Below are 332664 nucleotides of genomic sequence, written 5' to 3' on the forward strand. Positions count from 1 at the left end.
AATTCATCGGTCACCATTGGCAGGGCATCTACGGTATCATACTTTTTCATTTGCGGCTGCGCTACCTTGCCAATGGTGGACAGGATGACCTGCCCTGTAAAACGGCTGTTGCCAAAGTCCATATAGTACACAGGCTTGTTACGGACATTGCCGTAATGCTTGGACAAACCTTTTAAGATGTCGGCAATTTCCAGTCGTGCCTTTACGGTATCTACGCAGGAGATGGTCAGTCCCGCTTGTGCCAGTTCGGGCTGTTCTTTCAAGCTGGCCTTGTCATAACGTGCGGTTACCGCTTTCCAGTTCGTGCCGAAAAACAGGTTGACCCGGTTAATTAAGGCAACGGCTTTGTACTGTTTCAGTTCGGCGGTGGCGAATAACTGCCTGCCGAGGTTGGCACGTTCCACCTTGTCATCGTCAAAGAGGCGGACGAACAGGCCGGGGTGGTTCAGTTCAGTGAGGGCATGGTTCATCCTGCCCAATGCGGTAAGTACCTGGCTGCCCGTACCGCCAGCCCCGATCAGGTTAACGACAATGGGATTGTACGGGTTGAGCCATTCCTTTTCAACAACATGAACGGCTGCGAGGGGCTGTCTTGATTTTATCTTTTTCATCGGATCAACTGGTTAAGGTTTAAGCCACAGCTAAACAGAGTATCGTCAGGAAACTTATTGTTCGTGGTCGTCTGACCTTTCCACAGGTGAACGATATTTTTCCGGGTTCGGGCTTCACCGCCAAGCATGTGGCTGAAATAGCTGCCAAAGAAATATTGCTCCCATTGCATCATGAAATTTTCAAGGTGCGTCCCCTTGTCGATATTGATGTTCACGTTCCCCATACATACGCTGCCATCCTGATAGGTATTAAAATAGGGCGCATGGTACAGTTCCGTTTTACCTGTGGGTTTTGCTTTACCTTTCAGCGCAAAAACACGGAGTTTGTCCCTTGTCGCTTTCCATACCATTGCCGGAACATAGCCTTTCCCGCAGGGTATGCCCAAACTCTCCACAAAGAACAAGTCCCGTTGCTGCGGGGGCGTGTACCAAACGGCGTAACCGTTATTATCGGGGTTGACGTAAAGCAGGTTGTTGGGGTGCAAGCCCTTTGATTTCAGGTAGCCGTTCTGCATTTCTGCGCTGCTTTGCAGCAGTTCGGCCAAGGCGATGCTTTCCTTTAAGGATAAGGGATGTGCGTTAACCGGGTTACCTAACAGGCCAATATCATAGCTTTCCACATACACAGAATTAGTGTCATCCGCGTGGATGTGGCTGTTATTTTCCCGCTCACAATTATAAATGAGCAGGGCTTTATAAGGAATGTATTTGTCGTTAAATTCGTTCGTGATGTTATTCATGGTCGTATTGATTTAAGATGCCACATAATTTATCTATCAGGTCAAAGAGCCGCTTTTCAAAATCCAGATCGTTCAGGACGCTGACCTGCGGGGTGTCAAATAGCTGTATGGATAAGGGTTCATCGGTTACCCCGCATTCTCCAAACTCGTTGTTCACCATATCGAATATCATGTCGTAAAAGCAGTCGTTATTGCTCCACCAAAAGCTGAGGTATTGCTCCATTCTGATACGGTCGGGTTCTTCGGGTTCTACCAGTTCCTCGTGGATGTTGTCAAAAATGGTTCGGGTCGGATATTCCCTGAACAGCGTCAAAAACTGTCCGGCTAAACTTTCGGTTTCCAAATCCCAATTTTCGGTTTCCCTGTACGCTTGAAGGTTGGCTTCCCAATTCGTCAGGCAGCTTTTATCACGGATAAGCGTCAGCAACTGGTTTCCTGCATCGTTCAGCGTTTGCAGCATTTTGTTCTGTTCCTCCCGGTACTGGTTTTCTTCTTCGTCCTCATCGTCCGCTTCGTCTATCCAGTTCTGCATCGTTTCGTAGTGATAGGCCATATAGCTGTCCGCATCCGCATAACAGGGCACCAATGCGATCTGGTACAGGTAGGCATAGACGGATAACAGCATTTGTGTTAATGGCTGCTGCCGTGCGGTCTGCACCAAGTTCCACAATGGCCTCAGCGGGATATAGTACAGGCACATCCCCGTATCAAACCGTTTGAGTACGGCTAAGGTTGCATTGTGGCTGCTGTCCTTCATAATGATACAGTCGGCGGTCTTGTCCTTTTGCGTTAAGGCTTCCTTTACCTGCATATAGGCGGTGGTGACGTTCTGCGGAAAATCTATGGCCGATACATCCGGTTCAGGGATTTCATACACGGCACAGAGGTGGGCAAGTGAGCGGAAAAATTCCGCTTCCACCTGCCTGTAATTTCTCGCCTGTACCGCCCAAAACGGTAAAAACCTGTGTTTCAGAAAACCATTGGTACGATGCCCTGCGGTGCGCTCCTTTTGGGGTTGCGCTGTACCTCTCCGGCGTCCGGCAGTTGGTCGAGCTTTTGGGTGAAATTGGCGAATAGCTGGTGCAGTTTCCATTGGTCTGTGTCTTTAATGATGGGTACTTTACGTTTGATCGGCTGTTTCATGGTCTTTATCCTTTCATTCCCATCGTACTTTCAAACCGGTACTGTATCTGGTCGTTCCTGATTTCGGGGCCAACGATCTTAGCGTTGGTCAGGATGGGATAGGTAGCCGAATAAAAGGTCATGACCGCTTCGGGTGCAAACCCCTCTCCGGGGTCTGTCAATATGATCTCTATGCCGTTTTCCTTGTGCAGGAAAACCCGTTCTAATGTGGTTGTCGCTAACATGGTGTTCGTTTTTAGGAGTTAAATAATGATAATGCCTGTGCCATCTGATTTTTTTTGCGGGTCAGGTCGCCTAACTTCCCTTTCAGTTCCGCTGCCTTTTCGGGGTAATCCTCCGGTGAGGGCAGGATTTCGATAGCTTCGGCATATTTACAGGCTGCATTCAGTTCACTGATTTTTTGCATGGCCTCTGTATAAGCCTTTTTCATATCAGCTGCATTAGGTTTCGGTTCGCCTATTTCGATGTCACCGTTGTCATCTTCTCCGCTTTCGGCAGTTTCAGGTTTTGGTTTCGCTGCGGTCTTGTTCTTTTTATCCTGCACCATTTTCGAGGCCAAACGTGCCTTTTCCAGTTCCTTATGATAGGCATTGAGGTTGTTATACAACCCTGCGGTCTGCTGTACAGGTTGCGTAATGGTTTCAAAAAAACCCTCGTCCAGTTCGGTTGCCGTCCCTTTTAAGAGTATGGGCGGTATGGCTTTGGTTGCATTGTCCGCATTGTGCAAAGCGGTAAATAAGGCGGAGACGGTAAACCCGCCCTGTTCATCGGTATGTAAGGTGAGCTTCCAGTTGCCGGGAACGTTCATTGCTGCTATGTTTTCAAAAAAGTTCGTTTTCATGTCGTGTATTTTTTATGGTCTTTGCTATTCATTCAGTTGGGGTTCGTCGGCTAAGTTGTCTATACGTGTCGCTGTTTTGCCGTCCGAGGTAAACCAGTATTCATTGCTTTCAATGGTTTCCTTTACCGCCGTTTCGCTCGTTTGATATTCGTATTCCTCCCGCAGGGAATAAAAAAGATGGTCGTTCAGCATATTGGCTATTTCCTGTAAACCCTTCTCTAAAATTTCGAGTTGCTTTTCGATGAGCGGGTATTCGTTGCCGTTACAGGGCAAACAGGCATTCAGTTCCGTACGAACGTAATAGCCGTTGCGAGGCTGCTCGATTTTGGGGTTAACGTCCAGTTTGCCCTCTTTAAGCAGCCGGATAATACGGCGGTCCATATCGGGCAGGGCAAAGTCAAGTCTGGCCAGTTCCGCATAGCTTTTCCAGTTTTCCTTGCTAATGGCTTCCCATAACCCGGGCAGGTCGATGGTCGCAGAGAATGTGCTGCCATCGCCCTGCGAATAAAATCCCCTGAAATAGATGCGCTTGGGATTTATGGTTATGCCTATCGTTTTTGCGATAGCGATCACATCATCATAGATAAAATCCCACCAATCAAAATCCACGTTGATGCCGGATAATTCGGCAAGGGCTTTTTCCCTTGCCTTTTCATCCAGTTCGCTAAAGCTGTACAGTTTTAAGTGTATCGTTTTCATTTTACTTCGATGATTAAATGATGTCCGTTTCTGTGAGTATGGTCGGAAAAAGGCAATTGCCGGGGATAACGATAATGCCTGTGTCCCTTATCGTAAAAAAGTCACTCCGTTTATTGGCATAGTTGCGGTAAAGTGCTTTGTAGTCCTCATCTTTAAACAGGGTAACCGCCTCATAGTCTCGGTAATTAATCAGCTTAACCAACTCGTTAAAATCATAGGTCTTTTTTTGCCGGGCGGGCATTAATTCACCGAGTGCAAAGTCTATATCGGGCTTGCCGTTCTTGCCTTTTAAAGTGTAGGTTTTCATAAACCTTGCCCTTTCCTGCGTTCTAAAAGGAGTTCCAGTATTGCCTCGTTATCCTCATAGGTGCTATTTTCAAAGGTGTAAGTGCCTGTATCCACGTCATAATCATAAAGGTCAAAGTCTGACGGCTCTAAATAAATGTCGTTCAGTTCACCCGCTTCATAGGTTGCCTGACCGTAAATCAGGTTGCCCGTTTCTGTATAGTCCAGTATGAAACCTACGCCGTAATGGTCGGCCACCTGTTGCAAGGCGTTGAAGTTTGGTGTCCAACGGGTATCGTAAAACAGCAGGTCGCCGTCCCATTCGATGTTAAAGAACCAATCCTTATCCGGCGTAATGAATGCGGGCATTTGTCCTTTTTCTTCCTGTTTTTCTTTGATGGCCATGTTGGTGAACAGCATGGCTATTTTGTCTATTTGGCTTTGTTCACCTGTGAACTCGGCCATATTTCTGCAGTAGTTTGCCATAATCTTATTTTTTTATGCAGGTGTTTGACCTGCTGTTTTTATTGATTTTGTTTAATCGGTGAACCATACTTGGTCTGTCCTGAATGGCTCGTCTTGTCCCCTGCGGTAATAGTCGATGGATACCCCGGTGTCGTTGTGTTTATACACTACTTTGAGGTTTTCGGAATACATCGTAAGGGTATCATCTTCCTTACTCGAAACCGATAGCAGGTCTTTCAATTTGGTTAGGATTTTCATAGCTGGTGTTTAGGGGTTAAAGAATAAGTCAACGGCTGTTTTAAATTTGGGGTCGGTGTACTTGCCCTTATCCACGTAGGTGGTTAAGCAATGGTGCAGGTACAATGCACCGTAGCCGTCAAATAACTGGTCAGAAAACAATGCGCTGCTTTTTTCAAGTTGCTTGCCGTATTGTTTAATTTTGCGGTCTGCCTGTTCGGAAAGCTGAAACCAAAAATCTACCCCGAACAACTGGTTTTTCCATACTTTGCGCACCTCGTCAGGATGGTCTTTGATAAAGGCTGACAATTCCTGCGCATGGGTTAAGAAGCCGGGTATTTCGTGGATGAATAGGGCGTGTAACAGTTTCGCCTTTTCTACATTGTTGAAGGTGTGTAATGCTTTCATTTGCTGTTGTGTTAAATGGTTGGTGGAATAAAGGCTACTATTCTGCCTGTGATATTGTCGTGGTGTGAAATGATCGTATAGCCAAACCTTGCGATTTCGTCAATGTGAGTTTTCATAATGGCTTGTTCGTTTTCCTCGCCACGTCCCGTAAATCTGTCGGGTTTGCGGTATTTATAGGCAAACTCGTACACGTCCTTGCAATCTGTTACGGCTTCCCTGATTACCCACTTGGGTATATTGTTGCTATTGGTTTCCATCTGCTATGGTTTTAAAATGAGGGGGATTGCTCCCCCTTTGGTTATTAATTGAGGGTTAATGCTTCTGCTCCGCTTTTGGCATAGCCGAGGCATAAATCAAATGCAGCCTGTGTGCGTAGCTGTCCCGTACCGCCGATAATGGATTTTACTTTGGCTTCGTCGTCCTTGTATTCCTTCACATTTTGGAAATAGCCGGTAATGGCGTTGAATGCGCCAAACAAAGTGCCTTTGGTGGTTTCGGTCTGTTGGGTCGGGCTTGCCATTGCGTACATAAAGGCATTATCGCAGATGTTTTTGAACACGGTGGATAGTTCCTCGCCAGTTTTCAGGCTCTTTAACACTTCCTTGCTTGGCGCCATTGCCTGTTGTATCAGCTTCATCACGTCCTTATCGGTGATACGTACCTTTGCCCATTGGTTAAAGATGCCGTCCAGTTCATCGGCCATACCGTTGGATATGCCCATCACCTTGTGGGCAACCTTTAAGCGTTCTTCTGCATTGGCGGTGTGGCGTATCTTGATCGTATTGGAGCTGTTACGGAGTGCTGCGCCGAGGGTATTCTGGCAAACAATTCTAACGGGGGTAAATGCTGCGGTGATACTGCCCGAGCCATCGTGTGAAGTGGTCAGGAAAAGGTATTTTTCGATATAATCATCGCTACCGACTTTGATATAACCGGGCAATTTGGCAGTAATAAAAATGCGTTCGCCGTTGCCCAATGCCCCTGCGGTTTCGTACTGCATCCCGTCCCCGCCTACGATGGCGTCAAAGAAGCTGAATGCGTCCCGGTTCTGTACGATGCTGTAATCCCTGCCCACTACGCCTAAAACCTGCTCGCTATCGGTGCGGATGGTAGCAAAGTAGTTTGGTACTTCTATTTCCGAATGTTCTAATTCATCATCCTTGTTGAGGTAGCCGTTATCTACGGTAAACAAGGGGCGTTTTTCGACGGTATAATCCAGTCCTGCAAATTTTATCGCTTCTGCACTGGTGGGGTAATCTTCTACGATCTGCCCTAATCCGTGCCATGCCTTTTGCTTTACACTGAAAAAACTATGTTGTCCTGTTTGCTCGTTGAAATTGATATTGTGTGCCATGATGGTAATTTTTAATGTTTTTGAAATTGTTAAGTGAATTGCTTAATGGTTTTAGAATGGCAGGTCGTCCTCGTCCTTTGCGTTTACCCCTGCGGTTACGCCTTTTTTTTCTGCGCTGTCGGTAGGGTCGTTTGATTTTGCGATAAGCGAAAAAAGCTTGATCGTGTCGCAGGTGCAAATCAGCCTTGCACGGATGCCGTCTTTTTTGCTTTGGTAGCCCTGCGCTTCCATCCATCCCGAAATTTCCACTACTGCGCCTTTGGTGAGGTATTCGGCTACGCCTGAATTGCGCCAGTAGGCGCAGTCAACGAATGCGGTTTTTTCCTTTTTTTCGCCCGCTTTGTTTTTCCATTTTTGGTTAATGGCTACGGTAAAGTTGGTTACCGTTTTGTCCCCTGTGACCGCATTTACATCTGCGTTTGCGGTTAGTCGTCCTGTGAATAGCATAAATTTTGATTTTTAATGAATAATTATTTCGTTTGCTTTTCCTTTCGCCGCCTTGCCTGATTGATTATTTTTAAAAGAAAAAGGGAAAAAAGAAAGCAAATCGTAAAGCCCGGCAGCGGGCAAAAGGAAATGGAATAATTGGACGGGACCCTCTGGGGAGGCAGCCGTTTATGCCGGACATCTTTTGCAAACCCAACGACAGAACCGGGCTTGATTTTAGCTGCGCTTTTTACCCGTTTCGCCTAAAAATATTCATTGATTAAATAAAAAATGCCATTGGAGCCGTAGGCGATCAAAGCCTCAACCGCTAAGAGAAGAGGCTTAAAACAGCAGGTGAGATGGATTCCCGGCTAAAAAGCAAAAGAAACACCATCGGCAAAGATTAGCGGAGCGATAATCACCCTGATCTGTCAGTCATCCGCCAACTGGCAATTGATGCAGTCATGGCCCAACTCGTCCAGTGCATCCTCTTCGGAGAACATTTCAAGGAAATCGTGCCAGTTTAAAATGTCTTCCCCGCCGGCGAATGCCTGCTGGCTGCGCAGGATCTCAGCGGGTGCCTGTTCCTGTAATCTTGTGATCTCATCAGCGGGTAATAGTTGCTCCGCCCGGATATAATCCGTCATCATGGCGGGCCTGGTTTTCGTACCCCTACGCCAAAGCCCGGCGCAGCCGGCACCTACCTTTTTAAGCTTTGGTTCGTTCTTCATTAACTTTTGGAGTTGCCTGCCGCCAGACGTGCGGACCTTCAATGACCAGGCCCGGTGTTTTGACAGGTAATCAGCCATCAATTCGCCAGCCGTCATGCAACCCTCCAGACGTGGTTTTGCCCTGGCTTCCATCATAACAATGTAGCGGAGGTAATCTTTGCGGTGCCGGTGTAGTTCCTCCGGTTGCGTGGCCGGGCAGAATTTACAGGCCGATTTGGGCGGAATGGGCAAACCTGCCGCTATGATAGACCGTTTGCACGCCTCCCGATCCATGTTCCATTCGATCAAAGGGTACCAGTATTCATACTTGTCATCTTCCAATCCCTGCGCATGTGCGTAACGTTTCCTATCCTTGGGACTGGCATCATAGCCGATCATCTTTCTGACCTTGCCGCCGCTGCGCCAGTAATCCACCGCCATGGACCATTGATCCGCCCATTTGTTCTGCGGAACGACCTTCCATTTCAGGGAGCAGCTCTTGAAACCAAAAGCTAATGAGGGGAGCGTTCCATTGGTGAGGCAATTTTCACCCAATGTTGCATAAGGCGGCCAGTTCTTAAAATTCACCGGCTGGTACCTGACCACCGTTACCTGCGGAAACCCTACCGATTTTAACCAAGCGTTGATCACCGGGAGGTAGTTATAAGTTTCCTGTTTTTCATCGCCGGTATCAGCAAAGAGGATCGCATCGGGGCGGATACCTCTTTTGTGCATTTCTATCAGTGCGGCTGTACTGTCAACGCCCAAGCCATAGGCTACCATCAGGGGTTGCCTGGTTAATTCCTCGATGGTCTTAAACAGGTTGGTTTGTAATGCTTTCATGCCTCCATATTTTTAATAGTGAAAATTTCAAATGAGGAAGCGATAGCCGGTTATGCGTGAGCAAGGCCAAAAAGCAACGCAATAAATGAGGGGTACGTGAGGGCAGGGTTGTGTTTATGGCGGAATTTTTTGGCCGCTCCGAAGCGCATGACCGAACTTTGTGGCACATGCAGAATTTTTATTATTTGTTTATAATGGGAATTTGTGCGGGAAGGGAAAGCATCAGGGATTGGAAGCGTATCCTTCGTTAGAAGATATAGCGGAAAGCCTGGCCCGAAGGGGATGCCATGATGGGTTTCATAACGAAAAGCTGTTAGTTTATAAAAAAAGCAGGTAAGCCGATATTTATGATTAAGAGAGTGAGGTACGAAAATGAAAAGACATTGGGGTTGTCGTTTTTTAGCCTGATCGGTTTTAAGCAGGCTGAAGGCAGTAGTGACGGAGATGCAGCCGGGACTTCAGGTTCTTGTGCGAGCACGGAACGATCATAACCGTAGTATTCCCGAAGATTGGAATTCGTCAAAAAGGGAGTAATATTCTACTGCCGAATTTTCTTCGAGTTCATTTTAAATTATTGTTCCAAAATAAAGTATTTTCCAGTGCATGCTTTTCTGCATGAAAACCCTTCTAAGATTTATAGATAGGATTTTCCTATAAATTACTTGCCGGACTATTTATTTTCCTTCCTGGGATTGATGATTAGTCGTTAATGGCGCGTTGTAATTTATGATATATCAGTACTGAAAGAACAGGATGTGCATTTAGGTCATTGATTATTAATTGTTTAGTTACTGGCATTTTACTTGAACATTATTGAGTGATGTAAAAAGCACTCAAATTCTAACTGTCAGTAACATTCTTATCAATGAACAAACAAATATCACATCTCGACATTCCGACCACGGTAAAAAGACACTTCGCTGTTAAGCCGCATAAAGGAGATGTCGACCGACCTGACCAGGCTTTATTATTCCGGGACGATTTCGCGATCCTGAAAAACACACCTGAACTGACCGATTTCCAGCCGGTAAAGACCGACTATTATAGCATCGCTTTGTGCCTCAACGGGTCATGTCAAAGAACGATCAGTCATTTTATGTTTGAGGTCTATCCGCTCTCCATTCACTTGTTATCCCCCGGACACCTGCACACTTATGCCGATCCGTCCCATGATCTTCACCTCTATCAGGTGCTTTTCAAAAAGGAATTCATAACGGAGGGGTTTATTAAAGAAAACATTCTTGAAAACCTGCTGGAAGTAAATTCGGATTTCGCACCTATTTATGGTATATCTCAACAGGGATTTCGGTCGATCAAGGCGATATATGAGAAAATAGAAGAGGAAATGGCCCATTCCGGTTCCTTTCATTTGCAGATCGTCAAGTTGCTGTTGATCGAACTTTTATACGAGATGAACCGCGCCTGTGAAAAATGCCTGATGGCTTCCAACCGTCATCTGAACCGCCAGTATCAGTTGGTCATAAAGTTCAAAAAACTAATAGATGAGAATTACCTGACCCTTAAAACCGTGCAGGAATATGCCGACTTGTTGTATGTTTCAGCGAAATACCTTACGCAGGTAGTTAAAAGTCAAACCGGCGAAAATGCCTTGAACCTTATTCACAAGCGCCAGTACCGTGAAGCCAGTTACCTGTTAAGTACCTCTTTGCTTAGTATCAAAGAGATCGCCGAACGCTTAAATTTCGATAACAGCTCACATTTTAGCAGGTTCTTTAAGAACCATAGCGGAGTCAATCCCACTGCCTTTAAAGCTTTTTAAAATCAATTTTAATCATGAAGACAGCTTTGAGCAATCCGGTTACTGAAATTATTACTAGCATCAGACCGGCTAAAGGAATATCTATCCAAAACAATATTTCCAATACATATAAAGCCTCAGCGGCAAATAGGGAGAAATTGGATGCTCAAACAGATTTATTGGAATTGATGTGCCTTTCTCACCGGGGTACCTTTGTATTATCATCTCAAAGGAAGAACATTATGAAAGCACTAATTCAAAATTTAATAAAGGCAAGGGTCATCCTTTATTGCTTTGAGGCCTCGCAAATCTTCTGCGTCCTCTTTAGTTAAAGTCCTAAATCTAACACAAATAATAATTATCTATCCATTAAAATTAAAAACACAACATCGTGAAAACATTAAAAAACACCTTTATTTTAATCGCTCTTTTATCAGGATTATCAATCGCTGCAAAAGCACAGGACACCACCAGAAGAGTAAAAACAGAAAGCTACGGCTCGGGGATCCTATTAAGCGCCGGCGTTGAGGCAGGGCTTCCGGTTGGTCACTTACATGACAATTATAATTGGTCTTTCGGTGGTTCACTGGAAGGCGACTTCCCCATCCTGAAAAATCAGCTATATGCCACTTTAAACGCGGGGTATACCAATATCCATCACAACAATGATTCCAGATTAAAGGACATTCAGGAAATTCCTGTGATGGCAGGTATGAAGTATTTTCCGATCAGCCGTTTTTATATACAGGGCCAGGCAGGAGCGTCTTTCTTAACCGACCATTCGGACTTAAACGCGGATAAATCCACTACTTTCGTGTATGCGCCGCAAATCGGCACACTGATCAATTTGGGAAAGTCAAGTTACCTGGATGCCGGCGTAAAGTTTGAGGGCAACACTAAATTTTACGACAACGGCAAAAGCAACAACTTTATAGGCCTGAGAGTAGCTTATGCCTTCAGCCTTTAATAATCCCGACTTGAATTATAAAGGACAGGCTCCAATGGACCTGTCCTTTTTTTATCCATCCCGCTCATCCACATCAATCTGTTCCCGGCGACATACGATATTAACCTGGGTTAAACTTTTCCGGTGAAACGCTGCTGATATTTGTGTCATGGAAATTGATTCATTAAAATAAAAAATAACATGAAGAGTATACAGGTCGGGGATAGCATTCCCTCATTTAAGTTGACAGATCAAAACGGAAAAGAATTTAGTTCCGCGGATTACATCGGGAAAAACAAGCTGGTCATCTACTTCTATCCAAAAGACGAAAGCGCGGTGTGTACCGCTGAAGCTTGCGCCTTCCGGGATAGTTTTGCGGATTTCACCGATGAAGGTGCGATTGTTATCGGTATCAATGCCGGTTCAGTCGACAGCCATCGTATTTTTTCACAAAAGAACAGGCTGCCATTTCAGTTGCTGAGTGATCCCGGTAATAAGGTTCTTAAACAATTCGGCATCAAACCCTGGTTGTTCTTGACAGGGAGAGAAACTTTCATTGTTGGCCGGGATGGAAAAGTCGCCTACAAATACAGGGCATTCCTGGATGGAAAGGGCCATTCTGAAAAGGTAATGGAATACCTCGCAAAGAAATAATAACAATATACGATTGATTTCATCGCTAATCCGCGCGATGAAATTAATCTTTTGTACTGCAGGAGCTTAAAAACCTGTCCATAACTTTAAGACCCCGTTTCAACTTGCCTACAGCTGACAGGTAACGCACGTTATTGTAAGCAAAACCTCACTTCGATAATAGACGGTTTATCTATTTTTTCCTACGCTTAATTTCCGCCCCCCCTTAAGTCATATCATCGTCTAATTTTATTTCTCACCGACCAAAATAGGATATAAAAAGATTATTTAGTCTAATTTTGTTTTATGGATCGGCAGATATTCAATATAAAAACATCATATCCTGCGAATTAAAAAAGACAAAAATATCTATTTATACTTAGATCAAAATGAAAAAAGAACGTTATATAGTACTGATCATCATTTTAGGAGCCTTAACCGCACTTGGGCCATTTTCAATTGATATGTACCTTCCGGGATTCCCGGCAATTGCAAAAAGTTTTGGTATTACGACTGGGCGCGTCAGCTTAAGTCTTTCCAGTTTTTTTTTAGGGATAGCCTTGGGACAAGTTTTATACGGGCCGTTGATTGACCGTTTCGGTCGCAAGAAACCTTTATACGCTGGACTGTTCCTGTATTTAGCTGCTTCCGCAGGGTGTTATTTCGCGCCATCTATCGAGGATTTAGTGGTGCTCCGGTTTATCCAGGCCGTGGGGAGCTGCGCGGCAGGCGTAGTATCAATGGCCATGGTTAGGGATCTTTTTCCTGTCGAAGACAATGCCAAGATATTCTCTTTGCTATTGCTCGTTTTGGGTGCATCTCCTATGATCGCACCCACCTTAGGCGGCCTTGTTTCAGCCGCTTTCGGATGGCAAGCGATCTTCGTCGCATTATTCCTCCTTGCGCTCGTAATATTGATCACCGTTTATGCGGTTCTTCCCGAATCCCGACAGCCTGACCGGTCTCACTCGCTCAGCGCGCGGCCAATCCTCTTGGGCTTCTGGCAGGTTATTAAAGAGCCCCAGTTCATTACTTATGCCATCGGCGGAGGGATAGCGCTATCCGGTTTGTTCGCATACGTAGCTGATTCGCCATCCATTTTTATGGAAGGCTATGGCGTGTCCAACCGCACCTACGGCTGGATCTTTGCCTTGCTCGCAATAGGATTCGTGGGTTTGAGCCAATTTAACAGGGTGTTTTCAAAATATTATAAAGCAGACCAGATTGTGATGGGCGCGGTGGGCTGTATGGCAGTAATTAGTTTTTTACTGCTCTATGGCCTGAACCAAGGTTGGTTTGGAATCGTCGGGACGGCAGTACTTATCTTTATCTTTCTGGGTTGTGTTGGCATTGTAAACCCAAATGCGGCTGCCCTTTCCATGGCGCCATTTGAAAAGGATGCCGGGTCAGCTGCTTCGCTTTTCGGGCTTATTCAGTGGGGAATAGCAGGCCTCTCTTCTATTGTAGTGAGTTTATTTAAAAGCCGGACCCCAATCCCCTTGGCTGGAATAATGACCGGGTCTGCCGTGCTTGCCCTGTTAATTCTTTTTGTCGGTCGCAGGGCGATCAAAAAACAAGTAGTTGTCACCCCTGGAAAACTGGAAATAGTTCATTAACCCCGGTTGATCAACGCTGTGATGGCATTCAAGGGGTTGGCCAGTTAAAAGGTATTCATTCACTGGCGTCAAGTTCAGCACTGTTCATTCAAGAAAATATTAATTAACTAAAATAACATTTAACAACATGTCAACATTAAAAGGAAAAATCGCCCTGGTGACCGGTGGAAGCCGTGGAATCGGCTCAGCTATTGTACATAAGCTTGCTTCAGAGGGGGCTCACATCGCGTTTACTTATATTAGCTCACCGGATAAGGCCGCTGCAATCGTAACAGAACTTGAAAACAATGGTGGCAAAGCCTTGGCCATTAAAGCAGACAGTGGTAATTCGAAAGAAATCGCGGCGGCAGTAAAACAAACGTTCGACCATTTTGGCGCTTTGGATATATTGGTGAATAATGCCGGGATCATAGTGATGGGGCCAATTGAACAGGCGGATGAATTAGCGGATCAATACGATCGTCAAATTGATGTCAATGTAAGAGGCGTTGCGGCGGCTATTCGTGAAGCAGCAAAATATATGACTGAAGGTGGTCGCATTGTTACTATAAGTTCCGCTGCGGCAAATTACCTGGGCACAGGAAATATGACCGATTATGCGGCCACCAAGGCTGCCGCTTCTGCTTATGCAAGAGGATACGCCTGGGACCTTGGCCCGAGAGGGATCACGGTAAATACGGTTCAACCAGGACCTGTTGATACGGATATGAATCCCGACGATGGCCAGTTTGCCGATTTCTTACGTTCTAAGATAGCGTTGGGCAGGTACGGTAAAGCTTCTGAAATAGCCGCTTTGGTAAATTTCCTTGTAAGTCCGGATTCGAGTTTTATAACCGGTGCGATCTTTACGATTGATGGAGGTTTGTCGGCATAAGTTACGGCGGTTGTTGCTGATAATATTTAAAAACGAACTAAAGGAGCCACGATTTGCGTTGGCTCCTTTTAATTAGGTTATGCACTCATTAAACCAGGGCTTATCAAACTGCCCGGATTGAATGCCATTACCTACATATTAGACAATAACTGCCCTTTGTGCTTTACGGCCCATTGTTTGAAAGTGATGGCTGGCTTCCCTGTAATGAAAGGAACATCATTTCGTATGGTACCTATATAACCCATTTCACCGTTGCTCACCTGCCTGGTGAATTCGATAGCGCCTTCTGCGTACCAATCCTCTACTTCGATATTTCCGCCGGTAAACACTGCCTTAAAGTCTTCATGTGATTTGAGCTCACCTTCAATTTTTTTGTTTAGTACTTCGCTCAAAATGTCGGAAATGTCAAAGGCATCTAACACCTCCGTGCTCATCCAATAGTCTTTTGCATGGTGTTTTTCAGGGCCATCCAGTAACACTTTTGCGGCCACGTTCGCGATATCCTCGCCAGCCACCCAGCCCATTCGCTGTTTTCCCCAATAGGTTGAAAATCGGCCGCCTTTCGGTGCAAAAAAAGCAAGTACGTTCTCCATGAACATGTTCGGATGAAGATTGGTCCAGCGAATGCCACTCGTTTTAATATAACTTTCAATCAACTGATGCCAGGCGAAATGAGGATCTGTGCAATCCCACTCGCCAAATATGCCTAAATGTACAATATGGCCAACTCCGGCTTTTTTTGCGGAGTCTATCAGTACTTTACTTTGGGTGAGCATCGCAACTGTATAGCCCGTCAAAACAAATAAGCGGTCAACTCCCGCCAGTGCCTTGCCAATACTTTCGGGTTTATCCAAATCGAGGTAGACGATGTCCTTTCCTAAGTCCTTCTGGCGCTCCACCTCTTCCTTTCGCCTCGATGTAATCCTGACCTTAACAGCAGTACTGTTCATTAATCTCTCGGTAATCAGTCCTCCGATCTGGCCGGTGGAACCTAATACCAAAACTGTTGGAATTATTGCATTTTCTGACATGGTAGTTTTTTCTATATCGCCGGAAAAATGATTCCGGTCACGCAAATTCAACATTAAAAATCCGGCAGGCATTCACCTATGTTAAAAAAGAATTCCCTGAAAAAAAAACCAGTATAATAAAATAACGCCCGGTTGGATTGATGTCATAAAAAAGATAATATTGTCTATTTTATAAAAATATAAATACCTTCGCTATATGACTTCACTAAAAGTCCTTTGGATATATGTTAAATAAAATAGTATGTCACAGCAATTAAACATCCGGGTCCGTGAGAAATACACGCTGACCAACACCGCCTTATTGGTAGTCGATCCCTATAATGATTTCATGACTGAAGGCGGAAAACTTTTTGAGTCTACTAAAGTTGTCCGGGAGCAGGTTGGCACGCTGGATAATATGTCTAAAATAATCGCAGAGGTCAGGTTAAGGGGCCTGCGCGTTTTTATAGTGCCTCATCGTAGGCCCACACCAACCGACAGGCAGTTTTGGAAGTTTTTAAACACGGCCCAGTCGCGTAACCTTGAATTGCAGGCCTTTGGAAAAGGAACGTGGGGTGGTGAGTTCAATCCTGTATATGGTCCGCAGGATGGCGACATTATTGTGCAGGAACATTTTGGACAGAGCGGGTTTGCGAACACCGACCTTGATCTCCAACTAAAGCAGCACAGCATAACCCATATTATACTGATCGGGATGCTGGCAAATACCTGTATAGAATCCACTGCCAGGTTCGGCATGGAACTAGGGTACCATATCACATTGGTTAAAGATGCTACGGCTGCTGCGTCGCCGGCCGGGATGCATGCTGCTCATGAAGTAAACGGGCCGTTGTTTGCGCACGCAATTTACACTACCGAAGATCTCCTGGTCAATTTGCCTCGATAAATATTGCTCAGCAAACATAGACCACCGGCGTTTTTATAGGCTCCAAAAGCTATGTTTAAGAAACTACTTAATTGAAAATATATGGAAGCCAAAATCAGGATTGCCATTCTGGACGATTACCAAGATATTGCCCGGTCTATTGTTGACTGGTCGCCATTAAATGATATTGCCGAAATAACCGCTTATCACGACCATATGGCGTCTGAAAGTGAGATTATCACCTCGCTGCTGCCTTATCAGATAATTAGTGTAATGCGGGAACGCATGCCGCTGAATGGCCGCGTCCTCGAACAGTTACCAAATCTTAAACTGGTCGTATCCACCGGTCCGGCAAACCACTCAATAGACATTAAAAAGGCCGAACAGTTGGGCATAGCCGTTAGAAATACCGGCTATATTCCAAACGGCGCACCTGAAATGACATGGGGGCTCCTGCTTTCCGCAGCGAGGAATATTCCCCAGGAATCCGCTAACGTTAAATCCGGAAAATGGCAACAGACCGTTGGAAAGGACCTTGCTGGACAAACGATAGGTATTATTGGCCTTGGAAATATCGGAATGAAAGTGGCAAGTTATGCCAAAGCCTTCGATATGAAAATCCTGGCCTGGAGCGAGCATCTAACAGATGAGGCGGCGGCGGGTGCGGGTGCGCAGAAAGTAAGTAAGGAAGAATTGTTTTATCAATCGGATTTCATAACTATTCACTTGCCATTAAGTGACCGTTCAAGAGGGATTATTACTGCCCGGGATATCGCTTCAATGAAACCCACTTCCATTTTGATCAATACGTCAAGGGGGCCCCTGGTTAACGAGGATGCTCTGATCGCCGCATTGGTAAATAAGCAGATTGCCGGCGCGGCAATCGATGTTTTTGACGTAGAGCCACTCAATTTAGACCATCCTTTCCGGTCGTTGGAAAATGTTATTGCTACGCCGCATTTAGGGTTTGTGACAGAAAACACCTATCGCGGATTCTATCAGGATACGGTGGAGGCTATAACTGAATGGTTCAATGAGAACAATCATTCAACAAAAATCTGATCATGGAAGAACTTCAAACAAGGCACCGGTCGTTACGAACCATTTTATCTTTCGCGTTAATTCCGCTTTCCGGTTTTGCTACAGATATTTACGTTCCTTCGCTGCCGTCTATCGCTACGCAGTTACATGCGCCCGCTTCGACCGTGCAGCTTACGCTAATCGTGTTTATGATCAGCTATGGCATAGCGCAGGTTTTTGTTGGCAGTTTGCTGGATAGCTTCGGCCGGTTTAAATTAGGCACCGCATCACTTTTCCTCTTCGCAATCGCGAGTTTTGCCATTGCCTTATCCAGTGATATTAATGTTATCCAGGCGATGCGTGTCGTACAAGGAGTAACAGCCGCACTGATCGTTGTTAGTAAAAGAGCTTTTTTTATCGACACCTTTTCAGGCAACCGGCTAAAACATTATACCAGCCTCTTTTCTATTATCTGGGCCACGGCTCCAATCGTTGCACCATTTATTGGCGCTTACTTACAACAACTATTCGGATGGCAGTCCAACTTTTATTTCCTTGGCGGGTATACTTTGTTGATCATGGCGCTGGAATTAATTTATGGCGCAGAATCTTTGAAAACAAGAAATCCATTTAAAGTTAGGCCAATTTTTGACGCGTATCTTACCGTTGTCAGGACCACTGACTATATGCTGGGGCTCGTCATCGTTTCACTTAACTATGCCATGCTGGTTATTTACAGCATGAGCAGCCCGTTTTTAATTGAACACCGCTATTTTTTGTCACCCATCATTACCGGATATTGCTCTTTGCTTTCCGGAATATCGTTTATGCTTGGGGGGATTATATCCAAGTTGCTGATTGCACGTCCTTTCAATTCAAAGATGTTGACCGCTATCCTTTTTCAATTTATCGTCACGATTTTGATGGCGGTAACATCAGGCATCAAGCCAGGCATCTATACGCTCATGGCCTTTACCCTGGTTATACATCTTTTATCCGGATTTAGCTTTAACAATGTTTTTGCCTACTGTCTGCAGCGGTTCACAAAAAACACCGGCATTGCCAGTGGTATAACGGGAGGCGGACTGTATATTTTGACCTCGGTTTTCAGCTATGGCCTTGCCCATATAATTGCAATCAATGATCAGCAGCTGCTGGCTTTCGCCTACATGATATTTGCGCTCTTAACTTGTACTATTTTTTATTTTTTTAGGCTAAGTAAGGACAGATTGTTATCACTTAGCCTGCCAGCATGAACAATTGCGGTCAAAAAGAGCGCGTTTCTTCGGTGTTTGCTTACTACTACGGCCTGCTAAAATCAGTTTGTCCCGACCAGTTCATGCTCTGTATACGGGCATTTCTCGCTTAACGCCCATCTTGATGAGGATGACAAAAGCCCGAATTGTGTTAAGTGATGAGAAAAATGCTTGTTTTGCCAGATGAGCCATTCATAATAGGATAATGCCCCAAATAACGGGTGCATAGCAGTCCTGCCAGGAATGGCAAAATATTTATCAAAATCATCCAACTCTATAAAGAGCTGATCTATGGAGGCCTGAAGGCTTGGATAAGCATAAAATTCGGGCAGATCGCCCGTTCTATAGTTCCTTGGCAGTAAGATATCTGAATAAATCATTAACTGCTTGGTTGTTTCCCTAACTTCGTTTGATTTTTCACAGGTACGAATGGTCTTGCCATTGGTCCATTTTACTTCATCTATCAAATGTTCGACCATCTGCTGTGAATTCATCCTCCCCCAAAGGGGAGCGGTATCTGCCCTTAGCATCGCGAACAAGCGCGTTAACTTGCCTCTATCCATTTTATATTCCGACAATTTCATCTCTTTGGCGATTAGTTCCCAACTCATAAGTACGACGAGTCAAGTTTCAAGCCAGTTTTTAAAACTATTATAAACCAAAGATTTAACAATAATAGCTAACTCCTTTTTTTACTAAATTTCGTAAAATTTATATAATCATAACTTTATTTAGGAAATAGTTTCCCTTTGTTTTCAGGTAGATAGAAGACTACTATCAGATTGAGCATCCAATTCCCGCAATTACCTTGTTTCTACATAAGACAGTCATTGGTAACGCCAATGTAAAGAATAGCCAAAGATACTATCAATCACTATAAAATAGACAAAATTATCTATTTTTGAAAACGGATACACCGAAAAACACACAACAATTAAATAGAAAAAACATGTCAAGTAAAAAAGTTGCTTTAATAACAGGCGCAAACCGCGGCATAGGTCTTGAAACTGCCAAACAATTAGGAGAAAAAGGAATCATCGTAATTTTAACTGCCAGAAAACAAACTGTTGCCGATGAAGCGGCGGCTGGCTTATCTGAATCGGGAATTGAAGCATACGGCATCGAACTTGATGTGAGAAGCGATGCCGATAGGAAAGCTGTAGCCGATTACATTGAAAAGAAATTCGGTAAACTCGATATACTGATCAATAATGCTGGCGTAGGACCAAAAGGTGCCGGATTATTCGATGTCAAAAATGTGGAAACCGATCAGGAGGAATTCGACTACGTTTTCGGAACTAATTTCTACAGTGTCGTATTCCTAACCAATGAGCTGCTGCCGCTATTGAAAAAAAGCGAAGCAGGCCGTATTGTAAACTTATCAAGTATCCTTGGGTCTCTTGGCTTACATGCACAGGACGATAGTCCGATCGCTGCTTTGAAAAGACTATCTTACAATGCATCTAAAACAGCACTAAATGTATTTACCAATCACCTTGCTGCAGAATTAGCCGATACCAAAATCAAAGTAAACTCTGCACATCCCGGATGGGTGCAAACGGAATTAGGTGGTTCTGAAGCACCGATGGAAATTACTGATGGGGCCAAAACCAGCGTCGCATTGGCACTTATCGGTGAAGAGGGACCTAATGGAAGGTTCATTCACCAGGGTGAAGAACTTCCCTGGTAATATGGATAAGCAGGTGCATTTTTGTGCCTGCTTATTTTCTGCTCCGTTTTGCAGAGTCGGCTAATGCAGTATCTCTATTCAATTTAAAACCCATATAAATTTTATGAAAGCAATTGTTTTTGATCATATAGGAGCCCCCGGCGACGTGCTATATTTAGCAGATATTCCGTTAAGGGATATTAAGGATAATGAGGTGTTGGTCCGCATGGTTGCCTCGTCGGTGATCCCCGGTGATTTTCTGTTTATGCAGAATATGTACCCGGAACCCAAAAAACCGGTATTTCCTAAGCAAATCAGCGGAAATCACGGATCAGGGATAATTGAAAAAACGGGTAAGCATGTCAAGATTGAGCCGGGATCGTTTGTTTTCTTTACCTATTACAATTCATGGGCGGAATATGCCATTGTCCCAGCAGAACGGCTAATCGCATTACCCAAAGACTACCCTCCACTGAAAGCCAGCCAACTGGTAAACTTAATAACCGCCTGGGATCTCATTGATTGTTCCGGTGTAAAAAAAGGACAGTGGCTGGTTCTTACCGCCGGCTACTCTACAGTTTCGCTACTGGCGGCCCAATTTGCAAGAAGACTTGGTATTAAAGTCATTTCGGTCGTCCGGCGCCAGCAGGAAAACCATGACTATAATGCGGCATCAGCAGACGCTATAATCAACCTGTCAGCCTTAACTGGCCCGCTGACGGGTGAGCTGCGAAGAATTACATCAAATGCAGGAATCAACGGGGTCATAGACAATGTCGGCGGACCTGCTTTAGTGGAAATGATCAAAAGTGCTGTCTACGGAAGTAAGATCATCATTAATGGAAATATGAGCCTGGAAAAATTTGCATTACATAACAATGATATCTTATTCAATGGCATCGAAATCAGGCCCTATGTATACAGGTATCTTTTGGATCCGCCAAAAGAGGCAGATAAGGCTTTCCTGGATAAGATCATAAGCATGTCGGCTGAGCCAGATTTTACGGTAAAAATTGGCGGCACCCATAAGCTGGATGATTATAAGAATGCCGTTTCGGGAACATTGTATGAAGCAGAGAAAGGAAAGCATGTGTTTGTTTTTGATCATGATCTTGTAGAAAAATAATATATGCTCAGAAACCTATCTGTTTCATAAAGTTATTATCTTCTCAAATGGAAACGCGTAAAACACAGTTAAAGCTGTGTTTTTTTCTGTCGTTACCCTTGCGGACAGGGACCGCTACCATCAATTCTACTTTTCCTCGTGCCAGGTCGCCCCGACCGGTTGTTACTGTATATCGGTAAAGGATTTACAATTACCCGAAATATCGTAAATCAAATTTCAAATTTAGCTTACAACACATTGGCTATCAACTGAATAATTAGTGGCACGTGCATTGAAAATCTGGAACACACGTCTATCTGCAAGAAAATACAACAAAACGAACGCAGGGATTTTTAAAATCAGGGCATATCAGGTTTCACAAGGGGAGAATCACGATGAACGAAAAACAGCTGCTTAAAAGAATCCGGGAATACGTTGGATCTTACTATAAGAAAAATGAAAACACCGGATTGATTTATCACACCCTGGAACGGGTGGAATACATCGTTAAGGCGGTAAAAATAATTGCTGAGGATTCAAAAGTCAACAAAAAATGTTTTTTTATGCTGGAAGCGGCTGCCTGGTTTACCGACATCGGTATTATCGATAATCCGGATGACTATGAAGAGTCAAGCATACAGATCGCGTCGTCGTTTTTAGAGCTTGAAAATGCAGACGAAGAAGTGATAGCCACTGTAGAAAGGCTTATGAAGGGTGTAAAGACCGCTCAAAGTCCGGAAGATCAGATTGAAGAAATCCTCTGTGATGCGGTTCAGTATCATTTGGGTAAAAAATGCTTTTTTGAAAGATGTGAGAAACTCCGAAAGGAACAGGCTTTTATTCAAAATAAGGCGAGCAGCAAAAAGGAATGGCTTGCGGATACGATCCTTTTCATGGAGTCGCACCATTGGCATACAGAATTTTGCAGGGCAGCACTTGGCAGAGGCAAAGAAAAAAATATCGGTGTCTTGAAAGATAAGTTAATTAATCTGGAAATGGAGCGGATTATCGTGCGTGAGCATGAGGCGGAAAAAGCCGGCCACGAAGCGAATAAAGAGAAGGAAAAAGACAGGCCAGAAAAAGGTATCGAAACGATGTTCCGAATCACCTCGTCAAATAATCAGCGGCTAAGTGACATGGCCGATAATAAGGCGCATATCCTGATCACAGTAAATTCGATCATCTTGTCGGCGATCATCAGTCTTGTTTTAAGAAAACTGGATGCAGATAGTTTCCTGGCCTATCCGACCTTCCTGTTGCTGGCCGTTAGTTTAGTCTCCATGACATTTTCTATCCTCGCAACAAGGCCGTCTATCCCGAGCGGGATCTACTCACAGGTGGACCTCGACCAAAAGAAGATTAACCTTCTTTTTTTCGGAAACTTTTACAAAATGCCGCTTGAAGACTACACTGCCGGAATGATGAAAGTGATGGATGATCGCGATTTTCTTTATCAAACACTGATTAGGGATGTGTATGGTCAGGGCGCTGTGTTGGGAAAGAAGTATCAGTTGCTCAGGATAGCTTATAGCGTTTTCATGTTCGGGTTGATCCTTGCCGTTTTGGCCTTCATCATCGTATCAGCCTTCCATCACGCCCAGGGTGTCGCGCCTCTTGTTAAACGCCCCCCTGCAGCCCACTAATACCGCCTTAAACTTGTTCAGCGATGCCAGTAATGTTTAAAATAAATCCTATGAATAGATTAACTACCGTCCTACTAATATCACTCTTGTCTGTAGGAAGCGCTTATGCGCAAAGAAGGGCTCCGATCAGAATAGCTGTTCCCGGAGACGCAGATAGTGTTAAAACCACCGTACATCCATCCTATAATAAAGTCAGCAAAATTCACCGCAAACTGTTCGGTGAGAATTTTCGCCATGAGTGGGCCGATACAGTAACCTTACCTGTAATCAGAATTTCTAGGGTTGACGGTGGTCTGAAGGCTGTGCAATATGGGGGTGGAATGGAAACGAAATCCATAAGGATGGTCGGTACGGATGGCAAGGAATGGGTTATCAGGAGTGTTGAAAAAACGCCCGACAAACTTGTACCCGAAAACTTAAGGGGAACTTTTGCACTGGATTGGGTTGATGACGAATACACCGGCCAGCATCCTTACTCGGCATTGGTCGTACCTCCGCTTGCTGAAGCAGCGAAGGTGCCTCATGCGCACCCGGTGATCGGCGTACTTGCGCCCGATCCGGAGCTCGGCCAATTTGGAAAAGACTTTTCGGGCAGGGTCGTGTTGATGGAAGAACGTGAGCCGAGCGGAAATTCGATAAATACGCTTAGGTTAATTAAAGAGCTGGCGGAGAACTATAACTATCGCCTGGATAAAGAAGAATTCTTGCGCGCCAGAATGCTGGATTTGCTGGTCGGCGATTGGGACAGGCATGAAGACCAATGGCGCTGGGCACCTTCTAAAGAAGGAAAGGAGGTGATCTATACCGGCGTTCCCCGCGACCGCGACCAGGTATTTCACGTAAACCAGGGCCTGTTTCCTACAATTGCTTCCCTTCCGTGGATCGACCCGGTTTTAGGTAATTTCTCGGGAGAAATACCACGGGTAAAATATTCTTTATTTAAAACGAGGTTTATCCAGCAGTTTCCGGATGCACAGTTCACCTACGAGGAATGGATGCACGCTGCAAACCAATTCGTTAAATCAGAAAACGACCGTGTATTGGAAGATGGCCTATATCGCCTGCCTAAAGAGCTATACGGAGTTCGCCACCGCGAATTATTTGCTATGCTAAAAAAGAGAAGGGATGCAATTCCGGCAGCCATGTCTGAATACTACCATTTCATTAATCGCATTGTCGATATCAGGGCTACAGATAAGGACGAAGCTTTTACCATAACAGATGGTGGCGACAGATCTCTGAACATTACCATTCAAAAAGTAAATAAAAAAGGCATTGCCGGTGATACGATCATGAATATGCGGTACAGACGGGATATAACTAGAGAAATAAGACTATACATCTCCGACGGCAATGACCATGTGCTCATCAATAATGCAAGTTCTCCGATAAAGCTCAGAGTCATAGGAGCAAGCGGAGAAAAGAGCTACGAGGTTCAGAAAGCCTACAAAAAAGTGCAGGTCTATGACAGGAAAGACAGTGTCCAATTCACCGGAAATAGGTCAAGGCTGAGCGAGCATCTATCAAATGACACATCGAATACTCGCTTCATTAGTACTAATCCATACAATATTGTCACCCCGTTGGCAACGGGTACATTAAATAAGGATGACGGCTTCTTACTGGGCCTGGGATTCAAATATGTCGGAAAGGACGGGTTTAGAAAACTGCCATATTCAACCGAGCAGGAATTTATGATATTCCATTCTTTCAAAACCAGCGCTTTCCGGATCAATTATTCCGGCCAATGGATGCAGGTTATCGGGAAAGCAGACTTTTTGTTCAATGCAACGATAGACGCGCCGGACAATAATATGAATTTTTTCGGGCAAGGGAATCAAACTAATTTGAATAAATCAATTATTGACTACCGTAAATTTTACAGGACAAGGTTTGATTATTTTCAGTTTGATCCTGCCCTTCGCTGGCACACAGGAAAAGGCAGCTTCATTGCTGCCGGCCCGTCTGTCCAATTCTACCATTTCGATGCCACCGGAAATGCCGGACGCTCTGTAACACAGCCAGGGCTGATCAAATCCTATGACAGCACTTCGTATGAAAGAGATAAATCGCACGTCGGTTTGATCGTCAACTACGTCAGCAATACCAAGGATAATCAATTGCTACCTACCAAAGGTTATTATATAGATTTGAAATTACAGGCTTATACAGGCTTAAACAGCAACTCTAAGTCTTTCGCGCAGCTCAAACCGGAGTTTACCTTTTTTCAAAAAGTAGATTCTGGCGCCCGCTTGGTGCTATCAGACAGAATTGGAGGTGGTATGAGCGTTGGAAACCCGGCTTTTTACCAGGAATTTTTCCTTGGGGGCCAGGGCAACCTCTTGGGTTATCTGCAAAACAGATTTTCGGGACAGCAAATGGCATTCAATGATTTCCAGGCCAGGTTTAAAATCGCAAATCTTGGGGGGTATATTTTACCGGGACAGCTCGGTATAACCGGATTCTATGACATTGGCCGCGTCTGGTTAGACGGAGAGCACAATGACACATGGCATTACGGCACGGGCGGCGGGATTTACTTCGCACCTGCCAGCTTAACCGTAATACAAGTTATCGCGGGTCATTCAAAAGAAGGATGGTACCCTTATGTAGCCTTCAACTTCCGTCTCTGATTAAACCGATAAAAAATTACAATTATTAGAAATCGATCTTAAAATTTAATAATGATGGAAAATCAAGGACGGCGGCGTAATGTCCCGTGTAAAAAAACTTACCGAAAAGAAGAATACCTGTACGGTAGCGCAGGAGAAAATCCCGAAAGGGTGGAAATGCGAAGTGCTGGTGCTATCAAAACTATATCAAATAAAATTCGGGAATAAAATGAATTCAAAAGCTTGACTTATTCAATTCTTGCGTATTAACAATTAGAGTTATGGAAACCAATTATTGCGAGCCGCTGATCGATTACATACAGAAGTCGGTCAAGCTTACGGACGAGGAAAGTGCAGCGATTAAAAAGCAATGTAAGGAGGTCGTATTTCCCAAGGGCGGTTTTATTACCCAGGAGGGAAATTATTCAAGATATGCCTATTTCATCGTTTCGGGCCAAGCCCGGTCCTATTATATAGATGACCAGGGCAAAACTACTACCTGGCTTTTCCATTTTAATGAACCTTTCAGCAGTCCAAAAAATCTATTCGTGGCGGATTACAAAAGTTTTTTGACCAATGGCCCCGGAACGCTCACCATAGAAGCATTAACAGATGTCACGGTCATTCAATGGAGCTTTTCCGACTTCGAGTTTTTACTGGAACATGTGCCGGTATTTGGAACATGGATCAGGAAGCTAAATGAAAGTCTTTTTATTAATATATATGATCGGACACTGACGCTAATGACCATGTCGGCCCAGCAGCGGTATGAGAGGATGCTGAATGACGAACCTCATCTTTGTCAAATGTTCTCTAATTATTATGTCGCCTCTTATTTGAGTTTAGCGCCGCAATCGCTGAGCCGGATTAAAGGTGCGGTTAATCAGGGGCATCTCGCTATGGCGGTATAATGTGCGCTAAGACAAAATATTACTGTAGAAAGTTATTAAGTTACCAGTATTGGACAGACACGCTTATAATGAATTCAACAAAACACATTATAATATTAGACTTATGAAAACTGTCACCCTGAGCAGCCCTAAAGGAAAATGGATACTGGCATCGGCAGTTTTAACATCTTCGATGGCGTTTATAGATGGCACTGCCCTAAACGTGGTGTTACCGTCCTTACAGAAGAATCTCGGCGCAAGCGGAAGCGACCTGTTTTGGATCCTGAACGCCTATCTGGTGATGCTGGCCTCTCTGATGCTGATCGGTGGTTCCTTAGGGGATAGGTTAGGTCATAAAAAAGTTTTCATGTATGGTACTGCAATATTTATCATCGGCTCGGCCGCTTGTGGATTATCTGCGAATGCGTTTCATCTAATCCTGTTCAGATTATTACAGGGAGCAGGGGGCGCATTTATGATCCCAGGCAGTTTATCGATTATTTCCTCCTCAATAAACAGCGATGAACGCGGTAAGGCAATTGGAACCTGGTCATCTTTTACCACGTTGGTCACCTTAGGCGGTCCTGTTTTGGGTGGTGCGCTTGCAGATATCGGATTATGGCGTTATATCTTTTTCATTAACGTGCCAATAGGTATTGTAGCTTTATTGATTTTATGGCGCCATGTTAATGAACCATTGCCTGCAAAAAATAGGCCGCCCCTTGACATTTTGGGAGCTGTTGCTATTGGTTCGGCATTGGCCTTGATTACTTATGGAGTATTGAGCAGCACGTCAACCGGCCATAATCGCTGGGTGTCGCCGGTCTTGCTCGCCGCGGGCATTATTCTTGTCTTCGTATTTATCTTAGTCGAACATCGAAGTGATCATCCGATGATGCCGTTATCCCTATTTTCTAATATTTCCTTTAGTGGGGCAAATTTACTGACTTTCTTTTTATATGCAGCTTTGAGCTGCGGCATGCTTTTCCTATCATTAGACCTGGTGCAGATACAGGGTTATAGTCAATTACAATCGGGCCTTGCCTTTCTGCCTTTTACCTTGTTGGTATTAAGCTTCGCGGGATATGCAGGAAGACTGGCTGACAAATACGGCTCCCGTTGGTTTCTGACCTGTGGGCCTTTTACTTCAGGTATAGGGTTATTGCTGCTTTCGTTACAAGGTCAAACTAACGGCCCGGCAGATTACTGGACTACCTTTTTACCAGGAATGATAATTTTTGGATTAGGAATGGCATTTACCGTTGCTCCCCTTACCAGCACAGTGATGGGAGCAGTAAGTGCCGAATATTCCGGTGTCGCCTCTGGAATCAATAATGCTATAACGAGAATAGCGAACGTTTTGGCTTATGCCATGCTTGGGGCATTTGCTGTCATTATCTTTTCAAAAAGCCTGAATAGTCAGATCAGCACCATTCCGCTATCCGCCGTGGAAAAAACACAAGTGTTGGAACAGGTAGGAAACCTCGGAAATGCGAAAGTCCCGGCAGCGATCAGGCCAACTTTAAAGCCCATTGTCACCAGGGCATTTCATTTAAGCTTTATCGACGCTTTTAAACTGTTGCTTCGATGCGCTGCTATGCTGGTATTCAGTGGAGGATTGATCGCATTTTTTACGATCAGGCAGACTAAATCATAACTTTAGCTGGTTACATTTCAGGGATTCGAGCTAAATTTAAAAGAAGGCTGGAAACAAAAGAAGATATTTTATTCTTATACATCTAAATGTCAAAATGTTACCGTTGGTATATTGGGGCCTTTTTCAATATGTTTTAAAAGACAATTATATCTAAATTTGTATAATTGTCAGAAAATGAAGAAGGCGGAAAAAACAAAACAGTTTATCATTGAACAAGCAGCCCCTATTTATAACGAAAAGGGAATTGCAGGAACAACCATCGATGAGGTGCTTGAGGCAGCTAATGTGGCTCGTGGATGTTTATATAACCACTTTGTAAATAAAGATGCGTTATCCTATGCGACAGCTGATTATTTGTTGAAGAAAAACGATGACGTTGTCAGCAGCGCTGTAAATAAGGGTAAAACCGCTAAAGAAAAAATACACGCTTATTTAAATTTCAGTATCAACCCGCTGGAAACACATATTACCGGCGGCTGTCCTATATTTAATCTGGCCGCTGAAGCTGACGATAATAATCCCATTGTAAAAGAGAAGGTTAAAAAATCAATTCTTGCTGCGCACCGTTTCTTTACTTCAATTCTGAAAGAGGGCATTAAAAACGGCGAGTTTATAGAAACGTTTGATGTCAATGCTTTCGCCTACAAGTTGTTTGCAAGCGTAGAAGGTACAATCTTGATCTGTCGTGTATTGGGTACCAATCAACCAATGCAGTCTGTTATAAAAAGCCTTAAGTTGGAACTGCAATCGTATGAAATAAATAATTCCACTCAGCGACAGACGGTTAAATAGTTTTATACTCATTTTCACAACGGGGTTATGTATGATCTTAAAGTTGGCAGAATTATCCGTCAGAGATCGCATAAGGAACTCTTTTTTCAAATGTTTACAGTATAATTGTAACATAGGCGATAATTCAACAATTTAGTATGTTGGAATATATTAAAGAAAAAATCAACTAAGCATCTTATCGCGGTTGAAGCATTATGTTACTGCGACATCATTCTTTTCCTTATCCGGCTTAATGAAGGTCCTTTAATCCCCAGGTAAGAGGCGATATGATATAAGGGAACAACATTAAAGATGTCGGGGTGCTGTTTCAGCAATTCGGCGTATCTTTCCTCTGCGGATCTGAACAATAAACCTTCGGTAGCATCCATTACCGCCTGAAAAGCCTGTTCCGCAACCATGCGTCCGAACCGTTCCCATTTATGCGATTGTTGATAAAGCATATTGAGTGAATCTATATGGATGTAAAGAATTGTCGAATCCATCATTGATTCGGTAAAATAGCTGCAGGCCGTTTGGCTGAGGAAGCTCTTATAAGATGCAATAAATTCATTGTTACCAAAGAAAAGCATGTTCCGTTCCTCACCGGTGTTTTCGTCAATCCGGTAAATTCTGAATACGCCATTTATAATAAATCCAAGATGCTTGCATATGTTTTTGTATTCGTTATAGAACTCACCTTTTTTGTAGTGCTTCAATTGCCAGTAGGGCACAGACAGCGCGAAGCTCTCTTTATCCATCCCGATCTTATTGATAAATACGTCTTCCAGTTTTTCCAGTTCAGTCATTGTTCACGATCAAATGGTATAAATTAAAAAACTCACTGAATGCTATCAGTGAGTTTTAGTTGCTGTTTTTTATTAATTATTTTGACGCAGCAAGAATATCTGCTGCCAGCTTATTTGGCACAGAGATAAACGGTGTATGGCTGCTATCCAGCAAGAATGTCTTTTTCACACCTGAAGCCTGAACCATTGTTTGCTGATAAGGATAGCTGATCGCATGGTCTTTTGCTGTATAGATGTAAGCTTTCTTTACGCTTCCATAATTTGCGTCCGTCAGGGTAGCTGGCGTAGCTAAAGGGGCAAGCGGCTCGGTTTTCCAATTGGCAATTACATAGTCCTGAACATTTTTAGGAGCATCTTCCAGGAACACATCCACAATGCCATCTTTAGTAATGATCGCAGCCCCGTGATCCTTGTCAATCTGCAGGTATTTGCCTGTATGACTGCCGGCGTCTTTTTGTGCCAGTGTAAGGAGACTTTCGCCGTTTTTTGGCAAATATGCAGCCAGGTAGACTAATTCCTTGATTTGGCCAGGAATTTGTTCCGCCACTTCACTGATGACAATACCGGCCATGCTATGACCAACTAAAACGACGTTCTTTTTGTCGCCGATAGCAGTCTTTACCGCGTCTACATAACTTTGAAGACTGATTCCGGCAAATGAAGCTGTGTCTGTTCCATGGCCCGGAAGGTTAACGGCAACGACCTCGTGGCCTTTTGCTTTTAAGTTACCTACCACGGCGTCCCATGCTGTTGCATCCGACCAGGCGCCGTGTACTAATACGATAGTTTCCATTTGTTTGGTGGTTCTTGCTTGAGAGAATGAGGCAACGCTCATTATCGAAAAAAATAGAATTAAAATTGTTGATTTCATTTTGGTAAGTTTTAAAATACTTATTTGTTTAACTGAACAAAGCTACCCTCGTGAGATCGCAATAACTTTCACCTGTGTTAAAATCGTAAAACCACAACTAAAACTTATAAAAGGATGACAAAAGATACTTTAATCACATTGAATTCGCGGGAGTTGTCATAAACCACGCTCATCACCATCAGACCAGATCTATACCTTTAATAGGTTCAATGTGATTTTACCGATTGCCCGCCCACTTTGCAGCAGTAGATGTGCATTTGCCATTTCACTGAAAGGAAAGGTTGCGCCTACGTAAGGTTTAATAGATCCATTTTCCAAAAGAATGGCTATTTCTTTCATGTTTGCACCACTTGGCTTGACTTGCGGATTTTTAGCGGTCACCTCTTTTTCACGCGCCTTCTTTAACAGGGTTTCAGTTACACCAAATACAATGCTGATAACAGTGCCGCCTCGATTTACCAACTCGATTGACTTTTCGGTATTCATTCCACCCAGCGGATCTAAAATGTAATCAATGTCACTAACCACCTCTTCGACCACCTGGTTTTTATAGTCGACATGTTCATCGGCTCCTAAGGACAGTATAAAGTTTTTATTTGCCGCAGAAGACGTGCCTATAACGTAGGCCCCCAAATGTTTAGCCATCTGAACCGCAAAGTGTCCTACGCCGCCAGAAGCAGCGTGGATTAACACCCGGTCGTTTTTTTTAACCTTTCCATGTACGGTCAGCGCCTGCCATGCAGTTAGCGCAGATAAAGTAGCGGCGGCTCCTTCATCAAAGTTAATATTCGCGGGTTTAATGGCCAGTTGTGACGCTTTAGCCGCCACAAACTCAGCGTAAGCGTTTCCTAACTTTGGATAGTTAACCATGGCGAATACCTCATCGCCTGTTTTGAAGCCCATCACTTCCGCGCCTATTTCCGTGATGATTCCGCAAATATCCCAGCCTAAAATAAGCGGCAATGGATCCTTTTCACGTCCTACCATCTTGGCTCCCTGCCGTATTTTTAAATCAACCGGATTTATACTTATTGCTTTTATTAGAACCAATATTTCATCGGCTCCTATCGTGGGAACGGGCACTTCCGTAAGACTTAGGCTTTCTACTCCACCAAAATTTTTCAAAATTATTGCTTTCATATGCATAGGGACAGTCGACTGAACCATCTGATGCAAAAATAGATAATTTTGTCTATTTTTATTCAAAAGAGATAATGTTTATAAATAGTTCCTGTAGGTTAATTTAAAGGCTTAAGCTGAAGAAATTTAGAATTAAGCTCGCCAAAAACAGCGGCCAACAATATCGTATCTTTCTGGAAAAAGATCATTTCGGGTCAGACAATAGCGCTTTTCTTTATTTTATATTTTGCCATTTTTGAACTTAGTGTTGTCGGTGGGATCTTTAACAGTTCAGCAGCGCCGCCGATGCCGGAAATCTTGCCATTGGTTTTCCTTAAAACCATGATAATATGATCGCGTTCTACCTCTTCGATAGTTCGAATGGCCGTATCCGGCAATATTTCTTCCATTTCTTTACGATTTGTAATTGGAAGTGATATGTGCTTGATTGTCGTTCCTGTAGTAAGAAGGACACTCCGCTCCACAAGGTGTTCAAGTTCTCTGACATTTCCAGGCCAGCTGTAGGCGACCAATTCTTTCATGACCTTATTCGAGAAACTCATCGCTTCTTTATTACCCTTCCTGCCATATTTTTCCAAAAAATAAGTTGCAAGCATAGGAATATCTTCCTTCCGGTCCCTTAAAGAAGGGAGGGTAATGGGGAAAATATTTATTCTGAAAAAAAGGTCGGCGCGGAAGGCGCCTTCTTTTACATCTTTTTGCAGGTCTCGGTTTGTGGCAGCTATTATACGAACATTCGTTTTGATGACCGTTTTGCCGCCCACACGTTCGATCTCTTTCTCCTGCAGGGCACGCAGAAGCTTAACCTGAAGTTCGAGCGGCAATTCACCGATTTCATCGAGAAATAAAGTGCTATTGTTCGCTAGTTCAAATTTTCCGATCCTTCGCTCTGTTGCGCCGGTGAAGCTGCCTCTTTCGTGACCGAATAACTCACTCTCAATAAGGTTCACCGGCAGGGTTGCGCAGTTCACCTTTACCATCGCTTTGTCCTTTCTGGGTGAAGCATTATGAATCGCCCGTGCAATCAGCTCCTTACCTGTGCCGGTTTCACCAAGAATGAGGACTGAGCTCTGACTGTCGGCAACCTGGGAAACCATGTGAAAGATTTTATTCATTTCTATACTGTTCCCTATGATTTCGCTATAGTTGTAGGAGGTCTGAATTTCTTCCTGCAGATAGTCATTCATGTTCTCCAACTGGAGTTTATAATCGGTGATTTCGTTAAACTGCTTTTCTATCTCCTCATTAGCAATAATATTGGTAACTGCGGTAGACAACTGTGAGGATATCCCCTGGGTCAGCCTTAGCTGATTTTTATCCATCCCCTTTTCCAAATCGGAAAACATGACCAATAGCCCGGTTTTTTTATGTCCGATGCTGAGTGCATTATAAATAACCTGCTTTTTACCACACTCGTAATTCATGCGAAGATAATCGGGCAAATTTGTTGTTTTCGTCAATTCTGCAAGATCGAACACCTGCGTACTGTCCGATAAGAAAACCTTGTCGGATACCCAATCGCTGATGGGAATCGGGTTACTGGTGATTTTCTCATATTCAGGATGTGACCGGCATACAGAGTCTGGATCCAATAAATAGGGCGTATACCTGCTTTCGTCATTTGTCATTTTAAAAATCAACAAGTGACTGATAGGTATTATTTTCTTCAGTTTTTCCTTATTGAATTTAAGCAGGTCTTCTTTGTTCCTGATCAGGGCCACATCCTGACTTAAAGACAGCAGAACAGATTTTTCCTTCTCCCGCTCCAGAATTTCTTCCTTTGACAAGATATTGTCGAGTGCATTCGCAAGCGTTGATGAAATTCCCTTAATCAATCCGAGTTCCTTTGACTGGAAACTGTTCTTTTTTTCGGAAAGAATAACGAATGAACCGATGTGATTGCTGCCTGAATTCAAAATTGTAACCACAATTTCCCTGATACCACAATCATAGTTCATGGTGACCCATTCGGGGCATTCATCATTCATGCAAAGCTCATCCAGATCAAACACGACGGCCGTGTCGGAAGCAGCAAACACGGCGGTCATAACCGGATCGTTAATTGAATAACGTGCATCACAGATCCGTTGGTATTCCGGGTGTTTTTTCTTGCTGATCGATTCTGAATCAAAGATCAAACCGGTATAAGTATTGGTTTTGAGATCTGTTAGTGAAGTCAGAGTATGACTAAAATGGAATAATTTCTTCAACCGGCTATGTAATACTGCCAGCAGATCATTTTTATCCCTGATTGCTGACATATCATTACTGATTTCAATCAGGGTCGTTTTTTCCTTTTCCCGTTCCGCATTCAGTCGGTGCATAACACCGACCTCATACTGACATTCCATGTTTTTCATTTTTTCAACAGTCCTGAAGCAAATAAAAGCCGCGGAAATTTGTTCTGCGATGCCTTGAACGAGACGGAAGTAGGGCTTAAATGAAGGTGCTTCTGACGCTGAAAATAAAAATAACAGGCCATTGAATTCTTTTGATGTTCTTATTCCGCAAATCAGTACTTTTTTAAATCCAGCCTGTTTCCAGTTATTCAAATTTTTAGAAATCCACGGAGATGATGCGAAATCACTTAGCAGATGTTCTGTAGGCTCATTTTCTGCTAAAAATGCATCAAAATATTCGTCATGCAAGGGGAAGCCTGGTTTGCCTTTTAACTTATATCTTACAGGTTCGACATTTTTACCGCCGCTTAACAACGTTCCAAAGGTTTTATTCAGGCTATCAATTTCTACGATTAAAAAGCTGGTGAAAAAAGGCACATTTAGTAAAGTGTCCTTCACTACATAGGCAATCTCCAGGGAATCTTTTATATCTGAAAGTTTTCGGCTGAGGTTGTGAAGTACTTTTTTATCTAGCTCGGAACCCTGCGTTTCGGTACTTTCATTGCTGCCTATTTCAAGTACAGTTGAAAACATTTGATGAGTGATCGCATCAATATGTATTAATTTATCCTCATGTGGATTAGATGACATATCTTAAGTTACTTCGATAACAAGGCCAATGCAATCGATATCCCCGATTGCTGCATTTCTTACATGAATTTAGAGCAAATTTAGCAGTAAGCAAAGGATAATCTGCACCGAAGTTAATTATAAAATGAGACTTAATTTATCATCGGAAGAGGATAATAGATGAAATGGATACCGGGATTCAATTACTTGAAAGTATTTCAACAAAATCATTGATAAATATTTGGCAAAAAATAATCGTTTTCTCTAAGGGGGAATAGCCAGACAGGGCCCCCAAATATAAGGTGGCAAAAGCGTCCAGCACGGTGAGCCTGTAAATCATATCCATGCTGTTCCAAATGCCAATGGCCGCCCTTATGTTTTGCAATTTATTTCGATCCAAAGGCTTGCCAAATTCGAAATCCAGTTGTCCGTCTAAGTTTAATTCATGCTTAAAGTCACTTTCTCTGGAAACGTTTTTGTAAGCAAGAAAAACATTAGAAGTTAAGAGCTTCATAAGCACATTTACTAATTCTGCTGTAATTTGTTCCTGGCATGGTGCCATACCAAGTAAACCTGCCAGTTCTGAGTTTTTTGTTTGCATTCCCTTATTTTTAATTTGTTGAATCGCCTGTTACATCGCAGCTTGAAGCACGTAATTTTCTGTGTTTTTATACAAAATGAATTCCAACTTGTCCGCTTCTTTCAGGACCTGAGTACTGCCGGTAAAAAGCACACCATTGGATAATACAATTCCTTTTAAGCCGCAATCAGTTTCTACAGCATGCAGGTATTTATATCGAAATGTCAATCGGTCAAAGAATTGATTGATGATGGATATCTTAAAATAATTAACAGCGATTTCACCGGCTTCGCAGTGCATGAGGACAGGTTTGCCGGCAACATCTGAAACCGAAAAGTCTTCGGTATAGCCATGCTCATGAAGCCTGATAATCATATCGGTAAGAGAGCGATTGATCTTTCTTGTTCTACAGTTTGGTGTGTCCATATTCGCTGTCGTTTTTGTTTGAAGGTTTACAAGCGGCAGAGCTGTTTACGTCTGCCTATTGTTTATAAAGTCATTCAGTCAATTTTTGAATCATTGGTTTGATTTATTCAACTTTGATACCATAGCTTAAAGCGCTTATAATTAAATACTTATAATTTTTTTTATAGGAATTAATTGACGAAATTTCGTCAAATCGAGAGGACGTTTACTGAATAAAATGAAATAGCTCGGCTGGACTTCCGAAAAATATGGAGCAGAATAAAACATTGTTAACAACGAACGAGAATCACCGGTAATTGTCAAATTTTTTCCGGATCTACGATTTTAACCTGTGTTAAACTTTTTGGGGTTACAGCGATATAGTTTTGCTGCGTCTAAACAATTAGGCATTTACTCAAATGAAAAAAATAATAATTTTCGCACTATTAGCAATAGTAATCTCAGTGGTCTTGTCCTCTTGTTCTTCTGATAAATCTAACGACGTCAAGCCAGTTTCAAACACTTACGTGATCATACCAGGTGCCTGGCAAGGCCCGTCAGCCTGGCAGTCCGTAAAAGCAAACCTTGAAGCCAGCGGGCAAAAAGTGATCTTAATTCAACTGGCGGGGCATGATAAGGATACGACGGATCCGTCAACCATTACAATGGATGTTTACCGGGACCAGGTCGTGGCTGCCATCAACGGCGTAAGCGGTAAAGTCATTTTAGTAGGTCACAGTCTTGGTGGTATGATCGCTTCAGCGGTTGCCGAAAAGGTTCCGGCCAAGATAGATCGCCTTATTTACGTAGCTGCTTACGTTCCGGTCTCAGGTCAAAGCCTGCTGGATTTAGCACAAACCGACGCGCAATCGTTGTTAGGTCCTAATATTTCAAGTCCTACACCCTATACGCTCGACGTTACTCACAACCTGATTACGAATATATTTATCCAGGATGGGACAACAGCCGAACAAAGTTTAGTTTTAAATAACTATAAGGTTGAGCCAGCCATACCATTTACGCAGGCGGTAACCTTAACAGCGGCTAATTACGGTATCGTGAACAAATTCTATATCCATACTACCTTAGATCATGCGATATCACCTGACTTGCAAAACAGGATGGTTACCGCAGCTGGAATTAAAAAAACTTATTCATTGACTGCAAGCCACAGCCCTTTTTTATCTAAGCCGGATTCACTTAGTACTTTGCTGTTAAATATTGCAAAATAGAACATCGAAATCTAAAAGAGGCCGCATCATCATATAGTGATGCGGCCTTTATTTGCTAGCTAATTGTTGTTTTCAAAATACGGCTTATCCAACCTTGTGAATTTCCATATTTAGTAAAACCGATCTTAGATATATGAAATATCGTTAACTTTTAATTCTGGCTGAGCGCTAAGTCGCTAAAAATCAATTTTGTCTCAATTGGTCTATCGATTGCAAATGTGCACATAACGTATTATTAACTTAACACAGCGTTCCTTATGGAGGATAACAAGAAAAAACTAACCACCGCATCGGGCATGCCCTATGCTGAGAATGAAAATTCAATGACCGTAGGGCCACGCGGCCCTATATTGCTGCAGGACTTTATCCTGCACGAGAAGATGGCCCATTTTAACCGGGAACGCATTCCCGAGCGCGTAGTGCATGCCAAAGGATCAGGCGCTTACGGAACATTTACAGTCACGCATGATATTTCAAAATATACACGGGCAAGGCTCTTCAATACCGTCGGTAAGGAAACCAAAACCTTTTTGCGATTCTCTACTGTCGGCGGCGAAAAAGGCTCAGCAGATACCGAACGTGACCCGCGTGGTTTTGCCCTGAAATTTTATACCGAAGATGGTAACTGGGACCTTGTCGGTAACAACACCCCAGTATTCTTTGTAAAGGACCCTAAGAAATTCAGCGATTTTATCCATACGCAAAAAAGGGACCCCTATACGAATTGTAAAAGTGCGACCATGATGTGGGATTTCTGGTCTTTAAATCCGGAAAGCCTTCACCAGGTAACCATATTGATGAGCGAGCGCGGAACCCCTTACGGCTATCGTCATATGGATGGTTTCGGAAGTCATACTTTTTCGATGATCAATGCCGAAAATGACAGGCACTGGGTTAAGTTTCACTTCAAAACAGAGCAAGGCATTAAAAATTTTACAGATGAAGAAGCGGGTGAAATGCGCGGTAAAGCCCCTGATTTCGCCCAGCATGATCTGTTAACACACATTGATAACGGTGATTTTCCTAAATGGAAATTAAAGATCCAGGTGATGTCAGAGGGACAGGCGAAGACTTACAAATGGAACCCGTTTGATCTGACCAAAGTGTGGCCACATGCTGATTTTCCTATGATCGACGTCGGTATATTGGAGTTGAACAAAAATCCTGATAATTATTTTGCACACGTGGAACAAGCTGCGTTTGCCCCTGCGCACGTGGTTGACGGCATAGGGTATTCACCCGATAAGATGCTACAGGGCCGGTTATTGTCGTATCCGGATGCGCACCGTCATCGCTTAGGCGGCAATTACGAGCAGATACCCGTAAATCGCTGCCCTTTCGCCGTGAACAATTATGAGCGTGACGGGCAAATGCGGGTGGACGGTAACGGCGGATCGGGCGCTAATTATTTCCCTAACAGCTTTGACGATATAGTAGCTGAGCCGGCTTACAAGGAGCCATCGTGGGATCTTGGGACTGGTGTGGCGGATTGGTATGACCGTAACGCGGAAGGCGAAAATGACCACTACACTCAGCCGGGCAATTTATACCGGCTGATGAACGAGGGATCGAAAAATGCGCTTATCGCAAACGTGGTTAATTCTATGAGCGGAATTGATGGACCCAAAAAGGACATTATCGTTAACCGGCAGCTTTGCCATTGGTTCCGGGCCGATATAGGTCTGGGCATGGCGATCGCCCAGGGACTTAAGCTGGATATGGAGGCAACTATGAAGTCAATGGGTACGCATGCCTGATCTTCCCGCTATCCTGGATAGCAGATCCTGCCGCTAATAGTTACCAGAGGCTGTCTTCAAACTGGAGAACAGCCTCTTTTCTTTCATTTTAGTTCTTTATCGACAGGTGGTGTCTCATTAAATGTTAATCGCGCCTTGCCCCGAAGCGATAAGGTAAGCATCTTTTAATACTTCCGAGTAGGTAGGGTGCGCATAACTGATCCTGTACATATCTTCTGCGGTCACTTCATATTCCATTCCTATCACACATTGAGCTATCACATCAGCGGCCCGCGGTCCGATGATATGAACGCCTAGCACCTCACCATATTTTGGTGAGATCAGCACTTTTGCGAAACCATCAGTGTCCATGGCGGCCCTTGCACGCGCACTTGCTGAAAATGGAAACTTTCCGAATTTATACTCAATCCCCTGTGCTTTTAGCTGTTCTTCTGTCTGGCCTACCGAGGCGACTTCCGGCCATGTGTAAACAACAGAAGGAATCAGGTTGTAATTAATATGGGGCTTTTGCCCGTTTATAGTTTCGGCAACGAAGGTGCCTTCATCTTCTGCTTTATGCGCGAGCATTGGCCCATCGATAACATCGCCAATAGCGTAAATATGGGGAACGACGGTCTGCAATTGGGCGTTCACTGTGACTTTACCATTCTTTTGTGTCGTAATACCGGCAGCTTCAAGATTGAGCCCCTTGGTGTATGCGCTTCTTCCGACAGCTACAAGGCAATATTCTGTAGTTATTTCCTGCTCGTTAGATTCCGTATCAATATATTTTATGGCAACACTACTGCCTGTATTCGAAGCAGATTGAACTTTGCTTTTTAAAAGTATCCGGATATTAAGCTTTCCTAAGGTTTTGAACAACGCTTTACCAAGTTCGCGGTCCATAGTTGGAATCAGTGAATCTGTATATTCGATAATGGTGACTTCAGTCCCGATACGTGCAAAAACCGAAGCCAGTTCCACGCCTATAACGCCGCCCCCGATAATGACCATCGACCTTGGTTGTGACGGCAACGATAACCCTTCGGTTGAAGTAATAATTCTTTTCTTATCTATGATTACCCCCGGAATGGTGGATGGTTTTGAACCTGTACAGATGACAAAATACTTTCCTGTCAGCGTATTCTCCGTTTCTCCTTCGGATACTTTTATGGTTGATGCGTCCACAAAACTTCCGGTACCACGGTGCACGTTTATTTTATTTTTCCTCATCAGGTAATTTAGCCCTGCTGTGTTCTGACCGATTACTTCCGTTTTCCGTTTCAGAAACTGCGTAAAATTGAGACTGATTTCTCCATTTAGTTCTATGCCATGCGTTTTGAATTGTTCTTTTGCCTGGTGAAAATGTTCTGTGCTATCAAGTAATGCTTTTGCGGGAATACATCCAACATTTGTACAAGTTCCTCCCAAAACATCATATTTCTCTATAATTGCGACATTGTAACCTAACTGAGCTGCCCGGATCGCACCAGTATAGCCTCCAGGCCCGGAGCCTATAAAAATTATATCATATTTCTTTTCCATAACTGTTATCATATATTCGATAGATTTGATTTAATAAAAAAGTAATGCCGCTTCTTGAAAAGGAACCTAGCTGGCCAGGACTTAGACTGCGCGCTAACTCCTGCCGGATGCGATAAACGACGCTGCACTAAGGGAGTTTTGGAAATCAGTAATCTTGCTCCGTAGACAGTCCTTTGCCAATCTTCAACCGCAGAATTTTGGAACTGAGAGTAGTTGCAGGGATTTTTAATAATTCGGCCGCGCCGCCAACACCTGAAACTTTACCGTTACACCTTTTTAGAACAGAAATGATATGTTCACGCTCTACCTCGTCAATGGTCTTAACGTGGCCATCAGACAGTAGGCTATCCCCCTCCAGCTCTTCGCCGGGAAGATAAACATGCTCGATTGTTCGGCCGTTGGAGAGCAGGATGCTTCTTTCTAAAAGATGCTCTAATTCTCTGACATTCCCAGGCCAGTTATAGGCTACCAGTTCCCTCATTGCCTTGCCGGAAAAATTCATGCTCCCCTTCATGCCTTTTTTAGAATGTTTGATCAAGAAATGCGTCGCCAGTAAAGGAATATCCTCTTTGCGATCGCGCAACGGCGGGAGGTTTATTGGAAAGACGTTCAACCTGAAAAACAGGTCACTTCTGAAACTACCCATTTGCACTTCCCTTTGCAGATCACGGTTAGTGGCGGCGATTATCCTCACATTCGTTTTGATAGTCGCTCTACCTCCGACCCGCTCTATTTCTTTTTCCTGAAGCACGCGCAGAAGCTTAACCTGAAGATCGAGTGGTAATTCGCCGACTTCATCTAAAAAAAGCGTACTGTTATTGGCCAGCTCGAATTTTCCTATACGTTTTTCTGTTGCACCGGTAAAACTACCCCGTTCATGCCCGAATAATTCGCTTTCAATTAAGTTTGCCGGCAGAGTCGCACAATTTACTTTTATCATGACCTTATCCTTACGCAGCGAAGTATTGTGAATAGCGCGGGCTATTAATTCTTTTCCTGTACCTGTTTCCCCCAGGATCAACACAGAACTTTCCGATTCCGCAACTTTGGACACCAGTTGAAAGATTTTCTTCATTACTGTGCTGTTTCCGATCAGTTCGCTGTAATTATGAGTCGTTTGAATTTCTTCCTGGAGGTAGAGGTTTTCTTCTTCCAGCTGTTTCTTAAACTGATTGATTTCTTCTAATTGCTGTTCGATCTTTTCATTAGCCTTAATGTTCGCTATGGCAATAGATAATTGATCAGCCACACCTTGAATAAGACTTAAATTATTCTGATTTAACCCGCTTTTTTCCTTTATCAGGATTATCAATACGCCTGTCTTTTTCTCTCCGTCCTTTAGCGCGGTCAAGATAGCCTCCTTTATTCCTACATCATGGTTCATTTGAAGGTATTTTGGAACATTCGACCATTTTGTGACTTCATCCAAATCAAAGACCAGGGGTTTATCCGATGCTAATACCGTATCAATTATTCCATCTTTTACAGAATAAGTACTGGATGTTACCTTGGGGTAAGCTTTATGTTTGATCGTTACAGAATTCGGATCAAGTGAGTAGGCGTAAAATGTTTTACCGTCATCGCTTATACCTAAAGTTATGACGTGACTGATTGCCAGGAGTTCCTTGAGTTTGCCGTTGATGATCTGGTGAAGATCATTTTTATTTCTTATAACCGCGAAATTTTTGCTGAGTTCGATCAAGACCGATTTTTCATGGTCTCTTTCAAGGACATGTTCATTAGCTATTATATTGCCGACCGCAACAGCCAACTGCCAGCTAATTCCCTGTATTAGTCGTATTTCCTTCTCACCAAGCAGTTTTTTGATATCCGAAAACAAAACAAAAAATCCGATCAGCTCACTTCCGTTAAATAAGGGAAAAATGATCATTTCTTTGATCCCGGATTTGTAGTTCATGTATACCCATTCAGGAATTCCATCGGAAAAATCCAATTCATCCAAATCGAAAATCTCGGGGTACTTCACATTTAATGCTTTCTGCACGAAACTATTATCCAAAGGATGACTGGAATGTGCTATCTTGATAAAACCGGGATAGTTGCGGCTTCTCGATTGCGGATCGACAATGAGTCCCCTGTAGGTTTGGTTCTCGAAATCAGCAACAGCGGTCACCGCATGGCTAAAATAAATTAGTGACTTAAGATGTTTTTGAACCATCTGCAGCAAATCGTTCTTATTTCTAATAGCAGCCATATCATTGCTAATTGTCAATAAAATCGATTTTTCCTTCTCCCTGTTCAATATCTCATCGCTTGCTTGTACATTAGTTAATGCAACGGCAACCTGGTCAGCAATACCCTGTAAAAATCCAAAGTCGCCATTTTTAAAGCGAGGATCACTTTTGGTGGCAATATAAAGGCAACCTAATAAATTTCCGTTTACCCTCATTGCGATCCCCGTAAAATCACGAATCCCTGAGTCGCTTAAATTCTGGATAAAGGTGGTCGATTTGTTCTGAATGATCAGATCGGCAATATAAAAGTTCAGCGGTTGGTTGGCATGGATGATTTTATTGTTGATCGCTTTGCCGAAAATCTCATCCGCTGGGCTCAGTTCTCCGAGAATTAAATCGGGACCTGCCTTGACTATATTTTCGTCATTATAGACATAATGAAAGCATTTTTTTGGATCATAGTAAGACAACATGACATCGGAAATAGCCGTTGTTTTTTCCAGGCTATTTTTTACAATTCCGAGGAGGTCTTGTTTGGTACGGACGGAAGCGATGGCATTGCTTAGGCTGAGTAGAATTGACTTTTCCTGTTCATGTTTCAATATTGCTTCATTAGCCAGCACATTTGATGCGGCGATACAAAGCTGACTGGAAATACCTTTAATAATGGCCAGGTGCCCTTCCTCAAAGTTATCCTGATTTGTACTCGTTAAAAAAAATCCGCCCACTTCTGCTTCGGTGCTCCGCATCATTACGCCAACAAGCTGGGCCAGACCATTCTCCTGATAATATTTTATATATTCAGGTGCCTGACCACTTTCCACTACTTTGTCAATGTCAAAGACCACAGGCTCTCGATTGTTCTGAATAACATCTAATATGCCATCTTCAGCAGGATATTCCGCTACTATATATTCATCAAAAGCAGGGTGTATTCTTCGCAGCGAATGGTAACGGTGTGCCCAAACGTAATGACTGTGTTTATCCTTAATATAGATGGTAATCAGAATATCGTCAAAAGGCACTAAGGCTTTCAGCCTTTCAAGAAGCACATCCAACAAGTCGTCCTTCGTCCTTGTCGAGGCCAAATCGTTACTAATGGATAAAAGTATTTTGGAAACAAATAAATCGTCGTCCAGATCAGCGTGGAGTTGAACCGATTGATTTTTTTGCATAGCGATTAATTTTAAGTTATAGCAGATAAAAACAAAAGTCTTACTTTTAGAAACCCATAAAATATTCAGATCAAGTTTAAAAATGGCTGAATTTTTTATCGAATTTCCAGTTGTGCAGTTGCTATTTTGATGCCAAGATTTAAATGTCTGCAAATCAACTAATTGGGATTTTTATCGTGAAATAAAAAAACGGTATTTAGTTATATTTCACATTTTGAACGACATTAAGTTAATTTTTTGACGAAATTTAGTGACCTGTTTAAACGATATGTCGTGTAATAATTTGCATTTAAAATGCCTTTGTCATTTCTAATTGAGCAGACAAATGGATTTCATCATCCAGCTTGTCATCTTCCATTAAAAGCATAAAATCCTTTCGGTTGATGCAACCAAACAAGCTGAATACCATTGTAGGAACATCGTTTCCTTTTTTTATATGAGAATAATTTGTTATCAATGTAATTTCCCGGCTGATATCCTTAATCGTTAAGGTTCCCGTAAGCTCTCTTATCTTTCCTTCACTAAGTTTACAGCCGCTTAAAGCCTTAAAGTAAACGTTGGGAAATTGTTTTATATGAAGGCATTCCCTTGAGCGAAGTTTTCGATTCCGGCGCTGGTTATTGGCATTAATAGAAGCCACGTCCAGAGACAAATCTACCTCTACATCAATAAAACTGTCATCTGCCAATACCTTACCTTCAAATCCAGCAAAGCATCCGGCTATGTTACTTATTTTGTAATACTTGATCTTGAATTCAATAGTTGAACCATTGGCTGAAAACCTCCAGGCGGACTTCTTCATAATATTTTGTTTAGATTTTGATGTTCAATAGCTCCCAACGCTATTTAAATAAAGATAATTTGTTCTAAAATCATGCGTTTATATTACTTTTAATAGCCGGCACTCTTGCATCATTAACAGAATTGTATTCTCGTTTCTTAGATTTCATTTTTTAGACTTTTAATCCACTGGTCTTGCAACTATTGATAAAAGCGGAGCGCGGCAATTCACACTGGGATTTACACCCTATTTATTATAAAACCAATGCCAGTAATTAAATTATTGATTATCAGCAATTATGAAATTATCTCGGAATTACTTAAACGATATTTCGGAAATTTCATTTTGAGTTAACGATATGTAGGAAATTTCATTCGTTTAGCGCCATTACTACTTCTTTCGATCAATTAAAAGCCCGGGCATGCCAAGGGCGCCAAAAGTCTTCAGAAAGTAAAAGCTTTAAAAAAAAGATAAAAATATCTATTTTTGATTTTTTTATCGCTTAATCATTTATACATTTATCAATGGGTGGCGTGTGGATATGTCAAAATTTGGTTTAAAATTTTTCTTTCTCTTTCTGTTACCGGGATTCGCTATAGCCCAATCCCCGGTTAGCTATTTTGCGAAGCAGAAACAATTGCGTGTTCAATTATCAAAAAACCAAAAAGATGATACCACTAAGGTCAATTTATTGCTAAAACAGGGCCAAAACTATTTGGATAAACTCGTTAACGACCAAAACGACCGTGATAGTGCGTGGAACTATTCCGCGGAGGCATTAATACTAAGTAAAAAGCTCAGCTATCAGCAGGGAATTGAGAATTCCTATGAATTGCAGGGGCGGACGCTTATTCTTAACGGGGAAATTGCCAAAGGCCGGATACTTTACCAGCAGGTCGCAGCTTATTATCACCAAAAGAAAGATTATTTAAGGCAGGCCCAGGCTTGGAGCGACCTTGCACATGCGTGGCCGCTAAACGGATCAGGACCCAAAGAAAGGGTGATCGCATTCATGAACGCCAGAAAATTGTATCTGAGGTATGGTTTTAAGCTTCAGGGCGCATTTGCTTTAACCGGAATTGCAGAATCCTACCTACTTGCTAATGAATTGAAAAAACCGGAACCAATGCTATTTCAGGCCTTGAAGGAATACAAGGAGCTCAATTATCAAAAAGTACATTACACCTACTTTCTTCTCTCGATACTCAATCAATTAAGCAGTAATATGAAATTGGAGCTTTACTATGCATTGAAGGCAAAAACTAATATGCTTGCGAGCGGCGACCTTACCCACGCACAGGATTATTATTTTAGTCTTGGAGAAATCTATCGTGATATGGGTTCCAATGATGATGCCTTTCTAAATTACAAGCTGGCTTTGGAAAATCTAGGTGATGGGTATGATTTCAAATATAAGCTTATTAAAAAAATGGCAGATGTGATGATCGCTCAGAAAAAGGGCCCTGAGGCATTGTTATTTGTTACTAACTACATCAAAAAAAGCCCTCCGCCTAATTCATTTGAAATGGTGGAAATGTACAGCGCATTAGGCGCTTGTTATGAAGCGGTCGGCAATGACAAAAAAGCGGAACAGGCTTATATCCCCATGGGTGCGCTAAACGCGATTAATTACCGGAAAAGACCCTCAAACAGGAGCTTTATCAATTACAATCAAATGATCTGTAACTTTTATGTGCGGACTAAAGATTATCAAAAGGCCAGTACATATATGAAAATGATGGACACGATATCTAAGGTTGCGGTCACCCCTATTGTAATTAGCCGAATGATGCTGTTGAAATTTAAAATCGACTCTGCATTTGGAAAGTTAATCCCGGCGATCAAAGAATACGAGGCTTACAAAAAACTTGATGATTCCATATTCAGCGCCGTCAAAATCAAAGAGGTATCTGAACTGGAGATCAAATATAAAAGCGAGGAAAAAGATAAGGACATTTTGATTCAGGCCAAAGATCTCGCATTGCAAAAAAAGAACATTTTATTACTGACTAAACAGAACGAGCTTAGCAGGTTGCTGCTTGAAAAAGGCACTACAAGACAGCGATTCATAGGCGGATATACCTTCCTTTTAATGGTGCTTCTCGGCGTAGGCTATTGGCGGTACCGCGTCAAGCAACGTATGAACCTACAGCTACAGGATCAAAAGAAGAAAATGATCATTAAAAATCAGGAGTTGGAACAGCTACTTAATGAAAATAAATGGCTGCTACGTGAGGTTCATCACAGGGTAAAGAATAATTTGCAGATAATTATCAATCTGTTGAATTCGCAATCCGCTCATTTGCATGATGAGATCGCCTTAAACGCTGTTGCTGAAAGCCGAATGCGCGTTCAGGCAATGTCGCTCATTCATCAGAAGTTATATGGCAATGATGGTGTTTCCACGATATTTCTCCCGGAGTATATTTATGAATTGATCAGTTACCTGAAAGAGAGTTTCAAAACTGCTAAAGGTGTCTATATCGATCAACAGATTGCACCGCTTAGCCTGGATGTTTCACAGGCGGTACCCTTGGGCCTGATTTTAAACGAAGCGATCACCAACACATTCAAATATGCTTTTCCACACTCGTCAGCAGACACTTTGATCATCAGGCTTACGCATGAGCCCCCCTCTAAAGTTATGTTGGTCATATGTGATAACGGCAAAGGATTTTCGGAAGAGATCAATATCAAAAATATAAAATCCTTTGGCCTAAAATTGATTAAAGGGCTTACGGAAGACCTCTCCGGTACGTTTTCGATAAACGGAAATGGAGGTACTACCCTCAAGATCAATTTTGAAATCAATCCAGGGCTTCAGTACAAAATCAGGAAAGAAACCTTCAAAGCTCCGAAACCTTCATTCGAAAGCCTTTCCTGGAAAGGCAAAACCGCAAGGGCTAAGTAGACAAATTATATATCGTAAACCCGAACTGAAATTTACGATATATCGGAAAGAATACTTTTCGTTACTGAATTAATCAATTAATAAACAACATGTTAAAACATGGCAGCCATCTTGCGATCTGTGGCTATCAAAGTCTGAGTGCTGACAATTGCTTTGAGGCAACAGTTGGCGCCAGATAATAAATATTCAGATGAGCTTATAGCCAACGATATGATTAAAGTAACGCCCGAATTATTGAAGAATGGAGAGGCTTTCGAGAATGTTCCTGAGTCACAGCTGAAATGGCTGATAGACAATAGCCGAGATTTATTACTGGAAGCCGGAGAATTTCTTTTCCTTCCCGGAAAACCTGTTAATGATACCTATATCATTATTGAAGGAAGGATACGCCTGTATCTGCTACAGCATAACGAGATGCTTGATATTTACACCTTCGAAGCTGGTTCAGTAACTGGTAACCTGCCATTTTCGAGAGGTTGGACAAATACTACGCACGGCCAGGCAGGTGGAGATACCCAGCTTCTTGTATTAGGTTCAGATAAGTATTATAACATGATCTGCACACATTATGAGTTGACGCAGGCGTTCGTAAATGTGATGACTACCCGTGTGCGGGATTACACGTCGCTGCAACAGCAGAATGAAAAGATGATGTCCTTAGGCAAATTATCTGCGGGTTTAGCCCATGAGTTAAATAACCCGGTGTCTGCGGTGGTCCGTGGGGCAACATCTCTTAAAGAACATATCCAAAAAGTACGATCCGCCTTCCAGGAAATTGTAAGCCTGGGCATCAGCAGGGAAAAGATCGACCTGATCAATGGCATGCTTGATAATATCGTTAATAATGAAGACTTTCAGACATTGACCTTAATGGAACGCAGCGAAAGAGAAGACGATCTCCGGGACTGGCTCGAAGATTTCGATATAGAAAATGCGGATGACATTGCTGAGAACTTTGTAGAGTTCAATCTGACCATTGATAATGCTGAGGTTATTAAGGCGGATATGCCGGAAAAAGAACTGTCTGCGGTATTTAACTGGTTCAGCAATAGCCTGGTCACAGAAAAGATAGTAAAAGACATTAGCGAGGGTTCTAAACGGATCGCCGGCATTGTCGGTGCCATTAAAAACTTTACCCATATGGACCAGGGTCGGGAAAAATCTTTTTCAGATATCCATCAGGGCCTTAAGAGCACGCTTTCAATGCTCAATTATAAGATCCAAAAAGCGCATATCAAGATTATCGAGCATTATGATACCACATTACCGAATGTCAAGGCCATGGTTGGCGAACTTAACCAGGTTTGGACAAACTTAATCGACAACGCCATCGATGCTATGGCAGGTAATACGGACAGTATCCTGGAAATAACTACATCCAGAGAAGAAGATCTGGTTTGTGTCACGGTGCACGATAATGGCAGCGGTATACCCGAGGAGGTACTCACACGAATCTTTGACCCCTTCTTTACAACCAAAGAGATCGGAAAAGGAACCGGCCTGGGCCTTGACGTAGTGCAAAGAATTGTTAAACAACATAAGGGAAAAGTCAGGGTGAAATCTGATCCGGGCAATACGTCCTTTTTGGTATGCTTTCCTATAAACGGTTAACATAAGCAATGATAATTTTAAAAGAATCACTATGAGTCTGCCAATAATATTTTGTATAGATGACGACCCCCAGGTTTTAAGGGCGTTAACACGCGATCTCAAAAGCCGTTATAGAACTGATTACCGGATTGTAAGTACTTCAATTGTCAAAGAAGGGCTGGATAGTTTGGTTGAATTGAAAAATAAGGGGATGACCGTCGCACTATTTCTTTCCGATCAGAGAATGCCGGAGATGGAAGGCGTTGCCTTTCTCGAAAAGGCAATTAAAATATTTCCTGATGCTAAAAAGGTTTTGTTAACCGCTTATGCAGATACCCGAGCGGCCATCGAAGCGATCAATTCCGTGCAGCTGGATTACTATTTAATTAAGCCGTGGGATCCGCCGGAAGAAAAATTATACCCGGTTCTGGACGGCTTAATTGAAGACTGGCATACCATCTTTAAGCCGACATTTAGCGGAATCAAGGTTATCGGCAATCAATATTCCGAACTTTCCTATAATATTAAGGATTTTCTGGCAGGTAACCTGGTACCTTATCAATGGCTTGATGTCCGGCTTGCTGCTGAGGCTGAAAAATTATTGTCGGCAAACAAACTGAATGGAGACGATCTGCCGGTTTTGTTTTTCGAGGATGGAACTTATATTGTGAAGCCTGGCATAGTGGAGATTGCCAATAAAGTAGGACTCACCCCGAAGATTCAATTCGACATGTATGATGTGGTGATCATTGGCGCGGGCCCGGCTGGTTTAGCTGCGGGTGTCTATGGGGCTTCCGAAGGGCTGAAAACCTTGCTGATAGAACGCCGCGCTCCGGGTGGTCAGGCAGGTACCAGCAGCAGGATTGAGAATTATCTTGGCTTCCCTGTGGGAATCAGCGGAGCCGAACTCACCCAGCGCGGAACTACCCAGGCGACCCGTTTGGGTACTGAGATTATTTCTCCTATCGAAGTCACATCTATTCAGAATAATAACGGTTATAAATCCATTCTTCTCGATGACGGAAGAACCATAAATACCAGAAGCGTCATTATAACGACAGGTGTCAATTACCGCAGGCTGGAAAAAAAGGGTATCCACGAATTTACCGGCGCGGGCATTTATTACGGCGCCGCAATGACAGAGGCCGCAGCATGTAAGGACAAAGACGTCTATATTGTAGGCGGGGGAAATTCTGCGGGACAGGCGGCCATGTACCTTTCTAAATATGCAAAACAGGTATTTATAGTTGTCAGGAAGGATGACCTGTCGAGCACTATGTCAGCCTATCTCATTGACCAGCTTATGGGTACTGAAAGCATTCACTTGATTCCCAATTCAGAAATCGTTGAGGCGAAAGGTTCGGATAGATTGGAATCGCTTGTTATTGTTAGTACGGAAACGCGCTCCAAAGAAGAAAGACCGGCAGGGGCACTGTATATTTTTATTGGTGCCAAACCATTTACCGACTGGATCGAACTTGGTATTTCAAAAGACAACAAGGGATTTCTGGAAACAGGAAATACCGTCAAGCAAAACGAGAATTTTGAAAAAATATGGAAAGAAAACCGTGACCCTTATCTACTTGAAACAAGTTGCCCTGGAATATTTGCGGCCGGCGATGTGAGGTCAGGCTCGATGAACAGAGTCGCTTCAGCCGTAGGAGAAGGCTCGATGGCCATTAGTTTCGTACATCAATATCTCGCCGAAGTGAAATAAATTTTTGATCTAAAATTAAGGATGCTCTTTAACTATATTTCGTAAAATCAAATAAAAATAACGAATACTCGTTATTTTTATTTTGCCATTTTTCACTCAATACTCTGATTGCCAAGCAAATATTATTGGGTATAGCAATTGCGATTGCTGAATGATCAATAGGTGCCGGTAACAGCCAACCCAAATATGATGACGGAAAACAGCTATTATGCTCGATAAAATATTAATTGTTGAAGACCAATGGATTGAAGCAAATGACTTGCAAATCATTTTAGAAAAATCCGGCTTTGTTGTAACAGGTATCGCGAAATCTGTTGCTCAGGCGCTTGACCTTATTAAAGAGGACAGGCCGGAAATGGTATTACTTGACATTTTTTTGAAAGGTAACCAAACCGGGATCGACCTGGCCAAAATACTCGGGAGCCAAAGGATTCCTTTTATATACCTCACTGCTAACTCTGATGGAATCACTTTAGAAGCAGCTAAAGCGACCCAACCCTATGGCTTTTTAGTAAAACCCTACCGGGAACGTGATATTCTTGTTGCCTTAGATATTGCCAGCTACCGCTACGAAAATCAAAGGGAAATTATTAACCGACAGGAAAAATGGTTGGCAAATATGCTACAGAGCATCATTGTAGCAAGTGAGAATCAGCAGGACAAATTAATTCTTTTAGCGAAAGCTTTTGAGCCGTTCATTCCGTTTTCCCACATCATGATTGACTTTAATCTCAAGCATGATAATATGACTACGGCTTGGTTGTATGAACGCGTAGGTTATGAGCAATATAAAGCTATTTCCGGATGGGATTTACTGGAACAGCTTTCGTCGATTTCAAAGGGCTACATGAAATACAGAAAATACAACCTAATGCGTCCTCAAATCAACGTCATTCATAATTTAGCAGACGAGAATGAAGAAGAGACCGGCGCTTTCTTTTCTAAGCTAAGAAACACTTACGATCTGGTCTCCTGCTTAAATATTCCTATACAATTCAAAGATAAAACCGCATTAGTATCTTTCTTTACCAACAAAATCAACGGGATCAACAATGACCATATAGAATTCGCAAAATCGATTCACAGTTCACTCAAAAATGTCATCGAAAATATTATAGACATCGGAGAAATGAATTCCAGTTTGAAGTCTTCGGGAGGAATGATCGGCGGCAAAACGCCCGTAGTCGATGGTGTAATAGGGAAAAGTCAAAAGTTGCTTCAGGTGCTAGCGCTGGTTGCCCAGGTTGCGCCGGTAGATACCACCGTATTGATTTCAGGAGAAACGGGAGTTGGGAAGGAAGGTCTTGCAAATGGTATTCATCAGTTATCCGAAAGAAAAAACAAGCCGTTCATAAAAGTGAATTGTGCAGCTATTCCGGCCAGCCTGATTGAAGCTGAATTATTTGGTCACGAGCGCGGATCTTATACCGGCGCGACCGAAAGAAGGATCGGAAAATTTGAGCAGGCACAAGGCGGAACAATTTTCCTTGATGAAGTTGGGGAAATTCCTTTAGATGTTCAAAGCAAGCTTCTTCGCGTATTGCAGGAAAAGGAACTCGAAAGGATTGGTGGCAGAGCCACTATTAAGGTTGATATCCGGATCATCGCTGCAACCAATCGGAATTTATACATGGAAGTAGCGGCGGGCAGGTTCCGGATCGACCTCTACTACCGGCTGAACGTTTTTCCGATTTTGCTTCCCCCTTTGCGGGAAAGGAGGGACGATATTCCTTTACTTGTCGATTACTTCCTACAACAAATGGCTGATGCGGCGGGTGAAAAACAAAAAAAACTTTCGCCTGAAGTCATGCAGGAACTGGTTGAACATCCGTGGCCAGGTAATATCCGGGAATTACAAAACCTGATCGAGCGTCAGGTGCTCATGACAGATTCTCCGATCATCACCAGTATCGATTTGCCGGAAGATGAATTAGTGGTGAAACAACCTGAAAAGCGGACCGAGAAAAGTATCGAGGCCGATGAAAGATCCCGGATTGAGGCTGCTCTAAAAAAAGCCAATGGCAAAATATCCGGGACGGGCGGTGCCGCATCGTTATTAAATCTGACGCCAGCTATTCTTTCTTCAAAAATGAAAAAGCTTGGAATCGTATGGAAATATAAATTTCAGTAAACTAAAATGTCCAAGGGAGCATGCCGTGCTTTGTCTGTTGAAAAAAGATCTAAAATAATGAATGGTCTATCATTGGTCCCGCCCTTTCTGTTATTCTGTGATTCAAAATATATGCTTGCTATCGCCTTTACCTTGCTTTCCATTACCATTCTTGTTTTGATACACATAACATATAAAAGCAAAAATCTGATGAAGCTAAAGCAGGATGAACTTTCTTCTAAAGACCAGACGTTGGAGCATCTGGTAAAAGAAAATGAATGGCTGTTAAAGGAGGTTCATCACAGGGTTAAAAATAACTTGCAGATCGTTACCAGCCTACTCCATTCGCAATCGGCCTATCTGAAGGACCACGCAGCTGTCAACGCAATCATGGAAAGCCAGCATAGGATTCAGGCGATGTCGCTGATCCATAAAAAGCTATATGAAAAGGAAAATATTTCTACCGTTTTCATGCCAGAATACATCAGTGAGCTGGTCAGTTATCTGATGGATTGCTTTAAAAGCGATAACAATGTTTCCTGCGAATTACACATAGAAGATATAAGATTGCAGATCGTTTATGCCGTTCCGGTAGGACTGATTCTAAATGAAATTCTTACTAACGCACTAAAATTCGCATTTCCGCATTCAGAACACGATTGCATAACGATTAAATTTTTCAATGTATCGCCTATTGAACTCTGCCTTGAAGTGAAGGACAATGGCCGGGGGCTGCCGGATGGTTTTAGTCTTGACAACAAGACGTCATTTGGAATGTTATTAATGGAAGGCCTGACCGCTGAACTGGATGGGGTTTTTTGCATAGAAAATCGAAACGGGACCTTAATTAGTATGTGCTTTCGCAATACCCATTTTTTGCCAGACAGTATACCTCCCGTGGGATTATAAGTAATCATCCGTCTGATTGATACCAGTTTAGTTACCTTTTTTAAGTCCGGCGTGTGCGGTTGAGTGAGATCCCTTCTTCGCGAATATTATTTATGTTATATAGGAAAATGGAAATAAAATTTCCGAAATATCGTTATCGAAAATTCCATATTTTATCTTATGTCATTGATTTTTAAATAACTATACACTGGTCTCATAGTTGGGTAATTCTTTATATCGGTTAACTATTTATACTGAGTGAGTTTTATCAATTAAAGAGTAATATGAGATTATTGGTCAATGATACATATAAATGTCTTCCGGTAGTCCACAGGCGAAAAGACCGTAAGTTGTCAGCTATGCGGGGCGCTTATCTGATACGATTTCTAATCCCGCTGGTCGTAACAGCTGGTTTCTTCTCCTCTGCCCATGGCCAAGATAGTTTAATCTATAAACCGTTGACGTTAGAAGACACCTACAAGTTGGCCTTAACGAACAGCTATCAATTAAAGATTTCGAAAAACAATGTCGATCAGGGCCACCAGCAAATAGAAATATCCAAGTTGAGCCGTCTGCCCTCTATTGGCACAAACCTGGAATACGGCTATATCAGTAACGCGGAAACCTGGAACCCATCATTCGGAGATCATCAAACTATTGCGGTACCACATCACTTTACTTCATTCGAAACTCAGGCATCTGAAGTGGTATTTAAAGGCGGTGAAATTCAAAATCAAATTAAGAAATCCGGATTTCAGGAACAAATTGCCACTCTTTATAACGAAAAGAGTATTCAGGACATTAAATTGCTCGTTTCCGCTAAGTATCTGGATATCTACCGGTTGATCAGTCAGCAAAGAATTTATGATAACAATATCCGGTTGACGAAAAATAGGTTAAAAAATGTGCTTGTTATGCAAAAGCAGGGAATGGTGACCCAGAACGATGTGCTAAGAACGGAACTTACTATCTCAGAATTTGTACTTGCTTTACGCAGGACCACCAATGATATTCTCATCCTGAATAAACAACTGAACGTTGTAACAGGACTTTCAGACAGCGTATTGTTGATCCCGGACAGCACGCTTTTACATAATACCAGGATGAAAAAACCGCTGCCGGAATACTTAACTGAAGCAACGAAAAACAACCAGGATTTAAGAATATCTGCAGTGAACAGCCAGATAGCGGAAACCAATATCAAGTTGCTGGGAAGTGATCGGTATCCTCAAATATTCCTGTATGCTGGTTCCAGTCTTGGCAGGCCTTATACCTACAGCGTTCCTGCGATAGATATCTATACGAACGTCTGGCAAGCAGGGATTGGCATTCATTACAATATCTCTTCCACCTATCAAACCAGAAAAAAGATAAAGAGCGGTGAAATTGCACTGACTCAATCCCGAGAGAGACAAATACTTGAAAAGCAGAACCTTGAAGTAGGCGTCAAGGCAGCTTACATTAAGTACAATGAGGCAAGCGAGGATTTGGAGACGTTGACCAGTGACCTGAAGTCCGCAGAAGAAAATTACCGTGTCGTTGAAAAGAAGTACCTCAACCAGCTGGCTTTGTTAACCGACATGATCGATGCGACGAATACTAAAGTTGAGGCAGAGCTGAAAGTCACCACGGCCCGAATCAATGTTGTATATACTTATTGTCGATTATTATACACCGTAGGAACACTTTAAAATCTAATTTATTATGAGCGAACCAAACGCCCCAAATAATTTGTCAGATGGCAAATGGAAAATCAGGACAGTTAATATCATATTGATCATTGCGGCAGTGGGTGGTCTTTGTTGGGGAGCAGTTACTTATTTAGACTTAGGCAACGATCTCTATACGAATGATGCGCAGGTAGAGGAATATATCAATCCGATCAATACAAGGATTCCGGGTTATATCCGAAAAGTTTATTTCCAGGAACATCAAAAAGTCAAGAAAGGAGACACACTAATTACGATTGACGATCGGGAATACAAGATCCAGGTCGAAGAGGCGCAGGCCGCTTATTTGTCTGCACTGGCATCAAAAAATGTAACCTCCTATTCAGTTAATACAGTTCATAGTAATGTCGGGGTATCGGAGGCGAATGTCAGAGCAAATAAAGCCAGGTTATTAAATGCGCAAAAAAATCTTGTCAGGTATGAAAATCTTCTGAAGGACGGTGCGGCAACCCAGCAGCAATATGACCAGGTCAAATCGGATTATGATGCGATGTCTGCACAGACCAGCGCCTTAGAACAACAGAAACATACTCAAAGTCTTTCAACCGATGAAACTTCGAAAAGGCTCCTGGTCAACGATGCAGAAATCAAGCGTACTCACGCGGCTTTGGATATGGCCTTATTAAACTTATCGTATACCAATATTATCGCACCATATGATGGTTTTACCGGTCGCAGGAATATCCAGGAAGGGCAATTATTACAGGCCGGTCAGACACTGCTTTCTTTTGTGAGGAACGATGATAAATGGGTCATCGCTAATTTCACGGAAGAGCAGGTCGTCAAGCTCCATATCGGTGACAAATTAAAAATATCGATAGACGGCCTTAATGACCGGGAGATCGGGGGCGAAGTTGCGGCAATTTCCGAAGCAACCGGTTCCCGTTATTCTTCGATCCCTTTAGATAATTCTACCGGCAACTTTGTCAAGGTGAGGCAAAGGGTACCGGTCAGGATAGCGTTTGTTAAAACCGGACAGTTAAACTCAGTAATGGAAAAGATACGAGCCGGAATGAACGTCGTTGTGCGCCTGGCTAATTAATATCGATTTATGGAATTCTACGAGCTATTTTATAAATGGGTTCCCGTATATGTCCGTATACCGGTATTGACGCTGCTATATTTTTTGCTGTTAACTGCCAATGGCATCTATTTGGGAACTACCGCGGATATGTCCAGCGGATTAGGGGTTTACACCGAACCTTACACCATGGCTTATTATGCCATGTATATAGGAATGGGGCTGGGCAGTATGACAAATTTAAGAATACGGGAAAGGTTTACAGCCAAATCACTTCTGCTCTTCGGCCTCGTAACGATGGTTTTGATGAATATCGTATGTGCTACGACGAATAACCCATATGTAACGATATTGGCATGTCTTGTATTAGGGATGGGCAAAGTTTCCGCATCGACGGAAATCTATCTGGTTTGGCTGCAGGTATGGAGCAAGAAGCTTGACGTAAGCAGGCTTTACCCTTTCGTTTATTTTATCGCCCTGGGCGGGACTTATTCCATGACCTGGCTTGATTCCAGGCTCGCTTACTTATTTGATTGGAGACATGCTTATATCATTATTCTGATGCTATTATTGGTCGCCATCATTCTTGCAGTGATATTTGTTGAAAATCATCCACTTAAAAGAAAGGTGCCGCTCTACCAAATGGACACATTAGGCAGCATTTTAATGGTCAGCTTTCTTATGCTGATCAATTATATCCTGGTCTATGGCAAAGTGGAGGACTGGTGGGAATCTTCCCGGATCAAACTTGCTTCAATCGGCGCTTTAGTGGTATTGTCACTGCTTCTAAAACGTGAATTATCTTTCAAAAGGCCGGTCTTTCCGCTGGATTTATTTAAACTGCCTAATTTCCGTATTGGTTTTCTATACTTTTTGATGCTGGGTATTTTCGTGCCAACAACACTCCAGGCATCTTTTACGAGCGGAACGCTACATTACGAGAATTTCAGGAACTACGAATTATCGTTGTATATGATTCCGGGCGTGACGGCCGGTGTTAGTCTTTGCTTTTATTGGTTCTATCAGGGTTATCATCTTCAGTTGCTTATGACCTGCGGCTTTATTACTGTTATTATATATGAGGTGATCATGTATATGAGTTTTGGAAATGCCTTCGCGCTGAAAGGCTTTTGGCTTACCTCTGTCATTAAGGGATTCGGCCTTGCTATCTTATATACCTCTATAGGAATCTATATGACCAGGGGGCACACCATAAAGGATGTGCTTACCGTTGTTGGGATCGCTTTTATTTCCAGGTCATTTTTAGGAACAGCCATATTCACCAGTCTTTATAATTATTTCATTTACGCGCAACGAATCCGGCACTTAAGTTACCTGGGCGGGTTGATAGATTCAAGCGCCGCCAACCAAACAGGAACAGCCAGCGCCGATATGTACGCTACGCTACAATCCCAGGCCGGGCTTGCTGCAGAAAAAGAGCTAACCGGATATGTCATTCTTGTCGGCATCGCATTTACCCTAATACTATTTATTAGTGTGATCGTCGATTGGGAAAGAACCTATTTCAATAAACCGGCAAGCAACGGCACCTAAAGAACATAACAGGTGGACGAATTAAATAATATTATTTATCTATCTATTAGATGCCAGGAACGCAAACAGGTTATTGCTATTAAGCCATTTGCAAGACCAATATAAGAAAAATACGAATTCAATCAATTAATATTAAAAGGAAAGGAGAATACATTCATCCAATAAAATAAAAATAGACTATATTATCTATTATAAAAAGACATCCGGGACAGTTTCCGTATAATTAAAAAAGTAAATAACAAAAATAAAAATTAATCAACATCATTATGAAAATTCTCTTTATCGTTAGCTCTGCTAAAATAGGTTTTTGGCTGGCCGAACTCACACACCCTTATTGGCACCTTGCGGAACGCGGACACGAAATCGATATCGCCAGCCCTGAAGGCGGCCGGGCAATACTCGACCCAACCAGTGATCCCTACTCAGAAGGATCCTGGGAAAAGACAGACCTCGTCAGCAAAGGTTTTCTTACTGATCAGGCACTTAAGGATAAGATCAGCAACACCATTAAGTTAAAGGACGTCGATCTTGACAGCTATGATGCGCTGCACGTAGTAGGCGGCGGCGGTGCTGCCGTTGACCTATATCCTAATGAAGATGTGAAAAACGTCCTTGAACACTTCTGGGCTGCCGGAAAGTTTATTGGCACAATTTGCCATGGCTCGATCGCTTTAGCTAATATCCCTGATAAAGTTGCGGGCAAAAGTGCAACTGGTTTTTCACGGGTTGAAGACGCCCAGGTCGAAGCTTTATACGGACTTAACTTTATTCCTAATTTCCCGCAGCCGGTGATGGAAGCGGCTGGTATAAAATATTCAAATAAGGAGCCATGGGGCCAGCATGTTGTAATCGACGGTAAGCTGATCAGCGGTCAAAACCAGCAGTCTGCTTCTGAATATGCGATCGCATACCTTAACCTGTTAGCTGGCGAAAGCCCGGTGGTTATCGTTTAAATAACCTGAACGGCGACATTGGCCTTGCCATTGTTAAGTTCACTAATCGGGTATTCCTTCGGCCTGATAACAATCGGGCTGAAGGATATCTTTCAGATAAATTAGAAATCAACTCATCAACTAAATTAAAACTTATGTCGAATCCATCATCTTTTGAAAATTTGCCGGAGGTGCTTAAGACGGTTAAAACAAAGCCGCTTTTAACACTAAAATGCGTGGTCGGGCCCGCTCAAATAATCGGCAATACGCCGGGCGGTAACCACTTGGTAGGTGTGCTGCAAAGCGGATTCTTTGAAGGCGAGCGCTTATCGGGCGAAGTGTTGCCCGGGGGGAGCGACTGGCAAACGATCCGTACGGACGGCAGCATATTATTGGACTGTAAACTTGTTCTTAAGACATCAGACGGCGAGATCATATCGCTCAAATATACAGGCGTGAGAGTAAACCCGCCGAGTATTCAGGCACAAATGGCCAAAGGTGAAGCAATCCGTCCGGAAGATTATTATTTACGAATAGTTCCGGTTTTTGAGACAGCCTCTGAAAAATATGCTTGGATAAATAATGTTGTCGCTATTGGTATTGGCAACCGCCAGCCAGATGGGCCACATTACAGCATGTTCGAGGTGCTTTAATACTGCTGCGCCGTTACCACGCGGTGGGTCAATAAGAAAATCAATAAATCACTAAAACGGTTTATTGATTTTTTTGCTGTGTATCTTTGCAAAAACGCTAAGCGGTGGTGGTGCAAAAGAATCGGATTGGGATTGGATCAGTGACGTGCTTTTTTACTGCATAGATTTAAAGTCAGCATGATAAACAACTGATCAATCTTTTTGGAGAAATAATCATCTTGTTTCCAATAAGAAAAATCCAGGTTAAGGTCTTTTGTTAGATTATAGTTCGCTCCCAAGGCAATTCGGTTACGCGTCCACTGAGCCCTGTTAAAAAGGTAATAGCCTTCATCAAAAACATACAGATTTGCTATATTCGATGACCCGATAGAAAAAGGAAGTGTCGCCCGGATGCGATTTCTGTAAAAATTCTTTTGCAAGCCAGTTTCCGGAAAAGTACTGTTCAGCATGTTCCTGTCATCCACTACAAAAGGGCCGATGGTGGCAATATAACTCGCACCGAGATAGCCATCATTCTCCACATAGCTTTTCGCCCCTGAGTTATTTTCATGGAAGTAGAAGTAGCCCGCGTTCAGTATCCAATGTTTATTCAGAGTAACAAAGCCTTGTAAATAGTTAAAAGATGCATGTTGGTCCGGATCAAAAGCGACCTGGTCCTGAAAACGAAGCGTCGGAGAAACCTGGTAAGATACACCCGGAATAAACCAGGTAACTGTTGGGGTTTTGTTGCTTTGTGCGGCGCAATGAATATTTATCGATACGATTGCCGTTATGACCGACGCTCTGTAAAATATTTTTTCGGCTTTCATTTGATGATGATTTGAACGACCTATTGAAATTCTGTCCGGCGATACAAATAAAAGGCGGCTAAAAGCCGCCTTTTAAGATTACCCGTCTCTATCAATTGTCACCGGCGATCTCCTGATGATATTATTTGCTTTTGATCAATTTCCCGGTTACGGTAGTTGTAAGCGTTTCCGGATTTAAAATCTTGGAGATGGTACAGCCTGACCTTGCTCGTTCAAGCCATGCTTCGAACTGCTCTTCAGTAGCGCCGGGAATTTCCGACTCCACAGTAAAATGGAGGCTTTTGATTTGCGGATGCCCGGTGTTTTCATCGTATCCCAAAACAATATCTGCTGCCGTGCGAATGCTGGCAGTTTCCAATTTATTCATGCCGGCATTGTTGGCAAGCGCCTGATTAAAACAGGCCGCGTGGGCAGCCGCAAATAGCTCCTCGGGACTTGCGCCCGGGGCGTCCTCAAAGCGGCTGGCGAAGCTTACAAATTGGTCTTTTAAAACGCCTGATTTAGTTGAGATTGTACCTGTCCCTTGTTTCCAGCTACCTTTCCAGGTAGATATTCCTGTTGATGTTTTCATTCTTTTAATTGCAAATGTTTGTTAATTATTACCCCTATCGTTATTCACCGGCAAGTCTGCCCAAATAATGCCCAAGCCTGAATTCTGTATCATTTTCAGTCTGAAAGCCCAAATCCATTAGTTTACCTAACAATTTCTGAGCTTCCGGCCGTTGATATAATTCGAAGAATTTATTGCTCGATTCCTGGATTTCGAACGGGTCGGGTTTGCTGCCAACGCGTTTTAGCATGGTAGCTTTGGTCGCTTGTAATGCGGGTAGTTCAAAGCCGCTGATACGCGTGGCCAAATTATTTACATAGTCGTCAAGTTGACCATCTGGAAATGCCCGGTTTATCCAGCCATATTTTTCTGCGGTTTCTGCTGAAAAATCATCAGCACCTACCGCGATTTCAAGAGCCCTGGAATAACCCGAGTAAAGCGGAAGATACTCTGCTGCACCACCTCCTGGCAAAAGGCCCATACCTACTTCAAGGTGGCCGAATACCGCTTTTTCCAGGCTGGCGAAGCGCATGTCGCATGCAAGGATCATTTCTGAGCCTATACCTCTTACCCTACCACGAATAACAGCGATACTGATAACGCCGGCATTATGAATCCGGTTAGACACGTCGACCCACTGTGTAACGCCAAGTTTTCCGGAGACTTGTGGAAGTTCCGCACCTTTAAGCACGTCAAAATGAGATACAAAATAATCCTCATTGGCACTGTCAAAAATGATAACCTTAAGTTTATTGTCTGCTTCGATGGTATCCATTAACCGCTGTAGTCCCTCGATCATATCAGGGCCCATTAGATTGATAGGTGGATTGTCAAGGGTAACTCTCCAAAATGATTCGCTGTACTTAGTTATTGTCAGCGGTGCCCCTTTCATTTTGTCTACCGACATTGGCTCTTTTAGCTTGTTCATAATATTGATTTTTATTTAAACCTTTAAGACAATCATTGCGCCAATGCCTATAGATTTGACTTACAGGAATTTATGATTTTGTTCAATATTCCATTTAACGATATGTCGTAAATTTAATTGGTCAATAACTATATATAGGAAACCGAAAAATACATGCACAACCGGCACTTGTCACTTCACTTTAAACTCGCCACTTTTGATTGAGTATGCTAGTTTCAGATGTGAATTTTGGGTATGATTTTTTAGTCGGGAGGTTAATGTTGAAACTGCAGGTTTATCTTTCCGCTCAAATAAGAACAGGACAATGAAGGAAACCTGTTCGCGAACAATGATTTAATATCGTTAAAGGACGTTGAAAAATACGATATATAGGAAGCGGTCCTTTTACGGATTAACATATCTATCTAAATTTCAAAACGTTAAGGTCTGGTATTTCTATTGACATATGTCACCGGATGGCATCTGAATAGCCACAATAAGTTTCGTTTTTATTTTTTACTACATAGATATGATAATCGATCAGGACTCAAAACCTATTAAAGTTGTCATTGCCGGGGGAGGATTTGCCGGTGTTAATTTGGCGGAAAAGCTACTTAAAGACAAAAGATTCACCATTACAATCATTGACAGGAATAACTATAACTATTTCCCCCCTTTATTATACCAGGTTGCAACAGGTTTTCTTGATCCGTCGAGTATAAGCTATCCTTATCGCAAGTTATTTAGAAATGAAAGAATTGCTTATAGAATGGCCGAAGTAAGCGGGGTAAGTCCCGGCGCCAAAATACTCTATCTCGATAATGGGCAGGTTACATTTGACTACCTGGTATTCGCATCAGGTGTAAAATCTAACTTTTTTGGGATAGACAGCATAGCTCAGAATGCCATTCCCATGAAAACTGTGGACGACGCTCTGCGAATGAGAAATATCCTTTATAAAACTATGGAGGAGGCGTCCGTGGCGGTAAGCGATGTCGAACGACAAACGCTGTTAAATATAGTTGTTGCAGGAGGTGGCCCTACGGGTGTTGAGGTTACGGGTATGATCGCCGAAATAAAAAAAAATATATTTCTGAAGGAATATCCCGAGCTTAAAAATATCGAGAGCAAAATATACATAGTTGATGGGGGAAAATCCCTGTTAGGCCCGATGAGCGATAAGTCGCATGACGATGCTTTTAAGGTTTTAAGCGGGTTAGGTGTAGAAATTATTCTAAATACGCACGTAAGTGATTTCCGAGACCGGCAGGTTAAGCTATCTACCGGGGAAATTATACCCGCCAAAGTTTTGATTTGGGCGGCGGGAGTGACCGCTGACATTTATCAGGGGATTCCCGAAAGCTGTATCGGGCCTGGAAAAAGGATTATCGTTGACCGGTTCAACAAGATTAAGGACACCGAGCATATTTACGCCATCGGAGACTGCAGTATAATTTTAGAGGATACGGTTTATTCTAAAGGTCATCCTCAGCTGGCCCAGGTAGCCATTCAACAAGGTAGAAATCTGGCAGCGAACTTTTCGCTGGCGGCAAAAGGGAAACCAATAAACCCATTCATTTATGTTGACAAAGGTGAAATGGCCATTATTGGGCGAGAGCACGCTGTCGTTGACCTCTTTAAACACCGGTTTCACCTGAGGGGCTTCATAGCCCTTTTTGCCTGGTTAGCCGTTCATCTCGTTTCATTAGTCAACGCCGCAAACAAATTCAGGACTTTGTTTAGCTGGATCGTAGCTTATCTATCCAAAGATCAATCTTTAAGAATGATCTATCGTCCGGAATCGGCACAGGAGTCGGTTCGAAAAACTGGCGCGTGATTACCAATTGTATATATAAATTAAAAAGAAACACAAAATGAGATTACCACCGATTAAACCGGAACAACTGACCGCGGAACAACGCCCGCTGTATGACAGCATATCTAAAGGTATCGAAAACCACTTACAGGGGTTTATATCTAAATTGTCTGACGGAGCGCTGGTCGGTCCGTTTAACCCAATGATTCATTTTCCGCAGTTCGGTGCTGCGTTATGGAATTATAACATGGTCATGGCCGCGAATTCTACTTTGCCGAAAGCAGTTCGTGAAGTTGCTATACTCGTTGTCGGCGCAAAGTTTACATCAAGGTATGAGATCTATGCTCATGAGAAAGTAGGGTTATTAGTTGGCCTGTCCGAAAATAAAATAGCTACGATTAGTTCAGGACAACGTCCTGCAGAACTTTCAGAGGAAGAAGGCCTGGGTTTTGACGTCGCTGCTGTTCTGACCAAAGGTGCGCAACTTCCCGATTCTCTCTATCAGCTGGCGAAAAATAAATTTGGTGAGCACGGGTTGACAGAACTGGTTCACCTGATCGGTGTTTACTGCCTTGTTTCCGTGTTGCTTAATGCTTATGACGTTGCGGTACCGGAAGTGGATTAACGTTCCGAAGGCTGACCCAAAAAGAGGCATGTTAGTTAATATGCCTCTTTCAATGGTAGTAACAGATAAGATAGATACATTACAATTCCCCCAAAGCCTCACCCAAATTTAACTCCGTCTTACCGTCAAGTTGGAACCCTTTTTCCAGAATTGATTTATACCTTGCCTTTGTTTCAGGATTTTGGGTTGCTTTACCGAACAAGTCCGAATCTATCCTGTAGTCTTCGGCGGACGCTAATGCAATAGCGTTGATACGTTGTTTTATATCAATAAGCCCCTGGTGAGGGAATCTTGCTATACGGCGGGCTAAATCGGAAACAAAGACGTCCAGCTCTGCATCCGGCATTGCTCTGTTGATCCAACCATATCGCTCGGCCAGATCCGCAGAATAATCTGTGCTGCTTGTAATCACTTCGAAAGCTCGGCCGCGGCCCATAAGACGGGTAAGGTGCTGGACGCCCCCGCTTCCGGGAACCTGTCCGAAAGCTGCTTCCAACTGACCGAATATTGCTTTCTCCTTAGAGGCGAAGCGCATATCACAAGCCAATACAAATTCGCTTCCTGCCCCACGCACCCTGCCAGCGATCTGGGCGATGGTAACCGCTTTTGTTTCGCTCAGACGTCTATACAAAAGTGAAAGTGAAGGTTCACCGACAAGTTCGGCTGCTATTGCCCGGTATTCGGCTATTTTTGTGACGTCCACATGCGGAATAAAATAATTCGGATTCGCGCTGGAAAAAACGACGACTTTGTATTTATCTCCTTGATCTAATATCCTGATCAGCGATACCAGGTCGCGAACCAGACCAGGGCCCAACAAATTAATAGGGGGATTATCGATTGATGCAAAGAGCACTGCTTGCTCTTCCCTGATTTTTATTACTTCAAATTCCTGCATTTCTTAGTAGTTAAAATTTATTTGCAAATCGGTTTTAATAGAATGTCTTGGTGGTTTTCCGCTCAACCCGTTTATTCGGTTAAAACAAAGTACACCTTTAAAAGAACGAAATTATCCTTTTAAAGGTGCGAAACGATCAATTACCAGGGTCTTTCTTCTCCCAGGTGAATAAACTTACCTGTGGGCCCGTCTTCCCCGATCAAGGCCAGTTCTACACTTGTCCTGGCGCCATCCGATATTTCCATCGGTGCGCCCGCGCCGCCCATATCGGTCTTTGCATGTCCCGGATCTGCGGAATTAACTTTGATTCCAAACTTTTTCAGCTCGGCAGCAAGATGGATGGTTACTGCATTCAAAGCAGTTTTTGATGCATTGTAAGACAACCTTTTTACCTCTTCAAAAGGCCCATTTGGGTTGGCATGAGTGCCGAGAGATCCCAGGAGGCTAGAAAGATTTACAATCCGGGCATAACCACTAGCTTTTAATAATGGCAGCAGTTCGTTTGTAATGTAAACCAAGCTAAAAACATTAGTGCCGAAAACATACTGGAATTCTTCCTCGTCGGTTTCGACAGCTTTATTGACAAAGAAATCTCCCTTTGGCCCAACGCCTGCATTATTGATCAGGATGTCTAATTTGCCAAATTTTTCATTTATGAAGGCTGCTGCAGCTTTTCTGTCAGAAGGATTCGTAACATCAAGTTGTATTCCAAATGCATTGATCCCTGATGCTTTCAGTTTTGCAGCTGTTTCGTCTGCGACACCCTGGTTACGGCCGGTAACTATAACTGTTATACCCTTTTCTCCTAGTTGTTTAGCGGTCTCAAAGCCAAGTCCGCGATTTGAGCCTGTAATCAGGGCTACTTTTTTTTGATTATCCATTGTTGATTGATTTAGTTATTAGATTTAATATTCGCCCCATATATCAGCCTCTTTTATTTTTTGCTCAGTGTATGGCGGATATAAATGTTCTATTGAAAAATCTGTTGGAGTACCCAACACTGATTTTGGATGCGATAGCGAATCGAACCCGAACTTGCCATAATAGCTTCCTATACCAGATGAGCCCACTCCGCCGAATGGGAGTGTTTGAATGAAGAGTTGGATGTTCACATGATTAACTGCACCACCACCAAAGGACAGCGTGTGTTTCAGGTATTCGATGGTGTTTTCATCTTTACTGAAGATGTAGGCAGCGAGGGGTTTAGGTGCTCCTTTTATTTTATTAACGGCCGCTTTCAGGTCGCTATAAGGCATAATAGCCAGTATTGGTCCAAATATTTCGTCCTCCATGATTTTATCCGACCAGGAAGCAGGATAAACTAAAGTTGGTGCGAAGTAACGGGTATCTTCGTCATAGTCACCGCCGGCAATGACCTTTTGCGGGTCAATAAGAGAGGCGAGCCTTTTAACTGCTTTGACATTGATGATCTTTGAATAATCCGGATTATTCTTAGGGTCATCGCCATACATCTCAATAATCGCTTTTTTTGCTTCTTCATTAAATTCATTCACAACCGATTCATGAACATAAGCATAGCCAGGCGATGTACACCATTGTCCGCCCCACGCCATTGCGCCCCAAACAATTTTCCGCGCTGATTCAGCAATATTAGCCGTATGATCAATTATCGCAGGATTTTGGCCGCCGAGTTCAAGCAAAACAGGTGTGAGGTTTTCTGCCGCTGCTCTCATGATTACTTTTCCCACAGCCACGCTCCCGGTGAAGAATATGAAATTATAAGGTATTTTTAGCAGTTCGGTAACTTCCTCACGATCTCCGTCGCTTATACTAACAGCTTCTTCCTCGAAATACTTAGGTACAAGATCCAGCCATAAACGAGCAACTGCTGGAATTCCGGAACTTACTTTCAGCATAATATTGTTTCCAGCAGCCAGCGCTGAAGCGGCCGGATCAACTAATAAAATTATCGGACCATTGAAGGGCCCGATAATCAACGCCACGCCATAGGGATCACGGTAAATCATTCCTTTTCCGCCTACTGCTGAAAGGAATTTGGGGATACTAACCTCGACTGGTTTCATCCACTCAGAAAGCTGAGAGCGGCTATACCTGATGCTGGCGATTGACCCGTTTATCTCGGACTGCTGCTCTGCGTTACCCGTTTTGAAATCTTCGCCCAAAGCTTTGCAGAAAGCATCAAAATTTTCCGTTAGCATAGCCTCCATACGGTCCAGCTGTTCCACCCGCCACTCATAGGACTTAGTTATATCAGAATTGAAATATGCCTTTTGCTTCTCAAAAATAGCCTGAAAATTCTTCATGATTTTTTGTTTTTATAAATGCAGTAAAGGCTTGCAACTGATATGCCGACATTTATTTCACTTGTATACAGTACATTAAGAAGTGACGTTAAAAATCCTTTTATGGTATATCGTAAATTGAAGCCAGGTTTTACTAAATATAGAAACGGCTATTGTCTTGGATTTTTCGTTTTCAAGAAATGGTGACTACCTGTAGCCGCCCGTCATTTTTTTTTACCTAAGACATTTTTGAAACGCTGCCCAGCTATAAATGAAATTGACGTTTAATTTGCGTTTAATAGACATTTTTGTCTTATTTTTGAAGTTAATTTTTGTTTTAATAATAATAATACACGTTATATAGCCGAACATCTGTTTTAAAGGCGATTCGTTTGTGATTCTTATTTAAATAAGAGATGAAATTATCTTTTATCGAGAGGTATATCCGAAAGCCTGTTTGCGGCGTATGATTCTTATTTTAACTTTTTACATCTTTAGTAATGCACTATAACTTGCTGTTGTTTCTTATATTGGTTTCCGGAGCATTTTTGCTGATTATTTTTGCGCAAAAACTCAAAATATCCTACCCACTTTTCCTGGTATTGGCTGGACTTGCAATTAGTTATATACCCGGCATTCCCGTAGTTTCCATTGATCCGGATATGATCTTTTTAATATTTCTGCCGCCATTATTATATGAAGCTGCATGGTATACATCGTTGAATGATTTTGTAAAGTGGAAACGTGCCATCGGGCTCTTATCATTTGGCCTGGTTATTTGCACCTCGGTTATTGTGGCTTTTGCGGCGAAAAGTTTTATTCCGGGTTTTACTATGCCGCTTGGCTTTTTGCTTGGTGGCATAATTGCGCCGCCTGACGCCGTGGCTGCAGGCTCGGTTCTTAAAAATATTAAGGTTCCTAAAAGAATCATGACCATACTGGAGGGCGAAAGCTTGATCAATGATGCGTCCAGCCTGATTGTTTTTCGCTTCTCATTGGCGGCGGTAATTACGGGGACATTCTCTTTTCACCAGGCAGCGGTCAGCTTTTTTTTGGTAACAATCATGGGAATCGCGATAGGTTTAGGGATCGCGCACCTTATTTATTTAAAGCATCGCTTTATACAGTCTACCGCAAACGTGGAAGCCGCGTTTACCTTGGTCACACCTTACTTTATGTATCTGGCGGCAGAACAATTTCATTTTTCCGGTGTGATGGCTGTGGTTAGCGGCGGGTTATACATATCCTATCGTTCCCATGAGGTTTTTGCAAACGGCCAAACCCGTTTGCAAGCGGTAAATGTCTGGTCTACCTTGGTCATTATGCTCAATGCCTTGGTATTTATATTGATAGGCCTGGAATTACCTGTTATTATAAAAGGCCTGAATGGTTACTCTGTTATGAGCGCCTGGCTATACGGCATTTTTATAAGTGTCATTGTTGTTCTGGTACGTTTTTTATGGATGTACCCCGGTACATTCCTTCCGAGATGGCTTTTTAAAAGTATCAGGGATAATGAGGCAAGTCCTGGCTGGAAGGGGCCATTTGTACTTGGTTGGGCCGGGATGCGAGGAGTAGTATCGCTCGCTGCCGCCTTGTCCATACCCGCGGTTGTAAATCATGGCACCGCATTTCCTTTACGTAATCTGATAATTTTTATCACGTTTGTAGTCATACTGGTTACTTTAGTTTTGCAAGGTTTTACGCTGCCTTTCGTCATCAAGCTTATTAAGCTTCAGGAGATAGATCCTGTTGCCTCGGCAGAAAAGGAAGAAGCGGCAATTATGCTTAGGCTCGTACAGGTTGGATTAAAAAATATCGATGAAAAATATTTAAGCGCTGCAAACACAAATCCATTTGTTGAAAATCTTCGTATTGAACTACAAAATAGCAATGTCACGATAAGTGAGCGGTTAAATTCCCTGAGCGGTAGCGATGTAGCAGAACCCGAACTTGACCGATATAAGAAAATTTTAATGGAAATGTACCAATTGCAGCGGCAGGAACTTTACCGTTTAAGACGCCAGAAGTTGTTTAGTGATGCTGCGATCAGAAAACAGGAAATTCAAATAGACCTGACTGAAACCAAGATTTTTGGACACAGGAATTGATCAGTTCAAATGTGCCATCGCCCACCAAAGAATCATAGACACCTTTAAAAAGGGGCTCGTTTTTCGGCGTATCGCCGGTATTTAAGGCTAATTAAGATTGCAATTGTATAACCAACGACGAGAATAGGAATCGGTGATACCGCATAAGCCGTAATTGTATTATGGTATTCGGGGAAGGCTGATATAAAACTCGGAACCTTCACCTACTTTGCTATTAAGCCAAACTCGTCCGCCATGCCCTGCAATGATTTCCCTGACAAGGTAAAGGCCCATACCGTGACCTGCTGCCCCGCTTTCCTGAGCGCCGACGCGACTGAACCTGGTAAACAATTTATCCTGATCCTCTTCGCTGATCCCCTCTCCCTGATCTTTTACGCAAATCTCCACAGCTTCAACACTACATTTGCAACATATTTCGATCTTTGATTTAGGCGAAGAATATTTAACCGCGTTACTGATGAGATTGTGAATCACCTGTCTTATCTTGAGCTGGTCAGCGTTAATAAACATAGGTAAAATTCCTTCATCATACCGGAAACGATGGCACAAGGTATTTCGCGTCCAATGGTCGACTACCTCACTAATTAGCGACGACAGATCGAATCTTTTAGGATATAGCTTTAAACTACCCGTTTCAATTGACGTGAGGTTTAGAAAATTGTCCATGAGCAAGTTCATGTTGTCTACTTCTCTGACTGCTAAACTCAAGTACTTACCCATGTCCGAACCCTTGTTTCTATTGGTCTTTTCTGCCAGTTGGATGTATAATTTTATAGTTGTCAATGGTGATTTTAACTCATGGCTAACCATTGCAAGCAAATCTGTTTTTTTTAACCCCGTTTCCTCTGCCTCAGGCAATTCTGTAATTGCTCCTATAATTCGGATAGGTGTTTTAGAATTATTAAAATCTACATAACCGTTTAGCCGAATCCGTCTTAGTTCACCTTCGTGACCAGCCTTGAGGGCTAATTCATGTGTAAACCTGTTGCCTGTTGAAAAAGAATTTTTCAACTTGAATAAAAATTCCCGAATTTGAGACTGCACCATACGCTTAAAAATATGAGATAGAGATACTGGATATTCTTTATTAACAGCAAAAATCTCTTTCGCTCTTTCGCATAGGGTGATCTCCATTGTGTTTAAATTGACATCCCAAAATCCTAAATCTGAAAAATCAACTTTCTTCACGGGTAGTTCTTCGGTCATCATCATGTTTGTTTTTCGTGTATTATCTTTAACCTATTAAGGTACGTTACAATTTAAACTAATCTTATGCCGGATTTTAAAAACTTATTAATTAGATACTTACGATGATTTTCAAGATTTTAAGAAATGATATTTCGTTAAATTAAATACATCTTTACCGATATAAAATAAATGTCGATCCGATCAAATGATAAACCACCGTTGTGGCAAATGACAAAATATTGACAGTCGCTTACTTATACATAAGTAGGTATGTATTATATTTGCAGCGTTAATTTTGAAAATGAATAATACACAGGAACAGATTGTTAAACTTGGCAGGGATTTTATTCAAACTTTTGGATATAACTCATTTAGTTTTAAGCAAATTGCTGACGTATTAAACATCAAGAATGCAGCAATTCATCATTATTATCCTACGAAAGAAGATTTGGGATTGGCCGTAATCGAAAAAGACAAGTCTGATTTTATGGCCTTAGCGAAAGCATTGCAAGTTGCGTCACCAACTGAAAAAACAAATGCCATTATCAATCTTTATAGAAATTACTATAATGATGGTAAAAAGCTTTGTATGATAAGTACGTGCGGATCAATATTTGAGCAGCTATCCCCCAAAATGCAATCTGCAACCAGGGAACATCTTGATACAATTTATTCTTGGTTGGAAGAGGTTTTTCAGAAGGGAGCAGACACTAAGGAATTTCATTTTTCCGAGACTGCAAAAGAAATGAGTACCCGCTGGATCGCCAATTTGCCGGGAGCATTGATTACAGGGCGAATACGCGGGAGAGAATATCTTGAAAATTCCTTGAATCAGCTTAGCGCTTCCTTGAATACAAAATAAAAAAATTTACTCAAATTACTTACTTACTAATAAGTAAGCAATAGGCTTTTATTCATAATATATAACAATTAAAATAAACAACATGAACATTTCAAAGAAAACTGTTTTGATCACGGGCGGAGGATCAGGCATAGGTCATGAAACAGCCAAATTACTAAGCGCGAAAGGAAATAAGGTTCTTATTATTGGAAGAAATGGCGGCAAACTTGAAAGAGCCGCGAACGGTTTACCAGGCGTTTCGACATTCGAAGCAGATATCACGAAAAAAGAAGATGTGATAAGGCTGATCGAAAAAATTAAAACTGATTATGCGGACTTAAGCGTAGTGATCAATAATGCCGCGGCAGCCAATGTATATAAACATTCAAATGAATCTGATTCATTTGAAAAAGCAAGTGAAGAAATCAACACGAATTATTTATCCGTGATTCGTTTGAATGAAGCCTTATTACCCCTGTTAAAGAGTCGGCAGGAAGCTGCGATTGTAAATGTAACTTCTTTAGTTGCCTTTGCACCGGTAACCGTTATCCCTACCTATTCTGATACTAAAGCTGCACTTCATTCTTACACATTAACATTAAGACATACCCTTGCTATCGACAGCTCAATTAAAGTATTTGAGTTAATGCCCCCATTAGTTAACACAGAATTCTCTAAAGAAATTGGCGGGGAGGCTAATGGAATGCCGTCACATGAAGTCGCCCAGGCGTTGGTCGATGGAATAGAAAATGACGTCTTTGAGATCCATGTCGGACAAACAAAAGATTTTCGCGAATTCTTTTTCTCGAATCCGGCTGAAGCCTTTGCAACTTTAAACCAAGCTTAGCATTAACTTATTCCTGATTGCGGCCTATCCACAACATAGATCCGCAATCAGGTAATTCTTAATTGAAAGCTTATGCCTCATCACGTACCTGTATCCTGGTCGTCCTGCGGTAATATCAGCTGAATCTGGCGGGCAGTGTATATTTTTCAGAAACGATTTAATTGCCGAAAATTAATTGTAGCATCACCTGAGGCCATTTTCAAGATCAGATAGTTAATTCGTCTTGTTGATTCAGTAATTCAAACGAGCTTTTATAGATAGGACCAAAACAGCCAATCAAATCAGCTTTAAAAATAATACCTACCCTGAGCGCTCTCAGTCCGGCAACGCCCTGTAGATCCTCCAGTTCGAAATGTTCAACATCATTATCCAGAACTTTTAGGTTTTGAAGGACGTGGATGTAACGATAATATTCTTTTTGCTCTTCATCTTTTGCATATACAATAGTCAACTTTTCTTTAGTGGTAATTCGACTTTCGCTGCCCTTTATGTGAGCCTTATCAATTCTTTTTTTAATTACTTCGTATCTGATATCGTCTGTTCCGTCAAGATCAAAATGCTGCTCATCCATCCTAAACCTGATATTGATTGGTGTACTGTAAACGAGAACCAAGGAAGTTAAGCCTAAGTGGTAAGGCAAACTATCCTTTAAATTTCGTTCCTCCATTTCCATTTCGACGGTTACCAGTAGTTGCCAAAGTTTTATTCGCTGCAATACGGTTTGGTCAAATCCGTGGTCAGGATAAATAGACTCACCGATATAAAGATTATGTTCAACGCCGTCTGTTTTAAAGCGCTCATAATAATGAGGGAAAAATCGCTGGATCTCCTCATGCCTTTTATCAAGGATAGCCGTTACCTTATTATTGATCAACAGCAGGGTTTTTTCATAATCGCGTCTTTTAGTATAAAATTCTCCCGTGAACCGGTCTGATTTCAATAAGTAAGTTTTGATGCTAATTGATAAGGCTCGGTTGAGTGATTGCAAAGATAATAGCTGGGGGTGCACCGCTATGTCCAACCATTTTTGAACCTCCTGTTCCATGCCAGATTTAATTCCGGATGATAGTTCGTCGGAAAGCAATCTGAGCCGTTTCAATATAACCTCATCAGCTGATAGGAGGTCCATCTTTGATGCCTGGTTAAAAATCAATAAAAGATGACTAACCTGATTTTCCAGATCATGTTGAACGCTTTGATTACGTGTAATTGAAGAATTCTGAACATCGACCTGTCCGTATAAAGGATACACATCCTGAAATTTAATTTCTTTGAGATTGTAGTCCCTTCCGGAATCGGTTATTTGAATAAAATTGTAGGCCTCCTGCTCAAACTTCCAGTTAACGCTCGGATGTAGCTTGGTGTAATTATTTTGAATTACAGCGCGTAACCTATTTTTAAATTCTGACACCTTGCGATCAACGGCGTCCGCCAAAAATGGCATTACAGTTTCCAGCCTGTTTGCATTGACACTATTAAAATCGTTTAATCTTGGCGAAGCGAGTTCAAAAAAAGCCAAGAGGGCGCCATTTTTTATAATTGGCGCCAAAATAAAACTGCCGACATTCAATAACTTGAAATTTTTTCCTATAGAAGAGTCAGGATACGCTCTGTCAAATTCATCCACATCCGCAATGGTGTAATAGGTATTATCGTTTAGATATTTATTATAGGCGTTTTGGAAAAAACTTTTTGTGATTTCGATATCATTTTTTTCCAAAAGAATAAAGCTTTCAATCTGTTGACCGAGAGAGATGTTTCTGAATTTACCATTTAATTCATCGTAAGAGGTGAACCCGATTTTTACCTCGGGAATCCTAAAGATAGATTTAAAAACGGCCTCCATTCTTGAATGAAGATCCGGATCATCACTGTTGCCAAGCAAATCTCCCTTTAATAAAGAAACCGCATTTTCAATGGTCACATCGATCAGGGTCATGATGGCAAAGCCTTTCATTAACCAAGTCTCCTTCGGAAATTTTTCCTTCCAAAGATCGAGTCTGTCATAGCTATTTAGGAGCAACTTAATCTCCTTGTCAGATAATTTCGGCGGTTCTTTTAGATAAACGATTTCTAAAAAGTCCGCATTATAGATAATGCGGTAATGTTTTATATAACCGTCTGAGGAGGGAATATCGTAAAATAGCGGTTTGGTAAAATCTACGCTTGTGCCATAGAATCGGTTTAGGATCAAACAACAGCTAAAAATATAAAACTGGTGGTCATCGAAATTGCGAATTTTGATTGCAAAATCTGGACCTGCCGCATTTAGTATTTCATCGAATCGTTTAGAGTAATTGAAGATCAAACCCTGGTAAGGGATACTGATAGCTTTAATTTCATTTTTGGATAACAAAGCGGGGAACAACCCGCTCAATAGCCTGCTAATCAACTCTGCGTTTTTCTGTAGTTGGCGGATTGTTGTGATACCATCTCTGAGCTCCGAGTGAAGCTTGACTTCATCAAGTAAGGTTTTTACGGACAAATCGTTATTTTCGGCGAGATCTGCTTCAAGATGATCTATCAACTTGTGAAACGAAAGGTGGATCTGAAAAGGATTATCCAAAAACCTCGGAAGTATCATATTTCTCATATTCAATTTTTCATAACAGATTAAACTATCGTTTTCCCGAATATTACATAGCTTATCAATAATTTTTGCGGATCAATAATCTTCAACATCGGGATACTATTACGGCACCTAATCATTGACCGCTGAAGTTCCTTCTGATCCGGCCTTCAATCATTCCCTAACATCGTTAGCTTTAGTTTTCTGCCCAGCAAAGCTCGTAATCCAGATACTATCAAATCGCCGCATGGATTTAATTTGGATGTATTATTCCACTCAAAAGTTATAAAAAAAGACCACCTGCGGATGTCGGTAAAGATAGATCAATTTGCATTAATAGACAACAATGTCTTTTTTTACGGAAGTCGCTTTATCGCATTGACCCAAACTTTTACAGGTTTTAATAAAATTTTGACGCGCGCGATTAACTTGATGACTGCATTTCGTTAAAGAATTCTTCAATTCACTATATATAGTTAATGAAAGTGTTGATTTTTCTATTAATGTATTGTATGTCAATACATTAATACTCGGCATGTTGTTAGTTCAATGTTATCGATAGCGTAAGTTTAGTTTTCTTGCGCTTAAGGGAAAAATAACGGTTATAGCATGCGAAATAACTTATTATTAATTGAGGATAATCAAAATTCTGTAAGGTTTACACAAGCTGCAGTTAGCATTGCAAAACACTGCAAAGCCAATATTGTGCTTTGTCAGCGGCAAACATCCATGGGGAGTACGAAACTGGTGCCCGCGGGTTTCGCAAACGATCTCTCGTACAAGGAAGATGATATGCCTGAGCCTTGGTTGATATTTCCTAATGTGAATTGGCATCATCACCCCTCGTTCTACCAGTAATCACATTCAAAATCTAAGATTTATATAAAAGCTAAAACCAGAAAACATGAAAATTAAATATCTCCCTCTATTAGCAATCCTTTACGGGTGCTCCGAGAAGCCGGCCACGCAACAGGCTCAAGTTCAGAAATTACCTGTGATACAAATCAGTACTCAGAATGCTACTACCTATCAAGACTACCCTGCCTCAATTGAAGGTGCTGTTAATGTAGAGATAAGGCCGCAAGTATCCGGTATCCTTGATAAGATATTTGTTGATGATGGTGCCTATGTAACCAAAGGACAATCATTATTTGAGATCGAAAGGGCTCCCTTTATCGAAAAGCTAAATAATGCCCGCGCGAGTCTGCGCGCCGCCCAGGGCGCTCTGGCGAGTTCCCAGCTGGAAATAGATAAACTGACCCCTCTTGTCCAAAATAGGGTGGTTTCAGATTATCAATTGAAAACCGCTGAATCTGCAAAGGAGGTAGCTATGGGTAGTCTGGAACAAGCCAAAGCGGATGTTGCCACCGCGCAAATAAATCTTGGCTATACCTTGATCAAAGCTCCGGTTAACGGTTATATTGGCCGCGTTCAACGGAAGCAGGGAAGCTTAGTTGGCCCGGCAGATCCAACTGCCTTAACTGATCTGTCTGACGTGCATCAGTTGCACGTATTCTTCGCGCTCGGGGAATTTGATTTCATTCGATTTAAATCCCAATATCCGGGTAAAAAATTAGCCGATAAACTTAGAAATGTTCCTCCCGTCGATTTGATCTTGGCGAATGATAGCGCCTTTGCTAAAAAAGGGAGAATAGATGTGATCAATGGACAGTTTGATAACAATACCGGCGCTATAACATTGCGGGCGGTCTTCAAAAATGATGATGGCCTGTTGCGTTCCGGAAATACTGGAAAGATCAGATTAGGATTAAAGTTTGGCAAGGAAATGATCGTGCCACAATCTGCTACGCTGGAAATGCAGGATCAGACTTTTGTGTTTCTGGTTACCCCTGGAAATAAAGTTACTAAACAAATCATTACTATAATAGGTAAGAGCGGAACAAATTACATTGTGAAGGACGGAATTAATCCGGGTGATTATATCGTCTATAGAGGCTATGAGCACTTGCGTGAAGGGGACGCGATAGAACCTGAAAAAACTGAAGCCGCTAATCAACTTGCGAACAACTAAAACGACTAATCATGCTAAAAAAATTCATAGACAAACCAGTCCTTGCGACCGTAATATCCTCCCTGCTGGTGATTCTTGGGATTATTGGGATGTTGAATCTTCCCCTTGAACGATTTCCGGATATTGCGCCGCCTTCCGTGCAGGTGACGGCGACCTATCCAGGTGCGAACGCCGAAACAATCCTGCGTTCAGTTGCGCCGTCTCTTGAAGAAGCAATTAATGGCGTAGATAATATGACTTATATGAGCTCAGTTGCGAGTAACGACGGATCACTGGTCATATCTGTTTATTTTAAATCTGGAACTAACCCGGACCAAGCTGCAGTAAATGTTCAAAATAGAGTTACGCAAGCAACAAGTCAATTACCTGCTGAAGTGGTCCAGCGAGGAATTGTTACTCAGAAAAAGGTAAACAGTTTGTTATTGGTAACCACCCTCTATTCACAAAGCCCGCATTTTGACCAGAAATTCTTGGCCAACTATGCAGAAATTAATATCATTCCTGACTTAAAACGTATCCAGGGAGTCGGAGAAGCTACGCTGATCGGTGGCAGCAAGGACTATTCAATGAGGATATGGCTAAAACCTAACCAGCTTGCTGCATATCATATGTCAGCACAGGAAGTCCTTGACGCGATCGCTGACGAAAACCTCGAAGCCGCGCCTGGTAAATTCGGAGAAGGTAGTAAGGAAGCTTTCGAGTACGTTATTAAATACGATGGGAAAAATAACAAACCTGAACAATATGAAGACATTGTCATCCGTGCTAATCCAGACGGTTCAGTTTTAAAGTTAAAAGATGTTGCAAGGGTTGAACTCGGAACTTATAGTTATAATGGCTTTGTTTCATTAAACGGGAGTCCTGGAGTAAACATTATTTTATTTCAGCTGCCAGGCGCGGACGGGAATGCAATCCAGATCGAGGCCGCGAAATTATTCAAAAAATATCGCGCAAACTATCCGAAAGGAGTGCTTGACCATGTTATCTATAACACTAAAGATGCGCTCGATATCTCTATAGAACAAGTACAACATACCCTGCTCGAGGCTTTTGTTTTGGTATTTATCGTAGTTTTTGTTTTCCTTCAGGACTTCAGATCCACTTTGATCCCGGCGATAGCAGTTCCTGTAGCAATAGTGGGTACATTTTTCTTTATGTCCGTGTTCGGGTTCACAATCAATTTGCTGACTTTGTTTGCGTTGGTACTGGCGATCGGAATCGTGGTGGACGATGCCATCGTAGTTGTAGAAGCGGTGCATTCAAAAATGGATTCAGAACACATCGGGCCAAAAGCGGCGACGCTGGCCGCAATGCACGAAATCACAGGTGCAATTATTTCTATTACATTAATTATGTCCGCTGTTTTCCTGCCGATTGGGTTGATGAAAGGGTCTACCGGTTTGTTTTACCGCCAGTTTGCTTTTACACTGGCGATCGCCATCGTAATATCCGCAGTAAACGCGCTGACCCTCAGCCCTGCGCTATGCGCGTTAATTTTAAAAGACAAGCATATGAGCGAAAATGGGCAAGTGAAAAAGAAAACTTTCAAACAGCGTTTCTTTACCGCCTTTAACGTGGGGTTTACGAATTTAACGACAAAATATGTCGGTAGCCTTGGTTGGCTGATTAAAAGGAAATGGCTGGCCTTAGGTGGCTTAGTATTGATAGCTTTTTTTACCGTGGTGATGGTAAAGAGGACACAGACCGGCTTCATTCCGACTGAAGATATTGGTTTTGTCGCCGTTGCTATTACCATGCAGCCAGGAACTTCTTTGGAGCGAATGAAACAATTGTCCGACGAATCAGAAAAGTTGCTTTCTGAGATGCCTCAGGCCGAAAAAGTGAATTCTTTAACAGGTTTCAACCTGCTTACTTTTTCGAATAGTCCATCATCGGACCAAGTGTTTATAATCCTTAAACCGGAGAATAAGCGAGGCCCGGTAAAAAGTATTCCAGATATTATGGCAGCAATTGCGGCTAAACTTGCGACTATTAAAGGGGAGGATAGCTTTGTCTTTGAGTTCCCTTCGATAGCAGGGTATAGCAGCGTAGACGGGCTAGACATTATATTGCAGGATAGGACGAGTGAGCCGAATCTTTTAAAGTTCGGTGGTATATCGGACAAATTCATAGCAGATCTGATGAAGCGCAAGGAAATTGCTTTTGCTTTTACCACTTTCAGAGCCGACTACCCGCAATTTAATTTGCAAATCGACAAACTGAAAGCCAAGCAATTAGGAGTCAGCATCCGGGACATCTTATTGACTATGCAGACCTATTTCGGAAGTATCCAGGCATCAGACTTCAACAGGTTCAGCAAATACTACAGGGTCGAGGTGCAGGCAGACGTGCAATTTAGGAATGATCCCTCGAAGATGGCGGGTATATATGTCAAGAATCACAAAGGGGAAATGCTACCTATCAATACGCTTGTTCATTTAAAAAAGGTGTATGGCCCGGAAACTGCCACCCGTTACAACCTCTTTAATTCTATCGAAATCACAGCCCTTCCTAAAAAGGGATACAGTACGGGCGACGCGATCAAAGCCGTTCAGGAAGTTTCTCAAAGTTTGCCTGATGGCTATTCACAGGAATTCTCTGGTTTAACCAAAGAACAAATCGCTTCCGGAGGACAAGCCATTTTTGTATTCACCCTATGTCTTATTTTTGTGTATTTCCTGCTTTCGGCACAATACGAGAGCTATATTCTTCCGTTTGCGGTAATTCTATCAATTCCTACGGGGATATTTGGTGTGTTTGCTGCAATTGGACTTACCGGTATTGAAAACAACATTTATGTACAGGTTTGTATCATCATGCTTATCGGTTTGTTAGCCAAAAATGCGATCCTGATCGTCGAATTTGCCGTGCAACGCCGAAGGGCCGGGCATGAACTGGTCAAATCGGCTATTGAAGCCGCCGGTTTGCGAATTCGCCCCATCATTATGACTTCGCTGGCATTCATCGTGGGTATGATTCCGATGATGGGGGCACATGGCCCTTCAGCTAATGGCAATCATTCCATCAGCGTTGGGGCCGCCGGCGGGATGTTGTGCGGCGTGGTTTTCGGGCTTTTCATTATACCAGTACTCTACGTTGTTTTCCAATCCCTTCAGGAAAAAATTACCGGGAAGCCAAAATTGAAATCACTTGAACACGATGAAGAGGAAATTTTAATACTTAACTGACCATGAAATCATTAAATAAAAAACACACCATATGGTCAACAGGTGCCATCCTGTTGACTTGCGCGATCTTTGTATCGTGTAAGATATCAAAGGATATTGCTGTTCCCGATGCAGCGCTACCGGCCAATTATATTTCCCAAGGGCAAGCAGACACAACGTCTGTCGGTAAATTACCCTGGAAGGAATTTTTTGCAGACGAACAATTGAAGCAGTTAATCGCTGATGCGCTGGAGCATAACTATGATTTACAGTTCGCGCTTAAAAATATAGATGCAGCAGCTTTAACGCTTAAACAAGCGAAATTGGGTAATATACCAACGGTCGACCTATTGGCCACAGCTTCAAGCAGCCGCCCATCCGATAATAGCCTGAATGGGCTTTCTTTAAGTCAGTATTTAAGTACCAAACATATTGAGGATTATACACTCGCGGTTCAGATTAGCTGGGAGGCAGATATATGGGGGAAAATCAGGAGTCAGAAAGCAGCCGCGCTGGCGTCCTTTCTAAACACACAGGAAGCGCACAAAGCAATACAAACCGAACTGGTTAACAGTGTTTCGAAAGGCTACTATAACCTGCTAATGCTGGATGATCAAATGGCCATAGCCAAACAGAATGTATTGCTGAATGATTCCACGCTAAAGATGATAACTTTACAATATCAATCGGGTCAGGTTACTTCGCTGGCGGTTCAACAAGCACAGGCTCAAAAACTGACGGCACTGGAACTTATCCCTCAATTTGAAAAACAGATCGCCGTTCAGGAAAATGCCATTAGCATTTTATGCGGCCATTATCCTGGCGAGATAAAGAGAGATGTAAACCTTAATAACATACTTATTTCAGATAAACTTGAAGCCGGTGTCCCCTCAGATTTGCTTAGCCGCAGGCCTGATGTTCGCCAGGCAGAACTCGCTCTTTCAAAGGCAAATGCAAACGTTGGTTATGCCAGAGCGAATATGTATCCTTCCTTAACTATAACTGCCCAAGGCGGATTGGACGCTTTCAAAGCCAGTAACTGGTTCAATATTCCAGCATCATTATTCGGGACGGTAATCGGAGGGATAACTCAGCCGCTTTTTCAGCAAAAAAGATTGAATACCTTTTATAAAGTCGCCCAAATCAACCGGGACCAGACTGTACTTCAATTTCGTCAATCGGTATTGATAGCGGTGGAGGAGGTATCTGACGCGCTGGTAGAGATGAATAAGTTGAAACAACAACAATTTTTGGCTGCTGAACGAACCAATACATTGATTGTTGCCGCACAAAATTCGCAGCTTCTCTTTAAAAATGGTCTGGCGAACTATTTAGAGGTCATCACGGCGCAAAGTAATGTTTTACAAAGTCAGCTGCAATTAGCTGCCGTAACGAAAGCTCAACTTGATGCTTCGGTTGATTTATACCGCTCTTTAGGCGGCGGTTGGAATTGATCGCGAGAATGGTAATTAAAACTCAGACTTTAACCTTCTAATGGCTAATTGCGAAGCGATTCCACTTGTAGCTATGATGGCAAATATTATGATTACCTGTAAAAGCGCTTTCTGCAAATGCTCAGAGAAGTTAATCGGATACAAAGAAAATATCCTTCGAGGTTTAGCCTTATTTGGGCCAGCTATTTTCCATTACTAACCGTTTTTATGGACAAATCAAACAGTCAATAACTCTTCAATTATAATTTAACATATTAAGTTCAACATGGAATACAGACAGTTAGGAGACTCGGGATTAAGGGTGCCGGTATTAAGTTTCGGTACGGCGACATTTGGCGGTGGCAACGAATTTTTCAAAGCCTGGGGAAGCACTAATGTAGCTGAAGCAACGCGCCTCAGCTAAAACGGTTAGATAAGGCCAGCGAGGTAATTCCCATTTATCCCTATTGGCACCAGCGTCAATTTTCCGAGCTAAATACCCCCCGATTATATAGTCAGCGTTGAAAATAATATCTTATAAATGGGAATTAAAGCCGTTTCATGGCAAATCATGAAACGGCTTTTAGTATAGAGGATGTCTTCTTTGAACTATCAGTTAATGCATCAATAAATAGTAAATGCTCAGATTAAAAAAACGTAAACAAATCAAGATCTAACTGGTAATAAGCGCTCAACCATTAAGCTTTTGGTTTTGCGCCTTCCACTATGACGCCAGTATAAACCGCCCCATCAAATCTATGTTGGATGATTTCCTGGTAGGCCGGGCTATTGTACCAGTCCTCTGCGTCTTTAAAAGACGGGAACTCTAAAATTACCACGCCCTCTACTTCGGGCCCTTCGATAACCTTTTGTTCTCCATAGGCAACGACAGGTTTGAAGGTAACGCCTTCCATGGCGGTTGGCAGCAAATTGATATAAGTATCCAATTCGGCCTTGTTAGTTGTTTTTTCACGAATGAAAACGATGTAAGCTGACATAGTTGTTGTTGTTAAATTAATAATGTTTTTTAGTTCAAATGATACGATTCGCCTCGATCTTTTACGATGCTGAATCATAACCACCGCAAAATAGATAATTTTGTCTATTTTTGACAATGGACTTTTTTTTAATGACACTGTACTGGAAATTTCGAGGTTATTAACAAAAAGATTAAACCATAACTGAATAATACCACATGGTATATTGATCAATTGTTGTATTTTTACCGTCTATTTTTAATTAGTCTAAATAAATGATTTGTACTTTTCAACCTTTTATCACCAGGAAATTGGCGTCCCTTGCCAGTTTAATCATGATCTTCTTAGGAATAAACACTACAGTTTATGCACAATTGTCAAAGGGAATAATCAAAGGAAAAGTCGAAACTTCCGACGGGAAGGCCGCGGATAACGTTTCTGTAACTCTCAAAGAAACAGGAAATGGAACCATTACCGATGATTATGGCAACTTTGAACTCAGAACAACAGCTGGTCATTATACCCTCATCATCTCGCAGGTGGGCGCCCAGAAGCAGTTTGTTCCCGTGGATGTAGTTGCAGGGCAAAATACCACCGTGCCCACTGTCAAACTAAATATCAACAACAACGGGCTTCAGGAGGTTACCATTAGTTCCGGCCGTACCAATAAATTTACCCGTAAAGCAAGCAGTTATGTTACCAAAATGGCCCTTAGCAATATGGAGAACCCCCAGGTTTATACCAGCATCAGCAAAGAACTGTTAAAAGATCAGCAGATCAATAATATTGATGATGCATTGAAAAACGCCGCTGGCGTAACTAAATTGTTTGAGGCCACCAGCCGTGCAGGTTCCGGGGGTACCCAATTTGTGCTGCGCGGTTTTGCAACACAGGCTAAACTCAGGAACGGGCTTGCAGGAAATATCACTACTGTAACGGATGCAGCTAACGTAGAGTCCGTAGAAGTGATCAAAGGCCCCTCGGCTACTTTATTTGGCAATTCACTTACCTCCTACGGCGGCATGATTAACCGGGTAACCAAAAAGCCATTTTCTGCAACAGCAGGCGAAGTGTCCTACTATGGAGGCAGCTATGGCCTTAACCGTATCAGCGCCGATTATAACACACCGCTTGATTCTGCTGGGAAGGTACTGTTCAGGGTGAATACAGCTTATAATTATCAGAATAACTTTCAGGATAACGGTTTCAGGCGTAGTTTTCTTTTGGCTCCATCATTCTCGTATAAAGCAAACGATAAATTAGCGTTTAACCTGGATGCCGAGTTTAACACCCTGCAAAGCGGCGGAAGCCAGTATCTTTACATCTACACAAGTGCCACCTCTCCCATATCTGCTTTGGGTGTCAATAACGCTGGGCAGGTGCCTATCAATTACAAAAGTTCATTCTCTGGCAATGATGTGCAAAAGACTGGGCAAAACGCAAACGTGTTTGGGCAGATGAATTACAAGATCTCCTCAAACTGGAAATCACAAACCAATTTTAGTGTTACCACCAGCTCATCAAAAGGATCGGCTCCTTATTTTTACCTCATTCCGGGCAGTACCGTTCGTTCGCTTACCGGTTCAGCATCTTACACCGATCCCTTATACCTGGAACGCATGGTATGGGAACCCCAGGGAACCGACCTGAATGCCGAATTACAGGAAAATATCACGGGCGACTTTAAGGTACGCGGTTTAAGGAACCGGATTACCGCAGGTTTGGATTACTTTCATGCCCACACCAACATTACCTTTAACCGTTTTGCTAACGTTACGCCAAAAGGCACAAAGATCAATGACCTGTTTGATTTTGTGAGCATTACCAACCCTGGTAACAACTATTATAACTTTAATGAAAACAAGGTTGACTCGGCATATGCAAACCGGCCGGCCGGAACAGTATTAACCAGCAAAGCCGATACTTACACTTACAGCGCCTATGCTGCCGATGTGTTGAATATTACTGACAATTTGCTTGCATTGCTTAGTTTACGTATAGACAGGTTCCAGAACGAGGGAATTTTAAACAACTCTACCAATGTAACATCTCCCGGATACGGACAAACAGCTTTGTCGCCAAAATTTGGTTTGGTTTACCAGATCATACCGGAAAAAGTCTCACTTTTTGGAAACTACCAAACAGGGTTTACCAACAAAACCGGTACTGACTTTGAAGGTAAAAACTTTAAACCTGAACACGCCAATCAGTCAGAAGGCGGTGTAAAGTTTGATCTGCTTAATGGCAGACTGAGCGGCAACGTAAGCTATTACAATATTAAGGTGGTTGATATTATACGTGTTTATGACCCTAGTCCCCAGCTGTCTATCCAGAATGGTACCCAACGCAGCCGCGGCATTGAGGCAGAAGTGGTAGCCAATCCATTTGCCGGGTTCAATGCAATTGCAGGTTACGGATATAATGATAGCAAATATATTAATACCAGTACTGCCTTGAACGGCCGCAGGCCAACTTCTGCCGGTCCGGCACGTTCGGCTAACCTTTGGATGAGCTACCGCATCAGCAATGGCGCGGTTAAAGGACTGGGCTTTGGAGCTGGTGGCAATTATGCAAGTGATGTTTATGCCTTAAACAGCGCAACTGCGGGTGTGTTTACACTGCCCGCTTATACGGTTTATAATGCAGCTGTATTCTATGATCAATCGCGCTACCGTATTGGTTTAAAAATGAATAACATTGGCGATAAACATTATTGGGTGGGCAGCGGCACGATGAACCCTCAGATGCTGCGCGAGCTTATTGCAAATGTGACATTTAAATTTTAAGACCATCAATAATATGAGGCCTTTTAAAAAGACGATATTGTTTGTACACCGCTGGCTCGGATTTATTTCCGGGCTGGTGGTTTTTGTCGTTAGTGTCACCGGCTGCATCTTTTGCTTTCAGGATGAAATTCAGGATGCCCTGTACAGCTACCGCAAGGTAATGGTGCAGGACAAGTCGATGCTGAAACCATCGGTATTTCTACATTCAGCCCTCAAAAAGTACCCGGAAGGGAAAGTGACCTCGGTGCTTTATTTTGGTGATAACCGATCGGTGCAGGTAAGGGTTAGTAATAAAAACGTTATCCATTCCCTCTTTTTTAATCCCTACAACGCGCAATTTCTGTATGACCAGGACTTCAAGAGCAGCTTTTTTAACCAAGTAAAAAACATACACCTGTACTGTTTTATGCCGCCTAAAATCGGAGCAGCCGTAAGAAACATTTGCGTGATCATTTTTGTGGTATTGATGATCACGGGCATTATCCTCTGGTGGCCCAAACGCAGATCTGACCGTAAACGCAGCTTTACCATCAAATGGAAGGGTAAATGGCGCAGGGTGAACTATGACCTGCACAACGTGCTCGGCTTTTATGCTGCGGCCTTTATACTTATTATCGCATTGAGCGGTCTGAATATGGCTTATGAAAGTTTGGGCAGAAGTGTTAAGCAGATGCTGAACGGCGGAAAGGAATATCCCTTTGAAGTAAAAAAGATTAAATCAGATACCATGCAAACCGGCCAGGCTTTGAAAATAACCGAAGTGATGGATCTGGCCTATGATACGGTGAAGCAAAAATCTGCAGCCGCGCAAATGTTGATCATGATACCCGGTGCTGCAAAAAGCGCAACAGTAAGCGTGACTGCATACCCCCAGGCTTTACACTTTAGCCATAATGATGGGTATAATTTTGATAAATACAATGCAAAACTATTACGTTACCTGCCTTTTGGAGATAAAAGCGCCGGGTTTAAATTCAGCAATATGAATTATGATATCCATACCGGGCAGATAGCGGGCCTCGCTGGCAAAATTATCGCGTTCCTGGCCAGTCTTATCAGTGCATCGCTCCCTATCACCGGCCTCATTGTTTACCTGGCTAAAAAAGGAAAAAAGAAAAAGCCGGTGCGGCTTGCATCAACTCTATAATGGGTTTATTTAACGACTATCCTTGCAAAGAGGTAACCAAAGAAACAAAAACCGAATCAGGCCTTATTTAAAGCGCAAACAGTCAATATCGGTGGCGTAATCATGACTATTCCCTTATTTCAAACACCATTTTATCTGCATGAACATCGTCATTTTGTGCTTAAATATGCAAATTCATTTTACCTACTGGTGAAATATCCAATCATTCCTGGTTTAAATATTGGATATCTTTGCCGTATGAAAGATCAAGGGATCCAGGAAAAGTTGTATAAGGATGTGCTGGAAAAAAGGGGTGTCAAATTGTCGGGCATTCAGGATGAGAAATTTCGTTACGCGTGTATGAAAGCCGTTGCCGAAAATCCAGAATTCCGCTATTTTGATCAGATGGCGGCTTGCCATATCTACCTAAATTTTATCTTAAACAACCCGGAGGTTGACCTTGGCCCGGTCAAACGGCCAAATATTAAATAAGGTTGTGCGCAAAAAATTGAGGGAAGTTTTCCTTGAAGATTATCTCTTGGTAAACCACGACGATCACTTCAATTTCGTCCCGGCTATATTTAGCCTGAAGCCTTTCTGCATAGAACAGGTTCCCATCGTCCAAATCTTCGAAAGCTTTAATCACTTTCTTATCTTTGAAAAAATCCTCAATCTTAAAATTGACAGGATCCCCGGTTTGCGGGATGTGTGGCGGATTTTCAATGATGATATTTTGCGGGCCATTGTATTCCGGATAGAAGAAATTGGTGTCGAATTCAAAGCGAACGATCGTTTTCATAAGCGATGGTTAATGATTAAATTTCGGTATTAAAATTTGAATAAACAATAATAATCCTTCCATTTTCAGTCTTAAAGATTCGTAAAAGGGTGTTTTTCTACTCACTAAGTCGCGGAATCACAAGCTATGGCGTGCACAGGTTTGCAGCCAACTATAAATTGCTTAGCATAACAGACAAAAATATATCAAGACGTAGTCATTGAATTCAACCGTTATTCGACTACAGTACTTTGAATTCGGCTTAAAATCATTGTCTGTAAGACTTGTTTATAAGGTACATCTAAAAACACAAATATAGCAACAAGAGGCGCAAAAGTGAAAGGGACTCCGTATCGAAGCAACCGCGCGGACTGATAAACGGAGCAAAAAAGAAGGTACCACCACTAAAAAGTGGAAGCGAAATTATACCTTTACCGAAATCGCCCGTGCGCACCAGATCGTTGGCAATAAACACAATAGGTAAAATAGTATTACCTGACAATCCCCAAAATTGGTGTATTTTCCGATAAACAGCATTTTGCGTTCAGGCGCTCCTCGAATAATTGCAGATAACGATTAATAAGTGACTTTTAATTGTACCATGGTATTTGGAGCGATGGGCAGTGGTGCAGATCTGTTGATGGTGATCTTGCTAATATAAGGTCGCGGACACGGAGCTGATGTATTTGAAACAGCATATACGAGTGTATCCGTTTTGAGATTCGCAACCCTGATATAGCATGTATCGATTTGTTTAACGCGTCGTAAATCAAAAGAAAAATATCTTTGGTCGGAAGCAGATTTGAGGGCAGGACTGATCGTGTCTGTTTTGTTTATATCGGTTTTGAGATAAATCTTAATATCTGTTGCTGTATAAACCGGCATCGTAAGATCCGTCTCATTGATTACCTGAAAATTTAGGGACGGTAAAACATATTGAGCCGTACAAGCGATTTGTCCATTACCTTTATTGGTACAGGAAGCCAAGAAAAATGAAAGAATCAATAAGCAGATGATTGAAGACACATTTTTCATTTTGCAGGTTTATAATAGCTATACGAATATGAAGCTAATAACGCTACAAGCCTTTTCGATATGCTAATCTCCAATTTGACATAAACAAAAGAGTGCCCTCAGGCGGAAATCTGATTAATAGCGGCTAAGTCATGACTAAATTACTTATTATCAAGCCAACTGATCACTGCCTGGTGAAAACTGATAGTCGGCTATGTAATCGATATTAACGGGTGTGGTTCAGAAGAAACGTTACTCAAAGAAGAACGATTGCTATTGCGGAATGGAAACGTTGGATTCTAATGATCGGCAATAACACCTACTTATTATCGTGCTTACTTTGAAGTTTTACCCAATTTAAAACTACAATTCCAGGCGCCGTTCCTGACTTCGAATAAAACATCCTCATCTCTCTCAGGCAGATGTTCCCTTATACAATCGGTAACTTGCTTTTTGATCTTCCGGTAAGTGGACATATGATCTGTTTCCGTATCCGTTAGATTGATGAGGATATGGTCTTTAAATATATCCAAGTTCCAATCAGATGAACATTTAAGCGTAATGAGTTTGATCAGATCTTCACGGAGTAATTCCATTAATGACTAAATTATTGGGTGATCTTTGTCCTGCCAGTAAATCAGTGACAGATTCATTGAATGTATAATGGCCAGGGTAGCCTTCTTGCTTTCCAATTGTACTTTACGCTGATTTTCGTCCATAAAGGCAGGCAATGAAAGGTACCCAATCACATTGCCGGTTTGCGAATTGATAAACTGGTAATGATTAAGCTCCTGTCCCATACCTTAAATCTACTAAAAATCATGATATTTTGTCGCTGATATACAATTTAAAGTCCAAGGTGCCGGGATACATAAGAAATTGTCTGATGTTTAGAAGCGGTTCTTGTCATTGGCAAGCGGATATGTTTTTTTTATGCGGCCATCGGGTCGTCATTTCATTTTCAGAGTTAGCGAGTGAAATAGTTTAAACGTTATTAAATAAGGGTATTTAGTTATGAGTAAAAACCATCAGCATAGACTGTTGTTTATCAGGTATATCTAAAAAAAAGAAACCTATGGCAAAGAAGGGCGCAAAAGTGGAAAGGAACTCCGTATCGGAGCAGCCACACGAACTGAAATACGAAGCGAGAAAAGAAGGCACAACTGCTAAAAATGTAGAGGCTGCGAAACAGGCGACCGGGAGTAATAAACGTGCGGCGGTCGAAAAGAAGCTCGAAACCAAGAAATAAGAAAAGCCCCGCAAGGGGCTTTGTTGTCTAAACCATTATGAACCGAAAAATAAAACCAACCGCAGCAGATACGCGCTCGGTGGATATTGAGGATGCCTATGCCCTGGAATCTGGGCGAAGGAATTTAACGTGTCACAGGAAAAGATTATAGCGGCGGTACTGGCTGCCGGTACAGCAGCGCCGGATGTCAAACGCGAACTCAAAAAATAAGATATGGGATTAACCGAATACGTCAAAAAGCGGAATTTTAAAAAGACCGCAGAACCAAAGGCCGGGAAGAGCAAGGATAAGGATCATTTGATCTTCGTGGTGCAAAAGCATGATGCCAGCAGGCTGCATTATGATTTCCGGCTGGAAATGGATGGCGTTTTAAAAAGCTGGGCGGTGCCGAAAGGACCGATGCTTGATCCGAAAGTAAAGCATTTGGCCATGATGGTGGAGGATCATCCTTTTGATTACCTGAACTTTGAGGGCATTATTCCGGAAGGTGAATATGGCGGCGGTACCGTGATCGTCTGGGACGAAGGCACCTATGAGCCGATCGAACCCATCAAAGGCAAAAAGGCCCAGGAAAAACATTTGCTCAAGCAACTGGCTTCCGGGCAGTTAAAGATTAAGCTGCATGGTGAAAAGCTCAACGGCGAATTTGCCATGGTCAAAACCCATGGCATGGGTGAGAATGGCTGGCTGATGATCAAACATAAAGATGAGTTCGCAACCACCGAAGACATCACCAAAAAGGATCAATCCGTCTTATCGGGCAAGACCATTGAAACGATGGAAAAAACCAGCGAAAAGGTCTGGCAAAACGGGCACGAGGAAGATGTGTTACCGGATGAGGAATTAGCAAGTGAGGTGAAAACCGAAGATCTGCCGGAGATCGACGCGCAGGCGCTTTTGAAGGCGGCACCAAAATCCAGGGTTCCTGCTAATATTAAACCCATGAAGGCCACACTGGTGGATAAGCCGTTTGATGAACCGGGCTGGCTGTTCGAGGTCAAATGGGACGGCTATCGTGCCATAGCCGTCCTTGATAAAAAAGAAGGCGCGCAGCTCCTTTCCCGGAAAAATTTACCATTTGAAAAATATTACCCGATCAATGCGGGCTTGAAAAGCTGGGGCATGAATGCGGTGCTGGACGGCGAGCTGCTGGTATTGAACGAGAAAGGTATTTCCGATTTCGGGGCCATGCAGAACTGGCGCAGCGAAGCCGATGGTAACCTCGTCTATTATATTTTCGATATCCTTTGGTATGAAGGCAAGAAACTAATGGACTTACCGCTCAGCGAACGCCAGGCCATCCTGCAATCCATACTACCGACCGATAATGAGCATATCCGCCAGAGCAAGGTTTTTGATGCGAACGGTATTGACTTCTTCGCCGCAGCGGAACGCATGGGGCTGGAAGGAATCATCGCTAAAAGAGCGGACAGCGCATATACCTCCGACCTGCGTAGTAAGGAATGGCTGAAGATCAAAGTGCAAAAAAGACAGGAAGTGGTGATCGCTGGTTTTACCAAAAACGCGGGCACGAGTAAATCATTCAGCGCGTTGGTATTGGGCTTCTATGACGCGAAGGGTGACCTGCAATTCGCGGGCAAGGTAGGTACGGGGTTTTCGGATAAGCTGCAAAAAGAAATGATGGCGCAGTTCAAACCGCTCATCACCGATAAAAGCCCGTTCGATTATGAAGTGGACGTGGATAAACCGACCCGCTTCCGGCCCAAACGCATGGGCGCCAAACCGACCTGGCTCAAACCCGAACTGGTTTGCGAGGTGCAATTTGCTGAAGTGACCAGCGATGGGGTATTTCGACAAGCGTCTTTTAAGGGGTTGCGCACCGATAAGAAAGCCACTGATGTGGTACTGGAAACTCCGGTAGCTACGGAAGAAACCGTAGTGGAAGCAGACAATGAAACTCATCCGGCAAAAAAAGAAAATAAAAAATCCAATAAGGCTGATCTGAAACTGGAACCGGTCAAAAACACCGAACGTAAAACCTTACTGAACCCAACCGAAGACACCCAGGTTAAAACCGTTTGCGGACACCAGTTGAAATTCAACCATGTAACCAAACTTTACTGGCCGGAAGATAAGGTGACCAAGGGCGATATGCTGAACTATTATTATAAAGTGGGCGAACTGATGATGCCTTATCTGAAGGACAGGCCGATGTCGCTGAACCGTTTTCCCGGCGGCATCCATGGCCAAAGCTTTTACCAGAAGAACGTGACCGACAAAGCGCCTGACTGGGCCAAAACCTTTGATCATGTGACCGATGAAGGTAAAGTCACCAAATACCTGGTCGGCACCAATGAAGCCAGCCTGCTCTGGATGAACTCTTTGGGCTGCATCGAGATCAACCCCTGGTTCAGCCGGGCCGAAACGCCCGATAACCCGGATTATTGCGTGATCGACCTCGACCCTGATAAGCATTCCTATGACCAGGTGGTGGAAGCGGCGCGGATCACTAAAGATATTTTAGACGCCATCGATGTGCCCAGCTATCCCAAAACTTCCGGTTCTACCGGCATGCACATCTATATTCCCCTGGAAGGCAAATACACTTACCAGCAATCCCAGCTGTTCGCCAATATCATTGTAAAACTGGTGCATAAACAAATACCGGATTATACCAGCTTGGAAAGAAGCATAGCTGCGCGAAAGGGTAAAATGTATCTCGATTTTTTACAGAACCGGCCGGGGGCCACAATCGCAGGACCCTATTCACTCCGCCCAAAACCCGGTGCTACGGTGTCGACTCCATTAAGCTGGGACGAGGTTAAACCCGGCCTGACGATACAGCATTTTAATATTCATAATGCAATGGACCGGTTCAGGGAAACGGGCGACTTGTTTAAAGGCGTATTGGGCGAAGGCATCGACCTGGAGAAAACCTTAAAGAAAACACAAAGTGCGTTCAAGTAAGCTGCCAGTCATCGTCGCTGTTCTGCGGAAAGAATACAGAAATGATCCAGAGCAATGCGCAGGTCAACAATACGTCGCGATGCGACCAGGGCTGTCCGTGCAGGGTCAGCCATAATATACTATCCCATGCCAGCAGACAGATTATTAGGGCTGCGATCAATGTCCGGAATAAAAATAATTTGTTAATCATGCTATTTCCTCCAAATTCTTTAAACGAAAGATCTCCCGTGCGATGAGTTTGCAGTTAAATGCAAGTTCTTCCAGCGTACAGCAGATCGTTTTAATTTTTACCGGCAGTTCGTCTACCGTTTCCATCAGGTCGATATGCAGCAGGCAGTTGTCTTTTAAGTCTTCGCTGCCCTTTAACTGCCGGAACAATTCATAGGCCGCCTCGCGGTCATTGCCAAAGAAATACTGCCCGTAATCCGCAAAGCCCTGCGGGGTTTTCAGGCTGAGCAAAATATAAAACTGTGTTTTCATAGTCTTAAATTATTTAAAGAGCCCCCGGGCATCCAGGAGCTCTTTTGATTTTAGCTTTTATTTTCAACGGCCAGGGTAGGTTCCTCTTTTTTCCTTTCCGGCACCCATACTACCCGGTAGCTGAGTTTATCTTCTTTTTTGACTTCCTCCAGGTAGATGTCATCCGGTGTCACCCAGTAGGTCTTGCCGCTCAGCTTCACTTGGCGCGCACCATCAGGCAGACGATCGGTCATATCACCGATAAGCGGTAAATTCGGATCGGATTCAGTGCTGGTGTTCAGTACACCCTCCTTACCCACGACCTTGTAGGCAAACTGACCGCCGGGATGGATAACAGATTCGTAATAAATGCCTTTGTATTGCCAGTATGGATTGCCGTCAATGGTAATGATGTCCGCGCCGATAGGCAGTGATGGTACTTCGGCACCGATTGGAGGTGCGGCGATCTTGTAGCTGCCGTCTGCATAGGATTGGTAGAACAGCCCGTCATAGTAATAATAGGGATAGCTGTTCCAGGAAAATGAATAGTAGCCTATGGGCAGCGTGCGAACCACCACGCCGACATGCGGATAAACATAAGGATGATAGAATCCTTTTGGATGCACTGTAAGCGCGTCCGGGCGAACGTGGTAAGCTGTCCTGTTAAAGGCGGTCATATGGCCGCTGTGTTGAGCATCAGCAGGAGCGGTTAAACCTAAAACCAGCGAACCTGCGATGCATAAACCGGTTAAGAATTTACTCATCGTTTTCATTGTTTTCTAAATTTAAAGTCCTACAATAGTACATCCTGAAAAAGGCCGCCACGCAGGCAGCCTCTTTGGATATATGATGGAGTTTTTATTTGAGTTCGATCTGGCGGCTAACTGTTTTAGCTTCCTCTTTTTTTGCCACATCGATCTTCAGGACGCCGTCTTCATAAGCGGCTTCGATGCGGTCCTGGTCAGCCAGTTCGGGTAAGGTAAACGAGCGCACAAAGGAAGTATAGCTGTACTCGCGTTTGTTAAACTTGCGGTCATTTTGTTCTGTTTGCTGCTCCACGGAAATGCTCAGCTGGTCATGGTCGACGCTGATCTTGAAATCCTGCTTTTTCAGGCCCGGCGCAGCCAGTTCGATGTGATAATGATCATTAGACTCACTGATGTTCACCGCAGGCACACGGGTCACCATCCGGTCATTGAAAAATGTGTCATTAAAAATAGATTCGAAAACGTCGTTAAAGCCTGGCAATAACGCGTTGTTGGTTTTGTTGTTCCATTTAACTAAAGTCATGGCCTATTCTCCTTTAAAAATAATTTAAGAATTTATTGTAATAGACATATTACAAGCGCTGTGCCAGCCATTTTTGACTGAAAAATTTGCAGGGGGAACTGAAAAAATTGCAGCAGGAATGCCAGCTTTTCAGTTTTAGGAAACTGATTTCCAGATTTTGAAACTGTTCTCATAACTGCCATCCAAAGCCCTGACGATAAGCGACAGGTCGCCCTTGCGCACAGGAAAATGCTGGTCGACCGAGCGGTAGATCTGCTGTAACAGATTGCCCAGGCGGTGTTCGACTTCAAAGCGGGAAATGGAAACGATAATTTGGTTTGCAGCGGCATGAACAGTACCATCGGTGGCAAGTTCGCTTTTGATCAGCCTTGCGACAGAGGCGCCAAGCTCAGCGATGTGGGATATTTCAAGTGAGTTAATCATGATCAGCCCTGTTTTGTACCGGGTTACTTATACAAATATAGCCCTTTGGCGTATTCCTGCAAGACTTAAATGGATTCGGACCGACGGCTTATTTACCGGGATCGTCTTTGACCAGGTTAAGGCCCACCAAGACTTTGATCTTGTCTGAAAGATCGCCGACCAGTACCCGTGCGGGCGCAGGAAGTTTTTTTATCAGTGTCGGTACCGCGATGATCTGTTCTCCTTCCGCCAGGTGGGGATTCTCCAGCAGGTCAATGATCTCTACTGTATAGACTTCTTTTAGTTCTTCCTCGCAATATTTTTCAGGTTTTCTATGGCTTTCCGCGATTTTTGGGTTTGGCCCGCAATATAAAGACATAGCTTGTATTTTTCAGTTTCCATCACACGCACAAAGATTTAAACACTTCATTAAGATAATCAATGAAGCCGCTTTATGTTTGGCTAACAACAACGTATTAACTAAGTATAGAAACAAAACTATAGTTTTCAGGTTGATTATGAAGTGAATGCCAGGAACCGCAATTAGCCGTAATGTAAGTTTCTCACCTTTTTTGGGTTTCAATAAAGCCTCAGCCCATGGAAACCATCATCATACAAGACACTGATCAGGACATTTTAGACATATTATATACCGCCCTGGAACTGGAGGGCTTCCGGGTCTATGGCCTGAACAGTTGCGGCGAGGATTTCATCGAACTGATCGGCATGGCGCGGCCCCACGTCGTGATGATGGATTACCGGCTGAGCGGTGAAAACTGCATCCGGGCGTGCCGGGAGATCAAGGCACGTTACCCGCATTTGCCGGTGCTTGCCTTAAGCTGTAACAGCAATATTAACGAAGTTTACAGTCGTTCCGGTTTTGATGGCTATATCGAAAAACCGTTTGAGCTGGACCAATTGTACGGTATCCTTCGCAAGTATATCCCACAGCAGGATAATACCTTATAATAATATTAATTTCGTGTCAAGCTTGATCCATACCGGCGCGTGGTCGCTGGAATGTTCCCAGCCGCGGACTTCTTTGTCTACACCTGCTGAAACTAATCTTTTATCAAGTGTTGAGTTCAATAAAAAATGGTCAAGCCGTAAACCTGCATCCCGCCCGTAGGCATTGCGCAGGTAATCCCAAAAGGTATAGATACGTTCATCCGGGTATAACTTCCGGATGGCATCCGTCCAGCCTTGTTTAAGTAACGCATTAAACAGTTTCCTGGCCTCGGGGCGAAACAAAGCGTTTTCAATATACTTTTCCGGCTTATAGGTATCAAGATCGTTCGGCATGATATTATAGTCGCCAATGAGCGCCACCGGCAGATCAAAGCCCTGCAGTTTCTTTGCGTGTGCGGTCATCCGTTTGATCCATGAAAGTTTATAATCAAATTTCGGCCCCGGCCAGGGGTTACCATTGGGCACGTACAAACAGCCGATGACCACACCATTAATAAATGCCTCGATATAGCGGCTGTGGGTATCCGACTCGTCGCCATCCAGTCCGCGCCGGGTTTCCTGTATTTCACCGTAGCGTGATAAGATCGCTACGCCGTTCCAGCTGTGCTGGCCGAGCCAGATGGCATGATAACCCAACCCTAGCAAGGCCTGCTCCGGGAAGCGTTCATCCGGCGCTTTGAGCTCCTGCAAACATACCACATCGGGTTTCGCCTCCGCCAGCCAGCGCAGCAAATTCGGTAAACGGCCGTTAATGCCGTTAACGTTATATGTGGCGATCTTCAACCCTTATTTATCGATATGGTCGGCGACCGCTTTAACCGCTTTCTTTTTGATCTTCGTTTTTTTAGCCACAGCGTCCACAGCGGCGTCCTTGGCGATCTTCTTAATTTTCTTTTTCAGGCTCTTATGCGTATCCTCACCTTTTTCAGTCAGAAAAAGAAACGCGATAGCGCCTGCCGCAAGGGTGGTCACGGCGATAGCTGCGAAAAGCAGGGTATGATTTTGTCTTTCAAATGGATTTTTCATCGTGTTTATTTATAGGTTAAGCGCCTTTTTTAACTTGTAAACTGTTCATTAACTGATCGTACAGATCGTCGCTCTTGGCCGCTTTTGGTTTGAGTTTCTTAATGGTCGGACGTTTGCCTTTGGCTTTGGCTTCGATCAGCTTCAACAGTTCGTTATGATACTCATCTTTATATTTCGAGAGGTCGAGCGGTTCCGCATACTGGTTGATCAGTGCCAGGCCCATATCCAGTTCCTTTTTTGAAACTTCGATCTTGTCGTTGAGTTTCAATTCTTCCTGGTCGCGGATCTGCTGCATAAAACGGATACGGGTCACTACGATGTCTTTATCTACCGGGTGAACGATACACATGCTTTCGGTACTGCGCAAAACGAAACGGGCCAAACCGGCCTTGCCCGATTTTTTTAAAGCTTCCAGTAAAAGCGCGTAAGCTTTATTGTTCTTAGTTTCAGGTTCGGTATAATAGGAAGTTTCATAATACATCGGATTGACCGAGGCGATATCCACGAAGTTCTCGATCTCGATCACTTTGCTTTTTTCCGGTGCGGCGGCTTCAAAGTCGGCATCTTCCACGATCACATAATCTTCATCCCATTTGTAGCCTTTAACTATCTTATCGTAAGGGACTTCCTTTTTGGTATTTTCATTCACCCGCTGGAATTTAATATGCGCGTGGTCACGGCTGTCCAGCATGTCCAGGTCCAGCGAAGAAGTTTGTACCGCCGAATATAATTTGACAGGGATACTTACGAGGCCAAATCCTATCGAGCCTTTCCAGATGCTTCTCATAGCTTTAGTTTTCTTATATTATCGTTAATGCCCTGCGGGTGATGCGCTTCGATTTGATCAGCCAGTAAATGCAGGATTTCCTCATCCACGTTGCCGGGGTTCTGGCAGATATGCAGGAAGTCATGGTCATCCGGCGTAAAGCTGGCGACATAAGCGCCATTCTCAAATACCCGGTATTTGCATTTATCATCTTCATGGTGCACATATTCACCTACTTCAAAATGATGCACTTCCTTATCCTTACTGATGGTGATCGGGTAATTTTCCATACCTGCACAACATTCCTGCGCCATTTTTGTGTGATTGATGGGCATATATGCGAACAATCTCGCGTTTTATGACTTATTAAAACCATGGGAATCTTCTGGCAATATCTGAAACCGTACCGGGCGCTGATCGCTTTGGCCTTAGTGCTTGCCGCAGCTGCGCAGCTGCTGGCCTTGATCGACCCGGTGATCTTCGGTCATATTATTGATCAGTATGCTACAAATAAGCAACACCTATCGGAAAATGGTCTGATCCATGGTATACTTTATTGGTTGGCCATCGCTTTAGGATTGGCCGTACTCTCGAAACTTTTCAAGTCATTGCAGGACTTTGTGACCCGCAAAACCGTCGCCCGCTTTGGTATGCAGGTATTTAATGATGGCCTGAAGCAGACGCTGCGCCTGTCTTTCCAGGAATATGAGGAAAGCCGCAGCGGCACTACCTTATCCGTATTGCAAAAGGTTAAAACAGACGCCGAGCGTTTTATCAATGCTTTTGTAACGGTACTGTTCTCTTCGCTGGTGGGTGTAGCATTTCTATTGTATTATAGCCTGAGCAAGAACTGGCTGCTCGTCCCTGTCTTTTTCGTGGGTATCATTGTGCTCGGCTCATTAACTGGCCTGCTGTCCAAGCGCATCAAGACCGTGCAGCGCTCCATTAACCGGCAGACCGATGCCCAGGCGGGTATCATCACCGAAAGCCTGCGCAATATCGAACTCGTCAAAAGCCTCGGCCTGACCTTTTCGGAGATCAGACGTCTGAACGCACAGACCAAAACCATCTTTGACCTGGAAATGTACAAGGCCCGGAAAGTGGCATTTCTTTCTTTTTTGCAGGGAAACATGCTCAATCTGCTCAAGCAGTCCATCCTGTTTATTCTGCTCTGGCTGATCTTTCGCAAAGTATTAAGCACCGGCGAGCTGATCGCCATGCAGTTTATTTCCACCGCTATCTTTACGCCCTTGCAGGATCTTGGCAACCTGATCCTGCTCTACCGGGAAGCGGACGCTTCCTTCAAAAGCTTTGATGTGCTGATGCATAAGTCCATTGAGCGAAGACCGGATGAACCGGTAGAGATCGGTGAACTGGATGAACTCCGCTTTGAAGATGTGGTCTTCCGGCACCGCACAGCGAACTATAATGCCATCGATGGGATCTCTTTTGATATCCGCCTGGGCCGCACCATCGCTTTTGTAGGTCCATCGGGTTCCGGTAAATCCACACTGGTCAAACTCCTGGTTGGTCTGTATATCCCGGTTGCCGGTAAGATCTGTTTTAATGGCGTAACATCTGCCGCCATCCGCTATAATCCGCTTCGCCGTCAGATCGGTTTTGTGACGCAGGACACGCAATTGTATGCCGGTACGATCCGCGACAATCTGCTGCTGGTCAACCCGACAGCAACAGACGAGGAAATAACCGAAGCGCTGCGCAAGGCTTCGGCAACCAAACTGATCGCCAAAGCGGGAAATGGATTGGATACCGTGCTCGGTGAAAATGGCATGAAGTTATCCGGCGGCGAAAAGCAGCGGATCTCCATTGCCCGCGCATTGCTGCGCAAGCCACGGCTGCTGATCTTTGATGAGGCTACCTCGGCACTGGATTCGCTGACTGAAGAAGAGATCACTCAGACCATCCGCGATGTATCGGCCAGCCGTGACCAGATGACCATCCTGATTGCCCACCGTTTATCCACCATTATGCATGCGGACACCATTTATGTGCTGGAGAAGGGACAAATTGCCGAATCGGGTAGCCATGACGAGCTACTGTCGAACAAAGGCCTCTATTATGCTTTGTGGCGCCAGCAGATCGGCGAAAGAAGGTTCGAACCACAGGTAGCAATTACCGAAAACCTTTAAAAATATTTCCTGTTCTCTTTAGAGTTAAACACAATAACCATGGCAAAAAATGAGAACGTAAACCATATAGACCGTAAGGGCAAACCTTCCGGTAATGGCCGTGAAAACGAGACGCTGCAGGAAGCAGCAAGAGAAACGAATGACATCGAAAACCTGGACACCAGCGAACTGGAAGTACAGCACCCGAACCGCAACCTGCATAAGGGCGAAGAAATCCAAACTTTTAAAGACAAGGAGGAATAAGCGATGAAAGCGATCAGGATACATGAGTTTGGCGGGCCGGATGTGCTCGAACTGGAAGATATAGCCGTACCGCAACCCAAGGCGGACGAAGTATTAATTAAGGTTTATGCCAGCAGCGTCAACCCGGTGGACGGCAAGATCGTGGCAGGTCAGTCGCAGCAAAAGTTTCCGACGAAATTTCCGTTGACCATCGGCTGGGACGTATCAGGCGTCATCGAACAGGCGGGTAACCAGGTGCGCAATTTCAGCATCGGCGACGAGGTTTACGGCAGGCCATTCCCGACACAGAACGGCGCGTTTGCCGAATACGTGGTGATCAAGGCGAGCGAGATCGCGCTGAAACCACGCAGTATAGACCATATCCAGGCAGCCGCCGTGCCGCTGGCGGGACTTACCGCCTGGCAGGGTCTGTTCAAATTCGGCAAGCTGGAAAAAGGACAAAAGGTACTCATTCACGGTGCGTCCGGAGGCGTGGGGACTTTCGCGATCCAGTTCGCGAAATGGAAAGGCGCTGAAGTGATCGGAACCGCCTCGGCAGATAACCTCGCATTCATCAAACAATTAGGCGTCGACCAGGCCATCGATCATAAGAACCAGCGCTTCGAAGAGGAAATACAGGATGTCGACCTGGTGCTGGACCTGATCGGTAAAGAAACCCAGCAGCGTTCCCTGGTGGTCATCAAACCCGGAGGCATATTGGTAACGACCGTCGCGCCGGAATTCAAAGACGAGGCCAAAGAAAAACATATCCGGCTAGAAAGCTTCACCGCGCAGTCATACCCGGAGGACCTGGAACAGATCGGTGACCTGATCGATCAGGGTATTGTGCAGCCCGTGGTTTCTGCGGTGCTGAATCTGGAAGACGCCCGGCAGGCCGAAGAATTGAGCAGCCAGCATCATACCCGTGGTAAAATCGTTATCAAAGTGATTTAAAAAAAGGAGGAACTATGCCCTGGTATAACGGCGATTACCCGCCATCTTATAAGAACCAACCTAAGAAAATAAGAGATAAGGCGACCGAGATCGCTAATGAAGTATTGAAAACCACCGGCAATGAAGGCGAAGCCATCGCCACCGGGTTGAAACAGGCGCGTGCGCATTTTGCTGGCGAAAAGAAGAACGCTAAGGATGAGCAATGACTATAATCTGAAACGCTTTGTAGATGCGCAGGCGCGCGACTACCACATCGCCTTAACGGAAATTAAAAGTGGCCACAAGCGCAGCCACTGGATGTGGTATGTTTTTCCGCAGATTGCGGGCCTGGGTTACAGCGAAATGGCCAAACGCTTTGCCATCAAAGACCTGCCTGACGCGATCGCATACCTGGAGCATCCAGTCTTAGGCCCAAGACTCATGGAGATCAGCCATGCCTTGTTAAGGTTGCCAGGTAACAATGCTATTGCTGTGATGGGCAGCCCCGATGACCTCAAGCTGCGCTCTTCGATGACGCTGTTTTCCCTCGTACCGGGCGCTGATCCGGTTTTTGAAGCGGTCCTTAATAAATTTTTTAACGGCGAAAAAGACAAAGCGACCATGCAGCTGGTTTAAAAACAGGATTTTTCTCATTTTTGTGCGATGAATAACCCGGTAACCATCGAGATCAAGCGGCAGGATGATTCCTGGGACCTTATCGAGGTGATGCCTGTATGGATCGAAAAAGACGGCCAATATGTCCCCAATGGCTCCCATCATCTTTGCCAGGGCTACCCGTATTTGGACAGCGATCGTTATGATGCGGAGGCTATGCGCGAACGCTATATGGAGAACTTTGAGGTAGAGCGGGAAGAACATCCCGGTTACCTCGGGCAGCTGCATTTCAAAGGAATCGGCTTTTTTGAATGGAAATATGACGGGCACCAGCTGACCGAACCGGAGGTCTGGCAGCTCATCGACTGCATCCAGGATTATCATTCGGGTAAGGCGCATACCACCGAGAACGGCATTCTGACCCAAAGCACCAACGCCCCGAAAGACATCGACCTATATTTTCGTTATGGAAAGAACCAGGTCACCTACCATGTCCGTATCGAAGAAATGGAGGGACAGTTCATCGTGCTGATCAACGGCGAACCCGCCGCGAAAATAGAATGTATGGAAGACTGGGAAGTGACCGGCGGCGATATTTATGACAGTGATTTACTGGCGGAGATCATCCGCCGCATCAAAGCCAATACCTGATCAGGCGATCAGGCCAGGGTGCAGCAATAAGCCACGTCCCGGTGAATGACGCTGTGCGACATAGGGCCTGAAATTCTCGGTGCTGAAATCTTCAAGTGCCAGGTACGCCTCGTAAAGCTTTTTCAGGTCAAGGTCCTAGTCTGTGCCCGGAGTCCATGCGGCGAAAAAATAGCACATTACCATCAATACATCCACTTCATAGCGCTTGCCCTGCGAGCTGGTGAATTTTTCCACTTTCCCGGCCAGTTCTTTCATGGTTTATGCTGCGTCTGCGCCACCGGCAGCTTGGATGCAGATAAAATACGTCTTTTCAGCACAACTTTCACATTCGCCGTGATTTGCTGAGGGGGCGTGAGCGTAGCTTAATACCGTAACTCCCCGGCCACCACTTTTTTACTATAGGTTTGATGTTGAAATAATTATATTTATAAATCATAGTGGTAGATTTAAACGGTGTAAATAAATTAGTTCGGATGATATGAAAAAGATCCTGGTACTTTTACTGACGGTAGTATGTCTGTCCGCTTTTGGCCAAACAACCGTTCCTCTTTGGAAAACACTGCCTGAGGTTCCACTTATGCCGCGGGCAGACAAGAGCGGCCTGATACCCGTCAATGATATTAAACTGTATTATGCAATTTTTAATGAACATGGTAAAGACCCGGTCATTTTGCTGCATGGGGGATTTGTCAGTTCGGACGAATGGGGCTTCGAGGTTCCGCTTTTGGCAAAAACGCACCAGGTGATCGTGGTGGACAGCCGGGGCCATGGCCGGAGTTCTTTGGGTGATCAGCCGCTCTCCTATGAACTGATGACATCGGATGTCCTGCAACTGATGGATTACCTCAAAATAGGCAAGGCATCCATCGTGGGCTGGAGCGACGGCGGTATCATTGGGATGATCCTGGCGATTAAAAATCCGGAACGGATCAGCAAGCTTTTCACATTCGGCGCTAATTATAATCTTTCAGGTTACAAGGAAGAAACCTCGGACTCTACATCAGGCGCACGGTTTATGACAAGGGCCACGGCAAACTACCGGAAGCTATCTCCGACACCGGATGACTTTGGTGAATTAAAGAAAGCTTTAGGCAAAATGTACAGCACCGAACCCAATCTTAGCCCAGCTGCTCTTAAAACGATTAAAGCACCGACAGTAATTGCCTGCGGCCAGTATGATCAGTTTATCAAACAGGAGCACTTTAGGGAATTAGCACAGTTGATCCCAAACGCCAAACTCGTCATTCTGCCAAACGTTGCGCATGGCGGTCCGCTTCAGGATCCGGCCGGCTTTCACCAGGCCGTAATCAATTTACTTCATAAAGAGTAGTTTCTGGTTCCTCACCAATATTTTGCAACTTCTTAAAATTGCCGACGTTTTGTATTTTAGGAGGAAATTAATGCCTTTTCCCGATGAACCAACCACCACCTTATCCCGGCATGCCGACCGGGCCTGCACCGGCCTGGGTGTTTCCTGTTTTTGAGTTAGCGATGTATGTCCTTTTGCTGTTTTGCCTGGTGCATGCCTGGCGAAAGGGCCCGCAATCCGTTGCCTACCTGCTTGGCGGCCTTTTTTTCGGCGTGCTGCTGGAATACATGGAAGTGGCTATGTACAGTTATTCCTATGGTAATTTCTGGATCATGATCGGTACATACCCCATCACCGTGCCGCTTTGCATCGGTGTCGGCTGGGGCATTATCATGTATTCGGCACGTTTGTTTACCGACCGGCTCGGCCTGGCCCTGTGGGCCTGCGCGGCACTGGATACCTTACTGGCGATCAATATCGACCTGAGCATGGATACGGTCGCCTGCCGGCTGCATATGTGGAACTGGAACTGGGGTGATCCGCACATCAATACCATGACCACGCAATGGTTCGGTATTCCATATGCGAACTTCGTCGGTTGGCAAACCGTGGTGTTTTGTTTTTCGGCATTCAGCCGCCTGTTCGAGCGGACAAAACTGAATGCCGCCTTGATCGCTATATTTGCGCTGCTCTGTTCGCTATTTGTTCTTTATGCCACCGAAGAATGGTTATTCCCTTTACTGAATAAGATCGGTATCACCTCGGGTTATCGCTTTTCGGGGCTGACCCTTATTTTCATTGGCCTGGTTATCTTTTATTGGCGAAAAAGAACAATTACGACAGCCACTATACCGGCTGTCGCCTTATGGGTACCGGGCTGGTTCCACCTGTTCTTCTTTGCCGGCTTTTGGATCTTTGGCTTTTATACAGAGCAAACCTGGATGACCGTGGCGGCCTGCGTTAATTTACTGATCGGTTTCGCCTTACACTATCGGCCTTTATTTACAAGGACATCCTATGCGAATCGAAAATAAGTCCATGCAACCAAATTCTATGATATAACGTCTATATGGAATCTGACCAATAATCAAACGAAATTCATATGTTAACGAATACAAGCGTACCTATCAGATTTAAATTAGCCGGGCTTTGGCTTACTGTTTTTCTTTTATTTATCTATGGTGACCTCCTGTCCATGTGGATACCAACACGGCTTAACGGCCTGCTCCATGGAAAGATGGATGATGGGTCGACAACGCCGGCAAAATTATTAGCCATCGCCATTTATATTACGATCTATGCCCTAATGCCACTGGTCAATCTGATCTTCTCCCAAAAAATCAGCGGGATCTTAAATATTATTATCGCTGTCCTGCTCATCGCCTTCTGGCTCTTCATCCTCGTGAGTTTTTCATTTGATGCGATGTGGAACTTTTATATCTATTTGGCGGTTTTGGAGATCATCTTAGCACTTATTATTATTTATGGTTCCTGGCGCTGGATAAAATCGAAAGCATAAAAGGGGCAAACTGCAAACTTTGATCAGATCACCAGCCGGAAAGTGAGGTTAACCCTGGCTTTCATTGGTTTATTGGATTTGGCGATCCGGTGCTCCCAGTGTTCCTGCAAGCCGGCTTTCATCAGCAGGAAAGAACCGTGTTCCAGTCTGACCGAATATTTCTCACTGTGATCGGTTTTGTTACGGATATCAAAGCTTCGCACCTGCCCAAAACTAACCGATGCTATAATCGGATTCTTGCCTAACACGCTTTCACGGTCACTGTGCCAGGCGACGGAATCATTGCCGTCACGGTAATAATTCAGCAACACGCTGTTGAAACTGATCCCGGCTACCGCTTCTACTTTTTCTTTGAGCATTAATAGTTCCGGCGTCCAGGGATTAGGATTGGCTATTTTACCCGATACGGAATAATCCGTGCCTATATCGCCATACCAGGCGGTTAAACGGGGCGTCAGGTATTCCTTATCCCACATTTTTTGGGTGCTTTGCTTCCAGGGTGCTTCTCTTATAAATTGTTGCAGCAGGCGGTCGCTGATCTGGCTATCTATAAATCCGGCCCGGTATTCCAATAGTTCTTTTGGTAATCCCTTGCTCTGTCCTGCTTCTGCAAAAAAACTTAACTGTTCCATCATCCTTTTTACTTAGCCCCTTTCCACGTAATGAATAATAAAGTCCGCTACCTGTTCCTGTTCGGCGACAGATAAATTATTGCCATCATAGATCCAGTAACCCTGCATATCAAACAGAATGTAGCCGAGGTCATCCGGATTTTCTTCAAATGCAGTATACAGCTGGTAGCATTGTACCGCTTTCCTACAAAAGCGGTCGGGCACCACGCGGATAACTTCGTCCGGTCCTTCTTTTCGCCTGACAAAAGCTTTGGCTTCGCTGGTTAGATAGCTATGGGTCGTCATTTATGCTTGCTCAAAAAATAATTTCAAATATAAACAAAATGCTAATATTTTTAGTATTAGTTTTGTAGTCTACAAATTTTTCAAACGATGGTGCCATTTAATTTAGATCTTGAACTTACAGCTAACCCGGTGACCATCACCGTGGAACAGCTGGACCGGCTGGCCGATGAAGATGGCTTTATCCGTTTTGATGTGAGCTGCGCTGAGCGCCGGTCGGTGGTCTTTGTCAACATGGAAAATGAACTCCCGCCGGTTACATCGCAGGATGCGGAAGCTTATTTTGAAGCGGTGAACTACCCGGAACAGGTTTCCGCTTTCAGTGAAGACGAGGTCTTTACGCCGGAAGAAGTAAAAGCCATTGCTGCTGCGATCAGGAAATATAACAATGAGCTAAAGGTGCGTTTCGCTAAATTCATGTTCGGCTCTTAATATAAATACGCCATGCCCGAAACCAAGAAGGATATCATCGACCGCTTGCAGCAGGATATTTTGCGCCTGCAAGGCTTTGCCCCGCCGTCAGGCGATGAGGGTAACCGGATCGGTTTGGGGCCGGTAGAAGAGGCTTTTCCGAACGGCATTTTCCCGGTGGGTGCGATCCATGAGTTTTTAAGTTTCGACATGGTAGCCGGGGCGGCCTGCGGCGGCTTTATCAGCGGGCTGTTACGGGCGCTGATGCCGGATGGCGGCGCCTGTCTCTGGATCGGCAGGCAGCAGACCGTTTTTCCACCGGCTTTAAAAGCTTTTGGCATCGCACCCGACCGGGTGATCTTTGTCAACCTGCCTTTGGAAAAAGATGTGCTTTGGGTGATGGAGGAAGCGCTGAAATGTGAGGGGTTTGCAGCTGTGATCGCTGAAGTGCGCGAGGTCAGCATCGTCCAGTCCCGGCGTTTGCAATTGGCGGTTGAAAACAGCAAGGTGACCGGCTTTTTGCTTCGCAACGATCCGCGGAAGCTCAGCAGCAACACTTGCACCGCGCGCTGGCAAATTACGCCGGTACCTAGTGAGCTGGAAGAGGGCCTGCCCGGCGTGGGTCGTCCGCGCTGGCAGGTAGCGCTGCTCAAAGTGCGCAACGGCAACCCGGGTTGCTGGACGCTCGAATGGTCGGATGATCACTTTATCGATCTGGCTGCACCAACAGAAAATGGCCTGCAAATGCTTAAAGCGGTATGATATGGAAAAGCGCTTTATGTCGATATGGTTCCGCTACCTGCTGGCGGACTGGCAGATGCTCCGCCGGGCAGAACTGAAAGCTATTCCTTTCGTATTTTCGGCGCCGGATTGTGGCCGGCTGGTGGTGGTCGCAACGAGCCAACTGGCGGAAGCGCAGGGCATTGTTCCGGGCACAGCGGTAGCCGATGCCAAAGCGGTCACGCCCGGTCTGGAGGTCATCGAAAGCCAGCCGGGCCGTAATGAACGTTTACTGAAACTGATCGGTGAATGGCTGATCCGTTACACGCCCTTTGTCGTCCTTGACCCGCCGGACGGACTGATCCTGGACATTACCGGCTGTACGCATTTATGGGGCGGTGAGCGTGGCTATTATAAAGAAGTTGTCAACCGTTTAAAAGATAAAGGCTATGAAGTGCGGGCGGCCATAGCAGATACTGCGGCCTGTGCCTGGGCGGTCGCCCGTTTTGCGGCGGCTAAGCCGATCACGGAACCGGGCAGACAGGCGCAGGCTGTTTTTCCATTACCGCCTGCTGCTTTACGTTTAGAGGCGGAACAACTGGAAACGCTGCATCAACTGGGGATGTATACCATCGGTAGTTTTGCAGGTTTACCAAGGCAGGCCTTGCGCAGGCGTTTTGGTGATAGCCTTTCTGTAAAACTTGGCCAGGCGCTGGGCACCGAAAAGGAAGTGATCAAACCGCTGCGTCCGGTCATTACTTACCAGGAACGGTTGCCCTGCATGGAACCGATCCGCACGCGGGTAGCTATTCAGATCGCTATTCAAAAACTTTTGGAAATGCTTTGTCCCCGCCTGCATCAGGACGGAAAAGGGCTGCGCACAGCGATACTTAAATGTTACCGCATTGATGGTGCCATGGTACAGGTAACTATCGGCACCAACCGGCCATCGGAAAGCGCAATCCATTTATTTAAACTCTTTGAATTAAAGATTGGCGACATCCGGCCGGAAATGGGTATTGAGCTGTTTGTCCTGGAAGCGCCAAAAGTGGAGGCCATGCAGCCGGGCCAGGAAGTGTTATGGTCGGGTAAGGCTGGCCTGGAAAACGTGGCTATCGCGGAACTGCTGGACCGCGTGGCTAACAAAGTAGGCATCACCGCTATCCAGCGTTTCCTGCCGGCCGAACATTACTGGCCGGAAAGATCGGTTAAAAAAGCGGCCGCCATAACGGATAAGCCGAATACCTGCTGGTATGAGGACAAGCCGCGTCCGTTCCGCTTACTGGCCGATCCGCAAAAAATCACAGCACTGGCTGCTATACCCGATTACCCGCCCAAGGTATTTATTTACCAGAATGAACGGCACGAGTTGGTCAAGACCGACGGGCCGGAACGTATCGAGCAGGAATGGTGGCTGGCCGAAGGCGAGCACCGGGATTATTATATCGTAGAAGATAAGCAGGGCCGCAGGTATTGGGTGTTCCGCTCGGGGCATTATACCGGGGATCAAACGGAAGAATGGTTTTTACATGGCTTTTTTGCATAAGGGAGGGATGAGACGGGATGGGTTATACAGAATTACAGGTCACCTCTAATTTTAGCTTTCTGCGCGGCGCTTCGCACCCGGATGAGCTCGCCGAACAGGCGGCTGCTTATGGTTATAAAAAGATCGCGGTCACCGACCGCAACAGTTTAGCCGGAGTTGTACGTGCGCATGTGGCCGCCAAAAACCGGGGTATCAAGATCATTCCGGCTGCAAGGCTTGACTTGCAAGACGGTCCGAGCCTGCTGGCTTACCCAACTGATAAAGATGCCTACGCCGGGCTGTCGGCTTTGCTGACTTTGGGCAACCTGCGCACGATTAAAGGCAAATGTCATTTATTTAAGGAGGATGTTTACAGCCACTCCAGGGGCATCAAGTTCGTGGCTGTTCCGCCTGCGACCCTTAATGCCAAATTTGATTTCCAGCCGCATTTCAAGAAAGCCATCGGCGAATACCGGGAAGCATTGGGCCGCGAAATCTACATTGGCGCGCATCGTTCTTATGGCGGTGACGATGCTAAAAAACTGTTCAGGCTTTCACAACTGGGGATTCCTTTGGTCGCTACCAATGATGTGCATTACCATACGCCGGAGCGGCGGCAGTTACAGGACATTGTAACGTGTGTCCGCGAAAAATGCAACATTTATAATGCCGGTTATAAGCTGCACGCCAATGCTGAACGGTTCCTCAAACCCCAGGCCGAAATGGAGCGCCTGTTCCGGCAGTACCCGGATGCCTTATTCCGCACGCAGGAAATTGCCGAGGCCTGCGAGTTTTCGTTGGACAGCCTGACTTATGTTTATCCGCAGGAGATCACTTCGGAAGGTAGAACGCCACAGGAAGAGATCACCTACCTCGCCTGGCAAGGCGCGCGCCAGCGGTATGGCGAACACATTCCCGAAAAGATCATCAAAGCGATCCATCATGAATTAAAATTCATAGATGAGATGGACTATGCCCGTTACTTCCTGACGGTGTACGATATTGTCCGCGAGGCCCGCAGCCGTAAGATACTGTGCCAGGGCCGTGGTTCGGCGGCTAACTCCACCGTTTGTTTTTGCCTGGGCATTACCTCGGTGGATCCTACCAAGTTCGACCTGCTTTTCGAGCGCTTCATTTCTTCCGCCCGTGCGGAACCGCCGGATATTGACGTGGACTTTGAGCATGAGCGGCGCGAGGAGATCATCCAGTATATCTACCAGAAATATGGCCGCGACCGGGCCGCCATCGTTGCTACCGTGACGCAGATGCACCAGAAGGGCGCTGTCCGTGACGTGGGTAAAGCCATGGGGCTGTCTAAAGATACCATTGACCGGCTCTCCGGTTCGATATGGGAGTTCACGGACGAATGGTTCGAAGGTAAACGGTTAACCGAACTGGGCCTGAACCCTGATGACCAGCATCTCAAAAAGGTGCTGCAACTCACCAGCCAGTATATGGGTTTTCCCCGCCAGCTCGGTCAGCATACCGGCGGGTTCGTCATCACGCAGGGCAAATTATCCGACCTGTGCCCGGTGCTTAATGCTACCATGAAGGACCGCACGAATGTTGAACTGAATAAGGACGATGTGGATGCATTGGGCTTTCTAAAGATCGATGTGCTGGCCCTGGGTATGCTGACCATGATCCGCAAAGCCTTTGACCTGATCAAAAAGCACTACTACCTCGATTTCGACCTGGCGACTATCCCGCAGGATGACCCCAGGGTTTATGCCATGATCTCGCTGGCTGATACCCTGGGCGTTTTCCAGATCGAGAGCCGGGCGCAAATGTCCATGCTGCCGCGCCTTCAGCCCAAATGTTTTTATGACCTGGTGATCGAGGTCGCTATCGTCCGGCCGGGGCCGATACTGGGCGATATGGTGCACCCTTACCTGCGCCGGCGCAATGGCGAGGAACCGGTGGAATACCCATCGAAAGAACTGGAAGAGATCCTGAGCCGCACATTAGGCGTGCCGTTGTTCCAGGAGCAAGCGATGAAAATCGCCATTGTGGCGGCAGGCTTTACGCCAACCGAAGCCGATGAACTGCGCCGGGCCATGGCCACCTTTAAATTAAAAGGCCAGGTGACGCAGTTCCAGACCAAACTGGTGAACGGCATGCTGGCCAATGGCTATACCAGGGAATATGCCGAACGGGTATTCAAACAGCTGGAAGGCTTCGGCAGCTATGGCTTCCCGGAAAGCCACGCGGCTTCTTTCGCTTTACTGGTCTATGTATCCTGCTGGATCAAGTTCTATTACCCGGATGTGTTTGCCGCGGCGCTTCTGAATAGTCAACCCATGGGCTTTTACCAACCCGCGCAGATCGTGGCCGATGCCCGTAAACATGGTGTGGAGGTCCGGCCGGTAGATGTCAATACCTCGGAATGGGATAACCAACTCGAAGAAAAGGCAGGTGATTATTTTGCGGTACGCTTAGGGTTCCGGCAGGTCAAAAAGCTGCGGGAACGGGATATCGGCAGACTGATCGCCGGGCGTTTAAAACCCTATACAAGCGTGGAGCAACTGGCGGATGCGGGTGTGCCGCAGGTTGCGCTTGAAAGCCTTAACCATGCAGACGCTTTCCGTTCCATCGGCCTGGAACGGCGCCAGGGTTTATGGGTTGTGGCAGCGCTGAAAGACAGGCCGGTCGGCCTGTTTACCGGCCAGGCATCGGAAAGCGAGAAAGAAGAGACGGTTAATTTGCCGGCAATGAGCGAGGGTGAGCATGTAGTGCAAGATTACGCCTCCACGGCATTATCGCTAAAGGCGCACCCTGTGAGTTTTGTCAGGGAAAAACTGGCCCAGCTGCGGGTATTATCTACGAAGCAGATCAGCGAAACACCTCATGATGAGTGGGTAAAAGTCGCAGGCATTGTTACGGTCCGGCAGCGGCCCGGTACAGCTGGTGGCGTTTGCTTTATTACGATCGAGGACGAAACTGGTTTTTCCAATTTGGTGGTTTGGGAAAGTCTTTTTGATACTTATCGCAAGGAAATCCTACGGTCGAAGCTACTGATGGTGGAAGGTAAATTACAGCGTGAAGGGAATGTGGTACACGTTATCGTGCGGCGCTGTTATGATTACTCCAAATTATTGCGTACCATGAACGACGCAAACCAGGGCCAGCAACTGGCGCTGACCTTTTCACGGGCCGACGAGCGCAGCGCGCCTTATCCGGCGCAAAATAAAAAGACACAGGTTCGGGAAGATGTGCAGGATGTAATACCTAAAGGCAGGAATTTTAAATGATCGTTAAGTGTTATTAAATAGGCTAGAAAAACTTGCATTGCAAAAAACGGTTGGCTAATTTTCAAAAATCATCATGGGGCAGTTATTACGCATTACATACGGGGCTAAAGATTATAGCTATCAGCTACTTAATGAAAAACCCATCGGAAAAGAAACGGAACAAATTACAATGTTGTTAGAAGGCCGGTCGCTAAGGCTGATAAGAAGGGACGGCCAATGGCTTTCTCCCGAAGTCGTGCATGGCATTGACGAAGGTTTACTCAATGCGATCGGTAAAGCAATCAGCCTAAGATACCGGATATGAATGTAGTACAACATCGTTTTGAACCAGTGATTTTTGAGGATAAGAATTGGTTAATTCATCCGTTCCGGGCCGGAGACTTTGAAAGGTTCAACGCACTAGCTGATCAAGTCTTTCAAATACTTTCTGACGAAAAAACTTTACGGTTTATCCCGGAAAAGAGATTGACATCGTTAGAAGATGCACATACCTGGTTACAAAAATCGATTCTTAACTTCCACACTGGACGAAGTTATCTCCATTTCATTAGCGATAAGAATACCGGTAAGCTGGCCGGTATGATTGATATTTTATCTCCGGGTTTCATAAAACAGTACTATACCCTAAATGACTATCCTTATTTTCTTGAATTTTACCTTATAAGCAGCGCACAGGGTCGGTTATTGATGAGTAATTTGTTGCCAGAAGTTGTTCTAAGTCTTCGAAATCAGGGAATCTTAAACGTCGCAGCTGTTACAAATAGGAAAAACAGCGCCTCAAAACGAGTTCTTGAAAAAGCAGGCTTCCAGTATTATCTAAAATTTGATGTATTACAGGATTTATTTAAAGTTAATTATTCGATCGATAATAAATAGTTATCTGTTGTTCACAACAAACCCATTACATCGCCCAAAGTCATTATAATTAATTAGATAATATTTTCTGAGGTTGCCTTGTTAATGCGAATAATGACAAAGATCAGGATTCTCAACTACGATTAAAACTAGTCCCTCCTTCACGGTGCAGGTGCGTTTTAGAAAAATTATTGGAAATTAACTATCTATCCACCAATCGAATTGCAGCGGATCAGGTGTTTCCTCAAAGATATGATCCATTTTACGGGCGAAATAGCGGCGCAGTGTTTCGCCGTCAGCGCCGGGGTGTTGAAGGTCACTGGCGTAGTCTTTCAGGTATTGCTTAAGGCGGTAATGCAGTATAGTGCGATAAATCTTCAGTCTCTGGTTGCCCTTTTCAATAAATACTTTCTCGGTACGGGTCTTATATTTCAGCGGCGCCGCATTGATAATCCAGTTGCCTTTGGTGCGGGCTTCGTGCATCAGACCGCAGCGGACATCTTTATAAAATGCTTCGGCATCAAAGGGTTGGTTGATTATTCGTTTGCCCGGGCCGGCGGGATCGGCGATCCAGAAGTTATGCTCGAATATGGCGGCGGTATGCAGGAAGCTGGTGAACATCTCCTGGCTGCCGCTGTAGGTGTATTTTGGAGAATTCTTGTTCTTCTTATGGTCGAAGATCATACCGGTACGCAGGCTGGCGAGGGCTTCAATAAGCGCGCATTGGACGGTGAGGATGGTAAAGCCTTCTCCTTTAATACGGCCTTCGTCGATTAGTTGTTGGATTGGGTCGAAATATTTCTTTTTGAAACGGCGGCTAAAGAGACTGATCGCTTCTTCCCATTTGTTATCGTAAGTATATTGTTGATTAAGTTTCAGACGCAGGCGTTTCCATTCGGAAATCTCTTCTTTTTCGATGTCCATTTTTGATATTGAATTTTTTGCCGGTTTGTGTTTGGTTATTTGAGTTTCATTTGGGTTGATTGGCTTTGGTCACACTTCAACTCTTACGGAAAGACTCGATGGCCGAAATATGGACAGCGGTGTGAAAACCTCTCTCTGCACTCAGCACCTCGAACTGTTTTTTATTCAAGGTTTTTTCCGGGCAATTGGGCGCAAGGATCAGCTCGCTTAGTTCCAGCGGGAAATTCTTGGCCTGAATGTCCAGCAAAATGAATTTGCTAATGATGGAATCGGGATTGGCTATCACCCAACCTTTTTTATCTGCCGGCAGTGAATTGTCGTCGATGTACAGCATACGCACTTCTTGTTCGATGGCGTAATCGGCGCTTTTAAAAAAATGCTTCCAAAGTTCGAGTTTCCGGAATTTGAAGCGGATCTTCAGCGCTTTGAGGCGTTTGACGATACGCCGCAAAAGCTCTAATTCGGGATGATAACCGCCTTTTCTTGCGTAGGATATCTGCCGGAGGATGAGATTACCAGCAGTTAAGTTGTTTTTGATTTTGAATACCACGCAAACGCCTTTGGTCTCTTCGGCATACAGCCGGTACATAGTCAAGTCGTCCCGTTGCTCTATGGAGGTCAGCGAAGAGATATAGCTGTTGTTCAATTGCTGCATTTCGGTCAGCGAGAGATTGGGCAGCGTCGTATAGGAATCATCAATATACCTGTCGACGTAATCAACTTCCCCACGGTCATTCATGGCGAGATGTGAAGCCATACGGTAGCTGCGCCCGGTAATGGTATGAAAGACGGTGCTGAGGGTGGTATAACGGCATACCTTATTGTCAGCTACAGGTCGCAGCAGATATTGGAAGAACTGATCTTCAAAGCCGTCAATCCCACCTTCGGCACTTTCGCTGAAGTGAAAGAAACGGCCGTCGGCATCATAGGCTATTCGTGCGCCGGAAAAGTTACTATCAAGGAAATCCCGGATCCTGGGCAGCTCCAAGTCTTCTGTATCCGGGACGGCTTCAAATGGCTTAAAAATATTGCTAATCGTGCCAGCAATAGTTTGGGTGATGCCGGTAATTTCTTCGGGCGTGAGGCTCAGGTCAAAAAAACTGAACAGTGACTCAAACTTTTTCAGCTCACTTTCGCCATTAGGCTCCATGATGTGGATGAGCTGTCCGTCAGTAAGGATAAAGTGATCGGCTTCCAATAGCTCCAGAGAAAGCATGTATTCTGAAATATTGGCGTAGGCATTCCGCGAATGTAACCGTTGCGGGCTGACCACTTCAATGATCATGAAAACATACGGGCCTTTCATGACGATGAAATCGGGTCGGAAACGGCTACGGATCTGCGGGTTGAACTCTGTAAGTAAAGGTTCATAAAGCAATCCGTATTTTGCTCCGATCTGCCGTTCGGCAAAAAAATCGGTAATACGTTTAGCCACATCGGCTTCTAGTTGGCTGTGATAATCAGGCATGGTTAATAAAACTGACAAGTTTGATCAGTCAAGCAATATACAAGATTTTTATTCTAACCACCGTGACATCGTTAACAGTTTATCGTACTCACCCGTCATTTTTTGCTAACTTGTTGGCTTTAATTCTTACACAAAGATGCCTAAAATCGAATTTTCTGGAATAACCTCAATGGAGACCGAGGTCTTTACCTCGATCATTCCCTGGACATAAATCTGAATTTTATGGAAAAATTCAAAGACTTAGTTATTACCGACCTGGAAAATCTGGTCGAAGAGTTATTAGAAAAAACCCGGACGGATATGGGCGTATCGGTCAAGGATTTTCAGGAGTTGTTTAAGAAGAACAATGAAATTTTCGATATTGTTGACAGTACATTGAGTGAGTTTATCATCAGTCTGCAAAACACGGATTATATTGACGACTGGCGAACCAAATCCAATATTAACCAAGGTGTAATAATGAATGAGCATAAAGCTATGTTCCTTTATTATTTCATGTTCGTAAATGCTGCCTTTGTAGTTTTTAATCGTATTAAAGATGCACTCAATAAAACCACGATAGATATTTCAGACCTGATCCCGATCTGCATTCTCGGTACCCTGGCTAGAATGTCTGATGAGATCGGAACTTTGCTATCCGTTGGCGCGACGAAGGCGGCACTGTCCGCCTGGCGCTCATTTTATGACCATGCGGTCATCGGCATGTTCCTGATGACAAAAGATTCACCGGATCTGTACAAGAAGTTTGCGGACTACAGCCATCGAGATGTCAAACGCAAAAAAGACTTTTTTGACAAACACAGGGAAGAATTGAAATTTCCTGTAATGGAAGATGAAAGATCAGCTGCGATCAGCGAACGCACCGAAGCGCTCAAAGAACAATATGGCGCAGATTTTTTTAAAGACTATAATTGGGCCAAGGATTATCTTTCCGTAAGGCCCACGTTCCTGGCGATCGAAGAAGAAGCAGGGATGAGCCGTTACCGGTCATTTTATATTTGGGCCAGTGATTATATGCATCCCAACTTTAACGCAATGGCCAACTTTAACGAAGACGAAAAGGTAATTCTTGATAAGATTATAGAACCGGTCTTGGAAAAAGAATCGTTTATCGACCCTATGCAATTAACCCTGGGGATCTTTACAGGATTTCTTAATCTTTTTCTGCACAAATATTCTTTGGATCATCAGTACGCTACAAACATGAAGGTGTTTAATCAGCTGTTCAAAAAAATGTCTGCTGAATTCTCACCCGGTTAGATCCATATTATTTCGATAAAATACAACTTACAAAAGTTCTTCCAAGAGTTTTTCCGTTCTTACCCGATAGCGGAAGTCCATGAGCACCTTGTCGAACGACAAGAGCAATTTACGATTTAGGTTTTTGTCTTTATTGCTTCGATTTTGGAGGGCGTTAAATGCGCCAATGATAAATTTTGTGGCCTGTTCATTTGTTGACAAGCGGTCTTCTTCGTCATCCACGAGTGAGTTTTTATCTAAAGCCAGGTCGAAAATTTCAATGGCAAGCTCGACATGGTCTTTACATTGAAAGGTCAGGTATTCCAGAAAATATTCCGACATTTTAAAGAACCTGGATTGAACATAGGCTTTCAAAAAGAGGGATATATCCGTTAATTTTAAATGTTCCATTTGAAGAAAACTCCATCTGATCTCTTCGTGGTCATCTTCTTTGGATGCTTCTAAAACATGGTGCAATAGTTTATTGCACTTTTCAGTAGTGCCATCAATCGTGTAGTAGTATTTCATGATCTGTGCTACCGCGATCCGGGCGCTCTTCGCGTTTTCCCGGATCAACTGAAATACGATCTCTTCGGATTGATCGTATCCGTGCAAATAAGCGCTGAAAAGCACGATAAATAAGGTTTGACTATCCTCATCGCCAAGGTTTTTCAGCGCGATCAGTTTTCGAAGTCCCGGAATGAGGCGCTTAAAATCATGATTGATCAAATAGTTGGCTGAAAGCAGCGAAGAAGCAAGTACATGGGAATTGGTTTCATTTTCCAGGGCATCAGCAAAAATTTGAAAAGCTCTTTCAGGGAAGTGATGCATCATATAAGCAAGTTCATTCAATACGACGGCTTTGGCGCTGTCTGGTCCGGTATGCAATATATTTTCATACAGATCGAGCACTTTCTCCTGCTGATCTGGCCTCACATTGGGCAAGGCGCGAATAGCCCTTCCAAAAACTCTACTGGCACCGCTCGACCAAAGACCATTATTCATCGAAGTTTCTTTTTCAGATATTTCCTCTTCCTTAACTTCGTTTACAGTACTAAAATCGGACGATTTTGCAATAAAAAATTCCACCAACCAATTATCCGTAATACCAGAGTACAAAAGACTTTTTGCGATACTCATGCAGGTATAGTCATGTTGCGAACCTTTGCTATCAACAAGCAAGGGCCGTGCGAGATCAACGATCTTGGAAGGGTCACCCTTGCCTTCCAGCCAGCCGTGAATACCTTCTAACGGATAATCCAACGGGATTAGCGGGTCTGCAAGACTATCATGTATGATTTCGATATGCTTGCCCTGTGGGTTATTACTTACAAATTTGCCAAAAGCGCTGGCATGCTCCCTTAAGCCGCCTCGGTTCCTTCCAAAATCCCGCAGATCGTTATCATATTTTCTAAACGATTCCAGTAACTGTTCCTTTGACATAAAGACCAGTCGGTCAGGATGGATGGGATTACCGACAGCGCTTGCCATTAAAAAGCCTGAATAGCGCGCTTCTTTAAATGTTTCCTCGAATTTACGCTGCCATCCCCTAAACTGAAGTTTAAGTGTAGGATCGTCTTCAAACACTTGTTGCGGCAACCGTCGCATCCAGGCATATTTGCTCTCCCCATATCCCTTATAGAATATCACGCTGCCATCATCCCATTTCCGGAAGCCTGTTTCATTCGGAAGACGCAGCGCGCTAATTGTAGCTAACACATTTTGCTTTTCATCAGCCGAGAAGTGAGGAAAAGATCTTTCAAAGATCCCGCGGTAGCTGCCCAATATCCTGCTGTGTGCATCAAAGTGGTTGATCGATTTGAAAAAGAGAAACAGGTCATAAACTTTTTCTGAGTGTATAATTTCACTCTGATCCAGTGCAAAGACCAAAAGCCTCAGCACAGCTTTATAACGCGTCCGTTTGTGCTCTGCATAAAAACGATCAAATCCGGGATCGCTCTTGGCAGCAGCTCTTTTCAGGCAAATGGCCAGCAGACGATACAAATATTCTTTTCCCGTTAAGGTATCATCATCGCGAAGATCTGTATAAGCGTAGTCATGGCTAATGATGAAATAACTATCATATCCCTCCAACTGTTCAGGCCGAAAGTCAGCCGAGACCGTGCGAAACAGGACATTGATCAACTTTTCAGGAAAATCACTGGCCAGTGATTTTAATACTTCATGTTCTTCATAATCCCGATAGTTTGCGTCCCGGCTTTTGTTGCTGCAGGGTAGTGTTTGTTCAATTTTTTCCAGCGCATAATCGGGTTTTTTAACAGCAATATTGGCCAGTATGTGATAGTAAGCGAAGTTATCGTTTTCAACCTGTTCCTGCCATTTTTCAAACAGTTCAAAACTGATGGGATCCGACCAGTCCTGTAACGCATACAGAATATTGCCAACTGTCTTTGGATCGGTTAAGCTTCGAGTAAAGTCCCATGCACGTGCATAATTGGCTGTCGTAAACGATCTCAGAAAGAAAAATGCGGCATTTTTATAATAGTTACCCTCCATTTTGCCCAACGGAGTGCCACAGAAATCAATACTTTCCTGATTCAATATTTCCAATAGGCCATGTTCTACAGCAAAATCAAACCATGTATGCGAACCTGCTGTCTCAAAGAACAGCGATCTCATTGGGAAAGAACTCATCACCTGTTCGCCAACCAGCTTCTTTTCGCCATCTGTTGGTGCATCATGCTGCAATAGCGAGGTAAAAAGCAAATGTTTCAAATGAAACAAAACATTTGGGTCCTTAAAAATTTGCTCCAGTATGCGATGATATTGCGCCGGATCGTAATCACGGTAATAATTAACGATCATTCTCACTGCCGAACGTATATGGATCGACTGATCCTGGGCCATCAAGTACTGCTGTAAGTCTTCCCCGGTTTCCACGAACTGTTTGGAGAATGCGAAATCATAGAAAGACTGGTGAAAGAATTGCATTGAATTGTCTTCAATCTTAATGATCCGTTCACTCGCCAAGTAGTTTAATTCGTCAGTGTGATCTTCGAATAAGAATGTGCTCAGCGTGATAGTATTCGATCTGAACATCCGTTGCGCGATGTCATAGACCAGTTGCTTTACCGCACCTTTTGCAATGTTCGTTCTAGCCGGCACAGTAATTATCTTATCCTTCCAATATATCTGATAGATCTGTTGAATATTGGTTAATCCCAGATGTTTTTTGCGGTTAGCGATCTGACTGAAAATGTTCAGATGAATCGGCGTACGCAAGAGATGTAATAATTTAGCGGGCACATTCTCCTGCCTGATACCGATCTTATTTAGCAGGGTAAAAACGGACTCATCCGGCAGTGGGCCGACTTTAATCGTCTCGATATTCTTATAAACTTTCAAGGAGGGGTCGAACTGCAGATCAGCCAGTCTTACAGAGACAATAATGCGCACATTGGGATCGTGCGTATACTGGTCGATAAGGTCTTTAAAAACTTGCAAATAGCTTTTATCTGATGACATGGATTGCGAAAGCGCATCGATCTGATCGATCAGCAAAACGGTCGTAGCGTACACTCGCTTACAGTTCTCGATGAAATCATAAATTGGAATCGATAACGCGATCTTTTCTTGAAGTTCTGTAATGGAAGCTGAAATGATTTTGTCAGCTTTTAAACCAAGCACGGGTATACCATCGTTCAATAGCCTGTCATACAAATCTTTTACAATGACCGTCTTTCCCATTCCTGCATTACCTGCAAGCAAACAAAAGTTGAGGAGCCGATCTCGTCTGTCTTTCTTAAGCGGTTTAGTAACCCACTGGTACAAAGATTCGGTTTCAGCCCTTTCGATATGCGAGTCATCGATGCCTAAAAACTCGTTTTTTTCAGCGCGAAGAGAGATAGAACTTCGTTCGAGCTCTTGATCGATGCTGGATTTCGAAAGTTCTTTGTTATTGAAAAACCCTAGTTCTTCCCTTAATTTAGCTAATTCTGTATTATCTGTAACTGATTTAACGCCGAAAAACTGTCCGATCAGATGTTGCATTTCGGACATCGACAAATAATTGTCCAAGTCTTGATGATTCAACTTTTCGATAGTGAGGTCCTTCAGTACCGCGATGACCTCTGACGGTAGTTCTGCTTCTCTGACTTTAAGGGTGGTTAGTTTTGCGTACTTATTTAGATTATAGGAGATCCAGTTGGGCACGTCTGATTCTTGTTGAATAAGTCGATTAAAGTCATCAATGAAATCGCTGCAATCTTTTACAAAGTTTTTGGCGACAGCTATGTAGTAAGTAAAATTCGCAGGATCAGCTATCAGTCCTGGTTTTACTAGGCTATAAAGTGCGAACTTCGTTATTTCTTTCCCAAATTCTTCCTTGCTAAGATTGGCATTGAGCTGTTTGCACTGAATGACACCGTTGTTATCTCCGTTCAGAGAAAGGGTGCAGTCTTTGCCGTCGTCAGCAACGCCAGTCATCAGGCTGATGTGGTTATGCTTTGGTAGCATGGACTTTTCTATGAGCACATCAAAAATGCTGTAAAGTAATTCCTCAAACCTTTTTGGATTTGGAAGTCGATTATACGGAAATGGTTCGCCTGCGAGAACGTCAGGCTTCTCTGAGTAAAATAACTGATTTTCGGATTTTTGGTTAGTCATTAATGATCTCGGTGAAAAAAATGAGCAACCATAAAGATACGAGCTACTGGTCAAAAATTCGTCTTAGTTACTAACAGCTCTTAATTTGGTTAGCCTGGACCAATGCAACCCCAGTATCCTTAATAACGATTTGAATTAGAAATTTGAAATGATAAACTTGTAAATCATCTTATCCATACCTGTTAAATTGGATATATAGAAGGTCGCTTATTGTGTCAAGATCTTTGGTATTTGTAATATTCAAAAAGCAATTGAATTTGCCTACCAATCGTTTCGATGAGATGTGCCGGTGCTAGTACTTTAATATTGGCACCATAGGAAAGTATTTTGGCAATAAGTTCGGGATTAATGATAACGTCTAATTCGATTTGAACACCATCATCTGCTCGATGAATCACTTTTTGTGAGTCATGTATAGGTTTAGTCATGATGTAGGGCCACCGTTCCTGGGAAACAAGCAATTGAACTTTCTCCGAAACAGCGCCATGTGGAATAGTTACGCCTACTACTTCCTCAAAGTAATTTACAAAATCGATTTCTGTATTTTCCACATAAGGGGTTGGAACTGCCTGAATTAAAACGATTCTGTCCAATGCGAGATTGGTAATTTTCGCAGCGGGCGTCGTTAGTCCGAAAATAAACCATCGTAAATTGTATTGCTTAATATAGTAGGGATGGAACACAAAAATTAACGGTGCGTCAGCTCTAAAAGGTGTATATGTAATCTGCAGAACCTGTTTATTGACTATTGCATCAAATATTTCTGGCATATATCTAACCCCGGCAAGGAAATGATTTTGTTCGAAATCCATCACTCTTGCCGCAGCAGGTAAACTAGAGCGTGTAAAAGATTGGAAACGCCCTGTGATATCTTCTACCCATTCAAATTGCGGTAGCCCCCGAAATCGGGATAGGGTAAGCAAGACCTGTTCAATTTGATGTTGTTCTTTCTGATTGAGGGGCGTACTATTTATGGAAAAATTGATATCAACATATCGAAAAAATACCCGTCGTCCACTTTTGTTACGCTTCAATTCGACTGACCAACCTTGGCTGCTTTCCATAAAAATTATATCCTGATAAACTTGACGTTTTTTAACGCCTTCATTTATGCCGGTATAGTTGTAAATGGCTTTATTACATTCTTCAACCAAATCATTAATATCAAACATTCTACCGAAATTAGAAAAGCATTTATCCAATGCCTGATATCTTATTTGCGCATGTTTATTTGTTGCCATTATCGTTTTATAAATTCTCGACAGATATCGTATAAAGCAATGGCTTGCCGTTAATTTTTTGTTTTATCTCTGGTGTTTGGTGGGGACCCGTTTGCTGATTATATAACTTAAAGGTCTGATCGCTTACAAACCAGCCATGTTCTATTCCTGCGTCCGGACGGATAGTTACTCTCAATTCGTTATTTTCAAATTCGAAATATCGGAAGTGCGGTAAGTCGTTGTTAACTGCCGTTACATTGGAAATTCCCACGGCTTCTGAAAAATCAATTACGGCATTATTGCGGTCTGTAGCATTCTTGAAGTTATGATAAATCAAACGCGGCGATCTGTCTTCGACGAAGGACATTCCTTCAAATTCAAAGCTTTCTATTGAAAAATTCAGCAATGAGCTAAGTTTTTGAATAAATTGCACAAGTAAAAGACAGCCAAATGGCGTTTTTAAATATCTGTCAGCATATTTTACGCGAAAAGATTTGCTTTCCATTTTTTCACTCAAGTCTAATTTATCACCAATAGTGATTATCAATAAATCGGCAATTCCATTAGATAGCAGTACCTCCTGCGGTTCCTCAATATATGCTTCAGCCATAGATTGTTCGTCGATATTGATTGTCAACGCTTCTAATGCCTCAAATGCATTTTTTTGCCGTTTATAAATTCTACCCTCAGTAGAGTTTCCCCAATTTTCATTAAATCTGTTCTCAAAATTTTTCGTCAAATACTCGGTAATTTGACCATCTGTATTCATAATTTCGCATACTAATTCAAGCGGTCCAGTTTGGTTTGCGCTAGACTGTTTCAGACCTGACCAGGCTGCTAATTGAATCATCGAAATTTTTTCCTGTACATTTAAAGTTGACGGACACTCTTTTAGTACAAATTCGATGTTTGCAGTTCCACGCAGCTTAGTTATCGACGGCAGTTTATCGAAATCCCAATCAACCGGGTTCCCTTTGCCATATAGGCGAATTTCTTTGATTTTATTGAGGTAACGCAATCGGCCTATCTCATTTTTAATGCCTCCACTTAATGTTTGCACATTGGGATATTGTAAGGCAATTTCTTCCGGCACTTGTTGATCTGCTATACGTGTGAGCCATTGAAGTACCGGTCTTTTATCCAACCGGTCTATGTGCCATTGTGTCGTCCGATCAATCAAGCATTTTGTACATGCTTGTTCGCAGCTGCATCGGCTTAAAAGCTCACGCGCCTCCCTAAATATTTCATCTGCGTAAGAAATAAACTGTGATGAATAGCCAGCGCCACCTTTAGCAGTGTCAAAAATAAAAATGGTCGAAAATCCCTCGTAGTTCTTTACGCCAAAGCTAATTTCTGATTCTTCGATAGCCAAAAAATGAGCTAATTGCTTACTGAGTACCGCTCCTAAAGTATATAGCAAAGTCTTATCCGATGAATACCGGTCGTACTCGTCCTTAACCCTTATCTCACAAAAATCAGTTTTAAATCGGCCGCCGAGAATCATGTTTGTCCGAATCGCATATAGGTTGTCATTTCCCGTACACCTGTTGCTTCCATCATTGTTGTTGTTTTTTCCGCCGCGCAGCCTTTTATGGTCATTCAATTTAGTGACCTCGGTTTCTGCTCTACCACAGTGCAGGCAAACCGCAAAACCCTGACCAGCGCCGACATTGTAAAATAGAATCTCGGCATCTTCTTCACTTTCCCTTGTCTCAAAAAGTGCCGTACTTTCGTGCTGCCAAGGGCGTATGTTCATTAATAAAGGATCGACATATTGAACCGATGAGGCTTCATTTATTTTCCGGGTTGGCGTCTCATATACATCAACAGCGAACCCTGCAGGCTGGATCATTTCCGTATAGGCGGTTCTCGGTTGGCCATTGCCGAAGTCAATTCCTTTAAGATCGGGCCGCTGACAATGTGGACAAATTGACATCGGTTGTTCCTCTCTCGCAACTAACAAGGCTCGTTGATACCCGCAATGGGTACAGGATTGAATAATTTGCCTTTCGGCCTGAACCCCACGATCATTTTCCATAACAATACCCGCAGAAACATAGCATTTCCCGTCAATGACCACTTGTTTGCCGGGGGCAAACTCTGCTAATGCGCGTGTTATAAAATAGGAGGGTTTTGTTTTGTTTTTTCGGTCGGCCATAGAAGTCTTGCTAAGGTCTTCGATATTGATGGTATCGAAATCGACAACGCCAGTTGGCAATCCCGCCGAGGGAAGAAAACCTTGTTCGGCAAGATAACCTATTACGTTTTTCGCCAGGAATTGCCGCTGTTGAAACATCACGGTCTTGTATGCCGGAGATTCTTCACCGAAGAGCTCGGTTAATTCGGTAAGCTTCGCGTCATAGCCTTCCTTTCTTTCTATGGTTTTATTACTGAGGTCCTGGAAATTACCTATGACCTTTTCAATCAGGAAATTGAAGTTTTTTTCTGCGAATGATGTATTTCGAACAATAGCGTAGAGTGCCTTTTTAAACTCACCCACAGCCTGGCTGTCGAGCAGCCAATTACTGAACAATAACGCCAGAGGAGTTGAGGATAAAAAGAAGAAGCTTTCAGTATTCATATTAACATTCAAGCCCCTTACTGCGTTACTTTGCACGAACTTGCCCAAGAAAAATGCATTCATGTGGCGCTCAATAACCAACTCACTATTGAATGAAAGCATTGGCGGTGCGATCCGATGATTCAACGCCCATAGAGGATCTGCCATGACATTCAGACCAATTGGGTTAGGTGTACATATCGTAAACGCCAGGGAGCGGGCTTCAGCGCGCCTTCCGGCCCGACCGGCCCGTTGTAAATAGTTTGCTGGACTTGGAGGGACGTTATTCATTACTACTGCGGAGATACCACCAATATCGACACCCATCTCCATCGTTGTAGAACAATTAAGTATATTAATTTCAGAACGCTCGAATTGGCCTTCCAAATCCTTCAAACGCCTGTCATTTTGCTGGGCCGAATGCTCGCCCGAAAGGTAAAGTGGTCTGTTTAACAAAATTTGCTCATGTAAATTATTCCATACCCCTGCCGTCCGTAAATCTTTTGTTTCTTCAGCAATCCACTTTCGGGTTGGTTGAAGATCCGTGTCATGGTTTTCATTTAAATTATACGGGAAAGGAAAATCCGGAAAACGTAGTGAGGTATTAATATGATAATGTCTAATATTATCCCAACTTAGGTTCCCCTTGATCCAAGGCGAATAGCCTCTAAATTGCGTGTCAACCAACCTTTTTTTGACAGGGCAAAGCCAAAGCTCGCCGGCAAGGGCAAATCGCGTTTCAGTTTCCAGATTTATTTTGAATGCGTCATGATCCCTTGACATTATGGATTTCATTATTTTCCATATTTCCGAAAGCAATTCATTTATCTCGTCCTCTTTTGCCCGATCAATATCTGCGGGATCGTGCAGCCTCAGACCGGCACAGATGAGCAGACTAAGACGGTTTTGTTGTATCTTCCTTTCGAAAACCGGCCATTTTCTGACCTTCGGTAATGTAGAGGACGATTCGTAAATCGGCCGGCTACTGATGTAGGCTGTAGAGTAGGGATATATTTCAGGATTAATGGAAAAATGGAATGAATATCGTAAAATATAATCTGCTGCAATTTTAAGGAGGCTTCTCCACTCCGGCAGGGTAAGGCCCAGAACAGCAGCCGCCACCGGTAACTGGACATTTTCAATTTTTGGATAAACTAAACTTACCATACCTAGGTTTTCCAGTGAACGTTCACGGGGAAGACGACGCGCGAACTGATCGTAAAGGATTGCATTTAAGTAGGCGACTTCACCACGCGGATTATTGTCGCCAGTATTATTGCCATTATATAAGGTTCGGAAACTATGTTGTCTAATCAACAGATCCTTAAGTTTTTCCCATTCAAGCGTTACCCTATTACCCGAAGCCTGCATTTTATTAGCCTCCAGTTCATCTATATTTTGCTGAAAACGCTTTAGCAAGTACGGGTGTTTTTCTTCTGCCAGCTTTTGCCTCAAATCGGCAAGTATGCTCTCAACATCATCAGGAAGTTCTATGTTTTTTTGTTCTTCAACAGTCAGTTCGCAAAGCCTGTGAAACACTTGCGACCGAACCCAATTTGCTTCTTTATCCTGGTTGATCAATGCAGATATCTTCGCTGTCCCTTGCCTGCTATCAGTGAATGAAATATACTTATGCCCATTCCAGAGTGTTTGCTGGGTTTGGTGTTCGGAAATTGGAGTTTCCTCCAAAATAATATCGGCCAATACCCTATTAATAAAAGAGGATGAAATCCTAAAATGCAATGGTTCGCCAGCAGGTTCGCCACAATGAGGACAACAAGTTCCGTCCCCAACTTCATAAAAATCATCACCACCTATTTTTTCTCCACTTTTACTAATCGAAAATGGCGCACCCGGACTGTAATAGCGTGTGCCAGCAATATGTCTCGTAAAATAAAATTTATTAATTGCCGCAGTTGGTGGCAAGTCATCATCGTCGTCGTCCGGTCTTTCTACTGCGAATGGATCTTGACTAACCGCTGAAACCAACTGCAACGTTTCATCACCATTAAAATCTACTTTCAGTTCCGACTCCAGAAATTGATTGCCGCAAGAACGGCAGGCCACCAATTCCAATAGCGGCGCGCCGCAGGTGCAAACGCTGCCTGCAATAGTGGTCATCGTTCCTATTGCGGACGCGGGTTTAATCTTCATATGTTGCCTGCAATGCGGATCTGTACAAACAAATACTCCGCCAATGCCCCTGGCAAAGAAATGTCCCCTGACGGGCAATATTGATTTTCCGTCATATTCGTGTGCACTTAATTGGTCAACCAATGTAAGGCCGTGATTTACATCCCCGGAGCCTAATTTTTGTGTGATCGTGGACAGTGACAATGATTGTGATAAAAGCTCTTGTCGCAATGCCTGAACTTCTTTAAATAACGCCGGAGCCCGATGGTCTTTTAATGCAGTTTTTTGAATGCTAAATTCAGCTTTCGGTAACGCCTGCGTTGTCACACGCGAACCTTTAATTACAACAATTTGATGTTCCTCAATTCCACAAAGGTTCGACATAAACTTTTTCAATGCAACCTCTGTGTCTTCGCCTGAACCAACAGTTGCAGAAGTTATAGCAAATCGTAGTTGCTTTATATCCACTTCAAAGGCATCAACAACACGTCGAATTAATAAGGCCATTTCCGCTGCCGAAGAACCGGTTAAAGTATGTGCCTCATCAAGCAATATCCAGCGCAGTGATCCTTTAGAATTGTTAAGTAATTCGACATCCTTATTCCTTACCAACATGTATTCCAACATAGATGGGTTTGTAAACAGAATCTGAGGCGGCGTTTGTCTAATTTGCTTTCTGGAAATCAACTCGGGAAGACTTTCGGCTATTTTTGCAGCTGGCGCAGTTTCCAATGTTTGACCGTTGTAAATCGCATATTGAATGCCGTTAAGAGCCCTGCACCAGGTATCCATCCTTTTCCTTTGACTCCCAATAAGGGCATTCAATGGATAAAGGAAAAGTGCGTTCACCCCGGTCTTATTACGGCTATTACGATAGATATCATATAACACAGGCAACATGAAACATTCAGTTTTTCCAGATCCCGTTCCCGTTGTTACCGCTATTGATTTCCCTTTGTTAATCAACATGTCCCAGCTTTCAATTTGATGTTTATAAGGAAAACGACTCTTTGGGAAACGATAGTCGCCATCTTCAACCGCATCGAGCGCATTTACGAAAGGTACATCAAAGATTTGTGAGGCTTCCCCGAACGAGAGTGCAGACGGCTCCCAGGGAAATGCCGTTTGAAATACAGGTTCAGCTAATAATCCTTCTTTTTCAAGAAGCCAGGTGAAGTATTTTTGCATCTCTGCGTCTCCGGTAGCCCAAAGAGAGATTATTGACTCTTTCAGGCGATCTTCAGCTGCGTTATAAAAATGTTTAAAGTTCATAGGTCAGGTTATATTTTGGTTAGACAATAGTTAAGGGCTTCCGCATACCACTCAGGATTGAGCTGTTGCGCGTATCTGATATTTCTTCTCCTGAATTCATTATCCTCATGCCATAAGGCTTCATCTTTTCCTGCGATGGATAAGGCAACCACTAACGGCGCTCTCAAAAGCATTTCAACTTTCGCCGTCTGCTCGGTGACGGGAATAATTACCTGATAATTATCAGGGACGCGGGGATATTTCTGTGGTAATTCCTTTAAAACTTTTCCCCCAAGTGAAGTTCTAAGTTGCATGATTCGTGTGTTAAGGTGGAACCCACTTGCGAGCGAAGGCTTGCTTGCCTGTAGAATGTACGTTGTTGTTTTTGCAAATTCGACAAATGGCTGCTGCATCTCTAAATAGATTTTCAATGATGCGCCAAGATCGTGAATAAGGGACATGCCTAAACCTGATCCCATCCATTCCAAAGCGGCGCCCCAGTTATCGCCAGAAATCCAGTGAAAAGAAAAACCCAGGTCGTTTTCCAAATCGCCACACGCAACCTCTGCAAACACATCTTTACTGTCATAAACCGTTAGAAACACAAATACCTTGGCAGCCAGCAACGATGAAAAGGTTGTCGCTCTCAATATGTCAAAAGTTGAATATGGCAAATCGTGGTTCAAACAAATTCGGTAATAACTGAGAAGCCTTTGCCAAACATCCGAATCATAGCTGTTGTCTAACAGTTCGTCCTTTAACGTTATCACCCTTTTCTGCCGGTCTTCTTCGCTCGTCGGAACATTGTACGGATCGCGACTAATAAATATGGGTTGGGTTTTCATAGGACCCGAAACGCCAAATACCACAAACTTTTCAATGTTTTCCAATTCGGAAAACCGCCAGTGTCCTTCCTCTAAGTCGAGTGCGCGAAGTGACAACTCTTCGTTAGTACAATCCAACGGAACCGCCAGTAGTTCTATCGTCGGATCGCTTGATGTAATATTGACTTCTAATTTTTCATTGAATGCTGCCTGTAATGTTACATCATATCGTTTAATACTATATTCTTTGATTTTAACAGTCCCCGACGGCCGTTCTTCAACAATTTCAAATTTAATCTCCGCCATACCATCCATTGTATCAGATAGTGCATAAAGCTGAAACATCTTATCTGAAAAAGTGCGAAGTGGGATGAACGGTTCTTGTAAACTTACTGACGCGATCATTCCGGAACGCGATGTGTTCCACATATTGACCCGCAATTGTTTCTGATTTGACATTAAGCGCATACCGTTTAATCGCGTTAAACTTAAAGGGGTTGTTTCCAGCACGACAGAATTGTCGTTATCAATAATCTCAACTCCCTTAAACGGCGGTAACATTTCGAAACGCAGACCTGAATTCTGCGTAGCATGACGCAAGGTCCCTTGAATCGCTAAGGGAATTACCGAGTTGTTTACTAAAGAAAGCTTGTATTTATCATTGCTAACTTTTTCGGCGCTACAATTTATCCCGTTGTTTATTGAAAACAAAAATGAGTTGGCGCTGACTTCTGCAATAGCTTCCTGCAGTGAATTTGAAGTAACTTTTAAATTTAACTGCCCAATATTAAAAATAGTATCGTATTCCGTAACCGGTCCAGCAATAATCATAATTTCCAACAATCCGGGAGTCATCGCCATGTTCCAGTCATGCCAATACCCGCCACCTTTAGGTTTCCATTTGAGGACGCACCTCGACAATACATTTTCCTTTTCATCATAAACAATGATTTTTGGCTTGCCTCGAACCACCGTGTAATTTGCGCGGATCATCCAAGAAGGTTTATGATCGTCGATAATCCAATCAATTTTGTGCTGTCCTGTTTTTAAATCCCATCTTTCAGATAGTTTTGACAGAGTAAAATTGCCGATAAATAAACACCAATTAAACTCTATTCCATTCACTACCATCTTTTTACTATTCGCTCCTAAAGGATTTAAAATGTCAAGAGGGTAAAGAGCCAAACCTTCGTCTGCGGAAGTATGGAGCCCTTTTTCTAATATCCATTGCTTTTCAGAATACTTCCTCCATAAAGTCGGTTTATCTAACCTTGGGAAATAAGTAATTAAATGCTGTGATTCATGTTTAAGTCCAGAGGATCCAACCAAGTACAAATCCGGCAGTTGGTCGGCTTTGTCCCATATAAGCTCATGATCGCCTACCCATTTTACGCGCATCACTTCATCTGTGCGCTTGGTGAATTTGCACAGGAATCCGCCGTTGTAAAATAATTTGTATTCAAAATCCAACGTCAGGTCGTCTTCAATTCCGAACAAGCTTCGAAATTTCTCGCCAGACATATCTGTAAGTCCTAAATATAACCTGATGCGCTGTTCTTCAGGTTCTAATACCCAATAGGACTTAAAGCCGCTCTTTTTCTTTTCAAAAGTTAAGGTCCTTTTTTTCGTTCTTAGCTCGCCAGTAATTTCGCGTAGCTCATTGTTTTTATCCAGTATAGATAAGTAGTCCTGATCTTCATTAATAATTGCTGAAACAATGGCCAAACAGCAATCATAAATCTCATCATTTCGGCCAGATGGCGGCAACAGGTTCGTTATGTCACTATTAAATGCAAAGTCATCTATTGTGGTTGGATTAAGTTCAAGTATTTTCAGCAACAAATCTTTGTAAGCACCTTTATTAGTTGCGATATGCTTTATCGGCAGGCCGCCCTGAAAAAGGAGCGTTTTGAAATATTGTGTATTTTGACGTTTGATCCATCTTATGCCAAGTAACGCAGCGCCTTTTTTTGCGGACTTGTAAAAATCATCCTCGTTATAATATTGTCCATTACTAATTGAAGCGAAAACTTCTTTTTTTGATGGGTAGCCGCCATTATAACATCGCTTCCACCATTCTGCGTAGTATAATAAACAGTCCCTGCTATCAAGATCATTTATCCGCCTAGTTTCAATTAGCATTTTTTTTAACTGTTGAAATGCGTTATCGCCAAGGCCATACTTCCAAATGGCTTGTCCCGAGTGCCGGACTAACTGATTGGCTGACAATAAATCTTGAAATTTGCTCATGAATAAAGGATTTGGTTTTGCAATATAAATATCTATTTGTGCAGTACATGTGCACAAATAAAATATATTCGCATATCGAGCCTATCAATAATTGATTATGATTAATCTTAACGAGTTATAAGCAACTAACAAAGGATAACTGAACATTATCCACAACGCGAATTTTTGCAGAACATAACAACGTGAATGAATGCATTCACCCCTCAATATAAACTGGCTTAATCGTAGAGATTATATCGCGCTCTGTTCGGAAGTAACTTTTTGCTTTCCTTCCTCAATAATTTTCTGACGATGTTTTTTCCCCCACTTCTCCATACTTTCAATGATGTCCTTTAAAGTTGTTCCGTATGAAGTAAGTTCATAGATTACTGTTATGGGACGGGTGTCCTTAACCGTTCTCTTTACTAATCCATTTGTCTCCATATCGCGTAGCTCCTGAGAGAGCATCTTTGCTCCAATACCAGTTACCCGGCGTTGCAATTCCATAAAATGCGTTTCTCCAAAGTACAAAATGGTCAAAATCTTAATTTTCCATTTTCCACCCATCACATCCAGTGTATCTTGCACAGCCATCATCCTGGCCCGACAATCATCATTAAATTCCATATGCCTATTTTTTGGTAGTTTCTCAAAAGTAACTACTACCCAAAAGGAAACTACTTTCAAATATAAAGTATTTTATCCAGCTTTGTTCAATTAATAATTACATCATGGCAATGTGCAAAAATACACGGAACCAAGATTTTCAAAATCAACAAGAGACATCGAAAAACAAATATGGAACTTAGAGGAAAAACAGTATTAATAACAGGAGGTGCCGCTGGCATCGGGTATGAATCAGCAAAGCAATTTAGTGCTGCGGGTGCGCGTGTTATCATTTGTGGTAGAAATCAATCAAAGTTGGATAAAGCAAAAAGTAATTTACCGGGCATTATTACTATTAAATGTGATGTTTCCGACCAGAATGAAATCAAAGAACTATACAAGCAAGTATTGGAACTGGGAGGTATAGATATCCTTTATAATAATGCCGGTGTCGGTAGCGCTCCGCTGAATTTGGGAGTTGCTAATGAACAACATTACACCGACGCGGTTAACGAAATGAATATAAATTACCTTGGCGTAATCCGCTTGAATAATTTATTTATGGATATGCTGAAAGCGAAAAAGGATGCTGCTATCATAGTAACAACATCAGTTTTAAGTTATTTGCCGGCAATCCTTGCGCCTACTTATTCTGCAACTAAGGCGGCTTTAAGGTTCTATACGGAATCTTTAAGGAAACATTTAGAAATTTTAGGCAGCTCAGTAAAAGTATTCGAGCTTTTACCGCCATTGGTTGAAACCGAAATGACCGCGGGCATTAATGAAAAGAAGATGTCAACGGAAGATCTAATTCACATTTTGATGGCAGGTATAAAGAAAAATCAGTTCACAATCAGAGCCGGCAATACCAAATTATTGTATAAAATTAATCGACTGTTCCCAAATTTTGCTTTCAATTTTCTAAATAAGCCCAGAAACTTTCGTTTACTAAGGACTCAATAGAGGCAAAAAGGATAGGTTTTTGAAATTGGAGTGTATCAAAAAGGCTAAGCGAACTGGGCTTGGCCTTTTTTATGGAGATGATCAGGCAAGTTAAGAGTGCCCATTGTAATATTGGCGCGTTGAATGCGCTGAAAGTCCGTTGCATTATATTTTGCAAAATGCTTGAAGAACCTACTGAAATGATACCCAGTCATCTAAACTGCGGCCAGGCGGCGAAGGATTTAAAAGCCTTTAATTCCCGGAATTAAAGGCTATGCTGATTAGATACGTTTTCATTTATGCAATAAAATTGCTATGACAGCAGGGTCCATTAAATCCACTGCCATAGCGTAAAATGATTTTCCTTCCTATAAGACAATGAATGTTATTTGGGCAGTGTCGCAAGAAAGTTTAGGATATCATTGCCAATTTCATGAACATGGGTTTCTAATGCGAAATGGCCCGTGTTGTAGAATTTAACAATTACATTAGGGTCGTCTTTTTTATAAGCTTCTGCACCTGCAGGTAGAAAGAACGGATCTTTGTTGCCCCAAACCGCCAAAATTTTGGGCTTATATGTCCTGAAATAATCCTGAAATTTGGGATATAGATCCACATTGTTCTTATAATCCTTAAAAAGATCCAACTGTATGTCTGCTTCACAGGCGCGGTCAAGGAAATGCTGATCCAGGGTATATGATTCAGGGGCAACAAGCGATGTATCGCTTACTCCGCTTAAATACTGAGATTTTACGGCATCCCTGGTCAGGAAATCTCTTAAAGCATCCCTGTTTTCTTTAGTGTCATTTTCCCAGTAACGTTGTATAGGGTTCCATCCGTTGCTCAGGCCTTCTGCATACGCGTTTCCGTTCTGAGATATAATTCCAGTAATCTTTTCTGGATTTGCCACAGCCAGCCGGTAACCTGTCGGTGCGCCGTAGTCGAAAACGTAAATGGCAAAACGTTTAATTTTCAGCTCATCGATGAAAGTTTGCATTGTTTTAGCCAGGTGATCAAATGTGTAGACAAAATGCACGCTGTCGGGTACATCTGTATAGCCGAAGCCCGGAAGGTCGGGCGCAATCACATGGTATTTCCCGCTCAATAATGGAATTAAGTTTCGGAACATATGAGAGGAAGTTGGATAGCCGTGTAAAAGCAAAATAATTGGCGCACCGGCCGGGCCTGCCTCTCTGTAGAACACGTTCAGCCCATTAACCGTGATGCGCCTACAATGAACACTATAGTTTTCATCTGCAGATTTGCTTTTTGTGATTTTCCCTGATTGTGCAACAGTTTTCAAATTAGGGAACAACCCAGCCACCAGTAAAATAGCGGCGAACATAATTTTTTTCATGATCTCTTTGATTGAGCGTAGCCAATAGTCAGCGAGGTAGAGTTGTGGCTGTTAATATAAAAAAAGAAGCCTTCAAAAAGAGGGCTTCTTTTAAGCATTGCATTATATATTCTTTAATCCTTCGGCAACACGTCTGCCATAATCTTCATCGCACTGCGTAAAAAGATCTATCATCTTTGCCTGAATTTGAGGCGTAGCCGCACTTATTCCACCAACCAGGTTACTGATCAGGTCGTCGCGTTCCCAGTCTTCAAAAGTGCGGTAACGTTCACCTGCCTGCTGAAAGACATTTGTCCGTTCGATCTTCTTACGTACTAACTTTGCCACGTAATAAGGTTCATGATCTGGCTGCCCCTTCGGAGCCTCAGTCAAACCATTATTACTCGATGGTTCAAAATTAATATGCGGATTAGAACCTTCTGCTAAATCAACTTTATAAGCCATTTGCCCATCACGTTGATTGGTTGCAACCTGTGTCTTCGGGGCATTAATTGGAAGCTGCAGGTAATTGGTTCCTACCCGGTAGCGCTGTGTATCAGAGTATGAGAATGTGCGTCCCTGTAGCATTTTGTCATCTGAAAAATCAAGACCATCAACCAAGACACCCGTTCCGAAAGCAGACTGCTCCACCTCAGCAAAATAATTCTCCGGGTTTTTGTTCAATGTCATTTTACCAACAGGATACCAGGGAAACTGGTCTTTGGGCCAAAGTTTGGTATCATCCAAAGGATCAAAATCAAGTTCGGGATGTTCGTCATCGCTCATGATCTGCACATTAAGCTCCCATTGCGGGTAATCACCGTTTTCAATGGCATCATAAAGATCCTGCGTCGCATGATTGAAGTTGTTTGCCTGAATAGCAGACGCTTGTTGCGTGGTGAGATTGCGGATGCCCTGCAGCGGTTCCCAGTGATATTTTACCAGCATGGCTTCTCCTGCTGCATTGACCCATTTATAGGTATTAACACCCGAGCCCTGCATTTCTCTGTAATTTGCGGGTATTCCCCAAGGCGAAAAAAGCCATGTAACCATGTGCAGCGTCTCCGGCGAATTGCTGATAAAATCGAATTGACGCCCGCCATCCTGGCGATTAGTTACCGGATCGGGTTTAAATGAATGTATGAAGTCCGGAAACTTAATGGCATCCCTGATAAAGAAAACTTTAAGATTGTTGCCTACAAGGTCCCAGTTACCTTCTTCGGTATAGAACTTCACGGCAAAACCACGGGGATCACGCAGCGTCTCTGGTGAGTGCCCGCCGTGAATGACAGTTGAAAAGCGAACAAATACAGGTGTTTCTTTTCCCCGCTCCTGAAATAATTTTGCTCTTGTATATTTTGAGACCGGATCGTTACCCACTGTGCCGTAAGCTTCAAATATACCGTGAGCACCTGCACCTCTTGCGTGTACAACCCGCTCAGGGACACGTTCGCGGTCAAAATGGGCGATCTTTTCCAGGAACTGGTAATTTTCCAGCGTTGCCGGGCCACGTTCACCTACTGTACGAATATTCTGATTATCCTGTACCGGATGTCCCTGTCTTGTGGTGAGGGTCTTATTTTGTGTTTTCATATTATATAATATATAGTTGGTCGATGTTTATTGGGTATCGGCCATATGTGACTTGTTGATATTTTCAACCATCAGCTCGTATCCTGCTTCGTTTTCCTGAACCATAGCGTAATCAATTGGATTTTTTCCAAAGCGATCTTTAATCAGCGGATCAGCACCATATTTTAATAATAAAGAAATTGTTTCCGTTTGCCCAAAAGTTGCTGCGAATGTCAGTGCTGTTGCACCGTTTCCATTAAGAGCATTCGGGATTGAGCCGGCTCTCAACAGAATTTCAGCGGTTTCTGTATAGCCTTTGAAACAGGCACCCATCAGCGCGGTATTACCTGTACTATCCTGGGCCTCAGTATCAGCTCCGGCTTCAAGCAATAGAGATGTTGCTTCTTTATTGTTGTAATAGACCGCAACAATCAGCGGTGTAGAACCGCGGCCGTCTCTTACATCCGCCCCGGAATCCCTTAGTGCCTCACTCAACGCAGGGAGGACGTTTTGCCTTGCGGCTTCAAAAATATCCATACTTTAAAATTTAAATGGATTTTACCTTCTATGGGAAAAATCCCGATGATTTAATTGTAAAGGTAGCGCCCTGACTAATCGTGGGGAATGTCAATTAGGTAAGAATACATGTCAAAAATGTTTTAACATGAAATTTTAAACAATGTTATTTATTAGTAACGAAGTCATATGCTCGCAGAACATTTATAATGATGCCCGTATTTATTTCTCTATACTTTGGTAATTGTAAGTGGTTCCCTTCCGCCAGTGTAAACCAGGAAGACCATCACTGGCTAACAAAGCTTTTCCCGGCAGCAGGCTGAGTGTGCCGGCATCATCATTTAGATTATTCGTCGCGCTTTGAGTTGACCGGAATTTAATATAGGCATCACCAGTTCCCAGGCTGCTTCCACCTGTTCTGCGCGCATGAAGAGTGATTATCACCAAGAATTGAATCTGAAAGCTAAGTTTCATAAGCTTCCTGAAATTGATGAGTATAAGTTCCTTTATAATCAAAAACTATATCAACCGGGTTTAATATCAGATCAACTCCCTTTTGGCTAATAGTTGAAATCTGCTCATCTCAGGCTGTATGCTGATGACAAGCCTGTTTTCTTGCCGGTTTTCACTTGCTGATGCCGGGATCTGTTGCGGCGCATCTTTAAAGCGAATGGTAATTATAGACGATGCCTGATGCATGCGCCTAGGTGTACGCAGGTAAAAAGGGACTCCCCCAAGCTATGGATATAAGGCGACCTATGCGTTCCTACCGGAAAACGTCATATCATTGTAAACCAATTGTCACAATGATGGTTTGTATTAAAATCTAACCAATCGGTCATAGATATTTGCATATTAATATTTAAGTTATGTCAAAAGGGGAAGAAACGAAAAAATTGATTATTGAAAAGTCTGCGGCCATCGTCAATGTAAAGGGAATTGCTGCAACATCGATGAGCGATATAATGAGTGCAACCAAGCTGTCGAAAGGTACTTTGTACATGTACTTTAATAGCAAAGATGACCTGGCCTGTAGTGCGGTCGAACATAACCTTGAGCTACTCAGCAGTAAAATACAGCATGCGATAAAAAAACATAAAACGGCTAAAGACAAGTTATTTGCTTATTTAGATCTATTAGAAGATCCCATAAATACCCCTGTTGATGGCGGCTGCCCGATGATTAACTCCGGAACAGAAGCCGACGATACCAATCCTGGCATAAACGCGATCGTGAATGTATTGGTTGAACGCAGCCAGCAACTTATTTCTTCGATAATTCAAAAAGGCATTAAAAATGGAGAATTCAAATCCGACTGGGACTATCATGAATTCAGTACGATGATGTTTGCCCTGCTTGAAGGTGGTACTATAATTTGCCGAAGTAATGGCAACAATGAAAAAATGAAGGTTATAAATAACAGTATCAAACGAATGATCACCGCGCAGTTGCTATAGATCATCTTCACTGACAGGAACGCTAAATTGTTCATGATTAGGCAGTTGCTAATCAATTTACTTAGCAATTGCACCTGCGCCATCCTATCTAATAAAAGGTCGCGAATTGAATATTCTCAACCGAGATTTGGATGTCTACAAAATTTTCTCTGCAATATTTCTCGCTGAAATGGCCGTCAATGGGTTGTCATGTATTTTATTGGTAATCAGCGCGCCATCAAAAAGCATATAGAGTTCGTCAGCAAGATTGTCCTTCTTAACCGGTTGCAGAATTTCAGCGAAAAGATTTCTGACATTATCTTTTTGTTGTTTGATAATCGGTTTTACTTTACGGCTGTCGGCTGGCAGATCGGAGATCACATTTAAAAAACTGCATCCACTGTATGATGGCTGCGCAAATAACTTAGTTAGAAAATCGAACAGGCCTAAAACCTTCTCCCTGGGTGTCTCATACATTTCAACTTCCGCCTTTAGCAAACGATCAATCTGATTACTCTTGTTGGTTAGATATTCTACAAATAGCTCATCCTTTGAATGGAAATGCTCATAAAAGGTGGTTCTCGCCACTCTCGCTTCCTTTAATACATGGCTAATTTCTGTTCTCATATAGCCTTGATTGTAAAAGAGCGTGGTAGCTGCTTCCATGATCCTGGGTCTTGCGGTGCTTGTTCTCATAATACAAAGATATGCATTTAGCCTGAAATGTAACCAATCGGTCATATATTAACTGATAAAATGGCATTTTTTACAGGATGACATTACACAGATACTAGTCCGGGAATAGCGAAATACTTTCGTGCATTAAACGACCAGACGGTCATATTTTTTAAAAAAATTAAATCATTATGTCAAGCAATCAAACATTAACACGTGATCAAGCATCATGGACACCGACCAAAACTATTCTTTGGTCTTCAGCAGTAGTCGTAGTAACAGACGGCATAGCTGGTATTCTTTATTTCCTGCTATTGTTAAAAATGGGACCAGCCCTGTTTATGCAATGGATAGCAAGTGCTATTAACGGCCCTACTGCTTTTGCCGCCGGTACTTCAACTATTGTCGAAGGATTTATCATCCACCTGATCGTTACGATCATTATGGGTGCTGTTTACTACTATGCATACAAGAAAAGCAGTCTGATCCGCAGAAATACAATTGCGTCCGGAATCATTTATGGGCTGGGAATTTGGTTGGTTATGAACCTACTTGTGTTTCCTCTTTCTAATGTTCCTCCGGCACCTTTCGTTCTTTTTAATGCTATTGTAAGCATTATCTGGCATATTGTTTTGGTAGGCGTACCATTTGCAGTAATTACAAACACGCATTCTAAAAATTCTATTAATACTTATAACAACTAAAAATGAAAACAGCAAAAGAGCTTTTAGTAGCCTACCTTGACAATGTTAAGGACCTTGATGTAGTAGCATCATTATTCGCAGAAGATGGCATCCTTGAATTACCTTACCTTGCCAGCCTTGGCGTTGAGCCGAGCCATCAAGGCCCGGAAAACATTACTTCTTTCTTAAAAGCAGTAATCAACACTGTTGAAGATTTTAAATTCCATGATCTCAAGATATTTATGGAAACTGAAGATTCAATCTTTGCTGAGTACAGGATAGACACAACCGTACTTAAATCAGGTAAAGGTTTCAACCAACATTACATGGGCCGCCTGGTAGCCGAAAATGGCAAAATCAAGTTATTAAGAGAGGCATTAGATACTGCTCAAACGATCAAATCTGATATCTTTTAATATCACTGGCCAAGTTGCCGGCTTTAATTTTTAAATCGTCAATTAAATGCAGACCAGTAAGTATACCGGTCTGCATTTTTTATAAAAATCTATTATGAACAATATCTTAAAACTAAGAATTTTTGTAGTTGCACTATTCCTTTGCTTATTTCACACAGTATACGTAAGCGCACAAACAGAAAACACCGAACTGCCTTACCAAATGGATGCGCCGGAAAATTGGCGACATGAACATTTCAGTTTACCGACTCCATTTGCACCAAAGTTAACGGTGACCGGCTCAGAAGAGATCAGGTTTCATCCAGGATGGGAAGATGCAAAAAGCGACGGTAATCTTTCCTATGTGTTTTTATGGTGGGTGCCGGGAAAAACTGACATAAATTCTAAAATCCTTGGGAACAATCTCGAAATATACTTCACAGGCCTCGTAAACTATTTCGCAGAAAAACAACGTATCCCTGCAGACAAAATCATCAAAACCGAAGCCTCCTTAAGTAAGGCACCAACTGTTAACGGTGACAGAGAAACCTATTCGGGCAAATTACATTTGCTGAATCCTTTTTCACAGGAGGTTACAGATCTTAACATTAAGATACATGTCTTGAAGATTTCATCAAAAACAAATAAACCGGTAAGATTTGAAGTTTCGCCTAAAGATTTCAGTGATAACATGTGGGAAGAATTGCGCGGCGTAACGATCAGCTTTAAGCCCGCATTGTAATAATTTATAGCGCAAAAAATACTTAAAAAATTAAGGATGGCCATAAAACAGGCCGCCGGGAACCCTGTTAACTGAACTTTATATGAAAAAATTAATTTTAATTTTAACGTTTTTCACCGTTGCGAACGCAATCGGCCAGGTAAAACATCCATTGCCGATAATAGACATGCATCTTCACGCTATCCCTGTAGCAGACTTTGGGCCACCGCCATTGAAAATTGGGGCTCCATTTAAATATTGGGGACCCAATGATCCTCAAAATGATTTTGGAGAGGTTTACTTCAACGAACAGAAATCCGGGGCTTGGGATAAGCGCTCTATTACATCGGCTTTAACTGACGACCAACTTGAACGCGAGACTATTGCGATGCTGCGTAAGCGAAATATTTATGGTGTGCTCAGCGGAAGTATGGAGCGGGTACGAAAATGGAAAACGGCTGAACCGAAACATATTATTAACGCTGTTTACTGGAACTTTCGCCATGTCAAGTCTGAGAAGCTTGACGCAGATTCCTTGCGACGTTTATTTAAGACCGGTGAGTTTAAGGTTTTTTCCGAGGTTGCCATTCAATATGAGGGGATAGTAGCATCAGATAGTATTTTTGAGCCCTACCTTAAAGTTGCGGAAGATCTTGATATTCCGATGGGTATTCATGTGGGGCCGGGCCCTCCGGGCGCTCCATTTCAGGGTGCTTCAAAATACCGCGCCCGAATGCACAGCCCTTTGGTACTGGAGGAAGCTTTAATCCGCCATCCTAAATTAAGATTATACGCAATGCATGCCGGCTGGCCGATGATCGATGATATGATTGCCATGCTGTATACGTATCCACAACTGTATGTAGATCTGGGTGTAATTGATTACATCATACCTAAGAAAGAATTCTATGCGTACCTGAAACGCTTGGTAGGCGCTGGTTTCGAGAAAAGGATCATGTATGGTTCTGATCAAATGATATGGCCTAAAGCAATGGGAGTAAGTATCGACAACATAAATAATGCGCCATTCCTTAGCAAAAGTGAAAAGAGGGATATCCTATTTAATAATGCTGCGCGCTTTCTCCGTCTTACGGATAAGCAAATTAAGGAAATGCAATAATGGACACCAATATGGATATCCAATAAACCTCAAACATAAAATAATAATAAGTGGACAAAAAAAACTCGCCGTGGCTGGCATTAATTATAGTTCTAACGGCGCCTTTGTTATCCGTTATCGACGTGTTTATTGTAAATGTCGCCGTTCCCGCGATTCAAAAGGGAATACACGCTGCTGACGGGCAAATCCAGCTTGTCATCGCCGGGTATCTGCTGGGTTATGCCTCCTTTCTAATAACTGGTGGCCGGGCAGGTGATCAATTTGGCCGTAAGAAGGTATTCGTCTGGGGAATGCTGAGCTTTACATTATTCTCCTGCCTTTGCGGTCTTTCGCAAACGCCACTTCAACTTATCATCACGCGCTTTTTTCAGGGCCTGAGTGCTTCGTTCATGGTACCGCAAACCATCGCATTTATTCAAATGCTTTTTCCCGATCCAAAGGAACGCGCTAAAGCAATCGGCTTTTATGGCATTACACTTGGTGCCGCTTCAATAATAGGACAAATTTTAGGCGGTTACCTTTCCGAAACCCATTTCTTGTTTGATGGATGGCGCTTAATTTTCATCATCAATTTACCAATTGGTGCAGTGGCATTATGGGCTGCAAAACGCTACTTATTTGAAACTGAAAAACCTCCGGCCCAACGTTTTGATTATTCCGGGATCGCAATACTTACCACTGGATTAATTTGCTTGATCTATCCGATCATTCAAGGCAGGGAATCAGGTTGGCCGCTATGGAGCGTACTTCTTTTAGTCCTTTCCTTATTTATCTTCCTATTCTTTATTTACGATCAGCAGAGGAAATTGAAAACTGGAATTAACCCATTAATTGATGTGTCTTTGTTCCACAGAGGGTTCAATCTAAGTTTATTTGCCGTCTTGTTTGAATTTATGATGCACACATCATACCTTTTGACAAGTGCCGTTTTTCTTCAAAAGGGCTTAAATATTTCTCCTTTAAAAAGTGGGATTTATTTCATAATCCCTGGTGTCTTGTTTACGTTGTCATCTATGATTGCTTCTAAACTAGTTCCAAAGTTTGGAAAGTTGGTCCCTTTATTTGGCGTAATCATTACCTGTTGCTCATTTGCACTTCAAGTATTGCTTTTCAAGGCAAATGTTAGCGGTGTGATTATATGTTTCCTCATGGGACTTTATGGCTTGGGCAATGGGTTTATCCTTCCAACTTTACTCAATTTGGCATTAAGGACAGTGCCACAGAAATTTGCCGGATCAGCTGCCGGCGTTTACAGCACATTTCAGCAAACTGCTTCTGCATTGGGTATTTGTATTATTGGCGGGATATTTTACAATGCAGTCAGTCAATCACATAGTTCGGAGAACTATGTCCGGGCATTTATGCAAAGTACAACCGCGAATATCATATGTTTATTGCTGACTGGTTTGATGCTTTTACTACTACCCAAGAATTCGGCAGCTAAGGCATAGGCTTAAAGTTTCAAATTGAGTCTTGAAGTGATACAAAATGGGGCGGATTGATTAACAATTTCGCCCCTTCCTGTTCAGAAGAGAAAGCATCCGAAACCACATTGTTTTTTATCGACGAAACAATATAGATAACTAAGTACTACATTCGGATTTAAGATGGCATAATATACAAATACGCTTTGGCTTGTCTGCTGATAAGCATATCGTCTATTGCAATAGTCATAAACCGAAACCATTTATTACAGTTGCTTTTAAATGAAAAGACGTATAGCCCTTTAAGCGGGCTATACGTCACTGGCATATTTGTACCTTTGTTGCCCTTCAACCAATCTTATTTCACACCATCCAGAAACATAGACACTTGTTTCACGAAAAGGTTTGGGAAACGATCATGCGGCCCGTGATTAGAATCCGGGTACACTATTAAAAATGCATTAGGAAGATTTTGCTGTAGAATAAAAGAATTGACCGACGGAAGAATAACATCGGTATGCCCGCTTACCACTAATACCGGTTGTTTAATTTCCTTCAGGTAGGCAAAGCTATTTTCTGCCGGTGCACCCCAGGCATATATAGCGTGAATTTGATTTTTGGCGACCTCATCACTTACTGCTGGTTCTTTAATTTTTCTCGCCCTGATCCGTTCAAGAAAAGCCCTTCCGGCAGCCTGGCTGGTTGGACTCGGATCAAATAACGTTTCTAAAAAGATTTCATCCGGGTGTGCATATTTCTTATCAAACATGGCCAGCGTCGACGTTTTATAAACAGCCATTCCTTCACCGCCACGAGGGCCGGTACCGACTAAAACCAGGCGCCTGATTAATTCAGGATGATCAAGGGTAAGCTGTTGAGCAACCATACCACCAATCGAAAAGCCTAACAGGTCGATTTTCTTAATGCCTAACGCGTTAATAAAAGATTCAGCATCATTTGCCATATCTGCAATATTATCAGGAACCCTGCCTTCGGAACTGGAGATACCGGCGTTGTCAAAAATGATGACTTCACGATCTTTGGCAAACCCATCCAATACTGCCGGGTCCCAATTGTCCATCGTTCCGGCGAGGTGCTGAATAAAAACCAATGGTAAACCTTGCTTCTTACCATAGCGCCTGTAGGCAAATTTCACCCCTTTTACGTTGACAAATTGTGTTCTAACGGTTATAGCTTGCGCAGCAGGTAAGGTTTTCGCGCTTGATGCGCTCAGAAAATGTGTGTCGAAGAGTACTAAGAGGAGGACGATTACAACCCTCACATTTAATTTTTTTTTTAATTTCATTTGATTTTAGTTTAATTTAATGATTGATATTTTAGGAATAAGCTCCTTTAATTGCTGACCACGACTTCATTTAATGCATAGTTCAATACATTTTGATTTAGCCTCGGACAATTTTCCTTGTTAAGGAAATTGATGGCTACAAGGCCGTGAATAGCCGCCCAATAGCCATAAAAACGGATTAACACAAAATTGTCGTCAACTTCAGATTCCATATTTATTTTAAGTACGGACTTAATGGTGCTAACAAAATATTGGGAAAGATGACCGCTCATCTGGTCACAGCAATGTATGCCGATCCCAAACATGAGCTGGTAAGATTCCTTATCAGCAAAGGCAAACTCCCAGTAGGCCATCCACATATTTTTCAACCTTTTTGCCGGATCAGTGAATTGCTTTTCAGCATTTTTGATGGATTGTTCAAGCCGCGAGAAACCTAATCTGGTCAGCTCCATTAGGATAGCTTCTTTGTTTTCAAAATAACCATATAACAAGGGTACGCTGCAGCCTATAAATGCGGCTAATTTGCGCATACTCAGCGACGGCCATCCCGAAATCTTAGCGATAGACAGTGCTGCAGAAACGATATTTTCTCTTATTTCAGATCTGAGAAGTATTTGTTTTTGATATACTGGAGCACGCAACCTGTACTTTTCAGGTATCTCTTCCAAAGTTGGAAAGGAATCTCTGATGTCATCGTTCGAGTTCATTTTGCTTTATTCTTATTAGAACAAAGGTATTTGACCTCAGCGCTCAAAATTTATACAAAACACTTGAATATTAACACAAATAACGGAACTGTAACAACTGTTAAGCCGCTATAATCCGTTCATTCAAAAACATGAGTTGTCCACGGTGGTGATTTTGATGTCCCGTTCTGTTAATCAATACATTAAGCTTGTTCCTGGTTGCATCTTTTGCGAAATCTTCCGGCGTAACGCTGTTGTGCCTGTCAAGCCATAAATCAGTTGACATTTCGTGAAAGTAGCCGCCGAGCGTTTTGTTTAAAGTGTCCCATTGGCCTCGCAGCTTTTGAATATCTAAAGTGAAGTCTACCGCTTTTTCAGGTTGGTCTGCCAGCGGCGTTAGTTCAGGGAATAATTTATTACCCAAGCCGAATAGCAACATCATGCTATCGTTAATGGCAATAATATGTGCCAATAAATAGGTCGCCCGGTTTCTGCCCGGAGCAACTTCCTTTGCGTAAACTTCGTCCGCATGTTTGTTGTAAAACTCTGTGATCGTTTTGTTGCTGGACTCCCAGTAATTAATTACCTGATTGATGACGAGACTCGTTTGAGCCTTTGCTGCTTTTAATTGATTTTCCATGATAATGTTGTGTGTAAAACTTGCCTGGCGGGCGATAAGGGATTCAAGCTATATTAGAAAACGTAGTATTGTACCATATCGGCCCATTACACCGGATTTAAATTTATTGGAAGAACTTTATGAGCGATAACTTAATGCTGTACTAAATGGAGTTTGCTTCTATCTCTTCTTTGAGGATTTCTACAAGCATGATCATTTGGCCGACATCACGGGACATTCTACAGATTAGAATACCGCCTTCAATCATTGCATAGGCCTTTACTGCGAATTTCTTAACGTCCCAGTCTTTTCTAAACTCGCCATTTAGAACGCCCTCTTCTAAGATTTGCGTCATGCCCGCCTGTACGTCACATATGGTTTCATTGACCTTTTCGCGTATAACCGGGCTGGTATCATCGGCTTCCATCCCAAAGTTCATCATCGGACAGCCTCCCTGAACGGGTGGGTTGAGCGGGTCACTCATGTAGTCAAGTAAGCCTAAGAATTTCGTTTTCGCCAGGGCGTGTTGATCTGAAACAGCTGAAGTTCTTTCAACGAATAATTTCAAATTGTATTCAACGGCACAAAGCGCCAACTCGTCCATATTTTTAAAATGCACATATAAGCTGCCGCGAGCCATTTTAGTGGCTTTCATGACATCATCTATCACAGTTCCAGCCAGCCCTTTGGTATTGAATAACGGGGCCGTTTGCTCGATAATAAATTGTTTGGCTTTTTGTGCTCTGGTCATTTTAAAGAATTGACCAAAGGTAATATGAACAATAGTTCATTTTGTCACTGCCCTGTAATTAGATGTTTTAATTACAGGGCGGCAGACAATCTAATATAAAAATATGTTAAGCGGCATCGACAGTTACTTAGTGTTATTTTGACTTTAAAAAATCAAGAACTTTTTCTGAGTGCTTATCGCCGTTTAAGAAAGCCCGGTAGGTATAGACAATCTTTCCCTTATTATCAACTAAAAAGGTTTCTCTTCCTGTTAAAAATAACCATGGCTTAATCCCGAATTGCTTTAACACTTTGTTACCGGGATCGCTTAACAATTTGAATGGTAACCTATTGCTTTTGGCGAAAGCCGCGTGGCTGGCAACAGTGCCTGAGTTGATACCGACCACGGTTGCCCCGGCATCCGTAAATTCTGTAAAACTATCTCTGAATGCGCAAGCTTCTTTTGTACAAACTGCGCTTTCATCCTTTGGGTAAAAATAGACCACCATTTTGGTGTTACCAAGCTGCTCCTTCAAATTGAAGGGTTTACCATCCTGGTCAAGTAAATTAATTGAGGGAATATGATCCCCGACTGTTAACGTTTTCATTTTATCTTTTTGTTTTAAGTAAAAATGAGATCCGTTGACGCACCCCATTTTATGGATTAGACATGTTCAGTCCCGTAGGGTTTTATTTGGCAATAGCCGTTAATAATATTGCAACGGAATCTGGCTTAGAAAGAAAAGGCGAATGGCTGGTATTCAACTGATAGGTCGTTGAAATACCAGCGTTAGCCAGCATACGTTTTTGAAGAATTGGTGTAATTGTTTGATCCTGTAAAGTCTTGATGTAAAACTTCGGAACTGAGCCATAATTGGCCTTGGTTAAAGTTACCGGGTTCTGGAACGGTGGAGCTGGTTCAACCCTGAAGCTTGCTAACAATGCGTTTTGAACAGCTGTTGTTCCATCCGCGATAAAGCAATTGATAATGTTTTCGTGTTTAACATCTACAGTTGGTACACCAGGAGCAAGGATTAGTGAACTTCCCAAAAGCGAAGTGGCATCTGTGCTCGCAAGGTCAAATAATGATTGCCCGGTTTGCGGAAGAAAAGCAGCAAGATAGATCAACTTTTCGATTTTAGCAGGCACCTTTTCCGCTACCTCTGAAATAACTACCCCCGCCATACTGTGGCCGACCAGGATCACTTTACCATCAACGCTGTTCATAGCGCTGATTACTTTATCGCGGTAGATATCGATAGTAAGGGACTGCGGCGCGGTTTGATCGGTTCCATGACCCGGCAATTCTACGACGATCACTTTGTTGCCGGCTGCCGAAAGATCTTTTGCGACAGCTTGCCACGCACTGGCTGAACTCCAGGCCCCCGGCACGATAACGTAAGTTTTTGTAGCCACCGGTTGACCCTCGTTATCCTTTGAACAGGATGATATTAAAATGCTTAGCGCACTGGCTATAAGAAATGTGAAAATTATTTTTTTCATGATATGAATTGCCTAATTGTTTAGACAGGGCAAAACTACCGACGCCAATTCCTGGAAAATATTAACTTAAGTTAAAATCGTAATTTGCGTTAAACGAGGCGACTTTCTTTTTCTTTTTGCTGGACCCGCTTCCTAATCCGGCTTAATGACGGGCCTTCAATTCCAAGATAAGACGCAATATGGTAGAGTGGAATGAATTGGAAAATATCCGGGTGAACCTCAAGAAGCGTTTGGTAACGTTCTTCGGGTTTTTGGAAAAGAAAGCCTTCCGTATTGGTCATCACCATATGTAATGCCGCCTCTGCAAATAGCCTTCCAAACCGTTCCCAGGCCGGCGAAGTGCGGTAAAGCATCTGTAAATGATCATAGTGAATGTAAAGAATATCGGCCTCGGTCATCGATTCTGTATAATATTCGCAACTGAGTTGACTTAAAAAGCTCTTGAATGAACTCATAAATTGGTTCGCGGAAAAAAAGAGCATATTTTTTTCCGTCTTAGTCTGTTCGTGATATTTATAGATCCTAAAAAAACCTGTAAGTACAAAACCCAGATACCTGCAGACATTTTTGTATTCGTTATAGAATTCACCCTTTTGATACGTTTTGAATTGCCAGTATGGTGCGGATAACTCAAAGTCATCGTCACTCATGCCGGATAACTCTTTAACGACTTTTTTTAACCTGATTAAATTGTCCATAACTTATCTTCTGCATTAGTATGCTTTTAATTAACCAAAGCTAATTTGCGTATCCCGGACATATGTCGGATAGCCATCATATTCATCAGATATTGATCCAAATCAAACGTAAGCCAGTTGTCAAGGCACTGTCACTAAAATTAATAATTCACAAAATGAACTTTTGTTCATTTAAGTTTGTTCCGGATTTGGTGTGACGCCTTTTCCTAAAAATTACAACATAACAAATAAGATTATGAGCACTTTCACACATGATACCGTACCTACACAATTTGTAGACGTAAACGGCACAACTTATGCCTATCGTCGTTTCGGTAAAAAAGCAGGTTTACCATTAGTATTTTTACAGCACTTTACCGGCACACTTGATAATTGGGACCCGGCCGTTACAAATGCGATTTCCTTAGAAAGAGAGGTCATTATTTTCGATAACGCAGGCATCGCGGCATCAACCGGTGAGGTCGCAACGACCATCAAAGGTATTGCTGCTACAGCGATAGCATTTATCGATGGCCTCGGTTTAGAGCAAATTGATCTATATGGTTATTCAATGGGCAGCTTTGTCGCCCAGGAAATCGCCCTGGCCAGGCCGGAACTTATTCGCAGGTTAATCCTGGTTGGTTCTGGTCCTCGCGGCGGGGAGGGTCTGGAATCATTTTCTCCGGAAGCCCTGGCGATGTTCGGCGCAACTTATGATCCGGCGGATGAACTTTTATTGGTGACCTTATTTTCACCAACTGAAACGAGCCAGGCAGCAGGAAGGAAATTTTTAGATAGAATACGGGCAAGAAAAGCTGACCGCGACGTAGCCATCAATGATAAAGTTGTCCCAGCTCAACTGGCCGCAATCGCTGAATGGGGAACACCGGGTGATAGCACCTACGCTTACCTCAAAAATATCAATATCCCGGTATTGGTTGTTAATGGTAAAGTTGATGTGTTGTTTCCAACGGTAAACTCGTACCTGTTGCAACAGCATCTAAACGATGCAAAACTAGTTTTATATCCGGACTCGAACCATGGTGCACAATACCAGTTCCATGAAGACTTTATTAAAGAAGTAAGCTGGTTCCTTAATAAATAAGACCATCAGCCATTTAAATTAGCTGGAGGGTTTTCTCCGGCTAATTTTACATTAGTTGCATAATGCGAAACTCGTATAGATAAATAACCGACTACCTTTGAGATATAACATACCGAAGCAAAACTTGCAGTGGGCTTCGGAATTACGCGGTAAAATAATGATAACAAATAACCTAAATATTGACATGAATCACGAAGTTGGCGGTTCATTTTCTATTTTTCGACTCAACGACAATGGGGTTTCTTTAAATGAGAATACCAGGTTGCCTTGCAATAAAGTCATGGTGATCAATAAAGGACAAGGTACCTTGCAAGTCGATGAACAATTATTTGAAATCTCCGGGAAGCAAGTGTTCTTAATGGCAAAGGGCCAGATTTACAGGTTCTCTAACGAGGTGATCACTGATGGCTTTGAATTGTCATTTGATGATTTCTTCTGGGAAAAAGCACCTGCCAGTGCTAGTAACTGCAAGTCTGTATTATTTGATAATGCAGCCGTTAATCAGGTATTACCGCTGAGCAAATCTGACTATAACGAGATTGTGCCGCTGTTTGAGCTACTCTTTCAGGAATATCAAAAAGCACCTTATATTAATAAAGCTGACGCACTAGCCGCCTATCTTAAAATCATCATGATTAAGATGGCCAATGTAAATGCAGCCTTAAAAGAAGGTTTTGATAATTATGAATACCTGCAATACCGCAAATTCTATGACCTGATCAGCAAAGAATTTATGGTGTCCCACGAGGTTGATTATTATGCAAGTATACTTTATACAACAGCCCGGAAGTTAACGGCGCTCTGTAAGCGCTACAGCGGTATAGGCGCCAAGGAATTAATCAATCGGCAAATTATGTCAGAGGCAAAAAGGTCACTTCAATTTTCCTCCAATCCTGTAAAGGAGATAGCTTATCAACTCCGGTTTTCAACGCCTGAGCAGTTCAGTCATTTTTTTAAAAAAAACGCCGCAGAATCGCCACAGCATTACCGAAGTAAGATTGTAAATATTGGCATGTAATCCTTCGTTATTGACATTCCTTAGCCTATCCGTTAACCATAGGTTTGTATAAAAAACACAAGATGTCAGTAACTAAAATAAAATCATTAGCCGGGATCAATATTCCCGATAGTGCAATTGCCACCCAGGCAACAGAACTATTACTAGCGCACGGTACAGAGTTCATTTATAATCACTCCCTGCGCGTCTTCCTTTTCGCTTCACTTAACGGACAACGGAATAAAGCACAGTATGACCCGGAACTATTATACGTGAGCTCGATCTTCCACGACCTTGGATTGACCAAACATTACAGCAGCCCTGACCTTCGGTTTGAAGTTGATGGCGCCAACGCCGCCAGGGATTTCTTAAAAGGCCATGGCCTGCCAAAGGAATCTATCCAATTAGTTTGGGATACGATTGCGCTGCATACCACTATTGGAATTGCAGAGCATAAAGAGCCGGAAGTCGCGTTAATGTATTCAGGCGTGGGCCTTGACGTAATGGGTGAAGGCTACGAAAATTTAAGCGAAGCCAATAGAGAGCAAATCATAAAAGCATTCCCGAGGAACGATTTCAAGAATAAAATTATTCCGACTTTCTTCTCCGGTTTCGAGCATAAAACAGAAACCACGTTTGGCAACATCAAAGCAGACGTATGTGCTTTTATGATCCCCAACTTTCACAGTAAGAATTTCTGCGATTGCATTTTGCATTCCCCTTGGAGTGAATAATCCCAAATTCCTATTATTTGGTTTAAAACAGCCTTTACCAAATAGGCAGCGTCCATATTTTTCATTAGATAGATATGGACGCTTTAATTGCAGCTATAAACAATCACGTCAAAAACAAAAATCACTGCAAAGACCTATTGGGCAATTTTATTCAATTCGATCATATCCTCTTCTGTTAACTTCACATTCTGAGTTTTCATATTTTCCTCTAAATGGTCAACACTGGATGTACCAGGGATCAGTAAAATATTGTTTGAACGGTGCAGTAACCAGCTCAAAGCAATCTGATGAACAGTTGCCCTATGTTTACCGGCAATATTTTGCAAAGTCTCTAATGTCCCAACCTTTCCTGCATTCAATGGATACCAGGGAATAAAGGCGATGTCAGTTTCTGCGGTGTACTCCAGCACTGGTTCCCATTTACGGTTGTCCACACTGTACATGTTTTGCACAGACACCACTTCAAAAAAGTCCCTCGCTTTCTTAATATTTGCAACGCTTACTTCCGAAAGGCCGATATGTTTAATTTTACCTTCTTTTTGCGCCGCCTTTAGAAATGTAAATGTCTCCTCCGCCGGAACCTTAGGATCTATACGATGCAACTGGTAAAGATCGATCTGTTCAACTTTCAGTCTTTTTAAGCTGCCATCCAATGCTTCAGCTAGGTGGGCCGGACTGCCATTGGGTTCCCACTGATCAGGCCCTTTTCTGGTTAATCCACCCTTGGTGCCGATAAGCAGATCCGAAGGGTAAGGATATAATGCTTTAGCAATTAATTCCTCAGAAACATTCGGACCGTAACTGTTAGCGGTATCAATAAAGTTAACACCTAATTCAATGGCTGTTTTAAGAACACGGATCGCCTCATCGGGATTAGCGGGCGGCCCCCAAATACCCTTGCCCGTTATTCGCATGGCACCGAACCCTATCCGGTTTACTGTATGATCTTTCGTTATAGCAAACGTTTTTCCTATATTTTCTTTCATGATGACCTGTTAATTATTAATTTAAACCCTATGATTATTTACCGAGCCAGGTTGCTTTGCTGCTGCTGTAGTTTAGCGAAACAATTCGAAATTGCGCTCTTTGTTTAATAAGTTGAATGCCTTATTGGGAAAAAAGCGGTTGAGTATATAAAGTACCTTTGTAGCACCCACTCTAACAGTGTATTGGTCTTTGCCAATTGCTTCAACCAAAGCGATTATAACATCTGATACCGACATTTTCTTCTCATTTAGACTTGCCGTCATATCTGTTCCGACCAAAGGCGGCAGCAATTCAAACACCTTTACATTGGTTCCTGCAATCTCTAAATGTTTCCTTAGCGCCTCTGTGTAAAACCTTAAGGCCGCTTTGGTAGCGGAGTAGGTTGGCGCAAGAATAGCCGGCAAATAGCTTAATACGGATGTAGTATTAATAATTGCAGCCTCCTTTTTCTCTTTCAGCATATCCAAAAACAAATTATTGATACGAATGACACTGAGGTAATTAATGTTCATTTCGTATGAGGCATCAATGAAATGCTGGTTGTTTGATTTAGCCAAACTTAAAGGCAAGGTTGCCACTCCGGCATTATTATAAAGAATGTCAATTCCGCCTAATTCCTGTACTTGCTGATATAATTTAAGGACCTGATCTGGGTCTGAGACATCACAGGCTATTGCTGTTACACCTGGAAGTGACAACTTTGCGTTTTCTAATTTCGCCTTGCTTCTTCCGCAGATGATCACACTTGCTCCTGCTGCCACAAATTGTTTGGCGGCTTCAAAGCCGATTCCGGCCGATCCTCCTGTTATTAGTACTTTTTTACCTTTTAATTCCATGATTTTGAGTTTTTAATTTTTAGGATTCTTCCGCTTTCTTTAATGGCAGACCATTTCATATATCTTTTATTAGCGTTATTTGTGATCTATGACTTAATATAAGATGCCGATTCAGGTAAATAAAATATAGCCTTAGGCTGCTGAAAAGCAACGACCAGATCCGCCTTGAAAACTATAGTTTACAGGTGTTTCGTCATCGCCACATAGATCTGCAGGAATGTCCATCGCGATAACATATTTATTTAGCCTATTCAGATGGGTGGCTAATTAAGCATAATCTATTACCGGTACGGCAGTAAATTTTGATACCTAAATCTTTATGCGGAAAGTGCCCAATAAACCGCGTCAAAGGACTCGCTTGCGCGTTCCATGAGCTTTGTAGACGAGATTGGCTCATGGGCAACGGTATAAGCATCGGCCTCTCTGATTTGGCCTGCAGTTAATATTGGTACCATGTCCTGTCATTAGTTTTTGCTTATTTATCAAGCATAATTAATTAAGTTAATTGGCAGTGATCGCCAAAAAGGTACAAGTGGTCTTAAATATGGAAGTTTAGTTTACGACCGGTAATCAGCGATCGCTATTACCGCATCACTAACAGCTGATAATGTTAATTGAGCATCTGTTTTTTAAACATGTTAGGGCTCACGCCAACTTCTTTCTTAAATAACCTCGAGAAATACGATAGATTTTCGAATCCCAAAGCGTACGCGATTTCGGAAACAGTCTCATCCTTTCCGGCAAGCCTATTTTTTGCCTCCGATATTAAGTAAATATGAATATGCTCTAATGCGGTTTTACCGCTTTCTGTTTTCAAAATATCACTTAAATAACCAGGAGATATATTAAGTCTTTCAGCAATGTAATTAACCGAAGGAAGACCTTTTTCACTCAATAAACCACCCGCTACGTATTTGTCTATCTCTTCGTTGAATTTTGTAACCGTGTTCCCTGAAAGTTCAGACCTGTTGATAAATTGCCTTTTATAAAAACGCTGCGAATATTTCAACATCGTATCTAAATTAGCTAAGATGATCTCGCGGCTATATTCATCCTGGTTATTATTATACTCTATTTCAATCTTACGATATACTTCCCAAATCACTTTTTCTTCTTTCGGCGATAAATGCAACGCCTCGTTCGTCTCGTAATCAAAATAGTGGTATTTCTTGATATCATGATGCAGCAGATGACCGTTTAAAAAGTCTTCATGAACGAATAACAAAAACCCGTCTTCATCTAACTCCAGGTTTTTCATTTCAATAACCTGGCGTGGTTTGAAAAATAACATTGACCCGCACTCATGGTCGTATTTTGTGCGCCCGTACCTGATGATACCTGACACCACATTTTTTAAGCCGATCACATAAAAGTCGCTCGTAAATTCACGATCACCAAGGGAACATACCTCGTTACACTGGTAGATACTAAATAGTGGATTTTCGGGAGGAGGAAAACCGTTATCACGGTGCAGCTCACTCAGAATTTTATAATGTTTCATGTGCGGGAAAATAATAAATCACAATCTACGCATTTAAGGGCGCAGATTGTGATTTAAAAGGTTTTAAATCAATTGTTTATTAGTGACCGTGAGCTGCTGCAGAAGTTTCTTTCCACTCTTCCATTTCAGTTAAACGAGCTTCGTAAACTTGTTTAACGAATGGATAAGCCACCTTACCCAATAAGAAGTGCAAAGGAGGGTTTTCAGCGTCAATCAATTCTAAAATTGCAGGAGCTGTAGCTTCTGGTTTACCCCAGGTATCCGGAGTTGAGCCTTCAAAGAATGCGGTTTTAACGGCTGTATAAGCTTCGTTAGGTTCTGTCTGAACTGCAGATGCACCAGACCAGTCAGTAGAGAAACCATTTGGCTCGATCAGGCTGATTTTGATGCCGAACCCGGCAACTTCTGTTGCTAAAGTTTCGCTCAAACCATTAACAGCATATTTGGAAGCATTGTAAAGACCTAATACAGGCAAAGTAACCAAACCTAAGAAGCTTGACACTTGAATAATATGTCCACCTTTTTGCTCTCTCATGATCGGAACGATAGCTTGGGTCACCCAAAGAAGACCGAAGAAGTTAGTTTCCATTTGAGCGCGGGCCTGCGCTTCAGTAGTTTCCTCAATTGCACCAAATAAACCAAAACCTGCATTGTTTATCAAAACATCAATGCGGCCGAAATGATCTTTCACTTGTTTCACTGCTGCGAAACAAGCATCCTTATCATCTACATTTAATTTGATTGGCAGAATTGAACTGCCATATTCAGAAACCAGGTCATTTAAGTCTTCAAGATTTCTTGCACTTGCAGCAACTTTATCGCCACGTTCTAAAAGGGCCTTTGCCCATAATTTACCAAAGCCACGTGAGGCACCGGTAATGAAAATTATTTTTGACATTGTTTTAATTATTTGTTTGTTAATTATTACAAGACAAATGTAGGATGGATATCGGCGCAGGATTTATACAAAACACGGTAACATTAACACAAATCAAGGGTATCAAAATAAGGTTTTCATTTTATTCGATTTGAAACCAGGACGAAGCGTAATTTAGACAGCCAAATACGGAAAAGTAAAAACTTAATTTGTTAGTAAATTAGCTGTTTAAATGTGTTAAAATATTGAAAATAAATTACTTGCGAAATAGTAAAATATCCATAACCGGATTTCTGTCATAGAACAGTTTCCTTTTAAAGATATTAAAAACAAAGAGCGTTTTTCGTGATTTTCAGGGAATTTATGCGGCGAATCTGACCTTAAAAACGGCGTTTATTTTCCACCATTTTCCTCATCAAAAAAGAAGGAGTTACGCCTCGGAAAAAGACTATAAAGAAAGCTTGTTATCTGAAGGATCAGCGTCTACGAAAATCCCGGTATCCAAGAATATGCTTTGCAGTATTTTGCCGGTTTTAATGGTTATTTCGATTTGATTTTGATTTTCAAACCAGACGAGAGGCGTTTGATGTAAAACTTCAACCGAGCTGTCGTTGTAAATTGCCACTATATTAAAAGGGATGGAAAATCCGCCCTTGTTTGCTATTTTCAACTGATAGCCATTTCTGCGTTTTTGGAGCGCCTTCGCCGAAAGATCTATGTAATTATTGCTGAAGAACCAATTGTTAAAAAACCAATCAAGATTTCGCCCGGCACCCTTTGACATCGAGTAAAAGTAATCCCATGGAATAGGATGCTTCCCGTGCCACGCGTACATATAAGCATGGAGGGCTTTCTTAAATGATTGTTCTCCAAGCATATCCTTCAATGCCAGGTAGCTCAATGCCGGTTTCGTATAAGCGTTATAACCCTGGCCGCCATTAGGGCTGGCACTGAGCTCGCTCGTCGGCGTGATTACCGGAAGGTCCATACTCGTAGAAAGATTTGAGATATAAGGCTTAACCCTGAAATTTTTGAACAAGGTGCTCGAAATCTTCTCCCCGGTTTCGTCGCGCCCCATCAGGAATTCGAGCGCTGTTGCCCAGCCCTCATCCATAAAAGCATACCTGCTTTCGTTCGTTCCCATATAAAATGGGAAATAACTATGGGCGATCTCATGATCCTGGGTAAATTGTTGTGTAAACCTTGGATCGTCCGCATTATCATTACACATCATAGGATACTCCTGATCAGCAAAACCTTGAAAAGAAGTCATTTTCGGATAAGGGTACGGTATACCCGGTAATTTTTCCGACAGCCAGGCAAGCGAATGCAGGCCAAGCTGTACTGCCTGATGGTAATCAATTGCCTTGTCATTGTAGGCTGCCTGCATACTCACCCTCCTTTTACTGGTCGCATCCACGACCACGCTTGCCCCATCCCATATATAATGATCGCTTAACCCGACTGCCATATCACTGATATCATTGGCGAGCCATGTCCAGGTGTTAACAGCGTTCGGCGCTGTGATGTTAGATGTTTTTAAATCTTCTTCGGTAACAATGTGGATCGTCGAATCGCTATGCAAAGAAAGATTCAGACGGTCCTGGTAACGCTTTTGCAGGACTTCATCCGGATTAACTAATGTTCCGGTCGCCCAAACCATATAATTCTTTGGCACCTTTACATGCAGAACATAATCATTAAAATCATTGTAAAACTCTGCGCCGTCCATAAAATCAAGTTTATCCCATCCGTTATAATCATCATAAACGGCTATTCGGGGATAAAAGTAGGCGAGAAAGAAAGTTGTCGAGTCAATCATTCCCTCCCGGTTACTTTGCAGGGAAATATTATAATGCCAGTCTATGTCCAGTCTGACAGAATCTTTTGGTAATAATGCCCTTTTCAGCGATACCATTTTATTGGTGAATGCTGATTCACTGTCGAAGGCAATTTGGTCGCCGTTTGCAAGAAATTTATCGACTGTGATACCATCGGTAAGGTAATCCCTGGCAACTCCTGCGGATCTTGGCGCCCCTGGCTTATGAATGTTCCCGATCAGTTTAATATTTAACCGCTTCAGGGTGTCCGGGCTGTTATTATAATAAACGATCTTTTCTGTTCCCGAGATCATTCTGCTGGGGGGAAGCGCAGTTACCGTGATTTCATAACGCCCCCCATTTTGCCAATACTTTGTTCCTGGCTGACCACTTGTTGACCGCGTACCATCTGTATAAGCTTTTTTAACGTCCCTTGGCATATATAATCCTTGTCCATGGCACATAATAACGGTTAAACCAAAAAAGAGGGTCATAAAAATATGTTTAAACATGGCAAGGGATTTAAAGGGTATCGATGCGAAGATCTTTTTATTATTCACTGCATTAATTTACAGATATAAGCGGAACAGGCTTATTCTGTCGTCTTGTTTAGTTTTCAAATTGATTTAGGAACGTCAATTTAGGGCCATCCCCGACCACTTTTCCTTTTACGGCGCTGATAAAATTTGTGGTATAGTTTGCACTCAAGTGTATGTCAAAAAACTCCTGTGATGTAAACACCTCAAAAAAGAGAATGGTAGTTTCACTTTCTTTTAGTTTATTAAATACAAATAGCTCACACCCGCGCTCTTTTCTTGTTTCTGTGTATATTTTTTCTGCCGCGGCAAATACCTCTTTTTCATATCCTGGTAAGATGTCAAGCTCTAAAGTAAGGGTAACCTTGTTGTTTGTTTTCATTTTCGGTTTTATTAATCTGTTTTAAATAAGTTCTTGCGGAAATACTTCTGATACCTGTGCTTCTATTCTTTTCTCCCAATTAACACCAACTGCTATAAATACTAATGCCAATACTCCGAAGCATGCCGCAGGGAACGGCAATTGTCCGATTCCCTGATGTGCTATAACCCACCCACCTGATAATGAACCTAAGGTAATTCCGAAATTGGCAAAGGAAGTAGCAAGCCCATTGGAAAATTCAAGCGCATCAGGAGCTGCTTTGCTGATTGCAGAAGTAGCGATCAGAAATCCGGGGCCATAAAAAATTCCCCATATGGCAACTATCACAGCTACTGAAGTCGTGACGTGACCAGAAAAGTAAAGTGCTGCGGGTATAATGAGGTTGCAGCCAACAAGGGCAGCGATATTTGTTATGGTAATACTTTTACCCAAAGTTTTTCCTGCAATCCATGTTCCGATTACTGCAGCTACACCGAAGAGAAATAGCATGTAACTAATCCCCTTGGGGCTGACCAGTTTGGTCAATCCTATATAGGCCGCAAAATAAGTATAGGTGGAGAATTCAGCAGCGAACATAAGTAAGATCATCAAAAGACTGATCACCACCTGTGGCCTTTTTAAGATACGGACCTGGCTTCCATAAGACGGCTTTTCAGTAACTGGCATCGCAGGCATGACTAAGTATATACTTAAGATGGCGAGTGTGCTGATTAATGCTACCAGCATAAACGAATAATGCCAGTTTAAAAGACTTGCCAGATAAGTGCTTAACGGAATAGTACTGACGGTTGCTATACTGACACCGCTTAGCGCAATTGCCATCATTGTATGTTGATTTTTTGTATCGGAGGTCCTGATTACGGCAGCGATAGCGGCTGCATAATAAACGGCGTGAAGAAATGCGGGTAAAACACGCACCGCCAGCAGTAACCAAAATGGCGGCCCAAAGGCGGAAACAATTCCGCTGATCAATACCAGGGACAAACTGATCAGCATGACGGTCTTGCGGTCAAAGCCCGAACAGAACAAACTCATAAACGGCCCCGCCACGGCCACAACAATAGCAAAGGCGCTAAGTAATATACCGGCTTTATCTATAGTAATGTGATAGGTTTCTGCGATTTGTGGAAGAATGCCGATAACGCCAAACTCTGAAGTAAGAATCCCGATTACGCCGAGACAACAGGCGAAGGCTATTTTTTTCATAATTTTTAATTTGAATAACCTGGGAACTCGGAAGTTGCTATTTCAAGCGTTAAGTCCTATCCGTCAAGATTGTTCACCGGCTAATATTTGTCACGATATAAACGCTCACAGCGTTTATATCGTGACAGGGCAAACCTAACAAAGCTGAGCCCATAGAATATGTGATAAATGTCACGGATTTTGAAGGGTGGCGATGACCGTGCTGACTCTAACAAGCGAAATAATGCCTTGCTTATTTGGCAGAAAACCGGCTGAGCGTCTCCCTTGATACGCCGAGATAAGAAGCAACGAGAGCTTTAGGGACACGTTGAAATAGCAACGGATACTGATCAAACAAAAGATTGTAACGGGACTGTGTGTCATTTTTGATCAAAACCAAAACTCTTTTCTGCGTATTGATCAATCCCGAGGTTGCTTTTAACCTGAAAAAATGCTCCATCTTGTGCATTTCAGCACAAAGTTTATTTTTATCTGAAAGTGACAGGTACAGCAATTCAACATTCTCCAGGCATTCGATGTTAAATTGCGACCGTTCACGACTCATCAGCGCCTGATAATCCGAGACCCACCAATTCTCCATGGCAAACTGGAGGATGTGCTCTTTGCCCTTTTCATCTATCGTTGCGGTTTTTAGGAGACCCTTAATTACGAAATATTCATGGTTAACCAGTTCACCCGATTGAATAATGATAGAATGCTTCTTGAATTTTTTCGGCCTGAAAAAAGATGCCACATAGTCGAATTCCTCTTCCGACAATTGTACGAACTCAGCAAACTGCTGCCTTAAAGCTGGGTACATAATTCTAATTTGATCAAAATTAATCCCCTATACCCGTACGGCTGTCTTTCAAGTGTCAAGAAAATAGTGACAAACATCACATCAAACTTGTGAGGTTTGTCCTTGGAAATGAATACTTACAACTCGTCTCTTTGTACCCGACAAAGAAATAATTTTATCACTGCTCAAGTAAGCTTATGATGATCAAATAAGAGTTAAAGATCAATTTGACCTTTGATAGAAGGGTTTGATTACAACAACTTATTTTCAGCACGGGTCACAAGAGACTTTGCCATGCCATAGCTAAATTAGGCTATGACCGAAGCTTATGAACAACATCATATCATTAAAAAGCAGGCCGGTTGGCAAGCCTGAACTTTTTAATTTCAATTTTCACGAGGAACCGGCTCCGAAGCTGGAGGGCCAGGATAAGGTATTGCTAAAGACACTGTACGTTTCCGTAGATCCTTACATGCGCGGCCAAATGAATGATGTTAAATCGTACATTCCACCCTTTGTACTGGGTGAACCCATCCGTTCCCGCCTCATCGCTCAAGTCCTTGAATCAAGCCACTCCGATTATCAACCAGGCAATTTTGTCTATGGAATTCTGGACTGGAAAGAAATTCAGGTGGTAGATGGCGATGCTTTAACTATTGTAGACGAACAAGTTGCACCTTTAACAGCTTACCTGGGCGTTTTGGGTATGACCGGCATAACAGCTTATATGGGGCTTATTAAGGTGGGCCTGCCAAAAGCCGGAGAAACTATCGTGGTTAGCGGTGCAGCAGGCGCAGTGGGCACCATTGTAGGCCAGATTGGCAAGCTGTTAGGATGCCGGGTAATCGGGATCGCCGGAACCGACGAAAAAACGGCCATGCTTAAAAGTAAGTTCGGTTTTGATGAGGCGCTCAACTATAATGCTGAACTCAATCTAAGGGAGGCCATTGCAAAGGTTTGTCCTAACGGCGTTGACATTTACTTCGACAATGTTGGCGGCCAAATATCGGATGCCGTTTACTACAACTTAAACAATTTTGCCAGGGTACCGCTCTGCGGCGCAATTTCCTTATACAATTCGACATCTGCTATGTCAGGACCGAGGTTTGAGTATATGCTGATCACAAAAAGCATAAAAGTACAAGGATTCATTTACGACAACTTTCCTGAGCATAACGAAGAAGCAAATAAACAGTTGAGTAAATGGCTGAAAGAAGGCAAGCTAATCTACACGGAAACAATTGCTGAAGGCTTTAAGAAACTGCCCGCTGCTTTCATCAATTTATTTGAAGGGAAAAATGAAGGCAAAATGATTGTCAAGGTTTGATACAAGAAATTACCAACGACATAAAATACTCCAAGATCCGGATCATAATCCAAATTGTAAATAATAATTAATACAGATAATAACATCAAATAAAATGAAATCAATCAAAATTCTAACCGTTTTAATCGCCGCGCTATTTAGCGTGGCCACAGTAAGTGCACAAAGTACAGCAAACACAAAACCGACCATTATCTTTGTTCATGGTATCTGGGCCGATGGTTCATCCTGGGCTGCCGAATTTTCGGAATTGCAAGCCAAAGGTTACAATGTGATATTAGTTCAAAATCCCCTAACTTCATTGGCTGAGGATGTAGCATCCACACAAAGAGCGATAGATCAGGCTCCGGGAAAGGTTATTCTGGTTGGTCATTCATGGGGAGGATTTGTGATTACTCAAGCGGGAAATGATCCTAAAGTAACAGGTTTAGTATATGTAGCAGGATTTGCACCCGATGCAGGTGAAACCATCCCCACATTATCAGCAAATGGTTCTGCCACTGAATTATCGAAATACTTTGTAGCAACAGGTGGTTATCTTTATTTGTCTGAAGAAGGTATTAAAAAGGTATTCGCACCAGATCTTGGTGAAAGGGAACAAGACTTTATTTTCGCTTCGCAGGTTCCGGCTTCACAAGCTATCCTAGCTGACAAATTAACTGATCCTGCCTGGAAAACAAAAGCAAGCTGGTTTATCATCAGCAAAAATGACAAAACGATAAGCCCCGATCTGGAAAGATTTATGGCTAAACGTATGAATGCTAAAACCACTGAAATTGAATCAGGTCACTTATCACTCATCTCTCATTCGAAAGAAGTAGTAGCTGTTATTGAAGCTGCTGCTAACAGCAAACAATAATTGATTCGTAATTTCCGGATCTGCAATAACCGCTTTGATTAATTTCAAAGCGGTTGCATTTTTCAATAGCTTATGTAACTATCGTCTTTAAAGTCGTCCCTGTAGGCATAAGTTCCAAAAACGATAACAGCTTTAATCACGCCAACACGCTTAGCAACTCAAAATCCGCAAGAACCACGTACGTGAAATGCCCATAGCGTATGTAAACTAACTCCGGCCCAACCATATTCTCCAGTATTCAAAATTAAAAGATTTAACCCTTAATGGGACGGCATTGCCCTGAAAACCATTTATGAAGACAATTAAAAATAGGACATTTAAGATTTTAGGGTTATTAAACCTCATCATTTCGGTTGCACAAGCACAGCATCAAAACACGTATAAGGTTTCCGGACGGCTTTCCGATGAAAAAGGCCAGCCATTGGATTATGCTACAGTAAGCCTCTTAAAAGCCGCCGATTCTGCCCTTATCAAAGGCACATTAAGTTCCGCAACCGGAACTTTTACCCTGGAGCAGATTCCTGCAGGAAAATATATCATCAGGGCGACAACGGTTGGTTATGGTAAGTCTACCAGCAGTGTATTTGAAGTCTCTTCCGCGCACCCCGATCTTTCCCTGCCAACTTTGATTTTGCCAACTTCAAGCAAATCGCTTGCTACGGTCACGATTACAGCGAGCAAACCTATCATTGACAGAAAAATCGACCGGACCGTTATGAATGTAGAAAACAGCATATTGTCGGCCGGAAATACCGCTATGGAAATTTTGGCAAGGGCCCCCGGTGTGACAATAGACAAGGATGATAACATCAGCCTAAACGGGAAAGGCGGTGTCAATGTAATGATCAATGATAAGATGACCTATCTTTCGGCGGCTCAATTGTCGACACTGCTCCGCTCGACGGATGGCAACACCATTAAATCAATAGAGCTAATGACGAACCCTTCGGCAAAATATGACGCTTCCGGAAATGCAGGAATCATCAATATCAGACTGAAAAAAAATACACAAACCGGTACCAACGGGAGTCTGACTTTAGGGGCAGGTTACGGCAAACACGAAAAGGAGAACGGAACATTAACCTTAAACCATCAACAAGGCAACCTGAACGTTTTTAGCTCATTCAGCCATAGCGACAACAAAACCGAATTTCGGTTAAGCCAGCAACGTGTAGTTACCGATAGCGGTCAAACCTATTTTGATCAGCATTCAAAGGCGGAAAGGATTAGCCATAACAACAGTTATCGTTTGGGTGCTGATCTGGCAACCGGAAGCCGTAACACGGTGGGATTTCTGGTTAATGGCTATTTCAATAGTTCAGGATCGGAAGGTAATTCTCTTACTAACATCGGGCAGTACGCTAATGTGATTAATTCATCGCAAGATCAGGTATCCAACAAAAGTAATAACAACAAAAATCTGAGTTTGAACTTTAATGACAATCTGAAATTGGATACAATTGGGCAGCAATTAAGCATTGATCTTGATTATTCCAGGTTCAACAACGGTGCTGTTAACGAATACAACACGAATTTTTATTTACCTGACGGCACAATTCCCAGAGATCCGGTTTCCCTTCATCAGCAAACGCCTTCACTAATTAAGATCCGAACAGCGAAAATAGACTACACGCTTCCTTTGGCTAAACATACCAAGCTTGAGGCCGGCGCAAAATACAGCGACGTTCAAACTGACAACAATTTGAACGCCCAACGCCTGCAAAATGGCGGCTACGTTAATGATACTACATTAACCAATCGCTTTGTATATGATGAAAAAGTTTCAGCCGGTTATGTGAATTTAAGCCAAATCATGCACAATACTTCCATACAAGCGGGCCTGCGCGCTGAGTATACCTCATCCGATGGTAACCTGATCAACACCGGAAGCGAAGTTAAACGCAGTTATATTAATTTTTTTCCGAGCATTTTTATTAACCAAAAGATCAACGACAAAAACGATATCGGTTTATCTTATAGTAAAAGGGTGGACAGGCCGGAATACGACAACCTTAACCCATTTATTTATTACCTGGATCAATATTCGTATCAGCAAGGGAATCCTTTCCTGAACCCGCAATACACTAACAAGTTCGAGTTCAACTATACCTACAATCACGGCTTCAATATTGGAGTGGGCTACAGCCATACCTATGATTACCTTACCAGTTTGCCGTTAACAGATCCGGCAACAAAAATCACGGTATACACTACGCTCAACCTACAGAAGCAGAATTACTATAATATCAGTATTAGCTCACCTTATAATGTAACCAAATGGTGGACAGGTAATGTCAACGCGGTTGGTTATTACAGCGGCTTTAAAACAGACTCCCTCCTGGGTGGGCAATTTGACAGGGGGCAGGTTTCCCTGCATTTAGAGGCTACTCAATATTTTCAGATTACCAAGAGCTATAAGGCTGAAATAAATGGAACTTATGATTCACCATTCGTTTATGGAATCTATCATTTCGGCCACAACGCCTATGGCGACTTTGGCTTGAGCCATTCATTTGCTGACACAAAGGCCAACCTTAAATTCTCAGTTACCGACGTATTTAATACGTACCATGGCGTTACCACAAGTAAATTTCAAAGTAATGATATTACACTTCACGCTAAGGGCGAAACCCGGGTAGCGAGGGTCACTTTTACTTATAACTTCGGCAGCAGCTCATTAAAGACAAGGCAACACCGAACAGGCGCGGACGACGAAAAATCACGTGTCGGAAGGTAAAGTAGCGTTAGAAAAGTCACCGAAGGTAGTTTTAACAATAGTTCAGAAAAATAGTCTGCTTTCCAGTTGGGGCCAGTTGAAAATAATCATAAATTATTCTCCTTCAATAATGCTATCATGTGTTCGTTTTCCTGGTTTAAGGCATAATCCAGTGCCGTTTTTCCAAATCTGTCTTTGGTGTTCTTTAACGCTCCGTTTGAAATCAGATATTTTACAATTTCTTCATGTCCAAAAGTGGCAGCGAAGATCAGCGCTGTAGCTGAATTGTAATTCTGCTGGTTCAGATTTGCCTTGTGCTCATAAAGAAACTTAACCATGGGAAGGAATCCTTTATAACAAGCACCCATCAGGGCAGTATTACCTGAAAGGTCCTTTGCATTGGGATCTGCTCCGTTTTTTAATAAAAGTAAAGTGGCTGCTTCGTTTTCATTGTAAACTGCAATGATTAAAGGAGTGGAGCCGCGATGGTCAACAGTATCTGTTTTTACATGATTTTTTAGCAGTTGCGTTAACGCCACCGTGTCATTCATCCGGGCCGCAATAAAAATATCCTGTGCATTAACCTTTTGCTGAAAAGTTAGCAATACTGCTGTGAAAAGTGTAAAATATAATATCTTGTTCTTCATGGTTCTTTATGAAATTATAAGTTGAGGTGATGATGCACGCATGGCCATCCATATAAAGAAAGTGTTTAGTTCTTCGATGATGATCTGGTTTACTTTTTCAATGGCGGTTAGTTGTTCATTGCTTGCTGTATCCCTCAAATTGGCGAAATCGTCGAGCGTAACCAGTCGGTTTGAACTTCCCTGGTTGACCTGAATGCTACGAAAGGTTGTCAGGTCAATCAACAGTTTATGGTGGGCGTCTTTTAATATGGAGGAGCTTAAAACATTTTCCGTTGCGGCACAGGAAATAATAACCTGGAACTGATTTAAAAATGAAGCATTTAAATCATACCCGGCTGCGACATAATCGTATCGATCGGAAAGTAGTTGGGCTTTTTCCGCAGTCCGATTTACGATCGTAACGTTGGTAAATAATTGCGCTGCGAAATACTTCAGCAGATCCGCTGCTATTTCGCCGGCACCGATGACCAGCACTGGAGTAGCCTTGTCCCTGAAACGGCGTTTAATCTCGTTAACCGCGAGGTGGCTAACTGATCTTGATCCCTTGTGATATCCGGTTTCATTGGCAATCCTTTTATGTGAACGAAAGATTGCCTGAAATATCCTTTCGATGTTTCCGCTGATCGAATGATTTTGCTGACTGATTCTGAAAGCTTTTTTAAATTGATTCAAAATCTGCTTATCGCCAATCACCATCGAATGCAGTCCATTAGCTACTTCTGCAATGTATTTGACCGCGCTTTCTGTGTCCCGGATAATAACGAATTGTTCAGGGTGGATGTCGGTTTGCTTGACCGCCTGCAAATGCCGTAGGAGCGCGGTAATATCAAAGCTGCTATCGTGGTCAATATAAATTTCAGTGCGGTTGCAGGTGTCTAATATCAATAACCCACGAAGGTAGTCCTGCACCTTCAAATCCTGGTAGATACGATTTAATTCGTCGTCTGTAAACTGGAAATAAGAACGGACTGCAAGGTCCGTTCTTAAGAAATTCAATGAAATTACGCTGATCATTTTCAGTATAACATTAAGGTAGTTGAATAAATGCTATCTGGTTATTTCTGCATAAACATGGCTTCGACTTCTTCCCTGGTCACATGTAGTTTGGCGGCTAAGCGTTTGCCGTAATCACTGTCGGCCATGTAGAAGTAACCTACCATTTTCTTTACCACTTCTCTGTCTGTCACTACCGCCAGATCACCACTCAGGTTATTGATCAGGTGGGCTTTATCGGTTTCGCTTAGCGATCTGTAAAACTCTCCGGCTTGCTTAAAATCGTTTGGTTTACTTATCTTTTTCTGCATTGAGCTCACGTTAGTGAAAGTTTCTGCTGGATAATCAAACTTTGAATTATCTACGCTACCATTAGGATCAGTATTTGGCTGAAAGTTAATATCAGAGCTTTTGCCATGATTGCTCATCGGGCCATCCTGATTATAGCTGTTCACTTCGGATTTTGCAGCGTTTACAGGTAATTGCTGAAAGTTCGGACCGATGCGGTAACGCTGGGTATCAAAGTAAGAGAACAAGCGGCCTTGTAGCATTTTATCTTCTGATGGAGCAATGCCCGGAACCATTTCCCCCGGTGAAAAAGCCGATTCTTCTACTTCGTCAAAGAAATTGCCCGGAATTTTATTTAATGTCATCTTACCAACCAATACAGGCTTGGCAATAGCATCCGGCCAGATCTTCGTATCATCGAGCAGGTTGAAATCAAACTTATCCAAATCTTCCGGTTTGATCATTTGCACATATAGTTCCCATGCAGGGTAATTGTGCTTATTAATGTTTTCGTACAGATCAACCGTGGCATGCTGGAAATCTTTGCCCTGGATTGCACTGGCCTCCTCTGCAGTAAGGTTTTTAACGCCTTGCAAGCTTTTCCAGGTATATTTTACATATGTCACCTGTCCGGCAGCATTTACCCATTTATAGGCATGGACCCCGGAGCCATCCATCTGGCGATAGTTGGCCGGGATTCCATTATCAGTATACAACCTGGTAAGCATATTGGTGGCTTCAGGCACGTGGCTGAAAAAGTTGAAAATCCTGTTCGGATCTTGTTTATTGTAAATCGGTGATGGTTTTAATGCGTGCACAAAATCCGGGAATTTGATGGCATCACGGATAAAGAATACCGGAAGGTGAATACCAACAATATCATAATTGCCTTGTTCTGTGTAAAACTTAACGGCAAATCCTCTCGGGTCACGCTGTGTCTCCGGTGAAGCACCACCACCCATTACCGTTGAAAAACGAACGAATACAGGAGTGACTTTATCCTTTTGGTCAAACAGGGTAGCTTTGGTTAAAGCGGAGAAATCACCGGCAGCAACAAATTCACCGTAGGCGCCTACGCCCCTGGCGTGCACAACCCTCTCCGGGATTCTTTCCCGGTCAAATGCGGCAAGTTTTTCTATTAAGTGGATATCTTCCAAAAGCACCGGTCCGTTTTGGCCGACGGTTTTGGAATCCTGGTTATCACCTACCGGCGCACCGGTATTGGTGGTCAGCGTTTTTTGCTGCGCATGCAGGGATACGGTAGCGGCTGATAAAACAACAAGTGTTAGGAATTTAAATTTCATAGAAGTCATGTTTTTGAAAGCCCAAAAGTATGGGTGATATTAGCCTAAAGAAAATCACAAATGTTGATGCGGGATAGATTAATATGATTCAAAATTGATGTGCTGATGATAATCTAACGCGCTTTTTTTATAGGCGCGATAAGGCGTTTTCTGGTTTAAAAGTCAAGAAGAAGTTCGATTTTCATTAGTTCATTTCTTCGTGTCATTTTGAAAGAGATGTAATACACTGAGCATCAAATCAATTATCTATACAATTACTTGGTTAAGTTACTTTATCAATTTTATCAATGCGGCTTCAATTTTATCGATTTGATGGGACGATATAATATTGGTTACTTGCATAACACGAGCATGTAGAGTGATAGCACTGTTCTTCCATCTTTGGTTATTTTTTTATTATAAAATGGGTTTAATAGAAATCTGCTATCGGGAGTCGTGAGGGTTAATTAATAGAAATGAGTCTGATTCAATATGAATACGTTGTAGCTGTAGATACCTACCGAAGTTTTGTAATAGCGGCTGAAAAGTGTTTTGTTACTCAGCCAACCTTGAGTATGCAGATTCAAAAGCTTGAAAATACCTTGGGGGTTCAAATTTTCAACCGAAAAAGGCAGCCTATATTGCCTACTGAAATAGGCAACAATATAATTGCACAGGCGAGGGTATTGTTGGCAGAACATCAAAAGATACAGGAGATTGTCAGCGACCATCGGAAGGAATTGATGGGTGAGCTCAAAATAGGCATCATTCCGACCATTGCGCCCTACATTCTTCCGAAGATCATCACGCAGTTTATGTTGAAATTCCCGCAGGTAAAACTCGTCATGTGGGAGCAAACAACTGAACAGATCGTGCAGCAGCTTAAGCTTGGTCTTATCGATTGCGGGATCTTATCAACGCCTATTCTGGAAACGCAACTGCTCGAAATGCCTTTATTCTATGAAAATTTTGTTGCATACGTCTCTAAAAATAGCGAGTTGGCCAAAAAAAGAACCATCAATCCGGACGACATAGACATCGATGAGCTTTGGATTCTGAATGAAGGGCACTGTATGCGTGATCAGGTTTTAAACATATGCCAGCGCAGGGAAAGCACGATCGGGTTTAAACATTATGAATACAACACCGGTAGCATTGAAACGCTCAAGCGAATGGTTGACGAAAATAACGGCGCGACGATCCTTCCGGAGTTTGCGCTGAAAGACCTCACCAAAAGCCAGCTGGAAAAGGTAAGGTACTTCAAGTCCCCACAACCATCACGGGAAATCAGTATTGTTACGAACAATGGATTTACCAAAAAACGGCTGATTGAAACATTAAAAAATGAAATTCTGGAGTTCGTACCTGATCACATGAAAGAGTTCCGGGAAACACAAAAAAAGCCAGTTGTAGCTATGTCAGCCTAGGTATCCTGAGGCTATTAAGGATACAATTCAGAGTACAAGTCTTTGACAGCAGCAGCTACCGTTTCATCTTGCTCAGGCAATTAGTTTTACGTCGAATACGCCTTTCCGGTTTTCTGAATATATTAGCCCAAACCCATGGGTCTTTAGCGCATTTTCCAAGTAACCAAAATGTTGCGATATTGATGGATCGCATTTACGCCAAAGGAAATCCAATTAGAGTAGCGAGCTTCTACCATCTCTTTTGCTTGATACTTTCGATCACATAAAGGCTTTAGTAAGATTAAATAGATCAATATACAGGATCGCTTACCCTTTGATATAGATGAAAGAAGCTGATATCAAACTCTTTATAATAAGATTTATCTATCGTTTTCCATTAGTATTAAAGGCTTAAACTAAATAAAAAAACCGATCATAGGTTAGTATGAAACGGTTTCTTCAATTGAATGTCAAGTTCAATCTAAACAATTAACAAAGAAATTTATTAATACTGGCTCCATTTTTCCTGTAAGTCTTTGATCTTCTCAGGAGTGAATGGAGGAAAAACGTGATCGATCACCATGTCATCAGGAATCTGCAGAATCGCTTTTTCGTGAGTTAATGAATGATAACCGGCTTTACCGAAATAGTTACCCATACCCGAGGCACCTATGCCACCAAACGGAAATGTTTCCATGAACAGGTGTAGGTTAGTATGGTTCACAACCCCTCCACCAAAAGATAGTGAGTTGATCAGGTAATCAATCGTTTTTTGATTTTTGCTAAAGATGTAACCGGATAAAGAGCTTGGTCTTTTTTTGATTTCTGCGACGGCATTTTTCAAGTCGGAATAAGGCAGGATTGCAAGGATCGGGCCGAAGATTTCATCTTCCATGACCTTATCTGTCCATGCAACAGGGTAAAGCAGCGTTGGTGCGAAATACCTGGCTTCTTCATCGTAATCACCACCAATGGCAACCTTAGCCGGGTCAATCAAACCTGCCAAACGGGTAACCTCTTTTGAGGTGATGATCCTTGAATAATCAATATTATTCTTAGGGTCAGTCCCATACATTTCGATAACTGCTTGTTTAGCCTCTTTCACAAACTCTTCGGCGATAGACTCATGAACGTAGGCATAATTCGGTGAGGTACACCATTGCCCGCCCCATGCGGTAGCCCCCCATACAATCTTTCTGGCTGCTTCGCGGATGTTTACGGTTTCATCAACGATCGCCGGGTTTTGGCCGCCTAACTCCAAAACTACGGGGGTAAGGTTTTCAGCAGCAGCTCGCATAATCACTTTGCCAGTTGAAACACTTCCGGTAAAGAAAATAAAATCAAATGGGATTTTCAGCAACTCGGTAACAACCTCACGGTTTCCGGTAACGACACTTACTGCTTCCTCCTCAAAATATTGAGGAATCAGATCAAGGAACAAACCACTCGTATTTGGTACAACAGTACTCAGTTTTAACATGACAGGATTACCGGCGGAAAGTGCAGTTACAGCGGGATGCACCAATAATACTAATGGACCATTGTAGGGGCCAATGATTAAGGCTACACCGTATGGATCACGATAAACATGGCCTTTACTTCCGGTAGCATTCAAAAATTTAGGAATCTCTAATGGTTCAGGTTTCATCCATTCGGCCAATTCAGTACGCATATATTGGATACCAGCAATCGCTGCATCAATTTCAAAAACCTGCTCAAGATTGGCTGTTTTAAAATCCCGGCCCATTGCATCACAGAATTCCTGGTAGTGTTCAGTTAACAGCGCTTCCATGCGGTTTAGCTGATCAATGCGCCACTCGTATGACTTAGTGGTATCTGAGTTGAAATATGCTTTTTGTTTATTGAATAATGCATTTAAAGTAACGGAATCGTATACGACTTCGCTTGTAGCACTTTTTACAAGTGCTGATGTTTGGTTTTTCATTTTTTCTTAATTAATTTATTGTTTTTCAAAAAAACATTTGAACAAACTCCGGCCGGAATAATATTGGCTTGTTCAAAGGGGAACACCGTCTCCGATGTTTTTTGTGTAGATCTCAATTCATAACCCGTTAATAACTATATTTCTATGTTGACCTTCAGGAAAAACAGCAATGGACATCCTGGCCGGGTTAATCCCAGCAATTTCAGGTAGTTAAAAGATATTGATTTTCCGGTCGGCTCTTAGTTTACAATTGTAATTGTTTTCTTGTACTGCGTCGGACTGAGCCCGACCTCTTTTTTAAACAGTCTGGAAAAATAGTAGATGTTGTCAAACCCTAAGGTGTACGCGATCTCTGTAACCGACTGGCCTTCTTTTTTTAGCAGGTTCTTCGCCTCGGACATAAGATAAATATGAATATGTTCTAACGTGGTTTTCCCGCTTTCGTTCTTTAACAGGTCACTTAAATACCCTGGTGAAATATTCATTTGTTCAGCGATATAGTTAACAGAGGGCATGCCCTTTTTCTTCAGCATGCCGTCTGCGACATACTTCATCAGGATAGCCTTAAATTTCGACACCATTTTACCGGTGTCTTTTTTCCGGTTCATAAATTGTCTTTTATAAAAACGCTGTGCATATAACAGCATCGTCTTAATATTGGAAAGAATAATATCCCGCCCATAGTCATGCAAACAATTTTGATATTCCACCTCCATCTTGTTAAAAATTTCCCATGCGATCAATTCTTCCCTTGGTGAAAGATGCAACGCTTCGTTAATCTCATAATCAAAAAAGCCGTACTGCCTGATACTTTCATGAAGGTCATCTCCATTTAGAAAATCCTCATGGAATAATATCAAAAATCCATCTTCCTCTAATTCAAGGTCATGCATTTTAATTACCTGTCTCGGTTGGGTAAAACTCATCGAACCACAGGCATGATCATATTTGGTTCTGCCGAATAGTATCACTCCGGCCTTCAGTTTCTTAAACGCGATCATATAGAAATCACCTGTAAATTCCTCCCGTCCCAGTAAACACTTCTTTTCTGAGTGGTCAGAATGAAATACAGTGAACAACGGGTTTTTCGGTGGAAAAAAACCGTTATCGGCGTGCAGTTCACTTAAGCTTTTGTAATGTTTCATAATAATATGATTGGTTACTATGTCAAAGGTAAGCCCTATGGCAAGCTAAAGACTTATCCGTATCAAGGTAATATTTACACATATCAACGAAATTCAGCGGAAAATCGAGTTATTTCCCGGATTGCACAATTGTGTGACAATTGACCGGCCCGCCAGGTGGCTGTTAAATGCGAAAAGCCCAGAAGGGCTTTTGCTTTAATGGAAACTAATGACCCCGGCTCTTATGGTCGTCACATCCGTTATTGTTTTGGGTTGTCGCAGTTATCACTACTTGTGTTTTCATGTTTACCTCTCTTTCTTTACGTTAATGATATGCACTCCTTGCCTTTAATTTCCCTCCACAGCTCTGTAGCCACGTCCTTCGTTTTCGCCAAGGTGCCTTGACACCATCAGAAGTTGGCCAATTCAAGGGGATTTAGACATCACGTATCAGAATTTTTAAAGATATCTTTGAAAGGATCCAGTTTCTTTTGTTTCCTTATCTTTATAAACTGATTATTAACCATGCCTGAGCAACAAAATATTGAATATAAACAATCTTGGAGAGATGAATACCTTAAATGGATTTGCGGTTTTGCCAATGCTCAGGGTGGAAAGATTTTTATAGGTATTGATGATAAGGGCATGGTAACTGGTGTCCCGGATTACAAAAAGTTGATGGAGGATATTCCTAATAAATCGGTTAATCACCTGGGTTTAGTGATAGATGTCAATTTGCATGAAGAAGCCGGCAAGCATTACATTGAGATTGTGGTTCCTCAAAGCCACATCCCAATCTCATATCAGGGTAACTTTCATTATCGGAGCGGCAGTACCAAACAGGAATTAAAGGGCATTTCTCTGCAGAACTGGTTGTTAAAGAAAAATGGCAAAAGATGGGAAGATTTGCCTGTGCCAGGCCATTCTATAGATTATTTGGATGAAAGTACGATTCTGTCATTTGTTACTAAAGCTATTGCAAAAGATAGAATCCCTGCTGAAGCTGAAAATGATTCTATTGAAACTTTACTTGAAAATTTAAATCTGTTACAGAATGGCCAACTCACGAACGCCGCTGTTTTACTGTTTAGTAAAAAGCCTTCGATGGTCAGCGGTTCGGCAAGCTTTAAGATTGGCAGATTTGGTAAAGAGGATCATGATTTAATGTTTCAGGACATTGTAGAAACCAACCTTTTTACAATGGCCGATAAAGTAATAGAAATATTGAAATCCAAATACCTTATTCGCCCGATCTCTTACCAGGCGCTGGAACGGATGGAGCCACTGGAATACCCGGAAGCGGGGCTCAGGGAAGCTGTACTCAATGCAATTATACATAAGGACTATTCCAGTACATTTGTTTTCCTGCGTGTTTACGATGACCGTTTGGAGATATGGAACCCCGGCTCACTTCCCGAAGAGTTAACCATTGAACAACTTAAAGAACGGCATTCATCTTATCCCAGAAACATTAACATCGCCAATGTTTTTTTTAAAGCCGGGTATGTAGAGTCCTGGGGGCGTGGCACTACCAAAATTATCAGTTCCTGTTTAGAAGCGGGATTACCTGAACCCCTTATCGAGGAGGATCAGGGTGGGTTCCGGGTGGTTTTCCGGAAAGATATTTATACGCATGAATTGTTGCAGACGATGGATCTGAACGAGCGGCAGATCAAAGCTGTTTTATATGCTAAGGTGAACGGGCATATCACTAATTCTGATTACCAGGAAATTAATAATATTGGAAAATCCGTGTCCGCTTCTGAGTTACAGAACCTTGTAGATAAAAAGATGTTGGTTCGTATTGGAAATACCGGAAGGGGTACCAAGTACGTGCTTCCAACCGGAAAAACTTAAACATCCGATAAACGTCCGAAACATCCACTAAACGTCCGATAAACAGCCAATCTAACTAATCAGATATAGTATAAATATTTATAAGTAAGTAAATACCATGATGTATAGTTCAAGAAATTAAAAGAATATAAGGACACTATGCCTCAGGCAAATATGATTTTTTTCAAGTTGATAGGATATAAGGTTTGCTAAATATATATAATAATGACTGTCTGCCCATAGAATAGATTATGAATGGCATAACAAATGAAGTTGAACACCGGATATAGGCCAAAATTTCACTGTTAATTAAACTGCCATCTGATACAGAGATCCTGTAAAATTTTTAGAACTTGTAGAATATTAGTATATTTAGCCAGCGATTTAGAGTCATAAAATTCCTATTGCGTGATTCGTAAAGTACTTGATAAAGAGATAGCATAATGCGCAGTAAATGAGATAGTTATGAACGAAGTTCATGACCCGTCCATTCCGCTTTATCAATAGTAAAATTTTTTGTTTTTAGGGTATGCCAAATTATTCAGTTTTTTCCATAAAATATGCGAATAACTCGGGGATCATTGAAAACCATCGAAAGACTCTTGGGCATGGTCGTAGCTCGTTTTTCCAACATCCTCAAATAATTTATTCAAAAATTCCACCAGACTGCTTTCTTGGGCGGATCACCCAAAGTATAAGGCTCCCCGATACGCGGGACGTTTACCTGGACACCCAGCTTTTCAGCAGCGGGCAGGAGCTTTTCTATAGGTTCGTTCCAGGGATGATCAGATGCCTCAAACTTGGCCCAGTGAATAGGTTGTAGCAAACGGGCCTGTAGGTCAACGGCTGCTTGAGCAGTCTGCCCAAGCCAAAGATGTGTCCATGGCCAATTCGGACTGTACTGCCCGCACTCCAGCAGCGCCATATCGAATGGGCCATATTGTTGGCCAATTTTTTTTAAGTATGTCCCATAACCACTGTCACCTCCGTAAAACAGCCGGTAGTGATCTGTCTGTATCACATAAGATGCCCAAAGCGTTTTATTTGCTTTACTATACGTGCGGTTACTCCGGTGCTGCGCAGGTGTAGCGGTGACCCGGAGACCACCAGGCAGTGTAACCGATTGGTTCCAATTCAGTTCGATGATCTTTTTAGGATCAAATCCCCAATACACCAAATCCGAACCAACACCCATCGGCACTATGGCCATTTTGATTTGGCCTTTCAATTTTTTCAGGGTGCGATAGTCCAGATGATCATAATGGTCATGGGAAATGATCAGCACATCTATTGGTGGCATATCCTTTGCGTGGTAATTCGTAGTTCCTTTAAACGCCGTAACCAATCCAGGCAATGGCCCGGCATGGTTGCTAAAAATAGGATCGATGAGTACATTACCCTGATCGGTTTTGATCAGCAAAGACGAATGTCCGAACCAAACTACGGTTGGTGCAGGGGCTGCCAGTGTCTTCAAATCAGTTTTAACCCATGGCATCCCGAGAGAAGGCTTGGTGGTTTGAGAGCGGTTGTGTAACATTAAAAGCAATCGGTTACGTTTCACTGTCGAGTCAGAATGTTCAGCCAAATTTTCGAAACCGCCATTTTTGTAATTAGGCAAAGCCTCCAACTTTTCAAGCTCTTCGCCCTCCGGATTTTTTCCCAGTGAATTTACCATTCCACAGCCAGCTGCCACTGTCAGCAACAGTGCAGCTATCCCCATCCTCAAACCCCAATATTCCATATCCTGAATGGAAATAACGCTAAGGTTCACTGATTTATTTCATCAGGGACGAATACAGGTAACACGACAGTGTTAACAAAAGGGGAATTGAACCCTTAAATATGGGACAACGATCCCATGAAATTATGTGGGTAGTAGCAAGAACATGATAGATATGCTTGATTTCTCGGCAAGGCATCATATTGAGAGCGCGGTGGGGTTATGCCATTCTTTAAAGTGAATGAAGCGATAGAAAAGGTAAGCGCAGGAAAAATCCAAATCCGTTTAGTGTTGGAAAACCAAGAGTAAAATCACAGGAAAAGTATATCTACACCAAAACCATAGCTGAAAAATTTGCTTACGATAAAAAACTTATTGTAAAAGAACTGGCTAAGCATGGCATACAATCTATTTTGAGTACACCTCAAAATCTCAATGTTAATACCATTAATCGTTACCTGGAGTTAAAAGCTAAACAAAAGATCTGACCATAAAGCAAAATGCGGAGATTGAATCTGTTTTATTCTTTATAAATCCTTTAAGATTTTCTTCAAAGGAGCGGGTTTAGGTGAGGCCAAATAATAATGCCATAATAGCATACTTGCAACAGTACGGTAGGGTTGCCATTGTTCGGCTATTATTACTAAAGCCTCTTTTGCGGTTTCTTTAGGTAACGATTTTAACCCTTTAATAGCATTTACAATTGCCAAATCACCCACGGGGAAAAGATCCGCGCGCTGCAGGGCAAACATGAGGTAAACATCTACCGTCCAGTTGCCAATGCCTTTTAGGGCGGTTAAATGCCTGCGGATCTCATCATCATCCATTTGCTCAAAGGCCGCAAGGTTGATCTGTCCGCTGATAATGGCTTCGGCCAGGTATTTAATGTAGGCTGTTTTTTGGCGGCTGCAATAACATTCCCTCATTTCGGCATCTGTAAGTAATAATATTCTTGCCGGAGTGATCTCCTGTACACGCTCCCGCAGTTTATTAAGGGCAGATAATGCCGATGCTAATGATACCTGCTGCTCCAGAATAATATGCACCAAGCTCTCAAAAGTATTTGGCCTCGACCAAAACGGCGGATAGCCATAGGTTTGCAGTATGTAGGCGAGGTCTGTATCCATGGTGGCGAGTTCATCGCAGATAGAATGGTAAGTTACGGGTGTAAACTGTTCAGGCATTGTATTGTTATGTATGTGCTATAATCAAAGAGCTTTGTCATTCTGAGCGATAACGAAGAATCTGCCGCCGAATAGATCCTTCGTTCCTCAGGCCGACAAAATAGTTCAATTCTTATTAAATTACTAATTTTTTTAGGATTTAGCATTTCTATTTCAGATTTTTACATTATGAACAACCTGCCGCCATTAGCCGAACGCATGCGCCCAAAATCATTAGATGATTATGTTGGGCAAAAACATTTGGTTGGTCCGGGTGCGGTATTGCGTAAAGCCATAGAGAGCGGTTCGTTGCCATCTATGCTGTTTTGGGGGCCGCCGGGGGTGGGTAAAACTACGCTGGCTTATATCATTTCACAATCGTTATACCGTCCGTTCTTTTCGTTGAGCGCTATTAATTCGGGAGTGAAAGATGTACGTGAGGTTATAGAAAAAGCGTCGCTGTTGAAAGAGCAGGGCGAAATATTGCCCATATTGTTTATTGATGAAATTCATCGTTTCTCTAAATCGCAGCAGGATTCATTACTTGGTGCGGTTGAGCGGGGAATTGTTACGCTGATTGGCGCCACTACAGAAAACCCATCCTTTGAGGTAATATCGGCTTTGCTGTCGCGGTGCCAGGTGTATATATTAAAACCATTGGAAGAGCAGGACCTGCTTGATCTATTGGAGAAAGCTAAAAAGGAAGATGTAGTACTTAAAGAAAAGAACATCACTATAAAAGAGCATGAAGCATTGCTGCGCCTAAGCGGTGGCGATGCCCGTAAGCTGCTGAATATTTTTGAGCTGCTGGTAAATGCCTTTGAGGCTAAAAAAATTACGCTTACCAATGATGTAGTACTGGAGCATGTGCAGCAAAACATGGCCCTGTATGATAAAACCGGCGAGCAGCATTATGATATTATTTCGGCCTTTATCAAATCAATGCGGGGGAGCGACCCTAACGGCGCGGTTTACTGGCTGGCCCGTATGATAGTAGGTGGCGAAGACCCGCTGTTTATTGCCCGCCGTATGCTCATACTGGCATCAGAAGATATTGGCAATGCTAACCCTAATGCTTTACTGCTGGCACAAAGCTGCTTTAACGCGGTACAGGTAATTGGCATGCCCGAGTCGCAGTTGATATTATCACAAACGGTTATTTACCTGGCAACATCGCCAAAAAGTAATTCGGCCACTACTGCTATAGGGGCTGCAATAGCTCTTGTTCGTGAAACCGGCGACCTGTCCGTGCCGCTGCACTTGCGCAATGCACCAACCAAATTCATGAAAAATATAGGTTACGGCAAAAATTATAAATATGCCCACAGCTTTGAAGGCAACTTTGCCGAACTTGATTTTTTGCCCGAAGCTATTAAGGGGACAAAAATTTATAATCCAGGTAACAATCCGCGGGAGTTGGAATCAAAAGAAAAGCTAAAAAAACTTTGGGGCGATAGGTATAAATATTAGTACCTTAACCCCTAATTAAAGCTTAATCTATCATTACTCCCTATGATCTCAATCTTCTTTAATCACGAATTAAAATCTTTTTGGCGGTCAGCAAACACCGGCAAAAGCATAGCCATAAAAATAGTGATGGGGATACTCATCTTTATTTTGTTTTTATATGTGCTGGCGTTAGGGTTGTTTTTAGATAAGATATTAGGATCCGCATTTCCTAATGCCGATCTTACTACTTCCTTTTGCGGAATACTATTGGTTTATTACCTTTTTGACCTTTTAACACGTATGCAATTGCAGGAACTGCCCACTCTTAAAGTGCAGCCCTATTTGCATTTGCCTGTTAAGCGCAACAGTGTGGTTGGCTACCTGGCGTTAACAGCCTTGTTGTCATTCTTTAATTTATGGCCTATAGTGGTTTTCGGGCCGTTTATTATAAAGATCATCCTGCCGGTATCAGGCGGATTGGTAGCATTTGCCTTCTTTATTTCCATAATAGCGCTGGCCCTGTTCAATAACTATTTGGCCATGTACATTAAGCGCAAGGCTAACCTAAACGGCTGGGTGTTTTTAATTGCGGGGGCTGTTTTATCACTCATAACCTGTGGTGATTATGTTTGGCATTTATACTCGTTACATGGCATATCATTCCGGTTTTTTGGTAATTTGATAAAGTTGCCGGCATTAATGTTACTCCCTGTGATACTGGCTGTGGCGATGTATTATGTGAACTTTTTTTACCTTAAGCAGAATCTTTACCTGGAGGAGTTAAGTTCTAAAAAAGCGAATGCTTATAGAAGCAGCACCGAGATACCACTCCTTAGCCGGTTTGGTAGTGTAGGCGACCTGGTTGCAAACGAAATAAAACTAATACTGCGTAATAAACGTTCGCGGTCTGCCTTAATAATGGGGCTGGTTTTCATGTTTTACGGATTGATATTTTATACACAATCCATGTATGGCGAAGGGGTGAAGGTTTTCGTCGGCATGTTTATGACCGGTATTTTTATTATCAATTACGGCCAGTTTATGTTTAGCTGGCAGGCCTCGCATTTTGATGGCTTACTGGTGAGCAAGGTGAGCTTTAAAGATTTTTTAAAGGCAAAATACCTGTTGTTTACCATTGTATCTACAGTGGCGTTTATATTAACAATTCCTTACGTTTATTTTGGCTGGAAGGTAGTGCTCATTCATTTTATTATGTATTTGTGGAACCTGGGCATTAATACTACCATCGTGTTGTTTTTCGCCAACAGAAATTACAAGCGTATTGATCTTTCAAAAGGTGCATCATTTAACTGGGAGGGTGTAGGGGCAACGCAGCTGCTGTTATCTTTCCCGCTGATATTGCTGCCTTACGTGGTGTTTTTACCTTTCAAATTTTTTAAAATGCCTGATGTAGGTTTTGCCGCATTGGCCGTTATAGGAGTTATATTTATACTAACACGCAGTTTCTGGATAAAAAAACTGGAAGCCGATTTTTATACCAAACGATTTAAAATAGCCGAGGGCTTCAGAAATAAATAACCATGATACAAATAAACGACCTTAAGAAAGTTTACAATGGTGTAATTGTTGTAAATATACCACAGCTTGAAATAAAAGCAGGTGAAAGCATTGGCCTTATAGGTAACAATGGCGCGGGTAAAACCACCCTGTTCCGCATGGTGCTTGATCTGATACGCCCCGAAAGTGGTGAAGTATTATCAAACGGTAATAAAGTGGCAGGCGGCGAAGAATGGAAGAACTATACCGCATCTTACCTGGATGAGGGCTTTTTGATAGATTACCTAACCCCTGAAGAATACCTGTATTTTATAGGTGGCCTGCACCAGCAGAACAAAGCGCAGGTTGATGAAGCATTGTTAGGCTTAACAGATTTTTTTAATGGCGAGATCTTAAAAAAAGGCAAATACATCCGCGACCTGTCAAAAGGGAACCAGTGCAAGGTAGGCGTAGGTGCCTGTTTGCTACAGAAGCCCCAATTGCTGATGCTGGATGAGCCTTTTGCCAATATTGACCCAAGTACACAGTTCAGGCTGAAAAACATCCTGAAGGAGCAGAATAAAAAGCATGGCGTAACCACCATCGTATCCAGCCATGACCTTAACCATGTTACCGATGTTTGCGAACGTATTTTGCTGATGGAAAAAGGGAGGATCATTAAAGATATTGCTACCAGCTCATCAACCCTGTCAGAACTGGAAGAGTATTTTGGTGTGGGGCAAAGCCTTGCTTCGTTTGAGGTAGATAACGAGGAAAACCACTAAATTAGTCTATGTATTTGATAAGGGAAGCTACAACAGACGATGTTGATGCCATTTTACAGATAGCCGAACAAACCTGGCGGCCTACTTATGAGCCGCTTTTAGGGAAGGAGCAGGTGGCTTTTATGCTTGGCGAGATCTACTCCCGGGAAAAAATAACCGACCAGGTAGAGAACAATAAGCAAAGTTTTTTATTGCTTTTGGAGGATGATAAGCCGGTAGCTTTTGCCGCCTATTCGCCCCGTGAGGAGGACCCCGAAATTTATAAATTACATAAGCTGTATTGCCTGCCCGTAACGCAGGGCAAAGGCTACGGTAAGATATTGATAAATGAGGTAATAGATAAAACAAAACAAGCCGGCAAGCAAACCCTTGATTTGAATGTGAACCGCTATAACAACGCTAAAAGCTTTTACGAAAAAATGGGGTTCAAGATAGCTTATCAGGAAGATATCCCCATTGGGCCGTATTGGATGAATGATTATGTGATGCGCAAGGAGCTGTAAAATGCCCCAGCCGTCATGCCGGATTTATTTCGGAATCCCACCACATGTAAAGTAGGTGACCTATCCCGAGAGATCCTGAAATGAATTCAGGATGACATGTTTAACAATAAATGAATCAAGATATAAACAACCCTTTCGATCTTTCCACAATCCCAATGGCAAAAATCCCCGCCGGAAGAATTGAATTGCGGGATGATAGGACAAAACAAAAATGGACTGTTGAGCTTGCCCCTTTTTTACTCGCTCAATTCCCGGTAACACAAGAGCAATACTTTGAGGTTACTAATGAATTGCCCGGTACATTTAAAGGAAACAGGCTACCTGTTGAAACCGTAAGCTGGAAAGATGCGATCAACTTCTGTAACGTATTATCAACGAAGGCCGGGTTAAAACCATGTTATACCATAGATTTTTCCGGCGAGGATATTACTTTTGAAGCAAAGGCAAACGGGTTTCGGCTTCCAACAGAAGCCGAGTGGGAATATGCATGTAAAGCGGGCACAACCGGCATCCGGTACGGCGAATTAAATTCGATCGCCTGGTATAAGGATAACTCGGAGAAATCAACCCATGATGTAGGGCTGAAAGAACCCAACGCCTGGGGCCTTTACGATATGTTAGGTAATGTTTGGGAATGGTGTTCTGATATATATGATGAAACCGTGTATGGTTCCTACCGCATCTTCAGGGGCGGCGGCTGGAGTGATGAGGAAAGGGGCTGTATGGCAACCAATCGCAGGCCTAGCCATCCCACGTCATTCAAAATTGATGACCTCGGGTTTAGGATCGCAAGAAATATAACGGGGTAGTCTCTTTTGACATGCCGAACGTAGTGAAGCACTATTCGCCGCTATGCTAAAACAACACGCATCTTCATTAATAACCCCGTCGCACGCTAAACGGTCATGCATTGGCTACGAGATTGTTTCGTCGTTCCTCCTTGCAATGACGTATTTAATTAGGCTGTTAGCCTGTAAACGCTTCCAGTGCTTTTTCTATCCTGATAATTGTTTCGCTTTCACCAAGCAGGGCAGCTATATCAAATACATGCGGGCCAAATTTGCCCCCCACCAGCATAATACGAAAAGGCAACATCACATCGCCTACTTTCAAACCTTTTTCTTCGGCTAATGCTTTGAAGCGTGTTTCTATATCTGCAGGTTCAAAAGCGTCCAGTTCTGGTAATACAGTTACTAAAGTATTAAAGAAATCTGTTTTTGCATCAGTCCACTTTGGTTTTACCGAGTTGATATCATACTCCGCAGGTTGTTGAAAAAAGTAGGCCGACTGCTGATAAAAATCGGGCAGTAATACACAGCGTTCTTTAACAATATCAATTACTTTAAGCAGGTAAGCTTCGTCAGTAACGGTTACGCCATTTTCTTTTAAAATATCCCAAACCTTAAACTTTAATATTTCGGCATCGGTACGTTTTATCCATTCGGCATTGTACCATTTGGCTTTTTCAAAATCAAATTTAGCTCCGGCTTTACTAATGCGTTCAATAGAGAATTTTTCTATCAAATCATCAAGTGAAAATATTTCCTGGTCGGTACCGTCATTCCAGCCAAGCATAGCTAACAGGTTTAAAAATGCTTCGGGTAAAAACCCCATTTCGCGAAACCCGGGAGTTACTTCCCCTGTTTTCGGGTCTGTCCAGGTCATGGCATACACCGGGAACCCTAAGCGTGCGCCATCGCGTTTGCTTAGCTTGCCATGTCCATCGGGTTTTAATATTAATGGTAGATGGGCCCACTCCGGCATATCTGCCTTCCAGCCTAAAAACTCCCATAAAAGTAAATGCACAGGAGCCGATGGTAGCCATTCTTCGCCACGGAAAGCATGGGTTATCTTCATCAGGTAATCATCAACCACAACGGCTAAATGATAGGTTGGCATTCCATCGGCCTTTAGTAATACCTTATCATCAACCTGGTTAGTATCAAAACTAACATAGCCGCGTATCATATCATTAAAACTAATGGTATCATCCTCGGGCATTTTTATGCGGATAACATGCGGCGTATTGGTATGCAGCAATGCATCAACCTCGTGTAAAGGCAAGCTCAATGAATTGCGCAGTTCATGCCTATAAGCATGGCCGTATTGAAAGTTAGGGATCTCCTTACGTTTCGCATCCAGCTCTTCGGGCGTGTCAAAAGCGTAATAAGCATGGCCCTGTGCTACAAGGCGTTCGGCATATTCGCGGTAAATGGGCTTACGCTCGCTTTGGCGGTAAGGGGCATATTGCCCGCCAACAATGGGGCTTTCGTCCGGTGTTATACCACACCATTTTAAGCAATCTAATATATATTGTTCTGCGCCTTCCACATAGCGGGTTTGGTCGGTATCTTCAATACGTAAAACAAAATCACCTTTATGTTTTTTAGCAAACAGGTAGTTAAACAAAACGGTACGCATACCACCAAGGTGTAAACCACCTGTAGGGCTTGGCGCAAAACGGACTCTTACTTTTTTATCTGACATTGCACCGCAAAGATATGCTTTACTAAATTAGTGCGAAAGCCGGAATGTGTTTTGGTTATGTAATGTTTGCTACCTATTCCCAACTGTTATGCGATGATGGAGATATAAAATTCACTCAAAATAATCATGTTCTGGCTCCTGGCCCTTACTTCTTATTCTGCTCCCCAATAACATAAAAAAAATTCCGTTATTTGAACATCTGTTATGAACCCGTACCAACAAAAAAAACGCTGGAAATATTCGCTGCTTACTTTTGCCGTAGTTATTGCGAGCGGGTCGTTGTTTTACACCAGCTATTTAGTTAAGAAGATTGCCCAGTCAGAGCGTACACGGGCGCAGGTATGGGCCATGAGCATAAAAATGGTCACCTCATCAGATGATAATGATTTTTTGAGTTATGTTTTAGCTGTGCGTGACAGTTCAATTGTGCCTGCAATTGTTATAGATGAAAAAGGTGATTTTAAATTTACCCGTGGACTTGATACCACAAAAACGTTTATAAAACTTAGCCCTGAAGAGTTAAAGGAAAGTAAGCAGAAATATGATCTTGATTATTTTAAGGATGAGCTGGCTTATATGAAAAAACAGCACGAGCCTATCAGGTTAACAATATTGAATGAGCCATGGCTGGTATACTATAAAGATTCTGCTTTGCTTACCCAATTAAAAATGTTCCCTTATATTCAGCTATCTGTAATCGCGATATTTTTAATGATGGCTTACACTGCGTTTAGCTCTTCCCGCAAATCAGAACAGAACCAGGTATGGGTGGGTTTAGCAAAAGAAACCGCGCACCAATTAGGTACGCCTATATCATCATTAATGGCCTGGATAGAGCTTATAAAAGATAAGTTCAACGCCGAAAACGACCCGCTAATGGCCGAAATGGAGAACGATGTAAGGCGCCTTGAAATAGTTGCCGACCGCTTTTCAAAAATAGGCTCGAAACCCAAGTTGGAAGAACACCTGGTATACGATGTGGTGAAAGAATTTGTGGATTATTTTAAAGTGCGCGTAAGTAACAAAATTAGCTTTGAACTTACCGGTAGCACGGAGTTGTATGCAGGGCTAAACATTCCGTTGTTTGATTGGGTGTTAGAAAATTTGCTGAAGAACGCTGTAAATGCAATTGACGGTACAGGTAGTATTAAGGTAGACATAAGCGGTAACCGCCTTAAAAAGCAAGTTTATATTGATGTTACCGATACGGGTAAAGGTATACCGCGCTCTAAGTTTGATACCGTTTTTCAACCCGGGTATACCACCCGTAAACGTGGCTGGGGCCTTGGGTTATCCTTAACCAAAAGAATGGTACAGAATTATCACAACGGGCAAATATTTGTGCGTGATTCTGAACTGGGTAAAGGAACTACATTTAGGATAGTATTAAAAAGTGTAAACCATGATAATCCGACCACTGCCTGATGAGTATTCGGCCTATGCCGAAACGTATGTATCAAAGGTGCCGCAAGGCGCCGATGTTATGGAGTTATTAGAAGAGCTGCAAACATCAACCTATAACCTTTTCAGTAATATGACGGAGGAGAAAGCCGCATATGCCTATGCGAAAGATAAATGGACCATTAAACAGGTATTGGGCCACATGATAGATACCGAAAGGGTATTTGCTTTTCGCGCATTGTGCTTTTCGCGGGAGAGCGCTGTTCTGCCAGGCTTTGATCAGGATGTTTATGTAGATAATACTGATTTTAACTCCCGGACCATACAAAGCCTTGCTGCTGAGTTCAGAGCCACCCGTGAATCAAACCTTTATCTTTTTGGTTCATTTAATGAAAGTCAGCTAAACAGAACGGGTATTGCCAGCAATAACCAGGTATCGGTTAAGGCGCTTGTTTACATCACAGCCGGGCATGAGCTGCATCACCTTAAAATTCTGAAAGAAAAATATTTGTAAATAAAAGAGCGGCCCTGACAAATCGTCAGGACCGCTCTTTTAAGGCAATAGCTGTTTAGTTATTCCAGCTGTTTCTGCGGAAAGTTTTTGTGTCGTTTGCTCTTACTGATGTATAAACAATAAATTTAGAGTCAATAGGCTGATTTTTATATTTACTTGGGATCCATTCTATTTCAAACTTATCATTAGGCACACTCAGCTTTTGGTTTACCACTTTTCTGTTATTAGTGCCCATGTAGCTAACAGTGTAGGTAGCTGTTCCGTCAGTACTAACATGCGCTGTAATTTCTGCATCAAGCGCGCTGTTTTCGCCGTTACCGGCCGCGTAAAGTTTTTTTGTTATATATGATGTATAAAGATCTATCGGGCAAAGTGGCAGTGGTGCTGATGCACTCTTTTTTACTTCAGGGTCATCACTTTCTATATCAACGGCTACATTTTTAAGTGCCGTCTCATCTAAATAAGCCAGTTTTTTTTGATCGTAGTTATAACGCATGGTTAATTTGTTATTTGCATCAAAAAAATACCAGGTGCCTATTCTTTTATCATTTTTATAATTTCCTTGCAGTAATACTGCATCTTTTTTTGTGTTTTTTACATAGTAAACACCATCTTTATTACCATTGCTAGCTTCTGCATATACGAGCTGGGTACTATCGCTGAGTTTTACCTTGGTTTCGGCTGTTTGGGCCCCAGCTGTAAGGCACCCTGCCATAAGCAGAGCAAAAAGTACTTTTTTCTTCATGGTGATGAATATTTATATTGGTGATAGTTTTATCTAACTATAAATATAGGTATGTTTTAATATTTAAACAAATAAAAAAAAGGCCCTTTGCAACTTGCAAAGGGCCTTTTTTGCTAATATTATTTTACTCAGACTTATTGTTATCGTTATAAAGCTCTTTTTTCTCAATACGATAAGAAAGCACTAAACCAAGACCGCCAAATATCGCGATCAATCCAAAATAAATAGCAGCATTTTCATCATGGGTGCTTGCAAAAGCGGTACTGTCAAGCAAATAAGCTAAAAACAAACCTAAGCCTGCACCTATTAGTAATAAACCCCATTTTAAGTTTTGATAAGGAGCAGGTTGCGCCTTATACCCTCTTGGGTCCATGCCACGTTCTATCATTGCCATTTTTTCTCTTTTATACAGGTAAAAAATTCCAAAGATCATTGCAAATAAGCCCAGTGAAATAATGATCCCCGCCATAACACCTAAATTTCCAGTATCCATAATATTAAGTTTTTAAATAGTTGATTTTTTTTGTTTCATTAACACCACCACGGTGTATTTGTATGCTATGACCACATGTTTTTTAATGAGGTTACACCCTAACGTAGAAATATTTTAGAATTTAGATGTACGATCTTAAGATTTTAAATGAGCATGGTATATAACCCGCGTATGCATTAATAAATCGTATATCGTAATTCTAAAATTCGTAAATTCACCTGTAACCTAATGTGCCGCCATGTAGTCATAGAGGTTGTATAATATGCAAAGCAAGCTTTCAGATATAGAATTAATTGAACAAACCCTTGGCGGTAACCAATCGGCCTATGCCGATTTGATTAAACGGCACCAGCGTTTTGTTTTTACACTGGCTATGCGTTTTGCTAAGGGCAGAGAAGATGCCGAAGAAATTGCGCAGGATTGCTTTATAAAAGCATACCGGTCACTGGCATCTTTTCAGCAGCAATCAAAATTCAGTACCTGGCTGTACAGTATTGTATATACTACCGCTATGACCTCTTTGCGTAAAAAACGGGTGGATACCTCTTCTATAGATGATGAAGATACGTTTATACAAATTGAGAATAAGCCAAGTGGTTATGACGAAAATAACGTTGAGAATAAATCACGGTCATATTATTTAAACCAGGCCATTGGCCAACTATTACCTGATGATGCTACTATTATAACCATGTTTTACAAAGGCGAGCAATCGCTTGAAGAGATTGCGCAGGTTTTGGGAATTGAGGCCAATACCGTTAAGGTAAAACTATTTAGGGCGCGCCAGCGTTTAAAAGAAAGGCTGGAGCGTAATTTGAAACACGAAGTTAAAGAACTGATATGAACAGTATAGAAGAAAAACTTTGGAACTACATTGATGGCTCCTGCACTGCTGAAGAGCAGCAAGCAATAGCTGTGCTAATAGCACAGGATGAAGTTTACATGCGCAAATATCATGAACTGTTAAAGCTTAATGAAGATTTTACCGGCATGGAGCTTGATGAACCATCAATGGCCTTTACATATAATGTAATGGAAACTATACGCGCCGAGCATGCACAACAGCCGCTTAAAGCCGCTATAAACAAGCGCATTATACTGGGTATAGCTGTGTTTTTTGTGGTTACAATAGCCACTTTGGTAATATTTGCTTTAAGCAGCATTAACTGGAATTGGAACACCGGGGGAACTACAGGCACCAGTATAAAAATCCCGGTACAACTAAACGTAAACCACGTTAACAGTTTTCTTACAGGCCCGGTTATTAAAGGGTTTTTATTTTTTGATGTGGTAATGGGATTGTTTTTATTAGACACCTATTTGCGGCGCAAGGCTGTCTTGAAACAGGGGTAAGTGTTGTGTTTAGCGGATAGAAGTATGAAAATGTGTCAACATGACACGAAGTGTGTTTTTTTAATTAATGCCCTGCAGGCTAATTAAATGAATATTTAAAATAAGTTTAAACGTTTATATTATTTGGTATAGTATTTGTACTATGCAATACGGACCGGTACACTTACCGGTTAATTGTGATAAGGTTTAGGTTGAAAGTCCCCCGGAGCAAGTCTGGGGGGCTTTTATTTTTTATGACGATTTTATAGCTGCCTCTTGTTTCCGACATTCATTTCATTAAAAATTCATGTAACAATCATTATCTTAGTGGTAAATTTTAAATGATGAAGAAACCTTTTATATACCTGTTTACTATCTTAATGGCCTGTGGTACTTTAAAAACATATGCACAAGAGCCACGCATACCCGAAGCCAGTTCAACCCAAACTATTATACAAGATTTTGGCTTAGGTAAGATCACCATTACCTACTCCCGCCCAAATGTTAAGGGCCGTAAAATATTTGGAGGTATTAACCCTTTTGGTACTGTTTGGCGCACAGGCGCAAACGATGCTACTACAATTACTTTTAGCGAGAATGTTATTGTAGAGGGCAATAAAGTGCCTGCCGGTACCTATTCTTTATTCAGCATCCCTGATGAAAAGATGTGGACAATTATCCTCAACAAAACCGCAAAACAATGGGGCGCATACAGCTATAAACAAGCTGATGATCTTTTACGCTTTAAAGTAAAACCCGTTGAGGTTAAAGAGAAACGTGAAACGTTTACTATGCAATTTGCCAACTCAACTACAAAAACTACAGATTTGTATCTTGTTTGGGACCATACCGCAGTGCCAATGCACATGCAAACAGATGATGATGCGCAAATTACCGCTAACATTAATAAGCTGATGCAGGGCGATACTAAAAAAAGGCCTTACTTTAATGCCATTCAGTATTATTACGAGAACGACAAGGATTTGAACAAGGCTATGACCTGGGTATTAGAGGCAGAAAAATTAGAGCCCAACGGACCCTGGTATAAATTATGGAAAGCTCGTATCCAGTTAAAGATGGGCAAAAAAGCTGAAGCTATTGCAACTGCCCAGGAAGGTGTACGTTTAGCAAAAGCAAGCAACGATGACGAGTACGTTCGCCTTAACGAGGCTGTTATAGGACAAGCTAAGAATTAATATCATTACAATAAAAAGCCGTCTCATGCGTAAGTGTGAGACGGCTTCTTTTTGTTTGACCGTGATCGGCCAGTTAGCTATGGTCCATTATGCAGGCATCTGTTTCATTGTCTCGTTCAGGTCTAACTGCAGGCCTTGGGCAACAGCCATGCCCAGGTTAATATCCGCACGGAACCAGTGGCAAAGCTGCCTGTTTGTGATCTCGTCTTTTTTAGGCCCTTCAATCCCACTCATAGAATGAACAATGTTTTTGATCAGGTCATGTTTTGCGGTTTCACTCATCAGGCGATATAAATTACCCGGTTGTGTGTAATGATCGTTATCACCTTCGGCATTGCGGTCATACCAATCAGCCACTTGCGCATTAATATCCCAGGCCGGTTCTTTATAGCTTTGGTCGGCTTCAATATCATCAAAACTATTAGGGAAATAATTAGGGTTTTTGCCATGGTTGCCATCCACACGCATTTTACCATCGCGCTGGTAATTGTTTACCATGAACGGGCAGCGGTTAACCGGAATTTGCTCATAATTGGCCCCCAGGCGATAACGGTGCGCATCCGGGTATGAAAGTATGCGCCCTTGTAGCATCTTGTCGGGCGAGTAGCCAATGCCATCAATTACGTGTGCTGGTGCAAAAGCAGCCTGCTCAACGTGTGCAAAGTAATTATCCGGGTTTTCATTCAGCTCTAATACACCAACATCAATCAGCGGATAATCGCCATGTGGCCATACTTTGGTTAAATCGAACGGATTGATGTGATAAGTGGCGGCTTCAGTCTCGGGCATTACCTGTATTTTCAAATCCCATTTTGGGAAGTCACCATTATCAATATGCGTCAACAGATCATGCTGTGCAAAATCAGGGTTTTTACCGCGCATTTCGCCGGCCTCTTCATCTGTAAAGTTTTTAATGCCCTGCTGGGTTTTAAAATGAAATTTTACGTAAAAGCGCTCATTGCCGGCGTTTATAAACGAGAAAGTATGGCTGCCAAATCCATCCATATGGCGATAACCGTAGGGAGTGCCTCTATCGCTCATCAGGATAGTTACCTGGTGCAGGCTTTCGGGGTTAAGCGACCAAAAATCCCACTGCATAGTAGCGCTTTTACAATTGGTATAAGGGTCGCGTTTTTGGGTGTGAATAAAATCGCCAAATTTCTTAGGATCTTTTATAAAGAAAACCGGCGTGTTGTTGCCAACCAGGTCCCAGTTGCCATCTTCAGTATAAAACTTTAACGCAAATCCGCGCGGATCGCGCTCCGTGTCGGCTGACCCTTTTTCGCCGCCAACGGTAGAAAAGCGCAGGAAGGCGCGGGTTTCTTTACCTATCTGGCTAAAAACTTTTGCACGGGTATATTGGGTAATATCGTGTGTGATAGTTAAAGTTCCGTAAGCACCAGAACCTTTTGCATGTACCACACGCTCGGGGATGCGCTCACGGTTAAAGTGAGCCATCTTTTCATGTAAAATAAAATCCTGTAAAAGTATCGGCCCCCGTGGGCCAACGGTTTGTGAATTCTCATTTTCCGCATAAGGCTTGCCCGATGCGGTAGTCAGCTTCTTTTTTATAGGTTCCATAGTATGTGTCTGGGTTTATAAACTCAAACTTCATTAAAATATTTTAATAGAAAAAATCAATTGTTGCTATATTTGTATAGATATAATCTATATATGACCCTTACCCAACTTGAATATATTGTAGCTGTTGATACCTATCGCAGCTTTGTTGCCGCAGCCGAAAAGTGCTTTATTACTCAGCCAACCTTAAGTATGCAAATACAAAAGCTGGAGGATACACTCGGCGTAAAAATATTTGACCGCAGCAAGCAGCCTGTAACGCCAACCGAAATAGGAATTGAGATTGTTGCCCAAGCGAGAGTATTATTAGCAGAAAGTGAAAAAATAAAAGAAATTATCAGCGACAGGCAAAAGGATTTATCGGGCGAATTAAAGGTAGGTATAATACCAACTGTAGCCCCTTATATATTGCCCAAAATAATGCATGGCTTTATTGAAAAATATCCACAGGTAAAGCTGATAGTATGGGAACAAACTACGGAGCAGATCATACAGCAATTGAAAATGGGCACCCTGGATTGCGGGATATTATCAACCCCGCTGCATGAAAGCACATTGACCGAAATGCCAGTATTCTACGAAAACTTTGTAGCGTATGCATCTAAAAACAGTAAGCTTTTCAAAAAGAAAAGCATTACCCCGGATGATATTGATATGGAGGAAATTTGGGTGCTTAACGAAGGGCATTGCATGCGCGAGCAGGTTTTAAATATTTGTCAACGGCGCAAGGCAACAAAGGGCTATCAGCATTTTGAATATAATACAGGTAGTGTAGAAACCCTTAAGCGGATGGTTGACATGAATAATGGCGCTACTATATTACCCGAACTTGCACTTGCAGATTTGAATGATAAACAATTGGATAGGGTGCGCTACTTTAAAAGCCCCGAACCCGCCCGTGAAGTAAGCATAGTAATGCACCGTAACTTTTTAAAGCGCCGCATGATAGAAGCGCTAAAAAATGAGATACTTGATTTTGTACCTAAGCGCCTGCGCAGTAAAAAGAAAAAAGAAATAATGGAAATTTAGTGGGTGACCTCTCTTAAAGCCTCAACTATTTTTTGAGCGGTTGTCGCTAACTCTTCTTTTGTAGGGTTAAGTTTTGGGCGAGAGAAGTTCATATCGTCAACCCTATTCATTGGTATCAGGTGAATGTGTGCATGTGGCACCTCTAAACCTATCACAGCTACCCCAACCTTTTGGCAGGGTATTGCATTCTTAATACCTGTAGCCACAATTTTGGCAAACATTTGCAAGCCCATATAGGTCTCATCGTCCAGGTCAAAAATGTAATCAACTTCTTTTTTAGGGATAACCAGCACATGCCCTTCGGCCAATGGACTAATATCTAAAAATGCTAAAAACTCATTTGTTTCAGCCACTTTATGTGCGGGTATTTCGCCTGATATGATTTTTGAGAAGATGCTCATGGTAGTATTAATTAGTGATTTAATGAGTTAGTGAATTAGTGATTTCTGAATTCGATAAATCACTAATTCACTCATTTGTCATTATCTGGAGATCTCCAATATCTCGAATTCAATTTTACCGGCGGGTACCGTTATCTCGGTTACTTCCCCTACAGATTTGCCTAATAAGCCTTTTGCAATAGGTGATGTTACTGATATTTTACCGCTTTTCATATCGGCTTCACTTTCTGATACCAGTTGGTAGCTCATTGTAGCGCCGCTTTTAACGTTCTTTATCTTTACAATTGATAAAGCCAGCACTTTTGACATATCTAATTTTGATTCGTCAAGCAGGCGGGCATTAGCCAGGGTCTCTGACATTTGCGCTATTTTAGCCTCATGTAAACCCTGGGCCTCTTTAGCTGCATCATATTCAGCATTTTCCGAAAGATCACCTTTATCGCGCGCTTCGGCAATTTGCTTTGATATATCAGATCTGCCGGTAGTTTTTAACTTTTGTAATTCTTCTTTTAATTTTTCTAAACCTTCTTTGGTATAGTATGATACCTCTGCCATAACACAATTATTATTAGTATTAATTTATAGTTTACCGCCAAAAAAAACCGCCCTACTACTTTTTGATAGAAGAGCGCAATGGCCTTAAAAACAAACAAGACTACGTCGGCTTGGCCTGCATAGTCTTGTTTAGTCTAAAACGAAGATAAGATAATTAAATTTTAATATCCAAATTTTTTGTTGGCGTAATTGATTGATTATGTACGGATGCAATACTTCGCGTATTGATGAATATGCATAATAATATACAGGAATGAGGCGCAAAATATTGCACCGTTACACTATTGGTAAGTCTTTTAGCTTTAAGGCCATCACCTCACTTATTTTACGATAACTATCAAACGTCCAGCCGGCAACATGTGGTGTTAATATTACCTTGCCGCTTTGGCGCAGCTCATCAAACCAGGATTGTTCTGCCAGCGCAGGGAATTTTTCAACCTCCAGTACATCAAGCCCGGCCCCTAATATTTTGTTTTGTTTAATAGCATTTAGCACCGCTTGTGTTTTTACCACCTTACCGCGCGACGTATTAAGAAGGAAGATAGGCTTTTTAAAATGGAATAAATATTCATCATTAACTAGTCCGTTGGTCTCTTTGGTAAGGGGAACGTGCAGGCTCAGTACGTCGCTGGTCCTTACAATCTCCTCCATGCTAACCTCGCGGGCATACTGGTCGCTAAAACCCGTTTTGTATTTATCATAAGCAATAACAAGTACACCAAAGCCGGATAATTTTTTAGCGAAACTTTTACCCATAAAGCCATAGCCAATAATGCCTACAGTTTTACCTTTAAGCTCGTGGCCGCGATTGGGTTCACGCTTCCAGATGCCATTCCTTATTTCGGCGTCGGCGGTATTAATTTTGTTCATTAAACTAAGCAACAAGCCAACAGCATGTTCGCCTACTGCATCCATATTACCTTCGGGTGCATTAATAAGCGTTATGTTTTTTGAACGGGCGTAATCCTCATCAATATTATCCATGCCGGCACCTGCCCTGCAAATAAACCGCAGATTGGTAGCCTGGTCAATCACTTCCTTATTCACCCTGAATTTAGAACGGATCACCAATCCGGTGTATTCGCCCAGTATTTCATAAACGGCATCCGGTTTCATTAATGGTTGATAATTACAGGCATAGCCTAATTCTTCGGCTTGTTCAATAAAAACCGGGTGTATGTCATCAACTATGAGGATATTATTTTTCAATGTGATAAGTTTATAAAACGCAAAATTACAAAATTGAAAGGCATTAGTTAATTTTTGCAAAAGATGTGTTTATAAGATGACGCAATGTGCTTTTCTTAAGGCCGGCTACGTTTACTGCCAAATTAAATGGCCAAGCCGCTTTCAATCTTCACCCGCCCTTGCTAACTTAGTACAATTATGAAATTAGCACAGCTAACCGCTTACCTTGAAAGCCTGGCCCCGCTGGCCTACCAGGAAGATTATGATAATTCGGGCCTTATAGTTGGCCAACCCAACCAGGAGGTGAGCCAGGCGCTTATTTCGCTTGACTGTACCGAGGCCGTGGTTGATGAGGCCATTGCCACCGGCTGCCAGGTAATTATCTCGCACCATCCCATTGTATTTAAAGGGTTAAAAAAATTCAACAGTAAAACCTATGTAGAGCGTGTTGTTGAAAAAGCAATCCGCAATAATATAGCCTTATACGCCATTCATACCAACCTGGATAATGTGATGATGGGGGTTAACGCCCGCATCTGTGAAACGTTGGGACTAGTGAACTTTCATGTGCTTGCACCGCGGCAAAATTTGTTGAAAAAGCTGGTTACTTATGTGCCAACTGCTCAGGCCGATCAGGTACGTAATGCTTTGTTCCATGCCGGAGCGGGCCATATTGGCAACTACAGCGATTGCAGTTTTAATGCTGAAGGCACCGGAACATTTAAAGCCGGCGAGGGCACCGATCCATATGTGGGTGAGCCGGGGATCCGCCATCACGAGGAAGAAGTGCGTATTGAGACCGTTTACCCTGCTAACCTGGAAAGCAAGGTAATTATGGCGTTAATACTGGCCCATCCTTATGAAGAAGTTGCTTATGATCTTTATAATATGACCAATCAGCACCAGCAAGTAGGTTCTGGTATGATAGGAGAACTGGAAACGCCCATGAGCGAAGAGGAGTTTTTATCAGAAGTAAAGCACAACATGCAGGCCGAAGTAATAAGGCACACCGCTTTTACAGGCAGGCGAATAAAAAAAGTTGCTGTTTGTGGCGGCTCTGGCGGGTTTTTGCTGAAACAGGCCATTGCCGCAGGTGCTGATATATTTATTACCGCTGATTATAAATATCACGAGTTTTTTGATGCCGAAGGAAAAATACTCATTGCCGACATTGGACATTTTGAAAGTGAGCAATTTACGCAGCAATTATTGTATGAAATTATTCAAAATAAATTTGTTAACTTTGCCATCCGTTTAACAAAAGTGAATACAAACCCCGTCAAATATTTTATTTAATGGAACAAACCATAGAACAAAAGCTTAAAGCTTTATACGACCTGCAACTCATTCATACCAAAATTGATAAGATACGCCAGGTAAGAGGTGAACTGCCTATGGAAGTTGCCGACCTGGAAGATGATGTTGCCGGATTAGAGACCCGGATACAAAAAATAAAAAATGAGCTTGATGATCTTGAGGATGAAATTGTAACCCGCAAGAACCTGATCAAAGATTCGCAGGCAAATACTAAAAAATACGAAGCACAGCTTAACGAGGTTAAAAATAACCGTGAGTATGATGCCATATCAAAAGAAATTGAGATACAAGGCTTAGATATACAGGTAAGCGAAAAAAAAATCAGGGAGTTTGGTTTTGAGATAGCATCAAAAACTACCATTTACGAAAAAGCACTTGCTGATTTGGAAGCCCGCCGCAGCGATCTTGAAGCTAAAAAAGAAGAATTAGGAACAATTACTGCCGAAACTGAAAAGGAAGAAAGTGAATTAATAGCACAAGCTGAAAAGGCTACAGGTGCTATTGATGAGCGTTTGTTAATTGCTTACAACCGTTTACGTAACAACGCTAAAAACGGCCTGGCAGTAGTTACTATCCAGCGCGATTCATGTTCTGGTTGTTTTAACCAGATCCCGCCTCAACGCCAGTCAGATATTCGTCAGCGTAAAAAGATCATTGTTTGTGAGCATTGTGGCCGTATCCTTGTTGATGAGCAAATGGCTCTTGAAGAAGAGAACGCGATATAAGAAACCACGTATAAAACTAATATTAAAAGGCTCCGTTTACGGAGCCTTTTTTGGTTTCTGGCATGGTGAACTGATGGAACTTCACTAAGCCTAAGCTAATATTACACTTAAATTAAACAGGCGGGGTAATGAATCTATAACTTCGTGCACCTTAAAAAACAATGTAAATGAGTGCCGATAAAAGATACCCTTTGCCTCCTTATAATATGGAAACGGCCCTGCAAAAAGTGCAAGCCGCAGAAGATGCCTGGAACTCCCGCGATCCTGAAAAGGTAAGCCTGGCTTACACAATAGATTCGGAATGGCGAAACCGGACCGACTTTATTAACGGCCGTGAAGAAATAAAAGCGTTTTTAACCCGTAAATGGCAAAAGGAATTAGATTACAAACTAAAAAAGGAGCTTTGGACATTTAATGATAACCGGATAGCCGTAAGGTTTGAATATGAATGGCATGACCATACCGGGCAATGGTACCGTAGCTACGGAAACGAGCTTTGGGAGTTTGATGAGAACGGATACATGCAAAAGCGTTTCGCCAGTATTAATGATATGGAAATAGCAGAAGCCGACCGTAAACTGTAGGGGTTTCGCTGCGAAGGTCAGGCATCCGCTGCCTTGACGCGGAAATACACCACTTTTTTGTAATTAATTATCAACGGCATTAATTTTTTTAAATAAAACTCAACAACCCGCCCAAAGGCTTATCTTTACAAACGAGGAGATAACGAGATATGGGATTACCACTACGAATAACTTTTAATGACCAGGATTATGTTTATCAGATAGTTAACAGCAACCTGATAAACCAGAACACAACAGAGCTTGAACTTTTACTTAATGGTGAAAAGCTACGACTTATAAGAGAAAAAACCATCTGGATACAAAAGGACGGAGATCAAACGCTCGATCCTAACTTTATACAGGCATTGGGTAGGTCGGTGTCGCTGAGGTTGAGGATGTAGTAAAAATTATAAATGGGCTTTATGTTCTTTTAACCAGCTTTTAGCGTAGTTAATTACAAGCTGTTCTATATTGTCAATGGATGCTCCGCCCCAATAAGTTGGATAGGCATCCGGATCGTAGTCAAGATCACTCCAAGCCCACCATAAAAGATAGAAATCATATATTGGAGGTGGGTAACCTAAGGCGATGCACAAGTTGTCGACATTGTTTAAGTTTAAACGTACAGCGACACCATTAGCGATATTTGAAATGTAAGTACTGCAATAACTTACAATAGCATCTTCGCCGGTTTTAGGTTGTAAGCCAAGTTCGGCTAATGCGTTATTTAATAATTTTATGGTTTCAAAGTAATTGGTGGGTTTACTCAGGCCCGCCAACATAATGATGTTTTCATTATCGAATCCAAGCCCTATCATTTCTATTGCCCAATCAATACAATCATCCGTGTTGAAATCAGGTATTTCTTGATAGGCAATTACTTTATTGGTTAGCGGGCTAATAGGCATTGCGATGAAATATCAACTAAGATAATGTAATTTGAGCTTTTACAATGTTTCTCTCAGTACCTTGTTATATCCATTTAGCAATAACATTTTATTTGATAAGCCTGGTGGCGCGATGTTGTCACCAAGTTAAAATCAACCGGCTGGTTGTGAGGTGCTTGCGAAAATGCGTGCATATGTACATTCGTGAACGTGAACACTTGGTGGATATTCCCGCCGTGGAACCTTTTAAAACATACTCGTTTGTTTTCCTCCTTTGGGTGTAAACAATGTAAGGTCATATGGGGGCATTTCACGGCCTGCCAGGAAACGGACACATGCCATGCGATATAACTGATGGATGGACTGTGCAATGTGTCCCTCGCCGCTCATACGGCGGCCATAATCGCTGTCGTTTAGCTTACCATCATGGCAGGCCTTAATCATGTTTAAAACCTTTTCGGCACGATCAGGGAAAGCTTTATGTATCCAGTCGGTAAATATTTCGGCAATGCTGCCATTAAGCCTTACAATAGTGAACCCTGCGGATACTGCGCCCCGCTCAGCAGCGGCTTTAATAATATCAGGGATCTCATTGCTATTTAACCCGGGGATTATAGGTGCTACCATTACCCTTACCGGTATTCCCTTTTCTGTTAACCGTTGAATAACCGCTAACCGCCCGGTAGCGGTTACTGTTCGTGGTTCCAGCTTTTGACGCAGCTGCTCGTTTAATGATGTAATTGAAATGTTTACATGTGCCAGGTTCATACTGGCCATCTCGCTTAAAATATCAATATCGCGCAGCACAACATTGTTTTTGGTGATAATGCTCACAGGGTTTTTGTACTTTAAGAAAACCTGCAACAATGCACGGGTTATTTTTAATTTTCGCTCAATGGGTTGGTAGCAATCTGTATTGCCGGATAGTATAATAGGCACCGGCTCGTATCCCTTTTTATTGAAATATTTTTCGAGCAGTTCCGGCGCATTACGCTTTACTATTATTTTCCGCTCAAAATCAAGCCCGGCGCTAAAACCATAATACTCATGACTGTTACGGGCATAGCAGTAAATACAGCCATGCTCACATCCCTGGTAAGGATTAATGGAATACATATGACTTAGATCCGGGCTGTTTGATTCGCTCACTATCTTTTTAGGATTCTCCTCAAAAAGCTGTGTTGCGGTGTTTTCCAGCAATTGCTCATCAATTCCCTCAATGTGATCCAGTACGTATTTATTCTTTAAAAATTTGTTGTGGGTGTTAACCTGCGCACCTCTCCCCTTAAAAAACTCCTGATTTTCTTCATGTGCCATAGTACAAATTTGCTAAAAATATTAGCAAACTACAATTGTACAAGATTATTTTTTATGGCATATAAAACCAGCCCTACACGGCTTTTTATCTGTAGTTTTTCAAAAAGCTGATCACGGTAGCCGTCAACGGTGCGTGCGCTAATGCACATTTGGTCGGCAATTTCTTTGTATGTAAGTTCTGTTCCGGCCAGTTTTAAAAATTCCAGCTCGCGGTTATTGAGTTTAACCTGCTCGCTGTTACGGTTAATGCTATTTATCATGTGGCGGGTAACAAACTCAGGATAGTATAATTCGCCTTGTACTACTTTTTTTAACGCCTGTTCAAACTCGTGCGGCTCGGCATCCTTAAGCAAATACCCTTTTACGCCAAGCTTTACCATGGTTAGTACTTTATCGGCATCCTCAAACATGGATAATACAATGATGCAGATATCCGGATAATTATTATGCAGCCATTGCGCGGTTTCAATACCATCCATTACCGGCATATTAATATCCAGCAAAATAATATCTGGTTTAAATTTAGGAGATATTTTGCGCGAAAGTTCATCGCCGTTAGCTGCCTCAAAAATAACTTCGTAACCTATAAAGCTATTAATTAATGATACTAAACCGCTTCTGAAAAGGCGATGATCATCAACCAGTGCTATTTGGATAATTCGCGTTGGCATATACCTGTTGTAATAAGGGGTCAATAGTAATTTTAATACAACAACCCTTGCCCGGCTCACTGTTAATTGTTAAAACAGCACCAATCAAGGTTGCCCTGCTCCGCATGTTTTTTAAACCCGAACCATCTTTTTGTAAGTCGTTATTTAAAAAACCTGCACCATCATCTGCGATGGTTAAGGTAAATATTTGCTCAGAATATTGCAAGTTGATTTTTAAAAGTTTAGCCCCCGAATGTTTGAGCACATTGTTTAGTGCTTCCTGAAAAATACGAAACAATACCAATTCGCGCTGATCGCCTAAAGGATAGGTATCACCTTCAACCACAAAGGCAACATTTACAATACCGCTTTTACTAATGCGGCCGGCCTCAATCTCAATAGTTGTTACCAAACCCAGCTTAACTATATGTTCAAAACTCATACTTTTTGAAAGATCACGTAAATCAGCTATGGCTTGTGCAACCAGTTTACGGCTCTCATTAACCTTTTGAGCCTTCTCAAATTCGCTTAAAGTGCCTGTCATGGCCAGGTTTAGTTTTACAAAAGAAAGTACCTGGGTTATATTATCATGTATCTCTCTGCTAACATTAGTAAGCGTTTGTTCCTGAATTTCGTTTTGGGCTTTAAGAAGTTCCTGGCGGAATGCTGCTTTTAACTCAATGTTTTCTATCAATTGCGTATTTCTCCTTTTACGGTACACAATCGTTATCATAACTAAAAATGAGCCAAGAATAAGGAAAACAATTGTTACAGCTATTATGGCTGCTTCGATGTTGAAGGGTTCCTTGTGCATATAATTAAGGCAATACTAAAGCATACGTACTCAAACACAATCAAGTTATTATTAATTAAGCGAAATAGCCTGCTTTCGCGCTTAAGGTTGTTTTCTTGCAAATAAGGCTGCATTAAGTTAAAGGTAAAATCTCCTAAATAAAAGAGAAATATACCAATACTGATCCAAAACATGGGGTTACGAATTAATTGTAATGGTTCGTTCTTTTCAAACAGATCATAAAAATACATGAAGACAAACAGCATGGCAAAAATAGTACCCAAAACCATGCTGTAAGAATTGAAAATCTCCACCTTTTGTATGTAAAGTAAATTGAACGCACTAAATGCCAAGTATATTAAGGACAAGCAAACCACTATGTTTTTCAGCCGCTTATTGATAAGGTTTACGTAAAACAGATAAAAGAAAAAGGTAAACTCAATAATGGTAGTGCAGTTATACATTAAAATGTTAAGGTCTGTTCTACCGGCTTTTCCTAAATATGACCCCATTCTTTCTGCCACCACAATCATTAACAGGTATGGAATAAAAAAGATATAGGGTGTTTTCCAAAGCCATTTAATACAAAAAATGCTGGTTATTAAAGCCAGCATTTCTGCTAATTCAAAAAGACGAAAATTCATTTAAACGCTATTTAATTAACACAATCTACTCCCGGAGGGCATAGGTTTCCATGATTATAAGGATCTAAGCCTGTTACTTGCGTAAGGCTGCCGCTTCTAAGTATATCTGTTCCGTCTGATTTAACACCAATAGCAACAATAGTAGTTTGGCCAGGATATTTTCCTGTAGAAGGATAAACCCCTAAATATATTCGTACCCCTACGCCGCCTGCATCACTAACATTTTTAATGAAGGTTTGCATTTTTACCAGGTCAAAAGAAATAGCTCTCGTATCATTAATATGATATGTTTTATCAATCAGATCTTTTCTTCTAACCTTATAAAGATCAATCATATCATGAGCTGTCTGTACATCAATTATTTCATCAAAAAAGAACTTGGCATTACCCTCTTTTGTGAATTTACTGGTATCGGGCGCTGCTGTAATATTAGCAGTTTTCGTCCCAACGGAATCTTTTTTTTCTGTAGTTGCTTTAGGGCTGCTGCCGCCGCATGAGATTAGTACGTAACAAAGTAAAATGTAAAACAAATAGTTAAATTTTTTCATGTGATAATTCTAAGGTTAAATAATTACCGAAAATACACCTGAAATAATGAAACTTCACCCCGTGTTTTCACGGTATTTATAAGGGAATAAAACTTGTTAAGTAAGGTGATTACACACTTACTATTTAATCCAGGCTTTTCAAACTTTGAATATCGAATTCAAAGCAAAATGAAAAAATTATTTCTAATAGCAATTGTAATGCTTTTCAGTTATGTAAAAGGCTATAGTCAGTTAATGCAATCCAATAGTATAAGTGGATCGGGCCAAAGATCCCTGAAAGATACTATCCACTATCTTAATAAAGTTCAAAGCTTGCCAGATTCTATTATAAAAATTCCATCCCTGCAAAGCGATAAAAACCTTTCAAAAGCGATGAGTAACATGGAGGCTATTAAAAATGAACTGAAACAGCAGGTAGAAATTTTAAATGCAGTTAAGACCGCAAATAAACGAAGCGGTAATTACAAAAGGCAAACAGCCAACCTTAATAATAGTATCGACTCCCTGAAAAAGGAATTGAAAGATGCACAAACAGAAATTGATAACTACAGGAAAGGACAATTTGGCTTAAAGGATCAGATTAATAACCTGCTAACTGAAAAGTATGAGTTGTTTTTGAATAGCCTTGGTGAAGAACTTAAAAAATACAAATTGGAGATTGACAATAACACTAAAAGTGCGCTAAAAAGCTTTGATACTGTTATTCATGCCAGTAACGTGCATACACAGCATTTTATTGACTCATTAAGCAACCACATGAATATGAAAAGTTATATAATGGAACGCAAGCTTAATGATTTAGTACATCAAAAAGATATTTTAAACAATTATTTTATAGAACTAAAGAAGCAACAAACGGATTTGATAGAGTACAAGGATGTTAGCAACTTAAAAGATATTATATATTCAAAAATCGATAGTACAAGCGTAAAACTAAAGAAGCAACACGAAAAAGTAATAGCAGAAAAAAAACCATTCGTTGATGATTATAATAAATATGTAGACACTGTAAATAGTTATATAGCTAAAATTAACAGCATAGCAAAAAAAGCAAGTAAAGAAGATGAGGAAAGCCCAACCAAGGAAAACTTATCAGCCCTGGCGGGAGTTAACAAAATTTTTGGCGACAACGGAGCCTTGATTCCTAACATAAGCATTGTAGCTCAAAAGAAATTTAAAAGTGATGCAAACGCTTCTTTTTATGGCGAAGTGAAAATATTAGCTGGTGGCAGTAGTGACGACAAAACAAACAACGGATTGAAAAATCTGTTCGTGCCCGAGGCAAGTACTTACGGCTTTATAACAAACTTTACTTTTGGATTTATCGGTGCCCATCAAGCTGCTAAAAAAGATGCCCTTACAGGCAGGTATCAGCACAAATTAGGTATTAATGTAGGGGCTTATTATTTAGGCAAAAAATTGCAACCCGACACTCTTACCCGCTTTAACACCAATGTATTTCATTTAAAATTAGGGATACAGTATATTCTTATACCAAATGTGTTAAGCGCTTATGTTAACACAAATTATATGGTGGCTGCAACTAACATTAGTGAATTTGAAAAATATTATACTGATGTAAAAAAGGTAAAATCATTTACATCGTTTGGAATTGAAAGCTATTTAGATTTAAACGATGTAAAGGATTTTCATTTGCTCATCAATCTGGGCTTTGTTAATATCAATAATGACATAAGGTCCTGGATTAAAACATCCGATGCGGTTATACCCAATGTTAAGCTGTCTTTGGTAAAAACGTTCGATTTTTAAATTAATTAAGCAATTATTACAGGGATAATTAAGGTCGTTTTTGTTTAATAGTTAATACCCCCCTTTTTTAGGGGAATTAGGGGTGGGGGGATTGTGGATGGAGGGATGAATTTCCCTCCTCCTGCCTTCCGAATAGGCGTATGTTTCATAGTCAAACACAAAACCTTACCTTGCATGTTTACCTCGCATGCGTCGATTTCTTCAACACTTATTATATAAACCCGTGTCTAAACTGGCCGATAGGTATTCATCCCGGCCGGATAAAAAACGGGTGAATAAAGCATTAAATGCATTATATAAAAGCATCACCACCAATCCCGGCAAAAAAGGGCTGTTAATACCGTTTGATACCAGCAGCGATAAATTTATTATTTTGTCTGATCAGCATAAGGGTGCAAGGGATGGCTCAGATATATTTGCCAAAGCGGCTAAAAACTACTTGTCGGCATTAGATCATTACAACCACGAAAAATTCATTTACATTAACCTGGGCGATAGTGAGGAGCTTTGGGAAAACCTGTTCATCACCATTAAGCGGCACAACAAGGCCACATTTGAGATAGAAAAACTTTTTATTAAGCAGGATAGGTTTGTGAAGATATTTGGGAACCATGACCTCTATTGGGATAACGATCCACTGGCTGCCGTAAGCTTGTTGCAGATATACGGCAAGGCTATAAAAGTTTATGAAGGAGCGGTATTGCAAACCGTAGTTAACAATAAACCTTTAGAGATATTCTTGACCCACGGTCACCAGGGCGATCTGCAAAGTGACGGTAACTGGTTCAGTAAATGGTTTGTATCTAACGTATGGGGGCCGTTGCAAGGCTATCTGCACATTAATCCCAATACACCCGCTTATAATAACCAGTTAAAAACCGATCATAACCGCATTATGTATGAGTGGAGCAGCGAGCGAAAAAACACGCTGCTTATTACCGGGCATACCCATCAACCGGTGTTTAAATCAATGACACAGTTAGAAATATTGTATAGCAAGCTCGACAAAGCCAAAAAGGACAATGAAATGGCTACGGCAGCCGGGCTGGAAAAGAAAATAGCGGCTCTTCATATTAGTGGAAATGCCCAACCTGATTTTAATGGTTATCTTGATACCTATTTCAACAGTGGCTGCTGCTGTTTTAATGATGGTGATATTACCGGAATTGAAATAGCTGATGGCTGTATCCGCTTAATTAAGTGGAGCTATTATAAAAAAGAAAGCATAAGACAAGTGTTAGAGGAAAGCAAGCTGGAGGATTTGAATATATGATCCGGTTTCGGGGTTTCAGTGCAGATAATAGAACGTACACGCAGGCAACACACTACCCCACCTCAAACCAGATAATTTATCCGTCCAATAAAAAAACAAATAGTTCTTTTGGCCCGTGGGCGCCTAAAACAAGCGTCTTTTCAATATCGGCGGTACGGCTTGGGCCGGTAATATTAGTGATCATTGATGGTAAGTTGGTACCGTATTTTTCTTTCAGAATTTTAAAGCCATCTTTAAGATCAAGTACCAGTTGTGAGGTATAGGCTAAAACAATATGCACGGGAGGGTAAATACTTAAGCGCCTGCCCGCTGCACTTGCATTAGATAGCATAATGCTTCCATTGCGGGCAATTAAGGCTTCGCATAAGGTAAAGCCAACATCGGCCTGGTCAAAATCTTTGTCGGTTTCAAAAAAAGGATACTCGTAGGTTTTTAACAATTGTTGCAAACTTTCTTCCCAGCAATATATCTTACGCCATTTGCGTTCTTCGGCCAGTTCAAGTAAGTTCTCAATAAACTGAACCTCGTCTTCGCAAAAAACAAACTGACCGCTAACGGCCGTAAATTGTTCGGCAAAAACCACTTCCAATATCTCGTCTGTAGGCGGATACATGGGCAGGTCTTCAAGGTTTGGATAGGGATTGTCACGTTTCTCTAAAAGCGCCTTGCGCACCTTTTTAAGCAATTTTTCTTTTGATGTAGTGATATCCCTCATTGTAAGTTAAAAGTAGAAAGTCTAAAGTAGAAAGCAAGTTCCATCAGAACTTTAACCTTCAACTTTAGACTTTTAACCTAAAATATTAATCTTTTGTCGTGTTGCTTGGCTCTTTGCCTTCAGACGGGTTTCTTTCAAATGTTCCTGAATGATCACCAACACCTTCATGCACTAAGTTATGAGCAACCGGCTCCTGGTTTGATTCGCCTTCACCATTTACAAATTCATCATAAGTGGTGCGATTATCAAACGGGCGCTTGCCTAATAGTTCTTCCAGATCTGATTGGAAAAGAATTTCTTTTTCAATCAACTTGTTGGCCAGTTTTTCTAACCCTTCGCGTTTGTCAATAAGCAACTGTTTGGTGCGCTCATAAACTTCTGATATCTGATTACGTACTTCGTTATCAATCAACTCAGATGTTTTTTCTGAATAGGGTTTGTTAAACTGGTATTCGCCCTGGGTATCATTAAATGATACATTACCAACTTTGGCATTCATACCATAAATAGTAACCATGGCATAAGCCAGTTTAGTAATGCGCTCTAAATCGTTTTGTGCACCGGTAGATATTTTACCAAAGATGATATCCTCGGCAACACGGCCGCCCAGTGTCATACACATACCATCAAGTAATTGCTCGGTAGTATATAAAAACTGTTCTTTTGGCAGATATTGGGCATAACCTAATGCGGCAACACCACGCGGAACGATAGATACCTTAACCAACGGATCAGCATGTTCCAGGAACCAGCCTGCAATTGCGTGGCCAGCTTCGTGATAAGCCACAATGCGTTTTTCTTCCGGAGAGATGATCTTGTTCTTTTTCTCCAAACCACCAATTACACGGTCAATAGCATCCTGAAAATCCTGCATGTCAACCGCTTCTTTGTTTTTACGGGCAGCAATAAGGGCCGCTTCGTTACAAACGTTAGCAATTTCTGCTCCTGCAAAACCAGGGGTTTGCGCTGATAACTTTTTAGCGTCAACACCGTCAGATAGTTTAACAGGCTTCAAGTGTACTTTAAAGATCTGCTCGCGACCAATCAAATCGGGTTTGTCAATCGATACCTGCCTGTCAAAACGTCCCGGGCGCATTAATGCGGAGTCCAAAACGTCAGGACGGTTAGTTGCTGCAAGAATGATAATACCAGAATCGGTACCAAAACCATCCATCTCAACCAATAATTGGTTCAGGGTGTTTTCGCGCTCATCATTACCACCTACAATATTGTTCTTACCACGGGCGCGGCCAATTGCATCAATCTCATCAATAAAGATGATACATGGTGCTTTATCTTTAGCCTGGCGGAACAGGTCACGAACACGTGATGCACCTACCCCCACAAACATCTCCACAAAGTCTGAACCCGAAAGTGAAAAGAAAGGTACTTGTGCTTCGCCTGCAACAGCTTTAGCTAATAAGGTTTTACCCGTACCCGGCGAACCCACCAGTAAAGCGCCCTTAGGGATTTTACCACCCAGGTTAGTGTATTTTTTAGGATTCTTCAGGAAATCAACAATTTCCATAACCTCTTGCTTGGCTTCTTCCAGGCCGGCTACATCATTAAATGTTACTGATACCTGCGCCTCTTTATCAAACAAGGTAGCTTTTGATTTACCTATGTTGAATATCTGGCCACCGGGGCCGCCACCTGCGCCACCACTCATGCGGCGCATAATAAACAGCCAAACGCCAACTAAAAGCACTGCCATTATAATGCATTGTACCAGCCAGTTACTTAACAGGTTTTCTTTACCCTGCTCAAACTGTATTGGTGTTTTTGCTGCATCCGGTAAGTCTTTTTCGGCATTGTTGATAGACTGCTTAAGGCTTTCATATGATGCATCAGTAAAAAAGTACTGTGGCCCATCTGCAGACATGCTTAAACCACGCTGGTTTTTATTAGCATCGGCATATTGCGGTTTACTAAGGCTATCTTTTTTAATATAAACATCAGCCATAACCAGGTCGCCGTTCTTATAGGCAACAACGCGGTCAACGTCACGCTGTTTAAGCATATCGTTACTGAATTTTTGGAAACTAATTTGCTTGCCGCTGTTACCGCCTAAAAAGGTAGGCACTACCAGTAAACCAATAATAGCAATGGCATATAGCCACATCAAATTGAATTTAGGTGGTTTTGGCGTGATCTTTTTATTTGGGATCTTCCGAACTGGTTTCGGGCTATCGGCTTTATTATCTTTGTCTTTCATTTTTTAGAAGCTCAACTTATCAATAATTTAATTTTTAGGGTATTTTGTATTTGAGCCTGTTTAAGCGCTTTTATAGCTTTTAATTTCAGCATCACCCCATAGGTCCTCAACACCATAAAACTCGCGTTTATCGGTCCTGAAGATGTGTATAACTACATCAACGTAATCCAGCAGTATCCATTCCCCGTACTCCAATCCCTCTTTTCTCCAGGGATCTTGCTGTACGGCTTTATAAATTTCTTCCTCTACACTGTTTGCAATTGCTTTAACCTGTGTGGCCGAATCGGCATGGCAAATTACAAAATAATCGGCCACCGAACTATTAACACTACGAAGATCAAGCCTTACAAGATCATTCCCCTTCTTTTCCTGCATGCCATGTATGGCAAGTTCAGAAATATAGGCGGATTCATTTAACACTTTGCTTTTTACCATCAAAAAGAATTAGTTTTGAACGAATTTGGGTTTAAAAATATTATACGTTGCAAAATAACATATTTTCAGGATTATTTGTTGGACAAAATTTAGTGACACTTAAACAAGTGGACTCCACAAACAATTTCCTAAAGAATATATTGTCAAATTCCAAGCCAGTACCTGAAGGAACGGTCATTATGGCAGAAGACCAGTATGCAGGCCGTGGGCAACGGGAAAATAAATGGCATGCCGAGCCGGGGAAAAATTTAACATTTAGTATATTATTAAAGCCGTCTTTTATATCAGCCACAAGCCAGTTTGATTTAACCAGGGCCGTAAGTATGGGTGTTTTTGAAGCACTTGAACCTATTTTGGGCGCTCAGCTTAAAATAAAATGGCCAAACGATATTTATTATGCCGATAAAAAACTGGGCGGGATGCTGATAGAAAATATTTTGCAAGGCAGCCAGATCAAAAACTCCATAATAGGCATAGGTATTAACGTAAACCAGGATAATTTTACTGACAAAGCCGGTAATGCAACCTCTGTAAAGCAGATATTACAGAAGGATTATGATTTAAAAAATATATTATCAGAAATTTGCAACTATATAGAAGCATATTATCTGCATCTTAAGGCCGGCAGAATTGATTTTGTAAGGAATATATATTTAAGCCGACTATATTGGTTAAACAAAGAGGGGCAATTCCGGTCAAACGGACAAGTTTTTACAGGGGCGATCAAAAATGTTACTGACAATGGCCTGCTGGTTGTTGAAAGCAACGGTAGCGAAGAGACTTATAACTTAAAAGAGATAGAATTTTTAAACAAGTAAAATGAAGAAACTTATTTTAGCGATAACCGCACTAATTATAACTGCAAGCGCGCAGGCACAAATAGAAGCCCCGGTTAAATGGTCATACGTGGCTAAGAAAACCAGCCCTACCGAAGCCGTTGTGTTTTTAAAAGCAACTATTGATAACGGCTGGCATATTTATTCACAGAACGTTAAAGAGGGTGGCCCAATTAAAACAAAATTTACCTTTACACCATCAAAAGAATATACTTTAGTTGGTAAAACTAGTGAGCCTAAGCCTCTGGCTAAATATGAAAAAGTATTTGGCATGAACGTAAGCTATTTTGAAAACTCTGTAATATTTCAGCAAAAAGTGAAATTGAAATCGGCAAATGTAAAAGCAGTTTCTGGCAAGCTGGAGTTTATGACCTGTAACGATCAAAAATGTTTGCCGCCAGATGAGGTAGCATTTTCAGTTCCATTAGGTAAATAATTACAACAACTATAATGATATTACCTACCATGCGTAGCTTAATACGCGGCGCGCTTATATTTTTAGTTACAATAGTTACTGTTGTTGTTTTAACACCACAGCAGGTAAAGGCTGTGCAAACCAGCGCCGATACTGTATCAACCCAAGGCCTGGAGTTTACAGATATTCCAACCGCTGCAGACAGTATTGCGATAAGGAAAAAAGCAGCGGCCGAAACTGCAAAAGTTGTACCGGCAGAAAATAAAGCCAAACCCGTGAGCAAAGCTATACCTAAAACATTGTGGCAGGTATTTATTGCCGGTTTTTTGGGTGGGTTTGCAGCATTTTTAATGCCATGCATATACCCTATGCTGCCATTAACAGTAAGCTTTTTCACTAAAAAGGCAGGCAGCCGAAGCAAGGGGATCTTTAATTCGATACTTTATGGCCTATCCATTATATTTATATATGTGTTTATAGGCATTTTGGTTGCGGTAGTATTTGGGCCTGCAGCTTTAAATGGTTTAGCTACTAATGGTGTTTTTAATTTCTTTTTCTTTTTACTGCTGATAGTTTTCGGTATATCGTTTCTCGGTGCGTTTGAAATTACACTGCCAAGTTCACTGGCTAATAAACTTGATGAAAACTCTGATAAAGGTGGTTTAATTGGGATATTTTTTATGGCTGCCACATTAGTGGTGGTTTCTTTTTCATGTACCGGCCCTATTGTAAGCTCTGTTTTGTTAGATGCCGCGGTTAAAGGCGAACGTTTAGGCCCTGCTGTAAGCATGCTGGGGTTTTCAACAGCTTTAGCCTTGCCATTTACATTGTTCGCCATGTTCCCGTCGGCGTTAAAAACGCTGCCAAAATCTGGCGGATGGCTAAACAGTGTGAAGGTTGTGCTGGGCTTTATCGAGATCGCATTCGCGCTTAAATTTTTATCAAACGTTGATCTGGCCTACCACTGGAACCTGATAGACCGTGAAGTTGTACTTTCGTTATGGATAGCCATAGGTTTATTAACCGGCTTATATCTTATCGGCAAGATCAAATTCTCTCATGATAGCGATGTTACCTATCTTTCGGTACCGCGTACTTTTATATCCATCATCGTGTTTGCTTTTGTTTTTTACATGATACCGGGTTTATGGGGAGCACCACTAAACGCAATAAGCGCGCTATTGCCTCCGTTAAGCACACAGGATTTTGATATTTCTGCCGGAGTAAGCCCGGGTACTTCATCAGCATCAGGTAACACAACAACCATCAAAACAAAAAAATACGAAGAGCTTTTTAAGCGCTTGCCAAAAGTAAAAGGGCTTGATGAATGGTATGATTATGAGCAGGCCCTCGAAGTATCAAAACAGCTTAAGAAACCGATACTGATTGATTTTACAGGCTGGAACTGCGTTAACTGCCGTGAAATGGAGCAAAATGTTTTCCCGGTACCCGAAGTATTAAAGAGATTGCAGAACGAATTTGTAATGCTGCAACTGGTAATTGATGATAAAACCGATTTGCCTGAAAATGAAAAATATACATCGGCAGTAACCGGCAAAAAAATCACTACCATCGGGGGTAAGTGGCTTGATAAAGAAATATCACAATATAACTCCAACGCCCAACCTTTTTATGTTATTATAAATGAAAAAGGAGAAACATTAGTTCCGCCGCAGGGCGCTAATTTTAATGTAAATGAGTTTATAAAATACTTAGACAGTGGCATTGCCGCTTATAAAAGTAAGCAGTGAGTGAAAAATTAGTGTAAATTCGCGGAACTTTTATAGTTAAACGGCATTGCCAATTAGTGGCAAACACACATTTATAATTCAGCGCCTTAAAAAAATGACGCAAATAAAAAATATAGGGATTTTTACTTCCGGCGGTGATGCGCCGGGCATGAACGCTGCCATTAGGGCGGTTGTGCGCTCTGCTACGTATTATGGTTTACAGATCACCGGTATCCGGCGCGGATACGAGGGGATGATCAATGGCGAGCTTTTTGCCATGGACAGGAAATCGGTATCTAACATTATTCAGCGTGGCGGCACCATTCTTAAAACCGCACGCAGCGAACAATTTAAAACCCCGGAAGGCCGTAAACTGGCTTACGATCAATTAAAGACACATAATGTTGATGCTCTTGTAGCCATTGGCGGCGATGGAACTTTTACCGGTGCCCGCATTTTTGGGCAGGAGTTTGATATGCCTATTGTGGGTTTACCAGGCACAATTGATAATGACCTTATTGGTACTGATTTTACAATTGGCTATGATACTGCCATTAACACCGTTATTGACGCGGTTGATAAGATAAGGGATACTGCGGAATCGCATGATCGTGTTTTTATTGTTGAGGTAATGGGCCGCGACTCGGGGTTAATTGCCTTGCGTACCGGTATAGCATCAGGTGCGGAAGCGATTATCATCCCTGAAACTAAAACCGATATTAATAACCTTTGCGAAAGATTAGAGCATAGCCGTAAAGACAAGCTCTCAAAAATTGTGATAGTAGCCGAAGGCGATGACGCAGGTGGTGCCTTTGAAATTGGCCGCCATGTTAAAGAAAGGTTTCCGCATTATGATACCCGTATATCTATATTAGGCCACATACAACGCGGCGGTCGCCCGTCATGTATGGATAGGGTATTGGCAAGCCGTGTTGGGGTAGCAGCTGTTGAGGCGCTAAGAGATGGGCATCGTAACGAAATGATAGGTATAATACATAACGAGATATCATACACTCCGTTTGAGCACGCCATTAAGCATCATGTAGAAATTAACCCCAATTTTTTAAAGCTGGTAGAAATATTATCTATATAAATTCAATAACATTTTATTTAAAAAAGGAGCCGGTCAATGACCGGCTCCTTTTTTGTTCAACCTGCATTTTCAAACCTTCATACACAATTAATTATTAGGCTTTTATATTTTAAAGAATTATTTATACCTTTGCATCCCCGCAGAAAGAACTCCGGGGACATGTTGAATACATAAAAAATAAAAAATGGCAACTAAGATCAGACTGCAAAGACACGGTAAAAAAGGAAAACCTTTTTATTACATCGTAGTAGCAGATGCCCGTGCTCCAAGAGACGGTCGTTTTATTGAGCGTATAGGTTCATACAACCCAAACACCAATCCGGCTACAATTGACATCAATTTTGATAAAACCCTTGATTGGGTAAACAATGGCGCACAGCCAACAGACACCTGCCGTGCAATACTTTCTTACAAAGGCGTATTATACAAAAAACACTTACAAGGCGGTGTAAAAAAAGGTGCTTTAACTACAGAACAGGCTGATACTAAATTTGCTGAGTGGTTAGATCAAAAAGACGGTAAAATAACTGGTAAAAAATCAAACCTTAACGCTGCAAAAGACGAAGCCCGCAAATTGGCTTTAATTGCTGAAGCGAAAAAGAAAGAAGATAAAGCTGCGGCTATTGCTGCTAAAAACGCACCGGTTGCTGAAGAAGTAGAAGAAGAAGTTTCTGAAGCACCTGCTGAAGATGCAGCTACTGAAACTGAAGCAGAAAACGCTGAATAATTTATTACAGATAAAAGGATCCGGACAAAAATCTTGTCTCCTGGTTCTTACATCTTGATTCTAACAATGGCGAAAGACACATGTCTTTCGCCATTGTTATTTAAAAGTATTTAATAATGAAAACGGAAGATTGTTTTAGAATAGGCAGCATACTAAAAACTAAAGGCCTAAAAGGCGAGATGCAATTGTATATTGACTTTGAAGGCGCTGAGAAGATCAAGATCACTTCAGTGTTTGTTGATCTTGCCGGTAAGCTGGTACCTTATTTTGTAACTTCAATAAAGTATCTGCAAAAAAGCCAGGCGTACCTGTTTTTAGAAGATATTGATACCATTGAAAAAGCATCGGCACTGGTAAAAAAAGACCTTTACCTGCCCAATAAACTTAAGCCTAAAAAGAAAAAAGACGAGTTTACCCTTAAAGATGTTAAAGGCTTTATCGCTGTTGATGAAACACACGGCGAATTGGGTGAGATCTTAGATATTGTAGAATATCCGCAGCAGCTGATAGCCACAGTTCAATATAAAAACAAGGAAGTACTGTTCCCGCTTAACGTTGATATTATAAAAGGAATTGACGTTGATGGTGGTGAAATATATATTGCCCTGCCGGATGGTTTGCTTGATGTTTATTTAGAAGATTAGTGCGGCTAAAAAAATATTTGTCAAATGCTTGATATTTGTAAAGTCTGTTTTACATTTGGTAAATCAAACTTTACTTATCATGAAGCCAAAATTCTTATTTCCCACCTGGACACGCTGGCTTGGCCTCGTGCTGTTCTTTGTTCATTTGCCGGTGATGCATATCTGGGATATATATCATATCCATTCGTACGATGACGGCAACCTATTTAATTTATCGCATTTGTTTTTTATCGCAACGGTAGTTTTAATGCTTGTGGGCTTATTCCTTATTGCATTCTCGCGTGAAAAAATAGAGGATGAGCAGATATATCAACTGCGTTTATCGTCATTACGTTGGGCCATTTTTGCGAATTATCTTATCCTGATCATCTGTCTTATCTTTACAAACAGCAAGGCCGACTATAAGGATATTTTACGTTTAAACTTATGGGTGCCGCTGGTGCTTTTTATTATTCTTTTCAGATGGAAAATATTCAGGCTTAACCGTTCATTAAAAGCGGAAGAATAATTTATGAAAAACTCCCTCCGCGTAGAGCGCGCCATTAAGAACATAACCCAGGCAGATCTGGCCGATGCCATAGGGGTATCACGCCAAACAATAAATACTATCGAAAGTAATAAATACGTACCTTCAACAGTATTAGCCTTAAAAATTGCACGGGTATTTGAAAAACCTGTTGAGCAAATATTTATATTGGAAGATACAGATTAAATTAAACAGATATGAAAACAAAAACAGCCTTTGCACCCAAGCTGACAATAGGTAAAAATGTTACCGATATAAGTTTTTATACAAAAGCCTTTGGTGCTGTTGAACAATGGTGTCTTCGTAACGATGATGAAACCGTACACGTAGCGCAGTTTGATATTGACGGTGCCATGTTTCATGTGCATGAGCAGATGCCGGGATCGGGCGCTTTTGTACCTTCCTCGCAAGAGGGGGTAACCACCGTTATCGGCCTTATGGCTGATGATGTGCATGCGGTATATAATCGGGCCGTAGCAGCCGGGGCAATTATAATTACACCGGTAAAAGATTATGAGTACGATTGGCGGCAAGGTGAACTGCAGGATACGTTTGGCCATCGCTGGGTTATTCAGAAAAAGATATAACCCCCCAGCCCCCTAAAGGGGGAGCTTTTGAAAAGCTTATTTATTCTGCTCCCCCTTTAGGGGGCTGGGGGGCTTCGGCTCTTTTCCGTATCTTTGCCCCATGCGTTTTGATATCATCTCCGTTTTACCAGGCTTGCTGGAAAGTCCGTTTGCACATTCCATATTACAGCGTGCGCAAAAAAAAGGCATATCAGAAATTGTTGTGCATAACCTGCGTGATTACTCTGCCGGCAAACAAAAAAGTGTTGATGATTACCCTTACGGCGGTGGTAGCGGGATGGTAATGACCATACCCCCTTTTGCGGCTTGTATTGAAAAATTAAAGGCCGAGCGTGAGTACGACGAGATCATATTTATGACACCTGATGGCGAAACGCTAAATCAGAAAATTGCCAACCAGCTATCTATCAAAAAAAATATCATCATACTTTGCGGGCACTACAAAGGTATTGACCAACGTATCCGCGATATTTATGTTACCCGGGAGATCTCTATTGGCGATTATGTATTATCTGGCGGCGAACTGCCCGCTGCGGTTTTGGTAGATGCAGTGGTCAGGCTTATACCGGGTGTGCTGTCTGATGAAACATCGGCCCTGTCAGATTCTTTTCAGGATGACATGCTGGATGCGCCTGTTTACACCCGCCCTGCAGATTGGAACGGTCATAAAGTGCCCGATATTCTTTTAAGCGGCAACACACCCGAGGTGGAAAAATGGCGCTTTGAGCAAGCTATGGAACGCACAAAAGCCAGAAGGCCGGATCTGTTGAAGTAAGGTTAAGGTGAGAGGTTGATTATATTAATTGGTGAATACCCGGCTATCATTTAACCACACTCATAATCAACTCAATCAACCAAAAACCGGCTTATTGTGTTAACAAAACATAAAATGTGGAAATTTTTAAAACTTACTTTTTTATTTCAAATAAAATCCCTATAATTGCACTCCGATTTTTACGGGTTAAAAATCGCTTTAAGAGCTAAAAATCATGGATTTAGTAAAATTTGTAGAAGAGCAATCAGTAGTAAAGAATCAATTCCCCGCTTTTAAAGCTGGTGATACTGTTAGCGTGTATTATAAAATCAGAGAAGGAAATAAAGAACGTATACAGCTTTACCAGGGTGTTGTTTTACAACGCAACAGTGTAGGTAACAGCGAAACATTTACTGTTCGTAAAGTTTCTAATGGTATTGGTGTTGAGCGTATCTTCCCTTACAATTCTCCAAACATTGATAAAATTGAAGTAAATAGTGTTGGTAAAGTTCGCCGCGCTAAATTATTCTATCTGCGTGCCCTTACCGGTAAAGCAGCTCGTATCAAATCAAAAAGAGTTTAATTTACATTTTTTGTATATTGAAGCCTTTCTGCATAGCAGGAAGGCTTTTTTGGTTTCAAGCAATTTTTATTGATGAAGAACTTACTTTTTGTTATAGCGCTTTTTATGGTTACCGGAGCCTTTGGCCAAAAGCTAACAGGCAAGTGGCTGGGCGAGCTGCCGCAGGGCGACAAAAGTGTACACTTCAGGATTGAGCTTGACCTGAAACAAACCGGCAACCAAATAACCGGTACCTCAAGTTTCAGGACCTTAGATAACCATGCGGTAAGCTTTCTGGTATCAGGGAGTATAAATGGTAATGATGTTATCCTTAACGAATACAAAACCATAAACTGCGATTGTAACAACCAGTATATATTTTGCATGAAACGCATGAAGGGCAAGTTCATGGTTGATTCGCTTAACTCCTTATACGCCATTAGCGGCATCTGGACAAGCGACTCATCATACAATGGCACCTCATATATTAAAAGCGATTGTGCACCCGGTACCTTTGCTATAGTTAAGCCTGTAGAACTGCGCCCGCTGGATGGTTATTACAGAAAGACAGATATTAAAAATGCCAGGTCGACCCCATACGCAAACCTGCGCGAGGGTGATGTTTCCTTTTCCAAACGGGTATGGCGTGATTTTGATGTGCGCGACAAAGCAAACCGCTATATGGCATCGCCCAAACAAAGATTGATAGATGTGTTGATGGATGCTGTAAAAGCAGGCGAGATAACAGCATACGATGCCGTAGCAACAAAGGATGACCCCGGTGGCGACTCTTTTTCCAGGCGATTGACACCAGATCAGGCAATGAGCAAAATGGCCGACAGCAGTGTGGTGGATAAATTTGACAAGGACGGCAACAAAATAGGTTCGGCACTAAAACCCGGTGAGTTTAACCCGGATAGCATAGTGAAATTCCGTATAAAAGAAGATTGGATGTATGACAGACAGCGCTCTGTTTTTGAACCCCGCATAATTGGCATTGCCCCCCTGATTAAACCCAAAGCAGCAGGTTTAAACCTTGATTATCAGCCGGCCTTTTGGATCCATTTCCCGGAGGCAAGGCGTATCTTGGCTAATAAAGAAGCTGTTAACCGTAATAACGATGCAACCAGCTTAAGCTATGATGATATTTTTATGAAGAGGCTGTTTAGCAGTTATATCATTAAAGAATCTAACGATAAAGATGAGCGTATCCGCGATTTTGCACAGGGGTTAGATAAGCTCCGCGAATCTGAAAAGATAAAAAAAGCACTGGCCGAGTGGGAGCTGCAGTTGTGGAAGAACACTCATTAATGGTTAAGAAAATTAAAAAATAACAAGAAAGCCAAACTTATAAGTTTGGCTTTCTTGTTAAATATCCTTGGCCACCTACTATTTTCAGGAGGCTATCATATAAGCTATTCTTTCTTTTTTCTTGGTGTTGCGGCCTTAGCAGGGGCTGCTTTTTTAACAGCGGGTCTTGCTTTAGGCGCTTTTACGGGTTTTGCAGTTGGCTCAGGTGCTACAGGTGTTTCATCTATACTCCCTACCGGGTTCTCTGCAGCCTCATGTTCAATAACCAGTGTTGGCTCGCCATGCTTGTTTGAAAGCTTACCGGTAGTGGCCTCTTCTTTTTCAAGTATTTCAATCAATTCTTTTTCTTCAACCAAAATGCCAACGCTTTTTAGTTCGGCTAATACTGTACGGCCACCCTTTACTACCTGGTTCAGCTTAACGTTAATTTTGGTGCCCAATGGTAAAAATATATCAACCCTTGACCCAAACTTAATAAAACCGAACTGCTGACCTTGCTCAACTACATCGCCTTCTTTTACATACCATACAATACGGCGCGCTAAAGCTCCGGCTATCTGGCGGAAAAGCACCATGGTGCCTTCGCTGTTTTCGGTAACTACCGTAGTACGTTCATTTTCTGTTGATGATTTTGGATGCCAGGCTACCAAATATTTACCCGGGTGATATTTAAAATATTTTACCACCCCGCTTATTGGGTTACGATTAACGTGTACATTAACCGGCGACATAAACACCGAGACTTGTATCCGTCTGTCTTTTAAAAACTCTGTTTCATCGGCCTCTTCAATTACTACAACTTTACCATCAGCAGGGCAAAGCACCTGTGTTTCGTTGGTGTTTATGTGCAGTATAGGGCTGCGGAAAAATTGCAGAATGATAACAAACAGCAGGAATGAAAGAATATATACTATCCATTTTACGGTATGTGCATCCGGAAAATAAAACTGTAACAATGCATTCACTACAAAAATGAATAGTACCGTAAGCGCAATGGAGGTGTACCCTTCTTTATGGATAATCATATCTATTTAATAATTGATTACAAAATTAAGCATTTAGCACGAAGTATAAATAAGTATAAACTATAGGTGCAGCCAGTAAAAATCCATCAAACCGGTCAAGCAAGCCGCCGTGGCCCGGCAATATACCGCCGGAGTCTTTGATGTTAATGCTGCGTTTAAACATTGATTCAACCAGATCGCCAAGCGTGCCGAAACATCCTATCAATATCGCGACAGATACCCATTGGTTCCACGGCAGATCGGTAAAATACATGCTGATAATAAAACCAACCCCGCCGCTAATGGCCACTCCCCCAATAAAACCTTCCCATGTTTTTTTTGGCGAATGGCGCTCAAACAGTTTTGTACACCCTATTGCCCTGCCAACTAAATAGGCACCCGTATCATTTGCCCAAAGCATTAATAAAAACGCCAGCGGGAAATGAAAATTAAATTCGCCTTTAACAAAAGCAAGCGCATGAAAAAACGTAAAAGGGATTATTACGAATATGAGCCCGGTAAATGTGTAAGCAATGTTTGAAAAAGGCGCTACCGTTATTTTAAACAGCTCCTGTATAAATACAGCGCTTAATGAAAGTATTAATAAAAGCAGCAAGCCATGGTATATGGGTTTATCCTGATAGGTAATTAACGCGAACAGCGAATAAATAATTACGGCATTTACAAAGCCCGATGCCCGGTTGGGCTGTATCCCGCTTTTAATGTTTAACCCATAAAATTCATGAAGGCAAAGCAGGGAAAGGATAAGATAAAATATGCTAAAAAAATAATGCCCCAAAAGTACCGAGGCCAGCATTACGATAATAAAAAAAAAGCCCGTTATGGCGCGTGTCTTCATAAATTAATTTGGTTCAATATCATTATTTCAATAGCCTCGCTAAAGTTTTCCTGGTGCACATAAACTTCAATATCGCCAAAGGCATGGTGAGATGATGCCTGCCGGTTAAGCAATACGGCATCAATTTGGTAGCCTGTTAGCACCTGTTTAACAATTTCTGATTGATAGAAATTGGTTGAAGTGAAAATTTTAACCCAGTTCTTCTCCATTAATTTCAGGGCTTGGCTTTAGTCCGGTTGCTATTTTTTTGTAAACCATCAGCAAAATTATAATAATTATAAAGCTAAATATATAGCCTGCATAATTAAATACATGCTGATCATCAGGGTTTAAGGTGATTTTTTTTTGCTGAAACAGGTAAGTTGCAATTACCGCACTACCATTATTTAAAAAGTGCCCCCAAACTGCGGGCCATATACTGCCGCTCCAGGCAACAAAGTAGCCAAACAGCGCGCCCAAAAACATCCTCGGTAAAAAGCCATAAAACTCCATATGAAAAGCGCTGAATAGTATAGCTGTTACCCATATAGCGGCATGGGTGTTTTTTGTCCACCGGGTTAAAATGGTTTGCAGTACACCTCTGAACATAAATTCTTCGGCAATAGCGGTAAGCAGGCCTATCAGGAATACGTTTTTAATACAATCCCAAACGGTGTCCATTCGCAGTATAGCCATGGTGATCTTTCTGGCAACTTCTTCGCTTTCCTTCATCCATTGCTCAAGCCCTTTTAAAAAATCGGGTAAAACCATCTTTTGATTGAAATTGCTTGACAGCTCAATTAAAGGGGATGATATCAGCATAATAACTAAAGTCACTACAATAAGCATCCATGGGAAGTTAAAGGAAGGTTTTAAATAAGACTTTGGTTCTTTTACAATTACATAAGCGAAAAAAACCGGGGCTACAAATATGGGTATAGTAGTGCTAATCAGTTGTAAAATATATAATGCGCTAATGGTATTTGGCCCAACAAACTTAAGGCTCATAATATCTGTAATAGTGTTTAACCCGTATACGCCTGCAATTATCCCCAGGGAAATAAGATTGCCTAACAAAAGAATAAGCACCGCGATCAGCACAAAAACCGGGAACTGTAACCGCGGAGTCATTTGATTTACAGGCTTTTTTACCATATAGCTTAAATTTTGTAAATTTGCACGAATATAACCCATGTCTGTACAAATAGGAAATATTGATTTAGGAGAATTCCCGCTGCTGCTTGCACCGATGGAAGATGTGAGCGATCCGCCTTTCCGTTACGTATGCAAGCAAAACGGTGCGGATATGATGTATACTGAGTTTATATCATCAGAGGGATTGATACGCGATGCCGCCAAAAGCCGCCAAAAGCTTGATATATTTGAATACGAGCGCCCAATAGGCATCCAAATATTTGGCAGTGATATTGATCACATGCGCGAAGCTACTGAGATAGCCACATTGGCCAAGCCTGATTTAATGGACATTAACTACGGATGCCCGGTTAAACAAGTGGCCTGCCGTGGTGCCGGTGCAAGCCTGTTGCAGGATATTGACCGCATGGTGGCTATGACCAAAGCTGTTGTTGAAGCTACTCATTTACCTGTTACCGTTAAAACCCGTTTAGGCTGGGATGATAACACCAGGAATGTATATGAAGTGGCCGAGCGATTGCAGGATGTAGGCATAAAAGCCTTAACCATACATGGCCGCACCCGCGCGCAAATGTATAAAGGTGTTGCAGATTGGACTTTAATAAGCGAAATAAAAAAGAATCCCCGCATTAACATCCCGATATTTGGTAACGGTGATATTGATTCGCCGGAGAAAGCGGCAAACTGGCGCATGGAGTATGGTGTTGATGGTATGATGATAGGCAGGGCGGCTATTGGTTACCCCTGGATCTTCCGCGAGGTAAAACACTACTTTAAAACCGGCGAACATTTAGATAAGCCAACCATTGCCGAGCGCATAGAAGTATGCAAAACACATCTTGAAAAATCAATTGAATGGAAAGGCCCGCGTACCGGCATTTTTGAGATGCGACGCCATTACAGTAACTACTTTAAAGGGGTAGAAAACTTTAAAGAGCATAGGATGCAGTTAGTTACGGCCTCAACTTTAGATGAAATAATGGATATTTTAGCCGAAGTTGACAAAAAATATACAATGGAAATGGCGTAATAATTGGTTTTATACTATATTTGAATAAGAGACAATAAAAACAATGGCTACTATTATAACTGAAGGTGTTAAGGTTTCAGTTGAAACAATTTACCAGCCCGAATATTCAAACCCCGCGAATGATCACTTTATGTTTGCCTATAGGGTTAATATAGAGAACATGAGTAACTATGCCGTACGTTTAATAAGCAGGCATTGGTATATTTTTGACTCTAACGGAGCCAAGAGAGAAGTTGAAGGGGAAGGAGTAGTTGGCCAGCAACCCATTATTGAACCGGGTACCTCACATGAGTATGTATCTGGCTGTAACCTCAAAACAGATATGGGCAGCATGAAAGGCGAATACCAGATGGAACGCCAGATTGATAATGCTATGTTTAGTGTTCAGATCCCCGAATTTTACCTGATAGCTCCTTACAGGTACAACTAAAATTTTCCTATAATAATTATAATAAGGCATATAGCCCCGATCAAATCGGGGCTATATGTATATGTTAATTGGCATAGTGCGGCCTTTTACGCCATATAATGTTTAAATTAGGGGTGTGGCCCTCTATATTTTTGACGTAACCCATTCGCTCTGTTGGGCCGAAACGATCATAGTAAGAAATAGTAGTATTGCCTATGGTTTTAATTTTTCCTTGTAATTCGTCCCAGCCAAAGCGGTCGTAATAGGTGATAGCAATGTTGTTCACAGATTTTAGTTTCCCTTTTAATTCATCCCAACCAAAGCGGTCATAATAAGCAAACGTAACATTCCCTATAGATTTTACCCTGCCTTTCAGTTCATCCCAGGCAAATCGGTCGTAATAAGTTACAGGTAAATTGCCTATCTGCTTTATTTTGCCTCTTAATTCTTCCTGGTCGGTATTACTGTAATAATCTAAAGTAGGTAGCTTGGTATTAGAGTGGCGGTAGTCGCGGTTATCTTCGTCAAGGAAGTCGTTATCATCATTGTTTTCATTGTCGTAATTTAACATTAACCGGCCTTCTCTGTCTATATAAATAGTTGCATTATCATTCGTAAAATGTATTGATGAAACAAAGGCGCGGCCTTTAGCGATCCTGAGGTTGAGTTTAAAATTATCCTGCGCCTGGCAATAACAGCCAAAACTCAATAATAAAGAAAAAAGAAAGAAACGTTTAAATATCATGTGTATAAGATAGGGTTGATTTATAAATACCATTAAAGCTTTTATACCGATAGGAGTATAAAAGCTTTAAATGGTTTAATACGTAAAAAAATGTTTTAGCCTTACAGTAATGCCGATCCGCAGAATTTGCAGAAGGTGGCATCGCCGTCATGTCCTTCGCGGCCACAGTTGGGGCATGATTCCGGTAATTCTTTTCTCTGTTTAGCTGCCATTGCAAGGTCATGGGTAAGTATCCCGGTTGGGACCGCTATTATAGCATAACCTATCAGCATCACTACCGATGCCAATAATTTACCCATAGGTGTAACCGGCGATATATCCCCATAACCAACCGTGGTAATAGTAACAATGGCCCAGTAAATACTTTCGGGGATATTAGTGAACCCGTTTTCGCGTTTTTCTACCAGGTACATTATTGATCCTAATATAACCGTGAGCGCTAATACGGTTAACAGGAAAATGCTGATCTTTCTTAAGCTGCCTTTTATAGCTATTGTTAAAAAATCAATCTCGGTGAGAAAACGGCTGAGCTTAAATATCCGGAATACCCGCAGCAATCTTAGCGCCCTGAATACCAGTAACGATTGCGCGCCAACAAATAATATGCTGAGGTACGAGGGGATCAGCGCCACCAGATCAATTATTCCCAGCGGACTAATCACATAGCTTATAGGGCGCTTAATACTCATTAGCCGTAAAATATATTCAATAGTAAACAGTATGGAATATGCCCATTCCAGGTAATTGAAAAGGCTTCCGTAGCGATGGTGAAGGCTCTCCACACTATCAAGCATTACCACAATAATACTGGTGAAAATAGCTATCAGCAGGCCTACATCAAAAGCTTTACCGGCACGGGTATTAGATTCATAAATGATTTCATGCAATCTAAAGCGCCAGTCTTTTTCTGTCTCGGTTAATGCCATAATGGAGTATGCTGATTATGCCTACACATAACATATATGGGATAGGTTTGTGTTTGCCGGTACCTTCTAATTCGTTTCAAATAAAAAAGGTCATTGCAATTAGCAATGACCTTTTAAATATAATCAGAATTAAACTCCAATTTATTGAAGAGAATTAGTCCCTCCTATTAAACAGGAATGAAGCATAATAAACTAAAGTAGCCAAAGCACTTAAAGCGGCAACTACATAGGTCATGGCCGCCCACCAAAGAGCATCTTTGGCCTGTTCATGTTCTTCGCTGGTTTGCATAACGGTGTAATTGTTATTTAACCAGGCCAAAGCCCTGCTGCTTGCATCAAACTCAACCGGCAGTGTAATAAAGCTGAACAAGGTAACCAGTGCCAACGCGGCAACACCTATAGCCAATACAAAGGAATTATGGGTAAAAAGCAATAGCATAATACCAATCATTAAAGTCCATTGGGTTAGGGTTGATGCCACATTAACCACCGGAACCAGTGTTGAACGCAGGCTGAGCCAGTTATAAGCTTTGGCATGTTGCACAGCGTGGCCACACTCGTGCGCGGCAACAGCGGCTGCTGCAACACTGCGGCTGTGGTAAACATCCGGACTCAAATTAACAGTTCTATCTGCCGGGTTATAATGGTCTGTAAGCTGCCCTTCAACAGAAATAACTTTTACATTATAAATGCCGTTATCATGCAGCATCCGTTCGGCCACATCTTTACCAGACAGGCCGGATAATAAAGGCATTTCAGAATATTTCTTGAACTTACTCTTAAAACGCCATTGTACAATAAAACTGATCAGCGCAATTGCTATCATGAGCAACCAGGCCGAATTATAAGATATGAATAATAGGTTAATCATTTTAATAGGGTTTTATAGAGAATAGTATTCAAAAAGTATTCCATATTATATTGGCAGATTAACGGATTTTATTTTTCACGTATTATTTTCCGGATCGGGTTCAGGAATGCTTCGCAATTTATACTTTTGATTAAAGTGGAAGCGGATAATTTTTCATACTGGGAACGTACAGCATTTGTTAGTGCTGCCGATGTTATTATCATCGGCAGCGGCATTGTGGGCTTAAGCGCCGCCCTGCAATTAAAAACCCGTGAGCCCAATTTAAAAGTATTGGTGTTAGAAAGAGGGTTTTTACCCAGCGGAGCCAGTACCAAAAATGCCGGGTTTGCTTGTTTCGGAACCGTTTCTGAACAACTGGCGGCACTAAAGCATACTTCGGAAGACAAAGTAGTACAATTGGCCAATTATAAATGGCGTGGCCTGCAGCGGCTAAGGCAAAACCTGGGCGATGCCAATATAGACTATTATCAGCATGGCGGCTACGAGTTGTTTATGAACGAAGAATATGCCATCGCCTCCAACGCAATGGACAAGATCGGTTATCTGAATAATTTGCTCAAACCGGCAATTGACGGGCATGACATTTATGCAGTGTCTAATGCTAAAATTGCAGGTTTTGGTTTTAGCGGCGTTAGCCAAATGATCTACAATGCATTTGAAGGACAGATACATACCGGTAAAATGATGCGCGCCCTGCTAAATAAAGTATATGAGCAAGGCATTTTAATTTTGAATAATTGTGTTATATCAGCTATTGAACATGCGGAAGACCATATCCACCTGGTTTCATCACAAGGAAGTTTTAAAGCAGATAAAGTGATACTGGCCACTAATGCTTTCGCTAATCAACTATATCCCGGTTTGGAAGTTACACCTGGCAGAGGGCAAGTGCTGGTTACCAAGCCTATTCCCGGCTTAAAAATAAAAGGCACCTATCACTTTAATGAGGGCTATTACTATTTTAGAAATATTGATGACCGTGTGCTTTTTGGAGGAGGCCGTAATATTGATTTTAATGCTGAAGCAACTCATGCCTTTGGCCATACCGACGCAGTAAAGGATAAACTAACCGAATATCTGCACAATGTTATCCTTCCCGGTCAAAATGCCGAAATTGATTACTGGTGGAGCGGAATAATGGGTTTCGGTGAAGAAATAAACCCCATTGTAAAAGAAGTTGAACCCAATATATTTTGCGCGGTACGTTGCAACGGCATGGGCGTAGCTATGGGCAGTTTGGTTGGTGAAGAAGTGGCAGATTTGGCTTTGAGATAGCATTAAATTTTAGGCAGTAAAAAATAAACCGTAAATTAGAGTATTATATTTTTTTAGTAATGACATACGCAGTACATCCAACCAATGAAGCACAGGAAAAAGCTGTCAAAGCAGTTTTAGATGCGATGCAGATACCTTATGAGGAAGAACCAGATGTGGAAAAGCCTTATGATCCTTTATTCATGGCTAAAATTGATGAAAGCCGGAAACAGGCAAGGGAGGGAAAAGGGACAATAATTAAGACAGAAGATCTGTGGAAGTAAAGTATATGGATAAGGCTTTATCCGATCTTACTTACTGGAAAAAGAGTGGAAACATTCAGGCACAGAAGAAAATAACACAACTAATTCAGGCAATTCAAGATAGCCCCTATACAGGTATTGGCCAGCCTGAAGAATTGAAGTATAATTGGACAGGTTTATGGTCTCGAAGAATTAATTTAGAACATAGAATAATTTATGAGATACTTAATGATCTGATAATAATTCATTCTTTAAAGGGACATTATTAGTAAAATGCTTTTCAGAACAACTCCACCAACCGCTCTAAAGCCATTCCGCGTGAGCCTTTTATTAAAATAGTAGCATTAGTGATCGGTGCTGTTTTTAATCCAACAATAGCGTCTTCTGCTGTAATATAAAAGGTAGTGTTAATAAGATTGGTATTCTGCACCTCGGTTTGCTGACTGGAAAATTCTTTGCCGATAAATATCCGCTCATCTACCTGCGCGTTCATTGCTTTTTCAATAACTGCTGTGTGTTCAACAGCAGCTTCGTTACCCATCTCAAACATATCGCCTAATATCAGCACCTTTCGGTCGGCCTGCATCTTGTCCATGTTTTCAATAGCTACGAACATGCTGCTTGGGTTGGCATTATAAAAATCACAAATGAGTATATTTGTTGCCGTATTCATTATTTGCGAGCGGTTATTTTTAGGCTGATAACCCTCAATACCATTGTTTATTTCATCTGTGCTCATTTCGAAATAAGTACCTATGCAAATTGCCGCGAGAATATTATCAAGATTATATGCACCAGTAAGTTGTGTTTTCACCGTATATGATACACTTTGCCGGTCGTTCCATTTCAAAGTAAGAAAGGGTGAGTTATTCAGTAATTTTCCGCTTACTAAATTGTCAGGATTAATATTTTTACCGTAATAAACCACATTTTTTAATCCACGGTTTTCCTGCATTTTTAATAAAGTAGCATCATCACTATTAATAAAAGCAGTGCTGCCAGACTGATCTAAATAATCATAAAGCTCCCCTTTTCCCTTTTTTACCCCCTCAATTCCACCAAAACCTTCTAAATGGGCCTTGCCTACGTTGGTAATTAAACCGTGCGTTGGTTGGGCAATACTGCAAAGCAGTTCAATTTCTTTTTGATGATTGGCGCCCATTTCTATTACAGCCATTTCATGGGAGCTGTTAATTGACAGGATAGTTAATGGTACACCAATGTGGTTATTTAAATTGCCTTGTGTAGCCAGCGTCTTGAACCGTTGCGACAGTACGGCGTTTATCAATTCTTTAGTAGTTGTTTTGCCATTAGTGCCGGTAAGTCCAATCACCGGAATGCTCAATTGCCTGCGATGGTGGGTGGCAAGCTGTTGCAAAGCCGTCAATACATCATCTACCAAAAGGAATTTATCTCCGGTTTTATATTCGGGGTTGTCAATTATAGCATAAGCAGCACCAGCCTCTAAGGCATTCTGTGCAAAAGTATTTGCATCAAACTTATCGCCTTTTAAAGCAAAGAACAAGCTGCCTTCAGCAATTTTGCGTGTATCGGTACTAATAACAGGATGCTGCAGGTATAGCTGGTATAATTGTTCAGTGGTGGTCATGTCTTATTGGCTTAAACATTTAAATATAATAGCTTTTGGCTCTCAGCTTCTAACTTTCTGTCTTTTGCTTATAATTCATCCAGGCAATAACGGCCTTAATTTCGCCGTAAGAATAGCTATCGCCCAAAATTTCTTTTAATGGCGATAGCTTATCATTGCCATAGCTTTCAACCGCGTCTTTAATAGCCGGTATTTTCTCCTGTGCAACAAATTCAGATACATCCAGTTCGCCGGTTTGTACAAAATTACTTAAATGCCCCTCAATTGTTGTAGGTGAGAGGCCTCGCTCCCGGGCTATTTCTACAACCGTTTTGCCTTCTTTATAAAGCGTGAATGTTGCTTTAAAAGTATCTGATGTGCGTGCAGGTTTTTTTGTTTTAGGTGTGCGCTTTTTGGCCTTCTGATCTATTTTTGATATCAGGCCATTTTCTTTGCTGTAAGTATTGATCACCGCTAAAAACTCACGGCCATATTTTGCGAGTTTAACATCGCCAAAACCGGAGATCAACCTCAACTCATCCATTTTCTGCGGCAGGTAGGTGGCTATTTCTAATAAGGTAGCATCAGACAGGATAATATATGCAGGTAAGTTTTCGCCAACAGCAATTTCCTGGCGTTGTTTGCGTAACAGGCTCATTAGCCCGGCATCAAAGCTCACTTCTTCCTGTTCTTTTTCTTCAATAGTTTGTGCTGCTATCAGTTCAACTTTTTCCAAACCCTTTAAAACAGCTTCACTTTTGGTGGTTAGCTTTAAGGCGGAATAGCCATCATCGCTTAATTTAAAATAACCCATGGCTATCAGTTCGCGAAAGTAGCGCATCCAATCCGCACGACTAATATCAGCACCGGCACCATAAGTTTTAAGTTGCTTATGCTCTTCCCAAATTTTTTCGCGTTTAGATCCGCGGAGAAAATCAATAACATATGCACTGCCAAAACGTTCCTTTAACCGCGCAACCGCCGATAGCGCCTTTTGGGCGATGAGTGTACCATCAAACTTTACAAACTCGCTCAGGCAAAAATCGCACGAACCACAATTATCAGGGAATGGTTCATCAAAGTAATGCATCAGGTACTGGCGGCGGCAGGCATGCAACTGGCAGTAATTCACCATGTCATCAAGCTTCTTGAGCATAATGGCGCTTTGTTCGGCATTATTATCTACCATGGCAAAGCTTTTCAGCTTAATAGCATCACCCGGCGAATACAGCAGCAAAGCATCAGATGGTAAACCATCCCTGCCTGCACGGCCGGTTTCCTGGTAGTAACCCTCAATATTCTTTGGCAGATCAACATGTACCACAAAGCGCACGTTTGATTTATTGATACCCATCCCAAATGCGATGGTGGCCACTATTATTTTTACCTCGTCCTTTAAAAAAGCTTCCTGATTACGGGCCTTCACTTCATTATTTAACCCGGCATGGTAAGCTTCGGCTGCATAGCCTTCATCTTTCAGGTCTTGGGCCAATGCCTCGGTTGATTTACGCGACAGGCAATAAATAATCCCTGAATCCTCTTTTCGCTCACTCAAAAAATTTAATAGCTGATCAAAGCTTTTTGTTTTTTGATGAACGCGATAAGTAATATTTTCGCGGTTGAACGAAGAGATAAATACTACCGGTTCATGCAGGTTTAACTTCTCCAGTATATCTTTTTGGGTAAGCTTATCGGCAGTGGCGGTAAGTGCTATCACCGGGACGCCGGGGAACTCGTTTTTTAAACCGGCCAGCATCAGGTACTCCGGGCGAAAGTCATGCCCCCATTGGGAGATACAGTGTGCCTCGTCGATAGCTATCTGTACTATGTTAAGTGTACGCAAAAAGGTCATTAACCGGTCGTCCTTTCCAAACAAACGCTCGGGCGCTATATAAAGTAAACGCAGCTCATTATTTTTTAGCTGGATAGCTATGTCTTTCTGCTCCTCCGGGTTTTGGCTGGAGTTTAAAAAGGCAGCGGGGATACCGCTCAGGTTCAGGCTATCTACCTGGTCCTTCATTAAAGCTATTAACGGGGAGATGACAATTGTTAACCCGTTAAGTAATACCGCCGGCAACTGGTAGCATAATGATTTGCCACCGCCGGTAGGCATCAACACCATTACATCTTTTTTATCTAAAACACGCTGAATGATGGCTTCCTGCGAGTGCCTGAAATTGCTGTAACCGAAATATTTTTGAAGTGCCTGTAGTGGTGTCATTGCTGGATGGTACAAATGTGCGGATTTTTGTTTAACCGGAATTGCCGCGCGGGTGATTAAACCTCAAAAAAATACTTTAAATTAGCCTTTGCTACCTTTAACTTTCTATTCATGATAAAAAGATTACTCTTCATTTTTGTAATTTCTCTTTTTGTAACAGCAGGTTTAGCCCAAAACATACAATCACCCGAACAATTTTTAGGCTATAAGTCTGGCGAACAATATACGCCTCATCACAAAATTGTCGACTACTTTAAATATATAGCCGGCGCATCAAAAAATACAAAGCTACAGCAATTTGGTACTACCAACGAGGGGCGGCCGTTACTGGCCATATTCATAGCATCTGACGAGAATATTGGCAGGCTGGAAGAGATAAGGCATAACAACCTGCGTTTAGCCGGAATAGAGAGTGGTACTGCATTGGTTAACGCGCCAGAAATTACCTGGTTAAGCTATAATGTACACGGCAATGAGCCGGCATCAAGCGAGGCCGCAATGTGGACATTGTTTGACCTGGTTGACCCTGCAAACACCCGCACCAAGGCCTGGTTAAAAAATACTGTTGTAGTTATTGATCCTTGTTTAAACCCCGATGGCCGGGACCGATATGTGAATTTTTATAATTCAGTTAAGGGTTTAGTGCCTGATGCCTACCAGGCATCGCGCGAACATGCCGAACCATGGCCGGGTGGCCGCGTTAACCATTACTATTTTGATTTGAACCGGGATTGGGCATGGCAGGCACAAAAAGAAACGCAGGCGCGCGTTGGCCTGTATAATCAATGGCTGCCACAGGTACATGTTGATTTTCATGAACAGGGTATAAACGCCCCATACTACTTTGCACCGGCTGCCGAACCATATCATAAAGATATTACCCAATGGCAGCGGGATTTTCAGGTGACCATTGGCAAAAATAACGCTAAAGAGTTTGACAAAAATGGCTGGATGTATTTCACTAAGCAGGAGTTTGACTTGCTTTACCCATCATACGGCGATACTTACCCATTATACAATGGCTCAATAGGCATGACTTATGAGCAGGGTGGCATTGGCGGCGGGCTTGCAGTGGTTACCCGCAATGGCGACACCCTAACATTGGAACAACGTATTGCACATCACCACTCAACAGGTATCAGCACTATTGAAACAGCATCAGAAAACGCATCAAAGCTAATAAACGAGTTTAAAAAGTTTTATGATAATAGCCGTACTAATCCTCCGGGCGAGTATAAGACATATGTTATTAAGAATGACAATAACGAAAAAACCGATATGCTGGCCAAAATGCTGAACAGGAATGGCATTAAATATGGTTTCGGGCTGGCTAATAAGTCAGTTACCGGTTACAATTATTTTACTGGTAAAACTGAACAATACAATGTTGGCCCTAATGATCTGGTAATAAACGCTTATCAGCCAAAGTCGGTATTGCTGCATGTATTATTGGAGCCGCGAACATTTATTCCCGACTCTGCCACTTATGATATTACCGCCTGGGCGCTTCCTTATGCGTATGGCTTAAAAGCTTATGGGTTAAAAGAATCATTAAAACCGGCTAATATCAGCTGGAGTATTACTAAGCCACTGGCATTATCTAATACACGGGCTTACGCCTATGTATCGGCATGGCAATCTGTTGCTGATGTTAGGTTTTTAGCCGCTCTGCTTAAAAAGAACATTAAAGTACGTTATACCGAAAAACCTTTTGAGGCCGGAGGAAAAAAATTTACAGCCGGATCTTTAATCATCACAAAGACAAGTAATGACCGTGCCGATTTCGACATGGTGGTTACCCAAACGGCGGCAGAGCTGGGTCATGAACTGATACCACTTTCATCGGGTTTTGTTGATAAGGGAAATGATATTGGATCTGACGCGGTACACCTTATTAAGCAACCAAGGGTTTTACTTGTTGCCGGCGATGGTGTAAATTCTGAAGCTATGGGCGAAGTTTGGCATTTGTTTGAGCAGCAGCTAAAGTACCCCATTACGTTACTGCGTTACCAGGATCTGGGCCGTGCAAGACTATCTGATTTTGATGTGGCTATTTTCCCTGATGGCCGCTACCAGGATTTCCCTTCAGAGAAACTGCAAAGCTGGATCCGCGATGGTGGCAAACTGATCGCTATTGATAACGCGGTTTCATTATTGGCGGATAAGAAAGGATCTTTTTTGAAGAAAAAGGAAGAAAAAGACAAGAAGGATGATGCTAAGGATAAAACCATCAGCGTAAAAAAATACTCTGATCGGGAGCGTGATGCGATATCCGGTAACATAGCCGGCGCCATATTTAAACTGGATATTGACAATACCCACCCATTGGCTTTTGGCCTGCCTGAATATTATTACTCATTAAAAATGAACGATGATATTTATGAACTTTTAGGTGAGGATAGCTGGAATGTGGGAACTGTTAAAAAGAATAGCTATGTATCCGGCTTTGTTGGATACAAATCAAAGCAAAAAATAGTAAATGGTATGTTGCTTGGCGTACAAACAATGGGCCGCGGCTCGGTTGTGTATTTGGTAGACGATCCATTGTTCCGTAGTTTTTGGGAAAACGGTAAGCTGCTGTTTAGCAACGCTGTATTTATGGTGGGGCAGTAAGGAGTTGGCCGTGAGCAGTTGGCGGTTTGCAGAAAAAAGAACGGCGACGGAGTATTTCTCCGTCGCCGTTTTCATTGTAGGGGTCTTGCAAACTGCAAACCGTTCACTGCCAACTGATTTTATCCTCCGCTTTTAACTCTTCCTTTTTCGTCATCGGCGCCGGTTTGGTGCTGGCGGGCCTTGATCTTACTGTTACCAAAGTTATAGGTTAAGGTTAAACGGCCTAAACGGGTTTCATTTTTCTGCCTGATATCAAGATTCACGCTTTGGAAATGTGTACCTACGTTATTTCTACGGGTATTAAATATATCTGTTACCGCTAATTTTATGTTCAGCTTTTTATTAATGAATGAGCGGCTCACACCAGCATCAACAGAATACCGCGATTTAATTTTAAAGATGCTATAAGTTAAAGGCGATTCATAGTTGCCGGATACTTCGGCCTTAAAGCCTTTGCCGAATAAAAAGGTCTGTGTAGATCTAATACTAAATGCGGCCTGACCGTTGTTTAATGTACCCCCTAACAGCGAATCAGATTTAAAGCCCATGTAAAAACCGTTAAAGTTTATATTACCGGTCCACCATTTAGCAATAGTATAAGGCGAGTTAATATTGATGTTATAATTGTTTTGTGTTTGCAGGTTTACTCTTGTTTGATAAGTTGCCTTTGATAGGGTATCTGTTAATAAAACTTCAGCGCTTACATCTGTAGTGCGGCTGTAACCTAAGGTTACGTTAATGGTTTTATTATAGGTGTAACTTAACTCAAATGAATTGGTATACTGTGGTTTAAGGAAAGGGTTACCTTGCTCATATGTATATTGGTCAAGATAAAAACGGAACGGGTTAAGGTTATCATAATTTGGCCTGTCAATACGGCGGCTATAGCTTATACCAATCTCATGCTTAGGAGACAAGGTATGGTTAATAAAAATACTCGGAAAAAAATCAAGGTAACTACGCTTAACTACCTGGTTCTCGGTTATTAAATTACCGTTGGATACCGTGCGTTCTGCACGCAGGCCAGCTTGTATTGATGTATTTTTATAGGTTTTGCCCAGGTTAACGTACGCTGCGCTAACTTTTTCATCATAAATAAAACGATTGGTCCTGGTGGTATCATTTATAAAAACAGGGCCTTTATTAATTTGCGCTTGCAGGTCGTTATCTGTTTTTACCGAACTGAATTTTAGACCGCTTTCAAATTTTAGGCTTTTGCTTAACGGCAGGGTATAATCAACCTTTTGTGTGTTTATAGTTATTTGAGATGGGGTTTGATTACGTAACATAACAGGATTCATCTGACTGGTACCATCTGGGCGGAAAAAGTAAGTGTCATATTTAGCATCTGAATTGTTATTGAACTTAGAGTAGTCCAGGTCTACACTTAACTCCTGGCCATTGGTGTCAATTTTTAAATGGTCGTTTAAGTTTGCTCCTATGCTGCGGTAGGTTTGTTTTATATAACTAAGTGTGTTTTGGTAAGAATCATTCGCAGCCGGTGTTTTACCTAAGAAGGTGGTGCTGCTATTATCACTATATTCGTTTGTGTAGTCGCCATTTACAATAAAGCCAATTGTGTTTTTAGATGAGGTTGCATAATCGGCGCCAACACGGTAATTATTATAGTGTACATCGTTAACCATCAATGTTTTTTGTTTGAAATAGGTGCTTACGTTTGCGCTGTCTATTACTCTATCAATATCAATGCTGTTTTCGCGTTTAATATCTCCGCGGCTAAGGGTGGCAAATACGTTGAGGTTGCCTTGTTTATGATTTAAGTTTAGGCTGGTGTTATCCCTAAAGTTTTTACCATAGGCAACGCCCGCGGTTAAGCTGCCGTTGGTGCCGCTTTGCTTATTCTTTTTTAGTTTAATATTAATGATACCCGAATTTCCTGAGGCATCGTACTTGGCAGACGGATTGGTTATGATCTCGATAGACTGTATCGTGGAGCCATCTGTAGAGCGCAGCATAGTAGCCAACTGTGAAGCCGACATATAGGTAAGTTTATCGTTAATCATTACCGTAACACCTTGTTTCCCCTTCAGGCTAATGTTGTCATCTTTATCAATTGTAACGCCAGGGGCACGTTCCAGTATCTCTAATGCAGAGTTGCCGGCTGCAAGCACACTATTTTCCACATTCATTACGGTACGGTCAAGCTTGCGCTCAATTAATGGTTTTGATGATGTTATGGTTACTGTTTGCAGGTTGCGGCTGGTGGGAAGCATTTTTATAGCAGCTACTGTCTCTGTTACCTCATTGCCCGTTACCTCAAATACCGGGCTGTAACTTTTTTGGTAACCCATATTTGTTGCTGCAATAATATAATTGCCTGCGGCGATATGGTCAAGGGTGTATTTTCCTGCGTCATTGCTAAGCGTACCTTTTACAACAGATGAGTCTTTTGCACGAAGTAAGGTAACTGTAGCATAGTCTATTGGTTTACCTTGTTCATTTTGTAAGGTGCCTGTTATGGTAACTGTGGTCATTTTAGGGGCCTGCGCATTTACTGTTATAATAGTGAGTAAAAATAAGGTTGTTAATATTAGTAGCTTGTTGATAAGTGTTTTCATAGTACAAAAGTTTTGGCAATAAAAGTCCATGGAAGGGATACCCTTCGTTTTTTTTAAAACCAGTAAGTAATTGTTTAGCTGTCGCGGATTATCCCGCTTAATGGATGTTTATATGTAGATATATTTACGCATATACGGATGTTTAAATTATGTGCCCTTAAGCATTGCTGTTATATGATTAAGATGCACAATGGGGGCGAAAGGTTACACTTAATTTAAACTTTTTAATACCGGGAATGCCAACCCGGCAATATCATGATAGAAAGAAAAGCACTCGCCCACCGGGTTATCTGTTTGGGGTTTTACTGCTGGTATTACCTTATTAGTTATAGTATTGCCGGTATTTTCCTGGCTTATGCTATTGCAAACAGGCAATATAAGCCCACTGAATATCAGCAGGCTTATATGTTTTAATATGGGTTTCATTTTACTCTGATTTTACTGCACTATCTATAGGAGCAACTGGTTTTACAGGTTGAGGCAATACCACAGTATCAACCTTACATCGTAAGCCATTATCGGTCATAATAAATTTAGCCGATGTTGCGCTTTCCTGCTTGTTAACAGTTTTACAATCATAAACGCTTGCACCCCTAACGTATCTGTCAATATCATCATCAAGTATCAGTTTAGAGTTTATAGGCATTTTTAAAGTAAGGTGAAGTTCCTGATTGCGCCATAGCATTCCCATTGGCTTCTCCAGCCTGCGATTAAACTTTAATACGTTACCTACTTGCGAAAATTGATAGGTGGTACTGCGCGCGTTAAATAAAGCATCTTCATAGGTGCGCCCTCTCGCGCTGAATGATTCTACCAGAACAGGTTGTGGGACATCGCTTCTTTCAACGTATATCTCTACATTACCAGGCGAGTTCATTTCGTCGTTATCGTTGTCATCCAATATTACGCGGCCATTAAATTTCTCTTTAATACTCAGACGCACGCTATCTTCACCACTTAAGTATTTAACATCATTTAGTTTTAAGTAGTAAGTACTGTCTGCAGTAGGTTTAATATTGATGGTTTGGCTAAAGCTTGCCCCGCTTTTAAAATCGGCGGTAACTTTTGCGGTGTAATAAATAACAACGCTTAAGGCTACAATCCAAATCAATAAAAAGAATGACCCGGTTGACCTGGTAATCCCCGTGCCTTTAAATACTAAGTGAATAATAAATAGAATGATAGCCATTAATGGAATGGCCAGCATCAGGAAACCGCATATTAGGAATATGGTATTAATTTGATTATTTACAATATTAAATGGAAATAAATGATAGATACCAATATTGCCATAAACAGTTAAACCTATAATGCTCACAACAAGGGCTATTATACAGCCAAAGCAGGCAATTAAAGCTGCTATGCCCAATAGTTTAAGAAGAACTTTGCCAGTGCCACCCAAAAAGTTGCCAAAATGATGGAAAAAGTCGCCTGCAAAATCGCGTGTTTTATAAATGAATGGCCTTGCTTCGTTATGCATATTAGCAATGTTGCCTTTAACGGTATTCAATTCCTCTTCAAAATTGTTTTTAAAACCCTGCAGATTTAGCTTTTCGCCTTTCATGGCCATACGGTCAGCACGGGTAACGGCCTTAGGTACAACAATCCACAGTATTATATATAGTATAAAGCCCGTTCCTGCAAAAGCAAAAGATATGGCAAATAACAAACGCACCCAAACCGGGCTAAAATCAAAATAATTAGCAATCCCCGCGCATACACCCCCAACCAAATGATCGTCAGGGTCGCGGAACAGCCTGCGGCTTCCGGTATTGTAATTAAAAGCCTCGGCTTGCGGCCTGCCGCCGTCTTCTGCGGGTTCAAAATCTTCAACAGAACCCATTTGCTCAACAACAGCCTTAACGTCCTGTTCAACAATAACCTGCTTGCCGTCACGTAACAGCATGTCGTTAAACATTTCGGCAATACGGTTTTCAATATCGGTTGTGATCTCCAGGCTATCGGCCGAGTTCATAAAGTGGCGCTTAACATCTGTCATGTAAGCTTTTAATATTTCATAGGCATCTTCCTCTATGTGAAAAACAATGCCGTTTATATTTATGATGATAGTTTTGTTCATGATGGTGGTAATTATTAGGTAGTTTAGTTTTTTCTTTCGCCTATAGCGGTTTGTACTGCAAATGAAAGTTCCTGCCAGGTACCGTCAAGTTGTTCTAAAACTTTGCGGCCCTCATCTGAGAGTACATAATACTTACGCGGTGGCCCTGATGTTGACTCCACCCAGTTGTAGGCAAGCAGGCCATTATTTTTTAAGCGGGTTAATAAAGGGTATAACGTACCCTCAACAACAAGCAGCCGGGCTTTCTTAAGCTCAGATATGATATCTGATGCATATATCTCGCCCTTTGCTATAATAGAAAGAATGCAATACTCCAGTATGCCTTTCCTCATTTGGGTTTGTGTGTTTTCAACAATCATAATACAAAGATATATGTTTTGGAATGTATTATGCAATACCCAGTACTATAAATTTTCACTTTTTTTAAAAAAATGAAATATTTTTAATGAAATGCATCTTTTTTTTACAAATCATTTGATTTATTGATAACGTAACACTACTTTTATGATTAATTAACTATTAACTGATCTTATTATTAACAAACATGAAAAAACTTCTACTAGTAAGTTTGTGTTTCCTGGTGTTATGCATAACACAGGTATATGCACAAAATCGTACAGTTACCGGTACCGTAGTTGCTAAGGAGGATGGCTTACCCATCCCTGGTGTAACAGTTGCGGTAAAGGGAACTACAATTGGCACTCAAACCAACACAACAGGTAAATTTACCTTAAGCGTTCCTGCATCTGCAAGCACACTTGAGGTAAGATTCCTTGGTTTTACAACCCAAAGCGTTGCCATTGGTGGTGGTAACAACATGACCATTACCTTATCTTCAGACACTAAGCAACTAAATGAGGTTGTGGTATCTGCGGGTGGTTTAAGCGTACAAAAACGCGAGCAGGGTTATGCTTCAACTACTGTTAAGGCAAAAGAACTTACACAAGGTAAGGCTATCAACGTTGCCTCTGCGCTTTCTGGTAAAGTAGCAGGTTTACAGGTAAATACTGTAGGTAGTGGTGTTAACCCAACTGTTCGTTTAGTATTACGTGGTAACCGTTCATTACTTGGTAACAACCAGGCCTTGATCGTTATTGACAACGTAATTGTACCAAGTTCTATTTTAAGCAGCCTTAACCCTGAAGACATTGAAGACATTCAAGTGTTGAATGGTGCAGGTGCAGCAGCCCTTTACGGTTCAGATGCATCAAACGGTGCATTATTGGTAACAACCAAAAAAGGTAAAAGAGGTGTAACAAGCATCAAAATTGGTAATACTACCAGTTTAGAGCAAGTGAGCTACAACCCTAAAACTCAAAATGAGTTTGGTTCTGGTTCAAACACCGACGTTCAGTTATACATCCCATTTGAAAATCAACAATACGGACCAAGATTTGATGGTTCAATTGTTCCAATTGGTAGGCCGTTGCCTGATGGTAGCATACAAATGGTACCTTACTCTGCAAATGATGGCAAAAGCAAATTCTGGGATACTGGTATTTTAAACCAAACAGACCTTGCTTTATCAACAGGTGATGATAAATCAACCTTCTATCTTTCTGGCCAGTATGTAACTCAAAAAGGTACAACACCTAATGATAAATACAACCGTGCTCAGGTTCGTGCAAACGGTACACGTAAATTGGGTGATCGTATAAACGTTACTTATAGCGCTAACTATATCCAACACAGATATGATGTGACTTCACAAACAGCTTCTGTTTATGATCAGTTATTGCAAACTCCACCGCAAATTGATATCACTAAATACAGTGACTGGAGAAATGACATTTATGCTAACCCTAACAACTATTATAACGAATATTATCCAAACCCTTACTTTACTATTGACAACAATCGTCGTAAAACAAGGAATGATAACTTCATTGGTAATGCCGAGTTGAAATGGAATCCTTTAGATTTCCTTTCATTCACTTACCGTGTAGGTGTTACAACTATAAACACATCTTATAAAGATGTTGTAAACAAATTTGTGTTAGATGCCTATACAAAATCTATTGCAACAGCATCTGTTAAAAAGAATGATATACCAGGTAGTGTTAATAACTATAGCGATTTTGCTACTCAGTTAAATAGCGATTTCCTGGCTACATTTGATAAACGTTATAATAAATTTAACGTAACGTTTACTGCAGGTGCCGGCATAAGAGACAACAATGGCCAAAACCAAAACATCACTGCTTCTGGTTTGGTTCAGCGTGATTTGTTTAACGTTGGTCAAAGGTATACTGCTACCACTGGTGGTACTCAAGGAGATACCCGCCGTCGTCAGCAAAGTATCTATGGTGACTTAAAGTTATCATATGAAAACTACTTAACTTTACACGTTACCGGTCGTAACGACTGGTTATCAGTATTAGCTCCTGAAAACCGTTCTTTCTTCTACCCAGCTGCCGACATTTCTTTTATCCCTACTAACTTGTTAGAGTCTTTAAAAGATAGTCGTATCCTTAATTCATTGAAATTAAGAGCCGGTGTGTCTAAAATTGGTCAGGCTAACATTGATCCATTTGCACTTAACGCGATCTTTACACAATCAAGCGGATATCCTTTCAGCACAGGCCCGGGTTACGGTCTTGATGGCAGGGTAGTATCAGCATCATTAAAACCAGAAATAACTAAAGGTTATGAATTTGGTGCTGATGCAGATATGTTTGATAACCGTGTTACTGCAAGCGTAACTTATTACTCAACACAAACAACTAATCAAACTGTACCTGCAGGTGTTTCATCTGCTTCAGGTTTCTCAAGTTATTTAGTAAACACTGGTAGAGTAGATAACAACGGTATTGAAACAGCATTATCGGTTATACCTTTCAGAACCTCAACAGGCTGGCAGTTAACAGTAGGTGCTAACTATACCCACGTAACCAATAAAGTTGTTTCTATTTCTAATGATTTAGAAAGACTTGCTCTTTCTACAGGTACTAATGCACAGGTTTATGCAATTAAAGGTCAGCCTTTCCCGGTATTATTGGGTTCTGACTACAATCGTGATCCTCAAGGTCGTGTAATTGTTGATCCTATAAATGGTTACCCTTCTGTAAACCCAGTACAGGTTAATTTAGGAAACACTCAACCAACAGATCGTTTAGGAATTAACCTTGAATTAAGATACAAAACCGTTCGTTTATCAGCATTAGCTGAATATCGTGGTGGTTATGTTATTTACAATAGCTCAGGTAGCTTTGACTTCTCTGGTGCCGGTGCAAGAACTGTAATTTATGATCGTGAGCGTTTTGTATTCCCTAACTCATCTTATTTAGATGCAGCAACAGGCCAATATGTAGCCAATACAAACATTACAGTTGCTGATGGTGGTAATGGTTTCTTCGCAGATAATAACCGTAACTTGAACATCGCTTCTAATTATGTTACAAATGCTGCATCTTGGAAAATCCGCGAAATTTCATTACAATATGATTTGCCAAAATCATTATTTGGTAACGGAAAATATGTAAAGGGTGCTACAGTTGGTATACAAGGCCGTAACTTGTTCTTGTTCGTACCAAAATCAAACATTTACACGGATCCTGAGTATAACTTTACTGATACTAACGCTATTGGTATTAACTCATTGGGCCAAACGCCACCTACAAGGTATTATGGTGCTACTGTATCATTAAACTTTTAATTCTTAAACAAACATGAAAAGATTATTTAACATATTAATGGTGTGCGGGTTGGTTGTCACAGCCACATCATGTAAAAAATATTTGGATGTTAATACAAATCCAAATGCACCGATATCATCAACACCAGACCTTATCCTACCACAGGCTATTGTATCTACGGCATCATATAGTTCTCAGTTTAATAGTTATGGAGCATATACTGATGGCCAAATAGCTAACGCAGGTGGTTATGGTGCATTTGGTTCACAAACCACATATAACTTTGCTACTACCGATTATACCAACTTGTTTCAGAACAGTTATGATAACATTAACGATTATCAATACGTTGTAAACAATTCTACTACCGATGGTAACGACAGGTATTATAACGCGGCAGCACGTATTATGCGTGCGTTTGCTTACCAGCGTTTAGTTGATACTTATGGAGATGTGCCTTACACAGAAGCGGTACAGGGAGCTGCTAACACAACTCCTAAATATGACAAGGCAGAAGATATTTACACAGATCTTTTTGCTCAGTTAAATACTGCTATTGCAAGCATCGATAATGCAACTGCAGGTGTTACATCTATAAACCAGGGTCCTTCTGGTAAAGTTGATGTATTGTTTAGTGGTGATATGACTAAATGGAAAGCATTTGCTAATACCATTAAGTTAAGGATGCTTATCCGTGTACAAGCTGTGCCTGCACTTGCTTCTGTTTTCGCAACAGAGAAAGCAAAGCTTGCTGGTGCAACATTCCTTTCTGATGACGCAATTGTGCAACCAGGCTATGTTGGTGGCCAGGATGGTAAGCAAAACCCGCAATGGAACACTTTTGCTTATACCTTCTCTGGTACCGCTGCAGGTTCAGGTTTATCACAGGAGCCAACAGCTTACGCAGTAGGTTTTTATGACAGTAAGAAAATTTCTGATCCTAATCGTGGTGCTGTAGTGTATAAGAGCTTAACCGCATCCACAGGTCAGTTAGGTAGTTCTAACAACCCGGTATCTCCAAATGGTTCTGGCTGGTTCAGCGGAACAGGATCTGGTACTGCTGCTGTTGGTGTAGGAGTTTTAAAAGGCCCGGCAATGGGGCATCCTATTATGCTTGCTGCAGAAAGCTATTTCTTACAAGCCGAAGCCAATACTATAGGCTTGGTAGGTAGCTTAGCTAATGCGCAAGGTGCTACAGGTAATTTCAATAAAGGTATTGAAGCATCGTTTAAATACTTATACAAAGACCAGGCAGGTGGTTATTCATTTGTTTCAGCAGGTGGTAAAGCATACACCTCGGCTCAGGCAACAGCTGATGCTGCTGCTTATATAGCTAGTAATGTAGGTGGTTTAGGCAATGATTTAGTTGTTTTTGATGGTTTAACTACGCAGCCGAAACGTTTAGAAGCCATTATTACCCAAAAATGGATAGCGTTGAACTTTATTCACGGTGATGAGTGCTATAATGAATACCGCAGAACCGGCTATCCGAGGACTGTTCCGAATGGTACTGCTGTAACAAATGCAGCATCAACACTTAGTGCTTCAACTGCTGCCGACAAGTTGCCAACCAGAATACAGTATCCAAGTTCAGAATATTCATTGAACAGTGCCAATGTGCCTGCTGCTGTAAATAACTTTACTTCAAAAATATTCTGGGATATTAACTAATATAAAAACATAAGAAAATGAAAAAATATTTAAGCGTTTTATTTTTAGCCATTACAGCTACAGGCTTAACTTCATGTTTAAAAGACAAGAATGTTAACCTACCTCCGGGAGGATCGCCACCAGTAATTGAAATTTCAACAAATACGTTTGCGGCTCCAACATCAGATTTGAATTCTCCGGTGGCTGTTTATACGCAATCATATGAACTTGTGCCAAGCGCAACAATTGTTGTTAACATAGGTTATACAGGGGGCCAACCTGCACCACAGGATATTACTGTTAATTTAGATAGCGACCCTACTAAAATAGAAGCCTATAATGACTATACTGAAAGCGATTTTACAGCATTGCCTGCAACATTGTTTACTATGCCTTCATCGGTAGTTATTAAAAAAGGTCAAAATTTGGCACAGCTTACTGTAACCCTAAAACCAAATCAGTTTGATCTGTCACAAGCTTATATCTTGCCTATACATATTGCTTCAGTATCATCAGGTACTATAAGCGGTAACTATGGTACTATATTAGTTGTTGTGGGGGCTAAAAATAAGTATGATGGAAGGTATACAGTTACTGGTACATTAGTTGACGCAACATTACCTGGTGCTACAGCTAAATCTCCAACAGGGTTTGATTTGTATACCATGACCGCAAATAGTGTTGCAATGTTTGATTACGGTTACTCAGGTACATTTGGACACAGATTTTTAAATGGTGGAGGAGATTCATACTATGGAACATGGGCGCCCGTATTCACATTTGATGATGCTGGTAATATAACCAGCGTAGTTAATTATTACGGCCAACCTGCAGCAAACGGAAGATCTGCTAAACTTGACCCTACTGGTATAAACAAGTTTACTTCTGGTACCCCTGGTACCGCAGGTGCAACATTTAAGGTTAAATATTTTATGTTACAACCAGGCAGCACAGTACGGACTACTTGTGATGAAACTTGGGTGTTACAAGGTCCAAGACCATAATAAGTATTTCATCTAATATTAAAAAAGCCCCGCTCAATTGAGCGGGGCTTTTTTTGTTTACCTATATTAGGTTGTATTATATATATTTTGATAAGACCAATTGCATTAACAGGTGGTCTTATTTTTTATCTACGCTATAACTACCAGGGCCAACAAAAAATAAGCCGGCAAACATAATAGCAGCTTCAATAGCATGCGATGCCCCCGACAGGCCATCCCCCTTGCCAAAATGGGTAGCTGCAGCTACAATCAGGTTAATTACCAGCAGCACACAAACCGGGCGAAATGCCAGCCCAAGCATAATAAACAAACCGCCAACAGTTTCAGTTAATGCCGATAAAAGGCCCCATACTACCGGCAAAAAGGTTATACCAACATATTTTGTAGAGGCACCTAAACCTGCCCAGCTCTCCGGGCCGCCTAATAATTTAGGATAACCGTGGTAAATGAACATTGCACCTAATCCTAAACGGATAAATAACAGGCCGAAATTGCGGTGATTACCAAGTTTGCTTAAGTATGCCATACTAATTTGTTTTAATGTGTTTACTAATAACTAATACTAACCCATTGAGTTTTAACCGATAAATTTAATTTTTTACCTAAAATAAGGCTGCAGTTATTTGATACATGCCCGGCAGGGAAATCAAAGCATACGGGGTAGCTATATTCAGCTACAACATTCATAACCATTTCCGGTATGGTTTGCCCAAATGGGATCTCATTGTCTTTAATATCTGTAAAGCCCCCAACAATTAGCCCGGCCAGGTTTTTAAGCTTACCGGCACGTTTAAGGCTGTGTAACATCCTGTCAACGGCGTAAAGATATTCGCCTACATCCTCAATAAATAATATCTTACCGGTATAGTCAATGTCAGATACAGAGCCCGCTATTGCTATTAATAAAGATAAGTTACCGCCTACTAAAATGCCTTGTGCATTGCCGGTACGGTTTAAGGGGTTTGCATCTATTTGGTAGGATAGTTCTTCACCAAATAAGGCCCTCCTCAATGTTTCTAAGGAATAGGCCGAAGCATCGGGTATGTTTAGAGGCATTTGCCCATGTATACAGGGCAAGTTATAATTAGTAATGATGTGCGAATGCAACAGGGTGATATCGCTAAAGCCTACCAGCCACTTGGGGTGTTTTTGTAGCACTGAAAAATCAACCATATCCACCATGCGGATGGTGCCATATCCGCCACGGGCGGCAATTATGGCCTTTATGCTATCGTCATTAATAAAACGCTGCATATCTTTGGCCCGTAATTCATCATCACCGGCAAATTGGTTGTATGATGCAGTAACAGTTTCGCCCAACACCACTTCCAATCCCCAGCTGGTTAACAGGTTTACAACATCCGTCATGGGTATAGGCAGTTTTTTAGCCGGGCAGGTAATGGCAACTTTATCGCCTTTTTGCAGGTAAGGAATGGAAGAATCAGGAAGCTGGGCAGTGCGCATAGATCTGAAAGTTTTTAAGATAGATATTTGAAGTCAGAAATCAATTTGTCTTCCGGACTTTCCGTCTTTCCCAACATTCTGACTTAAAAAAATTATCTTTGCAAATTAATAAACATCCCTGTTTAATGTCGCAACTTAATAAATTTAAAAGATACACTATAACCTCGGCGCTGCCTTATGCAAACGGGCCGTTACACATTGGCCACCTGGCGGGCGCATACCTGCCTGCCGATATTTTTGTGCGCTACCTTAGACTGATGAAAAAAGATGTGGTGTACATTTGCGGCTCGGATGAGCATGGCGCGGCCATCACAATAAAAGCGAAAAAAGAAGGCACTACCCCACAGGCTATAATTGATAAATATCACAACCAGATAAAAGGTAGTTTTGAGGAGTTTGGGATATCATTTGATATTTATCACCGTACCTCATCTGCCATACATCATGATCTGTCGCAGGAGTTTTTCCTGAACCTATATGAAAAGGGTGAGTTTATTGAGAAATACTCTGAACAGTATTACGATGAAGAGTTTGACCAGTTCCTGGCCGACCGCTACATTACGGGAACCTGCCCCGTTTGCAGCTATGACAGGGCCTACGGCGACCAATGCGAGAACTGCGGCACCTCATTAAATCCTACTGATCTGATTGACCCGATATCAACCCTAAGCAGTAAAAAACCAATTTTAAAACCAACTAAACATTGGTATTTACCGTTGGATAAATATCAACCCTGGTTAGAAAAATGGATCGATGAAAAGGAAGGTGAGTGGAAAGTAAACGTATTTGGGCAATGCCGGTCGTGGTTAAAATCAGGCTTGCAGCCACGCTCCATGACGCGGGATTTAGATTGGGGTATTGACGTTCCGTTAGCAGAAGCTAAAGGCAAAAAGCTATATGTGTGGATGGATGCGCCGATAGGCTACATATCTGCCACAAAACAATGGGCTATTGATAAAGGGAAAGATTGGCAGCTATACTGGAAAAAGCAAGCTAATACCGAAGATGATGCCTGCCTGATGCACTTCATTGGTAAAGATAATATTGTATTTCATTGCATTATATTCCCTGCTATATTAAAGGCGCATGGCGATTATATTTTACCACAAAACGTACCCGCTAATGAGTTTTTAAACCTGGAGGGTGATAAGCTTTCCACCTCACGTAACCATGCGGTTTGGTTGCATGAGTATCTGGAAGAGTTCCCTGGTAAGCAAGATGAATTGCGTTATGTGCTTACCTCCATCCTGCCAGAAACCAGCGACAGCGAATTCACATGGAAAGATTATCAGGCCCGCATTAATAACGAACTGGTTGCAATATTAGGAAACTATGTGAACCGGGTAATGATATTAATGCACAAATATTACGACGGTAAGGTTGAAAGTGATAGTGCCTTTATTAAATTGACCGATACTAAAGTAGATGCAGAATTAGGTGGATACTACGACGAACTGGGCAAAAATATGGAAAGCTACCGTTTCCGTGCCGCCCTGCAGAATGTAATGGATATAGCCCGCTTAGGCAACCGTTACCTAACCGAGCAAGAGCCCTGGAAAACAATTAAAAGTGACCCTGCGGCTGCTAAAACCGCCTTGCATAACAGTTTAACACTCATTGGACACCTGGCCACCTGCCTGCAGCCATTTTTGCCTGCAACCGCTACAAAAATATTCGGCATGCTGAATGTTGATGCAGTAACGTTTGATCAGGAGATAGAATTTGCAAACGGCCACCAGTTAAATGCGGCTGCCTTGTTATTTGAAAAGGTTGAGGACGAGGTAATAGATCTTCAAATACAAAAGCTGGCCGATAAAAAGAAAGCATCGGCAGTGGTACAGCAACCAATAATAGCACCGGCAAAAGCCAGCATTACATTTGATGATTTTGTTGGGATGGATATCCGTACGGGCACTATTTTAACCGCAGAAAAGGTTGCTAAAACCAAAAAGCTCTTAAAGATGACCATTAATACAGGTATTGATGAGCGAACAGTAGTATCGGGCATCGCAGAGCATTACGAGCCCGAAGCAATTATAGGTAAGCAGGTAAGCATATTGGTTAACCTGGAGCCACGGGAGATAAAAGGTATCATGTCGCAGGGGATGATACTAATGGCTGAGAACGCCGAAGGTAAGCTCAGTTTTGTTGCCCCTGCAGATAATATGCCAAATGGCTCTGTAATAAGATAGACTGAAATACAGATGTGCAAATGTGTTTGACTAACTCATTCAAAATTTGCACCTTTGCAGCCGGACAAGGAAATTCTAAAATTGAGTGTCCGAAGCCGAAATAAAAAACTGGTCCCGTAGTTCAACGGATAGAATAGGAGTTTCCTAAACTCTAGATATGAGTTCGATTCTCGTCGGGACCACTAAATGACCCACCATGGGAAAGGATTGTCTTTAAAGCTCTTAGATGAAAATCTAAGAGCTTTTTTAGTTAGATTTCTTTTTAATTTTATGCTGCGGTGATAATACCAACCGCAAGTATAAAAACTTCTTTATTCTTATATCAAATTAAATCGCTGTATTTTAGATAACCTAATTTTTACCTGCCTCCGGTAAAATTTTGTGGAAGGCGCTACCAATTTATTAAAACCGATAATTAATAAGAAAAAAAATGGAACAGCAAACTAATCAGCCATCGCCTGAAAACATTATGAAAATTGGCACAGGCTTTTGGGCCTCAAAAATTCTTTTGACTGCAGTAAGCTTTCAATTATTCACCAAGTTTGCCGAGAAGAAAACTATGACGGCAAAAGATGTCAAAGATATTTTAGGGTTTAAATGCACAGACAGGAATGTTTATGATTTTTTAGATGCTTTAACCGTGTTTGGGTTTTTAAAGCGTGAAGGTATTTTGGATACAGCTATTTATTCAAATACTGTAGAAACAGATACCTTTTTAGATATAAACAAGCCATCATATATTGGAGGTATCCTTGAAATGATGAACAATCGTTTATATGGTTTTTGGGGTAACCTGGGCGAGGGGCTGCTTACCGGGCTGCCGCAAAACGAAACAAAAAGAAGCGAAGATTTCTTCGGTTTGATATACAAGGACCCTGAAAAATTAAAGGAATTTACCAATGCAATGAGTGGTATCCAAATGGGTAATTTTATGGCCTTTGCTCAAAAATTTGATTTTACAAAGTATAAAACGCTAATTGATGTAGGCGGTTCGGCCGGGTTGCTTTCACTTATGGTTGCAAAGCATAATCCCCATATGCATTGTACCAGTTTTGACCTGCCGCCGGTTGAGCCTATTGCAAACGCTACCATACAGCAATTCGGGTTATCAGATCGGGTAAAAGCCGCAAGCGGCGACTTCTTCACTATGCCAATACCCAAGGCAGACGTTGTTGTAATGGGAAATATCCTGCATGATTGGGACGAAGAAAATAAAATATCATTAATGAGAAAAGCTTATGATGCACTCCCCGCCAACGGTGCATTTGTAGCTATTGAGGGCATAATAGATGATGAAAGAAAGCAAAACGTTTTTGGTATGATGATGAGTTTGAATATGCTCATTGAAACAGGAACAGGATTTGATTACACATTTGCCGACTTTAACAGGTGGGCAAATATTGTGGGGTTTAAATCAACTTCGCTTCTTCCGTTAGCAGGACCATCAAGCGCGGCAATAGCATACAAATAAAACCGCGTTAATATTGATAAAAGAGTTCCAGCTTGTAGTTTAATAACCACTTAACGGGAAAGATGCGAAGTCGTCGCACCTTTCCCGTTTATGTTTTCATGTAACCCGATACTATTCTACTTCCTCAAATCACAGGAAAGATGAAGCGCTGCGAGTTGAAACCCACTCTTTAGATACAGCTTTTGCGCGGTATTGTTATTAAAATTTGTATCAAGCACCACTGCATCCTTATTTGTTGATACGGCAATAGCTTTTACATGGCTTAATAATTGAGAAGCCAGGCCTTTCCCTCTATAAGATTCCAGCGTGCAGAGGTCATCAATATAAATTATATTACCGCTATGCAACGAAGTCATGACGCGGTATCCTGCAAATGCAACAAATTTGTCGTTATCCATAATTCCGGCGATGCAGTATTTTTCATTTTGCATCATCTCTGAAATCATGGGAAGCCAGCTGTTTTTATCCAGATGCGGCCTTAACAAAAAAGCAACCTCCCAACATTGTTGAATTTCAAGATCTGTCTTGATTGTTTTAATCTGATATGTATTATCCATAATTGTTTACCACAAAAGAGCTATTACATTAATGCTAAATATGCCAATTCCTATATCAATTATGCTGACATTAAGTTGGTTGTAATGCCAATTCTGTTCCATACATTAATGGTAATAATAGCTAAGATCACTTGTGCCAGATAAGTCTCCTCCAGCACTTTAGCAGCCTGCTCATATGTTTCATCTTTTACATGACCGCTAATTAAAGTCACTTCTTCGGTCAGGGCCAATATTGCGCGTTCCTCTTCTGAGAAAAACGGAGTGTCGCGCCAGGCATTAAGGGCATAAATACGCTGTTCTGTTTCGCCGGCTTTACGGGCTTCTTTAGTGTGCATATCAATACAAAACGCGCATCCGTTTATTTGCGATGCTCTAATTTTAATGAGGTCTTTATGGGTTTTTGTCAGCTGTGTGCTTTCAATGAATTTTTCCAGTCCAAGAACGGCTTTGTACCCTGCCGACTCTACTTTATCAATTTTAATTCGTGTTTTCATTTCTTAAAAATTTATAAGATTTAATTATTTAACACAAAATTAAAGGAATGAAACTGCTGCTAAATATACCAGTTACAAGATAAAGGGTAGCCCAGTGAACTTAGTTCACTAGCTTTTTCAGGATCCCGAGCGCCTCTATCATTTCATTTTCTTCGAGTGAAGCAAAACCCATTCTCATTGCATTTGTAACAAAGGATTCGTTCTTATAAAAATTTCCATTGTCTATATAAAGCCCTTTTTTTGATGCATCTTCAGACATTTTGATCAAGTTGACCTTTTTATCAAAATTCGCCCACACCGCAAGTCCTCCCTCGGGGATCCTGAATTCTATCTCATCCTTAAAGTCCGATTTGAGTATATGACAAAAAAGGTTCCTGCGCTCCTTATAAATTTTTAACGACTTCCTAAAATGCCTTTCCATCTCACCATCGTCAAACATCACGGCAAATGCCTCTTCCAACAGTGTGTCCCCCTGTTTATCTATCAGCTCTCTTAATGAAGACGCGGCCTCAACAAATGCGGAGGGCCCTACCATAAACCCAATGCGCAAGGCCGGGGCAAAAGTTTTAGAAATAGAACCAATGTAGATCACATTCTGATTGTGATCAATACTGGCTAATGGCAGATAGGGTTTATTATCATAATGAAAATCAAAATCATAATCGTCTTCGACAATTGCAAAACGGTATTCTTTGGCGAGATTTAATAGTTTTAATCTCCGCTCCGTACTCATTGTTACCGCTGTTGGAAAGTGATGATGCGGTATAATGTATACCGCCTTTATTTTCTTGTGCTGTAAAATCTCTTCGAGATAATCAATATCCATCCCTTTGCCATCAACAGGGATCCGCAGCAGGTTAGCACCGGCATGTTTGAAGGTATCGTCTGCAAAACCATAATTTGAAATTCCTACTGCTATATTATCCGCAGGATGGAGCAGCAGTTGCGCTGCTAAATAGATTCCCATCTGGCTGCCTTTTGTAATTAGTATATTTTCAGATGAAACAACTAAGCCCCTGGTATTGGAAAGGTAATTGCAAATAGCGACGCGAAGATGTTCTGATCCTTTTGAGCTACCATATTTTAGAAAGTTTCTACCATAAAATCTTCTTGAAAGACTTCGATACTCGCGCATGAGCAGATCTACTGGTGCCAGGCGCACATCAGGAAAGCCATCATCAATAGCGAGCACAGTTTTCTGAAGGTTTTTACTAGGTACCGCGTTTTTAAAATTATTGGTCCATATGAAAGCCTCTTGGGGGCTATTACTTTTACCCACTTCAGAAAGTACGGTTTTTGAACGTATAGGCAGCCTGGATAGCACAAACACTCCCTTCCGTTCAATAGATTCAGCCCAACCCTGACTGATCAATTCCTCATAAGCCAATTTTACCGTGTTTCTGTTAATACCAATCAATTCTGCCAGTATACGGGAACTTGGTAATAGATCAGATGGCTGTAGCGTGCCATTCGTGATCAATGATATAAAGCTATTGCACACTTGAATATATAGTGTTATTGGTGCATTTCGATCAATCTGAATTAATGATTTGTAGGGCAACATCTGGGCTGTAGTTTTATAAAAATTGGTATACAAATATAACCCACTACCCTCTATAGTTTAATATAGATTATCGTAAATGAAAGTATTAGTTAAGAGTGGGGACAGGTATCTGGGCTGGTATTTTTCTAAAAACTGGTCTGTAAATGCAGCCCAGTTAGTCACTAATTTTACATCATAAATTATTAACAATAAAAATTAATGTTATGAAAAATTCATTTAAAATTCCACAACTTCTTTTGCGCGTTGCGTTAGGCATAGGCTTCCTCGTAACTGTATCAGACAGGCTGGGTCTTTTGGGCCCTCTCGGCACCAGAAATATTGAATGGGGCAACTGGGAAAACTTCATCAACTATACTGGTACATTAATGCCTTTTCTGGATAAACCGGCTGTTAACATCATGGGTAGTATTGCCACTTTAGCCGAAGCCGCAATTGGAATTCTACTCATTATTGGATTTAAAACAAGACAAGCCGCAATTGGCAGTTGCATACTCACACTTATTTTTGCATTAGCAATGACCTTGTTTTTAGGTATAAAAGCACCAATCAATTTTGCCGTATTTCCGGTTTGTGCTGCCAGCCTGTTACTTGTAACAATTCCTGTTTACGAGTGGAGCATTGATAATTTCTTTACAACCACCGCTAAATAAAATACTGGTTTCGCTTATTATTTAATAGCACAGAGATAAGTGCAATTCCTGCTATTCTCTTGATTAAGCTAGTCCTTTATCACATGAAAAAGATCTTTGCTCTTTTACTTATCTCTCTGCCGTTTTTGGCTCATGCCCAATTGGAGGTATACGGCAGATATACTGCTGGTGGCTCAGTTGAACCAAATATCAATTACTTTGGATCAAAGAAAGTTACAGAGAAGATCTCTTTAACTTTTTTTGGTCTTATTGAACAAAAATGGAGTGAGGCACTTATTGGTGCTACATACGCTCCATCAAAGTCATTTAGTATTGGTGCAAGTACTGGTATTGAACAAGGAACAAGTAGTCCCCGGTTTGGTGCGAGCATATTGACAGGGAAAGGAAAAACATCGTTTGCTATTTTAGGAGAATTGGGTAGCGGAAAAGATAATTATTTGTATAAGGCCAACTTATTTCATAACTACTCTAACCAGTTTACGCTCGGGGTTACCGCCTGGAGGTTTCACGGCGTAGGGCCCAACTTCCGATTCAATATCCCAAAGCTCTCATCAACTATTTGGTTAATGCCGGCTTATGACTTTGAAGCAAATAAATCAAAACTTATGGTTGGTGTTAGGCTGAACATGTAGGGAGAAGAACTAAGCTCATGATAATAATGGAATACCTGTAATCAACCACAGATCACCCAAATAAGCTTGAAATCGATACCTTTGAGGCCACTAAAAAATCAAAATACTAAATTGACTAAAAAAGTATCGGACATTATTAATTGCGATTCCCCGGTAAAAGAGGCCATCTTTGAAATACAGTTATATATCAAGGCAATAGAGGAAAATGTGGCACTCTATAAAGAGAAAAGTTTTGAGAAGCGTATTGAATCTGTAGACTTTATTGAGTTTCACGTTATTGATCAGATAGAAGGGCTCCTGCGAAAAGCAGATCAACCAGATGAACTGATCGGATTGAAATACCATGCTGAAAAAATAAAGGCCGAACTGGAAAAAATTGATATTAACCTGTTTCAAAAACTTCAGGCAAATATCCGGGCAGGGGGATATACAAGAAAAGGATTCAAAAACCTGATTAATGAATACGTCGACTTTAATTTGGACGATAACCAACGCCAGGAAGAAATAGGTTATGATAACCTTGATATTTTTATCAATGGGTTATTCCCCTTTCAGGATATGCCGGAGCAGACTAAAGAGTTAGAACCTGAAATGGTGTATTATCAAAAAACACCAGCCAGGATCGTTATTGAACTTGCAGAGAAATCTCATTTCATGAATGAAGACGTTTTTTTTGATTTGGGATCAGGCTTAGGTCAGGTAGCTATTCTGATAAATCTTCTAGCCGGAATCACAGTAAAAGGTGTAGAGTTTGAGCCAGCTTTTTGCAATTATGCAAGGGATTGTGCTGCTGCGCTGAACTTATCTGATGTGACATTTATAAATACCGACGCACGTAAAGCAGACTATTCCGAAGGGACTGTATTTTTTATGTTTACGCCTTTCAGAGGTGAGATCTTGCAAGATGTTTTAGAGATTTTGAGGAAAGAATCACTGCACAGAAAAATTAAAATCATTACTTATGGGCCCTGTACTGCCCAGGTCGCCTTGCAAAGTTGGCTGAGCTCTGCAGATCCGTACAATGGTAATATTTATAAGCTGGGTGTTTTTAGCAGTTTGTAAATTTGAGGATTAGATTGGTATTAAGAATAAGCCGGCATTCAAATTCTTCCAAAATTATATCTGTAATAAATAAAATAATTAAATAATTTGCGTTATTAAGATCTTTGTCTTTACTTTGATGTGCAAAGTACTTTATATGGAAGAACAAGATTTGTATTCAGAGATCAACTCCATCAGGAATTTGATGGAGCGGTCAACAAGGTTTATCTCGCTAAGTGGGTTATCTGGTGTTTTGGCAGGTATTTACGCACTTATTGGTGCTGGCCTTGCCTACAAGCTACTATATGTAGACGCCGGAACTGATACTTATCTTGATTTTAACCATGACATCACTGTTCAGCTATTTTTTATAGCGTTAATTGTACTGGTGCTTTCCATAGCCACAGGGATATGGCTAACCATCCGCAAGGCAAAACGCAAGGGGCAAAGCGTTTGGAACCAAAGCAGCCAGTCTTTACTTAAAAGCGGTGCCCTGCCATTGCTAACCGGCGGCTGTTTTGTACTGTTGCTACTAATGCAAGGCTACTATGGCATCATAGCGCCTGGTTGCCTGATCTTTTACGGACTGGCACTGGTTGCTGCCAGCCAATACACTTTTGGCGATGTAAAATGGTTGGGGCTGTGTGATATTGGCCTGGGGCTATTGGCTACCCTGCTACCGGGATACGGCCTTTTCTTTTGGGCTTTTGGTTTTGGTGTGCTGCATATTTTATATGGCACTATTATGCACTTTAAATACGACCGTGAAAATAGCGCTAAATAATTTTGACAAGGCTTTTGAAAACCGTATACGCCTGCAAATTATGAGCGTACTGGTGGCCAATGAAAGTTACGACTTTAATTCGTTAAAGGAACTTTTAGAAGTGACCGACGGTAACCTGGCTTCACATTTAAAGGCTTTGGAGAAAGACGAATATATAACCGTGAACAAATCTTTTTTAGGCCGCAAACCTAATACCCGTTACCAGGCATCACGCACCGGTACCGAGGCTTTTAAAAAGCATTTGCAAGCTCTTGAAAATTTAATTAAGCAACAGAAAAAGTAATTTTTTTTATCCTCATACTTTGAAATGCAAAGTACTTTTAATAGCAAAATATGAAAAAAACAACCGCGTTCCTTTTACAAGATCCGCTGCAAACAGCAGGGATCATTCTTATCATTATATCAACAATTATTTTAGCAACCAACGCCCAGCTAGGCATGCGCAACGGTTTTGGCGCGTTTTTTCTCAATTTTGTAATTTCGGGCGGATATCTGCTGGCGGTGTTCATCCGCAATTTCTCTAAACACAGTTGGCGCTTTGCAGATGGTAAAATTGAGTATACCGTATTGTTGCTGGTATTGTGGTTTATAAGCGCATTTGCCCTTAACCTTGAGATGAACGTGTTTGAGAGCTCGGTTAATTGGTTGTGCGTGTGGATAGTGTTATCAGCCATAGTGGTAATACTGGCCTCGTGGTACAAATCGCTATCTAAACAGCTTAATTGCATAATTTTCTTTTTGCTTGGTACAGCCTTGCTTTTGTTTACCTACTACGCCATTTATCTAATGCCTCTTTACCTGATAAGCGTAATTGGCATCCTGGCCATAGGTATTTCCCTGCATACTTATGTTCCCATATGCTTGGCTATTGTCTCCGTTGCTTTGATCATGAGGGCCTCTCGCCAACACCGGGCTATCCTGCATTCGGCTTTATGTGGCTTTGTACTGCCTGTGCTATTTGCGGTTTACTATTTGGTAAGCTGGCACAGCGCCAACAACAATATTAATTTGCTCATCAACCAAAATATATTAAACGAAGCTAAGGTACCTGCATGGGTATATGTGAGCCAGCATATGGAAAAATCTGCTTTAGCTGAGCGGATATTAAAGGTAGGCCTCGTATATCATGAGGTATCAAACGGAAACATTTTTTGGGGAGGTTTTCCATCTAAGTCTTTCGATGAACCAAAACAACATGATCCACTGGTAATATTGGCCACATTGTTATTCAAAAAACCCAACCTCGACGAAAACGACCGGATAAACATACTGAAATCAATCTACAACTCGCGCCACCAGGCACAGGAGCGCTTATGGAGCGGCGATAAATTAGAAACGATCAGCGTTATCAGCAATGTGAAATTATTCCCGGAATACCGGATGGCTTATACCGAAAAAACGCTGACTATCAGGAACAACGCTATAGCAGCATGGAGCCAGCAGGAAGCCATATATACGTTCCATCTGGCCGAGGACTCAGTTGTATCCTCGCTTTCTTTGTGGATAAACGGGCACGAAGAAAAATCAAGGCTCACAACTAAAGCCAAAGCGGATTCTGCTTATCATGAAATTGTTGGTGTAGAAAGACGTGACCCATCCGTTGTGCATTGGCAGGAAGGCAACACCGTTAGCGTACGCGTGTTCCCTTGCACTCCAGATGAGAACCGCAAATTTAAAATAGGCATTACCAGTCCGTTAAGCAAACAGGGCGACAAACTGGTTTATGAAAATGCTTTCTTTGACGGCCCGGATGCTACCGGCGCTTTGGAGACCATGCAGATCACTTACGCCGGCGAAGCCAAGGGACTGCTGCTGCCACCGGTATTTAAACAGGTAACACCGGGCGTTTACCGTGCTGATAGAACATACGCCCCCGATTGGAATATAACCTGCAAAGCACCGGCACTGGCCGCTGCAACATTCAGTTTTGCTGACACTACTTACCAGGTAAAAAACTACGATAAAAAATATGAATCTTTTACTCCGGATAAAATTTATCTGGATTTAAACAGCTCATGGACAAAAGCGGAATTTGACCAGGTTTGGACAAAAGTGAGCAATAAACCGGTTTATGTTTTTGCAGATAAGCTGATACAGCTTAACAAAGGTAACCGCGAAGAGATTTACGGGCTGATGACTCTACAAAACTTCAGCCTGTTCCCGGTAAATGAAATAGCCGAGCCGGAAAAGGCTTTATTGATATCAAAAAGCACCATTAGCGCGCCAAACCTAAACGATCTTAATGGCAGCGATTTTTCTACAGAACTTACCGGTTATTTAAAAACACCTAAGCATATCAGGTTTTACAACATTGGGCAGGAGCTTACGCCTTACTTAAAAGCATTGAAAGAATTCCGGGTGTTAAATTACGCTGATGGCAGTACCGGTGAATTAGCCGGATTGTTACACAGGCACCAGTTTATACAAAACCAGGAGAACAACAAGACGGTGGTAATTGAAAACGCCGGGTTGTTGATCCAAAAAGTTGCCAGTCGGCCTGCACAAAACGCGCCCGACCATTTATTACGCCTGTTTGCTTATAATGATATTATGAAAAAAGTAGGTGCTGATTTCTTTAAAAAGGACTACTTGCACCCCGGTATTATTGCCGAAGCCGAGCAAGCTTATATTGTATCGCCCGTATCCAGCGCAATAGTGCTCGAAACACAAAAAGATTACGAGCGATTTGGCATCAACGAAAATAAAAACAGCCTCAAAAACGCTTCCATGAAATCATCAGGCGCCGTACCCGAGCCGCATGAATGGGCACTGTTCTTAATGGCCTTATCTATTGCCCTTTACATTATGTATAATAAAAAGTTTGCACATCAAACCGCTTAATATGTTTACTATCAGTATAAAAAAGCCGTCCCTTCCGTACTTAACCATTGGGTTTGCGCTGGTATATTTAACTATGGCAGTTGGGTTTATTCCAGGCTTTATGCGGTGGGATGCCAACCTGTATACAGGCGTTTTACTGGCGCCATTTATATGCACCGTAAACAGTAAACAACTTTCATTAAGATACCTGTTGCCTGCCATTGTGATGTTAGCATTAGCCGTAATGCTGCCCGTTAACACAATGTACTTTATAGCAATGGTATTTACATTGCTCTTGCTTATCGAAAACTGTTTAGGCAAGGTGAGCCATGCAACCTTATTCCTGTTGTTTTTAGTATCGCCGGTTTTTAAATACCTTATCCTTTTTGTTGATTTCCCAGTGAGGCTGTGGCTTACCGGAAAGGTGGTTGCACTGCTAAATTTAATTGGAATGCAGGCAATTGCATCAGGTAATATCATTGTTATTGGCAAATTTGAGTTCTCGGTAGATCCGGCCTGTGCAGGTTTAAATATGCTGATCATGTCGCTCATCGTTTGCCTTTTTGTACTGATGCATTATCAGAAGCAAACAGGCAGGCAACTACCATTTTTATGGATGGCAGGCTTATTTATGTTTACCATAGCCCTGAATATTATTAGTAACTATTTCAGGATTCTCCTGCTGGTGCTGTTTAAAATAATGCCCGGCACTTTCTTTCATGATTTTGTGGGGATAGCCTGTTTAAGCATTTATGTAATAGTGCCGCTAATAACAGGAGGGAAACCTTTTCTAAATCGCTTTGGTATGATCAAAGCAAGCGCCGGGTTGGCCGGCATTGGTCCCCAGTATACAGTGAGGTATCCACTCTTACATGGTGCGTTGCTTATCACTCTGATATTTGTAGCCACCCATATAATCAATGCCGATACGCTTATAAGCACAAAAAACACCATCCATCTGCCGGGTTTCAGCAATCAGCGGTTAGAAAGTGGCATTCTTAAATTTGAAAATAAGGAAGCGCTTATTTATATCAAGCCTGCTGCCTTTTACATTCCCGGGCACGACCCAAAGATCTGCTGGACGGGCAGCGGCTACGAATTTAAAAACATCCGGAAAGAAAGGCTGGGCAACCATGAATTGTACACGGCTTTACTCCAAAAAAATAACGACAAAATTTATGCCGCCTGGTGGTTTGATAATGGCCGGCTTAAAACCATCGATCAAATTAAGTGGCGATGGAACGCTGCAAAAGGAAACGGCCCGTTTTATCTCGTAAATGTTAACGCGGCCAACCAGCAAAGTTTACAAAAACAGATAAGCCGCTTGTTCGCCAACAGCAGCTATCTTAAATAATGAATATAATAATTAACTATTTAAGCAATATGAAACCAAACCTTGAAAGTCGCACAAAGCAACACATTAAAATATACATCTGGATAATGATCATTGGGCTGGCATTAAGCGGCCTCACAGCCTTCGCGCTGGAGACGGAGTTACAATGGCTAAACGAACACAACAATGTATACCCCGATGCGTTGGTCAACTGGTTACAAACTATATATGGGGCTATAAAAACAACTAATCAGCATTTTCCCTACTTAAGTTATGGTACAGATTGGCTGGCCTTTGCGCACCTGATGCTGGCAATATTGTTTATTGGCCCGCTTAAAAACCCTGTTAAAAACATTTGGGTAATTGAGTTTGGCATAATAGCCTGCGTCCTTATTATCCCCTTAGCATTTATAGCGGGCAGCATTCGTGAAATACCCATATTTTGGCGACTGATAGATTGTTCTTTCGGAGTTATAGGCGTTATGCCGCTGGCCATTTGTTACAGGGATATTAACCTGCTTAAAACCATCAAACCCACATCACTATAACCGTATGCTTAAATTTAACAGAACATATTTTATTTTATCAGTGGTATTGCTGGCAATAGAGATCATTATTGCGTTATATGCACATGATGCCTATATACGGCCGTTTGTAGGTGATTTTTTTGTGGTGATGTTGATCTATTGCTTTATAAGAAGTTTTGCCGGTTACAATGTAAACCGCACTTTGATTGGTGTGCTTTTGTTTGCCTATGTATTGGAGGTATTGCAGTACTTTCATATTGTTAACCTGTTGGGGTTGCAGGATGTGGCAGCGGCGCGTGTTATAATAGGCACGTATTTCGCTTGGACTGACATGCTGATGTACACATTAGGCGTACTGCTGGTATGGCTAATAGAAAGGAGATTGAAACGGGTATGAAATATTTTGTTGATGAACATTCAATTGTGCGGAAGATATGGGGCAAAGCCGATACCGTACTGTTTATTTTTGCCGGTGCTGCTGCCGAATTCGCGCTTAACAAAGCAGTAGACTGGCTGTACTTTACGGGGAAATTGCCGGCTGATCCGCTGGGGCGGTTGTTTTCGACCGTTACTTATGCGCACAAGATACTGTTCTCTACCTATGATGATGCGAATGCAGCAATTGATCAGATAACCGCGATACACAAACAAGTAGAAACTGCACGTGGCAGCCAAATACCCGACTGGGCCTACCGCGATGTTCTGTTTATGCTGATAGACTATTCCATCCGATCATACGAGTTGCTGGAACGAAAATTAACTACTGTAGAGAAGAGCGAAATATTTAATGTTTTTTATAATGTAGGGGCCCGCATGGGCCTTAAAGACCTGCCTATAGGTTACCAGGCATGGGTAACAATGCGCAGCGAACATCTGCAGCAAAACATGGAGTACAGCGGCCTTACCCGCAATCTGTTTAAACAATACCGCAAACACCTGGGCAGCCCGCGGTATTGGCTGTTAAAAAAAGTGCAGGCGTTGGTTGTCCCCGCCAGGGTAAAACAATTGTTGCGATTGAAGGATGGGAACATCCTTAGGCCAATTCTTTTCATTTATAAACTAACGGGAGTAATAAACCTGCAACATATATTAAGAGATACGTTATTACCACAAAAGTACAAAGCACAGATACAGGCGTTGGATAGTGAATGATCAACCAAATTATAATGAAGAGTTGAGGGAACTATAATGACAACAGCAAGCAATCAAAAAATCAGCAATAAACACGCAAATACCAAGTACTTGCGTGTTTTTATTTTAAAGATTACCCACGGGAGTAATAAACATCCTGATTAAGCTAAGGACATTCCGCCATCCATTAAAATTTCTGCCCCGGTAATAAAGCCGGCAATATCGCTACAAAAGTAAGCCACCATTTTAGCAACATCATGTGTAGTACCCATTTTTCTTAAAGGGATTCTATTTATAAGGGTAGATTTGATTGTGTTTAAAGTTGCTTCGTCAAGCCCTGCCTTATTCATTATTTCGGTTTCAGTTGGCCCCGGGCTTACTGCATTTACCCTTATATGGCGCGGCGCCAGTTCTAATGCTGCTATTTTCATAATAGAATTTAATGCTGCTTTACTTGATGAATATATAGATGACCCCGTATAGTTTGTACTTGCAGTATTTGATGATAGGAAAACTACCGAAGCACCATCTTTTAACAAGGGAATAAATTTGCTTAGCGTAAAATAAGCGCCTTTGAAGTTTATAGCCATCACCTCGTCAAAAAGTTTTTCCGGCGCATCTTCAATATTCGACAGGCCAACTATTCCGGCATTAATGAACAGGATATCAATTTTTCCGAATTGTTCCCCTACCGTTGCGGCCAGGTTTTCAATAGCGGTAACGCTCGCCTGATCTGCAACTATTCCGGTTACGCCTAATTCTGAGGCAGCCTTTTCAATGGCCTCTGTTCTGCGCCCGGTAATAATAACTGTTGCACCCTGCTCTTTTAATTCTTTTGCTGTTGCATAGCCAATGCCACTGTTGCCGCCCGTTATAAGGGCTATTTTGTTTTGTAAATTATTCATTGAAAAATTATTTAATTATGATGGCAAATGTATGAGCTATTTGGTATAATTTTGTTACCAGTATCATAGAGTATACCAACATGGAAGATGACATTAGATTAGAAAAAGCCAGGGAAATTTTATCTACTCCCCGCAATCAAAAGGAAGAAGTGCAAGCATTGCAAGATACTATTTATGTAATTGGCGGGAAATGGAAGCTGCCGATCATTAATTCATTGTGTAATGGCAATAAGCGGTTTAGGGATATTCAAAGAAGCATCCCCGGTATAACTACACGGATGCTTTCGCGCGAATTAAAGGAAATGGAAGCTAACCAATTGCTTAAGCGTACCGTGATTCCGGATACACCTGTAATGGTAGAATATACCGTTACCAATTATTGCTACACCTTTGGAGATATTATTTTAGAAATGATTAAATGGGGTAAGCAGCACCGGGAGATGATCAGAACAAAACGATCTGAGAACAAATAATTATAACGGGAAAAGTGTAATAGGTAACACCTTTCCCGTTTGTAAATTAATATGGTTTAATTTAAATGAATGCTGTTGATTCCTTTTTCTAACGCGGTATCTTGTATTCCGGGTATTGAAGTGCCCTCTACCCTTACTACGGTAATGTCTGACATGCCAATAAAGCTTAACATATGTTTTAAATAAGGCTCAGCAAAGTCGAATGGTTTCATTGGCCCATCTGAATAAACTCCGCCTGATGATAGCGCTATGTATACTTTTTTACCCTTGATCAATCCTTCAGGGCCATTTCCATCGTATTTAAATGTAACACCTGCCCTAACAATATGATCTATCCACGCTTTTAATGTAGAGTGGATACTGAAATTATATAAAGGGGCGCCAATTACAATTATATCAGCATCCAGTATCTCTTGTATTGATTCTTCTGAATGTTTAATGGCAACTAAATTTGCAGGGGTCCTGTTTTCTGCCGGGGTATAAAAGGAAGCAAGATGTGCTTCTTCCAGATGTGGGAATTGTTTGTTTACCAGATTGTTTTCGGTTACTGTACTGCCAGGATTAGCAGCCTGGATCTTTTCAATAATAGCATTCCCTAATTTAATACTTAAAGATGCCTCACCGCGAGGACTTGAAATGATATGAAGGATCTTTTTCATCGTTTTTATATTTTATTTATTAGCCAAATCTATGTACATTTGGTTATAAAATATTAGTAGTATACAAAAGGTTAGCGGTAACCTTTTGTATAGCTTTCTGTAAATCAATGCATTATGGATACCGAGGTTTTAATTTCAAGTGAGGAGTGTACCGGGGCACTTAATTCTATAGGTGATGCGCTGTATGTAATTGGCGGCAAATGGAAGTTGCGGGTAATTGTAGCCCTGCGCGAAGGCAATACGCGGTTTAATGAGATACAGCGTGCAGTAGACGGGATCTCGGCACGTGTATTATCAAGCGAATTAAAGGAGCTTGAACTGAATGGTTTTTTAAAACGAATTGTGCATAACCAAACACCCGTGGTAGTAGAATATGAAGTTACCGATTATGCAGCTACCCTTGGCGATGTGCTAACCGCTTTGGCCGATTGGGGAGCCATGCACCGCGCCAAGCTTAAAAGAGAGAGGTAAAGCAAGTTAAGCATTGGGCATTAGTTGTGTTTTAACCAATATACTTCCTAACTTCACGGCATACTATGCCCAACAACACAAAGCCTGCCAGCGAAGAAAAAACCACCATGCATCCGCGCAATGCGCACCGGAACAGGTATGATTTCCCGTCGTTGATTAAAACCCTGCCAGAGCTGGGCGCGTTTGTGTCCCTTAATCAGTTTAATGACCTCTCTGTAGATTTTAAAGATCCGGAGGCTGTAAAAACGCTTAATAAAGCTTTATTAAAGCAGTTTTACGGTTTAGATCACTGGGATATCCCCGAAGGCTTTTTATGTCCGCCCATCCCCGGCAGGGCAGATTATATCCATTACATAGCCGACCTATTGGCCGATTGTAACGGCGGCATTATCCCCACAGGGAAATCAGTTAAAGTACTGGATATTGGCGTTGGTGCTAATTGCATTTATCCTATAATTGGGAATAAAGCCTATGGCTGGAGTTTTACAGGCGCGGAGGTTGATCATATTGCCGTGCGCTCAGCTAAAAATATTGCAGAGGCAAATAACCTGTCAAAACTGATCGAGATCCGTAAGCAAACTTCATCTGCTGATATTTTTAATGGAATTATAAAACCCGGCGAACTGTTTGACCTCACCATGTGTAACCCGCCTTTCCATGCTTCGTTAAAAGAAGCCGCTGAGGGTACAGAACGCAAGTGGAAAAATCTGGGTGCTAAAGAAAACGCTCAACTCAACTTTGGCGGCCAAAACACCGAGCTATGGTGCGAGGGAGGCGAAGAGCGTTTCCTGAATAGGATGATAAGTGAAAGCGCGCAGTTTAAAACATCATGTTTTTGGTACTCGTCTTTAATATCCAAAAAAACCACACTCCCCGCCTGTTATAAAAACCTGGAATATTTTGGCGCTAAGGATATAAAAACTATCCCCATGGCGCAGGGCCAAAAATCAAGCCGCATTTTGGCATGGACCTACCTTAATAAATCACAGCAGGAAGAGTGGCAATTAAAACGTTGGAAAAAGTAATGTAAAGGAGTGTTCCGCTCCGTTCCGCTAAAAGCGGAACAGAGCGGAACACTCCCGGAACAAAACTGACTTTTCCAGAAAATATCTTAACTTCTGTCCCAAAATGCAGGCGGCTCAAAGCCCAGGGCACGCAGGTAAACATAACCCTGGCCACGGTGATGTATCTCGTTCTCAATAAAATAAAGAATAGTGTCAAGAACCGTGTTTTCATACATCCCAAAAGCCATTACAATATCATGGAAATGAGCTACCGGGATCTGTGCCCAAAAATTATCTATTTGCTCAGTCACCTCGTCCCAGGCTTCTAAGAGTTCTTGTTTTGAGGTGATATTAGCCTCACTATTAAAATGATCAAGTAATGGAGTTGTTTCCCATTTGCCGGTAGCTATACCGTTCATTCCGGCGCTTGCAAGGCCTATCATTTCTTTAACCAGCTCATCATATGGGCGCATCCCGCCTATTGAAAATGAAAATAATTCTTTCTCGGGGAAAGCAACTAAAACTTTGCGGCTTAGTTTACGGTGTACCTGCCAGTGCTGTAAAAGCGATGCCGGGGTAATTAAAGCTATTGACTCTTCCTGTGTGGTTGCTGTGTTGTTTGTCATGATTGATAGTTTTAATGTTTGTTATGCAAATAAACTATGGGGTAATGACAACAGTATGTCAGGAGCAAATGGTGCATTGAAAATAAAAACACACCGTTTATCTACATTAGGTGGAAGGTTTGGGTTTGCCTAAAGCTATAATTAGGATTGTGTTAAGAAAATATAAATATCATGTTAAGAAAACCCTCATTAATTAAAATAGGCATGTTACTTGTGGTGATAAATACATGGAGATCAATTATTTCATAGTTGGCGTGATATTACTGCTGTTGCTGGCATTAGTAATATGGATGGTTTTGCGCAATCTGAAAGATAAAAAGGATTTTGAACAGGACAATATAAATTCATCCCTGGTAGATTCCCCTGACCCGGAGAAGGAATAAACTATTCCAGTTAGCGCTTATTCAGCCAAAAACTCATTTACCATAGCTACAAAAAGGTCTGGTATTTTGCTTTCGGGCTTGGGAGTAAATGCTTCGCCCATGTAGCTTCCATGTGTGCCCGGCAGTATGGCTAACCGGCCATGCGGAAAAAGTCGGCTCATTGCTGCGGCGTGTTCTGGCGTGGGCAGGTCACGGTCGCCAATTACAACCAATGTGGGGGATTGTATCGAGCGAAGCTGATCATCCGTCCACCCTTTAAAAGTGAGCATTCGCTGTACATCTTTATTAAACATATTCATTAACCCTTCCTGTGTACCAATTTTCAGGTACTCATCTTTATAAACCTGCGGCATATCGCTGAATTTTGGGTTTTCAAAACCTTTCCAAAACCCCGCGGGTACGGCGTCTCTTTTATAAAATGCAGATGCTATAATAAGTTTGCGAACTTTATCCGGATGGCGTAAACCCAGCTCCAGGCAGGTTTGGCCACCGTTGCTAAAACCTAATATATCTGCTTTGGGTATGTTTAATTGGCTTAACAGTTGGGCAACATCATCAGCATCCTGGATAAAAGTTTCGGGAGCGTCCCTGTCGCCTGTGTGGCCATGCGCCTGCAGCTCAACGGCAATAACTTTATGTGTTTTGGCAAAAAGAGGTAATACTCTGCTAAAATTGGTTTTAATGGTCGATCCCCCTCCATGTATCAACACCAGCGGGCTGCCTTCCCCATGTATCTCATAGTACATTTTTATGCCATTAACGTTGGCGTAGTTGCCTGTTGTTTGGCCTTGCAATGTGTTAGTTGCCATCATCAATATTATATTAAAGATCAATAATTTAATAGTTCTCATTACTATGTTAAGCTTAACGCCCTACGCCGCTACCCCGCTCTTGCTATATTTATTCCGGTATTCTACAGGAGATAATCCGGTTATCTTTTTAAATATCATCCTAAAGGCTTTGGTGTCGGTATAACCAACATTATACATTACCTCGTTTACGTTTTCGCGAACGGTTTCCAGGCTCATTTTTGCGGCCTCTATGCGTACGCGTTGCATATATTCAACCACCGTATTTGAGGTGGCTTTTTTAAAGCGGCGCTCCAGGTGCCGGCGGCTCAGGGCCAGCATTGATGCCAGTCCGTCAACCGTAATTTTATCAGGATAATTGTGCTCAATAAAGTCCTGCGCTTTTTTAATTACGGTATCCTCATGGTCCTTTTGCCCGTGAAAAATAATAAACAGCGATTGGCTATTACGCCCAATGTCTATCTCAAATACTTTTGATGAGATAATGGCAGCATCCCTGCCGGCAAATTTTTCAACCAGGTACAGGAGCAGGTTAAGTGATGAGTAGGCACCACCGCTGGTATAAATACCTCCCTCGTCTGTAATGATCTTGTAGGGCATCAGGTTCACATCCGGGAACATCTTCCTGAATTCATCTGCCATCAGCCAGTGCGTGGTGCAGCTTCGGCCCTTTAGCAACCCGGTAGAGGCCAATATAAAAGCCCCGATGCAAAGCGAAACAACTTCGGCGCCGGTTTTATATTGTTTAATTATCCAGGGGAAAAAACCGCTATTAGCGGCTATCACCTTATTCATATCGCCGTGCACTGCAGGTATAATGATCAGGTCGGTTTTAAATGAGTCTTGCAGCGTAAAGTCGGGTTTAATAGTGAACAGGCCGCTACTTAAAGTGGTTTCATTATTTAAACCCACCAGCTGTATTTTAAACAACGGTGCTTTATTCATCCTATCTAACGCCTCGTTCACTTTTGTGAACATTTTATGAGCAGCCTCAATGTTACTCAAGCTGGTTTCGCCCTCAGGGATAAGTATTGATATGTGTTTCATATTTCAAATGTAAAGCGGAATGCCGTCGCAATCAACCCCTTAGATTGTCGTAATTGCACCCCTTTAAATATACCAAAGCAATGCACCTTTGTAATGCAGCTATTTTAAAAATGGACATTAATTACAACAATATAAAATTTATGCGCCGTATTATTTTATTTAATATGATAACGCTTGATAGCCGCTTTGAAGGCCCTAACGGCGAAATAGACTGGCATAATACTGATAAGGAGTTTAGTCAATTTGCTGTCGAACAATTGGAAACGGTAGATACCCTTTTATTTGGCCGCAAAACCTATCAGCTAATGGAAAGTTTTTGGCCAACCGAACAAGCTAAACAACAGTCGCCGGTTATAGCGGGATTAATGAATAATGCAGAAAAGATAGTTTGCTCTAAAACGTTAACCCGTGTTGATTGGGACAACAGCCGTTTAATTACAAATATTAAGGGGGAGCTACCGGGCCTTAAAAATAAGCAGGGAAAAGACATTATGATATTTGGCAGCGCCGATCTTTCAAAAACGCTGATTAAGCTTGGGTTGATAGACGAGATAAGGTTGATGCTAAACCCGGTTGTGCTGGGCAAAGGCAAGCCATTTTTTAGAGGAATAAAAGGACAGCTAAACTTGCAGTTGCTTAAAGTGAGATTGTTTAACTCGGGCAATATATTATTGTATTACAAGCCATTATATAAGTAAAGGATGATTGAGGTTTTTAAGACAGATGTGAAGGGAATAAGGAGGGCAAGAAAACTGATGGTTTTGCTTTTGGAATATTACCCTGTATGCCGCATTAACTTTGACCTGGAAGATTGTGATAAAGTTTTACGTGTTGAAGGGACAGACTTTTGTGCAAACCATATTATAGAATTGCTTAAATTGAATGGACATAATTGTGAGATATTAAATTAACAGATTGTAAACCAAAAAAATAGGAATCATGTCAAAAATTAATGCTTACATCAACTTTAAAAATAACTGCCGGGAGGCCATGACTTTTTACCAGGAATGCCTGGGTGGCGAATTAACAATGCAGGTTGTTAAAGAGTCGCCCATGAAGGATATGTTTCCGCCGCATCTGCAGGATTCAATTTTACATGCCGATTTAACCAAAGGCGACCTTACCCTGCTGGGATCTGATATGCCTAATGATACGAAGGGAGATGATGGGCCTGTTTCACTAATGCTGGCATGTGATACTAAGGCCGAATTACTTAGCACTTTTGATAAGCTGGGCAAAGGTGGCAAAGTAGTGCACCCGGTAGAAACTTTTTTTGCCGGTACAATGGGGAACTTTATTGATAAATTTGGGATGAGGTGGGGTGTGTTTTCAGAAGAAAAATAATTAATTTAACAACATAAAACCTAACCTTATCATGAGTCCTAAAACCATAAAAATAACCTATTGGATACTCACCGTTGTGTTTGCATTATTTATGCTGATGGATGGCGGCGCCGGTGTAGTCAAAGAAAAAACCGGCCAGGAGGTAATGAAACATCTGGGCTACCCAATTTACATAATGGTGATAACCGGCGCATTTAAGATACTGGGTGCAATTGCCATATTGCAAAATAAGTATAAAACCATTAAAGAGTGGGCTTTTGCGGGCTTTGCCATTAATTTTATAGGTGCTTTTGCATCAAGGGCATTTGTAGGCGACCCGATTGGGTTGTTAGTGCTGCCTTTGGTAATGCTGACCATAATATTTGTTGTTTATTATTTCTGGAAAAAATTCGAAACCATAAAAACCATATAAAATGGATACTGTATTAACCATACTGGGGATACTTGCAGGCATTATTATAGTGCTGCTTGTATTAGCTTTAATTGCACCCAAAGCCTATACCATACAGCGCAGCATTATTATCAACAAACCCCGGCAGCAGGTTTTTGAATATGTTAAGTACCTGCGCAATCAAGACAATTACAGCAAATGGGTAATGACCGACCCTAATAAACGCATGACCTACCGCGGTACAGACGGTACCGTAGGCTATGCCAGCGCATGGGACAGCGATGTTAAACAAGCGGGTAAGGGAGAGCAAACTATCGAAAATATAGTTGAAGGCGAAAGAATAGACATCCGCGTGGTTTTTATAAAACCATTTGCCGGTGTGGCCGATACCTATATAGCTACACAAACGGTTACAGATGATACTACTTCCGTAAAATGGTCATTTGATAGTAAGATGCCTTATCCTATGAACCTGATGCTGCTTTTTATGAATATGGATAAAATGCTTGGCGCCGATATGGAAGAAAGCCTTGATAATTTAAAACGGGTATTAGAAAAACAATAATTTACTTTAAATTTAATCACACAAAAACTAAAACCAATATTATGAAAATCACAATGATTATTGTTCGCACGCTTATGGGGCTTATGTTTTTATTTGCATCAGTAGTGGTGCTTTTTAAAATAGATATGGGTAAAATGCCCGAAATGAGTGAAGCTAATAAAACATTTATGGCAGGGGTAATGGCATCCGGCTATTTAATGACCTTTATTAAGGTTACTGAACTGGTTTGTGCAATAGCCTTTTTAACAGGTAGGTTTGTTACACTTGCTACTATAGTAATTTTTCCAATTACCATTAACATTCTTTTATCACACATTTTCATGGCACCCAGCGGAATACCTACTGCGGCATTGCTTTTAATTGGCAATTTATTTCTGGCGTATTACTATCGTAAAAACTATGAAACGCTTTTCGCTGTAAAATAAAATAAATAAAAAAGCCGCATCGTATATGATGCGGCTTTTTTATTTAATTGCCTTTGTAAACTATTTTGCCCTTTTATTTAATTCTTCTATCGGCATAGTAACCATACGCCCTACCGGTTGTTTGCCCCTGTAGGTGATCACCCTTAATTGGGTAGCATCAATAGGCACGGTAAGTATACTGGTGTATTTTGGATAGAAATTGTCGGGATAAGAGTTATCAAAACTGTAATAAATATCCAGCCCTTGTACCTCTGTGGTAAGTTCAACATTTAATTTTTTATCGGCGGCGCGTGTTGCTTTAAATATAGGGTCATATACGCTTGGCGCGTATTTTATCTCGGCCTCATTAAACCTTTCAAAGTGTTTCTCAACCTTAGCAAAAAAAGTGTTAAAGTTCTTTTTCTCTTTAGGCGACCATACCGATTCTGCCAGTGCAAAGCCGCGCGGCCAGGTCATGTACTCCGCCTGGCGAATGTTGTAAACCTGTTCTGTCCATAAGTTTGCCTGTCCACCCTTTATGTATTTTGCAACAGCGCCTTCAGGTACCGGCTCAAACTCGTAAGTTTTACTCAGGCGAAGAGTGGCATATACATGCGGCTCCATTACCCTGTCGCTTTGCATATAATCAAGGTAAGTGAATGTAGTAGGGCTCATTACCACATCATGATTTTGCTGGGTGGCTTCTATGCCGCCTTTAACACCCCTCCAACTCATTAATGCAGCATTAGGGCCAATACCACCTTCCAGGATCTCATCCCAACCCATGAATTTTTTGCCTTTAGATTCTACTATTTTTTCTACGCGTTTCTCAAAATAGCTTTGTACCTCTTCCATCGTTTTAAGGTTTTCTTTGGCCATCAACGCTTTTACCTCGGCACTTTGCTCCCAGAAATTTTTTGCGCATTCGTCTCCCCCCATATGCATATAGGCAAACGGAAACAGTTGCGCCACTTCGCCAATTACCTTATCCAAAAACTGGTAGGTATATTCGCCGGCAGGGTTCAAAGTATTATCTACCAATGCCGGGTGGCCCGGTAACGACCAGTCCATTATCCGCTCGCCCGAGCGTACCACATATTTATCTGCACCTGCCGTAGCCGATAGTTGTGGGTAAGAAACAACAGCTGCAAGGCTATGGCCGGGTACATCAACCTCGGGCATAATATTTACAAACCTTTCCTGCGCATATTTTACCAGCTCGCGGATATCATCCTGTGTATAAAAACCACCGTAATCGCGTGGCTCATCTGCCGTAGGCGGTATAAAGTTGCCAAATTCACCTTCTCTTTTAACATTGTAAGCGCCAACAGTAGTTAATTTAGGTAAGCTCTTTATTTCTATCCGCCAGCCTTCATCATCAGTTAAATGCAAGTGCAGCAGATTAAGTTTATATCGTGCCATATTATCAATATAGCTCATTACTTCTTTTTTGGTAAAAAAGTGGCGCGCTACATCAAACATCAAACCTCTCCATTCAAATCTTGGATAGTCGGTTATATCAACCACAGGTACGGTCCATTTTACATTTTTAGCTACAGCTTTACCTTCTATTTCTTTTGGCAATAGTTGCAGCAACGTTTGCACGCCATAATATAAACCTGCGGGTTCATTGGCGGTTATAGTGATGCCTTTTGGCTTAACTGATAAATAATACCCTTCTTTGCCAATAATTGCATCGGTTTTTTTAGCTATGATCAGCTTTATAGCAGCAGATGGAGCAGTCTTTTTTACATTGATGATCTTACCTGTAGCCGTTGAGAATCTCTTCTTGATCAGGTCCAGTACCGGAGTGATGCCCTCTTGGGTGCCTGACTGTATGGTGATGGTTTTTGGTAACAGATAACGGCCTGTGTGTGTTGTGATTTTTACAGGTTCGGGAATAATAGCGATACCTGTATTTGCCTGCTGACCGAATGCTAAAGCCGAAATAAGGCACGAGCACACTAATAAGGATAATTTTTTCATTTAAAGCGTTTGATGGTTTACAAAAGGGGCTTAAGCATGCAATTTATAACTTTTTAAATAATATTAAAAAGTTATTTATACATATATATTCAGGTATGTAAATACCTGAATATTAATATCAATAAAAATATTTTCATTTTGGTTTTTTTGTTAAATTGCCTTCATAAACCTCAATTGCACCTGCAATTCAAAACTAAATTATTAAAAGTTTAACTAACTAAAAAACCATGTCGACCGATCGTAGGAAATTTTTAAAACACCTGGGCACTTCAGTTTTACTGACCTCTGCCTCGCTAACCAGCTTAGCAGCTAAAGAAGAAAACGAAATAAGGACACTGCGTGCCGAAAAAAGGATCACTCCGAACGATAAGATCCGGATTGCCACTATAGGTATGGGAATTATGGGATTTAATGATACCCGCGCCGCCTTAAGTGTGCCGGGAGTTGAGCTGGTAGGTGTGTGCGATTTGTACAAAGGCCGGTTGGACAGGGCCAAAGAGGTTTACGGCGCTAACCTGTATACTACTATGGATTATCGCGAAATATTGGAACGTAAAGATGTTGATGCAGTAATAATTGCTACCAGTGATAACTGGCACAGCCAGGTTGCTATTGATGCTATGCATAAAGGTAAAGCGGTATACAGCGAAAAGCCAATGGTGCACAAAATAAGCCAGGGCCTTGCCGAAATAAAAGTGCAAAAAGATACCAGGATGGTTTTCCAGGTGGGCAGCCAAAGGGTGAGCAGTATTGCTTACAAAAAAGCTAAAGAAATGTATGAATCCGGCGCTATTGGTAAAATCAACTCTATTGAAGCATCTTTTAACCGCCAGGATGCCTTGGGGGCATGGCAATATACCATCCCGTTTGATCAATCTGTACAAACGGTAGACTGGGCCCGTTTCCAGTCTAACGTTAAAGTGAAGCATGATTATGATAAGAACCGGTTTTTCCGTTGGAGGAATTATCGGGAATATGGTACAGGTGTTGCCGGAGATTTATTTGTGCATTTGTTGAGTGGTATTCATTTTATAACCAGCTCAAAAGGCCCGGAAAGGATTTATTCAATAGGCGATATTGCCTACTGGAAAGATGGCCGCAACGTACCCGATGTGATGAGTGCCGTGATCCATTATGGCGAGACTAAGGAGCACCCGGCTTTTCAGGTAACATTACGCGTTAACTTTATTAGCGGCGAGGGTGACCACAGCACAACCAAGATAGTTGGCTCTGAAGGGGTGATGGATCTGGATGGTGATAATAGCTTCACAATACGCAAAAACAAAATGGCAGAAGCGCCAAGCATTGGCGGCTGGGATTCGTTATATACATATACAGAGGCCCAGCAAAAGGCTTTGATGGATGATTATAACAAGCATTATACAGATGCCCAAAAAACAAGGCCACGGTTCCAGGATATCACTTATCGTGCGCCGGAAGGCTATAACGCATCAAACGAGCACTTTGCCAACTTTATGGATGCCATACGTAATGGCACACCGGTTGTTGAAGACGCGGAATTTGGTTTTAGGGCCGCCGCACCGGCGCTGCTTTGTAATGATAGTTATTTTAGCAACCGCCTTATTAAATGGGACCCGGTTAATATGAAAGTTGTATAACCTTAAATGGGTTTATTTTTTTCAGACAGCCATAGGCATAAAGCTTGTGGCTGTTTTTTTATCTCAAAATGGTGACAGAGCCAGACAGGGGCTTCTTGCCGGTTTTGGTATCTATAACATAGTAATAAGTACCGGCAGCTAAATTACTGCCATTATAAACACCATCCCAGGGTTTACTGTAACCAATGGATTGGTATATTAACTTACCATACCTGGTATAAATTAAAACGCTGCAGGTTGGGTAGCTTTGCAGAACAGGCAGGTTCCAAAAATCATTAATACCATCACCGTTAGGGGTAAATGTATTGGTAATGGTTATAGCACATTCGGCTTCTGTTTTAACCTGCGCAATAAAGGTGTTAGACTGGACGATAGGGTTTATTACACATCCACCCCCGCTAATTACTGTACAGGTTACTAAATCGCCATTATTTAGTGTGGTACTCTCAAATATTGGGTTATTTGCACCCGAAATTGCATTATTTACCTGCCATTGATAAGTGGGGTTTTGGCCGGCCTGTATATTGGTAGTGGTTGCAGTAAACCTGATAAGGCTCCCGGGGCAAATGGCTTCTGTAGTTGACGGTGCAATTGAAATAGTTGGATTTACCGCAGGATGAACGGTTATTATGTTTGCCTGATTTGACGTGGCCGATACCGGTGCGCAGCCATCATTATTAGTAACAATACAGGTAATTTTATCTCCCGTTGCCAGTGTAGTGGTTGTATATTCTGCACCTCCTGAAAATACAGTTATTCCATTTACCTGCCACTGATAAGTTGGGTTTGTTCCTGCGTTTGTTACCACAGCATTAAACGTAATGGGAAGCCCGTCACATGAATCAAGGTTTTCCGGGGTTATTTTTATTGTTGGCGGCGATGCTGAATTGGGCGTAACCTTAAATGACACGGTTGCCCTGTCATTCACACTCAGGTCATCATTTGCAGTTAAAGTAACCGTTACCGGTACGCCTATGGCCATAGGTGTACCAGCTGCCGGCGATTGGGTTACAGTTACATTAGGCGTGCAATAGCTTATAGCATTTGCAGTCGCCGTGTAATCTGGCATAACAGCAACGCATGATGGTGATACCGGAATGATTACATCATCATGAGCAGCAATTTTAATAGGGCTGGTAACAGTAACAGGGATATCTACAACCCTGGCATTACTAACGCTGGTATTATCAACGTATCCCGAAGTACCATTGGCAGCAATTGTAGTTACCACCCCGGCAGGTGTAACTTTTCTTATCAGGTGATTATAAGAATCGGCAACGTAAATATTATCGTTAGGGTCTATGGTTATGCTTTGCGGGGTATTAAACTTTGCTGCAGTGCCGGTGCCGTCTGCAAAACCAACATCACTGCCGGCAAAGGTGGCAATATTCCAATTAGGATTATTGGGATCATTAGAAGTATTTGGAGTGAATTTATAAATGAGGTGTGTGGTTGATGATGCAAAAACAGTGCCGTGGCTATCAATAGCTATTCCGGTAAAACGCATCACAAAGTCCCGTGTCCGGTATAGGGTAGTAACTACACCGGCAGGTGTTACCTTACGGATAGACCGGATATCTTTATTATCAGAGCTGCAAACATACAGGTCGCCGTTTTTATCAAATGCCATGGCTCTTATCCCGCTAAAACCAGCTGCTGTCCCTACTCCATCATTGTTAGGCAGGTTGTTGGCTACAAAACTGCCTGCAAAAGGTGTTACTGTGAGCCCATCGGGGCTTATTTTAACAATACGGGTATCATAGGCTAAATAAATGAATCCGGCATTATCAACAGCAATTGCCTGCTCTTCATAAGGGTCGGTATCATTATATTCAGTTAACGCTTCGGTACCAATGGTGGTAACCAAACCCTGTGGTGTTATTTTGCGGATGGTATAATTAAGTTTATCACACACATAAATGTTGCCTTGTGCGTCATTTGTGATTGAAAACAAGCCCGAGCCAAACCGTGCGTTTTTACCTTGTCCATCAACATTACCGGTTGCCACGCCGCCCGCAAGTGTTGTAACCCTCCCGGTAGATGCCTCTATTTTTCTGATGGCCTTGTTGCCCAAATCTGAAATATATAGATTACCGGTAGATTTATCATATGTGATACCTGTAGGCTGGTTAAACTCCGCATTTAGCGGGTCTGCAGGATCGGGCCCATAACCTGCTTTTACGGTAACTTTTTGCGGGCCTATCTGCGCGCAGGTAAACACATTATTAATTAGTTTAATTACAACAGGCTGAAAACCAGGTGGCGCAGTAGAAACTGTTGCCAATTCATCTATAGTAGCAGTAGCTGTTTGGTTATCACCAAGCGGAACAAAAATCTCCGGCGGTTTAGGCGTAATAGTAGGCGTGGCATATACTATGGGTACCTCGCTTATTACCAATTGCTGTGAAACGGGCACCGCATCCTCATAAAAAGAGTTTCCGTTTAAATGGGCGGTAATAATAACTGTTCCAAACCCAAGTATATGTATTTTACCATCGGCAATACTTGCAATACTTTCATCACTGCTGGTATAGGTGATATCTAAACCGGTAACAGACTGTGGCGGCGTTGCTACTGCACCGGGGGCAAAATCAACATCGGTTTCTTTTTTAACAGGCAAGGGCGGAAAGTTAATAACCTGAGGCAACCTTGCAGCATTATTTACCTGCATGTAAACAGTGTAGCCCCTGGCACCGTAGGCATTATAGCCAATTATAGAAACCTGGTAAACTCCGGGTGTAGTTGGTGTTCCGCTAATTTTCCCGGTAGTACTGTCAAAATTCAGGCCCGGCGGCAGATCGCCAACCAGCAAAAAACCGGTATTAACAATTACACGGATCCGGTTATTTCCGGCATCGGCAACATATATATTACCAATTTCATCTACACAAAGGCCGGCCGGCTTATTAAATTTAGCTTGTCTGCCTATGGCATCAACATAGCCGGCCCCGCCGCTTACACCTGCTATGGTGCTTACGCTAAAGTTAGCTGTCATCCGGCGGATAAGGTGGTTGCCCTCATCTGTAATAAAGAAAGTACCGTATTTATCTGTAGCAATTGCGGTAGGATGCGAAAAACGGGATGCCAGGCCACCGCCATCCCAATCCCCATAAAGCGGTGAGCCTGCAATGGTGTATACCTCGGGCGCAGGGGTAAGCTGCCTGATAACGGCCTCGCTTCCGGCTTGCGCAACATAATAGTTTCCGTCAATACCGGTGGTAATACCCATTGGGTTGCTAAAGCTTGCGTCAGGGCCCGTTCCATCTCCAAAAATGCCCGTCTTAATACCTCCACCTGCAAAAGGTGTAATAGATCCATCATGTGCCTCTCTTATCAGGCCGTTACCCGAGTCTGCAATATAAATGTGCCCCTCGGCATCAATGGTTATACCTACCGGTCCACTAAAAGTATTGTTGGTTTTTCCATAAGTGCCGGATATGCCGGCATAAGTACTTACAACGCCGGCCGGGGTTATCTTCCTTACAGTTTGATCTTCCCTGTCGGTTATAAACATGTTGCCTGCCGCATCAAAGGCAATTCGGGCCGGCGACTTAAATCGAGCAGCATTCCTTTGCCCATCGGCATGGCCGGATGCACCCGTTCCTGCATAAGTGCTTACTACCCCGGCCGGGGTTATTTGGCGTATAACATGGTTGCCGGCATCTGCCACATAAAAATTACCATCGGGGCCAATCTGTACATCCTGCGGCGAATTAAAACTTGCTTGTATACCTGCTCCGTTAACTAAAGCAGGTGTATTGTTACCGGCAAGTGTAGTTACCTGGCCAAAAACGGTTGCAGGTACAAGGCTGCTGCCATTTCTGTATTCGGGTAATAAAGGTGTTATGGTTTGACCAGAAGTATAAACCTGTGGCAGAGGGGCATAAAAATTTGGTCCCCCATTTTGCCCAAACGTATTTTTAGTTGCCACCACAGCAATTAAAAAAAATACGATATGGTATGTCCTTTTCACAAATGTTTACATATTATTTCAGTTGTCTTGCGGTAACACCCTGGTTAGTAATATGTACTGGTTGTATTAAGCCGTTAGCATCAAATACCATTTTATCAATACAGGTTACACGGTGGTTAGCATCAGTTTCTGTTAATGGGCGGCGATGGTAAATAATATACCACTCATCCTTGCCCGGCACCTGTATCACAGAGTGATGCCCCGCGCCTGTTGCAACAGCCGGGTCTTGCTTAAGCACGGTACCTATCTTTTTAAACGGGCCATTAATACTGTTGCCAATAGCATAAGCTACCCGGTAATCAGGGCCGGTCCAACCGCCTTCAGACCACATAAAGTAGTATTTGCCTTTACGGGTAAACATTACCGGCCCCTCTACATAACCTTCAGGGGTTATAGAACGGAAAGTTGTACCATCAGCAAACGGAACAAGGCCGGTAAAATCATTTTTAAGCTTCGCGATGTTACAGTGGCCCCATCCGCCATAAATAATATAGTACTGGCCATCGCTATCTTTAAACACAAACTGATCAATTGGCTGTGCACCGTTAACTATTTTATCAATCAAAGGTTTGCCTAAATAATCTTTAAAAGGCCCTTCGGGTTTATCTGCCACAGCTATGCCAATGCCGCCTTTTTCATTATCGTTTTGAATATCATTAGCCCCAAAGAAGAAATAATACTTACCGTCTTTTTTTACCAGCGCGGGGGCCCACATGGCACGTTTAGCCCATTTCACGTTTGATGAATCAAGCACGTTATCGTGTTTGGTCCAGTTTACCAGGTCGGGTGAAGAGAATGCATCAAAATGTACCTGCTGATTGTATTTAGCGGAGTAAGTTGGATAGATCCAATATTGCTTGCCAAAAATAGTAGCCTCCGGATCAGCGTACCAACCCTCAAAAACCGGGTTACCAGATGTTGTTTTTTTTGTTTGGGCGATAGTTGCCTGCAAATAAAATATGCAGCAAAATAGTAGTATAGATGTTTTATTCATATTATTAAATTCGTTTAAAGTAAGCCGCTATATAGCCTACAATTTCTTTTATATATCTGCTCCATAGGCCAAAAGCATCTGCATTAGGCAAAAGATCGCTAAAGGCTAATTTTCCTTTTATAATGTAATCGCAAGGGTAGGGAACAACATCAACCCCGGCTTTTTTAAATATAAGCAATGAACGGCGCATGTGAAATGCTGATGTTACCAAAATATAAGGAGGCTTTAAATTGGCCTGATCCAATAGTTTTTTTGAGAATAATGCATTTTCTATTGTGTTACGTGCCTGGCTCTCAATAAGTATGGTGCTGTCTGCAAAGTGCATTTTCTTCAATTCAGCCCTAACAAAATAGCCTTCCCTAAATTTGCCGGGTTTAATATCGGCATTGCCGCCGGTAAACAGCAAGTGCGATGCATTGTGGTTAGTTAATAGTTTTGTAGCCTGTATAAACCTATCGGCACTTTGGTTAAATATACCTTTCCCATCTTCGCCTTCAGATACAAAGCCACCCAATACAATAATACTGCTATACGTTTTAGTTGTTGGCGGGTAAGTGTCTGCGTCCCACATCCGGGCAAAAAGTTTAATGAGTAACGAATTGCCAAAAATGTAAAGCAATGCAACACCCGTTATCAGTAGTTTTTGCTTCCGTCGTGCATTTTTGCAAAAAACAGCATATAATAGCAAAGCCAACACCCATGTAAACGGGTATATAAGTATTACAAATAGCTTCGATATAAGAAAGTACATTGGTTTTTATAAAGGTGGTACAATTTAGTTCATTTTTTTTATTTGGAGGCGTAGCTATAACTTATTGCGCACTAAATGTCTCCAAATACAAAAAAGCTGTCCCTTAATTAAAGGACAGCTTTTTGTATATAAAATGAAGATGGCTTAGATCTTAACGTTCTCCATGCCATATTGCTTCAAAACATCTAAGGGTACGCCTTCCCATTTATTGGGGGCATTACCTACGTAACCAATATCCTTAGTGCCCATTTCGGTACTGTAAAAGCCCGAAGCTGTTAAGTCGCGCATGCGGTTAAAGAATGCTACACCCTGCTGCATTTCTGCTTTGGCTTTAGAGGGGTAGGCTATTTGGTCTATCAGTTCAATTTGCTGCGCGTGGCTACAGGCTATAAAAGCTTTGCCATAATGGTTAAGGCAATACAGATCAACCCATTTAAGTCCGCCGCGCATTGGCAGCTTATGGTTTGGAATATCTTTTACAATGAATTCAATAAAATCGGGCACCTTGGCATCACTTGCACTGCCTGATTTTTCATCTTTAGGGATAATAATATCTGCCAGTACCGTAATGGTTGCCATTTCGTGCTCGGTAAAGTACTTATCAGCCATCAGCTTTTTCTCCCGTTCTACTTCTTCGGGCATACGGCCGGGAACGGCCTCTGTTTTTGCTGTTGCTGTATCTGGTGTGGTTTTTTCGCCTGGTTTGCAGCCATTAAGCAGTAAACCTGTTGAAACAGTACCTAAACCTATTGCTTTGAGTGTGTCGCGTCTGTTCATGATGCGTTATACATTAAGTTTTTTACGTTGTTGTAATATATATTCTGCTGTGCGCATTGATAGGGCCAGGATAGTCCAGGTGGCATTTTTATCGCCTTGCTGTACAAACGGAGCGGCATCAACCACAAAAAGGTTCTTGCAATCATGCGCCTGGCACCATTTGTTCAATGCTGATTTTTTAGGATCATCGCCCATACGGATGGTACCTACCTCATGGATAATTTTACCCGGGGCCTCCAAACCATAATTGGTTTCGGGGCCTTGCATTGTGCCATAAATGGCGCCCATTCCGTGTAAAACCTCCTGGAAAGTTTCCTGCATGTGCTTAGCCTGGTTTATCTCGTCATTGGTCCATTTATAGTGGAAACGCAAAACCGGGATACCATATTTATCAACCACATTAGGGTCTATCTCGCAATAATTATCGGCACGGGCAATGGCAGTACCACGGCCAGCCATGCCTACCTGGGTGCCAAAAAAGCGGCGATAATCATCTTTAAGCGCTGCGCCATAACCACCGCCATCTTTCTTTTTACCATCGCGGCCCGGTACAGCGCCGTTCATATTCTGTATGCCGCCGCCAAAACCGTATGATGGCATGTGCATACCGCCGCCATATTCAATATGGTAGCCACGCGGGAAGTTTAGTTTTTTATTATCAAGCCACCATGGCGAGTAAATGTGAACACTGCCTACACCATCTTCGTTATAGCGTTTGCGGTCCATTAACTGCGGAAGAAAGCCGCCGGCTGAGGAGCCGGTAGAATCATGCAGGTATTTACCTACTACACCGCTGCTGTTAGCCAAACCACCCGGATGAGCAGCCGACTTAGAGTTAAGCAGTATACGGGCAGATTCGCCTGCGCTGGCACCAAGCACTACCGTTTTGGCGTTTACCTGGTATTCCTGCATATCATCTCTGTTAACGTATGATACACCGGTTGCCAATCCGTTTTTGTCGGTAAGGATCTCGCGCACCATGGCATTGGTAATCACTTTTAGGTTACCAGTTTTAATGGCCGGGATAACTAAACATGATGAAGCCGAGAAATCGCCATAAACCTTACAGCTACGGCCGCATTGCCCGCAAAAGAAGCAAGCGCCACGGTCTTTATTATTAGGTAAAGCCTCAGTTAAAACCGAACCACGGCCGGTAATTACTTTAACCCCAGCCTTAGTAGCCCCCTGCTTAATGAATAGTTCATTTAAGCGTGGCTTAGGCGGAGGCAAAAAGATACCATCCGGTTCACTTTCAATATTTTCAACAGTACCGTAAATGCCTATCATGCGGTCTACCTTATCATAATAAGGTTTAACCTCTTCATAGGTTATTGGCCATGGGTCTGTAAGGCCATCTTTTGGTTTAAAATCTTCGGGCCCCATGCGGAGGGATATACGCCCCCAGTGATTAGTACGCCCGCCCAGCATACGCGCGCGGAACCAATAAAACTCTGTTTTGTCTTTAGTGGTGTAAGGTTCGCCCTCCAGTTCCCAGCCGCCGTAGGCTGCATCAAAATCACCAAACGGGCGGGTTGTACCTGCTCCGCGACGGGCAGATTCCCATGCCCATTTTAATTGGTGTGAATCTGTTTTAGGGTCAAAGAAAGCGCCTGCCTCCAGCATTAAAACTTTAATGCCGGCATTTGCCAAAACATAACCGGCCATACCACCACCTGCGCCGGAGCCTACAATAACCACATCATAAGTGGTGGCTGATTTTTTGATCTGTAAATCTTCCATTTAATAAAATATATGTCGAACTATAAATATTTGCGTGGGTTAGGTTTATAGTTGTTTAATTTTTATGTTTTTAAAAGCTACAACAGCGCCATGTTCCTGCAATGCTATACGGCCTTTAGGGTATTTAGCAAAGTCTTTCCATGTTTTGAATTTACTATTGTTTAGCAGTTCCTGCCACTCGGGGCTACCCATTTGTACATTAACTACTTCTGTTCCGTTTAGCCAAAAAGTTAGGTGCCCATTGTCTTTACGTAATTTAACCGAGTTCCACTGTCCGGCTGGTTTTGCAGCAGTAGCAGGAGCGGCTTTCATATCATATAAAGAACCGGCCAGGTGATTAGCTTTTTTATTGTCCGGAGCTTTTACGTTATCTAAAACCTGCATTTCAATACCGCTTGCATAAGTAGCCTTTAAAGTAGAATCCTCATGCACGCCAAATATAACACCACTATTACCTCCTTCGGCAATTTTCCAGTCTAATGTTAGCTCATAGTTCTCGTATTCGCCATCAGTTACCAGATCAGTCTGATTAGGGGCTTTAGGATCTAACTGCAACGCGCCATCAACTACAGACCATGGGCCTGCATCGGTACGAAGGTAGCCATGCCATCCTTTTGTGGTTTTACCATCAAATAAGTTTTGTGTTTTGCCGGCTTGTGCAAAGGCCGAATAAGTGAATGCTGTAAAAGCTAATGCGCTTAGCAATAATTTTTTCATAGTATGTAAAATTTTACAGCGCATAGGTGCGCTGAATGGTTAAAATAGGAAAAGTAAATGTAGGATAATTTTTGATTGATGGTATAAACAGTATATTATCAATCAAGATTTTTACGTGGCTGGCGAAAATATTCAGACAGCAGATAGGCGGTTGGCCCGAACGGCCTTTTCATTTTATCTTTAAGATCTAATTTTTGTTGATCATGAAAGATAGCCCTGACGATAGCCCCACAGTGGCATATCCATAGCTTTGTTGAAAAGAGAAATTATAATCATCCTGCCCGCGATAACCGCCTCCTGCCATGATAGATACATCTTTAAGAAAAGGCAGGTGATAATAATATTTCAAACTAACGTTTAGTCGTTTTTTAAAGTTAAAGGCGTTGTAATCATTGTACTTATCGGCTATATAAGTAAAATCAAATTGTATACGCTGCCAGTTATTAAATACCCAACTATTGGTTTTTATAGGGTCGGGATCTCTTTTTGCGAGGTTGTATAAATAAGTTCCGTTAATTCTTACAAAGCCATAACGGCCCGTTAACCCTTCTGCAACCCCCTTGCCAAACAAACCTGAATGAATTTCGACCCCAAGAGTTGTATAACGGTTAATTATTCTATTTATCTTATCGGTACGCCTGCCTGTGGTGTAATTAAGTGTGTAAAAATTAGTTGAGAACTTGCCGCTATCTACATTAAAGCTGCCATCAGGAAGTATGGTAGGCCCGCGTACCCCATTAGAATGGTGGGTATAACCCAGAGATAAAAACTTTGGATTAAACCGATCATCATTTACCCTTGTATATAAAACGCCGCCGGGCATATAGCTTGGAGATTTTACCGGGGCGCCGCGCGTAGCCAGTAACCTGATCTTGATACGGGCAAAGGCATTGAAAAAAAAACGGGATTTAGGCGTGTTAAAAATAACAAAGTTAGCAATAACATCTGCTGCAAGCTGTGTTTTTTCTGGCTGAAAAAACTCCTGTCCAAAGAAAGATGTTCTTAGGTTTTGCTGATAAATGCTATTAAAATCCCGGTTAAGTATGCGTTTAGTAACGGTAGTTTTATTGATAGTATCTCCATGAAGTGCAGATGTGTCTGCAATAGCCGCATAACTGTTTGCTTTGGTTATTAATAAAAACAATGAACCAATATATATAAAACGAAGTAAGGTTTTATCCATATTATATTGTGGCACATGTGCCTGAAAAGTTCTATAATGACAGCCACCAAGCGGTATTGTTTTTTATATTATACCCATTTGGCAGCGCCCAAAAATATAGTTTACCTTGTCATTACATAGTAAACATCGTTTTACATAACTAAATGCCTATCTTGCAAGTCAGATTTTAACAAAATAGTGACATTTCAGGATTTCAATTTTAACGAACAACTACTCGAAGGCGTTTTAAGCATGGGGTACACCACCCCAACTCCCATACAACAAATGGCCATACCGGTTATTTTAAATGGCGACGACCTCATAGCCTGCGCGCAAACAGGCACCGGCAAAACAGCCTCATATCTGTTACCGGTTTTAAACCACATCAGCAACACGCATAAGCACCAAACCACTGCCCTGGTACTTGCCCCAACCCGGGAGCTGGCCCAGCAAATAGACCAACAAGTGGAGGGCCTGGCATACTTTACAGGCATAAGCTCGCAGGCGGTTTTTGGCGGTGGCGATGGCATGGCCTATGAGCAGCAGCGCCGTGGGATAGTAAACAATGTAAACATCATTATAGCCACACCAGGCAGGCTGATAGCTCACCTAACATCGGGTGTTTTAAAGTTTAATGATATCACCCATTTAGTACTTGACGAGGCCGACCGTATGCTTGACATGGGTTTCTTTGACGATATTATGCGCATTGTAGGCTATCTGCCTAAGAAAAGGCAAACGCTGTTGTTTTCGGCTACTATGCCGGGAAGGATCCGTACGCTGGCTAAAAACATCCTTACAGATCCGCAGCAGATAAACATTGCCCTGTCACAACCTGCAGCCGGGATTGATCAGCAAATTTATCGTTTGCATGATCAGCAGAAAACACCATTACTTAAAATGCTTTTAAAAGATAGCGCTTATGCAAGCTCTATCATTTTTGCATCCCGTAAGGAAATTGTAAAATCATTATATAAAGAATTAAAGCATGCCCATGTAGATGCAGCCGCTTTCCATTCTGATTTGCAACAGGGCGAGCGGGAAGAAATTCTACTCCGTTTTAAAAATAAAAAGCTTCCTGTTATTATTGGTACCGATGCTTTATCAAGGGGTATTGATGTGGAAGGCATTGACCTGGTAGTGAATTATGATGTACCCGGCGATCCTGAAGATTATGTACACCGTATTGGCCGTACCGCGCGTGCTGCCACAACAGGTACCGCTATAACTTTTGTAAATGACCGCGACCTGAAAAGGTTAAAGAGCATTGAACAGCTGATTGATAAACCGATAAACTTAAAGGAACTTCCGGAAGAGTTGAAGGGTATTGAGCAGGTTAGACAGGAGCAACCACACGGAGGAGCAAGGAACGACCAGCGCCGCAAGCCTAACCGTTACAAGGGAAATAAACCAAGGCCTGCTGCAAATTAAACCTTGTAAAACTTATCTGGTCTATTTGATTGTATTAGTCAATGCGTTACTTTTACACAAACCAAATTAAATAACCAGATAATGACATCAAGACGTTCGTTCCTGAAAACCACATCCGTGCTATCTGCAGGGCTATTAGTAGCACCTAACTTATTTGCGCGCAACAAAAAATATATTGGCGTACAGCTTTATACCGTGCGCGATGCTATGGCAAAAGACCCGACGGGTACACTTGCAAAAGTGGCTCAGGTGGGTTTTAATTCTGTAGAAAATGCGACCTATACAGGTACCCAGAAGTTTTATGGTATGGCACCGGCCGAATATGCTAAGGTGTTAAAGGATAACGGTCTTATTAACCCAAGCGGCCACTATATGCTGGGCGAAGGGATGCCCACTACTAAAGGAACGATAATTAATGAATGGCAAAAAGCGGTTGATGATGCTGCAGCTGTTGGCATTAAATACATGGTATGCGCTTATCTGCTGGATAGTGAGCGTGGTACCTTATCCCATTATAAAGAAACCGCTGATAAATTGAACAAGGCTGGCGAGATCTGTAAAAAGGCCGGCATACAGTTGTGCTACCACAACCACGATTTTGAATTTATTAAAGAAGACGGCAAACTTCCGTATGAAATATTGCTGAACTCTACCGACGCGAAATTGGTAAAAATGGAAATGGATCTTTATTGGATGTATAAAGCCAAACAAGATCCGATAGCGATGTTTAACCGTTACCCGGGACGTTTCCCGCTATGGCATGTAAAGGATATGGATAGCACCCCAAAACAAATGTTTACCGAAGTTGGTAATGGTGTTATTCCGTTTAAAGACATATTTAAACACGCAGGCACTGCCGGTATGCAATATTTCTTTAACGAACAGGATATTTGCCCCGGCGATCCCTTTGATAGCATTACAAAAAGCTACAGCTACATTAAAAAGAACCTGGTATAATTTACCGAAACACAAAAAAGCCGGGCATTGTAAAATGCCCGGCTTTTTTGTGCAATTGATTTTTTTGTGGCGGCCAGAGGCCTTATAATAATGGTCACCCGGCAAGAGCCGAGCGACGGCGGAGTTGTTAAAATTTAGATAGTCGCTCGGCTCCAGCCGAGTGACGGCTATTAAGCGGCGTCCCGCCGCAGGGCTACACCACTTTTATTTGATGTTTTGTCAGCAATCCTTCTAAACCTTGCGACGAAAAAATAGCTTTTTTGAGGGTGTTGAGCTCCGGATCGATATCGTAATTAAAGGCGGTAACAAAGTTGACTGTACTCAGGTCAGTTCTATTAAATACGGCATTGGTAAGATCTGTTTCACTGAATACAGAGCCGGTAAGGACTGTTTGCGAGAAACTCACCTCTTTTAAGGTGGATTTTACGAATTTGGTCTTCACCATTTTTTTGCCCATAAAGGATGAATAATCGAGGATGCAGTTATCAAACCCCACGCTAAACAGGAAATCGGTACACTTGCTAAAGTTTACACCCAGCACTTTGCAGTTTTTAAAAACCACATCATTTAAGGTAGTTTGATCCAGCTTGATCATGGATAGGTTGCAGCCATCAAAAGTGCAATCCAGAAATTTATTACCGGTAAAGGTACTGTTTGAGAAATCGCAGTTCCTGAAAGTGCAGCTTTGAAACTCGCGCCCGCGAACTGTCTTATCAGCATATATCTCTTTTTCAAAAATGTGGTCGTCGTAAGTGGTTTGGTCCATGTTATATATTAATTCGCTATCGCTTTATTTACTTCTTCAACCACATTATTAATTACCTGTGCTGATTTAATAATGCGCTCATGCCCCACATTATCATAATTACGACTGCGGATGGTGGGATGCGCCTCCAGGAATTCTTTAAGATAGCTATAAGGCAACATCATGTCGTGTTCGTCATAAGCCAGCCAGTGATTTAGTTTGTCATCAAACTTGTATAGGTCCGGCATATTAAAATAGGATGCGGGTATACTGTATTTTCTTTCAAAATCCTGCAGAAAAGCTTCCTGTGCATCCGCCGGGACACCCACCGTGGTCATGCTTTTTATAAAGTTCTCTTTTAGTAATATAAAAGGTGTAAGGCTTACCAATAATGAAGGCGTAATATGCAGGTCATTCAATGCTACTACATTTGCCATGGCACCAAAAGAATGGCCAATAACAACATGGGGTGCACCTGTTTTTTGAATGATTGCCTTAGCTGCTTCAACAAATAACAAAAAGTTTGATAGCTCACCATCCGAACTGCCGTTGGCGGGCGCATCAAAGGTTATGATCTCCAGATTTGGATTTTCTTGCAGGGCGGCTATCAGTTCGGTAAAGTCGGCCGCTTTTGATCCCCAGCCATGAGTGATTAAAACCCGACGCTTGCCATTCCCCCATTTAAAACCGTTTATCTGCAAATCCTTTTTGGTAAAATATTCATCATGAACTGTTACGCTAAATGTTTCGGCCTGGTTTAAAAACTGCTCCTGCTGCAACCGCAAAGGCATTTTTGGTGGATAACATATTAACTGCCAAAGCAAATCTGTTAGCTGTGCAGGTGGGGTTTGCTCTGCTATACGGTCTTTTACTTCGTTTACAATTTGCTTTAGTTTTTTCATGCTGGGAGTTTCAGTGGCCAGGCAAAGCTATGCATTTTACGTGCACGACTCAATTAATTACGAACGATAAAATCGCATAATTGATGTGAAAAGTTATTGTTCATAATACAAAAAAATAAGCCAAACTTGTATTTTAAAACGCGCGCATGATAAGACTGATCCTCCTTGTACTTTTTTTCCTTATCTCCTTATTAGCTGTATTTGAAGCACCTGCGTATTACCTTTGGTTACTTGCCGTTATAGTGACCGAGTTCCCGTTAATATTTATAACGGTAGTTGCCTTTTTACTTGTAACCGGTATCTGGCTGCACAAATACCAAATGGCGTCAAATATATTTGGCATACTGGCCTTGATATTATTTTGTTCTCCAATTGTCAGATCGTACTTAGTTGCATCAACATTAAAGCAAAACTTTGCTGCTGCCTTTGGTGCCGGTAGCGCCAATATTGGGAGTAATAACCTCCAAAAACCTCTAAATTTCTCTAATTTTTTCAAGAAAATACCAGCGATTCACTATAAAACCATTACATATAACACTGATAAAAATGCTCCGCTTAGTTTAGATTTTTATCCCTCGGTTGTTGGTGGTAAAAGGCCATGTGTTGTTGTAGTACATGGTGGTTCATGGAGTAGTGGCGATAGTAAGCAATTGCCCGAACTGAACAGCTACCTGGCATCGGCAGGATATAATGTGGCAGCCATCAATTATCGAATGTCACCTCAATATAAAACACCGGCACCGGTTGAGGATATTAAGGAAGTGTTTGCCTATCTCAAAAATCATACAAATGAACTGCGTATTGATACCAGTAACTTTGTTTTATTGGGCCGCTCGGCAGGTGCGCAGATAGCACTGCTCTCTGCCTATACCCATCCCGAACCGGGACTAAAAGGCGTTGTAGATTTTTATGGGCCTGCCGATATGGTTTGGGGGTATTCGGTACCATCAAACCCGTTAATTATGGATTCGCGATTGGTTATGCGCAACTATATTGGTGGTACTTATGATAAGATGCCTCAAAAATATGCCGACAGCTCGCCCATTGAGTTTGTAAATAAGCAAACCGTACCCACACTTATTATACATGGCGATAATGATGTATTGGTATCGCCCATACATAGCCTTAAATTGAATGAAAAGCTTAAACAAAATAATATAAAACATTATTTGCTCAGGCTGCCATGGGCCACTCACGGGTTTGATTATAATATTAACGGCCCCAGCGGGCAGCTTTCTACCTATGTTGTTGAGCGGTTTATAAGTACTGTAACCAGGTAGAATTCATGATCCTCGTTAATTCGCTTCCTTTTCCCTGAACCGGCTGAAGAAGACAATGGCTAACAAGCAAAGTACGCAGCCGCAAATACCATTAAGCCTTAAACCGTAATCATTACCAGGGTCTTTACCATAAACGGTAAGGAATGCAAATAAAGCTATACCCAGTGTTTGCCCTAATTTCACAAACAGGTATTTTACAGCGAAGAACATTCCCTCTCGATTTTCGCCGGTGAGTTGGGCATCATCCTGGGCAATTTCTGCAAGAATAGCATTGGGTAAAATACCAAGTGATGCCAACGGAAAAGATGCGCTTAACACCAAAATATAAATTTGTGTTGTTGGCTTAAAGGGTAGTCTCCCCAGGAAAAATATGGCTACAAATATGATGCTGAGCATTGCAAATGAGAATAACACAATAGGTTTTTTCCCTATCTTTTTCGACAGGTAATTTACTAAAGGATAAAAGATCAATGATACTATTACCATTAGCCCCATAAGTGCACCACCCATAGATTCGGGCAGGTGCAGCAGCACGGTTATAAAAAACAATAAGCCGCTTGATATAATGCTCAGGGCCATATAGTACGAAAAATCAGAGATGAGATAGTATTTAAAATTACGGTTCTGGAACGTTTTACGGATGGCCGGCCAGAGGGGTAAATGCGACGGTTTGCTATTGGAATATACTCTTTCTTTGATAGAAAATATGGGGATCAGCATTACTAAGCCCGAAAAAATGGCCATGCCCCAAATGGTATACTGCACGGCAGTATCACGATCAGTAATATTGAAATAGTGTTCTATGAGGTTGGCAAAGTTATTTACCGTGGCTGACAGAACAATACCTATAACAAAGCCTACTTGTTGTAGTGACGATAACTCCACCCTTTCTGCAGCGGTGTTGGTTAATTCAGGTAGCAGGGCGTTATAAGGAATGATATAGGTTGTGGCACCCATAAAAAAGAAAACGAGGGTTAACGTAAGCCACCATGCATTATGAACACTTTCGCCTTTTACCCAGGGATAAAAAGTGAGCGCGCAAAAAACAACAGCCGGTAAAATAGCCCATTTCATATATGGGATGCGCCTGCCATTTTTATTATTGCTTTTATCACTCAAAGAGGCAATAAAGGGATCAAAAAAAGCATCGACTAACCTGCCCGAAGCTGTTATAAGCGACAGGATATTAAAGATGCCGAAAACAAGCAATTGGGGAATAAGCGGCACTAACCCCGCGTTGTTTGGAGGCAGGTAAAAATAGGGCAGCATTACAATAATAATATTGGTCATGGTGCTCCAGCCTATCATTCCGCAGGCATAAGCAAGTTGTTTGGAAACGGGCAATTTAGCGAGCGCCATTGCCTGCAATATGCAAATATTAAGTGTAAAATTTAAGGGCTACAATCCCGAATAATAATCATACCCATTTTCGGCCCAATAATCGGGCGGGCGGGTATCACTAAAGGTGATGCTGCCAATCCGCTTTAGGTTTTTTATGCCATATTTAACGGGGATGATCAGCCTTAACGGCGCACCGTGTTTAATAGGTACAGGCTTCCCGTTCATTTCATAAGCCAGTATAGTTTGCGGGTGTACAGCGCTCGGCATATCAAGCCCAACGTAATACTTCTCGTCAGGCGTCACTAACCCAACATAGCCCAGTTTGGTTTCTTCGGCTAAGCCAAAATGTTCAATAAAATCAATCATTTTTACGCCGCCCCAATATTGGATCTGGTCCCAGCCTTCAACACATTTAAAATCAAACACTATCTCCGTTTTAGGCAGGGCTTTGATCTGATCTATGGTAATGGTTATAATTTCGCCGGTATATTTTTTAACCTGCAGTTTCCAATCGTCAACAACAAAGTGCCCCTTTACCCCAATATCGCTATTGTGGCGCACGTTTTTGGCTGCCATTTCTTTTGGATAGGTTTTAACGAGGTGATTACTGCTGAAAAAGTTCCGGAAAAAAAGTTCGGTTTTGTTTAATGCCCTGCGTAAAGGTACACGCGCCCCGGCGGTTATACCTGCAACCTCTTGCGGCGCTTTGTAAAGCCATCGCCAGCCCCCATAGGCCGCTCCGCTCATTACCGCGAACACGCCAAATGAGATAAAATTGCGCCTTTTGATCTTCTGATCAACAGTAAGTTCTTTTTTGGGCTTCTTATTATTCTCCATCTTTTTTGGGTGTTGATTGTATAGCAGGTTTAGGCTGCTCATTTACTACTTCAAAACCGGATACCACCGACCGGAAGTTGTTCCATCCGGCTAAAGCTACCTGTATAACATGGATGACAAAAAATAATACATAGCCAATGGTTAAAACAAAATGCTCTATCCGTGCGGCATGGTAGCCTCCGCACAGCCAGGTAATAGTATTAAATTGCACCGGCTTATAAATTGCCAGGCCGGTTATTAATGACCCAAACCCCATTATAATGATGGCCGTATAAGCAATGCGCTGAGCGGCATTATATTTATTTTGCGGTGGGGCCATTTTGCGAATATGCAGATCATGCAATAACACCAGCCATGCTTCTTTAAAAGATTTGCGTTGCGGAACCAGTTCCCGCCATGAGCCGGATATCAGTGTGTACAAAACATACAGCAAACCATTTATAGCAAAGAACCACATAAACAAAAAATGGAACGCCATCCCTTCGGCCAGGCGCTGCGGAATATGCAGGGCTTTATAAAAACCTTCGGGAAAGAACTTAAAATAAGTATGCCCAAATAAAGTGATAGAATAGGTATCGCTTGCCCAATAGATCAGCATCCCGCTCCAGATCATAATGGCGAGTATCGGGAAGTTTACCCAATGTGTCCACCGCATTAACAGGGAATGTTTTTCTTTTATAACTTTCATTGATGGGAGTATTGTATACTGCTTTTCAGGTTAGGTAAAGTTAACTATTTTATCAGAGCCGCGTTAGTTATTTGCCATAACACCAGCCGGAAATGCATAACGTGTTGCCGCTATTATTTCACCGTTTTTTACGTTTTGCAAAAATGCTATTACCTCGTAATTATGTGCTGAAAAACTGGGAGGTAAGGTAACCTTCGCCTCGCCTGTTGTGCTGGTTAATGGAATTTCTTGAATATTGTTTACAATTTGTACATGTGACAAAGTACGGCCGCCATTTTCGCCTTTTTTAACAACGGTTGTTGCTGTTTTTTGTATCAACGCTATAAGCAGGGTGTTATTTGCAGTGTTGTTAATGTTGTAATTTAATGTAAGCAGGTTGTTGCCGGTTTTTAAATTAGTTAAGGTTAAAGTTGATCCCGGTTCTTTTTGTAAACTATTACGTATAGCATTACGCAAGGTGCCTTCCTGTGAGCCAACAAATTCAGTTTTGCCGTTCACAATTACCTGTGGCGTGTAAACCGAACTCAAATTTAACCAATTGGCATACATGTTTTGCCTGCGCGAATAATCAGCACTGCTAAAAACATCTTTCCAGCCCAGGCGGTTCCAATAATCAACATGATAAGCTAATATGTAAACGGGTTTATTGGCGCTTTCTTTTTCAATTTTTGCAACTACCGCATCGGCTGCGGGGCAACTGGAGCAGCCTTCTGATGTAAATAGTTCAACTACGGCAAATCCTTTATCGCCATTGTTAGCTAACGCAGCTTTATCTGATTTTATAATTATAAATGCCGCAGACACCAGTCCTGATACAACCAGCAACGCGATGAAGCTTAATATTTTTATCTTTTTCATTTTTGCAATGTTTAACCTATTGGTCGTTATAATAAAACAATCCTTACAAATAATTTATAAACGCTTTAATTATAACTGTTAATTTACTATACGGTAATCACTTAAAATAATTATAAATGCAATTTGCTGTAAGGTTTTAGATATAATGCCGACTAACGATTTTTTAAATGATGGACGAAATAAAAATACCTCCCACCGGTCATCAGCTTAACCCCCATAATTGGGTAAAAGTATATGCCGATTATTTGTATATATATGCAATTACACGTATCCGTAATGAAGAGCAGGCACGTGACCTGGTACAAGAAACATTTTTAGCCGGGTTGCAAAGCATGCATAACTTTGCCGGCAAAAGCTCTGAACGAACGTGGTTAACAGCCATATTAAAAAATAAAATAATTGATGTGTACCGGAAAAATTCTTCGGGACTAAAGGCACAGGAGATAACTGATGTAAAAGCTGAAGATGATTTTTTTCAGGAAGAAGGGCATTGGAAAAAAGAATATTGGCCCCAACGTTTTGGTATGGATGATTATGACCCTTTTACAAAAAAGGAGTTAAACCAGGTACTGCAAAGATGTATGCAAAAGTTGCCTGCACTATGGCTATCGGTATTTACCATGAAACATTTGGATGATGAAACAACTGATTTTGTTTGTGCCGAATTAAGAATAAGCCAGGCAAATTTTTGGGTGGTAATACACAGGGCCAAACTTAACCTGAGGGCTTGCCTTCAAAAAAACTGGATGTAAAAATGAATGGTTTAAAAAGGATATTGTACAACTGCAGGAAGGCCACCTACCTCATAGATAAAAGATTGATAGGCAAAATCACTTTCCGGGAAACAGTAGAGCTGCGGATTCATCTTGCAGGCTGTGGTATATGCAGGATTTATATGGATCAAAGCCAAAAAATAAATGAAATGATCAGGCAATTGTTAAAAACAGGAGAGAAGCCGGTTATTACACTGGACGATCAGTTTAAAGGGATAATGCAGGAGCGTATTGAAGATCATTTAAATAGAAAATAAAATAGCTGTAAGGTTTGTTTAATAACCACGACAAAGGGTCAAATTAAAATTTAAAAAACATGAGACCTTACAAATCAATTATCTCAGCTATCCTTTTAGTAAGCGCGGTTACATTTAGCGCAAGTGCAAACACTTCGTCTTTCCAGGACAAAATGGCCCAGGATAAAATGTCGAAAGACAAAATGGAAAAGAAAAAAACGGATAAGATGGGCAAAGACAAAATGAAAATGGAGAAGAAGAAAATGGACAAGATGAAAACGGATTCTTCAAAAATGGATAAAATGTCAACAGACAAAATGGGAAAAGGCAATAAATAATTGGGAGGTTGTTTTTGTTTTTAACAGGGAAGGGGTGTAAGCGCCCCTTCTTTATTTGTTAACCCTTAAATTAAATTTATGAAAAATTATATACTGATTGCGCTGGGCTTAATACTTTCAGTGCAGGGAATGGCTCAAACCGGTTTAAAGGCTGGTGCCAATGCCCCGTCTTTTACGGCTATAGATAATTCCGGCAAAAAGATTGATCTTAAAGCTTTGCTTAAAACACATAAATCTGTTGTGTTATTTTTTTACAGGGGGCAGTGGTGCCCATATTGTAACAAGCAAATGCAGCATATACAAGATTCACTGCAGCTTTTAAGTGGCAAGGGTGCCTATGTAATTGGTGTAACGCCGGAAACCGATGAGAATATTATAAAAACCGTTGGTAAAACAAACGCATCATATGCCATTGTGCAGGATAAGGGTTACAGTATCATGAAAAGTTATGGCGTAAATTATACTATGGATAATGCCACAGTAGCTAAATACAAAGGTTACGGGCTTGATATGAGCAAGGCTAACGGCAATGCCGACAATGTATTGCCGGTGCCCGCTACCTATGTTATTAACAGCGCGGGTAAAATTTCCTTTGTGCATTTTGATAAGGACTACAGTAAACGCGCGTCTGTAAAAGACATTTTAGCAGCGCTTTAATTTTTTATTTAATCTTACTAATTACAATTTTCTTAATTTGCTCAAGGTTAATCAATGTTAGCTTTGAGCATTTTTATTACATTATAAATGAAAAAACTTATACTGCTATTCTTAATATGTTCCGGTGCAGCGTTTGCGCAGGAAAAAAACCAGCAAACTCAAAAGTTTGCTATAACCGGTGATGTTGAAAAGGAATCTGTTATCACTTTAGATTCATTAAAGCAATATACCATTAAGCCCATCGGCGATATAAATGTAACCGACCATACCGGCGCCTTTAAGCATAAAGATGACGAGTTGAGAGGCATCCTATTGAAAGATATTCTATCGCACACCAAATTCAAAACCACCAGCCCGAAACTATTGAGTCGTTTTTACCTTGTTTGCACCGGTGCCGATGGCTATAAAGTAGTTTATTCATGGAATGAATTGTTCAATACGGTGGTAGGTGATCATGTATTCATCATTATGGAAAAGAACGGTGTGAAGGTTGACAAGATGCCCGAAAGCATCCAGATGACATCAGCCAATGATTTCAAAACCGGTCGCCGGTATCTGCACAACCTGGATAAGATAGTTGTAATGCAGGTACGGTAAGTGGGCCGTTATTTATTGTAAATCAATTTCATCATTACTTATTCCATCTAGTTCCTGCGGGTTATGGCTCACAATTATTATTGTAGCATTTAACTCTTTAAATAGCTTTTGCAAATCGGTTATTAATGCTGCCTTAGTTTTTATATCCAACGCCGAAAACGGCTCATCCATCAGCAATAGTTTTGGTTTTATGGCAAGTGCCCGTAAAATGGCTAACCGTTGCTGTTGCCCGCCGGAGAGGTGCCCGGGTTTATGATTTGTAAAAGTATCCAACCGGCCAATTTTTAATAGCCGGTCAATCCATTGCATATCATTGGTGGCATATTCCAGATGTTGCTTAACTGTCATGTTAGGGAACAGGGCGTAATCCTGAAACACAAAACCTGTTCTGCGCTGCTGCGGCGTTAAGTTGATACTCCGGCTGCTATCAAACCATGTTTCGTTAGTAATAATGCTGCCTTTATCCGGTGTTATCAGTCCGGCTATCATTTTTATAAAAGTAGTTTTCCCCGCTCCTGATGGGCCGGTTACACGGGTAATGCTGCCTTGGGTAAATTCCTTTTTGATCCGCAATACCTGCAACCCCGTATAAGTCTTTAGTTTTTTTTCAATATCAACTATTATCATTCTAAGGGGCTTTTTACCTGGTACTTGTTATAAATAAACACGCTGATCACCATAACAAAAGTAATGGCAAACAATATAAGCGAATAGTTATTGGCCGATGCGTAATCCATCTGCTCAACCGAGTCATAAACGGCTATTGATGCTACCCGCGTAACGCCGGGGATGTTGCCGCCTATCATCAGCACCACACCAAATTCGCCCAGTGTATGGGCAAAGGTGAGTACAACGGCAGTTAGCAGCGATGGCTTGATGTTGGGTAACAGTACATGCCAGAAAGTTTGCCATTGCGTTTTCCCTAAAGTGTATGACGCCTGTGAAAGTGATAAGGGCAATTGCTGAAATGCCGACTTAACGGGGCTTATCATAAACGGCATGCTGTAAATAACTGATGCCAGCACTAATCCCTGGAAAGAGAAAACAAACTGCACATTAAACACCTCGCTAAGCCATTTACCAAACCCGCGCTGCGGACTAAATGCCAGCAATAAATAAAAACCTAAAACAGATGGCGGCAAAACCAATGGCATGGTAATAATTGCTTCAATAACTATCTTGAAGATGGAGCGTTTTTTTGACAGCCACCATGCCACAGGCAATCCTATCAGCAACAATATGAGTGTAGTGATAGCCGCTAATTTTAGGGTGAGCCAAACGGGTGATAGGTCCATTTAATTGGGATTGGGTTTATTGCACATGATAACCATATGCCTTAAATATTTTTTTGGCGGGTGCGCTTAAAATGTATTGATAAAATTTTTCGGCAGCGGTATTATGTTCCGCATGTTTTAATAGCACCATGCCTTGTTTTATAGGCGGGTAAGTGTTTGGGTCGACAAGTGCGTAAGTGAGCTGAAATTTGTTTTTTACCTCTTTGGTAAACGCCAGTGTGGTAAAGCCAATTTGCACCACCCCTGTAGAAATATAGGTGTTAACCTGCGTAATGCTTTCGCCCAAAACAATCTTTGGTTTAACTTTATCATATATGCCTGCTTTTTTGAGGGCCTCTTCTGCCGCTTTGCCATAAGGTGCTATTGCCGGGTTGCCAATTGCTATTTTTTCAATATTATTTGATGTGAGCAGTTTTGGCCAATTATTGTAAGTGAACTTTTTTGTGCTGCATATAATAAGCACACCGCCGGCATAAACAACGGGCGCTTTTAAAGCATAGCCACTTTTATACAAGTTATCAGGAAACCTGGTATCGGCAGATAAAAAAACATCAAAGGGGGCGCCATTTTGTATTTGCGTAGCCAAATTGCCTGATGGGCCGGATATGGCAGCTACGGTAATACCTGTTTTTTGCTTAAAATCTTTTTGAAGCACCTTTATAACCGGTTGCAGATTAGCCGCTATAGCCACTTTTAAACTTTGTGCATCCACGCTGATTTGCAGCAAAAACAAGCAGACTGATGCGATACAGGTGGTTTTTAAAAGCTTTCTCATTGATTAATAACCTTGTGTTACAAATTACGTATTATTAATAAAACCACGCAAAGTAAACCATTAATTATCCTGATATAATAGTATATATTTGTGTTACCTGTACACCAACTATAGATCATAATTCCTGACTGCTGCCATTATAAAAGACGTTAAACATGCTAATGCCTGTATGTTGCTGTTTTAAGTTTTGCGGTACGTTCGGGAATTAAAGAATGCCTTAACTAAGGGTATTACATTGCCACCTTCCGGGGGCAAGCATGAATGTAGCTTATGTGTATTTAAAAAATGATTAGTAAATAAACCTTGTTATAATAATGAAAAAAGTAATTGCCGCTCTGTTTCTGCTATTTACAGGCACATTGAGTTTAACCGCGCAAACCGCAAAATTTATAGGTGTTAAAGGAAAAGACGTTATTGGTACGGATGGTAAGCCGTTCCTGATAAAGGGGACTAACCTTGGTAACTGGTTGGTGCCGGAAGGTTACATGTTTAAGTTTAAATCGGTTAATTCGCAAAGGCTCATCAATGAAGCGCTTACCGAATTAGTTGGCCCCGAAGAAATGAAACTTTTTTGGCGCAAATTTCAGGACACCTACATTACCGAAGCGGATATCCACTTTTTAAAAGCGTCGGGCTGCAACTCAATCCGTATTCCGTTTAACTATAAACTTTTTACAACTGAAGACTACATGGGGCAGAACAACCCTAACCGCGGGTTTGAATTGTTGGACAGGGTGATAGGCTGGTGTAAAAAAGAAAACCTGTATGTAATGCTTGATATGCACTGTGCACCGGGCGGCCAAACAGGCGATAATATAGATGATGGAAATGGTTTCCCATTCCTGTTTAAAAGTGCTGCAAGCCGTAAATTAACTGCCGATATCTGGAAAAAAATTGCAAACCATTACAAAAATGAGTCGATTATATTAGGATATGACCTGCTTAACGAACCTATAGCGCACTACTTTGATGTGAAAGACCTGAACCCGCATCTGGAGCCTACCTATAAAGAAATAACAGCCGCCATCCGTACGGTAGATAAAAACCATATTTTATTTATTGGCGGCGCCCAATGGGACAGCAACTTTAAAGTGTTTGGCCAGCCGTTCGATTCCAAACTGGTTTATACTTTCCATAAATACTGGACAGACCCAACTGAAAAAGTTATACAGGAATATGTAGATTTCAGGAACAAATACAACGTGCCGATCTATGTGGGCGAAACCGGCGAAAATACCGACGAGTGGGTAAGGGATTTTAGGATAGTGTGCGAAAAAAATAACATCGGCTGGCATTACTGGCCGTATAAAAAGCTGGATAATACCAAGGGCTTTATGAGCTTTAACGTACCTGCTAATTATGATAAAATAATAGAGTATACAGAAAAACCCCGCGCCAGTTTTGAAGAGATCCGCAAGGCAGCACCTGCCGATAGGGAACAAATAAAACAAGCATTGTATGGCTTTTTAGAGAATAGCAAGTTTGTAAACTGTACCCCTAACAAGGGTTATATGGAAGCCTTGAGTTTAAAAGTACCTGCCAAATAAACAAGATATTAACCACCCTTATCTCACAAATGAAAAACCTGTTAACCTGCCTTTGCTGCGCATTATGCTTAATAACCGGCACTTCGTTTCAGCCACCATCAGAGTGGACGCCATTGCTGGATAAAAGCTTATCAAAGTGGGAGATCTATCAGAGCTTCTATCACAAGCCGGGTTATAAAGGCAAGCCGCCTGTTGATGAGAATGGTGTTGAGATACAACCTATTGGTTATAATATTAATAAAGCCAATGTGTTTTCTGTAGATATGGTGAACGGTGAACCTGTGCTACACATTACAGGTGAGATCTATGGTTGTGTTTTTACCAAACAGGAATTTGAGAACTATCATATTAAGCTAAAATACAAGTGGGGGACTAAAAAGTGGATCCCGCGCATTGATGAGTTAAAGGATTCGGGCTTGTTATATCACTCACAGGGCAAATGCGGTGTAGAATACTGGCGCAGCTGGATGTTAAGCCAGGAGTTCCAGGTGATCCAAAACAGCACCGGCGATTACTGGTCACAGGCCGGTTCACAGGCAGATGTTAGGGCCGTGAAAGATTCCAGCTATAAGTTCGATAATATTAACGGGAAGCTAACTCCGCTTGGCGGTGCTACAGGCAACGGCGGCTTTTGCCAGGCCGGAACCAACATGGATAAACCAGGCGAATGGAACGAAATTGAACTGATCACCTACGGCGATAAGAGCCTGCATATTGTAAATGGCAAAGTAGTTATGGCGCTATCAAGTTCAAGATATAAAGATGGCAATACAATTAAGCCCCTAATAAAAGGCAAGCTCCAGCTACAAAGCGAAGCGGCCGAGATCTATTATAAGGATATAATGATAAAACCTGTTAAAGAGATACCTGCAGAGTATGCAAGTTATTTTAGATAGCAGGGCAAATTTGTTTATGGGTCGTGAATAACTGTTTGCCATTCGCTACAAAAAAGCGTCTCCCGGTTTTAATAGCAGCCAAACAGACTTTTTTTAACATGTTTTTGTATAAAATAAAATACAGCACATGTACTGAAAAACAGAATATGTCATTTTTCTGTACACTCCATATTTACCAATGCTTCTTAAAATCAGGTAAAGCAAAAAAACTTTCAGGTATTTATGCGAAAATGCCATTATCATTATTTAGCCTGTCTATCAATTTTAAAAAATGGCTTAGCTTTTGTTTTAAACTTATTGGCCCTGCATACATCTTTGAAAAAATATAAATACATCTACCTGTAAAAAACTTTTTTGATGTCCAGGCTTATTTTGAATTCTCAGTTGCCCAAGTTGAGATGAACATGTTCTTTTATTTTGGGTTTAATCAATAGTTTAAATTAATTAGGGGAAAAGGGAGCTTCAAAAAAGCTCTCTTTTTTTGTTGTGATATTTTTGCTATGCATGCATAATATTTATAACTTTATTCTCTCAACTATAACCATGCATTTCGAACTCACCGAAGAACACTTAATGATACGCCAGGCGGCCCGTGATTTTGCACAAACCGAATTAAAACCCGGCGTTATAGAACGCGACGAACATCAAAAATTTCCGTCAGAACAAATAAAGAAGCTGGGCGAATTGGGCTTTTTAGGAATGATGGTATCACCAGAATACGGTGGCAGCGGTATGGATTCCATATCGTACTCCATAGTAATGGAAGAGCTGTCAAAGGTTGATGCATCCGCGTCGGTGGTGGTATCAGTGAATAATTCGCTGGTTTGCTTCGGTCTGGAAAAGTATGGCAGTGAGGAGCAAAAACAAAAATATTTAGTGCCATTGGCTAAAGGCGAAGTAATAGGCGCTTTTTGCCTGAGCGAGCCCGAAGCCGGGTCTGATGCTACATCACAAAGAACTACCGCCGTTGATATGGGCGACCACTACCTGCTTAACGGAACCAAAAATTGGATCACCAACGGTAACAGCGCGTCTACCTATATTGTAATGGCACAAACCGATCCGTCAAAAAAACACAAAGGCATAAATGCCCTGATAGTTGAAAAAGGCATGGAAGGCTTTACCGTTGGCGCCAAAGAAAACAAACTGGGCATTCGTGGGTCTGATACGCATTCATTAATGTTTACTGATGTTAAAGTACCCAAGGAAAACCGCATTGGCGAAGATGGCTTTGGGTTTAAGTTTGCCATGTCTACATTAGAAGGCGGCCGTATAGGGATTGCCTCGCAGGCATTAGGGATAGCTGCCGGTGCTTATGAGCTATCATTACAATATGCCAAGGAGCGTAAAGCATTTGGTAAAACCATTGCCGATTTGCAGGCCATTCAGTTTAAGCTGGCCGATATGGCTACCGAGATTGAGGCAGCCCGCTTACTGTGCTACCGCGCCGCCTGGTTAAAAGATCAGGGGTTGCCTTATGGGCAGGCAAGCTCAATGGCCAAGCTGTTTGCATCAGAAACTGCCATGCGTACCACTGTTGAAGCGGTACAGATCCATGGTGGTTATGGCTTTGTAAAAGAATATCATGTAGAGCGTATGATGCGCGATGCCAAGATCACCCAGATATACGAGGGCACGTCTGAAATTCAGCGTATTGTCATATCCCGCGAAGTTTTGAAATAGTTAACCGGTTTTGTTACTTTTGAAAGTATATAAAATTAGTAGACTATTTTATCCATGATAAAGAAGATCATATTAAGCGCGGTGATACTTACCGCGCTTACACAAATAAGCATAGCACAAACCAAACTTAAAACAGGCGTATGGCGCGGGGCACTAAAAACCGCGGCGGGCCAGGAAATCCCTTTTAATTTTGATGTAAATAATACCGGCAGCAGGCAGGAACTGGACATTATTAACAGCACTGAGCATTTTAAGGTTCCTAACGTAACAGGAAAAGGCGATTCGGTGTTTATTAAGATGCCTTTGTTTGATTCGGAATTCAAGCTGAAACAAACCGGCAATACACTTAGCGGCCAGTTTATTAAACACCTTGGGGAAAAAGATGTACCTATGGAATTTACGGCCACCGCAGCTACCCCCTATCGTTTCTTTAAGGATGCCGAAAAGCCAAAGTTTGATGTAACCGGCCGCTGGTCGGCTATTATTGGTGAAGGTGATGGCAGGGATACTACCGTTGGCGAATTTAAGCAAACCGGCGCCAGGGTAACCGGCACTTTCTTAACCACCACCGGCGATTACCGCTTTTTAGAAGGCACCGTAGCAGGCAATCAACTTTATCTTTCCTGCTTTGATGGTGGGCACGCGTTTTTATTCACCGCTAAAATTGATGACGACAAAACCATATCGGGCGGTAAATTTTACTCGGGCGCTACCGGTACAGATGTATGGGCGGCTGTAAAGGATGAGAATGCGAAACTGCCTGATGCTTATTCGTTAACAGCCTTAAAACCAGGGTATAAAAAACTCGACTTTAACTTTAAAGACCTTACAGGTAAACCGGTATCGTTAAACGATGCCCGTTTTAAAAATAAAGTGGTTATTGTACAAATATTAGGATCATGGTGCCCAAACTGTATGGATGAGACCGCGTACATGGTTAACTATTATAAAAAATACCAGCATAAAGGGGTAGAGGTTATTGGCCTGGCCTACGAACGCACTACCGACTTTGCCAAATCACAAAAAGCACTGACACAGCTAAAAACCCGCTTTGACATTAAATACCCTATACTTATTACCGGTTTTACCAATAACAAGATAGAAACGGCTAAAAGCCTGCCAATGCTTACCAAAGTTGTGGGCTTCCCTACTACAATCATCATTGATAAAGCCGGCGATGTGCGCAAGATCCATACCGGGTTTAGTGGCCCGGGGACAGGTAATCATTATACGGAATTCATCAGCGAGTTTGAGAAACTGACAGATGACCTGCTGGCCGAGAAGGCCATGTAAAGTCTCAATAAATTATCCCCGTCATAGTCGGCTATTGCAAGCTAGAGAAGATCCAAACAATCCGGGCTTCAAATTGTCTTAGCAATAACCTTAGCACTGTCATGAAAAAACTTTTCTTACGGCTTGCTTTAGCTTTTTAGTAACATTGCACAAAATTTAGAATTGACAGCTGCAGCCAAAAAATTGTTCTCCTATCTGCTTAAAGCGACTATACTTGTTTTGGCATTCGCGTTTATTTACCACCAGTTTTTAAATAAGAATGCCAATCTGAAGCAGTTTGAGCTGTTAATTAAGCAAATAAGCGGCAACCAGGTAGTTTTTACGCTCTCGGCAGTGGTACTGCTAATGATGGTTAACTGGCTGCTGGAAAGCCTTAAATGGCAATATCTTTCGCGCCGGTTGGCCCGTATCTCTGTATGGGAAGCTGTTGAAGCTGTTTTTTGCGGATTAACCTGGGCAATTTTTACACCTAACCGGGTTGGCGAATATGGCGGGCGGGTAATGTTTTTACCTAATCGTAAACGTATACATGGTGTTTTTGCCATGGCTGTTGGTTCCTTCTCTCAAAATGTGATCACCAATATTACCGGGCTGCTGGCTTCATTGTGGTTTATCTACTATTTCCTCGAATTAAATACCTGGATATTTATCGGCATAACCATACTTACATTTATATTTTTAGGGCTTTTACTGGTTTTTTATTTTAATATTAAATGGCTGGTTTTGCTATTGAACCGCATTAAGTTTCTTAAAAAATATCATAGGTTCTTTGATATTATGGGGCGTTATAATTTTAACGAACTGCTATTGGTAATTGGCTATAGCCTGGCGCGTTTCTTTGTGTTTACATTTCAATATTATTTGATTATTCATTTGCTGCTCCCCTCCATTCCATTTTTTGAAATGATGATGACAGTTATCGTGTTCATCTTTATCCAATCGGCATTGCCATCTCTTGATCTGCTTGACATTGGCGTACGCAGTTTTACAGCGGCGCACTTATTTTTATATATAACCAACCAGCAAATAGCTATAATTGCAGCGGTATCGGCCATATGGCTTATAAACTTAATTATCCCGGCCATATTAGGCTCTGTATTTGTTTTAAAACTTAAATTCTTTGATCGCACTGCATAGTATTATTTCTTTATTGCTAACGGGTTTATACCTGTTGGTTGTTGGCTATTTAATAAAAGGATGGTCTGCCTTAAAACGGCCAAATATTAAGGGTGCAACCTTAAGTACTAAAGTTACCATCCTTATAGCCGCCCGCGACGAAGCAGAGCGTATCCGTTATACTATTGAAGATATTATAGCGCAGGATTACCCCAAGCATTTAACAGAAGTAATTATTGTTGATGACCACTCAACTGATAATACTGCAGATATTATTCGCAGCTACGCGGCAAATGGTATTCAATTAATGCAACTGCAGGCAGATAAGCCGTTAAACTCCTACAAGAAAAAAGCGATTGCCGAAGCGATTGACCGTTCAACAGGCGACCTCATGGTAGCTACCGATGCGGATTGCCGCATGGGGCCAGAATGGTTATCATCAATTGTTGGCTATTATGAAACCCATAACCCGGTAATGATATCATCGCCGGTAACTTATTTTGAGGAACGTTCTTTATTTGAACGGCTGCAAACATTGGAGTTTTCATACCTTATAGGTATTGGTGCCGCGTTCATCGGCAACGGCAGGGCATCAACCTGTAACGGTGCCAACCTGGCCTACCGTAAAGATGTTTTTTATGAAGTAGGTGGTTTTAGAGGAATAGACGATCTTGCATCAGGCGATGACGAATTGCTGCTGCAAAAGGTTGCTGTGCAATATCCTAACCGGATAGGCTTTTTTAAGAACCCGCAGGCAATAGTTTATACACACGCCAAACATACCTTACAGGAATTTTTGCAGCAAAGGCGCAGGTGGGCATCAAAATCTACAAGGTATAAGGATAAAAAGATAGTGGCATTGGCCGTTTGTATCTGGCTTTTTAATCTCTCTCTTATTGTAAACGCATTATTAGGCTTTTATAATATTTACTTTTTTAAGCTTTTCCTGATACAGTTCCTGTTAAAATATCTTTTTGAAGCTGCATTTTTACTGCCGATAACTACCTTTTTTAAACGGGCTAATTTAGTTGCTTTGCTGATAATATTAGCGCCTATACATATTGTTTACTTTGTTTATGTGGGTTTAATTGGCAACACCCGCAAGTACTCCTGGAAAGGCCGCATTGTGCGCTAATGGAAATTTTTTTTCCCTTTACGCATAAAAAGCAAGTCATCCGTCATTTTTAAATAGAATTATTCGCTATTTTAGGCTACCTAAAAGACGATGCTGAATAATATTAATAATAATTCTGGCGAAGACGAATTAATACGACTGCTGCTTAAAAGGCAATCGGAATTAAACTCATTATTAGAGCTAACGCGCGCTATAAATAAAAATGCCTCTACTCCTGTGCTTATACAGATGCTTGAGGTGATCATGCGCAACTATTTACAGGTTGGCAAATTCCGTTTCCTGATAGAAAAAGACAAAGTTTACAGCTGTATATCTAAATATGGTGGCGAAATAGAAACGCCTACCATGCTAAATAATACATGGAAATATTTATGCAAGATAAAATCGCAGGAATCTTTATCAGGCCATACTGATGCTGTATTAAGCGGTTATGATTACTTCATTCCCATTTACCATAAAAATAAAGCGCTTGCTTTCGCCCTCATTGGCAATTTCAATACATCAGGCGAGATGCTGAATAATGACCTTACATTTATTCAAACTTTGATAAACGTAATTGTGGTAGCGCTTGAAAATAAAAAGCTTTTTAGCCAACGTTTAGAAGCCGAGCGTTTTAAGCGCGAAATGGAACTGGCTGTTGAAGTGCAGAATATGCTTGTTCCGTTAAGGATCCATAAAGAGCCCGGGGTTGAAGTAGGATCAAAATATTTACCCCATCAAAACATTGGCGGCGATTATTTTGATTTCTTCCGGCTTAATGAGAATGAGTTTATGTGGTGTATTGCCGATGTATCGGGCAAAGGGATCTCGGCCGCATTGCTAATGGCCAATTTCCAGGCAAGCTTACAAGGGCTTGCGGCTATTGAGAATGACCTCACCTCTATTGTTGAGCGCCTAAACCGGATTGTAATTAACAATACCAAGGGCGAAAAATTTATCACCCTGTTTTTGGCTAAGTATAATGAGAAGAACCGCAAGCTGAACTATATAAATGCCGGACATAATCCTACCATACTGTACTCGCGTGGGGAGGCCGTTCCTTTAAGATTAGGGACAACCATGATTGGCGCCTTTGATGAGCTTCCCTTTTTAAACGAGGGCGAAATAGATATTGAGCCCCAAAGCCTGTTCTTTAATTATACCGACGGCCTCATGGATCATGAGCTGCAGAATTACGATAACTGGGGCGAAGAAAAGCTGCTTGAATTTGTAATTGCTAACGGAGAACGCAATCCCGATGATTTTAACGAGGCGATGATGGATCACATAAACATGGTTATAAAGGGCAAGCCTATTGATGATATTACCTTGCTGACACTAAGGATCTCGTAAATTATTCAACCTTCCTTACTGTTGACCCTCCCATCGCAGTCGCCCGGCTCCAGGCCACAGGTGTTCGGAAGATTTGCATTTATGCCAAAACTCCTTCCTTGGGGAAGGGTGCGGCTGCCTGTGAAATGGCGGGTAGGGGTTATTTGCGCCAATACCTATCTCATAAACCCCTCCCTGCACCCTCCCGTTGGGAGGGAATCGCACATATCCACCGCTTTTTCATCTTCCGAATACCTGTTGGCTCCAGGCGAACGACTGCAGTAGTTGGAGTGGCCGGCCTTTTATTTTTGCATCACCATTACACCATTCATTACAAAAGTGCTGCCTTTTTCGGCAACAATATTATATACGCTTTGTACACCGCCGCCATGCTCATTTTTCTGTAAAACGGTATAAGTTTCGTATTTGCCGCTTTTGTCATTAAGGCATAGCACCTGTTCGCCAATAGCAACTTCACCCATTTTACGGTTGCCTTGTTTGGTAAGCATAGGGTGGTTAGGCGTTGCCTGTAAAACTTTAGCATGCAGGGTTACATTTACACCATTAGCCACGTTGCTTTCTTTTGCTGATACCAATACCAGTTGTGTAATAGCATAGTTTTTGGCAGCGTGCACCGTAAGTTCTTTTACCTTAGTAGCTGTTGATTTATGGGTAAGGGGGTCAATGGTAATTACTTCATCGCCGCTCTTTACATCTTTCAAAAGTTTTTTGGTGCCGTTGCTCATTGCAACCAGTTCATCGCCGGGGAAACAAATATCGTTACCATAAGTAGCCGATTCTTCTTTCATATCCTTACCATTGTTCAGTACTTTATATTGCTGAAAGCTCAGCTCTTTTGAGAGTATGTAAGATAGCTTCAGGATAAAGTTCTTCTCCTCTTTATTAATGTTATCAATATCCTGGAAATACTTTTCCCATACTTTGCCGTCGGCTGTAAAGTCAGGCACCAGGGCCTGGTATTTTTTACCGGTTTCGCTGGTGTAAAAAACCATTAACCCAAGTTCCTGCATCCCCTCTTTGGCCACCAGTTTATAAAGGTCAATACGTTTCTTAAGGTTATCGCTGCCGGTAATAAAGTAGGGTTTGCGGCTTTCATAACGATCAAGCACGTAAGCGTTATCAAACTTTACGTAGGTGTCTTTGTCAAGGTCGGCAATTACGTAGGTTTTTGCCTTGTTATATTCATCTAAAGTAAGCGGCCTTGGGTTTACCGTTTTTGGCTGGGCAAAACCGGTAGCGGTAATAAAACCGATAAAAAAAGTAAGTATTAAATTGCGCATTGGTAATGTTATTTTCTTAAAGTCATGCCGAAATAAATTCGGGATGACGGGTTGATTTTATTTACTTAAGAATGTCAGGCTGAGCTTGTCGAAGCATGTGGGCAAAGGCCAATCACACGCCCTTCGACAAGCCCAGGGTGACCCATATTTTTTATGATAATTCTTTAAAAGCGGCTGCAAAAGCTTCCATTTCGTCCATACGGCCTATGCTTACGCGGCACCAGTCTTGTTCGTTAAATTTCCAGTGGCGTATGCCTACACCGCGCTTCATCATTTCGCTGCTAAATTTAGGTCCTTCCATTTTAAGCGGGAACATCACAAAGTTAGCTGATGAGGGGATGTAAGTATACCCTTCTTTCTTTAACACCGAATAAAGATATTCTTTTGAAGCCAGTGTTTTTTTCAGTGCATCCTTTAAAAAGGCGGTCTCTTGATAAGCTGCAATTGCCGCGGCAACAGTAGTAGCTGATAAGCCCATGCCGCCTGGTGTATATTTTGACAGCGCCCTAACCGTCTCAGGTTGCCCAACAATATACCCGCAACGTAATCCGGCAAAGCCATACAACTTTGAGAAAGTACGCGCTATAATTACATTCTGGCCGGCTGTAACTGCGCCCATCATGCTGGCAGCCTTTGGGTCGGGCAGGTAATCAATATAAGCTTCATCTACAAAAACTACAGCCTTTTTAGATACGCGTTCACAAAAAGCTTTTAATTTTTGGGTATCTACGATAGTAGCAGTGGGGTTGTTAGGGTTGCAGACATAAACCAGCCCGGTGTTTTCATCAACCTTTGCCTCCATAGCGTCCAAATCAAGTTTAAAATCGGCAGTTAGTGGTACTTTTACCCATTTCCCTTCAAAACGTGTGGCTTGGGTAGGGAGGTCGTCATAAGACGGATCAGCAGTGATAATATTTTTGCCACCCTTGCTGTAATGCATGGCGGCGGCCAGCAACAATGGCGAAGAGCCCGTAGCCAGCAGGATACTTGCTTTTTTAACGCCCTCGTAAGCTGCAATATTGTCAGATAATTGTGATATCGATGCAAATGCATACTGGTAACTTGTATCCAGCGAATCAACTATCGCCTTTTTAGCGGCAGGCGATGGGCCAAAAGGATTTTCATTAGCCAGCAGGCGCGCCTTCATTACAGGGGCTGCATCCATAATGGCTGTTTCGTCAGTTATACGGTTAAAGCCAATATTACGTACCACTGGCATAGCAGCCAGCTTACTCACGGTTGATGAAAGGAAAGCCAGTCCCCCGGCCATTAAAGCACTGGATCTGATCCAGTTCCTACGGTTAATTGAGTGTGCCATTATAGTTTAGTTTTTTAGTTTTTATCCCTTTGTTGCCGGGTAACTTACACGTTGTTCTGTAACACGCCCATGTATTGCCGTTACCACGCTCCTTGCCGATTCAAATGCCCCTGCCATCCAGGCGTTTAAATAGGTTAAATGTTCGCCTGCAAAATACACCTGCTTATCTGGTTTTAACAATGCAGGGTACTGGTTCTTGCGGGTTTCATTGTTATAAACCGCCCAACCGCCCATGTTGTATTTAGTTTTGTGCCAGCTAACCGAAAATGAGCGTTCAAACTCAGCATCATATTGCGGATGAATGAGCCGGCCTTTTTGCAGGGCCAGCTTCTCACGGTCGGGATAGCTTAATTCGCCGGTGCGCTGTGCTTTTTCGTTAAAATTATAATATCCTATTAAGATACCCTTTTTACTCAAATAATCATAGGACGGATAAAAAATTTGAGTTAACTCATTATTAGTGTGGGTGATGCCGCCATATATATGATCATCCTCTTCCCAAAACCGTCGTTTAAACTGCAGCCCTATCTTACCGGTTTGGTTATAGCTTATATAATCAATAGCCCGGCTAACATCGCCGGAGAAATTATTGTTGACATTGCTTAGCACAGGTAAAGGTAAAGTGCAAATACACATATCGCCCTGCAAAATGTGCGTTCCTGTAGCGTCCTTGTAGGTTACCTTTACGCCTTCGGCCAGGTTAGTAATATTGATAACTTCGGCACCTAATTTAAGAGATGGGGCAACTTTCTTTTGCATAGCCTTAGCTATCTGGTCCATTCCTCCAACGGCCTGGAACATGGTCATCTGCAGTTCGTAAGTATACTCGGCAACATTATAAAAATCAGGGTCCATCAGGCCCGATTGGATCATATCTGCCAATTTGTGGGCCTCGGCTACTTTGCCTGATTTGTCGCCCGCACCCGGTGACTCTGAATATCCCCGCCGTGCCGATGCTTTATATAGTTTATCGATATCTAAACCACCCTCTGCCGCCAGGTACTCCATAACCTTTTGAGCATCCTCTTTAGTTAAAGTGGTACCCAAACTGCCGTGGTCAATGCTTTTGGTAAGCAGCTCGGCCATGTAGCCGCGTACATCATTATGCACTTCGCGGGCACGCACCTTTTTATTAGAGAGCGGCCCCTTGCCTTCGGCAAAATAATAGGCGCCTTCATTAACATTGTTATAAACCTGAATAGGTACCCCCAGCTCTTTGCAGTAATGCAGGGTAAGCTCGTGGTGATGCGGTATGCGTGACGGGCCGGCATTAAAATAAAGGCCATCATCAAAGCGGGCGGTAACAGCGGGTTTATCAACCTCGGTATGGGTGCTGCCATTTCTAATGCTCCAGCAACGGCCGCCGGCCCTTTCACGGGCCTCTAAAATGGTACAGCGATAACCCAGCTTGTTTAGCTCGTAAGCGCTGGTCATACCGGCGAGGCCGCCGCCTAAAATAATAATATGTTTGCCATTGCCGCTGCCTGTTAAATTAAAGGCATGTGCCGGCGAAGGTTTTAACATGCCCAATGCCATCATAGCCGGATATGTCCCGCCTGCCAGCATGGCCCCTTTGCTTAAAAAACTTCGCCTGGTAATATTTTTCAATGCAGAATATAATTATGGATTAATCTTATTAGCTAAATTATAAATATTATGGTTTAAAATTTAACAGTTTAGTAACAATTTAATGATTAAATTATTAATTTGAGTAGTTGCACCCGGTTTTACCATTAGTGTTCATTTAATAGATGCAGCAATGCCACGTTAGCCAATGAATTTTATAGATATTTGTAATACTTTGCATTAATTTACAGTGCCTGGTAAAATTTATGAGCGATAACCAATTTAACCGCCCTATTCGTGTTTTAGTGGCCAAAGTAGGCCTTGACGGGCATGACAGGGGTGCACGTATTATTGCTACCACCCTGCGTGACGCAGGCATGGAGGTGATATATACCGGCCTGCGCCAAACGCCCGAGATGGTGGTGAATACGGCCCTGCAGGAAGATGTGGACGCCATAGGTATCAGTATATTATCTGGCGCGCATATGACGGTTTTTCCAAAGGTGATGAACCTCATAAAGGAGAAAAAAATGGATGATGTACTGCTTACAGGCGGCGGCATTATCCCTGCTGATGATATGGCCGAACTAAAAAAGATAGGAGTAGGTGAATTATTCCCCCCCGGCACCAGCACGCAGGACATTGTTAAATACATTACCGACTGGGTTCACCAAAACCGTAATTTTTAAATACTATCCCCATGAATTACCAAAACATACTTATTGATAATAAGGGCCGCGTACAGTATATTATAATTAACCGCGAAAGTAAGCTGAACGCTTTAAACAAAGCCACCCTTGCCGAGTTGCATTTAGCCCTTACAGATGCATTTAATAATACGGCTGTTGGGGGTATAATTATTACTGGTGCAGGCGCTAAAGCTTTTGTTGCCGGCGCGGATATTTCTGAATTTGTGGGTTTAGATACCAACGGCGGGGAGCAATTATCGCGCGAAGGGCATACAAAAGTTTTTGATATGATCGCTAACGGCAGCAAACCCGTTATAGCCGCGGTAAATGGTTTTGCTTTAGGCGGAGGATTGGAACTGGCCATGGCCTGCCATATCCGTATAGCATCAGACAATGCTAAAATGGGCTTGCCTGAAGTTACTTTAGGCCTGATACCCGGTTATGGTGGTACACAACGTTTAACACAACTTATAGGTAAGGGCAAGGCGCTTGAAATGATCATGACGGCAGATATGATAACTGCATCTCAGGCATTAGTATTGGGGCTGGTTAACCATGTAGTAAGCCCCGAAGAACTTTTACCTAAAGCCGAAGAGCTGTTGAATAAGATATTAACACGTGCCCCATTGGCATTGGCGGCTGCTATCCGTGCAGTAAATGACGCGGGTGCGGATGGTGTTAACGGCTTTGAAACTGAGATAAAAGAGTTTGGTAATTGCTTTGCAACAGAAGATTTTAAAGAAGGGGTAGCCGCGTTTTTAGAAAAAAGAAAAGCGGAATTTAAAGGCGAATAATTATTGCATTTTTCGTCTTGTTTTACGCTGGCAGTAAAAATCTGCTTTTTGAAGCCGGTAAGACTAAATTTAAGCTTTAAAACACTCCAATTTAAGCTTAAAAATTTTGCTTTATGCTGACATTTATACTCAAAATTACACTGCACTGACTAAAATACCCGCATAGTCAAAAAATAAATTACTATTAATCAATTGATTAAATATTCGTGACAATAGGATGAAAAATCGTATCTGATTTCGTGCTTTACTTTGCATTGTGTTTAACAAAAACACATCATCTAAATACTATATAAGTCATGAAAAGTACATTAAAAATCGCAGCGTTAGTCTTAGCATTTGCAGGCTTATCAGTTGCTGCAAAAGCACAAACAACAACTTCTACAAGTACTACAACATCAAACGGTGTGCGTTACAGCATCGGTGTTGATGCCGGTATCCCGACGGGTAGCCTTAATAACGCGTATAAATGGAACTTAGGCGGATCGGTACAGGCAGATATCCCTATTGCAAGCCAGTTATTTGTTACAGTAAATGCAGGTTATAACAACGTATTTGGCGAGAAAAATTTAGGCGGAACCAATGTTGATGTACCAAACATTCAGTTGTTACCGGTAAAGGCAGGTCTGAAATTCTTCCCCATATCAAACTTTTATGTTCAGGGTGAAGCCGGTGCAGCATTCCTTTTAAACAAATCTGATTTCTTTGATGATAAATCTACAGCTTTTGTTTACGCTCCGCAGGTTGGTGTTCAATTCCCTGTAAGCAGCAGCAGCTTTATTGATGCAGGTGTTCGTTATGAGGGAACCACAAAATACAGCAGCGCGTTCAATAACAGCAAAGTAAACTTTGTTGGTGTGCGTGTTGCATACGGTTTCTAATGCAGGGCCCTACATCTATACAAAATTGAGAACTAAGGGAAGACTAAACAGTCTTCTCTTTTTTGTGCTTAAAAATTTAAATTATCACCCCAATTAATAAAATTCGAAAATAATATATCAAATATTTGTACCTTAACCTGCTTAATAAACTACTCTACTATAACTGATTTCTGTATGAAAAAAATTCTCATCATTGATGATGAAGTTAACGTGGGTTTGTTGTTATCTAAATTCTTAACCCGTAACGGTTTTGAAGTAGATACCGCTACCAATGGCGGTAGTGGGATGGATTACCTTAAGGTAAATGATTATGACCTTGTGTTATGCGATTTTAGGCTTGAAGATACTGACGGCCGCGAGATGCTCAAGAACATTAAGGCACTTTATCCAAAAACAGGTGTAATTATTATTACCGGTTATTCTGATATTAAGATGGCCGTTGAGCTGATAAAAATGGGTGCTTATGATTATATCACCAAGCCCCTTTATCCTGATGAGATCTTAAATACTATTACCAAAGCTATTGAAACGCAATATGCGCTTCAGGAAATGGCCAATAATTATAGTACTCCTGATAAACCACAAAAGGAAAGTAAAAAGCAAGTCTTATCAGGTGAATTTGTGGTGGGTACCAGCAGGGCATCAAAAGAATTATTAAAGCAGATAGAACTGGTAGCGCCAACAAATTACAGCGTTATTATATTAGGGGAAAGTGGTACGGGTAAAGAATCTGTTGCCAAGAGTATCCATTTAAACAGCCTGCGTGCCAACCAGCCATTTATAGCAATGGATTGCGGATCGTTAACCAAAGAATTGGCAGCAAGTGAATTCTTCGGTCACGAAAAGGGATCATTTACCGGTGCATTATATACTAAAATAGGTCACTTTGAAATGGCCAACGGTGGCACCTTGTTTTTAGATGAGGTGGCTAACCTGTCATACGAGATACAGGCAGCCTTATTAAGAACCGTGCAAGAGCGTAAAGTAAAGCGCATAGGCAGCACAAAAGAGATTGACCTTGATGTACGTATTATTATTGCCACTAATGAGAGCCTGCAGGATGGCATCCTGAAAGGCCGGTTCAGGGAAGATCTTTATCATCGCTTTAACGAATTTAGCATCCACATGCCACCATTGCGTGAGCGTGGCAATGATATCATGATGCTGGCCGATCATTTTTTAAATGTAGCTAATCATGAGCTTGACCGTAAGGTAGGCTCGTTCTCGCCAGAAGTAATAGAATGCTTTATGAATTACCGCTGGCAGGGTAACATCCGTGAGCTTAAAAACGTGGTACGCCGTGCAACCCTTTTAACCGAAGGGAACGAGATCACCATGAAAACCCTTCCGCTGGAGATATCTAACTTTAAGGTATCAAGCTACGAATCGCCAAATGCGTCATCAACAGCAATTGAGGTTAAAGAACCAAGGCATGATCTGAAAAATGCTGCTTTAGGTGCCGAACACGAAACCATATTGAAAGTATTACGTGAAGTGAATTTTAACAAAACCAAAGCCGCCGAGATATTAAATATAGATCGTAAAACACTTTATAATAAAATGAAGGCCATTAATTTAAAGTAATATGGATGAGCGGCCTAAATTAATTAATGCCGAAGTTTTTAGTACTTTAAAGCATGATATTAAAAACCAGCTCAGCAACATTCAGCTGGCTTTGGAAGGTTTACGATATGAGATATCAGATACCGACGCCGACATTAAATTATACATGGATAGCCTTGTAGAATCTGCCAAAAAGATTGATGACTTGCTAAATAATATTGAATAGATTTACCAATGTATTAACACTAAAACTTTTTAGTGTTTTTTTGTTTATATAGCATTACAATAAGCTAAACTTTTCACGGGGGATGTCGATTTTTAATTATAAGCAGCACAATAATATTATATTGGTTAGCATTGTTGTGCTGGGCTGTTTTTTGCTATATGCCTTGAGTGAATTGTTTAGTTCCATCCTGGGGGCTATTGTATTGTTCACTATTTTCAGGCCATTCTTTTTATATATGGTAGAGCAGCGCCGCTTTAACCGCACGCTGGCTGCCCTCATAATCATATTTATTTCGCTTATTGTTATTGTTATCCCCTTCTTGTCATTAAGTATAATGGTGATTGGTAAAGTAGGGAGCATAAACCGCGACTCGCTGCCAATTGATAAATGGTCGGTTAAAATTGATGAATTTGCAGGTGCTAATTTAAACCAGCCACATTTAGCTGAGAATACACTACAAAAATTAGGGGCTTATGTTGCCGATCTGTTCCCATCCCTTCTTAGCAGTGCGGCAAGTATTATTATTACGTTGCTGGTAATGTATTTTTTACTGTACTTTATGTTTGTGCAAATGCGCGAATTTGAGATGGGCCTGCTAAAATATGCACCATTTAGAGAACAGCATGCCCTAAAATTTGCAGTTGAACTGCGCAATTCAACTTATTCCAATGTTTTGGGGCAGGGAATAATTGCCTTAACACAAGGGATATTACTAGCAAATGGTTTTTGGATATTTGGCATCCCCGATCCCATCTTCTGGGGGGTAATAGGTTCTTTCATATCCTTTTTACCGGTGGTTGGCGCGCCAACACTTTGCATACCGGCAAGTATTATTTTATTTGCTAACGGGCACTCTGTACAAGGGGTATTGCTGCTGGCCTACGGATTATTATTTATAGGTAATGTAGATAATGTATTACGCATGATCATTAATAAGCGCGTTGGCAATACCCATCCCATAATTTCCGTTATAGGTGTGTTTATTGGTCTGCCTCTTTTTGGGATACTTGGCTTAGTTTTTGGCCCCGTTTTATTATCATATTTCTTATTATTGTTAGAGATTTATGAAACCAACCGCATGGCTGCGGATAGGCTTGAACGGATACGTAGCCCGGAATTATAAGCTATATTTATAATTATTTTTTTATTAAACTATGCATAAAGTTAAATTTTGGCAAGATATTTAATAATTATAAAAACAAATATTCAACTTAAAAATTAATATAACATGAACGATAACACAAAAGTAATTGTTGCCCTGCTTGCAGGTATGGCAGCAGGCGCGGCATTAGGGATCTTATTTGCGCCCGACAGCGGAACTGAAACTCGTGATAAGCTTTCAGAATCATTAAAAAACCTGGGCGATTCTATTAAAGAAACCGCTGCAAAGGAAATTGATAACCTTGTAGGTATTAAAGATAAGGTTGTTGATAATATTAAAAGTAAAGTAAAGGGCGCCGAAGAAGAATATCAGGACGACCTGGAACACGCATAAATTTTATCATAACGGATTATTAAAGACCCGATATATTATTTTATTGCCTTATATGGAAACCAAAAAAGAACCGGTACGCCCAATTATTGACCAGGTGCAGGAATACGTGGAAACACGCTTAAAACTTGTAAAGCTGGAGGTTGTAGATCGCAGCTCTGCTGTAATTGCATCTGTTATAGTAGACCTGATAGTAATTATAAGTTTGGTGCTAACCTTTTTGTTTGCAAGCTTTACTTTGGCCCTATTCCTGGCTGATTGTTTTGGCTCTTATTGGAAAGGATTTGGTTCTGTAGCATTAATTTACCTGCTTATAGGTGTAATTTTAATGCTTGCAAAAAAGACAATAGAGAGGCCAATTAATAATATTTTGATCAGAAAGCTTTTTAACTAAAATTATGGAGACCACAATACGAAACGTGCATGATCTGAAGGTTGAAATAGCGAGGTTGAAAAATCTTGAAATGGATCAGTCTGTGGCATTAAAGCTACGGTTCAATAGTCCCTCAGCAATATTTTCAACAATGTTGTCAATATTCCCAAAATCACCAACAATTGATGGTGTTAAGAGCGCAGGCTTTTTTGACCAGGACTTTTTAGGTTTAATATCAAGAATAGCGTTACCATTAACGTTGAATAAAACACTATTCAAAAATTCTAACTTTTTGGTAAAGACACTGGTGGGCCTGGTTTCACAAAAAGCTTCGCATTACATTAGTGAAGATGCTGTAAGTGGTATATGGGGCAAAGCAAAAGCGATTTTCAATAAGTTCACCAAAAAGAAAGACGACGATAAAGAGGTTATACCTGCTTACAGTAAATACTATAAGGAAGGTGAAGCGCACAACAGAGAAGGCGAAGGCGGCGGATATGCCGGGTGATCTTAAAATCCATCTAATAAAATAAAAACTTTGATCCTGTTGTGAAACACGATCTTTTAAAGGGATAAGCTATTTAGTTTATCCCTTTTCTTTGCGCTATTAACTCTTGGCCTTTGTGGTTAAATTTTTATTATTTTCGCATTTTTATAATAAAGTGGGAAAAGACAAATTAAGGCGTTTTGCAGAGATCGATACTTTTAGCAACGTTTTTCAGATGGATGGCGGCAAGCCGCTAAAGGGTAAATGGACTGCAGATTTTTTTAAAAACCGTAACCCTGTGGTAGTTGAACTGGCTTGTGGTAAAGGTGAATACACCGTTAACCTTGCCCAAATGTTTCCTGAAAAAAACTTTATTGGGGTTGATTATAAGGGCAACCGTATTTGGCGCGGGGCAAAAACCGCTTTAGAGGACGGGGTGAACAATGTTGCTTTCCTGCGCATTCAAATAGAAAACCTTATTGAATATTTTAACGAGAATGAGGTAGACGAGATCTGGATCACCTTTCCTGATCCCCAGCCGCAATTGAGCCGTGAGAAGAAACGTTTAACTTCAGACAGGTTTTTGAATATGTACCGCCAGATACTAAGGCCGGGTGGCTATATTAACCTGAAGACTGATAATGATGGCTTTTATGCTTACACCGCAGAAAAAGTTACTGAACTTAATTTAAACCTCCATATAAAAACGGATAATCTTTATCATTCCGAATTTGCGGATGAAGTGTTATCCATCAAAACATATTACGAGAAAAAGTATTTATTGCATAATAAGAATATCAATTATATAAAATTTTCGTTTTAAGGGGTATGGATAAAAGCAACTTTTATGATGACGTTTACCAGGTAGTTAGGCTGATACCTAAAGGCCGTGTAACATCATATGGTGCTATTGCCGAATACCTGGGCACAAAAGGCTCATCGCGAATGGTAGGCTATGCCATGGGGGCCAGCGGAACTGCCCAGCCACCTGTACCGGCACACAGGGTAGTTAACCGCAACGGACTGCTAAGCGGTAAAATTCACTTTGGCGGCGATACAATGGAACAACTTTTGGAGAGTGAAGGCATCTCTGTGGAAGATAACCAGGTACAAAACTTTAAACAATTGTTTTGGGACCCGTCAGCCGAGTTGCTTTAAACACTCTGGATACTACATTAAAGAATTTGCAGTAACTCCATCCGGTTCCCAAACGGATCAATAAAAGCAAAGCGCTTGCGGCCTGGAATTACCGGTTCGTCAAGTATTTCAACCCCGTTATCCTGTAAATGTATTAAGGCTGCATCAACATCAGTAACTTCTAAAGCTGTGTGGCGGATAGACCGCGGTAACGGTTCCTCAACACCAACGTGTAATTGTACATTCCCAATATTAAACCAATAACCAGGCGAAGAAAAGATGTGATCGGGGCGTTCTATCAGCTCCAGGCCTATTACTTTACCGTAAAAATCCTTTGCTTCTTCCAGCCGGTTTGGCGGTACACAAACATGAAAATGATCTAAACGCTTAAATGTGATCATATTTATTCGTCTTCGGCAAATGTTAAAACGTAGTTGTTAATATCTAAAATAGCAAATTCAGTTGCGCCATAAAAAGTTGTTTCCAATCCTTTAAGCACGGTTACCTTATCTTTAATGTCCTCAAAAAACGCACGGATACCCTTTAGTTTAATGTATAATAAAAGCGATGCGCCATTGGTGCGGCTAATTTCAGGCAGTTCATCAGCCAGGCTTTCAAATGTTTGAAACATGATCGTAACGTTGCCCTTAACCATCATAGCCCAAACCAGATCAGGCCCTTCTTCGGGTACGCTCATGGCTAAATCAAAGCCTAATATATTGTAAAATGCTATTGTAGCGTTTATGTCTTTAACAAAAATATTGGGTGATAAACTTTCCATGGTGTGTTTAATTTTATGGTAATTTATTAATAATCGGTCCGATAAAAATAAGACATTTATACCTTTAAAATATGTTATAATTTGAATTAGAAAATCACTAATTCACCAACTCATTAATTCAATAACAAATCCTATGGGACAATTAATAAATGATTTTGAAGCCTATCGTACCAAAATGAACGATAGAATAATGGAAACGGCAAATACCAACATTAAACGGTTTTTCGCGCTGGATACCACCACATATGCCGATGGCGCATTGGATGTTAAAACCAAAGAAATGCTGGGCCTGGTTGCCTCAATGGTGCTGCGTTGCGATGATTGCATTAAATACCATTTAGGCAAATGCCACGAAGCAGGCGTGCAACATGCCGAAATGAACGAGGTGTTTATGATAGCCAATTTGGTGGGCGGCTCTATAGTTATCCCGCATTACCGCAGGGCGGTTGAATATTGGGATGAGTTGAATGAAGTTAGCAACGTACAATAAGCAGTTTTTAGATATATAATTATTAATACATTTAACCATGGCCAAAAAAACTGCTGAAAAACCTACGTTTATACCTGATGGTAAAAAGCGCTGCACCTGGTGCGGAACAGATCCGCTCTATATAAAATATCACGACGAAGAATGGGGCAAGGTTACACATGATGATAAAGTACTGTTTGAATTTTTAACCCTTGAATCGGCACAGGCCGGTTTAAGCTGGATAACCATTTTGCGCAGGCGCGATAATTATAAAAAAGCGTTCGCCAATTTCGATGTAGAGAAAGTAGCGGCCTTTACCGAAAAAGATCAGGAGCGCTTATTGCAGGATGAAGGGATTATCCGCAATAGATTAAAAATTGCATCGGCTATCAGCAACGCGAAACTATTTATTGAGGTACAAAAGGAATTTGGTTCGTTTAATAATTACCTGTACAGTTTTATGCCCAATAATGAGCCTATTACTACCTACCATGGCTCGCAGGTAAGTACGCCCGAATCTGATGCCATAAGTAAGGATATGAAAAAACGCGGCTTTAAATTCTTTGGCACTACAATTTGTTATGCCCACATGCAGGCCACAGGCATGGTTAATGACCATTCGGCGCAATGTGATTTTAGGTAGTTAAAGGAATAGTTGTAGCTTAATCCTCTTTACACCGCAGGTGAAGAGAGGGTCGCGCACGAAGTGCCGCGGGGTGAGTCAGTCGGCAGTAGATGATTGATTCGATTGGGCTGCACTGATCGTTCCAAATTATATTTTCGCTGCGGATAGACTAACATAAATTGTATTTTTGAATTCATTCACCAATCGGTGTAATTATAATTATGAAGAAGCTTTTTCTATTGGATGGTATGGCCCTGATATACCGGGCACATTTTGCTTTAAGTAAAAGTCCGCGTTTTACCTCGGCGGGTTTAAATACTTCGGCGGTTATGGGTTTTACCAATACCCTGCTGGAGGTTTTACGTAAAGAGAAACCTACCCACATGGCTGTGGTTTTTGATACCGATGCCCCAACCGAGCGCCATACCGAATATGAAAAATATAAGGCGCACCGCGAAACCATGCCCGAGGATCTTTCAAAAGCTTTACCGTATATTTTTAAAGTAGTACTGGGCTTTAATATCCCGCTCATCACATCAGACGGTTATGAAGCCGATGACATTATAGGCACGCTTGCCAAAAAAGCAGAAGCGAAAGGTTACCAGGTTTACTGCATGACGCCCGATAAGGATTTCGCGCAGCTGGTATCAGAAAATATCCGCATCTACAAACCTGCCCGCATGGGTAACGAGATGGAGATATTGGGCGTGCCCGAAGTACTTGCCAAATGGGAAATTGAACGCCCCGAGCAGGTAATTGATATTTTGGGCCTTTGGGGCGATGCTGTTGATGGCATCCCCGGCATACCCGGCGTGGGCGAAAAAACCGCTAAATTATTGATCAAACAATACGGATCGGTAGAAGAGATAATTGCGCATAGTCACGAATTAAAAGGCAAACTGCGCGAAAACGTAGAGCAATTTGCCGAGCAGGGCTTAATGTCTAAAAGACTGGCCACCATTAATCTGGATTCTCCGGTTGAGCTGGACGAGGCCGGATTGGAAATGTGCGCGCCAAGTAAAGACCTGTTGGAGCCGCTTTTTGCCGAACTGGAATTCCGTACGCTGGGCCGCCGTGTATTTGGCGATGACTTCAGCATTACCGAAACCCGCGCTGTATCGATACAAACAGATCTGTTTGGTAACCCGGTTGCCGATGGCCGTACAACCCTCGAAGTTGATGTACAAGACATTTACGAGCCGCCAACCCCTGCCGATATAAAGAACATCAACACAATAGAACACGAATATATACTGGCTGATACTTTTGAAAAACGTGCCGAGCTTATTAACATACTAAAACAACAAAAAAGCTTTTGCTTTGATACCGAAACTACCGGTACTGATGCTAACTATTGCGAATTGGTGGGCTTGTCGTTCGCTGTTAAGCACTTCCAGGCATGGTATGTACCGGTGCCTATAGATGAGCAGGAGATAATTAAAATAGTAGCGGAATTTAAACCCGTATTTGAAGATGCTGCTATTGGCAAAATAGGTCAGAATTTAAAGTTTGATATCCTAATGCTGAAATGGTATGATGTAGAAATGAAGGGGGACCTTTTTGATACCATGATGGCGCATTATATAATAGACCCGGATACCCGCCATAATATGGATATCCTGTCAGAAAACTACCTGGGCTATAAACCGGTTTCCATAACAGAACTTATTGGCCCTAAGGGTAAAAATCAGGGCAACATGCGCGATGTGGAGATAGAAAAAATAAAAGATTATGCTGCCGAGGATGCCGATGTTACGCTGCAGCTGAAAACTGTATTTGAACCCAAGATAAAGGAGGTTCAGGCCGAAAAATTATTGCATGAAATAGAAAACCCGCTGATATATGTACTGGCCGATATTGAGCACGAAGGTGTAAAGATAGACCACGAAACATTAAAAGAATTCTCGAAATTATTGGAGACCGATATAGCTGTACTGGAGAAAACGGTGTTTGAAAAAGCAGGCGTTAGGTTCAACATAGCATCACCAAAACAACTGGGCGAGGTATTGTTTGAGAAATTACTGCTTGACCCTAAAGCCAAAAAAACCAAAACCGGCCAATACCAAACCGGCGAAGATGTACTGTTGTCGCTTGCTGCCAAAAGTGATATTGTGAGAGATATACTGGATTTTAGGCAGCTGCAAAAGCTAAAATCCACCTATGTTGATGCATTGCCAACCATGGTGAACCCCAAAACCGGGCGTGTGCATACCAGCTATAACCAGGCGGTAGCTGCAACAGGCAGATTAAGCTCTAACAACCCTAACCTGCAAAATATACCCATCCGTACCGAACGCGGCCGTGAGGTAAGGAAAGCATTTATACCAAGGGATGCAGATCACAGCATAGTATCTGCAGATTATTCGCAGATAGAACTGCGCATCATAGCGGAGATAAGTAAAGATGTGAACATGCGGCAGGCATTTACAGATAATATAGATATCCATACTGCTACTGCCGCCAAAGTGTACGGTATAGGTTTAGATGAGGTGGATAGTACCCAGCGCCGTAACGCCAAGGCGGTTAACTTTGGCATTATCTATGGGCAATCGGCATTTGGGTTATCACAAAATTTGGGTATCCCGCGTAAAGAAGCTGCCGAGATCATTGAGAACTATTTTGCCCAATACCCCGGCATTAAACAATACATGGCCGATACCATGAACTTTGCCCGCGAGAATGGTTACGTATGTACGCTAATGGGCAGGCGCAGGTATCTGCGCGATATTAACTCGGCCAACCAAACCGTACGCGGCTTTGCAGAACGAAATGCTATTAACGCGCCAATACAAGGCTCTGCCGCGGATATGATCAAGATAGCCATGATCAATATTCACCGGGAATTTAAAGCCCTTAAACTGGATGCCCGCATGACCATGCAAGTGCATGATGAGTTGGTTTTTGATGTGCCTAACCATGAGATAGAAATTGTAAAACCCATTATTCTTGATAATATGAAGAACGCCATAAAAACCGAAGTGCCAATTATGGTAGAGATAGGCACAGGTTTAAACTGGCTGGAAGCGCATTAATTTATTCCTCTACTGTCATGCTGAACGTAGTGAAGCATCTGTTCGCTAATGCCGAACGATAGATCTTTTACTAAGTTTCAGGGTGGAAAGAGTTGCGTTAGATTGCAACAGATGCCAGCCATTGGCTAATACCGAATATTATTAAGAAGCGTTTTATAAATAGCGCCGTTAGGTGCTAAAGCTTTGTAGCAAACATAATTAAACATTTTAGCGTGCCATCGGTACGCAACAAGGGCGTAGTTCCGTACCGATGGCACGGTATGGTCATCTAATTATTTTACTACAAAGCTTTAACCCCGATGGGGTTATTCTTACAATAGTAACCTTCCGCGTTAGGGATTGCAGCGGATACCGGCCTGTGGTTAATGCCGGTGCAGTATAAGCGTAAAGCCCGCCCAAAGGGAACGCCCTGATTAAAGTTACGTTGCCCGTACAGGATTTCTCTTCCATCCTACTCAATTTTATCCTGCTCATCTGATTAACGCAGGTTTCATATTCTAAACCTCATTGTTAAATTGGCAATGAAGCTTACCGCCTAAATAGCGTTAATATCGAAATTGTAAGCAACCGGCAATATTTATTAAATAATATCACATTTTCAAACACATTTTTCAAATTATGTGTTTGTTCATTTGGGGAAATGTTTAGTACCTTAACCACTATATAAACCTAAATGAGAATTTTTCACCTGAGTGCCGAATGTTATCCAGTTGCAAAAGTAGGAGGGCTTGCTGATGTTGTTGGCGCGTTGCCAAAATATCAGAACCAGGCCGGTTTAAATGCTGCAGTGGTAATGCCTTATTACAGCCGCAAATTTGTACATGAAAACACGTTCGACACAGTTTTTCAGGGCACTACGCTACTGGGTACCCGCAGGCTTTATTTTGAAATACTTAAAGAGCAAACCAATAAGCTGGGTTTCGAGCTGTTTTTGATAAGGATACCAGGCCTGCTTGACAGGGAAAATATTTATAGCTACCCTGATGAGCGGGAACAATTCATTGCCTTTCAGATCTGTTTTCTGGATTGGATAAACTGGAGCGGCCAAACGCCTGATCTGGTTCACTGCCATGACCATCACTCGGGGCTGGTGCCATTCATGATGTATCATTCGGCACTTTACCGCAGACTGGCAAATATCCCTACTGTGTTTACTATCCATAACGGCCAATATCATGGCGCGTTTGGTTGGGATAATCTTGAATACCTGCCCGAAGTTGATTTTTATAAAACAGGTTTACTGGAGTGGAATGGCGGCATTAACCCGCTTGCATCCGCGGTGAAATGCTGCTGGAAATTCACCACCGTATCACCAAGCTATTTACAAGAGCTATCAATTAGCTCAAACGGGTTAGAATACCTGTTTTACGTGGAGCGTTTTAAAGGATATGGCATTGTTAACGGGATAGATACCGAAGTTTGGAATACCGAAACAGACCCAATGCTGCCCGAGAAATACACCGCAGCAACTGTTACTAAAGGCAAGCTGAAGAATAAAGAGCTGATATGCCAAAAATTTGGATTATCGGTTAATAGGCCCCTTATAGCATTTATTGGCCGGCTGGTTGCTGAAAAAGGATCAGACCTGTTGCCGGAAGCAATTGAAAAGAGTTTACAGGAGCATGGCGATAAGGTTAACTTCCTGATATTAGGCACAGGCGATACCGAAACCGAAATTGCTTTGCAGCAATTAAAAACTTTATATCCGCAAAACTGTAATGTATTCATTGGTTATGACGAAGCACTGGCGCATTTAATTTATGCCGGAGCCGATTTTCTGCTAATGCCATCGCGGGTGGAACCTTGCGGACTGAACCAATTATATGCAATAAGATATGGTACCATACCGGTAGTGAGAAGTACCGGAGGGTTAAAAGATACCGTTATTGACTTTGGCGACGAAGGTGGGTATGGTATACGTTTTAACAACGTAACTGTAGAGGATATTAGTACATCTGTTACCCGCGCAATTGTTTTGTATAAAGACACAAAAAAGATGTTGCAACTACGTAAATGCATGATGGGGCTCGATTTTTCGTGGTACCGGTCGGCAAAAGAATATATTGATCTGTATGAAAGTTTAATTCCTAAAATATGACATCGAAAGTAATCAGCATTGTACTTGGAGGCGGCCAGGGTAGCCGTTTGGCACCGCTTACCCTAACACGGTCAAAACCGGCAGTTCCTATAGCGGGTAAATATCGTTTGGTTGATATTCCTATTTCAAACTGCCTGCATTCAGGCATCGACCGTATCTTCGTACTCACGCAGTTTAATTCGGCGTCATTAAACAAGCATATAAAAAACACCTATCATTTTAGTACGTTCAGTACGGCCTTTGTTGATATTTTGGCTGCAGAACAAACACCTACCAGCGCAGGCTGGTTCCAGGGTACTGCAGATGCGGTTAGGCAAAGCTTGCACCACCTGGCTGTGCATGAGTTTGAGTATGTGCTGATCCTGTCTGGTGACCAGTTGTACCAGATGGATTTTGAAGATATGATACAGCAGCACATTAGTAAAGGGGCTGAAATATCTATTGCTACTATCCCTGTTGATGCTGCCGATGTACCCGGCTTTGGCATCTTAAAAACAGATAGTGATAGCATGATCACCGCCTTTATTGAAAAGCCTAAATCTAATTTTGAAAGCTGGGCTTCAGAAGTAAGCGATGAAATGAAAGAGCAAGGCCGGGTTTACCTGGCTTCAATGGGGATTTATTTATTCAACCGTAAATTATTGTATGAACTGTTGGAAGGGAATGACCATCCGGATTTTGGCAAAGAGATTATTCCACAATCTATAGAAGGGCATAAGGTTATTAGTTATCAATATGAAGGTTATTGGACAGATATTGGTACCATCCCTTCATTCTTTGAAGCTAACCTGGGCCTTACAGATGATATACCTAAGTTTAACCTGTTTGATAAGAACCACATTTATACCCGTGCGCGTATGCTACCGCCCACAAAGATATCAAGCACACATCTTGAAAAATCTATTGTTGCCGACGGATGTATTATAAATGCCAGTCATATCAAGCATTCCCTGATAGGGATCCGTACGCGTATTGGTTTTGAAACTGAAATTGAAAGCTGTTATGTGATGGGTAGCGATAATTACCAGACACTTGAAGAAATTGCCTCTGCAAAAGAAGCAGGTGAACCTATTATGGGTATTGGCGACAGGTGTAACATTAAAAATGCCATCATTGATAAAAACACTTATATAGGTGATGATGTAACTATAAATTGTGCCGGTGTGTTACCCGATGGGGACTTCCCTACCTACACAGTTACCGATGGTATTGTAATTATTAAGAAGCGTGCCGTTATACCAAGCGGAACGGTTATTTAATTTGAAAGAAAAGATAAACAATTGGCGGTTAATTTGTTTTATATTTATACAACTAATAAAAATAAACTTTAAAAACTATTCACCATGAAAAAGGCAATTTGTATCATCGCAGTTGCTGCGATTTCTTTCAGTAGCATAAGCGCTTATGCGGCTACGCCATTGCAAACTATGCAAAAAGACACTTCAATGCAAAAGGATACTTCCAAGATGAAGAAAAAATCCATGAAGAAAAAAATGGACAAGAAAAAGATGAAAGATACTACCATGATGAAAAAGGATACCATGAAAATGTAGGATCATGATCATGAATTATAACAAAAAAGCTACCCCGATTAGGGGTAGCTTTTTTGTTATAGCTCTAATGTATCGCCTATGGCAGGGAGTTTAAGGTTAAGGCCGGCCTTTAAAAACTTTTCAGCCACCTCTTCCTTATTTATCTTAATAACCGGGAAAGAATCATAATGGATCCCGATAATATTTTTACAGTTAATGAATGCACTGGCCTTAATAGCATCATCGGCACCCATGGTATAGTTATCTCCTAAAGGTAAAAACGCCCAGTTAAGGTTTTCATCTTCCAATAGTTTCATATCATAAGTAAGGGCGGTGTCGCCAGCAAAATAAATAGCTTTACCTTCAGAGTAAATTACAAAACCGGCAGGGTTACCACCGTTTGAGCCATCAGGCAATGCGCTTGAGTGTATAGCGTTAACCATTTTAACACGGCCAAAATCAAAATTAAAACCACCGCCAATATTCATGCCGTGCACATTGTCAATACCTTGTTTGCCTAACCAACCGGCTATTTCTGCAATACAAATAATCTTAGCGCCGCTTTGTTTTTGAACGGTTATCAGGTCTGCAACATGGTCGCCGTGGCCGTGCGATACCAGTATGTAATCGGGTTTAAGGCTGGTTACATCAATATGCTTTGCCAATTCGTTATGGGTTATAAACGGATCGAACAATAGCTTTTTGCCATCGGCCTCTATCTCAATGGTCGATTGGCCGTAATAAGTAACTTTCATAGTTGAATGATTTTTTAAGTGGTAATTTACTAATAGTAGATAACGCCCTGTGTAAAGCTTTCGTTGCTTTTAGTAAATATATGACAGCTTATTTACCAAATAAACCACCCATGCCGCCAAACATAGCACTGGTCATGGCAGCCATTTCACTTTGGCTAACGTTGTCTGCCTGTTCCATGGCTTTGTTAATGGCAATAACCAGTAACTCTTCCAGTTCTTCTTTATCAGCTTCTTTTAAAAAAGCGTCATCAATGGTAACTGACTGTACAACTTTATTACCATTTGCCTGAACGGTTATCTTACCGCCCTCGGCAGATCCGGTTACGGTGATAGCATCTAACCGTTTTTTTACTTCGCCCGCCTTTTGCTGGGCCTCCATTAATTTATCAAACATAATATTTCAAATGTGCAGATATGCAAATGTGCGTATGTGCAGATGATTTGCACATCGCCAAATACAAATCCGAATTATTAATTAAACCATAGTAAACATCTGCACATCTGCATATTCACGCATTTGCACATCTGCATTAATCCTCGCTTGTATCCCCGTTACCGTTGTATGCTCCTTTACGTACAACCGGCATGCCGGTCATTTTAAACAGATCATCAAGGTGAAGCAAGCTGCCGTTAACTACATTACCTAACAAAATAATGGTGACATCGTTTTTCATATCACGCAAAAATATGTGTCTGAAACCGTGCCACCAGCCGGTGTGGTAAACTACCTTTTGGCCCGGTCCTTCAAATAAGCGCCAGCCATAGCCGTAGTTAAAGTGCCCGCGAACCATAGGGCTATGCGGGGTATAGGCAGAATCTTGAGTGGCCGGTTTAATTAAACGCCCGGCCCTTAGCGCCTGGTCAAAAATATACAGGTCGCCAACGGTGCTATAAATACCTTTATCGCCCACGGGGCCATCTAAAAAGTTTTGTGCAACAGAATATCTCCAGCTGTTACGGTCATGGCCAACCACATCGGCCGGGATCTTTTCATACACCGCTTTTGAGTAAACAGCCGTATGTTTCATCCCTGCGGGGATAAAAATATTTGCCTTCATATAATCGGCATAGCTCATTTTACTTACCTTTTCAATTATAGCGCCCAGCACCATAAAGTTGGAGTTGTTATATAAAAAGCTCGCGTTTGGTTTGTTAAAGCGTGTTGGCTTGTATTGGGCTATCATGTCCATCACTTCGGCATTGGTCAACCCTTTCTTTTGGTTTAGGTGCTGCGAGCGATAAATACCATCAACAAAATATACATAGTTCATCATCCCCGAGCGGTGCGTAAGTAACAGCCTGATGGTTACCCCCTCATAAGGAAAGTTGGGGAAAAAGTCTTTTACGTTTTGGTCAAGCTTAATTTTGCCGCGTTCCCAAAGTTGCATAATGGCGGTGCCCGTCATGGTTTTGGTAACTGATGCCAGTTCAAACTGGGAATTGATAGTTAAACTATCGCGGGTTAAGTGGTTAGCCCATCCCAATGCATTTTCATAAATTATCTTTCCCTTTTTTGCAACCAAAACATTGCCGTTAAAGCCGCTTACCTTGTGCAGGTGCTGCATAAAAGCATCAATTTGCTTGTCGCCCTTTTTGGGGTCGTACTTTAAAAGATTTGCAGTATCAAAGGGTTTATCGGGATCTTTGTTATCATTTTTACTACCGGGGCCAGATGAGCAAGAGATCAATAAGAACAGAACGGATGCGCAGGATATAATGGTTTTGAACACTAACTTCATAGACGGTTTTCTTTCAATTAACGAAGGCGAAAATTAAAAATAATATATAGCATGTATAAGATAAATATTGAAATAATGTTTCATCGCTGTTTTAAACAATTTAATTTTAAGGCATGAAAATTTACTTGAACGCCATGTTTGCGCTGTGTTTTGTATCTATCAGCTTAACTATAAAAGCGCAAGATGCTGTAAGCGTGCCCGATCTGATAAAGCAGGGCCAGGAGCTAAACCAGCAAAAGAATTACGCGGGCGCCATTGAAAAATATAAAAGCGCTTTGAAATTAGAGCCTGAGAATGCACGCGTTAATTATGAAATGGCTTTCGCGTTATACTCAAGTGGGAAGGGTGCAGAAGGGGTTCCTTACCTGGAGAAAGCCATCAAGACAGGTACCAATGCACAGTTATCTGCAGGTGCTTATAGTTTACTGGGCAGTATATATAGCGGAGCAAACCAGTTTCAAAAATCTATTACTGCCTATACTAACGGCATAAAAGCCGATAGTGCCAACCAAAGGCTATACTATAATTTGGGCATTGCCCAATACCGTGCTAAGCAGTATAGCAATGCGGAACAAAGTTTTATAAGTGCACTTAAACTGGATAGTAGTTATGCCGCCAGCCAGCGGATGTACGCGTTGGTTACTTTCCATCAAAATAAGCGCGCGGAGGCTTTGCTTGGCTTTTGTCGCTTTTTAATGCTGGAGCCCAATACCGCCCAAAGTGCCGAAGCATTTGGCAACCTGCAAAACATCCTGAGTGGAGGCTCATTAAAGCCGGAGCCGGGTTACAAGCCATCGCCTGCAACAAAAGCAATTGCAGATAATCAAAATAAGGTACTTGCCAAAGCGCTAAGTAGTTTTATGTCCCGGCGCTATGCATCGCCCGGTGATTTGCTGACCACACAACTTAAAGCTGTTTTTACCGCTTTAGGTACTATGCCTAACAACAAGTATTACTTTGCTGATTATTTTTATAAGCTCTCCCAAACAGAACACCTGCCGACATTTGCAAGGCTCATCAGTCAAAAAGCCTACCCGGAAAATGCGAAATGGTTAAAGGAAAATGCGGAGAAGGTGACGGCGCTGGAGAATTGGATGAAGGATAATAAGCCCGTGTTTTAACTGATTAACGGCTAATAAAATGTACCAAAAAGATTACCACTTCATATTCATCATACTCCACATAAAACCCTAAATTTGCACCTGCAAAAACATACTATCAATTATGAGTTTCAGAACCGAATATGATACCATGGGTGCCGTTCAGGTACCTGCCGATAAATACTGGGGCGCTCAAACTGAGCGCTCACGAAACAATTTTAAAATAGGCCCGGAAGCATCAATGCCAAAAGAGATCATTGATGCGTTTGCTTACCTTAAAAAAGCTGCCGCCTATACCAATACCGATTGCGGTGTACTTACTGCCGAAAAACGCGACCTGATAGCACAGGTATGTGATGAGATTTTAGCAGGCGGCCTTGCAAGTGAATTTCCACTGGTGATATGGCAAACAGGGTCGGGCACGCAATCAAACATGAACGTGAACGAAGTGGTTGCCAACCGCAGCCATGTTTTACAGGGCCATACTTTGGGCGAGGGTAAAACTTTTATCCACCCGAATGATGATGTAAACAAATCGCAATCATCAAACGATACCTACCCAACGGCTATGCACATTGCCGCTTACAAAATACTGATAGATGTAACTATCCCGGGTATTGAAAAACTGCGCGACACCCTGCAGGCAAAAAGCGAAGCGTTTAAAAGCGTGGTAAAAATTGGCCGTACCCACTTAATGGATGCTACGCCGCTTACTTTAGGCCAGGAATTTTCCGGCTATGTATCGCAGCTTAATCATGGCTTAAAGGCATTACGCAACACATTTGAGCACCTGAGCGAACTGGCCCTTGGCGGTACCGCGGTAGGTACAGGCATCAACACCCCAAAAGGTTATGATGTTAAGGTAGCCGAATATATCGCTCAGTTTACAGGCCTGCCATTCATTACTGCCGAAAATAAATTTGAAGCCCTTGCCGCGCATGATGCAATTGTAGAAAGCCACGGTGCTTTAAAACAGATAGCCGTTTCTTTAATGAAAATTGCAAACGATATCCGTATGCTGGCATCAGGCCCGCGTTCTGGTATTGGTGAGATCCATATTCCGGACAATGAGCCGGGGTCGTCTATTATGCCGGGTAAGGTTAACCCAACCCAAAACGAAGCGGTTACTATGGTTGCCGCGCAGGTTATGGGTAATGATGTTACCATATCCATAGGCGGATCAAACGGGCACTATGAGCTTAACGTATTTAAACCGGTTATGGCTGCCAACTTCTTGCAGTCGGCCCGTTTAATTGGCGATGCATGTGTATCTTTTAATGACCATTGCGCTGCCGGCATTGAGCCAAACTACGAGGGTATTAAAAAGCACCTTGAAAATTCGCTGATGCTGGTAACCGCGCTTAACCCGCATATAGGATATGAGAATGCGGCAAAAATTGCCAAAACAGCATTAAAAGAAAAGAAAACTTTGCGCGAAGCCGCGGTAGGTTTAGGCCTGCTTACCAACGAGCAATTTGACGAATGGGTTAAGCCCGAAGATATGATAGGCGGATTAAAATAATAGCAGCCTCACCCCAACCCCTCTCCAAAGGAGAGGGGCTTTTATTTGCTACAACACATGCAAAAACCTTTCGCCGTTTACATTTCTGCTTTAACCATCCTGCTAACTGCAATTTGCCTGCTGCAAACTGCTTGCCGGTTTAACCCTAATACGCAAAAACCGGGAGAAGGCTACCTACAGGGCGAGTGGCAGCAGGATACATCTGCCCTGCAAAAAAAACTGGTAGATTATTCTTTATATAACATTAAGTTCAACTGCGATTCGTTTTTTGTGAGTATCAAAACTTTCAGTAAAGCAAACTCCGGTGCCGACAGTTGCACCAAAGGCGGTCAATGGACAGAATATGCCAAAGGAGTATATCAGCAAAAAAACGATACGCTTCATGTAAGGGGTTTATTCTGCAATGCTAACTTTACTTATAAGGAACCTGCGGGTTGTTACCGCTCCGGCGTTTATGAGGAGTATTTTAAGGTAAGCAATAAAACAGATTCCACCGTTCAGTTTAATCCAACATCGAGCGTTATAGCCATTAACGCGCATTTAGTAAAAAGATACACCTGTAACCCAAAACCACTTTAATATGAAAATCAGCATTTTCAAAAAGATCTTATTAGGCATTGCCATTATTTACCTGCCGGTACAAACTATGGCATGGGGCACCAACGGCCACCGTATCAGCGGCCAAATTGCCGATAGCTACCTTACCCCAAAAGCCCGTGCCGCCATCAAAGCGATACTTGGAGATGAATCTATCGCCATGACCAGCAACTGGGCCGATTTTATTAAATCAGATCCTGCATATAACTATCTGTATAACTGGCATTTCGTAAATTTCGACCAAACATACAGCTATCCCGAGATGCAGGCGTTTTTAAAACAAGACACCGCTACTGATGCTTACACCAAAATCGTTTTTTTAACCGGGCAGTTAAAGAAGAAGGATCTGAAGAAAGATCAAAAATTGCTTTGCCTGCGTATGCTGATCCACATTGTTGAGGACGTTCACCAGCCCTTACATACCGGCCATTTGTCAGACAAAGGTGGTAACGATGTAAAGGTGATGTGGTACGATAAAGAGACCAACCTGCACTCTATCTGGGATTCGCAGATGATTGATGCCCAGCAATTAAGCTATACCGAATATGTGATGGCTATTAACCACACCACTTTAGCCCAGCGTGCCGAATGGCAAAAAGCACCTGTAAGCCAATGGTTATTTGAATCAAACCAGATAGCAGGAAAAATTTATGCTGATACCAAAAACGGCGATAAGGTAAATACTTACAGGTACATCTTTAAAAACTTGGCTACCATGAATAGCCAACTTGTAAAAGGCGGCGTAAGGTTAGCCGGACTTTTAAACCAGATATTTGGATAAAGTTAAAAAAGTTGTAAGGGTTATAAAAGATGATCGGGAAACATTATAACCCTTACAACTACTACAACATTTACAACCAACATGAAAATACTAATGGTTTGCCTGGGTAATATATGCCGTTCGCCGTTGGCGGAGGGTATTATGCAGCACCTGATAAAACAGGAAGGGCTAAACTGGGGAGTTGATTCGGCAGGTACGGGAGATTGGCATGTAGGCAGAAGCCCCGACCACAGATCGGTAAAGGCAGCTCATGACCAGGGTATAGATATCAGCAAACAGGTTTGCAGGCTGTTCAGGATAAGTGATTTCGATGAGTTTGATCTGATACTGGTGATGGATAAAAGCAATTTATCAAACATTCTTGCTATGGCCCGCAATGATGCTGACCGGAAGAAAGTAAAAATGCTTTTGGGCGACAGATCTGTACCGGACCCCTACTATGACGATGCCCAGTTTGCGCCCGTATTTAAACTAATTGAGGCGGGGTGCAAGGAAATTATAAAGCAATATGCTTAAGTTTGATTATTAACGTTAACTCATTATGAAAAAGATCCTTTTAAGTTTA

General features: G+C 42.0%; 323 protein-coding genes, 1 tRNA gene and 2 pseudogenes (1 of these 326 running past the window's edge). 174 read left to right on the forward strand and 152 right to left on the reverse strand.

All coding sequences use genetic code 11. The features are described from left to right. The 15 genes from WC743_RS03755 to WC743_RS03825 all read right to left on the reverse strand — a co-directional run. On the reverse strand, nt 1–611 hold the 5' portion of the coding sequence (locus WC743_RS03755; RefSeq protein WP_373010448.1) for a PRTRC system ThiF family protein. Its footprint begins 271 nt before the window's first position; the window shows 611 of its 882 coding nt (coding positions 1–611); the start codon lies at nt 609–611; its stop codon lies beyond the left edge, outside the window. After that, on the reverse strand, nt 608–1351 hold the full coding sequence (locus tag WC743_RS03760) for a PRTRC system protein B (protein ID WP_373010449.1): 744 nt from the start codon (nt 1349–1351) through the stop codon (nt 608–610). Before WC743_RS03760 ends, WC743_RS03755 begins: the two co-directional genes overlap by 4 nt. After that, nucleotides 1344–2228 carry a hypothetical protein gene (locus WC743_RS03765; protein ID WP_373010450.1) on the reverse strand — a complete coding sequence of 295 codons (885 nt, stop codon included), beginning with the start codon at nt 2226–2228 and terminating at the stop codon, nt 1344–1346. Before WC743_RS03765 ends, WC743_RS03760 begins: the two co-directional genes overlap by 8 nt. A 92-nt stretch (nt 2229–2320) precedes the next feature. After that, the gene (locus WC743_RS03770; RefSeq protein ID WP_373010451.1) at nt 2321–2494 is read right to left on the reverse strand and encodes a hypothetical protein; all 174 of its coding nucleotides are present in this window, start codon (nt 2492–2494) and stop codon (nt 2321–2323) included. Nucleotides 2495–2499: 5 nt separating this feature from the next. After that, nucleotides 2500–2718: a PRTRC system protein C gene (locus WC743_RS03775; protein ID WP_373010452.1), complete on the reverse strand. Its 219-nt coding sequence runs from the start codon at nt 2716–2718 to the stop codon at nt 2500–2502. A gap of 11 nt (nt 2719–2729) precedes the next feature. Next, complete coding sequence (locus WC743_RS03780) at nt 2730–3335, reverse strand: PRTRC system protein E (RefSeq protein ID WP_373010454.1); 606 nt, start codon at nt 3333–3335, stop codon at nt 2730–2732. A 24-nt stretch (nt 3336–3359) separates the two neighbouring features. Beyond that, nucleotides 3360–4034 (reverse strand): hypothetical protein, encoded by a 675-nt coding sequence (locus tag WC743_RS03785; protein ID WP_373010455.1) that lies wholly within the window; start codon nt 4032–4034, stop codon nt 3360–3362. A gap of 13 nt (nt 4035–4047) precedes the next feature. Continuing rightward, entirely contained in the window at nt 4048–4341 is a 294-nt protein-coding gene (locus WC743_RS03790) for a hypothetical protein (protein ID WP_373010457.1), read from the reverse strand. Beyond that, the gene (locus WC743_RS03795; protein ID WP_373010458.1) at nt 4338–4805 is read right to left on the reverse strand and encodes a hypothetical protein; all 468 of its coding nucleotides are present in this window, start codon (nt 4803–4805) and stop codon (nt 4338–4340) included. Before WC743_RS03795 ends, WC743_RS03790 begins: the two co-directional genes overlap by 4 nt. 51 nt (nt 4806–4856) lie before the next feature. Further along, entirely contained in the window at nt 4857–5042 is a 186-nt protein-coding gene (locus WC743_RS03800; protein WP_373010459.1) for a hypothetical protein, read from the reverse strand. Nucleotides 5043–5051: 9 nt separating this feature from the next. Next, nucleotides 5052–5429, reverse strand: coding sequence for a hypothetical protein (locus WC743_RS03805; protein WP_373010460.1), 378 nt, complete (start codon nt 5427–5429; stop codon nt 5052–5054). 11 nt (nt 5430–5440) lie between these two features. After that, nucleotides 5441–5686: a hypothetical protein gene (locus WC743_RS03810; protein WP_373010462.1), complete on the reverse strand. Its 246-nt coding sequence runs from the start codon at nt 5684–5686 to the stop codon at nt 5441–5443. A 44-nt stretch (nt 5687–5730) separates the two neighbouring features. After that, nucleotides 5731–6783, reverse strand: a complete 1053-nt coding sequence (locus WC743_RS03815; protein WP_373010463.1) for a DUF932 domain-containing protein — start codon at nt 6781–6783, stop codon at nt 5731–5733. A gap of 51 nt (nt 6784–6834) precedes the next feature. Continuing rightward, nucleotides 6835–7230, reverse strand: a complete 396-nt coding sequence (locus WC743_RS03820) for a single-stranded DNA-binding protein (RefSeq protein ID WP_373010464.1) — start codon at nt 7228–7230, stop codon at nt 6835–6837. A gap of 410 nt (nt 7231–7640) precedes the next feature. After that, on the reverse strand, nt 7641–8762 hold the full coding sequence (locus tag WC743_RS03825; protein ID WP_373010465.1) for a hypothetical protein: 1122 nt from the start codon (nt 8760–8762) through the stop codon (nt 7641–7643). 865 nt (nt 8763–9627) lie between these two features. Between WC743_RS03825 and WC743_RS03830 the strand changes: the two genes are divergently transcribed. The 6 genes from WC743_RS03830 to WC743_RS03855 all read left to right on the forward strand — a co-directional run bounded on the left by WC743_RS03830 (nt 9628) and on the right by WC743_RS03855 (nt 14590). After that, a complete protein-coding gene (locus WC743_RS03830) occupies nt 9628–10542 on the forward strand; it encodes a helix-turn-helix domain-containing protein (protein ID WP_373010466.1) in 915 nt (304 codons plus the stop codon). A 14-nt stretch (nt 10543–10556) separates the two neighbouring features. Next, on the forward strand, nt 10557–10853 hold the full coding sequence (locus WC743_RS03835; RefSeq protein ID WP_373010467.1) for a hypothetical protein: 297 nt from the start codon (nt 10557–10559) through the stop codon (nt 10851–10853). Between the two features lie 59 nt (nt 10854–10912). Continuing rightward, nucleotides 10913–11488 carry an outer membrane beta-barrel protein gene (locus WC743_RS03840; protein ID WP_373010468.1) on the forward strand — a complete coding sequence of 192 codons (576 nt, stop codon included), beginning with the start codon at nt 10913–10915 and terminating at the stop codon, nt 11486–11488. A 180-nt stretch (nt 11489–11668) separates the two neighbouring features. Then, nucleotides 11669–12121, forward strand: a complete 453-nt coding sequence (locus WC743_RS03845; protein WP_373010469.1) for a peroxiredoxin — start codon at nt 11669–11671, stop codon at nt 12119–12121. A 368-nt stretch (nt 12122–12489) separates the two neighbouring features. Further along, nucleotides 12490–13716, forward strand: coding sequence for a multidrug effflux MFS transporter (locus WC743_RS03850; RefSeq protein WP_373010471.1), 1227 nt, complete (start codon nt 12490–12492; stop codon nt 13714–13716). A 127-nt stretch (nt 13717–13843) separates the two neighbouring features. After that, nucleotides 13844–14590, forward strand: a complete 747-nt coding sequence (locus tag WC743_RS03855) for an SDR family NAD(P)-dependent oxidoreductase (RefSeq protein WP_373010472.1) — start codon at nt 13844–13846, stop codon at nt 14588–14590. Between the two features lie 131 nt (nt 14591–14721). On the opposite strand, the gene WC743_RS03860 is transcribed toward WC743_RS03855, so the two are convergent. Next, nucleotides 14722–15666, reverse strand: coding sequence for an NmrA family NAD(P)-binding protein (locus WC743_RS03860; protein WP_373010473.1), 945 nt, complete (start codon nt 15664–15666; stop codon nt 14722–14724). A gap of 196 nt (nt 15667–15862) precedes the next feature. Here WC743_RS03860 and WC743_RS03865 point away from each other — a divergent pair, with 196 nt between their 5' ends. The 3 genes from WC743_RS03865 to WC743_RS03875 all read left to right on the forward strand — a co-directional run bounded on the left by WC743_RS03865 (nt 15863) and on the right by WC743_RS03875 (nt 18762). After that, a complete protein-coding gene (locus WC743_RS03865) occupies nt 15863–16507 on the forward strand; it encodes a cysteine hydrolase (protein WP_373010474.1) in 645 nt (214 codons plus the stop codon). Between the two features lie 81 nt (nt 16508–16588). Continuing rightward, nucleotides 16589–17548: a D-2-hydroxyacid dehydrogenase family protein gene (locus WC743_RS03870; protein ID WP_373010475.1), complete on the forward strand. Its 960-nt coding sequence runs from the start codon at nt 16589–16591 to the stop codon at nt 17546–17548. A gap of 2 nt (nt 17549–17550) precedes the next feature. Beyond that, nucleotides 17551–18762: an MFS transporter gene (locus WC743_RS03875; RefSeq protein ID WP_373010476.1), complete on the forward strand. Its 1212-nt coding sequence runs from the start codon at nt 17551–17553 to the stop codon at nt 18760–18762. 62 nt (nt 18763–18824) lie between these two features. On the opposite strand, the gene WC743_RS03880 is transcribed toward WC743_RS03875, so the two are convergent. Further along, nucleotides 18825–19373: a hypothetical protein gene (locus tag WC743_RS03880; protein ID WP_373010477.1), complete on the reverse strand. Its 549-nt coding sequence runs from the start codon at nt 19371–19373 to the stop codon at nt 18825–18827. Between the two features lie 338 nt (nt 19374–19711). Between WC743_RS03880 and WC743_RS03885 the strand changes: the two genes are divergently transcribed. The 7 genes from WC743_RS03885 (at nt 19712) to WC743_RS03915 (ending at nt 29130) form a co-directional block, all read left to right on the forward strand. Beyond that, on the forward strand, nt 19712–20452 hold the full coding sequence (locus WC743_RS03885) for an SDR family oxidoreductase (protein WP_373010478.1): 741 nt from the start codon (nt 19712–19714) through the stop codon (nt 20450–20452). Nucleotides 20453–20555: 103 nt separating this feature from the next. Further along, complete coding sequence (locus WC743_RS03890) at nt 20556–21557, forward strand: zinc-binding alcohol dehydrogenase family protein (protein WP_373010479.1); 1002 nt, start codon at nt 20556–20558, stop codon at nt 21555–21557. Nucleotides 21558–21931: 374 nt separating this feature from the next. Next, nucleotides 21932–23179 (forward strand): Pycsar system effector family protein, encoded by a 1248-nt coding sequence (locus WC743_RS03895; protein WP_373010480.1) that lies wholly within the window; start codon nt 21932–21934, stop codon nt 23177–23179. Between the two features lie 50 nt (nt 23180–23229). Continuing rightward, entirely contained in the window at nt 23230–25812 is a 2583-nt protein-coding gene (locus WC743_RS03900; RefSeq protein ID WP_373010481.1) for a BamA/TamA family outer membrane protein, read from the forward strand. A gap of 260 nt (nt 25813–26072) precedes the next feature. After that, on the forward strand, nt 26073–26702 hold the full coding sequence (locus WC743_RS03905; protein ID WP_373010482.1) for a Crp/Fnr family transcriptional regulator: 630 nt from the start codon (nt 26073–26075) through the stop codon (nt 26700–26702). Nucleotides 26703–26805: 103 nt separating this feature from the next. Beyond that, nucleotides 26806–28338 (forward strand): MFS transporter, encoded by a 1533-nt coding sequence (locus WC743_RS03910; RefSeq protein WP_373010483.1) that lies wholly within the window; start codon nt 26806–26808, stop codon nt 28336–28338. Nucleotides 28339–28512: 174 nt separating this feature from the next. Continuing rightward, on the forward strand, nt 28513–29130 hold the full coding sequence (locus tag WC743_RS03915; protein WP_373010484.1) for a TetR/AcrR family transcriptional regulator: 618 nt from the start codon (nt 28513–28515) through the stop codon (nt 29128–29130). 197 nt (nt 29131–29327) lie between these two features. Here the strand turns inward: WC743_RS03915 and WC743_RS03920 are convergent, their stop codons facing one another. The 6 genes from WC743_RS03920 to WC743_RS03945 form a co-directional block, all read right to left on the reverse strand. Then, nucleotides 29328–29915 (reverse strand): Crp/Fnr family transcriptional regulator, encoded by a 588-nt coding sequence (locus WC743_RS03920; protein WP_373010485.1) that lies wholly within the window; start codon nt 29913–29915, stop codon nt 29328–29330. A 76-nt stretch (nt 29916–29991) separates the two neighbouring features. Continuing rightward, nucleotides 29992–30786 carry an alpha/beta fold hydrolase gene (locus WC743_RS03925; RefSeq protein ID WP_373010486.1) on the reverse strand — a complete coding sequence of 265 codons (795 nt, stop codon included), beginning with the start codon at nt 30784–30786 and terminating at the stop codon, nt 29992–29994. Between the two features lie 189 nt (nt 30787–30975). After that, nucleotides 30976–31926 (reverse strand): NADP-dependent oxidoreductase, encoded by a 951-nt coding sequence (locus tag WC743_RS03930; RefSeq protein ID WP_373010487.1) that lies wholly within the window; start codon nt 31924–31926, stop codon nt 30976–30978. A gap of 194 nt (nt 31927–32120) precedes the next feature. Further along, entirely contained in the window at nt 32121–34916 is a 2796-nt protein-coding gene (locus WC743_RS03935; RefSeq protein ID WP_373010488.1) for a sigma-54 interaction domain-containing protein, read from the reverse strand. 178 nt (nt 34917–35094) lie between these two features. Next, the gene (locus WC743_RS03940; protein ID WP_373010489.1) at nt 35095–35496 is read right to left on the reverse strand and encodes a hypothetical protein; all 402 of its coding nucleotides are present in this window, start codon (nt 35494–35496) and stop codon (nt 35095–35097) included. A 30-nt stretch (nt 35497–35526) separates the two neighbouring features. Next, complete coding sequence (locus tag WC743_RS03945) at nt 35527–35901, reverse strand: hypothetical protein (RefSeq protein ID WP_373010490.1); 375 nt, start codon at nt 35899–35901, stop codon at nt 35527–35529. 506 nt (nt 35902–36407) lie between these two features. Here WC743_RS03945 and WC743_RS03950 point away from each other — a divergent pair. Next, a complete protein-coding gene (locus WC743_RS03950; RefSeq protein WP_373010491.1) occupies nt 36408–37112 on the forward strand; it encodes an alpha/beta fold hydrolase in 705 nt (234 codons plus the stop codon). A gap of 257 nt (nt 37113–37369) precedes the next feature. Next, a complete protein-coding gene (locus WC743_RS03955; RefSeq protein ID WP_373010493.1) occupies nt 37370–38869 on the forward strand; it encodes a catalase in 1500 nt (499 codons plus the stop codon). Between the two features lie 117 nt (nt 38870–38986). On the opposite strand, the gene lpdA is transcribed toward WC743_RS03955, so the two are convergent. The 3 genes from lpdA to WC743_RS03970 form a co-directional block, all read right to left on the reverse strand. Further along, the gene (gene lpdA / locus WC743_RS03960; protein WP_373010494.1) at nt 38987–40393 is read right to left on the reverse strand and encodes a dihydrolipoyl dehydrogenase; all 1407 of its coding nucleotides are present in this window, start codon (nt 40391–40393) and stop codon (nt 38987–38989) included. Between the two features lie 145 nt (nt 40394–40538). After that, complete coding sequence (locus tag WC743_RS03965; protein WP_373010495.1) at nt 40539–43763, reverse strand: sigma 54-interacting transcriptional regulator; 3225 nt, start codon at nt 43761–43763, stop codon at nt 40539–40541. A gap of 289 nt (nt 43764–44052) precedes the next feature. Beyond that, the gene (locus tag WC743_RS03970) at nt 44053–44565 is read right to left on the reverse strand and encodes a YceI family protein (RefSeq protein WP_373010496.1); all 513 of its coding nucleotides are present in this window, start codon (nt 44563–44565) and stop codon (nt 44053–44055) included. 520 nt (nt 44566–45085) lie between these two features. Between WC743_RS03970 and WC743_RS03975 the strand changes: the two genes are divergently transcribed. The 10 genes from WC743_RS03975 to WC743_RS04020 all read left to right on the forward strand — a co-directional run bounded on the left by WC743_RS03975 (nt 45086) and on the right by WC743_RS04020 (nt 59650). After that, on the forward strand, nt 45086–47455 hold the full coding sequence (locus WC743_RS03975) for a histidine kinase dimerization/phosphoacceptor domain -containing protein (protein WP_373010497.1): 2370 nt from the start codon (nt 45086–45088) through the stop codon (nt 47453–47455). Between the two features lie 210 nt (nt 47456–47665). Next, the gene (locus WC743_RS03980; RefSeq protein WP_373010498.1) at nt 47666–49066 is read left to right on the forward strand and encodes a sensor histidine kinase; all 1401 of its coding nucleotides are present in this window, start codon (nt 47666–47668) and stop codon (nt 49064–49066) included. 31 nt (nt 49067–49097) lie between these two features. Then, nucleotides 49098–50762 carry an FAD-dependent oxidoreductase gene (locus tag WC743_RS03985; protein WP_373010499.1) on the forward strand — a complete coding sequence of 555 codons (1665 nt, stop codon included), beginning with the start codon at nt 49098–49100 and terminating at the stop codon, nt 50760–50762. A 208-nt stretch (nt 50763–50970) separates the two neighbouring features. Then, nucleotides 50971–52893, forward strand: a complete 1923-nt coding sequence (locus WC743_RS03990) for a sigma 54-interacting transcriptional regulator (RefSeq protein WP_373010500.1) — start codon at nt 50971–50973, stop codon at nt 52891–52893. Nucleotides 52894–53082: 189 nt separating this feature from the next. Further along, nucleotides 53083–53781, forward strand: a complete 699-nt coding sequence (locus tag WC743_RS03995) for a sensor histidine kinase (protein ID WP_373010501.1) — start codon at nt 53083–53085, stop codon at nt 53779–53781. A gap of 263 nt (nt 53782–54044) precedes the next feature. Beyond that, the gene (locus tag WC743_RS04000) at nt 54045–55451 is read left to right on the forward strand and encodes a TolC family protein (RefSeq protein ID WP_373010502.1); all 1407 of its coding nucleotides are present in this window, start codon (nt 54045–54047) and stop codon (nt 55449–55451) included. A 13-nt stretch (nt 55452–55464) separates the two neighbouring features. Beyond that, entirely contained in the window at nt 55465–56532 is a 1068-nt protein-coding gene (locus WC743_RS04005; protein ID WP_373010503.1) for an HlyD family secretion protein, read from the forward strand. Between the two features lie 9 nt (nt 56533–56541). Then, a complete protein-coding gene (locus WC743_RS04010) occupies nt 56542–58065 on the forward strand; it encodes an MFS transporter (RefSeq protein ID WP_373010504.1) in 1524 nt (507 codons plus the stop codon). Nucleotides 58066–58331: 266 nt separating this feature from the next. Continuing rightward, entirely contained in the window at nt 58332–59018 is a 687-nt protein-coding gene (locus tag WC743_RS04015) for a type 1 glutamine amidotransferase domain-containing protein (protein ID WP_373010505.1), read from the forward strand. 134 nt (nt 59019–59152) lie between these two features. Then, nucleotides 59153–59650, forward strand: coding sequence for a DUF3237 domain-containing protein (locus tag WC743_RS04020; RefSeq protein ID WP_373010506.1), 498 nt, complete (start codon nt 59153–59155; stop codon nt 59648–59650). Between the two features lie 137 nt (nt 59651–59787). Here WC743_RS04020 and WC743_RS04025 read toward each other — a convergent pair whose 3' ends face one another. The 3 genes from WC743_RS04025 to WC743_RS04035 all read right to left on the reverse strand — a co-directional run bounded on the left by WC743_RS04025 (nt 59788) and on the right by WC743_RS04035 (nt 61937). Further along, entirely contained in the window at nt 59788–60459 is a 672-nt protein-coding gene (locus WC743_RS04025; RefSeq protein WP_373010507.1) for a DUF2490 domain-containing protein, read from the reverse strand. Between the two features lie 121 nt (nt 60460–60580). Continuing rightward, the gene (locus tag WC743_RS04030; RefSeq protein ID WP_373010508.1) at nt 60581–61030 is read right to left on the reverse strand and encodes an OsmC family peroxiredoxin; all 450 of its coding nucleotides are present in this window, start codon (nt 61028–61030) and stop codon (nt 60581–60583) included. Nucleotides 61031–61070: 40 nt separating this feature from the next. Beyond that, nucleotides 61071–61937 (reverse strand): enoyl-CoA hydratase/isomerase family protein, encoded by an 867-nt coding sequence (locus tag WC743_RS04035; RefSeq protein ID WP_373010510.1) that lies wholly within the window; start codon nt 61935–61937, stop codon nt 61071–61073. Between the two features lie 508 nt (nt 61938–62445). Here WC743_RS04035 and WC743_RS04040 point away from each other — a divergent pair. Next, nucleotides 62446–63753 (forward strand): NAD(P)/FAD-dependent oxidoreductase, encoded by a 1308-nt coding sequence (locus tag WC743_RS04040; RefSeq protein ID WP_373010511.1) that lies wholly within the window; start codon nt 62446–62448, stop codon nt 63751–63753. A 37-nt stretch (nt 63754–63790) separates the two neighbouring features. After that, entirely contained in the window at nt 63791–64357 is a 567-nt protein-coding gene (locus WC743_RS04045) for a carboxymuconolactone decarboxylase family protein (protein WP_373010512.1), read from the forward strand. Nucleotides 64358–64436: 79 nt separating this feature from the next. Here the strand turns inward: WC743_RS04045 and WC743_RS04050 are convergent, their stop codons facing one another. The 3 genes from WC743_RS04050 to WC743_RS04060 all read right to left on the reverse strand — a co-directional run bounded on the left by WC743_RS04050 (nt 64437) and on the right by WC743_RS04060 (nt 67540). Then, nucleotides 64437–65255, reverse strand: coding sequence for an enoyl-CoA hydratase/isomerase family protein (locus tag WC743_RS04050; RefSeq protein ID WP_373010513.1), 819 nt, complete (start codon nt 65253–65255; stop codon nt 64437–64439). A gap of 140 nt (nt 65256–65395) precedes the next feature. After that, complete coding sequence (locus tag WC743_RS04055; protein WP_373010514.1) at nt 65396–66136, reverse strand: SDR family oxidoreductase; 741 nt, start codon at nt 66134–66136, stop codon at nt 65396–65398. A gap of 24 nt (nt 66137–66160) precedes the next feature. Then, nucleotides 66161–67540 (reverse strand): aldehyde dehydrogenase family protein, encoded by a 1380-nt coding sequence (locus WC743_RS04060; protein WP_373010515.1) that lies wholly within the window; start codon nt 67538–67540, stop codon nt 66161–66163. A gap of 479 nt (nt 67541–68019) precedes the next feature. On the opposite strand from WC743_RS04060, the gene WC743_RS04065 reads away from it, so the two are divergent. Next, on the forward strand, nt 68020–69630 hold the full coding sequence (locus WC743_RS04065) for a Na+/H+ antiporter (protein WP_373010516.1): 1611 nt from the start codon (nt 68020–68022) through the stop codon (nt 69628–69630). A 159-nt stretch (nt 69631–69789) separates the two neighbouring features. Here the strand turns inward: WC743_RS04065 and WC743_RS04070 are convergent, their stop codons facing one another. Further along, nucleotides 69790–70842 carry a sensor histidine kinase gene (locus tag WC743_RS04070; protein ID WP_373010517.1) on the reverse strand — a complete coding sequence of 351 codons (1053 nt, stop codon included), beginning with the start codon at nt 70840–70842 and terminating at the stop codon, nt 69790–69792. A gap of 277 nt (nt 70843–71119) precedes the next feature. Here WC743_RS04070 and WC743_RS04075 point away from each other — a divergent pair, with 277 nt between their 5' ends. Next, nucleotides 71120–71680, forward strand: a complete 561-nt coding sequence (locus tag WC743_RS04075) for a TetR/AcrR family transcriptional regulator (protein WP_373010518.1) — start codon at nt 71120–71122, stop codon at nt 71678–71680. A gap of 82 nt (nt 71681–71762) precedes the next feature. Beyond that, on the forward strand, nt 71763–72506 hold the full coding sequence (locus WC743_RS04080) for an SDR family oxidoreductase (RefSeq protein WP_373010519.1): 744 nt from the start codon (nt 71763–71765) through the stop codon (nt 72504–72506). A gap of 205 nt (nt 72507–72711) precedes the next feature. On the opposite strand, the gene WC743_RS04085 is transcribed toward WC743_RS04080, so the two are convergent. Continuing rightward, entirely contained in the window at nt 72712–75033 is a 2322-nt protein-coding gene (locus WC743_RS04085) for a GAF domain-containing protein (protein WP_373010520.1), read from the reverse strand. Nucleotides 75034–75684: 651 nt separating this feature from the next. On the opposite strand from WC743_RS04085, the gene WC743_RS04090 reads away from it, so the two are divergent. The 5 genes from WC743_RS04090 to WC743_RS04110 all read left to right on the forward strand — a co-directional run bounded on the left by WC743_RS04090 (nt 75685) and on the right by WC743_RS04110 (nt 82131). Next, the gene (locus WC743_RS04090) at nt 75685–75933 is read left to right on the forward strand and encodes a hypothetical protein (protein ID WP_373010521.1); all 249 of its coding nucleotides are present in this window, start codon (nt 75685–75687) and stop codon (nt 75931–75933) included. 46 nt (nt 75934–75979) lie between these two features. After that, nucleotides 75980–77107 (forward strand): efflux RND transporter periplasmic adaptor subunit, encoded by a 1128-nt coding sequence (locus WC743_RS04095; RefSeq protein WP_373010523.1) that lies wholly within the window; start codon nt 75980–75982, stop codon nt 77105–77107. 11 nt (nt 77108–77118) lie between these two features. Then, nucleotides 77119–80295, forward strand: coding sequence for an efflux RND transporter permease subunit (locus WC743_RS04100; RefSeq protein WP_373010524.1), 3177 nt, complete (start codon nt 77119–77121; stop codon nt 80293–80295). Nucleotides 80296–80297: 2 nt separating this feature from the next. After that, nucleotides 80298–81728 (forward strand): efflux transporter outer membrane subunit, encoded by a 1431-nt coding sequence (locus WC743_RS04105; protein WP_373010525.1) that lies wholly within the window; start codon nt 80298–80300, stop codon nt 81726–81728. A 265-nt stretch (nt 81729–81993) separates the two neighbouring features. Next, complete coding sequence (locus tag WC743_RS04110) at nt 81994–82131, forward strand: hypothetical protein (protein WP_373010527.1); 138 nt, start codon at nt 81994–81996, stop codon at nt 82129–82131. A gap of 274 nt (nt 82132–82405) precedes the next feature. Here WC743_RS04110 and WC743_RS04115 read toward each other — a convergent pair whose 3' ends face one another. Beyond that, nucleotides 82406–82705, reverse strand: a complete 300-nt coding sequence (locus WC743_RS04115) for a DUF1330 domain-containing protein (RefSeq protein ID WP_373010528.1) — start codon at nt 82703–82705, stop codon at nt 82406–82408. A 314-nt stretch (nt 82706–83019) separates the two neighbouring features. Here WC743_RS04115 and WC743_RS04120 point away from each other — a divergent pair, with 314 nt between their 5' ends. The 3 genes from WC743_RS04120 to WC743_RS04130 all read left to right on the forward strand — a co-directional run bounded on the left by WC743_RS04120 (nt 83020) and on the right by WC743_RS04130 (nt 87088). Then, nucleotides 83020–85470, forward strand: coding sequence for a TonB-dependent receptor domain-containing protein (locus WC743_RS04120; protein ID WP_373010530.1), 2451 nt, complete (start codon nt 83020–83022; stop codon nt 85468–85470). Between the two features lie 13 nt (nt 85471–85483). After that, a complete protein-coding gene (locus tag WC743_RS04125) occupies nt 85484–86617 on the forward strand; it encodes a PepSY-associated TM helix domain-containing protein (protein ID WP_373010531.1) in 1134 nt (377 codons plus the stop codon). A gap of 237 nt (nt 86618–86854) precedes the next feature. Then, nucleotides 86855–87088 carry a hypothetical protein gene (locus WC743_RS04130; RefSeq protein ID WP_373010532.1) on the forward strand — a complete coding sequence of 78 codons (234 nt, stop codon included), beginning with the start codon at nt 86855–86857 and terminating at the stop codon, nt 87086–87088. Here the strand turns inward: WC743_RS04130 and WC743_RS04135 are convergent. The 4 genes from WC743_RS04135 to WC743_RS04150 all read right to left on the reverse strand — a co-directional run bounded on the left by WC743_RS04135 (nt 87081) and on the right by WC743_RS04150 (nt 89188). Then, nucleotides 87081–87395, reverse strand: coding sequence for a hypothetical protein (locus WC743_RS04135; RefSeq protein ID WP_373010533.1), 315 nt, complete (start codon nt 87393–87395; stop codon nt 87081–87083). The genes WC743_RS04130 and WC743_RS04135 overlap by 8 nt on opposite strands. A gap of 555 nt (nt 87396–87950) precedes the next feature. Continuing rightward, nucleotides 87951–88409, reverse strand: a complete 459-nt coding sequence (locus tag WC743_RS04140; RefSeq protein WP_373010534.1) for a hypothetical protein — start codon at nt 88407–88409, stop codon at nt 87951–87953. Nucleotides 88410–88723: 314 nt separating this feature from the next. Next, nucleotides 88724–88984 carry a hypothetical protein gene (locus WC743_RS04145; protein ID WP_373010536.1) on the reverse strand — a complete coding sequence of 87 codons (261 nt, stop codon included), beginning with the start codon at nt 88982–88984 and terminating at the stop codon, nt 88724–88726. 6 nt (nt 88985–88990) lie between these two features. After that, nucleotides 88991–89188 carry a hypothetical protein gene (locus WC743_RS04150; protein WP_373010537.1) on the reverse strand — a complete coding sequence of 66 codons (198 nt, stop codon included), beginning with the start codon at nt 89186–89188 and terminating at the stop codon, nt 88991–88993. A 275-nt stretch (nt 89189–89463) separates the two neighbouring features. Between WC743_RS04150 and WC743_RS04155 the strand changes: the two genes are divergently transcribed. From WC743_RS04155 to ligD, 3 genes are all read left to right on the forward strand, one after another. Further along, a complete protein-coding gene (locus WC743_RS04155; protein ID WP_373010538.1) occupies nt 89464–89637 on the forward strand; it encodes a hypothetical protein in 174 nt (57 codons plus the stop codon). Nucleotides 89638–89745: 108 nt separating this feature from the next. Next, complete coding sequence (locus WC743_RS04160; protein ID WP_373010813.1) at nt 89746–89847, forward strand: DUF3606 domain-containing protein; 102 nt, start codon at nt 89746–89748, stop codon at nt 89845–89847. Nucleotides 89848–89850: 3 nt separating this feature from the next. Next, nucleotides 89851–92565 (forward strand): DNA ligase D, encoded by a 2715-nt coding sequence (ligD, locus tag WC743_RS04165; RefSeq protein ID WP_373010539.1) that lies wholly within the window; start codon nt 89851–89853, stop codon nt 92563–92565. On the opposite strand, the gene WC743_RS04170 is transcribed toward ligD, so the two are convergent. The 6 genes from WC743_RS04170 to WC743_RS04195 form a co-directional block, all read right to left on the reverse strand. Beyond that, the gene (locus WC743_RS04170; RefSeq protein WP_373010540.1) at nt 92558–92725 is read right to left on the reverse strand and encodes a hypothetical protein; all 168 of its coding nucleotides are present in this window, start codon (nt 92723–92725) and stop codon (nt 92558–92560) included. The genes ligD and WC743_RS04170 overlap by 8 nt on opposite strands. A gap of 26 nt (nt 92726–92751) precedes the next feature. Further along, on the reverse strand, nt 92752–93045 hold the full coding sequence (locus WC743_RS04175; protein ID WP_373010541.1) for a hypothetical protein: 294 nt from the start codon (nt 93043–93045) through the stop codon (nt 92752–92754). A gap of 50 nt (nt 93046–93095) precedes the next feature. Then, nucleotides 93096–93797, reverse strand: coding sequence for a DUF6515 family protein (locus WC743_RS04180; protein WP_373010543.1), 702 nt, complete (start codon nt 93795–93797; stop codon nt 93096–93098). Nucleotides 93798–93882: 85 nt separating this feature from the next. Next, nucleotides 93883–94314, reverse strand: coding sequence for an Hsp20/alpha crystallin family protein (locus WC743_RS04185; RefSeq protein WP_373010544.1), 432 nt, complete (start codon nt 94312–94314; stop codon nt 93883–93885). Between the two features lie 135 nt (nt 94315–94449). Further along, on the reverse strand, nt 94450–94737 hold the full coding sequence (locus WC743_RS04190) for a hypothetical protein (RefSeq protein ID WP_373010545.1): 288 nt from the start codon (nt 94735–94737) through the stop codon (nt 94450–94452). Between the two features lie 88 nt (nt 94738–94825). Then, nucleotides 94826–95095: a circadian clock KaiB family protein gene (locus WC743_RS04195; RefSeq protein WP_373010546.1), complete on the reverse strand. Its 270-nt coding sequence runs from the start codon at nt 95093–95095 to the stop codon at nt 94826–94828. Between the two features lie 218 nt (nt 95096–95313). Between WC743_RS04195 and WC743_RS04200 the strand changes: the two genes are divergently transcribed. Further along, complete coding sequence (locus tag WC743_RS04200) at nt 95314–95685, forward strand: response regulator (RefSeq protein WP_373010547.1); 372 nt, start codon at nt 95314–95316, stop codon at nt 95683–95685. Here WC743_RS04200 and xth read toward each other — a convergent pair. Genes xth through WC743_RS04220 form a run of 4 tightly spaced genes read right to left on the reverse strand, consistent with a single transcriptional unit; the run spans nt 95680 to nt 97791 of the window. Then, nucleotides 95680–96468, reverse strand: coding sequence for an exodeoxyribonuclease III (gene xth / locus WC743_RS04205; RefSeq protein ID WP_373010548.1), 789 nt, complete (start codon nt 96466–96468; stop codon nt 95680–95682). The two genes, WC743_RS04200 and xth, sit on opposite strands and share 6 nt — an antisense overlap. A gap of 3 nt (nt 96469–96471) precedes the next feature. Continuing rightward, the gene (locus WC743_RS04210; RefSeq protein WP_373010549.1) at nt 96472–96711 is read right to left on the reverse strand and encodes a hypothetical protein; all 240 of its coding nucleotides are present in this window, start codon (nt 96709–96711) and stop codon (nt 96472–96474) included. Between the two features lie 16 nt (nt 96712–96727). After that, a complete protein-coding gene (locus tag WC743_RS04215; protein WP_373010550.1) occupies nt 96728–97498 on the reverse strand; it encodes a Ku protein in 771 nt (256 codons plus the stop codon). Beyond that, entirely contained in the window at nt 97495–97791 is a 297-nt protein-coding gene (locus WC743_RS04220) for a hypothetical protein (RefSeq protein WP_373010551.1), read from the reverse strand. The genes WC743_RS04215 and WC743_RS04220 overlap by 4 nt, the downstream gene beginning before the upstream one ends. Before the next feature lie 60 nt (nt 97792–97851). Here WC743_RS04220 and WC743_RS04225 point away from each other — a divergent pair, with 60 nt between their 5' ends. The 9 genes from WC743_RS04225 to WC743_RS04265 all read left to right on the forward strand — a co-directional run bounded on the left by WC743_RS04225 (nt 97852) and on the right by WC743_RS04265 (nt 104876). Then, the gene (locus tag WC743_RS04225) at nt 97852–99627 is read left to right on the forward strand and encodes an ABC transporter ATP-binding protein (protein ID WP_373010552.1); all 1776 of its coding nucleotides are present in this window, start codon (nt 97852–97854) and stop codon (nt 99625–99627) included. A gap of 39 nt (nt 99628–99666) precedes the next feature. After that, nucleotides 99667–99870, forward strand: a complete 204-nt coding sequence (locus WC743_RS04230; RefSeq protein ID WP_373010553.1) for a hypothetical protein — start codon at nt 99667–99669, stop codon at nt 99868–99870. Nucleotides 99871–99873: 3 nt separating this feature from the next. After that, entirely contained in the window at nt 99874–100803 is a 930-nt protein-coding gene (locus WC743_RS04235; protein ID WP_373010555.1) for an NADP-dependent oxidoreductase, read from the forward strand. Between the two features lie 14 nt (nt 100804–100817). Continuing rightward, nucleotides 100818–101009: a hypothetical protein gene (locus WC743_RS04240; protein WP_373010556.1), complete on the forward strand. Its 192-nt coding sequence runs from the start codon at nt 100818–100820 to the stop codon at nt 101007–101009. After that, the gene (locus WC743_RS04245; RefSeq protein ID WP_373010557.1) at nt 100999–101418 is read left to right on the forward strand and encodes a DUF1810 domain-containing protein; all 420 of its coding nucleotides are present in this window, start codon (nt 100999–101001) and stop codon (nt 101416–101418) included. Before WC743_RS04240 ends, WC743_RS04245 begins: the two co-directional genes overlap by 11 nt. Before the next feature lie 27 nt (nt 101419–101445). Then, nucleotides 101446–102048, forward strand: coding sequence for a hypothetical protein (locus tag WC743_RS04250; protein ID WP_373010558.1), 603 nt, complete (start codon nt 101446–101448; stop codon nt 102046–102048). A 478-nt stretch (nt 102049–102526) separates the two neighbouring features. After that, on the forward strand, nt 102527–103378 hold the full coding sequence (locus tag WC743_RS04255) for an alpha/beta fold hydrolase (protein WP_373010559.1): 852 nt from the start codon (nt 102527–102529) through the stop codon (nt 103376–103378). Between the two features lie 83 nt (nt 103379–103461). Next, on the forward strand, nt 103462–104391 hold the full coding sequence (locus tag WC743_RS04260) for a carotenoid biosynthesis protein (protein WP_373010561.1): 930 nt from the start codon (nt 103462–103464) through the stop codon (nt 104389–104391). A gap of 68 nt (nt 104392–104459) precedes the next feature. Then, nucleotides 104460–104876, forward strand: a complete 417-nt coding sequence (locus WC743_RS04265; protein WP_373010562.1) for a DUF6326 family protein — start codon at nt 104460–104462, stop codon at nt 104874–104876. A 23-nt stretch (nt 104877–104899) separates the two neighbouring features. Here WC743_RS04265 and WC743_RS04270 read toward each other — a convergent pair whose 3' ends face one another. Together WC743_RS04270 and WC743_RS04275 are read right to left on the reverse strand one after the other, a co-directional pair. After that, nucleotides 104900–105511, reverse strand: coding sequence for an alpha-ketoglutarate-dependent dioxygenase AlkB (locus tag WC743_RS04270; RefSeq protein WP_373010563.1), 612 nt, complete (start codon nt 105509–105511; stop codon nt 104900–104902). A 9-nt stretch (nt 105512–105520) separates the two neighbouring features. After that, nucleotides 105521–105793 (reverse strand): hypothetical protein, encoded by a 273-nt coding sequence (locus WC743_RS04275; protein WP_373010564.1) that lies wholly within the window; start codon nt 105791–105793, stop codon nt 105521–105523. Nucleotides 105794–105880: 87 nt separating this feature from the next. On the opposite strand from WC743_RS04275, the gene WC743_RS04280 reads away from it, so the two are divergent. The 6 genes from WC743_RS04280 to WC743_RS04305 all read left to right on the forward strand — a co-directional run bounded on the left by WC743_RS04280 (nt 105881) and on the right by WC743_RS04305 (nt 112573). Then, the gene (locus WC743_RS04280) at nt 105881–106222 is read left to right on the forward strand and encodes a hypothetical protein (RefSeq protein ID WP_373010565.1); all 342 of its coding nucleotides are present in this window, start codon (nt 105881–105883) and stop codon (nt 106220–106222) included. Between the two features lie 12 nt (nt 106223–106234). Then, nucleotides 106235–106963 (forward strand): ImuA family protein, encoded by a 729-nt coding sequence (locus WC743_RS04285; RefSeq protein WP_373010566.1) that lies wholly within the window; start codon nt 106235–106237, stop codon nt 106961–106963. A 16-nt stretch (nt 106964–106979) separates the two neighbouring features. Then, nucleotides 106980–108467, forward strand: coding sequence for a DNA polymerase Y family protein (locus WC743_RS04290; RefSeq protein ID WP_373010814.1), 1488 nt, complete (start codon nt 106980–106982; stop codon nt 108465–108467). A 17-nt stretch (nt 108468–108484) separates the two neighbouring features. Next, entirely contained in the window at nt 108485–111697 is a 3213-nt protein-coding gene (locus WC743_RS04295; RefSeq protein WP_373010567.1) for an error-prone DNA polymerase, read from the forward strand. Nucleotides 111698–111770: 73 nt separating this feature from the next. Further along, complete coding sequence (locus WC743_RS04300; protein ID WP_373010568.1) at nt 111771–112001, forward strand: hypothetical protein; 231 nt, start codon at nt 111771–111773, stop codon at nt 111999–112001. Next, a complete protein-coding gene (locus WC743_RS04305; protein WP_373010569.1) occupies nt 111998–112573 on the forward strand; it encodes a GNAT family N-acetyltransferase in 576 nt (191 codons plus the stop codon). The genes WC743_RS04300 and WC743_RS04305 overlap by 4 nt, the downstream gene beginning before the upstream one ends. A gap of 177 nt (nt 112574–112750) precedes the next feature. On the opposite strand, the gene WC743_RS04310 is transcribed toward WC743_RS04305, so the two are convergent. Continuing rightward, nucleotides 112751–113476: a hypothetical protein gene (locus WC743_RS04310; RefSeq protein ID WP_373010570.1), complete on the reverse strand. Its 726-nt coding sequence runs from the start codon at nt 113474–113476 to the stop codon at nt 112751–112753. A 76-nt stretch (nt 113477–113552) separates the two neighbouring features. After that, the gene (locus WC743_RS04315; protein WP_373010571.1) at nt 113553–114944 is read right to left on the reverse strand and encodes a DUF2971 domain-containing protein; all 1392 of its coding nucleotides are present in this window, start codon (nt 114942–114944) and stop codon (nt 113553–113555) included. A gap of 222 nt (nt 114945–115166) precedes the next feature. On the opposite strand from WC743_RS04315, the gene WC743_RS04320 reads away from it, so the two are divergent. Continuing rightward, on the forward strand, nt 115167–116204 hold the full coding sequence (locus tag WC743_RS04320; RefSeq protein WP_373010572.1) for a DUF5677 domain-containing protein: 1038 nt from the start codon (nt 115167–115169) through the stop codon (nt 116202–116204). 27 nt (nt 116205–116231) lie between these two features. Here WC743_RS04320 and WC743_RS04325 read toward each other — a convergent pair whose 3' ends face one another. The 5 genes from WC743_RS04325 to WC743_RS04345 all read right to left on the reverse strand — a co-directional run bounded on the left by WC743_RS04325 (nt 116232) and on the right by WC743_RS04345 (nt 131653). Then, on the reverse strand, nt 116232–120809 hold the full coding sequence (locus tag WC743_RS04325) for an AAA family ATPase (RefSeq protein ID WP_373010573.1): 4578 nt from the start codon (nt 120807–120809) through the stop codon (nt 116232–116234). 215 nt (nt 120810–121024) lie between these two features. Next, entirely contained in the window at nt 121025–122050 is a 1026-nt protein-coding gene (locus WC743_RS04330; RefSeq protein ID WP_373010574.1) for a helix-turn-helix transcriptional regulator, read from the reverse strand. A 7-nt stretch (nt 122051–122057) separates the two neighbouring features. Next, the gene (locus WC743_RS04335) at nt 122058–127994 is read right to left on the reverse strand and encodes a DEAD/DEAH box helicase (protein WP_373010575.1); all 5937 of its coding nucleotides are present in this window, start codon (nt 127992–127994) and stop codon (nt 122058–122060) included. An 8-nt stretch (nt 127995–128002) separates the two neighbouring features. Then, complete coding sequence (locus tag WC743_RS04340; protein WP_373010576.1) at nt 128003–131047, reverse strand: hypothetical protein; 3045 nt, start codon at nt 131045–131047, stop codon at nt 128003–128005. A 231-nt stretch (nt 131048–131278) separates the two neighbouring features. Further along, the gene (locus WC743_RS04345) at nt 131279–131653 is read right to left on the reverse strand and encodes a winged helix-turn-helix transcriptional regulator (protein WP_373010577.1); all 375 of its coding nucleotides are present in this window, start codon (nt 131651–131653) and stop codon (nt 131279–131281) included. A 171-nt stretch (nt 131654–131824) separates the two neighbouring features. On the opposite strand from WC743_RS04345, the gene WC743_RS04350 reads away from it, so the two are divergent. Further along, nucleotides 131825–132595 (forward strand): SDR family oxidoreductase, encoded by a 771-nt coding sequence (locus WC743_RS04350; RefSeq protein WP_373010578.1) that lies wholly within the window; start codon nt 131825–131827, stop codon nt 132593–132595. A gap of 364 nt (nt 132596–132959) precedes the next feature. On the opposite strand, the gene WC743_RS04355 is transcribed toward WC743_RS04350, so the two are convergent. From WC743_RS04355 to WC743_RS04375, 5 genes and pseudogenes are all read right to left on the reverse strand, one after another. Beyond that, nucleotides 132960–133931, reverse strand: a complete 972-nt coding sequence (locus WC743_RS04355) for an alpha/beta fold hydrolase (RefSeq protein WP_373010579.1) — start codon at nt 133929–133931, stop codon at nt 132960–132962. A 111-nt stretch (nt 133932–134042) separates the two neighbouring features. Further along, nucleotides 134043–135494, reverse strand: a pseudogene (locus WC743_RS04360) (catalase); the annotation flags it as partial. Nucleotides 135495–135530: 36 nt separating this feature from the next. Next, a complete protein-coding gene (locus WC743_RS04365) occupies nt 135531–136019 on the reverse strand; it encodes an ankyrin repeat domain-containing protein (protein ID WP_373010580.1) in 489 nt (162 codons plus the stop codon). A 201-nt stretch (nt 136020–136220) separates the two neighbouring features. Then, on the reverse strand, nt 136221–136445 hold the full coding sequence (locus tag WC743_RS04370) for a hypothetical protein (RefSeq protein ID WP_373010581.1): 225 nt from the start codon (nt 136443–136445) through the stop codon (nt 136221–136223). Nucleotides 136446–136538: 93 nt separating this feature from the next. Further along, nucleotides 136539–136697, reverse strand: coding sequence for a hypothetical protein (locus WC743_RS04375; RefSeq protein WP_373010582.1), 159 nt, complete (start codon nt 136695–136697; stop codon nt 136539–136541). A gap of 170 nt (nt 136698–136867) precedes the next feature. Here WC743_RS04375 and WC743_RS04380 point away from each other — a divergent pair, with 170 nt between their 5' ends. Next, nucleotides 136868–137455 carry a TetR/AcrR family transcriptional regulator gene (locus WC743_RS04380; RefSeq protein WP_373010583.1) on the forward strand — a complete coding sequence of 196 codons (588 nt, stop codon included), beginning with the start codon at nt 136868–136870 and terminating at the stop codon, nt 137453–137455. 135 nt (nt 137456–137590) lie between these two features. Here the strand turns inward: WC743_RS04380 and WC743_RS04385 are convergent, their stop codons facing one another. After that, nucleotides 137591–138100 (reverse strand): TetR/AcrR family transcriptional regulator, encoded by a 510-nt coding sequence (locus tag WC743_RS04385; RefSeq protein ID WP_373010584.1) that lies wholly within the window; start codon nt 138098–138100, stop codon nt 137591–137593. A gap of 200 nt (nt 138101–138300) precedes the next feature. On the opposite strand from WC743_RS04385, the gene WC743_RS04390 reads away from it, so the two are divergent. The 5 genes from WC743_RS04390 to WC743_RS04410 all read left to right on the forward strand — a co-directional run bounded on the left by WC743_RS04390 (nt 138301) and on the right by WC743_RS04410 (nt 142479). Then, on the forward strand, nt 138301–138813 hold the full coding sequence (locus WC743_RS04390; RefSeq protein WP_373010586.1) for a hypothetical protein: 513 nt from the start codon (nt 138301–138303) through the stop codon (nt 138811–138813). Nucleotides 138814–138815: 2 nt separating this feature from the next. After that, nucleotides 138816–139208, forward strand: a complete 393-nt coding sequence (locus WC743_RS04395; protein ID WP_373010587.1) for a nuclear transport factor 2 family protein — start codon at nt 138816–138818, stop codon at nt 139206–139208. A gap of 94 nt (nt 139209–139302) precedes the next feature. Further along, nucleotides 139303–139929: a hypothetical protein gene (locus tag WC743_RS04400; protein ID WP_373010588.1), complete on the forward strand. Its 627-nt coding sequence runs from the start codon at nt 139303–139305 to the stop codon at nt 139927–139929. An 82-nt stretch (nt 139930–140011) separates the two neighbouring features. Next, nucleotides 140012–141028, forward strand: a complete 1017-nt coding sequence (locus tag WC743_RS04405; protein WP_373010589.1) for an amidohydrolase family protein — start codon at nt 140012–140014, stop codon at nt 141026–141028. A gap of 50 nt (nt 141029–141078) precedes the next feature. Continuing rightward, complete coding sequence (locus WC743_RS04410) at nt 141079–142479, forward strand: MFS transporter (RefSeq protein ID WP_373010590.1); 1401 nt, start codon at nt 141079–141081, stop codon at nt 142477–142479. 331 nt (nt 142480–142810) lie between these two features. On the opposite strand, the gene WC743_RS04415 is transcribed toward WC743_RS04410, so the two are convergent. The 7 genes from WC743_RS04415 to WC743_RS04445 all read right to left on the reverse strand — a co-directional run bounded on the left by WC743_RS04415 (nt 142811) and on the right by WC743_RS04445 (nt 147993). Beyond that, a complete protein-coding gene (locus WC743_RS04415) occupies nt 142811–143758 on the reverse strand; it encodes an alpha/beta fold hydrolase (RefSeq protein ID WP_373010591.1) in 948 nt (315 codons plus the stop codon). Between the two features lie 47 nt (nt 143759–143805). Next, on the reverse strand, nt 143806–144465 hold the full coding sequence (locus WC743_RS04420; RefSeq protein ID WP_373010592.1) for a TetR/AcrR family transcriptional regulator: 660 nt from the start codon (nt 144463–144465) through the stop codon (nt 143806–143808). Nucleotides 144466–144565: 100 nt separating this feature from the next. Next, nucleotides 144566–145084: a DinB family protein gene (locus WC743_RS04425; RefSeq protein ID WP_373010594.1), complete on the reverse strand. Its 519-nt coding sequence runs from the start codon at nt 145082–145084 to the stop codon at nt 144566–144568. Nucleotides 145085–145226: 142 nt separating this feature from the next. Further along, on the reverse strand, nt 145227–145814 hold the full coding sequence (locus tag WC743_RS04430) for a TetR/AcrR family transcriptional regulator (RefSeq protein ID WP_373010595.1): 588 nt from the start codon (nt 145812–145814) through the stop codon (nt 145227–145229). A 133-nt stretch (nt 145815–145947) separates the two neighbouring features. After that, complete coding sequence (locus tag WC743_RS04435) at nt 145948–146400, reverse strand: peroxiredoxin (RefSeq protein ID WP_373010596.1); 453 nt, start codon at nt 146398–146400, stop codon at nt 145948–145950. Nucleotides 146401–146482: 82 nt separating this feature from the next. Continuing rightward, entirely contained in the window at nt 146483–147295 is an 813-nt protein-coding gene (locus tag WC743_RS04440; protein ID WP_373010597.1) for an alpha/beta fold hydrolase, read from the reverse strand. 89 nt (nt 147296–147384) lie between these two features. Then, nucleotides 147385–147993: a Crp/Fnr family transcriptional regulator gene (locus WC743_RS04445; RefSeq protein WP_373010598.1), complete on the reverse strand. Its 609-nt coding sequence runs from the start codon at nt 147991–147993 to the stop codon at nt 147385–147387. Nucleotides 147994–148228: 235 nt separating this feature from the next. Here WC743_RS04445 and WC743_RS04450 point away from each other — a divergent pair, with 235 nt between their 5' ends. From WC743_RS04450 to WC743_RS04460, 3 genes are all read left to right on the forward strand, one after another. Next, nucleotides 148229–149077: an alpha/beta fold hydrolase gene (locus WC743_RS04450; protein ID WP_373010599.1), complete on the forward strand. Its 849-nt coding sequence runs from the start codon at nt 148229–148231 to the stop codon at nt 149075–149077. A gap of 184 nt (nt 149078–149261) precedes the next feature. Next, the gene (locus WC743_RS04455; protein ID WP_373010600.1) at nt 149262–150095 is read left to right on the forward strand and encodes a helix-turn-helix domain-containing protein; all 834 of its coding nucleotides are present in this window, start codon (nt 149262–149264) and stop codon (nt 150093–150095) included. Nucleotides 150096–150157: 62 nt separating this feature from the next. After that, on the forward strand, nt 150158–150808 hold the full coding sequence (locus WC743_RS04460) for an HD domain-containing protein (protein WP_373010601.1): 651 nt from the start codon (nt 150158–150160) through the stop codon (nt 150806–150808). Between the two features lie 134 nt (nt 150809–150942). Here WC743_RS04460 and WC743_RS04465 read toward each other — a convergent pair whose 3' ends face one another. The 9 genes from WC743_RS04465 to WC743_RS04505 form a co-directional block, all read right to left on the reverse strand. Further along, nucleotides 150943–151794, reverse strand: coding sequence for an aldo/keto reductase (locus tag WC743_RS04465; protein ID WP_373010602.1), 852 nt, complete (start codon nt 151792–151794; stop codon nt 150943–150945). Between the two features lie 72 nt (nt 151795–151866). Beyond that, complete coding sequence (locus WC743_RS04470; RefSeq protein WP_373010603.1) at nt 151867–152631, reverse strand: SDR family oxidoreductase; 765 nt, start codon at nt 152629–152631, stop codon at nt 151867–151869. Between the two features lie 317 nt (nt 152632–152948). Continuing rightward, the gene (locus tag WC743_RS04475) at nt 152949–153086 is read right to left on the reverse strand and encodes a hypothetical protein (protein ID WP_373010604.1); all 138 of its coding nucleotides are present in this window, start codon (nt 153084–153086) and stop codon (nt 152949–152951) included. A gap of 155 nt (nt 153087–153241) precedes the next feature. Further along, nucleotides 153242–154132: a helix-turn-helix domain-containing protein gene (locus WC743_RS04480; protein ID WP_373010606.1), complete on the reverse strand. Its 891-nt coding sequence runs from the start codon at nt 154130–154132 to the stop codon at nt 153242–153244. A 79-nt stretch (nt 154133–154211) separates the two neighbouring features. After that, entirely contained in the window at nt 154212–155030 is an 819-nt protein-coding gene (locus WC743_RS04485) for an SDR family NAD(P)-dependent oxidoreductase (RefSeq protein ID WP_373010607.1), read from the reverse strand. 427 nt (nt 155031–155457) lie between these two features. Continuing rightward, nucleotides 155458–157341 (reverse strand): M1 family metallopeptidase, encoded by a 1884-nt coding sequence (locus WC743_RS04490; protein WP_373010608.1) that lies wholly within the window; start codon nt 157339–157341, stop codon nt 155458–155460. A gap of 97 nt (nt 157342–157438) precedes the next feature. Then, complete coding sequence (locus tag WC743_RS04495) at nt 157439–157747, reverse strand: putative quinol monooxygenase (protein WP_373010609.1); 309 nt, start codon at nt 157745–157747, stop codon at nt 157439–157441. 21 nt (nt 157748–157768) lie between these two features. Beyond that, nucleotides 157769–158953 (reverse strand): MFS transporter, encoded by a 1185-nt coding sequence (locus tag WC743_RS04500; protein WP_373010610.1) that lies wholly within the window; start codon nt 158951–158953, stop codon nt 157769–157771. A 232-nt stretch (nt 158954–159185) separates the two neighbouring features. After that, complete coding sequence (locus tag WC743_RS04505; protein ID WP_373010612.1) at nt 159186–159752, reverse strand: Crp/Fnr family transcriptional regulator; 567 nt, start codon at nt 159750–159752, stop codon at nt 159186–159188. A gap of 307 nt (nt 159753–160059) precedes the next feature. Here WC743_RS04505 and WC743_RS04510 point away from each other — a divergent pair, with 307 nt between their 5' ends. From WC743_RS04510 to WC743_RS04520, 3 genes are all read left to right on the forward strand, one after another. Beyond that, nucleotides 160060–161058 (forward strand): NADP-dependent oxidoreductase, encoded by a 999-nt coding sequence (locus WC743_RS04510; RefSeq protein WP_373010613.1) that lies wholly within the window; start codon nt 160060–160062, stop codon nt 161056–161058. Between the two features lie 94 nt (nt 161059–161152). After that, nucleotides 161153–161914 (forward strand): alpha/beta hydrolase, encoded by a 762-nt coding sequence (locus WC743_RS04515; RefSeq protein WP_373010614.1) that lies wholly within the window; start codon nt 161153–161155, stop codon nt 161912–161914. A 292-nt stretch (nt 161915–162206) separates the two neighbouring features. Then, on the forward strand, nt 162207–164651 hold the full coding sequence (locus tag WC743_RS04520) for a TonB-dependent receptor domain-containing protein (RefSeq protein ID WP_373010615.1): 2445 nt from the start codon (nt 162207–162209) through the stop codon (nt 164649–164651). An 86-nt stretch (nt 164652–164737) separates the two neighbouring features. Here the strand turns inward: WC743_RS04520 and WC743_RS04525 are convergent, their stop codons facing one another. The 3 genes from WC743_RS04525 to WC743_RS04535 are packed head-to-tail and all read right to left on the reverse strand — an operon-like array spanning nt 164738 to nt 167862. Next, nucleotides 164738–165277, reverse strand: coding sequence for an ankyrin repeat domain-containing protein (locus WC743_RS04525; protein ID WP_373010616.1), 540 nt, complete (start codon nt 165275–165277; stop codon nt 164738–164740). Nucleotides 165278–165283: 6 nt separating this feature from the next. Beyond that, nucleotides 165284–166291, reverse strand: coding sequence for a hypothetical protein (locus WC743_RS04530; protein ID WP_373010617.1), 1008 nt, complete (start codon nt 166289–166291; stop codon nt 165284–165286). A gap of 41 nt (nt 166292–166332) precedes the next feature. Then, nucleotides 166333–167862, reverse strand: coding sequence for a catalase (locus tag WC743_RS04535; RefSeq protein WP_373010618.1), 1530 nt, complete (start codon nt 167860–167862; stop codon nt 166333–166335). Nucleotides 167863–168317: 455 nt separating this feature from the next. Here WC743_RS04535 and WC743_RS04540 point away from each other — a divergent pair, with 455 nt between their 5' ends. After that, nucleotides 168318–169268: a LysR substrate-binding domain-containing protein gene (locus WC743_RS04540; protein WP_373010619.1), complete on the forward strand. Its 951-nt coding sequence runs from the start codon at nt 168318–168320 to the stop codon at nt 169266–169268. Nucleotides 169269–169752: 484 nt separating this feature from the next. Here the strand turns inward: WC743_RS04540 and WC743_RS04545 are convergent, their stop codons facing one another. Together WC743_RS04545 and WC743_RS04550 are read right to left on the reverse strand one after the other, a co-directional pair. Further along, nucleotides 169753–171192 carry an aldehyde dehydrogenase family protein gene (locus WC743_RS04545; protein WP_373010620.1) on the reverse strand — a complete coding sequence of 480 codons (1440 nt, stop codon included), beginning with the start codon at nt 171190–171192 and terminating at the stop codon, nt 169753–169755. Nucleotides 171193–171431: 239 nt separating this feature from the next. Beyond that, nucleotides 171432–172337: a helix-turn-helix domain-containing protein gene (locus tag WC743_RS04550; RefSeq protein WP_373010621.1), complete on the reverse strand. Its 906-nt coding sequence runs from the start codon at nt 172335–172337 to the stop codon at nt 171432–171434. Between the two features lie 504 nt (nt 172338–172841). On the opposite strand from WC743_RS04550, the gene WC743_RS04555 reads away from it, so the two are divergent. Next, on the forward strand, nt 172842–174173 hold the full coding sequence (locus WC743_RS04555) for an ATP-binding protein (RefSeq protein WP_373010623.1): 1332 nt from the start codon (nt 172842–172844) through the stop codon (nt 174171–174173). A 628-nt stretch (nt 174174–174801) separates the two neighbouring features. Here WC743_RS04555 and WC743_RS04560 read toward each other — a convergent pair. Next, nucleotides 174802–175923, reverse strand: coding sequence for an MBL fold metallo-hydrolase (locus WC743_RS04560; protein WP_373010624.1), 1122 nt, complete (start codon nt 175921–175923; stop codon nt 174802–174804). Between the two features lie 476 nt (nt 175924–176399). Continuing rightward, nucleotides 176400–177056, reverse strand: a complete 657-nt coding sequence (locus WC743_RS04565) for a DNA-3-methyladenine glycosylase (protein WP_373010626.1) — start codon at nt 177054–177056, stop codon at nt 176400–176402. A 168-nt stretch (nt 177057–177224) separates the two neighbouring features. Here WC743_RS04565 and WC743_RS04570 point away from each other — a divergent pair, with 168 nt between their 5' ends. The 5 genes from WC743_RS04570 (at nt 177225) to WC743_RS04590 (ending at nt 182078) form a co-directional block, all read left to right on the forward strand. Then, a complete protein-coding gene (locus WC743_RS04570) occupies nt 177225–178505 on the forward strand; it encodes a replication-associated recombination protein A (protein ID WP_373010627.1) in 1281 nt (426 codons plus the stop codon). 42 nt (nt 178506–178547) lie between these two features. Next, nucleotides 178548–180023, forward strand: a complete 1476-nt coding sequence (locus WC743_RS04575) for a DUF5687 family protein (protein WP_373010628.1) — start codon at nt 178548–178550, stop codon at nt 180021–180023. Nucleotides 180024–180025: 2 nt separating this feature from the next. After that, a complete protein-coding gene (locus WC743_RS04580) occupies nt 180026–180766 on the forward strand; it encodes an ABC transporter ATP-binding protein (protein WP_373010629.1) in 741 nt (246 codons plus the stop codon). A gap of 8 nt (nt 180767–180774) precedes the next feature. Further along, nucleotides 180775–181269 (forward strand): GNAT family N-acetyltransferase, encoded by a 495-nt coding sequence (locus WC743_RS04585; protein ID WP_373010630.1) that lies wholly within the window; start codon nt 180775–180777, stop codon nt 181267–181269. Nucleotides 181270–181424: 155 nt separating this feature from the next. Further along, entirely contained in the window at nt 181425–182078 is a 654-nt protein-coding gene (locus WC743_RS04590; protein ID WP_373010631.1) for a formylglycine-generating enzyme family protein, read from the forward strand. 157 nt (nt 182079–182235) lie between these two features. On the opposite strand, the gene gltX is transcribed toward WC743_RS04590, so the two are convergent. Beyond that, nucleotides 182236–183756 (reverse strand): glutamate--tRNA ligase, encoded by a 1521-nt coding sequence (gene gltX, locus WC743_RS04595; RefSeq protein WP_373010634.1) that lies wholly within the window; start codon nt 183754–183756, stop codon nt 182236–182238. 204 nt (nt 183757–183960) lie between these two features. Between gltX and WC743_RS04600 the strand changes: the two genes are divergently transcribed. Then, nucleotides 183961–185181, forward strand: coding sequence for a sensor histidine kinase (locus WC743_RS04600; RefSeq protein WP_373010636.1), 1221 nt, complete (start codon nt 183961–183963; stop codon nt 185179–185181). Beyond that, nucleotides 185159–185671, forward strand: a complete 513-nt coding sequence (locus tag WC743_RS04605) for a DinB family protein (RefSeq protein ID WP_373010637.1) — start codon at nt 185159–185161, stop codon at nt 185669–185671. Before WC743_RS04600 ends, WC743_RS04605 begins: the two co-directional genes overlap by 23 nt. 55 nt (nt 185672–185726) lie before the next feature. Here the strand turns inward: WC743_RS04605 and WC743_RS04610 are convergent, their stop codons facing one another. Together WC743_RS04610 and WC743_RS04615 are read right to left on the reverse strand one after the other, a co-directional pair. Beyond that, nucleotides 185727–186416 (reverse strand): hypothetical protein, encoded by a 690-nt coding sequence (locus tag WC743_RS04610; RefSeq protein WP_373010638.1) that lies wholly within the window; start codon nt 186414–186416, stop codon nt 185727–185729. A 124-nt stretch (nt 186417–186540) separates the two neighbouring features. Beyond that, nucleotides 186541–186909, reverse strand: coding sequence for a DUF6249 domain-containing protein (locus tag WC743_RS04615; RefSeq protein ID WP_373010639.1), 369 nt, complete (start codon nt 186907–186909; stop codon nt 186541–186543). 262 nt (nt 186910–187171) lie between these two features. On the opposite strand from WC743_RS04615, the gene WC743_RS04620 reads away from it, so the two are divergent. The 3 genes from WC743_RS04620 (at nt 187172) to WC743_RS04630 (ending at nt 189437) form a co-directional block, all read left to right on the forward strand. Beyond that, nucleotides 187172–187753, forward strand: coding sequence for an RNA polymerase sigma factor (locus WC743_RS04620; protein WP_373010640.1), 582 nt, complete (start codon nt 187172–187174; stop codon nt 187751–187753). After that, the gene (locus WC743_RS04625; protein ID WP_373010641.1) at nt 187750–188262 is read left to right on the forward strand and encodes a hypothetical protein; all 513 of its coding nucleotides are present in this window, start codon (nt 187750–187752) and stop codon (nt 188260–188262) included. Before WC743_RS04620 ends, WC743_RS04625 begins: the two co-directional genes overlap by 4 nt. A gap of 320 nt (nt 188263–188582) precedes the next feature. Next, nucleotides 188583–189437, forward strand: coding sequence for a DUF2911 domain-containing protein (locus tag WC743_RS04630; protein ID WP_373010642.1), 855 nt, complete (start codon nt 188583–188585; stop codon nt 189435–189437). Nucleotides 189438–189524: 87 nt separating this feature from the next. On the opposite strand, the gene WC743_RS04635 is transcribed toward WC743_RS04630, so the two are convergent. Continuing rightward, nucleotides 189525–191018, reverse strand: a complete 1494-nt coding sequence (locus tag WC743_RS04635) for a catalase (protein ID WP_373010643.1) — start codon at nt 191016–191018, stop codon at nt 189525–189527. 93 nt (nt 191019–191111) lie between these two features. On the opposite strand from WC743_RS04635, the gene WC743_RS04640 reads away from it, so the two are divergent. Next, nucleotides 191112–192047: a LysR substrate-binding domain-containing protein gene (locus WC743_RS04640; protein WP_373010644.1), complete on the forward strand. Its 936-nt coding sequence runs from the start codon at nt 191112–191114 to the stop codon at nt 192045–192047. Here WC743_RS04640 and WC743_RS04645 read toward each other — a convergent pair. From WC743_RS04645 to WC743_RS04655, 3 genes are all read right to left on the reverse strand, one after another. Beyond that, nucleotides 192044–192448, reverse strand: coding sequence for an HIT family protein (locus tag WC743_RS04645; protein WP_373010645.1), 405 nt, complete (start codon nt 192446–192448; stop codon nt 192044–192046). The two genes, WC743_RS04640 and WC743_RS04645, sit on opposite strands and share 4 nt — an antisense overlap. A gap of 81 nt (nt 192449–192529) precedes the next feature. Continuing rightward, nucleotides 192530–193003: a transcription elongation factor GreA gene (gene greA / locus WC743_RS04650; RefSeq protein ID WP_373010646.1), complete on the reverse strand. Its 474-nt coding sequence runs from the start codon at nt 193001–193003 to the stop codon at nt 192530–192532. Between the two features lie 276 nt (nt 193004–193279). Then, a complete protein-coding gene (locus tag WC743_RS04655) occupies nt 193280–194212 on the reverse strand; it encodes a 2-hydroxyacid dehydrogenase (protein ID WP_373010647.1) in 933 nt (310 codons plus the stop codon). 177 nt (nt 194213–194389) lie between these two features. Between WC743_RS04655 and WC743_RS04660 the strand changes: the two genes are divergently transcribed. The 4 genes from WC743_RS04660 to WC743_RS04675 all read left to right on the forward strand — a co-directional run bounded on the left by WC743_RS04660 (nt 194390) and on the right by WC743_RS04675 (nt 197197). Continuing rightward, nucleotides 194390–195487, forward strand: coding sequence for a Nif3-like dinuclear metal center hexameric protein (locus tag WC743_RS04660; RefSeq protein WP_373010650.1), 1098 nt, complete (start codon nt 194390–194392; stop codon nt 195485–195487). After that, the gene (locus WC743_RS04665; RefSeq protein ID WP_373010652.1) at nt 195487–196233 is read left to right on the forward strand and encodes a zinc ribbon domain-containing protein; all 747 of its coding nucleotides are present in this window, start codon (nt 195487–195489) and stop codon (nt 196231–196233) included. Before WC743_RS04660 ends, WC743_RS04665 begins: the two co-directional genes overlap by 1 nt. A gap of 167 nt (nt 196234–196400) precedes the next feature. After that, nucleotides 196401–196817 (forward strand): DUF1348 family protein, encoded by a 417-nt coding sequence (locus tag WC743_RS04670; RefSeq protein ID WP_373010654.1) that lies wholly within the window; start codon nt 196401–196403, stop codon nt 196815–196817. Nucleotides 196818–196966: 149 nt separating this feature from the next. Further along, on the forward strand, nt 196967–197197 hold the full coding sequence (locus WC743_RS04675; RefSeq protein ID WP_373010655.1) for a hypothetical protein: 231 nt from the start codon (nt 196967–196969) through the stop codon (nt 197195–197197). A 6-nt stretch (nt 197198–197203) separates the two neighbouring features. On the opposite strand, the gene WC743_RS04680 is transcribed toward WC743_RS04675, so the two are convergent. The 6 genes from WC743_RS04680 to WC743_RS04705 all read right to left on the reverse strand — a co-directional run bounded on the left by WC743_RS04680 (nt 197204) and on the right by WC743_RS04705 (nt 201635). Then, a complete protein-coding gene (locus tag WC743_RS04680; protein ID WP_373010656.1) occupies nt 197204–197704 on the reverse strand; it encodes a hypothetical protein in 501 nt (166 codons plus the stop codon). 225 nt (nt 197705–197929) lie between these two features. Beyond that, nucleotides 197930–199000, reverse strand: a complete 1071-nt coding sequence (locus WC743_RS04685) for a PA0069 family radical SAM protein (protein ID WP_373010658.1) — start codon at nt 198998–199000, stop codon at nt 197930–197932. 29 nt (nt 199001–199029) lie between these two features. Beyond that, nucleotides 199030–199671 (reverse strand): response regulator, encoded by a 642-nt coding sequence (locus WC743_RS04690; RefSeq protein ID WP_373010659.1) that lies wholly within the window; start codon nt 199669–199671, stop codon nt 199030–199032. Then, entirely contained in the window at nt 199637–200383 is a 747-nt protein-coding gene (locus WC743_RS04695) for a sensor histidine kinase (RefSeq protein WP_373010660.1), read from the reverse strand. The genes WC743_RS04690 and WC743_RS04695 overlap by 35 nt, the downstream gene beginning before the upstream one ends. Nucleotides 200384–200427: 44 nt before the next feature. Next, complete coding sequence (locus WC743_RS04700) at nt 200428–201087, reverse strand: hypothetical protein (RefSeq protein WP_373010661.1); 660 nt, start codon at nt 201085–201087, stop codon at nt 200428–200430. Between the two features lie 11 nt (nt 201088–201098). Further along, nucleotides 201099–201635, reverse strand: coding sequence for a hypothetical protein (locus WC743_RS04705; protein ID WP_373010662.1), 537 nt, complete (start codon nt 201633–201635; stop codon nt 201099–201101). A 168-nt stretch (nt 201636–201803) separates the two neighbouring features. Between WC743_RS04705 and WC743_RS04710 the strand changes: the two genes are divergently transcribed. Further along, nucleotides 201804–203405 carry a hypothetical protein gene (locus WC743_RS04710; protein WP_373010663.1) on the forward strand — a complete coding sequence of 534 codons (1602 nt, stop codon included), beginning with the start codon at nt 201804–201806 and terminating at the stop codon, nt 203403–203405. Nucleotides 203406–203628: 223 nt separating this feature from the next. Then, the gene (locus tag WC743_RS04715; protein ID WP_373010664.1) at nt 203629–204678 is read left to right on the forward strand and encodes a metallophosphoesterase; all 1050 of its coding nucleotides are present in this window, start codon (nt 203629–203631) and stop codon (nt 204676–204678) included. Between the two features lie 76 nt (nt 204679–204754). Here WC743_RS04715 and WC743_RS04720 read toward each other — a convergent pair whose 3' ends face one another. From WC743_RS04720 to rsfS, 3 genes are all read right to left on the reverse strand, one after another. Next, nucleotides 204755–205393, reverse strand: a complete 639-nt coding sequence (locus WC743_RS04720) for a lactate utilization protein C (protein WP_373010665.1) — start codon at nt 205391–205393, stop codon at nt 204755–204757. Between the two features lie 85 nt (nt 205394–205478). After that, nucleotides 205479–207608 (reverse strand): ATP-dependent zinc metalloprotease FtsH, encoded by a 2130-nt coding sequence (gene ftsH / locus WC743_RS04725; RefSeq protein WP_373010666.1) that lies wholly within the window; start codon nt 207606–207608, stop codon nt 205479–205481. A gap of 60 nt (nt 207609–207668) precedes the next feature. Further along, entirely contained in the window at nt 207669–208043 is a 375-nt protein-coding gene (gene rsfS / locus WC743_RS04730) for a ribosome silencing factor (RefSeq protein WP_373010668.1), read from the reverse strand. Between the two features lie 107 nt (nt 208044–208150). Between rsfS and WC743_RS04735 the strand changes: the two genes are divergently transcribed. The 12 genes from WC743_RS04735 (at nt 208151) to gldN (ending at nt 217228) form a co-directional block, all read left to right on the forward strand. Continuing rightward, nucleotides 208151–208861, forward strand: coding sequence for a biotin--[acetyl-CoA-carboxylase] ligase (locus tag WC743_RS04735; RefSeq protein WP_373010669.1), 711 nt, complete (start codon nt 208151–208153; stop codon nt 208859–208861). A 1-nt stretch (nt 208862) separates the two neighbouring features. After that, nucleotides 208863–209315, forward strand: a complete 453-nt coding sequence (locus tag WC743_RS04740) for a protein-disulfide reductase DsbD domain-containing protein (protein WP_373010670.1) — start codon at nt 208863–208865, stop codon at nt 209313–209315. 14 nt (nt 209316–209329) lie between these two features. Beyond that, nucleotides 209330–211045 carry a protein-disulfide reductase DsbD family protein gene (locus WC743_RS04745; RefSeq protein WP_373010671.1) on the forward strand — a complete coding sequence of 572 codons (1716 nt, stop codon included), beginning with the start codon at nt 209330–209332 and terminating at the stop codon, nt 211043–211045. 94 nt (nt 211046–211139) lie between these two features. Next, on the forward strand, nt 211140–212117 hold the full coding sequence (gene pfkA, locus WC743_RS04750; protein ID WP_373010672.1) for a 6-phosphofructokinase: 978 nt from the start codon (nt 211140–211142) through the stop codon (nt 212115–212117). A gap of 184 nt (nt 212118–212301) precedes the next feature. Next, nucleotides 212302–212844 (forward strand): 30S ribosomal protein S16, encoded by a 543-nt coding sequence (locus WC743_RS04755; protein ID WP_373010673.1) that lies wholly within the window; start codon nt 212302–212304, stop codon nt 212842–212844. A gap of 116 nt (nt 212845–212960) precedes the next feature. Further along, nucleotides 212961–213488, forward strand: coding sequence for a ribosome maturation factor RimM (gene rimM / locus WC743_RS04760; protein ID WP_373010674.1), 528 nt, complete (start codon nt 212961–212963; stop codon nt 213486–213488). 79 nt (nt 213489–213567) lie between these two features. Then, nucleotides 213568–213996 carry a hypothetical protein gene (locus tag WC743_RS04765; RefSeq protein WP_373010675.1) on the forward strand — a complete coding sequence of 143 codons (429 nt, stop codon included), beginning with the start codon at nt 213568–213570 and terminating at the stop codon, nt 213994–213996. Nucleotides 213997–213999: 3 nt separating this feature from the next. Continuing rightward, the gene (locus tag WC743_RS04770) at nt 214000–214200 is read left to right on the forward strand and encodes a helix-turn-helix transcriptional regulator (RefSeq protein WP_373010676.1); all 201 of its coding nucleotides are present in this window, start codon (nt 214000–214002) and stop codon (nt 214198–214200) included. 11 nt (nt 214201–214211) lie between these two features. After that, the gene (locus WC743_RS04775; RefSeq protein ID WP_373010677.1) at nt 214212–214601 is read left to right on the forward strand and encodes a VOC family protein; all 390 of its coding nucleotides are present in this window, start codon (nt 214212–214214) and stop codon (nt 214599–214601) included. A gap of 100 nt (nt 214602–214701) precedes the next feature. Next, on the forward strand, nt 214702–215376 hold the full coding sequence (trmD, locus tag WC743_RS04780) for a tRNA (guanosine(37)-N1)-methyltransferase TrmD (protein ID WP_373010678.1): 675 nt from the start codon (nt 214702–214704) through the stop codon (nt 215374–215376). Nucleotides 215377–215590: 214 nt separating this feature from the next. Next, nucleotides 215591–215938, forward strand: coding sequence for a 50S ribosomal protein L19 (gene rplS, locus WC743_RS04785; RefSeq protein ID WP_128533994.1), 348 nt, complete (start codon nt 215591–215593; stop codon nt 215936–215938). A 72-nt stretch (nt 215939–216010) separates the two neighbouring features. Continuing rightward, the gene (gene gldN, locus WC743_RS04790) at nt 216011–217228 is read left to right on the forward strand and encodes a gliding motility protein GldN (protein WP_373010679.1); all 1218 of its coding nucleotides are present in this window, start codon (nt 216011–216013) and stop codon (nt 217226–217228) included. A gap of 371 nt (nt 217229–217599) precedes the next feature. On the opposite strand, the pseudogene WC743_RS04795 reads toward gldN, so the two are convergent. From WC743_RS04795 to WC743_RS04810, 4 genes and pseudogenes are all read right to left on the reverse strand, one after another. Continuing rightward, nucleotides 217600–218253, reverse strand: a pseudogene (locus WC743_RS04795) (phosphatidylserine decarboxylase family protein); the annotation flags it as partial. 25 nt (nt 218254–218278) lie between these two features. After that, nucleotides 218279–219091, reverse strand: coding sequence for a phosphatidate cytidylyltransferase (locus tag WC743_RS04800; RefSeq protein ID WP_373010680.1), 813 nt, complete (start codon nt 219089–219091; stop codon nt 218279–218281). Continuing rightward, complete coding sequence (locus tag WC743_RS04805) at nt 219088–219300, reverse strand: hypothetical protein (protein WP_373010681.1); 213 nt, start codon at nt 219298–219300, stop codon at nt 219088–219090. The genes WC743_RS04800 and WC743_RS04805 overlap by 4 nt, the downstream gene beginning before the upstream one ends. Next, a complete protein-coding gene (locus tag WC743_RS04810) occupies nt 219281–220201 on the reverse strand; it encodes a lysostaphin resistance A-like protein (RefSeq protein ID WP_373010682.1) in 921 nt (306 codons plus the stop codon). The genes WC743_RS04805 and WC743_RS04810 overlap by 20 nt, the downstream gene beginning before the upstream one ends. A gap of 61 nt (nt 220202–220262) precedes the next feature. Here WC743_RS04810 and dusB point away from each other — a divergent pair, with 61 nt between their 5' ends. Both dusB and apaG read left to right on the forward strand, forming a co-directional pair. Next, the gene (gene dusB / locus WC743_RS04815; protein WP_373010683.1) at nt 220263–221255 is read left to right on the forward strand and encodes a tRNA dihydrouridine synthase DusB; all 993 of its coding nucleotides are present in this window, start codon (nt 220263–220265) and stop codon (nt 221253–221255) included. 43 nt (nt 221256–221298) lie between these two features. Further along, nucleotides 221299–221685 (forward strand): Co2+/Mg2+ efflux protein ApaG, encoded by a 387-nt coding sequence (gene apaG / locus WC743_RS04820; protein ID WP_373010684.1) that lies wholly within the window; start codon nt 221299–221301, stop codon nt 221683–221685. Between the two features lie 64 nt (nt 221686–221749). On the opposite strand, the gene WC743_RS04825 is transcribed toward apaG, so the two are convergent. From WC743_RS04825 to WC743_RS04835, 3 genes are all read right to left on the reverse strand, one after another. Further along, entirely contained in the window at nt 221750–222409 is a 660-nt protein-coding gene (locus tag WC743_RS04825; RefSeq protein ID WP_373010685.1) for a hypothetical protein, read from the reverse strand. Between the two features lie 101 nt (nt 222410–222510). Beyond that, the gene (locus WC743_RS04830) at nt 222511–223335 is read right to left on the reverse strand and encodes an ion transporter (RefSeq protein ID WP_373010686.1); all 825 of its coding nucleotides are present in this window, start codon (nt 223333–223335) and stop codon (nt 222511–222513) included. 154 nt (nt 223336–223489) lie between these two features. Next, entirely contained in the window at nt 223490–224206 is a 717-nt protein-coding gene (locus WC743_RS04835) for a zinc metallopeptidase (protein ID WP_373010687.1), read from the reverse strand. 135 nt (nt 224207–224341) lie between these two features. On the opposite strand from WC743_RS04835, the gene WC743_RS04840 reads away from it, so the two are divergent. Genes WC743_RS04840 through WC743_RS04850 form a run of 3 tightly spaced genes read left to right on the forward strand, consistent with a single transcriptional unit; the run spans nt 224342 to nt 225992 of the window. Continuing rightward, nucleotides 224342–225481, forward strand: coding sequence for an NAD(P)/FAD-dependent oxidoreductase (locus WC743_RS04840; RefSeq protein ID WP_373010815.1), 1140 nt, complete (start codon nt 224342–224344; stop codon nt 225479–225481). Between the two features lie 59 nt (nt 225482–225540). Next, nucleotides 225541–225744 carry a DUF2683 family protein gene (locus WC743_RS04845; protein WP_373010689.1) on the forward strand — a complete coding sequence of 68 codons (204 nt, stop codon included), beginning with the start codon at nt 225541–225543 and terminating at the stop codon, nt 225742–225744. Further along, complete coding sequence (locus WC743_RS04850) at nt 225735–225992, forward strand: Txe/YoeB family addiction module toxin (protein ID WP_373010690.1); 258 nt, start codon at nt 225735–225737, stop codon at nt 225990–225992. The genes WC743_RS04845 and WC743_RS04850 overlap by 10 nt, the downstream gene beginning before the upstream one ends. 11 nt (nt 225993–226003) lie before the next feature. Here the strand turns inward: WC743_RS04850 and murF are convergent, their stop codons facing one another. Together murF and recQ are read right to left on the reverse strand one after the other, a co-directional pair. Then, on the reverse strand, nt 226004–227332 hold the full coding sequence (gene murF / locus WC743_RS04855; RefSeq protein WP_373010691.1) for a UDP-N-acetylmuramoyl-tripeptide--D-alanyl-D-alanine ligase: 1329 nt from the start codon (nt 227330–227332) through the stop codon (nt 226004–226006). A gap of 49 nt (nt 227333–227381) precedes the next feature. After that, nucleotides 227382–229532 carry a DNA helicase RecQ gene (gene recQ, locus WC743_RS04860; RefSeq protein ID WP_373010692.1) on the reverse strand — a complete coding sequence of 717 codons (2151 nt, stop codon included), beginning with the start codon at nt 229530–229532 and terminating at the stop codon, nt 227382–227384. Nucleotides 229533–229643: 111 nt separating this feature from the next. Here recQ and WC743_RS04865 point away from each other — a divergent pair, with 111 nt between their 5' ends. Beyond that, a complete protein-coding gene (locus tag WC743_RS04865; protein ID WP_373010693.1) occupies nt 229644–232145 on the forward strand; it encodes a M14 metallopeptidase family protein in 2502 nt (833 codons plus the stop codon). 119 nt (nt 232146–232264) lie between these two features. On the opposite strand, the gene WC743_RS04870 is transcribed toward WC743_RS04865, so the two are convergent. The 4 genes from WC743_RS04870 to WC743_RS04885 form a co-directional block, all read right to left on the reverse strand. Next, the gene (locus WC743_RS04870; protein ID WP_373010694.1) at nt 232265–234724 is read right to left on the reverse strand and encodes a TonB-dependent receptor domain-containing protein; all 2460 of its coding nucleotides are present in this window, start codon (nt 234722–234724) and stop codon (nt 232265–232267) included. Between the two features lie 210 nt (nt 234725–234934). Then, the gene (locus WC743_RS04875; RefSeq protein WP_373010695.1) at nt 234935–235150 is read right to left on the reverse strand and encodes a hypothetical protein; all 216 of its coding nucleotides are present in this window, start codon (nt 235148–235150) and stop codon (nt 234935–234937) included. Nucleotide 235151: 1 nt separating this feature from the next. Next, nucleotides 235152–236804: a PspC domain-containing protein gene (locus WC743_RS04880; RefSeq protein WP_373010696.1), complete on the reverse strand. Its 1653-nt coding sequence runs from the start codon at nt 236802–236804 to the stop codon at nt 235152–235154. Between the two features lie 23 nt (nt 236805–236827). After that, on the reverse strand, nt 236828–237163 hold the full coding sequence (locus WC743_RS04885) for a PadR family transcriptional regulator (protein ID WP_373010697.1): 336 nt from the start codon (nt 237161–237163) through the stop codon (nt 236828–236830). A 185-nt stretch (nt 237164–237348) separates the two neighbouring features. Between WC743_RS04885 and WC743_RS04890 the strand changes: the two genes are divergently transcribed. The 3 genes from WC743_RS04890 to WC743_RS04900 are packed head-to-tail and all read left to right on the forward strand — an operon-like array spanning nt 237349 to nt 243093. Further along, a complete protein-coding gene (locus WC743_RS04890) occupies nt 237349–240459 on the forward strand; it encodes a SusC/RagA family TonB-linked outer membrane protein (protein WP_373010698.1) in 3111 nt (1036 codons plus the stop codon). Nucleotides 240460–240472: 13 nt separating this feature from the next. Beyond that, a complete protein-coding gene (locus WC743_RS04895) occupies nt 240473–242110 on the forward strand; it encodes a SusD/RagB family nutrient-binding outer membrane lipoprotein (protein ID WP_373010699.1) in 1638 nt (545 codons plus the stop codon). Nucleotides 242111–242127: 17 nt separating this feature from the next. Continuing rightward, nucleotides 242128–243093, forward strand: a complete 966-nt coding sequence (locus tag WC743_RS04900) for a DUF1735 domain-containing protein (RefSeq protein WP_373010701.1) — start codon at nt 242128–242130, stop codon at nt 243091–243093. A gap of 118 nt (nt 243094–243211) precedes the next feature. Here WC743_RS04900 and WC743_RS04905 read toward each other — a convergent pair whose 3' ends face one another. Then, entirely contained in the window at nt 243212–243619 is a 408-nt protein-coding gene (locus WC743_RS04905; RefSeq protein ID WP_373010702.1) for a DoxX family protein, read from the reverse strand. Nucleotides 243620–243642: 23 nt separating this feature from the next. Continuing rightward, complete coding sequence (locus tag WC743_RS04910) at nt 243643–244557, reverse strand: LD-carboxypeptidase (RefSeq protein WP_373010703.1); 915 nt, start codon at nt 244555–244557, stop codon at nt 243643–243645. A gap of 125 nt (nt 244558–244682) precedes the next feature. Here WC743_RS04910 and metG point away from each other — a divergent pair, with 125 nt between their 5' ends. From metG to WC743_RS04925, 3 genes are all read left to right on the forward strand, one after another. Further along, entirely contained in the window at nt 244683–246749 is a 2067-nt protein-coding gene (metG, locus tag WC743_RS04915; RefSeq protein ID WP_373010704.1) for a methionine--tRNA ligase, read from the forward strand. A 110-nt stretch (nt 246750–246859) separates the two neighbouring features. Further along, a tRNA-Arg gene (locus tag WC743_RS04920) sits at nt 246860–246931 on the forward strand. A 248-nt stretch (nt 246932–247179) separates the two neighbouring features. Further along, nucleotides 247180–248220, forward strand: a complete 1041-nt coding sequence (locus WC743_RS04925) for a methyltransferase (RefSeq protein ID WP_373010705.1) — start codon at nt 247180–247182, stop codon at nt 248218–248220. Nucleotides 248221–248336: 116 nt separating this feature from the next. Here WC743_RS04925 and WC743_RS04930 read toward each other — a convergent pair whose 3' ends face one another. The 3 genes from WC743_RS04930 to WC743_RS04940 form a co-directional block, all read right to left on the reverse strand. Further along, nucleotides 248337–248777 carry a GNAT family N-acetyltransferase gene (locus WC743_RS04930; RefSeq protein WP_373010706.1) on the reverse strand — a complete coding sequence of 147 codons (441 nt, stop codon included), beginning with the start codon at nt 248775–248777 and terminating at the stop codon, nt 248337–248339. Between the two features lie 59 nt (nt 248778–248836). After that, nucleotides 248837–249271: a carboxymuconolactone decarboxylase family protein gene (locus WC743_RS04935; protein ID WP_373010707.1), complete on the reverse strand. Its 435-nt coding sequence runs from the start codon at nt 249269–249271 to the stop codon at nt 248837–248839. 100 nt (nt 249272–249371) lie between these two features. Beyond that, nucleotides 249372–250835 carry a PLP-dependent aminotransferase family protein gene (locus tag WC743_RS04940; protein ID WP_373010708.1) on the reverse strand — a complete coding sequence of 488 codons (1464 nt, stop codon included), beginning with the start codon at nt 250833–250835 and terminating at the stop codon, nt 249372–249374. A 203-nt stretch (nt 250836–251038) separates the two neighbouring features. On the opposite strand from WC743_RS04940, the gene WC743_RS04945 reads away from it, so the two are divergent. From WC743_RS04945 to WC743_RS04990, 10 genes are all read left to right on the forward strand, one after another. After that, entirely contained in the window at nt 251039–251485 is a 447-nt protein-coding gene (locus tag WC743_RS04945) for a hypothetical protein (RefSeq protein WP_373010709.1), read from the forward strand. A gap of 83 nt (nt 251486–251568) precedes the next feature. Continuing rightward, nucleotides 251569–252117, forward strand: a complete 549-nt coding sequence (locus tag WC743_RS04950) for a hypothetical protein (protein WP_373010710.1) — start codon at nt 251569–251571, stop codon at nt 252115–252117. A gap of 111 nt (nt 252118–252228) precedes the next feature. Beyond that, nucleotides 252229–253179, forward strand: coding sequence for a class I SAM-dependent methyltransferase (locus tag WC743_RS04955; protein WP_373010712.1), 951 nt, complete (start codon nt 252229–252231; stop codon nt 253177–253179). A 136-nt stretch (nt 253180–253315) separates the two neighbouring features. Beyond that, a complete protein-coding gene (locus WC743_RS04960) occupies nt 253316–253942 on the forward strand; it encodes a hypothetical protein (RefSeq protein ID WP_373010714.1) in 627 nt (208 codons plus the stop codon). Beyond that, the gene (locus WC743_RS04965) at nt 253923–254225 is read left to right on the forward strand and encodes a winged helix-turn-helix domain-containing protein (RefSeq protein WP_373010715.1); all 303 of its coding nucleotides are present in this window, start codon (nt 253923–253925) and stop codon (nt 254223–254225) included. The genes WC743_RS04960 and WC743_RS04965 overlap by 20 nt, the downstream gene beginning before the upstream one ends. A 50-nt stretch (nt 254226–254275) precedes the next feature. Continuing rightward, complete coding sequence (locus WC743_RS04970) at nt 254276–256783, forward strand: XrtN system VIT domain-containing protein (protein ID WP_373010716.1); 2508 nt, start codon at nt 254276–254278, stop codon at nt 256781–256783. Between the two features lies 1 nt (nt 256784). After that, a complete protein-coding gene (xrtN, locus tag WC743_RS04975) occupies nt 256785–258116 on the forward strand; it encodes an exosortase N (RefSeq protein WP_373010717.1) in 1332 nt (443 codons plus the stop codon). 29 nt (nt 258117–258145) lie between these two features. Then, nucleotides 258146–258643 (forward strand): hypothetical protein, encoded by a 498-nt coding sequence (locus WC743_RS04980; RefSeq protein WP_373010718.1) that lies wholly within the window; start codon nt 258146–258148, stop codon nt 258641–258643. 4 nt (nt 258644–258647) lie between these two features. Then, complete coding sequence (locus WC743_RS04985) at nt 258648–259019, forward strand: DUF2809 domain-containing protein (protein WP_373010719.1); 372 nt, start codon at nt 258648–258650, stop codon at nt 259017–259019. Next, the gene (locus WC743_RS04990) at nt 258986–259774 is read left to right on the forward strand and encodes an oxygenase MpaB family protein (RefSeq protein ID WP_373010720.1); all 789 of its coding nucleotides are present in this window, start codon (nt 258986–258988) and stop codon (nt 259772–259774) included. The genes WC743_RS04985 and WC743_RS04990 overlap by 34 nt, the downstream gene beginning before the upstream one ends. Nucleotides 259775–259914: 140 nt before the next feature. Here WC743_RS04990 and WC743_RS04995 read toward each other — a convergent pair whose 3' ends face one another. Then, the gene (locus tag WC743_RS04995; protein ID WP_373010721.1) at nt 259915–260658 is read right to left on the reverse strand and encodes an SDR family oxidoreductase; all 744 of its coding nucleotides are present in this window, start codon (nt 260656–260658) and stop codon (nt 259915–259917) included. Nucleotides 260659–260738: 80 nt separating this feature from the next. On the opposite strand from WC743_RS04995, the gene WC743_RS05000 reads away from it, so the two are divergent. Continuing rightward, a complete protein-coding gene (locus WC743_RS05000; RefSeq protein WP_373010722.1) occupies nt 260739–261131 on the forward strand; it encodes a winged helix-turn-helix transcriptional regulator in 393 nt (130 codons plus the stop codon). Between the two features lie 56 nt (nt 261132–261187). Here WC743_RS05000 and WC743_RS05005 read toward each other — a convergent pair whose 3' ends face one another. Continuing rightward, complete coding sequence (locus WC743_RS05005) at nt 261188–261790, reverse strand: FMN-dependent NADH-azoreductase (protein WP_373010723.1); 603 nt, start codon at nt 261788–261790, stop codon at nt 261188–261190. Nucleotides 261791–261904: 114 nt separating this feature from the next. On the opposite strand from WC743_RS05005, the gene WC743_RS05010 reads away from it, so the two are divergent. Together WC743_RS05010 and rlmF are read left to right on the forward strand one after the other, a co-directional pair. After that, entirely contained in the window at nt 261905–262261 is a 357-nt protein-coding gene (locus WC743_RS05010; protein WP_373010724.1) for a winged helix-turn-helix transcriptional regulator, read from the forward strand. A gap of 65 nt (nt 262262–262326) precedes the next feature. Next, nucleotides 262327–263286 (forward strand): 23S rRNA (adenine(1618)-N(6))-methyltransferase RlmF, encoded by a 960-nt coding sequence (rlmF, locus tag WC743_RS05015; RefSeq protein WP_373010725.1) that lies wholly within the window; start codon nt 262327–262329, stop codon nt 263284–263286. A gap of 86 nt (nt 263287–263372) precedes the next feature. Here rlmF and WC743_RS05020 read toward each other — a convergent pair whose 3' ends face one another. After that, nucleotides 263373–263891, reverse strand: a complete 519-nt coding sequence (locus WC743_RS05020; protein WP_373010727.1) for a DinB family protein — start codon at nt 263889–263891, stop codon at nt 263373–263375. A 227-nt stretch (nt 263892–264118) separates the two neighbouring features. Here WC743_RS05020 and WC743_RS05025 point away from each other — a divergent pair, with 227 nt between their 5' ends. After that, nucleotides 264119–264274 (forward strand): hypothetical protein, encoded by a 156-nt coding sequence (locus WC743_RS05025; protein WP_373010728.1) that lies wholly within the window; start codon nt 264119–264121, stop codon nt 264272–264274. A 17-nt stretch (nt 264275–264291) separates the two neighbouring features. Here the strand turns inward: WC743_RS05025 and WC743_RS05030 are convergent, their stop codons facing one another. Next, the gene (locus tag WC743_RS05030; RefSeq protein WP_373010729.1) at nt 264292–265125 is read right to left on the reverse strand and encodes an alpha/beta fold hydrolase; all 834 of its coding nucleotides are present in this window, start codon (nt 265123–265125) and stop codon (nt 264292–264294) included. 21 nt (nt 265126–265146) lie between these two features. Further along, a complete protein-coding gene (locus WC743_RS05035; protein WP_373010730.1) occupies nt 265147–266130 on the reverse strand; it encodes a GlxA family transcriptional regulator in 984 nt (327 codons plus the stop codon). A 110-nt stretch (nt 266131–266240) separates the two neighbouring features. Between WC743_RS05035 and WC743_RS05040 the strand changes: the two genes are divergently transcribed. The 5 genes from WC743_RS05040 (at nt 266241) to WC743_RS05060 (ending at nt 268855) form a co-directional block, all read left to right on the forward strand. After that, the gene (locus tag WC743_RS05040) at nt 266241–266828 is read left to right on the forward strand and encodes a dihydrofolate reductase family protein (protein WP_373010731.1); all 588 of its coding nucleotides are present in this window, start codon (nt 266241–266243) and stop codon (nt 266826–266828) included. A gap of 241 nt (nt 266829–267069) precedes the next feature. Continuing rightward, nucleotides 267070–267474: a VOC family protein gene (locus tag WC743_RS05045; protein ID WP_373010733.1), complete on the forward strand. Its 405-nt coding sequence runs from the start codon at nt 267070–267072 to the stop codon at nt 267472–267474. A gap of 31 nt (nt 267475–267505) precedes the next feature. Continuing rightward, nucleotides 267506–267886, forward strand: coding sequence for a DoxX family protein (locus WC743_RS05050; protein ID WP_373010735.1), 381 nt, complete (start codon nt 267506–267508; stop codon nt 267884–267886). 1 nt (nt 267887) lies between these two features. Further along, the gene (locus WC743_RS05055; protein ID WP_373010736.1) at nt 267888–268430 is read left to right on the forward strand and encodes an SRPBCC family protein; all 543 of its coding nucleotides are present in this window, start codon (nt 267888–267890) and stop codon (nt 268428–268430) included. A gap of 41 nt (nt 268431–268471) precedes the next feature. Beyond that, a complete protein-coding gene (locus WC743_RS05060) occupies nt 268472–268855 on the forward strand; it encodes a DoxX family protein (RefSeq protein WP_373010737.1) in 384 nt (127 codons plus the stop codon). A gap of 60 nt (nt 268856–268915) precedes the next feature. Here the strand turns inward: WC743_RS05060 and WC743_RS05065 are convergent, their stop codons facing one another. Then, a complete protein-coding gene (locus tag WC743_RS05065; protein ID WP_373010738.1) occupies nt 268916–270820 on the reverse strand; it encodes a beta-N-acetylhexosaminidase in 1905 nt (634 codons plus the stop codon). Nucleotides 270821–271047: 227 nt separating this feature from the next. Between WC743_RS05065 and WC743_RS05070 the strand changes: the two genes are divergently transcribed. Further along, complete coding sequence (locus WC743_RS05070; protein ID WP_373010739.1) at nt 271048–272439, forward strand: Gfo/Idh/MocA family protein; 1392 nt, start codon at nt 271048–271050, stop codon at nt 272437–272439. Nucleotides 272440–272497: 58 nt separating this feature from the next. Here WC743_RS05070 and WC743_RS05075 read toward each other — a convergent pair whose 3' ends face one another. The 7 genes from WC743_RS05075 to WC743_RS05105 form a co-directional block, all read right to left on the reverse strand. After that, the gene (locus WC743_RS05075) at nt 272498–276412 is read right to left on the reverse strand and encodes a gliding motility-associated C-terminal domain-containing protein (RefSeq protein WP_373010740.1); all 3915 of its coding nucleotides are present in this window, start codon (nt 276410–276412) and stop codon (nt 272498–272500) included. Nucleotides 276413–276425: 13 nt separating this feature from the next. Continuing rightward, on the reverse strand, nt 276426–277406 hold the full coding sequence (locus tag WC743_RS05080) for a glycoside hydrolase family 43 protein (protein WP_373010741.1): 981 nt from the start codon (nt 277404–277406) through the stop codon (nt 276426–276428). A gap of 4 nt (nt 277407–277410) precedes the next feature. Further along, nucleotides 277411–278157 (reverse strand): YdcF family protein, encoded by a 747-nt coding sequence (locus WC743_RS05085; RefSeq protein WP_373010742.1) that lies wholly within the window; start codon nt 278155–278157, stop codon nt 277411–277413. Nucleotides 278158–278301: 144 nt separating this feature from the next. Then, a complete protein-coding gene (locus tag WC743_RS05090) occupies nt 278302–278934 on the reverse strand; it encodes a gluconate 2-dehydrogenase subunit 3 family protein (protein WP_373010743.1) in 633 nt (210 codons plus the stop codon). Between the two features lie 6 nt (nt 278935–278940). Then, a complete protein-coding gene (locus WC743_RS05095) occupies nt 278941–280674 on the reverse strand; it encodes a GMC family oxidoreductase (protein ID WP_373010744.1) in 1734 nt (577 codons plus the stop codon). Nucleotides 280675–280719: 45 nt separating this feature from the next. After that, nucleotides 280720–281391, reverse strand: a complete 672-nt coding sequence (locus tag WC743_RS05100) for a DUF1080 domain-containing protein (RefSeq protein WP_373010745.1) — start codon at nt 281389–281391, stop codon at nt 280720–280722. 187 nt (nt 281392–281578) lie between these two features. Continuing rightward, nucleotides 281579–282574, reverse strand: a complete 996-nt coding sequence (locus tag WC743_RS05105) for a hypothetical protein (protein ID WP_373010746.1) — start codon at nt 282572–282574, stop codon at nt 281579–281581. A 177-nt stretch (nt 282575–282751) separates the two neighbouring features. On the opposite strand from WC743_RS05105, the gene WC743_RS05110 reads away from it, so the two are divergent. Both WC743_RS05110 and WC743_RS05115 read left to right on the forward strand, forming a co-directional pair. Next, nucleotides 282752–283984, forward strand: a complete 1233-nt coding sequence (locus WC743_RS05110; RefSeq protein WP_373010747.1) for a DEAD/DEAH box helicase — start codon at nt 282752–282754, stop codon at nt 283982–283984. Nucleotides 283985–284065: 81 nt separating this feature from the next. Next, nucleotides 284066–284941, forward strand: a complete 876-nt coding sequence (locus tag WC743_RS05115) for a sugar phosphate isomerase/epimerase family protein (RefSeq protein WP_373010748.1) — start codon at nt 284066–284068, stop codon at nt 284939–284941. Between the two features lie 193 nt (nt 284942–285134). Here WC743_RS05115 and WC743_RS05120 read toward each other — a convergent pair whose 3' ends face one another. Next, the gene (locus tag WC743_RS05120; RefSeq protein ID WP_373010749.1) at nt 285135–285707 is read right to left on the reverse strand and encodes a pentapeptide repeat-containing protein; all 573 of its coding nucleotides are present in this window, start codon (nt 285705–285707) and stop codon (nt 285135–285137) included. Nucleotides 285708–285715: 8 nt separating this feature from the next. Then, nucleotides 285716–286588, reverse strand: coding sequence for an alpha/beta fold hydrolase (locus WC743_RS05125; RefSeq protein ID WP_373010750.1), 873 nt, complete (start codon nt 286586–286588; stop codon nt 285716–285718). A 146-nt stretch (nt 286589–286734) separates the two neighbouring features. Between WC743_RS05125 and WC743_RS05130 the strand changes: the two genes are divergently transcribed. Beyond that, complete coding sequence (locus WC743_RS05130) at nt 286735–287868, forward strand: alpha/beta hydrolase fold domain-containing protein (RefSeq protein WP_373010751.1); 1134 nt, start codon at nt 286735–286737, stop codon at nt 287866–287868. A 15-nt stretch (nt 287869–287883) separates the two neighbouring features. Here WC743_RS05130 and WC743_RS05135 read toward each other — a convergent pair whose 3' ends face one another. From WC743_RS05135 to WC743_RS05150, 4 genes are all read right to left on the reverse strand, one after another. After that, nucleotides 287884–289227 (reverse strand): MFS transporter, encoded by a 1344-nt coding sequence (locus WC743_RS05135; RefSeq protein ID WP_373010753.1) that lies wholly within the window; start codon nt 289225–289227, stop codon nt 287884–287886. A gap of 39 nt (nt 289228–289266) precedes the next feature. Then, on the reverse strand, nt 289267–290046 hold the full coding sequence (locus WC743_RS05140; RefSeq protein WP_373010755.1) for a molybdopterin-dependent oxidoreductase: 780 nt from the start codon (nt 290044–290046) through the stop codon (nt 289267–289269). Continuing rightward, nucleotides 290036–290734, reverse strand: a complete 699-nt coding sequence (locus tag WC743_RS05145; RefSeq protein ID WP_373010756.1) for a cytochrome b/b6 domain-containing protein — start codon at nt 290732–290734, stop codon at nt 290036–290038. The genes WC743_RS05140 and WC743_RS05145 overlap by 11 nt, the downstream gene beginning before the upstream one ends. Nucleotides 290735–290797: 63 nt before the next feature. Next, a complete protein-coding gene (locus tag WC743_RS05150) occupies nt 290798–291592 on the reverse strand; it encodes a DUF1223 domain-containing protein (RefSeq protein WP_373010757.1) in 795 nt (264 codons plus the stop codon). Between the two features lie 167 nt (nt 291593–291759). Between WC743_RS05150 and WC743_RS05155 the strand changes: the two genes are divergently transcribed. From WC743_RS05155 to WC743_RS05175, 5 genes are all read left to right on the forward strand, one after another. After that, nucleotides 291760–292344, forward strand: a complete 585-nt coding sequence (locus WC743_RS05155; RefSeq protein WP_373010758.1) for a sigma-70 family RNA polymerase sigma factor — start codon at nt 291760–291762, stop codon at nt 292342–292344. Then, nucleotides 292320–292622 carry a hypothetical protein gene (locus WC743_RS05160; protein ID WP_373010759.1) on the forward strand — a complete coding sequence of 101 codons (303 nt, stop codon included), beginning with the start codon at nt 292320–292322 and terminating at the stop codon, nt 292620–292622. Before WC743_RS05155 ends, WC743_RS05160 begins: the two co-directional genes overlap by 25 nt. 59 nt (nt 292623–292681) lie before the next feature. Next, entirely contained in the window at nt 292682–292939 is a 258-nt protein-coding gene (locus tag WC743_RS05165) for a hypothetical protein (RefSeq protein WP_373010761.1), read from the forward strand. 78 nt (nt 292940–293017) lie between these two features. Next, complete coding sequence (locus WC743_RS05170) at nt 293018–293596, forward strand: peroxiredoxin family protein (RefSeq protein WP_373010763.1); 579 nt, start codon at nt 293018–293020, stop codon at nt 293594–293596. Between the two features lie 87 nt (nt 293597–293683). Beyond that, nucleotides 293684–294193 (forward strand): hypothetical protein, encoded by a 510-nt coding sequence (locus WC743_RS05175; protein WP_373010764.1) that lies wholly within the window; start codon nt 293684–293686, stop codon nt 294191–294193. Between the two features lie 12 nt (nt 294194–294205). Here WC743_RS05175 and WC743_RS05180 read toward each other — a convergent pair whose 3' ends face one another. The 3 genes from WC743_RS05180 to modA are packed head-to-tail and all read right to left on the reverse strand — an operon-like array spanning nt 294206 to nt 296263. After that, nucleotides 294206–294820, reverse strand: coding sequence for an ATP-binding cassette domain-containing protein (locus tag WC743_RS05180; protein WP_373010766.1), 615 nt, complete (start codon nt 294818–294820; stop codon nt 294206–294208). Continuing rightward, entirely contained in the window at nt 294817–295488 is a 672-nt protein-coding gene (modB, locus tag WC743_RS05185) for a molybdate ABC transporter permease subunit (RefSeq protein WP_373010768.1), read from the reverse strand. Before modB ends, WC743_RS05180 begins: the two co-directional genes overlap by 4 nt. A gap of 16 nt (nt 295489–295504) precedes the next feature. Next, nucleotides 295505–296263 (reverse strand): molybdate ABC transporter substrate-binding protein, encoded by a 759-nt coding sequence (gene modA / locus WC743_RS05190; RefSeq protein ID WP_373010769.1) that lies wholly within the window; start codon nt 296261–296263, stop codon nt 295505–295507. Between the two features lie 314 nt (nt 296264–296577). Between modA and WC743_RS05195 the strand changes: the two genes are divergently transcribed. The 7 genes from WC743_RS05195 (at nt 296578) to WC743_RS05225 (ending at nt 305265) form a co-directional block, all read left to right on the forward strand. Beyond that, nucleotides 296578–297810: a glycoside hydrolase family 5 protein gene (locus WC743_RS05195; RefSeq protein WP_373010770.1), complete on the forward strand. Its 1233-nt coding sequence runs from the start codon at nt 296578–296580 to the stop codon at nt 297808–297810. Between the two features lie 29 nt (nt 297811–297839). Further along, the gene (locus tag WC743_RS05200; protein WP_373010771.1) at nt 297840–298706 is read left to right on the forward strand and encodes a DUF1080 domain-containing protein; all 867 of its coding nucleotides are present in this window, start codon (nt 297840–297842) and stop codon (nt 298704–298706) included. Nucleotides 298707–299249: 543 nt separating this feature from the next. Next, nucleotides 299250–300389 carry an acyl-CoA dehydrogenase gene (locus WC743_RS05205; protein ID WP_373010772.1) on the forward strand — a complete coding sequence of 380 codons (1140 nt, stop codon included), beginning with the start codon at nt 299250–299252 and terminating at the stop codon, nt 300387–300389. 54 nt (nt 300390–300443) lie between these two features. Continuing rightward, complete coding sequence (locus WC743_RS05210; protein ID WP_373010773.1) at nt 300444–301682, forward strand: TlpA disulfide reductase family protein; 1239 nt, start codon at nt 300444–300446, stop codon at nt 301680–301682. A 162-nt stretch (nt 301683–301844) separates the two neighbouring features. Next, complete coding sequence (locus WC743_RS05215; RefSeq protein ID WP_373010774.1) at nt 301845–302819, forward strand: lysylphosphatidylglycerol synthase domain-containing protein; 975 nt, start codon at nt 301845–301847, stop codon at nt 302817–302819. Next, a complete protein-coding gene (locus tag WC743_RS05220; protein ID WP_373010775.1) occupies nt 302803–303933 on the forward strand; it encodes a glycosyltransferase in 1131 nt (376 codons plus the stop codon). Before WC743_RS05215 ends, WC743_RS05220 begins: the two co-directional genes overlap by 17 nt. 90 nt (nt 303934–304023) lie before the next feature. Further along, nucleotides 304024–305265 carry a PP2C family protein-serine/threonine phosphatase gene (locus tag WC743_RS05225; RefSeq protein ID WP_373010776.1) on the forward strand — a complete coding sequence of 414 codons (1242 nt, stop codon included), beginning with the start codon at nt 304024–304026 and terminating at the stop codon, nt 305263–305265. Between the two features lie 281 nt (nt 305266–305546). Here WC743_RS05225 and WC743_RS05230 read toward each other — a convergent pair whose 3' ends face one another. The 3 genes from WC743_RS05230 to WC743_RS05240 all read right to left on the reverse strand — a co-directional run bounded on the left by WC743_RS05230 (nt 305547) and on the right by WC743_RS05240 (nt 309471). Then, nucleotides 305547–306545, reverse strand: a complete 999-nt coding sequence (locus tag WC743_RS05230; protein ID WP_373010777.1) for a Hint domain-containing protein — start codon at nt 306543–306545, stop codon at nt 305547–305549. A gap of 151 nt (nt 306546–306696) precedes the next feature. Further along, nucleotides 306697–307863 carry a histidinol-phosphate transaminase gene (locus tag WC743_RS05235; RefSeq protein WP_373010778.1) on the reverse strand — a complete coding sequence of 389 codons (1167 nt, stop codon included), beginning with the start codon at nt 307861–307863 and terminating at the stop codon, nt 306697–306699. Between the two features lie 21 nt (nt 307864–307884). After that, nucleotides 307885–309471, reverse strand: a complete 1587-nt coding sequence (locus WC743_RS05240) for a flavin monoamine oxidase family protein (protein WP_373010779.1) — start codon at nt 309469–309471, stop codon at nt 307885–307887. Nucleotides 309472–309695: 224 nt separating this feature from the next. Between WC743_RS05240 and WC743_RS05245 the strand changes: the two genes are divergently transcribed. The 11 genes from WC743_RS05245 to WC743_RS05295 all read left to right on the forward strand — a co-directional run bounded on the left by WC743_RS05245 (nt 309696) and on the right by WC743_RS05295 (nt 317089). Beyond that, nucleotides 309696–310118, forward strand: a complete 423-nt coding sequence (locus tag WC743_RS05245) for a cobalamin B12-binding domain-containing protein (protein WP_373010780.1) — start codon at nt 309696–309698, stop codon at nt 310116–310118. A gap of 11 nt (nt 310119–310129) precedes the next feature. Continuing rightward, nucleotides 310130–310912 (forward strand): enoyl-CoA hydratase/isomerase family protein, encoded by a 783-nt coding sequence (locus tag WC743_RS05250; protein WP_373010781.1) that lies wholly within the window; start codon nt 310130–310132, stop codon nt 310910–310912. 296 nt (nt 310913–311208) lie between these two features. Continuing rightward, the gene (locus tag WC743_RS05255) at nt 311209–311790 is read left to right on the forward strand and encodes an outer membrane beta-barrel protein (RefSeq protein WP_373010782.1); all 582 of its coding nucleotides are present in this window, start codon (nt 311209–311211) and stop codon (nt 311788–311790) included. Between the two features lie 174 nt (nt 311791–311964). Next, nucleotides 311965–313374, forward strand: coding sequence for a sigma-54-dependent transcriptional regulator (locus WC743_RS05260; RefSeq protein ID WP_373010783.1), 1410 nt, complete (start codon nt 311965–311967; stop codon nt 313372–313374). 1 nt (nt 313375) lies between these two features. Further along, a complete protein-coding gene (locus WC743_RS05265; protein WP_373010784.1) occupies nt 313376–313579 on the forward strand; it encodes a histidine kinase dimerization/phospho-acceptor domain-containing protein in 204 nt (67 codons plus the stop codon). An 82-nt stretch (nt 313580–313661) separates the two neighbouring features. Further along, the gene (locus WC743_RS05270) at nt 313662–314702 is read left to right on the forward strand and encodes an AI-2E family transporter (protein ID WP_373010786.1); all 1041 of its coding nucleotides are present in this window, start codon (nt 313662–313664) and stop codon (nt 314700–314702) included. Nucleotides 314703–314807: 105 nt separating this feature from the next. Next, entirely contained in the window at nt 314808–315074 is a 267-nt protein-coding gene (locus WC743_RS05275) for a YtxH domain-containing protein (RefSeq protein WP_373010787.1), read from the forward strand. A gap of 52 nt (nt 315075–315126) precedes the next feature. Then, a complete protein-coding gene (locus WC743_RS05280; protein WP_373010789.1) occupies nt 315127–315465 on the forward strand; it encodes a phage holin family protein in 339 nt (112 codons plus the stop codon). Between the two features lie 4 nt (nt 315466–315469). Next, nucleotides 315470–315952: a hypothetical protein gene (locus WC743_RS05285; RefSeq protein ID WP_373010791.1), complete on the forward strand. Its 483-nt coding sequence runs from the start codon at nt 315470–315472 to the stop codon at nt 315950–315952. A gap of 154 nt (nt 315953–316106) precedes the next feature. Then, nucleotides 316107–316754, forward strand: coding sequence for a tRNA (guanosine(46)-N7)-methyltransferase TrmB (gene trmB, locus WC743_RS05290; RefSeq protein WP_373010792.1), 648 nt, complete (start codon nt 316107–316109; stop codon nt 316752–316754). Nucleotides 316755–316759: 5 nt separating this feature from the next. Next, nucleotides 316760–317089, forward strand: a complete 330-nt coding sequence (locus tag WC743_RS05295) for an MGMT family protein (RefSeq protein ID WP_373010793.1) — start codon at nt 316760–316762, stop codon at nt 317087–317089. Nucleotides 317090–317106: 17 nt separating this feature from the next. Here WC743_RS05295 and WC743_RS05300 read toward each other — a convergent pair whose 3' ends face one another. Further along, nucleotides 317107–317469, reverse strand: a complete 363-nt coding sequence (locus WC743_RS05300; RefSeq protein ID WP_373010794.1) for a VOC family protein — start codon at nt 317467–317469, stop codon at nt 317107–317109. 2 nt (nt 317470–317471) lie between these two features. Continuing rightward, complete coding sequence (locus WC743_RS05305; protein WP_373010795.1) at nt 317472–317849, reverse strand: VOC family protein; 378 nt, start codon at nt 317847–317849, stop codon at nt 317472–317474. Nucleotides 317850–317982: 133 nt separating this feature from the next. Between WC743_RS05305 and WC743_RS05310 the strand changes: the two genes are divergently transcribed. The 3 genes from WC743_RS05310 (at nt 317983) to polA (ending at nt 321975) form a co-directional block, all read left to right on the forward strand. Beyond that, nucleotides 317983–318339 carry a carboxymuconolactone decarboxylase family protein gene (locus tag WC743_RS05310; RefSeq protein WP_373010796.1) on the forward strand — a complete coding sequence of 119 codons (357 nt, stop codon included), beginning with the start codon at nt 317983–317985 and terminating at the stop codon, nt 318337–318339. 37 nt (nt 318340–318376) lie between these two features. Beyond that, entirely contained in the window at nt 318377–318961 is a 585-nt protein-coding gene (locus WC743_RS05315; RefSeq protein ID WP_373010797.1) for a DNA-3-methyladenine glycosylase I, read from the forward strand. 203 nt (nt 318962–319164) lie between these two features. Continuing rightward, the gene (gene polA, locus WC743_RS05320; RefSeq protein WP_373010799.1) at nt 319165–321975 is read left to right on the forward strand and encodes a DNA polymerase I; all 2811 of its coding nucleotides are present in this window, start codon (nt 319165–319167) and stop codon (nt 321973–321975) included. A gap of 264 nt (nt 321976–322239) precedes the next feature. Here the strand turns inward: polA and WC743_RS05325 are convergent, their stop codons facing one another. After that, nucleotides 322240–322449: a hypothetical protein gene (locus WC743_RS05325; RefSeq protein WP_373010800.1), complete on the reverse strand. Its 210-nt coding sequence runs from the start codon at nt 322447–322449 to the stop codon at nt 322240–322242. Nucleotides 322450–322648: 199 nt separating this feature from the next. Here WC743_RS05325 and WC743_RS05330 point away from each other — a divergent pair, with 199 nt between their 5' ends. The 3 genes from WC743_RS05330 to WC743_RS05340 all read left to right on the forward strand — a co-directional run bounded on the left by WC743_RS05330 (nt 322649) and on the right by WC743_RS05340 (nt 325626). Next, nucleotides 322649–324073 carry a glycogen synthase gene (locus WC743_RS05330; protein WP_373010801.1) on the forward strand — a complete coding sequence of 475 codons (1425 nt, stop codon included), beginning with the start codon at nt 322649–322651 and terminating at the stop codon, nt 324071–324073. Beyond that, nucleotides 324070–325332: a glucose-1-phosphate adenylyltransferase gene (locus WC743_RS05335; protein WP_373010802.1), complete on the forward strand. Its 1263-nt coding sequence runs from the start codon at nt 324070–324072 to the stop codon at nt 325330–325332. The genes WC743_RS05330 and WC743_RS05335 overlap by 4 nt, the downstream gene beginning before the upstream one ends. Before the next feature lie 84 nt (nt 325333–325416). Then, nucleotides 325417–325626: a hypothetical protein gene (locus WC743_RS05340; RefSeq protein WP_373010803.1), complete on the forward strand. Its 210-nt coding sequence runs from the start codon at nt 325417–325419 to the stop codon at nt 325624–325626. A 56-nt stretch (nt 325627–325682) separates the two neighbouring features. On the opposite strand, the gene WC743_RS05345 is transcribed toward WC743_RS05340, so the two are convergent. The 3 genes from WC743_RS05345 to WC743_RS05355 all read right to left on the reverse strand — a co-directional run bounded on the left by WC743_RS05345 (nt 325683) and on the right by WC743_RS05355 (nt 328099). Then, complete coding sequence (locus WC743_RS05345) at nt 325683–326360, reverse strand: metal-dependent hydrolase (protein WP_373010804.1); 678 nt, start codon at nt 326358–326360, stop codon at nt 325683–325685. A gap of 88 nt (nt 326361–326448) precedes the next feature. Then, entirely contained in the window at nt 326449–326754 is a 306-nt protein-coding gene (locus WC743_RS05350) for a YbaB/EbfC family nucleoid-associated protein (RefSeq protein WP_373010805.1), read from the reverse strand. Between the two features lie 136 nt (nt 326755–326890). Continuing rightward, complete coding sequence (locus WC743_RS05355; protein ID WP_373010806.1) at nt 326891–328099, reverse strand: serine hydrolase domain-containing protein; 1209 nt, start codon at nt 328097–328099, stop codon at nt 326891–326893. Nucleotides 328100–328212: 113 nt separating this feature from the next. On the opposite strand from WC743_RS05355, the gene WC743_RS05360 reads away from it, so the two are divergent. From WC743_RS05360 to WC743_RS05380, 5 genes are all read left to right on the forward strand, one after another. Further along, nucleotides 328213–329220, forward strand: coding sequence for a tetratricopeptide repeat protein (locus tag WC743_RS05360; protein WP_373010807.1), 1008 nt, complete (start codon nt 328213–328215; stop codon nt 329218–329220). A gap of 103 nt (nt 329221–329323) precedes the next feature. Continuing rightward, on the forward strand, nt 329324–330721 hold the full coding sequence (gene fumC, locus WC743_RS05365; protein ID WP_373010808.1) for a class II fumarate hydratase: 1398 nt from the start codon (nt 329324–329326) through the stop codon (nt 330719–330721). Between the two features lie 57 nt (nt 330722–330778). Further along, a complete protein-coding gene (locus tag WC743_RS05370) occupies nt 330779–331300 on the forward strand; it encodes a fumarate hydratase (protein ID WP_373010809.1) in 522 nt (173 codons plus the stop codon). 1 nt (nt 331301) lies between these two features. Then, nucleotides 331302–332099: a S1/P1 nuclease gene (locus WC743_RS05375; RefSeq protein ID WP_373010810.1), complete on the forward strand. Its 798-nt coding sequence runs from the start codon at nt 331302–331304 to the stop codon at nt 332097–332099. A gap of 81 nt (nt 332100–332180) precedes the next feature. Beyond that, nucleotides 332181–332615, forward strand: coding sequence for a low molecular weight protein-tyrosine-phosphatase (locus WC743_RS05380; RefSeq protein WP_373010811.1), 435 nt, complete (start codon nt 332181–332183; stop codon nt 332613–332615). Nucleotides 332616–332664 lie beyond the last annotated feature (49 nt).

The sequence above is a fragment of the Mucilaginibacter sp. genome, assembly GCF_041660805.1.
Lineage (GTDB): Bacteria > Bacteroidota > Bacteroidia > Sphingobacteriales > Sphingobacteriaceae > Mucilaginibacter.

Excerpts from the sequence above, each read along its gene's own strand:
- WC743_RS04100 (WP_373010524.1), top strand. The coding sequence starts at position 77,119 with ATGCTAAAAAAATTCATAGACAAACCAGTCCTTGCGACCGTAATATCC.
- WC743_RS05330 (WP_373010801.1), top strand. The coding sequence starts at position 322,649 with ATGAGAATTTTTCACCTGAGTGCCGAATGTTATCCAGTTGCAAAAGTA.
- WC743_RS04925 (WP_373010705.1), top strand. The coding sequence starts at position 247,180 with ATGGAACAGCAAACTAATCAGCCATCGCCTGAAAACATTATGAAAATT.
- WC743_RS04765 (WP_373010675.1), top strand. The coding sequence starts at position 213,568 with ATGAAGCCAAAATTCTTATTTCCCACCTGGACACGCTGGCTTGGCCTC.
- WC743_RS04185 (WP_373010544.1), bottom strand. The coding sequence starts at position 94,314 with ATGACTTTAGTTAAATGGAACAACAAAACCAACAACGCGTTATTGCCA.
- WC743_RS04105 (WP_373010525.1), top strand. The coding sequence starts at position 80,298 with ATGAAATCATTAAATAAAAAACACACCATATGGTCAACAGGTGCCATC.
- WC743_RS05130 (WP_373010751.1), top strand. The coding sequence starts at position 286,735 with ATGATAAGACTGATCCTCCTTGTACTTTTTTTCCTTATCTCCTTATTA.
- WC743_RS04720 (WP_373010665.1), bottom strand. The coding sequence starts at position 205,393 with ATGAGGGATATCACTACATCAAAAGAAAAATTGCTTAAAAAGGTGCGC.
- WC743_RS03820 (WP_373010464.1), bottom strand. The coding sequence starts at position 7,230 with ATGCTATTCACAGGACGACTAACCGCAAACGCAGATGTAAATGCGGTC.
- WC743_RS04945 (WP_373010709.1), top strand. The coding sequence starts at position 251,039 with ATGAAAAATTCATTTAAAATTCCACAACTTCTTTTGCGCGTTGCGTTA.
- WC743_RS03920 (WP_373010485.1), bottom strand. The coding sequence starts at position 29,915 with ATGACTGAACTGGAAAAACTGGAAGACGTATTTATCAATAAGATCGGG.
- WC743_RS05235 (WP_373010778.1), bottom strand. The coding sequence starts at position 307,863 with ATGGCACACTCAATTAACCGTAGGAACTGGATCAGATCCAGTGCTTTA.
- WC743_RS04665 (WP_373010652.1), top strand. The coding sequence starts at position 195,487 with ATGGAACAAACCATAGAACAAAAGCTTAAAGCTTTATACGACCTGCAA.
- WC743_RS04120 (WP_373010530.1), top strand. The coding sequence starts at position 83,020 with ATGATCTTCTTAGGAATAAACACTACAGTTTATGCACAATTGTCAAAG.
- WC743_RS05270 (WP_373010786.1), top strand. The coding sequence starts at position 313,662 with ATGTCGATTTTTAATTATAAGCAGCACAATAATATTATATTGGTTAGC.
- WC743_RS03780 (WP_373010454.1), bottom strand. The coding sequence starts at position 3,335 with ATGAAAACGAACTTTTTTGAAAACATAGCAGCAATGAACGTTCCCGGC.
- WC743_RS04845 (WP_373010689.1), top strand. The coding sequence starts at position 225,541 with ATGACATACGCAGTACATCCAACCAATGAAGCACAGGAAAAAGCTGTC.
- WC743_RS04580 (WP_373010629.1), top strand. The coding sequence starts at position 180,026 with ATGATACAAATAAACGACCTTAAGAAAGTTTACAATGGTGTAATTGTT.
- WC743_RS05125 (WP_373010750.1), bottom strand. The coding sequence starts at position 286,588 with ATGAAAAAACTAAAGCAAATTGTAAACGAAGTAAAAGACCGTATAGCA.
- WC743_RS04055 (WP_373010514.1), bottom strand. The coding sequence starts at position 66,136 with ATGGATAATCAAAAAAAAGTAGCCCTGATTACAGGCTCAAATCGCGGA.
- gltX (WP_373010634.1), bottom strand. The coding sequence starts at position 183,756 with ATGTCAGATAAAAAAGTAAGAGTCCGTTTTGCGCCAAGCCCTACAGGT.
- WC743_RS03870 (WP_373010475.1), top strand. The coding sequence starts at position 16,589 with ATGGAAGCCAAAATCAGGATTGCCATTCTGGACGATTACCAAGATATT.
- WC743_RS04830 (WP_373010686.1), bottom strand. The coding sequence starts at position 223,335 with ATGGCATTAACCGAGACAGAAAAAGACTGGCGCTTTAGATTGCATGAA.
- WC743_RS04235 (WP_373010555.1), top strand. The coding sequence starts at position 99,874 with ATGAAAGCGATCAGGATACATGAGTTTGGCGGGCCGGATGTGCTCGAA.
- WC743_RS03935 (WP_373010488.1), bottom strand. The coding sequence starts at position 34,916 with ATGTCATCTAATCCACATGAGGATAAATTAATACATATTGATGCGATC.
- WC743_RS04610 (WP_373010638.1), bottom strand. The coding sequence starts at position 186,416 with ATGAAGAAAAAAGTACTTTTTGCTCTGCTTATGGCAGGGTGCCTTACA.
- WC743_RS05085 (WP_373010742.1), bottom strand. The coding sequence starts at position 278,157 with ATGTACTTTCTTATATCGAAGCTATTTGTAATACTTATATACCCGTTT.
- WC743_RS04545 (WP_373010620.1), bottom strand. The coding sequence starts at position 171,192 with ATGAAAAACCAAACATCAGCACTTGTAAAAAGTGCTACAAGCGAAGTC.
- WC743_RS04285 (WP_373010566.1), top strand. The coding sequence starts at position 106,235 with ATGCCCGAAACCAAGAAGGATATCATCGACCGCTTGCAGCAGGATATT.
- WC743_RS03940 (WP_373010489.1), bottom strand. The coding sequence starts at position 35,496 with ATGCAAACAAAAAACTCAGAACTGGCAGGTTTACTTGGTATGGCACCA.
- WC743_RS03770 (WP_373010451.1), bottom strand. The coding sequence starts at position 2,494 with ATGAAACAGCCGATCAAACGTAAAGTACCCATCATTAAAGACACAGAC.
- WC743_RS04110 (WP_373010527.1), top strand. The coding sequence starts at position 81,994 with ATGGAATACAGACAGTTAGGAGACTCGGGATTAAGGGTGCCGGTATTA.
- WC743_RS03880 (WP_373010477.1), bottom strand. The coding sequence starts at position 19,373 with ATGAGTTGGGAACTAATCGCCAAAGAGATGAAATTGTCGGAATATAAA.
- WC743_RS04025 (WP_373010507.1), bottom strand. The coding sequence starts at position 60,459 with ATGAAAGCCGAAAAAATATTTTACAGAGCGTCGGTCATAACGGCAATC.
- WC743_RS04125 (WP_373010531.1), top strand. The coding sequence starts at position 85,484 with ATGAGGCCTTTTAAAAAGACGATATTGTTTGTACACCGCTGGCTCGGA.
- WC743_RS04075 (WP_373010518.1), top strand. The coding sequence starts at position 71,120 with ATGAATAATACACAGGAACAGATTGTTAAACTTGGCAGGGATTTTATT.
- WC743_RS03865 (WP_373010474.1), top strand. The coding sequence starts at position 15,863 with ATGTCACAGCAATTAAACATCCGGGTCCGTGAGAAATACACGCTGACC.
- WC743_RS04090 (WP_373010521.1), top strand. The coding sequence starts at position 75,685 with ATGCGAAATAACTTATTATTAATTGAGGATAATCAAAATTCTGTAAGG.
- WC743_RS04620 (WP_373010640.1), top strand. The coding sequence starts at position 187,172 with ATGCAAAGCAAGCTTTCAGATATAGAATTAATTGAACAAACCCTTGGC.
- xrtN (WP_373010717.1), top strand. The coding sequence starts at position 256,785 with ATGTTTACTATCAGTATAAAAAAGCCGTCCCTTCCGTACTTAACCATT.
- WC743_RS03980 (WP_373010498.1), top strand. The coding sequence starts at position 47,666 with ATGATTAAAGTAACGCCCGAATTATTGAAGAATGGAGAGGCTTTCGAG.
- WC743_RS04465 (WP_373010602.1), bottom strand. The coding sequence starts at position 151,794 with ATGAAAGAAAATATAGGAAAAACGTTTGCTATAACGAAAGATCATACA.
- WC743_RS04315 (WP_373010571.1), bottom strand. The coding sequence starts at position 114,944 with ATGCCTGATTATCACAGCCAACTAGAAGCCGATGTGGCTAAACGTATT.
- WC743_RS05030 (WP_373010729.1), bottom strand. The coding sequence starts at position 265,125 with ATGAGAACTATTAAATTATTGATCTTTAATATAATATTGATGATGGCA.
- pfkA (WP_373010672.1), top strand. The coding sequence starts at position 211,140 with ATGACGCAAATAAAAAATATAGGGATTTTTACTTCCGGCGGTGATGCG.
- WC743_RS04130 (WP_373010532.1), top strand. The coding sequence starts at position 86,855 with ATGAAAGATCAAGGGATCCAGGAAAAGTTGTATAAGGATGTGCTGGAA.
- WC743_RS05065 (WP_373010738.1), bottom strand. The coding sequence starts at position 270,820 with ATGAAAAAATTATCCTTATTAGTGTGCTCGTGCCTTATTTCGGCTTTA.
- WC743_RS05325 (WP_373010800.1), bottom strand. The coding sequence starts at position 322,449 with ATGAGCAGGATAAAATTGAGTAGGATGGAAGAGAAATCCTGTACGGGC.
- WC743_RS04005 (WP_373010503.1), top strand. The coding sequence starts at position 55,465 with ATGAGCGAACCAAACGCCCCAAATAATTTGTCAGATGGCAAATGGAAA.
- WC743_RS05010 (WP_373010724.1), top strand. The coding sequence starts at position 261,905 with ATGGATACCGAGGTTTTAATTTCAAGTGAGGAGTGTACCGGGGCACTT.
- WC743_RS04980 (WP_373010718.1), top strand. The coding sequence starts at position 258,146 with ATGAAACCAAACCTTGAAAGTCGCACAAAGCAACACATTAAAATATAC.
- WC743_RS04045 (WP_373010512.1), top strand. The coding sequence starts at position 63,791 with ATGAGATTACCACCGATTAAACCGGAACAACTGACCGCGGAACAACGC.
- WC743_RS04930 (WP_373010706.1), bottom strand. The coding sequence starts at position 248,777 with ATGGATAATACATATCAGATTAAAACAATCAAGACAGATCTTGAAATT.
- WC743_RS04365 (WP_373010580.1), bottom strand. The coding sequence starts at position 136,019 with ATGGATATTTTTGAAGCCGCAAGGCAAAACGTCCTCCCTGCGTTGAGT.
- WC743_RS04415 (WP_373010591.1), bottom strand. The coding sequence starts at position 143,758 with ATGAAATTAAAAAAAAAATTAAATGTGAGGGTTGTAATCGTCCTCCTC.
- WC743_RS04390 (WP_373010586.1), top strand. The coding sequence starts at position 138,301 with ATGTCAAGCAATCAAACATTAACACGTGATCAAGCATCATGGACACCG.
- WC743_RS03910 (WP_373010483.1), top strand. The coding sequence starts at position 26,806 with ATGAAAACTGTCACCCTGAGCAGCCCTAAAGGAAAATGGATACTGGCA.
- WC743_RS04095 (WP_373010523.1), top strand. The coding sequence starts at position 75,980 with ATGAAAATTAAATATCTCCCTCTATTAGCAATCCTTTACGGGTGCTCC.
- WC743_RS04150 (WP_373010537.1), bottom strand. The coding sequence starts at position 89,188 with ATGGGACAGGAGCTTAATCATTACCAGTTTATCAATTCGCAAACCGGC.
- WC743_RS05245 (WP_373010780.1), top strand. The coding sequence starts at position 309,696 with ATGAGCGATAACCAATTTAACCGCCCTATTCGTGTTTTAGTGGCCAAA.
- WC743_RS04525 (WP_373010616.1), bottom strand. The coding sequence starts at position 165,277 with ATGAAGAACAAGATATTATATTTTACACTTTTCACAGCAGTATTGCTA.
- WC743_RS04015 (WP_373010505.1), top strand. The coding sequence starts at position 58,332 with ATGAAAATTCTCTTTATCGTTAGCTCTGCTAAAATAGGTTTTTGGCTG.
- WC743_RS04310 (WP_373010570.1), bottom strand. The coding sequence starts at position 113,476 with ATGGACATCGAAAAAGAAGAGATTTCCGAATGGAAACGCCTGCGTCTG.
- WC743_RS04330 (WP_373010574.1), bottom strand. The coding sequence starts at position 122,050 with ATGGCAACAAATAAACATGCGCAAATAAGATATCAGGCATTGGATAAA.
- WC743_RS04480 (WP_373010606.1), bottom strand. The coding sequence starts at position 154,132 with ATGAAACATTATAAAATTCTGAGTGAGCTGCACCGTGATAACGGTTTT.
- WC743_RS05115 (WP_373010748.1), top strand. The coding sequence starts at position 284,066 with ATGACATCAAGACGTTCGTTCCTGAAAACCACATCCGTGCTATCTGCA.
- WC743_RS04335 (WP_373010575.1), bottom strand. The coding sequence starts at position 127,994 with ATGAACTTTAAACATTTTTATAACGCAGCTGAAGATCGCCTGAAAGAG.
- WC743_RS04880 (WP_373010696.1), bottom strand. The coding sequence starts at position 236,804 with ATGAACAAAACTATCATCATAAATATAAACGGCATTGTTTTTCACATA.
- WC743_RS04935 (WP_373010707.1), bottom strand. The coding sequence starts at position 249,271 with ATGAAAACACGAATTAAAATTGATAAAGTAGAGTCGGCAGGGTACAAA.
- WC743_RS04440 (WP_373010597.1), bottom strand. The coding sequence starts at position 147,295 with ATGAAAAAAATAATTTTCACATTTCTTATAGCCAGTGCGCTAAGCATT.
- WC743_RS04645 (WP_373010645.1), bottom strand. The coding sequence starts at position 192,448 with ATGAGCATCTTCTCAAAAATCATATCAGGCGAAATACCCGCACATAAA.
- WC743_RS04745 (WP_373010671.1), top strand. The coding sequence starts at position 209,330 with ATGATATTACCTACCATGCGTAGCTTAATACGCGGCGCGCTTATATTT.
- WC743_RS04575 (WP_373010628.1), top strand. The coding sequence starts at position 178,548 with ATGATCTCAATCTTCTTTAATCACGAATTAAAATCTTTTTGGCGGTCA.
- WC743_RS05255 (WP_373010782.1), top strand. The coding sequence starts at position 311,209 with ATGAAAAGTACATTAAAAATCGCAGCGTTAGTCTTAGCATTTGCAGGC.
- WC743_RS04240 (WP_373010556.1), top strand. The coding sequence starts at position 100,818 with ATGCCCTGGTATAACGGCGATTACCCGCCATCTTATAAGAACCAACCT.
- WC743_RS05305 (WP_373010795.1), bottom strand. The coding sequence starts at position 317,849 with ATGGAAAGTTTATCACCCAATATTTTTGTTAAAGACATAAACGCTACA.
- WC743_RS04605 (WP_373010637.1), top strand. The coding sequence starts at position 185,159 with ATGATAATCCGACCACTGCCTGATGAGTATTCGGCCTATGCCGAAACG.
- WC743_RS05120 (WP_373010749.1), bottom strand. The coding sequence starts at position 285,707 with ATGGACCAAACCACTTACGACGACCACATTTTTGAAAAAGAGATATAT.
- WC743_RS04535 (WP_373010618.1), bottom strand. The coding sequence starts at position 167,862 with ATGAAATTTAAATTCCTAACACTTGTTGTTTTATCAGCCGCTACCGTA.
- WC743_RS04210 (WP_373010549.1), bottom strand. The coding sequence starts at position 96,711 with ATGAAAAATCCATTTGAAAGACAAAATCATACCCTGCTTTTCGCAGCT.
- WC743_RS03885 (WP_373010478.1), top strand. The coding sequence starts at position 19,712 with ATGTCAAGTAAAAAAGTTGCTTTAATAACAGGCGCAAACCGCGGCATA.
- WC743_RS04155 (WP_373010538.1), top strand. The coding sequence starts at position 89,464 with ATGGCAAAGAAGGGCGCAAAAGTGGAAAGGAACTCCGTATCGGAGCAG.
- WC743_RS04305 (WP_373010569.1), top strand. The coding sequence starts at position 111,998 with ATGAATGTAGTACAACATCGTTTTGAACCAGTGATTTTTGAGGATAAG.
- WC743_RS04960 (WP_373010714.1), top strand. The coding sequence starts at position 253,316 with ATGGAAGAACAAGATTTGTATTCAGAGATCAACTCCATCAGGAATTTG.
- WC743_RS05175 (WP_373010764.1), top strand. The coding sequence starts at position 293,684 with ATGAAAAAACTTATACTGCTATTCTTAATATGTTCCGGTGCAGCGTTT.
- WC743_RS04395 (WP_373010587.1), top strand. The coding sequence starts at position 138,816 with ATGAAAACAGCAAAAGAGCTTTTAGTAGCCTACCTTGACAATGTTAAG.
- WC743_RS05335 (WP_373010802.1), top strand. The coding sequence starts at position 324,070 with ATGACATCGAAAGTAATCAGCATTGTACTTGGAGGCGGCCAGGGTAGC.
- WC743_RS05165 (WP_373010761.1), top strand. The coding sequence starts at position 292,682 with ATGAGACCTTACAAATCAATTATCTCAGCTATCCTTTTAGTAAGCGCG.
- WC743_RS04245 (WP_373010557.1), top strand. The coding sequence starts at position 100,999 with ATGAGCAATGACTATAATCTGAAACGCTTTGTAGATGCGCAGGCGCGC.
- WC743_RS03830 (WP_373010466.1), top strand. The coding sequence starts at position 9,628 with ATGAACAAACAAATATCACATCTCGACATTCCGACCACGGTAAAAAGA.
- WC743_RS04300 (WP_373010568.1), top strand. The coding sequence starts at position 111,771 with ATGGGGCAGTTATTACGCATTACATACGGGGCTAAAGATTATAGCTAT.
- WC743_RS03995 (WP_373010501.1), top strand. The coding sequence starts at position 53,083 with ATGAAGCTAAAGCAGGATGAACTTTCTTCTAAAGACCAGACGTTGGAG.
- WC743_RS04870 (WP_373010694.1), bottom strand. The coding sequence starts at position 234,724 with ATGAAAACACTTATCAACAAGCTACTAATATTAACAACCTTATTTTTA.
- WC743_RS04810 (WP_373010682.1), bottom strand. The coding sequence starts at position 220,201 with ATGACTCCGCGGTTACAGTTCCCGGTTTTTGTGCTGATCGCGGTGCTT.
- WC743_RS04265 (WP_373010562.1), top strand. The coding sequence starts at position 104,460 with ATGTTAACGAATACAAGCGTACCTATCAGATTTAAATTAGCCGGGCTT.
- metG (WP_373010704.1), top strand. The coding sequence starts at position 244,683 with ATGTCGCAACTTAATAAATTTAAAAGATACACTATAACCTCGGCGCTG.
- WC743_RS03850 (WP_373010471.1), top strand. The coding sequence starts at position 12,490 with ATGAAAAAAGAACGTTATATAGTACTGATCATCATTTTAGGAGCCTTA.
- WC743_RS03905 (WP_373010482.1), top strand. The coding sequence starts at position 26,073 with ATGGAAACCAATTATTGCGAGCCGCTGATCGATTACATACAGAAGTCG.
- WC743_RS05275 (WP_373010787.1), top strand. The coding sequence starts at position 314,808 with ATGAACGATAACACAAAAGTAATTGTTGCCCTGCTTGCAGGTATGGCA.
- WC743_RS04500 (WP_373010610.1), bottom strand. The coding sequence starts at position 158,953 with ATGAAAAAAATAGCCTTCGCCTGTTGTCTCGGCGTAATCGGGATTCTT.
- WC743_RS04080 (WP_373010519.1), top strand. The coding sequence starts at position 71,763 with ATGAACATTTCAAAGAAAACTGTTTTGATCACGGGCGGAGGATCAGGC.
- WC743_RS04950 (WP_373010710.1), top strand. The coding sequence starts at position 251,569 with ATGAAAAAGATCTTTGCTCTTTTACTTATCTCTCTGCCGTTTTTGGCT.
- WC743_RS04565 (WP_373010626.1), bottom strand. The coding sequence starts at position 177,056 with ATGCCTGAACAGTTTACACCCGTAACTTACCATTCTATCTGCGATGAA.
- WC743_RS04190 (WP_373010545.1), bottom strand. The coding sequence starts at position 94,737 with ATGATTAACTCACTTGAAATATCCCACATCGCTGAGCTTGGCGCCTCT.
- WC743_RS04635 (WP_373010643.1), bottom strand. The coding sequence starts at position 191,018 with ATGGAACCTATAAAAAAGAAGCTGACTACCGCATCGGGCAAGCCTTAT.
- WC743_RS04600 (WP_373010636.1), top strand. The coding sequence starts at position 183,961 with ATGAACCCGTACCAACAAAAAAAACGCTGGAAATATTCGCTGCTTACT.
- WC743_RS04505 (WP_373010612.1), bottom strand. The coding sequence starts at position 159,752 with ATGTACCCAGCTTTAAGGCAGCAGTTTGCTGAGTTCGTACAATTGTCG.
- WC743_RS04675 (WP_373010655.1), top strand. The coding sequence starts at position 196,967 with ATGGGATTACCACTACGAATAACTTTTAATGACCAGGATTATGTTTAT.
- trmD (WP_373010678.1), top strand. The coding sequence starts at position 214,702 with ATGCGTTTTGATATCATCTCCGTTTTACCAGGCTTGCTGGAAAGTCCG.
- WC743_RS04495 (WP_373010609.1), bottom strand. The coding sequence starts at position 157,747 with ATGAAAACAAACAACAAGGTTACCCTTACTTTAGAGCTTGACATCTTA.
- WC743_RS04710 (WP_373010663.1), top strand. The coding sequence starts at position 201,804 with ATGAAAAAATTATTTCTAATAGCAATTGTAATGCTTTTCAGTTATGTA.
- WC743_RS03790 (WP_373010457.1), bottom strand. The coding sequence starts at position 4,341 with ATGAAAACCTACACTTTAAAAGGCAAGAACGGCAAGCCCGATATAGAC.
- WC743_RS04290 (WP_373010814.1), top strand. The coding sequence starts at position 106,980 with ATGTCGATATGGTTCCGCTACCTGCTGGCGGACTGGCAGATGCTCCGC.
- WC743_RS05370 (WP_373010809.1), top strand. The coding sequence starts at position 330,779 with ATGCAAAAACCTTTCGCCGTTTACATTTCTGCTTTAACCATCCTGCTA.
- WC743_RS05355 (WP_373010806.1), bottom strand. The coding sequence starts at position 328,099 with ATGAAGTTAGTGTTCAAAACCATTATATCCTGCGCATCCGTTCTGTTC.
- rlmF (WP_373010725.1), top strand. The coding sequence starts at position 262,327 with ATGCCCAACAACACAAAGCCTGCCAGCGAAGAAAAAACCACCATGCAT.
- WC743_RS05155 (WP_373010758.1), top strand. The coding sequence starts at position 291,760 with ATGATGGACGAAATAAAAATACCTCCCACCGGTCATCAGCTTAACCCC.
- WC743_RS04985 (WP_373010719.1), top strand. The coding sequence starts at position 258,648 with ATGCTTAAATTTAACAGAACATATTTTATTTTATCAGTGGTATTGCTG.
- WC743_RS04280 (WP_373010565.1), top strand. The coding sequence starts at position 105,881 with ATGGTGCCATTTAATTTAGATCTTGAACTTACAGCTAACCCGGTGACC.
- WC743_RS04900 (WP_373010701.1), top strand. The coding sequence starts at position 242,128 with ATGAAAAAATATTTAAGCGTTTTATTTTTAGCCATTACAGCTACAGGC.
- WC743_RS04115 (WP_373010528.1), bottom strand. The coding sequence starts at position 82,705 with ATGTCAGCTTACATCGTTTTCATTCGTGAAAAAACAACTAACAAGGCC.
- WC743_RS04775 (WP_373010677.1), top strand. The coding sequence starts at position 214,212 with ATGAAAACAAAAACAGCCTTTGCACCCAAGCTGACAATAGGTAAAAAT.
- WC743_RS04380 (WP_373010583.1), top strand. The coding sequence starts at position 136,868 with ATGTCAAAAGGGGAAGAAACGAAAAAATTGATTATTGAAAAGTCTGCG.
- WC743_RS04590 (WP_373010631.1), top strand. The coding sequence starts at position 181,425 with ATGGCAAAAATCCCCGCCGGAAGAATTGAATTGCGGGATGATAGGACA.
- WC743_RS04065 (WP_373010516.1), top strand. The coding sequence starts at position 68,020 with ATGCACTATAACTTGCTGTTGTTTCTTATATTGGTTTCCGGAGCATTT.
- WC743_RS03800 (WP_373010459.1), bottom strand. The coding sequence starts at position 5,042 with ATGAAAATCCTAACCAAATTGAAAGACCTGCTATCGGTTTCGAGTAAG.
- WC743_RS04875 (WP_373010695.1), bottom strand. The coding sequence starts at position 235,150 with ATGAAACCCATATTAAAACATATAAGCCTGCTGATATTCAGTGGGCTT.
- WC743_RS04885 (WP_373010697.1), bottom strand. The coding sequence starts at position 237,163 with ATGATTGTTGAAAACACACAAACCCAAATGAGGAAAGGCATACTGGAG.
- WC743_RS04145 (WP_373010536.1), bottom strand. The coding sequence starts at position 88,984 with ATGGAATTACTCCGTGAAGATCTGATCAAACTCATTACGCTTAAATGT.
- WC743_RS03945 (WP_373010490.1), bottom strand. The coding sequence starts at position 35,901 with ATGGACACACCAAACTGTAGAACAAGAAAGATCAATCGCTCTCTTACC.
- WC743_RS04220 (WP_373010551.1), bottom strand. The coding sequence starts at position 97,791 with ATGGCGCAGGAATGTTGTGCAGGTATGGAAAATTACCCGATCACCATC.
- WC743_RS05050 (WP_373010735.1), top strand. The coding sequence starts at position 267,506 with ATGAGTCCTAAAACCATAAAAATAACCTATTGGATACTCACCGTTGTG.
- WC743_RS04640 (WP_373010644.1), top strand. The coding sequence starts at position 191,112 with ATGACCCTTACCCAACTTGAATATATTGTAGCTGTTGATACCTATCGC.
- apaG (WP_373010684.1), top strand. The coding sequence starts at position 221,299 with ATGGCTACTATTATAACTGAAGGTGTTAAGGTTTCAGTTGAAACAATT.
- WC743_RS05200 (WP_373010771.1), top strand. The coding sequence starts at position 297,840 with ATGAAAAACCTGTTAACCTGCCTTTGCTGCGCATTATGCTTAATAACC.
- WC743_RS03975 (WP_373010497.1), top strand. The coding sequence starts at position 45,086 with ATGTCAAAATTTGGTTTAAAATTTTTCTTTCTCTTTCTGTTACCGGGA.
- WC743_RS04140 (WP_373010534.1), bottom strand. The coding sequence starts at position 88,409 with ATGAAAAATGTGTCTTCAATCATCTGCTTATTGATTCTTTCATTTTTC.
- WC743_RS03855 (WP_373010472.1), top strand. The coding sequence starts at position 13,844 with ATGTCAACATTAAAAGGAAAAATCGCCCTGGTGACCGGTGGAAGCCGT.
- WC743_RS05210 (WP_373010773.1), top strand. The coding sequence starts at position 300,444 with ATGATAAAGAAGATCATATTAAGCGCGGTGATACTTACCGCGCTTACA.
- WC743_RS04000 (WP_373010502.1), top strand. The coding sequence starts at position 54,045 with ATGAGATTATTGGTCAATGATACATATAAATGTCTTCCGGTAGTCCAC.
- WC743_RS04385 (WP_373010584.1), bottom strand. The coding sequence starts at position 138,100 with ATGGAAGCAGCTACCACGCTCTTTTACAATCAAGGCTATATGAGAACA.
- WC743_RS04445 (WP_373010598.1), bottom strand. The coding sequence starts at position 147,993 with ATGGACAATTTAATCAGGTTAAAAAAAGTCGTTAAAGAGTTATCCGGC.
- WC743_RS04890 (WP_373010698.1), top strand. The coding sequence starts at position 237,349 with ATGAAAAAACTTCTACTAGTAAGTTTGTGTTTCCTGGTGTTATGCATA.
- WC743_RS04615 (WP_373010639.1), bottom strand. The coding sequence starts at position 186,909 with ATGGATACTGGAAATTTAGGTGTTATGGCGGGGATCATTATTTCACTG.
- rplS (WP_128533994.1), top strand. The coding sequence starts at position 215,591 with ATGGATTTAGTAAAATTTGTAGAAGAGCAATCAGTAGTAAAGAATCAA.
- WC743_RS04345 (WP_373010577.1), bottom strand. The coding sequence starts at position 131,653 with ATGGAATTTAATGATGATTGTCGGGCCAGGATGATGGCTGTGCAAGAT.
- WC743_RS03775 (WP_373010452.1), bottom strand. The coding sequence starts at position 2,718 with ATGTTAGCGACAACCACATTAGAACGGGTTTTCCTGCACAAGGAAAAC.
- dusB (WP_373010683.1), top strand. The coding sequence starts at position 220,263 with ATGTCTGTACAAATAGGAAATATTGATTTAGGAGAATTCCCGCTGCTG.
- WC743_RS04030 (WP_373010508.1), bottom strand. The coding sequence starts at position 61,030 with ATGAAAACATCAACAGGAATATCTACCTGGAAAGGTAGCTGGAAACAA.
- WC743_RS05070 (WP_373010739.1), top strand. The coding sequence starts at position 271,048 with ATGTCGACCGATCGTAGGAAATTTTTAAAACACCTGGGCACTTCAGTT.
- WC743_RS04470 (WP_373010603.1), bottom strand. The coding sequence starts at position 152,631 with ATGGAATTAAAAGGTAAAAAAGTACTAATAACAGGAGGATCGGCCGGA.
- WC743_RS04970 (WP_373010716.1), top strand. The coding sequence starts at position 254,276 with ATGAAAAAAACAACCGCGTTCCTTTTACAAGATCCGCTGCAAACAGCA.
- WC743_RS04255 (WP_373010559.1), top strand. The coding sequence starts at position 102,527 with ATGAAAAAGATCCTGGTACTTTTACTGACGGTAGTATGTCTGTCCGCT.
- WC743_RS03895 (WP_373010480.1), top strand. The coding sequence starts at position 21,932 with ATGAACGAAAAACAGCTGCTTAAAAGAATCCGGGAATACGTTGGATCT.
- WC743_RS04270 (WP_373010563.1), bottom strand. The coding sequence starts at position 105,511 with ATGATGGAACAGTTAAGTTTTTTTGCAGAAGCAGGACAGAGCAAGGGA.
- WC743_RS04740 (WP_373010670.1), top strand. The coding sequence starts at position 208,863 with ATGAAGAAACTTATTTTAGCGATAACCGCACTAATTATAACTGCAAGC.
- WC743_RS04325 (WP_373010573.1), bottom strand. The coding sequence starts at position 120,809 with ATGACTAACCAAAAATCCGAAAATCAGTTATTTTACTCAGAGAAGCCT.
- WC743_RS03795 (WP_373010458.1), bottom strand. The coding sequence starts at position 4,805 with ATGGCAAACTACTGCAGAAATATGGCCGAGTTCACAGGTGAACAAAGC.
- WC743_RS04895 (WP_373010699.1), top strand. The coding sequence starts at position 240,473 with ATGAAAAGATTATTTAACATATTAATGGTGTGCGGGTTGGTTGTCACA.
- WC743_RS04355 (WP_373010579.1), bottom strand. The coding sequence starts at position 133,931 with ATGAAAAAAATTATGTTCGCCGCTATTTTACTGGTGGCTGGGTTGTTC.
- WC743_RS04865 (WP_373010693.1), top strand. The coding sequence starts at position 229,644 with ATGATAAAAAGATTACTCTTCATTTTTGTAATTTCTCTTTTTGTAACA.
- WC743_RS05080 (WP_373010741.1), bottom strand. The coding sequence starts at position 277,406 with ATGAATAAAACATCTATACTACTATTTTGCTGCATATTTTATTTGCAG.
- WC743_RS04770 (WP_373010676.1), top strand. The coding sequence starts at position 214,000 with ATGAAAAACTCCCTCCGCGTAGAGCGCGCCATTAAGAACATAACCCAG.
- WC743_RS03925 (WP_373010486.1), bottom strand. The coding sequence starts at position 30,786 with ATGAAATCAACAATTTTAATTCTATTTTTTTCGATAATGAGCGTTGCC.
- WC743_RS04490 (WP_373010608.1), bottom strand. The coding sequence starts at position 157,341 with ATGTTTAAACATATTTTTATGACCCTCTTTTTTGGTTTAACCGTTATT.
- WC743_RS04670 (WP_373010654.1), top strand. The coding sequence starts at position 196,401 with ATGAGTGCCGATAAAAGATACCCTTTGCCTCCTTATAATATGGAAACG.
- WC743_RS05260 (WP_373010783.1), top strand. The coding sequence starts at position 311,965 with ATGAAAAAAATTCTCATCATTGATGATGAAGTTAACGTGGGTTTGTTG.
- WC743_RS05035 (WP_373010730.1), bottom strand. The coding sequence starts at position 266,130 with ATGAAACACATATCAATACTTATCCCTGAGGGCGAAACCAGCTTGAGT.
- WC743_RS04905 (WP_373010702.1), bottom strand. The coding sequence starts at position 243,619 with ATGGCATACTTAAGCAAACTTGGTAATCACCGCAATTTCGGCCTGTTA.
- WC743_RS05375 (WP_373010810.1), top strand. The coding sequence starts at position 331,302 with ATGAAAATCAGCATTTTCAAAAAGATCTTATTAGGCATTGCCATTATT.
- WC743_RS04020 (WP_373010506.1), top strand. The coding sequence starts at position 59,153 with ATGTCGAATCCATCATCTTTTGAAAATTTGCCGGAGGTGCTTAAGACG.
- WC743_RS05195 (WP_373010770.1), top strand. The coding sequence starts at position 296,578 with ATGAAAAAAGTAATTGCCGCTCTGTTTCTGCTATTTACAGGCACATTG.
- WC743_RS04320 (WP_373010572.1), top strand. The coding sequence starts at position 115,167 with ATGGAAAAATTCAAAGACTTAGTTATTACCGACCTGGAAAATCTGGTC.
- rimM (WP_373010674.1), top strand. The coding sequence starts at position 212,961 with ATGAAAACGGAAGATTGTTTTAGAATAGGCAGCATACTAAAAACTAAA.
- WC743_RS03970 (WP_373010496.1), bottom strand. The coding sequence starts at position 44,565 with ATGAAGAAGTCCGCCTGGAGGTTTTCAGCCAATGGTTCAACTATTGAA.
- WC743_RS05005 (WP_373010723.1), bottom strand. The coding sequence starts at position 261,790 with ATGAAAAAGATCCTTCATATCATTTCAAGTCCTCGCGGTGAGGCATCT.
- WC743_RS04510 (WP_373010613.1), top strand. The coding sequence starts at position 160,060 with ATGAACAACATCATATCATTAAAAAGCAGGCCGGTTGGCAAGCCTGAA.
- WC743_RS05140 (WP_373010755.1), bottom strand. The coding sequence starts at position 290,046 with ATGGAGAATAATAAGAAGCCCAAAAAAGAACTTACTGTTGATCAGAAG.
- WC743_RS03805 (WP_373010460.1), bottom strand. The coding sequence starts at position 5,429 with ATGAAAGCATTACACACCTTCAACAATGTAGAAAAGGCGAAACTGTTA.
- WC743_RS04405 (WP_373010589.1), top strand. The coding sequence starts at position 140,012 with ATGAAAAAATTAATTTTAATTTTAACGTTTTTCACCGTTGCGAACGCA.
- WC743_RS05040 (WP_373010731.1), top strand. The coding sequence starts at position 266,241 with ATGGACATTAATTACAACAATATAAAATTTATGCGCCGTATTATTTTA.
- WC743_RS04200 (WP_373010547.1), top strand. The coding sequence starts at position 95,314 with ATGGAAACCATCATCATACAAGACACTGATCAGGACATTTTAGACATA.
- WC743_RS04420 (WP_373010592.1), bottom strand. The coding sequence starts at position 144,465 with ATGAACTCGAACGATGACATCAGAGATTCCTTTCCAACTTTGGAAGAG.
- WC743_RS05020 (WP_373010727.1), bottom strand. The coding sequence starts at position 263,891 with ATGACAAACAACACAGCAACCACACAGGAAGAGTCAATAGCTTTAATT.
- WC743_RS05105 (WP_373010746.1), bottom strand. The coding sequence starts at position 282,574 with ATGGATAAAACCTTACTTCGTTTTATATATATTGGTTCATTGTTTTTA.
- WC743_RS03990 (WP_373010500.1), top strand. The coding sequence starts at position 50,971 with ATGCTCGATAAAATATTAATTGTTGAAGACCAATGGATTGAAGCAAAT.
- WC743_RS05180 (WP_373010766.1), bottom strand. The coding sequence starts at position 294,820 with ATGATAATAGTTGATATTGAAAAAAAACTAAAGACTTATACGGGGTTG.
- WC743_RS05095 (WP_373010744.1), bottom strand. The coding sequence starts at position 280,674 with ATGGAAGATTTACAGATCAAAAAATCAGCCACCACTTATGATGTGGTT.
- WC743_RS04660 (WP_373010650.1), top strand. The coding sequence starts at position 194,390 with ATGAAATTAGCACAGCTAACCGCTTACCTTGAAAGCCTGGCCCCGCTG.
- WC743_RS04680 (WP_373010656.1), bottom strand. The coding sequence starts at position 197,704 with ATGCCTATTAGCCCGCTAACCAATAAAGTAATTGCCTATCAAGAAATA.
- WC743_RS04035 (WP_373010510.1), bottom strand. The coding sequence starts at position 61,937 with ATGAACAAGCTAAAAGAGCCAATGTCGGTAGACAAAATGAAAGGGGCA.
- WC743_RS05350 (WP_373010805.1), bottom strand. The coding sequence starts at position 326,754 with ATGTTTGATAAATTAATGGAGGCCCAGCAAAAGGCGGGCGAAGTAAAA.
- WC743_RS05225 (WP_373010776.1), top strand. The coding sequence starts at position 304,024 with ATGCTGAATAATATTAATAATAATTCTGGCGAAGACGAATTAATACGA.
- WC743_RS04180 (WP_373010543.1), bottom strand. The coding sequence starts at position 93,797 with ATGAAAACGATGAGTAAATTCTTAACCGGTTTATGCATCGCAGGTTCG.
- greA (WP_373010646.1), bottom strand. The coding sequence starts at position 193,003 with ATGGCAGAGGTATCATACTATACCAAAGAAGGTTTAGAAAAATTAAAA.
- WC743_RS04695 (WP_373010660.1), bottom strand. The coding sequence starts at position 200,383 with ATGATAACGATTGTGTACCGTAAAAGGAGAAATACGCAATTGATAGAA.
- WC743_RS04425 (WP_373010594.1), bottom strand. The coding sequence starts at position 145,084 with ATGGAAAATCAATTAAAAGCAGCAAAGGCTCAAACGAGTCTCGTCATC.
- WC743_RS04485 (WP_373010607.1), bottom strand. The coding sequence starts at position 155,030 with ATGTCAAAAATAATTTTCATTACCGGTGCCTCACGTGGCTTTGGTAAA.
- WC743_RS04705 (WP_373010662.1), bottom strand. The coding sequence starts at position 201,635 with ATGAAAAAATTTAACTATTTGTTTTACATTTTACTTTGTTACGTACTA.
- WC743_RS04460 (WP_373010601.1), top strand. The coding sequence starts at position 150,158 with ATGTCAGTAACTAAAATAAAATCATTAGCCGGGATCAATATTCCCGAT.
- WC743_RS04060 (WP_373010515.1), bottom strand. The coding sequence starts at position 67,540 with ATGAAGAATTTTCAGGCTATTTTTGAGAAGCAAAAGGCATATTTCAAT.
- WC743_RS03900 (WP_373010481.1), top strand. The coding sequence starts at position 23,230 with ATGAATAGATTAACTACCGTCCTACTAATATCACTCTTGTCTGTAGGA.
- WC743_RS04450 (WP_373010599.1), top strand. The coding sequence starts at position 148,229 with ATGAGCACTTTCACACATGATACCGTACCTACACAATTTGTAGACGTA.
- WC743_RS04825 (WP_373010685.1), bottom strand. The coding sequence starts at position 222,409 with ATGATATTTAAACGTTTCTTTCTTTTTTCTTTATTATTGAGTTTTGGC.
- WC743_RS05055 (WP_373010736.1), top strand. The coding sequence starts at position 267,888 with ATGGATACTGTATTAACCATACTGGGGATACTTGCAGGCATTATTATA.
- WC743_RS04625 (WP_373010641.1), top strand. The coding sequence starts at position 187,750 with ATGAACAGTATAGAAGAAAAACTTTGGAACTACATTGATGGCTCCTGC.
- WC743_RS04570 (WP_373010627.1), top strand. The coding sequence starts at position 177,225 with ATGAACAACCTGCCGCCATTAGCCGAACGCATGCGCCCAAAATCATTA.
- WC743_RS04375 (WP_373010582.1), bottom strand. The coding sequence starts at position 136,697 with ATGCATCAGGCATCGTCTATAATTACCATTCGCTTTAAAGATGCGCCG.
- WC743_RS04225 (WP_373010552.1), top strand. The coding sequence starts at position 97,852 with ATGGGAATCTTCTGGCAATATCTGAAACCGTACCGGGCGCTGATCGCT.
- WC743_RS05300 (WP_373010794.1), bottom strand. The coding sequence starts at position 317,469 with ATGATCACATTTAAGCGTTTAGATCATTTTCATGTTTGTGTACCGCCA.
- polA (WP_373010799.1), top strand. The coding sequence starts at position 319,165 with ATGAAGAAGCTTTTTCTATTGGATGGTATGGCCCTGATATACCGGGCA.
- lpdA (WP_373010494.1), bottom strand. The coding sequence starts at position 40,393 with ATGGAAAAGAAATATGATATAATTTTTATAGGCTCCGGGCCTGGAGGC.
- WC743_RS04070 (WP_373010517.1), bottom strand. The coding sequence starts at position 70,842 with ATGATGATGACCGAAGAACTACCCGTGAAGAAAGTTGATTTTTCAGAT.
- WC743_RS05025 (WP_373010728.1), top strand. The coding sequence starts at position 264,119 with ATGGAGATCAATTATTTCATAGTTGGCGTGATATTACTGCTGTTGCTG.
- WC743_RS04685 (WP_373010658.1), bottom strand. The coding sequence starts at position 199,000 with ATGGCACATGAAGAAAATCAGGAGTTTTTTAAGGGGAGAGGTGCGCAG.
- WC743_RS04400 (WP_373010588.1), top strand. The coding sequence starts at position 139,303 with ATGAACAATATCTTAAAACTAAGAATTTTTGTAGTTGCACTATTCCTT.
- WC743_RS05360 (WP_373010807.1), top strand. The coding sequence starts at position 328,213 with ATGAAAATTTACTTGAACGCCATGTTTGCGCTGTGTTTTGTATCTATC.
- WC743_RS04755 (WP_373010673.1), top strand. The coding sequence starts at position 212,302 with ATGGCAACTAAGATCAGACTGCAAAGACACGGTAAAAAAGGAAAACCT.
- WC743_RS04835 (WP_373010687.1), bottom strand. The coding sequence starts at position 224,206 with ATGATTAACCTATTATTCATATCTTATAATTCGGCCTGGTTGCTCATG.
- WC743_RS05090 (WP_373010743.1), bottom strand. The coding sequence starts at position 278,934 with ATGAACAGACGCGACACACTCAAAGCAATAGGTTTAGGTACTGTTTCA.
- WC743_RS05060 (WP_373010737.1), top strand. The coding sequence starts at position 268,472 with ATGAAAATCACAATGATTATTGTTCGCACGCTTATGGGGCTTATGTTT.
- WC743_RS03955 (WP_373010493.1), top strand. The coding sequence starts at position 37,370 with ATGGAGGATAACAAGAAAAAACTAACCACCGCATCGGGCATGCCCTAT.
- fumC (WP_373010808.1), top strand. The coding sequence starts at position 329,324 with ATGAGTTTCAGAACCGAATATGATACCATGGGTGCCGTTCAGGTACCT.
- WC743_RS04990 (WP_373010720.1), top strand. The coding sequence starts at position 258,986 with ATGGCTAATAGAAAGGAGATTGAAACGGGTATGAAATATTTTGTTGAT.
- WC743_RS04135 (WP_373010533.1), bottom strand. The coding sequence starts at position 87,395 with ATGAAAACGATCGTTCGCTTTGAATTCGACACCAATTTCTTCTATCCG.
- WC743_RS04175 (WP_373010541.1), bottom strand. The coding sequence starts at position 93,045 with ATGAAAACACAGTTTTATATTTTGCTCAGCCTGAAAACCCCGCAGGGC.
- WC743_RS03760 (WP_373010449.1), bottom strand. The coding sequence starts at position 1,351 with ATGAATAACATCACGAACGAATTTAACGACAAATACATTCCTTATAAA.
- WC743_RS05340 (WP_373010803.1), top strand. The coding sequence starts at position 325,417 with ATGAAAAAGGCAATTTGTATCATCGCAGTTGCTGCGATTTCTTTCAGT.
- WC743_RS04800 (WP_373010680.1), bottom strand. The coding sequence starts at position 219,091 with ATGAAGACACGCGCCATAACGGGCTTTTTTTTTATTATCGTAATGCTG.
- WC743_RS05285 (WP_373010791.1), top strand. The coding sequence starts at position 315,470 with ATGGAGACCACAATACGAAACGTGCATGATCTGAAGGTTGAAATAGCG.
- WC743_RS05250 (WP_373010781.1), top strand. The coding sequence starts at position 310,130 with ATGAATTACCAAAACATACTTATTGATAATAAGGGCCGCGTACAGTAT.
- WC743_RS03930 (WP_373010487.1), bottom strand. The coding sequence starts at position 31,926 with ATGAAAGCAATAATTTTGAAAAATTTTGGTGGAGTAGAAAGCCTAAGT.
- WC743_RS05380 (WP_373010811.1), top strand. The coding sequence starts at position 332,181 with ATGAAAATACTAATGGTTTGCCTGGGTAATATATGCCGTTCGCCGTTG.
- WC743_RS05230 (WP_373010777.1), bottom strand. The coding sequence starts at position 306,545 with ATGCGCAATTTAATACTTACTTTTTTTATCGGTTTTATTACCGCTACC.
- WC743_RS05000 (WP_373010722.1), top strand. The coding sequence starts at position 260,739 with ATGGAAGATGACATTAGATTAGAAAAAGCCAGGGAAATTTTATCTACT.
- WC743_RS05280 (WP_373010789.1), top strand. The coding sequence starts at position 315,127 with ATGGAAACCAAAAAAGAACCGGTACGCCCAATTATTGACCAGGTGCAG.
- WC743_RS05345 (WP_373010804.1), bottom strand. The coding sequence starts at position 326,360 with ATGAAAGTTACTTATTACGGCCAATCGACCATTGAGATAGAGGCCGAT.
- WC743_RS04515 (WP_373010614.1), top strand. The coding sequence starts at position 161,153 with ATGAAATCAATCAAAATTCTAACCGTTTTAATCGCCGCGCTATTTAGC.
- WC743_RS04195 (WP_373010546.1), bottom strand. The coding sequence starts at position 95,095 with ATGTCTTTATATTGCGGGCCAAACCCAAAAATCGCGGAAAGCCATAGA.
- WC743_RS04050 (WP_373010513.1), bottom strand. The coding sequence starts at position 65,255 with ATGCAGGAATTTGAAGTAATAAAAATCAGGGAAGAGCAAGCAGTGCTC.
- WC743_RS03915 (WP_373010484.1), top strand. The coding sequence starts at position 28,513 with ATGAAGAAGGCGGAAAAAACAAAACAGTTTATCATTGAACAAGCAGCC.
- WC743_RS04295 (WP_373010567.1), top strand. The coding sequence starts at position 108,485 with ATGGGTTATACAGAATTACAGGTCACCTCTAATTTTAGCTTTCTGCGC.
- WC743_RS04940 (WP_373010708.1), bottom strand. The coding sequence starts at position 250,835 with ATGTTGCCCTACAAATCATTAATTCAGATTGATCGAAATGCACCAATA.
- WC743_RS04805 (WP_373010681.1), bottom strand. The coding sequence starts at position 219,300 with ATGGAGAAGAACTGGGTTAAAATTTTCACTTCAACCAATTTCTATCAA.
- WC743_RS03815 (WP_373010463.1), bottom strand. The coding sequence starts at position 6,783 with ATGGCACACAATATCAATTTCAACGAGCAAACAGGACAACATAGTTTT.
- WC743_RS05265 (WP_373010784.1), top strand. The coding sequence starts at position 313,376 with ATGGATGAGCGGCCTAAATTAATTAATGCCGAAGTTTTTAGTACTTTA.
- WC743_RS03835 (WP_373010467.1), top strand. The coding sequence starts at position 10,557 with ATGAAGACAGCTTTGAGCAATCCGGTTACTGAAATTATTACTAGCATC.
- WC743_RS04910 (WP_373010703.1), bottom strand. The coding sequence starts at position 244,557 with ATGCGCACTGCCCAGCTTCCTGATTCTTCCATTCCTTACCTGCAAAAA.
- WC743_RS04530 (WP_373010617.1), bottom strand. The coding sequence starts at position 166,291 with ATGATCAGCGTAATTTCATTGAATTTCTTAAGAACGGACCTTGCAGTC.
- modA (WP_373010769.1), bottom strand. The coding sequence starts at position 296,263 with ATGAGAAAGCTTTTAAAAACCACCTGTATCGCATCAGTCTGCTTGTTT.
- WC743_RS05170 (WP_373010763.1), top strand. The coding sequence starts at position 293,018 with ATGAAAAATTATATACTGATTGCGCTGGGCTTAATACTTTCAGTGCAG.
- WC743_RS04215 (WP_373010550.1), bottom strand. The coding sequence starts at position 97,498 with ATGAGAAGCATCTGGAAAGGCTCGATAGGATTTGGCCTCGTAAGTATC.
- recQ (WP_373010692.1), bottom strand. The coding sequence starts at position 229,532 with ATGACACCACTACAGGCACTTCAAAAATATTTCGGTTACAGCAATTTC.
- modB (WP_373010768.1), bottom strand. The coding sequence starts at position 295,488 with ATGGACCTATCACCCGTTTGGCTCACCCTAAAATTAGCGGCTATCACT.
- WC743_RS05295 (WP_373010793.1), top strand. The coding sequence starts at position 316,760 with ATGGATAAAAGCAACTTTTATGATGACGTTTACCAGGTAGTTAGGCTG.
- WC743_RS04995 (WP_373010721.1), bottom strand. The coding sequence starts at position 260,658 with ATGAATAATTTACAAAACAAAATAGCCCTTATAACGGGCGGCAACAGT.
- murF (WP_373010691.1), bottom strand. The coding sequence starts at position 227,332 with ATGACCACCACTGAACAATTATACCAGCTATACCTGCAGCATCCTGTT.
- WC743_RS03890 (WP_373010479.1), top strand. The coding sequence starts at position 20,556 with ATGAAAGCAATTGTTTTTGATCATATAGGAGCCCCCGGCGACGTGCTA.
- WC743_RS03965 (WP_373010495.1), bottom strand. The coding sequence starts at position 43,763 with ATGCAAAAAAATCAATCGGTTCAACTCCACGCTGATCTGGACGACGAT.
- WC743_RS03785 (WP_373010455.1), bottom strand. The coding sequence starts at position 4,034 with ATGAAAACGATACACTTAAAACTGTACAGCTTTAGCGAACTGGATGAA.
- WC743_RS04040 (WP_373010511.1), top strand. The coding sequence starts at position 62,446 with ATGATAATCGATCAGGACTCAAAACCTATTAAAGTTGTCATTGCCGGG.
- WC743_RS03825 (WP_373010465.1), bottom strand. The coding sequence starts at position 8,762 with ATGAAAGCATTACAAACCAACCTGTTTAAGACCATCGAGGAATTAACC.
- WC743_RS04520 (WP_373010615.1), top strand. The coding sequence starts at position 162,207 with ATGAAGACAATTAAAAATAGGACATTTAAGATTTTAGGGTTATTAAAC.
- WC743_RS04630 (WP_373010642.1), top strand. The coding sequence starts at position 188,583 with ATGATGAAGAAACCTTTTATATACCTGTTTACTATCTTAATGGCCTGT.
- WC743_RS05150 (WP_373010757.1), bottom strand. The coding sequence starts at position 291,592 with ATGAAAAAGATAAAAATATTAAGCTTCATCGCGTTGCTGGTTGTATCA.
- WC743_RS03985 (WP_373010499.1), top strand. The coding sequence starts at position 49,098 with ATGAGTCTGCCAATAATATTTTGTATAGATGACGACCCCCAGGTTTTA.
- rsfS (WP_373010668.1), bottom strand. The coding sequence starts at position 208,043 with ATGGTAAAAAGCAAAGTGTTAAATGAATCCGCCTATATTTCTGAACTT.
- WC743_RS05135 (WP_373010753.1), bottom strand. The coding sequence starts at position 289,227 with ATGGCGCTCGCTAAATTGCCCGTTTCCAAACAACTTGCTTATGCCTGC.
- WC743_RS03810 (WP_373010462.1), bottom strand. The coding sequence starts at position 5,686 with ATGGAAACCAATAGCAACAATATACCCAAGTGGGTAATCAGGGAAGCC.
- WC743_RS03875 (WP_373010476.1), top strand. The coding sequence starts at position 17,551 with ATGGAAGAACTTCAAACAAGGCACCGGTCGTTACGAACCATTTTATCT.
- WC743_RS04010 (WP_373010504.1), top strand. The coding sequence starts at position 56,542 with ATGGAATTCTACGAGCTATTTTATAAATGGGTTCCCGTATATGTCCGT.
- WC743_RS04555 (WP_373010623.1), top strand. The coding sequence starts at position 172,842 with ATGCCTGAGCAACAAAATATTGAATATAAACAATCTTGGAGAGATGAA.
- WC743_RS05045 (WP_373010733.1), top strand. The coding sequence starts at position 267,070 with ATGTCAAAAATTAATGCTTACATCAACTTTAAAAATAACTGCCGGGAG.
- WC743_RS04475 (WP_373010604.1), bottom strand. The coding sequence starts at position 153,086 with ATGGTACCAATATTAACTGCAGGCCAAATCAGAGAGGCCGATGCTTAT.
- WC743_RS04260 (WP_373010561.1), top strand. The coding sequence starts at position 103,462 with ATGAACCAACCACCACCTTATCCCGGCATGCCGACCGGGCCTGCACCG.
- WC743_RS04690 (WP_373010659.1), bottom strand. The coding sequence starts at position 199,671 with ATGCCAACGCGAATTATCCAAATAGCACTGGTTGATGATCATCGCCTT.
- WC743_RS04250 (WP_373010558.1), top strand. The coding sequence starts at position 101,446 with ATGAATAACCCGGTAACCATCGAGATCAAGCGGCAGGATGATTCCTGG.
- WC743_RS04550 (WP_373010621.1), bottom strand. The coding sequence starts at position 172,337 with ATGAAACATTACAAAAGCTTAAGTGAACTGCACGCCGATAACGGTTTT.
- WC743_RS04700 (WP_373010661.1), bottom strand. The coding sequence starts at position 201,087 with ATGAATTTTCGTCTTTTTGAATTAGCAGAAATGCTGGCTTTAATAACC.
- ftsH (WP_373010666.1), bottom strand. The coding sequence starts at position 207,608 with ATGAAAGACAAAGATAATAAAGCCGATAGCCCGAAACCAGTTCGGAAG.
- WC743_RS04430 (WP_373010595.1), bottom strand. The coding sequence starts at position 145,814 with ATGACCAGAGCACAAAAAGCCAAACAATTTATTATCGAGCAAACGGCC.
- WC743_RS05310 (WP_373010796.1), top strand. The coding sequence starts at position 317,983 with ATGGGACAATTAATAAATGATTTTGAAGCCTATCGTACCAAAATGAAC.
- WC743_RS05205 (WP_373010772.1), top strand. The coding sequence starts at position 299,250 with ATGCATTTCGAACTCACCGAAGAACACTTAATGATACGCCAGGCGGCC.
- WC743_RS05100 (WP_373010745.1), bottom strand. The coding sequence starts at position 281,391 with ATGAAAAAATTATTGCTAAGCGCATTAGCTTTTACAGCATTCACTTAT.
- gldN (WP_373010679.1), top strand. The coding sequence starts at position 216,011 with ATGAAGAACTTACTTTTTGTTATAGCGCTTTTTATGGTTACCGGAGCC.
- WC743_RS05315 (WP_373010797.1), top strand. The coding sequence starts at position 318,377 with ATGGCCAAAAAAACTGCTGAAAAACCTACGTTTATACCTGATGGTAAA.
- WC743_RS04435 (WP_373010596.1), bottom strand. The coding sequence starts at position 146,400 with ATGAAAACGTTAACAGTCGGGGATCATATTCCCTCAATTAATTTACTT.
- WC743_RS04230 (WP_373010553.1), top strand. The coding sequence starts at position 99,667 with ATGGCAAAAAATGAGAACGTAAACCATATAGACCGTAAGGGCAAACCT.
- ligD (WP_373010539.1), top strand. The coding sequence starts at position 89,851 with ATGGGATTAACCGAATACGTCAAAAAGCGGAATTTTAAAAAGACCGCA.
- WC743_RS04275 (WP_373010564.1), bottom strand. The coding sequence starts at position 105,793 with ATGACGACCCATAGCTATCTAACCAGCGAAGCCAAAGCTTTTGTCAGG.
- WC743_RS04340 (WP_373010576.1), bottom strand. The coding sequence starts at position 131,047 with ATGAGCAAATTTCAAGATTTATTGTCAGCCAATCAGTTAGTCCGGCAC.
- WC743_RS04585 (WP_373010630.1), top strand. The coding sequence starts at position 180,775 with ATGTATTTGATAAGGGAAGCTACAACAGACGATGTTGATGCCATTTTA.
- WC743_RS05145 (WP_373010756.1), bottom strand. The coding sequence starts at position 290,734 with ATGAAAGTTATAAAAGAAAAACATTCCCTGTTAATGCGGTGGACACAT.
- WC743_RS04455 (WP_373010600.1), top strand. The coding sequence starts at position 149,262 with ATGAATCACGAAGTTGGCGGTTCATTTTCTATTTTTCGACTCAACGAC.
- WC743_RS04540 (WP_373010619.1), top strand. The coding sequence starts at position 168,318 with ATGAGTCTGATTCAATATGAATACGTTGTAGCTGTAGATACCTACCGA.
- WC743_RS03845 (WP_373010469.1), top strand. The coding sequence starts at position 11,669 with ATGAAGAGTATACAGGTCGGGGATAGCATTCCCTCATTTAAGTTGACA.
- WC743_RS04350 (WP_373010578.1), top strand. The coding sequence starts at position 131,825 with ATGGAACTTAGAGGAAAAACAGTATTAATAACAGGAGGTGCCGCTGGC.